Source organism: Cellulomonas fengjieae, from assembly GCF_018388465.1.
In the GTDB taxonomy this organism is placed as follows: Bacteria; Actinomycetota; Actinomycetes; order Actinomycetales; family Cellulomonadaceae; genus Cellulomonas; species Cellulomonas fengjieae.
In genome coordinates, this window is sequence record NZ_CP074404.1 from 1,088,490 (window position 1) to 1,545,887 (window position 457,398).

The window sequence follows — 457,398 nt, forward strand, 5'->3', positions numbered from 1 at the left end:
TATGACGACGTGGGCACGGTGCAGATCACGCTGACCACGACGTGGACGGGCCGGTACCGCGTGGACGGCACGACCCAGTGGCGCGACGTGGTCGGCACGGCGGAGACCTCGTCGACCAGCGCCCCGTTCAGCGTCGAGGAACGCCGTTCGCGCCTGGTCTCGGGCCTGTGCACCGACACCCCAAAGCCAGCGGACTGCTGACGGGCCGGACAGATCAGACGTCGTCCGCCGCCACGGTGGTGACCGGCACCTGGAAGTGCTGGACCAGTCGGTCAGGCACGTCCTGGTGGATCCAGCGGGAGGTGCGGGTCGGGAGCGTCACGATGACGATCTCGTCGAACGTCCGCGCCTCCACGGCCTCGGCGACCGCTCGCACCGGGTCGGGGTCGGCGACTGCTCCGTCGGCCGTCACCCCGGCCGCGGCCAGCTTGGTGAGTGCGGCGTCGAGCTTGGCTTGGGCTCGCTTCCGCGCCTCCGCGGGCGGGTGGGGGAGCGACAGGGTGCCGCCCATCACCGGCATCGGGATGGCGACGGCCTTGGTGGCCAGGTCCTTGACCGGCGTGGCCGGCACGACGAGCCAGAACTCGGCGGGTCCCTGCGCCGCCCGGTCTCGGACCACGCCCAGCAGCTCGTCGCTGTCGAGGGTCTGGTTCGCCACGATCGCATAGCGCCGCATGAGGGCCTCCGGTCACCGATGCCCTCCGTTCTAGCACGTAACGGGTGTAGGACGGGAGCATGAGCGAAAAGGATGAACCGGACCGCCCGCTGTTCCTCGTCGTGACGATCAAGCCTCGCGAGGACCGGCTCGCGGAGGCCGAGGCGCAGCTGCAGTACATGCGCCAGCAGACGCTGACCGAGCCGGGGTGCGTGTTCATGCACCTGGTGCAGCCGCAGGACGACCCGGACTCGTGGGTGATGCTGGAGATGTTCCGGTCCCGGGCGGCCTGGGACGAGCACATGCGGCAGCCGTACAACACGGAGGGCAACGCGATCCTCGAGGACCTGCTGCGCGAGCCGTCGGAGCTGCGCCTGTTCGACGAGCGGTAGCGGCCCCCGGTGGTGGGCGCCTCGGCACGGGGCTAGCGTCGACGTGAGCGAGGGGGGCCCGCGATGGAGCGACCAACCGTCATCAAGCCAGGACCGGAGCTGGGTAGTCCGCGCAAGAAGAGCCTGGTCTATCCGGGCCTGAGCATCCCGTTCATCCTCCTGGTCCTGTGCTTCGCCGCCTGGGGGTCGGCCGCGAACCTCACCGATGTCCTGGTGGGCGTGTTCCGGCACATCTTCCTGATGTCGAACTTCCAGTCGGCGCTCGTGCAGTTCGCGTACTACGGCGCGTACTTCGCCCTGGCCATCCCGGCCGCGCTGATCAACAAGCGGTTCGGGTACAAGGCCGGGGTCCTGACAGGGCTGGGGTTGGCGACGGTCGGCGGGTTCCTGTTCATCCCCGCCGGGATGCTGCTCGAGTACGGGTTCTTCCTCATCGCCCTGTTCGTGCTGGCGGCGGGCCTGTCGATCCTCGAGACCTCGGCGAACCCGTTCGTCATCTCCATGGGCCCGGAGGCGACCGCGACGCAGCGGCTGAACCTGGCCCAGGCGTTCAACCCGGTCGGCGCCAACATCGGCGTCCTGCTGGGGGCGGTGCTGATCCTGCCCAACATCACGCCGGAGGAGCAGAAGGCCGAGATGTCGGCGCAGCAGCTCGAGCAGGCGCAGGAGACCGACCTGTCCCTGGTGCTCGGGCCGTACACCGGGATCGCGACCGCCCTGCTGGTGATCTGGCTGCTCATCGCGTTCCGGAAGATCACCGTCCCCGACGACGACCACGTCCACTTCGGGCTGGAGGAGACGTCCGGGGGAGCGTTCGCGCGACTGTGGCGCAACCGGCACTACCGCTACGGCGTGGTCGCCCAGTTCCTCAACGTGGCCGCTCAGGTGTGCGTGTGGAGCTTCACCATCCAGTACGCCCAGGACGTGGTGGGCGTGCCCGCCTCGCAGGCCGGGTGGTACCTGCAGGCGAGCCTGATCCTGTTCCTGCTCTCCCGCTTCGTGATGACCTACCTGCTCGGCATCATGCGGCCCACCAAGCTGTTGTTCGCCATGGGGGTGCTCGGGGTGGTGCTGGCGCTCATCGCCGCGCTCGTGCCGAACATGGTGGGCCTCATCGCGGTGGTCGCCATCTCGGTCTCGCTGTCGCTGATGTTCCCCACGATCTACGGGGTCGCGCTGCAGGGCCTGGGCGCGGACACCAAGTTCGGCGCGGCCGGTCTGGTGATGGCGATCCTTGGTGGCGCGCTCGCCCCGCCGGTGATGGGCCTGATCATGGACTCCTCCGGCACGGCGGCCGGCTTCATCATCCCCGCCGTGTGCCTGGCGGCCGTGGCCGGGTACGCGCTGTTCGACCTGCGGTCCGGACGTCACGTCGGGCCGCTCCCGACGGAGGCGACCGCGCACTGACCGCGAATCCCGGGTGTCCGCTCCCGGAACCCGGACGTACGCTCGATCGAATGATGCTCCCCACCGCGACCACCGTCGGCGAGCTCCGGGCATCGGGCCACGTGCACACGTCGGTCCGCGAGGAGCTCCGCGCCAACCTCCTGTCGGCCCTCGGCGAGGGCCGGGACCCGTGGCCGGGCATCCACGGGTTCGACGACACCGTGATCCCGCAGCTCGAGCGCGCATTGATCGCCGGGCACGACGTCGTCCTGCTCGGCGAGCGTGGGCAGGGCAAGACCCGGATCCTGCGCACGCTGGCCGGGCTGCTCGACGAGTGGTCCCCGGTGATCGAGGGGTCGGAGATCGGGGAGCACCCGTACGAGCCGATCACTGCGGCGAGCCGACGACGCGCGGCGGAGCTGGGCGACGCGCTGCCGATCGTGTGGCGGCACCGCGACGAGCGGTACGTCGAGAAGCTCGCGACGCCGGACACGAGCGTGGCCGACCTCATCGGCGACGTGGACCCCATGAAGGTCGCCGAGGGGCGCGCCCTCGGGGACCCCGAGACGATCCACTTCGGCCTGGTCCCGCGCGGCCACCGGGGGATCGTCGCCATCAACGAGCTGCCCGACCTCGCGGAGCGCATCCAGGTGGCGATGCTCAACGTCATGGAGGAGCGGGACATCCAGATCCGCGGCTACGTGCTGCGCCTGCCGCTCGACGTGCTGGTCGTCGCCACCGCGAACCCCGAGGACTACACCAACCGCGGGCGGATCATCACCCCGCTGAAGGACCGGTTCGGTGCGGAGATCCGCACGCACTACCCGGCGGAGCTGGCCGACGAGGTGGCGGTCATCCGGCAGGAGGCGCTGCTGCAGGCGGAGGTCCCCGACCACCTGGTCGAGATCCTGGCCCGGTTCACGCGCGCGCTGCGGGAGTCCAGCGCGGTCGACCAGCGCAGCGGGGTGAGCGCCCGGTTCGCCATCGCGGGCGCGGAGACGGTCGCCGCCTCGGCGCTGCACCGGGCCGCGCGCCAGGGCGAACAGGTCGCGGTGGCCCGGCCGGTGGACCTGGAGACCGCGGTGGACGTCCTGGCCGGAAAGATCGAGTTCGAGTCCGGCGAGGAGGGTCGCGAGGACGAGATCCTCGACCACCTGCTGCGCACGGCGACCGCGGAGACCGTGCGGGCGCACCTGCGCGGCATCGACTTCGGCCTGCTGGTCGACGCGATCCAGGGTGGTGCCATGGTGACCACCGGCGAGCAGGTCACGGCCCGCGACGTGCTGACCGGCCTGCCTGCGCTCGGCGAGTCGGAGCTCTACGACGAGATCTGCGCCCGCCTGGGCGCGACGAACGACGGCGAGCGGGCCGCCGCGATCGAGCTCGCCCTGGAGGGCCTGTACCTGGCCCGCCGGATCAGCAAGGAGTCGGGGGGCGGCGAGACGATCTATGGCTAGGCAGAACCGTCGGCTCGCGCGGTACACGCCCTACGTCGACGGGCCGGACCCGCTCGCCCCGCCGGTCGACCTGGCCGAGGCGCTCGACGCGATCGGCGAGGACGTCATGGCCGGCTACTCGCCGGAGCGCGCGATGCGCGAGTTCCTCCGGCGCGGCGGCCGCAGCCAGACGGGGCTGGACGAGCTGGCGCGTCGGGTCGCCGAGCGGCGCAGGGCGCTGACCCGGGAGCACAACCTCGACGGCACCCTGCAGGAGGTCAAGGAGCTGCTGGACCGGGCGGTGCTGGCCGAGCGCAAGCAGCTGGCGCGCGACGTCGACATGGACGAGGGCGACCGCGCCCTGGCGCAGATGCAGCTCGACAACCTCCCGTCCTCGCCCGCGGCCGCCGTCGACGAGCTCAACGGCTACGACTGGCGCAGCAGCGAGGCGCGTCAGGAGTTCGAGAAGATCAAGGACCTGCTCGGCCGCGAGGCCCTCGACCAGCGCTTCGCGGGGATGAAGCAGGCGCTCGAGAACGCGAGCGACGCCGACCGGGCCGCGCTGCGCGAGATGCTGGCGGACCTCAACGGGCTGCTCGACGCCCGCGCGCGTGGCGCGGACACCCAGGAGCAGTTCGACGACTTCATGGCCGAGCACGGCGGCTACTTCCCCGAGCAGCCCCGCACGCTCGACGAGCTCCTGGACACCCTGGCCGAGCGCTCCGCCGCCGCGCAGCGCATGCGCAACTCGATGACGCAGGAGCAGCGCGACGAGCTCGACGCCCTCGCGCAGCAGGCCTTCGGCTCGTCGGACCTGATGGACGAGCTGGGCCGGCTGGACGACAGCCTGCGCTCCCTGCGCCCGGGGGAGGACTGGGGCAGCGCGGAGCGCCTGGACGGCGACAACGGCCTCGGCCTCGGCGACGGCACGGGCGTCTTCCAGGACCTGGCCGACCTCGACGCGCTGGCCGAGCAGCTCGCGCAGTCCTACGAGGGCTCCCAGCTGGACGACCTCGACCTGGACAAGCTCGCGCGCCAGCTCGGCTCCGACGCGGTGGTCGATGCCCGCACTCTGCAGCGGTTGGAGAAGGCCGTGCGCGAGTCCGGCACCCTGCGGCGAGGGTCCGACGGCCAGCTCGCGCTGACGCCCAAGGCCATGCGCCAGCTGGGCCAGGCGGTGCTGCGCGCCGTCGCCGAGACGATGTCGGGCCGCACGGGCGGCCACGACGTCCGCCGCTCGGGCGCCGCGGGGGAGCCGTCGGGGTCGACCCGCCAGTGGGCCTTCGGCGACACCGAGCCGTGGGACGTGAGCCGCACGATCACCAACGCACTCGCCCGCGGGTCGCGCACCCTCCAGGTCGACGACATCGAGGTCCAGGAGACGGAGGCGCGGACACAGGCGTGCGTGGCGCTGCTCGTCGACACGTCGTTCTCGATGGCGATGGAGGGGCGCTGGGTGCCGGTGAAGCGCACCGCGCTGGCCCTGCACACCCTGGTCACCAGCCGGTTCCGGGGGGACGACCTGCAGCTCATCGGCTTCGGGCGCACCGCCGGCGTCATGCAGATCGAGGAGCTGGTCGGGCTCGAGGAGAAGTGGGAGAAGGGCACCAACCTGCACCACGCGCTCCTGCTGGCCAACCGCCACTTCCGCAAGCACCCGCAGGCGCAGCCCGTGCTCCTGATCGTCACCGACGGCGAGCCGACCTCCCACCTGGAGTCCGGCGGCGAGGTGTTCTTCGACTACCCGCCGCACCCGGTGACGATCGCGCTCGCGGTCCGCGAGCTCGACGGCTCGGCGCGCCTCGGCGCGCGCACCACCTTCTTCCGGCTCGGCGACGACCCGGGTCTGGCGCGCTTCGTCGACGCCATGGCGCGGCGCGCGGGCGGGACCGTCGTCGCGCCCGAGACCGACGACCTGGGGGCCGCGGTCATCGGCTCGTACCTCAGCTCGCGGCGCAACGGGGCGTTCGGCGGCTGGGGCCGCGACGACCCGTGGTGAACGGAGCAGCTGCGCGCGCCCGATAGTTGCCATGTAGGAAATGATCCCATATCGTTTCCTACATGGAAATGAATCAGCCCTCGCCCGGCGGTGCCGAAGCGGCTGCCGCGCTCGCAGCCATCACCAGCTCGCAGAAGGCCGTCCGAGACACGCCCTGGCCCGTGTGGATCTACCCCGTCAACGCCGTGCTGCTCGGTGCGATGGCCCTCACGCCGCTCACGGAGACCTCCGGGTCGCCAGCGCTGATCGCCACCGCGATCGCCGTCATCGTCGCGAACCTCGCGGCGGGGTGGCACAACGGGGCACCCTTCGCTCTCCCGACGAGCCGCGGCTTCCTGACGGCGGTCGTCCTGTCGGCGCTGTGCGTCGTCCTCGCGCTCGTCACGGCCGACGTCACCGGCAACGCACTCCCGGTCGTCGCCCTGGCGGTCGCAGCGACGACGACCTACGCGGTCGGGTCCGTCGTCCATTACCGGAGCACCCACCGATGACGAGCGCCCTCGACCCGGTCATCCACCCCGTGCACCGCCTGCAGGTCTGCGCGATGCTCGACGCCGCCACGACCCTGGAGACGTCCGTCATCAAGCACCAGCTCGGTCTCAGCGCCTCCGCGTTGAGCAAGCAGGTGGCGGCGCTCATCGACGCCGGGTACGTGCGCCAGGACCGGTCCGGCCCCGACTCCCGCAAGGTCTGGCTCTCGCTGACGAAGGCCGGCAGCGCCGCCTACCACGGTCACGTCGCGGCGTTGCAGGCGATCGTCGCGCAGACCGAGACCACCCCGTCCGCTCCCGCACCCAGCCCAGGTCCTGGTCAGGACATCTAGAAGAACGGCCACGGGAAGGCGGGCATGTCGCCCTGCGGACCGGGGAAGGCGCCCGTCCGCAGCAGCCGCTCGCACCGGGCGGCGAGGGCCGCCAGCTCGTCGTCGCTGAGCAGCTCAGCCAGGTACCGACCGAGGTCGCCGTCCAGCTGCGTGCGCACGCGCTCGACGCCCGCGACCTCGGCGTCGTCGAGCGGCTCGCCCCGCCAGCCCCACAGCACCGTCCGCAGCTTGTGCTCGGTGTGGAAGGTCACGCCGTGGTCGACGCCGTAGCGGTGCCCGCGGTCCGTCGGCAGGATGTGACCGGCCTTGCGGTCGGCGTTGTTCACGACGACGTCGAACACGGCCATCCGGCGCAGCGCGGGGGAGTCCTCGTGGACCAGGGTCACCGCGCGGTCGTGCTCGTCGCTGCCGTGGAACACCGGTCGCCAGCCGTCCGGCACCGCGTGGGCCGCGACGAGGTCGACCGGGTCCTGCTCGGCGTCGGGCTCCTGCCAGAGCTGCACCATGCCGGGACCCAGCGGGCCGTCGCGCAGGAACGTGACCGGGACGATGTCCCAGCCGAACGCCTCCGAGACCAGGTGGGCCGCCACCTCGCGGTGCGCCAGGGTGCCGTCCGGGAAGTCCCACAGGGGGCGCTCCCCGGCGACGGGCTTGTAGACGACGCTGACGCCGCCGATCGTGGCGAGGAACGTCGCGTTCGACGCGATCGTGATCCGCCCCACGAGCTCGAGCTCGCCGGTGACGAGGTCGACGTCGGCGGCGGTCACGGCTCCTCGGGCGCGCCGCAGACGTGCCCATCGTCGTCCACCGGTTGGCCGCACAGCGGGCACGGCGGCCGACCCGACCGCACGACCTGCCGGGTGCGCTGCACGAACGCCCGCGCGGTGCCCACCGGCATGCGGACCACCAGCACCTCGCTGGGTTCCGCCGCGATCTCGAGGTCGTCGGAGTCGTCGGTCTCGTCGAACGGGAACGCCTCGACGACGACCTGCGCGGTGGAGGGGTCCCAGCCCAGCCGCATCACGCCGGCGCGGAACTCCTCCTCGACGGGCTGGTCCAGCGGCTCGTTGTCGATGAGCTCGGCGGGCGCCTCGGCCGGCACGCTGAACCGGTTCTCGCCGTCGGCCATGAGCGCGTCGAGGATCTCGTCGATCTTCTCGGCGAGGACGGCGCTCTGCTCCTTCTCCAGCGCGACGCTCGTGCGCCGGGCGCCGTCGCGAACCTGCAGGTAGAAGGTGCGGGATCCCGGGCGGCCGACGGTGCCGACGACGACCCGGTCGGGCCAGTCGAACTGGTGGACAAGTGCGGGCATGTCGCCCAGTTTACGAGGGGGCCCGGTCGGCGGTCGCGGGACCCGCTCCGCCGCCGACGGGCGCGTCGCCGGCCGCGGTCAGGTCACGCAGCCACGCCAGGTCGCCGGCGTCGGTGTTCGTCGCGAGGACCGCCGGGCGCGCGGTCCCGTACCGGACGATCGAGACGGACCCGGGGTTGACGGCGAGGCGCTGGACGAGGTCGAGATCCATGCCGAGGGCGTCCGCCAGGACGGAGATGATGATGTCGCCGTGCGTGACCGCCACCCACACCGCCCCGGTGCCGTGCTCGGCTTCCAGCGCCGCGTCGATCCGGCGGATCGCCTCGACCGACCGCGCCTGCATCGCCGCCATCGACTCGCCGCCCGGGAACACGGCCTTGGACGGCTGCGTCTGCACCACCTTCCACAGCGGCTCCTTGGCGAGCTCCGTCAGGGGGCGTCCCTGCCACTGCCCGTAGTCGCACTCCACGATGCCCGGCTCGAGCTGCACCGGGGCGTCGCCCTGGTGCTCCGCGATGACCTGCGCAGTCTGCCGGCAGCGCTCGAGCGGGCTCGAGATGACCGCGACCAGCGGCACCACGGCGAGGCGCTCCGCCGTGCGGGTGGCTTGGCTGCGACCGACCGCGTCGAGGTCGACCCCGGCGGTGCGCCCGCTCAGGACCCCCGCGACGTTCGCCGTGCTGCGGCCGTGCCGGACGAGGAGGACTGTGGCCATGCGTGGAGCCTAAGCGGGCGGCGCGCGAGCAGATGGGCAGTTATGGTCACGGGCAGCACTCTCGAGGCCATCGGCGTCCTCGGCTTCCACGAAGGAGATCGCGATGTCCGACCAGCTCACGTTCGACAACCCCGTCGAGCGGCACGCCCACATCAAGCCGCACGCGTCGTGGCAGCCGCTGCCGGGCCTGGACGCCGAGCTCGACCCGAAGGCCGACCACGGCGAGACCAGCTACCGCGGCCTCGGCCGTCTTCCCGGTCGCAAGGCGCTCATCACCGGCGGCGACTCGGGCATCGGTGCGGCCGTGGCCATCGCGTTCGCGCGCGAGGGCGCGGACGTGGCGCTGAGCTACCTGCCCGAGGAGCAGGTGGACGCCGAGGCCATCGCGGAGCACGTGCGCGCCGCGGGTCGCACGGCGATCCTGCTTCCCGGCGACATCCGGGACCGCGAGTTCTGCCGCACCCTGGTCGCCGACGCGGTCGAGGGCCTCGGCGGGCTCGACATCCTGGTCAACAACGCGGCGCACCAGGTGTACCACCAGAGCTTCGACGAGCTGGACGAGGCGGACCTGGACCGCACCATCCAGACCAACATGTACGCGATGTTCTGGATCACCCGCGACGCCCTGCCGCACCTCGGCCCGGGGTCGACGATCATCAACAGCACGTCGGTCCAGGGGTACAACCCGTCGCCGATGATCATCAACTACGCCTCGACCAAGTTCGGCATCATCGGGTTCACCAAGGCGCTGGCCGCCGACCTGGCGCCGCGTGGCATCCGCGTCAACGCCGTCGCGCCCGGCCCGGTGTGGACGCCGTTGCAGGTCTCCGACGGGCAGCCCACCGACAAGCTGAACGGCTTCGGGGAGTCGTCCTGGCTGGGCCGAACGAGCCAGCCGGTCGAGCAGGCGCCCGCCTACGTGTTCCTCGCGTCGCCGGAGTCCAGCTTCGTGGTGGGGGAGGTCATCAACGTCAACGGCGGGGCGAACGTGCCGTGAGCTGCGGACGCTAAGAACGCACGAAGTGTAGTTCGGAGGGCTACACTTCGTACGTGTTCCAGCGGGAGGTTGACGTGGACGAGGCGCGGCAGGGCGAGACGCGACTTGCCGTGCGTCCGATGCGGACCGTCAGGCCCGCGGATCTCGACGACCTCTTCGTCAATCCACGGGCGGTCCTGCGGGACCGCGCCGCCAAGGGTGAGCTCCACAGGGTCGCGTACGGCACGTACATCGCCGTGCCGGACGACGCGCACGACCAGGCGCGATGGAGGCCCGGTCTCGAGGCGGCCGCGGCGGCCGTGGCCACGGCGATCTTCGGTGATCGGGCAACGGCGCTGATGGGTATGACCGCAGCCCGGCTGCTCGGCGCCGCGCCCCGCGCGTACGGCCACGCCACGGTCGCCGCCCCGCGACGGCATCGCGACGTGCCGTTGACCGACCGTCGCGATGCGGTGATCCACTTCGTCCCGCGCGACCTCGATGCCCTCGACGTCCGGCCCATCGCGACGGAGCTCGGAGTCACCCTGGTCACCACCCCCGAGCAGACGCTCGTCGACCTCGCCCGCGACCGGACGATCAACGACGCCGACCGGCACGCCACGATGCTGGCGCTGGGGCGGACCGCCGACTGGGACGCGGTCGAGGAGCTGACCGCCGCCCAGCGGGGGCGAACCGTGACGGGACCGGTGCTGGCCCGAGTCAGGCGAGAGGTCGAGCGATGACCGAAGCGAGGAGCCGGCCGGCTCACTCGGCTGAGCCGACCACCGGGTCAGCGCGCCTCCCGCAGGCCGCTGGCCCGGCGCACGGGACGCTCGATCGCGGCGCGAATCGCATCCTCGGTCCCGATCACGCGGACGTGCTCGCGCGCGCGGGTGACCGCCGTGTACAGCAGCTCACGGCTCAGCAGCGGCGACGTGGCGGGCGGGAGCAGGAGCGTCACGCGCGCGAACTGGCTGCCCTGGCCCCGGTGCACGGTCATCGCGTGGACCGGCTGGACCGCGGGCAGCCGGTAGGGGCGGACCAGGCGCGGGTCGTCGGGCTCGCCGAACGCGACCGCGACCCCGCCGGTGCCGTCGGCGACCACCACGCCGGTGTCGCCGTTGTACAGGCCGCTCGCGCGGTCGTTCTGGGTCACCAGGAGGGGGCGGCCCAGCGGCCACTGCCCGGCACCGGTGCCGATCCACGACTCCGCGGTGGCCGCCCAGTGCGCGACGCCGAACGGGCCCTCGCGGTGGGCGAGCAGCAGGCGGTGGCTGCCCAGCGCCCGCAGCGCCGCCGGGGCGTCACCGGCCCGGGCCGCTGCGACGAGCGCGTCGGCGCCGGCCTCGACGTCCGCCCGCAGCCCGGCGACGTCCTGCGGTGAGAGGCGCTCGGCGGCAGGCTCGACCCACGACCGGTGCGCGTCGCCCGAGCGCAGCAGCGCGACCGCGGTCTCGGCGTCGCCCAACCGGATCGCCTCGGCGAGGGCGCCGAGCGCCGGGCCGTAGCGGTGCGCCTGGGTGAGCCGGACGACCCCTCGGGGCAGGGCGGCCACGAGGTCGCCGAGCACGGCACCGGCCTCGACGCTCGCCAGCTGGTCGGGGTCGCCGACGAGCACGAGCCGCGCGGTCGGTCGCAGCGCCTCGACCAGGCGCGCCATCAGCGGCAACGACACCATCGAGGACTCGTCGACCACGACGACGTCGTGCGGGAGGCGGCGCAGCCGGTCGTGCCGGAACCGGGTCGTCGTGCCGGGGCGCCAGCCGAGCAGGCGGTGCAGGGTCGTGGCCCGCAGCGAGCCGACGGCGTCGACGTCGGCCGGACCGAGCAGCGCGACCTCCGCGTTGACCGACTCCTGCAGGCGTGCGGCGGCCTTCCCGGTCGGGGCAGCCAGTGCGACCCGCAACCCGGGACCGGCCGCGGCCTGCAGGGCGGCGACGAGGCGCGCGACGGTCGTCGTCTTGCCCGTGCCGGGGCCGCCGGTGAGGACCATGAGGTGCGAGGTCGCGGCGGTCCGCAGCGCCTCGCGCTGGGCGGCGTCGGTGGCCGACGGGTAGAGGCGGTCGACCGCCGAGGTCAGCGCGACCGGGTCGGCCGCCGCGGTGCGGGCGAGGCGGTCGTGCATCGCCTCGCGGACCGTCTGCTCGTCGCGCCAGTAGCGGTCGAGGTACAGCCGACCGTCGACCCATCGCAGCGGTCGGTCCGCGGGTCCGTCGGGTCCGTCGGCGACCAGCGGGCTGCGCCGGATCGCGTCGTGCCAGCCGTCGGGCTGCGGGACGGAGGTCTCGTCGAGCACCACGCAGACCGACCCCGCACGCAGCGCCTGCACGGCGAGCGCGGCGGCGAGCAGCACCCGCTCGTCGTCGTCGCCGCCGATCGCGCCGAGCCGGCGGGCGACGTGCACGTCGGCGGCCGTGAGGTCGGCGTCGGCGAGCAGGCCGGTCACGCGCCACGGGACGCTCGCGGCGTACGGGTCGTCGGCGACGGTCATGAGCCGGCCAGCAGGTCGGAGAGCGCGACGACGAGGGCCGCCGGCGGTCGCCAGGAGACGACGCCGAACGGGACGCCGTCGTGCACCGGCGTCGTCGGACCGGCCATGCCGCGCAGGAACAGGTACAGGCCACCGCCCAGGTGCGCGGCCGGGTCGTACGCCGGCAGCCGCCAGCGCAGGTAGCGGTGCAGCGCCGCCGAGTAGAGCAGGAGCTGCAGCGGGTAGTGCGCGTCCATCATCGCGGCGCGCGTGGCCTCGGGGCGGTAGTGCCACAGCGAGAGCGGCTCGTCGAAGGCGCCGAGGCGGTTCGTCTTGTAGTCCACGACGAGGTAGCGGTGCCCGCCCGGGACGTCGGCGGGCACGCGCAGGACCGCGTCGATCGACCCGGTCAGGTAGCCCCGCAGGCGGTCGGCGGCCAGCGCCGGGTCGTCGAGGTGGTCGGCGTAGGGCGCGAACGGGTCGTCCGCGCGCAGGTGGGTGCGCAGCAGGCGCGCGACGTCGCGGACGGTCCGGGCGTCGCGGGGGCCCAGGTCGCCACCGGCCAGCGGCAGCTCGAACTCGAGCTCGGCGAGGCGGTCGCGCGGTGCGATCTCGGCCAGGGACAGGCCACCGGCCAGCGGGCCGAGCGGCGTGCGCAGCGACGGCAGCAGCGCGTCGGCGGTCGTGGCCGCGTCCGTCGCGAGGAGCACGCCCGACCCGGCCTCGGCGCAGCGGGCGGCGAGCTCGGCGGCGAGGTCCGGGGCGCTCGTGTCGACCAGCTCCAGGACGCGGTGGGCGAACGTCCCGAACGCGGTGCCGGACGGCAGGTCGGCCATGGGGGAGGGGTCGTGGGCCGGGGCGGTCGCGTCGACGGCCGCCGGGACCACGTCCGGCTCGTCCTGGATCCCGGGGGACTCGGGCTCGGAGCCGACGCGCCGGCGCTCGACCGTGGCGTCGTGCGCCGCCGCGGTCAGCGCCGAGTACGAGGTCCGGCGCCAGGCGACGTCGGGCCTCCGGCCGAGCCGGGCCGCGCTCAGTTCCGCGGCCGGGGTGGTCGGCGGCGCCCACGGCGCGGCGGGGGACACCGCGGTCACGACCTCGAGCTCGAGCGCGCCGCCGACGGTGAGCGTCCGCAGCGCGTCCGACGTCCTGGCGTCGGTGGTCGTCCTGACCAGCTCGGCCGGGTTGCCCTCGGCGTCGCGCGGCCCGAGCAGGAGCCGGGTGAGCGAGGCCCGCACCGAGTTCTTCGACGGCGCCCACCACAGGACCACCTGGCTCGTCGCGCGGGTCAGGGCGACGTACGCGAGGCGCAGTCCCTCACCGTCGTCGGCGGCCGCCCCCGCCGCGCGCGCCTCGTCGTACCCCGGGCTGCCCTTGCCGCCGACGTGCAGCAGGCGCGTGTCGTCGCGGTCGTAGCCGATGGTGGTCGGCACGTCCCAGGTGAACCTGTCCCAGAGGAACGGGACGAGCACCACCGGGAACTGCAGGCCCTTGCTCGCGTGCACGGTGATCACCTGCACGGCGGCGGTGTCGGTCTCGAGGCGTCGGCTGCGTTCCTCGGTGTAGTCCTGGCCGGCCTCCTCGACGCGGGCGCGCAGCCACTCCAGGAGCGCGGCGGCGCCGAGCCCGTCCTCGGTGGCGGCCGCGTGCAGCGCCTCACCGACGTGCCGGACGTCGGTCAGGCGGCGCTCACCGTCGGGCAGCCGGACCAGCCGCTCGCGCAGGCCGGCGGCGGCGGTCGCCTCCAGCAGCGAGGCGACGCCGTGGTCGTCGAGCACCCGCGACCAGGTGCGCAGCAGGTCGGCGAGCTCGTCGCGGCGCTCGTCGGACGCCCCCGCGAGCTCGGCCGCGGTCCAGCCGACGAACGGCGTGAGCGCGGCGGCCGCCACGAACCCGCCGACGCCCGGGCGGGCGAGCGCCGAGAGCAGGACGAGCCAGTCCCGGGCCGACGGCGTCGCGAACACGCTCGACAGCATCGAGATGACCGCGGGGACGCCCGCCGACGTCAGCGCGCGCTGCACCGCGACCGCGTCGCGGTTCACGCGGGTGAGCACGGCGATGTCGCCGGGCGCGACCGGCCGCCACCCGTCGCCGTCGGCGATCTGCTCCTCGCCCAGCGTCCGCAGCACCTGCGCCGCGACGTCCGCGTAGACGAGCTCGCGGACCTTGCCGACGGGCGGTGCGGTCGCGTCGTCCGGTGCGCCGACCGCCGCGCGGGTCACCTGGCGGAGGCGGACCGCCGGACCGCCGCGCAGGCGCCGACCCGTGCGCGCGGGCTCGATCGGGTGGACGACGATCCGGGGATCGCCCAGCGCGGTGCCGGACAGGATCGGCGCCAGGCCGTCGAGCACCGCGGGGTCCGCCCGCCAGTTGCGGTGCAGGGTCTGCGTCGACGCGACCGCCCGGGCGCGCAGGTAGGTGGCGACGTCGGCGCCCCGGAACCGGTAGATGGCCTGCTTCGGGTCACCGATGAGCACGAGCGTGCGATGCCCGTGGAACGCGGTCCGCAGGATGTCCCACTGGATGGGGTCGGTGTCCTGGAACTCGTCGACCATGACGATGCGGTACCGGGCACGGACGCGCTCGGCGGCGGCGTCGCCGGTCTGCCGGTCCACGAGCGCGTCCCGCAGCAGCACCAGCAGGTCGTCGTAGTCGAGCACCCGCAGCGCGCGCTTGCGGCGCTCGAGCTCGCGACGCGCCGCGGTGGCCAGGCCGTAGGAGTCGCGTGCCCGCGCGGAGTCGGCGTCGGCCGGCTCGAGCGTCGCGGCGGCGTCGCTGATCGCCTCGTGCGCGATCGCGCGGGCGTCCCGCACGGAGAGCGTCGGGTCCGGCGCCGACGCGTACTTGCGCAGGTACAGGTCGTCGACCACCTCGGCCTCGAGCGAGGCGATGTCGGGGACCAGCCGGGCGTCCGGCTCGACGTCGCCGAGCGTGCCCAGCGAGGTGAGCATCTGCTGGCACAACCCGTGCGTGGTGGTGATGGTGGCGGCGTCGAACTCGGCCAGCGCGACCGTGAGGCGCTGTGCGCGGGCGGCGCGGTCGCGGCCGGCCAGCAGCGCGACGACCGGGTCGGTGGACGTGACGGTGGGGTCACGCAGCGCGCGCTCGACGACGACGAAGCGCTCGCGGACGCGCTCGCGCAGCTCGGAGGTGGCCAGGCGGCCGAAGGTCACCAGCATGAGCTCGGGCAGTCGGACGATGCCCTCGGCGACGTACCGGACGGCCAGCGACGCGATCGTCGTCGTCTTGCCGGTGCCCGCGCTCGCCTCGAGCACGACCGTGCCCTGCGGCAGCGGTCCGCAGACGTCGAAGGGCGCGGTCATCCGACCTCCTCGTGCGCGAGGAGGTCGGCCCAGAGCGCCATCGACAGCGCACCGAACCGGGTGGACTCGCTGCCTGCGACCTTCTCCACGAGCAGGCGGTCGAAGGTCACCGGGTCGCCGAACGCGAGCAGGTGGTAGGCGTCGACGGACTCGAACCCGCCGCGACCGTTCGCGGCGTCGTCCGCGGTCCCCAGCTCCTTGCGGGCGCTGGCCAGTGCGTCAGGTTCGTCGCCACCGCCGGTGCGGGGATGGGCGTACGCGAGGCTGGTGGCCAGCGGCAGGGGGAGCGGGCCGCGCATGGCGTCGTCGTGGAGCGCGACGAGCCGGTGCAGGACCTCCACGGCGTTGGCAGGAGCCGTGAGCCGGGCGGTGCGTGCCGGGCTGACCTGTCCCCGGCCGACGGTCACGGCGGTGAAGGGGCGGTCCGGGACCGCGGCCGCGAGCGCGAGCAGCTGGACCCACGCACGCAGGCGGTGCTTGGCGCCCAGCCGGGAGAACACCGTGCGGACCAGGACGTCGCCGCGCACGCCGTTGACGGTGCCCGTGAGCACGCGCGCGTCGCCCAGCGGGATCGTGACGTCGATGCTCTCCGCCGGCTCGACCAGGTACCTGGCCGACGCCGCGAGGAGCGGTTCGACCTGGTGCCGGATCTGCTGGAGCGCCGCTCCGCCCAGGGTGGCCGGGGGCATGTGGCCCCGGCGGCGCTCGGCCGCGGCGGCGGCGTCGAGCGGCACACCGTCGAGCACGGCCTGCAGCAGACGGTCGCCGATGGCCCAGCGCTCCAGCCCGTCCAGCTCGAGGGGCAGCCGGTCGTCGAGCTGTGGCTCGTCGCCCGGCAGCGTGGCGCCCAGCCTGCGCCGGACGAACGCGCGGACTGGGTGCTCCAGGGTGGACGCCAGGTCCTCGAGGTCGAGCGCGTCGGTGTCGGGCGGGGGGATCGCCGCCGGGGCCGCGGGCGGGCGCCCCGCCCGCCTCGTGCGCGCCGCGGCGAGGTCGAGCACGTCGAAGCTGAACGGTCCGCTGCGCCCGAGCACACCCGGGACGAAGTTGCGCTCGTCGACCGTCTGGAGCGGGTGGTGGACCACCTGGCCGCGCGCGGACGAGCCGGGGAAGGTCACGGCGGTGTCGAGGGCGTCGAGCAGCTCGCCGACCGGCACGGCCGGTGGCCGGGCGGCACCCGTGCGCTCGTCGGCACCCGAGTAGACGACCACGAGGTGCTGCTGAGCGCTGGTCACCGCATCGAGGAAGAGCTGGCGGTCCTCCTGGCGGGCGTCCCGCTCACCGATCAGCGGATCGCGCGCCAGGACGTCGTCACCGTCGCGACCTGACCCGCGGGGGAAGGCGCCGTCGTCCATCCCGAGCAGCGCGACCACCCGGTGCGGTACCGCGCGCATGGGCGCCAGCGAGCACACCGTCAGCGCGCCGGTGCGGAAGCCGGAGCGCGTCGGGCGTCCGGCCAGGTGCGGTTCCAGCAGCGCGACGACGTCCGCGAGCCGCAGTGTCGCGTCGGCTCCCGTCTGCGCGTGCGCCAGGGCGCGGGCAGCCTCGGTCTGCTGCCAGCGGTCCGCGGGCGACACGTCGGTGAGCAGGAGCACGGCCCGGTCGAGCGCCTCGAACCACGCCGCCGCGGGCCGCGCGCCGGCCAGCTCGTGCAGCGTGCCCGTGAGCCGGTCGACGAACTCCGCCAGCCGACCGACCAGGTCCACGTCGGTCGAGCCGACGTCGTCGACGGGCAGGACCGTGCCGACGAAGCGCTGGTCCTCCTCGGCCATCGCGACACCGAGCAGCAACCGGTCGAGCGCCGTCGCCCAGGTGCCCTGCGGCACCGACCCCAGCTGGTAGCGCGCGCGCCGCGAGCCGTCCTCGCCCCAGCGCACCCCCGACTCGAGCGCCCAGGCGCGGATGCGGTCGAGCTCCTCGTCGTCGAACCCGAACCGCCGGCGGACCGGCGCCTGGCCGGCCAGGTCGACCACCGCCGATGCCCCGACGCGCGAGTCCGCGAGCTCCAGCAGGGACGCGACGACGGCGAGCACCGGGTTGGCGCTGCGGGGTGCGCGGTCGGCGATCCGGACGCGCAACGTGCGCCCGGGGTGCTCCTCGGTGTGGTCGGTGGTCGCCGCCGGACCGAACGCGGCCTCGACCAGCGGCGCGAACGTCTCGACGTCCGGGCACATGACGATGATGTCGCGCGGTTCGAGGGTGTCGTCGTCGGCGAGCAGGCCCACGACGACCTCACGGAGCACCTCGACCTGACGGGAGCGGCCGTGGCAGGCGTGGATCTGGACGGACCGGTCGTGGGTCGTCGCGACGTGCGTCGGCCCGTCGGTGCGGTCCGCCGCGATCCGGTCCTGCAGAGCACCGAGGGCGGTGTCCGGGTGAGCGGTCGGGGCGAGGACCGTGACGGCGGGGTCGAGCCGCAGGATCCGGGTGGCCAGCTCGGTCGCGTCGGCCGCCATCGAGGCGAGCAGGGGGTGCCGCGCCGGGTTCGGCGCCTCCGCCCGGCGGGTCGAGCCCCTCGGCGCGATGCGGTGCCAGAGGGCGAGCGACGGCTGCGGCAGCCAGAGGTGGATCTCGCGGTGCTCGGCGAGGGCGTCCAGCACGCGCAGGTGACCGTCGGGGAGGGCGGTCGCGCCGAAGACGGAGAGGCGCGGGGGCAGGTCGACGGCGCCCGGGTCGGCCCGCAGGCGCGCGACGGCCTCGTCCAGTCGCTCCGCCGGCGCGGGCCCGCCCTCGGCGTCGCGGACCTCCCGCCACAGGTGCGGCTGCCAGCGCAGGTCGTCCGGAAGGGGCGTCCCGAGGCCGTCCTCGTCGAGGCCCCGGGCCCACGCCCGGAGCATCGCGGGCCGCTGGACGTCGTACGCGCGGAACAGCCGGGCCACGCGCTGAGCCAGCCGGAACCGGCGGGCGCGGCGGACGTCGTCGGTGTCGTCGTCGCCGAGGTAGCGGCTGACCGTGCGGAGCCAGGGTGCGCCGAGATGGGCGTCGAGGGCGGCGAGGACGTTCCAGGGGAGGTGGTCGGCGTCCCACGGGTCGTCGTCGGCGGACCGTGCCAGCGCGTCGCTCACCAGCCGGCGCGGGGGCGGGAAGAGGACGTTCGCGCAGATGCCGTCGCCGCCCTCGCTCCCGAGGCGGTGCGACAGGCGCTGCGCGACCCAGCGTTCGACGCCTCGCGTGGGGACGGCGACGACGTCGGGGGTGAACGGGTCGGCGGGTGCGACCGCGAGGAGGTCGGCCAGCGCCGCGACCAGGACGTCCGTGCGCTCGGCGACGTGGACGCGCAGACCCGAGGGGGTCGTCGTCGACGGGGCCGGGGTCACCTCGGGCACTCTAGCCACGGATGGGCGCTCGTCGCCGGTTGGCGCCGGTGTCGGCCCCGTTGTCCACAGCCGCGGCAAACCGGCCCTGGCCGCGTCCGGTTTCGGTAGGTTTCCGGCCATGCACCCAGGCGACCGGACCCTCCGCAGGCGCTTGATCACGCGGGTCGCGGTTGGTGCGGTGGCCTCGGCGTTGTGCCTGGGCGCCTGCACGGGATCGGCTCCGGAACCGCCGCCCGGTACTGCTTCCGAGTCGAGCGCGCCGACGACAACTCCAAGCCCGACGCCCTCGCCGACGCCGGACCTGACGGTGCCGCCGGTGCCGCCCGAGGCGATGAGCACGCCGAGCGGGGACGGGGCGGCTGCGGCGGCGACGTACTTCACGCAGCTGTACGCCTACGCGTACGCGACCGCGGACCTGACGGCGTGGAAGGCGATGTCGGAGCCGGACTGCCAGTTCTGCAACAGCGTCACCGAGGACATCAACTCCATGATCTTGGAGAGGGGATCAGAGACGAGCGCACCGATCGTGGTCACGAGTGCGGTCGGCACGCCCATCGAACCGGGCGCCTTCTATTCGGCCACTGTTCATATGCACCAAGGTGCCTCGACGCGGTACGACAGAGATGGCAACGTCGTCACGACCGGCGTCGCGCGGAGCTACGAGTTGCTCTTTGCTCTGGCTTGGCGGGACGGATGGTTCGTCCGCCAGATCGACACGACGACGCTCGACGAGACTGCTGCCCCGTGATCGCGTCGATCGTGATCGCGGGCGCCCTCATGCTTGCGATTCCATCTGGCTCTCGAGGTCAGGGCGGGGAATGGGGAACTCGAGCGAGCGCGTCGGCTGAGCGGGCCGCGTTTCTGCTCAACTTCGCAATGGCGGAGTCCGAGTCCGCAACTGCCATGGCCTTGCCGGCCGTCGAGCGGGTGATCGAGTATCGCCGTGCGCCGATGTGCAACACGTCCTCTGGGCGGGCGACGACGCCGTTGAACGGTCCGTGTCCGGAGGCGCAGGGGGAGGCGGGGGTGAACGACTGCGAGGGTGATACCCCGTTGCAGCCGATGTGGGCTCGCGAGCGTGCCAGCGTGGCCACGCAGGACTGGGGCCCGTGGTTCCAGGTCGATGCGGGTGGGTGTCCGGCGGATCTGTTGCCGGTGTTCACGGGGGAGGACTTCCGTCGCCTGCCGTTGGCGTCGCCGGTGTTGCGGGTGCAGCCGGACCGGGGGTGGGTGTTGGTGAACAAGGAGACGATCGTGTCCACCGAGCGGGTCGAGCAGACGTTCCGCACGGAGCTGCTGGGTCGGGGGATCGATGTGATCGCGACCCCGGAGACGTTCACGTACGACTTCGGTGACGGATCGCGGGATCTGGTGACGCGCAGCGCGGGTCGTCCCTATCCGGATCACGACACGTTCCACGTGTATGACGAGGTGGGCACGGTGCAGATCACGCTGACCACGACGTGGACGGGTCGGTACCGGGTGGACGGCACGACCCAGTGGCGCGACGTGGTCGGCACGGCGGAGACCTCGTCGACCAGCGCGCCGTTCAGCGTCGAGGAACGCCGCTCCCACCTGGTCTCCGGCCTGTGCACCGACACCCCGACACCGGCCGACTGCGACTGAGCGCAGACGCGTTCGCCCGCCGCGCCGGGGCGGGTGAGGGCGTCGTGCCGCAGCGGATGACGAAGCCGCGTCGACCCGCCCTGCCGCGACGGGCGGCCTCGCGCCCGCTCAGGTCTGCGGGTCGGTGCGCTTCTCCTGGACGGTCACGTCGGGATCGATGCGGTCCGCGGTGCTGAGCCGCTCGTCGAGCTCGGACCGTGCGCCGCTCGCCTCGGTGCCGCGGGCGCGGGCCTCGTTCTGCAGCGCGGCGGCGTCGGCCGCCCGAGCGTCGGCCTCGGCCTGCGCCAGGCGCGCCTGAGCGTCCAGCCGGGCCGCCTCGGCCTCGCGGCGCTGGACCTCCACCTGGTCGGCGGCGGCCTTCTCGCGGATCTCCTTGGCGCGGGCGCGTTCGGCGTCCACCCGGCGCTCTCCGCGGCGCCGGCTCATGACGACGGCCGCGATGATCAGCAGCACGACCACGACGACGGCGACGATGATCCAGACGGTCTGCGTGTCCATGACTTCCTCCTGGGACTCGGACCCCCTGCGTCGATTGGACTGCTGCCCGGGACCCGTCGCAACCGGAAGAGCGGTGCACGGTCGGAGTGCGCCCGCAGCTGAGAAGTCTCGCGGATGGAGCGATCGGTGCCTGAGCTGGTCGGCGGGGCGGTGTGCCTGGACATCGCGAACTCCGTGGACGGGCGCGTCCTCGCGGTCCCGAGGATCACCTCCGGAGCTATGCCGACGTCGTCGACCGGGTCGTGCGGGCCGGTGGGCTGGCCACCGACGAGGCGGACGCGCTCCTGGCCCGCGCAGCAGCCGCGCCGGATGCCGCCACCGACGAGCTGGTCCGCACGCGAGACCTCCGGGAGTCGGTGTTCGCGATGTTCCATCTTCCCGACGCAGTGTTGATAAGATAGCAACACCGCGTCGGTAAGAAGTGCGCGGCACCCTGTCGGAGGTCCACTGTGTTCCTTGCCCTGCGTGAGCTCGCGTTCGCGCGCGTCCGGTTCGGCCTGATGGCCGCGGTCGTCGCGCTCATCTCGGTGCTGATGGTCATGCTGTCCGGCCTGTCGTCCGGCCTCGTCGTCGACGGCGTCTCCGGTCTCATGCGCAGCCCCATCCAGTCCGTCGCCTTCGCCGACGGCGTCAAGACCGACTCCGCCTTCACCCGTTCCGAGGTGACGACCGCGCAGCGTGACGCGTGGGCCGCCCGGGGCGACGTCGCGGACGCGGAGCTGCTCGGCACGGCGATCGTCAACGCCAAGAACGAGGACGGCACCGCCGTCGACCTGACCCTGTTCGGCGTCCAGCCGGGCGGGTTCGTGGAACCCGAGGCGGGCGAGGGCCGGCAGCTCGAGGGCGAGGGCGAGATCGTGGTCAGCGCCTCCGCCAAGGACGAGGGCATCGAGCTCGGTGACGTCATCACGCTCGACCGGCTCGGCACTCGGCTCGAGGTGGTCGGGTTCACCGTGGACCAGCGCACGTTCGGGCACGTCGACATCGCGTTCCTGCCGTTGACCACGTGGCAGGAGGTGCACGCGGGCGTCATGGCGGGCGAGGCCCCCGACGCCGACGCCTACGACGTCGCGAGCGTCGTCGCGCTGCGTGGCGTCGACGGTGCGCCGCTCGCTCAGTCGGTCGAGGGCACGTCGGCACGCACCATCGAGGCCGCGTTCGACTCCTCGCCGGGCTACACCGCCGAGCTCATGACCATGCAGCTGATCCAGGCCTTCCTGTACGCCATCTCGGCGCTGGTCGTCGGCGCGTTCTTCACGCTGTGGACCGTCCAGCGCACCCGTGAGCTCGCCGTCATGCGGGCCATCGGCGCCTCGACCCGGTTCCTGCTCACCGACGGCGTGCTCCAGGCCGCGATCATGCTCGTCGGCTCCGTGGCCGTGGGCGTCGGCATCGGTCTCGGCTTCGGGGTGCTGCTCGAGGGCACCGGGATGCCGTTCGCCCTGGAGCTCGGTCCCATCCTCGGCGGAGCGGGGCTGCTGCTCGGCCTCGGCCTGATCGGCGCCGCCGTCGCCACCGCCCGTATCGCCTCCGTCGACCCCGTGACCGCGCTGGGAGAGAACCGATGACCACCACCACCTCCACCACCCGGGTCGGTACCGGCCTGAGCCTGTCCGGCGTCACCCTGACCTTCGGCGACGGTGACGACCAGGTCGCCGCCCTGGACCGCGTCGACCTGGCCGTGTCGCCCGGCGAGCTCGTCGCGATCGTCGGCCCCTCGGGCGCCGGCAAGTCGAGCCTGCTCGCCGTGGCGGGCGGACTCACCAAGCCCACGACCGGCTCGGTCGTGGTCGACGGGATCGAGCTGACGGAGCTGTCGTCACGCGCGCTGGCCACGTTCCGCCGCGAGCACGTGGGCTTCGTGTTCCAGTCGGGCAACCTGGTCCCCGCGCTCACGGCGATCGACCAGCTGCGCCTCGTCGAGAAGATCACCGGCCGGCGGGCGGCCACGCCCCCCGAGGCGCTGCTCGACGCGGTCGGGATGGCGGCGCACGCCGACCGGCGGCCCGGGCGGCTGTCCGGGGGAGAGCGGCAGCGCGTCGGCATCGCGCGGGCGCTCGTCGCCTCGCCGTCGGTGCTCCTGGTCGACGAGCCCACCGCGGCGCTCGACCGCCGGCGCAGCCACGAGATCGTCGAGCTGCTGGCCCGGCAGACGCACGAGTTCTCGGTGGCCAGCGTCATGGTCACGCACGACCACGACGTGCTGGAGCACTGCGACCGTGTCCTCGAGATGGTGGACGGCGCGCTCCGCGCGCTCTGACCTAGCCCTGCAGGTACGGCTCGAGCAGCGCCTTCGTGGCGGCGTAGGCGCGCTCGAGGTCACCGGTCTGCTCGACGCGGCGTGAGGCGGCGTGCACCAGTGCCGTGATCAGATCCGTCGTGGTCTCCGGGTCCGGCACGCCGAGCTCGGTGAGGGCGTCGACCACCGGGACCAGGAGCCGGTCGTGGAACGCGCGCGACTTGCGGGCGAGGTCCTCCGACGGGGCCACCGCCGACAGCGTGCGCGCGAGAGCGTGCTCGCCGTCCGCCACCAGCTCGAGGTTGGCCCGGACGAACGCGAGGATCCGGCCCCGCGGGTCGTGCGCCGCGGAGATCGCGGCGTCGAGGCGCTCCTGCCAGCGGGGGAAGGAGTCGCTGACGACGGCGGACAGCAGGTCCTCGCGGGAGGCGTAGTACTGGTACACGCTCGACCGGGACAGTCCGGTGAGCTCGCCGACCTCGGCGAGCGTGGGCACGCGGTCGGGCTCGGCCGTCAGCAGGCTGCGCGCGGCGTCGATCAGCGCGCGCTCCCGCTCGGCGCGGTGCTCGGCCACCGTGGGGGCGTCGATCCGGGGCATGGCGTCCATCCTTCGTCACGCGTGGGGCGGCGAAGCTGCGACGACGCCCGCCGTGACCGGTGGTCAGCCTACATTTTGCCGACAGGGTGTCCGCGCGGATCGCGCCCGGTCCGGGCCGGTGGCTCACCCCTCGCGTGCCAGGAGCAGCGCTTCCCCCTGCCCCCCGCCCCCGCACAGTGCGACGGCCGCCCGTCCTCGTCCGCGACGCCCCAGCTCCATGGCGGCGTGGCCGGCGAGCCGGGCACCGGAGGCGCCGATCGGGTGCCCGAGGGCGATGGCGCCGCCGTGCACGTTCGTCCGGTCGAGGGGGTAGCCGAGGTCCAGCAGCGACTGCACGACGACGGAACCGAAGGCCTCGTTGATCTCGAGGAGGTCGACGCTCGACAGGTCCCACCCGGCGCGCGCGAGGGCCGCCGAGATCGCCGCGGACGGCTGGGAGTGCAGGGAGTTGTCCGGCCCCGCCACCTGCCCGGACGACCCGACGGACGCGAGCCACGTCCAGCCGCGGTCCTCGGCGACCTCCCGGGCGGCGACCACGAGGGCCGCCGCGCCGTCGGTCAGCGGGGACGCGTTGCCGGCCGTGATCGTCCCGTCGGCGGAGAACGCGGGCCGCAGCGCGGCCAGGGACTCCGGCGAGGTCTGGGGCCGGATGCCCTCGTCGGCGGCGACCACGAGCGGGTCGCCCCGGCGCTGCGGCACGTGCACCGGCTCGATCTCCGCGGCGAAGACCCCGGAGGAGACGGCGTCGGCCGCGCGACGGTGGCTCGCGACGGCCACGGCGTCCTGGTCCTCCCGGGACAGGGACAGGGCCTTGTTGCCGCGCTCGGTGGACGAGCCCATCGACTCGCGGTCGAACGCGTCCGTGAGCCCGTCGAAGGCGAGCGAGTCGACGGCCTGGAGGTCGCCGTAGGTCCAGCCCCGGCGGGAGCCCGGCAGCAGGTGCGGCGCCTGGCTCATCGACTCCTGGCCGCCCGCGACCACGACGGACGCCTCGCCCAGCCGGATCATCCGTGCGGCGTCGATGACCGCGCTCAACCCGCTGAGGCAGACCTTGTTGAGCGTCATCGCGGGGACCGTCCACGGGATGCCCGCCGTGACGGCCGCCTGACGGGCCGGGTTCTGCCCGGCGCCGGCCTGCACGACCTGGCCCATCAGGACGTGGTCCACCTCGGTGGGGTCCATGCCCGCTCGCGCGAGCGCACCGCCGATGGCCACGGCCCCCAGCGACGCCGCGGACAGCGACGACAACCCGCCGTTCAGACGCGCCATCGGCGTCCGCGCGAACGAGACGATCACGACCTCGCGGTCAGCACTCATGAGAGCACCACGTCCTCCTCCATGCGCAACGGCACCAGGGGAGTGGCGGCGACGACGTCGTCGACCGACACCCCGGGGGCGCACTCCCGCAGCACCAGGCCCTCGGCGGTGACGTCGAGCACCGCCAGGTCCGTGATGATCCTGTCCACCACCCCGACGCCGGTCAGCGGCAGCGTGCACTCCGGCAGGATCTTGGCCGAGCCGTCGCGCGCCACGTGCTCCATGAGCACCACGATCCGCCGCGCCCCGTGCACCAGGTCCATCGCGCCACCCATGCCCTTGACCATCTTCCCGGGGATCATCCAGTTGGCGATGTCCCCGGTCTCGGAGACCTGCATCGCGCCCAGGATGGCGACGTCGACCTTGCCGCCGCGGATCATCGCGAAGCTCGTCGCGGAGTCGAAGTAGGACGCCCCGGGCGCGACCGTGATGGTCTCCTTGCCGGCGTTGATGAGGTCGGGGTCGACGTCATCGGACGACGGGTACGGCCCCACGCCGAGCACGCCGTTCTCCGACTGCAGGACCACCTCGACGCCCGGGGGGACGAACCCCGGCACCAGGGTCGGCAGCCCGATCCCGAGGTTCACGTAGCTGCCGTCGGTGAGCTCGCGCGCGGCCCGTGCCGCCATCTGCTCGCGCGTGAGGCTCATGAGACCGTCCTCCGCTCGATCCGCTTGTCCGCGGCCTCGTCCGGCGAGAGCTCCACGACCCGGTCGACGAAGATGCCCGGGAGGTGGATCGCGTCGGGATCCAGCGACCCGACCGGGACCAGCTCCTCGACCTCCGCGATGGTCACCGCGCCCGCTGCCGCGCACAGCGGGTTGAAGTTCCGCGCGGACGCGTGGAACACGAGGTTCCCGAGGCGGTCGCCACGCAGCGCCCGCACCAGCGCGACGTCCGCCGTGATCGCCTGCTCGCGGACGAACTCGTGCTCGACGCCTCGCACGGTGAACGTCTCGACGGGCTTGGGGGGCGACTCGACGAGGACGGACCCGTCCGGCGAGTACCGCCACGGCAGCCCGCCGGAGGCAACCAGCGTGCCGACGCCGGTGCGCGTGTAGAACGCCGCGATCCCGCTGCCACCTGCACGGAGACGTTCGGCGAGGGTGCCCTGGGGGGTGAGCTCCACCTCGAGCTCCCCGGCCAGGTACTGCCGCGCGAACTCCTTGTTCTCGCCCACGTACGAGGCGACGATCCGCCGGATGCGACCGGCCTGCAGCAGCAGGCCGAGCCCCCAGTCGTCCACGCCGCAGTTGTTGCTCACCACCTCCAGGTCCCGGACGCCGGAGTCGAGCAGAGCGTGGATCAGCACGCTCGGGATACCGCACAAGCCGAACCCACCGACCGCGAGGGTCGCCCCGTCGGGGATGTCGGCTACCGCCTCGACGGCGGACTGGACGACCTTGTCCATCGTTGCCTCCTGTCGACGAGGTCATTGTGCGCCGATGGGTCGACACCCGCGCCAGCCCTGGGCACAAGGTCCCTTGCGGACCTACCCTGGCGGGACATCAGGCAATGGGGCCTAGCTTCACAAGAGCGACGGCTCCGCCACCAGACGGAGCGAAACATGTTGCGTGCAGATGTGTCCCCCAGCCGTGCCCTGCCCATCCCGCTGCAGGCCGAAGCGCTGCAGCTGGTGAGTCCCGACGGTGTCCGTCGCCCCGACCCCGAGCACGACCCGTGGGTCGACGACGTCGACGACGACCGGCTGCTCGGGCTCTACGAGGACATGGTCGTCGTCCGCCGGTTCGACACCGAGGCCGTCGCGCTCCAGCGTCAGGGGCAGCTCGGGCTCTGGCCGCCGCTGCTCGGCCAGGAGGCCGCGCAGATCGGCTCCGCCCGCGCGCTGCGCAGCGACGACTTCGTGTTCAGCAGCTACCGCGAGAACGGTGTCGCGTACTGCCGGGGCGCACGGCCGGTCGACCTCGTGCGGGTGTGGCGCGGGACCGCGCTGGCGGGGTGGGACCCGCAGAGCATCGGCATGGCGACGCCGCAGGTGATGATCGGGGCGCAGACCCTGCACGCCACCGGCTACGCGCTCGGCTGCGTCAAGGACGGCGTCGACTCGGCGGTCGTCGCCTACTTCGGGGACGGCGCGACCAGCGAGGGGGACGTGCACGAGGCGATGGTCTTCGCCGCGACGTTCGCCGCTCCGGTCGTGTTCTTCTGCCAGAACAACCAGTGGGCGATCTCCGAGCCGGTCGCGCTGCAGGCGCAGCGCCCCATCGCCGAGCGCGCCGCCGGGTACGGCATCCCGGCCGTCCGGGTGGACGGCAACGATGTGCTCGCGGTGCTGGCGGCAACGCGCGTGGCCCTCGACCGGGCGCGCCGCGGCGACGGGCCCACGTTCGTCGAGGCCGTGACCTACCGGATGGGCCCGCACACCACGTCCGACGATCCGACGCGCTACGTCGACCCGGCGGTGACGTCCGAGTGGGCGACCAAGGACCCGATCGTGCGGATCGAGCGGCTGCTGAGGGCCCGCGGTGCGCTGTCCGACGAGCGCTCCGCCGAGATCGCCCGGACGGCCGACGCGTTCGCCGCGCGGATGCGGGAGGGCTGCTACGGGCTGCCGGACCCCGAGCCGCTGAGCGTGTTCGACCACGTGCTCGTGGAGCCGACCGCCGAGCTCGACCGGCAGCGCAGCCAGTACGCCGCCTACCTCGCGATGTTCGACGGGGAGGCGTGATGACGACCATGACGCTCGCCGCTGCCCTGGGCTCGGGGTTGCGGCACGCCCTCGACGACGACCCCACCGTGGTCCTGCTCGGCGAGGACATCGGGACGCTCGGCGGGGTGTTCCGCGTGACCGACGGGCTCCAGCGCGACTTCGGCGCCGACCGCGTCATGGACACCCCGCTGGCCGAGGCCGGGATCATGGGGGTCGCCGTCGGCCTCGCGTACCGCGGGTACCGGCCGGTCGTGGAGATCCAGTTCGACGGGTTCGTCTTCCCGGCGCTGGACCAGCTGATCACGCAGGTGGCGAGGATCCACTACCGGACCGGCGGCGCGGTGCGCATGCCGATCACGGTGCGGATCCCGTACGGCGGCGGCATCGGCGCGGTCGAGCACCACTCCGAGTCGCCCGAGGCCTACGTCGCCCACACGCCCGGCCTTCGCGTGGTGACGCCCGCCGGCCCCCAGGACGGCCACACGATGCTGCGGCAGGCGATCGCGTGCGACGACCCCGTGGTGTTCTTCGAGCCGAAGCGGCGCTACTGGGTCAAGGGCGAGGTCGACGAGTCCCTCGACGACGCCGCACCGCTGGACCGCGCGCGGGTGGTGGTCGAGGGCACCGACGTCACGCTCGTCGCGTACGGCCCGCTGGTCGTCACGGCACGCGACGCGGCGCTGGCGGCGCAGGACGACGGGCTCTCGGTGGAGGTGGTCGACCTGCGCTCGCTGTCGCCGATCGACGTGGACACCGTCGAGGCGTCCGTGCGCCGGACCGGCCGGCTCGTCGTCACGCACGAGGCCCAGGGCAGCGGCGGACTCGGCGCGGAGATCGTCGCGAGCCTGGTCGACCGCTGCTTCGACGCGCTGAAGGCGGCGCCGGTGCGGGTGACCGGCTTCGACACCCCGTACCCGGCGGCCAAGGTGGAGGAGCACTTCCTGCCCGACCTGGACCGGGTGCTCGACGCGGTCGACCGCGTGATGGGCAGGGCGCACTCGCTGACCGGATGGAGGGCGTCATGACCACGATCGAGACGGTGACGCTGCCGGACCTGGGAGAGGGACTCACGGAGTCCGACCTCGTGGAGTGGGTCGTCGCGGTGGGGGACACCGTCGCGCTCAACCAGGTGGTCGCTGAGGTGGAGACCGTCAAGGCGTTGGTGCAGCTCCCGTCGCCGTACGCCGGGGTGGTCGCCGAGCTGCTCGTCGAGCCGGGCGTGACCGTGCCCGTGGGCACGGCACTGCTCACGATCGCGGTGGAGGAACCCGCGGTCGCCGAGGACGCGCAGCCCGCCGCACCCGAGGGCACCGCCGCACCGGAACCGGGCGCCGCCGCACCCGAGCGCACCGCCGTGCTCGTCGGGTACGGGCCGCTGGTCGGCTCCTCGGCGCGACCCTTGCGGCGCGCGCGGTCGGCGCAGTGGGCGGCGGCGCACGCGGGTGCGCAGGAGGCGCGGCTCGCGCTGGCGGGGCGACCGATCGGGCCGAAGGTGCTGCCGCCGGTGCGCAAGCTGGCGCACGACCTCGGCGTCGACCTCAACAAGGTGGAGTGGTCGGGGACCGACGGCATGATCACCCGCGAGGACGTGCTGCGTGCCGTCTCGAGCGCACCGGTCGCACCCGACGCCCGACGGCCCGACGCGCTGTCGGCGGCGCACCGGCCCGGTCTCGCGGGGCCCGCAGGCCGACCGGCCGAGAGCCCGCCTGGCCAGCGCGAGACGCGCACGCCCGTCGCGGGCGTCCGCAAGCAGACCGCCGCCGCGATGGTGGCCAGCGCGTTCACGGCTCCGCATGCGTCCACGTCGCTGACGGTCGACGTCACCCCGACCCTCGAGCTGCTGACGGAGCTCCGGCGGGACCCGTCGCTGGAGGGTCATCGGTTGACCATCCTCACCGTCGTCGCCAAGGCCGTGACGCTCGCGCTCCGGGTCCACCCGGCGCTCAACGCGCACTGGGACGAGCTGGCGGGGGAGATCGTCCAGTACGACTACGTGCACCTGGGCGTCGCCGTGGCGACGCCCCGCGGGCTGCTGGTGCCGACGGTCAAGGATGCGGACCGCATGCGGCTGCCCGAGCTCGCCGATGCGGTGGCGGCACTCACCGAAGCGGCGCGGTCGGGGACGACGACGCCCGGCGACCTGGCCGGCGGCACGATCACGATCACCAACATCGGGGTGTTCGGCGTCGACACCGGCACGCCGATCCTGGTGCCGGGGCAGGCCGCGATCCTGGCGATGGGCGCGATCCGGCGTCAGCCGTGGGAGTTCCAGGACCGGGTCGCGCTGCGCAGCGTGCTGACGCTCAGCCTGTCGTTCGACCACCGGCTGGTCGACGGCGCCGAGGCCGCGCGGTTCCTGGCCGACGTGGGCTCGATCCTCGCGCGACCCGGCTCGGTGCTGCGCATGGTCTAGTCCCCGGCGCCGAGCTCGTCACTCCGGGCCGACCTCGTCCGTTGCAACTGACGAGGTCGGCCCGGGCTGACGAGGTGGGCGCGGCGTCACGGGTGCGCGCGGCGACCGTCAGGCGTCGAGGCGGCGGTAGAAGGCCAGCAGCGTCTCGGCGAGAGCGTCCGGTGCCTCCAGCGCAACGAGGTGCCCGATGCCGTCGATCGTCGCGGTGGTGACGTCCGTGGCGACCGCGTGCATCGTCCGGCTGGTGAACGGGCCGCTGCCGGCGTCGACCGCGAGGACCGGCATCGTCAGGCGGTGCTCCGCGGCGAGCCGCGCGATCTCATCGCCCTCCGTGAGCATCGAGCCGTAGATGCCGGTCGTCCCGCGCAGACCGTCGGGCCGCGAGTAGACCCGCGTGAGCTCGTCGACGTCCACGTCGGTGACGGCGCCCGGGGTCCCGTTCATCGCGGGGAGGGCGAAGCCGGTGAGGAACTCGCGCTCGCGGCCGACGAGCAGCAGCTCGGGGATGCCCGGAGCACCCAGGAACCCGACGTGCCACGACCCGCCGCGCGCCACGTCCGCGAACTGCTCCAGCCCGAACCCGGGCAGCGCCGCCTCGATGGCCGTGTAGCTGCGCAGGAGCTCGGGGTGCTGGGCGGCAAGGCGGAACGTGGGAGTTCCGCCGATGTCCTGGCCGGTGAGGTGGACCGCACCCAGGTCGAGGTGCGTGATGAGCCGACGCAGGCTCTCGGCGAACGTCGAGCTGGTGTAGTCGCCGGGCCGGGTGCCGGAGTCGCCGAACCCGGGCAGGTCGACCGCGATGACGCGATGCTCGGCGGCGAGCAGCGGGATCACCTTGTGGAACGCCCACCACGACTCCGGAAAGCCGTGGACCAGGAGCACGGGTGTCCCGGTGTCGCCGGCGCTGACGTAGTGCAGCTCGGTGCCGTCGAGCGTGGCGCGGTGGTGCGTCACCTCGGGGATCGAGGCGGGGGTCGTGGTGGACATGTCGCTCCTTCGCGGTTGGACAACCAGGTTGTCGTAACTGTAGAAACCTGGTTGTCGATACGTCAACCTGGTTGTCGTAACATCGCGGCATGACCCGATCAGGTGCCGACCTCGCGCTGCTGCTCCTGGGGGGCTTCCGTGCCCTCGCCGACGCGGGGAGCGCCGAGCTGGCCGAGCGCGGCTTCGACAAGATCCGGCCGATCCACGACTTCGCCCTGCACTCGATCGTCGCCGGCGCCGAGACGACGGCCGAGCTCGCGCACGAGCTCGGCATCTCGAAGCAGGCGGTGATCAAGACCGTCGGCTTCCTCGAGGCGGAGGGCTACGTGACCGTCGCGGCCGACGAGCGCGACGGCCGGCGCCGGCTCTACTCGCTCACCGAGAGGGGCCAGGAGCTGCTGCGCACGGGGCAGGAGGTGTTCGACGAGCTCCGGGACCGGTGGGCGCAGCGGATCGGCGCCGACCAGGTGGAGGCGCTCGGGGACGCGCTCGCCGACCTCGGCGTGCGCGCCCCCGCCCACCACGATGCCGCGGGCTGGTTCAGTGGGTCACCGGCCGAGTAGGCCGGGCGCGTCAGCGTTCCCGGATCACCCAGGGCGGTCAGCGCACCGGCGCTGCTCACGGTCCTCGGGGGCAGGCGCCGAACTCGTCACTGCCGGCCGAGCTCGTCCGTTGCAGCTGACGAGCTCGGCGCGGACGGACGGGCTCGCCCGCGCGGTCAGCGCAGCCGGTCGTAGACGAGTGACAGGGTGCCGTGCTCACCGGCCGACTGGCGCGCGAGTGCCCACTGCGCGGTCGGCAGGCCGGCGTCGAAGAGCCGCGGCCCGCCGCCGAGGAAGACCGGGAAGATCGTGAGCGCCAGCCGGTCCACCAGATCGTCGGCCAGCAGCGCCTTGATCACGCTCGCGCTGGACAGCACGAGGATGTCCCCGCCGTCGGCCGCACGCAGGTTCCCGACCGCCTCAGCGGTCGGCGTGTCGACGATCGTCGTCCGCTCCCACGGCGCCTCGCTCAGCGTGGAGGACAGCACCACCTTCTCCACGTCGACGAGCCAGCGCGCGAACGCCTCGTCGCGCCCGTCGACACCGTCGGCGCCGATGACCGTGGGCCAGAAGCTGAGGAACCCCTCGGCGTTGCGCCGCCCGAGCAGCGCCGTCGTGGCCGGCTCCCAGAGGACCGTGAGGTGGTCGCGGGCGACGTCCGTGAACGCGTACGGCATCACCCAGCTCATGTCGTCGGGGTTGTCCGGGTGGGCGTAGTACCCGTCGAGAGACAGGCTCATGTTGGTGACGACCCGTCGGCCGGCTGCGTGCTCGGTCATGTCGCGCTCCTCGTGTCGGTGTCGTGCGAGCCCGGGGCGCGGGTCGCCGCGAGCGTGTCGAGGCTCTGACCGAACCCCGTCCGGATGCCGGCGATGAAGTCCGCCGAGTCGACGGTGCTGTCGCTGATCCGGAAGTCGACGTCCAGCTCGGTGCCCTGCTCGGTGGGCCGGAGCGAGAGGTCGAGGTGGGACGTGAACGCGGCGCTGCCGTCGGGCAACAACGGGGACAGCCGGTAGGCGATGCGTTCCTGCGCTCGGACGTCCTCGACGACGCCCTCCGCGCGACCGGCGACCAACGCGGTGCCGTCGGCGTCCTCAGCCTCGCGGTACTCCAGGACCACTCGACCGCCGGGCCGCGCCTCGAAGACCAGCTCGGAGATGCGCAGCCCCTCGGGCGCCCACCAGCGGGCGAGCAGGGCCGGATCGGTCAGTCGGTGCCAGACGGCCTCGGAGGACTCGGCGAGTGACCGGTGGAAGTGGAACAGCCGCTCGTCGGCCCATCCCGCTTGCTGGGCTGCGAGCCGCTCGGCGTCGAGCTGCAGCCCGTACGCGTCGAAGGCCTCCCGTGCGCCGGTCGCGGTGTCGGCGAGGGCGCCGAGGGCTGCTGCCAGCTCTCGCAGCGGACCCGGTTCGAGTGCGTAGATCCGGCGCTGGCCAGTGCGCTGAGAGGTGACGATGCCCGCACGTTCCAAGGTCTGCAGGTGCTTGGTCGTCTGGGGCTGGCGCGCGCCGGCGAGCTGTGCGAGCACACCGACCGAGCGTGGCCGCTCGGCCACCAGCGTCACCAGCCGCCAGCGCGCCGGGTCCGCGAGGGCCGTGAGGAGTACATCCATGTACGGGAGTATTCTCGATAACGAATATGCGCGTCAAGGAATATTACGCTCGACGCCGGCCCGCTCCTCCGGTCTCCGCGTCGTGGAGGTTCACGCGTCCGGCTGCCCCAGGGCGGCCAGCGCCATCTGCTCCAGCAGGGCCCGGGTGCGGGCGGCCGTGACCGACCGGGCGCTGTGCGGGGTCGAGTTGAGCAGGCCGAACGTCGCCTGCGCGCGCAGGCGGAGCTCGGCGCGGTCGGTCGACGGGCTGAGCCGGGCCAGCACGTCGACCCACAGGGTGATGTAGCGCCGCTGCAGGTCGCGGACCGACTCGCGGTCCGCGGGGGACAGGGCGTTCAGGTCGCGGTCCTGCACGCGGATGACGTCAGGGTCGCGCAGGGCGAAGTCGGCGTGGAAGCGGACGAGGGAGCGCAGCGCGTCGGCATCGTCGGGCGCCCGCTCGACCACGGCGCGGCCGCCGGCGAGCAACCCCTCGCTCACGCCGACCAGGAGCGAGGCGAGCACCGCCTGCTTGCTGGGGAAGTGCCGGTAGACCGCCGGTCCGCTGATCCCGACCGACGAGCCGAGGTCCTCGATCGAGACACCGTCGAAGCCGCGGGTCGCGAACAGCCGCGCCGCCTCGGACAGCAGGGCGTCGCGACGCTCGGCCTTGGCGCGGACGCGGGCCGTCGTCGGGGCCTCGGACATCGTCGGGCGCTCCTCCATGGACAACGGGGTGATCGAACACTAGCCTCATTTGAGTTAGCGATCACTAACTCAGATCCCGTGGGGACAGCGTCGATGGAGATGCTCAGCACGGCCGCCGACCCGGCCGCGGCCGCGTTCGCCGCGAACGACGAGTCCCAGCGCGCCCTCGTCGCGGAGCTCGAGGACCGGCTCCGCACCGCGGCGCTCGGCGGGCCGGAGCGTTCGCGGGACCGGCACGTGGCGCGCGGCAAGCTCCTGCCGCGCGAGCGGATCGACGTGCTGCTCGACGACGGCAGCCCGTTCCTCGAGGTCGCGCCGCTGGCCGCCGACGGGCTCTACGACGGCGAGGCACCCGGCGCCGGCGTGATCGCAGGCATCGGGCTGGTGCACGGCCGGCACGTGATGGTGCTCTCCAACGACGCGACCGTGAAGGGCGGGACTTACTACCCGCTCACCGTGAAGAAGCACCTGCGCGCGCAGGAGATCGCGCTGGCCAACCGGCTGCCCTGCCTGTACCTGGTCGACTCCGGCGGGGCGTTCCTCCCGATGCAGGACGAGGTGTTCCCGGACCGCGACCACTTCGGCCGGATCTTCTTCCATCAGGCGCGGATGTCCGCCCGCGGCATCCCGCAGATCGCGTGCGTCATGGGCTCGTGCACCGCGGGCGGCGCCTACGTCCCGGCCATGAGCGACGAGACCGTGATCGTGCGCGGGCAGGGGACGATCTTCCTGGGCGGCCCGCCGCTGGTGAAGGCGGCGACCGGTGAGGTGGTCACGGCCGAGGACCTCGGTGGCGGCGAGCTGCACTCGCGGGTCTCGGGCGTGACCGACCACCTGGCGGAGAACGATGCGCACGCCCTGCAGATCGTGCGGGACATCGTCGCGACCCTGCCCGTCCCGACCGGCACCGCGTGGGACGTGGCCGAGAGCCGGCCGCCCATGGTCGACGAGGGCCAGCTCTACGGCGTCGTGCCCACCGACCTGCAGACCGCCTACGACGTGCGCGAGGTGATCGCGCGGCTGGTGGACGGCAGCGAGCTGCACGAGTTCAAGCGCGAGTACGGGACCACGCTGGTCACCGGGTTCGCGCGGCTGCACGGGCACCCCGTGGGGATCGTCGCCAACAACGGCGTGCTGTTCAGCGAGTCGGCGCTCAAGGGTGCCCACTTCATCGAGCTGTGCGACCAGCGCGGCATCCCGCTGGTGTTCCTGCAGAACATCTCGGGGTTCATGGTCGGCCGCGACTACGAGGCCGGTGGGATCGCCAAGCACGGCGCCAAGATGGTCACCGCCGTGGCGACGACCCGCGTGCCCAAGCTGACCGTGGTGATCGGCGGGTCGTTCGGGGCCGGCAACTACTCGATGTGCGGCCGCGCGTACGACCCGCGGTTCCTGTGGATGTGGCCCGCGAGCCGGATCTCGGTCATGGGCGGGGCGCAGGCGTCGTCCGTGCTGGCCACGGTCCGCCGCGAGCAGCTGGGCGACCAGTGGTCCGCGGCGCAGGAGGAGGCGTTCAAGGCGCCGCTGCGGGCGCAGTACGAGACGCAGGGCAGCCCGTACTACTCGACCGCCCGGCTGTGGGACGACGGGATCATCGACCCCGCCGACACCCGTCGGATCCTCGGCATGGCCCTCGACGTGTGCGCCACGGTGCCGCTCGGCGAACCGCGCCTCGGCCTGTTCCGGATGTGACGGCGATGTTCGGGACCGTGCTGGTGGCCAACCGCGGCGAGATCGCGTGCCGGGTCATCGCGACGCTGCACCGGCTCGGGATCCGGGCCGTGGCGGTGTTCACCGACGAGGACCGCGGGGCGCTGCACGTCACCCGCGCCGACGAGGCTCGCCGGATCGACAGCTACCTCTCGATCGACGCCGTGCTCGCGGCAGCGCGGTCGGCCGGGGCCGACGCGATCCACCCCGGCTACGGGTTCCTGTCCGAGAACGCCGACCTGGCGCGGGCGTGCGACGCGGCCGGCGTCGTGTTCGTCGGCCCCGGGGTCAAGGCGCTGGAGGTGATGGGCGACAAGATCCGCGCCAAGGAGCACGTCAGCGCGGCCGGGGTGCCGGTGATCCCCGGGTCGTCGACCGTCGACGCAGCCGCCGCCGAGCGCGTCGGCTACCCGCTGCTGGTCAAGCCCTCGGCGGGTGGTGGCGGCAAGGGCATGGCCGTCGTGGAGCGTCCCGACGAGCTCGCCGCCGCGCTCGTCGGCGCCCGGCGGGTGGCCGCCGCCGCGTTCGGCGACGACACCCTGCTGCTCGAACGCCTGGTCAGGGCCCCGCGGCACATCGAGGTGCAGCTGCTGGCCGACGAGCACGGCGTGGTGAGACACCTGGGCGAGCGCGAGTGCTCGCTGCAGCGGCGGCACCAGAAGGTCATCGAGGAGGCGCCGTCACCGCTGCTCGACGTCGCGACCCGTGCGCGCATCGGCGAGGCCGCCTGCGAGGTGGCGCGCAGCGTCGGGTACGTGGGTGCCGGGACCGTGGAGTTCCTGGTCTCCGACGAGGCGCCGACGGAGTTCTTCTTCATGGAGATGAACACCCGGCTGCAGGTGGAGCACCCCGTCACCGAGCTGGTCACCGGGCTCGACCTGGTCGAGTGGCAGCTGCGGATCGCCGCGGGGGAGCCGTTGACGGTCGATGTCGCGATGACCGGCCACGCGATCGAGGCCCGCGTCTACGCCGAGGACCCGGCGCGCGACTTCCTGCCGAGCACCGGCACGGTGCTGGTGCTCGAGGAGCCGACCGGTGAGGGGATCCGCGTGGACAGCGCGCTGCGGACCGGGCTCGAGATCGGCTCCACCTACGACCCGATGCTCGCCAAGGTGATCGCCTGGGCGCCCGACCGCGCCGGCGCGATCGCGCGGCTGGACCAGGCGCTGGCCCGCACGTCGCTCCTCGGCGTGCGCACGAACATCGCCTACCTGCGTCAGGTGCTCGCCGACCAGGAGGTGCGCGCCGGACGTCTGCACACCGGGCTGCTCGGGGGGCTGACCCCGGCGGTCGCCGCGGACCGCGTGCCGCTGATCGCCGCGGTGCTGTCGCGGGTTCCCGGGCGGGACGGAGCCTGGGGCTCGGACGGGTGGCGCCTGGGCGATGCGCGGCCGCTGCGCTTCGAGGTCGGCGACGTCGAGGTGTCCGTGCAGGGCTCGACGGTCACCGTCGGCGGTGACGAGCCCGTCGCGGCCCGGCTGGTGCGACGAGGGCCGACAGAGGTCGAGCTCGACCTGGACGGCGTCGTCCACCCGCTGCGACTCGTCTCGGACGGCCCCGTCACGTGGGTCGGCGACGTCGAGCTGCGCTTCCGCTCGCGCGTCGAGCGGCTGGCCGACGAGCTGGTGGCGCTGACCCGCGGCACGCGTCCCGCCGACCCGCAGGTCCGATCTCCGATGCCCGGCATCGTCGTGTCGGTGGACGTGCGCACCGGTGACGACGTGGTCGCCGGCCAGCACCTCCTCACCATCGAGGCGATGAAGATGGAGCACCGGGTCGTCGCGCCCAGCGACGGCATCGTCACCCTGGCGGTCCGACCGACCGACCGGGTGGCACTCGACCACGTGGTGGCCACCATCACCGGCCATCCCGACGAAGGGACCCCGGCATGACGTACGAGCTCACCCCCGAACAGCGCAAGCTCAGCGACGAGGTGCGCGACTTCGCGGACACCGTCGTGGCGCCGGCGGCCTACGAGTACGACACCTTGCGCGAGCTGCCCTACGAGATCATCGCGCAGATGGGCGAGATGGGGCTGTTCGGCCTGCCCTTCCCCACGGAGTACGGCGGTCAGGGCCGCGACTACGTGGACCTCTGCCTGGCGGTGGAGCAGCTGGCACGGGTGGACCAGTCCATCGCGGTGACGCTCGAGGCCGGGGTGGGGCTGGGCGCGATGCCGATCTGGCGCAGCGGGACCGAGGCGCAGAAGCGGGAGTGGATCCCCATGCTCGCGCAGGGGCGGGCGCTCGCGGGCTTCGGGCTGACGGAGGCCGACGCCGGGTCGGACGCGGGCGGCACGCAGACGACCGCGCGCCTGGAGGGCGACGAGTGGGTCATCGACGGGACCAAGCAGTTCATCACCAACTCCGGCTCGAAGATCACGAAGCTCGTGACGATCACCGCGGTCACGGGGGAGAGCGTCCGCGACGACGGGTCGGTGAAGAAGGAGCTCACCGCCATCCTGGTGCCCAGCGGGACGCCCGGGTTCACGGTCCTGCCCGCGTACGACAAGGTCGGCTGGCACACGTCCGACACCCACCCGCTGCGGTTCGAGGACGTCCGTGTGCCCGCCGCGAACCTGCTGGGCGAGCGCGGTCGCGGGTTCGCGCAGTTCATCCAGACGCTCGACGAGGGCCGGGTCGCGTTCGCGGCCCTGTGCGCGGGGGCGGCGCTGGGCTGCTTGGAGGAGGCCATGCGGTACGCCCGGAGCCGCAACGTCTTCGGCCACCCGATCGGCCAGAACCAGCACATCGCGTTCACGATCGCCCGGATGGGGTCGCGGGCGCACTCCGCGCGGCTGGCCTGGCTGGACGCCGCTCACCGCCTGGTGGCCGGGCAGCCGTTCAAGCTCGAGGCCAGCCTGGCCAAGCTCATCGCGAGCGAGGCCGCGATGTCCAACGCGCGCGACGCGACGCAGATCTTCGGCGGCTACGGCGTGATGAACGAGAACCCGGTGGCGCGGCACTACCGCGACTCCAAGATCCTGGAGATCGGCGAGGGCACGACGGAGGTGCAGCTGATGGTCATCGCGCGCGAGCTCGGCTTCTCGGGGTCCGCTCGGTGACCCGGGACATCGAGCAGCGCGGGCTCTACTACGAGGAGCTCGAGCCGGACGTGCGGTACGTGCACCGCCCCGGACGCACCATGACCGAGGCCGACAACGTGCTGTTCTCGACGCTGACCATGAACCCGCAGGCCCTCCACCTGGACGCCGCCTGGTCCGCCGAGCAGCCGTTCGGGCAGCGGCTGGTGAACTCGATGATGACCCTGGCCGTCCTGGTGGGCAGCTCCGTAGCGCAGCTCACGCAGGGCACGATCGTCGCCAACCTCGGCCTCACCGACGTCCGTTTCCCCCACCCGCTGTTCCACGGCGACACGCTCTACTGCGACACCGTGGTGGTCGACAAGCGGCTCTCGGCGACGCGGCCGGGTGAGGGCGTCGTGACGCTCGAGCACACCGGCCGCAACCAGGACGACGTCGTCGTCGCGACGGCCACCCGGTCGGTGCTGTTCCGGTGCCGGCCGTGAGAGGACCGGCGCTGCTGTTCTGCCCGGCGGACCGGCCCGACCGGTACGAGAAGGCGGCGGCCCGGGCGGACTCGGTCATCCTCGACCTCGAGGACGCGGTGGCCGCGGACGCCAAGGCGTACGCCCGGTCCGCGTTGGCCAGCCTGCCGCTGGATCCCGAGCGCACGATCGTCCGGGTGAACCCGGCTCCCGACCTGGCGGAGGACCTGCGCGCCCTGGCTGACACGGCGTACCGCACGGTGATGCTCGCCAAGACCGGCTCCGCGGCCGACGTCCGCGCGCTCGCGGACCACGAGGTGATCGCGCTGGTGGAGACGGCGTCCGGCGTGGTGAACGTCGCGTCGATCGCCGCCGTGCCGAACGTGGTCGCGCTCATGTGGGGGGCGGACGACCTGGTGGCGTCGCTGGGCGGCACGTCGAGCCGCCGGCCCTCCGGGGCGTACCGGGACGTCGCCGTGCACGCGCGGTCCGCGGTCCTGCTGGCAGCGGGCGCGGCGGGCAAGGTCGCGATCGACGCCGTGCACCTGGACATCGGCGACCTCGACGGACTCGCGGCCGAGGCGTCCGACGCCGCGGCCAGCGGGTTCGTGGCCACCGCCTGCATCCACCCGTCGCAGGTGCCCGTGGTTCGGGCGGCGTACCGGCCGGTCGAGGCGGAGGTCGAGCGGGCCCGCGCGGTGCTCGCCGCCGCCGTCGGGCAGCACGGCGCGTTCCGGTGGCAGGGGGCGATGGTCGACGGCCCGGTGCTCAAGCACGCCGAGGAGGTCCTGCGCCGGGCGGGAGCCCACCGTTGACCGGTCCCGGCCGGCGGCGGACGATGCCCGGGTGGAGCTCCCGCCGTTCGCTGCGTGGCGGTTCGTCGACGCGGTCGACGGGTTCGAGGTGGTCTACGCCCGGCCGGGCCGTCTGCGCGGGCACACCTGCGCCGTCGAGGGCGGCCGGCCGTACGCAGTGACCTACGAGATCGCGGTGGACGCCGCGTGGCGCACGCGCTCCCTGATGGTCACGTCGGAGACCTTGGCCGGCGTCCGCAGCGCCCACCTGCAGTCGGACGGGGAGGGCGCCTGGACCGTGGACGGCGTCGCCGCGCCGCACCTGGACGGTCTGCTCGACGTCGACCTCGAGGCGTCCGCCTGCACCAACACGCTGCCCGTGCACCGGCTGGAGATGCCGGTGGGGCGGGCCGTCACCGCCGCGGCCGTCTACGTCCAGGCGTTCGACCTCGTCGTACGCCGACTGGACCAGACCTACCGCCGACTCGACGAGCACCGGTTCGCGTACACGTCGGAGGGTGGCTTCGAGGCCGTGCTGACGTACGACGACGCCGGGCTGGTGGTCGACTACCCGGGGATCGCCGTCCGGTTCGCGTGACCCGTCAGCTCCAGAAGCCCACGAGCAGGTGCGGTGGGCGGCGCGCGGGGTTCTCGCCGCCGCCGTCGGGCAGCACGGCGTGTTCCGGTGGGGGGAGCTGGTCGACGGGCCGATGCTGAAGTACGCGCAGGAGGCCCCCGGCGCCGAGCGGGTGACAGCAGTCGTTGACCGGCCTGAGGCGGCGGCGGACGATGCGTACGGGGTCAGTCCCGGCGACGGCCCGGCGCGTACCCAGGGGGAGTCGGTGCGACGGACGGACAGGGACGGGTGGCTCGACCTGGCTAGCGACTGCCTGCGAGACGTCAGTCCGGTCATCGACTGGGCGGTCGTCGGACGGCTTCTCGCCGACCAGCTGCACACGCCCGTCGCAGGCGACTTCGTGTGGGCCCCGCAGGTGCCGGGGGTCGTGGCGGCGTACAAGCCGACGATCACGTTCGACCTGTCCGACGTCGCGTCGCGCGCGTCCAACCTGCACCCGCTGGCACGCCACTACGCGCGTACGCGCTCGACGTCTGTTCTCGCCATCGACCAGGTGCCGGGTCCGGCCACGGACGCGGAGCGGGCCTACGTCGGAGAACTCACTGCGCACGGCATCGACCAGCACCTGTGGATACCCGTGCCGCCGGACGGCCGGGGTCTGCACGTGTGCGGTGCGTGCCGCGCGCGTGACCCGTTCACCGTCGAGGAGGTCGACGATGCCGTCTCCGTCCAACGACTGCTCTCGGCGATCGTCGCGCATGCCCGTGTCGTCCAGCAGTGGCGGGACCGACTGCTCGCCGCGACGGAGGATCTCCCGTGGGACGCTCCTGGGTCGACGTCGGTCGGCGACGGTGTCGCACTGACGCCGCGGGAGTGCGCCGTTCTCGACCTGTGCGCACGCGGGCTCACGTCGCAGGCGATCGCTCGTCGGCTACGGGTGTCTCCACGCACCGTCGAGAAGCACCTGGAGAACGCCTATCGCAAGCTCGGTGTTCGAGAGCGCGTGTCGGCCGTGCGTCGAGCGCGGATCGTGGGCGCGATCGGAGCGCCGGAGTCGCTCCGAGCGAGCCGATGACTCACTCGGAGCGACGACCCGGTCAGGCCGCCGGCCGGTGCGGCAGGCTGTAGTTCCCGCTGCGCGTGGCTTCCACAGGCCGGTGCGGGCCGCCCGCAGGGCACACCGAGCCCTGCTGGGAGTTTCCCCCGTTGAAGAACAGCCCCTGGCAGGCGGAGCACCACCGCCAGTCGTCCTGGCGCGCCGGGCTCCCCGTCGCGTTGTGGAAGAGGCTGTACCTGCCCGACCCGGACAGGTCCGGGTGCGTGTGCGTCCCGCCCTCCGGGCACGACGACTGCGCGACGGCGTTCCCCCAGAACAGTCCCTGGCACTTGTTGCACCACGCCCAGCCCTCCTGACGCTGTTCGCTCGGCTCGGCGTAGAGCGGGATCGAGTACATGCCGGAATGGCTGGTGGACTGCGGGGTGTGGGGACCACCGGCGGGGCATGCGGAGTCGGCCTGGAGCTCGCCGAAGAAGAGCCCCTGGCACGCGCTGCACCAGCGCCAGCCGGGCTGCAGCTTGACGTCCGGCACCCCCACACCACCGATCTTCTGCACCTGCACGAAGATCGAGTAGACGCCCTTGAGATAGGGGTCATCCGCGTACTTCAGCTCCATGATCCCCTGGCCCAGGCCGTTCTGGTTCCAGGACGAGAGGAGCTCGGCCGTGTCCGACGTCAGCGCGATCGTCTGGGCGTTGAACGTGTAGGCGTCGTTGTCGGCGTTGGCCGGATCCCTCTTGATGCCGATCGGGCGGCTGGCCGCGGTGCCGAACAGCGTCCAGATCCCGCTGAGCGACCCGACGGTCTGGATCCCGAGAGACACGGCGTCGAAGACTGGTTTGGCAACCGGCCAGATCCCACCGAAGATCTCCTTGGCGCGCTGGCCGTAGGTGTTGTCGGTCTTCAGAAGCCAGTCGATGAACGCGTCGTACGTGGCGTTGCCCGGGTCCCACTCCCAGATCGTCGGCGTCAGGAAGGTCGCACGGTCGTCGGTGACGTCTCCCTCCCAGATGACGTAGGGCGGGACCCGGCTCGAGTTGAGCCGGCCCTGTGTGTTCCACGGCTCGAGCGTCGCGGGGAACCGGTCGCCCGAGAGGATCCCGCCCATCCCGTTGGGCCCGTCGGCCTGGCCGGCCTTCACGCGGTTCGGCAGCCGCCACGTGTCACCCATGACCTCGCTGTCGCTGTCGAGACCGATCCCGACCAGCGTCCCGTCCTTGTCGAAGGTCTTCGTGTTGACGGAGATGAAGACCTCGTCGCCCTTGCCATCCCCTTGCAGGGCGTCGTCCTTGGACTGCGCTCTGCACCACCACCCGTTGACCGTGACGCGGTACCTGCCTGCCATGACTCCTCCTAGGCCGGTTCTCACTGCTTCCGTCTCGACGCTAGGGCGGGGGATCCACGGGACGGCATTCGCGATCCTGCGCAGAACCGTGCGTACAACCACGTACGGCGACGTGAGTACGTAATTCCGTTATAGTCCATGTCATGACCGACGACGACCGACTGGCCGCGCTCGAGCAGCGCGTCGCCGACCTGGAGCAACGGCTGCAACGCAACCCGCCCGCACCGGGAGCCCTCGACCCCGACGTCTTCTGGGCGCTCGAAGGCCTGAAGGAGCGCGTGAGCGAGCCCGGCGCGGTCCTGCTCACCGGTGCCGTGACGCTGCCCGACGGCCGGACCGCGCACTGGCAGGAGGCCGCGGGAACCGAGGACCTCCTGGCCGGTGACTGGGCCGACTACGCGGACGTGCTCGCCGCGCTCGGGCACCCCGTGCGGCTGCGGCTGCTCGGGCGGGTACTTGCCGGGGCGAGCACCGCGCACGACCTGATGGATACCGAGGGCGTCGGCACGACCGGGCAGGTGTACCACCACCTGCGTCAGCTGGTCGCGGCCGGCTGGCTGCGCGCGGTCGGTGGCGGCCGCTACGAGGTGCCCGTCGGGCGCGTCGTCCCCCTGCTCGTCAACGTATTAGGAGCCCGACGATGAAGCGCGCGATCGCGACGTGGCAGACCTGGTGGGTGCGGCTGTTCGTGCTGTCCGTCCTTGCCGGCCTGGTCCTGGACGTCCCTCAGCCGTGGGGCCTGCTGGTGTACGTGGCGACGATGGTGCTGTTCCTCGTGCGCCCCCCGCGCTCGGAGCGCCCGCCGGTCGAGCTGGCTCCGCCTGTCCGGGGGCGCTGGGTGGCCCTGAACAGCCCCGGCTCGGCCGTGCCGAGCCACGGGGTCAAGGCGTACGGGCAGGCCTACGCGGTCGACCTGCTGCAGCCCGCCGAGGACGCCCCGGCGAAGATCGGGTGGTCCCTGCGCACCCGGGCGCCGGAGTCGTACCGGTCGTTCGGTGCGCCGGTCTTCGCCATGGCCGACGGGACGGTGGTGGCGGCAAGCGACCGGCGGCGCGACCACCGCGCCCGGGACACCTGGCCGACGATCATCTGGATGATGACGTTCGAGGGGCTCGTCCGCGAGGTCGGCGGTGTGGGCTGGATCGTGGGCAACCACGTGATCGTGCAGCACGACGACGGCACGTTCGCGGCCTACGCCCACCTGCGCCGGGGCTCGCTGGCCGTCGCGACCGGGGACCGTGTGGTCGCCGGGCAGCAGCTCGCGGCCGTGGGGAACACCGGGAACACCTCCGAGCCGCACCTGCACGTGCAGCTCATGGACCGCGGCCGGCCGTCGGCGGCTGCGGGCATCCCGATGCACTGGCCCGACCTGGACATCGACCCGGCCGACACGGACGAGCGGTGGGGCACCGGCGAGCCGAAGCCGACCGCGCTCGCGGGCTTCCCGGGCAACGGCCAGGTGTTCTCGGCATAGGGGGTCTTGCACGTCCGCCCGAACGGTCGAACGATGGACGGCACGGTCGAGAACCGGCCGGATCCAAGGTGAACAACGACGTTCGACCGAGGGATGGCACACGATGCTCAGCTCACGACGCACATGGATAGGAGCGAGCAGTGCTGCGCTGCTCGCGGCGGGCCTGGCGACCAGCGGGATCGCGGGCGGTGGTGGTGACCGGGACGAGCGCGACCGGGGACGCGGTCAGGACCGGGCGGTCGCGAAGAACGTGATCCTCATGGTCGGCGACGGCCTGAGCATCGCGGCGCGCGAGGCCACCCGGCTGGCCACGGTGGGCAAGGACGGCGAGCTGGCGATGGACTCGTTGCGGTACGCGGGCTGGACCCACACCGACTCGCTCGACCCCGACGACGCGGTCACCGACTCCGCGGCGGGCGCCACCGCGTTCGCCACGGGCGTCCTGACGTACAACGGGGCGGTCTCGGTCGACGTCGACGGCAACCCGGTCAAGACGCTGCTCGAGCACGCGAAGGACCTGCGCAAGGCGACCGGGTTGGTCTCGACCGCGCAGGTCACCGACGCAACGCCCGCCGCCTTCGGCGCGCACGTCCCGGACCGGGCCGACCAGAGCGAGATCGCCCGGCAGTTCATCCAGTCCAGCATGCCGGACGTCATCCTCGGCGGCGGCGAGGACTGGTGGTACCCGGTGGGTGACCCGGGCGCCTACCCCGACGACCCCGCGGACCCGCGCCCCGAGGAGAGCCGGAGCACCATCGGCAACCTCGTCGAGCTGGCGGAGGGCGTCGGGTACGACTACGTCAGCACCCCCGACGAGCTCGCAGCGACCCGGTCGGACCGCGTGCTCGGCCTGTTCGCCAACGAGGAGATGTTCGAGCAGTTCCCGGAGGGGGAGGGTGACGAGTACGCCCCGGTGGTGCCGCTCACCACGATGACCACCAAGGCGCTCGACATCCTCGACGACGACCGTCACGGCTTCTTCCTCATGGTCGAGGAGGAGGCGATCGACGAGTTCGCGCACAACAACAACGCGGCGCGGACCATCCAGGCGGGCCAGGCGCTGGACGCCACCGTGGCCGTGGTCCGGGAGTTCGCCGCCAGGCACCCCGGCACGCTGGTGCTCGTCGTCGGCGACCACGAGACCGGCGGGCTCGCGATCGAGAACGTCGACCCGGCCGACGAGTCCGGTGACCCCGCGAGCACCGACCCTGCGGTCTCCCGGAGCCTGGAGGACGGGCCGTTCCCGATCGCGAACAGCGACCTGGAGTTCGTCGTCGACTGGACGACCGGCGGGCACACGGGCGCCGCGACACCGTTGACGGCGGATGGTCCGGCGGCCGAGCGCCTGGCGCGGGTGCAGGACAACACCGCCGTGTTCGACGTCGTGCTGGAGGCGATGCGCGGCCGGCGCTGACCGGACGCGCGCGACCGCTACACCCGCGCGGGCGACTCGGCGTCGGCTCGTCGATCCTCGGCGACGCCGAGTCGTCCGCGGGTGGCCGCGATCGCGATGATCGCCAGCCCGGCGAGCCCGAGGGCGGCCGGCCAGTTGTTCTCGACCGGCTCGCCGGTGAGGGTCCCGGCGGCGAACAGCGCCCAATTGACGCCGTTGTGGGCCAGGATCACGAGCAGCAGGGAGCCGCGGGAGCCGTTGGCCAGCCAGGAGAGCACGAACGACAGGCTGACCACGAGCACGAGGTAGGCCGGGAACTGGCTGGGGTCCTGCCGCGCGGTGTCCCACTCGTCGGTGAGGAACAGCGGTGCGTGCCAGAAGCAGTGGATGACCCCGAGGACGAGCGCCGCGGTCAGGGGGTGCAGCCGGTCCTGCAGCCGGGGGAGGGCGAAGCCGCGCCACCCGGGCTCCTCCTGGATCGGGCCGCCGAGCAGGTACGTGAGGTAGGTGGTGGTCAGCACCGCCAGCACCCCGACCGCGCCGCCCTCGAGCACCACGGACGTCCCGGGTGCCAGCAGGTACCAGATGCCGACCGCGAGCGGGACGGCGACGAGGGCGAGGACGTACCAGGCCGGGTGGGCGCGCCACTGCAGCATGCGACGCAGGAGCCGGTTGAGCCCGTCGCTGCCCTCGGTGATGCGGGTGACCAGCAGGCCGGCGGCGAAGGGCCCGGCGAACATCCCCAGCTGGTTGATGCCGGCGACCGCGGAGAACGGCAGGTCGAACGGCAGGAGGCCGAGCCCGCTCCGGGAGAGCCACCACGGGCTCCACGCGACCCAGGAGCCGACGTAGGCGAGGACGAAGAACGCCGTCAGCGGATGGCGGCGGATCAGGGTGGGCATCGGTGTCTTCCGGTCGGCGGGAGGGAGCTGCCGCCGACCGGCGACGTCGATCAGGGCGCGTCGATGCTGGTCAGCGAGTCGGCGACAGTACAGGTCGCCGCCGCTGGGCGAGCCACGCGTCCGAGGGTCAGCCGGCGCTGACCCGCTGCCGGACGAGCTGGACCACCCGCCCGGCGTTGAGCGTCCAGCCGACGCCGAACGCCCGGGGGTTGATCACGTGCGCGCCCTGCGGGTCCCACATCCGCTGCTTGAGACGGGCGAACGTCGGCACCCGGAAATCGTAGGGCACGAACCCCACGCGGCCGTGCCACTCGCGCTCGTCGGCCGGGGTGCGCAGCTCCTTGACGACGGCGGCGACCGCCAGCGCCACCGTGACGAGCCTGATCAGTCTCTGGAGGTCGAACCCTGGGTCCCGCTCGCCGTGCGACATCTCGACTCCTTCGTCCGGTGGAGGGTCCATCGTCCACCCGGCGGGCCTCAGCCCTCCAGCACCCCGCCGAGCAGGCCGAGCGCCCGGGTGACCGCGTCGCGGACCTCGTCGTCGGAGATGGAGGTCGCGACGACGCCGTAGACCATGCGCTGGACCAGCAGCACGTCGCTCGCCGTCAGGCTGTCCGGCACGAGTCCGGCGGCCTGGGCGCGCGGCAGGGTCGCCTGGATGAGCGCGGGCAGCCGGTCGGCGAGGTCCGTCTGGGCGAGGTCCCGGCGGGTGGCCAGGAACATCTCGACGAACGCGGACTCCTCGACGGTGAGCTCCAGCAGGCGCGACCAGAGCCGCCCGAAGGCGCCGGCGTCGGGCTCGGCGGCGATGGCCTCGAGCTCCGCGAAGTGCTGCTCGAACACCGCCAGGGCCAGGTCGAGCCGCGTCGGGAAGTGCCGGTACAGAACGCCCTGCCCGACGCCGGCCTCCTGCGCGATGGCGCTGAGCGGCGCGAGGTAGCCGCGCTGGGCGAACACGCGCCGGGCCGCGTCGATGAGCGCCCGGCGGTTCTCCGGTGCAGCGGCCGGACCTCGGTTGCTTCTGCGCGGCACTTTGGGCATTCTTTCATCCTAGACATCCGGACAAGGCTGTCCGGTTAAGCCGAGGGAGAGTCCATGTCCGAGCTCAGCTACGACGTCGTGGTCGTCGGGACCGGTGGTGCCGGCTTCGCCGCAGCCATGGGCGCGGCCGACGAGGGCCTGCGCGTCCTCATGCTGGAGTCCACCGACAAGTGGGGCGGCAGCACCGCCATGTCGGGCGGCGGCATGTGGCTGCCCAACAGCCCGCTCATGCAGCGGGACGGGATCGGCGACTCGCGCGAGGAGGCCCTCGCCTACCTGGAGGCCACCGTCGGCGACGACTACCGCGCCACGTCGCGGGAGCGCAAGGAGGCGTTCGTCGACGGGATCGAGGACTTCGTCACGACGGCGGAGAAGTACGGCATGAGCTTCGTCCGCTCGACGGACTACCCCGACTACTACCCGGAGCTGCCCGGGGGCAAGATCGGGCGCGCGATCGAGGTCGACCCGTTCGACTCCAAGAAGATCGGCTCGTGGTGGAAGACCACCCGGGCGCTGATGCCGCTGCCGTTGAAGACCGACGACGTCTGGCTGCTGGCGCGTGCCTGGTCGACGCCGGCCGGCTTCGTGCGCGGCGCGAGCTTCGTGTTCCGCACGCTCGGCGGTGCCGTCCAGGGCAAGCGCCGCGTCGGCACCGGTGCTGCGCTGGCCTGCTCGTTCCTCGACATCGTGGTCCAGAAGCAGCGCACCGAGCTCTGGCTGAGCTCGCCGCTCCGGGGCCTCGTCGTCACCGACGGCCGAGTCACCGGCGTGCAGACGGTGCGCGACGGCAAGCCCGTCACGATCACCGCGACCCGCGGTGTCGTGCTCGCGGCCGGCGGCTTCGACCACAACACCGTGCTGCGCCAGAAGTACCAGGGCGTCGACGGCAACCCGTCGGGCAACCCGGGCAACGTCGGCGAGACCATCGAGATGACCGAGGACATCGGCGCGGCGTTCGAGCTCATGGACGACGCCTGGTGGGGCGCCTCCGTGGAGCCGCTGCCCGGCGCGGGCGCCGGCTTCCTGGTCAGCGAGCGCTCGATGCCGCACTCGATCATCGTCGACTCCGAGGGCGACCGGATCGCCAACGAGTCCGAGTCCTACGTCGACCTCGGCCACCACATGCTCGAGCACGACAAGGACGGCACGTACTGGCTGCTCGCCGACGCCCGCCACGCGCACCGTTACCTGCGCACCTACGCCATGGACCCGCGCGCCAACAAGGCCATGGTGGAGGCCGGCATCCTGGTGAAGGCGTCGACCCTGCCGGAGCTCGCGCGCGGCATGGGGATCGAGACGTCCCGCCTGAAGGCGACGATCGAGCGGTTCAACGGCTTCGCACGCTCGGGTGTCGACGCGGACTTCGGCCGCGGCAACTCGGCGTACGACCGCTACTACGGCGACCCGATGGTGCACCCGAACCCGAACCTCGGTCCGATCGAGAAGGGTCCGTTCACCGCGTTCAAGATCGTCCTCGGCGACCTGGGCACCAAGGGTGGCGTCGTCACGGACGCGGACGCCCGCGTGCTGCGCGAGGACGGCTCGGTCATCGAGGGCCTGTACGCGGCCGGCAACGTCTCGGCCTCCGTGATGGGCCGGACCTACCCCGGTCCTGGGTCGACGATCGGACCCGCGGTCGTGTTCGGGCTGCGGGCAGCCCGCCACATGGGGCGCTCCACCCGCTGACGACGCCGTCGCGCGGCCGCTGCGGCGGCCGCGCGACGCCTACAGCACCTCGTGCAGCCGGGCGGCGAACTCCACCGGCTGGCCCGGCTGGCCGTACTCGTCGCCGAGGAACCCGCCGTGGTTGCTGGGGAAGACGGTCAGCTCCTGACCGAGCAGCTCGGCTAGCGCCGCCGACGACCGCCACGTCATGGTGTCCTTGCTCTCGATGCCGGCGGCGATGAGCACGCGGGTCGACGCCGCCCTGAGCGCGTCGATGTCGGGGCGGTAGGCGGTGACGGCGTTGGAGACGCCGGACAGCAGCGGGTCGGTGCGGGTGCCGTCGTCCTGCGTCGGCAGGCCGAAGACCGCCGGGTCGGGGAGCTCACGGCCGAAGTCGTCGGGGAACTCGCCCTGGACCGACGTCAGGGCGATGAAGGCCGCCATCCCCGCGCCCCACCCGCGCTGGTCGTAGGCCTCCTGGACCCGCTGCTCCGCGGCGAACGCCGCATCGGCGTCGGGCAGCACCGTCAGCAGGGGCGGCTCGTGCGCGACGAACGTGCGGACGTCCTCCGGGTGGGTGGCGACCAGGTGCAGCCCCGTCACGGCGCCACCGCTGCTGCCGAACAGGTCGACCTGCCCGCCGAGCTCGGCGATGAGCAGGTGCAGGTCCTCGGCCTGCCGCTCGGGGGTGTGGGTCGCCTCGCCGTCGCTGCGCGTGCTGCGCCCCAGACCGCGCGGGTCGTAGGTGACCACCGTCCGGTCGGGGAAGTGTGACGCCAGCGTGCCGAACCCGGACGCGCCCATCGGCTGTCCGATGAGCAGCAGCGGCGGGCTGCCGTCCGCCGCCGGGACCGGTCCGCGGACGTCGTAGGTCAGGGTTGCTCCCGGCACGTCGAGCGTGTGCGTGGCTGGGTTCGTCATCAGGGCTCCTGTCGGCGGCGACTCTGCGGCTCGGGACACTGCGGCTCGGGACACTGGGGCTCGGCCAGTATCCGACCGCCGCCCGCCCGCGGTCGAGGTCAGGGGAGCAGCAGCCTCACCGCCTGCGTCGTCCGGTCGCTGCTCAGCGCCCACGTGCCGTCGTCGGTCGGGACGAGCGTCCAGGCACCGCACTCCTGGTGGCGGCCTGCCCGCACGAGCGTGAGGTCGGCGCCGAGGCAGGCGACCGCGCCGCGGCGTGCATCGGCGCCGACGGAGAGCACGGTGTACGCCGCCGTTCCGGCCACCGGCTCGAAGCGCCAGGTCTGGCACGCCCGCTCGTCGCGAGGCTGGAAGCCGACCGTGCCCGCACGGTGACCGGACCGCGACTGGCACCGCGCCGCGGTCAGGGTCCGGTGCGGGTCCGTCGGGCTGGCCAGCAGCACGTCGCCCACGGGCTCCACGCGGAACTGCTGCTCGGTGCCGCCCGTCGGGGAGCTGATGAGCACGTCGGAGCCCGCCGCCGGGGCACCCTGGACGGTCCACGCCCGGTTGCCCGGCAGGATGCTCGCGATCGTCGTCCAGCCGTCGCCGGGGGCGGCGAAGGTCCACCGCTGGCAGTCGTTGTTCGCCAGGAACCCGAGCCAGCCCCACTGTGCGACGTCGCCGCCGTCGACGTTGCTGCAGGCAGCCACCTCGGCCACGTTGTTGCTGTACCGGTTGAGGATCCGGGTGCCGTTGCCGCGGTCGGACAGCTGCCACTGCTGGCAGGCGTTGTCGAGGTCGTCCCACAGCGCGATGTCCGCACCCTCGTAGCCGCAGCCGGCGTTGTCCACGACGGCGGTGCCGCCCCTCGGCACGATCTGCACGAAGGCGTCGCCGTGGCCGATCGAGCGGCTCGGGTTGATCGGGTCGCTGATCACCGGCCAGCCGTCGCGTCCCCACGTCAGGGTGCGCACGTTCAGACGCGGCGCCCCGCCGTCGGTCGCGTCGTAGTAGTGGTTCACGAAGTACCCGGTGCGGCCCTTCTTGTCCATCAGCAGGTCACCGCCGCCCGCGCCGACGAACTCGTTGTAGCCGCGCAGGACCTCCGTGCCGCCCTTGTCGTCCAGCAGCGGGACGCCGTCCGCGTCCACGTACGGTCCCGTGAGGTCGGGGGAGCGGCCGACGACCGTCCGGTAGTCGCTCTCCACGCTGCGGCAGCAGTAGTCCCAGGACAGGAACAGGTAGTAGTAGCCGTCGTGCCACGCGAACGTCGGGTTCTCCTCGGCGTTCGGCGCGAACTGGCGCTGCGCGATCCGCACCGGCTGCGCGCCGGCGACCGGCTTGCCGGTCGCGTCGTCGACCGGCACCACGTGGATGCCGGAGAAGAACGAGCCCCAGGAGAGCCACGTCCCCCCGTCGGCGTCCGTGACGATGTTCGGGTCGATCGCGTTGAACGTGTCCACGCCCGGCTGCGAGCGCACGACCAGCCCTTGGTCCTCCCACTGCGCGTTCGCCAGGGTCGGGGAGGTCAGCAGCCCGATCACGGAGTTGTTGGTGCCGAACTGGGAAGCGGCGTAGTAGAGGCGCCACTCGGTGCCGGACCAGGAGAGGTCCGGGGCCCAGGCGTCGCGCGGCGCGTTCTGCGGGGTCACGCCCAGCGACTCGAGCACCCAGGCGGGCAGCTCCGTGATCGCCGGGCCGAGCTCCTCCCAGTGGACCAGGTCCCGCGACCGCTTGAGCGGCAGGTACGTGTTGTCGAACGCCGCGTCGCCGGTGATGGCGACGTAGTACCAGCCCTTCTCCTTGACCATCGTCGGGTCGTGCGCGATGGGGTCGACGGGCCGGGTGGCGGGGGGCCGGTGCGTCGCGGCGGTCGCGGCCGCGGGTGAGGCCAGGCCGATCACCCCGAGCAGGCCCGCGATCGTGATCAGGACCAGTGACGCCGGTGTGCGCTTCATCGGGGGTTCCTCGTCTTCCACCTCGTCGTGGGGCCGGACCGCCTGCACCAGCGATACTTCTACAACGTTGCAAACTGCGTCAAGGGTGTGACCACCGTCTCGGAAGAGGTCCTCCCGCCCTACCGTTGCGGACAGGGGCTGGAGTTCACCGGTCGCGACCACAGCCCTGGGGAGCTCCGTGTCCGACACCACCGCACAACCCGCGCGCCGGTTGCGCCTGCCGTCCTTCTCCGTCCAGGTCCTGCTCGGTCTCGGGCTCGGCATCGCGCTCGGGTGGGTCGCCCTGCGCATCGGACCGGCCGCGGACGGTGCCCCGAACGGGCTGGCGACGGCCCTCGACACGATCGGCACCTCGTTCGTCACCCTGCTCAAGGCGATCGTGCCGCCGCTGGTCTTCCTCGCGATCGTCGCCTCGATCGCCAACCTCCGGCAGGTCACCAACGCCGCGCGACTCGCCTGGCAGACGCTGCTGTGGTTCGCGATCACGGCCGCGATCTCCGTGCTGATCGGCATCGGCCTGGGTCTGCTGCTCCAGCCCGGCAAGAACTCCGCTCTGAGTCCGGAGGCCGGCTCGGAGGTGGGCGCCACCGCCAGCTGGCTCGACTTCCTCAACGGGCTCATCCCGAGCAACTTCCTCGGCCTGGGCGCCAGCACGCAGACGGCCGACGACGGCTCGCTCACCACGGGGATCTCGTTCAACGTCCTGCAGATCGTGGTGATCGCGATCGTCGTCGGCGTCGCCGCCTACCGCACCGGACCGGCGGCCGAGCCGTTCCTGGGCTTCACGCGCTCGGCGCTGGCGATCGTGCAGAAGATCCTCTGGTGGGTCATCCGGCTCGCCCCGCTGGGCACCCTGGGCCTCATCGGCGGGGCCGTCGCGACGTACGGATGGGACCTGCTGGCACCGCTCGGCACGTTCGCGGCGGCGATCTACGTCGGCCTGGGCCTCGTGCTGTTCGTCGTCTACCCGGTCATCCTGCGCACCAACGGGCTCGGCGTCATGAGGTTCTTCCGCGGGGCGTGGCCCGCGATCGAGCTCGCGTTCGTGTCGCGGTCGTCGGTCGGCACCCTGCCCGTGACCCAGCGCGTGGTCGAGCGCAACCTCGGCGTGCCTCGGTCGTACGCGTCGTTCGCGGTCCCGCTCGCCGCGACGACCAAGATGGACGGCTGCGCCTCGATCTACCCGGCGATCTCCGCGATCTTCATCGCCCAGCTGTTCGGCATCGACCTGTCGCTGACGGACTACCTGCTCATCGCGTTCGTCTCCGTGGTCGGATCGGCCGCGACGGCCGGTCTGACCGGGGCCGTCGTGATGCTCACGCTCACCCTGTCGACTCTCGGGCTGCCTCTCGCGGGGGTCGGGCTGCTGCTCGCGATCGACCCGATCCTGGACATGGGCCGCACGGCCGTGAACGTCGCCGGGCAGGCACTCGTGCCGACGATCGTGGCGAAGCGGGAGGGGATCATCGACCTCGACCAGTACGCGTCGGCGTCGGCCGACGACCTGTTCCGCGACGACGTCGAGGAGCGCCCGGTCGTGCAGCCGTCGCCTGCGCCGGTGTCCTGAGGGCTCTCACGCGTCGGGCAGCAGCGGCACCGTGATCCCCTCGCCGCGGCGCAGCAGGCTGGCGCGCACCATGGCCTGCGTGCCGAACCGCACCGCGACCGCGTCGACGGCCTGGTCGAGCCCGGTCCGGTCCGGGTGCTCGAGCGGCAGGGCCAGCTGGACGAACTCGTCGGACCCCAGCCCGCTCAGCGCGACGCCGACGAGCGTGATGCCGCGCTCCCGGATGAGCGGTCCGGCGGCCTCCAGCAGGCCGAGCGCCGCCGCGGAGATGTCCTCGGAGGAGTCGGTGGCGCAGGGGAGCGAGCGGGACCGCGTCGCCTTGGTGTAGTCCTCGAACCGCAGCCGCAGCACCACCGTCCGCGCGATCCGGTCGGCCTTGCGCATGCGCCGGCACACCCGGTCGACGAGCCCGAGCAGGGCCGCGCGGACGTGCTCCGGAGCGTGCGGGCCATGCCCGAGCGCGCGCTGCGCACCGATGGAGCCCCGCGATCCGCCGACGACCACCTTCGCCGGCGTCTGCCCGTGCACCACCGCGTACAGGTGCCGGCCACCGGCAGGGCCGAGCACGCTCGTGAGCACCGAGCGAGGCAGCTCGGCGACGTCCCCGGCGGTCTGCAGCCCGTAGGCGTGCAGCTTGGCCGCCGTCACTGCGCCGACGCCCCACAGCATCTCGACCGGCAGCGGGTGGAGGAACGACTCCTCGTCGGCCGGCAGGACGAGGAGCAGGCCGTCCGGCTTGGCCACCCGCGACGCGACCTTGGCCAGGAACGGCGTGCGGGCGACGCCGACGGTGATCGGCAGGCCGACGGTGTCCCGGACCCGGGCGCGCAGCCGTGCCGCGATGTCGACCGGTGGCACGTCGATCCGGTGCAGGCCGCCGACGTCCAGGAACGCCTCGTCGATCGACACGCCCTGCACCAGGGGAGTGGTCTGGTGGAAGATCTCGAACACGGCCCTGCTCGCCTCGACGTAGGCGTCGAACCGCGGTCGGACGATGACCAGGCCCGGGCACAGGGCGCGCGCCTGCCGGCCGCCCATCGGCGTGGTGACACCGCGCCGCTTGGCCTCGTACGACGCGGCGAGGATCACCCCGCCGCCGCCGACCGCGACCGGGCGGTTGCGCAGCCGGGGGTCGTCGCGCTGCTCGACGGAGGCGTAGAAGGCGTCGAGGTCGGCATGCAGGATCGTGGAGCGCACGAACACATGTTCGAACGTACGTCTGACACTAGGGTCGTGTCATGCACCGGATCATGCTGCGGGAGGTCATCATCGACGCCCCTTCCGCCGACATCGACGCGGTCACCAGCTTCTGGGCCGCCGCGCTCGCGGCGACGCCCCACCCGGTCCCGGGCGAGCCGTACGTGGCGCTGCGCGGCGCCGCCTCGTTGCCGCAGGTCGCCACGCAGGACATCGGCGACGACCCCGTGCCGCGGTTCCACCTGGACATCGAGACGGACGACCTCGAGGCAGAGATCGCCCGCCTCGAAGGGCTCGGGGCCACCGTGCGCGCACGCTTCGGCACCTACGCCGTGCTGACCGACCCCGTCGGGCTGCTGTTCTGCCTGCTTCCGCCGGAGTCGGAGGAGTTCGCGCTGCGGTCCGCGACCGTCGGGGGCTGAGCCGGCCGCCGCGCTCAGTCGAAGAACGGAGGCAGGTCCGTCGAGTCGTCGGTGCGCTCGACCGTCACGGTCTCGCGCTGCTTCTCGGGCGCGCTCTGCACGGACGTTCGCCACCAGGGTGCGTTCATGGTCACGATCCTCACCCCGGCAGCGGAGCCCGATCCGGGACGTAGGGCCCGGTCACTCCCAGACGAAGGCCGGACGCAGCTCCGCCACGCTGCCAGGCCCCGCGAACTGTGTCGCGATCTGCTCGGCCCGCTCGCGCGTGGCGCAGTCGATCAGGAAGAACCCCGCCACGTGCTCCTGCGTCTCGGCGAAAGGGCCCTCGCTGGCCAGCGACTCCCCGGATCGCCACCGGTACACGGTGGCCGATGCCGGGTCCGCGAGTGCCTCGCCGGTGACCAGCTCGCCGCTCGCGGACAGCTCAGCGAGCAGCCCGTCGAAGGCGCGATCCGCCGCGTCCAGCTCCGCGGTCGGCACCGCGCGTCCCTCGTCGGTGAACCGGTCGGTGGGGTGTCCCCACGGCTTGGGGTTGGAGTGGATGAGGATGACGTACTTCACGGGGGCCTCCTACGGCTCTGGTGCGGTCGGGGGATGACGTGCGGGCCCGGGGGTTCTCGACACGTCCTCGTCGAGCCCGTCGTGCAGGTCGGCGCACTCGACCTCGACGACCCCGTGCGCGACCAGGTAGTCGCGCGCGCCGCGGTCTGCGGTGAGAGCGTCGGCCAGCGGCGTCCAGTGGTCGGCGCCGATGAGCACCGGGTGTCCGGGCCGCCCGCCGTAGACCGCCTGGCGGAGGGTCTGCCGGTCCCACGCGCTCGTGAGCCGCTCGACCACGGTGACGGGCGTGCCGGGCAGGTCCACGAGGGTCACCACGACGGCGTCGCCCGTGGCACGGGCCAGCCCGGTGCGCAGCGACTCGCCCAGACCGTCGGCCCAGCGGTCCGCGACGACCGCGGTCACGCGCTCGTCGTCGGGCACGAGGGGGCGGGCCTCGTCGGCCCCGGCACCCAGCACGACGACGACGTGTGCGCAGCCGCCGTCGAGCAGCAGGTCCACCGCGTCGGCCAACCACGTGGACACCAGCGCCTTGGGTCCACCGTGCCGCGTGCCCGCGCCGGCCGCGAGCACGAGCCCGCTCAGGCTTGCGCGACGTGGAGGCACGTCCCGTACGGTGCCAGTGCGCGAGTGCCGAGCGCTACAGGAGGCGGTCAGATGATCGACGACGGACCCGAGACGCGGTCGTTGCTGACGACCGCCCTGCACGTCAGGCGGTGGGTCGACGAGGTCGCCTCCGGTTGTCCGTACCCGTCGCTCGACGCCCTCGTCGGCGTCGCGGACCTCGCCGCCCGCCCGCTGAGCACCGCCGAGGTCGACGAGGCCCTCTCCGCCCATCCCCGCATCGGCGCGACCACCACGGGTCTCAGCACCGCCGAGCAGTCGGCGTCGGCGACCGACGACCCCGCGCTCGTGGCGGCGATGGACGCAGGGAACCGGGCGTACGAGGAGCGGTTCGGGCGCATCTTCCTCATCCGCGCGGCCGGTCGCAGCCGGACGGAGATCCTCGACGAGCTCCACCGCCGGCTGGGGCTCTCGGACGACGACGAGTCGGCCGAGGTCGCCGACCAGCTGCGCCAGATCGCGCTGCTGCGCCTCCGGACGCTGTTCGCGTCATGAGCCAGCTGACGACGCACGTCCTCGACACGGCCCTCGGCCGGCCCGCCGCCGGTGTCCCGGTGTCGCTGCTCGGGTGGGCGTCGGGACGCTGGGACGAGCTGGGGTCCGCGGTGACCGACGGCGACGGCCGCGCGCGCTCGCTCGGGCCGGACCGTGTGCCCCCCGGGCGGTACCGCCTCGTGTTCGACACCGCCGCGTACTTCGCCGCGACCGACCAGGTGGGGTTCCACCCCGAGGTCGTCGTGGTGTTCGAGGTCGTGGACGATGCGCACTACCACGTGCCGTTGCTGCTGAGCCCGTTCGCGTACTCGACGTACCGCGGGAGCTGACGGCGGGGCGCCACGGGGCGCGCTCAGTACTCGATCCGCGTGGGGCGGGCCAGCCACGCGTCCATCGGGTCGGACGCGCTGGGCACCCGGTGGCCGACGACGGGCATGGCCCGCGTGCCCGGGCTGGCCCCGAACTGGTCCCAGAACACGCTGTCGTCGAAACCCGCGCGCGCGGCGTCCTCGCGGTCGGCGGCGAACAGCACCCGGTCGACCCTCGCCCACAGGCAGGCGGCGAGGCACAGCGGGCACGGCTCGCACGACGTGTAGAGCGTGCAGCCCGCGAGCGAGAAGCTCCCGATCGCCTGGCACGCCGCGCGGATCGCGAGGACCTCGGCGTGCGCGGTCGGGTCGTTGTCGCGCGTGACCCGGTTCTGACCCGTGCCGATCACCACGCCCGCGCGGACCACGAGCGCCCCGAACGGCCCGCCGCCGTCGGCCACGTTGGAGGTCGCGAGCGCGACCGCCTGGGACAGCCAGGCCTCCTCGTGCGGGGTCACGGTGCGCCCACCGAACGCGTCCACGCGCTGCCCGCATCCGGCGCACCGTCACGCACGACGACCGCCTCGATGAGCCCGTAGGGGCGGTCGGCCGCGAAGAACACCTCGCCGGGGTTGTCGAGCCCGAACGGGCTGAGGTCGGCCAGGAGGTGGTGCTTGTTCGGGGCGGCGAACCGGATCTCGACGACCTCGGGGACGGCGTCGAGCACGGCCCGCCCCATCTCCCACAGCGTCTGCTGCAGGGCGAGCGAGTGCTGGGTCGCGAACGTCGACAGGAGGGTGGAGCGCACGGTGGCGTAGGTGGCGTCGAAGTCGAGCTCCGTGCCGGCGTACCGCCACTGCGCCAGCAGCGAGGTGGCCAGCACGCGGTCGGTGGTCTCGGGGAGCGTCGTGTACGCGTCCTGGAGGAACCCGCGGAACTCCGAGCCGGTCGACTTGAGCACCGTCAGGTCCCGGAGCCCGGCGACCACCCACGTCCCGTCGGCGTCGACCGTGACCGACGCCGTCCGGACCTCCTGACCGCTGCGCACCCAGGTGTGGTCGTGCTCCGCACGGTCGACGAGGACGCGGACCCAGGCGTGCTCGTCGACGTCGACCCGTGCGCCGGACACCGGCGCCACGTCGTCCACGAAGTGCCGGGCGAGCAGGGTCGCGAACCGCTCGGGCGAGGCGACCCCGTGCTCCTTGGCGTACGCGAACGCCGTGTTCTTCTGGGTGTCCGTCGGCAGCACCGCCGACTGGTCGCCGTCGAGGTAGGCGGCCGCGAAGTCGCCCCGCAGCGCCGTCGAGACGTTGAGGTCCCGGATCTCGTGGCGTGGCGTGTCCCGCACGATCCGCACGACGCGTGTCTCGGCCTTGCCGTACTGGTGCGCGCGCAGTCGGGCCGTCATGGCCGCAGTGTGCCCGGGCGATGTGACATGCAGGTTTCCTCCTGGCCGGGACGCGGCGGGGCGGATGTGCCGCACCATCGACGTTACTCACGCGGTCTAGGCTCGTCGCACCCGTCAGCCCGCGCTCGTGTCCGGGAGGTGACCGCCGTGCTCGAGCTCGCAGGCCGTCTGCTCGCCGCGCTGGCCGAGGGGCACCGCGTGGCGGTCGCCACGGTCGTGTCGATGACGGGCAGTGCCCCGAGCGTCGTCGGCACGTCGATGGCCGTCGACGACACCGGCGCCGTCACCGGGAGCGTGGCGGGCGGCTGCGTCGAGGCCAGCCTGTACGAGCTGTGCACCGCCGCGCTCGGCGGTGCGGCGCCGGTGGTCCAGGAGTACGGCGTCACGGACGAGGACGCGTTCGCCGTCGGGCTGACGTGCGGCGGGGTGCTCCGGGTGCACGTGCGCGAGCTCGGTCCGGAGGACGTCCCCGTGCTCACGGCCGCGGCGCGCGGCGACGACGCCGTGCTGGTGACCCCCCTGGACGGACCGCTGCCGGATCACGTGCCCCCCGTCGACCGGTCGGGGCTCGTGCGGGTCGACGGGGGGGTCGAGGTGTTCGTGGAGGTGGCGGGGGCGCCGTCGCGCATGGTCGTGTACGGCGGGCTCGAGTTCTCCTCCGCTCTCGCCGTGGTGGCGCGCGCCGCGGGGTTCCGCGTCACCGTGTGCGACGCCCGCCCGGTGCTGGCCACACCGCGTCGGCACCCGGCTGCGGACGAGGTCGTCGTCGACTGGCCGGTCCGGCACCTGGGGCAGCAGCGCCTGGGCGCCCGTGATGCCGTGTGCGTGATGGCCCACGACGACCGGTTCGACGCCGAGCTGGTGCTCGCGGCCCTGCGGTCGGGGGCCGGGTTCGTCGGCGCGATGGGCTCGCGCCGCACGCAGGACCGGCGCACCGCGGAGCTGCTGGGGCTCGGCGCCACCGATGCGGAGCTGGCGCGGCTGCGCGCACCGATCGGCCTCGACATCGGCGCATCGACCCCTGGCGAGACCGCGGTCTCCGTCCTCGCCGAGGTCCTCGCGGCACGCACCCACGCGAGCGGCCTGCCCCTGACGGCCCTCACCGGCCCGATCCACCACCGGGTATAACGCAACGTCCGAGCAGATGGCTGCTGGGGCGTACATCTGCTCGGACGTTGCGGGTGGGGTGGGGGCAGCGTCCGAGCGAGTGGGCGCTGGGGCAGCCGCTTGCTCGGACGCAGGAGGCGCGGTCAGGGGTTGGCGAGGCGCCAGAGGCGGTCGGCGGTCATGGGGAGCTCGTGCGGGCGGACACCGAGGGCGTCGCGGACGGCGTTGGCCAGCGCCGGGGCGACCGGGTTGTAGGGGGCCTCGCTCATCGACTTGGCGCCCAGCGGGCCGAGGTCGTCCGACGTCCGGGCGAACAGCACCTCGGTGCGGGGCAGGTCGACCATCTGCGGCACGTGGTAGCTGCGGAACGAGGCGGTGGTCACGCGACCCTCGTCGTCGAGCAGCATCTGCTCGTACAGCGCGGTGCCGACGGCCTGACCCGTGCCGCCCTCGACCTGTCCGCGGAGCTGCTCCGGGTGCAGGACGGTGCCCGCGTCGACCGCCTGCACGGACCGCAGGATGGTGACCTCACCGGTCGCGGGGTCGACGGCCACGCGGAACCCGTGCACGTTGAACGCGACCGACCGCGGGGAGCCGTCGTGCGTGCCCTGGCCGGTGATCCCCGGCGCGGTGCGCGCGATCTCGGTCAGCGGCACACCGCTCGCCGAGTCGGGGGTCAGGTCCCGGGCGTCCCAGGTGCGCGGCTCGTCGCTGGGGTGGTCGCGCAGCGCCGCGGCGGCGAGGATCTTGCCGCGCAGCTGCAGCGCGGCCCGGTGCAGGGCGAGCCCGGCGACGACGACCCCGGCGGACCCGAACGCGCCGGTGTCGTACCCGGCGACGTCCGTGTCGGACTGCCGGACGACGATCCGGTCGACCGTGGTGCCGAGCGCCTGGGCGACCAGCTGGCCGTGCACCGTGGTGGTGCCGTTGCCGAACTCGGTGGTGCCGACGCTCGCCTCATACCGGCCGTCGTCGAGCAGCCGGACCGCCGCCTCCGCGTAGTGCCCGCGTGGCGCGATCGTCGCGATCATGGCGACGGCCATCCCCGCACCGACGACGGTCCCGGGCGGCGCCGGCAGGTCCGCCGACCCGTCGGCCAGGGCCGCCTGCACCAGGTCCAGGCACTGGTCCATGCCGTACGAGTGCATGTCGAGGTCGCCCACCTCCTCGGGGTCGACGACCAGCAGCCGGTCGCCCGGCACGACGACGTTGCGCCGACGCAGGTCGAACGGGTCGATCCCGACGGACCGCGCGAGGTCGTCCATGGCCGACTCGATCGCGAAGATGACCTGCCCGAGGCCGTACCCGCGGAACGCCCCCGACGGGAGCGTGTGTGTGTAGACGGACTCGGCGTCGACGCGCTTGTTGGCGCACCGGTACACCGCCATGGACTCGCTCACGCCGTGGAACATGACGCCCGGCCCGTGGTTGCCGTAGGCCCCGGTGTCGGTCAGCACGTCGATCCGCATCGCGGTCAGCACGCCGTCGTCGTCGGCGCCGAGCTCGACGTCGACGCGGACAGGGTGCCGGCTGGGCACGATCGTGAACTCGTCGGCGCGCGTCATCTCGTACTGCACCGGCCGCCCGGTGCGCAGGACCGCGAGCGCGACGACGTCCTCGGTGAGCAGCTCCTGCTTGCCGCCGAAGCCGCCGCCCACCCGACCGGTCAGGACCCGGACGCGCGCGGGGTCGAGCGCGAAGATGTGCGCGATCTCGTCCCGGACCAGGTACGGCACCTGCGTGCTGGTGCGCAGGACCAGCCGACCGTCCTCGTCGAGCCAGCCGCGCGTCGCGTGGGTCTCCAGGGCGGCGTGCGAGACGCGGCTCGTGCGGTAGGTGCCGCCCACCCGGTGCGCGGACGCGGCGAGCGCCTCGGGCACCGACCCCATCTGCGCGTGCAGCTGGGCGACGACGTTGCGTCCCGGTTCCGAGATCCGCGCCTCGGGCCCCTTGTCGCCGTGCACCAGGGGAGCGCCGGGTGCGCGGGCGGCCTCCGGGTCGACGACCGCGGGGAGCACCTCGTAGTCGACCTCGATCAGGGCGAGCGCCCGCGACGCCTCCCGCAGCGACTCGGCGACCACGACGGCGACGCGCTGCCCGTGGAAGCGCAGGACGGGGTCGAGCACCCGGGTGTCGTCGGGGTCGTCGAGGCGCGACTCGTGGCGGGCCGTCGAGAAGAGCGTGGCGGGGGCGTCCTCGTGCGTCAGCACCGCGACCACGCCCGGGGCGGCCAGCGCGGCCGCGGTGTCGATCCGCAGGACGCGCGCGTGGGCGTGCGGGCTGCCCAGCACCGCGAGGTGGGTGAGGTCGGTGGCGCGGACGTCCAGCGTGAACGGCTCGCGGCCCGTGACGATCCGGCGCGCGGCGGGGGAGCGCACGGAGCGGCCGGCGTCGTGGCCCGCCAGGGGTTCGACGGTGTTGCAGCGGCGGGCGACCGCGTCGCAGATGGACCGGTAGCCGGTGCAGCGGCAGAGGTTGCCCTTGAGCAGCCGCGCGGTCTCCTCGGCGTCGCCGTCGGTGAGCCCGAGTCCGGCGACCGTCGTGACCAGCCCCGCGGTGCAGAACCCGCACTGGAACGCGGCGGCGTCGACGAACGCCTGCCCCACCTCCGGGTCGAGCCCGGCCACGGTGGTCACCGCGCGCCCGTCCGCCCGGTACGCGGGGACCAGGCACGAGTGGGTGGGCCGGCCGTCGAGCAGGACCGTGCAGGCGCCGCAGTCGCCCGAGTCGCAGCCCTTCTTCACCTCCACGTACCCGTGCTCGCGCAGCAGCGTCCGCAGCACCTGGCCGGGCGCGGGCTCGGCCTGCACGGGCGAGCCGTTCACCTCGAACCTCATGCCAGCTCCTCCCTGACCTGCTCGGCCAGCCGCACCGTCATGGCGCGCCGCCAGGCGGGGGCACCGTGCGGGTCGTCGTACCAGTCGTCGACGGCCTCGATCCCGGCGCGCAGCTCCGCCGCCGAGGGCGGCGCGAGGAAGGCGAGGCGATGCGGTCGCGTGACGCCGGCCGTGAGGGTCACGACGAGCCCGCCCGCCGGATCCCGGCGGCCCACCACGATCGCGCCGGAACGGCCGTGCCGGCTCAGGGCGGCGCGCCGGAACGCGGCGGGCTGCGCCAGCACCTCGCGGTCGACCGCCACGGAACGCAGCACCTCGCCGGTCCGGAGCGAGGTGATCCGCACGCCGGTGACCAGGTCGGCCACGGCGACCCGGCGCTCGCCGCCGTCGGGAGTCCACACGACCGCCGTCGCGTCCAGGGCGACCGCGAGCGTGATGAGCGCGCCGGCGGGCAGCGCCAGGCAGATGTTCCCGCCGACCGTGGCCCAGTCCCAGATCTTCTCGGACGCCACCAGCGACCGCGCGCACCGCTGGACCAGGTGCTGCGAGTGCCAGCCGGGCACCGGCGGCAGGTCGGCGAGCGACCTGATCGTGCAGGTGGCGGCCAGCGACAGGCCGTCGGCGTTCGCTTCCACCGCGGGCCAGCCCAGGGTGGTGAGGTCGACGAGCTCCTCGAGGTCGGGCTGGGGCTCGGAGAACAACCACGTGCCCCCCGCCAGCGGCGCGCTGCGGGGGCCGAGCGCGAGCTCGGTCCGGTCGTGTGCCGCACGGATGCGGTCCAGCGAGGTCAGGTCCATGGTCCGCCGAGTGAACCGTACCCACGTGTCGGGCATGTGACGAGGAGCGGCTGTCGGAGCGGGGCCCTAGCGTCTGACCATGAGCATCCGACACCTGCGCCAACCGACCGTCGACTGCGCCGAGCCACGCGAGCTCGCGGAGTTCTACCGGCAGCTGCTGGGCTGGGAGTTTGCACCCGGCCACGAGACCCCGGACCCCGAGGGGGACGAGTACCTCCTGATCGTCGACCCGGAGCGCTCGGCGCGCATCGGGTTCCAGCGCTCGGACGCCGTGGTCACGCCGTGGCCGGGCGGTGCGCGGGTGCACCTGGACCTCGACGTCGCAGACCTGGACGTCGGCCACCAGGACGCCCTGCGCCTGGGTGCCCGGGTGCTGACCGGCACGCCGGAGGAGGAGGGGCACGCGGACGACCCGTTCCGCGTGTACGAGGACCCGTCGGGGCACCCGTTCTGCCTGTGCCTCGGCGACGGCTGAGCGCGCACGCTCAGGCAGCCGGCCGGAACTCCGTCAGCTCCTCGCGACCCGCCTCGATGACGAGGTAGCTGCTCTCCGGCACCTCGTGCCACGCGCCCTTCAGGTCGCCGAGCGGCTCCGAGACCACCACGCGCGTCGAGTCCGCGAGGTTGTGCAGGACCGGGTTCTCCGGGTACTGCGCCTTGAGCACGGCCACGTCGGTGTTCCGGAACAGCGACCGGCTCTGCCCCTCGGTCGAGTACCGGAAGGCCCACACCCGCGTGCCGTCGGTGGTCGCCACGGTCATCTGCACGGGGAACGCGATGCCGTGCGCGCGCGCCACCTCCTCCACCAGGCCGACCGCGCGGGAGACCGCGGTCGGCGGGTCCTGCTGCAACCCGAACGTGAGGGCCAGGTAGAAGAGCACCTCCGAGTCCGTCGACCCCTCGATGTACGGGTAGAGCTCCGGGTCGACGGCCAGCACGAGGTCGCGCTTCATCGCCGCGAAGCCGGCGAGCAGACCGTTGTGCATCCAGAGCCAGCGCCCGTGCCGGAACGGGTGGCAGTTGGTCTGCTGCACGGCGGAGCCGCTGGTCGCACGAATGTGCGCAAGCATCAGGGGGGTGCGGATGTGGGTGGCGAGCTCGCGCAGGTTGCGGTCGCTCCAGGCCGGCTCGATGCTGCGGAACAGTCCCGGGTTCGGGTCGTGCTCGTCGTACCAGCCGACGCCGACCCCGTCGCCGTTGGTCGCCTCCGCACCCAGCCGGCTGTGCAGGCTCTGCACGACGAGCGAGTTGGTGGGCTTGTAGAGCAGGTCGTCGATGAGGATCGGTGATCCGGTGTATGCGAGCCAGCGACACATGTCGGCCTCCTTGCCGGGTGGCTGTCCCTCTAGGACACCACCTGGCGCGACGTGTCACCAGGGCGGCGTCGGCAGCCCTTCGTCGTAGGTGCCGCCCGGGCCGCAGCCGCCGACGTACTCGCTGGGCATGTTCGGGTACACCTCGACCCAGTACCGACGGGCCAGCGCCTGCGCCTCGACCGGTGAGGCGCCGAGCTCGGTGGCCATCGCCGCGTCGCGCTGCATCGCGGCGCACTCGGCCTGGGCCTCGTTGACGATCCCCTCCATGTGCATGGTCTCGTGGGTCACCACGTGCACGGCGACCACCTGGTCGAGCGAGGGCGACGCCTTGGTGGATCCGAGCCAGGCGCGCAGGTTGCCGCAGGGGCCGAACTTGATGAGCGTGGAACGCTCCGGGACGCCGTCCGGGCCCCAACGGACGTAGCCGAGCTCGCCGCCGACGTCGACGAACGCCTGCCCGAGGCTCTGGCAGTGCACCTCCACCGGTTCGCCCGCCACCCTGCTGGCTGCACCCTCGAGGCGGTGCTCGACCCAGGCCTCGACCATCATCGGGATCGCGCAGCACGTCGCCATGGCGAGGGCGAGGCCGACGCTGATCCTGGGGAAGGGCGCGATGCGGCCGAGGGAGTCCACGCGTCGGCCCATCCACCGCACGACGATGCTCGCCGCGAGGGCGAGGAAGCCGATCAGCGCGACGGCGAGGAGCACCCCTCAGTCATCGGTCGTCGGAGCCTCGACCATGACGTGCGACGGGTCCAGGGCCTCGAGGATGCAGGCCATGACGCGGTCCAGGTCGGCCACGTCCGCGGGGGTCAGCGGATCGATCACGGTCTGGCGGACGGTCGCCACGTGCCCGGGTGCGGCGGCGACGACGGCGTCCCACCCGGCCGGCGTGAGGACCGCGTTCGTCGCGCGCCGGTCCTGCGGGCACGGTTCCCGCCGGACGAGACCGCGCGTCTCCAGCCGCGAGACCACGTGGGAGAGGCGTGCCAGGGTGGCGTTGGTGCGGGCCGCGAGCGCGGTCATCCGCAGCGTGCGGTCCGGCGCCTCGGAGAGCATGGCGAGCGTGAAGTACTCGAAGTGGCTCAGGTCCGAGTCGCGCTGGAGCTGGGACTCCAGGGCGCCGGGCAGCAGCTCGACCACGGCGATGAGCTTCTTCCAGGCAGCCAGCTGCTCGGGGCTCAGCCAGCGCGTGTCCGTCATGCGACCGATCGTAGCAAATACTTGACGCTACAACTATTGGCGGTACAGTCGTTGTAGCAACAACCAATCGAGGAGGACGCGATGAGCACGGTGACGATCGTCGGCGCAGGGAACATGGGCGGGGCCATCGCCTGGCGCGTCATCGCCGGCGGCAACGAGGCCCAGGTGCTCACGCGCCAGCCGCTCAAGGTCGCCATCCCCGGGGCGACGCACGGCCGGGTGGGGGACCCGATCACCGGCGACATCGTGGTGCTCGCGCTGCCGTACGGGGCCGTGGCCGAGGTGCTCGCCCGGTACGAGGGCCAGCTGGACGGCAAGGTGCTGGTCGACCTGACCAACCCGCTGGACTTCTCGACCTTCGACTCGCTCGTCGTGCCGGTCGGCAGCTCCGCCGCCGAGGTCATCGCGCAGGCCGTGCCGGGTGCGTCCGTGCTCAAGGCGTTCAACACGAACTTCGCCGCAACCCTGACCAGCGGCGCCGTGGGCCAGGAGGACACCACCGTGCTCGTCGCGGGCGACGACGCGGACGCCAAGGCGGCGCTCACGTCGGTGGTCGAGGCCGGCGGGCTGCGTGCGGTGGACGCCGGGTCGCTCAAGCGCGCGCACGAGCTCGAGGCGCTCGGTTTCCTGCAGCTCACGCTCGCGGCGGCCGGGAAGACGTCGTGGACCGGCGGATTCGGGCTGACGGCATGAGCGAGGTGCTGGACGGCCGGACCGACGTCGGCGCCGTCACCCTGAAGGTCGGCGACCTGGACGCCATGACCGACTACTACGCCCGCGGCATCGGGCTGAGCGTTCTCGGCCAGGAGGGTGACCGCGTGACCCTCGGCCGACGCGGCGTCGCGTCGGTGGTGCTCGAGCACACCCCGCTGCTCAAGCACGCGCCCGCGTCGGCGGCCGGGCTGTTCCACACCGCGATCCTGTTCGACCAGCAGGGCGACCTGGCCTCGTCGGTCTACTCGGTCGCGCGGCACTTCCCGAACTCGTTCACCGGCAGCTCCGACCACCTGGTGTCCAAGGCGCTCTACTTCGACGACCCCGAGGGCAACGGCGTCGAGCTGTACTGGGACCGGCCGCGCGAGCAGTGGGGCTGGCGCAACGGCCAGGTCGCGATGGCCAGCGAGTACCTCGACCCGAACGGGTTCCTGCGCGAGAACCTCACCGACCCGGACGCGCTCGACGGGGCCGCCGCGGTCGGCCACGTGCACCTGAAGGTCGGCGACATCGCCACCGCCCGCCAGTTCTACGTCGACACCGTCGGGTTCGAGATCACGGCCGAGTACGGCACGCAGGCGCTGTTCGTCTCGGCCGGCGGCTACCACCACCACCTCGCCATGAACACGTGGCAGAGCCGGGGTGCACAGGGCCGCTGGCCCGCGCTCGGGCTGGGCGAGGTTGCCATCGAGCTGCCGACGGATGACGAGCGCGGTGCGCTGGGTGCCCGCCTGGCGAGCCGGGGCATCGCCACGCGCGACGACGGTCGCGAGCTGGTGTTCGAGGACCCGTGGAACAACGAGATCCGGGTCGTCGTCACCGGCTGACGGCGGACACCTCGACGGCGGGCGTTGTGCGCCCCGGCCAGGAACGTCTCGCGGGAGACCACGAACCAGAGCGTGAACCCGACGACGTCAGGTCGTGACTGGGCCGGTGGGCACGGGCCGAGACCTGTGCCCACCGGCCTGGGGCGGTGGGTTCAGTCCCCGACCTCCGAGAGCAGGAACTCGACACCACCGGTGGCGAGGTCGACGGCATCGCGTGCGACGGCCGCGCCGTTCTCGTGCTCGAAGGCAGCCACGGCCGTGTCGTAGTCGGCGAAGTACAGATCGGCGGTGCGCCACCGCGGCCGCGGGGTGCCGTCCTCCTTGGGAAAGACCTTGCCGTACTCCGCGCGCAGGATGTCCGGGACCTGCTTCACGATCTCCTGGTGCGCCGTGTAACGACGCTCGAACTCGTCCTCGTCAACCGGGTTGCCATAGATCATGGTGAGCTTGGCGGTCATGGTGTCCTTCTCTCGTCGATGGGATGGCTCGGATTCGGGTGTCAGCTCGAGCGCGGTGCGGCTGGGAGGGCGGGGGCTCACCTCGCGGCTCGCTCGATGACGTCGGTGACGACGTCGGGGCGGCTGAGCATGACGGCGTGGGAGGCGTCCACCTCGGTGACGTGGGCGCCCGTGCGGCCGATCATCATGCGCTGGAGCGCGGGGGCGATGGCGTGGTCACGTCGGGTGAGGAGGGCCCAGGAGGGGATGGTGCGGTAGCCCTCGACCACGCTGGCGTCGGTGACGGTCGCGGAGTTGGCGGGCCGCTGGGTGATGGCGAGGTCAGCGGCGGTCGTCTTGTCGAGATCGCCGGCGAACACCTCACGGAACTCGGCCGGGTCGATCGTGACGTCCACGCCGCCGGGGACCGGCGTGTAGACCAGGGGGAGGCCCGACCCCTCGGTGAGCCCTGCGAGGGTCTCTCCCTTGGCGGGGATGAACGCGGCGATGTACACCAGGGACTTGACGTCGGGCACCGAGGTGGCCGCGTTGGTGATGACGGCGCCACCGTAGGAGTGGCCGACGAGCACCTTGGGCCCCGTGATCGCGGTGAGGTAGCTGCTGAGGTACGCGGTGTCACTCGTCAGACCCTGCAGCGGGTTGGCGATGGCCCGGACCGGGTAGCCGTCCTTTCGCAGCCGCTGGATGACCGGATTCCAGCTGGAGGAGTCCGCCCAGGCGCCGTGGACGAGCACCACCGTCGGCTTGGGCGACGTGGGGTGCTTGCCGCCGGCCGGTGAGGCGCCGGTTGCCGTCGCCGGCAGCGTCGCGGCGAGCAGGGCTGCCGCGGTGGCGCCGATGAAGGCCCTCCGAAGGGTGTGAGTACGCATGACGATGTTCCTCTCGTGATGGGTTCGTGCTGTCTCCTTCGCCTGTCGCGGTCGCGGCAGGACATCCAGCAGGCCGGGCGTTCAGTCGCCCGGACGGTCAGCGGCCGTAGGCTTCGAGCAGCCGGAGCCACACCTCGCTGATCGTGGGGAACGCCGGGATCGCGTGCCAGAGCCGGTCCAACGGAACCTCGCCGACGACCGCGATCGTCGCCGCGTGCAGCAGCTCCGCGACGTCGGGACCGGCGAGCGTGAAACCGACGATGACCTGACGCTCCTCGTCGACGACCATGCGCGCCTGGCCTCGGTATCCGTCGGCGTGCAGGGTGGAGCCTTGGACGGCGCCCAGGTCCTGGTCGACCACCCGGATCCGCAGCCCGGCGGCCGCGGCGGCGGCCGCGGTCAACCCCACCGAGGCGATCTCGGGGTCGGTGAAGACCACTTGAGGCACCGCACGTTGGTCGGCCGTTGCCACGTGCCGACCCCACCGGCCGTCCTGGACCGGTTCGCCCTTGGCGCGCGCCACGATGACGTCTCCCACGGCTCGGGCCTGGTACTTGCCCTGGTGGGTCAGCAGCGCGCGCCCGTTGACGTCACCGGCGGCGTACAGCCACCCGCCTCCGACCGGTGCGCCGTCGGCGGCGAGGATGCGGAGTGTGTCGTCGACCTCGAGCCGCGCGCCCGGGGTCAGGCCGACTGTGTCCAGCCCGATGTCCTGGGTCCTCGGCACCCGGCCTGCCGCCACGAGGATCTCGTCGGCCTCGATCTGCTCACCATCGGCGAGACCGATGTGCACCGTTCCGTCGGGCCCGCGCTGCACGGATGTGGTCTCCGTGCCGAGCCGCACCGACACACCGGCGTCCCGCAGCGAGTCGACGACCAGGTCTCCGGCGAACGGCTCCGCACGCGGAAGCACCCCGTCGCGTACCAGCATCGTCACCGACGCACCGAGCTCCGCGAACGCGGTCGCCATCTCCGAGGCCACGGCCCCGCCGCCGAGGATGGCGAGCCGGCCGGGAACTGCAGCAGCCGCGGCCGCCTCCCGGTTGGTCCACGGGTCGGCCTCCCGCAGGCCGGCGACGTCAGGGATCAGTGCGCCGCTCCCGGTGGCGATGACGACCGCGTGACGTGCATTCAGCACCGTGGTCGCACCGTTGCCGCCGGTCACCTCGACGACTCGGGTGGAGGTGATGCGACCCCGCCCGCGGTACAGCGAGACGCCCGCCTGTCCGAGCCAGGACACCTGGCTCTGGTCGTTCCAGTGCGAGGCGAAGTCGTCGCGCCGGCGCAGAACGGCCGCCACGTCCAGGCTTCCCGTCAGGGCCTCCCGTGCTCCGGGTACCTGTCGGGCCGCTCGGAGCGCCGCCCCGCTGCGCAGCAGCGCCTTTGTCGGGATGCACGCCCAGTAGGAGCACTCACCGCCGACCAGCTCCCGCTCGACGACGGCCGCGCTGAGACCGCCCTGCCGCACGCGGTCCGCGACGTTCTCGCCGACCGGACCAGCTCCGATGATGATGACGTCGTAGGTCGTGTCGGTGCCTGTGTCCGTGTCCGTGACCATGTCAGCTCTCCTGCGCTGCTCGGCCCAGGCGCAGCGCCGAGGCGAGGAAGAAGATGCCGCCGAGAGCGGCGTAGCCGGCCAGCCCGGCCAGGGGCGGGGCGTCGGCGCCGGCCGCGATGATGAAGCCGGCGCCGACGAGAACGGAGAGGCCGCCGCTGAGGACCATCGGCCACTGGCCGCCGACCGCGCGGCGGGCGACCCCGATCGTCAGCTGCACGAGCCCCGAGATGACGGCCCACGTTCCCCACACGCGCAGGACAGCAGGCACGCCCGACGTGCAGGCGATGGCGACACCGACGGCCGCGAGCACGCTGACCGCGATGTTCACGTACAGCGCGCGCGCCTGCCCTGCGGCGTGGGAGGAGCGGAGGTCGACGACCGCCGCGGCGGCATCGACGGCGGGGTAAAGGACGAGCAGGGCGACGCTGGCCGGACCCAGGTCGGACCTGGTGAGGTACAGCAGGACTGCCCAGGCGATGGCGAACCCGAACCGGGCGTAGTAGAGCCGGCGCAGACCGTGCGCCAGACCGGGCATGGTGGGTGGGGCGACGGTGGTCATGATGACCCCTCTCGGACGGCTCGCGGACGGGCGGAGCGAGTCAGCGAGTGTCTCGGGCGCCGAACCAGCGCCCTACGAGCCGACCCTGGGGACCGATCGCGGCGGCGCCCCGAACGGCGCGTCGTGAGTGAACCCCGTCCTCACCCCTCCTCATTGGATGCGTTGAGAGGTAAAAGTAGCATCGGATGTAGCGATTGGATAGATGCTACTTTTGCCGTATGGAAGGCAGACGCGACAGGAAGAAGCGGCAGACCGGCGAGCGGATCCGGGCCTCCGCGCTGGAGCTGTTCGCACAGCACGGCTACAGGCAGACGACGATCGCGGCGATCGCCGAGCACGCGGACGTCGCGACGCGGACGGTCACGCTGCACTTCCCCACCAAGGCAGACCTGCTGTTCGCCGGCGATCCGTTCGCACCGGAGTCGTTGGCTGCCCGCCTCGCCGACCGCACCGGCGACACGCTCGACGCGTTCGGCGAATGGCTCCACGACACGATTCGCGACCTGGGTGAGTACGACGAGGACCTGGGCCGCCCGCCTGGCGAGATGCTCTCCCTGCACGCCATGCGCCCGGCTCTGATCGCCGAGGACCCCGACCTGGCCAGCCGGGCACACGTCTTCTACAGCGAGCTCGAGCGCGTGACCGCCGAGTCGCTCGCGCAGGAGCTCGGCACGTCGGCAGATGGGCTCGCCCCCCGCCTGACCGCGTACACGCTGGTGGGCGGCCTACGCGAGCTGTACAGGGTCGACGAGGCGAGCCGCGACACGCTGCCCGCCCTGGTCGACCGCGTGCTCGCCTTCGCCCGCGCCGGCCTGCACACGCTGACGACATAGTCGGTGCCCGCGTCGCGGCGGATCCGCGCACCGATCAGGCTCCTGCCGGGTGGCGAGGCCTCGTCCTACATCGCGGCCGCGGAGCGCGCCCCGCGCTCGGGCTGGGCGAGGTCAGCATCGAGCTGCCGACGGACGACGAGCGCGGCGCCCTGGACGTCCGCCTGGCGAGCCGCGGCTTCGCGACCCCCGACGACGGCCGCGTGCTGGCCTTCGAGGACCCGTGGAACAACGAGATCCGCGTGGCCGTCGCCGGCTGACCGCCCTCAGGTGGTGATGCTGCGGGAGGTGTCGACGGCGACGGCGCTCACCCAGGCCCAGGCCAGCACGATTCCCGCGGTGAGAGCCAGCACCCCGGCCGGTCCGGGGGACGTCGAGATCATCGCGAACCCACCGAGGAGCGCCACCGCGGCGGCCGACGACAGCGCCGCACCGAGCGAACGCCGCTGCGAGGCGAACCGCCGTGCGACGACCACCATCGCGACCGCCAGGGCGACGAACCCGACGCCGGACGTCAGCAGGTGCAGCGTCCCGTGCGCGGTGGGCGTCGTGGGGGCAGCCGAGCCCACCGGGAAGCCGCCCGCCGGGTCGGCGCGGAAGACACCGCCCAGCACGAGGCCGGCGCCGTAGACGGTGATCAGCCGCGGCACCCAGCGGTGTCCGGGACCGGCGACCAGGGCCCGCCGCAGCCCGGCCGCGAACGCGAGGACCATGACGCCGGTCAGCAGGAGGTTGGCCACCTGGATCCAGCCGAGCGGACCGTTGGCCAGCGTGGACCAGGCGTGCCGGGTCAGGTCGAACCCCTCGCGCGTCAGCGCCTGGGCCAGGGACACGATCACGTAGAACGGTCCCGCCAGGACCCCGTAGCGGAGCAGGGACCGGGTGGTCCGGACGGCGGGGTCGACGGTGCCGCTGTGCGACGAGACGGGCGTGGCGGACATGCGGGCTCCTCGGTGCCGGCGGCCGGTCGGACCCGGCCGAACACCCACTCGTCGAACGGCCGGCTCGCTCTTCGACACCCGGCAGCAGGTGTCAGGCCGGGATCGCGTCCGCCAGCTCCGACCGCGAGCGGATCCCGAGCTTGAGGTAGACGTTGCGCAGGTGGTACTCGATCGTCTTCGGGCTGAGGAACAGGGCTGCGGCGGCCTCGCGGGTGGTGCGTCCGGACGCCAGCATGAGGGCGACCTGCAGCTCCTGGGGGGTCAGGCGGTCCAGGCCCGTGGCGCTGCGGCGCTGCGCGGTCTCGCCGGTGGCGCGCAGCTCGGCCGCCGCCTGGTCGGCCCACGGGACCGCACCCAGGCGGTCGAAGGCGGCCAGTGCGGACCGCAGGTGCGGGCGGGCGTCCGAGCGGCGCTTCAGCCGGCGCAGCCGGGAGCCGTAGGCCAGCTCGGTGCGACCGGTCTCGAACGCGTCGGGCGTGTGCTGGTGGTAGGCGAGGGCGACCGAGAAGCACACGTCCACGTCGGCGTCGGGACAGGTCAGGCCGGCCGCGCGCGCTGCCCGGGCCATCGACCAGGGCTGGCCCTTGACCTCGGCGCGCTCGGTCAGCGCGGCGGCCAGGGCGCCCGCCTCCGCCGACCTGCCCAGGTGGACCATCGCCTCGACCATCTCGGCGGCGGGCGAGAGGTCGACGTCCCGCATGCCCCGCTGCGTGAGTACCTCGTCGAGCGCACGGAACCGCTCGAGCGCCGCGTCGGTGCGGCCGAGCGCGAGCTCGCGCTCGGCGAGGGCGGTCAGGGCCCAGACCTCGAAGAACCCGAGGTGGTGCTCCACGGACAGCGCCAGCGCCTCCTCGGCGTGCTCCCGGCACGCCTCCAGGTCGCCGCGGCGCGCCTCGAGCCAGGACAGCCCGGCGAGGCACGCGGTGACGTCGGTGGCCTGCCCGGCCTCGCGCGCGAGCTGGACGCCCTCGGTGTACCCGGCGACGGCGTCGTCCCACCGGTCGGTGGTCGCCTGGTCCCGGGCGACGTAGAACAGGAGGATCGGCAGCCCGCCGATGTCGCTGCGCCGCCGCGAGTGGGCCACGACCGTCGGGATGACCTCGCGCCCCGCCGCGCTCTCGCGCAGGAACAGCGGGCCGATGACGAGCCACGGCGCCAGCTGGGGGTCGTCCAGGAACGCGTCGACGTCCGCCATCGCGGTCCGCAGGATGTCGGGACCGCCGTGGCCGGCGAGGATGTCCGCCACGGCGATCGCCACGGCTCCGACGAACCGCGCGCGCGGGGACCGCGGCTCCAGCCGGGCGAGCAGTGCCGCGGCCGTCTGGGCGGTCGGGACGTCACCGGCGAACTGGCACGCCTCGATGCCGGCGGCGAGCAGCGCGACGGCGGTGTCGGGGTCGTCCGGCGCGGCCCGGGTCCCGGCGGCGAGGAAGACGTCGCGCGCGCGCTCGACCGATCCGGTGCGCGCGGCGACGGCACCGTCCAGCGCGTCGGCACGGGTGCGCAGCTCGGGAGGCTGGGGCAGCACCGACGCGCGCGCCAGCAGGTCGCGTGCGGCGTCCGGCAGACCGGCGCGCCACGCGCTCTCGGCGGCCGCGACCAGGCGCTGGACGCGGTCGGCGGCGTCCGGGGTCAGCCGCGCGGAGCGCTCGAACCCGGCGGCCGCGACCGCCCACGCACCTCGCGCACGAGCCCGGCGTGCGGCGTCGTCCAGCACGTCCGCCACCGCCGCGTCCGGGGTCGCGGTCGCCTCGCCGAGGTGCCACGCGCGCCGGTCGACGTCGTCGGCGGGCACCGCCTGCGCCAGGGCGGCGTGCACCGCGCGGCGCTCCGCGGGAGCCGCCTCCGCGTAGATGCCGGAGCGCACCAGGTCGTGGCGGAAGGTGATCCGGCCGCCGTCGACGGTGAGCAGCTGCTCACGCGCCGCCTCGTCGAGGTCAGCGACCGACACCCCCAGCAGCGCGCAGGCGCCCGTCGTCGCGTCGAGGTCGCCCCCGGCGGCGGCCGCGAGGAGCAGCGCGGTCCGGGCGGCCACGGACAGCACGTCGGCGCGGCGCGCGAACGTCCGGGCCAGGGACGCGGGGACCGGCACCGGTGCACCCGGGGGCAGGGCGTCGAACCCCTCGTCGGTGAGCTCGAGCAGGGCGAGCGGGTTGCCGCCGGTCGAGGCCAGCAGCCGTGACCGCGCGTCCGTCGAAAGGCGGTGGCCCAGCGACCCCGCCAGCTCGGCGGCGTCGGCGTCCGCGAGACCTCCGAGGAGCAGCGACGGCAGGCCTGCGGAGCCGACGACCGACGGCGCCTCGTCGCGCACCGTGAGCAGCACGACGACGGGGTCGGCGGTGAGGCGGCGGGCCGCGAAGCACAGCGCCTGCGCGGACGGCGGGTCGAACAGGTGGGCGTCGTCGACGAGGACCGCCAGAGGGCCGTCCTCGGCCACGCGGCTGAGGAGGCTGAGCACCGCGGCGCCGACCGCGAAGCGCTCGCCGCCCGAGCCGGGGACCAGGGCGAGCGCCGAGCCGAGCGCCTCGGCCTGCGGCGCGGGGATCGCCCCGAGGTGGTCCAGCACCGGCCGCAGCAGCTGCAGCAGGCCGCCGAACGGCACCTCCCGCTCGGCGTCGATCCCGGCGGCCCGCAGCACGCGCATGCCGGCGTCGGTCACGGCGGCCGCTGCGTCCTCGAGCAGGGCGCTCTTGCCGATCCCGGCCTCGCCGGCGAGCACGAGGGTGCCGCTCTCACCCACGCGCGAAGCGGCCACCAGCCTCCCGATGACCTGACGCTCGCGCTCGCGACCGACCAGCACGGGTCGAGTCTAGGGAGCACACCAGGGGGGTCCCCTGATGCGGTCGGACCGTGGGGGCGGCCAGTGTCGATCGGGACAGATCGGACACCACCATCGAGGAGTGCACCACCATGACCGAGACCCTTCCCCCGCGGACGATCGACCCCGACAAGCTCATGTCCTTCGTGTTCCGGTCCGTCGACGAGGTCGGTGCCACCCTGAACACCGCGATGGTCGTCATGGGTGACAAGTTGGGCTACTACACAGCGATGGCCGACGGCCGGCCGGTCACGCCCGCCGGGTTGGCCGAGCAGACCTCGACCAGCGAGCACTACGCCCGCGAGTGGCTGAACAACCAGGCCGCCGGCGGTTACGTCGACTACGACGCGCAGACGCACCGCTACACGCTGCCCGCCGAGCACGCGGTGGCGCTCGCGGACCCGACCAGCCCCGCCTACCTGCCGGGGTTCTTCCAGATCGCCCTGGGCACCGTGCACGACGCACCGGACATCTTCGAGGCGGCCCGCGACGGTGACGGCCTGGGCTGGCACGAGCACCACACCGACGTGCACCACGGGTGTGAGCGCTTCTTCCGCACCATGTACAACGGGCACCTGCTCACCGAGTGGATCCCGGCGCTCGAGGGGGTCGCCGCCAGGCTCGAGGCCGGCGGCACGGTTGCCGACGTGGGCTGCGGGCACGGCGCCTCGACGATCCTGCTGGCCAGGGCGTTCCCGAACTCCACGTTCGTCGGCTCGGACTATCACGAGGCGTCGATCGAGATTGCCCGCGAGCGGGCCGTGGCGGCCGGGGTGGCGGACCGCGTGACGTTCGAGGTGGCCCCCGCGACCTCGTTCACGGGCACCGGCTACGACCTGATCGCGATGTTCGACTGCCTGCACGACATGGGAGACCCGGTGGGTGCGGCCCGGCACGTGCGCGACGCGATCGCCGACGACGGCACGTGGATGGTCGTCGAGCCGATGGCGGGCGACCGCGTCGAGGACAACCTCACCCCGGTCGGTCGGGCGTACTACGGCTTCTCGACGTTGCTGTGCACCCCCGCGTCGCTGAGCCAGGACGTCGGCCTCGCGCTCGGCACGCAGGCGGGCCCGGCCAAGATCCGCGACGTCTCCACGGCCGCCGGGTTCACCGCGTTCCGGACCGCGGCGTCGACCCCGTTCAACAACGTGTTCGAGGTCCGTCCGTGACTCGGGACACCCTCCAGGCGGACACTGCTCGGGTGAGTGCTCACCCGAGCAGGTCCGCCGATCCCGACGTCGTCGGCGTCACCGTGCGGGACGGGGTCGAGCTGGCGTACGAGGTGTTCCACGACGACCACCCGCTGACCGTCGTGCTCGTGCCTACGTGGTCGATCGTGCCGTCGCGGTTCTGGAAGGCGCAGATCGGGTTCCTGGCGCGGCACTACCGCGTCATCACGTTCGACGGGCGGGGCAGCGGTCGCTCGGGTCGGCCGGACGGGGCCGAGCAGTACACGGACCGGCAGTACGCCGACGACATCCTGGCCGTGCTCGACGCGACCGGGACCGAGCGGGCGGTCCTGGTCACCGAGTCGTGCGGCGCCTCGTGGGCGGTGCACGTCGCGGCGGGCGACCCCGACCGGGTGCTGGCCCTCATGGCGATCGCCCCCTCGTGCGGCCTGGACGTGGCCACGCCCGGCCGCGACCACGTGCCGTGGGACGAGCCCCTGGCCAGCACCGACGGCTGGGCCAAGTACAACAAGCACTACTGGGTGGGCGGCGGCTACGACGACTTCACGGACTTCTTCTTCCGGGCGATGTTCTCGGAGCCGCACTCGACCAAGCAGATCGAGGACTGCATCGGCTGGGCGCACGAGATCAGCCCGCAGACCCTGGCGGACACGACCGCGGGCCGGCTCGGCTGCGAGGGGGCGGTGTGCGAGCCGGTCGCGCCGCTGGCCCGCCAGGTGAAATGCCCCGTCGTCGTCGTGCACGGCACTGAGGACCGCATCCGGCCGCACACGTTCGGGGAGCGACTGGCCGAGCTCACCGGGGGCGAGCTGGTGCTGCTGGAGGGGGCCGGGCACGGTCCGTCCGCTCGCGACCCGGTCAAGGTCAACCACCTGATCGCGCAGCTCGTCGACCGGTTCGCCCCGCCGGCCCCGCGCCGGACCTGGGTGCACGCCGCGCGCCGGCCGCCGCGCGCGCTGTACCTCTCGTCGCCGATCGGGCTCGGCCACGCGCAGCGGGACGTCGCCGTCGCCGCCGAGCTGCGCGCCCTGCGCCCCGGGCTGCAGGTCGACTGGCTCGCGCAGGATCCCGTCACCCGGGTGCTGGCCCGGCACGGGGAGACGGTGCACCCCGCGTCGGCGTGGCTGCGCAACGAGTCCGGTCACATCGAGCACGAGGCCGGCGAGCACGACCTGCACGCGTTCCAGGCGCTCCGCCGGATGGACGAGCTCATGGTGCACAACTTCATGGTGTTCGGCGAGGTGGTGGCCGACGGCGACTACGACCTGGTGATCGGCGACGAGGCGTGGGAGGTGGACCACTTCCTGCACGAGAACCCCGAGCTCAAGCGGTTCTCGTTCGCCTGGATGACCGACTTCGTCGGGTGGCTGCCGATGCCCGACGGAGGTCCGCGCGAGGCCGCGCTGACCGCGGACTACAACGCCGAGATGATCGAGCAGCGGGCCCGGTTCGCGCGCGTGCGGGACGCGTCGGTGTTCGTCGGCGACCCGGACGACGTGGTCGAGGACGACTTCGGCCCGGGGCTGCCCAGCATCCGCACCTGGACCGAGGAGAACTTCGACTTCGCCGGGTACGTCACCGGGTTCGACCCGGCCGCGCTGGAGGGGGCCGAGCGGCTGCGCGCGGAGCTCGGCGTGCGGCCGGGGGAGAAGCTCTGCCTGGTGACGGTGGGCGGCTCCGGCGTCGGGACGTCGCTGCTGCGGCGCGTCATGGACGCCGTGCCGCTGGTGCACGAGCTCGCCCCCGAGCTGCGGTTCGCCTTCGTGACCGGCCCCCGGATCGACCCCCGGTCGCTGCCCACGGGCGACGGGTCGATCGTGCTGGGCTATGTCCCGGACCTGTTCCGGCACCTCGCGGCCTGCGACGTCGCGGTGGTGCAGGGCGGGCTGACGACGACGATGGAGCTCACCGCGCTGGGCAAGCCGTTCGTCTACGTGCCGCTGCGCCACCACTTCGAGCAGAACCTGCACGTGCGCAGGCGGCTGATGCGGTACGAGGCCGGACGCCACCTCGCCTACGAGGACGCGCTCGACCGGGACGGGCTCGCGGAGGCCGTCGTCAAGGAGGCCGGCCGCGACGTGCGGTACCGGCCGGTCGCGACCGACGGCGCCCAGCGCGCGGCGGCGCTCCTGGCACGACTGGTCTAGAGATCGACCAGGTCGAGGCGCACCCGCACGGGGTCACCCACGTCGAGGCCCTCGGCCACGCGCACCGCCTTCTTCACGGGCAGCACGTACGTGTCAGTCGACGGGAAGATCGAGGTCCGCCAGACGCTGGCCCCGATGCTCACCTCGACCCGCACGGACCCGAAGCCGCGCCCGGTCTCGCCGACGAGGTCCAGCACCTCGTCGGCCACCTGCGTGGGCAGGCTGACGAACATCCACGCGTCCGTCTTGCGGGCGCTCCACAGCCACAGCGGCGCCTCGAACTCGTAGGTCACGGGTCCGATCATGCCCGCCCTGGGAGATGCCGGGGCGACACCCTGCCGCGCCTGCGAGATCGTGGCTTCGGCACCAGATCGCGCCTTCGCACGCACGCTCTCGTGCCATTGCCACGATCTCGTCGAGCCGCGGGGATCAGCACAGCTTGTCGCGCGGTCCGCCGAGGGGCCACGTAGCGTCGGTGCTCTCCGAGACACAGGGTGGTGCCGCATGGATGTCGCCGAGCTGCTGATCGAGTCGTACGGACGCGTGGACGGCGTGCTGACGCAGGCCGTCGACGGACTCCAGGTGGACGACCTGGCGTTCCGGCCGGACCCCGCGGCCAACTCCATCGCGTGGCTCGCGTGGCACGCCGCGCGCGGCGAGGACGCGCAGATCGCCGACGTCGCGGGCGTGGAGCAGCTCTGGACGAGCCAGGGCTGGGCCGACCGCTTCGACCTGCCGTTCGACGACGCCGACACCGGCTACGGGCACAGCCCGCAGGAGGTCGGCCGGGTGCGGGCCGGTGCGGACCTGCTGCTCGCGTACTACCGGGCGGTCGCCGAGCGCACGCGCGACTACCTGGCCGGGCTGCGCGAGGGTGACCTCGACCGCGTGGTCGACGAGGGCTGGGACCCGCCGGTGACCCTCGGGGTGAGGCTGGTCAGCATCGTCGGGGACAGCCTCCAGCACGCAGGCCAGGCGTGCTACGTGCGTGGTCTGCTGGAGCGCGCCCGCACGTAGGCTCGGGCCATGCGGTGTGCGTACTTCGATGCGGGGGTCTGCCGCTCCTGCACATGGATGGGGCGCCCGCACGGTGAGCAGGTCGCCGACAAGGAACGGCACTGCGCCGACCTGCTGGGCGAGCGCGCCGACCTGCGCTGGCTGCCTCCGGTGACCGGCCGCGAGTCCCGTTACCGCAACAAGGCCAAGATGGTGGTCGGCGGGAGCGCCGAACACCCGAGGCTGGGCATCCTCGACGCCGGCGGCCGCGGCATCGACCTGCAGGGCTGCGGCCTGTACCCGGGGACGCTCGCCGCGTCGTTCCCGCTGCTCGCCGCGTTCGTCACCCGCGCGAACCTCACGCCGTACGACGTGCCGACGCGCACGGGCGAGCTCAAGAACCTGCTGGTCACGCAGTCCCCGGACGGCGAGCTGATGGTGCGGTTCGTGCTGCGCTCGCAGGAGCCGGTCGCCCGGATCCGCAAGCACCTGCCGTGGCTGCTGGACGCCGTGCCGCAGCTGCGCGTGGTGTCCGTGAACCTCCTGCCCGACCACCGGGCCGTGCTCGAGGGTGACCGGGAGATCCCGCTCACCGAGACGCAGACGCTGCGGATGCGCGTCAACGGGATCGACCTGCACCTGCGCCCGCAGAGCTTCTTCCAGACCAACACGGAGGTCGCGGCCGCGCTGTACCGGCACGCCACGTCGTGGGTGGAGGAGCTGGCACCGGCGTCCGTGTGGGACCTGTACTGCGGGGTCGGCGGGTTCGCCCTGCACGTCGCAGCGCCGGGGCGGGAGGTCGTCGGCATCGAGACCAGCGTCGAGGCGATCGCCAGCGCGACCCAGAGCGCGTCCGCGCGCGGCCTGTCCGGTGTGCGGTTCGCGGCCGGCGACGCGACGCAGTTCGCCCTCGCGGCCGAGAGCGCCCCTGAGCTCGTGATCGTGAACCCGCCGCGGCGGGGGATCGGCGACGAGCTCAGCCGCTGGCTGGAGGACTCGGACGTGCGGCACGTCGTCTACTCCAGCTGCAACGCCGCCTCGCTCGCCCGGGACCTGGCGGTGATGCCGTCGCTGCGCCCGCGACGCGCCCAGGTGCTCGACATGTTCCCGCAGACCCCGCACTACGAGGTGCTGACGCTGCTGGAGCGGGTCTAGCGCCCAGAGCTCTTGGACAGAGGTCCAGAAGACGGTATGAAGGGCCATGAGCAGTGCTCGCGTCCTCGTCATCGGTGCCGGTCCGGGCGGGCTCGCGGTCGCGGCCGCCCTCGGCCGCAGGGGCGTGCCTGACCTGGTGCTCGAACGGACGGACGACGTCGGCTCCTCGTGGCGCGGGCACTACGACCGGCTGCACCTGCACACCACCCGGCGCGGGTCGAGCCTGCCCGGGATGCCGATCCCGCGGGCGTCCGGGCGCTGGGTCGCGCGCGCGGACGTCGTCGACTACCTGGAGCGGTACACCGCGCACCACGGGATCGACGTGCGCACCGGGGTCGAGGTCACGCGCGTGGCGCGGGCCGGCCACGGCACCTGGGCGCTCGAGACGGCGACCGGGGAGTCGTTCACGGGGCCGACGGTCGTGGTCGCCACGGGGTACAACCACACGCCCGTGCCGCCCGCCTGGCCCGGGGTCGAGACGTTCCGCGGTGAGCTGGTGCACGCGTCGACCTACCGGAACCCCGCCCCGTACCGCGGCAGGGACGTGCTCGTCGTGGGGGCCGGGAACACCGGGGCGGAGATCGCCGTCGACCTCACGGAGGGCGGAGCGGCGCGCGTCCGGCTGGCCATCCGCACGCCCCCGCACATCGTCCGGCGCTCGAACCTCGGCTGGCCCGCCCAGGGCACCGGGATCCTGGTGCGGCACCTGCCGGTCCCGGTGGTGGACCGCATCGCGGCCGTGGTGGCCCGGGTCGAGGTGCCGGACCTCTCCGCCTACGGGCTTGCGCGGCCCACCACCGGGCTCTACTCGCGCGTCTTGGCGGGCTCGGTCCCGCTGCAGGACGTCGGGCTCCTCGCCGCCGTCCGGGCACGGCGGGTGGAGCCGGTCGCGGCCGTGGAATCGTTCGACGACGGCGCGGCGGTGCTGGCCGACGGCTCCCGACTGACCCCCGACGTGATCATCGCGGCCACCGGGTACCGCCGCGGGCTCGAGGCGCTGGTGGGGGACCTGGGCGTGCTCGACGACCGCGGACTCCCGCGCGTGCACGGCCCGCGCACGTCGCACGACGCCCCGGGGCTCTACTTCACCGGCTACACCAACCCGATCAGCGGCATGTTCCGCGAGCTGCGGATCGACGCCGGGCGGATCGCGCGGGCGGTCGCTCGCCGCTGAGCGTGGCGCCTCACGGCACGACGGTGAACGTCAGGTGCGTCGCCTCGTCGGTCGCGACGACGTCCGTGCTCGGCGGCCCAATGACGGCGGTCGGCGTCCGACGTGCTGGGGCGTTCAGGCCTCGTCGGGGAAGAACCGCATCAGGTCGTAGTTGGCGACCAGGCGCGCGAAGCCCAGGGGAGTCTGACCCGACGCGTTCTGCGCCTCCTTGTCCGCACCCGCCTCGAGCAGCACCCGGACCACCTCGCCGTCGGAGTCCCGGACCTTGCCCAGCGCGACCAGGAGGGGGGTCGCACCGAACCTGTTGCGCGCCTCGAGGTCCGCGCCCGCCTGCAGCAGCAGGCGGGCGACGTCGGCGTGCAGGGACTGCGCGGCGAAGTGCAGGGGAGTGAACCCCGCCTGGTCGGCGAGGTCGGGGTCCTCTCCCTGCGCGAGCAGGCGCTCCACTGCGGCCGTGTCCCCGTCGAGCGCGGCGTAGTGCAGCTCCGATCGTCCCGCGCGGTCGGTCACCGGGTCTCCTCAGGGCATCTCGTAGCGGTGCGACCAGTTGTTCTCCGGCCGCTCGATCTGGAACAGGTTGGGGTCGTTGACGTAGTCGTTGAGCTGGTCACGCGACCACCCCTGCTCGATGGACTTGTCGCGCACGCGCCACCACTCGTTGCCATAAGTGTGACCGAAGTGGAAGGGCCCCTCGATCGGCTGCTGGTCGTTCTCGTCGATCAGACGGCCCTTCCCGTCGCGCGGTGCCCGCTCCAGCACCTCGTCGCGCACCCACTGCCGGATGTACGGGCGCGACACCTGGGGCGCCGGACCCGTCTCGGGGTCGACGATGAACCGCCCGCGGTCGTCGATGGCGCGGCCGGACGCGTTGCGGCGGACGGTGCCGTCCTCGGCGCCGGTCTGCGGCGGCTGGCCCGCGGCGCCGGGCGCACCGGGCACGGAGGCCGTGGGGACGAAGGAGGTCGACAGGTCGACCGGCGTCGTCATGTCCGCAGCGGTGTCACCCGCGGCAGCACGGCACATGAGCAGGCTGACCTCGCACAGGCGTGCGGCGTCCACCGGCAGGACGCCCACCGGGTTGGCGATCTCCGGCCGCGTGGTCAGCGACTCCGAGTGGTCCGGCTCGTTCGCCCAGTTCGAGCTGGGCAGTGCCGCGAGGATGCCCTGGAGCGCGGCGTTCATCTCGGCGAGGGCGCGCACCATGTCGTCGATGGCCCGGCCGATCTGGCTGATGGCCTGGTTCATCTGGCTGAGGCCCTGGTTCGCCTGGCTGAGCCCGCTGTTCATCTGGCTCAGGCCCTGGTTCGCCTGGCTGAGCCCGCTGTTCATCTGGCTCAGGCCCTGGTTCGCCTGGGTGAGCCCGCTGTTCATCTGGCCGAGACCCTGGTTCATCTGGCCGAGACCCTGGTTCGCCTGGCCCAGACCCTGGTTGGCCCCCGCGATGCCCGTGTTCATCTGGCCGATGCCGGCGTTCATGTCCGTCAGCGCGGTGGTGGTCTGGGTCAGACCCTGCAGGGCGGGACCCATGTTGATCTCGGGAGCGAAGCTGCCCAGACCTGAGAAGTCGAACTCGGGGACCGACGGCGCGGTGAACCCGGGTGACCGTCCCGGGGACGGTCCCTCCTGAGGGCTCCTGCCCGGTCCGGTCGCGGGTGTGACGGAAGGTGCCTGGGGTGCCGTGGTGGTCGGCGTCTCCTGGGAGTGCTGGTAGATCGCCACCCCCGCGACGACGACCACGACGACGACCACCACGACCGCCACGACGACGGCGGCCGTGGTCACGGCGGCCGCGGCCGCGAGGACGGCGCTGGCCTGCGCGACGCCCTGCGAGATGGCGGCGACGGCCGCGAAGCCGGGGACGAACTGACCGGTCGGGTCGCTGTTGCCGACCGGGTTCCCGGCTGCGTAGGCGTACCGGTTCGCCTGGTCGAGCGGCACCTGCGCGGCGTCCCGCGTGACGAACGACCCGGTCGTCGGGTCGTACCACCGGGACTGCATGTGCACGAGGCCCGACTGCGCCGTCCACTGACCCTGGTAGCCCAGACCGCCCGCGGCACGCTCACCGGTGGGCAGCCCCCACGGGGTGTACCCGGTGGACTGGTTCAGCACGCCACCGTCCCCGAGGGTCGCGACGACGTCACCGTGCCCGTTCTGGACGGTCGGGCGACCGTCCACGGCCAGCAGCGCGCCGCCGACCCGGCCGTAGCGGTGCTCGCCCGCCGTGGAGGGCTCCTTGGCGAGCCCGGCGTACTGGAACGCCTGCGTGCCCGCCGTGGCGATCCGACCGAGGGCGTCGTAGGAGTACTGCGTCGTGGCGTCCGACGTGAGCTGGCCGAACGCGTCGAACGTCGACCGGGTCGTCTCGCCCTCGGTGGTCACCGCGCTGCGCGTGCCGCGAGGACTCCACTCGAAGGTGGACGCACCGTCGGCTAGCAGCCGGTTGCGCTCGTCGTACGTGGACGTCACGCCGTCGCGGGCCACCACGTTGCCCGCGCGGTCCAGCGTCTGCGTGTGCTGGGTCCCGTCCGGGTCGACCCAGCCGGTCAGCTGGGAGGCGGCGTCGTAGGCGTACGTGGTCGTGCCGGCGTCCGCGGTCGTGGCCGGGCCCACCGTCTTCGTCGCGAGCCTGCCCGCGGCGTCGTAGGTGCCCGACCAGGCGTAGGTGGAGCCGACCGTGTCCGACGTGAGGCGGCCCGCCGCGTCGTAGGAGAACGAGCGGGACGTGCCGTCGGCGTACGTCTCGCTGAGCGGCAGCCCGGCGGACGTGTACGCGTACGTGCGGCGCAGACCGTCGACCGTCGCGGAGCTGAGTCGCCCGGCGCGCGTCCAGGTCGCGGAGTACGCCCCCGACGCGTCGGCGCCCGCGACCGCGCGGCCGGCAGCGTCGTACGTGGTGGTGGTGTCTCCGGCCGGTCCGGAGGCGGCGATCAGCAGCCCACGTCCGTCGTACGTGAAGCGCTGGACGCCGTCCGGGTGCGAGGCCCCGGTGATCCGCCCCGACGCGTCGTACTCGTAGGTCCGCTCGGCGGGCTGCGCGCCGCCGCCGGAGCCGGCCTCGGTCAGCACACGGCCGTCGGCGTCGAACGTGCGCGTCGTCCGGACGCCGCCCGGCTCGACCGCGGTGACGGCGTTGCCCACGACGTCGAACGACGTCGTCCACGTGCGGCCGGCGAGCGCGGGGTGCGCAGCCGTCGGCGGCTCGACGACCGTCGTGGGCCGGCCGAGCGCGTCGCGGGTGATGTCGGTGGCGTGGCCCCGGGGGTCCACGATGCGCGTGAGGTCGCCGGCGGCGTCGTACGAGAGCGTCGTCGTCGCGCCGACCGCCGTGGCCTGGCTCCGCATCCGCCCGGCGGCGTCCCACGTCCACGCGCCACCGGTGCCGAGCGGCCCGCTCGCGGTGAGCTGGTTGCCCGCGGGGTCGTACGTCGCGGTCGTGGTCTCGATGACCGCGTCCCCCGCGCCGAGGCGCGTCTTCTTCACCGGGTTGCCGACGCCGTCGTACTCGACGACGGCCGTCTGCCCGCCGCTGGCGATGCGGGTCTGCCGGCCCAGGGCGTCGTAGCCCACGGTGACGGCGACCGAGTCGGCGTCCGTGGCGGAGGTCAGGTTGCCGAACGTGTCGTAGCCGAGCCGGGTGACGGCACCCAGGGGGTCGGTCACCGCGGTCGCGCGGCCGGCGTCGTCGTAGGCGAACGTCGTGGTGTAGGCGGTCGTGCCGTCCCAGCTCGTCGCCGAGGTCCGCAGGCCCCGCTTGTCGTAGGCCCACGTGGCCTTCCGGCCCGTGGGGTCGGTCATGGCGGTGACGTCACCCGCGTCCGACCACGTCCAGGTCGAGACGCGCGGCGTCCCGCCGGCCGTCGCGGGCGGCTCGGTCGTCGTCGCCGCGCGGCCCAGCACGTCGTACGTGTGGGAGGTGACGCGGCCCGCGGCGTCGGTCTCCGAGGTCAGGTCCCCGGCGGCGTCGTACGCGCGCGTCACCGTCGGCGTCGTGACCGAGCCGTCGGCGAGCGTCACCCGGGGAGCGGTGACGGAAGCCACGCGACCCCCGGCGTCGTACGCGACGGTCGTCCTGGCGCCCGTCTGGTCCACCACCACGGACTGGCGTCCGAAGGCGTCGTACCCGAAGCGGGTGGTGGGCCGGGACGAGCGGGTGCCGGACGCGTCGGTGACCGCGGTCAGCGGCTCGGCCACCGAGGTGACCTGACCGGTCGCGTCGTAGGTGTACGTCGTGGACCACGCGGGGTCGCCCACCGCGGAGCCGCGCTGGTCCGTCGTCGCGGTCAGGCGTCCCGCCTCGTCGTACGCGTGACGGGTCACCCGCTCGTCGGCGGTGCGTCCGCTCGCGACCAGCACGGCGCGGCCGGCGGTGTCGTACTCGGTGCGCGTGTACGACAGCACGCCCGTCGCGTCACCCACGGACTGCCGGGTGACCCGTCCGGCGGCGTCACGCGTGTAGGTCGTCACCCGCGGCCCGGTGGACTCGCGGGAGAGCCGCCCGAGCGCGTCGTAGGTGTACGACGTCGTCGACAGGCCGTTGGCCGTGGACACCGAGGTCACGTTGCCCAGGGCGTCGTACGCGTAGGCCTGCTCGATGACGTCCCTGCCACCGCTGGCGCCGACCGCGGTGACGCTCGTGAGGCGGCCGTCCAGCCGGTAGGCGTACCGGCGCACCTGGCCGGCGGCGTCCGTCGCGGTCGCCAGCCTGCCGACCGCGTCGTAGGTCGCGGTCGCCAGGCGGACGTCCCGCGGTGCGGCGGCCTTGTCCAGCGGGTCGCGGTACCCCATGAGGGTCGAGGTCAGGGGTCGCCCGAGCGCGTCGAACGTCGAGGAGACGACCGCGCCGCGCGCGTCCGTCGACGAGGTCACGTTGCCCAGGGCGTCGTAGGTGTACGCGGCCTGACGCGAGCCGTCGGGTCCGACGACCTTGACCACCCGTCCGAGCGTGTCGTAGCTCGTCGCGACCGTGGAGACCGCACCGCTGCGCAGGTCGGACGTGCGCTGCTCGCTGGGACGTCCACCCGCGTCGAGCACCGTCTCGGTGCGGACCTGCCGGGTCACGCCGCTCACGGAGTCGGCGACCGCGGGGCCGGTCGTCGAGCGCACCACGCCGTCGTCGAACCAGCCGAAGGTGGACGTCGACGTCGTGCCGCCCGCGACGCTGGAGATCGTCGCGGTGCGGCCGAGCGTGTCGTAGGTGTAGCCCGTCGCCAGTCCGGCGGGGGTCGTGACCGTGCGGACCTGGCCGCTCGAGGCGTACGCGTACTGGACCGCGCCTCCACCCGGGGTGGTGACCTTGGCCAGCAGCCCGGCCGGTACGGTGCCACCCCCCACGGCGGTCTCGCTGCCGGTGGTGTAGGCGTACACCTGACGGGGCGCGGCCGGGGACGCGGTGAGCGAGCCCTGGACCTCCGCGGTCAGGCGCCCGGCGGCGTCGTACTCGTACGACGTCATGTCGGTGCCGGAGACGTACACGTTGTCCCCGCACCACCAGCCCCGCGGGTCCTGGACGCTCTTGAGCTTGCCGTAGGTGACGCCGGCGGCCTTGTAGTAGGTGAAGCACTGCGTCGTGTAGGTCGTCGGGGTCTGCCACACGCTGCGGGAGGCGATGAAGCCCTCCGGGGAGTAGGCGAGCGTGAGCCCACCGCCCGCGGCGTCCTGGTAGCGGGCCAGCCGGCCGGCGGAGTCGTACGTCCACGTCTGCGCGCCGCCGAGCGCGTCGACCTGCCTGGTGACGCGCGAGTCGGCGTCGATCGTGTACGTGGTGGCCACCGCGCCCGGCCCGGTCGAGGTCACCTTGGTGCCGCCCGTGACGGCAGAGCGGGCGAACGTCCACCTCGTGCCCGCGGCGTCCGCCACGCTCGCCGCGACGGCGCCCGAGCCGTACGTGACGGTGGCGCGCACGGCGCCGGAGGGGTCACCGACCGACGTGATGGCGTTGGGGTACGTGGCATTGGCGTACGCGTAGGTGGTGCACCGCACGACCGTGCCGAGCCCGGGGGCGCACGCCTTCGTCAGGCGGTCGCCCGAGTAGGTGTAGTTCCACTCGCTGACGACGCCGCTCGGTGCCGGGCCGGCGGCGATCTTCGTGATGTGCGCACCGCTCCACGTGACGGTGAGGGTGCGGCCGGACTTGGCGTCCTTGAGCTGGGTGGGCTTCTTGGTGGTCGCGTCACGCGTGACGTTGACGACGTTGCCCGACTGGTTCTTGACCGAGAGCAGGCCGAGGTTGTCGAGCGTGAAGGTCGAGCCCTGCCCGTCGGACACGGTGTACGCGGTGCAGGTCGAGCACTTGGTCAGGGTGGTCCCGAGGTTGCCCGGCGCGCCGGCGAAGCTGCCGTCGGGGTTGGCGGCGAACCCTTCGACGTGCCCGTCGGCGAACTGCACGACGGGGCCCGCCGCGCCCGACGGGGTCGAGACGGACATGTCGAACACCGACGTCCACCCCGCGCCCAGGGCCCGCACGGCCGTGTCGACGCTGCGATAGCTCCGGGAGATCGCCAGCGAGCCACCGGCGACCGCGACGGCCGCGTCGATCGACTCCGAGGTGAAGGCCCCGGAACCGACGCTGACCCCGTGGTCGTACGGTGCGCGGCGGTCGGCGACGACCTTGGCCTGCGCGGGCACCGGCACGATCGGGTAGAAGGTGCGCTCGGGGTTGAAGATCGTGCCCATGTACGGGTTGTCGCGGATGGCGACGGACCACGTGTAGCCGCGGTTCCAGTACAGGGTCGTTGTCGGGACGGTGATGGTGCGACTCGCCTGCCAGGACGAGTTCCACGTCATGGCGCCGTCGTAGGACGTGATCGTGAACTGGTACTGGTACGTCGCGCCGGGCACGGGCCGGCTGATCGAGGCGGTCAGCACCGGCGTGCGCGTGGTCAGGACGGCCGCGTCGGCAGGACTGACCAGCACCGGTGTGTCGCTGTCGGGCGCGGACAGCGTCGCGCCGGTCGCGAACACGCGCACGTCGTTGAACCAGGTGCCCCAGGCCGACGTGGCACCGGGCTGACCCTCGGAGACCTCCACCGACCACGAGTACGTGGAGTTCGCCTTCAGCTTCCCGGCGGGCACCGTCCACGAGCCCGTCGTCCACGCGGACTGCGCCGCGATGGGGGTGTCATTCGTGCAGGAGCTCGAGCCGGCCGATGTCGTGCCCGGGCAGACGGTGAACCGGAAGATGTACGACACGCCGCTGACCGGTTCCGCGACCTTCGCCTTCAGCGTCGGCGTCAGCCCGAGGTTCACCGCGTTGTCCGCGGGAGACGTCTGGCTCGACCGCAGCGGTGCGTCGTCCTGGGGTGCGGCGGCCAGGCCGTTCGCGCCCATGGCGACGGCGCCGGGCTTGCGCGCCGAGCGGACCGTGTCGCGGATCTCCGCGGGTGTCATGAGGTGCGGGTCGGCGGCGGTCCCGCCGTCGAGGTGCACGAGGCGCGGACCGCTCAGCGGCGCGAGCCGGGGGGGACCGGCCGGCGGCGCGGCGGGCTCGATCAGCGGCGGCAGGGCGACGGCGCTCATCGAGCCCGTGCGGGTGCCGTCGGTGTCGGCGGGCGGGGTGGCCGCGTCCGCGGTGGCCGTGCGGTCGAGCGCCGCCTCGACGGTGGCCGCGCGGGGCGGCGCCTCCGCCACGTCGGTGGTCAGGGTGGCGACCAGCGCCACACCGGTGACCGCGGCAACCCACGACGCACGTCCTGCCGACCGCCGGCGCATAGCCGTACCTCCACCCGATGGGAACACATGACCTGGCGGTCGCGCTCAACCATCGGCGGCGACGGAGGGGAGCATAGGGCACGTCAGAGCTGTTGTGTACCGCCCATACGAGTCGCGGACGGCGCCCTGACCTGGGCCGACGTCGGCAAGGCCCGGCGCCGGGCGGCGACCGCGAGAGCGGGGAGCCCGTCGGCGATGCGCCGGCTGACGCCCGGGCGGTCCGGTGCTTGCGCCGTTCGGCTGGTTCGTCCGACCGAAGGGGGCGCCAGAGCGCAAAACGCCCACGCGGGCGCCCCTGAACGCGGTATAACCGACGCGCCCACACCCGCGCGGATCGAGGACGCCGACACATGCTCTTCTTCTGGGTCATCGCCGGCGTCGCGCTGCTGCTCCTGGTCCTGGTGGTGACCGTCGGCGATCTCTTCGACGGCGTGCTCGACGCCCTGGACTTCACGGGCGGCTACCTGTCGTCCACGGCCGTCCTGTCGTTCCTGGCCACCTTCGGCATCGTCGGCGGTCTCCTGCTGGGCACGACGGACGTGAGCCTGCTGGTCGCGTCGCTCGGTGGGGTCGTGGCGGGCGCGGTGGTCGGCGCAGGCGCGGCCGTCGCCACCCGCTCGCTGACCGACGGACCCACGGCACACCAGATCACCAGCAGCGACTACGTCGGTCAGGCCGCTACCGTGACCACCTCGATCCCGGCCGTCGGGCTCGGGCAGGTCTCGCTCGTCGTGGCCGGGCAGAGCACCGCGCTCGCGGCCCGCGCGGACGGCCCCGTGCCCCTCGGCGCAGGTGTCACCGTCGTGGCCAACCTCGGTCCGGGTGTCGTCCAGGTCGCCACCACGTCGTCCCTCTCGCTCTAGGAGCTCCCTGTGCTGCTCGAACCCTTGCTGCCCGTCGTCGGCGTGGCCGGCCTGGTCCTCGTCGTCCTGGTCGTCGGCATCGCGATCGCCAAGCGGTACCGGGTGGCCAAGCCCAACGAGGCGTTCATCGTCACGGGGCGCAAGGGCAAGACCTCGGGCGACCTGTCCGGGCAGAAGGTCGTGACCGGCGGCGGCGTGTTCGTCCTGCCGTTCGTCCAGCAGCTGTCCGTCCTGGACATGTCCTCGCGCCGGATCACCGTCGAGGTCAACGGCGCGCCGTCGTCGCAGGGCATCGCGCTGACCGTCTCCGGAGTCGCGATCGTCAAGGTGCACAACGAGGACGTCTCCATCCGGGCGGCGGCCCAACGCTTCGGCAGCCAGCAGGAGGAGATCGACAGCTTCACCACGAACCAGCTCTCGGGAGCGCTGCGCGCGATCGTCGGCAACCTGACCGTCGAGCAGGTCATCCGCGACCGCGAGTCCTTCTCCCAGCAGGTGCTCGAGTCGGTGACCGGGTCCCTCACGGCGCAGGGCCTGAGCCTGGACGCGTTCACCATCCAGGAGGTCACCGACCACGGCGGCGGCACCTACATCCTCGACATGGGCCGCGCGTCGGCCGCGGCGATCCGCCGGGAGGCCGAGATCGCCGAGGCGGAGGCGCGCCGGCTGTCCGAGGAGAAGCGGATCCACGCCGAGACCGAGGTGGCCAACTACCAGCGGGCACTCGACCTGCGGCAGGCGGAGATCCTCGCCGAGACGGATCGCGCGAAGGCGCTGTCGGCCTCGGCCGGCCCGCTCGAGGCGGCCGCCCGCCAGCAGGAGATCCTCGCGCAGGAGGAGCTGGTCGCGGAGCGTCAGGCCGCCCTGACAGAGCGTCAGCTGGACACCACGGTGCGCCGCCCGGCGGACGCGGAGCGCTACCGCCTGGAGCAGCAGGCCGAGGCCCAGCGGGTGACCGCGGTGAAGGCGGCCGAGGCGGCCAAGGCCGAGAACGAGCTGCGGGGCGCCGGCGAGCTGGCACTGCGCACGGCGCAGGCGACCGCCACCAAGCTCGAAGGCGAGGCCGAGGGTGCCGCCGTGCTGGCGCGCGGCAGGGCGGAGGCCGAGGCCCTGCAGCAGCGGGCCGAGGCGTACAAGGAGTTCAACCAGGCCGCTGTGCTCGACCGCCTCCTGGAGACGCTGCCGGAGGTGGCCAAGCAGCTGGCCGCTCCGATGGGCAACATCGAGACGCTCACCGTGGTCTCGACCGACGGGGCGTCCGCCCTGCCGAAGGCCGTCGCAGGCAACTTCGTCCAGCTCCAGGAGCTGATCCGGTCGACCACGGGGCTCGACCTGACGCAGATGATCGGCGCGCTCACGGACCAGCCGCACGCGGCCCCGGCGACCGTGCGGCCCACGAACGGGTCGCCGACCGCCGGGGCCTGAGCGCGGCGGGCCTCAGCTCTCCAGGAGCCCGCCGCCCACCCAGGTGGTGATCGCGGCGACGTCACCGGTGCTCAGCTGCATCCTCGCGCCGCGGCACAGACCGACCACGTTCTCCGCCCACGCCAGCGCGAGGTCGCCCGCCTTGGTCGTCGACTTCAGGTCGAGGCCCGTGAAGATGATGCCGCCGATGACGAAGTTGACCGTAGAGCGGCCGATCTTGGCGCCCGCCTTCTGGCAGGCGTCCCGCACGCGCCTCGAGGTCTCGGCGCGGTCGAACGGGTGCGTCTTGAGGTCCGCCGCCAGGGCGGTGAGCAGCACGCGGTAGTTGGCCTGGCTCAGACCGGGGGTGTCGGTCACGGCGACGACCTGCCGCTGCAGCGCGCTCGGCGCCGTGTCGGAGACCGCGCCGGGCAGGTCGGCCTCGCCGAAGCGCTTCGGGTCCCAGACGAAACCCGGCGGTCGCGACGAGACGCCTACCTCGGGGACGACCTTGGCCAGCCACGGCAGGAACCCGCCGGTGCCCGCCCAGCGCGACTCGGGCAGCGCCGGCTCGGTCTTCTGCGCGAGCTGCGCGATCGCGCCGAGCGGCACGGGCCGGTCGGCGGTCTGCACGCGCTGCAGGACGGCCTTGCGCGCCGCGGTGCTCGCGCGCGGCTCGGTGACCGCGGCGGTCTCCTTCTTCGCCCGCGCGGGCGCGGTGGTGGTGGCGGCCGGCGCCGAGGCGACCGGCGCCTCGACGGTCGGGGCCTCCACGGCCAGGGTGGACGCCGTCTGCGTGACCAGGTCCGCGAGCTCGTCGGCCGTGATGACGGTGTCGGCGACCGCCCGGTAGGCGCTCGCCGCCGGGCTGGCGGTCATGATCGTCACCCGACGGTCGGCCGCGCGGCACCGCAGGGCCAGCGGCGTGAAGTCGGCGTCCGCGGAGACGATCACGAACTCCTCGTACTGCGTGGACGCGGCGAGCGCGTCGACGGCGTCGAGCACCAGGTTGATGTCGGCGCTGCTCTTGCCCTGCTGGGTCAGCGACGGGCAGTCGACCACCTGGAAGCCGGCGCGCGTGAAGTTGGGCCGGAACTGCGAGAACCGCGACGGGTTGAGGTAGCACGCGCGGATCAGGAACCGCCGCGTGAAGTCGCCCTCGGAGTCCGTGCCGGACTCCAGCTCGCTGAGCCAGTGGGCCGGGTTGGTGGCGAACGCCTCGGCGGCCGCGGGGTCCAGGCGCTGCAGGCCGATGTAGACGTTGTCGAAGTCGACGAACAGCGCGGTTCGAAAACGCCGAGCGGTGTCGTCGCGGTCGGCAGGGGTCACGGTCGAAGATGTCACCAGAGCATCTTCCCTGCTGAGGCCCCGTGATGTGGAACGCGACGCTCGGTCGGTCGTGGTTCGGGGCGGTCAGCGGACCCAGACGCGCAGCCGGCCGACGGTCTCGAACCCGACCGCGACCGGTGCGGCGAGCGCGTCTCCGGCCTCGTAGCCGACCAGCGGGTGGGGACCCAGCTCGCGTCGGGCGAGGGCCACCAGGTCCGACCACACGAGTCCGGCCGCCGCCCGGTGGGCCTGCACGTTCGAGACGCCGATGGCCACGTCCGGCCCGGTGCCCGACCGGTTGAGCGCCGCCACGGCGATCGGACCGTCGGCGTCGGACGCCAGGAGCAGCCGCACCGCGGGATCCGCCGGCACGCCGGGGGTGATCGAGTCGGAGCCGTGCGCGGCGAGCCACCGGGGGAGCGTGGTGGCGTCGACCACCCGCCACGGCAGCTCGGGAGCCGTCGGCTCCCCGGGGGCGCGGGTCAGCCAGTCCGCCTCGAACAGCACCTCGTAGCCGTGCGGGGCCAGGTCGAGGTCGGCGAACGAGTCCTTCACCGACGCCCCTGCCGAGTCGTCGATCACCGCGAGCACGTCGTCGACCCGGGTGCCGGGTTGCAGCGTGACGGCGTCCGGGTAGGCGTCCGGCGACCGGGTGGTGGCCGACCAGTTGCCGTCGTGCGCGACCGTCCGAAGCCCGGCCGCCCGGCAGACGAGGTCGCACCAGGCGGCGTTGTTGGCGGCGGGGATTCTCGCGTCCATGACCCGTCATCCTGTCGGTTCGCGGCTGTGCGCGCGATGATCGGCGGAGCACACCGCCCGCCCGAGGAGGACGCATGGCCTGGATCCGTGGTGCGACACCGGACGACGACCCCGCGGGCGAGGTGACGGCGGCGTTCGACCGGGACCGGGCGACGCTCGGCCGCGTGGCCAACTACACGCGCGTGTTCGCGCACCGGCCCGCCGTTCTGCGCGGCTGGCAGGGCCTGAACGGCGCGATCAAGGGCATGGACCCGAGGCGGTACGAGGTGGCCACCACCGCGGCCGCGCTGCGCCTGCGGTCCAGCTACTGCGCGCTCGCGCACGGCGACGTCCTGGCCTCGAAGCACATGAGCGCCGAGGCGGTGCGCGCGCTGGCGGACGGTGGAGAGTCCGACGAGCTGACCGAGGTGGACCGCGCCGTCGCGCGACTGGCGTCCACCGTCGCCGCCGGGGCCGCCGACATGCAACCGGAGGACCTGGACGAGCTGCGCGCGCTCGGGTTCGCCGACGACGAGATCCTCGACGTCGTGCTCGCCGCCGCGGCGCGGTGCTTCTTCAGCACCGTCCTCGACGCGGTCGGTGCACTGCCGGACGCGGCCTACCGCGCCCTCGACACGCCGTTGCGGGACGCGCTGACGGTCGGGCGGCCGATCGAGGCCACCTGACCTCAGAGCACGTCGCGGCGCGCGGGTCCGGTGTACTGGCTGAGCGGCCGGATCAGGGAGTTCGCGCCCAGCTGCTCCATCACGTGCGCCGTCCAGCCGGTGATGCGGCTGGCCACGAACAACGGGGTGAACGTCGGGGTGTCGAAGCCCATGAGGTGGTAGGCGGGTCCGGTGGGGTAGTCGAGGTTGGGCAGGATGTTCTTGCGCTCGGTCATGGCCGCCTCGAGGGCGTCGTACAGGGCGAGCATGTCGGGCCGGTCGTAGTGCTCGACCAGCGTCACCAGCGAGTCGCGCATGGTGGGCACGCGGGAGTCGCCGTGCTTGTAGACGCGGTGACCGAAGCCCATGATCTTGCGCTTGCCGGCCAGCGCGTCGTCCAGCCAGGCGGCCGCGCGGTCCGCGGTGCCGATCTCGGCGAACGTGGCCATGACCGCCTCGTTGGCGCCGCCGTGCAGCGGTCCCTTGAGCGCGCCGACCGCGGCGGTGACCGCGGAGTGCAGGTCGGCGAGCGTCGAGGCGACCACGCGCGCGGTGAACGTGGAGGCGTTGAAGGAGTGCTCGGCGTAGAGCACCATCGACACCTCGAACGCGTGCACCACGACGGGGTCCGGCACCTCGCCGAACGTGGCCCACAGGAAGTTCTCCGCGAACCCCAGGTCGTCGCGCGCAGCGACGGGATCCTGGCCGCGGCGCCGCCGCTGGTCCAGCGCCACGACCGCGGGGAGCTGCGCGAGCAGACGCACCGACTTGGCCAGGTTGGCCTCGCGCGAGGAGTCCTCCGCGGTCGGGTCGTGCGCGCCGAGCACGCTGACCGCGGTCCGCACGACGTCCATCGGGTGGCAGGTGGTCGGCAGCGACATGACGGCGTCGACGACCGCGTCGTCCAGCACCCGCTGCGAGCGCTCGGCGGCCTGCAGCTCGGCCAGCTGGGCGTCGCTCGGCAGCTCGCCGTGCCAGAGCAGGTACGCGACCTGCTCGAACGAGCACTGGTCCGCGAGCTGCTGCACCGGGTACCCGCGGTAGAGCAGGGAGTTGCTGGCGGCGTCGACCGAGGAGACCTCGGTGGTGTCGACGACCACGCCGGCGAGCCCCTTGTGGATCTGGACGTCGGTCTCGGTCATGCGGTGTGCCTCCATCGTCGTTGACGGAACGGGGTGCTGCGGTGGTGCTGGTCAGAGCCTGAAGTTGAACACATCCGTGTCGAACTGACCGTAGGCCTCGTAGTCGAGCAGCTCGTAGAGCTCGGCGCGGGTCTGCATCCGGTCCAGGAGCCCGGACTGCGTGCCCTCGGCGCGGATGGTGTCGAGCCCCGCCATGGCCGCGCCCATCGCCAGCCGCAGCAGCGTCACCGGGTAGATCACGAGGTTGATGCCGAGGTCCTCGAGCTGCTGCCGCGTGAGCAGCTGTCCCTTGCCGAACTCCGTCATGTTGGCCAGCAGGGGCACGTCCACGGCGGCGCGGACGGCGGCGAACTCCTCGGGACCGGTCAGGGCCTCGGGGAAGATGGCGTCCGCGCCGGCGTCGACCAGGGCCTTGGCGCGGTCGATCGTGGCGGCGAGGCCGTCGACCGCCCGGATGTCCGTGCGGGCCATCACCAGGAAGTTCGGGTCACGGCGACCGTCGACGGCCGCCCGGATCCGCTTCAGCGCGGTGTCCTCGTCGACCACCGTCTTGCCGTCGAGGTGACCGCAGCGCTTGGGGTTGACCTGGTCCTCGATGTGGCAGCCGGCCAGCCCGGCGTCCTCGAGCCCCTGGACGGTCCGGGCGACGTTCATGGGCTCGCCGAAGCCGGTGTCGGCGTCGACGATCGCGGGCAGGCCGGTCATCCGGGCGATCTGCCCGGCGCGCACCGTCACCTCGGTGGCCGTCGTCAGCCCGATGTCCGGCAGCCCCAGGTCCGCGGACAGCACCGCGCCGGAGACGTAGACCCCGTCGAAGCCCTTGGCCTCGATCAGCCGGGCCGACAGCGGGTTGAAGGCGCCGGGCAGCTGCAGCAGGCGGCCGCTGGCCAGCCCGTCCCGCAGCGCGACGCGCTTGTCCGCCGCCGTGGTGCTCGCGTACAGCATCAGAAGAGTCCTTCCGGGGTGCGCACGGTCTCGAGCAGCCCGGCCGGGGCGACGACCGTCAGCCCGGCCAGCTCGTCGGCGCGCAGGGAGCCGAGGCGCTGCGCGACGTCGAGGAACCGCTCGATCTCCGCATCGTCCAGCACGCCGGTCGCCAGCGCACGGAACTTGGCCACGTACTGCTCGCGGGCGAACGGTCGGGCGCCCAGCGGGTGGGCGTCGGCGACCGCGATCTCGGCGACCACGACCTCGCCGTCGGTCGTCGTGATCTCCACCCGGCCCCCGAACGCCTTCTGGGCCGGGTCGGTCGAGTGGTAGCGCTCGGTCCAGGCGGGGTCCTCGGTGGTGGTGACCCTCTGCCACAGCGCCACGGTGTCGGCCCGGCCCGCACGCTCGGGCGTGTATGAGTCGACGTGGTGCCACGCGCCGTCCTGCAGCGCCACGGTGAAGATGTACGGGATCGAGTGGTCGAGCGTCTCGCGCGAGGCCGTCGGGTCGTACTTCTGCGGGTCGTTGGCCCCGGAGCCGATGACGTGGTGCGTGTGGTGCGAGGTGTGGATGACGATCGAGGCCACGTTCGCGGGGTCGGTCAGGTCCGGCCGCTCGCCGTGCAGGCGGCGGGCCAGGTCGATGAGCGCCTGCGACTGGTACTCCGCCGAGTGCTCCTTGGTGTACGTGTCGAGGATCGCCGTCTTGGGCTCGCCCGGTGCCGGCAGCGGGACGTCGTAGGCGGCGTCCGGACCGTCCAGCAGCCACGCGATGACGCCGTCCTCGCCCTCGTAGATCGGCGTGGGAGACGTCTCGCCGCGCATCGCCCGGTCGACCGCCTCGATGGCGACCTTGCCCGCGAACGCCGGGGCGTAGGCCTTCCACGACGAGATCTCGCCCTTGCGCGACTGCCGCGTGGCCGTCGTGGTGTGCAGCGCCTGACCGACCGCGTGGAAGATCACCTCGGGGGACAGGCGCAGCAGCGTGCCCAGGCCGGCCGCGACCGACGGCCCCAGGTGCGCCACGTGGTCGATCTTGTGCTTGTGCAGGCTGATGGCCCGCACCAGGTCCACCTGGATCTCGTAGCCCGTGGCGAGCGCGCGCACGAGCGCCGCCCCGTCGGCGCCGGTGTGCTGCGCGACCGCCACGATCGGGGGGATGTTGTCTCCCGGGTGGGAGTAGTCGGCCGCCAGGAACGTGTCGTGGTAGTCGAGCTCGCGGACCGCGACGCCGTTCGCCCACGCCGCCCACTCGGGCGAGACCCGGGTGGTCGGTGCCACGCCCGAGACCGTCGCCCCGTGCTTCGGCCCGGCATACGGGTGCGCGAGCGCCTGGGCGCGGGCCGTGGACGGCGGGGTGCGCGTCAGCGAGGCGACCGTGACCGCGGCGTTGTCGATGACCCGGTTGATGATCATGTCGACGACGGCGTCCGGGACCTCGACCGGGTCGGCGGCGACCTCCGCGATGGCCCAGGCCAGCTGGTCGGTACGGGCCAGTCGGTCGGCGCTCGGGTGCACTCGCACGGCATGGGTCTGGGTCATCTGCTCGCTTCCTCGGGAGTCAGTGCGGTCGGGGGTGGATCAGTCGGTCAGCGTGCGTGTGCCATGTCCCCGACGGCCAGCCGCCGCAGGACCTCGATGACGACGGCCGCGGAGCGGTCCGCGGCGTCGTCCACGTGCGTGAGGAAGTCCGCGCCGGCCACGGGACCGCACAGGTCCGAGATGCCGCGGACCGACAGGAACGGCACCCCGTACAGGTGGGCGGTGTGCGCGAGCGCGGCCGACTCCATGTCGGTGGCCATGGCGGTCGGGAACGCCTCACGCATCCGGTCGATGCGGCTCGCGTCGACGAACGCGTCGCCGGACAGGATCGTGCCGGACAGCACGCGCAGGTCGACCTCGGCGGTCGCGGCGGCGTCGTGCAGCACCTGCTCGGCCTCGTAGACCTCGGGCATGCCCGGGACCTGACCCAGCACGTACCCGAACGCCCGCGCGTCCGCGCCGGAGTACTTGTACTCCGACCCCACGACGACGTCGCCCACCCGCACGTCCATCCCCACGCCACCGGCGCTGCCGGCGCTGATGACCGCCCGCGGGTGCGTGCCCTGGATGGCGACGGCCGCGGCGGTCGCGGAGTTGACCAGCCCGATGCCGCACTGCACCAGCAGCACCTGGCGGCCGCCGATGGTGAGCAGCCGGTGCTCGGCGTGACCCATCTGCGTGGGGTCGCCGACCACCTCCGCCCGGGCGCGGAACGCTGCGGACTCGTCGGGCATGGCGGTGACGACGACCGCGTCGACGGCGATCACGCGGTCACGTGCTCCCACTGGTCGCGGGCACCCAGGAACGTGCGGGCCGCCTCCTGCGCGCCGGTGAGCGTGTGGTTGGCGCCCCAGCCGCACTGGATCTCGTTGGCGGCCGGGACCTCGGTCGCCGTCGTGATGTCGGTGAGCGTGTCCTCGACCAGGGCCAGGACGTCGTCGTACGCCCACTCGCCCTGCAGGATCAGGTAGAAGCCCGTCTGGCAGCCCATCGGCGAGAAGTCGACGACGCGCTCCGAGTGGTTGCGGGAGTGCTCGGCGAAGAGGTGCTCGAGGGAGTGCACGGTCGCCATCTCGAGGTGCGCGACGTTGGGCTGCGTGAAGCGGACGTCGTACTTCTGGATGACGTCCCCGGCGGGCAGCTGCTTGGTGTCCGCCAGGCGCACGTACGGCGCGGCGACGGTCCGGTGGTCGAGGTTGAACGACTCGACGTTCATTCGGGGCTGGTTCACGGCACAGGTCCTTCTCGATGGGCGACGCCGCCATTGTCCCCCGGCGGGGCCGCACGGCCGAACCGGCCTCGTACGATCGCCCGGTGGCCATCCCCGAGTTCATCCTCGCCCTGCGTGCCGTCGTCGGTCACCACCCGCTCTGGCTGTCCGGGGTGACCGCGGTCGTCCTGCGCGACGACCAGGTCCTGCTCGTCAGGCGCGCGGACGACGGTGCGTGGACGCCGGTGACCGGGGTGATCGACCCGGGCGAGGAGCCCGCCGTCGCCGGTGCGCGCGAGGTGCTCGAGGAGGCCTCCGTGGTCGCGGTCGCCGAGCGGCTGGCGTGGGTGCACACGCTGCCGCCGATGGTCTACGACAACGGCGACCGCGCGCAGTACCTCGACCACACCTTCCGGTTCCGGTACGTCTCGGGCGAGCCGTTCCCCGCGGACGGCGAGAACACGGAGGCGGCCTGGTTCCCGCTCGACGCGCTCCCGCCGATGTCGGCCGAGATGCGCGCGCGGATCGCGAGCGCCCTGTCGCCGGACGGGCCGGCCGCGTTCGCCTCCTGAGTCAGCGCGCGAGCCGCTCGACCACGGCGCCGTACAGGCCGGGCGCCCTGACGGCGAGCGGCACGATGCCGCGCCGCAGTGGCGACCCGGCGGCGGCGACCAGGCCCGTGGTCAGCACCCGGTAGTCGCGCGTCGCGGCGGTCCACGCCTTCTCGTAGGCGGCGTTGGAGCGCGGCACGTCGTCGCCGAGCGTGCCCACCGCGGCCCGCGCCTGGGCGAGCCCCACCCGAACGCCCTCACCGGTCAGCGCGTCGACGTACCCCGACGCGTCCCCCACGAGCCGCACGCGGCCGGCGGTCCGGCGCACCGTCTGCTGGAGCAGCGGGCCCGCGCCGCGGACCGGGTCGAGCGGCTCCGCGTCGCCCAGGTGCCGGCGCAGCGCCACGAAGGCGTCGAGGGTCTGCCCGTAGTCGTGCCGTGCGGGCCCCAGGAGCGCCACCCCGACTACGTCCTCGGCGACGGGGGTCACGTACGCCTCGACGCTGCGGCCCCAGTGCACCTCGACCAGGTCCGTCCACGGCGTCGCGCGGAAGTGGCGGCGGACGCCGAACCGCCGGCCGGCGGTACGTCGGTGCACGGCGAGGCCGACCTGGCGGCGCACGGCCGAGTGCAGCCCGTCGCACGCCAGGAGCCAGCGGCCGCTGATCCCCGCCGCGCGGACGGACGTCTCGTCCTGCTCGACCATCCCGGCGCGGCCGGTCACGATGAGCGCGCCGAGCTCGACCGCACGCCGCGACAGGGCCGCGTGCAGCACCGTGCGGCGGACACCGAGCCCGGGCGCGGTCGCGAACAGGTGGTCGGCCGTGTGCGTGCCGCGCAGGTACCGGATCCCGGTCAGGGTGTGCCCGGCGGGGTGCACGCCGAGGCGCGTGAGCGCCGCGACCGCCCCGGGCATCAGCCCTTCGCCGCATGCCTTGTCGACCGGTGTCGCCCGGGGCTCGACGACGATCACCGACAGCCCCGCCAGGCGCCCCTCGATCGCGGCGGCGAGCCCGACCGGGCCGCCCCCGATGATCAGCAGGTCGGTGTCGGGCGTCATGCCGGGGCCGGGCTCACCGACCGCAGCGCGCGCTCCTCCGCGGGGATCCGGAAGCGCAGCAGGAGCACGGCGTTCAGCACGGTGAACGCGATCGCGGTGACCCACGCCGTGTGCACCAGGGGGAGGGCTGCACCCTCGATCGCCACGGCGACGTAGTTCGGGTGGCTCAGCCACCGGTACGGCCCGCGCCGGACCAGCGCCATGCCCGGGACCACGATGACGCGGGTGCTCCACTGCTTGCCGAGCGTGGCGATGCACCACCAGCGCAACGCGTTCGCGGCGACGACGAGCGCCAGCGCCGTCCAGCCGAGCGCGGGGATGAAGGGTCGGTCGGCGACGTGCACCTCGACGAGGCAGGCGATGAGCAGCCCGGAGTGCAGCGCGACCATGGGCGGGTAGTGCCGCTTGCCCGTCTCGATGCCGCCGTGCGCGAGGGCCCAGGTGACGTGTCGTTGCGACACCACCAGCTCGGCCAGGCGCTCGAACGCGACGACGACGATCAGCCAGTCGTACCAGATCACCTAGGACTCCTCGGGCCAGCGCAGCAGGACGGTCTCGGTGCAGACCCCGGGACCGATGGCGAACAGGACGCCCGCGGACCGGGGGATCTGCCCCCCGGTGGCGAGCTCGTCGGCCAGCACGTGCAGCACGCCCGACGACGACAGGTTCCCGACCCGGGCGAGCGACCGCCAGCTCGCCTCGAAGGTCTCGTCGGGCAGCTCCAGCGCGTTCGCGGCCGCCCGCAGGATGCGCGGGCCGCCCGTGTGCGCGACCCACGTGCCGACGTCCGCGACCTTCAGGCCGTGCGCGGCGAGCAGGTGCACGACGCTCGGCCCGAGGCTGCACTCGACGATCTCCGCCAGCCCGGCCGCCAGCACGATCCGGAAGCCGCCGCTGCCGATGTCCCAGCCGAGGGCGCCCGCCGTGTCGGGGTACATCGCGCTGCGGGTGTCGACGACGTCGACCCCGCCCACCACGTCATGCGCGCGGTCGCTGCCGACCATGACGGCCGCGGCGGCACCGTCGCCGAACAGGCCGCTGGACACGATGTTCGCCATCGAGTCGTCGCCCTGCTGCAGCGTCAGGGAGCACAGCTCGACCGAGACGAGCAGGGCGACGTCCTGCGGGTGGCCCTGCAGGTAGTCGCGCACCCGTGCGATCCCGGCCGCTCCCGCCACGCAGCCCAGGCCGAACACGGGGAGGCGCTTGACGTCGGCGCGCAGGCCGAGCCGGTCGACCAGGAGGGCGTCCACCGACGGGGCGGCGATCCCGGTGATCGAGGTGAACAGCAGGAAGTCGACGTCCGCGGCGACCAGGCCGGCGGCATCGAGCGCCTGCCGGCACGCGTCCGCTGCGAGCGCGGTGCCCACGCGGACGAACGCCTCGTTCGCGGCGGTGAAGGTGGTGAGTCCGGCATACTCGCCCAGCGGCAGGGCGAGGTGGCGGGTCTCCACCCCGGTCGCGGCATGGATCCGCGCGATCGTCGCGCGGCGTCGGGGGTCCGAGGAGAGCAGTGGGGCGATCGTGGCCGTGATCTCGCTCTGGGCGTGGACGTGCTCCGGCAGCACGGGGGCGACCGAGGCAATGCGGACCATTCGGGCATCGTGCCACCCTTGGGCGCGTCCGGCACGAGACGGGGGTCACCACCGATGAGCTCTCATCCGACCAGGGACGACGACGCCGTCCGGGCGGACGCCGCCCCGGCTCCCCGGCGGGGCCTGCGGCGGGCGGCCGACCTGGCGCTGGCGTCCCATCCCGGCCCCACCGTCGTGGTGACGGCCTTCTCGCTGGCCATGGCCGCGGGCGCCGGTGCGTCCGCCCCGGTCACGGCCCTCGTCGGCGCCGCCATCCTGTCCGGCCAGCTCTCGATCGGCTGGTCGAACGACTGGGTCGACGCCGGACGGGACGCGGCGGTGGGCCGCACCGACAAGCCCGTGGGTACCGGCCGCCTGCCGGTCTCGACGGTCCGTGCGGCGGCCCTGGCGGCAGCGGCGGCCTGCGTGCTGCTGTCGTTGGCGCTGGGCTGGCGGGCGGGCCTGGTGCACCTGGCGACCGTGGCGTCCGCGTGGGCCTACAACCTGCGCCTCAAGAGCACCGTGTGGTCGTGGGCGCCGTACGCGTTCTCGTTCGGCTTCCTGCCGATGGCGATCGCGCTCGCGCTCCCCGGTGCGCCCGTCGCCGCCTGGTGGGCCGTCGGCGCCGGCGCGCTGCTGGGCATCGGTGCGCACGGCGCCAACGTGGTGCCCGACCTGCAGGACGACCGGGCCACCGGCGTGCGCGGTCTGCCGCACCGGGTGGGTGGCACGGTGACGAGCATCGGCAGTGCGCTCGCCCTGCTGTCCGCCACGCTGCTCGTCGTCCTGGCGCCCGCCGGTCCGCCGAGCGCCGCCGCCGCCGCGGTCCTCGTCGCCGCTGTGGGCCTCACGATCGCCGGGACGGTGCTGGCGCTCAGCGGCGGCCGCAGCAGGCTGCCGTTCGCGTTCGCGATGGCCGTGGCCGCGGTGGACGTCGTGCTCCTGGTGCTCTCCGACTGGGTCCGCTGACGCCGCGTCACCAGTGCGCGGGCGGGGCCATACCGGTCGGCAGGCGGGTGGTCGCAGCGCCCTGGGCGGACGCGACCTGCGGCGGCGTGAGGAAGAGGGCGTCCGTCAGGTCGGCGCCGGCGAGGCGCGCACCGCGCAGGTCGGCCCCGAGCAGGTCCGCCAGGCGCAGGTCCGCGTCACGCAGGTCGGCGCCGATCAGGAGGGCGCCGCGCAGGTCGGCACCGCGCAGGTCGGCGCGCGCCAACGTCGCACCCGTCAGGTCGGCGCCACGGGCTCGTCGGGCCGGCAGGCCGTGCCGGGCCAGCGCGCTCACCCGGCCCAGCAGCTCCCCGACGCGGGGCTGCAGGTCCGGACCGTCGGCGGCCTCGGACACCTCCGCGCGGACGCGGGCGACCTCCTCGTGCAGCGCTGCGGCGGCGGGGACCGCGAGCGCCTGGGTCAGGTACCAGAGGAGCTCGTGCAGCCCGCGCATCGCGGTGAACGCAGCGAACATCTCGCCGGCGATCGCCGGCTCGTCGCGCCAGGTGCGGCCGCCGAAGAGCTGCTGCGTGACGCGCTGACCGGCGCCGAAGCACTCGTAGACGGTGCAGCCGGGGAACCCGCGGGTGCGCAGGTCGGCGTGAACGACGCACCGGAAGTCCGCCTGCAGGTTGCGGCACGGGGTGCCGGCCGGCTTGTCGAACGCGAAGTCCGACGAGCGCTGGAACGCGTGCGCGACGCAGCACAGACCGGCGCAGCGCGCACAGTCCGAGGCCAGCTCCAGCGGGCGACTGCTCACTCTCCGAGCGTAGGCGTGTCTGCCTGCGGCAGATCTGCGCAGGGCGGATTCGCACGCGCTCCATGCCCCGGCGGTGCGACGGTCGAGGAGAACACCGACACCGGAGGAACCCATGGTCGAGACACCCACGATCCGCCCGTTCGACGACGACCTGTCCACCCGCCTGCTGCACCAGCGCATCGTCGTGCTGGGTCAGGAGGTCGACGACCCCGTGGCCAACCGCGTCTGCGCGCAGCTGCTCCTGCTCTCGGCGGAGGACCCGCGTCGCGACATCTCGCTGTACATCAACTCCCCGGGCGGCTCGGTGAGCGCCGCCCTCGCGATGTACGACACGATGCGGCTCATCCCGAACGACGTGTCGACCCTGGCCATGGGCCTGGCGGCGAGCGCGGCGCAGTTCCTGCTCAGTGCGGGCACGCCGGGCAAGCGGTTCGCGCTGCGGCACTCGCGCGTGCTCATGCACCAGCCGTCGGGCGGCATCGGCGGCACCGCGGTCGACATCGCGATCCAGGCGCAGAACATGGCCCACGTGAAGCGGACCATGCAGTCGCTCATCGCGGAGCACACGGGTCAGACGGTCGAGACGATCGAGCGCGACGCCGATCGCGACCGCTGGTTCACTGCGCAGGAGGCCCAGGCGTACGGGTTCGTCGACCGGGTGGTCGAGCACCTCGACGACGTGCGCCCGGACGCCGCGCTGCGACGGGCGGGTCTGTGATGGCCGGCCAGTACACGATCCCCGTGGTGATCGAGCAGCGGCCCACGGGGGAGCGCGCGTCCGACATCTACTCGCGGCTGCTCACCGACCGGATCATCTTCCTGGGCACCGAGATCGACGACGGCGTGGCCAACGTGGTGATCGCGCAGCTGCTCCACCTGCAGTCCGAGAGCGAGGACTCGCCCATCAACCTCTACATCAACTCCCCGGGCGGCTCGATCACCGCGCTGCTGGCCGTCTACGACACCATCCGCTACATCAAGCCGACCGTGGCCACGTTCTGCCTCGGCCAGGCGGCCTCCGCGGCGGCCGTGCTGCTCGCCGCGGGCACGCCGGGCAACCGCCACGTGCTCGAGCACGCCCGGGTGCTGCTGCACCAGCCGTCTGGCGGGTCGGAGGGCACCGCGGCGGACCTGGAGATCCAGGCGCGGGAGATCACGCGGCTGCGCGAGCAGGTCGACGAGATCCTGCACCGGCACACGGGCCAGCCGCTGGCCAAGCTGCGTGCCGACACCGAGCGGGACCTGATCCTCACGGCGCAGCAGGCAGTCGACTACGGGCTGGCCGACCGCGTGGTGACGACGCTGAAGCGGGGGTGACGGCCAGTCAGGCGGCGAGCAGGAACCCGTCGTCCGCGCGGGCCGTCAGCGTGGTCACGCCGGCCAGCTCACGCCCCGCGCCCGCCCGCGCGGCGGCGGGCGCGGTCAGGTCGACGACCACGCGGCCCTCCGCCCGCGCGAGCTGCGCGTGCGCCGTGCCGACGAGGTCGACCAACCGCAGCCCGAGCGCCCGGCACACCGCGGCGAGCACCTCCGACGAGGCCTCCTTCCGACCGCGCTCGACCTCGGACAGGTACGCGACCGAGACGCGGGCGTCCTGGGCGACGTCGCGCAGCGTGCGGCCCTGGTCCTCGCGCCGCTCGCGCAGGACGGCGCCGACGAGCCGGCGCAGCAGGGGCTCGGATCGGTGCTCGAGGTGCGGCGTCATCGCGTCCTCCGGGTGCGTCGGCTGGTCCTTGCCACGCTAGCCCGCGCGAGCACCCGGTCGCCCGCGCGACCCTTCTGCCCTGAGCGGACGCCGTTCAGCCGAGCTCGACCTGCCGGTCGCTGGCCGCGTCCCGCCCGACGAGCGCCCGGCCGACCGATCCCAGCTCGATCACGCCGTCGGGGTAGCTCGCGCGGAACAGAGGGATGCCGGTCGCCGGGTCGTACGCCGCGAGCGCCGGGACGCCGCTCGTGCCGGTGCGCTCGAGTGCCGCGAGGACGTGGGCGCCGTCGGTGAGCAGGGCCGACGGCGTGAGGCCGGTCAGCTCGTCCGTGCGCCACAGCTCACGACCCGACCGCCCGTCCAGGGCCACCACGGCGCGCTCGGTGGTGACCACGACGCGCCCGCGGACGACGAGCGCGGTGGTCGTGGAGCGCACGTCGGCCGACCAGAGCTCGTCCCCGGTCGCGTCGTCCCAGGCGTGCAGCGACCGGTCGGCGGTGAGCAGCAGACCGGGCACGCTGCCGTCGTCGACGCCGACCGTCACCGGGGTGCCGTCGACGGCGACGTCTCCGGCGGGATCGCCGTCCGCCGCGAGGAAGGTGGCGCGGGAGGTGCCGTCGAACGCCTGGCCGAGGAGGACCAGCGTGTCGTCGCGCGGGTCCGTCTCCAGGCCCCAGCCCCAGCCGGCACCGGGTGTGTCGCCGCCGGGAGCCGTGATGCCGTCGCGGACGACGGCACCCTCCGAGGACAGGAGCGTCAGCTCCCCGCCCGGCATGGACACCGCGATCAGGTCGCCGGCGCGGAACACCGATGCGTCGCGGGGCCCGGGGGTCCAGGCGTCCTCATAGGTCCACCGCTGCTCGCCGGTGAGCGGGTCGTAGGCGGTCACGGTCATCGACTCCCCGCGCAGGCCCCCGACGACCGCGAGCGAGGGGAGCGCCGCGATGCTCGTGCCCTGGGCGAGCGGCCGGCGCGCGACGACAGACCCGTCGGCGGTGTCGAGAACCACCAGCTCGGTCGAGGTGGCCGGGACCTCCTCGACCGCGCCGGTGTCCAGCACGCGCCGAGCACCGTCGGTGACCACGCAGAGCACGTGGTCGGCGGCCGCCGTCCCCGCGCCCCGCGGCTCGTCCGTGGTGCAGACGGTGTCGCCGAACGTCCGCACGGTGTCCGCCAGGACGGGGGTGGCACCGAGCAGTGCGGTGGTCCACCCGCGGCCCTGGTCGCCCGGCACCATCCACCGGTAGCTCTGCGCACCGTCCTCGCCCCGGATCAGCGTGCCGGCGGGCTCGCCCACCAGGGTCACCAGGTCCTGGGGCCCGAGCGTGCGCAGCACCTCGAGCGTGTCGTCGACGGGCGCGAGGACCCCCGGCACGCGAGCGAGCCGCGCCTGGGCGGCGTCCTCCCGCGACGCCGTCACCCACTGGACGGCGCCGAGCGCCAGCACGACGGCCGCCGCACCGGCGGCCCACCGGCGCGGGTGGCGCGTCCGCGCCGGGGCGGACCGGGGTTCGGGGGCGTCGGCCTCGTGCAGCTCCACCTGCTGCAGCGCGCCCCTGCGTCCCATGGCCGGACAGTACGACACCGCGACACGCCCTCGACGGCGGATCGCGCGACGCCACGTACTGTCGGGCGGTGCGCGAGCGTGACGACGTCCCGGGTCTGACGGCGTGCTCGCTGTGCGCGGGGGAGACCCTCGACGGCACCGACCCCCTGCCGGGCGGTCAGGCGGAGCGGCTGCGCAGGCTCGCCGACACCGGCGCCGCGCGGCTGACGTGGGTCGAGTGCCTGGACGAGTGCGAACGCGGGGACGTCGTCGTCGCGCGTCCCGCCGGTCGGTGCCGACGCGCCGGCGCCGCACCGGTGTGGTTCGAGCGGCTCGCCGGCGAGGACCTCACGTCCTCGCTCGGGACATGGCTGCGCGCCGGTGGCCCGGGTGCCGCCTCCGTCCCGTCCGCGCTCGGGGGCCTGGTGGTCGACCGTGCCGAGCCGGTCGAGGGGACGGCGTGACCGCTCAGCTCGACACGTCCGCCGTGGTGAACCGGCTCCACGCCAGCGCCCCGAAGATCACCACCCAGGCGGCCTGCAGCGCGAGCCCCTGACCGAGGACCCCCCAGTCGGGCTCGAGCCGGAGGAACTCGGCGAAGTCCAGCCAGTGGTGGGTCAGCAGGGCGGGGGCGACCGTCTGGAGCTGGGGGAGCTGGTCGAGCACGCCGCAGACGATCGCGGTGACGACCGTCGCGGCCATCGCGCCGACGGGCACCTCGGTCAGCGTCGAGAAGAACAGCCCGACCGCCACGAGCCCGGTCATGGACAGCCCGACGTAGAGCACGACCGCGGCGACCCGCACGATCCCGTCGCCGAGCGGGACGGTGGTCCCCGACAGCAGGGTGACGCCGCGCAGGCCGAAGAACGCGGCACCGGCCACCACCCCGACGACCGCGATCGCCAGCACCGCCGATGCCGCGAACGCCAGGGCGCCGACGGCCTTGACGGCGAGCAGCCGGCCGCGCGCCACCGGGACGGTGAGCAGGTACCGCAGCGTGCCGGCGGCGGCCTCGCCCGCGATGGCGTCCCCCGAGGCGATGCCGATGGTCAGCGGCAGCAGGAACGGCAGGCACAGGAACAGCGACGCGATGACCAGGAACAGCCCGTTGCCGGTCACCCGGCCCACGAATCCGGGCCCCTGCCCGTCCAGGGCGGTGTCCTGCGAGAGGAACAGCACCGTGCCCAGCAGCAGGGGCACGAGCGCGAGACCGGTCAGCAGGACCAGGTTGCGGCGCCGCCCGAGCACGAGGCGCAGCTCGCTGCGCACGAGCCGCAGCAGCGCGCCGCGCACCGGGGTCGGTGCGGTCACGGGCTCAGCGAGCGACATCGAAGCCCTCCCCGGTCAGCTCGACGAAGATCTGCTCCAGGTTCGGCCGGCGCACCTCGAGGCCCAGCAGGTCGACGCCCGCGTGCACGAGAGCCGCGGACGCCTTCTCCGGGGGCACCACGCCCAGGAGCGCGGAGACGGTGACGCCCTCGGCCTGCACCTCCGTCAGGCCCAGTCCCGTCAGCACCTCCCCGGCGGCGCCCACCTGGTCCACCGACGTCCGCACGGACAGCCGGGGCAGGCCGCGTGCGACGAGCTCGGCGCGGTCGCCCTGCAGCAGCAGGTGGCCGGCGCTCATGATCCCGACGTGCGAGCAGACCTGCTCGATCTCGGCGAGCAGGTGCGACGACACCAGCACGGTCGTGCCGCCCTCGGCAAGCTCGCGCACCAGGGTGCGCACCTCCCGGGTGCCCTGCGGGTCGAGGCCGTTGGTCGGCTCGTCGAGCACCAGCAGCTCGCGGGGGCGCAGCAGTGCCGCCGCCAGCCCGAGCCGCTGCTTCATGCCCAGCGAGTACTGCCGGTACGGCTTGCCGGCCGCCGCGGCGAGCCCGACCCGGTCGAGCGCGTCGTCGGCGCGCCGCCGGGCCGTGCGCGGATCGGCGGTCGCGTCGCTCGCATCGAGGCGCGCGAGGTTGGCCAGGCCCGTCAGGTACGGGTGGAAGGCGGGCCCTTCGACGAGCGCGCCGACCCGCGGCAGCACGTCGGCGCCCGCCTCGGGCATCTGCCCGCCCAGCAGGGACGCGCGTCCGCTCGTCGGGCGGACCAGGCCCAGCAGCATCCGGATCGTGGTCGTCTTTCCCGAGCCGTTCGGCCCGATGAACCCGTAGACCGCGCCGCGGGGGACCCGCAGGTCGATGCCGGCCACCGCCACCTGCCCGGAGCGGAACCGCTTGGTCAGGCCGTCGGTCCGGATGGCGAGGTCACGCCCGGACGCGGCGACGGCCGCACCCGCAGGTGCGGCCGTCGCCGTCGGGTCGCTCACCGGGCCGCCATGGCCTGGAGCGTGGCGCCGGGCACCGCGCCGACCAGCACGCGGCCGTCGTCGGTCACCAGCACGGACAGCAGCGCGGAGGAGAGCAGGCGCCCCTCCGGGACGGGCGTGGTCAGCGTGTCGTAGAGCGCCGTGGTGTCGAGGTCGCCCAGCGGGGACCCGGAACCCTCCTCGGGTGCGAACTCCGAGTACAGCTCCTCGGCCCCCTTCGAGCCGAAGGACTTCTCGACACCCGGCAGGCCGGCCGCGGCCGGGTCACCGGCCACCAGGGCCGCCACGTCGAGGCCGGAGGCCTGCACGACGGTGTCCCAGCCCGTGCCGCTGACGGTCACGCCCTCGGGCAGCTCCGTGCTCGGCGTTGCAGCCTCGGCCGGGGGATCGGGGAGCGGCACGACCACGTCGCGGGTCGACGCCCCGGCGGGGGCGGAGAACGCGAGGACCGAGTCGGCCGGCGTCGCGAACGACACGTCGGTGAACCCGAGCTCGAGCGCCGGGGTGCGGCTGTCGGACGTCCCCCACACCTGGACGCGCAGCGGAGTCGACGTCTCCGCGTCCACGGCCACGACGATCCGTGCCACGAGCGTCGTGTCGCTGCGCGGCGTCACCACCAGCTGGTAGGCAGCGCGGCCGGCCACCTCGGTCTGCGCGTCGAGCGTCACGGTGGACGACTCCTCGGCGAGCCCGACCGCCTGGCGCCCGGCCTCCTGCGGCGTCGGCAGGTCACCCTGCACGGGCAGCTCACCGGCCTCCGCCTTCGCCTCCAGCTCGTCGAAGCGGACAGCGTCCGCCGCGCTCAGGGCGTAGTGCACGACCGCGTCGTCCCTGCTCGAGTACGTCCACGCCTCGGGCCCGTCCTGGACCACCGAGAACTCCGACGTGGGACCGAGCAGCGCGACGCGCGACCGCTGCTCGCCGTCCGACCAGACGCGCAGCGTGGAGCTGCCGCCCAGCAGGTTGATCGGGTCCGCGCCGCTGACCGCTCCCAGCGGGAGCTCCGGCAGCCCGAGGCGGGCCGTGTAGACCACCGTGCCGGACAGCGCGGAGGGCTCCGCGGCGGCCACCTGGGCGGCGAGCTCCTCGGGGCTGATGCTCGGCAGGCCGGCGTCGTCCGCGGAGGCGAACAGCGGAGGGGCGGCGAAGGCCAGCCCGACCGCGACGGCGGCCACCACCGGGACGGCCCAGCGGGTGCGGGCGGAGAGGGCGGTGCGGCGGGGGTTCGTGCGACGCGGCTCGTTCATGACCCCACTGTGCCTCGCCCACGCTGAGGGCACGCTGAGAGAGCGCAGCCGAGCCTGCGCCGGGGCCCCGCGCGGTGACATGCTCGCGGCATGCGGGTCCTGGTGGTCGACGACGAACGCGCCCTGGTGCGCGCCCTGCACCGCGGCCTGACCGCCGAGGGGTTCGCGGTCGACGTGGCCTACGACGGGCAGAGCGGGCTCGAGCTCGCCTCGCAGGAGGAGTACGACGCGATCGTGCTCGACGTGATGCTGCCGCGGCGCAACGGCTACGACGTGGTCACCGAGCTGCGCGCGCGGGACGTGCGGACGCCGGTGCTCATGCTCAGCGCCAAGGACGGCGCCTACGACGTGGCCGACGGGCTCGACGTGGGAGCCGACGACTACCTCACCAAGCCCTTCGCGTTCGTCGTGCTCGTCTCGCGGCTGCGGGCGCTGCTGCGCCGGCAGGGCCAGGTGCGACCCCCGGTGCTCAGCGTCGGGGACCTGACGCTCGACCCCGCCACCCGGCGCGTGACCCGCTCGGGGGAGACGGTCGCCCTGACCACGCGCGAGCTGGCGCTGCTGGAGTACCTCATGCACCACGCCGACCGGGTGGTCGGCAAGGTCGAGCTGCGCGACCACGTGTGGGACGGCACGGGAGAGGACGTCAACGTGGTCGAGGTGTACGTCGGGTACCTGCGGCGCAAGCTCGGCCGGGACGCCGTCGAGACGGTCCGCGGGGCCGGGTACCGCGTGGCGGGGTGAGCGTGCCGGGCGGTCGCCGCGGGGCCTCGCTGCGGCTGCGGCTGACGCTGATCGCGTCGGGCGCGGTGTGCGTCGCGCTCGTCGTGGGGGCGGTCGCGCTCACGGGCGTCCTGCGCAGCACCCGGGTCGACGCCCTGGGCGACGTGGCGCGCGACCGGGCGGCGACGGTGGCGGCGCTCGCCTCCGAGGACCGGCTCCCGGAGAGCCTGCCCGTCGCCGAGCCCGGGGAGATCGTGCAGCTGATCGACGAGGACGGCGCGGTCCTGGCGACGTCGCCCAACGCGAGCCGGACGCTGCCGGTGGTGCCCACCGACGTGCTGGCGGGCCTGAGCGGCGTGTCGACGACGCAGGTGAGCGCGTACGACGACGCGGCGCGGGTCGCCGTCCGGGCCACCACCTACCAGGGCAGCCCCGCGACCGTCGTCGCCACGGTGCCGCTGACCGAGGTGCAGGGCGTCCTCGACGCGCTGCGCGTGGCGCTCGCGGTGGTGGTGCCCCTGCTGACCGTGGCGCTCGGGGTGGTCGTCTGGCTCATCCTGGGGCGGGCGCTGCGGCCGGTCGAGGAGCTGCGGCGAGGTGCCGCGCTGGTCGCGTCGTCGGGCGGTCCGGGGTCGCTGCCCGTGCCGGCCCGCGACGACGAGCTCGGGGCGCTGGCCCGCACGCTCAACTCGATGCTCGACCGGCTGGAGGCGGGTGCCGAGCGGCAGCGGGCGTTCGTCGCCGACGCCGCGCACGAGCTGCGCTCCCCGCTCGCCGCGCTGCGGACCAGCATCGAGGTCGCGCGGGCGCACCCCGACTCCTACGGCACCGACGAGCTCGCGTCCGACCTCGAGGGAGAGGTGCTGCGGATGCAGGTGCTGGTCGACGACCTGCTGCTCCTCGCGCGGGTGGGCTCGACCCCGCTGGAGGACGCCGACCTGGACCTCGCGGAGGTGGCGCGCGACGCGGTGCGCCCGTCGGACCCGGTCACGGTCACGGGGGCGGGGCGTGCGCGCGGCGATGCGCGGGCCGCCGCACGCGTGGTGCGCAACCTCGTCGACAACGCCGTCCGGCACGCGGCGTCGCGGGTCGAGGTGGTGCTCGCCGACGGCGTGGTCCGGGTCGACGACGACGGCGCCGGCCTGGCACCGGCGGACCGGGAGCGGGTGTTCGAGCGGTTCGTGCGGCTCGACGAGGCGCGGGAACGGGATGCGGGCGGCAGCGGTCTGGGGCTGGCGATCGCACGGGAGATCGCGCGCGAGCAGGGTGGCGACGTGGTGCTCGGCGTCGCCGAGCTGGGCGGGCTGCGGGCCGAGCTGCGGCTGCCACGCTGACGATCGTCCGCCGGAGCCGTAGCGTGGGAACGGCGACCCACGGAGGTGACGATGGCCGAGCACGACCCGGTACGCGACGCTGCCCGGTACCGCGTGCGGCGCGACTCCCCAACTGGGCAGGAACCGAGCGAGCAGGGCGAGGACGCCGCCCCGCCGGGCCGGATGGAGAACCGGCACCTGTGGGTCGACGTGCTCGTCGACCAGGCCGTCGCGCGGGGCGAGTTCGACAACCTGGCCCTGGCCGGCAAGCCGATCCCCGGCATCACGGCCCACGACCCGGACTGGTGGCTCAAGGCGCTCATCGAGCGCGAGCAGATCTCGGGCGTCCTGCCGGAGGCGATCCAGCTGCGCAAGGACGACGCGGTGCTCGCCGACCGGCTGGACGCGCTCCGCACCGAGCAGCAGGTGCGCGACGCGGTCGAGGAGTTCAACGCGCGGGTCGTCTCGGCACGCCGTCAGCTGCTGGGCGGTCCGCCGGTGGTCACGCCGCTGCGCGACGTCGAGCACGAGGTCCACGAGTGGTCGGCCCGGCGCCTGCCGCCACCCGGACCGCCGGCACCGGCGGCCGAGCCGCCCCGGCGGCGCCACGGGTGGCGCCGCCGAGGCCGTTCCGGCTGAGCGAGGTCAGGCGCGGTTCTCGAGCGCCGGGACGATCGTCGTCGGGATCGCGAAGGCCAGCGAGACCGCCACGATGCCGCCGGCGAACGTCCACGCGCCCCAGTCGCCCACGTTGAAGGAGATCGCGAACAGGGCGAAGCCGAGCACGAACAGCAGGGCGGGGAAGACGACGCTCAGGAAGCGTCCGGGCGTGGCCGACCCGTCGTCCTCGCGGGGTTCGATCACCGGGTACGTCATGGTCGTCCTCCTGGAGTGCTGGTACCCCCGGCGTGGGTTCCACCGGGGGTACCAGGGTAGTCAGTGCGTCAGGGCCGCCGCCGACTCGTCGACCGGTGCCCCGTGCGACGTCGGGGCCGCCCGCACGAAGAACGCCGCGGGGATCGCGATCAGCGAGATCCCGGCACCCACCAGGAACGCCGCGTGGATACCGCCCGCAGTCGAGCCGACCACGCCCGCGCCGTCGGCCGCGAGCGTCGCGCTCTGCGCCGTCAGGACGGTGACGAACAGTGCCGTCCCGGCCGCACCGGCCACCTGCTGCACGGTGCCGACCATCGCGCTGCCGTGCGAGTACAGGCGCATCGGCAGCGAGCCCAGGGCCGAGGTGAACAGGGGCGTGAAGATCAGCGCCAGACCCGCGCTGAGGGTCACGTGGCAGGCCAGCATGACCCACGGGGAGCTCGTGGCGGTCAGCAGGGTGAAGCCCCATCCGGCCGCGCTGACGACGATCGTGCCCGGCACCAGCAGCGGCCGCGGGCCCACCCGGTCGTACGCGCGGCCCACGCTGGGTGCCAGCAGCCCCATGAGCAGGCCGCCGGGCAGGAGCAGGAGCCCGGTCTGCAGCGCCTCGAGCTCGAGCACCCGCTGCGCGTACAGCGGCAGCAGGATCAGCGTCCCGAACAGCGACATCATGCTGATGGCCATGACGACGACCGAGATGGCGAAGTTGGACGACGAGAACGTCCGCAGGTCGAGCAGCGCGTCGTCGACCCGCTGCAGCCGGACCTGGCGCAGGACGAAGACGACGAGGGACACCGCTCCGGCCCCGAGCGACGCCCAGGTCACGGTGGAGAGCCCGGTCGTCGCCGCCTCGCCGAGCCCGCTGAGGCCGTACACGAGCCCGCCGAACGCGACTGCGGAGAGGATCACCGACGGGACGTCGACACGGGCGCGGCGGGTCTCGGTCAGGTTGGGCAGCCGGATGGCGCCGAGCGCCAGCGCGCCCAGCGCGATGGGCAGGACGAGCGCGAACAGCCACCGCCAGTCGAGCACGCTGAGGATGAGCCCCGAGACGGTGGGGCCGATGGCCGGGGCCACCGAGATGACGATCGAGATGTTGCCCATCGTGCGTCCGCGGCTCTCGGGCGGCGTGACCGTCATGACGGTGGTCATGAGCAGCGGCAGCATGATCGCCGTGCCGCACGCCTGGACGACGCGGCCCGTGATGAGCAGGTCGAACCCGGGCGCCAGGGCGCAGATTGCCGTGCCCAGGCTGAACAGCACCATGGCCGCGAGGAACGTCGCGCGGGTGGTGAACCGCTGGATGGCGAACCCGGTCACCGGGATGACGACCGCCATCGTGAGCATGAACGCCGTGGTCACCCACTGGGCGGTGCTCGCCGGGATGTCGAGGTCGGTCATCAGGCGCGGCAGGGCGACGCCCATGATCGTCTCGTTGAGGATGACCACGAACGTCGAGATCAGCAGCAGCCGGACCGCCAGGCGGTCCCGCACCGCGGTGCCGGTCGCCGGGTCGGGCGGCGTGGTGGTCAGGGTCTCGTCGGTCACAGGTCACCTCGGTCTGCGCAGGAGTGGGCGTGGTGCGCGGCGGGGGTGGCGCGGCGCGGACGGTTGGCCCAGTCTGTGCGGCACGAACCGGACGAGTCGACGCAATTCGCTGTCGGAAGACAACAACCGCCCGTCACCAGGTGGACGAACGGGAACGCGACGATTCGACACGTCGCGCCGAGGAGCTCGCGTCAGTGCAGCGGGCGGGCCCGAGGGGCGCGCGGTCCGAACTTGGGGGCGCGCGCGGCCTGGGTGAGCTCGAGGAGCCGGATCACGCGCTGGCGATGACCCGCCCAGGGCGCCAGCAGGCGCAGCATCCCGGCGTCGTCCGTGCGGTCACCGGTCAGCGCCCAGCCGACCAGGTCCGACAGGTGGTAGTCACCGATCGAGACGGCATCGGCGTCGCCCAGCGCGCGGGAGGCGACCTCCGCGACGGTCCACGGCCCGATGCCGTGCACGGTGAGCAGCCGTCGGCGCGCCTCCTCGAGCGGCAGGTTCACGCCCTCCTGCAGGCGGTGCGCGACCTCCGCGGCCCGCAGCACCGTCCCCGCCCTGGCCTCCTCGACGCCGGCCCGCCGCCAGTCCCAGACCGGGACCGCCCGCCACGCCGCGGCGGTCGGCGGGACCCGGAGCGAGCGTGGGGCCGGACCGGGCGCCGGCGTGCCGTGCTGCTGCAGCAGCCGCCGCCACGACGCCTTGGCGTCGAGGCCGACGACGCGCTGCTCGAGCACCGCGGGAACGAGTGCCTCGAGCACGTTGCCCGACCGCGGGATGCGCATCGCCGCCCGGCCGCGGTACGCCTCGCGGACCACCGGGTGCAGGGTCGGGTCGAATCCGGTGGGGTCGTCGCGAGCCCCCAGCAGGTCGGGGACGCCCGCCACCGCACGTTCGGCACCGGGCCCCCAGGCGGTCACGTGGATGCCGTCCCGGCGCACGAGGAGGTGGCGGGTGGCGGGGCCGTCGGCGGTGCCGGTCGCCTGCCACACCGACCCGTCCGGGGCGAACCACCAGGCGGGGTCGCCCGCGCCGCGTCGGAGCGCAGCCAGGGTCAGGCGCACGGCGACGGGCTCCCGCGGCCGGTAGACGGACGTGACGCACGCCTGCTCGATCGGGACGGTGCTCACACCCACCACTATGCGCCGCGCCACCGACTCCTCGCGCCGCCGCCCTGCTCGCGCGCAGCCCCGCTCCGCTGCCGACACACTGGGCGTCATGACGATCCGTACGGGCATCTCGGGCTGGCGCTACGCACCGTGGCGCAAGGTCTTCTACCCGGTCGGGCTGCCCCAGCGCCGCGAGCTGGAGTACGCCTCCCACCGGCTCACGTCGATCGAGATCAACGGGTCGTTCTACTCGCTGCAGCGGCCGGAGAGCTACCAGGCGTGGGTCGCGCAGACGCCCGACGACTTCCTGTTCTCCGTCAAGGGCCCCCGCTTCGTGACGCACATGAAGAAGCTGGCGGACGTGCGGGTGCCCGTCGCGAACTTCTTCGCCAGCGGGGTCCTCGCGCTCGGGCCCAAGCTCGGACCCGTCCTGTGGCAGCTGCCCCCCAACCTCGGGTTCCACCCCGACCGCCTGGCCGCGTTCTTCGACCTGCTGCCGCGCACGACGTCCGCCGCCGCGGCGTTGGCCACCGAGCACGACGAACGGCTCGACGACCGGGCATGGACCACGACCGACGCCGACCGCCCGCTGCGCCACGTGCTCGAGGTCAGGCACCGCAGCTTCGAGGATCCCGCGTTCGTCGAGCTGCTGCGGGCGCACGGGATCGGGGTCGTCGTCGCGGACGCGGCCGGCCGGTGGCCCGTGATCGAGGACGTCACCGCCGACCTCGTCTACGTGCGGCTGCACGGTGAGACCGAGCTGTACGCCAGCGGCTACGACGACGACGCGCTCGACCGGTGGGCCGACAAGGTCCGCGCGTGGGCGTCCGGCGGCCAGGCGCCGGGTGCCCGCACGCTCGCCGGTCCGGCGGAGACCGTCGCGGAGCGCGACGTGTTCGTGTACTTCGACAACGACATCAAGGTCCGCGCCCCGTACGACGCGATGGCCCTCGCCGGCCGACTGGGCCTCGAGCCCGCCGGGCTGTCCTCCGTGAGGGCGTGAGCTCGGCGCGAGATCGTGGGTCCGGCGCGAGATCGTGGGTGCGAACTGACGATCTCGTGACCAAGGCACGATCTCGTCGGGCGTCGGGCGTCGGGCGGCGTGCGGCGTGCGGGGATTGTCGGGCGTCGGTGGCGCGGCGGCGGGACGGTTGTGGCCGGCCCGCCGTGGGTCAGTGGCCGCGGAGGCGCTGGATCAGTCGGCGGTCGCGCTTGGTGGGCCGCCCGGCGCCGCGGTCGCGCTCGCCCGCGACCACGTGCTCCTTGGGCAGCGGCGCGGGGGAGCGGTCGAGGTAGCAGGCCACCGCCACCGGGGCGCCGACGCGCTTGACGACGGCCCGCTGCACGACGACGATCCGCTCGCGCTCGCCGCCGCGGACGTGCACCTCGTCGCCGGGGACCACCATCGTCGCGGGCTTGGCGCGGTCGCCGTTGACCCGCACGTGCCCGGCACGGCAGGCGGCCGCGGCGGCGGACCGCGTGGGGAACAGCCGCACCGCCCACGTCCACGCATCCACGCGCGCCCGCGTCACCTCACCCATCCCACGAGCCTCTCACGCGCACGACGGCGGCCTGCGGGCCGAGGGGCTGCAGGCGCTCGTCGGGCGGTAGCGCGGCGAGCCGAGCCAGGGCGTGGTGGTGGAGCGGTCGGCCGGCTCACCACTTGAGCCCGACAACGAGAAGACCTCGTCGCGCCGGGTGCGACGAAGTCTTCTCGTCGTGCGGACCAGATCAGGCGCGCAGCTCGAGGTAGCGGCTGATCAGCGCGCGCGTGGACGGGTCCTGGGCCTCGAGTGCCGCCGTGTCGCCCTGCACCGCGGGGGCGATCTCGAGCGCGAGCTTCTTGCCCAGCTCCACGCCCCACTGGTCGAACGAGTCGATGCCCCAGACGATGCCCTGCACGAACGTGATGTGCTCGTACAGCGCGATGAGCTGGCCGAGGACGCTCGGGGTGAGGGCTGGGGCGAGGATCGACGTCGTCGGCCGGTTCCCGGAGAACACGCGCGCGGGCACGATGTCCTCGGCGACGCCGTCGGCGCGGACCTCCTCGGCGGTCTTGCCGAACGCGAGCGCCTTGGTCTGCGCGAAGAAGTTGGCCAGGAACAGCCCGTGCACGTCGACGCCGTCGTCGGCCAGCGGGTGCGCCGGGTTGGCGACCGCGATGAAGTCGGCGGGAATCAGGCGCGTGCCCTGGTGGATGAGCTGGTAGAACGCGTGCTGGCCGTTGGTGCCGGGCTCGCCCCAGAACACCTCACCGGTCTGCGTGGTGACGGGGGAGCCGTCCCAGCGGACCGACTTGCCGTTGGACTCCATGGTGAGCTGCTGCAGGTACGCGGCGAACCGGTGCAGATGCTGGGCGTAGGGGAGCACCGCGTGGGTGTGCGCGCCGAGGAAGTTGACGTACCAGACGTTCAGCAGCCCCATCAGGACCGGCACGTTCTGCGCGAACGGCGTCGTCGCCACGTGCTCGTCGACGGCGTGGAAGCCGGCCAGGAACTCCCGGAACGCGTCGGGCCCGACCGCTATGGCCAGCGACGTGCCGATGGTCGAGTCCACCGAGTAGCGTCCGCCGACCCAGTCCCAGAAGCCGAACGCGTTGGCGGGGTCGATCCCGAACGCGGCGACCTTGTCCAGTGCGGTCGAGACGGCGACGAAGTGCTTGGCCACGGCGGCGTTGCGCGACTCGTCGTCGTCGGCCGTCCCCAGCTGCTCCCAGAGCCAGGTGCGGGCCAGGCGCGCGTTGGTCAGCGTCTCCAGCGTGCCGAACGTCTTGGACGCGACGATGAACAGCGTGGTCTCGGGGTCGAGCCCCCTGACCGTGTCGGCCAGGTCGCTGGGGTCGATGTTGGAGACGAACCGCACCTCGATGCCGTCCTGCACGTACGGCTTGAGCGCCTCGTAGGCCATGACCGGACCGAGGTCGGAGCCGCCGATGCCGATGTTCACGACGGTCGCGACCCGGGAACCGGTCACGCCGGTCCACTCGCCCGAGCGGACCTTGTCCGCGAACGCGAACATCTTGGTCAGCTCGGCCTGCACGTCGTCGTCGACGTCCTGCCCGTCGACGACCAGCGGCGGCTGCGCGCCCGGCGGGCGCCGCAGCGCGGTGTGCAGGACGGCCCGGTCCTCGGTCACGTTGATGTGGTCGCCGCGCAGCTGCGCCTGCAGTCGCTCCGCCAGACCCACCTCGTCGGCGAGGCGCACGAGCAGGGCGAGCGTCTCGTCGTTGACCAGGTTCTTGGACAGGTCGACCGTGAGGTCGGCGAGCGGGAGGGTGTGGCGCGTGGCGCGCTCCGGGTCCGCGGCGAACCAGCCGCGCAGGTCGGGCGTCAGCGTGGACTCGTGGACGCTGAGCTCCTGCCAGGCGGCGGTGGTCGTGGCGTCGATCGGCGAGGTGGGCATGCCACCACCGTATTGCGCCTGCGCGATCCGTCGCACCGCACGTTCGTCCTAGGGTGGCGGACATGTCCCGCGTCCCCACCGCAGTCGTCGCCGCCGTCACGCTCGTGGTCGCGTTCACCGTCGCCCAGCTGACCGACGTCCGCGCGCTGGGCGGGGTCGTGCTCGTGGCGGGGGTCGTGTGGTGCGCGGTCCGCGCCCGGGCGGCCGGCTGGTGGCGGATCGCGGCCGTCGTCGTGGTCGGCGCGGTGTGCTTCGCCGGCTCGCACCTCCTCGCGGACCCGCTGGGCCCGTGGCCCGCGGTGCTCGTCGCGGCGCTCGTGCTCGGTGCCGTGACGTACGCCCTGGTGGACCGCCGCTCCGCGCGGCCCGCGCGCGTCGCGTGACCCCGCTCCTGGTCTGCTGCGGCCTCGCGACGCTGGACGTCGTGCAGGTGGTCGACCGCCTGCCGGGTCCCGACGAGAAGGTGGTCGCCCGCAGCCTCGACGTCACGTTCGGCGGTCCCGCGGCCAACGCGGCGGCGACGGCGGCCGCGCTCGGCGTCCGCACCGTGCTGGTGACGGCGCTCGGCGCGGGGCCGGTCGCCGAGCTCGTCCGCGCCGGGCTGGTCGCCGCGGGGGTGGAGGTGGTCGATCTCCTGGCGGGTCCGGGAGCGCCGGCCGTGTCGACCGTCCTGGTGACGCGCAGCACCGGCGAGCGGGCGGTCGTGTCCGTCAACGCGACCGGCGCAGGGGACCTCCCGGCCCCCGACGTGGACGTCCTCCGGGACGCGACGGCGCTGCTCGTCGACGGCCACCACCTCGGCGCTGCGCAGGTCCTCGCGCGGGCCGCCTCGGCACGGGGCGTCCCGGTGCTGCTGGACGGCGGGAGCTGGAAGCCGGGCCTGGACGACCTGCTCGCGCACGTCGACCACGCGGTGGTGTCCGCCGACTTCCGCCTGCCGGACGACGCGCCCGTGGACGCGTTGCTGGACCGCGGCCCGACCCTGGTGGCGCAGTCCGCGGGCGGTGACCCGGTCCGGGTGCTGCGAGTCGCACCCGGCGGCACCCGGACGTCGGACGTCCTGCATCCGCCGACGGTCCCGGCCGGTGACGTCGTGGACACGCTCGGCGCGGGTGACGTCCTGCACGGCGCCACCGCCGCGGCGCTCGCCGCGGGCCACGACATCCTCGCGGCACTGCACGAGGGCGTGGTCCGGGCGAGCGAGTCCGTGCGGTACCCCGGCGCGCTCGGCTGGGTCAGCGGACCAGGACGGGCGTGACCGGGGCAGGGGTGTCGAGCAGGCGGGCCGTCGCCACCGGCTGGAAGCCCTTGACCAGCAGCCACACGGCCAGAGACATCTCGTAGGCGAACACCGGCAGCGCGGTGAGCCCGCCCCACACGGAGACCTGGTCGTAGACCCCGAACAGCACGAGTGCGGCGGACGCGAAGAGCAGCGGTGCCGCCACGAGGCCCAGCACGGCGATCGCGCGCGGGACCAGCCGGGTCCGGTAGAGGAACCAGCCCATCAGGAACGTGCTCGGCGCGAGGGCGAAGTTCGGCCCGAACAGGAAGGTCCAGTCGTGCACCGCCACCAGGAGCGCGCTCGCGGTGAGGTGGGACTGGTCCGCCCCCACGCTCTCGTTCAGCGTGACGATCGCCAGCACGCTGATGATGCCGACGACGATGACGGCCGACTCGAGCAGCCGGAACGCGGCGTAGCCGAGCGCGGCGCTCTCGCTGCGGCGCCGCACGATCGGGAACATGAGCACCGCGATCCCGATCAGCGACAGCGCGCAGACCAGCTCGAGCAGGGCGCCGGCGGCCACCTGGGTGCGGTGCGTGGTTGCGCCGAGGACGTAGTCGGGGTCGTCGAGCACGGGCGCGTAGGCCAGCAGCCCGATCACCGCGGTGACCGCGGCGACGATGAAGAGTGTGCCGACGGTCCGGGCCGTCGTCCTGTGCGTGAGCATCGTGGCGCTCCTGGGGGATCGGGACGCGGCTGGTCCGTGTCGGGTCGATCGTCGCGAGCCCCGGCCCGCCTGCCCTCGGCCCGGGGGCCCGAGCTGCACCGACCGGACGGGCGAGGCGACTCGACCGTTCGGCCGAGTCGCCGCCCGCTGGACGTCCCTAGGCTGCGACGCGTGATCCCCGACGTCCTCCGTCCGCTGTGGACGGCCCCTCGACCTGCCCGTGCCCCTGCGCGGCTGCGTCGCGACTGGGTGCTGGTCGCCCTGCTCGCGGTCGCCGCGGTGCTCGAGGTGGTCCTGCGTCCGGACGTCACGTGGCGTCCGGTGGCGTTCGTGCTGGCCCTGGGGGTCGTGCTGGCCCTCCTGTGGCGGCGGACCCACCCGCTGGGCGCGGTGCTCGCTGTGTCCGGCGCGCTGGCAGCGGTGAACCTCGCCGCCCTGTTCGCCGGGGTGGGGGACCTGGGGCTGTGGACGACGGCCTGCGTCGTGCTGCTGCCGTACGCGCTGTGCCGCTGGGGCAGCGGCAGGGAGGTGGTGCTGGGGCTGGCGGCCGTGGCGCTGGCGTCGGCGCTGGGGATCGCGGGCGACTGGACGAACGTCGCCGACGCGGTGCTCGAGGCCTGCGTGGTGCTGGTGCCTGCGGCGGTCGGGGCGGGGGTCCGGTTCGCCGCCGCCTCCCGGTCGCGTGGGCGCGACGAGGTCCGGCTGCGCGAGCGGGAGCAGCTGGCGCGGGAGCTGCACGACACGGTCGCGCACCACGTGTCCGCGATCGCGGTGCGTGCGCAGGCGGGGCGGGTCGTGGCGGCGTCGGACCCCGCCGCGGCGGTCGATGCGCTGCGCGTCATCGAGGGCGAGGCGTCCCGCGCGCTCACGGAGATGCGCCTCATGGTCGGCGCCCTGCGCGAGGACGGCGCCGCCGCGCTCGCGCCGCCGCGGGGCGTCGCGGACATCGAGCTGCTGGCCCACGCCGTCAGCGGGTCGCCGCGCGTCGAGGTCGAGCTCACCGGGGACCTGGACGACCTGCGGCCGGCCGTCGGTGCGGCCCTCTACCGCCTGGCCCAGGAGGCGGTCACCAACGCGGTCCGGCACGCGCGGCACGCCTCACGGGTCGGTGTGCTGGTCGCCGGCGCCGACGACTGCGTCCGCCTGACCGTGGTGGACGACGGGGACCTGCACGGCCGGAGCGGCGCCGGGTACGGGCTGGTCGGCATGAGCGAGCGCGTCACGCTCCTGGGCGGGACGCTCGACGCCGGTCCGGGCGAGGAGCGGGGCTGGACGGTGGCTGCGGTGCTGCCGAGGACGGGGGCGGTCGCGTGAGCATCCGGGTGCTCGTCGCCGACGACCAGGAGCTGGTCCGCACCGGCCTGGTGATGATTCTCGACGCCCAGCCCGGGATCACGGTGGTCGGCGAGGCCGCGGACGGGAACCAGGCGGTGTCGAAGGCCCGCGAGCTGCGTCCCGACGTGTGCCTCGTCGACATCCGCATGCCCGGCCTGGACGGCATCGAGGTGACGCGCCGGCTCGCCGGCCCCGACGTCGCGGACCCGCTGGCCGTGGTGGTGATCACGACGTTCGACCTCGACGAGTACGTGCACGGCGCGTTGCGTGCGGGCGCCCGGGGGTTCCTGCTCAAGGACGCCGGTCCGGAGCTGCTGGTCCAGGCGGTGCACGCCGCCGCGGCCGGCGACGCGCTCATCGCGCCGAACGTCACGGTGCGGCTGCTCGCCGCGTTCGCCGCGACCGGCAGGCACACGCGGGCCGCACAGCCCGTGGTGCCGTTGACCGCCCGGGAGGAGCAGGTCCTCGTCACGGTGGCCCGTGGTCGCACCAACGCCGAGATCGCCGACGAGCTCTACGTCAGCCTCAGCACCGTGAAGACCCATCTGGGCAGCCTCATGGACAAGCTGGCCGTGCGGAACCGGGTGGAGCTGGCGATGTGGGCCTACGAGTCGGGTCGCGTGGACTGACCGAGTGCCTCGCGGACGAGCGGGGCGACCTGCGTGCCGAGCAGCTCGATCGAGCGCAGCGACTCCCGTTGCGGCACGCCGGACAGGTCCATCTGGAACGCCTGCCGGTCGTGGTGCAGCACGCCGTGCAGCGCGACGATCCGCTCGGCGATCTGCTCGGGCTCGCCGATGAAGTAGGCGCCGCCGCGCGCTGCCTGCGACTCGTAGGAGATCCGGTTGGGCATGGGGAAGCCGCGTTCCGACGAGATCCGACGCATGGACTCCAACCAGTACGGGTAGAAGTAGTCGCGCGCCGCCGCGCCGTCGTCGGCGAGGAAGCCCATCCCTGCGACGGACACGAACCGGGACGACCGGGGGTGCCCGGACTCCGCGTGCGTGCGCCGGTAGAGGTCCACGAGGGGCGCGAACTGGGCCGGCTGACCGCCGATGATCGCGTAGCTGATCGGCAGGCCGAGCATGCCGGCGCGCACCGACGACTCCGGGTTGCCCCCGGTGGCCACGGCGATCTGCAGGTGCGGCCCGCGGCCGGGGTGGTCGTAGGGGCGGGGCAGGACCAGCGCGTCGTCGAGCGGCGGCCGGAACCGTCCCCGCCAGGTGGTCCGCTCGTGGGCGTCGAGCTGCAGGAGCAGCTGGATCTTCTCGTCGTACAGCGCGTCGTAGTCGTCCAGCGACGCGCCGAACAGGGGATAGGACTCGATGAACGAGCCGCGCCCCGCGAGCAGCTCCACGCGCCCCTCGGACAGCAGGTCCATGGTGGTGAACTGCTGGTAGACCCGCACCGGGTCCTCCGTCGACAGCACGGTGACGGCGCTCCCGACCGTGATCCGGGAGGTCTGCGCCAGCGCTGCGGCGATCACCGTCGACGGCGACGAGATCGCGTACTCCGGACGGTGGTGCTCGCCGATGCCGACGTAGTCGAGGCCCACCTCCTCGGCCAGCCGGATGCGTTCGAGCACCTCGCGGAGGCGCTGGCCGGGGGAGACCTGCGCCCCGGAGATGGGGTCGGGGTGGATGTCGCCGAAGGTGTACAGGCCGAGTTCCATCACAGTCCGAACGCTACGACGACCGCCGCTCACCCGCGTGTTCGTGCCTGCGTCGTCCCATGAGTCGGTCAGGTGAACGGCCGGTCACGATGTGGTCACGGTCACAGCAGCGTGTTGACACGTGATTTGTAAGGAAGGTCTACTAACAAACGTGACGACGACCACGCAGCCGCTCGCTGCAGCACACGGGGTCGGTCGGGCCCTGCGCCCGACCGGGAAGGTGCTGCCCGAGCACGCGCGTGCGCACAACCGCTCGCTCGTCCTGGCCCACCTGTTCCACGTCGGACCCGCCTCCCGCGCCGACATCGCGCGCAGCACGGGGCTGACGCGGGTCACCGTCTCGGGGATGGTGGCCGCGCTGATCGCCGAGGGCCTCGTCGAGGAGCTGGGGGTCCGCGTCGAGGGCAAGGTCGGCAAGCCCGCCACGCTCGTCGGGATGCGGACCGAGGCGTTCCAGATCGTCGCGGTGGACCTCACGGACGACACGCACCTGCGGGGAGCGGTGATGACCCTCGTCGGCGCGGTCCTCGAGCGGCGCTCGGTGGCGCTGGACGGGCGCACCGGAGACGCCGCGGCCGAGCTGCTCGAGAGCCTGTGCCGCGAGCTGCTGGCCGTCGCGACCCGACCCGTGATCGGCGTGGGCATCGCGTCCCCGGGAGTCATCGACCTCGAGGGCACCGTCGTGCAGGCGCCGAACCGGGGCTGGTACGACCTGCCCCTGGCGGCCGACCTCACCGAGAGCCTCGGCGTGCCGGTGCACGTCGCGAACGACGCCAACACCCGCGCGCTCGGGGAGTTCACCTACGGCTCCGCCGCCGGCTCGGGCTGCATGGTGCTGACGATCGGGGAGGGCGTCGGCGCGGGGATCGTCGTCGACGGAGCCCTGGTGCTCGGCCGTCATCACGCGGCGGGCGAGATCGGCCACGTCACCGTCGTCGACGGCGACGTGCGCGACGAGCCGCCGCTGGACTGCGCCTGCGGGCGCTCGGGGTGCCTCGAGACCGTGCTCAGCGTCCCGGCCCTGCGCCGCCGGACCGCCGGTCTGTCCCGCGAAGAGTCCGACGCCGCACTGGCGTCGGTCGGACGGTTGCTGGGTATCGCCCTGGCGCCCGTCGTCAGTGCGCTCGACCTCGCGGAGGTCCTGCTCTCCGGCCCCCCGGAGCTGCTGGACGGCCCCCTGCGTGAGGCAGCGCTCGCCACCGTCCGCGCACGCACGATGCCCGTCATCGGGCACGGGCTGGCCCTGCGGATGGGATCCCTCGACGAGGACGGGGCTCTCGCTGGCGCGGCAGTCCTGGTCCTGTCGGGCCAGCTGGGGGTCTCGTGACGACCCCCAGCCGGCCCACTGCAGGTCAGAAGAACCACCCGGCGGCGCCGTCCGGCGCGCGCCTCGCTCACGGGAGGAACCCCAACGTGAAGATCCTACGTTTCGCGGCCGTCGGCGCGGTGGCCGCGCTCGCGCTCACGGCGTGCAGCAACGGCGACGACGCCGCTGACACGCCCACCGGTGACGGCACCCCCGAGGCCGCCACCATCACGCTGTGGCTCAACGGCACGGACACCCCCGACGCGCTGCGTGAGTACCTCACCACGACGTTCGAGTCGGAGAACCCCGGGTCCAAGCTCGTCATCGAGGAGCAGGACTGGAACGGCCTCGTGCCGCGTCTCCAGACCGCGCTCGGCTCGGCGGAGCAGACGCCCGACGTCGTGGAGATCGGCAACACGCAGTCGCCGACGTTCACGTACGCCGGTGCCTTCGCCGACATCACGGACCTGTACGAGGAGCTCGGCGGCGACGACCTGCTGCCCGGCTTCGTCGACGCCGGGAGCGCGGACGGCGCCTTCTACGCCGCTCCCTACTACTCCGGTGCGCGCGCGGTGTTCTACAACAAGGACGCGTTCGCCGCGGCGGGGGTCGAGGTCCCCACCACGCTGGCCGAGTTCACCGAGGTGGCCAAGAAGCTGCAGTCCGAGACGCAGTCCGGGTTCTGGTTCCCCGGCCAGGACTGGTACAACGGCGCCGCGTGGATCTACACCAACGGCGGCGAGCTCGCGGTGGCGGACGGCGACGCCTGGAAGGGTGGCCTCTCCACGCCCGAGTCGATCGAGGGCCTGCAGCAGGTGCAGGACCTGTTCCAGAACGCGACGAACGCCCCGGCCGACAGCGACTCGAACGAACCGTGGGTCCCGTTCAACGCCGGTCAGACGGCGATGTTCTCCGCGCCGACGTGGGCCCGGTGGAGCATCGACCTCCCGCAGTGCAACAAGGCGGTCGACCCGGACGACGAGTCCGAGGAGGCCAAGGCGCTGCGCGGCGAGCAGCAGGCCTGCAACGAGGAGCACACCGGCGTCTTCCCGCTGCCGGGCCTCGAGGAGGGCTCCTACGCCCAGGGGTTCGCGGGCGGCTCCAACATCGCCGTCGCGGCGAAGTCGCAGCACCCGGAGCTGGCCAAGAGCCTGCTGCGGATCATGTTCACGGAGGAGTTCCAGAACATGCTCGGCGAGAACGGCCTGATCCCGGGCAACACGCAGTACTCCACGTCCATGGGTGACGACGTGTACGCCCAGGCTGCGGTCGCTGCCGCGCTCAACGCCAAGCTCACGCCGGCGGCCGAGAACTGGGCCACCGTCGAGGGTGACCGCATCCTGGAGGACTTCTTCCAGCAGCTCGCCACCGGCGCGGACGTCCAGGAGGCAGCCGCCTCGGCGGACAAGCTCATCGAGGACGCGCTGAACTGATCACGGCCCCGGCCGGCCGTCGCCCCGCGGGGCCGCGGCCGGCCGGGATCCGGTCATCGCAGAACCACCTGATCCGGGTACGACCGGGCCCGGCACGACCGGACCGGCCGGGTCGTGCCACCCCACAGGAGCCTCCATGGCAGCCACTGCCCCCGCGCTGCAGCAGGACGACGTCGCCGTCGCCTTCCCGCGCCGCCGCCGCCGCAAGCTCGGCGTCTACGGCCTGCTCGTCCCCGCCGCCGTCCTGATGGGCGTCGCGCTCGGCTACCCGCTCGTGCGCCAGTTCGTCATCTCGTTCCAGGACTACGGCCTGCGCCAGCAGTTCGGCCAGCCCGCCGAGTGGGTCGGCCTGAAGAACTACACCGACCTGCTGTCCGACCCCTACGTGTGGGCCGTCATCGGGCGCTCGATCGCCTTCTGCCTGGTGAACGCGGCGGTGACGATGCTCATCGGGGTCGGGTTCGCCGTGCTCATGTCCCGGATCAGCCGTGCCCCGCGCATCACGCTGCAGGTGGCCCTGCTGCTGGCCTGGGGGACCCCCGTGCTCGCGTCGATGACCGTCTGGCAGTGGCTGTTCGACTCGCAGTACGGCGTCGTCAACTGGGTCCTGTCGAACGTCTTCGGACTCGAGGACATGGCGGGCCACTCGTGGATCATCGAGCCGCTGTCGTTCTACTTCGTCGCGACGGTCATCGTCGTGTGGATGTCCGTGCCGTTCGTGGCGTTCTCCGTCTACGCCGGCCTGCTCCAGGTGCCCGAGGAGACCATGGAGGCCGCCCAGCTCGACGGCGCCTCCGCCCGGCAGCGGTTCTGGAACATCACCATCCCGATGGTCCGCCCGGTCCTGTCGATCGTCCTGCTCCTGCAGGTGATCTGGGACTTCAAGGTGTTCACGCAGATCTACGTCCTGCAGCGGGCCGGCGCACCGACGCGCGACACCAACCTGCTCGGGACGCTCATCTACTCCTACGCCAGCAAGTTCTCCGTGGCCGGGGCGCTCGCCACGATCATGCTCGTCATCACGCTCGCCCTCACCGGCTTCTACATCCGGCAGATGCTGAAGGAGGACGAGCTGTGAGCGCCCTCGACACACGCGCCCCGGTCGCCGCGGTGGCCGGCACCGCACCACGGTCGTCCGAGGCCGGTCGGGCCCAGTCCCGCGGCGGTCGGCGGGCCCTCGGCGTCCTCGCCGTGCTGATGTCGGTCCTGTGGGTCTTCCCGATCTACTGGATGATCAACAGCGCGTTCCTGCCGCTGAACAGGCTGCAGACCCCGGACCCCACCTTCTTCCCCGTCCAGGGCACGCTGTCCAACTTCCGGCGCGTCGTGGACGACCCCTCGTTCTGGGTCTCGATGCGCGTGTCGCTCGCGGTCGTCGCCGTGGTGCTGGTCGCCGCGCTGGTGTTCGCGTTCCTGGCCGCGCTCGCGGTGAGCCGGTTCCGGTTCCGTGGCCGCAAGGGCTTCATCCTGACGATCCTCGTGGTCCAGATGATCCCGGCCGAGGGGCTGTTCATCTCCCAGTACCAGATGCTCGACGGCTGGGGCCTGGTGAACAAGGTCGCGGGCCTGTCGCTCGTCTACACCGCGGCGATCCTGCCCTTCACCATCTGGATGCTGCGCGGGTTCGTGGCCGGGGTGCCGATCGAGCTCGAGGAGGCGGCCATGGTCGATGGGCTGTCCCGGACCGCCGCGTTCTTCCGCATCACGTTCCCGCTGCTCGCCCCGGGGCTCGTCGCGGCCGGCGTCTACGGGTTCCTGCAGGCGTGGAACGAGTACACCCTCGCCCTTGTCGTGATGACGGACCCCGCCCAGCGCACCCTGCCGCTGTGGCTGCAGGGGCTGGTGGAGTCCAACCGGGCGACCGACTGGGGTGTCGTGATGGCCGGTTCCGCGCTCATCGCGATTCCCGTGATTGTGTTCTTCCTGTTCGTCCAGAACAAGATGACCTCCGGGCTCGTCGCGGGTGCGGTGAAGGGCTGACGTGAGCGCGCAGGGGATCCCGACGCCGCAGTGGGCGTCGGTCGGGGGTGCACGTCCGTGGTCGGTCGGGCTGGACGTCGGTGGCACCAAGGTGCTCGGCGTGCTGGTCGACGCCGAGGGGGTCGTGCGGCACCAGCTGCGGTCGGCGACCCGCGCCGGGGTGGCGGGGGTGGTCGAGAGCGTGGTCACGGTCGTCGAGGAGCTCGTGGCGGGCGCCGACATCACGGTCGCCGAGCTGGCCGGGGTGGGCGTCGGGCTGCCGGGCGTCGTGGACCCGTCCGACGGCACCGTCGAGCACGCGGTCAACCTCGGCATCGACGAGCGCACGCCGCTCGCCCGGCTGCTGGCGGAGCGGCTGGGCGTGCGGGTCCGTGTGGAGAACGACCTGACCGTCGCGGTCGTCGGCGCCGCGCACACGGTCGACGGCGAGCACGCCTCGACCGACGACGACGTGGTGCACGACCTCGCCTTCCTCGCCCTGGGCACGGGGCTCGCGGCGGGGCTGCTCCTCGAGGGTCGTCTGCGCCGCGGGTCCACCGGCGGCGCAGGGGAGATCGGGCACCTGACGCTCGTCCCGGACGGGCTGCCGTGCAAGTGCGGCCAGCTCGGCTGCCTCGAGCAGTACGCGTCGGGGTCCGCGCTCGACGCCGCCTGGCCGAGCCGGTACGGGCGCCCGTCGCCCGAGGAGCTGTTCGCGGCCGCGGAGGCCGGCGACGCGCGCGCGATGGAGATCCGCGACCAGTTCGCGTGGGCGGTCGCCGCGGCCGTGCGGATCCTGGTGCTCACGTGCGACGTCGAGCGTGTGGTGGTCGGCGGCGGCGTGAGCGCGCTCGGGCAGCCGCTGCTGCGGGCCGTGACCGCCGAGCTCGAGCGCGAGGCGCAGGCGTCGCCGTTCCTGGCCTCGATGGGGCTGGCCCGGCGGGTCAGCCTGGCGCCCGCCGACGTCCCGGTCGGTGCCGTCGGCGCGGCCCTCCTGGGCAGAGGGGAGTACGTCTGATGGAGGTCGTCATCGGCCCCGGCCCCGAGCTGGGCCGCCTCGCCGCGAACGCGATCGAGCACCTGGTGCGCGCGCAGCCCGACGCCGTGCTCGGGCTGGCGACCGGCTCGAGCCCGCTGGCCGTCTACGACGAGCTCGCGCGCCGGCACGCCGAGGAGGGCCTGACGTTCGCCCGCGTCCGGGCCTTCATGCTCGACGAGTACGTCGGCCTCGCCGCCGACCACCCCGAGCGCTACCGCAACGTGATCGAGCGGGAGATCGCCTCGCGCGTCGACTTCGCGCCGAGTGCCGTCCGGGGCCCGGACGGGCTCGCGGACGACCTGGTCCTCGCCTGTGCGGCCTACGAGGAGGCGATCGCGGAGGTCGGCGGCGTCGACCTGCAGCTGCTGGGCATCGGCACCGACGGGCACATCGCGTTCAACGAGCCCGGCTCGTCGCTGGCGTCGCGGACCCGGATCAAGACCCTCACCCGCCAGACGCGCGAGGACAACGCCCGGTTCTTCGGCGGCGACGTGGACCAGGTGCCGCAGCACTGCCTGACGCAGGGCCTGGCGACCATCATGGCCGCGCGGCACGTGGTGCTCCTGGCCACCGGCCGGGGCAAGGCCGAGGCCGTGCACCAGCTGGTCGAGGGGCCGGTGAGCGCGATGTGGCCGGCGACGATCCTGCAGCACCACCCGCACGTCACGGTGCTCGTCGACGACGCCGCCGCGAGCCGCCTCCAGCTGGCCGACTACTACCGTGAGACGTTCGCCTCCAAGCCGCGGTGGCAGGGGCTCTGAGCGTCAGGCGAGCAGGTCGAGCACCGCGTTCAGCCCGAGCGTGACCCCGACGCCGATCACGGCGAAGCCCGGCAGGATCCACGCGGCGAGCACGTCGGCACGGACGTTGTCGCGGCGCACCTGATCCGGGTCCGCCCGGGGGTCGCTCACCACGTCGGCCGTCGGCCGGCGGCGCGCCCGCTGGGTCCCCGCGAGCGCGGGACCCAGCAGCAGGAGTGCCGCGAGCGGGAACGCGACGGCGTCGGGCACCGTGACGACGGGCGTCGTGAGCAGCAGGATGAGCGCCACGACCACCGCGAGGGTCGCCACGATGACGGCCACGGGCACTGCATGGGCGCGCCAGCCGGTTGCCGTCGAGCGCCCGAGGCTCCGGACCGTCAGCACGGTCGCCAGGAGCATCACCGGCAGCCCGGCCAGCCAACCCGCGGTGACGACCAGGTCGGGACCGTCGTCGCCCAGGCACGCCTGGACGACCATGAGCCCGAGGAAGCCCGGGAGGATGCGCCCGACGGTCCGCAGGTCGTCGCGCAGCCCCGCACGCGTGCCCCCGGCCGGAGCCGTGAGGCTCGCGGCGTAGGCGGCGGGGGAGCCGAACGCGGTCGGCGCGTCGAGTCCGCTGTCCGTGCAGAACTCGTCGACCTCCGCCAGGACCTCGCCGATCCGCGCACCCGGCATGTCGCGCGCCCGCAGCGCGATGATGAGCTCGTCGCGCCAGGCGGAGGGGATCGTCGGGGTGTGCGCGTCGGTCATGGTGTCGTCCTTCGGGGGGTGGTCGGGTGCGTCTCGGGAACGGGCTCCGGGTCGACGATCGCGGCGGTGAGCTCGGCGAAGTCGCGCCAGGCGCTCCCGCGGCGGGCGAGCTCCGCGCGGCCGGTCGCAGTGAGCGCGAAGTACTTGCGCCCGGGGCCGCCGACGCCGGGGCGCCACTGGGTGGTCACCAGGTCGGCCTGCTCGAGCCGCGCGAGCAGGGGATAGAGCGTGCCGCCCTTGACGGCGCCGAGGCCCAACTCGTCGAGGCGCGCGGTGATCGCGTAGCCGTAGGTGGGGCCCTCGGCGAGCACGGCCAGGACGCACACGTCGAGGACGCCGCGCAGCCACTCGCCGGGCCAGGGATCGGAGCTCACGCACTACACAGTACGGCTCACTAGTTGGCCTGTCTATCTAGTCCAGAACCGCCGGGCCGGACCCGGTCGTGTCGGCACTCGGACATACACTCGTGCCCATGAGTGAGCCCCTTCCTGACCGCACCGGACCCGACGACCCGTTCTCCTCGGACCCGGGCACGTCGACCAGCGTGCTGGAGCGTCAGGAGACCACCGAGCAGGTCGAGCCGGGGGACCACGAGCGGTTCGCGCACTACGTGCGCAAGGAGAAGATCGTCGACTCCGCGATCAGCGGCAAGCCCGTGATCGCGCTGTGCGGCAAGGTCTGGGTCCCCGGTCGGGACCCGAACAAGTTCCCCGTCTGCCCGGTCTGCAAGGAGATCTACGAGGGTCTGCGTGAACCGCAGGACGGCGACAAGAACGAGGGCGACAAGGGTTCCGGCGGCGGCCGGAAGTGGGGCTTCGGCCGCAACCCCGGCAGCGGCGGCGCGTGACGGCCGCCCCGCGCCCGTCATCCCTGCCCTCCACCCACGCGAGCTCGTCAGCGGCCTCCCAGCTGCCGCCGGCGTTCCCCGCGCGTGCGCCGTGGGGGACCGCGGGCAAGCTGCGCGCCTGGCAGGCGCAGGCCATCGAGCAGTACCGGCTGAGCGACCCGCGTGACTTCCTCGCGGTCGCCACGCCGGGAGCCGGCAAGACGACCTTCGCGCTGCGGATCGCCACCGAGCTGCTCGAGGCCAAGCGGGTCCGGCGCGTCACCGTCGTGGCGCCCACCGAGCACCTCAAGCGCCAGTGGGCCGACGCGGCGGCCCGGGTCGGCATCACCCTCGACCCCAACTTCAGCAACGCGCAGGGTCGGCACGGCCACGGGTTCGACGGCGTCGCGGTGACCTACGCGCAGGTGGCCAGCAAGCCTGCCCTGCACGCCGCCCGCACCGCCGCCGCTCCCACGCTCGTGATCCTCGACGAGGTGCACCACGGCGGTGACGCCCTCTCCTGGGGCGACGCCGTGCGCGAGGCCTTCGGGGGCGCCACCCGCCGGCTCGCCCTGACGGGAACGCCGTTCCGGTCGGACACCGCGGCGATCCCGTTCGTGCGCTACGACCGCGGGAACGACGGCATCCGGCGCAGCGTGGCCGACTACACGTACGGGTACGGCGACGCTCTGCGCGACCACGTGGTCCGGCCCGTGATCTTCCTGTCGTACAGCGGCTCGATGCGCTGGCGCACCAAGGCCGGCGACGAGATGAGCGCCCAGCTGGGCGAGCCCCTGACCAAGGACATCACCGCACAGGCCTGGCGCACGGCGCTCGACCCCAACGGCGAGTGGATCCCGAGCGTGCTGGCAGCGGCCGACCGTCGGCTCACCGAGGTGCGCAGGGCCATCCCCGACGCCGGGGCGATGGTGATCGCGACGGACCAGACGGATGCGCGGGCGTACGCGGGCCACCTGGCGCGCATCACGGGCAGGTCCCCGACGATCGTGCTGTCCGACGACGACGGCGCCAGCGACCGGATCGACGAGTTCTCCGCGGGTGACTCCCGCTGGCTGGTCGCCGTGCGGATGGTCTCGGAGGGCGTGGACGTGCCCCGCCTCGCGGTGGGCGTCTACGCGACGAGCACCGCGACGCCCCTGTTCTTCGCGCAGGCCGTGGGGCGGTTCGTGCGAGCGCGGCGGCGCGGCGAGACGGCGTCGGTGTTCCTGCCGAGCGTGCCGCAGCTGCTCGGGCTGGCCCACACGCTCGAGCTGGAGCGGGACCACGCGCTCGACCGTCCGAAGACCCTCGAGGAGCAGGGCGTCGACGTCGGCCTGGACGACGGGGCGCTCGACGAGGCGAACCGCGAGCGCAACAGCCCGGACGAGATCGGGCCGGACGGCAAGCAGGGCGCGTTCGAGGCGCTCGAGGCCCAGGCGTCCTTCGACCGCGTGCTCTTCGACGGGGGCGAGTTCGGCACCGGCGCCGAGATGGGGTCGGACGAGGAGCTCGACTTCCTGGGTCTGCCCGGCCTGCTCGACGTCGACCAGGTCTCGGTGCTGCTCCGCCAGCGCCAGGCCGAGCAGATCAGCGGCCGCAAGAAGACCGCGGAGCCGGTCGCCGAGATGGACCACCGCAAGCAGGCAGAGCTGCGCAAGGAGCTCTCCCAGCTGGTGGGGGCGTGGGCGCGCAAGAGCGGGCAGCCGCACGGCGCGGTGCACAACGAGCTGCGGCGCCGGTGCGGGGGGCCCGAGGTGGCCCTGGCCGACCCGGATCAGCTGTCGGCGCGGGTGGCCATGGTGCGGGGCTGGTTCGTCGGCAAGCGGTGAGCCCGCGGCTCCGGATGAGCATTGGCCGATTACTCCCCGAGGTCGAAAGTAGCAAGGGCCGTCTCACCATGTGGACGGGCTCAGGTTCGAGCAAAAGCGCAGGTCAGCGCCCTGGACGCGTGACCACATAGCAGTTCGGCTCTTTCACGCAAGTCGTCCCTCGATGTGCCAATCGCCGCGGTTCCTGCCAGGTTTGTCGCCGTGACACACGGCACCGGGTACCCCCGGACTGCCGGATCGGTGACCACAGAACGAAAGGGTCAACCATGCCCACCTGGCTCATTCTCATCCTCGTCGGTGTCGTCCTCGTCGTGCTCGGCGTCGCGACGGAGATCGGCTCGTTCCTCATCTGGATCGGCGTGATCGTGCTCGTCGTCAGCCTGATTCTCGGGCTCGTCGGCCGGGGCCGCTCGCGGGTCTAGCGGCCCGGTAGCCGCACGGGTGTGCTGACCGCCGAACACCGGCGCCACCCAGCGCGGCTACCCGTCGCCGGTGCCTCAGGCACCGCGACACGCACTCCGCAGTACCGACGCTGCGGCTCGGGCCTCAGTCCCCGAGCCGCAGCGTCACGGTAGGCACCGCGGCCTCGTCGGCCGACAGCCGCCGCGCACCGCGCGGCAGCTCGTCCCGCGAGGTGCGGTGCCTTTCCGCTGCCCGGCGCACTCCGTCGGCCCCGATCCACCGCGTGTCCACGTCCCCGTCGGTCACCAGCGGCACGTGCAGGCCGCGCAGCGACGCGTCGGCCGACGACCAGCCCCGGACGAGCTCGTCGGGCCCCGCCACCAGCACCTCCTCGAGCGCCCGATCCTCGGAGTCCAGCCTCCGCGCCGCCGCCTTGCGGCCGCCCACGCTGGCCTTCCCCCGCGCCGCCTTGGCCACCGGCGCGAGCACCCCGTCGGACCCCTCGCGCGCCACCAGCTTGTAGACCATGCCGCAGGTCGGCGCCCCGGAACCGGTCACCACCGACGTGCCGACCCCGTAGGAGTCCACCGGGGCCGCAGCGAGCGCCGCGATCGCGTACTCGTCCAGGTCGGAGGTCACCGTGATCGCGGTGCGACGCGCCCCGGCCTCGTCGAGCTGCGCGCGGACCTCGTGCGCGAGCACCGCCAGGTCGCCCGAGTCGAGCCGCACCGCTCCGAGGTCCGTCCCGGCCGCGGCCAGCGCGTTCTCGACCCCCCGGCGCACGTCGTAGGTGTCGACGAGGAGCGTCGTCCCCGTGCCCAGCGACGCGACCTGCGACGCGAACGCGGAGGGCTCGTCGTCGTGCAGGAGCGTGAACGCGTGCGCGGCCGTCCCGATCGTCGCCAGCCCGTACCTGCGCCCCGCCTCGAGGTTCGAGGTCCCTGCGAAGCCCGCGACGACCGCGGCGCGGGCCGCCGCCACGGCCGCCTCCTCGTGCGCGCGGCGCGAGCCCATCTCGAGGCAGGGGCGACCGATCGCGGCGCTGGTCATGCGCGACGCCGCGGAGGCGACCGCCGAGTCGTAGTTGAGGATGGACAGCACCAGCGTCTCCAGCAGCACCGCCTCGGCGAACGTGCCCTCGACCACCAGCACCGGCGACGAGGGGAAGAACATCTCGCCCTCGGCATACCCGACCATCGACCCCGTGAACCGGTAGTCGGCAAGGAAGGAGAGGGTGGCGTCGTCGACGACCCGCTCGTCCGCGAGCCAGTCGAGCTCGCGCGTGTCGAAGCGCACGTGCTCGAGCGCCTCGAGCAGTCGACCCGTGCCCGCCACCACCCCGTAACGCCGGCCCGGCGGCAGCCGCCGGGTGAACACCTCGAAGACGCAGCGGCGCCGCGCGGTCCCGTCGGCGAGCGCCGCCTGCACCATGGTGAGCTCGTAGCGGTCGGTGAGCAGCGCGGGGCTGGCTGGGCGGTGGTCCGTCATGCGCCCAACGTAAGGTGCGCGAGCCCACCGGGCGCGGCACCCAGCCGCGTGGTCGTGCTGGGCTTGCGCTCCGCTGCGGGCGGGTGCGCTGGCGCGCCCCCACCCTGCGCTGCACTCCAGCCCAGCGCTCCGGTCCTTGTGGTCGTGCTGGGCTTGCGCTCCGCTGTGGGCGGGTGCGCTGGCGCGCCCCCACCCTGCGCTGCACTCCAGCCCAGCGCTCCGGTCCTTGTGGTCGTGCTGGGCTTGCGCTCCGCTGCGGGCGGGTGCGCTGGCGCGCCCCCACCCTGCGCTGCACTCCAGCCCAGCGCTCCACCTACAGTGGACGGCGTGCCAGTGCAGACCCTCCCCGATGCCAGCGTGGAGGAGGACGAACAGACAGAGGTCGCCGACCCGTGGGTGACGATCGTCTGGAACGACCCCGTCAACCTCATGAGCTACGTGACGTACGTGTTCGAGTCGTACTTCGGTCACCCGCGCGACAAGGCCGAGCGGCTCATGAAGCAGGTGCACGAGCAGGGGCGGGCGGTCGTCTCCAGCGGCTCGCTCGAGGCGATGGAGGTCGACGTGCAGGCGATGCACCAGTTCGGGCTGTGGGCGACGCTCCAGCGCAGCGGGCAGTGATGCGCGGCTTCAAGCGGCGCCGGGGCATGTACGCCGCACGCCTGGACCCCGACGAGCGCGACGTCGTCGCCGCGCTGGTGGCGGACGTGGCCGACCTGCTCGGCGGGGGGCGGCTGGAGTCGCGGATCCCGGTCTCGCCCGGCGACGGCACTCCCCGCATGCGGATCGAGCCGCTGCCCCCGCCCTCCGATCCCGCGGTGCGGCGGCTGCTGCCGGACGCGTCGCGCGACGACCCGGAGGTCGCCGCCGAGTTCCGCCGCCTCACCGAGGACGACCTGCGCGCAGGGAAGATCGCGCGCCTCACCCGGCTCTGGGAGCTCCTGTCGACCCCGGCCGCCGGCTGGCGAGCGGACGCGTTCGTCGTGCCGCCGCAGGACGCGCAGGACGTGGCGAGCGCCATCACCGACCTGCGCCTCGTCCTCGCCGAGCGGCTCGGCATCCGCACCGACGACCAGGCCGAACGCCTCTACGAGGCGCTGCTCGACTCGCCGAACGCACAGCCGGCCGACGAGCCGGGCCAGATCCTCGACCCGGACGCCCGCCGGTACCTGGTGGCGGTGTACGGCGCGCTCAGCTGGCTGCAGGAGTCCCTCGTCGACCTGCTCCTGCACGACCTGCGTGCCGGCGGGCGCGCCACCAGCGGCTAGGCTCTGCCGCGTGAACGACGCCCCTATCGGAATCTTCGACTCCGGCGTCGGCGGTCTCACCGTTGCCCGGTCGATCCTCGACCAGCTGCCCCAGGAGTCCACCCTCTACATCGGCGACACGCTCAACACGCCGTACGGTTCCAAGCCCCTCGCGGCGGTCCGCGCGCACGCGCTCGAGGTCATGGACGACCTGGTGGACGCCGGGGTCAAGCTGCTCGTCATCGCGTGCAACACCGCGTCGTCGGCCATGCTGCGCGACGCCCGGGAGCGGTACACGCTGCGCCGCGGGATCCCCGTGGTCGAGGTGATCCTGCCCGCGGCCCGTCGCGCCGTGGCCGCCACCCGGTCGGGGCGGATCGGCGTGATCGCCACGAAGTCGACCGTCGAGTCCCGCTCCTACGACGACGCCTTCGCCGTCGCGCCCGGGGTCGAGCTCACCACGCAGGCGTGCCCCCGGTTCGTCCAGCTGGTCGAGGCGGGGATCACCTCCGGCCCCGAGGTCCTCGCGGTGGCCCACGAGTACCTCGACCCGGTCCGCGCGGCCGGCGTCGACACCCTCGTGCTCGGCTGCACCCACTACCCGTTGCTGACCGGCGCGATCTCGTACGTCATGGGCGAGGAGGTCACCCTCGTGTCGAGCGCCGAGGAGACCGCCAAGGACGTCTACCGCACGCTCGTCGCGCACGACCTCGAGCGCGACCCGGCGGCGGGACCGCCCGTGCACCGTTTCCTCGCCACCGGCGACCCGGTGCAGTTCCGCACCCTCGCGCGCCGGTTCCTCGGCCCCGAGGTCGAGGCCGTCGAGCCGAGCGCGGCGCTGCGGTGAGGCTCACGGTCCTGGGGTGCGCCGGCTCCTTCCCGGGGCCCGACTCGGCGGCGTCCGGCTACCTGGTGCAGGCCGACGACGCCGACGGCCGCACGTGGACCGTGCTGCTCGATCTCGGCAACGGTGCGCTCGGCGCGCTGCAGCGGTTCGGCGATCCCAGGCGCCTCGATGCGATCGGGCTCAGCCACCTGCACGCCGACCACGTGGCGGACCTGGCGGTGCTCAACGTCCTGCGGCGCTACCACCCCTCGGGGCCGTGCCCGCCGGTGCCGGTGCACGGGCCGGCCGGGACGGCCGAGCGCCTCGCGCAGCTCGCCGGTCACGACCCCGCCACCAGCACCGACGGCCAGTTCGACGTCGCGGAATGGCGGGCCGGGGTGCCGGTCGCCGTCGGCCCGCTGCTGCTCGAGCCCGTGCGGGTGGAGCATCCGATCCCCACCTTCGGCATCCGCGTGTCCGGGCCGAGCGACGCCGATCCCGGCCGCACCGTGACGCTCGCGTACACCGGGGACACCGACGCGTGCGACGGCCTGGACACCCTGGCCGACGGAGTCGACCTCCTGCTGTCCGAGGCCGGCTTCCTCGAGGGCCGCGAGGACGCCGTGCGTGGCGTCCACCTGACGGGCCGGCGCGCGGGCGAGGCCGCCGCCCGCGGACGCGTCGGGCGCCTGGTCCTCACGCACATCCCCGCCTGGACCGACCCCGCGCTGCCGCACGCGGAGGCGGCAGGCGTGTACGCCGGGCCGATCGACCTGGCGCACCCCGGCGGCGTGCACGTCCTGTAGCCAGCGGCACGTGGGCGTGCCCGGGACCGCGTCGAGGGGTGTCGGGCGGCGCGGTTAGGCTCGTGGCCATGACTTCCGCCACCACCACCTCGTCGATCGCGCACGTCCGGGCCGACGGCCGCGCCGCCGACGAGCTGCGCCCCGTGACCCTCACCCGCCGCTTCCTGGAGGCCGGCGAGGGCAGCGTGCTCGTCGAGTTCGGGGGCACCAAGGTGCTGTGCGTGGCGTCGTTCACGCCGGGGGTGCCGCGCTGGAAGAAGGGCTCGGGCGAGGGCTGGGTCACCGCCGAGTACTCGATGCTGCCGCGCGCCACGTCCAGCCGCTCCGACCGGGAGGCGGTCAAGGGCCGCGTCGGCGGGCGCACGCACGAGATCTCGCGGCTGATCGGGCGGTCGCTGCGCGCGATCATCGACGTCTCGGCGCTGGGCGAGAACACGATCGTGCTCGACTGCGACGTCCTGCAGGCCGACGGTGGCACGCGGACGGCGTCGATCACGGGCGCGTACGTCGCGCTCGCGGACGCGGTCGCCTGGGCGGTCGAGAACAAGCACGTGGCCGCGGGCACGACGGTGCTCCGCGACTCCGTGGCGGCGGTCAGCGTCGGCATCGTCGACGGTCGCCCCGTGCTGGACCTGCCGTACGTCGAGGACGTGCGCGCGGAGACCGACATGAACGTCGTGGTGACCGGGTCCGGCACGTTCGTGGAGGTGCAGGGGACCGCCGAGCACGCCCCCTTCGACCGCGCCGAGCTCGACGCGCTGCTCGACCTGGCCGTCGCCGGGACCGCCCGGCTGACGGCGCTGCAGGTCGCCGCACTGGCCGCCGCACCCGCCGACGGGTCGGCCACCCGCCTCTCGGCGCCGGCGGGCCTGTGACCGTGCGGCTGGTGCTGGCCACCCACAACGCGCACAAGGTCGGGGAGCTGCGCGCGATCCTCGCGCCCGTCCTGCCGGATCTCGACCCGGCGTCCGTGGTCGGCGCTCGGGACGTCGGGGCCCCGGAGCCGGTCGAGGACGGCCTCACGTTCGCCGAGAACGCGCTGATCAAGGCGCGCGCGCTCGCCGCCTTCACGGGGCTGCCGGCCGTGGCCGACGACTCGGGCCTCAGCGTCGACGTCCTCGGTGGCGCGCCCGGCATCTTCTCGGCGCGCTGGGCCGGCGGGCACGGCGACGACGCGGCCAACCTCGAGCTCCTGCTGGCGCAGCTGGCGGACATCGCCGCGCCCCACCGTGGAGCCCGCTTCGTGTGCGCCGCCGCGCTGGTCACGCCGGACGGCTTCGAGCACGTCGAGACGGGCACGCTCGAGGGCACGCTGGCGACCGAGCCGCGCGGGACCGGCGGCTTCGGTTACGACCCGATCCTCGTGCCGGTGGGCGAGAGCCGGTCCTGCGCCGAGCTGTCGCCCGAGGAGAAGAACGCGATCAGCCATCGCGGCACGGCGTTCCGCGCGCTCGTCCCGGAGCTCGTGCGGGTGCTCGCGGGATGACCCCCGGTGCCTGACGAGCGGCCCGGCGACGTCCAGCTCGTCGCCGAGGCGGTGACGTACGGCTACCCGGGACACCCCGTCCTCGACCGGGTGGACCTGGTGGTCAGCGCGGGCGACCGGGTGGGCGTGGTCGGCGAGAACGGGGCCGGCAAGACCACGTTGCTGCGCCTTCTGGCGGGCGACCTGGTCCCGCAGAGCGGGGTCGTGCGCCGCACCGGCACGCTGGCGTTGGTCGAGCAGGAGCTCGACGCGCCCGCCGGCGCGACCATCGGCACCTACGTGGCCGAGGCCCTCCGGGGCGTGCGCTCGGCAGCCACCGAGCTCGAGGAAGCCATCGCGGGGTTCGACCACGAGTCCGGCGACCTCGCGCGCCTGTCCGGGGCCGTGGCGCGGTACGAGCACCTGGCCGCCTGGGACGCCGACCGGCGGGTCGACGAGGCCCTCACGCGGTTCGGCGCGCCGCGCGACCTCAACCGCCGGCTCGACCAGCTGAGCGTGGGGGAGCGGTACCGGGTGCGGTTGGCGTGCCGGATCGGTGAGCGCGCGGACCTGCTGCTGCTCGACGAGCCGACCAACCACCTGGACGAGGCCGGGATCGACTACCTGACGGCCCGGCTGCGGGAGTGGCCCGGCGCGGTCGTCATCGTCACGCACGACCGACGCCTGCTCGACGACGTGATGACCGCGATCCTGGACCTGGACCCCGCGATGGACGGGCGACCGGCGCTCTACGGGGCGACCAGGTACTCCGACTACCGGTTCCTCAAGAGCCAGATGGTCCGCCGCTGGCGGGCGCGGTACCGGGCCGAGCGCAAGCGCGCCGTGACGCTGGCCGAGCGGCTCGACTCGACGTACGAGAACCTCTCCGACGAGTGGCGGCCGCCCAAGGGGTCGGACACGCACCGGCGTGCCACCCGGGCGCGGGGGCATGTGAAGGCGGCGGACCGGCTGGTCCAGAAGCTCGAGTCGGAGGCCGTCGAGGTGCCCGTCCCCCCGCTGGTCCTGACGTTCCCCGACCTGCCGTCGCTGCCCCGTCAGCCTCAGCCCGGACCGCTGCTCGAGCTGCGGGCGCCGCGCGTCCAGGACCGGCTCGACCTGCCCGGTGTCCGGATCGAGGTGCCGCCGTGCGGCCGCCTGCTCGTCACGGGACCCAACGGGTCGGGCAAGTCGACGCTGCTGGCGGCACTGGCCGGGTACGTCCGGCTGGACCGCGGCGTGCGCACGGTCGCGCCCGGGGTCCGGCTCGGGGTCCTCGCGCAGGAGGGGCCGACGGAGCACGCCGCCGCCGTCGCCCAGGCGCGCGCCTCGGGGGTCGCCGAGCAGGTCTCCGCCTTCGACGCGTACGCCCGGCACGCCCTGACGCTGCTCGACGCGAACCTGCTGGACCCCGACCAGCTGGTGCCGATCGCCGCGCTCGGGCTGCTCACCGAGCAGGACCTGGAGCGGCCGCTGCGCGAGCTGTCCGTCGGTCAGCGCCGGCGGTTCGACCTCGCGTGCGCGCTGCTGGCGGCGCCGCACGTGCTGATCCTCGACGAGCCGACCAACCACCTGTCCGTCGGGCTCGTGGACGAGCTCACCGCCGCCCTGCGGGCCACGTCGGCCGCGGTCGTCGTCGCCACCCACGACCGCCGGATGCGCGCCGACCTGGCCGACTGGCCGCAGCTCGGCCTCTGACGGGTCAGGGCAGCCGGCCGACGTATCCCATCGCCTGACGCAGAAGCAGGCCCTGACCGCCGTTCATCTCGAACTGGATCTGCTGCGCGCACGCCTCCTCGGGCGTCATCCAGGCCAGGTCGATCGCGTCCTGCTGCGGGCGGCAGTCCCCGAGCACGGGCACCACGTAGGCGAGCGAGACCGCGTGCTGGCGCGGGTCGTGGTACGGCGTCACACCGGGCGTCGGGAAGTACTCCGCGACCGTGAACGGCTGCGGCGACGCGGGGATCTGCGGCAGCGCGACGGGGCCCAGGTCCTTCTCGATGTGCCGCAGCAGGGCGTCGCGCACGCGCTCGTGGTACATCACGCGGCCGCTGACCAGCGCCCGCGACATCACGCCCTCCTGCGTGACCCGCAGCAGCAGGCCGACCTGGACGACGTCACCCGAGTCGTCCACCCGCACCGGGATGGCATCGACGTACAGGATGGGGAGCTGCGTGCGCACCCGGCCGATCTCGTCGGCGCTCAACCAGCCGGCGGGACGTTCGGGGCCGCGGGGGTACTCGGCGGAAGCGGTCACTGACCATGTCTACCCCGCCGCGCGGGCCGACGGCGCACTCGGCGCGCTGACCACGGCCTGCGGGGTGCGCGTCACGGCACCCGGGAATAGTCGCCGGGCCTGGGATGCTCTATCTGGCGGTACCCGAGGACTGGAGGAACGTCATGGCGACGACAGAGCTGACCGGCAGCACGATCGGCCAGATCATCAAGGACAACGAGATCGTTCTCGTGGACTTCTGGGCGGAGTGGTGCCCCCCGTGCAAGCGGTTCGGTCCCGTCTTCGAGGCATCCTCGGAGAACCACCCGGACATCGTGCACGCGAAGGTGGACACCGACGCCGAGCCCGAGCTCTCGGCCGAGCTGCAGATCATGTCGATCCCGACCCTGATGGCCTTCCGCGACGGGATCCTGGTGTTCAACCAGGCCGGCGCGCTGCCTGCCCCCGCGCTGGAGCAGGTCGTCGAGGCCGTCAAGGCGCTCGACATGGACGAGGTGCGCGAGAAGATCGCGGCGGCGGCCAGCACCGACGCCTGATCCGGACAGACGAGAGGACCGGTCCCCGTGCTCGGGGGCCGGTCCTCGTCCGTGTGCGGGAGACGGGAGTCGAACCCGCACGCCCTCTCGGGCACCAGGACCTAAACCTGGCGTGGCTGCCGTTTCACCACTCCCGCGCAGCGGAAGTTTCCCACAGGGTCAGGCGATCTTGAGGTCCCGGCGCAGCTTGGCGACGTGCCCGGTGGCCTTGACGTTGTACTGCGCGAGCTCGACGCGTCCGTCGGGGTCGACGACGACCGTCGAGCGGATGACACCGACCACGGTCTTGCCGTAGTTCTTCTTCTCGCCCCACGCGCCCCAGGCCTCGAGCACCGCGTGCTCCGGGTCCGAGGCCAGCGGGAACGTCAGGCTCTCCTGCTCGACGAACGCGGCGAGCTTGTCCGCGGGGTCCGGTGAGACGCCGACCACGGCGAACCCGGCGCCCTGCAGCGCGGCCAGGGAGTCGCGGAAGTCGCAGGCCTCCGTGGTGCAGCCGGGCGTCATCGCGGCCGGGTAGAAGTACACGATCACCCGTCGACCGCGCAGGTCGGACAGCGTCACCGCGCCGCCGTCGGCGGTCGGCAGCGTGAAGTCGGGGGCGGTGTCGCCGGCGGCGAGACGGGGCACGGTATCTCCAAGGACGAGGCGTTCGAGGTGCGGTCAGCCTACGTCGCACGGGTAGCGTCGGACGTGTGAGCACCTCCACCAACGATGGCCTGCCGATCCGCATGCTGAACGACCGCCTGCTCGTCTCTCTCGACGGCGAGGCGGGCGAGCGGCGCTCGTCCGCGGGGATCGTGATCCCTGCCACGGCGGCCGTCGGCAAGCGCCTGTCCTGGGGCGCCGTCGTGGCCACGGGCCAGCACGTCCGCCAGGTCGAGGTGGGTGACCGCGTGCTGTTCGACCCGGAGGACCGTGCCGAGGTCGAGCTCGAGGGAGCCACGTACGTGCTGCTGCGGGAGAAGGACGTGCACGCGGTGGCCGAGCCCCGCGGCGCGGGCGAGGGAACCGGCCTGTACCTCTGATCGTTCTTCCGTGCGACGCGTGCCGAGCCCCACGGACGCCTTGCACCGCGCGGTCGCCGGTGGTGGCATGGGCACGCGGGACACCGTTCTCTGGAGAGCTTCGACCATGACTGAGCCCGACATCACACCGGCCGACACCAAGCCCGTGCGCGACCTCCTGGCCGAGCACGTGCCACTGGCCCTCATCGTCGACCTCGCGACGCCCGAGGCCACGTCCGCCGAGATCCTCGAGGCGGAGGGCCTGCCCGACGAGGCGTGGTGGGAGCCCGGCCAGGAACCGGCCGACCGCGACGGTGCGTGACGGTCGTCACGACCGCGGTCTGGATTCGCAGATCAGCCGTGCGGCCTGCTAAGTTTTTCACCGCGCGCCATTAGCTCAATTGGCAGAGCAGCTGACTCTTAATCAGCGGGTTCGGGGTTCGAGTCCCTGATGGCGCACCCTCCTCGAAGGGCTCTCGGTCTGCGCAAGCGGCCGAGGGCCCTTCGTCGTTCCGAATCCTGCGCCGACCAGGCGTCCAGACCAGTCGGCCATGGTCACGCGGCGGCCGCCGGGCCACGATGGGGCGAGGCGTCCCGGCGGTCCGCGCCGAGGGCGGGGCTGACGGATGGAGCCGGTGATGGCGCAGCAGGCGCGCGAGTTCGACGTCGTGGTGATCGGCGGGGGCGCGATCGGGGAGAACGCCGCCGACCGGGCGGGACGGACGGGCCTGAGCGTCGCGCTCGTCGAGGAGGCGCTGGTCGGGGGCGAGTGCTCGTACTGGGCGTGCATGCCGTCCAAGGCCCTCCTGCGGCCGGGAGCCGCGCTGGCTGCCGCGCGCGGTGTGCCGGGCGCGGCGGCGGCCGTGACGGGCGGCGTGGACGTCGCGGCGGCGTTCGCCCGTCGCGACGCCGTCACGCACCACTGGGACGACAGCTCCCAGGCCGAGTGGGTCGACGGTGCCGGGATCACGCTGGTGCGCGGGCACGCGCGGTTCACGGGGCCGCGCACGCTGGAGGTCGGGTCGGTCACCGTGACCGCGCGTCACGCGGTCGTCGTCGCGACCGGGTCGCAGGCCGCGGTGCCCGACGTCGACGGCCTCGCGGCGCTGCCGCCGTGGACCAGCCGCGAGGCGACGTCCGCGCAGCAGGTGCCGGGACGGCTCGCGGTGATCGGGGGCGGGGTGGTCGGGGTCGAGATGGCCACCGCGTTCGCCGACCTCGGCAGCGAGGTGACCCTCCTGGTGCGGGGCGACCGGGTCCTGACGGGTGCCGAGCCGTTCGCCGGCGCGGCCGTGGCGACGGCGCTCACGGCCCGGGGGGTGACGGTGCTGTTCGGCGCACAGGCGCGGTCCGTGCGGCGCGAGGCTGACGGGGTCCACCTGGACGTCGGCGGCGAGGACCTGGTCGTCGACGAGGTCCTGGTGGCCACGGGACGTCGGCCCGGGACGGCCGACCTGGGGCTCGAGGCGCTGGGCCTGCAGCCGGGCGCGCCGCTTGAGGTGGACGACGCGCTCCAGGTCACCGGCGCGGACGGCGGCTGGCTGTTCGCGGTCGGTGACGTGACGGGCCGGACCGCCACCACGCACCAGGGCAAGTACGACGCCAGGGTGGTCGGTGACGTCATCGCCGCGCGCTTCGACCCGCGGTCCACCGCGACGGACTCCCCGGAGGGCGCCACGCCCGGGGACCGCGCGCTCTCCGCCCAGGACGAGCGCACCGCGGGGCCCTGGAGCCGGTACCGGGCCACGGCGGACCTCGCCGCGGTGCCGCAGGTGGTGTTCACCCGGCCCGAGGTCGCCTGGGTCGGGCTGACCGAGCACGCCGCCCGGGCCAGCGGCCTCGACGTGCGCGTGCTCGGCTACGACCTGGAGAACGTCGCGGGGGCCACGGTGTTCGCCGAGGACTACGCGGGCCACGCCCGGTTGGTGGTCGACGACGCTCGCGGCGTGGTCGTGGGCGCGACGTTCGTCGGCCCCGAGGTCGCCGAGATGCTGCAGGCCGCGACGATCGCGGTGGTCGGGGAGGTGCCGCTCGACCGGCTGTGGCACGCGGTCCCCGCCTACCCGACGGTCAGTGAGGTGTGGCTGCGGCTGCTGGAGTCCGCGGGCCTCTGACGACGGACGGGCGGACCCGTGGGTCCGCCCGTCCGTGCTGTCAGCTGTCGGAGGCGAGCGACCCGTCGCTCGACAGGACCAGGCCGATGGCCGCCTCCCCCTGACGCACCGCCTGGCCGATCAGGCCGAAGTCGTACGACTGAAAGTCGCCGAACTCGAGGCCGTAGGTCTCCTCGAGCCCCGGCTGGCAAAACGGCCGGTCGGGGCACTCGGCGGGTCCGGCGAGCACGAGGCCGCCGCACGCCTCCGCGAGCTCGCTCAGGGTCTCGACGCCGTGCTCCTGCGCGAACTCGCTCGTCACCGCGAACGCGTTCTGGTCCTGCGCCTCGGACGGCGCTCCGACGACCACGCCGGCCGCGTCGGCGAGCGGGGTCAGCGCGGCCACGGTCTCGTCGACGTCGGCGGAGGCCACCGACTCCGCACCGGCGCCGTTCTGCTGCGCGTTGAGGAAGTCCGTGAGCGTCGCGGCGTACTCCGGCACCGCCGTGATGGTGCCGTCGGTGAGCGCCGGCAGGTAGGTCTCCCGGTTGCCGATGGTGCGCACCTCGACCGTGTACCCGGCGCTGCGCAGCACGGCCGCGTAGATCTCCGCGAGCGTGGCGCTCTCGGAGAAGTTGGCCGCGCCGATCACGAGGGACGTGCCCGAGCCGACGTCGTCCTGCGCCGCGAGGTCCTCGGTCTCGACGAACTCCTCGGCCACCTCGCTCGACGTGCGCCGGTCGATGTCGACCGCCTTGTTCAGCTCGATGAGCTTGTCGGTGTCGAGCGCGGCGGACACGCTGTCCAGCAGCTCGACGATCTGCGGGTTGGCGGCCGCGGCCGCCTTGTTCACCGCGGGGATGATGTTGTCCGCGTTCTGCAGGCCCTTGTCGTCCTCGAGGACGACGAGGGTCTCGCCCGCGACGGGCTCGCAGGTGGCCAGGCCGGACGAGCCGGACGAGGTCGGTTCGGCCTCGCCGCCCCCCGAGCCGGGGCTGCCGCAGGCGCCGAGCGCCAGGGTGGCGATGGCGACCAGGGTCAGGGTGGTGGAGCGTCTCGCTCGCATCGTGCTCTCCTCGGGGAGTCAGCAGGGGTGGGTCCCAGGTGACGGACAGGTCTGCCGCCGACGGGTCAGGACGATGGGCCCGACCTATTCGAACCGCTCGCCGCGGGCTGGGCAAGCCCGGGCGTGGTCCCGCCCGACCGACGGGTCCGCCGGGACGGGGTCTCGGACGCGGCCCGATCCCGTGCACGCAGCCCGCGCGGGGTCAGGACGTACTGCACGATCGCGAGCATGCCCTCGGCGACGAGGCACAGGCCGGCCACCAGGATGCCGCCGGCGAGCACCTGCCCGTAGTCCTGCGTCCCGAAGCCGGTGACGACGATCGTGCCGAGGCTGCGGCCGCCGACGAGCGCGGCGAGCGGGACGGTCGCGAGGACCTGGACCGCCGCCGTGCGGACACCGGCCGCGATCAGGGGGACGGCGAGCGGGAGCTCGACCGCCCACAGGCTGCGGGCCCCCGACATGCCCACGCCCCGGGCGGCGTCCCGGACGTCGTCGTCGACCTCGCCCAGACCCGTCACCGTGTTGGTGAGCAGCGGGGGGACCGCGAAGACCGCGCAGGCGAGCACCGTGGCGGTGTTGCCGAACAGGCCGCTCGCCGCGAGCAGGGTGAGCAGCGCGAGCGTGGGCAGCGCGCGGGTGGTGTTGGCGACGATGACGCCGACCGTCGACCCGCGACGGCGGTGGCCGAGCCACAGGCCCAGAGGCAGGGCGACGACCCCGGCGAGCAGGACCGCGAGCACGGACACCAGGACGTGGTCGACCGTGAGCGCCAGGACGCCGCTGCGGCCCGACCAGTTGAGCGGGTCGTTGAGCCAGCGGAAGGCCTCGATCAGGACGTCCATGTCACACCGGCCGCTCGACGCGCGCCCACGGGGTGAGCCGGCGGCCGATGCCCGCGAGCACCAGGTCGCAGACCAGCGCGAGCAGGAGGCACAGCACCGTCGCGGTCATGATCTCCGCGTGGTAGTTGCTGCGGAAGCCGCGGAACATCAGCTGGCCCAGCCCGCCGTAGCCGACCACGACGCCGACGGTGACCAGCGCGACCGTGGTCACCGTGGCGAGCCGGAGCCCGGCGACGATGCTGGGCAGGGCCTGCGGCAGCTCGACCGCGAACAGCAGCCGGGCGCGTCCGTAGCCCATGCCGCGCGCGGCGTCGCGGACCGCCGGGTCCACCCCCTGCAGGCCCACCAGCACGTTCCGGGTGAGCACGAGCAGCGCGTAGGACACCAGGCCGATGAGCACGGTGGTGCGTCCGATGCCCGTGTACGGGGCGAGGATCGCGAACAGGGCGAGGGACGGCACCGTGTACAGGACGCCCGCGACGCCCAGCACGGGTCCCGCCAGCCGCGGGCGTAGGTGCGCCAGCGCGCCCAGCGGCAGGGCCAGCACGAAGGCGATGACGACGGCCTGGAACGTCAGCGACGCGTGCTGCTCGAGCGCGCGCGCGATGTCCTGTGCGTTGCGCTCCACGTACTCCCACGAGAACCACGGGTTGGGTGGAGCCTGGGCCAGCCGCATGGCGCGAACGTACCGGGGGCCACCGACATGTGCAGGATCACGCGGGTACCGTGGCCGCCCGCCGATGCGCCTGTCGGGGCCAGGCGCTAGCGTCCGGGAGGTGGCAGACGACGCGGCGATCGCCTTCGAGCACGTCAGCAAGTCCTACGCGTCCGACCGTGGGGCGTCGGGGGCGGCCGTCGACGACCTGTCGCTCGCGGTCAGCCCGCACGAGGTCCTCGTCCTGGTCGGGCCGTCGGGATGCGGGAAGTCGACCACCCTGCGCATGGCCAACCGGCTCGTCGAGCCGACCTCGGGTCGCATCATGCTCGAGGGGGAGGACGTCACGTCGGTGGAGCCCGTGGGCCTGCGGCGCCGGATGGGCTACGTCATCCAGAACGTCGGCCTCTTCCCGCACCGGACGGTCGCGCAGAACGTGGCCACCGTGCCGGGACTGGTCGGCTGGGACCGCAAGCGCACCGCCGCGCGGGTGGAGGAGCTGCTCGCCCTCGTCGGCCTCGACCCGGACCGGTACGCCCGGCGCTTCCCGCACGAGCTGTCCGGCGGGGAGCGCCAGCGCGTGGGCGTGGCACGTGCCCTGGCCACGGACCCGCCGGTGCTGCTGATGGACGAGCCGTTCGGCGCCGTGGATCCCGTGGGCCGCCGGCGCCTGCAGACCGAGTTCGCGCGGATCCAGCGCGCGCTCGGCATCACCGTGATGCTGGTCACGCACGACATCGACGAGGCCGTGCGGATGGCGGACCGGGTGGCGGTGCTGAGCACGGGCGCGCGCATCGAGCAGCTCGCCTCGCCGCTCGATGTCGTCGCCCGCCCCGCGACACCCGCCGTCGCGGACCTCGTCGGGCGCGGGCGCACGGCCCGGCTGCTGGCGCTGGGCCGGCTGGAACGCCCCGACCTCGACCCGCCGGTGCAGGACGGCACCGCGGCGCCGCTCGTCCTGGGCGTCGAGCTGGGCGACGTGCTCGCCGCCCTGGTGGGCGCGAACGGTCCTCTGCCGGTGCACGATGAGCACGGGCGCGTCGTCGGCAGCGCGACCCCCGCCACGGTCGTCCGGGCGCTGGACCGGCTCACCGAGCCGGACGACGAGACGAACGGCACGACCGCCGACGGCCCCGCCCTCGGTACGCTGCGGACGTGACCACGACGACGGCCCGCCTCGCGCTCGCCACCTGCGCCGAGCTTCCCGAGCTCGACCCCGACGACCAAGCCCTGCGCGACGCACTGCGGGAACGCGGCATCGCGACCGACGTCGTCATCTGGGACGACCCGACCGTCGACTGGGGTACCTACCCCCACGTCGTGATCCGGTCCACCTGGGACTACACCGACCGGCCGGCCCAGTTCGGTGACTGGACGCGTCGGGTCGAGCGCACGAGCACGCTGCTCAACCCGGCCTCGGTGGTGGCCTGGAACATCGACAAGACGTACCTGCGCGACCTGGACAAGGCCGGCCTGCCGATCGTGCCGACCATCTGGCTCGACCCGGAGCGCAACCACAACTCGCGCGCCATCCACACGCGCTTCCCGGCGTTCGGCGACTTCGTCATCAAGCCGACCGTCAGCGCCGGCGCGCGGGACACCGGCCGGTACGACGCGGGCGTCACCCAGCAGCGCTCGCTGGCGATCACGCACGCCAAGAACCTGCTCAGCGTGGGCCGCCGCGTGATGATCCAGCGCTACCTGCGCAAGGTGGACACGGTGGGGGAGACGGCGCTCGTGTTCATCGACGGGCAGTTCAGCCACTCGGTGCGCAAGGGCGCCCTGCTCGACGGGCCCTACCGCGCGGAGGAGGCGGACGAGCTGTACCGCCACGAGACCATGTCCGCGCGCGACGCCAGCGACGCCGAGCGCGAGCTGGGCGAGCGCGTCGTCGCCGCCCTGCCGGAGATCGTGCCCGGCGGCGACGGGCCGCTGCTGTACGCCCGCGTGGACCTGATCCCCGACGACGAGGGCAACCCCGTCGTCCTCGAGGTCGAGCTCACGGAGCCGTCGCTGTTCCTCGCGCACGCGGAGGGTTCGGCCGCCCGGTTCGCCGACGCGATCGCCGCACGGCTCTGACCTCGGCGGGACGTGGCCCAGGCCACTGTCCGCCGGTTCCAGAAGTGCTCCCGGGCTCGGGTACACTTCTCGACGCCCCGCCGTCCGCGGTGGGGGATCGTGGTGGCTATAGCTCAGGTGGTAGAGCACCTGGTTGTGGTCCAGGGGGTCGCGGGTTCAAGTCCCGTTAGCCACCCCATCGCGTCGGGCGTCGACCATCTGGTCGGCGCCCGTCGTCGTTCCCGGCCGCAGCCCGCGGGGATCCGCGGGCTGCGGCACCGGTCAGCCGTCCGAGAGCAGCGTGCCCTTCACCGAGGTCGCCACCACGTCGGCGGCGATCTTCTTGGCGGCGGCGGAGTCCGGGCCGGGCTGGGCGGGGAGCAGCGCGGCGCGGTAGTAGCGGAGCTCGTCGATGCTCTCCAGGATGTCCGCGAGCGCGCGGTGGCCCCCGTTCTTGCGGGGAGACGCGAAGTACACCCGCGGGTACCAGCGGCGGGCGAGCTCCTTGATCGACGACACGTCGATCACGCGGTAGTGCAGGTGCGCGACGAGCTCGGGCATGTCGCGGTCGAGGAACGCCTTGTCGGTGCCTACCGAGTTCCCCGCCAGCGGGGCCTTGCTCGGGTCCGGCACCCACGCGCGGATGTACTCGAGCACCGTGGCCTGCGCCGCCTCGAGGGTCGTGCCCGTCGACAGCTGGTCGAGCAGCCCCGACGTGGTGTGCATCGTGCGGACGAAGTCGCCCATCTGCTCGAGCGCCTCGGGCGGCGGCGCGATGACGACGTCCACCCCCTCGCCGAGGACGCGCAGCTCGGAGTCCGTGACCACGGCGGCCACCTCGACCAGGGCGTCGGCGGCGAGGTCGAGCCCGGTCATCTCGCAGTCGATCCAGACGATGCGGTCGGAGCTCTCCTGTCCGGAGGGGGCGGGCGTGGTGGGCGGGGTGGTCGGCGTGCTGGTCACGCTTGCCAGCCTAGGGGTCGCCATGACCGTCGTGCGTTCGTGCGGGCGGCATGCCGCGGTTAGCGTCGTCGCATGTCGGACGAACCCGCCCTCGCGCCTCCGAGCTCCTCCGCGTTCGCCACGCTGCGCGAGCGCCCGCGGCTGTGGGCCGTGCTGCCGGGCGTGCTCCTCGTGGTCGTCGGGCTCGCGGTGTTCTTCGTGGTGCTCGACGGCGTGCAGGAGAAGGACGACCTCTGGGACCTCGACCAGCCGGTGCTCGAGTGGCTCGTCGCGCACCGGACGGCGGCGTGGACCACCGTGCTCGCGGCCATCACGTTCGTGACCGGTCCGACGGTCCTCCCGTTCATCGTCGGGCTCGCGTGCCTGGTGTGGGGTCTGGTCCGCCACGAGTGGTGGCGGCCGCTGCTGCTGGCGGGGGCGATGATCGCCTCGACCCTGATCTCGTTGGCGGTCAAGGGCCTCGTGGGCCGCGCGCGGCCGCCCGAGGACACGATGTACGTGCCCGGTGCCGAGACGACGGCCTCGTTCCCGTCCGGGCACACCATCGGCACCGCGACGTTCCTGCTGGTGGTCGGCTACCTCGCCTGCAGCCGGACACCGTCGGTGACGCGGATCGTGGTGAGCAGCATCGTGACGGTGGTCGGCACCGCGCTCGTGGCGGTGAGCCGGCTCTACCTGGGCTACCACTTTCTCACGGACGTCGTGGCGGCGGTGGCGCTCGCGATCGGGGTCCTGGGCGCGGTCTCGGTCGTCGACCGGCTGCACACGCTCGCGTTGCGCGCGGGCTGAGCGGCTACCGGCGGTCGTCGGGACCGGGCACGGTCGACGCCAGCCAGGCGGCGAGGGGGACCAGCACGGCCACCGCACCCGCGATCCACAGGCTCGCGGTCCAGGACGTGCTCGCCCAGCGCAGCACACCGAGCGTCCCGGCTCCGGCCACGACGCCGAAGCCGATCCGCTCCAGCCACACGACGACGTGCCGCGCGACGCGCGCCCGCAGGGGCGCCTTCGCCGTGGGGTCAGGGGTGTTGTGCCGGCCCATCAGCGGCGCCCGGGGCGTGCGCAGGCTCGGGTCGACATGGCGACATGGTGGCACGCATGGCGATGGGCGCGGACCTCGTCCTCGGGGAGGACCGGTCCGCGCCCATCGGGGTGCGGGTCACCGCGCGTCGAGCGCGTCGACCAGGGTCGGCGGGTGCGCCGTGGCGCGGGTCGGATCCGGCGGTCGACCGGTGTTCTCGGCGTGCCGTCTGTCGGCGCGCGGCTGCGCCCGCGTGCGGGTCTGGCGGGAGTGGGCAAGGCGCTCGGAGTGGTCCTGGCGCGCGAGCTCCAGGGAGATGGTCGGGTTCACGGTGTGCTCCTGGGCATGACGAGGCCCGGGCCGGAGCCCGGACGATGTGGGTGGTGTGGGACCACTCAACCGCGGAGATGTGGCGCGGGTCACGGGATTTTTCCGGCCGCGTCGGGCCGTCGGGCGGTGGTCCGCGCACCACCGCGCTGCTCAGCAACCCACGACGCCAGCAGACCAGGTCCGAGCTCCGACGGGCGCGGACGTTCCTGCTGGCCGCAGCCGCGCGTGGGCGCCCCCGGCAGGACTCGAACCTGCAACCTACGGATTAGAAGGCCGTTGCTCTATCCATTGAGCTACGGGGGCCTGGACCTGCGCCCCACAGCCTATCGGCGGGCCTGGGGATCCTCCGCTCGGGACGAACCGGACGTGCCCGTCCAGCGTGGCGCGTTTTGCCAGGTCAGGTCGCACCGCGACAATGGGTGGGTGAGCGCGCAGCCCGGCACGGCGCCAGTGCAGCCTGTGCAGACCGCGCGGCCGCTGGCTGCACACGCACGCCATGCCGCCTCCGACCCACGGGACGTGCTCGCGCGCCCGCTCGCGGCGACCTCCCTGCTGGACGCGGTCCGCGACCTCCTGCGTGACGTCGAGCGCACCGGGTTCCCGCTCGAGATCGACGGCATCACCGCGGCCCGAGCGTCACGGGCACGGCTCGTCGACCAGCTCGGGGAGCACCTGGTGCCGCGGCTCACGGAGCTGTCGGCGCCCGCCGTCGTGGTGGTCTCCGGGTCCACCGGAGCCGGTAAGTCGACGCTGGTCAACTCGCTGGTCGGCTCGGAGGTGAGCACCGCGGGGGTGCTGCGCCCGACCACCCGGCGCCCGGTGCTGGTGCACAACCCGCTCGACGCCGAGCTCCTCTCGCACCACCCGGTCCTGGAGTCGGTGACCGTGGTCGCGGACGACCAGGTGCCGCGCGGCATCGCGCTGCTGGACGCCCCGGACCTCGACTCGGTCCTGGAGTCCAACCGGGAGTCGGCCCACCGGCTGCTCGAGGCCGCCGACCTGTGGTTGTTCGTGACGACCGCGGCGCGCTACGGCGACGCCCTGCCGTGGCGGGTGCTGCAGGGTGCCGTCGAGCGGGGCGCCTCGGTCGCCATGGTCCTCAACCGCGTGCCCCCGGCGTCCCTTCCCACCGTCCGCGGTGACCTCCTGGACCGTCTGCGCAGCAACGGGCTGCAGGGGTCACCGCTGTTCGTCATCCCCGACCTCGGTCCCCACGAGGGGCTGCTCCCGCCGGCGGTCGTCGCGCCGATCCGGCGCTGGCTCGCGATGCTGGCCGGTCCGGACCGTGCGCGGACCGTGATCGGCCGGACGCTGCGCGGTTCGCTCGCGGCGCTGAAGCCGTGGGTCGACGAGCTCGCCGAGGCCGTGCAAGCGCAGGCCGACGCGGCGGCCACCATCGCCACCGCGCTCGACGCGGCGACCGAGGCCCCCATCGCGCAGGCGGCGGCGTCGGTCCGAGGCGGCGCGGTCGCCGATGGTGCCGTGCGGGCGCGCTGGGCCGAGCTCGCGGCGGACGGCGGGCCGCTGGGCCGGGTGGTCCGGGCGTCCGGACGCATCCGCGGGTCGGCGCGCGAGGGGCGCGCGCGGGAGGCCGCGGTGGAGCCGCTCGTCGAGGACCTCATCCGGTCGGTGACGGCCACGCTGACGGCCGCCGGCGCACACGCCGAGGAGAGCCTGCGCGCCGCGCTCACCGGTCCGGACGCGCCCCAGGGCGGCGGTTCCGTCGACGCCGCCTGGGCACCGCCGCGGTCCGCTCGTCGGACCGCCGCCGAGCAGGCCGCCCGTGCCTGGACCGCACAGGGCGCGCGGGTGGTGCGCGCCGCGCTGAGCGTCCCTCCTGTGCAGACGACCGCCGACGGCGTCGCGCGGTCTCGCCGTGACCAGGCCCGGGACCTGCGGCGGCGGGGCAAGGCCGAGACGGCGCTGGGGGACGGCGGCCTGGCCGCCGTTGCCCTGGCCGCGGCCTCCGGTGTCCGAGAGGCGCACGACCTCCTGGTGGACCTGGTCGACGCGGCCGGTGAGCGCGCGATCGACGAGCTGCGCGACGACCTCGTCGCCCGGGCCGCTGCGCAGGTGGCCGCGGAGCGCGCGACGGTCGGTGAGGTGCTGGCGGACCCGGACCTCGCCGAGGACGCCGCGTCGCGGCTGCGCCTGCGGCTCGCCGTGCTGAAGGGGCTCACGTGACGCAGACCACGAGCGGACCGCTGCATGGGGAACAGACCGCGGCGCTGGAGGCGCGGGTCGCCGCGCTCGACCGGGCACTCGCGGTCGGCGGCGACCGCCTCGCGCCCACCGTCGCCGAGCGCGTCGCCGCGACGGTGGACAGCGTGCGGCAGCGGCTCGCCCTCGGCGTCGACCACACGGTCGTCGCCCTCGTGGGCGGGACGGGCTCGGGCAAGTCGAGCTTGTTCAACGCGATCTGCCGGCTGGACTTCGCCGATGTGGGGGTGCGTCGGCCGACCACGTCGGAGGTCACCGCGTGCGTGTGGGGCGACGACGGAGGTCCGCTCCTGGACTGGCTGGGCGTCGTCCCGGACCGGCGGATCGAGCGCGAGAGCCTGCTCGACGGCGAGAGCGAGGCGCCGCTTCGCGGGCTGGTGCTGCTCGACCTGCCCGACCACGACTCCATCGAGCCCGAGCACCGCGAGGTGGTGGACCGCCTGCTGCCCCAGGCGGACCTGCTCGCCTGGGTGGTCGACCCGCAGAAGTACGCCGATGACGCCCTGCACACCGGCTATCTGCGCCGGCTCGTCGGGCACGAGGCCTCCATGGTGGTCGTGCTGAACCAGGTGGACACCGTGCCGCCCGACGTGCGCCCCGCGCTGTTCGCGGACGTCGAGAACCTCCTGGTCGACGACGGGCTCACCGGGGTGCCCGTCCGCGAGGCGTCCGCCCGCACCGGTGAGGGTGTGGACGCGCTGCGCGAGCTCCTCGCGACCGTGGTCAGCTCGCGCTCGCTCGCCGCACAGCGCGCGAGCGCGGAGCTCAACGACGCGGCCGCCCTGCTCGCCGCCGAGGTCGCCGCGCGCGAGCCCGCACCGTCCGTGCTGTCGGTCACGGAGGTCGTGGACCGGTTGTCGGCCGCGATCGGGCTGCCCGCGGTGGCGGCCCGGGTGGGGTCGGCCGTGCGTGGCCGGTCCGCCGCGCCCCCGGGGTTCGGCACGGTCCAGGAGGATGCGGTCGAGCTCGCGCGCTCGTCGTGGCTCGACGCCGTCACGGCCGGGCTGCCGCGCCGCTGGAGCCTCGACATCGCCTCGCGGGTGGCGTCGACCGCCGAGATGCGGCTCGCGGTGACCGACGCGCTCACGCAGCTGACGCTGTCCGCGCGACGTTCCGTCCTTGCGCGCGCGCTCACCGTCGCCGCCGTGCTGCTGGGGGGCGCCGCGGTGCTCGTCGGAGCGGTCGCGGTCGGTGGTGCCATGGGCCCCGGCGAGGCGAACCCGTGGGCACCCGCCGGGGCGGTGGCGCTGCTCCTCGCCGCCGTGGTGGCCGGTCTGGCCGCCGCCGCCGCCCGCAGGTCCGCCGCCCGACGGCGGGAGGCGCGGGTGCTGCAGGAGGGCCGGACCGCCCTCGAGAACGTGGCCCGCGCGCGGCTCGCCGTGCCGACCGAGGCGGTGCTCGCGGAGCACCGCACGGTGCGCGAGCTCGCGGCCGCTGCACAGGGCTGAGCCGCCCACAGCCCCTCCTGTGGTGCGGGCGGTCCACCGTCGCACCGCGGCTTCCTCCGGCCGCCGTGTCACTGGTCGAGCCTGGTCGCACGAGCCCCGCACCCGCCGGGGCGCACCGCACCGGAGGTATCGCATGAGCACGCAGTCCCTGGACCTGACCGTCGTGGGGTGGATCGGCACGGAGGTGCGGATCCACCACGAGTCCGACGGCGGGGTCCCGTTCACCACGTTCCGGCTGGGCAGCACCCGCCGCTGGCTCGACCGGCAGGCCGGCGTCTGGCGGGATGCGCAGACCGAGTGGTTCAACGTGAAGGTCTGGCGCACCACCGCGCTGAACGCCGCCCGGTCGCTGCGCAAGGGCGACCCCGTCATCGTGCAGGGGCAGCTGTCCACCGAGGAGTGGGTCGGCGCCGACGGGCCCCGCACGTCGCTGGTGCTCGAGGCGAGCGCGCTCGGACCCAACCTGGTGTTCGGCAGCAGCCACTTCGCACGCACCATGAGCCCGGCCGTGGCCGACGCCGACGGTGTGCCCGCCGACGTGTCCGGACTGGAGGAGCTCGCGGAGGATGCCGAGCTCCCGGAGGACGTGCCGGACGGGGCCGGTGCGGCACCCGTGGCGGACGACGAGCAGGAGCTCGCACTCGCCCGCACCAGGTGATCGCCTAGGCTGGTGCACCGGCAACCCGACGACGACGGCCGGTCGGACCGCGCGCTCCTGCGGCGCGGTCGACCAGCCTCGCGGGTGAGCCGAACAGCATCGCCCCCATCAGCGAGCGTGCGGGCGAGCCCATCGAGCACCGAGGCGGACGAAGAGCCAGTGGCTGAGTTCATCTACTCCATGTACAAGACGCGCAAGGCGCACGGCGACAAGGTGATCCTCGACGACGTCACCCTGAACTTCCTGCCGGGCGCGAAGATCGGTGTCGTCGGGCCGAACGGCGCCGGAAAGTCGACGATCCTCAAGATCATGGCCGGTCTCGACCAGCCGTCGAACGGTGAGGCGCGGCTGAGCCCGGGGTACACGGTCGGCATCCTGCAGCAGGAGCCGCCCCTGAACGAGTCGAAGACCGTGCTCGGCAACGTCGAGGAGGGCGTCGCCGAGATCAAGGGCAAGCTCGACCGGTACAACGAGATCTCGGCGCTGATGGCCGAGCCGGACGCCGACTTCGACGCGCTCCTGGCCGAGATGGGCCAGCTTCAGGAGGCGATCGACGCCGCCGACGCCTGGGACCTCGACGCCCAGCTGGACCAGGCGATGGACGCGCTGCGCTGCCCGCCGCCGGACGCCGACGTGACCGTGCTGTCCGGTGGTGAGCGGCGCCGGGTCGCGCTGTGCAAGCTGCTCCTGGAGAAGCCCGACCTGCTGCTCCTGGACGAGCCCACCAACCACCTCGACGCCGAGAGCGTGCTCTGGCTCGAGGCGCACCTCAAGGACTACCCCGGCGCCATCCTGGCCGTGACCCACGACCGGTACTTCCTCGACCACGTGGCCGAGTGGATCTGCGAGGTCGACCGCGGCCGCCTGTACCCGTACGAGGGCAACTACTCGACGTACCTGGAGAAGAAGGGCGAGCGCCTCGCCATCCAGGGCAAGAAGGACGCCAAGCTCGCCAAGCGCCTCAAGGAGGAGCTGGACTGGGTCCGGTCCAACGCCAAGGGCCGGCAGACCAAGTCCAAGTCGCGTCTCGCGCGCTACGAGGAGATGGCGGCGGAGGCGGACCGCACCAGGAAGCTGGACTTCGAGGAGATCCAGATCCCGCCGGGCCCGCGACTGGGCTCGATCGTGCTGGAGGCCAAGGACCTGCAGAAGGGCTTCGACGGGCGCACGCTCATCGACGGTCTGAGCTTCACGCTGCCGCGCAACGGCATCGTGGGCGTCATCGGCCCGAACGGCGTCGGCAAGACCACGCTGTTCAAGACGATCGTCGGGCTCGAGCCGCTGGACGCGGGCGACCTGAAGATCGGCGAGACGGTGTCGATCTCCTACGTCGACCAGTCCCGTGGCGGCATCGACCCCAAGAAGACGCTGTTCGAGGTGGTCTCCGACGGGCTCGACTTCCTCAAGGTCGGCAACGTCGAGATGCCCTCCCGGGCCTACGTGGCCGCGTTCGGGTTCAAGGGGCCGGACCAGCAGAAGCCCGCGGGCGTGCTGTCGGGCGGTGAGCGCAACCGCCTCAACCTCGCGCTCACGCTCAAGCAGGGCGGCAACCTCCTGCTGCTCGACGAGCCCACCAACGACCTGGACGTCGAGACCCTCGGCTCGCTGGAGAACGCGCTGCTCGAGTTCCCCGGCTGCGCCGTCGTGGTCTCGCACGACCGGTGGTTCCTGGACCGGGTGGCGACGCACATCCTCGCCTACGAGGGCACCGAGGAGAACCCCGGGAACTGGTACTGGTTCGAGGGCAACTTCGCCTCCTACGAGGAGAACAAGGTCGAGCGGCTCGGCGCCGACGCGGCCCGCCCGCACCGCGTGACGTACCGCAAGCTGCGTCGCGACTGACGGCACCACCGGGCCGCCCGTTCCCCCCGGGGGAGCGGGCGGTCTCGTCGTCGGCGAGCCGCCTGCGACCTGCGCAGATACGCTGCACCAGACCTGAGAGGCGGTACGGCGATGGGGCACGACGAGCTGGTGGGCGCGCTGCTCACCCTGCGCGGCCGCGTCGCGGAGCTGCGCCTGCCGCTCGAGACCGCCAGCGCGCCGGTCGCCCGGGCGGACCGCACGCGCGTCCTGGACCAGCTCGACGACTACCTGCTGCCCCGGCTGCGGGACCCGGGCGCGCCGGTGCTCGTCGTCGTCGGCGGCAGCACCGGAGCCGGCAAGTCGACCGTGGTGAACTCGCTGGTCGGCGCGGAGGTCAGCCCGTCGGGCGTGCTGCGCCCCACCACCCGTTGGCCGGTACTCGTGCACCACCCGCTCGACGTGCGCTGGTTCAGCTCCGACCGGGTGCTGCCGTCCCTGACGCGCGCGGACGCGGCGGGGGAGAGCGCCCTGGCCGGGGCACGGCCGGGGCTCCGGCTCGTCGCCTCCGAGGCGGTGCCCGTGGGGCTCGCGCTGCTCGACGCGCCCGACGTGGACTCCGTCGAGGAGGGCAACCGGGTGCTCGCCGCGCAGCTGCTGGGTGCGGCGGACGTCTGGCTGTTCGTCACCACGGCGGCGCGGTACGCGGACGCGGTGCCGTGGGAGCTGCTGGCCGACGCGGCGCGTCGTGGCACCCATCTCGCCCTCGTGCTCGACCGGGTGGACCCCGGCGCGGAGTCCGCGGTGGGCGAGCACCTGCGCCAGATGCTCGCGGATGCGGGCCTCGCGTCCGCCACGGTGCTCGTGATCCCGGAGGTCGAGCTCGAGGACGGGCTGCTGCCGGAGGCGGCGATCGGCCCGATCGCGGACGTCCTGACCAGGACCGCGACGGACCCGACGGTGCGCGCGGCGGCGCTGGCCGAGACGTGGGACGGCGCGGTGGCCGACGTGTCCCGCCGGGCGCTCGAGCTCGCGGCCGCGGCCGACGAGCAGCGGGCCGCCGACGCGCGGCTGCGGGCGGCGGTCACCGCGGCGTACGCGACGGCGTCCGCCCAGATCGCGCACGCGACGTCCGACGGGTCGCTGCTGCGCGGCGAGGTCCTGGCGCGGTGGCAGGACGTGGTCGGCACGAGCGAGTGGTTCCGCTCGCTCGAGCAGGGGGTGTCCCGGCTGCGCGACCGCGTGGTGGGCTTCGTGCGCGGACGGCGTCCCGCGGAGCCGGCGCTCGTCGAGGCTGTCGCCCACGGGCTGTCGGCCGTCATCCAGGACGCGGCGGAGGAGGCAGCCGAGAGCGCCCACTCCGCGTGGCGGCACGACCCGGCCGGACGGGCGCTCCTGGACGGGCTCGCCCTGTCCCGCGCGTCGGCGGACCTGCGGGCACGCACCGCGGACCATGTGCGGGCCTGGCAGGGGGACGTGCTCGGCCTGGTGGAGGAGGAGGGCGCCGACCGCCGGACCACCGCGCGCGCGCTGTCCTACGGCGTCAACGGGCTCGGCGCAGTGCTCATGGTGGCCGTCTTCGCGTCCACGGGCGGGTTGACGGGCGCCGAGGTGGGGATCGTCGGCGGTTCCGCGCTGCTCGCGCAGCGGCTGCTCGAGGCCGTGTTCGGCGACGAGGCGGTGCGCCGGCTGACGCAGGAGGCGCAGGCGCGCCTCGCCGCACGCACGGATGCCCTGCTGGCGGAGGAGTCGTCGCGCTTCACGCGGCAGCTGGACGCCACCGGGGCGGCCGGGAGCGAGGGCGCCGACCTGCGGGCGGCCGCGGCGGCGGTCGGCGCCGCGATGGCGAGCCGCACCGCGACCGCGGCCTGGGCCGGAGACGTCCCGGCCGGCGGCGGGGGTCATCTGCGCGGGACGGGGGCGGTTGCCCGGTCGTCCGTCGAGACGGAGCCCGAGGAGCCGCGCCCACGATGGTGGTCCCGCTGGCGCTGGGGTAACGGGTGAGGGCGTCCGCCGGCACGCTGGCCGGCAGGGTCGCCGCCCTGGACGAGGCGGTCGGCCTCGCCCGCGGGCGGCTCCCCGACAGCACGCTGGACGAGCCTGCGGCGGTCGTGGCCCGCGCCCGCGACCGGGCCGCCCTCTCCGGCGAGTACACGGTCGTGGCGCTCGCCGGCGCGACCGGGTCCGGCAAGTCCTCGCTGCTCAACGCGCTCGCGGACGCGCGCATCGCAGAGCCCGGCGTGCGCAGGCCCACCACGGGGCGACCGGTCGCCGTGATCGTCCCGGCGAAGGGCGAGCCGGACCGGCAGGGTGCGGACGAGCTGCTCGACTGGCTGGACGTGCGCGACCGGCACGTGGCCACCAGCCCGGTGCTGCAGGAGTCCGCCACCGGGCTCGTCCTGCTCGACCTGCCGGACCACGACTCCGTCGTGACCGAGCACCGCACGATCGCGGAGCGCCTGTACGAGCGGGTCGACCTGCTGGTGTGGGTGGTCGATCCGCAGAAGTACGCGGATGCCGCCCTGCACGCACGCTACCTGCGCGGGCTGCGTGACCACGCCGGCGTCGTGGTCCTCGTGCTCAACCAGGCCGACCGGCTCGGTCCCGCCGACCAGCGCGCCATGGTGGCCGACCTGCAGCGGCTCGCCGCCGAGGACGGGCTCGGCGCCTCGCCGGTGCTCGCGGTCAGCGCCTCGACCGGGTCGGGGGTCGGGCAGCTGCGTGACCTGCTGGCCGGCGCCGCCCAGCGACGGCGCGCCGCGACCGAGCGCGTCACGGGGGACGTGCGGCTGGCGGCGCGCGGGCTGCTGGAGGCGTGCGGCACGCCGCCGAGCAGGCGCCGGGAGGCGGGCGCGGCCACCGCGCTGGTCCGGGCGTGGGAGACGGCGGCGGGCGTCGACGAGGTCGCGAACGCGGTACGGGGCTCGACCAGGCGCTCGGCCCGGGCCGCGACCGGCTGGCCGGTGACGCGGTGGGTCGCCCGATTCCGCCCCGACCCGCTGCGGCGGCTGGGGCTCGGCCGTGAGCGCAGCCAGGCCGGGCACGACGACCTGCTGCGCTCCTCCCGGGCGGCGCCCGCCGCAGGGGAGCGCGCCGCCGCGCTGAGCGCCGTGCGCACGTACGTCGACGCCGCGACCGCCGGGGCGCCCGACCACTGGGTGCTGGCCGCCCGGTCCCGCGCGGCCGACCTCGACCTCGACGACGTGCTGGACCGGACCGTCGTGCGGGTACCCGTCGGCACCGTGCGCGTGCCGTGGACGTGGCGGCTCCTGGCGCTCGTGCAGTGGGTGCTGCTCGCCGTCGCGGCGGCCGGCCTCCTGTGGCTGGTGGCCCTCGCTGCGATGGGCTGGCTGCAGCTGCCGGTACCGGAGACGCCGATGTGGTGGGGCTTCCCCGCGCCGACCGTCCTGCTGGTCGCGGGGGTGCTGGCCGGGTGGCTCGTGGCTCTGGTCGGCCGGGTCCTGGGCGCGCTCGCGGGGCGGCGGCGGGCCGCTCGCGCACGACGACGCCTGGGCGCGTCGGTGGCGCAGGCGGTCGACGACCACGTCGTCGCACCGGTCGCCGCGGAGATGGACGCCCTCGCGCGGTGCCGGGCGGCGGCTGCGGCTGCGGCGTCCTGAGCGCTCCTAGGATCGTCCGCATGACTCGCCTCGAGGTGCCCGTGCAGCTGCGCTGGTCGGACATGGACGCCTACCAGCACGTCAACAACGTGGAGATGCTGCGGCTGCTCGAGGAGGCCCGGATCGAGGCGTTCTGGAGCCACCCGGTGGCGGCCGACGGCAGCCGGGTGGAGAGCGCGTGGCCCACCGCCGTCATCGACGCGGGACCGGGGGCGGACGTGTCCACGCTCGTCGCCCGCCAGGAGATCGAGTACCTCAAGCCGCTCGGCTACCGGCGGACCCCGGTGATCGTCGAGATGTGGCTGGGCCATCTCGGCGGTGCGAGCCTCGACGTCTGCTACGAGGTGCGGGATGCGGGACCGGACGGTCCCGAGCGGGTCACCTACGCGCGGGCGCTGACCACGCTGGTGCTGGTCTACGCCCGCACGGGCGCCCCGCGGCGGATCGACCCCCAGCAGCGCGCCGCCTGGTCGCAGTACCTGGAGGAGCCGGTCACGATCCGCCGGAGACGCTGACGCGCCGGTCGGTCCGGGCGCGCTCGGCCGTCTCGGCGGCCCGCGCGATGTTGCGCTGCATCCCACCGAACACGATCCCGTGGAACGGGTACACCGACCACCAGTAGACCTGGCCGAGCAGGCCCTTGGGGTGGAACAGGGCGCGCTGCGCGAACACGGTCGGTGCCTCGTCCGGGCCGCCGGCCTCGTCGGACGGCTCCACGCGCAGCTCCAGCCACGCCAGCCCCGGCACGCGCATCTCGGCGCGCAGCCGGATCAGGGAGCCCTCCTCGATGGCCTCGACGCGCCAGAAGTCGACGGCGTCGTCGACGAGCAGCTGGTGGGGGTCGCGCCGCCCGCGGCGCAGGCCCGGTCCGCCGACCAACCGGTCGGCCAGCCCGCGGATCCGCCACGCGAGCGCCCACGAGTACCAGCCGCTGTCGCCGCCGACCGCCTCGAGCACCCGCCAGAGCGCCGCCGGGGAGGCATCGACCGTGACCCGGCGCTCGTCGACGAACAGCGAGCCCCCGGCCCACTCGGGGTCGCTCGGCAGCGGGTCACTGGGGGCACCGGGCACGGCCGCCGACGACCACCGGGTGGTGACGGCCGCGTCCTGGATCCGCTGCAGCGCCAGGCGGACGGCGCGGTCGAACCCGATGAGGCCGTCGGGCGGGTCGGGCACGTACTGCGCGATGTCGTGCTCGTCGCACACCACCTCGTGCACCAGCGACTCGACCAGGGGCCGGGCCAGACCGCCGGGCACGGGCGTCACCAGGGACACCCAGAGGCTGGACAGCTTCGGCGTCAGCACCGGGACCCCGACGATCAACCGTCGGTTGAGGCCCGCCGCGTCGGCATAGCGCTGCATCATCTCGCGGTACGTCAGGACGTCCGGCCCGCCGATGTCGAACCCGCGGCTGACCTCGGGGGGCATGGCCGCGGAGCCGACGAGGTAGCGCAGGACGTCGCGGATCGCGATGGGCTGGATGCGGTTGTCCACCCAGCGCGGCACGGTCATGGCGGGCAGCCGCTCGGTCAGGTAGCGCATCATCTCGAACGACGCCGACCCCGAGCCGAGGATGACCGCGGCTCGCAGCACGGTGGTCGGAACCCCGCAGGCGAGGAGGATCTCGCCGACCTCCGTGCGGGACGCGAGGTGCGGGGACAGGTCCTCGCCCTCCGGGTAGAGCCCGCCGAGGTACACGATGCGCCCGACGCCGGCCTCGCGCGCCGCCTGACCGAACACGAGCGCGGTGTGCCGGTCGGTGGACTCGAAGCTGCGCCCCGAGCCGAGCGAGTGGATCAGGTAGTAGGCAACCTGCACGCCGTCGAGCGCGGCGCGGATCTGCTCCGGGTCTGCGGCGTCAGCCGCGACGGTCTCGACGTCGGCGTACCACGCCCGCCCGCGCAGCCGCTCGGGGTGGCGGGCCACCGCCCGCACCCGGTAGCCGGCCGCGAGCAGCTCCGGGACCAGCCGGCCACCGACGTAGCCGGTCACGCCGGTGACGGCCACCAGGGGTGCGTCCGGGCGGGGGCGGCCGTCGTCTCCCGGTCCGGGGACCAGGCCGGCGAGCGTCTCCGCCACCGGCGCGGGCACGAGGTCCTCCGGGCTCAGACTCATCTGGGCAGTCTGCGCCGCCGGTTCCCGGCCCGCACCCGGTCAGGACAGCAGCGCGAGCGTCGACTTCTCGGCGACCGCCTGGGACCGCGTGGGGCGGATGGTCTGGCCCCGCTCCCAGGATTCGATGACGCGCGGGTCGATGTACGAGGACCGGCACACGGCCGGGGTGTTCCCCAGCTCCTCGGCGACGTCGCGCACCACCTGGGTGAGCACCCGGCGACGCGCGCGCTCCGAGGCCGGCGGGGGACCGGCGGCGGCGAGCCCGCGCGCGGCGAGCACGGTCGCGTGCCACGTGCGGAAGTCCTTCGGCGTCGCGTCCGGGCCCAGCCGCAGCTTCACGTACGCCGCCACGTCCGCGCTCGTCACGTCGTGCCAGCCGGCGTCGTCGCACCAGGCGAGCAGCTCCGGGCCGTCGTCGCGGCGCCGGGTGAGGGTCCTGACGAGCGAGGCGACCACGTCGTCCTCGACGACGGTGTCGCGGACCTGCCCGGACTTGGCGGGGAAGTTCAGGTGCACCCGGCCCGGATCGCCGTCGTTCTCGGGCGGCAGGACGCGCACGTGCGAGCGCAGGAGCGTCGCGAGCCCGTACGAACCGTGCTGGAGGGCGTATCCCTCGCCGCCGACCCGCAGGTAGGCGAGGTCGAGGAGCCGGAACGCGAGGGCCAGCACCTTCTGCTTGGGCATCCCGTCGAGCTCGAGGTCCGCCTTGACGCGGCGGCGGGCCGCGGGCAGGCGGCGGGCGACGTCGAGCACGTGGTCGTGCTTGAGCCGCCCCCGGCGCAGGGTCCACTGCTGGTGGTACAGGTACTGGCGCCGCGCGGCGTCGTCCAGCCCGGCGGCCTGGATGTGGCCGCTGGGCCACGGGCAGATCCACACGTCGCGCCACGCGGGCGGGATGGCCAGCGTGGTGATCCGCTCCAGGTGCTCCTCGTCGACGATGCGGGTCTTGTCGACGTCGAGGTAGACGAACCCCCGGCCGGCGCGACGTCGCGACCAGCCGGGGGTGTCGATGCGGACACGGCGCAGACGAACCATGGCGGAAGTCTCACCCGGCAGCCCACGTCACGCGCGGCGAGCCTCAGTCCGGGAAGCGGACCATGCCCTCCTGGCCGATCGAGGCGACGAGCGTGCCGTCCTGGGTGAACACCCGGGCGGCGCTCAGCCCGCGGCCGCCCTGGGCGCTGGGCGTCGACTGCACGTACAGGAGCCAGTCGTCGACCCGCACGTCGCGGTGCCACCACATGGCGTGGTCGAGGCTCGCGATCGACAGGCCCTCGGTCATCCACGAGCGGCCGGCCCGGCGCAGGATCGGCTCGAGCATGACCTGGTCGCAGGCGTAGGCCAGCAGCGCGCGGTGCAGGAGCTGGTCGTCGGGCAGGGCGCCGCGCGACCGGAACCAGACCGCCTGGTGCCCGGTGGGCTGCTCCGCCGGGTGGACGTAGATGGAGCCCTCGACGTGCCGCACGTCGAAGGCCGCCTCCTGCGTCCAGAACTTGGCCACGGGGTGGTCGACGCCACCGAGCAGCTCCAGACCCGACGGCACCTCGTCGGGCCCGGGGATCCCGGAGGGCATGTCGTCCGCGTAGTCGAAGCCCGGCTGCTGCTCCTGGAACGACGCGATCATCGACAGGATCGCCTTGCCGCCCTGCAGGGCGTGCGTGCGACGGGCGGTGAACGAGCGGCCGTCCCGCAGTCGCTCGACGCTGAAGGTGATGGGCTCGCGCACGTCTCCGGCGCGCAGGAAGTAACCGTGCAGGGAGTGCGGGAAGCGGTCGTCGGGTACGGTCCGTCCGGCCGCCAGCAGGGCCTGCGCGAGCACCTGGCCGCCGAACACCCGGCCGCCGGGCTGCGGCAGGCTGTGTCCGGTGAACTGGTCCGCGGTGCTGGGGTCGTCCTCGAGCCGGAGGATGCCGAGCACGGAAGAGATCGGGTCGGGCGCGTTCGTCATGGTTTGCAGGGTCTCATGAGGTACCCCTGCCGACCGTGGTCGAGGCGGCGTGACGTCGGTCGCAGCGTCGGTCGCGGCTCAGTCGTCGAACGTGTTGAGCATCGAGTGCGCGGCGCGCTCGAGGTAGTCCCACAGCTGCGCGCGGTGCATCGGGGCGAGGTCGAGGGAGTCGACCGCGGCGCGCATGTGCAGCAGCCACCGGTCACGCGCGTCCGGGTTCACCTTGTACGGCGCGTGACGCATGCGCAGCCGCGGGTGCCCGCGCGCGTCGGAGTAGGTGGTGGGCCCGCCCCAGTACTGCTCGAGGAACAGCGTGAGCCGCTCGGCGGCGGGCCCCAGGTCCTCCTCCGGGTACATGGGTTTGAGGACGGGGTCGCCGGCGACGCCGCGGTAGAACTCGTCGACCAGGGCGACGAAGGTCTCGTGCCCGCCGATCGCCGCGTAGAAGGAGTCGGATCTCACGCAGTCATCCTCACACGGCTGCTCACAGGCCCAGGTCCGCCAGCACCGGCAGCCCGGCGCGCACGGCGGCGCGCGCATCGGCCGCGGTGGAGCAGGACACGGCGAGCTGGGCCAGCCTGCGGCACTCGGCCAGGGGAGTGGCGGCCAGCAGCGCGGCGACGTCGGGCAGCGCGCGCGGCGTCATGGACAGCGACGACACCCCGAGACCGACCAGCACGACCGCGAGCGCCGGGTCGGCCGCCGCCTCCCCGCAGACCCCGACCGGCCGGTCCTGCTGGGCGCCGCCCGCGCAGGTGGCCGCGACGAGCTGCAGCACCGCCGGCTGCCAGGGGTCGGACAGCTCCGCGACGGCTCCGAGCAGGCGGTCGGCCGCCATCGTGTACTGCGTGAGGTCGTTGGTTCCGATGCTCGCGAACGCGGCGTGCGCCAGGATCGGGCCCGCCAGGAGCGCCGCGCTCGGCACCTCGATCATCACGCCCGCGACGGGCAGCCCGTGCGCCGCGCACGCCGCGACGAAGTCCTGGGTCTCGTCGACGGTGGACACCATCGGCGCCATGACCCAGACCTGCGCGGTCTCGGTGGCCGCCGCCTGGGCGATCGCCGTCAGCTGGTCGGCGAGCACGTCGGGCTGCCGGGCTGCGGTGCGCAGCCCGCGCACGCCGAGCGCCGGGTTGGCCTCCGGGTCGCCGGCGAGGAAGGGCATCGGCTTGTCGGCCCCCGCGTCCAGCGTGCGGACGACGACCTTGCGACCGGGGAAGGCGGCCAGCACCCGGCGGTAGGCGGCGACCTGCTCGGCGATGCTCGGCGCCTCCTCGCGGTCGAGGAAGGCGAACTCGGTCCGGAACAGGCCGACCCCCTCGGCGCCCGCGGCGGCGGCCGGCGCGGCGTCGGCGGGGTCGCCCACGTTGGCCAGCAGCTCCACGTGGTGACCGTCGGCGGTGTGGCCGTGCCCGTCGAACGTGCGGACCTGTGCGGCGAGCGCCAGGGCCGCGGCCACCTGCTCGGGCGTCGGGTCGATCGTCACGGTCCCGGCGGAGCCGTCCACGAGCACGAGTCCCTCGGCCTGCACCGCGGCGTCCGCGCCCCGCGCCGCGACGACGGCCGGGATGCCGCGGGAACGGGCGAGGATCGCGGTGTGCGACGTGGGCCCACCCGCCCCCGTGACGATGGCGCGCACGCGGTCGGCGTCCAGCGTCGCGACCAGCGCCGGCGCCAGGTCCTGCGCGACCAGCACGAACGGGGTCTCGTGCACCGGCACACCGGGCGCCGGGCGGCCGGTCAGCTCCGCCACGAGCCGGTCGCGGACGTCGGCGATGTCCCGGGTGCGCTCCGCGAAGTAGCCCCCGAGCGCCTCGAACTGGGCGGAGACCGCGGCGGCGGCCTCCCAGACGGCACGCTCCGGGACCAGCCGGTCGTCCACGACCCGCCGCTCCGCGTCGGCGACCAGCATGGGGTCGGCCGCGATCGCCGCGGTGGTCCGCAGGAGGTCGGCGCTGTCGCCCTGGGCCTGGTCGGCGGCTGCGTCCAGCGCCGCACGGACCACCTCGGACGCCGCCGAGATCCGGGTGGCGGCCGCGGCGTAGTCGGTGCCGGGCGGGAGGCGTCGGCCCGCGGGCGGCTCGGGGACCGGTCCCGGCATGAGCACGGCGGGCGCGACGACGCGGCCCGGGCTCACCCCGATCCCGGTGATGACGGTGGGGGACGGCACGTGCGCCGGATTCATCGGACGGGACCTCCTCGTCGACCTCCCGGCAGTGTGGTCCTCGGCGTCCGCACAGTCGACCCGGACACGCGAGGGCGCCGGTCGGCGCCCGGTGTGAGAGGCATCTCAGGGTTAGGCTTGGTCAGGCGCAGACCGCGTCGGACGAGCGGGGGAGTTCCATGAGCAAGGCTGAGCAGATCCTCGCAGCGCTGGGCGGCGACACCAACGTCGTCGACCTCGAGCCGTGCATCACCCGGCTCCGCGTCGAGGTGGGTGACGCCCACCTGGTCGACGAGGTGGCACTCAAGGCCAGCGGTGCGTTCGGGGTGGTGCGGTCCGGCCGCATCGTCCAGGTGATCGTCGGACCCGAGGCGGACCACCTCGCGGCCGAGCTCGAGCGCCTGCGCTGACCGCCCGGGCTCGGCTCGCTCACCCGCGGGGCGCGCGCGCGTCGCTCGAGGGCGGCTCCGCTGCGGGCGCAGGCTCCTCGCCGGCGGCAGGCTCCTCGCCCGCCGCGACCCGGGCGTCGCGCTGGGCGACGACGTCGTGCACCGGGGTGTCGTGCGGGTCTCGGGGACGGTCCTCGGTGTGATCGTCGGCCTGGTCCCCTGACCGGTCCGCAGACCGGTCCGCGGACTCGTCGCCGACCTGGTCGCCGGGCTGCCCCGGCGTGCCCGCCTTCGCCGAGCGCAGCGTGGCCATCAGGTCGCGCTGCCCGGCGAGCGGCACGTCGGCGCGCCCGAGCACGTCCCGCGTGGCGGTGCGCAGCTCGCGGGCGACCTCCCACTGCATGGCGGGTGACGTCTTGACCTTGAGGCGCAGGGTGACGGCGTCCGCGCTCAGGCGCTCGATGCCGGTGATGGTGGGCTCGCCGAGCACGTGGGCGCCGATCACGGGGTCCTTGACCACGCGGGCCGCGGCCTCGGCGAGCAGGGCGCGGACCTCGTCGATGTCGGCGAAGTAGTCGACGTCGATCTCGACGACCGCCGTCGCCCAGCCCTGGGTCTTGTTGCCGACGCGCAGCATGGTCCCGTTCGGGACGTACCAGAGGGTGCCGTCGGAGTCGCGGATCTTGGTGATGCGCAGCGTGACGGCCTCGACGGTGCCGTTCGCCGGCCCCACGTCCACCACGTCACCGACGCCGTACTGGTCCTCCAGCAGCATGAACAGGCCGCTGAGGAAGTCCTTGACCAGGCTCTGTGCCCCGAAGCCGAGCGCCACGCCGACCACCCCGGCCGAGGCGATGAACGGTGCCAGGTTGACGCCGAGCTCGGCCAGGATCAGCAGGAACGCGATGCCTCCGACGACGATCGTCGAGGTGGAGCGCAGCACCGACCCGAGCGTGCGCGCGCGCTGCGCCCGGCGGGCGTTGGACAGGGGGTTGGCCTTGGCCAGCACGGAGCCCACCTCGGTGCCCGCGATCGGCCGCAGGATGCCGCGGTCGACCAGCGAGGTCCCCTCGGCGATGTGGTTGGTGATGCCGCGGATGCTCCGGCGCAGCACCACGAGCACGATGCTGCTGATCACGACGATGATGATGATCTTCAGCGGCAGGCCGACGAACCAGTCGACCCACGACTCCATGGACGTCTTGTCCTTCGGGCCGAGGACCTCGGGGCTCGGGCTCGGCGTCGTCGCCAGGACGGCGCTCATGCCGCGCTCCCGGCCAGGCCCGTCCGCTCCGCGACGAACTGGAGCTGCTCGACGATGAGCCCGATCGTGCGGGACAGCGCCCGTCCGCCGTGGCCGACGCCGCGCTCGCGGCGGACCAGGACGGGCCGGTCGCTGCTGGTCGCCGCCTGCAGGGCCGCGGCGAGCTTGCGGGCGTGCAGCGGGTCCACGCGCGTGTCGCCCTCGAAGACCGTGAACAGCGTCGCCGGGTACGCGGTGCCGTCGACCACCCGGTGGTACGGCGAGTAGCCGAGCAGCCAGCCGAGCTCGGTGGGGTCGTCGGCGTCGCCGTACTCCTCGGTCCACGTGACCCCGAGGCCGAACCGCTGGTAGCGGACCATGTCGAGCAGCGGGGCGGAGCAGACGACGGCGGCGAACAGGTCGGGCCGCTGGGTGAGGGCCGCGCCGACGAGCAGGCCGCCGTTGGACCCGCCCCAGCACGCGAGCCGGTCCGGCGTCGTCCAGCCCTGCGCGACGAGGTGCTCGCCGACCGCGTGGAAGTCCTCGAACACGTTCTGCTTGTGCGCCCGCATGCCGGCGCGGTGCCAGTCCTCGCCCTCCTCGCCGCCACCGCGCAGGTTGGCGACGACGTACACGCCGCCCGCCTCCACCCAGGCGAGGGTGGTCGCGGAGAACGCGGGGTCGAGGGAGATCTGGAACCCGCCGTACCCGTAGAGGATCGTCGGTGCCGGGGCCAGCGGGCGACCGTCGGCGTCGAGGGCGTCCGTCCGCGCGACGACGAACGCGCGCACCGTGGTGCCGTCCGCGCTGGTCACCTCGATCTGCTGGGCGCGGACGTCGGGCAGGTCGGCCACCAGGCCGGGAGGCGCCGCCCACTGCGTGGTCAGGCCGGTGCGGGCGTCGTAGCGCTGCACGCTGGTCGGCGTGGTGTGGTCGGTGTAGGAGAACCAGACCTCGGGACCGCCGTCGGGACGCGTGGCGAGGCCCGAGATGGAGCCCAGCCCGGGCAGGGTGACCGTCTGCGGTCGACGCTCGCCGGTGCGCGGGTCGTGCACGCTGACCTCGGACACCGCGTGGCGACGCCAGGAGGCGAGGAGCTGCGTCGGGGTCGTGTCGTCCCCGCCGCCGTCGATGAACGCGACGTCCTCCAGCACGGCCGTCGGGTCCTGCGCCAGCAGCGTCGTCCAGTGCTCGACGCCGGGCTCGGTGGGGTCGGTGACTGCGAGCCGCCCGCGGGGCGCGTCGAGGTCGGTGTGCACGTACAGCCGACCGTCGCGGGCCACCCAGGCCCCGGTCTGCGCATCGAGCCCGACGGCGACCTCCACGAACCACGGCGCCTCGGCGGGGGAGGCCGCGAGGTCGGCGATCCAGACGTCGGTGCGCGGAGCGGTCCCCGCGGACGCCGACACGATGAGCCAGCGCCCGTCCCGGGAGACGGACACGCCGTAGTAGCTCGTGTGGTCGAGCCCGGCGCCGAAGACCTCGACGTCCTCCGTGGCGGGCGTGCCCAGCCGGTGCAGCCAGACCCGGCGGTGGTACTGCGTCTCGTCCTCGGGGAGCGTCTCCGGGGGCAGCCGGCGGACGTAGTAGAACGCGTCGCCGCCCGGCAGCCACGCGACGGGGGAGTACCGCGCGCGGTCGATCGGCCCGTCCACCAGCTCGCCGGTCGCCACGTCCAGGACGTGCAGCACGCTCTCCTCGGTGCCGCCGGACGACACCTGGTAGGCCACCAGGTGGCCCTCCTTGGACGGCTGCCACGAGTCGAGCGTGGTGGTGCCGGCGGGGTCGAGGACGATCGGGTCCAGCAGGACGCGTTCCGTGCCGCCCTCGGCCACGACGACCACCGCGTGCTCCTGGTCGCCGGAGCGTCGGGAGAAGAACCGGCGCTCGCCGCGCCAGGCCGGCGGGCTCACGAACCCCGCGCCGAGCAGCGAGCGCAGCCGGTCCGTCAGGACGTCGGTGGCGAACGCGCCGGTGGCGTGGAGCTGCTCGCGGTACTGCGCGTACAGGTCGTCCTGTGCGGCCGACCACGCCTCGGTCGGCTCGGACGACGCGTCCTCCAGGTCGCGGAACGGGTCGGCGACGAGGTGCCCGTGCAGGTCCTCGACGAGGTCGCGCCGGGGGGCGGACGGGTACGTGCGCAGAGCGGGTGCGGTCATGGTCCGCAAGGCTACGACGCGAGCCGAGCAGGGCGTGCGAGTGACGCAGTCGGGAGCGTTCGTCCTGCGTACGGGCGGGAGCCTCTGGCAGGATCGGTCTGTGAAAGACGATCCTGGTACCGCGTCCGACGACCTGCTACGCCTCGCCGGGGCCTACGGGGTGGTCCCGGATCACTGGGACTTCCACGGGCAGAACCGCCGTGCCTCGGCGGCCACGCTGCAGGGCGTCCTCAAGGCGCTCGGCGTCGACGCGTCGTCCCCCGAGCGGGTCCAGCTGGCCATCGCCCACGTCGAGGACATGCCGTGGCGCCACGTCCTGCCCCCCGTGCTCGTCGTGCGCGAGGGGCGCCACGCCCACGTGCCCGTGCACGTGACGCACGGCGACCCCGTCACGATGTGGGTCGAGCTCGACCCCGAGGTGGGCGGTGGCCGGCGTCAGATCACCCAGGCCGACGTCCCCGTCGAGCCGCGCACGGTCGACGGGCGCCTGGTGGGGCGCGCCACCTTCACCCTGCCGACGGACCTGCCGCTGGGCTGGCACGAGGTGGTCGTCGAGGGTCCGAGCGCGAGCGCGCACAGCCCGCTCGTGGTCACGCCGTCGCGGCTCGACCTGCCGCACGCCCTGCGCGAGCGCCGGGCGTGGGGGCTCATGGCGCAGCTCTACTCGGTGCGGTCGCGCGCGTCGTGGGGCGTCGGGGACCTGGCCGACCTCGCGGAGATCGCCTGGCTGGCGGGCCGCGAGCTCGGCGCCGACTTCCTGCTCATCAACCCGTTGCACGCGGCCGAGCCGACCGTGCCCCTGACTCCGTCCCCGTACCTGCCGACCACGCGCCGGTTCGTGAACCCGCTGTACATCCGCGTCGAGGACGTCCGGGAGGCCGGGTACCTGTCGTCCGCGGACCGCACCCTCGTCGAGTGGGCGGCCGAGCCGGTGCTGGCGAGCGACGACGACGCCGGACCTATCGACCGCGACGCGGCCTGGACCGCCAAGCGGGCGGCGCTCGAGGTGGTGTTCGCGGCACCGCGGTCGGCTGCGCGGCAGGCCTCCTTCGACGCGTTCGTCGCGCAGGAGGGCAGCGGGCTGGAGACGTTCGCGCTGTGGTGCGCGCTCGCGGAGAAGTACGACGGCGCGCCGCAGTGGCCGGACGCCGCCCTCGACCCCTCGTCGGCGCTGGTCGCCGACCTGCGGGTGGAGCTGGCGGACCGCGTCGAGTTCCACCTGTGGCTGCAGTGGGTGGCCGACGAGCAGCTCGCCGCCGCCCAGCGCGAGGCGCTCGAGGGCGGCATGGCGCTCGGGATCATGCACGACCTGGCGGTGGGGGTGCACCCCGAGGGTGCGGACGTCTGGTCGCTCGGGGACGTGCTCGCCCGCGGGGCGAGCGTTGGTGCGCCCCCGGACATGTACAACCAGCAGGGGCAGGACTGGTCGCAGCCGCCGTGGCGTCCCGACGCCCTGGCCCGCGCCGCCTACCGGCCGTACCGGGACATGCTCCGCACGGTGCTGCGGCACGCGGGTGCCATCCGCATCGACCACGTCATCGGGCTGTTCCGGTTGTGGTGGATCCCCGAGGGCGCCAGCCCCGCGGACGGCGCGTACGTGCGGTACGACCACGAGGCGCTCGTCGGCATCCTGGCGCTCGAGGCGCACCGGGCCGGTGCCGTCGTCATCGGCGAGGACCTCGGGGTCGTCGAGCCCTGGGTGCGCGACTACCTGTCCGAGCGGGGCATCCTCGGCACGTCGGTGCTCTGGTTCGAGCGCGACATGCACGGCGCGCCGCTCCCGCCCGAGCAGTACCGCGAGCTCGTGCTCGCGACGGTCACGACGCACGACCTGCCGCCCACCGCGGGGTACCTCGCCGGTGAGCACGTGGCGATCCGGGAGCGGCTGGGCCTGCTCAGCGACCCGGTCCACGTGGTCCGGGCCGCCGCGCAGGCGGAGCGCGACGAGATGCTCGGCGTGCTGCGGGACCGTGGTCTGGTCGGCGACGACCCGTCGGAGCGCGAGATCGTCGAGGCGCTGCACCGGTACGTGATGGCCACGCCGTCGGCGCTGGTCGGCGTGTCGCTGGCGGACGCGGTGGGGGAGCGGCGCGCGCAGAACCAGCCGGGGACGGACCAGGAGTACCCGAACTGGAAGGTGCCGCTGGCGGACAGCTCGGGGCGGGTGGTGCTGGTCGAGGACCTGTTCACCAACCAGCGCCTGCGCTCCCTGGCGGCCGTGCTCAACAGCTGATGGGCGGGCTCGCGCCCCGTCGCGTCCGGGTGGTGGGCAACTCCGGGTCCGGCAAGACGACCTTCGCGAGCCGCCTCGCCGCGGCGCTGGGCGTCCCGCACGTCGAGCTCGACGCCGTCTTCTGGGACGCGGGCTGGACCAAGCGGGACCCCGACGAGGCGCGGTCGATCCTGCGCGAGCGCACCGCGGGCGGCGCCTGGGTGACCGACGGGAACTGGACCAGCCAGCTCGACGGCCTGCTCGGCGATGCCGACGCGGTCGTGTGGCTCGACTTCCCCCGGCGGACGGTCATGCCGCGGGTGATCCGCCGGACGCTGCGGCGCGGGCTCCTGCGCACCGAGCTCTGGCACGGCAACCGGGAGGACCTGCGCAGCCTGCTGCGCCGCGAACCCGACGAGAACATCGTCCTGTGGTCGTGGACCCAGCACTCCGAGTACCGGCGCACGTGGCAGGCGTTCGCCGAGTCCGCGTCCGTGCCGGTGATCCGCCTGCGCAGCCCGCGCGAGGCGCGCCGCTGGCTGGCCGGCCTCTAGTCCGAAGACCTGGTCCTACCAGGCGCGACCAGGTCTTCGGGCTGTCGGGCACGCGACAGGCCCGCACCCCCCGAGGGATGCGGGCCTGTCCGGTCGGCGGCGCTCAGGCGCGGCGGGCGTCCGCCTGCTGGGCGGCCAGCGCGCGGCGCACCCCGTCGCGTGACTCCAGCACCAGCCTGCGCAGCGCCGGCGAGGCGTCCGGGTGGCCGTCGAGCCACGCGTCGGTGGCCCCGAGCACGTCGACCGACGCGTCGTCAGCCAGCTCGGTCGGGTACAGGCCGACGACGATGTTCTGCGCCATCTCGTTGGTCTTGTCCTCCCAGACGCGCTCCAGGCCCGCGAAGTAGGGCGCCACGAACGGCACCAGCAGGGCGCGGTCGTGCACCCGGCCGAAGCCCGCGATCGTCGCCGCCTGCAGCGCGTTCGGCAGCCCGTCCTCCTCGACGACGGCCGCCCATGCGGCCGCCTTGGCCTCGGCGGTCGGCACGGCCGCGCGTGCGGCGGCCGCGGCGCGCTGACCCGTCGCGGTGGCGTCGTCGGCCAGCTGCGCGGCGATGTCGGGCTCGCCCGCGCGGCCGCCGGTGACCAGCGAGGTGAGCAGCTCCCAGCGCAGGTCGGTGTCGATCGACAGCCCCTCCAGCGTCGCGTGACCGTCCAGCAGATCGCGCACGGCGTCGAGCTGCTCGGTCGTCGCGGCACGGCCGGCGAACACCTTGACCAGCTGCAGCTGCGTGTCGGATCCGGCCTCGGCCGCCCGGGCGAGCGCCAGCAGCCGGTCGGCCGCGGCGATCTCCGTCGCGGACCGGTGCTCGGGCGCCACGTACAGGTCGAGCGCGGTGGACAGCTGACGCAGCAGCACGAGCACCACGGACGAGTCGGTCTCGTGCGCGATGTTGTTGAGCACCAGGTCGACGAAGTCGCGCGCCGGAGTCTCGCCGTCGCGGGTGGCGTCCCAGGCGGCGGTCCACACCAGCGTGCGCGGCAGCGAGTCGTCGAACGACCCGAGCAGGTCGATCGACGCGGCCAGCGACTGCTCGTCCAGGCGCACCTTGGCGTAGGCGAGGTCGTCGTCGTTGACCAGCACGAGCGCCGGACGCCGCACGCCGACGAGCGCGGGCACCTCGGTGCGCGCACCGTCGATGTCCAGCTCCACGTGGACCGTCCGGACCAGTCGTCCGGTGGCCGCGTCGAGGTCGTAGCCGCCGATCGCGAGGCGGTGCGGGCGCTGCACGGGGTAGTCGGCCGGCACCTCCTGCAGCACCGCGAACGACGTGATCACGCCGTCGCCGTCGACCTCGATCTCCGGGCGCAGCAGCGTGACGCCGGCCTGCTCCAGCCAGAGGGCCGACCACGCGGACAGGTCCCGGCCGCTGGTGGCCTCGAGCTCGGTGAGGAAGTCGCGCAGCTCTGTGTTGCCCCAGGCGTGCTTGGCGAAGTAGGAGCGCACCCCGGCGAAGAACTCGTCCTGCCCCACCCACGACACCAGCTGCTTGAGCACGCTCGCGCCCTTGGCGTAGGTGATGCCGTCGAAGTTCACCTCGACGTCCTGCAGGTCCCGCATGTCCGCCACGATCGGGTGCGTGGAGGGCAGCTGGTCCTGGCGGTAGGCCCAGTTCTTCTCCAGCGACGAGAACGTCGTCCACGCGCTGGTCCAGCGGGTGGCCTGCGCGGTCGCCAGCGTCGACATGTACTCGGCGAACGACTCGTTCAGCCACAGGTCGTCCCACCAGCGCATGGTCACCAGGTCGCCGAACCACATGTGCGCCAGCTCGTGCAGGATCGTCACGGCGCGGCGCTCGATGGTGGCCTCGGGGACCTTGGAGCGGAAGACGTAGGACTCGAGGAACGTCACCGCGCCGGCGTTCTCCATGGCCCCCGCGTTGAACTCGGGGACGAACAGCTGGTCGTACTTGGCGAACGGGTACGCGACGCCGAACGCGCGCTCGTAGAAGTCGAACCCGGCGCGGGTGATGTCGACGATGTTGTCGGTGTCCAGGTGCTCGGCCAGCGACCCGCGGCAGTAGACGCCCAGCGGGATGGTGCGCCCGTCCTGGCTCGTCAGCTCGCGGTGCTCCGCGTGGTACGGGCCCGCGATGATCGCCGTGATGTACGACGAGATGCGCGGCGTGGTCTCGAACGTCCAGGTCGCGGTGCCCTTGTCGGCGCCGCCGTTGCGGTTGGTACCGCCCTCCACGACGGCGGGCATCCCCACCTGCGGGTAGTTGGACACCACGGTCCAGTGGGCGGGAGCGGTCACCGTGAACGTGAAGGAGGCCTTGAGGTCGGGCTGCTCGAACACGGCGAACACGCGCCGGGAGTCGGCCACCTCGAACTGGGAGTACAGGTAGACCTCGTCGTCCACGGGGTCGACGAACCGGTGCAGGCCCTCGCCGGTGTTCATGTACGCCGCGTCCGCGACGACGACGAGCTCGTTGCTGTCGGCGAGGTCGTCCAGCCGGATCCGGGAGTCGGCGACGACGTCGGCGATATCCAGCGCGCGCCCGTTGAGGGTGACCTCGTGGACGGTGGGGGCGATGAGGTCGATGAACGTGCTCGCACCCGCGGTCGCCCCGAATCGCGCGACGGTGCGCGACGAGAAGGTGGTGGGACCAGTGGTGAGGTCGAGGGTGACGTCGTACGACTCGGTACGCACGACACCGGCGCGCTCGCGCGCCTCTGCACGGGTGAGGTTCTCTCCAGGCACGCAGGTACTCCTTGGGACGCGATCGGCACGGCTCTTGGCCGGGTTGATCATCGCACGCAGGCGCCCGCGCCCTAGGGTCGTGCCGTGCAGGCGACCTACGACGCCGTCATCGTCGGCGGCGGCCACAACGGCCTCACCGCCGCGGCCTACCTGAGCCGCGCCGGACGGTCGGTGCTCCTGCTCGAGCGCGCGGACCACGTGGGCGGAGCCACCGTGTCGGCGCGGGCGTTCGACGGGGTCGACGCCCGGGTCTCGCGCTACTCCTACCTCGTCTCGTTGCTGCCGCGCCAGGTGCGCGACGAGCTGGGGCTGCGCGTCGACCTGCGCCGCCGGCGGATCTCCTCCTGCACGCCCGCCCCGGGGGGCCGGGCACTGGTCGTGGACACGGGGGACGACGCGGCGACCGCGGCGTCGTTCGCCGACGTGGGAGCCGGTGCCGACGTCGCCGCGTGGCGGGCGTTCGGCGCGCGGACCGGGTTGCTGGCCGCGCGGCTCTTCCCGACGATGACCGAGCCCCTGATGTCGACCGCGGACGCCCGACGGCTGCTGGGCCACGACGACTGGCGCGACCTGGTCGAGCGACCCGTCGGTGAGGTGGTCGAGGCGACGTTCACGTCGGACCTGGTGCGCGGGATCGTGCTGACCGACGCCCTCATCGGCACCTTCGCGAGCGTCCACGAACCGGGCGGCCGTGCCAACCGGTGCTTCCTCTACCACGTGGTCGGGGGAGGGACCGGCGACTGGGACGTACCCGTCGGGGGGATGGGCGCGCTCGCCGGGGCGCTCGAGGCCGCGGCCCGCGCCGGCGGCACCCGCATCGTGACGTCGGCCGACGTCACCACGATCGTGCCCGGCTCGGCGACGACCGCCGCGGAGGTCGGGTGGACGGACGCCGAGGGAGGGCAGCACGCGGTCGGCGCCCGCCACGTGCTCGCGGCCTGCGCGCCCGCCGTCCTCGACCGGTTGCTCGGCCGCGCCCCGGGACAGGCGCCCGAGGGCGCGCAGCTCAAGCTGAACATGCTGCTCACGCGGCTGCCCCGGCTGCGGTCGGGGGTCGACCCGCGCACGGCGTTCGCCGGGACGCTGCACGTGCACGAGTCCGCCACCGAGCTCGAGGCCGCCTACCGGCAGGCCGCCGTCGGCCGGGTCCCGGACGTGCCACCGGTCGAGACCTACTGCCACTCGCTCACCGACGACTCGATCCTCGGCCCCGACCTGCGCGCGAGCGGGCACCACACGCTCACGGCGTTCGGCCTGCACATGCCCGCCCGCCTGTTCGCCGCCGACCCGGACGGCGCTCGCGAGCGCGCGCTCGGCGCCACGCTGCGGTCGCTCGACAGCGTCCTGGCGGAGCCGCTCGAGGACTGCCTCGCGCGCGACGCGACCGGTGCGCCGTGCCTGGAGGTCCGCAGCCCCGTCGACCTGGAGGCGGACGTCGGCCTGCCCGGCGGGCACATCTTCCACCGGGACCTGGCGTGGCCCTGGGCGGAGCACGACGACGAGGTCGGCACCTGGGGCGTCGAGACCGCGGACCCGCGGGTGCTGGTCGCCGGTGCCGGAGCGCGTCGGGGCGGCGGCGTGAGCGGCATCCCGGGGCGCGCGGCCGCGCTGGCGGTGCTCAGCACGACGTGACGACCTGCGGGAATGCCGCGGTGCCGGAGAATGGTTGGGTCAGGCACCGACTTCCCTGGAGGCCTCTGTGAGCACGCCCGACCGTCCCGTCGTCGACTTCTGGTTCGACCCCGCGTGTCCCTGGGCGTGGATGACGTCGCGCTGGATGGACGAGGTGAGCGCGATCCGGGACGTCGAGGTCCGCTGGCACGTGATGAGCCTCGCGGTGCTCAACGAGGGCCGCGACCTGCCGGAGAGCTACCGCGCGGCGATGGACGCGGCGTGGGGTCCGGTGCGCGTCATCATCGCCGCCGCCCGCGACCACGGCGACAAGGTCATCAAGCCGCTGTACGACGCCATGGGCAGCCGCCGCCACCCCGGCGGCCGCACCGACACCGACGCGATCATCGCGGAGTCGCTGGCCGAGGTGGGCCTGTCCGCCGACCTGGCCGAGGTCGCGGGCACCGACGAGGTCGACGACCTCCTGCGCGAGTCGCACCGGGCGGGGATCAGCCTGGTCGGCGAGGACGTGGGCACCCCCGTCGTGGCGATCGACGGCGTCGGCTTCTTCGGCCCGGTCATCACCCCGGCCCCCACGGGTGACGCCGCGGGTCGGCTCTTCGACGGGCTGGTCCTCATGACGAGCGTGCCGGGCTTCTACGAGCTCAAGCGGACGCGGACGGCCGGCCCGTCGTTCTGAGGGTCACAGGGACGCGGGTGGATCGCCCGGTTCGTCTCATGTGATCCTGGTCGCCGACTGCGCCCGGACCGGGCGGACGGCTGACCCCCACGGGGACGAACGGAGCAGTATGACCTCGGCACGCAACGTCCGGCTCTTCGTCATCATCGACGTGGTGCTGGTGGTGCTCCTCGCCGTCCTCGCGGTCGTCTTCTTCAGCGGCGGCGACGGGGCCGAGGGCGCGGGCGACGAGGCGAGCGCCACCGCCAGCGCGTCGAGCCGGCCGTCGTCGACCGCGTCCGCCACCTCCACCGAGCCCGTCGAGTTCGCGTCGCCCACCGGCAACATCGCGTGCACCATGTCGGTGGACGGTGTCACCTGCACCATCGCGAGCTACACCTACGCCCCGCCGGTCGTGGACGGGTGCTCCGACCTGACCGGCCACGTCCTGGCGCTGAACGCCGACGGCGTCGCGTTCGAGTGCGTGAGCGGACCGCCGCCCGCGGTCGCGGGCGACGACGTCCCGGTGCTGCAGTACGGCGAGACGACCAGCGTCGGGGACTACACCTGCCGCAGCGCGACCGACGGCGTCCAGTGCACCGACGCGTCCGACGTGGGCTTCCGGCTGGCGCGCGCCTCCTGGGCCGAGCTCCCCGCCTGAGCGGGGCCCCGGGCCCAGGAGGCGCGTGCGTCACCAGATCCGGACGCGGTCCTCGGGGGCGAGGTACAGGGCGTCACCCGGCTGCACGTCGTACGCCGCGTAGAACTCGTCCACGTTGCGGACCACGCCGTTGCAGCGGAACTCGTTCGGCGAGTGCGGGTCGGTCGCGATCCGGCGGATCATCTCCTCGTCGCGGCCCTTCGACCGCCACACCTGGGCCCAGCCGAGCAGCATGCGCTGCGCGCCGGTCAGCCCGTCGACCACCGGTGCCTCGTCGAGGGGGGTGCCGAGCGCGATCCGGTAGGCCGTGAACGCGATCGACAGCCCGCCCAGGTCACCGATGTTCTCCCCGACCGTCAGCTCCCCGTTCACGTGGTGCGAGCCGCCCAGCTGCACGGGGGAGAACTGCGAGTACTGGTCGATCAGGGCCTTGGTCCGCGTCTCGAACTCGGCGCGGTCGTCCGGCGTCCACCAGTCCTCCAGGCGCCCCTCGCCGTCGTACTTCGACCCCTGGTCGTCGAATCCGTGGCCGATCTCGTGCCCGATCACGGCACCGATGCCGCCGTAGTTGACGGCGTCGTCGGCGTCCGCGTCGAAGAACGGCGGCTGCAGGATCGCGGCGGGGAAGACGATCTCGTTCATCCCCGGGTTGTAGTAGGCGTTCACCGTCTGGGGCGTCATGAACCACTCGTCGCGGTCGATCGGCTTGCCGATCTTGGCCAGCTCGTGGTCCTGCTCGAACGCGTAGGCCCGCCGCACGTTGCCCAGCAGGTCGTCCGCGGACACCTCGAGCGCCGAGTAGTCCCGCCACCGGACCGGGTAGCCGATCTTCGGGGTGAACGCCTCGAGCTTGGCCAGCGCCTTGGCGCGCGTCTGCTCGCCCATCCAGTCCAGCTGCGAGATGGACTCCCGGTACGCGGCGACGATGTTGGTGACCAGCTCCTCCATCCGCGCCTTGTGCGCGGGCGGGAAGTGCCGGTCCACGTAGACCTTGCCGACGGCCTCGCCGAGCACGCCCTGCACCAGGGACACCCCGCGCTTCCACCGGTCACGCAGCTCCTGCGCCCCGGTCAGCGTGCGGCCGTAGAAGTCGAAGTTCGCCTCGACCAGCTCGTCGGTCAGGTACGGCGCCCGGTCGGAGATCACGTGGTATGTCAGCCAGGCCTGCCAGTCCTCGAGCGGCTCGGAGGCCCAGAGGGTGGCGAACGCCTCCGCGAACGTCGGCTCGCGCACGATCAGCTGGTCGAACGAGCCGGCGGGGGCGCCCATCGCCAGCACCCAGGAGTGCCAGTCGAAGCCGGGGGCCCGCTCGGCCAGCTCCGCGAGCGTCAGCGCGTTGTACGTCAGGTCCGCGTCCCGGTCCTTGACCACGTCCCAGTGCCCGGCGGCGAGCTTGGTCTCCAGGGCGACGACGCGCCCCGCCAGCTCGTCGGCCCGAGCGTCGTCGGAGGCCACCCCGCCGAGGGTCAGCATGCGCGCCACGTGCGGGCGGTAGGCGGCCAGCACGGCCGCGTACTGCTCGTCACGGTAGTAGGCCTCGTCCGGCAGGCCCAGGCCGCCCTGCGCGAGGTGGACCACGTAGCGGGTGGGCTCCTTGGCGTCGTTGTCCACGAAGAACCCGACCGCGCCGCCGGCGCCCGTGCGCTGCAGCGCGCCGAGCGCCCCCGTGAGCTCGGCCTGCGTCGTCGCAGCCTGCACGAGCGAGAGGTCGGTGCGCAGCGGGGCGGTGCCGGCCAGCGCGACGGCCGCGGTGTCCATGAACGACGCGTAGACGGCGCCGACCTTGGCCTCGACCGGGTCCGCGGACCCACCGGCGGCGACGTTGGCGCCCGCATCGGTGATGATGTCGCGGACCTGCTCCTCCGCCTTGTCGTGCAGGGCGCGGAAGGAGCCGTCCATCGCGCGGTCCGCCGGGATCTCGTGCGAGGCGATCCAACGCCCGTTGACGTAGGCGTACAGGTCGTCCTGGGGGCGGATGTCGGGGTCGAGGGCGGTGAGGTCGATGCCACTTCGCGTCATGGGCACAGCCTACGGACGGCTGCGTGGCGCAGGGCGACCCTTATGCGCAGGGCGGATCGGTCAGGCTCGCGCCCGGCGCCGCCGGTGAGGTGCGGCAGGATGTTCCCCATGCGCATCCACGTCGCCTCCGACCATGCCGGCTACGAGCTCAAGGTCGCGCTCGTCGAGCACCTGCGCGCCGCAGGGCACGACGTCGTGGACCACGGAGCCGACACCTACGACGCGCTCGACGACTACCCGCCGTTCTGCTTCGCGACGGGTGAGGCGGTCGTCGCCGACCCGGGGTCGCTCGGGGTCGTCATCGGCGGGTCGGGCAACGGCGAGCAGATCGCGGCCAACAAGGTCATCGGCGTGCGTGCCGCCCTCGCGTGGAACCTCGCGACCGCGCAGCTGGGCCGCCAGCACAACGACGCGAACGTCGTCGCCATCGGCGCCCGGCAGCACTCGGTCGACGAGGCGCTGGAGCTGGTGGACGCGTTCGTGGCCGAGCCGTTCAGCCACGACCCGCGCCACCAGCGCCGGATCGACCTCCTCGCGGCCTACGAAGCGGCCCGCTGAGCGTCTCCGGACAGCCCGGCGTCACCACACATAGGTGCACACGGGCGCCACGGGCCAGCCGAAGGCGACCGCCGCGGCGTGCAGCGCACCGGGCGTCTGCTCGGTGACCAGCCCCGCGCGCCCCTGCGCGACGAGCGAGCGGCCGCCCAGGTAGGCGGCGCCGAGCTCGCGGACGTCGAGCCGCAGGTCGGCCTCGTCCTCGGTCCGGCTCACCTCGGCGGGGTAGGTGCCGTCGTCCAGGCGGTCACCGGTGGTCAGGCGCCACCGCCCGGCGTTCGCGGGCAGTCGGGCATCGGTGACGTCGAGCACCACGTCGACCGGTGCCGCGTACCGGCGGCCGGCGAGCGCGACGGGCAGGTCGAGCAACCGGACCCAGACGTTGTCGCTCACCCTCGGTGTGACCGCGCGGGCGTCGACCAGCAGGTGCAGGAGGGCGTCGTCGACCGGGAGCATCGGGCTCTCGATGGTGGCCATGAGGTCCAGGTCCAGCAGGAACGACCAGAGGCGGTGCGTCGCGGCGGCGTCGACGGCGGCCGCCTCGCGCACCTTGACCGTGCCGGCGGGTCCGGTCTCGGACCAGTTCTCCTTGCGCCGGAACAGCGCGTACCCACGGACGGCGCCCGCCGGGTCGTGCACGGTCGCGATGCGCAGCGGCTCGCCGCCCTCGCGCCACGCCGGCGGGTCGACGAGCATGCGGATCCGCCACGCCTCCGAGTCCCGGGTGGTCCAGCCCGGGCGACCGGCGCCGGCCGCCCGGTGGAGGGTGTCGACGAGCTCGCTGTGCTGCGCGACGTCCACCGTCGCGAGCCTGATCGTGAGGTCGGCGCTGCCGGGCGTGTCCCGGAGCGCGGCGCCACGTGCGATCTTCACCCGGACGTCGTCCGCCGCCGACCCGTACCCGTACCGTCCGTAGATCGCGTGCTCGGCCGCGAACAGCGCGGAGATCGGCTCACCACGGTCGAGCGACCGGGCGAAGTGGGAGTCGATCATCGCGGTCAGCAGGCCGCGTCGCCGCTCGTCCGGCCGGGCACCCACCCAGGTCAGGCCGGAGCAGGCGATCGTCCCGCCGGGCACGGGCATCGTGTGGGCGTAGGAGGCGTGCACCGCCGCGAGCCGGCCCTCCGGGTCCTCGACCGCCTGCGTGCGGTCCCAGGTGAAGGTGATCGGCACCAGGGCGTCGGTCTCCGCGTTCGAGTCGAAGGCGAAGGCGAGGCGGTCGACCTCGAGGAACTCGTCCTTGCGGCTCTCCGGCACGTCGACGAGGCGGTATCCATCGGGAAGAGGGCTCATGACCGCCATCGTCCGCCATCCGAGCCGGTCCGGGCACCCCCTTATGTGCGCGGCGGCGCGGGATACCTCGTGCCGATGACCTGCGGATACGCTCGCGCCGTGGAAAGAGCCAGAGCGGGTTCGGCGCGTGTTCCGCTGACGCGCGCCTCGGCCGCGCTGCGCCGGTGGAGCCAGCGGTCCCAGGTCACGCTCACGGCCGTGCTCCTGCTCGTCGCGGGACTCCTCACGGTGGGCATCGCGGCGGACCCGGACTGGGTCCCTCCCGCGACGTTCCTGCTGCTCGAGGTCGTGGCCGTCTTCCTGCTGCGGCTGCGCCCCCTGGCCGTCCTGGGCGGCACCGTCCTGGTCTGCGCGTGGGGCCTGTGGTGGTGGGGCGCGGAGTCGATCACCCCCGGGTTCCTCGCTGTCCTCACCCTGTCCGTGGTGGCGATCGGCGTGTTCGCACGCGAACGGCAGCGGCTCGGCCTGCGGGGGGCACCCGGCGACCGGATGCTCGTCGACCTGCGCGACCGGCTGGCCGCCCACGGGCGGGTCCCACCGCTGCCCGCGGGCTGGCGGGTGGACAGCGAGATCCGGTCGGCGCACGCCGAGGGCTTCTCCGGCGACTTCATGGTGGCCGGTACGCGAGCCGGCGGCACCACGCTCGAGATCGTGCTGGTCGACGTGTCCGGCAAGGGGATGGGCGCCGGCGTCCGCTCGCTGCAGCTCTCGGGCGCGTTCGGTGGCCTGCTGGGGGCGCTGCCGCGCGAGGAGTTCCTCGGCGCCGCGAACGGGTACCTGCTCGCCCAGGCGTGGGCCGAGGGGTTCGCGACGGCGATCCACGTGGTCGTCGACCTGAGGACCGGGGACTTCACGGTGTCGTCGGCAGGGCACCCGCCGGCGATGCAGCTGCACGCCGGGTCCGGCCGGATGGAGCTGCTCGACACGGTCGGCGCCCCGGCTCTCGGCGTGGTCGCCGACCTGCGGTGCGCCGCGCTGACCGGTCGCCTCGACCAGGGCGACGTCCTGCTCCTCTACACGGACGGCCTCATCGAGGCGCGAGGGGGAGACCTGGAGCAGGGCATCGACCGGCTCATGGGCGCGGCGGACCGGGTCCTGGCACCCGGGCGCGGGTCCGCGGCGGCGGTGCTGGCGGGCGTGCGTGCCGGCGACGACGACGACCGGGCGGTCGTGCTGATCCAGCGGGCGTGACGCGTCAGTCGTCGGGGAACCAGATCGCGCGGCGCAGCGCGACGCGCGTCCCGTCGGCCGTCAGCGGGGTGCCCTCGTCGGCGAGCAGCGCCACCGCACGCGTGACGTGACGCGCGGGCGGGCTGCCCGCGGCGTTGACGACGCGCCACCACGGCACCCCGGACCCGGCGCGGCTCATCACCTGGCCCACCTGACGCGGACCGCCCCGGCGCACCCCGTCGCGCTGCTCCAGCAGGTCTCCGACGACCTCCGCGACGGTGCCGTAGGTCATCGCGCGGCCCGGCGGGATGGCGGCCACGAGGTCGAGGACGGCCTCCGCGTAGTCGTCGTCCACGGGCTCAGCCCAGGGCGCGCTTGGAGCTGATGACGCCCGTGTCGAAGCCTCCCAGGTGCAGGCCGCCGTGGAACCGGGCGTGCTCGATCTTCACGCAGCGGTCCATCACCACGGTCAGCCCGCCGGCCTCGCCGTGCCGGGCGACGTCCTCGTGCCACGACCCGAGCTGCAGCCACAGCGCCTTCGCGCCGACGGCCAGGGTCTCGTCCAGCACGGTCGGCAGGTCGTCGTGGCGTCGGAACACGTCGACCAGGTCGGGTACCACCGGCAGCGACTCGAGAGACGGGTACACCGGCCGGCCGAGGATCTCGTCGGCCCGAGGGTTGACGAAGTACACGTCGTACGGGGAGCTGGACAGCAGGTAGGTGGCGACGAAGTAGCTGGCCCGCGCGGGGTTGTTCGAGGCCCCGACGATCGCGATCGACTTCGTGCCGTGCAGCAGCGCGAGTCGCTCCGGGGCGCTCGGTCCCTGCCAGGTGCGCGCGCTCATGCGGCGACCCCCGTCCGGGTGCGGCCGGTGGCCGCGGTCAGCGCCTGGTCGAGGTCCCAGAGGATGTCCTCGCCGTCCTCGATGCCCACGCTGATCCGCACCAGGTCGGCGGCCACGCCGGCCGCCTCCAGCTGCTCGGTGCTCAGCTGCTGGTGGGTGGTGGACCCGGGGTGGATGACGAGCGTGCGCGCGTCGCCCACGTTGGCCAGGTGGCTGGCCAGCTGCAGGTTCTCGATGAAGGACTGGCCGATCGCCCGGCCGTCCTGCGCGTCCGTCGCCCGCAGACCGAACGCGAACACGGCGCCGGGACCGAGCGGCAGGTAGTGCTTCGCGCGCTCGTGGTGCGGGTGGCTGGGCAGCCCGGCCCAGTTGACGTAGGAGACCCGGGGGTCGGCCTCGAGCCACTCCGCGACCAGCCGCGCGTTGGCGACGTGCGCGTCGAGGCGCTGGGGGAGCGTCTCCACGCCCTGGAGCAGGTTGAACGCGGACTGCGGCGAGAGCGCGGGCCCGATGTCCCGCAGCTGCTCCGAGCGGAGCTTGGTCAGGAAGCCGTACTCGCCGAAGTTCTCCCACCACCGCACGCCGCCGTAGGAGGCCACGGGCTCGGTCATCTGCGGGAACCGACCGCTGCCCCAGTCGAACCGGCCGGACTCCACGACGACGCCGCCCAACGTGGTGCCGTGCCCGCCCAGGAACTTGGTGACGGAGTGGATGACGATGTCCGCGCCGTGCTCGATCGGGCGCACCAGGTACGGCGTGGCCAGCGTCGCGTCGACCACCAGGGGGACCCCGGCGGCGTGCGCGACCTCGGCCAGCCCGGCCAGGTCCGCGATCTCGCCCGACGGGTTGGCGATGACCTCCACGTAGAGCGCCTTGGTCTCCGGCCGGATCGCCGCGGCGTAGTCGGCGGGGTCGGTGCCCGGCACGAACGTGGTCTCGACGCCGAACCGGCGCAGCGTCACGTCGAGCGCGGTGACGGTCCCGCCGTACAGCTGGGCGGACGCGACGAGGTGGTCCCCGGCACCGACGAGCGCGGCGAACGTGATGAACTCCGCCGACATGCCCGACGCCGTCGCGACGGCACCGATGCCGCCCTCGAGCGAGGCGATCCGCTCCTCCAGGGCCGCGACCGTGGGGTTGCCGATGCGCGAGTAGATGTTGCCGTACTTCTGCAGCGCGAACAGGTTGGCGGCGTCGGCGGTGTCCTGGAACACGAACGACGTCGTCTGGTAGATCGGCACCGCGCGGGCACCCGTGGTCGCGTCGGGGATCCCGCCGGCGTGCAGCGCCCGCGTGCGGAAGCCGAACCGGTGGTCGGGGTTGGTCATGCGGACTCCTCGGCCTTCGTCGTGCGGGTGAGCGGGCGGTCGGTGGGCAGCACGGTACGCCGTGCCACCAGGGCGGCGACGTCGTCGACCGCCCACGGGTTCTGCAGGGACGTGACGTCGCCGAGGGGCGAGCCGTCGAGGATCTGGGCGAGCAGGCGCCGCATGATCTTGCCCGACCGGGTCTTGGGCAGGTCGGGCACCAGCAGCACGTGCCGCGGCTTGGCGACGGCGCCGATCTCGCGGCCGACCTGCGCGCGCAGCTCCTCGCGCAGGGCGTCGGTCGCTGCCAGCCAGGCGTCGACGTCGTCGACCGCTCCGGGGGGTCGCGCGGGCACGACGAACGCGGCGACGGCCTGCCCCGTCACGTCGTCGTGCACGCCCGCGACGCCGGCCTCGCCGACGGCCGGATGCGCGACGAGGGCGGACTCGATCTCGATGGTCGACAGCCGGTGCCCGGCGACGTTGACCACGTCGTCCAGGCGCCCGAGCAGCCAGACGTACTTGTCGGCGTCGTAGGAGGCGCCGTCGCCCGCCAGGAAGTAGCCGCCGTGCTCGCCGTGCCCGGCGAACCGCCGCCAGTACGCGTCGAGGTAGCGCTGCGGGTCGCCCCAGATGGTGCGGGCCATCCCGGGCCAGGGCCGGTCGACGACGAGCAGGCCGCCCTCGCCCGGACCGACCTCGACACCGGCGTCGTCGACGACCTTCGCCGAGATGCCCGGCAGCGGGCGCGTGGCGGAACCCGGCTTGAGCACGGTGCTGCCGGGCAGGGGCGCGATCATCGCGGCACCCGTCTCGGACTGCCACCACGTGTCGACCACCGGGGCGGTGCCCGCGCCGAACGTGCGGCGGAACCACACCCACGCCTCGGGGTTGATCGACTCACCGACGGTGCCGAGCAGCCGGACCGACGACAGGTCGTGCCCTGCGGGCAGCTCGTCGCCGAACCACGTCATGAACGTCCGGATGAGGGTCGGCGCCGTGTAGTAGACGGTCACGCCGTAGCGCTCGATGATCTCGAGGTGGCGCTCGCGGTGCGGGTTGTCCGGGGTGCCCTCGTAGATCACCTGCGTGAGCCCGTTGGCCAGCGGCCCGTAGATCTCGTAGGTGTGCGCGGTGACCCACGCCAGGTCGGCGGTGCACCAGTGCACGTCGTCGGGCTTGGCGTCGAAGTGCGCCCAGTGCGCCCACGCGGCGTGCGTGAGGTACCCGCCGGACGTGTGCACCAGGCCCTTCGGCTTCCCGGTGGTGCCCGAGGTGTAGATGATGAACAGCGGGTGCTCGGCGTCGAAGGCCTGCGCCTCGTGCACGTCGGGCGCGGTGTCCACCACGTCGTGCCACCAGACGTCCCGGCCGTCCGTCCACGGCACGTCCTGACCGGTCCGGCGCACCACGAGCACGTGCTCGACGTGGTCCAGCCCGGCGACGGCCTCGTCGGCGGCGGACTTCACCTCGACGGCCCGCCCGCGGCGGTACTGCCCGTCGCTGGTGACCAGCAGCTTGGCTCCCGTGTCCTGCACCCGGAAACGCACGGCCTCCGCGGAGAAGCCGCCGAACACCAGGGAGTGCACCGCGCCGATCCGCGCGATGGCGAGCGTGACGATGATCGTCTCGGCCAGCACGGGCAGGTAGACCACGACGCGGTCTCCGGGGCCGATGCCCAGAGCGGTCAGCGCGTGCGCCGCCCGGGACACCTCGCGCTGCAGGTCGGCGTAGGTCAGCGTGCGGCGGTCGCCCGGCTCGCCCTCGACGTGCAGCGCGACCTTGGCGCCGCGGCCGGCCTCGACGTGCCGGTCCACGCAGTTCACGGCGACGTTGAGCGTTCCGCCGACGAACCACTGCGCCACCGGGACGGTGAGCCCGCCGTGGCCGTCGTCGACCGGGGGAGCCCACGTGTGGGCGGTGTGCCAGGGGGTGGCCCAGTCGAGCCGGCGGGCGGCGTCCTCCCAGAACGCGACCGGGTCGGCCTCGGCGCGGTCGAAGGCCTCCGGCCCCACGTTCGCGTCGAACCCGGCCGGCGGGTCGTAGGTGCGTGCCTCGGTCTGCAGGGTCGAGATCGTGGAGGTCATGCCCATCTCTTCAGCAGGTACTTCTCGGCCAGCCCGATGAGGCTGTCGGTCAGCTTGCCCAGCAGGGCCAGCAGGATGATCGCGAGGATGATGCGGTCGACGCGCCCGTTGTTGCCCGACTCCATGAGCAGGAAGCCCAGTCCCATCGAGGACGCGATGAGCTCGGCGGCGACCAGGAACAGCCACGACTGTGCGAGCGCCAGCCGCAGCCCGGACACCACCGACGGCAGGACGGCGGGCAGCTGCACGCCGGAGAACAGGCGTACGCCCCGCAGCCCGTACGCGCGGCCGGCCTCGACCAGGTGCGGGTCGACGTGCCGCAGCGCGGACGCGACCGTGGTGTAGACGGGGAAGAAGGCGCCGATCGCGATGAGCGTGATCTTGGAGTCCTCGCCGATCTTCATCCAGAGGATGAGCAGCGGGACCCAGGCGAGTGACGGGACGGCGCGGATGGCGCCGAGCGTGGGCGCCAGCAGGGCGTCCCCGAGCCGCGAGAGGCCGACGACCGCGCCGAGCAGCAGCCCGATCGCGCTGCCGATCGCGAAGCCGATGAGCACGCGTTGCGTGGAGATGGCGACGTAGGGCGCCAGCAGGTTGCGCTCGGCCAGGTCGACCGCCGCGTTCCACACCGAGGCGGGGCTGGGCAGCTGGTACGGCGCGACGATCCCGGCGCTGGTGACCCACTGCCAGAGGACGAGCACGAGAACCGGGAGGGCCAGGCCGACCAGGGCGCGGGTGCCGCGTCGGTTGAGCGGCCCCGTCGACGACGGTCGGCGTGACCCGTTGTCGAACGGGTTGAACGCGCGGTGCGGCCGGCCGTCCCGGTCAAGGATCGGCGTCGACGTGCCGGCGACGGGCGGTGCGGACATGTCAGCTCCTGGGCAGGGATCCTGCCGCCCCCGGAGCGTCCCGGGGGCGGCAGTGCGGTTCAGGACGGGTCGGCGTTCTCGGCGAACGACGGCTCGAACAGCTCGTCGAGCGCCGTGTCCACGGCGGCCTGCGTCGGCACGTCGCCGTTCGCGACGAAGATCGGGCCGACGATCTCGAGCACCTTGCGCTGCGCCTCGCCGGGGACCGGGTCGAGGTCCAGCGTGGTGCGCTCGGTGATCACCGTGTTCGCCACGGCCGGGTCGATCGCAGCCACCTCGGCGAGGATCGAGACGACCTCGTCCGGGTTCTCCAGTGCCCACGCACGCGCCTTCTCGTACGTGTCGACCACGAGCTGGGCGAGGTCGGGGCTCTTCTCCAGGAACGACTCGGTGGCGTTGAGGAAGCCGTAGGTGTTGAAGTCGACGTTGCGGTACAGCAGCGTCGAGCCGGCCGTCGCCTCGCTCGCGGCCATCAGCGGGTCGAGCCCGGACCAGGCCACGACCGAGCCGTTCTCCAGGGCGGCCTTGCCGTCGGCGTGCTGCAGGTTCTGCACCTCGACCTGGTCCAGCGGGACGCCTGCCTCCTCGAGCGACTGGAGGAGGAAGAAGTACGGGTCCGTGCCCTTGGTGGCGGCGACCGACTTGCCGGCCAGCTGGCTGACGTCGGTGATGTCGGAACCCTGCGGCACGACGATCGCGGACCACTCCGGCTGGGAGTAGATGTCGATGGCCTTGATGGGGGACCCGTTGGAGCGAGCGAGCAGCGCCGCCGAGCCGGCCGTCGACCCCACGTCCACCGCGCCCGCGCGCAGCGCCTCGTTGGCCTTGTTGGACCCCGCGGACTGGATCCAGTTCACGGTCACGTCGTCGCCCAGGGCGTCCTCGAGCCAGCCCTGGTCCTTGATGACCAGGCTCAGCGGGTTGTACGTCGCGAAGTCGATGTTGAGCACGTCGGCGCTCCACTCGACGGGGGCGTCACCCGATGCGGTGCTGTCGGGCTCGGGTGCGGCGGCGGGGCTGTCCTCGCCGGCGACGCAGCCGGTGAGCGCCAGGGCGGTCGCGAGGGTCAGAACGGTCGCGGACAGTCTGGCGGACACGGCGGTGCGGATGCTCATCGTCTCTCCTGAGTGGGTGGTGCTGGGGGCTAGATGGAGTGGTGCTGGTCTCGGGCCGAACGGTGGACGTGGTGCGTCGGGACGCCGAGGCCCTCGAGCAGCTCGGCGCGCAGCTCGGCGAACGTGCTGTCGGCGCGGTCCCGGGGTCGGGTACCCGGCACGTCGATGACGCGGGCGACGCTGGTCTCGTCGCCGTCCGGGGTGCGCAGCAGCACGACGCGGTCGGCCAGGTACAGCGCCTCTTCGACGTCGTGCGTCACCAGCACGACGGTGGTCGGCTCCGCGGCGTGCACCTCGAGCAGGAGCTCCTGCATGCGCAGCCGGGTCAGCGCGTCGAGCGCACCGAACGGCTCGTCGAGCAGCAGCACACCGGGGTTGCGCGCCAGCGCCCGGGCGAGCGACGCCCGCTGGGCCATGCCCCCGGAGACCTGCCGCGGGCGCAGCCCGGCCGAGTCCGTCAGGTCGACCAGGTCCAGCAGGTCCGCCACGCGACCGGCGCCGGCGGCGCGCGAGGTGCCCGGGGGCAGGCCGAGAGCGATGTTCTGCGTGAGCGTCCGCCACGGGAGCAACCGCGGCTCCTGGAACGCCACCGCGGTGCGCGGGTCGGTGCCGCGCACGGGGGTGCCGTCGATGAGGATCGCACCCTCGTCGGGGGTGTCCAGCCCGCTGACCTGGCGCAGGAGCGTCGACTTGCCGCACCCCGACGGGCCGACGAGCGCGACGATCTCACCGGCCGCAAGCTCGAGGTCCACACCGGCGAGCACGGTCCGCGTGCCGGTCGGGGTGTCGAAGGTGCGTCGGACGCCGCGCAGCGTCACGGGGTGCGCGACGTGCGCGAGGGCGGGCGTGCTGGTCAGCGACATGCGGGTCCTGGGGGATCGGGCGTGGCCAACCAGGACGGGCTGGGAGCCGGTCTGCCACGCGGAGGGGCGGGGCACCGGCTGCCCCTGATCAGGTCAGGGGCGGACGCGGGGAGGCGTCAGGAGCCGGCGCGGTGCTGCATGAGACAGCACGCAGGCCGACAACACATGGGGGAGGACAGGCGAACAGTCATGGCTGTCGGTCCTCCCTCAGGGTTCGAGCGCGGAGCATGGACGTCGGCGATCTCTCACTATCTGAGACGCGATATCCAGCAGGTGGGCACGACAGTAGCGCGTCCCGACGCAGGACAGCAACGGACGCCCACGACCACGCCCACATCGGCGTTCGTCGCCCCGCCGCCGCGCCCGCCGCGGGGTCGCTCCGCTCGGACGGGCAACCCCGCGAACTCGTGGGTTCGGCGCCACCTCGTGGGTTCGAACTGACGATCTCGGACCCAACCCACGATCTCGGACCGAACCCACGATCTCGGCCCGGACCCACGATCTCGGCCCGAACCCACGATCTCGGACCGAACCCACGATCTCGGCCCGGACCCACGATCTCGGCCCGAACCCACGATCTCGGCCCGGACCACCGATCCCGGACCCAACCCACGTTCTGGACCGAACCCCCGCTCTCGGACCGAACCCACGTTCTCGGGTCGTCATCGAACGCCGCCGCCCCCGCCGCCCCATCAGCGACGCGCGATCCCGCCGCGCACTGTCCGTGCCCCGTCGCGGTGGCCGCCCGAGCGGTCCACGCCCGCGAACTCGTGGGTTCGGCGCGAACTCGTGGGTTCGAACTGACGATCTCGGACCGAACCCACGATCTCGCGGCGCGGCGCGGCGCGGCGCGGCGCGGGGCGGCGCGGGCGGGTGGGTGGGGGAAGCGGGCCGGGCGGGGTTGGTGGGTCAGGGGGTGGGGCGCAGGGCGTCCGCGACCGCCGGGAGGGTGCGCGGGTCGGCCTGGACCAGCATCGTCGTGACCGCCGTGGCCTCCCATGCCGGCAGCTGCGCACGGATGTCGGCGGCGGTGCCCACGAGGGCGATGTCCCGCACCAGCTCCAGCGGGACGGCGGCGGTCGCCCGGGCGCGGTCACCAGCCAGGTAGTGGGCCTGGATCTCGTCGCACGCCTCGGTGTAGCCGAGCCGGTCGAGGACCGCGCGGTGGTAGTTGGCACCCTTGGCACCCATCCCGCCGGCATAGAGGGCGATGAACGGCCGGACGGCGTCCGCGGCGGACTCGACGTCGGAGCCGAGGACGACCGGGACGGTGGCGACCACCTCGAAGTCCTCGACCGGGCTGCGCTCCGGGGGCCGTGCCGCGAAGCCCTCCGCCAGCAGCGTCCGGTACTCCGCATCCATCCGCGGCGAGTAGAACAGCGGGAGCCAGCCGTCGCCGATCTCCGCGGACATCGCGATGTTCTTGGGCCCCTCGGCGGCGAGGTGGAACGGCAGGTCGGCGCGCAGCGGGTGCACGGTCGAACGCAGCGCCTTGCCCAAGCCGGCGCCCTGGTCGGCCGGCAGCGGGAGCCGGTAGAACTGGCCGTCGAACGTCACCGGGGCCTCGCGCGCGAGCACCTGACGGACTATCGCGACGTACTCGCGCGTCCGGGCGAGCGGTCGGGGATAGGGCTGGCCGTACCAGCCCTCCACCACCTGCGGTCCGGAGGCGCCGAGCCCGAGCGTGAACCGGCCGCCGGACAGGTGGTCGAGCGTGAGGGCGGCCATCGCGGCGGCCGTCGGCGTGCGCGCCGAGATCTGCGCGATGGCGGTGCCGAGCCGGATACGCGACGTGCGCGCACCCCACCAGGCCAGCGGGGTCAGGGCGTCGGAGCCGTAGGCCTCGGCGGTCCAGACGGAGTCGAAGCCGAGCTGCTCGGCGCCGAGCACAGCCTCCTGTGCGCCGGGCGGGGGACCTGCCGACCAGTAGCCCGTGTGGTAGCCCAGCCGCATCGTCAGTTCCTCCTGGTCCGGCGTCGCCGTCGACGCCCGCGCCAGGCTACCTGCGACCGCGGGTATCGCGTGTCCGGCGAGCTGTCCGGCGAGCTCCCCGGCCAGCTAAGACTTCGACGTGCCGGCCTCGAGGATCGACACGATCGAGAACAGCGTGAAGCACACGGCTCCGAGCCCGACCAGGACGTGCGCGGGGACGAAGAAGCCGGACTGCCGCGTGGTCGCCTCGAACAGGAACGCGGCGAAGAACAGGCAGGTCAGTGCGGTGCCGACGGGGATGATCGGGATGCGGTTGGCCAGCGCGAACGTCTGACGCCATACCAGTGCGAGCAGCACGACCTTGGACAGGATGCTGAAGCAGATGAGGCCCAACCCGATCAGCACGACCCCGGGGGCGAGCCTCGCCGGGTCGTCGGAGGCCAGCAGCACGCCGAGGCCGACGGCGACGTTGAGAATGCCCATCGCCACGACCCACCACGTCCAGCGGTAGCGCTCGGCCTCGCCGAACTCGTTGCGGACCTGGCGCACGATGCTGGCGACCAGCGCGACGAGCGCGGAGCAGATCAGGGACAGCCCGGTGAGCACGTGCCCGGCGACGAGCCCCGGCGTGGTGCCGCGGGCGAACAGCGTGACGGCGATCGCCAGGCCGACCACGGCGAGCACCGCGGGGATGGCGACGAGCACGGCGCCGACGCTCCGCGAGTACGCCTCCGGAGGTGGGCCGCCGCCGATGGGACGGGCGGCGCTGACCTGGATCAGCGTGAACCTGGTCGAGGCCGCGGCGACCGTGCTCACGCAGGCTGCGATGAACCCGATGCCCAGCACCACGTGCCCGGCGACGATGAACTGCGCCTCGTCACCCCGCTGCGCGATCGTGACGCCCCAGACCATCGTGGCCACCGCAACCGTGTACCCCAGCACGGGCAGCACGATCTCCCAGAGTCGGCCGTACCGGTGCACCAGCTGGCGGATGATCGTCGCGGCCGTGGTGAACAGTGCGACGCAGATCGCTGTGAGCGCGACGTTGACGTGGCCGGACACGAAGTGACCCGCGTCGTCGCCGCCGGACAGGACGTACAGCCCGAAGGCGAGGCAGACCGCACCCATCGCCAACGGGATCGCGCGGAAGAGGATGCTGATCGACCGGTTCATGTGGCCCCCCCCGGGTCGCCTCCCACAGTAGGGATCACCCGGGAGGTCCGCGCGTCAGCCGACCCGCGAGCGCGCAGCGAGCGTGTTCAGCAGGGCGGCGCCCGTCGCTGCGTCGTCGACCGTCACGACGAACGACCGGCCGCCGGAGCGCTCGACCTGGAGTCCCTCGCCGGTCCGCAGCACGACGCCCACCCGGCCGCCCTGACCCACGCGGTAGCCCCACCCGCCGAACTCGGCGAACGGGGAGACGGTGACCGCCGCGGCCTGCACCACCTCGTCGAGCGGCACCGACAGCCGCGGCCAGCCCACCGCCGAGCGCACGGTCAGCCCGCGCCGGTCGACCGTGACGGTGAACCAGGTGCTCGACAGCACGACCGCCGCCAGGAGTACCGCGGTGACGGGCAGCGCGGGGATCGAGAGTGCCACGCCGAGCACGAGCATCAGCGCAGCCCCGCTTCCGCCGAGCACGAGGGCGACCCGGCTCTCGGCGTGCGTCACCCAGGCGGCTGACTCGTCGGGCGCGAGGTCGAGCATCGCGGCGCGCGCAGGCACCGGGTCGGTGGTGGGCAGCGGAGCGTCTCCGGGGGCCAGCCAGGCGCCGAGCGCCGCGACCCCCAACCCGACGCAGAGTGCGAGGGTGATCATCGGGTCGACCCCGACGACGTCGGCGGCGTCGGCGAGTCCGCGCTGCAGGGACAGCGTGCCGACCAGCAGCGTCGCGAGGAAGGCGGCGAGGCCGAGGGCGGTGGCGACGCCGATCCTGCGGACCATCGCCGTGCGGCCCCAGAAGAACGCCACCGCCCAGCACGCCGCCGCCAGGACGACGGTCGCGATCGCCCCCGGCCACAGGGCGCCGGCCAGGGACGAGAACCCGTCGGGGCCGTCGGGGCCGAAGTGCACGGCGACCGGGTCCGGCAGCTGCGAGGCCCAGGCGCGGGCCGCCACGAACGGGACAGCGGCGACCGCGAGCGGCACGACGAGGGTCAGGACCGTCGTGGCTGTGCGGTGCGGCACCGGGGGTGTCATCGAAGGGCCTCCTTGACCAGGGCGATGGTGGTCTGTGGCTCGATCCCCAGCGATCGCGCGACGCGGACCAGGTTCTCGACCGCGGCGTGCAGCTCCGCGTTGTCCTGCGCGGGCACCGTCACGACCGCGCCCCGACCGCGGCGCAGCTCGATCAGGCCCTCGTCACGTAGGTCCTGGTAGGCGCGCAGCACCGTGTGCAGGTTGATGTCCAGGGATGCGGCCAGCTCCCGGGCGCCGGGCAGCCGCTCGCCGTCCGTGAGCTCGCCGCGCGCGACGGCCGCACGCACCTGCTCGGCCAGCTGCGCGAACAGCGGGTCCGGGCTGGTGGGGTCGACGCGGAAGAGCACGTAGCCACTCTAGTTGTTTGATGACAACTATAACAAGAGTCCAGCGCGCACGGTCGACGCATGAGGTGCGAGGCGCGGTGCCCAGACCACACGCAGAACGACCCGGCCAAATTTTCGGCCGGGTCGTTCCGCGCTGCGAGGGGTCAGATGTAGATCGCCGGGTCGTCGACCTCGACGTCGAACGGCGCCGCGGCCGGGCGGAGCCGGATCGTGGCGGGCACGCCCACGGCGATCGCCCCCGCCGGGACGTCGTGGATGACGACCGCGTTGGCGCCGACCTGCGCGCCGTCCCCGATCCACACAGGACCGAGCACCTTGGCGCCGGCCCCGATCACGACGTTGTCGCCGAGCGTCGGGTGCCGCTTGCCGTGGCGCATCGTCTTTCCGCCCAGGGTTGACCCGTGGAACAGGACGACGTCGTCGCCCACCTCGGCCGTCTCGCCGATGACGACGCCCATGCCGTGGTCGATGAACAGGCGCCGCCCGAGGCGTGCACCTGGATGGATCTCGATCCCGGTGGCCGCCCGCGCGAGCTGGGAGATCAGCCGCGCGGGCAGCCGCAGGCCGGGCCGGTGCCACAGGCGGTGCGCCAGCCGGTACACCCACACCGCGTGGACGCCGGGGTACCCGAGGGCGACCTCGGCGAGCGACCGGGCCGCGGGGTCGCGGTTCCGGGCAGCCTCCAGGTCTTCCCTGAGGGTGGCGAGCAGGTGAGGGTGGTCGGACACGGTGCCTTCGTCCTGTGGGGTGTGGGCGGTCAGTCGAGCAGGTCGGCGTAGAGCACGGTGGACAGGTAGCGCTCACCGAACGACGGGATGATCGTGACGATCAGCTTCCCGGCGTTCTCCGGGCGCTTGGCCAGGATGGTCGCGGCGTGCAGCGCGGCGCCGGAGGAGATGCCGACGAGCAGACCCTCCTCGGCGGCCGCGCGGCGGGCGACCTTGACGGCGGTCTCCGCGTCGACGTCGATGATCTCGTCGTAGATCGTGGTGTCCAGGATCTCGGGCACGAAGTTGGCGCCGATGCCCTGGATCTTGTGCGGGCCGGGGGCGCCACCGTTGAGGATGGGCGACTCGGCAGGCTCGACGCCGACGATCTGCACGCCCGGCTTGCGCGCCTTGAGCACCTGGCCGACGCCGGTGATGGTGCCACCGGTTCCGATGCCGGCGACGAGGATGTCGATCTCGCCGTCCGTGTCCGCCCAGATCTCCTCGGCGGTGGTCGTCCGGTGGATCTCGGGGTTGGCCTCGTTGGCGAACTGCCGCGCCAGGATGGCCCCGGGACGCTCGGCGACGATCTCCTCGGCGCGGTTGACCGCACCGCGCATGCCCTCGGACCCCGGCGTGAGGATGAGCTCCGCACCGAAGGCGCGCAGCAGGAGCTTGCGCTCCTTCGACATCGTCTCCGGCATGGTGAGCACGACCTTGTAGCCGCGGGCTGCGCCGACAAAGGCGAGCGCGATGCCGGTGTTGCCGCTGGTCGCCTCGACGATCGTGCCGCCGGGCTTGAGCTCGCCGGACGCCTCGGCGGCGTTGATGATCGCGACGCCGATGCGGTCCTTGACCGAGTTGGCCGGGTTGTAGAACTCGAGCTTGCCGACGACGGTGGCGGGGGCACCGTCGGTGATCTTGTTGATGCGCACGAGCGGGGTGTTGCCGATGAGCGCCGTTGCGTCGTCGTAGATGCGTGCCATGGTTCCTCTTCGGTCGAGGCTGCCGGGCCGGCCGGCAGCGGGTGGGGACTAGAGCGTCGGGTTCCGACGACGCGAGGGCGTCGGTCGGACGGCGCCGCGCAGCGGAAGGCGCCGGGGCCGGGTACGGGGCGAGCGCTGGCGCGGGAGATGGTCCCCGGTCAGGGGTTCCTCGCGCGAAGGAGCAGCCAGCGCTCTACAGACAGCGACAACAGGCCGGCGCCGCGAAGGCGCGGACGAGGACGGCGGGGGCGGCAGTCTGCACGCGCATCGCTTCGTCCTCCGAGACCGGTTCGGTCGGTTGCCCCCCGCAGGCGCGGGACCGCAATCGGCCATGACGCTAGCGTCAACGCACGCGGGTGCGCAAAGCATCCCCACCAGGCGGACACCGCAGCGGCCGCCGCGGCGAACGCCACAGGCCGGGCCGCTAGGGCGCCGCGACCACGTTGATCATCCAGTCCACCCCGAACCGGTCGGTGCACATCCCGAAGACGTCGCCCCACTGCGCCTTCTCGAGCGGCTGCGTGATCGTGCCGCCCGTCGACAGCGTGTCCCAGTAGCGCCGCAGCTCGGCCTCGTCGTCCCCGTTGAGCGACATGGTGACGAAGCTGGTGCTGGAGCGCTCGGCGGAGAGCGGCGTGTCCGCCGCCATGATGATCAGCCCGCCGGGGGTGGTGAGGTTGGCGTGCATCAGCTTCTCGGACTCGGCCGGGTCGTCGCTGACCTGGAACTCCGCGAAGGTGCTCATGGTCAGCTCGCCGCCGAAGACCGACTGGTAGAACTCCATCGCCTCCCGGGCCGTGTCGCGAAAACTGAGGTACGGGTTGAGGTGCGTCTTCATCGCGGACTCCTTCGGTCGGGCGGCCGGAACGTGCACCTTGTCAGCGCCCACCCACACGCCCAGGATCGGATGCGTGGACCGACTCGAGGTCGCGCACCGGCGCCTGCACAACCAGCACCTGTCCGGCCTGCGGCTGGCCGACCCGGCCGCGGTGGTCCGGCACCTGGGCGCCTCGCAGGCGCAGGAGTACACGATGGCGAAGTGGTCGCTGGGTCAGCGGAGCGCGGACGCCGACGACACCGCGGTGCAGGCTGCGCTCGATGCGGGAAGGATCCTGCGCACGCACGTGCTGCGGCCGACGTGGCACTTCGTCGCCCCCGAGGACATCCGCTGGATGCTGGAGCTCACCGGACCCCGCGTGCGCGGGCTCAGTCGCTATTACGAGCGGCAGTCGGACATCGACGCGGCGCTCGCCGACCGCTCGACCGACGTCATCGGCGAGGCGCTCCAGGGCGGGAACCACCTGACCCGCGCCCAGGTGCAGGAGGCGCTGGCGCGGGCCGGCATCGAGGCGCGCGGCGTCCGGCTCGTCTACCTGGTGATGGCCGCGGAGCAGGCCGGCGTCGCGGTCAGCGGGGCAGTCTCGGGAAAGCAGCGGACCTATGCGCTGCTGGACGAGCGCGTCCCGCCGACCGCACCGCTCGACCCGGACGAGGCGCTGGCGGAGCTGACCCGGCGGTTCTTCGTCAGCCACGGCCCGGCGACCGTCAAGGACTTCGCCTGGTGGGCGAGCCTCACGCTGCACGAGATCGGTCGGGGACTGGCCATGCTGGCCGGCGAGCTGACGTCGGTCGAGGTCGACGGCCTCACCTACTGGTTCGCGCCCGCCGATGCGCCGACGCGGGATCCGGCCCCCACCGTGCACGTGCTGCAGGGGTACGACGAGTACGGCGTGGCCTACACGCAAGGGCGTTCCGCGGCGAACATCGCGGGACTGACGATCGCACCGCCGGACACGAACATGGTGATCCAGCCGCTCGTCCTCGACAGCCAGTTCGTCGGCTGGTGGCGCAGGATCGTGGGTCGCGACGGGGTCGTCGCCGAGCCGCACCTCGCCGTCACGCTCGACGACGACCAGGTGGCGGCGATGCGGGCCGCGTTCGACCGGCTGGCCGAGTTCGCGGGGGTCCCGATCGTGCTGAGGTTGGACAGCTGACCAGAAGGCGTGTAGAGTTCTTACTCGGATCTCCCGGTCTGCATGGTGGTGTCAGCATCCCATCGTGAAGGATCGGCCCGGATGTGGAACGCGTCGCTACGAGAGCGGCGGACGGCCATGGTCCGGGTGGCTGATCTTCGACAGCCCCCAATGGCGCTGGGGGCGGTTCAAGCCGCGCGCAACAAGGACAAGCGGGCGCGGTGGGCGAAGGCCAACAGGTGCTGACGGACATGCAGCCCCGGTGCAGCCCGCGACGAGAGTCGCGGCGCAGCACCGGGGCTGTTCTCGTCCGTCCGGCCAGGGCCTTTCGTCACGTCGGATCGAGTAGTGAGCGAAGGAGACTGGACTTGGGCGCCCGAGCCCTGGAACAGGAGACCGAGATGGACACCGCGTACGCCGAGGGTTGGCTGCGCCTGACCAAGAACGACCGTCGGCAGCACTTCTTCCGCGACGGCATGAGCGTGTGCGGACGGTTCGTGACGCCGACGGTGCGCTTCCCGGAGGACGACGGCCCGGACCGCGGCGAGTGCCCGACCTGCCGGCGCGTCTTCGACAGCGAGCACGGGCAGACGCAGTACTGACGGAGTGCACGCGTCGCCGTGAGGGCCTCTTTCACCGGGTGACCGCCAACGCCCACCCGGCCACGACGCCGTCGGCGTCGGAGAACTCCCACGCGGGCAGCGAGTCCTGCGGCTCTGCCGTGGCGACGCCGGCGATCAGCGTCGCCGTCGTGATCGGGCCGGCCGGTGCCGACGGCGCGTTCAGCGGAGAGAACAGCCGATCCGTGACGTGTTCCATGAAGCTCGGCACGTGGTGCACCTGCGGCATCGAGCCGTCCCGGTGGTGGCGCAAGGCGTCGAGCGCCTGGTCGGCCGAGACGGTGGCCACGTCGGTCGATCGCGCCGGCACCGTGGTGGAGAAGCTGACGGACCGCAGGCTCCCGTCCTCGACGAAGCTGATGATGACCGGTGGGGCCATGCCCGACGGCCGTGCAGTCTGGTCCGTGCCGGGCACCCGCGGTTCGGCGACGAACCGCGCTGCGCCGTCGGGCCGCTGGTCCACGTGCAGGACGGTGTCGGTGGGCCACCCGAGTGCCGTGAGGATCCGGCGAGCCTCGCGCTCCCGCGCGTCCGCCGCGGGGAACGTCGCGACCCCGGGCGTCGACACCACCGAGGGTCCCTGGAACGTGTACATGTCGCCGTCGTCGTCGGGTGTCCCGGGAGACTGCTCCCAGATGCTCACCGTCCCGGTCGCGGTGGCGTAGACCCCGTCCGCGACCGCGACGACCGGACCGCCGAAGGCGTCGGCCAGCACGGCCGTGTCGTCGGGAAGCCCGAGGGCCGAGGTGCGGAACTCCCAGGAGCGCAGGGTCGGCGGAACCGCCGGGAGCTCGACCCCGTCGGCGAGCGTGATCAGCGGGTCCCCGAAGCGCTCGGACCACAGGTCGCTGGAGCGTCCCGGTCCCCACGCCCAGACGGCCAGCGTCGGGACCGAGACGAGCGCCGCGACGACGACCACCGCGACGAGCACGCCGCGGACCACCTGACGAGGAACGGTGCGCGTCGTCATCTCAGCCTCGCGTCCCGCGCTCGTCGACGGTGTAGACCGTGCCGTCGGGATGGGTCAGGTGGAGCGTCACCGCGGGGCGCGGGCCGGCGAGCTGGGGCTCGGGCACGGCCGTCGCCCCTCCCGAGCCGAGGGCGGGGGACGACGTCCCTGCGACGACGAGCACGGCCGCGGTCAGGGAGGCGCACCCCGCGACCCACCATCGACGCAACCGGTCGACGGGTCGGGGCGCGGCGAGCGCGTCGAGGTACGCGGACTCCCGCGAGCGGGAGGGCGGAACGGCCGGTGCGGCGGCGCGCAGGGCGTCCAGCGGATCGTCGGTCATGCGGGCTCTCCGATCGGGTCGGACGTCTGGCGGGTGTAGACGGTGCGGAACCGGGCGCGGGCGCGGTGGAGCCGGACCCTGACCGTGCCGGGGGTCAGACCGAGCACCCGGGCGGCGTCGGACAGCGACACCTCGTCCCAGAGGCACAGCAGCAGGAGCTCCCGGTCGGTGGAGCTGAGCGCGCAGAGCGCGTCGGTGATCGCGGAGCGCTCCGCGACCGGACCGGCGATGTCCGGCACCACGACCGACCCGACGGCGGCCTCGCGGGACCGGCGCCGAGTGTCGCCCCGGGCCGTGGTCGACAGGACGTGCCGTGCCGCCGTGAGCAGCCACGCGACCTCCCGGTCGGCCGGGATCTCGTCGAGCTTCTGCCACGCCAGCGCGAGCACGTTCGCAGCGATGTCCTCGCCGATCGTGGCGCCGGCGCGGCGGGCCGCGTAGGCGTACACGCGGTCATAGTGCGCGTCGAAGAGTGCGCGGAACCGCGCCTCCCCACCGTCGTGCGCCACGTGCACTCCTCGCGTCGTCGTCAGGCATGAGTGCCCGCAGACGGCGTCGGCGTTACACGTGCACCCATCCGGCCCATCGGCCGACCGCGGGCCGTTACCAAGGACTCGGCGCACCGACGTCAGCTCGTCGCGGCGCCTGCTCGTCGACCGGTCCCGCGGCCGTCGTCGGAGAGCACCCGCACGCCACCGACCCGCTCGAGGATGCGCATCCGATCGAGCTCGGCGCGGGTCGTCGTGTCGAAGCCGTTGCCGACCGGCCGGACGAGAACGGTCGCCGAGCCCGAGGTCAGGTACCGGAGGGCCGCCCGCTGCCAGGCGGTGTTGCGGACGCGGGGGACCGGTCGTCCGCTCGCGTCCCGGGCGCCGACGTCATAGGTCTGGCCGGACAGGTCGACCGGCAGCCGGCAACCCGCGTCGAGGTTGCGCGACGCCTGGTCCAGCAGGACCAACGCGGCGGGCGAGTCGGACCGGATGCAGCCGGTCTGGGGAAGGTGGGCGTCGATGCGGCCGGCCGGGAAGGGCGCCGGGGGGCGGGTGATCATCATCGCCGTCGCCAGGCAGAGCGCGGCCGCGGCGGCCGCGGAGGTAGCGAGCGCGGGCACCAGCCGCAGCGTCGACGCCCCGGCCGCCACGACGAGCGCAGCCGCCGGCGCCGAGAACGCGGCGTAGTGCAGGAAGTACGACGGGGACAGGACCAGCACGCCCAGCTGGGCCGCGAGCAGCACCACCCACAGCCGACCACGTCCGTGGTGCCACGCCCGAGCTGCGCAGAACGCGACGACGACCAGGCCGCCGACCAGCAGCGTCGACCACCCCACCATTTGCGGGGGCGGCGCGGTGACGTCCACACCGCTGATCCCGCCGAGGCGCGTCGCGACGGTGGCCTGGCCCGGTGGGCGCCCGAGCTGGTCGAGCACGACGTAGCGCACCATCCGAGGCGTGGCCAGCAGCGCGAACGGCAGGAGCACCAGGCCTGCGGCGGCCGTCGCGGCGAGCCCGACGCGCGCGGCGCCGGCCCGTCCGCGGGTGAGCCACAGCCAGCCGATCACGACGACCGCCGGGACGACGTCCCAGATCTTCACGACGAGGCTCAGGCCGAGCAACGCCCCACCGGCGAGCTCCCAGGCCCGGGAGCTCTGCTCGGCAGAGCGCAGGAGCGACGCGACGGCGGCCAGCAGGCCGAGGCTGCCCAGGGGTTCGAGCATCGTGCTGTATTCGACGTTCGCAGCGGCGTACGAGAGCCCGTAGAGCCCGCCCGCGACGACCGCCGCCCGCGTGCCCCAGCGGAGCGCGATGCGGGCCACGAGCACGGCGTTGGCGGCCCCGACCAGCATGAACGCGACGCGAGCCGTCATGAACGCGGCCGGGTCGCTGGTCCAGTGCGTCAGGGCCGCGAAGGGCAGCAGCGCCACCGTGATGCCGGGTGGGTGCAGGAACAGGAAGTCCCGGTACGGCACCAGGCCGTGGCTGAGCGACAGGGCCGAGGTGAAGTACACGCCCTCGTCGTAGCCGTGGTAGCCGCGCAGGCCCGCGAGCCCGCCGCCGAGGTACCAGCGCACCAGCAGGGCGAGCAGGCCCGCCGCGCCGGCGACGACCCACCCGCCGGCGCGGGAGTGGTGCCGTGCAGGTCCCATGCAACGAGTCTCGGCCGTGTGCGCCACACCCGCTGAGGGAGGGCGCGGTGACCCAGCCCTACCAGCGCTGCTCGACGTCCTCCGCCGACCCCAGGAGCCCGTCCAACGTCAACCGCGAGCCGTCGTCCAGGGTTACCCACCCCGACCAGTGCCCGAAGCACTGGTGGGTCGAGGAGCGCACCACTCGAAGGTCAGTGAGCGACACCCGGTCGTGGAAGGGCGTGAACGTCAGGTCCGCGGACGCGCCGCGCACGTGCCACGGGTCGGTCCAGGCGCCGGGCGTCCACGACCACGACAGGTCCTCGTGCAGCCGGTGCAGCCGTCCGTCGACGAGGACCGCGTTCTCGGTGGACCCGGTTCCGTCGGTCCACCGTCCGCCGAGCTGCAGGGCGACCTCGGCGCCATCCGCGACACCGGCACCGAAGCCCCAGTTCCAGGCCAGCTCACGCGGCCAGTAGCCGCGCCCGTGGTCCAGCACGGCCCACGACCCGGCGGTGATGTGGTGCGTCACGCCGTCGACCTGCAGGCGGCCGGCCGCCGGCCGCCCGACGTCCTTGACGGTGTACTGGAACTCCCGCGCGTCCCACGGCACCACGACGCCCAGGCGCTGGCGCTCCGCCGGCAGCGCGGCGACCACGTCGAGCCGCACCCGGTCCGTCCGCGCCCGCAACCGCGTCCCGTCGGCCTGCTCGTCGAAGCGCAGCGCGATCCGGCGTGACGACGCGGACGCAGGTCCGCGCCCGAGCGTGCCCGGCAGTCGGGTGCCGACGGCGAGCGGCGCGACGACGACGGCGTCGATCTCCTCGCCGGTCGCGCGATCCAGCACCCAGACCTGCGTCAGTCCGGCGTAGTCGAGGGACGAAATGGTCATGCCGACCACGTGCGTGGGGGTGAGCAGCGCCCAGTACTCCCACCGCTTCGCCCGGCCCCACCGCCGAGCCACCCGGCCCACCCGGTCGGTGCCGTGCAGCGGCGTGCGGGTCCAGCCGATCGCCGCGGGGTTGAGCGCGCCGGACGGAAGCTGCAGCTCGACGGGCTGGGTGATCTCGCGGACGCCGGTGGTCATGTGCACATCCTGCCGCCCGCGGGCTGATCGACTCGGCAGCCGCGGCGTGGTGACGGGCGGCGACACGGGGCGGTTCTCGAACGGTGGTTCCGGAAAGGGGCCTCACCTGGTCGACCTGTGACATCTGCCGGGCGCCTCCACACCGAAGGCGTCACGCCCTCCACACGTGCCACCTGACCTGGTGTTCTGCGTTGGATCAGCCTTGTCGCCCGCCTGCATCGATTCCGTGAGCGCCGCTACAGTCGGCGCGGCCGGAAAGGGGGTGTCGCCGGCCGCAGTGTGTCCGAGCGCCCAGCTGGGGGCGGATGGTGGGAACTACGCAGGTCCGACCTCCTTCAGCTTGACGTCCGACGGTCTGAGCCTCAGCCCAAGATGCATCAGCTGAGCGGCGCGGTCGAGGGCGCCCACGGGGTACTTCATCTCGATGTGATGGCTCCACAGGCCCGCGGGGCTCTCGACCGAGACCCAGGCGAGCCTCGTCAAGCGCTTGGGTTTGGCGAAGCCGGTGAGGTCACGGAAGCTCAAGGCGTAGCTGTCGGGGGTGTCGGCGTAGATCTGCAGCCATGACCCCTTCTGCCCTCGGAAGGCGAACATCACTTGCCGCGCCATCTGCTGGGGGAGGTCTTCGAGCAACGGGGTGAGGTCATTGACCCAACCTTCCCACTCGTCGACCGGCCACCTCCAGGACGACGTCGGTGTCCTTCGTTCTCGGGCGCGGAGGTCATCTTGTGCCAAGTCCAGCACCAGATCAGCGACGGCATCTCGGTGCTGCGGATGCCGTGCCGCGAAGTCCCCGAGTGACTCGGCCAGTGCAGGCCCGTAGATCCACGAGGGGCTGGTGAGCACGGTCTTCGGCATGCCAGGACTATCGGCTGGCGCCGGCGGCATTCTGAGCCCGACATGACGGTGACCGTGTCAACACTCTGGATGACGCGCTATCGCACTCTTTCTCGACTACTCGCTCGTCGACGAGGAGTCACCTCCGGAACCACGTGGGAACCTCAAACGCCTCGAAACCGGAACCACCCTCGGACCCGAGCGGACGACGGGAACCGAACCCGCGTAGCCAGTTTGGAAGACTCGAAACGGCAATGCTCTGATCTGCGGCGGAGATGCATCTTCGTCGCCAGTGGGAACTGATGCGGAACCGAAACCCCGGCGAGGTGAGTCACGGAGCTCGCCGACGACGGGGGTCGGAAGTGCTTACGGCTTCCTGAGGCAGCAGCGACAACCGCCATGCGGTGTCCAGGGTGCCCGGTGCGGTCTGCCGGGACGTGGCGCACTCCAGCGCGCCGAGGCCCCCGGCCCCGGGCGCGCCCAGGTCGGCACCCAGTGCAGCACCGCGGGCAGACCGGTCACGGGAACCGAGAGGACGACGGAGGAGCCGTCCCGGGACAGGACGACGGGCCGCGCGTCGGGCGTCATGCGTGCACCGTCACGGCCTCGGCACCAACGACGGCCGTGGGGCCAACCGGGCGACGGAGGCGACGGCCCAGGCCGGCAGGTCGATGTCGATCTCGAGGACGCCCGACTCGGGAACCGGCACGGTCCACCGGCGCAGGTCGTCCGCGATGGCCTTGAGCTCGACGGTCTGGGCTCGAGTAAGGTTGACCGGCTCGCCCATCTGGTGCCACGCCTCTGCGGCGTTCCCGTGCTCCCAGTCGAGCAGCTCGACCTGGAAGACGGTCCCCGGCTCGATGCCCGCAACGGTGTGGCGGACCCGTCGGGCCGTCCCGATCTCCTTGTACGCGCGCGCCGCGGCGTAGGAGTCGTGCTGCTCGACACCGCGGGTGCCCATCTCGGCGGGGTAGTTGAGGAACACCGCGGACACGCGGCCGTCGTCGGACGAGCGGGTGATGATGCCCTGCGCGTCCTGGTGCACGACGCGGTCGCCCAGGCGGTTCAGCATCGCGACGGCGTGGAACGTGGGCTTGTGGATGCCCTGCTCGTTGACGAACCCGAAGCCGCCGTGGAACGGGCCGAGCCCGGCGCCGCCCTCCTCGAAGATGTCCGTGAACGTCCAGTAGGAGATCGAGTCCGCCAGCGCGGCGCCCTTCAGGAACGCGCGCGTGATGTACGTGGCGGCGAAGAGGGTGTCGTGCGTGCGGTCCCGGCTCGACGGCGAGCTCGACCACTCGCTGATGTGCAGCTCGGCGTCGGGGTACGGGCTCGCCGCGATGAGCTCCTGCATGAGGCGCAGGTCCTGCTCGGTGGCGTCCACGTGGCGGTGGATGGCCTTGGACCTGCTGCCGGTCCCGTCGGCCGCGTAGTCCGTCGGGTAGAGGTGGGTTGAGAGGAAGTCGACCGGGAGGTCCCGCTCGGCGCAGTAGTCGATGAGCTCGCGGACCCAGACCGGCTGCCAGTCGAGCGCGTCAGGGTCGGGTGCCTGGCCGGTGGCGAACTCGGCCGCGCGGTCGTAGGTCTCGCCGGCGTAGCGAGAGTCGGGCACGAATACGGACGTCGACGGGCCGCCCACCTTGAGCTGCGGGTCGATCGCCTTGAGCGCGTGCGCGGTGGCCTCGTACAGCGCGAAGTACTCGGTGCGGGTGCCGGTCCAGAAGTGGGGCACCAGGTTGGGCTCGTTCCACACCTCGAACCGCCACTTCCGCACCTCGTCGAGGCCGTACCTCTCGATCCAGTGCCTCACCGTCTCGCTCACGAGGCGGACCCACTCCGCCATGTCGGTGGGCGGGCTGCAATGCGCCTTCCACCAGAACAGCGTCTCGGTCTGCGTGGCCAGCTCCCGGGGCATGAACCCCAGCTCGACGAACGGGCGCGCGCCCGCGCCGAGGATCGCGTCGAACACCATGTCGACGTAGCTGAAGGTGATCTGCGGCTCGGGCAGCACCTCCGGCGGGGCGAAGCCGCCGCCGTAGGTGGCCCGGTACACGAACATGTCGTCGTGGAACAGGCCGTGGAACCGCACGAAGCGGACCCCCAGCACGTCCACGGCCTCGCGGAAGTGGGCCTGCCAGTCGGCGCGCAGCGCCTCGTTAGCCCGGCCCGCACCCACGCACTGGTTCCACACGTGGTTCAGCGGCGCGTCCGACGGCGGCGCGCCGTCCACTCGCAGTTCGTCGAGCGCATGCGCTTCTTGCGGCATGGAGATCTCCTGGTCTACGCGGTGTCTCTCCGGTCCATCCCGGCCAGGCACCTCACGATGTTTGTGGTTCGTCCGTCGGGTCAGGTTGGGGGGTTCGATGGCCGCCGATCCGCAGTTGCGGGTGTGCCTAGCCGCTGAGCGAGATCGTCCAGGGTGTCCCACGCGGGTCCGAACCCCACCCAGTCGAGGTGGCCGTGCGGCACGCCCGCCCGAGTCACCTCGACGACGTCGACTCTTGCCGCGCAGTCGTCCTGCGGGACGGGGAACCGGACCGGCTCGCCGCGCTCGTCGACGCGGTCGCCGACGGTGCCGCCGAGCTCGTGCATGACCGGGCACAGGCGGTAGTCGACCGACACGACGACGGCGTCCGCGCGGCCGGCTATGCCGCGGGCGACCTCGTGCGCCTCCGCCATGTCGAGGTCGCCCCACGAGAACGCGCCGCCGTGCATCCAGACCAGGCATGGTCGGCCGCCGTCCGGCGGCGTGCCCACCGGCGTGTAGACGCGCGCGGGCACCGGGCCGTGCGGGCCGGGGACCGCCTGGTCGACCACGGTCAGGTCCCAGTCCTCGGGCGGCCCGAAGGGTGCCTTCCACTGCGCGATGACCGACTCGGGGATCTGCGCGAACTCCGCGTAGTCCTCGACGAGGAGCCGGCGCGCCTCGAGCTCTGGCACCAGTCGTCTCGTCATGGCCCTGTCCCTTCGATGTCGTCGCCGACTCGGAACCAGTCGACATCCACATGCCCGCCGGTCTCGGCCGTGGCGTAGCAGAAGATCGCGAACCGGTACCCGGTGAAGTGGTCGAGGCTGTACTCCATCGCCAGGTCGTCGCCGATCGGCGTCCAGGCGGCACCGTCGAGCGAGTACGCGAACGAGGCGCGGTCGGCGGCGTCCCGGAAGTCCACGTCCACGCGGAGCAGGACCGTCTCGGCCGTCAGCGGCACATGAGCGCTCGTGAAGGCGGCGCTCCCGTGCCGGTCGGCACGGCGCATCACGAGCCGGCGGGCGCCGTCGGCCATCTCGACCCCCGCGTACCCGTACTTCTGCTGGTACGCGGACAAGCCGGCGACGTCGCCGTCCTTCATCCCGGAGACGTCCAGCGAGATCGCCGCGGCGCTCGCAGGCCCGCACGTGCGCTGGGTGAGCGTGTTGCGGGCGTCGATGATGCCCGACGCGATGCTGCCCGTTGTCAGCCGCAGGTGGCCAGGCCGGTCGGTGAGCGACCAGAACCGGTTGTCCGGGTTGTGGTTCCACTGCCACGGCAGCCCGAGGCTCGACCCGTTCCAGGCGTTCTCGTCCGACGTCGTCAGGGCACCGGCATTGGCCGTGTTCCAGTAGCCGGCCGGCGTGGGCTGGTTGTCGAAGTCGTCCGAGACGAGGAGGTCCGTCGATCCCGCAGACGGCGCCCCTGCGGAGACCGCCATCCTGGCGTCGAGCGTGTATACCGGCCACCCGTCCTGGTCCCAGGTCACGCGCGCTAGCTGCGGTGAGCGCCCGAGCGGCCCCTCGTCCTGGAAGAGCATGGCGTACCACTGCCCGTCAGCCGCCTGGACGACGCCGCCCTGAGCGGCGCCGTCGCCCTGGCGCCCCTCGACCGGCACCGCCTGGCTGAGCACGATCCTGCCCTCCCAGGTTCCTCCCTGGGACTGCGGCGTCAGCGACGTCGACCGCCATACGACCTGCTGGCGGATCCCGTCCGTCGGCCACTCGATCATGAAGACGTAGTAGTGCTCGCCGATCTTGTAGGCGTGCGCGCCCTCTGCGTTCAGCCCGCTGGTCTGGTCGACGTTGGCGTCCTCGACGAGCCGCGTCGCCGGGCCGTCCCAGACGAAGGTCCCTTCGTCGTCCCGGCCGAGCCGGCGCAGGTCGATCACTCCGCCGCCGTAGACGAGGTAGGCGTCCTCGTTGTCGAACAGGAGCGACTGGTCGTGGGCGTAGCCGTCGAGGACCGACTTCGTCCACGGTCCGTGCTCGATGCTCGGCGTCGCGTAGATGTACGTCTTCCTCGTGGTCAGGCTGCCGACCGAGACGTAGAACGTGCCCTCGTGGTACCTGATGCTCGCGGCCCAGCTGCCCTGCCCGTAGGCGTTCTCCCCGTTGCGCAGGGCGAGCGCGTCCGTGTCGTCGAGGATCGGGCCGGTGTAGCCGGCGATCGACCAGTGCACCAGGCCGCTCGAGCGCATGATCGGCACGCTCGGCGCGAAGTACATGGTTGTGCTGACCATGTAGTAGTGCCGACCGTCGTAGACGACGTCCGGGTCGGGAACGTCCGCGAAGATGACCGGGTTGGCGAAGGTGAGCGCCCGGTCGCCACGTTCCATCAACGCAAGGCCAGACTGACGGTGACGTAGGAGTGGGCGGGCAGGTCGATCTCGAGTCCGCGCGAGTGGGGCCGCACGCCGTCGTGCGCGGTCGGCGCGACGGCGTCGAGCTGCTCCGGGGTGTTGTGCGCGTCCAGGGCGGGCGCGGTCAGCACCCGCGCCTCGTGCCCGACGACGTCGCGGCCGCGCAGGTCGAGCACGACCGTGCGGTCGGTGTCGGTGTCGAGGTTCGACAACGAGACCAGCGCGGCGTCGCCCTTGACTGACGCGGACGCCGAGACCAGCGGCAGCTCGGTCCCGTCCACGGTTCGGGTCTCCACGCCGCGCAGGTGCACGGCGAGCGCGGCGGCGTCGTGGTGCCCGGCGTTCATCGCGAACACGTGGTAGGTCGGGGTCAGGACGAGCGCACCGGTGTCCGGGTCCGTGAGGATCATCGCCTGCAGCACGTTGACCGTCTGCGCGATGTTCGCCATCACGACCCGCTCTGCATGCCGGTGGAACGCATCGAAGTGCACGGACGCGACCAGCGCGTCGCGCAGCGTGTTCTGCTGGTACAGGAACCCCGGGTTCGTGCCCTTCTCCACGTTCCACCAGGTGCCCCACTCGTCGACGACCAGGCCAACCTTGCGGTGTGGGTCGTACCGGTCCAACACCGTCGAGTGGCGGGTGAGCAGCTCCTCCATGCGGCGAGCCCTGGCCATCGTCGTGTACCACTCGTCCGTGCTGAAGCCGGTGGCATCGCCCTTGTCGCCCCACGAGCCCGACATCGTGTAGTAGTGCAGCGACACGGCCTGGAAGGGCCGGGCGGGCTCGGCCGGGTCGGCGGCCAGGTCGTCGAACGAACGCATCAGCGTCTCGGTCCAGTGCAGGTCCGACTCGTTCGCGCCGGCCGCGATCCGGTACAGAGCGTTGCCGCCATGGTCGCGCGCGTACGTGGCGTACTGCCGGGCCAACGACGCGAACTGCTCAGCACGCAGGTGCCCGCCGCACCCCCACGCCTCGTTCCCCAACCCCCAGAACGGCACCCGCCACGGCGCGTCGCGCCCGTTCGCCCGGCGCAGCGCCGCCATCGGCGAGTCGTCCGCCCGGGTCAGGTACTCGACCCAGTCCGACATCTCCGCCACGCTGCCGGACCCCACGTTCCCCGACACGTACGGGTCCGCCCCGAGCACCTCGCACAGGTCCATGAACTCGTGGGTACCGAACGCGTTGTCCTCCACGACATCACCCCAGTGCGAGTTGACCATCCGGGGCCGCTGGTCGCGCGGGCCGATCCCGTCACGCCAGTGATAGTCGTCGGCGAAGCAGCCGCCCGGCCAGCGCAGGTTCGGGATCTGCAGGGCCCGCAGGGCAGCCACGACATCGGACCGGATGCCGCGCACGTTCGGGACGGGCGAGTCCTCTCCCACCCAGAACCCGCCATAGATGCACCGGCCCAGATGCTCCGCGAAGTGCCCGTACACGTGCCGGCTGATCGTCGCACCGGGCAGGTCGAGGTCGATGATCGCTGTCGGGGTAGTCGTCATTGTCTTCCCATCGGGTTCGGATGATCTGTCGAACGGGTTCAGCAGGGTTCTCGGGAGCCAGACCCGCATCAGCCCAGGGCGCGGTTGCCCCAGGCAGAGAACGGGATCGCGGTCACTTCGCGCTCGCCCACCGTGATCGGCGCGGGCACCACCGCCATGTCGTCGACGTCGAGCGACCCGTCCAGGTCCGCGTGCTCGACGCAGCAGACGATCGGCCCGCGCTCGGCCGCCACGGCTCCGGGCAACTGGCGGCGACCGGCGACGCGGGGACTGCCTCGCGGGCAGGCGGAGGCACAGGGGTGCTCACGGGATTGGTCTCCTTTGACCGGGTAGCGACGTGGGTGACGCGGAGAGCCGCTCGCTTGCGTGCGGCTAGGCGCCGCCGCGGGTAGATCCGCGCACTACGAGACGGACGGGTGCGACGACGTGCTCGGCAGGACCGGTCCAGCCCGACATCTGGCGGTGCAACAGTCCGACCGCCGCCTCGGCCACGCCCTCGTGGTTGGCGTCGACGGACGTGATGCCCGGAGGGACGAAGCGTGACATGTCGAGGTTGTCGAACCCGGCGAGCTGGACGTCGACGGGGACGCGCAGCCCACTGTCTGCCAGGGCAGACAGTGCCCCGAGGGCGACGATGTCGGTGACGGCGAAGATCCCGTCAAAAGGCAGCCCCGAGGCGATGACCTCGAGCATCGCGTCGCGACCACTGAGAGACGTGTAGTCACTGACGGGCACGACGTAGGCCGGATCGACGGCGATGCCGGCCTCGCGGCACGCGTGCTCCCACCCGACGCGGCGGTCCGTGGTCATCATGTGTGCGGCGTCGAACGAGCATCCGAGCGCAAGGATGCGGCGCGATCCGCGCTCGATCAGGTGTGCCGTGGCAAGGCGGGCACCTGACTCGTTCGCCAGGCGCACGTGATTGAGGTGGTCGGGAACGTCGCGCTCGCCCAGCAGCACGATCGGCTTGGAGGTGCGAACCCGCCCCAGCTGCTCCAGGTCGAGACCGGAGACGGACAGCAGGACGCCGTCGTAGATCTGGAGCCGCGCGACGCTCAGCGCCTCCATCTCCTGTTCCGCGTCGGCGCTCGTCCGTTCGAGGACGAGGTGACGCCCCTCCGCCTCGATCAGTGGGGCGACCTGGTCGGCGAGCTCGCCGAAGTAGTCGTGGAAGCTCGGAACGACGAAGGCGACGGTGTCGGTCCGTCCGGCTCGCAGGTGCCGCGCAGTCAGGTTGACCTCGTACCCGAGGGCTTCGACGGCCGCCATGACGCGGGCGCGCGTCGGCTCGCCCACGGGAAGGCGCTCGTTGAGGACGTTCGACACGGTCATGACCGAGACGCCGGCCGCGAGGGCCACGTCCGCCATCCTCACCATGCGCATCCTCCTTCCCGCCACATTCTGCCGGTCCAGCGTGCACCCGTCGGACCCGTCGGACCCGTCGGCCCCGGCCGCGCCGCCATGGCGCGCTCAATATATCGATAAAACGCACGGCTGCAAGGGGTCCGCACCCACGGGCCTTCGAGCCAACTTCCGGCGTGCCGCCCGGCCTCCCGGGCGACGGCGAGGGCTCAGTGCCCCGCCACGACGGCCTTCTCGCCCGCGTGCAGCGACACCGTCCGCCTGACCCGTCCCGCCTGGTCGCCGGGCAGGCCGAGGGTCACGTCCCGCGTCGTCGCGGCATGGATCACGACGACCGCCAGGGTCTCGTCGGGCCACGCGACGTCGATGGAGTCGCCGCCCCGGATGCGTCCTCCTCGCACCCGCCCGGACGGCCGGCAGGCGGGCAGCGCCGGCAGGATCGCGACCCTCCGTCGTGCGACTGCACCAGGAGCGGCGGTCGAGGCGATGCTGGAGGGCAGATGGAGGTTCCGGTGCTGCACGTCTCCGGGCGGTCGAGCGTCTTCCCTGGTCGCAGGTCCCCGGGGCCACAAGGTGTGGAGGTGGAAGCGCAGGCGTTCGGTGCCCACGCCGCCACGGACGGCGGCACCCAGCTCGCCGTTCCCGAGCACGTAGCAGTCAGCAAACCGGCCGGCAGGAGCGGCGTTCTCCCGGATGTGGCGTGCAGCACCACGCTGTGGGACGTGGCCGTGACCATTTCGAGACGCGCGAGGGCTTGACGGCTCGCGAGGGCATGTTTACTTTAACGCTAAAATCCCGCTCGGGATGAGGACGCCAAGCCCCAGCTCGCGTCCGATGGGCACGGGTTCCGGTCAGAGACGACCGGAACTGTTCTCAAAGGAGAGACCTCGGTGCGTATCGCAAGAACGAATTTGCTGACCATCGTCCTGGCTGCAGCCGTGTCCGTGGGACTTGTCGGATGTACCGGCACCCCCGACGAGGCCCCTTCGCAGGATGCCGTCATTCCCGAGGGTGACCTCGCGGACCAGTCGGGAACGCTGACCCCCAGCAACCCGACGACGCTCACGACCTGGATCACGACGGCCTCGCAGGCGCCGGCCGCCGACAACAAGATCACCAAGCTGCTCGAGGAGCAGCTCGGTGTCACCCTGAAGTACGAGATCGTCACGCCGGACAACGTGGATCAGAAGATCGGTGTCATGCTCGCGGGCGGTGAGTACCCCGACCTCGTCGGCACCACCGACCTGAGGATGCGCCTCCTGGAGGGCGGCGCTCTCCTGCCCTTGGACGACATGCTGGCCACCGGGGACTACCCCAACCTCGCCACGCACGTCGAGGACGACATCAAGAAGATGAGCTATTCGGGCGACGAGGTGGACCCGGGCCTGTACATCTTCCCGAACTACAACCGCTTCTACGGCGAGGTCACGGGCGGCACCTACTACGGTCCCGCGTTCTGGATCCAGAAGCGTGTGCTCGAGGACGCCGGCTGGCCGGACCTCAGCAACATGACGCTCGACCGCTACTTCGAGCTCATCGCGGACTACAAGGCGAAGAACCCCGAGACCGAGGGCGCCCCGACCATCGGCTTCGAGGTCCTGGCGTCGACCGGCCGTGAGTGGGGCATGACCAACCCGCCGGCGCTGCTGGCAGGCTCCCCGAACAACGGTGGCGTCATCGTCGACGACGACGACAAGGCGGAGATCTACGCCGACAAGGACATCGCGAAGGACTTCTACAAGGTCCTCAACGAGCAGTACGACGCGGGTCTCATCGACCGCGAGTCCTTCACCCTGACGTTCGACCAGTACGTCGCGAAGCTGGCCACCGGCTCCGTCCTCGGCATGCACGACCAGGGCTGGGACTTCCAGACCGCGACCGACTCGCTGCGGAGCGCCGGCAAGGACGAGTACACCTACGTGCCCCTCATGCCCGTCTACGACGGGGTTGAGCCCTGGTACGCCGACCGCCCCGTCATGAACACCAACCAGGGGTTCGGCATCTCCGTCTCCAGCAAGCAGCCGGAGAAGGCGATGAAGTTCCTCGACCTGATGCTCAGCGAGCCCTGGCAGAAGGTGCTCTCCTGGGGCATCGAGGGCGAGGACTACCAGATCGGCGACGACGGCATGTTCACCCGCACGGAGGAGCAGCGTTCCAACGCCCGCGACCTCACCTGGCGTGCCTCCAACCGTCTCGAGGCGCTGCTCGACGTGCTGCCCAAGCACAACGGCCAGTTCTCCGACGGCAACGCCTACAGCCCCGACGACCAGGCCGCCGAGTTCTTCGCGACGCTGACCGACTACGACCGCACCGTCATGGAGCAGTACGACAAGAAGACCTGGCTCGAGTTCATGAACCCGCAGCCGGAGAACCCCAAGTACTACCCGGCGTGGAACATCACGCTCTCCGACGACGCCAACCAGATCAACCAGCAGCTGACCGACGCCAACGTGCAGAACCTGCCGAAGATCATCGCCGGTGACCCTGCCGACTTCGATGCGAACTGGAAGGCCTACGTCGACACCATCAAGAAGATCGACGTCAAGGTGTACGAGGACGAGATCAACGACGGCATCCAGGACCGCCTCGCCAACTGGTAACAGTCCGCGAGCGATCGTGGTGGGGGGCGCGCGAGCCCCCCACCACGATCCGTTCTCGGTCACCACCCACTGCTTTCCGACGACGAGGTAGAACAGATGATCGACTCACCGGCCAACGTGGTGACCGGCACCGGGCCCGAGCCGGCCATGGGGCTCGCGAGCAAGTTGCGTCGCCGCAAGGCCCGGAAGCGAGCAGTCGAGGAGCCGAAGCGCAAGATCACGTGGGAGAGGATCAAGTCGCAGCGGGTCCTGCTCCTGATGGCCATCCCGCTGCTGATGTACCAGATCCTGTTCAAGTACGTCCCGGTCTACGGCTGGGCGATCGCCTTCCAGGACTACAAGCCGGGTCGCGGCAGCATCTTGAACCAGGAGTGGGTCGGCTTCGAGAACTGGGTCGACCTGTTCACCGGTGTCAACGGTGAACGGTTCCGCCGGGTCGTGGCCAACACGCTGGGACAGTCGGTCCTGACCCTGACCGTCGGGACCGTGGGGGCCCTCGTCCTGGCGCTGCTGCTGAACGAGGTCAAGAACGCCCCGTTCAAGCGGATCATGCAGAACATCACCTACATGCCCCACTTCCTCAGCTGGGTCATCGTGGCGAGCCTGGCGTCGGTGGCGCTGTCGCTGCCCTCCTCCGGCGGGTTCATCAACCAGGGCCTCCTGGCCCTGGGCATCGTCCAGGAACCGGTCCTGTTCCTGACCGAGCCGAACTACTTCTGGGGGATCGTCGCCGGGACGTCCCTGTGGAAGGAGCTGGGCTGGAACACGATCATCTACCTGGCCGCGATCACCGCGATCGACCCGACCCTGTACGAGGCCGCTGAGGTCGACGGAGCAGGCCGCTGGCGCAAGATGTTCAACATCACGCTGCCGGGGATCCAGCCCACGATCGTCGTGCTGCTCATCATCAACAGCGGCTGGATCCTGTCCACCAACTTCGAGCTGCCGTACTTCCTCGGCAACGGCCTGATCTCCGAGACGGCCGAGACCATCGACGTCTTCGTGCTGCGCTACGGCTACCAGCTGGGCAACTACAGCCTCGCTGTCGTCGCGGGCATCTTCAAGGCCGTCGTCGCCATCCTCCTGGTCGGCGCGGCGAACGCGGCGGCCAAGCGCTTCAACCAAGAGACGCTGGTCTAGGAGCCCTTCATGTCAAGCACCACCAATGCCCCGAAGCCTCTCTCGCGGCGCGTCGGACGGAACAGGTCACCGCGAAACAAGTGGACGACCGAGCGGATCGTCTTCACGTCCCTCAACTCGACCTTCCTCGTGCTCCTCGCGGCGCTCATGGTCTACCCGCTGCTGAACACGCTCGCCATCTCTCTGAACGACGGCATGGACGCCGTCCGCGGCGGGATCGGCATCTGGCCCCGGGTCTTCTCGCTGAAGAACTACGAGGTCGTGCTCAACATGGACTCGATCTACCAGGCGTTCATCATGAGCGTCCTGAAGACCGTCGTGGTCGTGGCGACGAACCTGCTGTTCACCTCGATGCTCGCCTACGCGCTCAGCCGCAAGGAGCTCCTCTTCCGCCGCCCGATCACGCTGATCTTCGTACTGACGCTGTACTTCGACGCCGGGCTGATCCCCAACTACCTGCTCATCAAGGACCTGGGCATGCTCAACAGCTTCCAGGCCTACTGGGTGCCGGTGATCATCAGTGCGTTCAACCTCATCGTCCTGCGCACGTACATGAAGGGGATCCCCGAGGAGATCACCGAGTCGGCGCGGATGGACGGCGCGGGCGAGTTCCGCACGTGGTGGCAGATCATCATGCCGCTGTGCAAGCCTGTGCTGGCCGTGGTGGGTCTGTTCGTGGCCGTCGGCAGCTGGAATGCGTGGCTGGACACCCTGCTGTACAACTCGGGCGATCCGGCGTTGACCACCCTGCAGTACGAGCTGCAGAAGCTGCTGGCGAGCTCGATGAACGCCGGCGCGAACTCCGCGAACACCGCCGCCAACGCGGCCTCGGTGGGAAGCGGTGGGCAGCTCACCACACCGATCGCGCTGCGCTCGGCGATCACCATGGTGGCGGCCGTCCCCATCCTGCTCGTCTACCCGTTCCTGCAGAAGCACTTCGTGACCGGTCTCACGATCGGCTCCGTGAAGGGCTGATTGCGTCGGCCTCCCGCACACCGCGGGAGGCCGGCCCTGTCCTCAGGACCCGCAAACTCCGCACGCTGAGAGGCCCCGACCATCTTCCGCGTCAACCCCGCGTCACGACTGTGGCGCATCCTGGACTCGCTCGGCTCCGTCATCCTGATCAGCCTGTTCTGGCTCGTGAGCCTCGGCCTCGTCGTGACGGCGGGAGCGGGAACGGCTGTCGCCTACGAGGTCTGCCGCCGGTACGTCCTGGGCAAGGACGGAGGCCTCTGGGCCGTGGCCACGAAGGCCTTGCGGCAGAGCTGGAGGCAGGCAACAGTCATCGGCCTGCTGGCCGTCCCGGTCGCGGCCGTCGGCATCCTCACGCTCTCCTACCTGCCCACTCTCGGGCTGGCCGGGGTCTTGGTGCCGCTCCTCGTCGCCGGGCTCTTCCTCCTGCTCCTGGTCTTCTGGTGCCTCCCCCTCGCAGCCCGCTTCACCAACCCCACCTGGCGCCAGGTGCGCAACGGGCTCACCTTGGGGCTGACGACGCCCAGCCTGACGTTCCTGCTCGGGATCGCCGTCGTCCTCGGGGGCGTCGCCATCTGGAACTTCATGCCCGCGGTGTTCGTGGTACCCGGCCTGATCCTCCTGTGGTGGTGCTACCTGCTCGAGCGGTTCTTCGTCGCCCGGGGGTACGTGCAACCGGAACCGGAGGAGGCGGAGGTCTGACGCTCCCACGACCAGCGACGATCTCGGGCTCCTTCCCCGGACGTACGTCGAGAGTTGCGAGCTCGACGCCTTCCGCTCCAGCGGTCACCTCTTCTGAAAGCAGTTGCGCGAGGCGGGCGTCGACGTCGTCGAGGCGACGCGAGCCGGTGTCCCGCACGGGCACCGTGTCCTCGTCGGGTTCCGTCCCGCCGCCGAGACGTTCGACGCTCTGGCGGGCCGTCGACGAGAGCTGCGCTCACAACCACACGACTCCAGTCATCGATGAAAGGCCCTTTCGTGACCATCCTGCACGTCACCACCACCGGCTCCGACCGTGCGGACGGGTCGGCCGACGCCCCGTTCCGGACCATCAACCGGGCCGCTCAGGCTGCCATGCCGGGCGACACCGTCGCCGTGCATGAAGGCGTGTACCGAGAGTGGGTGAACCCACCGCGCGGCGGCATGGTCGGCGCGCCGATCACCTACCAGGCCGCGGTAGGCCCGGACGGGCTCTTCGAGCCCGTCACGATCTCCGGTGCCGAGGTGGTCACCGACTGGCGCCCCCACCCCGGCGCCGAGGGACGCGTCTGGGTCACGGAGGTGCCGAACGCCCTGTTCGGGGCGCGCAACCCGTACGCGGAGCGCATCGGCGGGGACTGGTTCTTCGACCGGGTCAACACCTGGCACACGGGCGAGGTGTACCTCGACGGCAAGTCGATGTACGAGTCGCTGACACTCGGTGGCGTCGAGCACCCCGAGGTCACCCCGGACTCGTTCGACCCGGAGGGCTCGCTGCTGACCTGGTACTGCGAGGTGGGCGACGACGTCACGACGATCTGGGCGAACTTCGGGGGCGCAGACCCGGCCGCGCACGAGGTCGAGATCAATGCGCGCACGTTCGTCCTCTGGCCCACGGCGACGGGCATCGACTACGTCACGGTGCGCGGGTTCACCCTGACGAAGGCCGCCACGCAGTGGGCCCCGCCCACCGCGCTGCAGGAGGGCCTGATCGGTCCGCACTGGTCGAAGGGCTGGGTGATCGAGGACAACACGATCACCGACTCGAAGAACGTCGGCGTCTCGCTCGGCAAGGAGGCCAGCACCGGGCAGAACGAGGCGGCCGCGGGACCGGACGGCGCCAAGGGCGGCACGCAGCGCGAACGCGAGGTGATCCAGCGGGCGCTCGTCCTGGGCGGGCCCGGCGCAGGCGAGCCGCACCCGTGGCACCGGGACCACGTCGGCTCCCACATCGTGCGCCGCAACACGATCCGGGACTGCGAGCAGGCCGGCGTCGTCGGGCACCTGGGGGCGGCGTTCTCGACCATCGCCGACAACCACATCTCGCGCATCCACGTGAAGCGACAGTGGCACGGCGCCGAGGTGGCCGGAATCAAGCTTCACGCCGCCATCGACACCGTGATCAGCGGAAACACGATCCATCACACGCACCGCGCGCTGTGGCTCGACTGGCAGGCCCAGGGCACCCTGGTGCGGCGCAACGTGTTCTACGCCTCGACCGCAGAGGACTTCATGGTCGAGGTCTGCCACGGACCGTATCTCGTGGACTCGAACCTCTTCCTGTCGCCGTGGGCGGTCAAGGACATGTCCACTGGTGGCGCCTACGTCCACAACTACATCGCGGGTCGCATCGCGAACTGCACCGAGCACCAGCGGTACACCCCGTACCACGTCCCGCACTCCACGGCCGTCTACGGCGTCTCGAACATCCTCGGCGGCGACAACCGGTTCTACAACAACGTCTTCGTCGGTGACCGCGTCACCAGCGAATGCATCGAATCGGACGCACAGGCGGAACCGGCGCTCGCCAGCTTCTGGTCCGGCGCGATCGACATGGACGGCGTGCCCGGCCAGGCGACCTTCGTGCCGACCCCCGTGGGCACCTCGCAGTACGACGCCTACCCGACGTCGCAGGAGTACCCGAACGAGAACGGCAGCGCGTTGGCCGGGCCACGGCTCCCGGTCTGGATCGAGGGCAACCTCTACGCGGATGGCGCCGAGCCGTTCCGCGCCGAGCCCACGGCGCTCGTGATCGGCACGTCACCGGTGCGCGTCGGGGTGGTCGACGCCGAAGCCGGGACCGTCCGCGTCGACGTGTTCGACGCGGGCGGCATCAACGTCGTCTCCCCGGTGACGACCGCGCGCCTCGGGGCGAGCTACCAGGCCGAGATGTCCTACACCAATCCCGACGGGTCCGATCTGGACCTGAGCGCCGATGTCTTCGGGATCCCACGGGACCAGGTTGTGCCCGGGCCGTTCGCCGCATCGGCACCCAGGACTCGGATTCTTGCCGCACCGGGCCCGGCTGGTCGGCGGTAGACGGTGTGGCGTGACCGTCGCCGTCGAGTGGTGCGGGCCGGGGCCTTGCTCACACGCGTGGTAGCCGCCGCCCAGGCCGTGCACGAGCAGGTCAACTGCGGTGGTGGGCCGACTCGATGTACTGACCAAGACCGTTGTTGACGTAGCGAGAGACCTCGGGGTCGAGTGGGAACTGAGGTCTTCGGCGCGTGGCAGACGGTGTGGACCTGGCACCGGCGGATGGCCGGCGACGGGACCTGGGACACGATGCTCGCGCGGCTGAACTCGGCGGCGGGCGGCGTCGGGCTGGTGGACTGGTCGTTGCCGGTGGACTCCACGATCGCCCGCGCGCATCAGCACGCGACGAGCACCACCCGCGTGCCATGCGAGAACAGCCGTCACGCAACCAGCTGTGGCGTGCGCGAGGTGGCGGCGTGGAGCGTGACCATGCGGCCGTCGGGTATGGCTTTCGGTGGTTGATGCGGTCGTGCGGTCGAGGCAGGTGCAGCGCCTGACCCGCATCCTCGTGTGATCCGGCTTCTCCGGAGACTGGCGTCGCGATTCGAGCTCGAGGCGGCACGCTTGGTGGATCAGGCGACGGTACGTAGCCAGTCACCTGAGGGAGGAACTCAGCAGGGAACCGACAGCCTGGAAAAGGGGCCGCACCGGCCCGTGCCGAGCCGGATCCGTCGTTGCCCGCCGGGCAGCAGACAGCCCACGAAGAGCCCGGTGATCTCGCAGATGTCGGAGCGGACGACGGGAATCGAACCCGCGTAGCCAGTTTGGAAGACTGGGGCTCTACCATTGAGCTACGTCCGCACTGGTCCGGCTGCACATGCACAGCCAGGACCGCGGCACTCAGAGTACCGGGTGCGTGGGGGCGGAACGTGCACCCCGCCGGTCCCCGGACCGAGGCGGGGTGCGCCGGGATGTGGCGCAGGTTGGTAGCGCGTCCGCTTTGGGAGCGGAAGGTCGTGGGTTCGAATCCCGCCATCCCGACCACCTCGCTGGACCCCGTCCCCGCTGGAGCGCGCCATTGCGTCCCGGGGGCGCGCGCGGTCGAGACGCACGTCAGAGCGGTGGAAATCACCCGAAGATGCACCATCCCGGACTCGGTCTTACCGTCGATGACAGGCCCGTGAACGCGGGCCACACAGTCAGGGGGGGCTGAACATGGTCACGAACACGCGTCGCGTCGAGCGTCGGGACGGCGAGCCTGAGGTCGTCGAGCTCAATCCGATCTTCGCCAGGCCGGGCGAGGCAACGGCCGTTCCCAAGTTCCGATTCCCGGGGGACGAGGCGCTCCCGTCGACCGCCTACCAGATCGTGCACGACGAGGCCATGCTCGACGGCAACGCCCGGCTCAACCTTGCGACGTTCGTCGGCACGTGGATGGACGAGTACGCCTCACGCCTCTACATCGAGGCCGCCGACAAGAACATGATCGACAAGGACGAGTACCCCCAGACCGCTGCGGTCGAGACGCGGTGCTGGACGATGCTGGCCGACCTGTGGCACGCACCCGACCCGGAGAACACCATCGGGACCTCGACCATCGGGTCGTCCGAGGCGGCCATGCTCGGCGGGCTCGCGCTCAAGCGTCGCTGGCAGCACGCGCGACGCGCGGCGGGCAAGTCGACGGACAAGCCGAACCTCGTGCTGTCGACCGCGGTGCAGGTGTGCTGGGAGAAGTTCTGCAACTACTTCGAGGTCGAGGCGCGGTACGTCCCGATCTCGCTCGAGCACAAGGTCCTGGACGGCTACGAGCTCGAGAAGTACGTCGACGAGAACACGATCGGCGTCGTCGCGATCATGGGCGTCACGTACACCGGGATGTACGAGCCGGTGGCGCAGATCGCGGAGGTGCTCGACAAGATCCAGGAGTCGACCGGGCTCGACATCCCGATCCACGTCGACGGTGCCTCGGGCGGGATGATCGCTCCCTTCGTCCAGCCGGACCTGAACTGGGACTTCCGCGTCAAGCGGGTCGCCTCGATCAACACCTCCGGGCACAAGTACGGCCTGGTGTATCCCGGGCTCGGCTGGGTGGTGTGGCGTGACGTCGCTTCGCTGCCCGAGGACCTCGTGTTCCGGGTGAGCTACCTCGGCGGGGACATGCCGACGTTCGCCCTGAACTTCTCGCGCCCGGGCGCCCAGGTGCTCCTGCAGTACTACCTGTTCCTGCGGCTCGGCCGTGCGGGGTACACGACCGTGCAGGAGACGTCGCGCAACGTCGCGCTGTTCCTGTCGGGCGAGATCGCGAAGATGCCCGCGTTCGAGCTGTGGAACGACGGGTCGGACATCCCGGTCTTCGCCTGGCGGCTGCGCGAGGGGCACACCGAGAACTGGAACCTCTACCACCTCTCGGACCGGCTCCGGACGAAGGGCTGGCTGGTGCCCGCCTATCCGATGCCCGACGACCTGCCCGACCTGACGGTGCAGCGGGTGGTCGTGCGCAACGGGTTCAGCCACGACCTCGCCTCGGCGTTCCTGGCCGACCTCGAGGACGAGGTCGCCTACCTCGACGCGCTCACCGGGCCCATGCCGGCCGAGGGTCAGCGTTCTGGCTTCCACCACTAGGCACTGCTCGGCGACGGGGGAGAAGCATGGCTACGCAGAGCAACACGCCAGGAACGAGCAACGTCGGTCCGCACGTCCGCGCGGACGGGACGCCCGCGCCGTCCGCTGACCACGTCAAACCGCACCCCTACGGCAAGCCGGGTGCGCGCACGCCGGCCGAGCACACCGGACCGGCGATCGGTGCCCCGGCGGCCGGCCCGTCGGTGTACATGTCGGTCGTGCAGCTGGCGATGCTCACGGTCGTCGTCGTGGCGTCGCTGCGGTCGTTGCCCGCGATCGCGACCTACGGGCTCGGGTCCGTCACTCTCTTCATCATCCCGGCGATCCTCTTCCTGGTCCCCACCGCGCTGGTCGCAGCGGAGCTCGCGACGGGGTGGAAGGGCGGCGTCTTCACGTGGGTGCGGGAGGCGTTCGGGGAGCGGGCCGGCTTCGTGGCGATCTGGCTGCAGTGGATCCAGAACGTCGTCTGGTACCCCACGCAGATCGCGTTCATCGCGGCGAGCCTGTCGTTCGTCCTCGGTGACCAGAACCTGGCGTCGAACGGGTTGTACACCGCGGTCGTCATCCTCGTCCTGTACTGGGGATCGACGCTGATCACGCTCGCGGGCGGCAACCTGTTCGCCAAGGTCGGCTCGTGGAGCGGCATCTTCGGCACGATCCTGCCGGCCGTCCTGCTGATCATCTTCGGCGCGATCTGGCTCGGCACGGGCGAGCGGTCCGAGACGACGCTCGAGGCGTCGGCGGTCATCCCGCCCTGGACGGGCATCGCCTCGATCGTCCTCATCGTGTCCAACGTCCTGGCGTACGCGGGCATGGAGGTCAACGCCGTGCACGCCAACGACATGAAGAACCCGGGTCGGGGCTTCCCCCGGTCCATCGCCATCGCGACCCTGCTGATCCTCCTGGTCTTCATCCTGCCCACGATCGCGATCTCCGTGGCGGTGCCCAAGGACAAGCTGGGCGTGACCAACGGGATCAACCTCGCGTTCCAGCAGTTCTTCGACCACTGGGGCCTGGCGTGGGGGACCCCGGTGATCTCGCTGCTCATCGCGCTGGGTGCGTTCGCCTCCGTCGTGACGTGGATCGCCGGGCCGTCACGCGGCCTGCTCGCCGCCGCACGCACGGGCCTGCTGCCTCCGGCCCTGCAGCGCCGCAACAAGGCGGGGGTCCAGTCCGGGATCCTCGCGGTGCAGGGGGCGATCGTGACTCTGCTCGCGCTGCTGTTCATCCTCGTGCCGAACGGCAACACGGCGTTCATCGCGCTCGTCGACATGGCGGCCGCGCTGTACCTGATCATGTACATGTTCATGTTCGCCGCCGCGATCCGGCTCCGGCGGACCAAGCCGGACGTCGTCCGCACGTATCGGACACCTGCGATGAAGTTCGTCGCGGGCGTGGGCTTCGTCGCCTGCGCGGTCGCGTTCGTGCTGGCGTTCATCCGACCGTCCGGGTTCACGGGCCTGTCCGAGACCGCGTACCCGATCGTGGTGGCCGGCGTCGTGATCGTGCTCGGCGGTCCGCCGCTGCTGTTCTACGCGCTGCGGCGCCCGACGTGGGACAAGCGCACGGCCGCGGAGAAATCGTCCACCGACGACGTCCTCGTCAACGCGCCACCGGCGCCGGCATCGCGGGCTCCGGCACCGGGAACGCCGGTGCAACCCTCGACCTAGGTCGACAACGACTCGACGGCGGACGACGTGCAGGGGGGCCGTCCGCCGTCGGGCTCTGCCCGCTGGCGTGTATCAGGAGGAATCGCCCGAGGTCCTGTCCCAGGGAATGCCCCGACACCCTGGAGATCGTCAGCATGAGCAGGATCCTCGTCGCCCTCACGCCGGTCACCGGGCACGTACGCCCCGCGCTGCCGCTGGTCCGCGCGCTCGTCGCGGAGGGGCACGACGTCGTCGTCTACACGGGCCGCAAGTTCGCCGGGTCGGTCGCGGCGACGGGGCCAAGCACGCGCCGATCGTGCAGGGCCGGGACCTGGACGACGCCGACCTGGACGAGTGGGCGGTCGCGCACGGTGCGCCGGAGCCGGGGATCACCCGGTTGCGGTGGGACGTGCGGCACCACTTCGTCGCCACCGTTCCGGGCTTCCTGGCGGACCTGGACGACCTGGTCGGCGCCGAGCGGCCCGACGTGCTGGTCATGGACAACGCCTTCATGGCCGGTGGGCTCGCCGCCCGTCGGCACCACCTGCCGTCCGTGCTCTTCTCGGTCACCCCGTTGGCGCTCGCCAGCGTGGACACGGCGCCGTTCGGCCTGGGGCTGCAGCCGCCCAGGACGGGGTGGGACGGCCTGCGCTACGCGGTGCTCGGCTGGTTCACGCAGAAGGTCGTGTTCGGAGGCGTGCAGCGGGCGGCGCACCAGGTCGTCGCGGACGCCGGACTGCCGGTCCCGGAGGGGTTCTTCCTCGACTGGGTGCAGACGTCGGCCACCCGGATGCTGCACACGTCCGTCCCCGGCTTCGAGTACCCGCGCAGCGACCTGCCGGAGAACGTGGAGCTCGTCGGACCGTTCCTGCCCGGCGGCGTCGACCGCTTCCGACCGCCGGCGTGGTGGGACGACGTGCTCGAGGCGCGGGCCACCGGCCGTCCGGTGGTGGTGGTGACGCAGGGCACGGTCGCCACGGACCCGCAGCGGCTGCTGTGGCCGGCCATCGACGCGCTCGCGGACGAGGACGTGCTGGTCGTCGCCACGACCGAGCAGGTGGGCTACCCGGCGAACGTGCGTGCCGCGCCGTTCGTCCCGTTCGACCGCCTGCTGCCGCTGGCCGACGTGCTGATCACCAACGGCGGGTTCGGGGGAGTCCAGCAGGCGCTCGCCGCGGGTGTCCCCGTGCTGGTGGCCGGACGCACCGAGGACAAGGCCGAGGTCGGGGCCCGGGTGGTGTGGTCCGGCGCCGGCCTGGCCCTGGCGACCGCCAGGGGCACCGACGCGACGACGGCGCAGGCGGTGCGCGCGGGCGTGCGCCGGGTGCTCGACAGCCCGTCGTTCGCGAGGCGGGCCGGTGAGCTCGCCGTCGAGTACGGCGAGCACGACGGCGTGGCCCGTGCCGTCAGCGTGATCACGGACGTCGCGGGATCCGGGCGTTGACGGGGGTGCGCGGTCCCACAGCCTCCCGGCTTGGGGCCGCCGCCCGCGGTGGCGTAAAGTTGAGGGTCGCCTGCGTGCGGTCGCCGAAACCCCTTCGTGGGTCGGACGACGGTGTGCGGCCCTGAAGCAACGGAGATCGCCGGAGTCGCCGGCGCCCGCCCCGATCAGTTGGAGACCATCGAAGTGAAGAGCGCCGTCGAGACCGTGGAGCCCACCAAGGTCAAGCTGACCGTGGAGGTGACGTACGACGAGCTCAAGCCCAGCATCGAGCACGCGTACGAGCACATCGCCCAGGACGTCGTCGTCCCCGGCTTCCGCAAGGGCAAGGTGCCGCCGCGCATCATCGACCAGCGGATCGGTCGGCCCGCCGTGCTCGAGCACGCCATCAACGAGGGCCTGTCCGGCTTCTACGCCGAGGCCGTCCGCGAGAACAAGCTGCGCCCGCTCGGCCAGCCGTCGGTCGAGGTCACCCAGGTCCCCGGCCTGACCCCCACGCCCGCCGGCGAGGAGGGTGAGCTGCACTTCACCGCCGAGGTCGAGGTCCGCCCCGAGATCACCGTCCCCCCGCTCGACGGCATCGCCCTCACGGTGGACGACGTCGAGGTCTCCGACGAGGACGTCCAGGCCCGCCTCGACGCCCTGCGCGAGCGCTTCGGCACGCTGGTCGGCGTGGACCGCCCGGCCGCCGAGGGCGACTTCGTCGTCATCGACCTCACCGCGACGATCGGCGACGAGCAGGTCGACAACGTCTCCGGCGTCAGCTACCAGATCGGCTCCGGCAACATGCTCGAGGGTCTCGACGAGGCGCTCACGGGCCTGTCGGCCGGCGAGTCGACCACGTTCGAGACCGCACTCGCGGGTGGTGACCGCGCCGGCGAGACCGCCCAGGTCAGCGTCACCGCCACGACCGTCAAGGAGCGTCAGCTCCCCGAGGCCGACGACGACTTCGCGCAGCTCGCGAGCGAGTTCGACACGCTCGAGGAGCTCACGGCCGACCTGCGCACGCAGGCGTCGAGCATCAAGGCGTCCAACCAGGCCGTGCAGGCCCGCGACCTGCTCCTCGAGCAGCTGCTCGCCGCCACGGAGATCCCCGTCCCGTCGGGCGTCGTCGAGGCCGAGGTGCACCGCCACCTCGAGGGCGAGGGCCGGCTCGAGGACGACGAGCACCGCGCCGAGGTGGGCGAGCAGGCCACCACCGCGCTGCGCAACCAGATCCTCCTGGACACGCTCGCGGAGGAGCTGGAGATCAAGGTCAGCCAGAACGAGCTGCTCGACTACCTCGTGAACGCGTCGCGCCAGTACGGCATGGACCCGAACACGTTCATCCAGACGGTCGACCAGCAGGGCCAGATCCCGACGATGGTCGCCGAGGTCGCGCGCTCCAAGGCGCTCGCCGTCGCGCTGCGTCGCGTCACCGTCACCGACGGCTCCGGCAACGCGGTGGACCTGTCCGAGTTCATCGGCTCGGACGCCGAGGACGCAGCCGACGAGGCCGAGGCCACGTCGTCCGACGCCGCGACCGACATCTCCGCGTTCGACGAGTTCGACGACGCCGAGACGGTCGAGGACGCCAAGGCCTGACGCCGTCCACGAGGGCCCCGCACCGATCGCCGGTGCGGGGCCCTCGACGTGTCCCGGGGCCATCGCCCACAGTCTCTGCCGTCAGCGAAAACGCTCGGTGCGGGCACATGGGCGGGTGGTGGCGCGCGTTAGGGTCACTGCATCGCACGGGACCCGGACCGGGTCCGCGCGGTGCAGGACAGACGTCACCGTCAGACGAGGGAGCCTTCGTGAACGAGCTAGCGCCGATGATGGCCAGGGCGGACGCCCCGGCGTTCGGCCTCAATGACTCCATCTACAACCGACTGCTCCGTGAGCGCATCATCTGGCTCGGCTCCGAGGTGCGCGACGAGAACGCGAACGCCATCTGCGCGCAGATGATGCTGCTCGCCGCAGAGGACCCCGACAAGGACATCTGGCTGTACATCAACTCGCCCGGTGGCTCGATCACCGCGGGCATGGCGATCTACGACACGATGCAGTACATCCAGCCCGACGTCGCCACCATCGCGATGGGCATGGCCGCGTCGATGGGCCAGTTCCTGCTGTCCTCGGGCGCGAAGGGCAAGCGCTACGCCCTGCCGCACGCCCGCGTGATGATGCACCAGCCCTCGGGCGGGATCGGCGGCACCGCGACGGACGTCCGGATCAACGCCCAGCTGATCCTGCACATGAAGAACGTGCTCGCCGAGCTGACCGCCGCCCAGACGGGCAAGAGCGTCGACCAGATCAACGCCGACGCCGACCGTGACCGCTGGTTCACCGCCCCCGAGGCGCTCGAGTACGGCTTCGTGGACAAGGTCGTCACGAAGGCCGACTCGGTCGCCGGCGGCGGCGGCACGGCCTGACGGCCTCCCACCTTTCATCTTTGAGGAGAAGCTCATGAGCATGGAGTCCCAGTTCATGGCGCGCGCCGGGAGACTGGCCGGGCCCTGGTCCGGTGCGGCCGGCATCGCGTCCCCGACGCCGTCGTCCCGGTACGTGCTGCCGCAGTTCGAGGAGCGCACGGCCTACGGCTTCAAGCGTCAGGACCCGTACACCAAGCTGTTCGAGGACCGCATCATCTTCCTCGGCGTGCAGGTGGACGACGCCTCGGCCGACGACGTCATGGCCCAGCTGCTGGTGCTGGAGAGCACCGACCCGGACCGCGACATCATCCTGTACATCAACTCGCCCGGCGGCTCGTTCACGGCCCTCACGGCGATCTACGACACGATGCAGTACATCAAGCCGCACATCCAGACGGTCTGCCTGGGGCAGGCCGCGTCCGCGGCCGCCGTGCTGCTCGCAGCGGGCTCGCCGGGCAAGCGCCTGGCGCTGCCCAACGCGCGCGTGCTCATCCACCAGCCGGCGATGGAGGGTGGCGGCTACGCGCAGGCCTCCGACATCGAGATCCACGCGAACGAGCTCATCCGCATGCGCGAGTGGCTCGAGCTGACGATCTCGCACCACACCGGTCGCGACATCGAGCTGGTCCGCAAGGACATCGAGCGCGACAAGATCCTCACCGCGCAGGCGGCGCTGGAGTACGGGATCGTCGACCAGGTGCTCGCCAGCCGCAAGGGCGCCGTCGCGACCACGATGCAGGCCAAGTAGTCCGACCCGAGCCGGGCCCGCCGCGGTGGGCCCGGCTCGGCCGCGTCCGGACGGATTCGTCTGCACGCCGCTCGCCGCCGAGCCGTGTGTTCGGCTGACATCCCGGCCCTGGTGGTGTGCAATGGGGGAGGACGCGCACCCTGCGGGGTGACGCACTGACGACGCACCGCCCGACGGGCGGAGGGCGACACGAGGAAGGGGATCGACGTGGCTCGTATCGGGGACGGAGCCGATCTCCTCAAGTGCTCGTTCTGCGGGAAGTCGCAGAAGCAGGTCAAGAAGCTGATCGCCGGTCCTGGGGTCTACATCTGCGACGAGTGCATCGAGCTGTGCAACGAGATCATCGAGGAAGAGCTGGCGGAGGCCACCGAGGTCGGGCTGGTCGACCTGCCCAAGCCCAAGGAGATCTTCGAGTTCCTCGAGCAGTACATCATCGGCCAGGAGTCCGCCAAGCGGGCCCTCGCGGTCGCGGTCTACAACCACTACAAGCGGGTCCAGGCCGGTGAGGCGCGCACGTCCACGACGGACGACCACATCGAGATCGCGAAGTCGAACATCCTGCTGGTGGGCCCCACGGGTACCGGCAAGACGTACCTCGCGCAGACCCTCGCCCGCATGCTCAACGTCCCGTTCGCGATCGCCGACGCCACTGCGCTGACCGAGGCCGGCTACGTCGGTGAGGACGTCGAGAACATCCTCCTCAAGCTCATCCAGGCCGCCGACTACGACGTCAAGAAGGCCGAGTCGGGGATCATCTACATCGACGAGATCGACAAGATCGCCCGCAAGAGCGAGAACCCGTCGATCACGCGCGATGTCTCCGGCGAGGGCGTCCAGCAGGCGCTGCTGAAGATCATCGAGGGCACCACCGCCTCGGTCCCGCCGCAGGGCGGCCGCAAGCACCCGCACCAGGAGTTCATCCAGATCGACACCACCAACGTGCTGTTCATCGTGGCGGGGGCGTTCTCTGGGCTCGACGACATCATCGCGGCCCGTGCCCGCAAGCGCGTGGTCGGCTTCGGCGCCCCGCTGCTGGATTCGGTGGACGAGGGTGACCTGTTCGCCGAGGTCCGGCCGGAGGACCTGCAGAAGTACGGCCTGATCCCCGAGTTCATCGGGCGGCTCCCCGTGGTCGCGGCCGTCTCCCGCCTCGACCAGGACGCCCTCGTGCGCATCCTCACCGAGCCCAAGAACGCGCTCGTCAAGCAGTACCAGCGCATGTTCCAGATCGACGGGGTCGAGCTGGAGTTCGACGACGAGTCGGTCGCTGCGATCGCGGACCAGGCGCTGCTGCGCGGGACCGGCGCGCGCGGCCTGCGGGCGATCATGGAGGAGGTCCTCCAGCAGGTCATGTTCGAGGTGCCGAGCCGCGACGACGTGGGTCGCGTGCTCATCACCCGCGACGTGGTGCTCGAGAACGTCAACCCGACGCTGATCCCGCGGGACAGCGGCGAGGAGAAGCGCACGCCGCGGGAGAAGAGCGCCTGAGCCTGCCGTCGCGCGGCCTAGGATCGCGTCCGTGAGCGACCTTCCGACCCCGATCCCCGCCGAGCTCGCCCGCCTGCGCGGGAGCATCGACAACATCGACGCCGCCCTCGTCTATCTGTTGGCGGAGCGGTTCAAGGCGACCCAGCAGGTCGGCGTGCTCAAGGCGAACAGCGGCCTGCCCCCCTCGGACCCCGCGCGCGAGGAGCAGCAGGTGGCACGCCTGCGCGAGCTCGCCCACACCGCGGAGCTGGACCCGGTGTTCGCCGAGAAGTTCCTCGCCTTCATCGTCGAAGAGGTCATCCGCCACCACGAGGCGATCGCGCAGGGGCGTCCGCCGCTCGGCTGAGATCCGGGGTGGCGCACGCCCGCCCGGGAGCGGAAGGTAGAAGGGGTCAGCTCGGCGGTCCCCGCGGACCACGCGTGCGCACGGGTCGCCGGGAACCCGATCCCGGAGGGATGCCCATGGACCTGCACTGGCTCAAGCCGCTGCTCGGCCGCCCGTCACCGTTCACGACCGTCTACATCGACGCGACGCGCACGGGCGCGAACGCGGATGCGGAGGCGGCCGACCGCTGGCGGGCCGTGCGTCGCTCGCTCGAGCGTGACGGCGCGTCCGCGGCGGTGCTGGACCAGATCGCCGACGTGGTCTCCGTCCCGACCGGGGTCCGGGGTCCGCACGGCCGGGTCGTCGTCGCGGATGCCGACGGCGTGGTCGTCGACCGGGTGCTGTCCGAGCCCCCGGCGCAGTCGCACGCCGTGCTGGGTCCGGCGCCGGCTCTGCTGCCGGCCGTCAAGGCGGCCGACGAGACCGTCACGTACCTGCTGGTCGAGGTGGACCGCAACGGCGCCGACCTGACCTGGGCGGCCGGCGGGACCGTGCGGACCGAGGGCGGCCAGGAGACCGAGACCGTCGACGGCGGGCACGACGACGTGCACAAGACCCGGGAGGGTGGTCTGGGCCGGCGCGGCCAGACCCGCGCCGAGGACTCCTGGGGCCGCAACGCGGAGGTGGTCGCCGCGGTCCTCGACAGGCGGGTCGCAGAGCGCAGGCCGGACCTCGTGCTGGTCACCGGCGACATCCGGGCGGTCGGCCTCGTGCGCGACGCCGTCGCCGCGCCCACGCGGGAGATCCTCGTGGAGGTGCCCGGCGGTGGCCGAGGCGACGGCGTGAACGTGAGCGCGTTCGAGGCGCACGTGAGCGAGACGCTGGCCGCCTACCGGGTCCGACGGTGCGAGGGGGTGCTGAGCCGGTTCCGCGAGGCGCAGGGGCGCGGTGACGGCTCGGTCACGGCTCTGGACGACGTCATCGAGGTGCTGCGGCGCGGGCAGGTCGAGGAGCTGGTGCTGCACGTCGACGCGCTCACGTCGGGGCTCGCGGAGCGGACGCTGTGGGTCGGGCCGGAGCCGCTGCAGGTGGCGACGAGCGTGGACGACCTGGCCTCGATCGGCGTGACGAGCGGCGTCGAGGAGATGGACGCCAACGTCGCCCTCATCCGGGCGGCGCTGGGCCAGGACGCCGGCGTCACGTTCGCCGAGGACGGCACGGTGGACCTGGTCGACGGCATCGGTGCGGTCCTGCGCTGGTCCGACGAGTCCACCCCGAGCGAGGCCGTGCCCAGCCAGTCCGCGGACCAGGCCCGCCTGCGCAACGTGGTCTAGACACCGGAGCCGACACCCGTAACGTCCGAGCAGATGGAGGCTGGAGCCGACATCTGCTCGGACGTTGTGGGGTGTGGGGTGGGTCAGGCGGTTCGGGTGTCCGTGAAGAGGGTCTCGATGTCGGTGGCGAAGTCCTTGTGCACCAGGGCGCGCTTCACCTTCAGGGACGGGGTGAGGTAGCCGTTCGCCTCGGTGAAGTCGATGCTCAGGACGCGGAGCTTGCGGATCGACTCGGCGCGCGACACGGCCTCGTTGGTCCGGTCGACGGCCCGGTCGAGCGCCTCGATCACCGCCGGGTGCACGGCGGCCTCCTTGACGGACATGGCGGGCAGGCCGTGGTTGGACAGCCAGCCGGGCAGCATCTCGGCGTCGAGCGTGACGAGCGCGCCGATGAACGGCTTCTGGTCGCCGACGACGACCACCTGGCTGACCAGCGGGTGACCACGGAGCCGGTCCTCCAGGACCGCCGGGGCGACGTTCTTGCCGCCGGCGGTGACGATGATCTCCTTGGTCCGACCGGTGATCCTCAGGTTGCCCTGCTCGTCGAACGAGCCCAGGTCGCCGGTGCGGAACCAGCCGTCGACGAGGACCTCGGCGGTCGCCTCGGCATCGTGCCGGTAGCCGCGGAACACGTGGGGCCCGGAGACGAAGATCTGCCCGTCGTCGTCGACCCGCAGGGACGCGCCGGGGTACGGCGGCCCGACGGTCCCGATCGTGGTCGCGCCGGGACGGGTCACGGCCGTCGCGGCGGTGGTCTCCGTCAGGCCGTAGCCCTCGAGGACCTCGAGGCCGATGCCGCGGTAGAAGTGGCCCAGCCGCTCACCGAGGGGGGCGCCACCGGAGATCGCGAACTCCGCGCGACCGCCCAGCACCGCGCGCAGCTTCGCGTGCACGAGCCTGCCGGCCAGCGCGTGGCGGGCGCGCAGCGCGGCACCCGGGCCACCGGTCTCCATGGAGCGGGAGTAGTCCTCGGCGGCCTTGGCCGCCCAGCGGAAGAGCTTGAGCTTGGTGCCGGCGCCGGCCTTCTGCTCGGCCGAGTTGTAGACCTTCTCGAAGACGCGCGGCACGGCGAGGATGAACGTCGGCTGGAAGGTCCCGAGGTCCGGGATCAGGTCCTTGGTGTCGGCGGTGTGCCCGAGCACCGCTCCGGACGGCACGCAGAGCACCTGGATGAACCGGGCGAACACGTGCGCCAGCGGCATGAACAGCAGAGTGCGCGAGTGCGGCATCGCCACGACGTCGCCCAGCCCGGCGACGCCGTTGCGCGTGATCGCCACGAAGTTGCCGTGCGTGAGCTCGACCCCCTTGGGCCGGCCCGTCGTGCCGGAGGTGTAGATCACGGTCGCGAGGTCGTCGGCCCGGGTGGTCGCGCTGCGGCGGCGGACCTCCGCGTCCGGGACCGCGGTCCCCGACGCGACGAGCGCCTCGACGGCGCCGTCGTCGATGACCATCACCTCGGTGAGGCCGGGCAGGTCGCCCCGGACCTGCGCGACGACGGCGGCGTGCTTCGCGGTCTCGACGAGCGCGAGGCGCACACCGGCGTCGGCCATGATCCAGCGGACCTGCTCGGCCGACGACGTCTCGTACACGGGCACACCGAGGGCTCCGGCCGCCCAGCAGGCGAAGTCGAGCAGGGTCCACTCGTAGCGCGTGCGGGACATGATCGCGACGCGTTCGCCCGGCTGGATCCCGTGCGCGACGAGGCCCTTGGCCACCGCCGTCACCTCGGCGACGAACTCCGCGACGGTGACCGGGGTCCACGCCCCGTCGACCTGCCGTTCCGCGAACGTCCCCGTGGGGTCCCGCTCCAGCCGCTCGGCGAGCATCCCGGGGATGCTGTCCATGGGGTCGAGCTCGACCAGGGGCTCGGACCGGATCTCGCGCATGTCAGGCCTTCGGCTCGGGGGGCAGCAGCTCGGCGTCGCGGGCGATGCACGTCTCGCCGTCGCCGTCCGCCAGGGTGAGGGTTCCGGTGACGCGGCCCGCGGCCCGGATGTCGTCCAGCGCCGCCTCGACGCCGGGACGCAGCGCGGCCGGGACGGCGAGGACGACGGCGGTGATCTCGGTGCGCATCGACAGCTTGGCCTCCGACTTCACCTTCCGCAGGGCGGCGAGCGCCGAGCCGGCCGCGGTGACGACCGTCGGGTCGGCGTCGGTGCGCAGGGACCCGGCGGACGGCCACGGTGCGCGGTGCACCGAGCCCTCGCGCCACCACGACCAGACCTCCTCCGTGGCGAAGGGAAGCACCGGGGCGAACAGGCGCAGCAGCACGTCGAGCGCGATCGCCAGCGCCGTGCGGGCCGACTCCGTCTCGGGCGACGGGTCGCCGTAGGCGCGGTCCTTGACCAGCTCGAGGTAGTCGTCGCAGAACGTCCAGAAGAACGTCTCGGTCAGCTCCAGGGCGCGGGTGTGGTCGTACGCGTCGAGCGCCGCGGTGGCCTTGTCGACGACGTCCGCCAGACCCGCCAGCATCGCGCGGTCGATCGGCGCGGTGACCAGTGCCGGGTCCAGCGTGAGCGGCTCGTCGGCGGCGCCGAACGAGAGCGCGAACTTGGAGGCGTTCAGCACCTTGATGGCGAGCCGCCGGCCGATCTTCATCTGGCCGACCTCGAACGCCGCGTCCGTGCCCAGGCGTGCCGAGGCGGCCCAGTACCGGACGGCGTCGGAACCGTGCTCCTCGAGCAGGCCCATGGGGGTGACCACGTTGCCCTTGGACTTCGACATCTTCTTGCGGTCGGGGTCCAGGATCCAGCCGCTGATCGCGGCGTCGGACCAGGGCAGCGAGCCGTGCTCCAGGTGCGAGCGGACCACCGTGGAGAACAGCCAGGTGCGGATGATGTCCTGGCCCTGAGGGCGCAGGTCCATGGGGAAGACCCGGGCGAAGAGGTCGGGGTCGGTGCGCCATCCGCCGACGATCTGCGGGGTCAGCGAGCTCGTGGCCCAGGTGTCCATGATGTCGGGGTCGGCGACGAACCCGCCGGGCACGCCGCGCTGGTCCGCCCTGTAGCCGGCCGGGACGTCGGACGAGGGGTCGATCGGCAGCTGGTCCTCGGTCGGCAGCAGGGGCGCGTCGTGGCGCGGCTCACCGTGCTCGTCGAGCGGGTACCAGACGGGAAACGGCACCCCGAAGAAGCGCTGCCGCGAGACCAGCCAGTCGCCGTTGAGGCCGCTGACCCAGTTCTCGTAGCGGACCTTCATGAAGTCGGGGTGGAAGCCCAGCTCGGCACCGCGGGCCAGGAGCGCGTCGCGCAGGGCCTCGTCGCGACCGCCGTTGCGGATGTACCACTGGCGGCTGGTGACGATCTCGAGGGGCTTGTCGCCCTTCTCGTAGAAGTTGGCCTTGCGCTGGGTCTTGACCGGCTCGCCGTCCAGGTCGCCGGTCTCGCGCAGCCCGGCGACGACCGCCTCGCGCGCCGAGAACGTCGTCTTGCCCGCCAGCTCCTCGTAGCGCGCGCGGGCGCCGTCGGTGGCGAGCCACTCCGGGGTGTCCCGCAGGATGCGTCCGTCGCGGCCCACCACGGATCGCGTCGGCAGCTGGAGCTCACGCCACCACTGGACGTCGGTGAGGTCACCGAACGTGCAGCACATCGCGATGCCGGCGCCCTTGTCGGGCTCGGCGAGCGGGTGCGCGAGCACGGGGATCTCGACGTCGAACAGCGGCGAGCGGACCGTGGTGCCGAACAGGTGCTGGTACCGCTCGTCGTCGGGGTGCGCGATCAGCGCGACGCAGGCCGGCAGCAGCTCGGGCCGGGTGGTCTCGATGTGGACGGGGGTGCCGTCCGCCTGGTGGAAGGCGACCCGGTGGAACGCCCCGGGGTAGTCGCGCGCCTCGAGCTCGGCCTGCGCCACGGCGGTCTGGAACGTCACGTCCCACAGACCCGGCGCCTCCGCCTGGTACGCCTCACCGCGGGCGAGGTTGCGCAGGAACGCCTGCTGGGCGACGGCGCGGGACTCCGCGGACACCGTCTGGTAGCTGCGAGACCAGTCGACGGACAGGCCGAGCCGGCGCCAGACCTCCTCGAACTGGCGCTCGTCCTCGACCGTGAGGCGCTCGCACAGCTCGACGAAGTTCTTGCGGCTGACCGGCACCTGCGGACCGGACTTGCCCTCGCCACCCTCGAAGGGCGGGGTGAACTCGGCGTCGTAGGGCATCGACGGGTCGCAGCGGACGCCGTAGTAGTTCTGCACGCGGCGCTCGGTGGGCAGGCCGTTGTCGTCCCAGCCCATCGGGTAGAAGACCTCACGCCCGCGCATGCGCTGGAACCGGGCGACGACGTCGGTGTGCGTGTACGAGAACACGTGACCGATGTGCAGCGAGCCGGACACCGTGGGCGGAGGGGTGTCGATCGAGTAGACCTGCTCACGCGTCGCCGTGCGGTCGAACGTGTAGATCCCCTGCGCGGTCCACGCCTCGTCCCAGCGGACCTCGACGCCGTCGAGCGAGACCCGGTCCGGTACCTGTCGCGTGCCTGTCGTCCGCAGGGCTGCGTCGGGCGTGGTGGGGAGATCAGGGCTCATGAGCAGACATCTTCCCAGATCGGCGGCGCCGCAGGCTCCGGCGACGATCAGGCGAACACTCGGTGAACTGAGGCGGCCCGGGCGCGGTCCGCCAGATCGCCGGTGCGAGGATCGCCACTCGCCGGGTCGTGAGCGCATGATCGGCAGGACACGAGCGGACGAGGAGGCTGGGCGATGGCGGCCGAGCGGTTCTTGCGGTCCGACCGCGCACCCGCACCCCGCACGCTGCTGGACGTCCTCGCGGCGACCGTCGTGGCGCACGGGGAGGAGCCGGCGATCGACGACGGCAGTGCGGTCGTGACCTACCGGGAGCTGGCCGAGGCGGTCCGCGCGGCCGCGGGCGGGCTGACGGGTGCGGGCATCGGTCCCGGGGACCGCGTCGGTCTCCGCATCCCGTCGGGGACCGCCGAGCTGTACACGGCGATCCTCGCGGTGCTCGCGGCGGGGGCCGCGTACGTACCGGTCGACGTCGACGACCCCGACGAGCGTGCCCGGACCGTGTTCCGGGAGGCGGGCGTCGCGCGGATCCTCACCGAGGGGGACCTGGCCACCCTGCGCACGCCGACCGAGCCGCTCGGCCCGGCTCTCGACGACGACGCGTGGATCATCTTCACCTCCGGCTCCACCGGTGCGCCGAAGGGCGTGGCGGTCACCCACCGGTCGGCGGCCGCGTTCGTCGACGCCGAGTCGCGGCTGTTCGTGCAGCAGTCGCCGCTCGGTCCGGGCGACCGCGTGCTCGCGGGCCTGTCCGTCGCGTTCGATGCCAGCTGCGAGGAGATGTGGCTCGCGTGGGCGAACGGCGCCTGCCTGGTCCCGGCGCCGCGCGCGCTGGTGCGCACGGGCATGGACCTCGGGCCGTGGCTCGTCGCCCAGGGCATCACCGTCATCTCCACCGTGCCCACGCTCGCCGGGCTGTGGCGCACCGAGGAGCTGGCGGGGGTGCGGCTGCTCATCTTCGGCGGCGAGGTGTGCCCGCCGGAGCTCGTGGCGCGGCTGGTGGGCGACGGTCGCGAGGTGTGGAACACGTACGGGCCCACGGAGGCGACCGTCGTCGCCTGCGCGGCGCTCCTCACCGGTGACGGGCCGGTGCGGATCGGCCATGCGCTCGACGGGTGGGACCTCGCCGTGGTCACGCCCGACGGGACGCAGGTCGAGGAGGGCGGGCTCGGCGAGCTGATCATCGGCGGCGTCGGGCTGGCCCGGTACCTCGACGCCGCGAGGGACACCGAGAAGTACGCACCGGCCGAGTCCCTCGGGTGGGACCGGGCGTACCGCAGCGGCGACCTGGTCCGCTACGAGGCCGATGGGCTGCTGTTCGTCGGGCGCGCCGACGACCAGGTGAAGGTCGGTGGCCGCCGGATCGAGCTGGGTGAGGTCGACTCCGCGCTGCTCGGGCTGCCCGGCGTGGCGGGAGCGGCGGCGGCCGTCCGGCGGACTCCGGCGGGGACGTCGGTGCTCGTCGGCTACCTGGTGGCCGGCCCCGGCGTCGAGCTGGACCTGGTCGACTCCCGGCGACGGCTGATCGGCTCGCTGCCGGCCGCGCTGGTGCCGCTGCTGGCGCCGGTGGCGTCCCTCCCGACCCGTGGGTCGGGCAAGGTCGATCGCGACGCGCTGCCGTGGCCGCTGGCACGCACCCACGGGGAGTCCGAGCCCGCCGCCGGGCTGACCGCGACCGGCCGGTGGGTGGCGGAGCGCTGGACGGCAGCGCTCGGCGTCGCGGTCGCGGGACCGGGCGACGACTTCTTCGCGGCCGGTGGCGGCAGCCTCCTGGCCGCGCAGCTGGTCGGCGCCCTGCGCGAGCGCTTCCCGACGGTCACCGTGGCCGACGTCTACGAGTACCCGCGGATCGAGGACCTAGCCCGCCGGCTCGAGGAGTTCGAGCCCGCCGTCGCCGCCGAACCACGGGTGGTCGAGCCGACCCCGCTCCGGGCGCAGGTGCTCCAGACGGTGCTCGCTATCCCGCTGGCCGCCCTGGTCGGCCTGCGCTGGCTCACCTGGCTCCTGGCGGCGGACGCGGTGCTCGTCGCGACGACCGGCGCCGCATGGGTGCCGGTCGTCCCGGGCGTCTGGTGGTGGGTGGCGCTCGGGTGGGTGGTGCTGATGAGCCCGCTCGGCCGGATGGGGAGCACCGTGCTCGTCGCCCGCACGCTGCTGCGCGGGCTGCAGCCGGGACGCTATCCGCGGGGCGGGTCGGTGCACCTGCGGCTCTGGTTCACCGAGTCCTGGGCGGCCGCCGCCGGCGCGGAGAACCTGTCGTGCGCCCCCTGGACCGCCACGTACGCCCGTGCGCTCGGGGCCACGGTCGGTCGCGACGTCGACCTGCACGCGCCGCCGCCGGTCACCGGGCTGCTCACCCTCGGCAACGGGTGCTCCGTCGAGCCCGAGGTGGACCTGCGCGGGCACTGGTTGGACGGCGACGTGCTCCGGGTCGGTCGGGTGCGGATCGACGAGCGCGCGACGGTGGGCACGCGCAGCACGCTCGCCCCCGGCACCCGCGTCGGTGCCTGGTCCGAGGTCGCCCCCGGCTCGGCCGTCCTCGACTCGGTGCCTCCCGGTGAGCTGTGGGTCGGCTCGCCCGCGGTGTTCGACGGGCCCTCCCGGCGGCACTGGCCCAGCGACCGGGCGCCCCGGGCGCGCCGGTGGGTCGCGATCTACGCAGCGACCGCTGCCGCGCTCGCGGCGCTGCCCGTCGTGGCCGGTCTCTGCGCGCTGCTGGTGGTCGGGGTCGGGCTGCGCGGCGCGACGACGGCGAGCGAGGGCGCGTCCGACGCGCTGCGCGCCGTGCCACTGGCCGCGATCACGGCGGTCGTGGTGCTCGCCGCGGTCACGCTCGTGGCCGTGTGGCTGTTCGGCCGCGGGGTCCGCGAGGGCTACCACGCGGTGCACAGCCGGGCGGGCTGGCAGGTCTGGGCGACGCTGCGGCTCATGGACGACGCACGCAGGACGCTCTTCCCGCTCTACTCGAGCACGGCGACGCCCGGCTGGCTCCGGCTGCTCGGCGCGGACATCGGCCGGGACGTGGAGGCGTCGACGGCGCTCATGCTCCCCACGCTCACCACGGTGGGGGACGGCGCATTCCTGGCTGACGACACCCTCATCGGGTCCTACGAGCTCGGTCACGGCTGGCTGCGGGTCGAGCGGAGCAAGGTGGGTAAGCGCGCGTTCTTGGGCAACTCGGGGATGATCGCCCCCGGCCGCCGGGTGCCCAAGCGCGCCCTCGTCGCGGTGCTGTCGGCGACCCCCGAGGATGCGCGGGCGGGCACCAGCTGGCTCGGGTCGCCGCCCGTGCGGCTGCGGCGGACCGCCGGCGAGCCCGACGACGCCGGCACCTTCGCCCCGCCGACGCGACTGCGGGTGGCCCGCGCGTTCGTCGAGCTCTGCCGGATCGTGCCCGTGATCTGCACCGTGGGGCTGGGCGTGCTCGTGCTGCTGGCGCTGCAGGCGGTGCTGGACGCCGGGGGTCTCGCGACGGCAGCGGTGCTGTCGCCGTTGGTCCTGCTGGCTGCCGGCGTCGTCGCGTGCACCGTGGCGACGGCGGCCAAGTGGCTGTTGGTCGGCCGCCTGCGCCCAGGCGAGCACCCGCTGTGGAGCTCGTTCGTCTGGCGCAACGAGCTGGCCGACACGTTCCTGGAGGTCGTCGCGGTGCCCTGGCTCGGGCCGGCTGCCGTCGGCTCGCCCGCGCTCACGGCCTGGCTGCGCACGCTCGGTGCCCGGATCGGCCGCGGGGTCTGGTGCGAGACCTACTGGCTGCCCGAGGCGGACCTGGTCGCGCTCGGCGACGCGGCCACGGTGAACCGCGGGTGCGTGCTGCAGACCCACCTGTTCCATGATCGGGTGATGAGCATGGACACGGTCGAGCTGGGACGGGGTGCGAGCCTGGGGCCGCACGGGGTGGTGCTGCCGGCGGCGAGCCTGGACGACGGCGCCCGCGTGGGTCCGGCGTCGCTCGTGCTGCGCGGGGACACCATCCCGGCGGGATCGCGCTGGACCGGGAACCCGGTGGCCCCGGCGTGACGCAGCCGCCCGAGGACCCGTACCTGCCGGGCCGGCCGGACGGCGGCATCACGGTCGACCGGTACGAGCTCGAGCTCGACTACCGGGTGGCCACCAACCGGCTCGGCGCGCGCGCGGTGGTGCTCGCCCGTGCGGCCCGTCGTCTGGACCGCGTCGCGCTGTCCCTGGCCACCGGCCTTCGGGTCAGTCAGGTCCTGGTCGGCGGTAAGGGTCCCGAGCGGTGGACGCACCGTGACGGCCGGATCGCGATCCGGCTGGGCCGGGAGGTGGCGGCCGGCACGAGCCTGCGGATCGAGGTCAGCTACGGCGGGCAGCCCGGACCCGTGCGCGGGCCCTGGGGCGAGGTCGGGTGGGAGGAGCTCCAGGACGGGGTTCTCGTGGCGGGTCAGCCCGACGGCGCGCCCACGTGGTTCCCGTGCCACGACCACCCGGCGGACAAGGCGACCTTCTCGGTGTCCGTCAGCGCGGAGGTCGGCTACGAGGTGCTCGCCAACGGGAGGTTGGTGTCGCGCACGCCGCGGGCCGGGCGCGTCCGGTGGGTGTACGAGCAGCCGGAACCCATGGCGCCGTACCTCGCGACGCTGCAGATCGGCCGCTACGTGCGGGTGGGCACGGCAGCCGGCCAGGTCCTCGTCCCTCCCCGGCTCCGCACGGCTGCCCTGCACGACCTCGCGCGGCAGCCGGAGATGGTCGCGCTGTTCGAGGACCGGTTCGGGCCGTACCCGTTCGGCGGCTACTCGGTCGTGGTGACCGACGACGTCCTCGAGATCCCGCTCGAGGCGCAGGGGCTCGCCGTGTTCGGGGCGAACCACATGGACGGTCGCCGGGGGTCGGAGCGGCTGGTCGCGCACGAGCTCGCGCACCAGTGGTTCGGGAACAGCCTGACGGTCGCCCGGTGGCGGGACATCTGGCTGCACGAGGGCTTCGCGTGCTACGCCGAGTGGTTGTGGTCGGAGCAGTCGGGTGGGTGGTCGGCCGATCGGCACGCGCGGTTCGCTCACGCCCGGCTGACGGCGCTGCCGCAGGACCTGGTCCTGGGAGACCCGGGCCCGGACGGGATGTTCGACGACCGGCTCTACAAGCGGGGCGCGCTCACGCTGCACGCGCTGCGGTGCACGGTCGGGGACGACGCGTTCTTCGACATCCTGCGGACGTGGACCGGGCGCTTCCGGCACGGCACCGTGAGCACCGAGTCGTTCGTGGAGTGCGCCTCAGCCGTGGCGGGTCGGTCGCTGGTGCTGCTGGTCGATACGTGGGTGTACCGGACGGCGCTGCCCCCGTTGCCCACCGCCCGCCCGGCGCTCAGCGCCGACCGGCCAGCTGCACCCGCGTCACCCGGACGCTGACCGGTCCGTGGGCGCGCAGCGCCAGTGCGCCGAGCACCTCCTCGACCGGGTCGAGGTCCTGCAGGTGCCACGGACCGCCCAGCGCATCCGCCGGCGCCTCCTCGATGCGCGGGGGCTCGTCGCCGGGGCCGAGGACGAGCGTGCGGGGGTCGACGTCGAGTCCCCGCCCGGCCGCCTTGAGCAGCGCCTCCTTGCGGGTCCACGTCCTCAGCCGGGCCTCGTCGTCGACGGGGCGCGCCTCGGTGCCGGCGAGCACGACGTCGTCGAACCCGCCGAACACCCGGTCCGCACGGCGCTCGACGTCGATGCCGACCGCGCCCGCGCGGGTGGTCGCGACGACGACGAGGCCGGTGGTGCGGGCGAGGCTCAGGTGCGGGGTCGGTGTCCGGCGCACGTCGTCGGGCACGGTGCGCCACGACGCGCTGGGGCGTCCGTGCGCGCGGCTCCCGCAGCGGGGGCAGTGCCGGTGGAGCTCGACGGCACCGGCGTCGAGACCCGCCCAGGAGCCGACGGCGGTGCGCGCCAGCACGAGCGACGACGCGACCGCGTCGCGCGACTCCTCGTTCTGCACGGCCGCGGCGCGGTCCCGCTCGCCGAGCGTCAGTACGTCCGCGAGGGCCCCGACGGGGACGGTGCGCGCCCAGTGCACCGTGACCGGCAGGGTGGCGTGGTCCACGGGGATCATCCTGCCTGGTCCCGTGGTTAGGGTGAGTGACGACCGAGGGCCCCACGAAGGAGTGCTGCATGGCAACGATCACGTCGAACGGCTTCACGGTCGGCTATGCGGCGATGTTGGAGCAGTTCCATCCGCGTGAGGCGGTGGAGCTGTCGGCGTATGCCGAGGCGCACGGGTTCTCTGGCGTGATGGCTGCGGATCATTTTCAGCCGTGGGTTCCCGCCCAGGGGCAGGCCGCGTTCGTGTGGAACGTGCTGACCGCGCTGGGGGAGCGCACCACCGGCGACATCGGCCCCGGCGTCACCGCGCCGACGTTCCGGTGGCACCCCGCGATGGTCGCGCAGGCGTCGGCGACGCTCGCCGCGATGTACCCCGGGCGGCACTGGCTGGGGCTCGGCTCCGGCGAGGCGCTCAACGAGCACATCGTGGCCAACTACTGGCCCGAGGCGCCTGAGCGGATCAACCGCATGTTCGAGGCCATCGAGATCATCAAGAAGCTGTTCACGGCGTCGTTGGCGGGCAAGGACGTCAAGCACGCGGGGCCGTTCTACAAGCTGGAGTCCACCCGGTTGTGGACGATGCCCGAGGTCGCCCCGGAGATTCTGGTGGCCACTGCCGGGCCGGTGACGGCCAAGCGCACGGGTCGGCTGGCGGACGGGATCATCACGGTGGGGGCGCCGTTGGAGAAGATCTCGGGACTGTTCGGCAAGTTCGCCGAGGGTGCGCGCGAGGCCGGCAAGGACCCGGACACGATGCCGAAGGTGCTCCAGCTGCACCTGTCGTGGGCCGAGACCGACGAGCTGGCGCTCGCGCACGCGATGCACGAGTGGCCCAACGGCGGCATGAAGTTCCCGAAGGCGGACATCCGCTCGCCGTTCGACTTCGAGCAGATGGCCAGGCTGGTGCGCCCGGAGGACTTCGACGGGCGGATGGTCATCTCCGCGGACCCCGATGTGCACCGTGCGGAGATTCAGAAGTACGTGGACCTGGGGTTCGATCGGATCTATCTGCACAACGTGGGACGCAACCAGCGCGAGTGGATCGAGGTCTTCGGCCGCGACGTGCTGCCGAAGCTGGCCCGATGAGCGAGCTGCGCGTCTGGGCACCCGACGGGCTGGCGGAGATCGCGCCGGGCGACGACCTGGTCGCGTTGCTGGCCGACCTGCTGCGCGACGACCCCCCGGTCGACGGGGACGTGCTGGTGCTCACCAGCAAGGTCGTGTCCAAGGCCGAGGGGCGCGTCGTCCGCGCGGAGAATCGTGAGCAGGCGATCACCGACGAGACCGTGCGCGTGGTCGCCACCCGCGAGCACCCCGGCGGCGTCACCCGGATCGTGGAGAACCGGCTCGGCCTGGTGATGGCCGCGGCCGGGGTCGATGCGTCGAACACGCCCGAGGGCACCGTGCTGCTGCTGCCGGTCGACCCCGACGCGTCCGCGCGGCGGATCCGCGCCGGGCTGTCGGCCGCGTTCGGCGCGCTCCTGGGCGTCGTCATCACCGACACCGCCGGGCGGCCGTGGCGCCAGGGGGTCACCGACATCGCGATCGGCGCCGCCGGGCTCGTGGTGCTCGACGACCTACGCGGGCAGGTCGACTCGTTCGGCCGGCCGCTGGTCATGACGCAGGCCGCCGTCGCCGACGAGATCGCGTCGGCCGGCGAGCTGGTCAAGGGCAAGGCCGAGGGGCGGCCGCTCGCGGTCGTGCGCGGGCTGGGTCACCTGGTGACCGTCGAGGACGGCCCCGGGGCGCGTGTCCTCGTGCGGCTGGGCACCGACGACATGTTCCAGCAGGGCAGCGCCGAGGCGTACTCGCAGGGCTGGAAGGACGCCCTCAGGGACCAGCGGTAGCCCTCGCCGCCGCCTTGGCGGCCTGCTTCGTCGCGCGGACCTCGCCCAGCGAGACGGGGTCGGTGACGTCCGCGATCGACCGGCGGGCACCGGGCTCCCCATAGGCGCCGGCTGCCTCGGCCCACCCGGCCGGCTGGACGCCGCGCTGCTTGCCGAGCAGCGCGAGGAAGATCCGCGCCTTCTGGTCGCCGAAGCCCGGCAGCGCCTTCAGCCGCTTCAGCACGGTCGGCCCGTCGGGGTCACCGTCGGTCCACAGCCGCGTGACGTCGCCGTCGTAGTCCTCGACGATCGCCGCAGCGACGGCCTGGATGCGGCCGGCCATTGAACCGGGGTAGCGGTGCACCGCGGGCGGCGTCGCGCACAGGGCCGCGAACTGCTCGGGATCGGCGTCCGCGATCCGGTGGACGTCGAGGCCGCCCATCCGGTCCGCGATCTTTGCGGGACCCGCGAACGCGGACTCCATGGTGACCTGCTGGTCCAGGAGCATGCCGATGAGCAGCGCGAACGGGTCGTCGGTCAGGAGCTGGTCGGCGGTCGGGTCGCCGGTGAGCCACAGGGTCATGACGGCATCCTCTCGCGAGTGGGGGAGGATGCGCCCGTGCGATGGGTCGTGGTGGTGCCTGTGAAGCCGGCCGCCGAGGGCAAGACGCGCCTGGCCGGGGCGTTGTCCGCGGCGTCGAGGGCGCGTCTGGTGCGGGCCATGGCGCTCGACACCGTCGGTGCGGCCGAGGCGGCGGCGGGTGTTCTGCGGGTCGTCGTCGTCACCGCGGACACCGAGCTGCGCGCGCTGCTGGGTGCGTCCGTGGACCTCGTCGACGAGCCGGGCGGCGGGCTGAACGCCGCGGTCGGTGCCGGGATCGCCCGCGCGCGGTCGCTCGGGACGGGGGTCGCGGTCCTGCTGGGGGATCTGCCGGCCCTGCGTCCCGCGGACCTCGCGGACGCGCTCGACCTGGCAAGTGCCCACGACCGCGCGATGGTGGCCGACGCGGAGGGCACGGGCACCACCCTGCTCACGGCCCTGCCGGGACTGTCGATCGACCCACGGTTCGGGGCGGGCTCGGCCGCGGCGCACGAGCACGACGGCCACGTGCGACTGGCGGTGCCGCCGACGTCGACCCTGCGGCGTGACGTCGACGTGCCGGACGACCTCGTCGAGGTGGAGCGCCTGGGGGTCGGTCCGGCGACGCGCGCCGCCCTCGACCAGGCCTGATCACCGGGCTCACCGCCAGGCACCCCCCGCATGTGTGCTTGTCGTCACACCCGGCGCTGTCGCCTGCCGGCACCGCTAGCGTGCGACGCATGACGGGCCGGGGGATCTACGTCGAGACCCACATCGCCGCGCCCGTCGACCGGGTGTGGGCCCGCACGCAGGACCCCGACGAGCACGTGCGGTGGGACGTGCGCTTCACGCGCATCGTGCCCACGACCCCGACGGCCGGCGGCGCCACCCGCTTCACGTACACCCGCCGCACCCCGTTCCGCACGGTCGCCGGGGACGGGGTCAGCATCGGCGAGTCGACCCGCCCCGACGGCACCCGGACCTCGGCCCTGCGCTTCGCGACGACCGACCCGCTCTCGCCGATACGGTCCGGCCGCGGCTACTGGCGGTACGCGCCGGACGACGACGGGACGCGCTTCGTCACCGGGTACGACTACCGGCCGGGCTGGGGTCCGGTCCTCGACCGGATCGTCCGTCCGCTGCTCGGGTGGGCGACAGCCTGGAGCTTCGACCGCCTGCGCATCTGGGCGGAGCGGGACGAGCCGCCCGAGCAGTGGCCGCTGCACAGCGTGCTGTGGGTCTGGCGGCCGGAGCGACCGCGCGCCGCCCGGTGCCGTCGCGCGCCCGTGCACGGCCGGCGGCGCGACGACCACCTGCGCGACGCGCCAGGCACGCTCGCCACCCTGCCCGAGCCGGAGGAAGCACGATGACGTCACTGTTCGAGCGCGCGATGGGCGACGCGTTCTTCGACCTGCACCCGATGATGCAACGCCGGTTCGGGGTAGGCCTCGACAGCGGGGAGGCGTGCGTCGGCACCGGCGTGATGTCGCAGATCCGGCTCGGCCCGTGGTGGACCAGACCGTTCCTCCAGCTCGGCCGGGTCCGCAACGTCCTCATCCCCGACGGCGGCACCGACGTGCCGTTCTCGATCGAGAACTACCCGTACCGCGACCCGCTCGGCCGGGAGACGGTGACGTTCGTCCGCGAGTTCGACGTACGGGGCCAGCGGCGTCGGTTCGACGCGACGATGGTCGCGCACGACGGCAAGGTCCTCGACTACCTGGGTACGCACCAGCACCTCGCCGTCGACCTCGAGCTGCGCGCCGACGCCGACGGCGGCCTGCGACTCACGTCGGGCGCCCAGCGCTTCTACGAGGGGCCGATCGGCTTCGGGTTCCCGCTGGCGCTCAGCGGCCGCGCGGACCTGCACGAGTGGTACGACGACGCCGCCGAGACGTTCCGTATCGAGCTGGAGGTCGTCAACGACCGGTTCGGGTTCCTGTTCGGTTACCAGGGGGCGTTCACGTGCGCCTGGGAGCCGGCTCTCGATGCGCCCGACCGGCTCAAGCCCCGACGGCACGAGCGCCGGACCTGACTAAGGGACCCGGCCGACGAGGGCGAGCGCCTCGGCGGCGATGCGTGCGGTCGTCGGCACGTCGGTCATGAGGGTGGGCACCGCGTGCGCCGCCCAGCCGTCTGCCCGGAGGGCGTCGGCCGCGTCGGCGTCCCGCTCGTCCACCAGCCACGCGTCGAGGATCCCGTCGGGACGGTGGCCGTAGTGGCGCGCCACGGCGAGCGCGCTGGTCTCGACGCCGATCGCCGTGAGGCACACGTCGGCCATCCCGCGCACGGGTGCGCCGCCGATCACGGGGCTGATCCCGACGACCGGGGCCGCGGTGGCGCGCACGGCGTCCCGGATACCGGGGATCGCGAGGATGGTGCCGACCGAGACGACGGGGTTGGACGGCGGCAGCACGACGACGTCGGCACCCGCGAGGGCGTCCAGCACGCCGGGGGCCGGGGTGGCCGACGCCAGGTCGGTCTGCACGAACCGCGCCGCCGGCAGGGTCGCCCGATGGCGCACCCACCACTCCTCGAAGTGCAGCTCGCGCCCGTCCGCGAGCACGACGTGCGTCTCGACCTCGTCGTCGGTCATCGGCAGGAGCCTCACCCCTGGCTGCCAGCGTTCCGACAGCCGGGCCATGACCTGGGAGAGCGGCAGGCCGGCGCGCAGCAGCTCGGTGCGGGCCAGGTGTGTCGCCAGGTCGAGGTCGCCGAGCGTGAACCAGTCCCAGCCGAGACCGTAGGCCGCGAGGTCGTCGCTCACTCGCCGGGACTCGTCGCGACGGCCCCAGCCCTGGTCCTCGTGCACCGCGCCGCCGAGCGTGTACAGCAGCGTGTCGAGGTCGGGGCAGACGCGGACGCCGTGCAGCCACAGGTCGTCGCCGGTGTTGGCGACGACCGTGATGTCGGCGTCGGGCAGCAGCGCGCGCAGCCCGCGCGTGAACCGGGCGCCGCCGACTCCGCCGGACAGCACGGTGACCTTCACGACGGACCCGCCGGCTCGTGGAACGCGATGACGGGGCGCCCGGTGCGCGGGTGCACCAGGATGTCCGCCTCGACGCCGTAGACCTCGCGCAGCAGGTCGGGGCGCAGCACGTCGGCGGGGTGGCCGGCCGCGGCGAGGTGACCGTCGGACAGCACCAGCACGTGCTCGCAGAACGCCGCCGCGAGGTTCAGGTCGTGCAGGGCGGCGACCGTCGTGGTGCCCAGGTCCCGCACGAACGCGAGCAGGCTGAGCTGCGCGCTGACGTCGAGGTGGTTCGTCGGCTCGTCGAGCAGCAGGAGCTCGGGCTCCTGGGCCAGGGCGCGGGCGATCTGGACGCGCTGACGCTCGCCGCCCGACAGCGACGACCAGGCGCGCTCCGCCAGGTGGTCGGCCCGGGCGCTGACCAGGGCGCGGTCCACGGCGGCCTCGTCCGGATCGGTGCCCCACAGGCTCCGGTACGGGATCCGACCGAGGGACACGACCTCGCGGACGGTCAGCGGGACGGTGCTCGTCGACTCCTGCTCGAGCAGCGCGATCCGCTGCGCGCGCCCCTTGCGGGGCAGGTGGTGCACCGGGGTGCCGTCCTCGACCAGCACGCCGCCCTTCTCGGGCGGCAGCAGGCCGGCGATCAGCCGCAGCAGCGTCGTCTTGCCCGCGCCGTTGGGGCCCAGGAGTCCGGTGAGGTGGCCGGCGGGGGGAGTCGCGTCGATGCCGTCCACCACCCAGCGGCCACCGAGGCGGGTGCCGACGCCGTCGAGGGTCAGGTCCATGCCGACCCCTTCCCGCGGCGCAGCAGGTAGGCGAAGACGGGCACACCGATGAGTGCGGTGACGATGCCGACGGGCAGCTCGCGCGGGTCGAAGACGGTCCGGGCCAGGGTGTCCGCCCAGATCAGGAACACGGCACCGCTGAGCGCCGCGACGGGCAGCAGCCGGCGGTGCGCGGGCCCGGTCAGCGACGAGACGGCGTGCGGCAGGATCAGGCCGACGAAGCCGATCGCGCCGCTGACGGCCACCATCGCACCGGTGAGCAGCGCGACGAGGGTCATCAGGGTCCAGCGCGTGCGGTCGACGTCGATGCCGAGGGCCGCGGCGGAGGTGTCACCGAAGGCGAACGCGTCCAGGCGAGTGGCGCTCAGCACGAGGACGGTCCCGACGACGAGCACGGCGATCCCGGCGATCGCGACCGACGCCCACGTCGCGCCCGCCAGGGACCCGAGGAGCCAGTTCAGGATCTCCCGGTAGGAGTCGCCCGTGGCGGTCCAGAAGATGACGAAGCTGGTGCCCGCGGCGGCCATCTGTGACACGGCCAGGCCCGCCAGGACGGTCCGGCCGGGGGACAGGGTGCTCCCCGAGCGGGCGAGCGCCAGGGTCGCGACGAGGGCCAGCAGGGCGCCGGCGAACGCCGCGACCGGCAGCAGCAGGCCCACGCCGACCACCAGCACCGCGACCGCCCCGAGCGAGGCGCCCGACGACAGGCCCAGCAGGTAGGGGTCGGCCAGCGGGTTGCGCGTCAGGCTCTGCATCACCGCGCCGGCGAGGGCGAGCCCGGCGCCGACCGCGCCCGCGGTGATGACGCGGGGCAGGCGCAGGTCCCACACGATCGCGTCGTGCAACCGGGGGACGGCGTCGACCGGCAGGCCGAGGTGGCCGGCGATGCTGCGGGCCACCTCGGCGACGCTCAGGTCGGCGGGCCCGATGGTGACCGTGACCAGGACGGTCACCACCAGCGCCGCCAGCCCCGCGAGGACCAGTAGCGTCAGGGGCGTGCGGGCCTTCACCCCAGCTCGGCGAGCTGGTCGGCCAGGGAGGCGACCGCGTCGGCGTTGCGCACGCCGGCCTCGCCCGCCGCGAACGGCACGGTGAGGTAGCGCTTCTGCTGGACCGCCGTGAGCTGGCTCGTGGCCGGGTTGGCCTCGAGCAGGCCGATCTTCTTCTCCGCGCTGTTCCAGGCGGCGTCGACGAGCACGATCACGTCGGGGTCGGCCGCGACGACCTGCTCCCAACCGGCCGACGTCCAGCTGTCGTGCACGTCGGCGAAGATGTTGGTCAGCCCGGCGGCGTCCATGATCATCTGCGGTGCGCCGATGCCGGCACCCACATACGGGATGTCCGACCCCGAGCTGTACCAGAGCGCGGTCGTCTCCTCGGTGGGCTTCTCGACGCTCGCGAGCGTGGCGTCCTGCTGCGCGACCAGCTCCTCCGCGCGCCCCGGCACCCCGAAGATCGCGGCGACCTCGCGGATCTCGTCCGCGACCTCGTCGAACGTCAGGGGGTCGGGCACGTAGCCCTCCGCCTGGCAGGCGGCGGGGGACACGTACGTGGTGATCCCCAGGTTCTGCAGGGTGGCACGGTGGCCGGCGCCGTCGGCCGAGAAGTTGGACTCCCACCCGCCGTAGACGAAGTCCGGGCCGAGGCCCAGCAGGGCCTCCTGCCCGGGAACCTTCTCCGAGACCACCGGGATCTCCTCGTACGCCGTCGCCTGGTCCTGCGGCACCGGACCGTCGGCGAACGCCGTGCCGATCATCACGTCCTGCAGGCCCAGGGCAAGGAGCATCTCCGTGGCGGTGGACTTGATCGTGACGACCCTCTGCGGCGGCGCGGTGAGCGTGACCTCGGTGCCGCAGTTGTCGAGCGTGACCGGGGTGTAGCCCTCGCTCGCCGTCGTGGTCGGTTCTGCCTCCGGGGTGCTCTGCGAGGAGCACGCCGCCAGGGCGAGCGCGACGACGGTGCCTGCGAGGACGAGACGGGTGCTGCGCATTCGAGACGGCTCCGGGGGTTCTGCGGTGGGCACGCGGCAGCGGGTTGCACGCGGGCAGGGGTGGGGTGCACGTCGCACCTCCGGAGGGCCGCCCAGATCCGGGCGGCGCGACCCGGCCACAACCGGTCGGGTTCCGCGCACAGAGTAGGCCTGGGGGGTGGCGGGTCGGCAAGTGGAGGGTCTGGTCAGGCGGCGAGCGCACCGCCGCTCGTCGGGGCGCGCTGTGGGCGAGCTCAAGGCGCGCCGGGTCCGAACGGTCGGGCAACGCGGCGGCGGATCAGGCGGGCTGGTGCGGATTCATCGGCTCCGAGGCTTGATGTCGCCCGGCGCTATCGGTAACATCGAACACATGTTCGAAGACGGCGTGGGCGGGGATCCGGGGCTCGGGGAGGTCCCGGATCCCGCTCATGCCTACGCGGGCAGTCTCTCGTCGGGCACCCACAACCCCGTATCGGCTACGAGCAAGGGACGGGGCGACAGGCGCGCGGCGCAGCCGGTGGTGGCGCTGGCGACGATCTCTTGACGGTGGCGCGGGCGCTGGCGCTGGCGCACTCCGGGGCGGGGGACCTCGGGGCCCAGCGGGCTCGGGTCCTGGGTCGGCTGGACCAGCTGGCCGGAGTCGTGGCGACAGTGCGCGGGCGGCTGCTTGTGGACGAGAGGGCCTCGGACGGGTGGCGCCGGCCCGGCGTGCCGTCGTTCGAGGCGGCACGGTCCGCGGTCTCGCGACCCGGCCCGGGTGCTGCGCGGCAGGAGGTCCGGCAGGCGGAGGCACTCGCCGCGCTGCCCGCCGTGGCCCAGGCCGTCGACGCGGGCGTCGTGCGGGTGGGGCACCTCGACGTCATCGCCCGGTGATCGCCGAGGCGTCGCCGCGGGTGAACGAGGTGCTCGCCTCACCGCGCGGGCAGGCCACGCTCGTCGGGATGGCGTGCGAGCAGGTTCAGCCGACGTTCTCCCGCACGCTCGCCCGCTGGGTTGCCGCGCAGGACCCTGCCGCGCACGAGGCAGACCATCAGGCGCAGCGGCGGGAGCGGTTCCTGCACCTGTCCGACCGGGCCGACGGCACTCACGTCCGCGGCCGGCTGGACCGGATGACCGGGCATGCGTTCCGGCTCGCCCTCGAGGCCGTCGGCGAGGCGCCGGGTGCCGACCGCTCGCCCGAGCAGGCCCGCGCCGATGCGCTGGGTGCGCTGGCGGAGAAGGTGCTGGCGCTGCCCGAGACCGGGTCCGGGGCCGCGGTGCGTCCGCACGTCTCACTGATCATGAGCGAGGAGTCGTGGGTCGGACTGCGCGGACTGCGTGGCCTGACCGCTGGCGCCGCGACCGATGGGGCCGCCACGGAGGTCGCTCTCACCCGCGCGCCTGCTCTCGAGGACGGGACGCCCGTCCCGACCTCGGAGGCGCTGCGGATCCTGTGCGACTGCGACGTGACGCGGATCGTGGTGGACGCCGAGAGCCAACCGGTCGACCTCGGCCGCACGCAGCGGCTGTACACCGGCGTGCAGCGTCGCGCCATCATCGCCCGTGACGGCGGCTGCATCTGGCCCGGCTGCGGGAAGCCTGCGCGGTGGTGCGAGATCCACCACATCCGCTGGTGGGATCGGGACGGCGGGGTGACGAGCCTCGAGAACGCCGCGCTGCTCTGCTCGTTCCACCACCACGAGATCCATCGCTACGACCTGTCGATCGAACGCGTCGCCGGCGCCGTGGGGCGTGGTGCACGCCCGGGCGCCCCTCCCGGTGACCGGTACGTCTTCCGGCTGCCGGACGGGTCCGTCGTCGGACGGTCGGGCGCGGCCACGTTGCCGGCGCCGGGCCTTCCCAGCGGGGCGACCGCCGAGCTGAGCGCTGCCCATGGGACACCGGGCGAGCCGACCGGGGCACCACAGGATCGGCCGCCGGGACGACCGGCTCAGCCGACGGGACCGCCGGGGCGGTCAACCGCAGCGACCGGGCCGCCGCCACGGGCTCAGGCAGCGCGCGGCCCGACGGTGACGTCGCAGCCGAGCCTTGACCTCGGGCCGTGAGGCGGGTGGGGTCGGCGATCCTCGGCGTGCGGTGCGCGGGCGCGGCCTCCGCACCGGCCCCATCTGCCGCGCGGCAGGTGGGGCGACCCATCACGGGGCGGCCGCGAGGGCGAGCGCTCGGGCGACGTCCTCGACTTCGGTGCCGAGCAGCCCGACGGTGACGCGGACGTGGCCGCCGGTAGCAGCGCCGCTGGTCGCAGCGCCGCTCCCGGTTGCACCGGGGCCGGTCGCACCGCTGCCGGTTGCACCGATGCTGGTTGCACCGCTGCTGGTTGCACCGTTGCCGGTCGTGCCGCTGCCGGTCTCAGCCCTGCCGGACGCATCGCCGCCGGTGTCTTCTCCGGCGGGCGGCTCGCACTCCCGCGACGGGTCAGGAGCCGCTGGGCCGCCGTCGGCGCGGAACGGGGTGCCGGGGGCGACGCGGATGCCGGCGGCCTCCAGCCGGAGCAGGGCGGTGCGCTCGTCGTGGACCGGGAGCCACAGGTTGATGCCGTCACCGGGGTCGAGGGTGATGCCGTGCCCGGCCAGGGCGTCGCGCAGGCTGCGGCGGCGGGCGAAGTACACGCGGCGGGCGTGGGCGACGGCCTCGATCGCGCTGCCGTCGGTGAGGAGGTCGACCAGGACGTGCTGGAGCAGGCGGCTGGTCCAGCCGGGGCCGAGCATGCGGCGGGCGACCAGTCCGTCGAGCACGGACGCCGGTCCGCCGACGGCGGCGATGCGCAGGTCCGGCCCGTGGGACTTCGAGTACGACCGCACGTGCACGACGCGGTCGGGCAGCAGCGACCCCAGGCTCACGTCGCGGGCCGACGCGATCTCGCCCGAGTGGTCGTCCTCGACGACGAGCGCATCGTGCCGGCGCACGACGGCAGCGAGCTCACGTGCCCGCGTGGACGTCATGCTGACGCCGGTCGGGTTGTGCGCCCGCGGCTGCAGGACGACGACCCCCGAGCCCTCGAGCGCCCGGTCCAGCTCGTCGGCCCGCATGCCGTGCCGATCGAGCGTGACGGGGACCCGTTCGAGGCCGAGCTGGTCCAGCAGGTCGAACAGCGGCGGGAAGCCGGGGTCCTCGACGGCGACCCGTGAGCCGAAGCCGGCGACGCGCTCGAGGATGCGGCTGATGGCGTCGAGTGCCCCGTCCACGACCGTGATGCGCTGCGGCGGGAACGGCCAGGACTCGCGCAGCAGCAGCTCGAGGGCGGGCACCACGGGCGAGGCGACGTACGCACCGGTGTCGGCCGCGGGCCGCTGGAGCGCGACCCGGGACAGGGCGGGACCGATCGGGGGTAGCAGCTCGGGGTCGGGTGTCCCGGTGGACAGGTCGAGCCGGACGGGTGCGCCACCGGCGAGGTCGCGGTAGCGCGGCGGGAGCCAGCTGGCGGGCGGGGGAAGCACGACGGTGCCGGCCCGGCCGCGGGAGATGACGATGCCCACGGTGGACAGGGCCTGCCAGGCGCCGCTCACGGTCGCCGGGCTGACCCCCAGGTCGGCGGCGAGGGCGCGGACGGTCGGGAGGCGGTCACCGGGACGCAGGTCGCCGCCGCGGACCAGGCGCGCCACGGTCGCCGCGATCCCGCGAGGGCTGCGGTCATCCACGTGCGAGGCGAGGTCCATGCGAGTCAGGATGCCCGCCTACTCCCGGGCCGAACGGCCGCACCGGATGCGGACCGAGATGTTTACACGGCGGTCTGCGATGTTCGCGACCGGCCACCGGTGGGAAACGGGACAGAAATGTTCAACCCCGACAGTCACATTCCAGGCTACGGTGCCCAGAACGGGCACTCAGGCGCCGCGTGGGGCTCCGAGGCCGGTCGACATGACGAACGGAGGAGCCTCATGACGGTCGTACGCGTCGCGTTCACCCAGGCCACCTGGACGGGTGACAAGGAGTCGATGATCGCGCTCCACGAGGCCTGGACCCGTGAGGCCGCGTCGCAGGGCGCCCAGGTCATCGCGTTCCAGGAGCTGTTCTACGGCCCGTACTTCGGGATCACGCAGGACACCGCCTACTACGACTACGCGGAGGCCGTGCCCGGGCCGACCACGGAGCGGTTCTCCACGCTGGCCGCGGAGCTCGGCATCGTCATCGTGCTCCCGGTGTACGAGGAGGAGCAGCCGGGCGTCCTGTACAACACGGCGGCCGTGATCGACGCGGACGGCACCTACCTGGGCAAGTACCGCAAGCACCACATCCCGAACCTGCCCAAGTTCTGGGAGAAGTTCTACTTCCGGCCCGGCAACCTCGGGTACCCGGTGTTCGAGACAGCCGTCGGCCGGATCGGCGTGAACATCTGCTACGACCGGCACTTCCCCGAGGGGTGGCGCGTGCTGGCGCTGAACGGCGCCGAGATCGTGTTCAACCCGAACGCCACGGCCCCGGGCATCTCGAACAAGCTGTGGGAGATCGAGCAGCCGGCCGCGGCGGTGGCCAACGGGTACTTCATCGTCGCCAACAACCGTGTCGGGCTCGAGGACAACGAGTACGGCGACGCGGCCGTGAACTTCTACGGCTCGTCCTACGCCGTGGGTCCCGACGGCAACTACGTCGGTGACGTCGGCTCGTCGACCGAGAACCAGCTGATCGTCCGAGACCTGGACCTGGACCAGGTGCGGATCGTGCGGGAGCGGTGGCAGTTCTTCCGCGACCGCCGGCCCGACGCCTACGGCCCCATCGTGGCGCCGTGAGCGAGGGACGACTCCGATGAAGACCCTCGTCTCCGGCGGGACGGTCGTCAGCGCGACCGGCCGGACGCCCGCGGACGTGCTCGTCGACGGGGAGACCGTGGCGGCGGTGCTCAGCCCCGGCTCGACCCTGCTCGGCTTCGACCTGGCGGCCCACGTCGACCAGGTGATCGACGCGACGGGCAAGTACGTGATCCCGGGCGGCATCGACGCCCACACGCACATGGAGCTCCCGTTCGGGGGCACCAATGCCTCGGACACCTTCGAGTCGGGCACCCGGGCCGCGGCCTGGGGCGGCACGACGACGATCATCGACTTCGCCGTGCAGCGCACGGGGGAGCGGGTCATGGACGGGCTCGGCGCCTGGCACGACAAGGCGGCCGGGAACTGCGCGATCGACTACGGCTTCCACCAGATCGTCGGCGGCGTGGACGAGGACTCGCTCAAGGCGATGGAGGGCCTGGTCGCCGAGGGGGTCACGAGCTACAAGCTGTTCATGGCCTACCCCGGCGTCTTCTACTCCGACGACGCCCAGATCCTGCGGGCGATGCAGAAGGCTGCGGACCTGGGCCTGCTCACCATGATGCACGCGGAGAACGGGCCGGCCATCGACGTGCTCGCCGCGCAGCTGGTGGCACAGGGCAAGACCGACCCGTACTACCACGGCATCGCGCGCGCCTGGCAGCTCGAGGAGGAGGCCACGCACCGCGCGATCATGCTGGCGGACGTCACGAACGCCCCGCTGTACGTGGTGCACGTGAGCGCCAAGCAGGCCGTCGCGGAGCTCGCCACGGCCCGCGACAACGGCAGGAACGTGTTCGGCGAGACGTGCCCCCAGTACCTGTACCTGAGCCTCGAGGAGCAGCTCGGCGCGCCCGGTTTCGAGGGAGCCAAGTGGGTGTGCTCGACGCCGCTGCGCTCGCGGGCCGAGGGGCACCAGGACCACATGTGGCAGGCGCTGCGGACCAACGACCTGCAGATGGTCTCCACCGACCACTGCCCGTTCTGCATGAAGGGCCAGAAGGACCTCGGGGTCGGTGACTTCCGGGCCATCCCCAACGGGATCGGCTCGATCGAGCACCGGATGGACCTCATGTACCAGGGTGTCGTCACCGGCCAGATCACCCTGGAGCGGTGGGTCGAGCTCACGTCCACCACTCCCGCGCGGATGTTCGGCCTGTACGGCACCAAGGGTGTGATCGCGCCGGGGGCCGACGCCGACCTGGTGGTCTACGACCCCGCCGGGCACACCTCGATCGGGGTGGGCAAGACGCACCACATGAACATGGACCACTCGGCGTGGGAGGGGTACGAGATCGACGGCCACGTCGACGTCGTCCTGTCGCGGGGGACCGTCGTGGTGGACGAGACCGGGTTCCGCGGGCGCGCGGGGCACGGCAGGTACCTGGCCCGCGGCCTGTCCCAGTACCTGGTGTAGGGGCCGGCCATGGACTTCGGCGTCGTGCTGCAGACGAACCCGCCGGCCTCGCGCACCGTCGAGCTGGCACGCCTGGCGGAGACCCACGGGTTCAGCCACGTGTGGACTTTTGACTCGCACCTGCTGTGGCAGGAGCCGTTCGTCATCTACTCGGCGATCCTCGCGGCCACCCGCAAGGTCATGGTCGGCCCCATGGTGACCAACCCCGCGACGCGGGACTGGTCGGTGATCGCCTCGCTGTTCGCCACGCTCAACGAGATGTACGGCAACCGGACCATCTGCGGGATCGGTCGCGGGGACTCGGCGGTGCGGACGCTGCACGGCAAGCCGTCCAACCTGGCGACGCTGCGGGAGTCGATCGAGGTGATCCGCGAGCTCGCCAACGACCGGGCGGCGTACCTGCACGGCGCCAAGGTGCAGTTCCCGTGGTCGCGCGGGTCGTCGCTCGACATCTGGGTCGCCGCGTACGGCCCGCTCGCGCTGCAGCTCACCGGAGAGGTGGGCGACGGGTTCATCCTGCAGCTCGCGGACCCCGACATCGCGGCGTGGACCATCAAGGTGGTGCGCGACGCGGCCGAGAAGGCGGGCCGGGACCCCGACGCGGTCCAGTTCTGCATCGCCGCGCCCATGTACATCGGCGACGACCGCCAGCACATGCGTGAGCAGTGCCGCTGGTTCGGCGGGATGGTCGGCAACCACGTGGCGGACATCGTCACCCGTTACGGCGCCGACTCCTCCGTGCCGAAGGCCCTCACCGACTACATCTCGGGCCGCCAGGGCTACGACTACAACGAGCACGGCCGCGCCGGGAACACCCATGCCGCCTTCGTGCCCGACGAGATCGTCGAACGGTTCTGCATCCTGGGCAGCGCCGCGGAGCACGTCGAGCGGCTCGAGGCCCTCCGCGAGCTGGGCGTGACGCAGTTCGCCGGCTACCTCCAGCACGACAACAAGGAGGAGACGATGCGCGTCTACGGCGAGCACGTCATCCCCGCGCTCGCGACGCCGGTCGTGGCGACCACATGACCGACCTGGCCGCCACGCTCGCACCGCGCACCACGCCGGTGCCGGTCCGTGCGCGCGGGCGGTCCGCGATCGGCCGGCGGATCGTCGCCGGGGTGCTGGCGGTCCTCTTCCTCGCCGCGCTGTGGGAGCTGGTGAAGCTGGTCGTCCCCGATGCGGGTGGGCACGTCGGTGAGGCGAGCCTCCTGCCGCGGACCGACGACCTCGCGATGCCGCACACGTGGGACGTCGTCGGGCGGGTGCTCGAACCCGAGACGTCCGCCACCGGATCACCGACCGTGCTGAGCGCGATGCTGTCGGCCTGCTGGTTCACCCTGCGGGTCGCGCTCGCGGGCTGGTTGGTCGGGTCGGTCGGGGGCCTCCTGCTCGCCGCGCTCATGCAGCGCTGGCAGCTGGTCGAGTCGGCGCTGGCGCCGTGGGTGGTGCTCAGCCAGACGGTGCCGCTGATCGCGCTGGCGCCGCTCGTGGTGGGCTGGGGCGGGCGGATCCAGATCGGCGGGCTCGAGTGGCAGCGGTGGATGTCGGTGGCGCTCATCGCGAGCTACCTCGCGTTCTTCCCGGTCACGATCGGTGCGCTGCGGGGGTTCCAGTCGCCGCCCGCCGCGCAGGTCGAGCTGTTCCGCGCGCAGGCGGCCGGCTGGAGCCGCACGATGCTCTCCCTGCGCCTGCCGGCGAGCGTGCCGTACCTGCTGCCCGCGCTGCGCCTCGGGGCGGCGACCGCGGTGGTCGGCGCGATCGTCGCCGAGGTCTCGACCGGGACGAAGGGTGGCATCGGGCGGCTGATCATCGGGTACGCCCAGTCGGCCGGCGGCGACCCGGCCAAGCCGTGGGCGGCGATCGCCGCCGCGGCGCTGCTCGGCCTGCTCGCGGCCGGGCTCGTGTCCCTGATCGGGCTCGGTCTGGGCCGCTACCGGTATGCGGAGGTCACATGAGCACGCCCGCCGTGCAGGCCAGCGCCGTCGGGAAGGTCTTCGCCTCCCGGTCCGGCGACGTGATCGCGCTCGAGGGCATCGACCTCACCGTCGCCGCGGGGGAGTTCGTGTCCCTGATCGGGCCCTCCGGCTGCGGGAAGTCGACGCTGCTGCGGCTGATCGCGGACCTGGACACGCCGACCACGGGCGAGGTGACCGTCTTCGGGCGCACCCCGCAGCAGGCGCGCGAGGCGCAGGACTACGGGATCGCGTTCCAGCAGGCCGGTCTGCTGCCGTGGCGGACCGTGACCGCCAACGTCCAGCTACCGCTCGAGCTGCACGGCGTCGGCAAGGCGGAACGGGCGGCACGTGCGGCGGACCTGCTCTCGCTCGTCGGGCTCGACGAGTTCGCCGGTCACTTCCCGCACCAGCTGTCCGGTGGGATGCAGCAGCGGGTCGCCATCGCCCGGTCGCTCGCGGAGCGGCCCAGCCTGCTGCTCATGGACGAGCCGTTCGGCGCGCTGGACGAGATGACGCGTGAGCGCATGCAGACCGAGCTGGTCCGGATCTGCGCGGAGAGCGGCGCCGCGGTCGTCTTCGTGACGCACTCGATCCCGGAGGCGGTGTTCCTGTCGCAGCGGGTGGTCGTGATGACGCCGCGGCCCGGACGCATCAGCGCGGTCGTGCCGGTGGACCTGGGGCAGGCGCGCGGCGAGGGCCTGCGCGAGGACGCGTCGTTCTTCGCGGCGGTCACCGCGGTCCGTGAGGCGCTGCACGGCATGCCGGTGCCGACACCCGGTGGGACCAGAGCGGACCTGCGATGACGGGCGTCGCGGTGCGCCGCTGGGTCGCACCGGTGCTGCTCGGCGTCCTCGCTCTGGCGTTCTGGCAGGCGCTCGTCGTCGGGACCGGCATCAAGCCGTATCTGCTGCCCAGCCCGACGGCGATCGTGGAGCAGCTCGTGCTGGTCCTTCCGCTGGTCTGGTCCGCCGCGCTTGCTACGGGGATGAACGTGCTGGTGGGACTGCTCGTGGGCACCCTGGTGGCCGTCGGTGCCGCGATCGTCGCGGCCCGCAGCCGGATGGCGGACACGCTCCTGTCGCCGACCGCGGCGGCCCTGTCGGTGATGCCGATCGTCGCGCTCGCGCCCGCGCTGAACACCATGTTCGGCACCACGTCGACCACGCCTCGGCGGCTCGTGGTGGCGGTCGTGGTCTTCGCGCCCGTCTTCGTCAACCTGCTGCGAGGGCTGCGCCAGGTGCAGCCGGTGCACCGGGACCTGCTGCGGGCCTACGCGGCGACGCCCCGGCAGATCACCCGGACCGTGACGATCCCCGGCGCGCTGCCCTACCTGTTCACCGGGCTGCGGATCGCGTCGTCGACCGCCGTCATCGCCGCGATCGTCGCCGAGTACTTCGGCGGGCTGCAGAACGGGCTCGGCTCGCGCATCACGTCGGCGGCGTCCAACAGCGCCTACGCGCGGGCGTGGGCCTTCGTGCTCGGGGCCATCCTGCTCGGACTCGTGTTCTACCTCGCCACGCTCGCTCTCGAGCGCGCGGTCGCGAGGCGCCAAGGGGGCTAGGCGTCCGCCTGCCAGTGCAGCCAGTCGGCCGACCACCGCACAGCACAGCCAACGAGAGGATTGACGATGAGACTCACCAGGCGTACTGCGTGGGGCACGGCGGCGGTCGGCGTGGCCGCGGCGCTCGCCCTGTCGGCATGCAGCGCGGGCGGCGGCGACGAGCCCGAGGAGGAGACCTCCATGAGCTCGGAGGTGCTGATCCCCGTGAAGCTCCAGCTCCAGTGGTTCACCCAGGCTCAGTTCGCCGGCTACTACGCGGCCCTCGACCAGGGCTACTACGTCGACGAGGGGCTCGACGTCCAGATCGTCGAGGGCGGCACCGACATCGTTCCGCAGTCCGTGCTGGCCGACGGCTCGGTCGACTACGCGATCGCGTGGGTGCCCAAGGCGCTGGCGTCGCGCGAGCAGGGCGCCGGGATCACCGACGTCGCGCAGATCTTCCAGAGGTCCGGCACGCTCCAGGTCTCGTTCGCCGACACGGGGATCACGTCCGCAGCCGACCTCGAGGGCAAGACCGTCGGCAACTGGGGGTACGGCAACGAGTTCGAGCTGTTCGCCGGCATGACCGAGGCGGGCCTCGACCCCGCGACCGACGTGACCCTGGTCCAGCAGCAGTTCGACATGAACGCGTTCCTGGCGGGCGACATCGACGCCGCGCAGGCCATGACGTACAACGAGTACGCACAGCTGCTCGAGGCCGAGAACCCCGAGACGGGCGAGCTGTACACGCCCGACGACTTCACCGCGATCGACTGGAACGACGAGGGCACGGCGATGCTCCAGGACGCCGTGTGGGCGAGCTCCGAGCGGCTCGCGTCCGACGAGGAGTACCAGGACACCACCGTGAAGTTCCTCAAGGCGAGCCTCAAGGGGTGGGTCTACGCGCGGGACAACCCGGAGGAGGCCCGGGACATCGTGGTGGCGGAGGGCTCGCAGCTGGGCAACAGCCACCAGCTCTGGATGACCAACGAGGTGAACAAGCTGATCTGGCCGTCGCCGGACGGCATCGGTCTGATCGACGAGGACGCGTGGGCGCAGACCGTCGACGTCGCCCTCACCACCAAGAACGACCAGGGCGCCACGGTGATCACCGCCGAGCCCGACGCCGAGGCGTACACCAACGAGTACGTCGAGGAAGCGCTGGCAGCGCTGAGGGACGAGGGCGTCGACGTGTCGGGCGAGGACTTCGAGCCCCTCACCGTCACACTCGAGGCCGGCGGCAGCTGACCCCGGCGCGCGGGCGCCGGCCACGGCGCCCGCGCGCGGGACACGACGAAGGAGACCCACATGACCACCGACGACGACGCCACCGCGCTGCGTCTCGACCGCGACCACGTCTTCCACTCGTGGTCGGCGCAGGGCCACCTGAACCCGCTGGTCATCGCGGGCGGGCTCGGGTCGACCGTGTGGGACCACGCGGGCCGCCGGTACCTGGACTTCTCCAGCCAGCTGGTCAACACGAACATCGGCCACCAGCACCCGCGGGTCGTCGCGGCGATCCAGGAGCAGGCGGCGACGCTCACGACGGTGGCGCCCGCGGCCGCGAACCTCACGCGCGGCCTGGCGGCCCAGAAGGTGCTCAGCCACGCGCCCGACGGGTTCCGCAGCGTCTTCTTCACCAACGGCGGGGCGGATGCCAACGAGAACGCGATCCGGCTGGCCCGCCTGCACACCGGCCGCGACAAGGTGGTCTCGGCGTACCGCTCGTACCACGGCAACACCGGGGCGGCCGTCGTGGCGACCGGGGACTGGCGCCGGGTGCCCAACGAGTACGCCCGCGCGCACGTGCACCACTTCGGGCCGTACCTGTACCGCTCGGAGTTCTGGGCCACCACGCCCGAGCAGGAGAGCGAGCGCGCGCTGCGCCACCTCGAGCGCGTGATCCAGGCCGAGGGGCCGACATCGGTCGCGGCCATCCTGCTGGAGACCATCCCCGGCACTGCCGGCGTCCTGGTCCCGCCGCCCGGCTATCTCGCGGGCGTCCGGGCGATCGCCGACCGGTACGGCATCCTGCTGATCCTCGACGAGGTCATGGCCGGCTTCGGGCGGACCGGCCAGTGGTTCGCGTTCGACGCGTTCGACGTCGTCCCCGACCTCATCACGTTCGCCAAGGGCGTGAACTCCGGGTACGTGCCCGCGGGGGGCGTCATCCTCAGCGAGCCGATCGCCGCGACCTTCGAGGACCGGGTGTTCCCCGGCGGGCTGACCTACTCGGGGCACCCGCTCGCGATGGCCTCGATCGTCGCCACGCTCGACGCCATGGCCAACGAGGGGATCATCGAGAACGCCGCCGCGATCGGCCGCGACGTCCTGGGGCCGGGTCTGGCGGAGCTGGCCGAGAAGAGCCCGCTGGTCGGCGAGGTCCGCGGGCTGGGTGTCTTCTGGGCGGTCGAGCTGGTCGCGGACCAGGCCACCCGCGAGCCGGTCGACGCCGCGCTGATGGGTCGCATCAAGGCCGGAGCCCTGGCCCGGGGACTGCTCCCGTTCGTCGCGGACAACCGGGTGCACGTCGTGCCGCCGTGCGTCGTGACGCCCGAGGAGGCCGAGACCGGCCTCGCCCTGCTGACCGAGGTCCTCGCCGAGGTCGCCTAGCCTGCTGCCCTCACCACCACCCCTCAGGAGCCACCTGCATGAGCACAGCCACGCCCCGACCCCGCCGCGCCCTCGTCACGGGGGCGTCCTCCGGGATCGGCGCCGCCACGGTCCGCCGCCTGCGCACGGAGGGCTGGGACGTCGTCGCGACCGCCCGCCGGGCCGACCGGCTGGCGGCCCTGGCCGACGAGACCGGGGCGGACACGGTGGTCGCCGACGTCACCGACGACGCGGACGTCGCACGGCTCGCGGCGCACGTGGCCGAGGGCGGCCCGCTGGACGCGCTGGTGAACAACGCGGGCGGGGCGTTCGGGCTGGACCCGGTCGAGTCGGCGGACCTCGACCACTGGCGCCAGATGTACGAGCTCAACGTCCTGGGCACCCTGCGGGTCACGCAGGCGCTGCTCCCGGCCCTGCGTGCGGGGGACGGCGGGGACATCGTCGTGGTGACCTCGACCGCAGCGCACGGCACGTACGAGGGCGGTGCCGGGTACGTCGGCGCCAAGCACGCGGAGCGGATGCTCGCGACGACGCTGCGCTGGGAGATCCTGGGCGAGCCGATCCGGATCATCGAGATCGCCCCGGGGGCCGTGGCCACCGAGGAGTTCTCCATGGTCCGCTTCGACGGGGACGCCGAGCGTGCCGCGGCCGTCTACGCGGGGTACGAGCCGCTGGTCGCGGACGACATCGCCGACGCCATCGCCTGGTCCCTCAGCCGTCCGGCGCACGTCAACATCGACCTGCTGGTGGTGCGCCCCCGCGCGCAGGCGAGCAACAACAGGGTGGCGCGCACCGGAGTGTGAGACCGGCCGGGCAGGTGTCGGAGGCCGTACGTAGTGTGAAGGCGTGCCCTCCGCCCCACCCGCTCCTCCCGCGCGCCCCGAGTCGACCACCCGCGTGCTCCTGCGCCTGTTCCGCTGGGCGCGGCCGGCTCTGCCGCGGATCGCGCTCGGCGGGCTGACGGCACTGGGCGCGAGCCTGCTCGCGCTCGCCGTCCCGCAGGTGCTGCGCGTGATCGTCAACGGCCCGCTGCTCACCGAGGGGTCGCGGCGCGGCGTCGTGCTCGGCGCTCTCGTCGTGCTCGGGCTCGGCGTGCTGGAGGCCTTTCTCGTGTGGTGCCGGCGCGCCCTCATCCTCGGCCCCGGCACCACGGTCGAGCGGGACATGCGCACCGACCTGTTCCGGCACCTGCTCGACCTGCCCGTGGAGTTCCACGACCGCTGGTCCGGGGGTCAGCTGCTGTCGCGCATCATGTCCGACCTGGGGACCATCCGGCGCTGGACCGTCTTCGGGCTGGTCATGCTGCTGGTCAGCAGCACCACGGTGGTCGTCGGCATCGGCTTGATGCTCGCGACCAGCTGGGTGCTCGGCCTGGTCTACCTGGTCGGCGCCGTGCCCATGATCTGGCTGAGCTTCCGGTTCCGCGAGGACTACAAGGTCGTCGCCCGCCTCGCCCGCGACCAGGCGGGGGACCTGGCCACGACCGTCGAGGAGTCGGTGCACGGAATCCGCGTGCTCAAGGCCTTCGGCCGGGGCGACGACGCGCTGGACGACTTCGCCCGGCAGGCGGACGAGCTGCGGACCACCGAGGTGCACAAGGCCCGGACCCTGTCGCGCGTCTCGTTCGCGCTCAGCGCGATCCCGGAGACCATCCTCACCGTCTCGCTGGGCCTCGGCGTGGTCCTCACGTCGCGCGGCGAGCTCAGCGTCGGCGCGCTGGTCGCGTTCTTCGCGACGGCCGCCGTGGTCAACAACCCGGTGGAGCGGCTCGGAATGCTGCTCGCGATGACGCTGGACGCCAAGGCGGCGACCGACAGGTACCTGCAGGTGATGGACACGGGATCGACCGTGCGGGACCCGGAGCAGCCGGTCACGCTGCCCGTGCCGGACGCCGCGGGCTCGCGCGTCGAGCTGTCGGGGGTCCACTTCGCGCACCCGCCGACCGCCTCGCCCGACGGCCCCCGCGCCGGCGCCGAGATCCTCGCGGGGATCGACCTGGTGCTCGAGCCGGGGGAGACCATGGCGCTCGTCGGCCTGACCGGCAGCGGCAAGACCACCCTGCTGCAGCTGGTGCCCCGGCTCTACGACGTCACCGCCGGCCGCGTCCGGATCGACGGCGTGGACGTGCGTGACCTCACCCGCGCCGACCTGCGCTCGGCGGTGTCCATCGCGTTCGAGGACCCGATCCTGTTCTCGGCGTCCGTGCGGGAGAACGTCCTGCTCGGCACGGACCTGACCGGCCAGGCGGCGGACGACCTCGTCGCGGAGGCGCTCGACGTGGCGCGTGCGCGGTTCGCCTACGGGTTGCCGGACGGTCTCGACACCGTCATCGGCGAGGAGGGCCTCAGCCTGTCCGGCGGCCAGCGCCAGCGCATCGCCCTGGCCCGTGCGATCGCGGTCCGTCCACGGGTGCTGGTGCTCGACGACCCGCTCTCGGCGCTCGACGTCACCACAGAGGCCGCCGTCACCGCCCGGCTGCGGGAGATGCTCACCGGCACCACCACGCTCGTCGTCGCGCACCGGCCGTCGACGGTCGCGCTGGCGGACCGCGTGGCGGTCCTCGAGGACGGGCGGATCACCGGGGTCGGCCGGCACGCCGACCTGCTGTCCACCCACCCGCACTACCGCTACGTGCTCACCGCGCTGTCCGCGCTGGATGCCGAGACGGACCAGACCGACGAGCTCGCGGAGGTCCGGCCGTGAGCGCCCCGGTGAGCACGCTGGCGACCGGTGGCTCGACGCCCGACGGGCCCGGCGACGAGAGCACACGGGCGGAGTCCCGCCGCATCCGGCGGCGGTCGCTCACGCTGCTGCGCTCCCTGCTGCGCCCGGTCGCCGGCGCCGCCTGGGGGACCGCCGCCCTCGTCGTCGGCGCGCAGCTGGCCGCCGTCGCGGGACCGGCGCTCGTCGCCTACGGCATCGACCAGGGCCTGCCCGCCCTCACCGACGGCGACGCCGGACCGATCACCCTGGCCGCCGCCGCGTACCTCGTGGCCGCGCTCCTGGGCGGGCTGCTCACCGCGGCGACAGTCCGGGCGTCGGCCCGGGTGAGCCAGACCATGCTGTACGACCTGCGCCGCCGCGTGTTCCGGCACACGCAGCGCCTCAGCCTGGAGTTCCACGAGAAGTACACGTCGGGCCGGATCATCTCCCGGCAGACCTCCGACGTCGACGCCCTGCGCGAGCTGCTCGACGGCGGCGTGACCACGCTGGCCTCGGGCGTCCTGGCCATGGTGTTCACCGCGATCTCCCTCGCGCTGCTCGACTGGCGCAGCGGGCTGGTGCTGCTCATCGCCGTCGTGCCGGGCGTGATCCTCACGCGGTGGTTCCAGGTGCGGTCGCAGGTCCAGTACCGCAAGCAGCGCACGGCGGCGGCGCGGCTGATCGTGCGCTTCGTCGAGACCATGACCGGCATCCGCGCGGTGCAGGCGTTCCGCCGTGAGGCCCAGGTCGGTGCCGTCTACGGCGAGCTGGCCGAGGACTACCGCGACACCAACGCCCGGTCGATCCGGCTCAACGGCGTCTTCGACACGGGCCTGACGCTGATCGGCAACGTCACCGTCGCGACGGTCCTGCTGGTAGGCGGCCTGCGTGCGCTCGACGGCGGCATCGAGGTCGGCGTGCTCGTCGCGGCGGTGCTCTACGCGCGGCGGTTCTTCAACCCGCTCGCGCAGATCGGGATGTTCTACAACTCGTTCCAGTCGGCGACGGCCGCCCTGGAGAAGCTCGCGTCGCTGCTCGCCGAGGAGCCGACGGTGCCCGAGCCCGCGCACCCGCGGCGGCTCGCGCACGCCCGCGGCGACGTGCGCTTCGACGGCGTCGAGTTCGGTTACGGCACGGGGCCGACGGTCCTGCCGCACGTTGACCTGCACATCCCGGCCGGTCAGTCGCTTGCCCTCGTCGGCGAGACAGGGGCCGGGAAGTCGACGATCGCCAAGCTGCTCGCGCGGTTCTACGACGTCCGCGAGGGCGCGGTCCGCCTCGACGGGCTCGACGTGCGCGAGATCGACCCGTCCGACCTGCGGCGGGCGGTCGTGATGGTGACCCAGGAGGCCTACCTGTTCTCCGGGTCGATCGCGGCGAACATCGCGCTCGGCAAGCCGGACGCCACCCCCGAGCAGATCGAGGCCGCCGCCCGCGCCGTGGGCGTGCACGATCTCATCGCCTCGATGCCCGACGGGTACGACACCGAGGTCGACAAGCGCGGCGTGCGGCTCTCGGCCGGGCAGCGGCAGCTGGTGTCGTTCGCCCGCGCGTTCCTGGCGGACCCGGTGCTGCTGATCCTCGACGAGGCGACCAGCTCGCTGGACGTGCCGGGGGAGGCCCTGGTGCAGGTGGGTCTCCGGACGCTGCTCGCCGACCGGACCTCGGTCGTGATCGCGCACCGGCTCTCCACGGTCATGGGGTCGGACCGGGTCCTGGTGATCGACGACGGGCGGATCGTCGAGGACGGCTCACCCGAGGACCTGGTGGCACGGGGTGGCCGGTTCGCCGAGCTGCACGCCGACTGGCAGCGCTCGCTGCGCCGCACGATGTAGCGGACCCGCCTGTTCGACGCGGGCACCGGGTTCCTGCCCGCGGAGGAGTTCGCGGACCTCTGGCCGGGCACGCCGTGCCTCCTGATGGCCAAGCCCTTGATCTGAGCCTCCTCAGCCGCCCAGCTGGACGCGCAGGATCCGCTCGTTGCTGTTGTTCGCGATGCTGTCCTTGTCCCCGGCGTTGGTCGTGGTCAGCCAGAGGCCGCCCCCGGGCGCCGGCTCGACGGTCCGTAGCCGGCCGTACGTCCCGCTGAAGAAGGTCTGCAGGTTGGTCAGCGAGCTGCCGCTGATCTCGGCGCGGTACAGCCGTGCGCCGCGCGCGCACGCGACGTAGAGCGCGTCGCGCACGATCGCGATGCCCGAGCAGGACCCCTCGGCGGTCGGGTAGGTGCGCTTGGGCGCCACGTATCCCGCGGTGCCGCACGTACCGACCGTGCCCTCGCAGGCGGGCCAGCCGTAGTTGCCGCCCCTGACGATGAGGTTGGTCTCGTCCATCACGGAGTTGCCGAACTCCTGCTCCCAGAGCCGGCCCTGCGAGTCGAACGCGATGCCCTGGGGGTTGCGGTGGCCGTAGCTCCACACGTAGTTGCCGAACGGGTTGTCCGACGGCACGGAGCCGTCCGGGTTGAGCCGCAGAACCTTGCCGGCGAGGTTCGAGGTGTTCTGCGCGTAGTCGCCGTTCTGCGCGTCGCCCGTCGCCGCGTAGAGCTTGCCGTCGGGACCGAACCGCAGCCGCCCGCCGTTGTGGTATTTGTTGCGCGGGATCCCGGTCACCAGGACCTGCAGGCTGCTGTTGACCAGCGCGTTGTCCACCAGCTTGATCCGCACGATCCGGTTGTCCGTGGCCGAGGTGTGCATCAGGTACACCCACTGGTCGGTGGCGAAGGTCGGCGACAGGGCCAGTCCGAGCAGGCCGCCCTCACCGTCGGTGCCCTGGACGTTGGGCGGGGTGCCGACGACGGTCTTGGTCCCGGTGGCCGGGTCGAGCCGCACGACCTGGTGCGCGTCCCGCCGGGTGTACAGGACCGAGCCGTCCGGCAGGGTGTCCAGGCCCCACGGGATGTCGGTCTCGGTGGTCACCTGCCGCACCCCGCACACCGCGGTGCCGCAGGCGGCTCCGGTGGTCACGGACGTCGCCGCGCTCGCCGCGGACGCGTTCCCTGCGGCGTCCCGCGCGACGACCGTGTAGGAGTACGCGGTGTTCGCCGCCAGACCGCTGTCCACGAACGTGGTGGCAGGCGGCGCGCTGGCCGTACCCGTCACGGTGCCGACGACGGTTCCGCCGCGCCGGACCTCGTACGTGCGGACACCGACGTTGTCCGTGGACGCCGCCCAGCTCAGCGTGACCGTGGTGCCGGAGACCGCGGCCGTGGGACGGCCCGGCGCGCTGGGTGGCTGCGTGTCCGTCTGGCACTGCGGGACCGTGATCGTCACGGTCGTGCTGGCCTGCGACACGTTGCCCGCCGCGTCGCGGGCGTTCACGTACAGGCCCCACACCGCGCCGCCGACGACGGGCAGGCTGGTGGACAGCGTGCTGCCGCTCACCGACGTCATGAGCTGGCCGTCGTGGTAGATGTCGTAGAACCGGACGCCCACAGCATCGGTCGAGGCGTCCCAGGCGAACGTCACGGTGTTGCAGGTCAGGTTGCTGACCCGGGGGTTGGCCGGAACGGTCGGCGGGGTCGTGTCGGCGGTGCGCAAGGTCGTGGTCCAGCTCTGGTTGGTCTGTCCGTTGCACGTCCACATGGCGACCGCGGTCCCGTTGGCGGTGCCCCGGCCGGTGACGTCCAGGCAGAGCCCGGACTGCACGCCGACGATCGTCCCGTTGGTCTGCAGGGTCCACTTCTGGTTCGCCCCGCCGTGGCAGCGGTAGATCTGCACGACCGCGGGTGCAGTGACGTCCTGACCGGCGACGTCCAGGCACGTGGTCGTGTTGTAGACCTGCAGCTCGCCGGCCGTCGTCAGCGTCCACGCCTGGCTGGGTCCGCCGTGGCAGTCCTGGATCGACACGCGGGTCCCGGACGTCTGTGCGCCGCCGTTGACCTCGAGACAGCGCCCCGAGCCGACCCCTGTGATGGTGGCGGGGCCGGCGACCACCGCCATCGGGACAGCGGCTGTCGGGACCGCGGCCGGAGCCGGGGCCGCGAGGGTGAGGACGAGAGCCGCCACGGCGACGAGCGTCGCCGGGATCCTGGTCGAGTTCCACCGCATGGTCTGCTCCTGCCGCGCCGTCGGGGGAGGTGCCGGGGCGACTCCGTCCAGTCATCGCCGGATGTCACTCTGTCGCAGATCGCGGCGACCCGCCAGGGAGGTCCGGCGTCGGCCTGGACCTCCCCGGCGTGTCGTCCCTACAGGTGCCGTGCCGCGTACTCGTGCAGCGCGTCGCGGACGAACGTCGCCCCCGCCTGCCCGCCGTAGTTCGCGGCGAACCGGTCGTCGGCGACGTACATGTCGGCCAGGCCGAGCACGTACTCCTTGACCGGTGCGGTGCCGTGCCCGGGCGTGCCCGGCACGGCGCCGAGCCAGGCGACGTGCCGCCGTGCCAGCTCCTCCGCCCCGTCGGACGCCGGGTCTGTGCCGGCCTCGGCGGCCTGCGCCCAGTCCGTCGCGAGGCGTGCGGTCGTCGCCTTCCACCCGGCGCGCTCATCCTCGCTCAACCCACGCCACCAGGCGTCGGACGACGCGTAGGCGTCCGTACCCCAGCGCTGCTCGACCTCGTCCTTGTACTGCGTGTGGTCGAACCCGTCGAACATCTCCTCGGCCATGATCGGCCCGCCCTCCTGTCGTGCGGTGATGGTCCGTTCGACCGACGCGGCCTGCCGCGCCAGTCGTCGCTGCTCGCTGCGCAGCCAGTCGAGGTGGTGACGCAGTGCGGTGACCTCGTCCTGCTCACGCTGCAGCACCCGGCTGATGTCGGGCAGGCCCAGGCCGAGCCCGCGCAGCAGCAGGATCCGCTGCAGCCGGACCAGGGCCCGGTCGTCGTACCAGCGGTAGCCGTTGTCGCCGACCCGGCTGGGCTCGAGCAGCCCGATCGCGTCGTAGTGCCGCAGCGTGCGGCTGGTGGTGCCCGTCAGACGGGCGACCTCCTGGATCGAGGCCTCCATACGTCGTCCTCTCGTGTGCGGACCGGTTGACCTGCTCCACGGTAGGAGTTGACGCAGCGTCAAGGTCAAGCGGTCGCAGCCAACCGGCGCAAGATCGTCCGCGTGAGCTCGGCAGGGGAGTCCACGAGCTCGGCGGCGCCCGCCGACTCCAGCTCGCCAGCGGCCGCGTAGCCCCACGTCACCCCGATGGTGTCGATCCCGTGCGCACGCGCGCCGAGCACGTCGTGCTCCCGGTCGCCCACCATGAGGACGGGCCCGGCGTCCCGGTTCGCGGCCAGCGCCGCCTCGATGACCTGCGCCTTGGTCGAGGTCGCCTCGTCCAGCGGTGCGCCGAAGACGCCGTCCACGAGGGCGCTGAGACCGAAGGCGTCGCAGATCGGGCGGGCGTACAGCTCGGGCTTGGACGTGGCGACGGCGAGTCGCAGACCCGCCGACCGCAGCTCGCGGAGCATCTGGGGGATGCCCTCGTAGACGCTGTTGCCGGTGATCATCCTGGTCACGAAGACCTCCCGGTACGCCCGCACGGCCTCGGTGACCCGGTCCGGGGGCACGCCGTGCGCGGGGAAGCTCGACGTGATCGGCGGCCCGACGAACGAGCGCAGCGTCGTCGGCGACGGCACCGCGAGACCGAGGGCGCGGTAGGTGTCCGCGATCGAGGCGGTGATGCCGGGTGCGGAGTCGGTGAGCGTTCCGTCGAGGTCGAGCAGGACGAGGGGGACGCGGGGTGAGGTCACCCCTCGATGATGCCTGGTGACACGGGCAACGGTTGCCGCGGCCTACGCTTTCGGCATGGCGACGACGAGCATTGCGCAGGCCCCCTGACCATGGGCTGGATCGAGATCCTCGGGTTCGTGACCGGTGCCGCGTGCGTCTGGCTCGCCGCCCGCGAGAACGTCTGGAACTTCCCCGTCGGCATCGTGAACACCGGGTTGTTCCTGGTCCTGTTCGCGTCGACCGGGCTGTACGCCAACGCAGGGCTGCAGGTGGTCTACCTCGTCCTGAACGGGCTCGGGTGGTACTGGTGGCTCCGGGGCGGCCGGGACAACGGCGTGCTCACGGTGCGCCGCACGCCCCGGGCCGCGTGGGTGGTCGGGGTCGTGGCGGTCGTCGTGCTGACCGCCGTCCTCACGGTGACGCTGCGCGACGTCTCGGCCGCGCCGTTCGGGGACTCGCTCACGACGTCGCTCAGCCTCGTCGCGCAGCTGATGATGGGGCGCAAGTGGCTCGGCAGCTGGGCCGTGTGGATCGTCACCGACGTGCTGCTGGTCGGGCTCTACCTGAGCCAGGGCCTGTACCTGACGGCGGCGCTGTACGTCCTGTTCATCGGCCTGTGCGTGCAAGGTGTCGTCCGGTGGCGCCGCGCGCTGGCGGCAGCGCAGACGCCGCGCGTCCCGGCGGCGGTCGTGGCGTGAGCCACGGGCTGGTGATCGGCAAGTTCTACCCGCCGCACGCCGGCCACCTCGCCCTGGTGCGCACCGCGATGGCACGGTGCGACCGGGTGACGGTCCAGGTGCTCGGCTCGTCGCAGGAGAGCATCACGCCGCAGCTGCGCGCCTCGTGGCTGCGCACGGAGCTGCCGGGCGCCCACGTCGTCTCGGCCCTCGACGACGAGCCGGTCGACTACGCCAGCCCCCGCGCGTGGGACGCGCACGTCGCCGTCATCCGCGGCCTGCTGGACGCTCCCGTCGACGAGGTGTTCACCTCGGACAGCTACGGCGCGGAGCTGGCCCGTCGGCTCGCCGCGACCTGGGTCCCGGTCGATCCCGGCCGGCAGTCCACCCCGGTCTCCGGCACCGCGGTGCGCGCGGACCCCGCCCGGTACTGGTGGGCGCTGCCCGCGGCCGTGCGCGCCTGGTACGTGCGCCGCGTCGTCGTGCTCGGTGCCGAGTCCACGGGGACGACGACGCTCGCCGAGGACCTCAGCAGCCACTTCGGGCTGCCCGTGGTGGCCGAGTTCGGCCGCGAGTGGTCCGAGATCCGGCCGGGCGGGTTCGCCGCGCCCTGGCACACGGCGGAGTTCGACCTGGTCGCACGCGAGCAGGCACGCCGCGAGGACGACGCCGCCGCGCTCACCCCGGTCCCGCTCCTGGTCTGCGACACGGACGTGCTGGCCACGACCGTCTGGCACGAGCGCTACGTCGGGCACGCATCGCCGAGCGTGGCGGGGATCGCCGCCGCGCGGGTGCCGGACCTCTACCTGCTGACCGGCGACGAGATCCCGTTCGTGCAGGACGGGCTGCGCGACGGTGAGCACCTGCGCCACGCCATGCAGGACCGGTTCCGCGAGGTCCTCGCCGGCCAGTCGGCACCCTGGGTGGAGCTGCGGGGCACGCGCGCGCAGCGGCGGGCCGAGGCGGTCGCGGTCGTCGGCCCGTTGCTGGTCAGGCCCCGTGTGCTCGCGGAGCCGATGGAGCAGCGCAACGGCGACGTCCTGCCGCTCGGAGCGTGAACGACCTGGGAGACTCCCTCAGGTGACCGACACAACCCACGACCTCGGCCAGGTGTCCGCGGCGCCCACGCGCGCCGGCGCTCGCGGCGGTGCCCGCACCGCGCCCGCCGCGCGGATCGACCTCGACGTCGACCAGCTCTTCGCGGACGCCGACGGGTCGCCGGCGCCGGTCGGCCCGGCGCCGCTCGACGAGAAGCTGCGCCAGGCGTACTTCTGGATGGTCAACCACGCGATCATCAGCCCGCACTACGACGTCGAGTTCCACGACCCGGGCCGCGCCCGCACGCACTTCCGCCTGGGCGACTCGCGCGCGCGGGTGGACCTGCCGACGGACCAGTCGTACTCGTCGTTCGTCCTGCTGCCGTTGCTCACGTTCGCGGTGCGCGGCCGCTGCCTGCTCGTGGGTGGCCCGGGCCGGGGCAAGACGGCGAGCGCGATCCTCATGGGCGTCCTGGCGGGATACCCCGTGCGCGAGGTGCGCCGCGCGATGCAGCACGGGCACCCGCAGCTGACGGTGCAGGACATGTTCGGCACGCCGCTGCCGCGCGACCTGGTGGCCGCCGAGAGCCTCACGGACATCGACGTGGCGTGGCGCTCGTGGCTCGGGCTGCGGGTCAAGATCGTCGACGAGTACAACCGCATCCCCACGCGCACGCAGTCCGCGCTGCTCACGGTCCTGGCCGACGGGTACGTCGAGGTGTTCGACCAGATCTACGAGACCGGTGCGGCCGCCTGGTACCTGACCGCCAACGACGACGCCGGCGGGGGCACGTTCCAGGTGGTCGACGCACTGCGGGACCGGATCGACGTCGTGGTCAAGGCGCTGGCCTTCAACTCCCGCTTCGTCGGAGACCTCGTCGAGCGCGCCGAGCGCGGGGTGCGACCGGAGGAGAACGTCCCGCCCGCCATCGTCTTCGACGCGGACGAGCACGAGCGGCTGCACCGGGAGGTCGTCGCGGTGCCGATCCCCGTGCCGGTGCGCCGCCGGCTGGAGTACTTCGCCGCCCAGCTCGAGCTGCTCGAGCGGGCCGCGCGTCAGCTCGAGTACCGCACCAAGGACACCGCACGGCTCGCCGGGCAGGACCCGCACCTGCTCGCCGCCGCCGACACGGGCCGCGACCAGCGTTCGGACATCGGCGCCCAGACCCTGAACGGACTGTCCGTCCGCGCGCTGCAGTCGCTCGTGGCCTACGCCAAGGCGATGGCGTACTTCCGCGGCAACGCCGAGGTCACGCTCGACGACCTGCGGGCGGTCGTCCCGTTCGTGCTGCACGACAAGCTCCAGCCGGACCTGCAGTCGCGCGCGTTCGACGACCCGGAGCGCGAGTCGCTGCGCACGGACCGCGTGTCGTGGATCCGCGACCTGTTCGACACCGCGTGCCAGCAGTACGACGCCGAGGGCCTCGACACCGACGACCCGGTCGGCACGATCCTGGCCGAGCTCGCCGCGGGGCTGGACGGGCTGCGCGAGGCCGAGGTTCGCCGCCGGCTCGCGCAGATCGAGGGCGTCCTGGCGGGCTGGCAGGACGCGACCAAGCTGCACGGCAGCCTGTTCGAGGATGCGCTCGCCCTGAAGTACGCCCACCAGCGGTACTCGTCGTACCTGGAGTGGCTGAGCTGGAGCGGTGCGTGACGACCGCGATCGATCGCGACTCCGCGTTCGGGCGATGGCTGCTGGCCGACCGCGTCGCCGTGGACGCGCTGCTGAAGGGGGCCCTCGCCCGGGGCGGCGACGCCGATGTCCTGCGGTCGGCGGTGGCCGACCTGGCCGGGGTGTCCGAGGCGTTCGTCGACGCCGGGGTGCTGGACCCAGCGCTCGGGCGCGCGCTGCTGCGCCGGACGGTCGGGGTCGCGGCGCGGGGCCGGTGGAGCGTCGGTGATCCCGACCGTGCCGCCGTGGTCGATGTCCTGCCCCGGCTCACCGGCCTGCTGCGCAGCCAGCCGGTGGCGACCGTCGACGCCGTGGGCGGCGCGGCCCGTGCGGTGGCGCGCGCGGGAGACCTCGGTCTGTTCGGCTTCCTGCTCGCCGCGGTGCCCGAGGTCACCGACGCGGCGACCGTTCCCTCCGCCGTGCTCGTCGCGGCGTGGCGCGCCGGGGCCGCGCGGTTCCGGACGGCGGCCCTGCGTGAGGCGGCGTCACTGCCCCGGTCCGTCGCGGCCGCGGTCCTCGGGCTGCCGGCGGGCGCCGACCCGGCGGAGACGCTCGCGCGGCACACGCAGGACCCGTGGTGGTGGCCCGGCTTCCGGCTGGAGCCGGGGGTCGTCCGTCGCGTCGGCGGCTTCCGCGGGTTCGGCGGTCCATGGGTGACCACCCCGCGGGTGGTCCCCGGGGGTCCGACCGGGTGCGCGGTCAGCGCGGACGGAGCGCGCTGGGCGATCGTCGCCGACGTGCACGGTGCCGCCGTCGTGCGGCTCGGCGACGAGCAGACGCCGCCGGCACCGGCGACCGCGACGGACCGGCTGCCCGTACCGTGGACGGACCGGGTCACGGGCGTCGCGGGCGCGGGCGGTTCGGTGCTGCTGGTGAGCCGCCGGCACTCCTACTGGGTGGACGCCGTCCGGGTCGCCGCATGACGGACCTCGACGCGCTGGGCGCCCGATGGCTGGCGGTGTGGCCGCAGGCACTCGCGGTCTGGGGGCGCACGTCGCGCATGCACGCCCCCGTCCTGCACACGCAGCCCTGCCACGTGGGCTCCTGGGCCTGGTACACCACCGACGACCCGGAGGTGCACGTCGACCTGACCGTCGTCGCCGAGCGCGGGATCGAGGACCACGCGCTCGCCGTCCTGGCGCACGAGGTCGGCCACCACCTCCTGGCGCCGGTCGACCGGCTCACCGCGCTGCGCATCGCGGCGCGGATCAGGGTCGGGCTGATCGACATGGACCACCTGATCGGGCTCGTCGACAACATCTGGTGCGACCTGCTGATCAACGACCGGCTGCAGCGCCAGGCGGGGGTCGACCGGGCCACGCTCGCGCAGACCGTGGGCGCGGCGCAGGCCGACAACCCGCTGGGCCTGCTGGTGGGGCGTACGTACGAGATCCTCTGGGGCCTGCCGCGCGGGCGGCTCGCGGAGGAGGGCAAGGCGGCGGAGGACCACGCGCACCTGTGCGCCCGGCTGGTCCGCGCCTACGCGCGCGACCCGGTGGGCGGCGCGGCCGGCTTCGCGCGGCTCGTGCGGATGCACCTCGACCCGGAGTGGCTGCGCGCCCAGGGTGGCGGCGCGGCCACGGGCGGGTTCGCGTGCGGCGGCGACCAGAGTGACGACGACTCCATCCCGTACGGCCTGGCCACCGACCCGACCCTCGGCGCCCCCGCGACCCACCCCGCGATCGACCCGCGCGTGGTCGGGACGACCGAGACGCCCGACGAGCACCCCGTCGTGCTGGTCCCCGGTGGCGAGGGGGGTGCCGGGAACGTGCTCCAGCCCGCCGCCCTGCACGCCCTGCTCACGGCGCTGGGCAGCCCGGCGTCGGCCCAGCGCGTCGCCGCGGCCTGGTACCGCGAGCACGCCGCAGGACACCTCGTGCCGTTCCCGGTCCGGGAGGGGCCGACGAGGTCCGAGGAGCTGCTGGGCGGGCTGGACACGTGGGAGATCGGCGACGACCTGTCCACGATCGACTGGTCGGGCACGATGGCGGCGTCGCCCGTGGTGGTCCCCGGCGTGACCACGGTGCAACGCGCGTACCACGACGACGAGTCGGCCCAGGAGCGGCCGCGACCCGTGGACCTGGACCTCTACCTGGACTCGTCCGGCTCGATGCCGGACCCGTCGGCGGTCTACGCGCCGGTCGCGCTCGCGGGCGCCGTCCTGGCGCTGTCCGCGCTGCGGGCCGGTGCGCGCGTCCAGGCCACGACGTGGAGCGGCCACGGGGACGTGGTCGGCACCGACGGGTTCACCCGCGACGTCGACGCCGTCCTGCACGCGGTGGTCGCCCACATCGGCGGCGGCACGTCGTTCCCCCTCGCGCTGCTGGAGCGCACCCACCTCGGTTCCCCGGGCACCCCGGCGACGGCCACCGGCCCCACGCACGTGGCCGTCATCTCCGACGACGGCGTCAGCACGATGTTCCGGCCGTGGTCGGCGCAGGGCGAGCAGCCCGACGACACCGCCGCGCTCGCGCTGGAGGCGGCGGGCGGCGGCGGCAGCCTGGTCCTGCAGGTGTCAGCGCCGGCCCGGGACCGGATCCTCGCGATGTGCGGGGACTACGACGTGTACACGGTGACCAGCGAGGACGACCTGGTGACCTTCGCGCGGGACTTCGCCCGCACCACCTGGGGGAGGCCGGGCCGTGCCCGCAGCTGACGCACGTCCCGGACCCGCGCTCGCGGCCGTCCGGCACCGGCTCGCCGTGGCGCCGCCGGACCTGTTCGAGCCGACCGTCGTCGTGCCCGCGCTCGTCGCCGACCTGGCCGTCGAGCTGGACGGCTCGGTCCTCGACGCCCACGCGCTGGCCCGGCTCGACGCGGGTCTCGCGCACGGTCCGGGCTCCTCGGACCGCGCGGTCGCGACCCGCCGGGTGCTCGTCGGCCTGGTCTCCTGGCTGGTCCTGGACCCGGCCGTCCGGGCCGACGCCGGGGTGCGTGCGGTCATGGCCGACTCCGGCGGCGCGACGCGCTGGATGCTCGCGGTCGCCGAGGCCGTCCCCGCCGAGCTCGTCGGACTGCGGGCGGACCAGGACTGGGTGCACCTGGACGAGGCGCGCGAGGAGCTGGCGCGGGCGTTCCTGCGGGCCGCCGGCGTGCTGCCCGCGGGTGAGGTGGCCGCGGTCGCGCAGGACCGGTGGCTCGCGGTGAGCACGGCCTATCAGCGTGACCTGGTCCGGGCGATGGCGGTCGAGCAGGCGCGTGCCGAGGAGCTGGAGCGGGCGCTCGCGGACCGCAAGGCGAAGGAGGCGGCGGCGCAGTATGCCAACTACTGACCGGGTCCCCGACGATCGTGGCGTCCCGGATCCCGTACTCGGCGAGTACACCGCGATGGGTGCCCTGGCGCTCACGGACGCCGAACGCTGGCCGACGCTGGACGAGGCGGGCCTCGCGCCACTCGTCGCGTTGCGCCACCACCCGGACGCGCCGCCGTGGGTGCACGCGACGGGCGACCGCCTGACCGCCGCCGACGAACCCGCTCTCGCCGCGGCGCGTCCCGCCGACGCCGGCTGGATCGCCGACCTGGTCGCCCGGGCCCACGCGTCGGTCCCGGCCTACCGCCGGGCCGCCCGCGCCGGCAGGAGCGGTCCGACGACCCCGCTGGCGGAGCTCCCGACCGTCACCCGCCACCAGCTCGTCGACGACCTGGCCGCGTACGTCCCGGTCGACGTGCCCCTCGACCGGGTGCTCGAGGGCACGAGCTCCGGCAGCACCGGTGCGGCCCTGCGGATCCCGCTGCACCCCGCGAGCGTCGCGGCCGACCTGGTGCTCCTGCAGCGGCTGGTCGCCGAGGCGGGTGCGGTGTGGGAGCCCGACCCCGCGCGCCTCGGGCTCGCCAACGTGGTCGACCAACGCGCCGCGTTCACCTACGCCTCGGTGATGACGGCGTTCCGGCGGCAGCCCGGCGCCCCGGCGCCGCTCATGGCCCGCGTCAACCTCAGCGGCTGGCCGGACGCCGCGAGCCGCGACCGGTTCCTGACGGACCTCGACCCGCAGGTGCTGAGCACGTCCACGCTCCCGCTGCTACGGCTCCTGGAGCTGGACCTGGCCCTGCACCCGGTCGCGGTGGTGAACGGCGCGACGCACCTGCCCGCGGCCGTGCGCGCCGCGGCGCTGGCCCGGTGGGGCTGCCCGGTGCTCGACCTGTACGGGCTGCGGGAGACGGGACCGGTCGCCGTGTCCGCCGGTGGCGACGGGCACGTCGTCGTGCCGCGGCGCGTGCACGTGGAGATCCTGGACGCCACCGGCGCCCCGGTCCCCGACGGCACCCGCGGCGAGGTCGTGGTGACCGTCGACGAGAACCCGTACCTGCCGCTGCTGCGCTACCGGACGGGCGACCACGCGGCGCTGGTCCGCGACGCGCGCGGCACAGTCCTGGTCGGGCTGGAGGGCCGTGCGCCCGTGCTGTTCCGGGCGGCCGACGGCACCGCGCGACCGTCGGTCGACGCCTCGCAGGTGCTCCAGGCCCACGGACTCGCGGCCTACCACCTGCACCAGGATGCCGACGGGTCGGTGCACCTGAGGGCGCTCCCGCTGCGCGGGCTCGGCGCGGACCCGCGTGCGGCGGCGGACGCCGTGGCGCGGTGGCTCGAGCGCCCCGTCGCGCTGACGGTGCTCGACGACGTCGGCGACCTCGGTGACGGGAAGCCACGCCGGTTCTCCACGGCCTTTTCCGCTCCGGGATGACCGCGGCCGTGCGTTACCCTGGGCCGCACAGGCATCGACCCGGCCATCACCGGTGAGCCTCCGGAAGAACAGGTGCGCGAGCACCCCAGTAGAACCGGACGGGTAGGCCCGTCACAGCCCTCACGAAGTGGTCGACGACCCGCCAGGGGAGCCGGCAAGCGAGGTGGTACCGCGGTGGAGCCCGGCCGGTCCGGGTCCGATCGTCCTCGCAGCCGAGAGCGACGCACCCCCGGGTGCCGACCACAGGAGCCGCACGGTGGCCTACCCGCTGCACCGCCAGTCCGACGTCCCGTCCTCCCCGGACCTGCCGACGCTCGAGAAGGACGTCCTCGCCTACTGGGCGGCGGACGGCACCTTCCAGGCGTCGATCGACGCCCGCGACGCCGGCGAGAACGGCAGCAACGAGTTCGTCTTCTACGACGGACCCCCGTTCGCCAACGGGCTGCCGCACTACGGCCACCTGCTGACCGGCTACGCCAAGGACGTCGTGCCGCGCTACCAGACCATGCGCGGCCACCGCGTCGAGCGCCGGTTCGGCTGGGACACCCACGGACTGCCCGCCGAGCTCGAGACCCAGCGGCTGCTGGGCATCACGGACACCTCGCAGATCGAGGAGATGGGCCTGGCCGCGTTCAACCAGGCCTGCCGCGAGTCGGTGCTGCGCTACACGGGCGAGTGGCGCGACTACGTGACCCGGCAGGCGCGGTGGGTCGACTTCGACCACGACTACAAGACGCTCGACGTCACGTTCATGGAGTCGGTGATCTGGGCGTTCAAGCGCCTCTACGACCAGGACATGGCGTACGAGGGCTACCGCGTCCTGCCGTACTGCTGGCGCGACGAGACCCCGCTGTCCAACCACGAGCTGCGGATGGACGACGACGTCTACCAGTCGCGCCAGGACCCGGCGCTGACGGTCGGCCTGCGGCTGGAGACCGGCGAGCTCGCCCTGATCTGGACCACGACACCGTGGACGCTGCCCAGCAACCTGGCGGTCGCCGTCGGGCCGGACGTCGACTACGTGGTCGTCGAGCCGGGACCCGACTCGGCGCTCGCGGGGGAGCGCGTGGTGCTCGCAGCCGCCCGCCTGGGGGCCTACGCCAAGGAGCTCGGGGAGGCCACGGTCGTGGCCACCGTCACGGGACGCGATCTGGCGGGCCGTCGGTACACCCCGCCGTTCGACTACTTCGCCGGACGCGAGAACGCCCACCAGGTGCTGCTCGCCGACTTCGTCACCACCGAGGACGGCTCGGGCATCGTGCACCTGGCACCCGCCTTCGGTGAGGACGACATGGTCGCGTGCGACGCGGCCGGCATCACGCCCGTCGTCCCGGTCGACTCGCAGGGCCGGTTCACCACGGAGGTGCCGGACTACGTCGGGCAGCTGGTGTTCGACGCCAACAAGCCGATCACCGCGGACCTCAAGGCCGGCACCGGCCCGCTGGCGCGCGTCCCGGAGGCGCAGCGTGCCGTGCTGGTGCGGCACGAGACCTACGAGCACTCCTACCCGCACTGCTGGCGGTGCCGGAACCCGCTCATCTACAAGGCCGTGACCAGCTGGTTCGTGCGCGTGAGCGACTTCCGCGACCGCATGGTCGAGCTCAACCAGGACATCACCTGGACCCCCGAGCACATCAAGGACGGCCAGTTCGGCAAGTGGCTCTCGAACGCCCGTGACTGGTCCATCAGCCGCAACCGGTACTGGGGCACGCCGATCCCCGTGTGGGTCTCGGACGACCCGACGTACCCACGCACCGACGTCTACGGCTCGCTGGCCGAGCTGGAGGCCGACTTCGGCCGGGTGCCGACGAACGAGGCGGGCGAGCCGGACCTGCACCGGCCCTTCATCGACGAGCTGACGCGCCCGAACCCGGACGACCCGACGGGAGCGTCCACGATGCGGCGCATCCCCGACATCCTGGACGTGTGGTTCGACTCGGGCTCGATGCCGTTCGCCCAGGTGCACTACCCGTTCGAGAACGCCGACTGGTTCGAGCACCACTACCCGGGCGACTTCATCGTCGAGTACATCGGTCAGACGCGCGGCTGGTTCTACACGCTGCACGTGCTGGCCACGGCGCTGTTCGACCGACCGGCGTTCCGCAACTGCATGTGCCACGGCATCGTGCTGGGCGACGACGGCCGCAAGGCCAGCAAGTCGCTGCGGAACTTCCCGGACCCGGTCGAGATGTGGGACGTGTACGGCTCTGACGCCGTGCGCTGGTTCCTCATGTCCAGCTCGATCCTGCGCGGGGGCAACCTCATCGTCGGCGAGGAGGGCATCCGCGAGAGCGTGCGCCAGGTCCTGCTGCCGCTGTGGAGCACCTACTACTTCTTCACGCTCTACGCGGGCGCGGCCGACGGGGGGGCCGGCTACACGGCCCGCCGGGTCGATGCCGAGCGCGCCGCGACGCTCGCGCCGATGGACCGCTACGTCCTGGCGCGCACGCGCGCCCTCGTGGAGCGGACCACGGCGCAGCTGGACGCCTACGAGATCGCCGAGGCGTGCGAGAGCGTGCGCGAGCACCTGGACGTGCTGACCAACTGGTACGTCCGCACGCAGCGGGACCGGTTCTGGGCGGAGGACGCGGACGCGTTCGACACCCTGTGGACGTCCCTCGAGCTGCTCACGCGGGTCATGGCGCCGCTCGCACCGCTGGTCACCGAGGAGGTCTGGCGCGGCCTGACGGGCGGGCGCAGCGTTCACCTGACGGACTGGCCGTCGGCCGACGTGCTGCCGGCCGACCCGGCGCTGGTCGCGGCGATGGACCAGGTGCGGGCGGTCACGTCCACCGCGCTCGGCCTGCGCAAGGCCGCCGGGATGCGGGTGCGGCAGCCGCTGCGGAGCCTCACCGTCGCGGTCGACGACGCGGAGGCCCTGGCGCCCTACGTCGACCTGCTCGCGGCCGAGCTCAACGTCAAGCGCGTCGACCTGGTCACGGCCGATGCCGACACCGCCGAGCGGTTCGGCATCACCCAGCGTCTGGCGGTCAACGCCCGCGCGGCGGGGCCGCGGCTCGGCCGCGGGGTGCAGGCGGTCATCAAGGCGTCCCGCGCCGGGGCCTGGCGGGTGGAGGGTGACACGGTGGTCGTGACGACCGACGACGGCGACGTGGCGCTCGAGCCGGCGGAGTACGAGCTGACCACCGTCGTGGCCGGGGGCGAGGCCGCCGGCACGACGGCCGCGGCCGTGCTGCCCGGTGGCGGGTTCGCGGTGCTCGACCTCACCCTGGACGACGACCTGCGCGCCGAGGGCTACGCCCGTGACGTCGTGCGCGTCGTGCAGGACGCCCGCAAGGCCGCCGGTCTGCAGGTGGGGGACCGGATCCTGCTCACGATCGACGTGCCGGCGGAGCACGTGGCCGCCGTCGAGCAGCACCTGGACACCATCGCGCGCGAGACGCTGGCCGTCTCCGTGGAGCTCGAGACGGGGCCCGCGCTGCGGGCCACCGTGGAGGCAGTCGACGCAGGAGGGTACGAGGCATGAGCCCGCGCGAGCACGGCACGGGGGCGGACCACCTCCGCCACGAGGCGGAGAAGCAGGCCAGGGCGGCGGCAGACGAGGTGTACCAGGGCATCCTCGCGCGTGCGCCCGAGCACGAGATCGACCCCTCCTTCGACCGGACGCTCGCCGTGATGGAGCTGCTCGGCGACCCGCAGAAGGCGTACCGGGTGGTCCACATCACGGGGACCAACGGCAAGACGTCGACGGCGCGCATGGTCGAGCGGCTGGTCCGCGAGCACGGTCTGCGCACCGGCCGGTTCACCAGCCCGCACCTGTCGCGCGTCACCGAGCGCATCGTCATCGACGGAGAGCCCATCAGCGACGAGCGGTTCGTCGAGATCTGGCAGGACGTCGCGCCGTACGTCCACCTGGTCGACCAGCGCTCGGCGGAGAAGGGGCAGCCGCGGCTGTCGTTCTTCGAGGTGTTCACGGTCATGGCGTTCGCGGCGTTCGCGGACGCGCCGGTCGACGTGGCGGTGATCGAGGTCGGCATGGGCGGTACCTGGGACTCGACCAACGTGGCCGACGGCGAGGTCGCGATCATCACGCCGATCGCGATGGACCACGAGCGCTACCTCGGCGACACGCTCCTGGACATCGCGTCGGTCAAGGCGGGCATCGTCAAGGACGGGGCGACCCTCGTGCTGGCCGCCCAGCAGGAGGACGTCGAGGGTGTCGTGCTCGCCGCGGCGGCCGAGCGGGGCGCCCGCGTGGTGCGCGAGGGCGTGGACATCGCGGTCGGGGAGCGGCAGGTGGCCGTCGGCGGCCAGCTCATCACGCTGCAGTCGCTGGGCGGCACCTACACCGAGATCTTCCTGCCGCTGCACGGCGAGTTCCAGGCGCACAACGCCCTGCTCGCCCTCACCGCCACGGAGGTGCTCCTGACGGGCGGCCGTGCGCTGGACCCGGGCATCGTCGAGGTGGCGTTCGCCGACGTGGACTCGCCCGGGCGGCTCGAGGTCGTGCGCTCCAGCCCGACGATCATCGTCGACGGCGCGCACAACCCGGCCGGCGTCGAGGCCCTCGTCGAGGCGGTCGAGGAGGCGTTCGAGTTCCACCGCCTCGTGGGCATCGTCGGGGTCATGGCGGACAAGGACCCGGAGGGCATCCTGTCCCTGCTGGAGCCGATGCTCGCCGAGGTCGTCATCACGCGTGCGTCGAACACACGCGCGCTCGAGGTCGACGACCTCGCCGAGGTCGCGGTCGACATCTTCGGGGAGGACCGCGTGCACGTGGCCGAGCGGCTCAGCGACGCCCTCGACCTCGCGGTGTCCCGCGCCGAGAGCGAGGCCGAGCGAGGGTCGGGCGTGCTCGTCACCGGCTCGATCCTGCTGGTAGCCGAGGCCCGCCGGCTCCTGGGGCGCACCTGAGCCCCGATCATGGGTCCGGTCGCGCACGTCCTCCCCTTGACGACCTCCGGTGCCCACCACATGGTGAGACCTGTCGCGGCCCGTCGTGGAGGGCGCCCGGTGGAGGGATGGCTGCAGTGAAGAAGCTCATCAACGACCCGCAGACGGTCGTGGCCGAGTCGCTCGAGGGCTTCGGGGCGGCACACCCCGACGTCGTGACCGTCCACGCGGACCCGTGGTTCGTCACGCGGGCCGGCGGCACCACGCCCGGCAAGGTCGGGCTCGTCAGCGGGGGTGGCAGCGGGCACGAGCCGCTGCACGCGGGCTTCGTGGGTGTCGGCATGCTGGACGCCGCCGTGCCCGGGGCGGTCTTCACGTCGCCCACGCCGGACCAGATCGCCCCGGCGTTCCAGGCGGCCGACGCAGGCGCCGGCGTCCTCGCGATCGTGAAGAACTACACGGGCGACGTGCTGAACTTCGAGATGGCCGCCGAGGTCGCGGACGACGTCACCGTCCGTACGGTCGTCGTGAACGACGACGTCGCCGTCGAGGACTCGCTCTACACGGCCGGGCGGCGCGGGGTGGCCGGCACCGTCGCCGTCGAGAAGATCGCCGGTGCGGCCGCGGAGCGCGGCGACGACCTGGACGCGGTCGCCGCGGTCGCCGAGCGGGTCGTCGCGAACGTGCGCTCCATGGGCGTCGCGCTCACCGCGTGCACGGTCCCGCACGCGGGCAGGCCGAGCTTCGACCTGCCGGACGACGAGATCGAGATCGGCATCGGCATCCACGGGGAGCCCGGCCGCCGGCGCGTCCCGCTGGCGGGGGCCGACGAGATCACCGACATGCTGCTGGAGCCCGTGGTGGACGACCTGGAGCTGTCCGGCGGCGAGCGGGTGCTGCTCTTCGTCAACGGCATGGGCGGCACACCAGCCTCCGAGCTCTACGTCGTCTATCGTCGGGCTCGCGCGGTGCTGGAGGAGCGTGGGGTCGAGGTGGCCCGTTCACTCGTCGGCAACTACGTGACATCGCTGGAGATGCAGGGTGCGTCGGTCACCGTCCTCCGCCTGGACGACGAGCTGGCCGCCCTGTGGGACGCCCCGGTGCACACCGCCGCCCTGCGGTGGTGACGGCGCCGGGTGCGGTCGGCACGGGCAACCGGATGCTCGAGGGAGCGTGGGCATGACGTTGGACGTCGCGTGGGCCGTCGACTGGGTGCGGCGCTCGGCACAGACGGTGACCGAGCACCGTGACGAGCTGATCGAGCTCGACCGGCAGATCGGCGACGGCGACCACGGGGAGAACCTGCACCGCGGGTTCACCGCGGTCGTCGCCAAGCTCGACGCGCTCCCGGCTCCGCCGGCCGACATCGGGGAGGTCCTCAAGCTCGTCGCGACGACGCTGATGTCGACGGTCGGGGGCGCGGCCGGCCCGCTGTACGGCACGGCCTACCTGCGGGCGGCCAAGGCCACCTCCGTCCCGCAGATCGACAGCCCGGGGGTGGTCGCGATGCTCGAGGCGGCCCTCGAGGGCATCGTCGCCCGCGGCAAGGCCTCGCCGGGCGAGAAGACGATGGTCGACGCCTGGGCGCCTGCCGCGGAGGCAGCGGCGGCCGCCGCCGAGAGCGGGGCGGGTCCGGCGCAGGTCCTGGCGGCCGCGGCCGACGCCGCCCACGAGGGCGCGGAGGCCACCATCCCGCTGGTCGCGACCAAGGGGCGAGCGAGCTACCTGGGTGAGCGGTCCGCCGGGCACCTCGACCCCGGCGCCCGCTCGACCGAGCTCCTCCTGCGCGCCGCCGCACAGGCCGCGGGGTGACCTCGCCCGACGCGCGCCGGTTCGCGCCCGTCGCGCTCGTCCTGGTCTCCCACTCGCGCGCGCTCGCGCAGGGAGCGGCCGAGCTCGCCGGCCAGATGGCGCCGGACGTGCTGCTGGTGAGCGCGGGCGGCACGGACGACGGCGGCCTCGGGACCAGCTACGAGACGATCGAGTCGGCCCTCGTCGAGGCGACGCGGGACGGCCGCTCGGCCGTCGTGCTGACCGACCTCGGGTCGGCGGTCCTCACCACGGAGTCGGTGCTCGAGCTGGCCGACGACGACGTCACCTCGCGGGTGCGGCTCGCGGACGCGCCGTTCGTCGAGGGGGCCGTCGCGGCGGCGGTCACGGCGAACGGGGGAGCGGACGTGGCGACGGTCCTGGCGTCGGCGCAGCACGCGGGGACGACGTTCGCGGCGCCCGCCGAGGAGCCGGCGCCGGCGCCCGCGCCCGGGCCGGTCGAGGCCGGCGTCCGTGGCACCGCCGTCCTGCGCAACCCGCTCGGGCTGCACGCGCGGCCGGCTGCGGTGCTCGCGCGGATGGTCGCCGGCTACGACGCGCGGGTCACGGTGAACGGTGCGAACGCCGCCAGCGTCCTGGAGCTGATGAAGCTCGGCGTCACGCAGGGTGCCGCGCTGGCGATCGAGGCGGACGGCCCCGAGGCCCTCGAGGCGCTCGCCGCCGTCGTCGCGGCGGTCGAGGGGGGCTTCGGGGAGGTCTGACGCCGCGTCGGCCTGTGCGGGAACCCGCTGGAACGTGCGGTCGCTGCAAGTTTGCAGGGTGTGTAAAAATGCACCCCGTGCAGAACGATGCGGTCGAGACCCCGACGCTCGGCCTGCGCGAGCGCAAGAAGCTCGCGCGGCGCGAGGCGCTCATCGACGCGACCCATCGACTCGTCGCGGAGCACGGCCTCGACGCGGTCACCGTCGAGGCGATCTGCGAGGAGGCGGGCGTCTCCACGCGCACGTTCTTCAACTACTTCGAGACGAAGGACGATGCCGTGCTCGGCCACACCCCGTGGCCGGTCGACTCGCCGGCGGCGGAGACGTTCGCGTCGGGTGGCCCCACGGGCCACCTGCTCGCCGACCTGCAGGTGTTCGTCAACTCCTTGCTGACCGCCGCACCGATCGGGCGCGAGCGGCTCGCCGTGGGCCTGGAGCTGGCCGCCCGGGAGCCGCGCCTGCTCGCCCGGCACATGGCCTGGATGGAGCAGCACAGGGGGCAGCTCTGCGTCCTGGTGGACAGGCGGCTGGGCGAGGCCTCGCCGTACTCCGCCGAGATGGTCGGCGCGACGCTGCTCTTCCTGACCCACGCCACCTTCCTGCGCTGGGACGCCGCCGGCGGGACCGGTGACGCGAGCGAGCAGGTCGGCGCCGTCGTCGCCGACCTGCGCTCGATCCTCTCCGACTGATCCACCGACGTACCCCGACCCACCGTCACATCCACCCCAGAACGAGGTTCCCCATGGCCATCGCAGCACCTGACGCGCCGGCGGCCGACAAGCCCTTGGTCGTCCTGACCCCCAGGACGGTCTGGCTCATCTTCGGCGCCCTCCTGGCGAGCATGTTCATGTCGTCCCTCGACCAGTCGATCGTCGGCACCGCGATGCCCACGATCGTGGGCGAGCTCAACGGCGTCGAGCACCAGGGCTGGGTGATCACGGCCTACATCCTGGCGATCGCGATCGTCATGCCCCTGTACGGCAAGTTCGGCGACCTGTGGGGCCGGCGCTGGCCGTTCCTGGTCGCCATCGCCCTGTTCACGGTCGCCTCGGCCGGCGCCGGGTTCGCGGGCACGTTCGGCGAGCTCGTCTTCTGGCGGGGCGTGCAGGGCCTCGGCGGCGGCGGCCTGATGATCCTGTCGCAGGCGATCATCGCGGACATCGTGCCCGCCAAGGAGCGCGGCAAGTACATGGGTCCGATGGGCGCGCTGTTCGGCATCTCGGCCGTCATCGGCCCGCTGCTCGGCGGCCTGTTCACCCAGCACGCCGACTGGCGGTGGTGCTTCTGGATCAACATCCCCATCGGCCTCGCGGCGTTCCTGGTGGCCTGGTTCACCCTCAAGCTGCCCTCGCACCGCTCCGGCAAGAAGATCGACGTCGCCGGCATCTTCTTCATGGTCGTCGCCACGTCCGGCCTCGTGCTGGCCACGAGCTGGGAGAGCGTCTCCGGCAGCCGCGGCTACGACTGGTCCGACCCGGCCCTGCTCGGCCTCGTCATCGGCACGCTCGTGTCGATCGCCGCGTTCATCATGGTGGAGCTGCGCGCGCAGGAGCCCCTCCTGCCCCTGCGCCTGTTCAAGAACCCGACCTTCACGATCGCCACCGCGATCGGTCTCATCCTCGGCATGGGCATGTTCGCCGCCCTGGCGTTCCTGCCCACGTTCCTGCAGATGTCGACGGGTGCCGGCGTCACGGAGTCGGGCTTCCTGCTCCTGCCCATGATGGCCGGCGTCATGATCACCGCGATCGGCTCGGGCCTGGCGATCACCAAGTCGGGGCGCTACAAGAAGTACCCGGTGATCGGCCTGGCCGTCACCACCGCGGGCATCGCCTGGCTGACCCAGCTCACGGGCGACATGTCGATGTGGCTCTTCGGCGCCATGATCTTCGTCGTCGGCGCGGGTATGGGCCTAGTGATGCAGACGGTCGTGCTCGCCGTGCAGAACTCGGTCGACCCGCACGAGATCGGGACGGCGACGAGCACGAACAACTTCTTCCGCGAGATCGGCGCGGCGGTCGGCACGGCGCTGTTCAGCACCATGTTCACGTCCAAGCTGGCGGACAACCTCTCGGAGGTCCTCGCCGGGACGCCCGCCGGTGGCGGGGTGGACGCCTCCAGCCTGACCCCTGCCGCGGTCCAGGCGCTGCCCGAGCCGGTCAAGACTGGGGTGATCGACGCGTTCACCAACGCGCTCGCGCCGTCGTTCTGGTACCTGGTGCCGGTGGTCGCCGTCGGCTTCGTCATCTCGCTCTTCCTGCGCGAGGTCACGCTCTCCGACATGGCCGGCATGGTCGCCCGGGGAGAGGCCGTCGCGGCACCCCCGCGTGCGGCCGCCCCGGCCCCCGAGGGCGACACGGCGGTCGTCGAGGAGCCGTCGGGCGGCCGTGCTCACGACGGCGGCGCCGACGTCGAGCCGCCGACCCGCCGGTAACCTGCAGGTATGAGCTCCACCGACCCCGGCGCCGGCCAGGCCGTACGCCGCAAGCGTGCCGCGAAGCCCCAGTTCACGCAGATGATCCTCGTCCTCGAGGCCGTCCTCGTGTTCTTCGCGACGCTCGTGGCGTACGGCCTGCGGCTCGCCGAGCCCGCCGCGATCTGGTGGGTGGGGGGCAGCATGTCCGTGGTCCTGCTCCTGCTGTCCGGGTTCGTGGCCCGGCCCGGTGGCTACGTGGCGGGCTCCATCGCCCAGGTCCTCGTCATCGCCGCCGGGATCTTCGTGCCCACCATGTACGCCATCGGCGGGCTCTTCGTCGTGCTGTGGGTCGTGGCCCTGTACCTGGGCAACAAGATCGACCGCGAGCGGGCGGAGTACGACGCCGCGCACCCGGGGGCCGTCGGGCCGTGAGCGGTCGCGCCTGACCTACCCGCCCGCGACATAGGGTGCAGCCCATGACTGATGCACCCACCACGCAGCGCACCCTCGTCCTGGTCAAGCCCGACGGTGTCCGTCGCGGCCTGGCCGGTGAGATCGTGCGTCGCATCGAGGCCAAGGGCTACACCCTCGTCGCGGTCGACCTCCGGGTGGCCGACGAGGCCCTGCTGGCGGAGCACTACGCCGAGCACGCGGGCAAGCCGTTCGTCGGCCCGCTCATGGACTTCATGCGCTCCGGGCCCGTCCTCGCGGTGGTGGCCGAGGGCCACCGCGTCATCGAGGGCTTCCGCTCGCTGGCCGGCGCGACCGACCCGACCGTCGCGGCGCCCGGCACCATCCGCGGTGACCTGGGGCGGGACTGGGGCCTGAAGGTCATCCAGAACCTGGTGCACGGCTCGGACTCCGAGGAGTCGGCAGCCCGTGAGATCGCCCTCTGGTTCCCCGGTCTGTAGGAGCGGCCTCCCAGGAGCCGGGGTGCGCGCACCTTAGGCTCTGTGCGTGCACCTCAAGACCCTCACCCTGCGGGGGTTCAAGTCGTTCGCCTCGGCGACGACCCTGAACTTCGAGCCGGGCGTCACCTGCGTGGTCGGGCCCAACGGCTCGGGCAAGTCCAACGTCGTGGACGCGCTGGCGTGGGTGATGGGGGAGCAGGGGGCCAAGTCGCTGCGCGGCGGCAAGATGGAGGACGTCATCTTCGCCGGCACCGCCGGCCGCCCGCCGCTGGGCCGTGCCGAGGTCTCGCTCACGATCGACAACGCCGACGGCGCCCTGCCGATCGAGTACTCCGAGGTGACGATCTCGCGGACGCTGTTCCGCAACGGCGGCTCGGAGTACGCGATCAACGGCCAGGGCTGCCGGCTGCTCGACATCCAGGACCTGCTGTCCGACTCGGGCCTCGGCCGCGAGATGCACGTGATCGTCGGCCAGGGGCAGCTGGACGCGGTCCTGCGGGCCACGCCCGAGGAGCGTCGCGGGTTCATCGAGGAGGCCGCGGGGGTCCTCAAGCACCGCAAGCGCAAGGAGAAGGCGCTCCGCAAGATGGAGTCCATGCAGGCCAACCTCACGCGGCTGGGGGACCTGACGGGCGAGATCCGCCGCCAGCTCGGTCCGCTCGGACGGCAGGCGGAGGTCGCGCGTAAGGCCCAGGTCGTCCAGGCGGACCTGCGCGACGCTCGTGCCCGGCTGCTCGCCGACGACCTCGCCCAGCTCACGTCCACGCTCGAGCAGGAGATCGCCGACGAGAGCGCCCTGCGTGCGCGGCGCGAGCAGGTCGAGGGCGTGCTGGCCGCGACCCGTGCCCGGCTCGCCACGCTCGAGCGGGAGGCCGCCGAGGCCGCCCCCGCCCTGAGCGAGGCGAGCGAGGTCTGGTACCGGCTCTCCTCCCTGCGGGAGCGGCTGCGCGGCACGGCCTCGCTGGCGGCAGACCGCGTCCGGCTGCTGGGCAGCGCGGGACCGGAACGGGCCGGCGGGTCCGACCCCGACGACCTGGCGGCCCAGGCCGAGCGCGTCCGGGCCGCGGAGGCGGAGCTCGCGGCCGAGGTCGAGCTGTCCCGCGCGGCGCTCGACGCCGCGGTAATCGCCCGCCAGCAGGCCGAGGCCGAGGCGACGGCCGCCGAGAAGGAGGTCGCCACCGCCCTGCGCGGTGCCGCAGACCGTCGCGAGGGCGTCGCCCGCCTGGCCGGCCAGGTGGCCGCCCGCCGCAGCCGCGTCGAGGCGACCCAGGCTGAGCTCGGCCGCCTGCGCGAGTCCCTGGCCGCCGCCGAGCAGCGCGGCCAGGAGGCGACGACGCAGTTCTCGGTGCTCGAGTCGCAGGTCGCGGGCGTCGAGGAGGGGGAGGAGGGCCTGGACGCCGAGCACGAGGCGGCGGTGGAGGCCCTCGAGCAGGCGACCGAGCGGCTGGCCGCGCTGCAGGAGCAGCTCGGGGCCGCCGAGCGTGAACGTGCCGCGCTGGAGTCGCGTGCGGAGACCCTCGAGCTCAGCCTGATGCGCAAGGACGGGGTCGGTGCCCTGCTCGCGGCGGACGGCCAGCCCGGTCTGGTGGGCTCCGTCGCTGCGCTGCTCGCGGTCGACCCCGAGAACGAGGAGGCGATCGTCGCGGCCCTCGGCGCCGTGGCCGACGCCGTCGCCGTGGACTCGGTCGACGCCGCCGTCGACGCCATCCGCTACCTGCGCACCGAGGATGCCGGGCGCGCGACGCTCCTGGTCAGCGGCGCGTCGACGCCCGTGAACCCGGTCACCGACGTGCCCGCCGGCGCCGACCGTGCCGTGGACCTCGTGCGGGCGCCGGACCATGTGCGCGCCGCCGTCGAGGCGCTCCTGGCCGACGTCGTCGTGGTGGACGACCTCGCCGCGGCCCGCGCGATCGTCGCCGTCCGGCCCGACCTGGTCGTCGCCACCCGCACCGGCGACGTCCTGTCCCAGCACCGTGCCTCGGGCGGCTCCGCGACGGCCCCCAGCGCGCTGCACCTGCAGGCCGCGCTCGACCAGGCCCGCTCCGGGGCCGCGCGCGCAACGGCGGACGCCGAGCGGGTGCGGTTCGAGCTGGCGGGCGCCGTCGAGGCCCAGGCGGCCGCGCGTGAGGCGCACGAACGGACCCTCGACCGTCTGAACGAGTCGGACGCCGCGCTCGCCGCGGTCGCCGAGCAGCTCGGGCACCTCGGTTCGACCGCCCGCGCCGCCAACGCCGAGGCGGCGCGCCTGCGCCAGTCCCTGGAGGCCGCGTCCCGCACGCTGGAGGCCGACACCGCCGAGCTGACCGAGCTCACCGAGCGGCTCGCCGCCGCCGAGGTCGAGCCCGCCGAGAGCGAGGCGGCGATCGTCGAGGGCAGCGCGCGTCGCGACCGGCTCGCGGAGCTCGCCGCGGGTGCGCGCGCGCGAGAGACCGAGGCTCGCCTGACGCTGCGGACCGGCGAGGAGCGCGCGCGAGCGCTGTCGGGCCGGGCGGAGTCCCTGGAACGGGCCGCCCAGACCGAGCGGGTGGCCCGGGAGCGGGCCGCCGAGCGCGAGCGGGCGCGCGCACGTCAGGCGACCGTCGCCCAGGCCGTGCGTGAGGGCGCCACGCAGGCGCTGGTGGTGCTGGAGGAGTCGCTGCGCCGCGCGTCGGTGGAGCGAGACGAGGCGGAGGCGGCGCGCGGCGAGCGCGACCGCGAGGTGACCGCCGCGCGGGCCGAGGTCGATGTCCGGGCGGCGGAGCTCGCCCAGCTCACCGACGTCGCCCACCGCGACGAGGTGGCCCGCACCCAGCAGCGCCTGCGGATCGAGGCGCTGCAGGCCCGCGCGATCGACGACCTGGGCCTGGACCCGGCCGTCCTGCTCGACGAGTACGGCCCGCACCAGGACGTCCCGGTGATCCACCCGCCCGGCGCCGAGGTCGACCCGGACGCACCGACCGCGGTCCCGTACGTCCGCGAGCAGCAGGAGAAGCGCCTCCGGGCCGCCGAGCGGGCACTGTCCCTGCTCGGTCGGGTCAACCCGCTCGCGCTCGAGGAGTTCGCCGCGCTCGAGGAGCGCCACCAGTTCCTGGTCGAGCAGCTCGCGGACCTGAAGAAGTCACGCGCAGACCTCCTCGAGATCGTCAAGGAGATCGACGAGCGCGTCGAGCAGGTCTTCGCCGAGGCCTACCGCGACACCGCGGCGGCGTTCGACGTCGTCTTCCCCCGGCTCTTCCCGGGCGGGGAGGGCCGACTGGTCCTGACCGACCCCGACAACATGCTCACCACCGGGATCGAGGTCGAGGCACGACCGGCCGGCAAGAAGGTCAAGCGGCTCTCGCTGCTCTCCGGCGGCGAGCGGTCGTTGACCGCGGTCGCGCTGCTCGTGGCCATCTTCAAGGCGCGGCCGAGCCCGTTCTACGTCATGGACGAGGTCGAGGCCGCCCTGGACGATGCCAACCTCGGCCGGTTGCTGGAGATCTTCCGGGAGCTCCAGGAGGACTCGCAGCTCATCGTCGTCACGCACCAGAAGCGCACCATGGAGATCGCCGACGCCCTCTACGGCGTGACCATGCGCGGCGACGGTGTCACCACCGTGATCAGCCAGCGGATGCGCGAGGACGTCGCGGTCTGACTAAGTGTGCGTGTGGAGATTGTGTGCCGTTTGACACAATGCCTGCGCGCGGTGGGTCCCGGGCCAGGGGACGGGCCGACACTGGTGCCATGGCTGTTCTCGTCGCGATCGTTCTCGCGCTCCTCGTCGCTGCAGCCGTCCTGCTCGTCGCCAGCCGCTCCGCCTCGGCGAGCGAGCGCTCCGAGACGCCGCTCCAGGCGTTCCGCAACGGCGTGTCGGGCCGCCGGAAGCCCGATTCCGAGCAGCAGGCGGCGGCTGAGGCGGCCGCCGTCGAGCCCGTCGACCTCTCGCTCGCGCAGTTCCTGCGCGAGACCGTCGACGAGGGCGAGGCCTACCTGCAGGTCGACGACCTGGCGGCCACGCTGCAGCGGGCCCGAGACAAGGCGGCCGGCACGCTCCCGGGTAATCGCAAGCCCCTGAGCGGTCGCTGACCCGGTTCGCGTCCTGAGGCCGACGACAGACACACTGTCCCGGTGACCAACGAGACGCTCGAGATCCTCCTGGCCGCCGGTGTACCGGTAGCCATCGTCGTCGCCATGGCGACCCTCCTGGTGCGCCGCCGCCGCGGCTCGACGATCGACGAGGCCACGCGCCGCGAGACGGACACCGTCGACGTCCCGAACCCCGCGGCCGCACCGGGCGTCGAGACCGTCGACGACACGACGTCCGCACCGGTCGACGTCCTGCCCGAGCTCGCCGAGGCACCGCCGGCACTCGAGGTCCCCGCACCCGTCGCCGGGCGGCTGACCCGGTTGCGCGACCGGTTGTCCCGGTCGGGCTCGCCGCTGGGCGCCCGCCTGCTCGCCGTCCTGTCCAAGGACCACCTCACCGAGGACGACTGGGACGAGCTCGAGGAGACGCTGCTGCTCGCCGACGTCGGGGCCGGACCCAGCGCGGAGCTCATCGACGCGCTGCGCACGCGCGTCCGGGTCGAGGGCCTCAAGAACCCGGCCGAGGTCCGTGCCCTCCTGCGCGAGCAGCTGCTGGCGCTCGTCGACCCGACCCTGGACCGCAGCCTGAACACCGCACCCGGGGCAGCCGCCGATGGTTCACGCGTTCCGGCCGTCGTGCTGGTCGTGGGCGTCAACGGCACCGGCAAGACGACCACCGTCGGCAAGCTCGCACGCGTGCTCGTCGCCGACGGCCGCACCGTCGTGCTCGGCGCTGCCGACACGTTCCGCGCCGCCGCCGCCGACCAGCTCCAGACCTGGGGCTCGCGGGTCGGCGTGCAGACCGTCCGGTCGGACCGGGACGGTGCGGACCCCGCCGCGGTCGCGTTCGACGCCGTCCGTACGGGCCGCGCGGACGGGGTCGACGTCGTGCTCGTCGACACGGCCGGTCGGCTGCAGAACAAGGCCGGGCTCATGGACGAGCTGGGCAAGATCACCCGGGTCATCACGCGCGAGGCCCCCCTGTCCGAGGTGCTGCTGGTGCTCGACGCGACCACCGGCCAGAACGGGCTGAACCAGGCGCGCGTGTTCCGCGAGGTGGCCGGCGTGACCGGCATCGTGCTGACCAAGCTCGACGGCACGGCCAAGGGCGGCATCGTCGTCGCCGTGCAGCGCGAGCTGGGCGTCCCGGTCAAGCTGATCGGCCTCGGCGAGGGACCGGACGACCTGGCGCCGTTCGACCCGGAGGCCTTCGTCGACGCCCTGCTGGAGGGATGAGCCGGAGCGCAGCGGAGGGTGTGGGTCGCGTCAGCGGCACGTGCCCGTAGCGGAGCGCAGGTTCGTCCCGACCGTGTGCTGGAGGGATGAGCCGGAGCGCAGCGGAGGGTGTGGGTCGCGTCAGCGGCACGTGCCCGTAGCGGAGCGCAGGTTCGTCCCGACCGTGTGCTGGAGGGATGAGCCGCGCAGCGGGCGGTGAGACACCTGGACGTCCGCTCACCACGAAACCGAACGTTTACCTGCGGACGAGGCTTGTCACACCGCCGTAACGTCCTTCGCCTCTGACGGAAATCCATCTCGTCGACTGTGATCCCCGGACCAGCCACCCCCGGCTGGCGAGTGGAGAGGCGATCTCGATGGAATTCGAGCTGGACAGCGGGAACACGGCGTTTATGCTCACCGCCGCGTCGCTCGTGCTGCTGATGACGCCGGGGCTGGCGTTCTTCTACGGCGGCATGGTGCGCGGCAAGAGTGTGCTGAACATGATGATGATGAGCTTCGGTGCGATCGGCGTCGCCGGTCTGATCTGGGTGCTCTACGGGTACTCCGCGGTCTTCGGCGGGGACATCGGCGGCGGGTGGCTCGGCAACCCGTTCGAGTTCTTCGGCCTCCAGGGCGCCACCGACGACCAGAGCCTCATGGCGGGCACGGGCGTGCCGTTCCTGGTGGCCGCCGGCTACCAGGCGACGTTCGCGATCATCACCGTCGCACTGATCTCCGGCGCCGTGGCGGACCGCATGAAGTTCAGCGCCTGGCTCGCCTTCACGGCACTCTGGGTGACCGTGGTCTACCTGCCGCTCGCCCACTGGGTGTGGGGCGGTGGTCTGCTCGGTGCGACCGGCCTCACGGAGAGCCTGTCCACCCCGATCGACTTCGCCGGCGGAACGGTCGTGCACATCAACGCCGGTACCGCGGGCCTGGTGATGGCGCTCGTGCTCGGGAAGCGCCGGGGCTTCGGCAAGGAGGCCATGCGGCCGCACAACCTGCCGTTCGTCATGCTGGGTGCCGCCCTCCTGTGGTTCGGCTGGTTCGGCTTCAACGCCGGCTCCGAGTTCGCCGCCGACGGCACGGCAGGCCGCGCCTGGCTCAACACGCTGCTCGCCACGGGCATCGCGATGCTCGCCTGGCTCGCCACGGAGAAGGTCCGTGACGGTCACCCCACGTCCCTCGGGGCCGCCTCCGGCATCGTCGCGGGCCTGGTCGCCATCACCCCGGCCGCTGCGGCGGTCGACACGTGGGGCGCGATCGGGATCGGCGTCGTCGCGGGTGTCCTGTGCGCCCTGGCCGTCGGCCTGAAGTTCCGGTTCGGCTACGACGACTCCCTCGACGTGGTCGGCGTCCACCTCGTCGGTGGTCTGGTCGGCACGGTCCTCATCGGCCTGTTCGCCACGGACGCGAACAGCACCTGGTACCCGGACGGCGCGCTGAACGGCCTGTTCTACGGTGGGGGCCTCACGCAGCTGATCACCCAGATCATCGTCGCGCTCGCCGCGGTGCTCTTCAGCTTCACGGCGACGTACGTCATCGCGCTCATCCTCAAGGCGACCATCGGTCTGCGGGTGTCCGACGAGGCCGAGGTCGGCGGGATCGACCTGGCTGTGCACGCTGAGACCGCATACGAGACGCTGGGCGTCGGCGCCCGCGTCGTGACGGAGGTGAAGTGATGACGAAGCTCGTGACGGCGGTCATCCAGCCGCACCGGCTGGACGATGTGAAGTCGGCCCTCGAGGCCGCGGGTGTCCGTGGTCTGACCGTGAGCGAGGCCAGCGGCTACGGCCGCCAACGCGGTCACACCGAGGTCTACCGGGGGGCCGAGTACACGGTCGACCTGGTGCCCAAGGTCAAGATCGACGTGCTCGTGAGCGACGAGGACGTGGTCGGCGTGACCGACGTCATCGTCCGCGCCGCGCAGACCGGCAAGATCGGTGACGGCAAGGTCTGGGTCGTGCCGGTCGAGGACGTGGCTCGCGTCCGCACCGGTGAGCACGGCGACGACGCCCTCTGACCAGGACGGCTGACTGCCACACATGACACAGGAACGACCGCCCACGGGGGGCGCGGTCGCGAACGGGTCGCCCGAGGTCCCGCACCCCGCGATCGGGGTGCGGGACCTCCGCACTGAGCGGCTCGATCTCGCCGCGGGCCTGACCGGCCCCGACTCCGACGGCGTCGCGCGCAGGGCTGCGATCGTCGAGCTCGTGGTCGGCCGGCTGCGCGAGCAGTGGGAGATCGCGACCGACGGCCAGGACGTCACGGGTATCGCGCTCGGCGCCGTCGGGAGCGTGGGCCGCGGGGACGCGAGCCCCGTCAGCGACCTCGACCTGCTGCTGGTGCACGAGGGCCGTGGCCACTCGGCCGAGGACCTGGCGGCCCTCGCGCAGAAGCTCTGGTACCCCATCTGGGACGCCGGACTCGATCTCGACCACTCCGTCCGGTCCCTCGCGCAGTGCCGTCAGGTGGCGTCCAAGGACCTGCCGGCGGCCGTCGGCCTGCTGGACCTCCAGCCGGTCTCCGGGGACGCCGTGGTCATCGCCCGCGCCAAGTCGGCGCTTCTGGAGGACTGGCGGTCCGCCGCGCGCCGGCGGCTGCCTGAGCTCCTCGCCTCGACCCGGCAGCGCGCCGAGCGCCACGGGGAGCTGGCCTACCTGATCGAGCCGGAGCTCAAGGAGTCGCGCGGCGGCATCCGCGACGCGGTCGTGCTCAGCGCACTGGCTGCGACCTGGCTCACCGACCGGCCGCACGGGGCGGTCGACACGGCCTACGCCCACCTGCTCGACGTGCGCGACACCGTCCAGGTGGTGACGCGCCGGCACACCAACCGGTTGCTGCTCGCGGACCAGGACGAGGTCGCCGCGCTCGTCGGCTTCGACGACCGGGACGACCTGCTGGCGAGCATCGCCGAGGCCGCGCGGGTCATCTCCTACGCGCTCGACACGACCGTGCGCAACGCGCGCCAGGCGCTGCAGCGACCCGCCATGAGGTCGATGCTCGTGCGCGGACGGCGCACCGCCCCGCGCCTGCGCACCATCGCCGAGGGGCTGGTCGAGCACGACGGCGAGATCGTCCTCGCGGTCGAGGCACGGCCCGCGGAGGACCCGCTGCTGTCGTTGCGTGCGGCCGCCACCGCGGCGCGCACGGGCCTGAGCCTGTCGCCGGTGACGGTGGCGAGCCTCACGGCCACGCCGCCGCTGCCCACGCCGTGGCCCAAGGCGGCCCGCGGGCACCTCCTGCAGCTGCTGGGCTCCGGGCCCGCGCAGGTGCCGATCTGGGAGGCGCTCGACCTCGCCGGCGTCGTGACCACCTGGATCCCGGAGTGGGCCGGTGTGCGCAACCGGCCCCAGCGCTCGGCGATCCACCGGCACACCGTCGACCGCCACCTGCTGGAGACCGTGGCCCGCGCGGGCAGGGACAAGCGCGTCGTCGAGCACGGCGACACGCTGCTGCTGGCGGCGCTCCTGCACGACATCGGCAAGCGGGCGGGGGCCGGCGACCATTCGACGGAGGGCGCGCGGCTGGCCGGGCCGATCGTCGCGCGGATGGGGTTCGACGAGCAGGTGGCGGCCGACGTCGTGCGTCTCGTGCGTGAGCACCTGACGTTGGCGGAGCTGGCCACGACGGCCGACCCGGACGACCCGGCGACCATGGCGCGGCTGCTCGACGCGGTGGACCACCGCCAGGACCTGCTGGGGCTGCTGCGCGCGCTGACCGAGGCGGACGCGGGCGCTGCGGGTCCGCAGGCGTGGAGCACGTGGCGCGCCACCCTCGTCGACGACCTGACGGCACGGGCGACCCGGGAGCTGGCAGGTACGCTGGGACGTCCGTGAAACCCGAAGCGTGAGGACCCGCAGGTGTTCGCCACCCTGTCCGACCGACTGACGTCGACCTTCAAGAACCTGCGCACCAAGGGCCGTCTGTCCGAGGCGGACATCGACGCCACCGTGCGCGAGATCCGCCGCGCGCTGCTCGATGCCGACGTCGCCGTCCCGGTCGTCCGCTCGTTCACCGGGGCCGTGCGCGAGCGCGCGCTGTCGGCAGAGGTGTCCGGTGCGCTGAACCCGGCCCAGCAGGTCGTCAAGATCGTCAACGAGGAGCTCGTCGCCATCCTCGGTGGCCAGACGCGCACGCTGAACCTCGCCAAGAACCCCCCGACCGTCATCCTGCTCGCGGGCCTGCAGGGCGCGGGAAAGACGACGCTCGCCGGCAAGCTCGCGCTGCACCTCAAGGGCCAGGGGCACACGCCCCTCCTGGTCGCCGCGGACCTGCAGCGGCCGAACGCCGTCACGCAGCTCCAGGTGGTGGGGGAGCGCGCGGGCGTCCCCGTGTTCGCGCCGCACCCGGGCAACCAGGGCAGCGACGACGTCATGCCCTTCGGCGCGGACCCGGTCGCGGTCGCGCGCGAGGGACTGGCGACCGCGAAGTCCCGGCTGCACGACGTGGTCATCGTGGACACGGCCGGCCGCCTCGGCGTCGACGCCGAGCTGATGCAGCAGGCCTCCGACATCCGTGACGCGCTCGACCCCGACGAGATCCTGTTCGTCATCGACGCGATGATCGGTCAGGACGCCGTCACCACGGCGCAGGCCTTCCAGGACGGCGTCGGGTTCACGGGCGTGGTCCTGACCAAGCTCGACGGCGACGCCCGCGGTGGTGCGGCGCTGTCCGTGGCCTCCGTGACCGGCCAGCCGATCATGTACGCGTCCACCGGTGAGAAGCTCACCGACTTCGAGGTCTTCCACCCCGACCGCATGGCGTCGCGGATCCTCGACATGGGCGACATCCTCACGCTCATCGAGCAGGCCGAGAAGGCGTTCGACGCCGGCCAGGCCGAGGAGATGGTGGACAAGCTGGCGTCGGGCAAGGACCTGACGCTCGAGGACTTCCTCACGCAGATGCAGCAACTGCGCAGCGCGGGGCCGCTGAAGAAGATGATGGGCATGCTCCCCGGCATGGGCCAGATGCGTGAGGCGCTCGACAACTTCGACGAGCGCGAGGTGGACCGCATCGAGGCGATCATCCGGTCCATGACGCCCGCGGAGCGCCGGACCCCGAAGATCATCAACGGCTCCCGCCGCGCGCGGATCGCCGCGGGTTCGGGGACCAAGCCGAGCGACGTGAACCAGCTGCTGGAGCGCTTCGACGGCGCCCAGAAGATGATGCGGCAGATGGCCAAGGGTGGTGGAGGCATGCCGGGCATGCCCCCGGGCATGGGGAACCTCCCGGGCATGGGCGGCAAGAAGTCGCGCGGCCGCACGGCGCCACCGGTCCGCAAGGTGAAGGGCAAGTCCGGCAACCCGGCCAAGCGCGCCGAGCAGGAGCGGGGCATCACGAGCAAGCCGGCGGCGCCGCAGGGGTCCGCGTTCGGCATCGCCCCCAAGGCCGAGCCCACGCAGCCTGCGGAGATCGAGCTGCCGGCCGGTCTGGACCGCTTCCTCGGCGGACGCTGAGACCCCGTGGTCCTGCACCTGCGGGGCACGGTCGTCCTCGACGACGAGCGCGAGGTCGGCGAGGCGTGGGTGGTCGGCGACCGGCTCACGTTCGATCGCCCGTCGGCCGCGCCCGACGCCGTGCTGGAGGGCTGGGTCCTGCCGGGGCTGGTCGACGTGCACTGCCACATCGGGCTGGCCTCCGACGGGCCGGTCGACGACGGTACGGCGGAGAAGCAGGCCCTGGCCGACCGCGACTCGGGCGTGCTGCTGGTCCGCGACGCCGGCTCGCCGGCGGACACCGGGTGGGTGCACGACCGCGACGACCTCCCGCGCCTGATCCGCGCGGGTCGACACCTCGCCCGGCCGAAGCGGTACCTGCGGCACTACGGTCGCGAGCTCGAGTCGGTCGACCAGCTGCCGGCCGCCGTGCGCGAGGAGGCCGCCCGCGGCGATGGCTGGGTCAAGCTCGTCGCCGACTGGATCGACCGGGACCTGGGCGCCGACGGCGACCTCCGGCCGCTGTGGCCCGCCGACGTGCTGGCCGAGGCCGTGGCGGGCGCGCACGCGGCCGGGGCGCGCGTGACGGCGCACACTTTCGCGACCGAGTCGATCGACGCGCTGCTCGACGCGGGCATCGACTGCCTCGAGCACGCCACCGGCGCGACGCCCGACCAGATCGACCGCATCGCGGCGGCCGGGATCCCGGTCACCGCGACCCTGCTGCAGATCGGCCAGTTCGAGGCCATCGCCGCGCAGGGCTCCCGGTACCCACGGTTCGCCGCCCGGATGCGGGCGCTGCACGCGCACCGGTATGCGCTGGTCCGCGACCTGCACGACGCCGGGGTGCCGGTGCTGGTGGGCACGGACGCCGGCGGGACCCTCGCCCACGGCAGGATCGCCGACGAGGCCGCCGAGCTGGTCCGCGCCGGGCTGCCGCCGCGCGACGTCGTCGCCGCGGCGAGCTGGCGGACGCGGGCGTGGCTCGGTGCCGAGGGGCTCGACGAGGGGGCGAGCGCGGACCTCGTCGTCTACGAGGCCGACCCGCGGGAGGACATCGGCGTGCTTGCTGCACCCCGGGCGGTGGTGCTGCGTGGCGACGTCGTCGCCGCCGCGCCCCGAGCCGCCCGTTGACCCGCATCCCGCGGTTGGGCAGGCCTCGCGGATCTGGCACAATGGTCGGCTGTACCCGGCGTCTGCAGCCCCTCTACCTGCCGACGTCGTGTCCCCGACCTCCCCGGCGCGCCCACCCCACGGGCAATGCGCGGAGAGGTCACCCCAGCAGACATCAGGAGAAGACCACACCGTGGCCACCAAGATCCGCCTCAAGCGCTTCGGCAAGATCCGCAGCCCGTACTACCGCATCGTCGTCGCCGACTCGCGCACCAAGCGCGACGGTCGCGTGATCGAGGAGATCGGCAAGTACCACCCCACCGAGGAGCCCTCGTTCATCGAGGTCGACTCCGAGCGTGCGCAGTACTGGCTCGGCGTCGGCGCGCAGCCGACCGAGCAGGTCGCCGTGCTGCTCAAGATCACGGGTGACTGGCAGAAGTTCAAGAACCTCCCCGGCCAGGAGGGCACCCTGCGCACCAAGGCCGACAAGGTCGACCCGAAGGACGCCATCGAGGCCGTCGCGCTCGACGCCGAGAAGGCCAAGGCCAAGGCGTCCGAGAAGGCTGCCGCCAAGAAGGCCGCCGCTGCCGAGGCTCCGGCCGAGGACGAGCAGGCCTGATGCTCGCCGACGCTCTCGAGCACCTGGTTCGTGGCATCGTCGACCACCCGGACGACGTCCGCGTGACCGCGTCGACCTTGCGCCGCGGCGATCTGCTCGAGGTGCGCGTGCACCCCGACGACCTGGGTCGCGTCATCGGCCGTGGCGGTCGGACCGCCCGTGCCCTGCGCACCGTCGTCGGTGCACTTTCCACGGACGGCGCGGTCCGCGTCGACGTCGTGGACGTCGACCGGCGCTGATCCCTCGTCGAAGGCCCGGTCCCCTAGCCTGGGGACCGGGCCTTCGCCATGACCATGAAGAACCGTGCTCGTTACGTGAGGAACCCACATGCAGCTGACCGTCGCGCGGATCGGCCGTGCCCACGGCCTGCGCGGAGAGGTCGCCCTCGACCTGCGCACCGACACCCCTGAGGAGCGGTTCGTCGTCGGCGCGGTGCTCAGCACCGAGCCGGCCGCACGCGGCCCCCTCACGGTGGCGGGCACCCGCACCCAGCACGGCAGGTGGTACGTCACGTTCGCGCAGATCACGGACCGGACCATGGCCGAGGCCATGCGCGGCACGGAGCTCGTGGTGGACGAGGAGGGCTCGGAGGAGGAGGACGCCTGGTACCCGCACGAGCTCGCCGGCCTGCGCGCGGAGCACGTGGACGGCCGGTTGCTCGGCGAGATCGTCGGCCTCGAGCACCTGCCCGCGCACGACATGCTCGTCCTGCGCGAGCCCGACGGGGCACGGACCCTGGTCCCGTTCGTGCGGGCGATCGTCCCGGTCGTCGACGTGCTCGGCGGGCGCGTGGTGCTCGACCCGCCCGGCGGCCTGCTCGCCTCCGACGCCGCCAACCTGGTGGTCTCGGACGAGACGGTCTCGCCCCGAGACGCAGACGACTGATCGTGCGCATCGACGTCGTCTCGATCTTCCCCGAGTACCTCGCGCCGCTCGACCTGTCGCTGGTCGGCAAGGCGCGTGCCTCCGGCCTGCTCGACCTGCGGGTGCACGACCTGCGCGACTCGACCACCGACCGGCACCGCACGGTGGACGACACCCCGTTCGGGGGCGGCGCCGGCATGGTGATGCGTCCCGACGTGTGGGGGACCGCCCTGGACGGTCTTCTCGGCGAGGAGACCCACCTGCTCCTGCCGACTCCGTCGGGCGAGCTGTTCACGCAGCGGACGGCCGAGTCGCTGGCCCGGGAGAGCCACCTGGTCGTGGCGTGCGGGCGGTACGAGGGGATCGACGCCCGGGTGGCCGAGCACTACCGGGAGCGCGTGCGCGTCACCGAGATCTCGCTCGGCGACTACGTGCTCAACGGCGGCGAGGTGGCTGCGCTCGTCGTCGTGGAGGCCGTCGCTCGGCTGCTGCCGGGCGTCGTCGGCAACCCCCAGTCGCTCGTGGAGGAGTCGCACGGCGCCGCGGGCCTGCTCGAGTACCCCGTGTACACCAAGCCCCCGGCCTGGGCCGGGCTGGAGGTGCCCGACGTGCTCCTGTCCGGCCACCACGCGCGGATCGCGCGCTGGCGGCGGGACACCGCGCTCGAGCGCACCGCGGCGCGCCGGCCCGACCTGGTCGCGGCGCTGCCCGTGGACGAGCTGGACGCGCAGGACCTCGCCCTGCTGGCCCGGCTGGGCTGGACGCCCACGGACGGCCGACTGGTGCGGACGCCGATTACCTGACGGTCTGGCGCGTGTGGCACACTTGTCCGTTGGTGCGCGCAGGTCGCGTCTCTGCCACAGGGGAGACGAATCACGACCACCCGGGGACTGTCCCGGACGCACCCGACCATCAGACCAAGGACGCCGGTCGAGCCCTGCACAGGGTGACCGCGACGCCCTCGACGACGTACCTGACCTGTGGCAGGGCGGGGAAGTGACATCACATGCACACGCTGGACCAGGTCGACGCAGCATCGCTGCGCACCGACATCCCGGAGTTCCGCGCCGGTGACACCCTGAAGGTCAACGTCAAGGTCGTGGAGGGCAACCGCTCCCGCATCCAGGCGTTCCAGGGTGTCTGCATCGGTCGCCAGGGCGACGGCGTCCGCGAGACGTTCACCGTCCGCAAGGTCAGCTTCCAGGTGGGAGTCGAGCGCACGTTCCCCGTGCACTCCCCGACGCTGGAGTCGATCGAGGTGCTGACCCGCGGCGACGTGCGCCGCGCCAAGCTGTACTACCTGCGCAAGCTCCGCGGCAAGAAGGCCAAGATCAAGGAGAAGCGGGACTTCACCCCCGCAGCGAAGAAGGCCTGAGCCTCCTCGCACGCGACGTCCCTGGCGGGCGGTCACCGATCCGGTGGCCGCCCGTCGGCGTTCCGGCGGTCGGGTCGTGGGCGCTCGTCGAGGCGACCCACGTGGCATCGCGCCGCAGTCTCGGGACCTGGTCGTCTGCGCATCCGGGCGCCCCGCATGCGAGAGTGTGTGGGTGATCGACCGACCCGCGCGCGACCTCGATGAGGACTCGTCGACCTCGTGGCCGGGGCAGCAGCCGCTTCGCGGCGCGCACGCAGCAGACGAGCCGGACCGCCCGAGCACCCGGCTGCCGGACGGGATCGTGCCCGGCGACGGCCCGGTGCCGCGCGGCGCGGACACCCGACGGCACGCGGCGGGACGCCGGTCGGGCGGGATCGGCTCGCTGCTGCGGGAGACGGTGATCATCCTCGTCAGCGCGATCGTGCTGTCGCTGCTGGTCAAGACGTTCCTCGTGCAGGCGTTCTTCATCCCGAGCCAGTCGATGCACGACACGCTCATCGAGCGTGACCGCATCCTGGTCAGCAAGCTCACGCCCGGTCCCTTGGACCTGCGCCGCGGTGACATCGTCGTGTTCAAGGACCCCGGTGGCTGGCTGCCCGCCGTCGCGGCCCCGGAACCGGGCGCCGTGCAGGGTGCGGTCAACTCGGCGCTGACCTACATCGGGCTCTACCCGGCCGATGCGAACGAGCACCTGGTCAAGCGCCTCATCGGGTTGCCCGGCGACCACGTCGCCTGCGCCGGTGCCGGTGAGCCGATCACGGTGAACGGCGTGCCGGTCGAGGAGCCGTACCTGGCCAACGGGGTGCTGCCCAGCGACATGGCGTTCGACATCACCGTGCCCGACAACAGCATCTGGGTCATGGGGGACAACCGGTCGCACTCCTCCGACTCGCGCTACAACCAGGGCAAGCCCGGCGGCGGCTCGGTCCCCATCGACAACGTCGTCGGCATGGCCTTCGTCACGGTGTGGCCGATCGAGCGCATCGAGCTGCTGCGGAACCCGACCAGCACGTTCGCGGACGTGCCCGTCCGGCCGTGACCCTGCTCGCCGGGCCGAGGGCAGCCGCCCCCCGCGTCGCGCCGCACCTGCGGCACGAGCGCGTCCTGCTGCGGGACGGCGCCCGTCTCCTGGCCGGCATGGACGAGGTGGGCCGCGGGTCGCTGGCCGGCCCCGTGAGCGTCGGCGTGGTCGTCGTCGATGCCGGCACCCGGTCCGCGCCCAAGGGCGTGGCGGACTCCAAGCTGCTCGCACCCGCGGCGCGTACGCGGCTTCTGCCCGCGCTCGGTCGCTGGGGCGTCGCGCGTGCCGTCGGGCACGCGAGCGCCGCCGAGATCGATGAGATCGGGATCATCGCCGCGCTGCGCTTGGCGGGGACCCGGGCGCTGGCCGCCGTGGCGCAGAGCGTCGGACCGGTGGACGTCGTCCTGCTCGACGGGTCGCACGACTGGCTCAGCCGCCCGGCTCAGCCCGACCTGTTCACGGCCGACGACCAGCTCGACGCCCCCGCGCCGCGCGTGCACGTGCGCGTGAAGGCCGACCGGACGTGCGCCTCGGTGGCGGCGGCGAGCGTGCTCGCCAAGTGCGAGCGCGACGCGATGATGGTGGACCTGGCGGCCGAGCACCCGGCGTACCGCTGGGACGAGAACAAGGGGTACGCGTCGGCGGAGCACATGGCGGCGTTGCGCGAGCTCGGCCCGAGCGTGCTGCACCGCCGCTCGTGGCGGCTGCCGGTCGCGGGCGAGGTGCTCGACGGCAGCGTCCTCGTTGGCGGCGCGCCGTTCGGTGCGGGTGATCCGTCGGACGTGGAAGGGCTGCTCGACGCCGGTGCGGTCCTCGTCCCGGACGAGGACGAGGCGTTCTGACGGCCGGGTGTCGTCGCGTCGGGCGGCTCGGGCTGCGAGATGGGGGATGATGTCCCGGTGAGCGCGGAGGACCTGGAGAACTACGAGACCGACATGGAGCTCGCGCTGTACCGCGAGTACCGCGACGTCGTAGGGCTCTTCTCCTACGTCGTGGAGACCGAACGGCGGTTCTACCTCGCCAACCAGGTGGACCTGCAGGTGCGTTCGGCCGCGGGCGAGGTGTACTTCGAGCTGACGCTCGCCGACGCCTGGGTGTGGGACGTCTACCGCTCCGCCCGGTTCGTGAAGTCGGTGCGCGTCGTGACGTTCAAGGACGTCAACGTCGAGGAGCTGGCGAAGCCGGAGCTCGACCTCGGGGGCAGCGCGGGCTTCGCCCGCTGACGCAGCGGCGAGACGGCGGCTGCCGCTCGTCGGCCCCCGCGGTCGTCGTCGAGCCGCCCACAGCCCGCGCGATCGTCCCGGCGCCCACGGACCCCTCGGTGCCCCCGCCGGGCGCGCTCGCGCCCTGGCAGCGTCCCGCTACGGAGGTGGTCCGGTGCGCGCGAAGGACGCAGTGGGGCGGTACGGGGAGGACGTGGCCGAGGCGCACGTCCGGGACCGCGGGTGGGACGTGCTCGACCGGAACTGGCGTACCCGGGAGGGCGAGCTCGACCTGGTCGCCCTCGACGGCGACGAGCTCGTCGTCGTGGAGGTCAAGACCCGTCGGTCGATCGCGTTCGGGCACCCTGCTGAGGCGGTGACCGCGCGCAAGCTCGCGCGGGTGCGGCGGCTCGCGGCACTGTGGCTGGCCGCGCACGACGTGCACCCGCGGTCGGTGCGCGTCGACGTGATCGCCGTGCTCCTCCCCGGGCGGGGTGCGGCACAGGTCGACCACCTGGTGGGGGTGGTCTGAGTGGTCCTGGGCCGCACGCTGGGCGTCGCACTGGTCGGGCTGACGGGTCACGTGGTGGAGGTCGAGGCGCACCTCGCACCGTCGCTGCCCGCGTTCACCCTGGTCGGTCTGCCCGACGCCTCGCTGGCGGAGGCGCGCGACCGGGTACGGGCGGCGGTCACGTCGTCGGGCCTCGCCTGGCCCAACCGGCGCATCACGGTCAACCTCTCGCCCGCGACGCTGCCCAAGTCCGGCTCGGGCTTCGACCTGGCGATCGCGGTCGCCACCCTCGCGGGTGCGGAGGCGATCGATCCGGCCGGACCGTGTGACGTGGTGCACCTGGGGGAGCTCGGGCTCGACGGGCGGCTCCGGCCGGTGCGCGGCGTGCTGCCCGCCGTCGCGGCCGCCGTCGCCGCCGGTCATCGCCGGGTGGTCGTCGCGCAGGCGAACGCGGCGGAGGCGCGGCTGGTGCCGGGTGCGCAGGTCGTCGCAGCCGCCAGCCTGGCCGAGGTGGCCGCGGGCTACGGTGCCAGCGTCGACGTGCCGGACGTGGCGCCGGTCGCGACGGAGCCCGTGCCGGTGCAGTCCCGCACCTCGTCGCTGGACCTGGCCGACGTGGTGGGCCAGGACGAGGCGCGCGGCTGCCTGGAGGTGGCCGCCGCGGGAGGCCACCACCTACTGATGGTGGGTCCGCCGGGCACCGGCAAGACCATGCTGGCGGCCCGGCTGCCGGGTCTGCTGCCGGACCTGTCGGAGGCGGACGCGGTGGAGGTGACCGCGGTGCACTCGGTGGCCGGGGCCTTCGATCCCGGTGGCGGCCTCGTCCGTCGCCCGCCGTTCGAGGACCCGCACCACACGGCGACCCCGGCGAGCGTGGTCGGGGGCGGCTCGGGGACGCCGCGGCCCGGGGCGGCCTCGCGCGCCCACCGCGGTGTGCTCTTCCTCGACGAGGCGCCGGAGTTCTCGACGGCCGTCCTGCAGACGCTGCGGCAACCGCTCGAGCACGGTGAGCTCGTCCTGCACCGTGCCGCGGGCACCGCCCGCTACCCGGCCAGGTTCCAGCTCGTCCTGGCCGCGAACCCCTGCCCGTGCGGGCAGGCCGTCGGCAAAGGGCTGGCGTGCACGTGCCGGAGCGAGCAGCGCCGCCGGTACTTCGGCAAGCTCTCCGGGCCGCTGCTCGACCGGGTGGATCTGCAGGTCGAGCTGAGCCCGGCGCGCGCGGGGGCAGGTGCGGGCGAGTCCACGGCAACCGTCGCGTCGCGCGTGCTCGGCGCCCGGGGGGAGCAGGCCGCACGGCTCGTCGGGACACCGTGGCGGACCAACGGTGAGGTGCCCGGCAGCTGGTTGCGCGAGCGGCTCGGCCCCGACCGCAGCCTGGTGGCGGACCTGGACCGGGCGCTGGACCGCGGGACCCTGAGCCTGCGTGGCGTCGACCGTGTCCTGCGGGTCGCGTGGACGCTGGCCGACCTGGACGGCCGGGCGGCACCGTCCAGGTCGGACGTCGGGCAAGCGGTGCTGCTGCGGACGCGGGGGAGCGGCGCATGAGCGACGTCGACGCGGACGTGCTCGCCCGCGCGACGTGGAGCGCGCTGGTGGAGCCGGGTGACCCCGTGGCGGGGACACTGGTCGCCACCCTCGGGGCCGCCGCCGCGCTCGCGTGGGTCCGGTGCGCGCTGCGGGAGGGGCCGGACCTGTCGTCCGTCGAGGAGCACCACGGTCCGCTGGTCGACGCGGACCGCCGCCGGGTCTCCCGGGCGCTGACACGGTGGGCCGTCCGGCTGCCGGACCTCGACGCCGCCGGTGCCCGGGACCGTCTCGACCGCCTCGATGGTGCGCTGCTGGTGCCCGACGACCCACGGTGGCCCGCCGGCCTGGACGACCTCGGGTCGGAGGCGCCGTTCTGCCTGTGGGTGCGCGGCGAGCCGGACGTCGGCGCGGCGCTGGAGAGCTCGGTGGCCGTGGTGGGGTCGCGCGCGGCGACGTCGTACGGGGAGCGCGTCGCGTTCGACCTCGCCGACGCGCTGGCGGGGGGAGGCCTGTGCGTGGTGTCGGGTGGGGCCTACGGCATCGACGCCGCCGCGCACCGCGGTGCCGTGGCCCGGGCCGGTCGCACGATCGTCGTGCTCGCCGGCGGCGTCGACCGGGCCTACCCCGCGGGCAACGCTCGGCTCCTCGAGACCGTGGTGGGTGCGGGGGGCGCGCTCGTGTCGGAGGTGCCTCCCGGCAGCCTGCCGACGAAGAGCCGGTTCCTGCAGCGCAACCGGCTGATCGCCGCGGCAGGCCGGGCGACCGTCGTGGTGGAGGCGGCGTGGCGCTCGGGTGCGATGAGCACCGCGCACCACGCCGCGCGCCTCCTGCGTCCGGTGGGAGCCGTTCCCGGCCCCGTGACGTCCGTGGCGTCGGCGGGGTGCCACCGGCTCCTGCGGGAGGGTGTCGCGGTGTGCGTGACCGACGCGGTCGAGGTCCGTGAGCTCGCCGGCCTGGTCGGCGCCGAGCTGGCTGCGGGTGTGGCGGCCGACCGAGAGGCGGACGCGCGTGCCGCCCGCCCGCGGGACGGCCTCGACTCGACGTCTCGCCGGGTGCTGGACGCCCTGCCGCGCCGGGGGCCGGCTGACCTGCCGCGTGTCGCGAGCCTCGCCGGGGTGTCTCTCGGCGAGGCGAGGGGCGCGCTCGGTCTGCTCGAGCTCGGCGGGTGGGCGCGGCGGCGCGACGAGGGCTGGGTCGCCGTCCCGCCCGCGCGATCATGACCGGCTCGCCGGGTCAAGAAGGCGCGCCGAACCGCATGAGCAACGCGCGAGGGTGAGTTCGGCGCAGGGTGAAAAAGCCGCGCAACCGGGCCATTGTTGATAGGCGAATCGGACATCGTGACGGGAATCACCCAGCGTTACGCCATGCAGGTGAAAGTCGTCCTTGTTACCTGCACCGTTTCAGGTCACGGTACTCATATGGACACGGTCGAGATCACCGCAGGGACGGCGCACCGTGCGCGTCTCCTGTCGGAGTTCTCCACCCACCTGCGGGCCCAGCGCGGATTGTCCGAGCACACGATTCGGGCATATCTCGGCGATGTCGACCTGCTTCTGGGATATGCCTCCCGGCACGGCCGGATGACCCTGGACGCCATCGACCTCGGTGTCCTGCGCAGCTGGCTCGCCTCCATGGCCGTCACGCGCCACAGCCGCGCCACGCTCGCCCGCCGCGGTGCCGCCGTCCGCACCTTCTTCGCCTGGGCCGCCCGCACGCACCGCATCCCGGTGGACCCCGCGGTCAGGCTGGCGACCGCCCGCACCACCTCCACGCTGCCGACCGTGCTGCGGGTCGAGCCCGTGACCCAGCTGCTCGACGGGGCGCGCGAGCGGGCCGTCGACGGGGATCCCGTCGCCCTGCGTGACTGGGCGCTGCTCGAGCTGCTCTACGCGACCGGCGTGCGGATCGGCGAGCTGTGCGGAGCGGACCTCAGGGACGCCGACGTGCACGAGCGCGCGCTGCGCGTGGTCGGCAAGGGGGACAAGGAGCGGGTCGTCCCGTTCGGGGGACCCGCCACCACGGCGCTCGGTGCCTGGCTGGACCAGGGACGGCCGCAGCTCGCCCGACCGACGTCGCCGGACGCGCTCTTCCTCGGTCTGCGCGGCGGGCGTCTCGACCAGCGGCAGGCGCGCTCGGTCGTGCACCAGGCCGCCAACCTCGCGGGGGTCGACGACGTCGCGCCCCACGGACTGCGTCACACCGCGGCCACCCACCTCCTGGAGGGCGGCTCCGACCTGCGCAGCGTGCAGGAGCTCCTCGGTCACTCGAGCCTCGCCACGACGCAGCGCTACACCCACGTCTCCGCCGAGCGGCTCCGCTCGGCGTTCCAGCAAGCGCACCCCCGAGCATGAGGCACACGATGGAGTCGACGATGACGACGCAGCTGGACGCTCCCTTCCCGGTGCACACCCGGTTGACCAGCACGGCGCCCGGCGGCGTCATCCCGCAGCCGCGGTCGGCCGAGGACGCCCTGGCCGCGCCGACGACCGTCCCGATCACGCGCGGGGTCCCCAGCCGGCGCGCGCCGCTGGCGCCGACCCGCTCCGTCGAGGAGGTCGACGCCCTGTGGGAGGGCTACAAGTCGTCGTCGTCCGCCAGGGCGCGTGAGAGCCTGATCCTGCACTACGCCCCCCTCGTCGCCGCGGTGGCCGGACGGGTCGGGATGCGCCTGCCGAGCACCGTCGAGCAGGCCGACCTGGTCTCGTACGGCATGTTCGGCCTCATCGACGCGATCGAGAAGTACCAGATCGACCGCTCGGTCAAGTTCGAGTCCTACGCGTCGTCGCGCATCCGCGGCGCGATCATCGACGAGCTGCGCGCGATGGACTGGGTCCCGCGCTCGGTCCGCACGAAGGCGCGCTCGGTCGACCGCGCCTACGCCGAGCTCGAGGCCAAGCTGCACCGCACGCCCACCGAGGACGAGGTCGCCCGCCACCTCGACATGCCGGTCGAGGATCTGCGCGCGATCTACTCGCAGCTCTCCACCGTCAACGTGGCGGCGCTCGACGAGCTGCTCGGTGGCGGTGACGACCGCCCGGGTGGTGTCTCCCTGGGCGACACGCTCGGTGACGAGCGCACGGCCGACCCCGCCAGCTCGATCGAGGCGGCCGAGACCAAGTTCCTGCTCGCCCGCGCCATCGAGTGTCTGGGTGAGCGCGAGCGGATCGTCGTCGTCCTGTACTACTACGAGGGCATGACCCTGGCCGAGATCGGCCGCGTGCTCGGAGTGACCGAGTCGCGCATCTCCCAGATGCACACCGCCGCGATGGTCCGGCTCCGCACGCGGCTGGTCGAGGCCGAGCGGGCCTGACCGCGCCGAAGCGGGCCAGCCGCGCCGAAGCGGGCCTGATCCGACCGAGCGGCCCGACCTGAGCCCGGCTGCGCTCACCGGCCGTCCCCCAGGGGGAGCAGGACCACGGGCCCGGCGCCCGGCAGCAACGCGAGCGGGTCGACGTACTCGGCCCCGACCCGCACGCCCCAGTGCACGCAGGCCGCGGGCTCGCAGTGGGAGCCGTCCAGGGAGACGGCGCCGAGGCGCGCTCCTGCCGCGACGAGGTCCCCGACGCGCACCGCGGGCACCGTCGGTTCGAGGCTGGACCGGCGGCCCTGCGCGTCGGTCACCGTGACCACGCCGCGCCCGGCGACGGACCCGGCGTAGGTCACCACGCCGGCGACCGGAGACAGCACGTCGGCGCCCAGGGCCGAGCGCAGGTCGACGCCGCGGTGGCCGGCGGCCCAGGCGGTCGGTGGCGGCACGAAGGCGCGGACCACGTCGGCGGTCCCGGCGACCGGGAGCCGGTACGTGCCCGCTGACGGCGCCGGCCCGACCGGCCCGGCCGCGCCCGCGGAGGACTGCACCACCAGCGCGACGGTGAGGAGGGCCACGGCGGTGCCGAGGGTCACCACCAGGCGGGCAGCAGGAGCCCGTAGCAGTGACGTGAGACGGTGACGGCGGGCGGGACGCGCGGGCTCGGATCGGGTCATCCTGGGATGTTCCGCGCCGTCGGGCGGTGCCGGAGGACCTCGGCGGCGACCTGTGAGCGAGGGGCGTCGTGGCGGGGCTGTGGGCGGCTCGGGGCGGCGCCGGGCGGGCGTCGCACCGACCAGGTCCGCCGATCCGCTAAACTCGCAGGTGCGACCGGTCCGTACCGGTCGACTTCGCGCGTCATCCACCCGATCCGGGGCCCGTCAGCTATGCCGACGAGCTCCACGACGGGGTCGATCTCCGCAGCGGTCCGGGCTCCTGCACCAGTGGCAGACCCGGAGCGGACGACGACATGGCGCCAGGGGCGCCGACCAACCGGTCGGAGCCGACAACCGAGATGCGGGCCCGGACGGGTCCGCCTTGACGCGTGCACCTCACGGTGCGCGCCGGAAGGACGTGCCATGGCCGTCGTGACCATGCGCCAGCTGCTCGAGAGCGGTGTCCACTTCGGACACCAGACCCGCCGCTGGAACCCCAAGATGAAGCGCTTCATCTTCACCGAGCGCAACGGCATCTACATCGTCGACCTGCAGCAGTCGCTGTCGTACATCGACAACGCCTACGACTTCGTCAGCCAGACCGTCGCGCACGGCGGCACCATCCTGTTCGTCGGCACCAAGAAGCAGGCGCAGGAGCCGGTCGCCGACCAGGCCGCGCGCGTCGGCATGCCGTACGTCAACCAGCGCTGGCTCGGTGGGATGCTCACCAACTTCAGCACGGTGCACAAGCGTCTCCAGCGCCTCAAGGAGCTGGAGCAGATCGACTTCGACGACGTGGCGGGCTCGAACCTCACGAAGAAGGAGCTGCTCGTCCTGCGCCGCGAGAAGGACAAGCTCGCGAAGACGCTGGGCGGCATCCGCGACATGGCCAAGGTTCCCTCGGCCGTCTGGATCGTCGACACGAACAAGGAGCACCTCGCCGTCAACGAGGCGCGCAAGCTCGGCATCCCCGTCGTCGCGATCCTCGACACCAACTGCGACCCGGACGTCGTCGACTACCCGATCCCGGGCAACGACGACGCCATCCGCGCCGTCCAGCTGCTGACCCGCGTGATCGCGGACGCCGCGGCCGACGGTCTGCTCAAGCGTCACTCGGGTCGCACCGCGGCCGCCGAGGGCACCACGACCGACGCCGAGCCGCTGGCCGAGTGGGAGCGCGAGCTGCTCGCCGGCGCCGAGGCCGACCTGGCCGGTGCCGAGGTTGCCGCTGACGCCACCGAGGCCGTCGCCGAGGCGCAGGAAGAGATCGCCGAGGAGGTCGCCTCCGAGCCGATCGTCGTCGACCCTGCGGCCGACGAGGTCGTCGCCGAGGCGCTGGCCGACGAGGTCGTCGCCGAGGCCGTTGTCGAGGACTTCGAGGCTGCGGCCAAGGTCGTCCCGAACGAGGTCCAGACCGAGGCGGCCGAGCCCGCCTTCGTCGAGCCGGCCGCCGAGGGCGACGCCGACTCCAAGTGATCGCGCCGGCACCGCGGCACGGCACCGGGCCGTCGAGGCCCCGCACCACCTCTTATGACTCACGACGAACGGGGACGACTGATGGCGAACTACTCGCTCGCAGACATCAAGGCGCTGCGCGAGAAGACCGGCGCCGGGATGATGGATGTCAAGAAGGCGCTCGAGGAAGCCGAGGGCGACTCCGACAAGGCGCTGGAGATCATCCGCGTCAAGGGCCTCAAGGGTGTCGGCAAGCGCGAGGGCCGCTCGGCCTCGGACGGCCTCGTCGCCGCCCACGTCGGCCCGACGGCCGACGGCGAGGGCCAGACGGGTGTGCTCGTCGAGGTCAACTCGGAGACCGACTTCGTCGCCAAGAGCCCGAACTTCGTGGCCCTGGCAGCCCGCGTCCTCGCGGCCGCGGTCGACTCCCCGGCCCGCGACGCCGACGCGCTGCTGGCCTCGGAGGTCGACGGCACCAGCGTCCAGTCGATCGTCGACGAGACCGCCGCCACCCTCGGTGAGCGCATCGTCGTGCGCCGCCTGGCCCGGCTGGCCGGCGAGCACGTCGAGGTCTACCTGCACAAGGTCAGCAAGGACCTGCCCCCCCAGGTCGGCGTGCTCGTCGCGACCGACGCTGCGGGCGCCGGCGTGGCCCGTGACGTCGCGACGCACATCGCGGCGTTCTCGCCCACGTACCTCACGCGCGAGGAGGTCCCGGCCGACGTCGTCGCCAGCGAGCGCCACATCGCCGAGGAGACCGCCCGCAACGAGGGCAAGCCCGAGGCTGCGCTGCCGAAGATCATCGAGGGCCGCCTGAACGGCTACTTCAAGGAGAACGTCCTGCTCGAGCAGGCGTTCGCCAAGGACAACAAGAAGACGGTCGCGCAGGTCCTCACCGAGGCAGGCGGCACCGTCACGGGCTTCGTCCGCTACCGCGTGGGAGCCTGACCCCCAGCGGGTCGACGGTGGCCCCGGCCCTGCGGGTCGGGGCCACCGTCGCACGCAGCACGACCGGCGCTCCGACCAGCGCCCGGACACCACCTGTGGAGGCACCGTGACCCATGACCCCGAGTCGACGCGTGGGGCCGTGCCGGACCGGCGCGTGCTCCTCAAGCTGTCCGGCGAGACGTTCGGCGGCGGTGACGTGGGCCTCGCGGCCGACGTCGTCCAGCGCGTCGCCGCGGAGATCGCGGTGGCGGTCCGCAGCGGCGTGCAGGTGGCGATCGTCGTGGGCGGTGGGAACTTCTTCCGCGGCGCCGAGCTGTCGCAGCGCGGGATCGACCGGGCGCGCGCCGACTACATGGGCATGCTCGGCACGGTGATGAACTGCCTGGCGCTCCAGGACTTCCTCGAGCAGGCGGGTGTCAGCACGCGCGTGCAGACCGCGATCGCGATGGGCCAGGTGGCCGAGCCGTACATCCCGTTGCGGGCCATCCGGCACCTCGAGAAGGGCCGCGTCGTGATCTTCGGTGCGGGCGCGGGGTTGCCCTACTTCTCGACCGACACGGTCAGCGTCCAGCGCGCGCTGGAGACGCACTGCCACGAGGTCCTCATGGGCAAGAACGGCGTGGACGGCGTGTACTCGGCGGACCCGCGTACCGACCCGGACGCCGTGAAGCTGGACCACCTCACCTACACCGACGCGCTGGTCAACGACCTGGGCGTCATGGACGGCTCGGCTCTCAGCCTGTGCCGCGACAATGACGTGCGCATGCGCGTGTTCGGCCTCGAGGAGGCCGGCAACGTCACGCGTGCGCTGCAGGGTGAGAAGATCGGGACGCTGATCACGGCCAGCTGAGCAGCCTCAGCAGCCAGCACAGACCGAGACACACACGACACGCACGAAGGAGCTCCGGTGATCGACGAGACCCTCTTCGAGGCTGAAGAGAAGATGGACAAGGCCGTCGAGGTCGCCAAGGAGGACTTCTCGACGATCCGTACTGGTCGGGCCAACGCCGCGATGTTCTCGAAGGTGTTCGTCGACTACTACGGCAGCCCGACGCCGCTGCAGCAGCTGGCGTCCTTCAACGTGACCGAGGCGCGCACCATCCTGGTCTCGCCGTTCGACAAGTCGTCGACCGCGGCGATCGAGAAGGCGCTGCGTGACTCGGACCTGGGCGTGAACCCGACGAACGACGGCAACGTCATCCGCATCGTCCTGCCTGCCCTGACGCAGGAGCGCCGCAAGGACTTCGTCAAGCTCGCGAAGTCGAAGGCGGAGGACGCGCGCGTCTCGGTGCGCAACGTGCGCCGTCGCGCCAAGGAGGAGCTGGACCGCATCGTCAAGGACGGCGAGGCGGGCGAGGACGAGGTCGGCCGGGCGGAGAAGGAGCTCGAGGCCCTGACGAAGAAGCACGTGGACCTCATCGACCACCTGCTCTCGTCCAAGGAGAACGAGCTCCTCGAGGTCTGATGAGTCAGACAGCCATCGCCGCCACCCGGACGCCACGCACCGGTCGAGACCTCCCCGTCGCGATCGTCGTCGGCGTCGCCATGCTCCTGGCGGTGGTCGCCTCCCTGTTCATCCGCAAGGAAGCCTTCGGGATCGTCGCCGTCCTGTGCGTGTGCGCGGGCCTCTGGGAGCTCGCGCAGGCGTTCACCCGCCGCAACATCCACCTCCCGCTTCTCCCGCTGCTCGTGGGGGCCGTGGGCATCCTGGTCTCGGCGTACACGGCCGGTCCTGAGGCCCTGTTCGTCGCGTTCATGCTGACGGTCGGGGGCGTCGTCGTCTGGCGCGTGCTCGACGGCAGGGGGCAGCCCGCCCTGCGCGACGCGACCGCCGGCGCGTTCGCCGCCGCGTACCTGCCGTTCCTCGGCGGCTTCGTCATGCTCCTGCTGGCCGAGCCCGACGGTGCACGGCGCGTGATGCTCTTCATCCTGCTGTGCGTCGCCAGCGACGTGGGCGGCTACACCGTCGGCGTGCTGCTCGGGCGGCACCCGCTCGCGCCGTCGGTGAGCCCGAAGAAGACCTGGGAGGGCCTCGCGGGCTCCGTCGTGCTCGCGTGCGTCGTCGGCGTCGTGGGCGTGCAGGTGGCCTTCGACGGCGAGCCGCTGGTCGGGGTCTTCCTCGGCCTGGCGACGGTCGTCACGGCGACGCTGGGCGACCTGTCCGAGTCGCTGCTCAAGCGCGACCTCGAGCTCAAGGACATGGGTCGGCTGGTCCCCGGCCACGGCGGCCTGCTGGACCGCCTCGACTCCCTGGTCCTGACCGCTCCCGTCGTCTACGTGATCCTCACCGTCCTCCAGCCCGCCTGATCCGACCTGAGAGGGGGAACCCGCCATGACCGGTACACCCGTGCGCCTCGACCTGTCCTCACCCACCCGGGGACCCCGGGGCAAGCCGCCCAAGCACTTCGTCGACCTCACGCCCGAGCAGCGGATCGAGGCCGTCACCGACCTGGGTGAGAAGCCGTTCCGCGCCAAGCAGCTGGCGACGCACTACTTCACGCACCTGACCAACGACCCCGCGCTGATGACCGACCTGCCCAAGGCGACGCGCGACAAGCTGGTCGAGGGCCTGTTCCCGCAGCTGCTGACGGCCCACCGCACGCAGACCGCCGACAAGGGCACCACGGTCAAGACGCTGTGGCACCTGTTCGACGGCGCCAAGGTCGAGTCGGTCCTCATGCGCTACCGCAACCGCACCACGCTCTGCGTCTCGAGCCAGGCGGGCTGCGGCCTCGCGTGCTCGTTCTGCGCGACCGGTCAGCTGGGTCTGACCCGGAACCTGTCGACGGCGGAGATCGTCGAGCAGGTGCGCGCCGCGGCACGGTCCCTCGCGGACGGTGAGGTGCCCGGTGGCCCGACGCGCCTGACCAACGTCGTGTTCATGGGCATGGGTGAGCCGCTGGCCAACTACAAGTCCGTGATGGAGACCGTCCGGCGTCTGGTCGCGCCGGCTCCCGACGGGCTCGGCATGTCCGCGCGCAACGTGACGGTCTCGACGGTCGGCATGGTGCCGGCCATGGACCGGCTGGCCAAGGAGGGGATCCCGGTGACGCTCGCGCTGTCGCTGCACGCCCCCGACGACGAGCTGCGCAGCGAGCTGGTGCCGGTGAACACGCGCTGGAGCGTCGACGAGGCGCTCGACTCCGCGCACCGCTACTTCGAGGTCACGGGGCGCCGCGTGTCCATCGAGTACGCCCTGATCCGGGACATCAACGACCACGCCTGGCGGGCGGACCTCCTGGGCGAGAAGCTCAACGCCCGGGGGCGCGGCTGGGTGCACTGCAACCCGATCCCGCTGAACCCGACGCCGGGCTCGAAGTGGACGGCGAGCGATCCCCGGGTGGAGCAGGAGTTCGTGGCACGCTTGCGGGCGCACGGGATCCCGACCACGATCCGGGACACTCGCGGGAGCGAGATCGACGGCGCCTGCGGGCAGCTTGCGGCGGAGGAGGACGAGTGAGCGACGGGATGTTCCGGACCGTCTCTGGCCTCAAGCAGGGGTACGACCCCGACGAGGTCGACGACTTCTTCGAGCACGCCCGCGCCGTCTACGAGCAGGGTCCCCCCTCCGCGCTCGCCAGCAAGGACGTGCGGGGCGTGGCGTTCGACATGGTGCGCGGCGGCTACGTCACCGCGGCCGTCGACGCGGCGCTCGACCGCCTGGAGGCAGCCTTCGTGGCCCGCTCGCGGGCGGAGTACATCTCGACGCAGGGCCAGCAGGCGTGGATGGAGCACCTCAGCGAGCAGGCCCGGACGCTGTACGGCCGACTCGGGCGCCCGGACGGGGACCGTTTCGCGCCGCCCGAGGGTCGCGAGCAGGGGTACGAGCCCGCCGACGTCGATGAGCTGTGCCAGCGACTGGTCGCCTACTTCGACAAGGGCACGCCCCTGTCGGCGGCCGAGGTCCGGTCGGCGACGTTCCGCCGCCGCCGGGGTCGCAACGCCTACGCGGAGGGCCCCGTGGACGCCTTCATGGCCCGCGCGGTCGAGGTGCTGCTCGGCGTCGAGTGACCGTGCACCGCACCCGATGCACGAGGATGGCTGCGTGACACAGCGCAGCGTCGTCCTCCTCGGCTCCACCGGGTCGATCGGTACCCAGGCCGTCGACGTCATCACCCGCAACCCCGAGCGGTTCACCGTCGTGGGGCTCAGCGCGGGCGGCGGTGACGTCGCCCTGCTGGCACAGCAGGCCCGCGCGCTCGGCGTCTCCGCGGTGGCCGTCGCCGACCCGCGTGCCGAGGCGCCGCTGCGTGACGCGCTGCCCGGTGTGGAGCTGCTCGTCGGGCCACAGGCGTCGACAGATCTCGCCGGTCGCGGTGCCGACGTCGTGCTCAACGGGGTCACGGGGTCGGTCGGGCTCGGTCCGACGCTGGCCGCGCTCGAGTCGGGCAGCACGCTCGCGCTGGCCAACAAGGAGTCACTGGTGGTCGGCGGGGCGCTGGTGCAGGCGGCCCGACGCCGACCGGACCAGATCGTCCCGGTCGACTCCGAGCACTCCGCGATCGCGCAGGCGCTGCGGGGCGGCACCCACGCCGAGGTGCGGCGGCTCATCCTCACGGCCTCGGGCGGGCCGTTCCGGGGCTGGGCGCACGACGACGTCAAGACGGTCACGCCACAGCAGGCGCTGGCCCACCCGACCTGGTCCATGGGGCCGGTCGTGACGATCAACTCGTCGACGTTGATGAACAAGGGCCTGGAGCTCATCGAGGCGCACCTGCTGTTCGACGTCCCGGTCGAGGACATCACCGTGGTGGTGCACCCGCAGTCGGTGGTGCACTCGATGGTGGAGTTCGTCGACGGGTCCACGCTCGCGCAGGCGTCGCCGCCCGACATGCGGCTGCCGATCGCGCTCGGCCTGTCCTGGCCGGACCGCGTGCCCGAGGTCGCGCCGCCGTGCGACTGGACCCAGGCCACGGCCTGGACGTTCGAGCCGCTGGACGAGGCGGTGTTCGGGGCCGTCCGCCTGGCCCGTGCGGCGGTCGCGGCGTCCGCCACGCACCCCGCGGTCTACAACGCCGCCAACGAGGAGTGCGTCGAGGCGTTCCTCGCGGGCCGGATCGGGTTCCTGGACATCGTGGGGACGGTCGAGCGGGTCCTCGGCGAGCACGACGGCACGGCGCCCGACGCGCTCACGCTCGAGACGGTGCTGGCGGCGGAGGGCTGGGCCCGCGCCCGCGCCCAGGAGCTCCTGGCACGCGCCTGACGCCGGGTCGGCCGGCTCTCAGCGTCCCAGGACGTGGTTCACGAGGTCGCTCAGCCGGCTCGGGTGACCGGTGCGCGACTCGGTCCGGTCCGCCCACGCCGTGGCGCGGCGGGCGGCGGTGATGCCCGCCCAGCGGACGGGCTCCGGCTCCCACGCGGGGGAGCGGTGGCCCACCCAGGGCAGCCGGACCAGCTCGCTGTCCGCGCCCGTGAGCAGGTCGGCGAGCGTCCGGCCCGCCAGGTTGGTGAGCGAGACGCCGTCGCCGACGTAACCGCCGGCCCACGCGATGCCCGTCTCGACGTCCAGGCCCACCGACGGGTGCCAGTCGCGGGGGACGCCGAGCGGGCCGCCCCAGTGGTGCGTGACCTCGGCGTGCTCGAGCACCGGGAAGAGGTCGACGAGCGCGCGCTCCAGGTGCACCGCGGCCGACCGCACCTGGTCGTATGCCGGCTCGATCGAGGAGCCCAGGTGGTAGGGCGCGCCACGACCGCCGAACGCCAGCCGGTCGTCCGTGGTGCGCTGGCCGTACACGATCAGGTTCCGCGCGTCGGTGAACGTCTGCGCCCGGTCGAGCCCGATCTCGGCCCACACCTCGGGCGGCAGGGGCTCGGTGGCGACCATGTGGGAGTACACCGGCGCCACGTCCCTCCGGTACCCCGGTAGCTGGGCGCTCCAGGCCTCGGTCGCCCGGACCACCCAGCGGGCGCGGACGATCCCGTGGTCGGTGACCACGGCCCGGGGCGAGAGCCGCAGCGCCCGCGTCCCCTCCACCAGCCGGGCGCCTCGCGACAGCACGACCTCGAGCAGACCCCGGACCAGCTGCAGGGGCTGGATGCGCGCACAGTCGGGGGTGTACGAGCCGCCGATTACGTCGGTGGCCCGCACGTGCTCGGCAACGGCCTCGGCGTCCAGCAGGTGCGACTCGTCCTCCCACCGGGCATCGGCCGCGACGCCCTCGGCGACGCGCTCCAGCTGAGGCCTGTTGCGGGCGAGCGTGACGGTCCCGCCGAAGGCGAAGCCGCAGTCGATCTGCTCCGCGGCTGCGACCCCACCCACCTCGACGACCGTGTCGCGCATCGCCGCGCGCATCGCACGGGCGGAGTCGCGCCCGTGCCGGTGGGCCAGCTCGTCACCGGAGACGGGCAGCAGGGCGGAGCACCACCCGCCGTTACGGCCGCTGGCCCCGAAACCGGCCTCGTGCGCCTCGACCAGGAGCACGTCCAGCGACGGGTCCGCCTCGAGCAGGTAGTACGCCGTCCACAGGCCGGTGAGGCCGGCGCCGACGACGACCACGTCGGTCTCGGTGTCCCCGTCGAGCGGGTCCGACGGGACGCGGGCCGGCACCTGGTCCGACCACAGCGGCACGCCACGAGGAACCGTCACAGGCGCGCCCAGGCCTCGGTCAGAACGCCCCGCAGGATCGCGGTGATCTCGTCGAACTCGGCCTGCCCGCAGGTCAGCGGTGGGGCGAGCTGGATCACCGGGTCGCCGCGGTCGTCGGCCCGGCAGTACAGCCCCGCCTCGTAGAGCGCACCGGACAGGAACCCGCGCAGCAGGCGCTCGCTCTCCTCGTCGTCGAACGTCTCCCGCGTAGCCTTGTCCTTGACCAGCTCGATCCCGTAGAAGAAGCCCTCACCGCGGACGTCCCCGACGATCGGCAGGTCCAGCAGGCCCTCGAGCGTGCGGCGGAAGGCCGGTGCGAGCTCCTTGACGTGCGAGGTGATGCCCTCGCGCTCGAACAGGTCGAGGTTCGCGTTCGCGACCGCCGCCGAGACGGGGTGCCCACCGAACGTGTACCCGTGGGTGAAGGACGCGTCACCCGTCGCGAACGGCTCGTACAACCGGTCGGAGGCGATCAGGGCGCCGATGGGGGAGTACCCCGACGACATGCCCTTGGCGCACGTGATCATGTCGGGGACGTAGCCGAAGTCGTCGCACGCGAACATCGAACCGATCCGGCCGAACGCGCAGATGACCTCGTCGGAGACCAGCAGCACGTCGTGCTCGTCGCAGATCTCGCGGACCCGCTCGAAGTACCCGGGGGGAGGCGGGAAGCAGCCCCCGGCGTTCTGTACGGGCTCGAGGAAGACGGCCGCGACGGTGTCGGCGCCCTCCATCTCGATGGCGTCGCCGATGCGGTCGGCGGCCCAGCGGCCGAACGCCTTCGGATCGTCACGCAGGTGGTCGGGGGCGCGGTACTCGTTGGTGTTCGGCACCTTGTGGGCCCCCGGCACGAGCGGCTCGAACTGCGCCTTGAGCGTCGGCAGGCCCGTGATCGACAGCGCGCCGTGGGTGGTGCCGTGGTAGGCGATCGAGCGGGAGATGACCTTGTACTTGTTCGGCTTGCCCGTGAGCTTGAAGTAGTTCTTGGCCAGCTTCCAGGCGGTCTCGACGGCCTCGCCACCGCCGGTGGTGAAGAAGACGTGGTTGAGGTCGCCGGGAGCGTACGCGGCGAGGCGCTCGGCGAGGTCGATCGCCTGCGGGTGCGCGTAGGACCAGAGCGGGAAGAAGGCGAGCTGCTCCGCCTGTGCGCGGGCGGCCTCGGCCAGCTCGGTGCGCCCGTGCCCGGCCTGCACGACGAACAGCCCCGAGAGCCCGTCGATGTACCGGCGGCCCGTGTCGTCCCAGATGTGGTGCCCCTGGCCGCGCACGATCGTCGGCACGCCGTGGTCCCAGGTGCTCTGCCGCGTGAAGTGGCCCCAGAGGTGCGCCCTGGCGGCCGCGGAGCGGTCCGTGCCCAGGCTCGTCACAGGAGCGGTCGTGCTCATCGGGTCCCCCAGTTGTAGAGCTGCTTGCGCAGCTTCAGGTACACGAACGTCTCGGTGGTCCGCACGCCGGGCAGCGAGCGGATCTTCTGGTTCAGCACCTCCAGCAGGTGGTCGTCGTCCTCGCAGACCACCTCGCAGAGCAGGTCGAACCCACCGGCCGTGATGACGACGTAGTCGACCTCGGGGAGCGCGGCTAGCGCGTCGGCGACGAGCGACAGGTTCCCCTCGCACCGCAGACCGATCATGGCCTGCCGGGTGAACCCGACCTGCAGCGGGTCGGTGACCGCGACGATCTGCATGACGCCCGAGTCGGTGAGCCGCTGGACGCGCTGGCGGACCGCGGCCTCCGACAGCCCGATCGCCTTGCCGATGGTCGCGTACGGTCGCCGGCCGTCCTCCTGGAGCTGCTCGACGATGGCCTTCGAGACATCGTCGAGCGCCGGGTGTCCCGCGGCTCGTCTGCGTGTGCCCACCCGCCGATCGTGGTGGGCGACGGCACTGCGCGCAAGGGAGAGCGGACACCGGGAGCACAGGAATCCGTCGCGACAGGGCGCGAGAACTTCTGATTCCGGCGTCTGCGGATGCCAGACGGGCCGAAGTGGCCGTCCAGGGCTGCCGAACGACGCGGTTGCGGCGTAGCGTGCCCAGCACCGACTGTGAGGAGATCCGCCGTGACCCAGACCGCCGAGATGCTCGACCTGCGCAACGTCATCGGGGGCGTGGAGCGACCTGCCGCGGACGGCCGCACGACCGCGGTGGTCGACCCGTCCACGGGTGTCGAGTACGCGCGTGCACCGCTGTCCGGCGACCGGGATGTGGACGCGGCCTACGCCGCGGCGTCGGACGCGTTCACCACGTGGGGACGGACCACGCCGGCCGAGCGTCAACTCGCGCTGCTGCGCCTCGCCGATGCCATCGAGCAGCGGGCCGACGAGTTCGTGGCCGTGGAGTCGCGCAACACCGGCAAGCCGCTGCACCTGACCGCCACCGACGAGGTCCCCCCGTGCGTGGACCAGCTCCGCTTCTTCGCGGGCGCGGCGCGCGTCCTCGACGGGCTGAGCGCGGGCGAGTACCTGGCCGGGCACACCTCCTGGGTGCGCCGGGAGCCGGTCGGCGTGGTCGGTCAGGTGACGCCGTGGAACTACCCGCTGATGATGGCCATCTGGAAGATCGCCCCCGCGCTCGCGGCGGGCAACACGGTCGTGCTCAAGCCGTCCGACACCACGCCGGCGTCGACGCTGCTGCTCGCGCAGGTCGCCAACGAGGTGCTCCCGCCCGGCGTGCTCAACGTCGTGTGCGGCGACCGCGACACCGGCCGGGCGCTCGTGTCGCACCCCCGTCCGGACATGGTGGCCATCACCGGGTCCGTGCGCGCCGGGTCGCAGGTGGCCGAGGCCGCGGCGGCGAACGTCAAGCGGGTCCATCTGGAGCTCGGCGGCAAGGCGCCGGTCGTCGTGTTCGCGGACGCCGACCTCGCCGCGGCGGCCGAGGGCATCGCGGGCGCCGGGTACTACAACGCGGGTCAGGACTGCACGGCGGCGACGCGCGTGCTGGTGCACGCCTCGGTGCACGACGACTTCGTGGCGGCGCTCGCCGAGGCCGCGCGGGGTCAGCGCACCGGGCTCCCCAGCGACCCGGGCGTCGCCTTCGGCCCCGTCAACAACGCGGTGCAGCTGGAGCGCGTGACGGGCTTCCTCGACCGGCTCCCGGACCACGCCTCGATCGTGGCCGGGGGACACCGGGTGGGGGACTCGGGGTACTTCGTCGAGGCGACCGTCGTCGCGGGGCTGCGCCAGCAGGACGAGGCCGTGCAGGACGAGATCTTCGGGCCGGTCATCACGGTCCAGACGTTCACCGACGAGGACGAGGCGATCGCGCTCGCCAACGGTGTGCGGTACGGCCTGTCGAGCTCGGTGTGGACGCAGAACCACGGCCGGGCGCTGCGGGTGTCGCGGGCCCTGGACTTCGGCGTGGTGTGGATCAACACCCACATCCCGTTCGTGGCGGAGATGCCGCACGGTGGCTTCAAGCACTCCGGGTACGGCAAGGACCTGTCGATGTACGGGTTCGAGGACTACACGCGCGTCAAGCACGTGATGTCTGCGTTCGACGCATAGCGCGACGGATCCCGGGGCCGATTGTTCCGCCCGTGCAACATTTCCGTTGCGGACGGATGCCGAGGCCACGAATTCCTTGCTGGTCGGCTGTCCGTTTGCAAGGATCCACGGACCGCCGCCCACGGCGGAGCCCGTCGGCATCCGAGGAGCCCCATGCGCCCCCATCGTCGCCCCGTCCCCGCCGACCCCCGGGTCCGCGCACTGGTCGCCCAGGCGGCGAACCGGGGCGCCATGTCGCGCCGCTCGTTCCTGGTCGGTGCCCTCGGCACGGCCGGTGTCGGGGCGGTGCTGGCTGCCTGCGGGACCGGGTCCCCGTCCACGGGCGCGTCCTCGGCGCAGGACCTGTCCGGCCGCGAGAAGGTGGTGCGCTGGGCGAACTGGACGCAGTACCTCGACCAGGACGAGGACGGGACCACGTACCCGTCCCTGCAGGCCTTCGAGGAGCAGTCCGGGATCGCGGTCACCTACGCGGAGGACGTCGACGACAACGACGCGTTCTACGGGAAGGTGTCGGGGCAGCTGAAGAACGGCCAGGACATCGGCTACGACATCGTCACGCTGACCGACTGGATGGCCGCGCGCATGATCCGGCAGGGCTACACCCAGCAGCTGGACAGGTCCCGCATGCCCCACGCGGACAACATCCTGCCCAACCTGGCGGACGTGGACTTCGACGAGGGCCGGCTGCACTCGTTGACGTGGCAGTCGGGGTTCGCCGGTCTGGCCTGGGACAAGGAGAAGGTGCCGGGCGGCCTGCACACGCTCTCGGACCTGTGGGCCCCGGAGCTCGCCGGACGCGTCGAGGTCCTCTCGGAGATGCGGGACACGATCGGCCTGATCATGCTCGACCAGGGCGTCGACCCGTCGGGAGCCTGGACCGACGACGACTTCCACGCGGCGCTCGAGGTGCTCCGCGAGAAGATCGACTCGGGTCACATCCGGCAGGTCCGCGGCAACGCCTACACGCAGGACCTGGCGTCCGGCGACGCGATCGCCGTCATCGGCTGGTCGGGGGACATCACGTCCCTCAACTACGAGGCGGACGGCCGGTTCGAGTTCGCCCTCCCGGAGGCGGGAGGGACGCTCTGGAGCGACAACCTGCTCGTGCCCGTCGGCTCCCCGCACCGGCGCAACGCCGAGGACCTCATGAACTACTACTACGACCCCGAGGTGGCGGCGCAGGTGGCGGCGTGGGTCAACTACATCACCCCGGTGCAGGGCGCCCAGGAGGCCATGCTCGCGATCGACCCGGAGCTGGCCGAGGACCCGATGATCTTCCCGACCGAGGAGATCCTGGCCGGCGTCAGGGTGTTCCGGACCCTCACCCCCGACGAGGAGGAGCGCTACAACGGCGAGTTCCTCACCGTGATCGGCGCATGACGGGCGCGTCCGTGGCCCCGGTCGGACCGCCGGCCACGACGGGCGGCGCGCTCGAGCTCGACGGCGTCTCCAAGGCGTTCGGTCCCTTCGTCGCCGTCGACGACCTGACCCTGACCGTCCCGGCCGGGTCGTTCTTCGCGCTGCTCGGCCCCTCGGGGTGCGGCAAGACGACGACGCTGCGGATGGTGGCCGGCCTGGAGCGGCCGACGGCGGGCACGATCAGCATCGGGGGCCGGGACGTGACCGGCACGCGGGCGCACGAGCGGCCCGTCAACACGGTGTTCCAGAGCTACGCGCTGTTCCCGCACCTGACGGTGGGGGAGAACGTGGCCTTCGGCCTCAAGCGGTCGCGGGCGGACGGCATCGCCGCTCGGGTGGCCGAAGGGCTCGAGCTGGTCGAGCTGGGCCACCTGGCGCAGCGCAAGCCGGCACAGCTGTCGGGCGGGCAGCAGCAGCGGGTCGCGCTCGCCCGAGCACTGGTCAACCGGCCCTCGCTGCTCCTGCTCGACGAGCCGCTCGGCGCCCTCGACCTCAAGCTCCGGCGGCAGATGCAGCTGGAGCTCAAGCGCATTCAGCTGGAGGTCGGCCTCACGTTCGTGCACGTGACGCACGACCAGGAGGAGGCCATGACGATGGCCGACACGGTCGCCGTGATGAACCGTGGCCGGATCGAGCAGCTGGGCTCACCCGCCGAGCTGTACGAGCTGCCGCGCACGTCGTTCGTCGCCAACTTCCTGGGCCAGTCCAACCTGGTGCCCGGCACGGTGACCGAGGACCTGACGGAGCAAGGGCTGCTGGGGGTGGACGTGCGCGGGACGCGGGTGCTCGTCCCGCGGTCGCGGGCCGTGCGCACCGAGGGCGCCGTGCTCGTGGGGGCGCGGCCGGAGAAGATGCGGCTGCTCGTGGGCGACCAGGCACCCGGTCCAGGCGAGAACGAGCTCGGCCCGGGCACCGTCACCGACGTCTCCTTCACGGGCGTGAGCACCCAGTACCAGGTCCAGGTCCCCGGGCTGGGGACGTTCGGCGTGTTCGCGCAGAACCTCCTCGGCGGCGCCACGGTCTCGGTGGGCTCGTCCGTGCGGCTCGCGTGGGCGGTCGACTTCACGTTCGGCCTCGACGGCGCGGAGGCGGCCGACGCCGGCACGGTCGACCTGGACGACGAGCCGTGAGCATCGCGGCCGCGCTCGCCGGCAGCACGACGTCGGACAGCGCGCCCCCGCGCCGCGCCGCGCAGCGCGCACACCTGTTCCTGCTGGGCCCGGGGCTGCTCTATCTCGGGTTGTTCTTCCTCGTCCCCGTGGTCGCGCTCCTCGCCACGTCGCTCTACGTGCCGATACCCGGTGGGGACGTGGGGGAGTACCAGCCGGCCTTCCACTGGCAGAACTACCTCGACGCGCTCGCCCAGTTCTGGCCCGCCGTCCTGCGCTCCTTCTGGTTCGCCTTCCTGGCCACCGTGGCGGCGCTGCTCATCGGGTACCCCATGGCCTACGTGATCGCGGTCCGGGCCCGGGGGCGCACGCTGCTGCAGGGGCTGCTGCTGGTGCTCGTCGTCGCGCCGTTCTTCACCAGCTTCATCCTGCGCACCGTCGCGTGGAAGCAGATCCTGGCCGACGACGCGCTCGTGGTGACCGCCCTGCACTGGCTGCGTCTCCTGCCGGCGGACGAGCGGCTCACGGCCACGCCGTTCGCGGTGGTCAGCGGCCTGACCTACAACTTCCTGCCCTTCATGGTCCTGCCCATCTTCGCGGCGCTCGGGCGGCTGGACGCGCGGCTCCTCGAGGCCGGTGCCGACCTGTACGCCTCGCCGGTGACCACCTTCCGCACGATCACGTGGCCGCTGTCGATGCCGGGGGTCGTCGCGGGCACGCTGCTCACCTTCATCCCGGCGGCCGGCGACTACGTCAACGCGTCCCTGCTGGGCAACAACACGAACACGACGATGGTGGGGCAGGTCATCGACGCGCGCTTCTTCAAGGTGCTCGACTACCCGACGGCCGCGTCGTTGTCGGTGGTGCTGATGGTCGCCATCCTGGCGCTGGTCGGCGTGTACGTGCGCCGTTCCGGGACGGAGGACCTGCTGTGACGGTCCTCCTGGAGCGTGACGAGTCCACGGCCGCCTCGGCGCCGCCGCGCCGCGCACCGCGCCGCAGCCGCCGTCGGCTCGGAGACCTGGTGGTCCCCGTCTTCGCCGCGCTCGCGTTCGTCTACCTGCTGGTGCCGGTCGCCTACACAGTCGTGTTCTCGTTCAACGACGCGGGCAAGACCAACCTCGTCTGGCGCGGGTTCACCCTGGAGAACTGGCAGAACCCGTGCGCGGCACCGCAGGTCTGCGAGGCCTTCGCCAACTCGCTGCAGGTCGGCGTGGTCTCGACCCTGATCGCGACCGCGCTCGGCACCCTCGTGGCGATCGCGCTGGTCCGGTTCCGGTTCCGGGGGCGGGCGCTGACCAACCTGCTGATCTTCCTGCCGATGTCCACCCCCGAGGTCGTCCTCGGTGCCGCGCTGCTCGCGCAGTTCCTCACGCTGCGGCTCCCGCTCGGGTTCGGCACGGTCGTGGCGGCGCACGTGCTCTTCTGCATCAGCTTCGTCGTCGTCACCGTCAAGGCGCGCGTCGCGAGCCTCGACCCCGCGCTCGAGGAGGCCGCGGCCGACCTGTACGCCTCGCCGTGGCAGGCCTTCTGGCGGGTGACCTTCCCGCTCCTGCTGCCCGGCATCGCGGCGGCAGCGCTGCTCGCGTTCAGCCTGAGCTTCGACGACTTCATCGTCACCAACTTCACGTCGGGCTCGTACACGACCTTCCCCAAGTTCGTGTACGTCTCGGCCACCCGCGGCATCCCGCCGCAGGCCAACGTGATCAGCTCGTTCATGTTCGTCCTGGCCCTCGCGATCGTGGTGCTGGTCCAGGTGCTCGGCTACGCCCGGGGCAAGCGGTTCGGGGCACGGGGAACGACATAGTCACGGCGAACGACACAGTGAGGTCGGAGGCGGCTCTCGTGCGGATCCTGGTGGTCGGAAGTGGCGGGGTGGGCGACGCCGTCGCGCGGATCGCGGCGCGACGGTCGTTCTTCGACCGGCTCGTGGTCGCGGACGTGGACCTCGGTCGCGCCCAGCGGACCGTCGCGGCGGCGAGCGAGCACGACGTCGTCGGCGGACGGATCAGCGCCGCCGTCGTCGACGCATCGAGCGCGGACGCCGTCGAGGCGCTGGTGCGCGAGCACGGGGCGACGCACGTCCTGAACGCGGTCGACCCCCGGTTCGTGCTGCCGATCTTCGAGGGCGTGCGGGCGGCGGGCGCGCACTACCTCGACATGGCGATGTCGTTGTCCCGCGCGCACCCCGAGCGGCCGTACGAGCTGCCGGGCGTCAAGCTGGGGGACGAGCAGTTCGCCCAGGCCGGCCGGTGGGAGGCCGGCGGACAGCTCGCCCTCGTGGGGATCGGTGTCGAGCCCGGTCTGTCCGACGTCTTCGCCCGCTACGCGGCGGACCACCTGTTCGCCGAGATCGACGAGCTCGGCGTGCGCGACGGCGCCAACCTGGAGGTGCGTGGCGACGACGGGGAAACGGTCTTCGCGCCGTCGTTCTCGATCTGGACCACCATCGAGGAGTGCCTCAACCCGCCGGTCATCTGGTCCGCGGACCGCGCCGAGGCCGGTACCGGGCTCGAGGACGGCTGGTACACGGTCGAGCCGTTCCACGAGCCGGAGGTGTTCCGGTTCCCGGAGCCGATCGGGGACGTGGAGTGCGTGCACGTCGAGCACGAGGAGGTCCTCCTCATGCCCCGCTGGGTGGACGCCCGGAAGGTCACCTTCAAGTACGGGCTCGGTGAGGAGTTCATCGGCGTGCTGCGGACCCTGCACCGCCTGGGCCTGGACCGCACGGATCCGGTGACGGTCCGCGGTGTCCACGTCAGCCCGCGTGACGTGGTCGCCGCCGTGCTGCCCGACCCGGCGTCGATCGGCCCGCGGATGACCGGGTCGACGTGCGCCGGGCTGCTCGTGACCGGTACCGGGACGGACGGCACCCCGCGCGAGGTCTACCTGTACCACCTGGTCGACAACGCCTGGTCGATGGCCGAGTACGGCGCGCAGTGCGTGGTCTGGCAGACCGCCGTGAACCCTGTCGTCGCGCTCGAGCTGCTGGCCGGCGGGACCTGGTCCGCGGCGGGCGTGCTCGGACCCGAGGCGTTCGACGCGGTCCCGTTCCTCGAGCTCCTCGCCGCCCCGGCCCCGGCCGGGTACGGCTCGCCGTGGGGCATGCAGGAGCGCGACCCGGGCTAGAGGGAGCGGATCGCGTCCTCGAGCACGGTCAGCCCCTCGTCCAGCAGGTTGTGCCCGATGACCAGCGGCGGGAGCAGCCGCAGGACGTTGCCCCACGTGCCGCACGTGAGCACCAGCACGCCCTGCTGTGCGCAGGCGGCGGCCACCCGCTGCGCGGCGGCCCTGTCCGGCTCGAGCGTGCCCGGCAGGACCAGCTCCAGGGCGAGCATCGCGCCGCGGCCGCGCACCTGGGCCACGGCCGGGACCTCGTCGGCCAGCGCCCCCAGCCGGCCCAGGACCGCGGCCTCGATCGCCCGCGCCGCGCCGGCCAGGTCGTCCCGCTCGTAGATCTCCAAGGACGCGAGCGCCGCGGCGCACGCCAGGGGGTTGCCGCCGAACGTGCCGCCCAGGCCGCCCGCGTGCACGGCGTCGAGCAGCTCGGCGCGGCCGGTGACCGCCCCGAGCGGCAACCCGCCGGCGATGCCCTTGGCCAGCGCGACCAGGTCGGGCACGACGCCCTCGTGGTGCATGGCGAACATGTCACCGGTCCGGGCGAACCCGGTCTGCACCTCGTCGGCCACCAGCACGATCCCGCGGTCGGCGGCCCACGCCGCGAGCGTCGGCAGGAATCCGGGAGCGGGGACGACGAAGCCGCCCTCGCCCAGGATCGGCTCCAGCACGAGCGCGGCGACCTGGTCGGCACCCACCTGGCGCTCGGCGACGTCGATCGCCCGCAGCGCGGCCTGCTCACCCGTCATGCCCGCCGGGTCGCGCAAGGGGTAGGACGCGGGCACGCGATAGACCTCGCCGGCGAACGGTCCGAAGCCCGTCTTGTAGGGCATCGCCCGGGCCGTCATCGCCATCGTCAGGTTGGTGCGCCCGTGGTAGGCGTGGTCGAGCACCAGGACCGCGGGGCGGCCCGTGGCCCGGCGGGCGATCTTCACCGCGTTCTCGACGGCCTCGGCGCCGGAGTTGACCAGGACGGAGCGCTTGTCGTGCGTGCCCGGCGTGATCCGCGCCAGGCCCTCGCAGACGGCGACGTACTCCTCGTACGGGCTGATCATGAAGCAGGTGTGCGTGAAGTCCGCGGCCTGCGCCGCGACGGCCGCGGTGACCTCGGGCGCGCTGGCCCCGACGGACGTCACCGCGATGCCCGAGCCCAGATCGATCAGCACGTTGCCGTCGACGTCCTCGATCACCGCGCCCGCGGCCCGCTGGACGTAGACCGGCAGCGTGGATGAGACGCCGGCGGCGACCGCGGCCGACCGCCGGGCGCCCAGGGCGACTGAGCGCGGACCTGGGATCGGTGTGCGCAGCACTCGGCGCTGCTCGAGCGGGGACGGTGCGGCGACCACGGCAGTCATAGGGGGACGGTAGTTGCGATCGGGCGCCGGGGACAGGACCGCGCAGCCACCGACGCCCGCGTCGGCACGACCGGGTGCTCGCGGCGCGCTTTCAGGGCCTTCTCAGGGATCCACGGCAGGATGTCCCCGCGCGGGTCCACCCGACCCGCTCCTGCGCGTGCGCGCACCGCTGACGGAGGGGTCGATGGAGTATCTGGGCGCTGTCGTGGTGGTCGTCGTGGTGCTGCTGCTGTCCATCGGGCTGCACGAGGTGGGGCACATGGTCCCCGCCAAGCGCTTCGGGGTCAGGGTCAGCCACTACATGGTGGGGTTCGGCCCCACGCTCTGGTCGCGCACCAAGGGCGAGACCGAGTACGGCCTCAAGGCGATCCCGCTCGGCGGCTACGTGCGCCTGGTCGGCATGTACCCGCCCGACGACGCCGTCGGCAACCCGCCCGCGCGCACCTGGCTCGGCCGCCTCGCGCGCGACGCCCGGCAGGCCAGCGCCGAGGAGATCCGGCCGGGGGAGGACGCGCGCGCCTTCTACCGCCTGTCCACGCCCAAGAAGCTGGTCGTCATGCTCGGGGGCCCGGTGATGAACCTCGTCATCGCGTTCGTCCTCATGGCGATCGCGCTGGTCGGATTCGGCCTGCCGACGGACACCCCGCGCCTCGCGAGCGTCTACGAGTGCGTGCTGCCCGCGAACGCCACCGAGACCCAGGAGTGCACCGCGTCCGATCCCGCCGCCCCCGCGGCGGCCGCGGGCATCGAGCCCGGTGACGTCGTCGTGTCCTACGACGGCACCGAGGTCACGTCGTGGAGCCAGCTCTCCGCCCTCATCCGCGACACCGGCGAGGAGGCGGTCCCGATCGTCGTCGAGCGCGACGGGCAGCTGGTGGACCTGACGGTCACGCCGGTCGTCTCGGAGCGGCCGGTGTACGACGAGGAGGCCGGCGAGTACGTCCTCGACGCCGACGGTGAGCCCGTGACGGAGCCGGTCGGCTTCCTCGGCATCTCGCCGACGCGCGAGATGGTGCGACAGCCGCTGTGGAGCGTGCCGGGCGTGGTCGCCGACACCACCTGGCAGACCCTCAAGGTGGTGGCCACGCTGCCCAGCCGGATGGTCGACCTCGTCGAGACGCAGGTCAACGGGACCGAGCGTGACGAGACGAGCATCATCGGGGTCGTCGGCGTCGGCCGGTTCGCGGGGGAGATCGCCTCCGCCGACGGCCTCGACTGGCAGATCAAGGCGGTGTCGCTGCTCCAGATGCTGGCCGCGCTCAACATCTCGCTGTTCGTGTTCAACCTCATCCCGCTGCCCCCGCTCGACGGCGGGCACGTCGCCGCCGCCCTGTGGGAGGGCGCGCGCCGTCAGGTCGCGCGCCTGCGCGGCCTGCCCCGGCCCGGGCCCTTCGACTCGGCCAAGCTGGTCCCGCTGGCGTACTCGGTGTTCGTGGTGCTCGGCGCCCTAGGCGTGCTGCTGATCTACGCGGACCTCGTGAACCCCGTGCAGATCTGACCTGTCCGCGCGGGGTGATCTCGTGCACACCGGCCGGCCCGCACGGGCCCGGGTGCGATGATGGAGGGGTGAGCATCCCGATCAGCCTCGGCATGCCGGAGGCGCCTCCTCTGGTCCTGGCCCCCCGGCGCAAGACGCGCAAGATCAAGGTGGGCAAGGTCGACGTCGGCGGTGACGCCCCCGTCAGCGTCCAGTCGATGTGCACCACCCAGACCACGGACATCAACGCGACGCTCCAGCAGATCGCCGCGCTGACGGCGGCCGGCTGCGACATCGTGCGCGTCGCGGTGCCGACGCAGGACGACGCCGACGCCCTGCCGGCCATCGCGCACAAGTCGCAGATCCCCGTGATCGCGGACATCCACTTCCAGCCGAAGTACGTGTTCGCGGCCATCGACGCCGGTTGCGCCGCCGTCCGCGTGAACCCCGGGAACATCCGCAAGTTCGACGACCAGGTCAAGCAGATCGCCCAGGCGGCCACCGACGCCGGCACGTCGATCCGGATCGGTGTCAACGCCGGCTCGCTGGACCCGCGCCTGCTCGCCAAGTACGGCAAGGCCACTCCCGAGGCGCTGGTCGAGTCGGCCGTCTGGGAGGCGTCGCTGTTCGAGGAGCACGGCTTCCGCGACTTCAAGATCTCCGTCAAGCACAACGACCCGGTCGTCATGGTCCGCGCCTACGAGCTGCTCTCCGAGCGTGGCGACTGGCCCCTGCACCTCGGCGTCACCGAGGCGGGCCCGGCGTTCCAGGGCACCATCAAGTCCGCGACCGCGTTCGGCGCCCTCCTGAGCAAGGGCATCGGCGACACCATCCGCGTGTCGCTGTCCGCCCCGCCGGTCGAGGAGGTCAAGGTCGGCATCCAGATCCTGCAGTCGCTGAACCTGCGGCCGCGCAAGCTCGAAATCGTCTCCTGCCCCTCGTGCGGGCGGGCCCAGGTCGACGTCTACACGCTCGCGGAGCGCGTCACGGCCGGTCTGGAGGGGATGGAGGTGCCGCTGCGCGTCGCGGTCATGGGCTGCGTCGTGAACGGCCCCGGCGAGGCCCGCGAGGCGGACCTCGGCGTCGCGTCCGGCAACGGCAAGGGGCAGATCTTCGTGCGCGGCCAGGTCATCAAGACCGTGCCCGAGGCCCTCATCGTCGAGACGCTGATCGAGGAGGCCATGCGCCTCGCGGAGACGATGGACCCCGTCGAGTCGGGCAGCGGTGCGCCGGTGGTCACCGTCGCCTGATGGACGCCGCCGATCGACGTTCACTCGATCGACGTGTGCGCCGCGGGGTGAAGAGCGCGCCCGTGGTGCAGGATCTACCCATGGTGCACCGTCGCGCTGTCCTCCTCGATGGTCGGACCGGGGGCCGAGCCCTCGGCGACGTCGACCTCACCGCTGCCCTTGCCGTCTGCGCGCGCGACGCCGTCGGGTCGGTGCTCGCGACGGCACGGCTCGAGCAGGCGGTCGGCCGCACGCTGCGCTCGGCCGGCGGGACGCTGTGGGGGTACGAGGAGGACGGTGAGCTCCTCGGAATCTGCTACGCGGGCGCCAACATGGTCCCGGTCGTCCCTGTGGACGACCCCCGGGCGGTGAGCCGTGCGCTCGACGCGTTCGCCGAGCTCGCCCGCGCGCAGGGCCGCCGCTGCTCGTCGGTCGTCGGGCCGGCGGACGCCGTGCTCGGCCTGTGGGCCCGGTTGCGCCACTTCTGGCCGGCCGCGCGCGAGGTACGCGCCGACCAGCCCTCGATGGTCATCGAGCACGCGCCGCTCGTGACGGCCGACCCGCGCGTGCGCCGGTCCCGCCCCGAGGAGTTCGACGTGGTGCTCCCCGCCTGCGTGCGCATGTTCACCGAGGAGGTCGGGTACTCGCCTGTCAGCGGCCCGGGAGGGCCGTACGAGACGCGGGTGCACGGCCTCATCGCGCAGGGCCGGTCGTTCGTGCGGATCGACGTGCCGGAGCCGGGACCTGCCGGCCGCCTCGTGCGCCGCGAGACCGGGAACGTCGTCTTCAAGGCCGAGCTCGGCGCGGTCGCCGGGGGAGTGGCGCAGGTGCAGGGGGTCTGGGTGGCTCCGGACCGGCGCGGCGAGCGGCTCTCGGAGTCCGGGATGGCGGCGGTGGTGCAGATCGCCCGCGGTGAGGTCGCGCCGCTCGTGTCGCTCTACGTGAACAGCTACAACGAGCGGGCACTGGCGTCCTACCGCGCCGTGGGGTTCCGGCAGGTGGGAACGTACGCGACCGTCCTGTTCTGAGCCCTCGCCGGGCCAGGCGCAGCAGCGGGCTCAGCGCAGCAGCCGCGACATCCGTCGGTCGGCGAGCGGCTTGCCGCCGGTCTGGCACGTGGGGCAGTACTGCAGCGACGAGTCCGCGAACGAGACCTCGTGCACGGTGTCCCCGCACGGCACGTCGTCCCAGCCCGGGCAGGGCTCTCCCGTGCGTCCGTGCACCTTCATCCCGCGGCGCTTGGCGTCCTTCAGCTCGGCAGCCGGCTTTCCCGAGGCGGACTCCACGGCACCCGTGAGCACCTCGCGGATCGCCTCCCACAGCACGCGGGTGCGGTCGGTGTCGAACGACCTCGTCATGGTGAACGGGCTCATGCGGGCCGCCAGCAGGATCTCGTCCGAGTAGGCGTTCCCGATCCCGGCGATCGTCCCCTGGTCGCGCAGCAACCCCTTGACCTGCTGGTTGCGGGCGGCGAGCAACTCGGCGAGGCGGTCCTCCGTGAACTCGTCGGACAGCGGCTCGACGCCGAGCGAGGCGATCTGCGGGACGTCGGCCGGATCCTCGACGACGTGCACCGCGAGGCGCTTGCGCGTCCCGGCCTCGGTCAGGTCGAACCCCGAGCCGTCGTCCAGGCGCACCCGGAGCGCGAGTGGCGACTTGCCGGGCCGGACGGGGTTGGTCGACAGCTGCTCGGACCAGCGGACCCACCCGGCCCGCGACAGGTGCCAGACCAGGTGCAACGGCTCGCCGGTCGACGTGGCCACCATGAGGTCCAGCCACTTGCCGTGCCGCTGGACGTCGACCACCGTCCCGCCGACCAGCGCGTCGGGCGCCGGGCGGAACGTCTTCAGGGCGCTGATCGCACCGATCGAGACCTCCGTCACGGCGTGATCGACCGTCCGCCCGCGCAGGAACTGCGCGAGCGCCTCGACCTCGGGCAGCTCCGGCACGGCACCATCCAACCCCACGCAAAGGCGTACGGGGGGAGGATCGAAGGCAACTAGGCTCCGTCCCATGCTCATCCGCCTGTCCCAGCTCTTCTTCCGCACGCTGCGTGAGGACCCGGTCGACGCCGAGGTCGCCAGCCACCGTCTGCTCGTGCGCGCCGGCTACATCCGCCGCGCCGCGCCCGGCATCTACACCTGGCTGCCCCTCGGCCTGCGGGTGCTGGCCAAGGTGGAGAACGTCGTGCGCGAGGAGATGGTCGCGGCGGGCGCCCAGGAGGTCCACTTCCCGGCGCTGCTGCCCAAGGAGCCGTACGAGGCGACCGGCCGGTGGAGCGAGTACGGGCCGAACATCTTCCGGCTCAAGGACCGCAAGGGCGGTGACTACCTGCTCGCGCCGACGCACGAGGAGATGTTCACGCTGCTGGTCAAGGACCTGTACTCGTCGTACAAGGACCTGCCGCTGACGCTGTTCCAGATCCAGACCAAGTACCGCGACGAGGCGCGCCCGCGTGCCGGTCTCATCCGCGGACGCGAGTTCATCATGAAGGACGCCTACTCGTTCGACCTCGACGACGCCGGTCTGGCCGCCTCCTACCAGGTGCAGCGCGACGCCTACGAGCGGATCTTCACGCGGCTCGGGCTCGAGTACGTCATCGTCGCGGCCACGTCCGGTGCGATGGGCGGGTCGCGCTCGGAGGAGTTCCTCACGCCGACCGCGATCGGCGAGGACACGTTCGTGCGGTCCCCGGGCGGGTACGCCGCGAACGTCGAGGCGGTGACCACGGTCGTGCCCGACGCGCTGCCGTTCGACGACGCCCCCGCGGCCCACGTCGAGGACACGCCGGACACCCCGACCATCGACACCCTGGTCGCGGTCGCCAACGAGCGGTTCGCGCGGCCGGACCGGCCGTGGACCGCGGCGGACACCCTGAAGAACGTCGTGCTCGCTCTGGTGCACCCGACCGGTGAGCGCGAGCTGCTCGTCGTCGGGCTGCCCGGGGACCGCGACGTCGACCTCAAGCGCCTCGAGGCGGCCGTGGCGCCGGCCGAGGTCGAGGCCGCCGGCGACGCCGACTTCGCCGCGCACCCCGAGCTGGTCCGCGGGTACATCGGCCCCCGGTCCATGGGGCCGAACGTCCCCGTGGCGGAGGGCGCCGAGCGCACTGCCGTGCGGTACCTGCTCGACCCCCGCGTCGTCGCCGGCACCCGCTGGATCACCGGGGCCGACGAGCCCGGCCGGCACGTGTTCGATCTCGTCGCCGGGCGCGACTTCACGGCCGACGGGACCGTCGAGGCGGCCGAGGTGCGTGCCGGTGACCCGGCGCCGGACGGCTCCGGTCCGCTCGAGCTGGCGCGCGGCATCGAGATCGGTCACATCTTCGCCCTCGGTCGCAAGTACGCCCAGGCGCTGGGCCTGACCGTGCTCGACCAGAACGGCAAGGCGCAGGTGGTGACCATGGGCTCCTACGGCGTCGGGGTCACCCGCGTCCTGGCCGCGCTCGCCGAGGCCAACAACGACGACCGTGGGCTGGCCTGGCCGGCCCACGTCGCACCGGCCCACGTCCACGTGGTCGCCACGGGCAAGGACCCGGCCGTCTTCGAGGCCGCCGACGCGCTCGCCACCGAGCTGTCCTCGCGCGGGATCGAGGTGCTCTACGACGACCGCCCGGGCAAGGTGTCGCCCGGCGTGAAGTTCGCCGACGCCGAGCTGCTGGGCGTGCCGCTGGTCGTGGTCGTCGGCCGCGGGCTGGCCGAGGGTGTGGTCGAGGTGCGTCCGCGGGTCGGCGGCACCGCCGAGCAGGTCCCGGTCGCCGACGCGGCCGACCGTGTCTCGGCCCTCGTGGCGGAGCTGCTCGCCGACTGACGCCCCCTGCGGACCTGCGCGGACGACCGAGCAGGTGGCTGGCCCGGCTACCACGTGCTCGGACGTTCCGGGAGCGGTGGAACGAGCGGGCGGGTCAGCCCGTGGGCTGCTGCGCGCGCTCCGGCAGGCCGGGGAACGGCACCGGGGTCGCGCCCCACGCGGCGGCGTCCACCGTCGCCCGGCGCAGGCCGTCGATGAGCGCGGCGCGGCTGCCGGCGCCCGCCTGGGCGACGGCGTTCGCGCAGGCGTCGGCCACGGAGGTCTCCAGCGTGCGTCCGAGCGCGGTCGCGACGACCGGGTCGTCGAGCCCGCCGGGGACCGAGTACGACGCCCGGCGCGGGTCCTGGGCCGTGCCGTCGATGCCGGCCGCGGCCGCCCACTCCTCGCTGCGCGCGCGGTGGGCGGCGGCGGCGGTCAGCGCCGCCGTGCGCTGGTCGCCCGCGAGCTTGGCGGCGACGACCTCGAAGCCGAACCCGGCCTCGTCGTGCACCAGGGCGAGCGCCGCGACCTCGGCGGCGGTGAGCGCGTCGCCGGCCGGGGACTCGGTACTGCCGGGGGTGGGCGAGGGGTCGGCCGTGGCCACCTGGTCAGGGACGAGCGCGGGGACCTCGGCGCCGGTGGCCTGCGCGAGCCGCACGGCCAGCTCACCGCGGGAGGTCGCGACGGACGCGACGAGCCGGGCCAGGGGGCCGTCGGCCACTGCGTCGGCGTCGGTGAGGGCCGTGCGCGTCGCCGACCCGAGCCGGTCGAGGACCTCGGCGACGGAGCGCGTCGCCGGGGTGCTCGCCGACGGGGTGCCCGTGGGCGAGGGCAGGCCGGAGACGTACTCGCCGCCCAGCTGCTCGGCGTGCTGCTCGGCGTAGGCGACGACGTCCGCGAGGACGGTCGCGACCGAGGGGACCGCGCCGTCGGGGAGGGCCGCGGCGGCCTCGGCCGCGGCCGCGAGGTCCAGCGAGTCCGCGACGGTCCGCCCCCGCACCTGCTCGACGGCGTCGGGGGAGGGCTCGGCCGGGGGCGGAGTCTCGACCCGCAGCCCGCACGCCCCCAGCGTGAGAACCGTCACGACGGACGCGAGCGTCCGTAGCGCGGCCGACCGCCGGCGCGCGTGATCCCGGTGGCCTGCAGTGTTCTGGTCCGCGCTCATCGCGGGTGATCCTGCCACGCCACCGGGCCGCGGCCGTCGGGCACGCCCGGACTCGTTACTGTGGTCCCACAACATCACAGGGTCGCAACGTCGCTCGGCGATGACCCGCTGGACCGACAGGAGGCTGACATGGTCGCGCCAGCGCATGCTGACCGGGTCCGCCACGTCGTGGAGCCCGCCGTCGTGGGCCAGGGTCTCGTGCTCGAGGACGTCACGGTGCGCAGGGCAGGCGCCCGGTCGGTCGTCGAGGTGGTCCTGGACGTGACCGAGGACGACGACGGCGGTCTGGACCTCGACCGTGTGGCCGACGCCACCCGTGCCGTCTCCGACGCGCTGGACGCCGCCGACGTCATCACCGGCGAGTACACGCTCGACGTGATGAGCCCCGGCGTGGACCGTCCGCTGACCGAGCGCCGCCACTTCACGCGCGCCGTCGGGCACCTGCTCACCGTGACCCTGGCGGACGGCCGCACGCTGGCCGGCCGACTCACCGAGGTGGACCGCACGGGCCCGGACGACGCGATCGTCGTCGTGCCCGTGACGCCCGGCCGCAAGGGGCGCAAGCCGGTGGTGGGTGAGCCGGTACGGGTACCCCTGTCGGACGTCCGCCGCGGGCGCGTCGAGGTGGACCTGTCGGGCATCGGCCCTGTGGACGACGACGAGGCCGACGGCGCTGCTGCCGGCGAGGAGAGCTGAGATGGACATCGACATGCAGGCGTTGCGGCTGCTCGAGCGCGAGAAGGAGATCAGCCTCGACGTGCTGGTCTCCGCGATCGAGCAGGCGCTGCTGTCCGCCTACCACCGGACGCCCGGCGCACAGGCGAAGGCCCGGGTGGAGCTGGACCGGCGCACCGGGCACGTCACCGTGTGGGCCCGCGAGGCCGCTCCGGTGGCCGAGCCCGACGAGGAGGGCATCGCGGCGCCGCCGGCCCCGGACGGTCCCGAGTTCGACGACACCCCGGCCGGCTTCGGCCGGATCGCGACCGCGACCGCGCGCCAGGTCATCGTGCAGCGCCTGCGGGACGCCGAGGACGACCAGGTGCTCGGAGCGTTCCGTGGCAAGGAGGGCGAGGTGCTGGGTGGCGTCATCCAGCAGGGTCGCGACCCCCGCACCGTGCTCGTCGACGTCGGCGGCACGGAGGCGGTCCTGCCCGCGCACGAGCAGGTGCCGGGCGAGGAGTACGTGCACGGCGACCGCATCCGCGGCTACGTGCTCGAGGTGGCGCGCGGCCAGCGCGGACCCCAGGTGACGTTGTCCCGCACGCACCCCAACCTCGTGCGCAAGCTGTTCGAGCTCGAGGTGCCCGAGGTCGCCGACGGCACCGTCGAGATCACCGCCATGGCGCGGGAGGCGGGGCACCGCACGAAGATGGCCGTCCGCGCCAACGTGCCGGGCGTCAACGCCAAGGGCGCGTGCATCGGACCCATGGGTGGCCGCGTGCGCGCGGTCATGGCCGAGCTGCACGGCGAGAAGATCGACATCGTCGACCACGCGGACGACCCGGCCGAGATGATCGCCCACGCGCTGTCGCCGGCCCGGGTGCTGTCCGTCACGGTGGTCGACCCCGAGGCGCGCGCCGCCCGGGTCGTGGTGCCGGACTACCAGCTGTCGCTGGCGATCGGCAAGGAGGGGCAGAACGCCCGCCTGGCCGCGAAGCTGACGGGCTGGCGCATCGACATCCGCTCGGACGCGGAGGTGCCGGGCGACCGTGAGTCCGTGAACCACGGGTCTGCGACCGCCCGCGACGGCGCGGACGGTAGTGAGTGACCTCACGAGTGACGCCGCCGGAGCCGCGGCGCGGTAGACTCGCTGCGGCTGGGCCGGATGTTCGGCTCCTTCCGTCGAGCCGGCGGACCCCTCAGACAGTGAACGACGTCTCAGGCATGGGTCCGCTGCGCACGTGCGTGGGGTGTCGAGCGACCGGCCCGAGGTCAGCCCTGTTGAGGGTGGTCGTCGAACGTGGTGGGACAGGAGCCTTCGAGGTTCCTGAGCTCGTCGTGGACGTCGGGCGCCGGATGCCGGGTAGGGGGGCTTGGTTGCACCCCGAACCTGGATGTCTCGAGAAGGCCGAACGCAAGCGTGCGTTCGGGCGGGCCCTGCGAGTAGCGGGGCAGCCCGGCACGAGCGCGGTGCACCGCCATCTCGAGCGGCAGCAGCAGGACGTCGTCGGGTAGGTCCCGGCGGCGAGGCCGATCGTCGATACGGAAAGCGGGTTGGAAGCCGATGGCTGCCCGATGAGCACGCACCGATGAGTACCCAGCGATGAGTACCCAGCACTAACGACGGTCCGACCCTGTCCGGGCGGACCGAGACAGGAGAGATGTGGCCAAGGTCCGCGTCTACGAGCTCGCCAAAGAGCTCGGGGTCGACAGCAAGACCATCATGACCAAGCTGAACGAGTTCGGTGAATTCGTTCGCTCGGCATCCTCGACCATCGAACCGCCGGTCGTCCGCAAGCTGCGGGACACCTACCCGGTCGGTGGCGGAGGTTCCGCCCCCGCAGCTGCACCTGCGCCGAAGGCACCGGCACGCCCGGCGCCCGCGCCGGCCGCCGCTGCCCCCACAGCACCCGCACCCGCGGCACCGGTCGAGGCCCCCCGCCCCGCACCCGCTGCTGCGCCCGCACCCGCCGCCCAGGCCCCGGCCGCTCCCGCAGCCCCGGCCCCGGCACGTCCCGCCCCGGCGCGCCCGGCGCCCGCCGCACCGGCTCCCGCCGCTGCTGCACCGAGCGCGGGCACCAGCCCGGCGGCGCGTCCCGGCCCGCGTCAGGCCCCGCCTGCCGCCCGCCCGGGCAACAACCCCTTCGCGCCGTCGCAGGGCATGCCGCGCCAGGGCGAGCGCCCCGGTGGCGGTGCGCCGCGTCCGCCGCGTCCCGGCAACAACCCGTTCGCGCCGTCGCAGGGCATGCCGCGTCCCGGTGACCGGGACCGTCGTCCCGCGCCCGCCGAGGGTGCACCGGCCGCTGCGGCCGGGGAGCGTCCGGGCGGTCCCCGTCCCGGTGGTCCGCGTCCCGGCGGTCCGCGCCCCAACCCGGGCATGATGCCGGGCCGCACGTCGAGCGGCGTGGGCCGTCCCGGCGAGCGTCCGGCCGGTCCCGGTGGCCGTGGCGGCCCCGGCGGTGCCGGTGGCGGTGCGCGCGGCGGTTACGCCGGTCGTCCCGGCGGCGGTGGCGGTGCGCCCGGTGGAGCCCCCGGCGGTTTCGCCGGTCGTCCCGGTGGCGGTGGCCGTCCCGGCGGCGCCGGTCGTGGCAGCACGCAGGGTGCGTTCGGCCGCGCAGGCGGTCGTCCCGTCCGCGGGCGCAAGTCGAAGCGTGCGAAGCGTCAAGAGTTCGAGCAGATGCAGGCCCCCTCGCTGGGTGGCGTGCAGGTCCCGCGCGGCAACGGCAAGACCGTCGTCCGTCTGCGGCACGGCTCGTCGCTCAACGACTTCGCCGACAAGATCGACGCCAACCCCGCCGCGCTGGTCACCGTGCTGTTCCACCTCGGTGAGATGGCCACGGCGACCCAGTCGCTGGACGAGGACACGTTCGGCACTCTCGCCGAGGAGCTCGGCTACCGCATCGAGATGGTGTCGGCCGAGGAGGAGGACCGCGAGCTGCTCGGGGCCTTCGACATCGACCTGGACGCCGAGCTCGAGGCCGAGGGCGACGACGACCTGACGGCACGACCCCCCGTGGTCACCGTCATGGGCCACGTCGACCACGGAAAGACCAAGCTCCTCGACGCGATCCGTCAGACGGACGTCGTCGCGGGCGAGGCCGGCGGGATCACGCAGCACATCGGTGCCTACCAGGTGCACACCACCCACGAGGGCATCGACCGTGCCGTCACGTTCATCGACACCCCGGGCCACGAGGCGTTCACCGCCATGCGTGCCCGTGGTGCGCAGGTGACCGACATCGCGATCCTCGTGGTCGCGGCCGACGACGGCGTGATGCCTCAGACCATCGAGGCGCTCAACCACGCCCAGGCGGCCGGTGTGCCGATCGTGGTCGCGGTGAACAAGGTGGACAAGGAGGGGGCCAACCCCGCCAAGGTCCGCCAGCAGCTCACCGAGTACAACCTGGTGGCCGAGGAGTACGGCGGCGACACGATGTTCGTCGACGTCTCCGCGAAGTCGCTCACGGGTATCGACCAGCTGCTCGAGGCGGTCCTCCTCACGGCGGACGCGGCCCTCGACCTGCGGGCGAACGCGGACAAGGACGCGCGAGGCGTTGCCATCGAGGCGAACCTCGACAAGGGCCGCGGTGCCGTTGCGACGGTGCTCGTCCAGTCCGGAACGCTGAACGTCGGCGACGCGATCGTGGCCGGTACGGCGTACGGCCGTGTCCGTGCGATGTTCGACGAGCACGGCGAGCCGGTCACGGTGGCCGGGCCGTCGCGTCCGGTGCAGGTCCTCGGCCTGACCTCGGTGCCCCGCGCCGGTGACACGTTCCTCGTGGCTCCGGACGACCGCACCGCGCGTCAGATCGGTGAGAAGCGCGAGGCGGCCGAGCGTGCCGCCCTCCTGGCCAAGCGTCGCAAGCGCATCAGCCTCGAGGACTTCACGCAGGCGCTCCAGCAGGGCAAGGTCGAGACCCTCAACCTGGTCCTCAAGGGCGACGTGTCGGGTGCCGTCGAGGCGCTCGAGGACGCGCTGCTCAAGATCGACGTGGGCGACGAGGTCGAGCTGCGCGTCATCCACCGTGGTGTGGGTGCCATCACGCAGAACGACGTCAACCTGGCGACCGTCGACTCGGCGATCATCATCGGGTTCAACGTCAAGTACGCGGAGCGCGTCGAGGAGCTGGCGGACCGCGAGGGCGTCGACGTGCGCTTCTACTCGGTCATCTACCAGGCGATCGACGACGTCGAGGCGGCCCTCAAGGGCATGCTCAAGCCGGAGTACGAGGAGGTGCAGCTCGGTACCGCCGAGGTGCGCGAGGTCTTCCGGTCCTCGAAGTTCGGCAACATCGCCGGGTCGATCGTCCGGTCGGGTCTCATCCGACGGAACACGAAGGCGCGCGTCACCCGTGGCGGCAAGGTCATCGGCGACAACCTGTCGATCGAGTCGCTCAAGCGGTTCAAGGACGACGCCACCGAGGTCCGCGAGGGCTTCGAGTGCGGTATCGGCCTCGGATCGTTCAACGACGTCGAGACCGGCGACATCATCGAGACCTGGGAGATGCGCGAGAAGCCTCGCGCCTGACCCCAGTGATCACCGACCGCAGGGCGGGCGAGGCGGAACCCGTCCTCGCCCGCCCTGCGGTCTCTCACCCCCCGAAAGGAACGTCCGATGGCGGACACCGCCCGCGCCCGCAAGCTCAGCGAGCGCATCCAGCAGGTCGTCGCGCAGATGCTCGACACCCGGATCAAGGACCCGCGGCTGGGCTTCGTCACGGTCACCGACGTGCGCGTCACGGGTGACCTCCAGCACGCCGACGTGTTCTACACGGTGCTGGGAGACGACGCCGCACGCACCGACACCGCCGCCGCGCTGGAGAGCGCGAAGGGCGTCATCCGCTCCGAGGTGGGCAAGCAGACCGGGATCCGGCTGACGCCGTCCCTGGACTTCCACCTGGACGCGCTGCCGGACACGTCCGCGCAGCTGGATGCCGCGCTGCTCGAGGCGGCCCGTCGCGACCGCGAGGTCGCGGCGCTCGCCGCGCAGGCCAGCTTCGCGGGAGACGCGGACCCGTACAAGAAGGCCGACGACGAGGCCGACGAGGACTGAGCACGACACGACGACGCCCCCGGGGACTCCCCGGGGGCGCTGTCATGTGCTCAGGGTGCTCAGGGGGTGACGCGACCGGTGCTGCGCGGCATCCCGACCAGCACCAGGACGGCACTGAGCGCGACGACGACGGCGGCGACCAGTGCGGCCGGCTGCAGGCCCGCGGCGTACCCGTCGGGAGTCAGCGTGCCCTCCGACGCGGTGAACACGGCGACGAGCGCCGCGACGCCGAGCGCACCGCCGATCTCCCGGATCGTGGAGTTCACCGAGCTGGCTGTCCCGTGGTCGTCGGGGGCCATGTCGAACAGGACGGCGGTGGCGCTCGGGGCGAAGGTCAGACCCATGCCGACGCCGGTCAGCACGAGCCCGGGCACCAGGTCGGTGTAGACGAGCCCGTCGGTGGTGACGAGCAGACCCTGCCACGCCAGGCCGGCGGCCTGCAGGATCAGCCCGCCCGCCAGCAGCGGGCGCACGCCGATCCGGGGCGCCAGCAGGCCGGCGAGCGGGGCGAAGACCATGGGTGCCGCCGTCCACGGCAGGGTGCGGAGCCCGGCCTCCAGGGGCGTGAACCCCATGCCGATCTGCAGGTACTGGGCCAGGAGGAAGACGAGGCCGAACACCCCGAAGGAGAACGCCAGCCCGCTGCCGTTCGCCACGGCGAACGAGCGCACGCGGAACAGGCGCAGGGGGACCAGGGGGTGCTGCGCGCGCGACTCGCGCACGAGGAACCCCCCGAGCAGGAGGAGGGCGGCGACGAGCCCGCCGATGACGCGGGCGGAGCCCCAGCCGTCGTCGTTGCCGCGGATGATCGCCCAGACGAGCGCCAGGATGCCGGTGCCGGCAAGGGCGACGCCGGGAAGGTCGAGCGGCTGGCGGCGGCCGTGGGACTCGGGCAGGGCCCACAGCGCGAGCGGGATGCCGACGACGGCGACCGGGACGTTGATCCAGAAGATCGCCTCCCACGAGATGCCCTCGGTCACGGCACCGCCGATGACGGGGCCCAGGGCGACGCCCAGGCCGGACACGCCGCCCCAGACTCCGATGGCCATCGCGCGCCGTGCCGCGGGGACCGCCCCCGCGAGCAGTGTCAGGGACAGCGGCATGATCGCCGCCGCGCCTGCGCCCTGGACCGCGCGGGCGGCGATGAGCAGCTCGGCTGTCGTGGCCAGGGCCGACGCGACCGATGCGAGGGCGAACACGACGATGCCGGCGATGAACACCCGGCGGCGGCCCCACCGGTCGCCCAGGGTGGCGGCGGCGATCATCAGCGTGGCGAAGCTCAGCGTGTAGGCGTTGACCATCCACTGCAGCTGCTCGAGCGACGCCGAGAGCTCGGTGCGCAGGACCGGCAGGGCGGTCGTCATGACGAGGTTGTCGAGGGTCGCCATGAACATGGGGACGGACGCGGCCACCAGGGCGACGGCCGTCCCGCGGCGGCGGACGGCCGAGGGTGCGGCAGGCGCCCGGGGCGGCGCCGGCATCGTGACGGTCACGGGATCTCCTAAGGCATTGATTGATTACTAACAAGTCGGAACCATAGGCATCGGCTGATAACATGTCAACCATGTCTCTCGACCAGAGCACGGAGCGGCCGGCGAAGAAGCCGACCCAGCGCATGTCAGGCGTCCAGCGCCGCGAGGAGATCCTGCTCGCGGCGCGCGCGGTGTTCGCCGAGCGTGGGTACGCGGCGAGCACGGACGAGGTGGCCCGCGCCGCGGGGGTCTCCCAGCCCTACGTGGTGCGCATGTTCGGCACCAAGCGGGAGCTGTTCCTCGAGGCGTACAAGGTGGCCAGCGCGCAGATCGTGGCCGCTCTCGCGGCCGTCCCCGCAGGTCCCGACGCCGCGCGGCGGATGGGCGACGCGTACATCGGCCTGCTCGAGGACCGCGACCTCCTGCGGCTGGTCATGCACGGCTTCACCGCCGGAGCCGACGAGCAGGTCGGTCGTGTGGCCCGGCACACGCTGGGGGAGGCGTTCCGCCTGTTCCTGGAGCGCTCGGGCGCCGACGACCAGGCCGCCCGGACCTTCGTCGCGCAGGGCATGCTGATCAACGTGCTCCTCGCCGTCGACGCGCTGGCCCACCGCGGCGAGGACGCCGGCCTGGACGCCCTGGTCAAGTGCGTGCAGGACGACATCGACGGGCGGGCCAGCGCGTGACGCACGGCTCGACCGACCGACCGCAGGGCCCACGACGGCCGACGGCGGCCGACGGTGTCGTCGTCGTCGACAAGCCGGCCGGTTGGACCAGTCACGACGTCGTCGCGCGCATGCGACGCCTCGCGAGCACCCGCAAGGTCGGGCACGCCGGGACGCTCGACCCCATGGCGACGGGGGTGCTCGTGCTCGGCATCGGCCGGGCGACCCGCCTGCTGACGTACATCGTGGGCGCCGACAAGGAGTACACCGCGACGATCCGGCTCGGCGTCGTGACGACGACGGACGACGCCGAGGGGGAGACCCTCGCGACGGTCGACGCGTCCGGCGTGACGCGCGCCCAGGTCGAGGCCGGAGCCGCTGTGCTGACCGGCGCGATCCAGCAGGTGCCCAGCGCCGTGTCGGCCATCAAGGTGGACGGGCAGCGCGCCTACGCACGGGTGCGCGCGGGGGAGGACGTCGAGCTCGCCGCGCGCCCGGTGACGGTCAGCCGGTTCGACGTGCACGACGTGCGCTCGGGGCGGACGCAGGACGGGTCACCCGTGCTCGACGTCGACGTCACCGTCGTGGTCTCGTCGGGGACGTACGTCCGCGCGCTGGCCCGTGACCTGGGCGCCGCCCTGGGGGTCGGGGGGCACCTGACGGCGCTGCGCCGGACGCGGGTGGGCGGGTACGGGCTCGACGTGGCCAGGTCGCTGGACGACCTCGGCGCCCTGCCGGTGGACGCGCCGATCGACGTCGTTTCCCTGGCCGACTCCGCGCGCGCGACGTTCCCCGTCCGGGACCTCACCGCCGACGAGGCACGCGCCCTGTCCTACGGGCAGGCCATCGACGTGCTCGACGGTGCGCCGCGGGACACCGTGGCGGGGATCGACCCGTCCGGCCGCCTGGTGGCCCTCCTCGAGGAGCGCGGCGGCAGGATCCGCCCGGCGCTCGTGTTCGCGCCCGCCTGAGGCCGCCTGGCCGTTCGGCGGCTGACCGAATCGTTTCGAGGCCCTTCCGGTATGTCCGGATCCTGCCCTACCCTGCGGGGAGCGTCACGGCGCTCCCACAGGGTTGTGGGAGCGCTCCTACTCTAGGGAGACATCGTGGTTTCTCGCACCATGCGGCGCACTGGCGCCGCGCTCGCCACCGCACTCGCCCTCGCGGTCGCCGGCGTCGCCCCCGCGATCGCCGACGTGCCGGTGGAGTCGTTCGAGGACGGGCCGGGCGCGTGGGTCGCCTACGGCCACGCCGGGGAGATCGACACCAGCGACGGTCGGCTGTGCGTCGACGTGCCGGCCGGCTCGGCGCAGTACGGGGTCGGCGTCGTGCTCAACGGCGTGGCGGTCGAGGAGGGCTCGACGTACACGCTCGCGTTCTCCGCCTCCGCCAGCACCGACGTCACCGTCCGCGCACTGGTGGGCCAGAACGGCGCGCCCTACGGCACCGTGCTCGACACGAGCCCCGCGCTGACCTCCGAGACGACCGAGTACTCGTACGAGTTCACCGCGAGCGCGACCTACCCCGCGACCGCCGCACCCGACGACCCGGAGGGCCAGATCGCGTTCCAGCTCGGCGGGTTCAGCCCGGACGCCTGGACGTTCTGCATGGACGACGTGTCGCTGTCGTCCGACGTCGAGCTGCTGCCGCACACGTCCTTCGCCGAGTCGCTCGGTCCGTGGGGGCTGTACGGCGGCTCCGACCCGGTGTTCGCCGGCGGGAGCGTCTGCACGTCGCTGCCCGGCGGCCAGAGCAACCCGTGGGACGCCGGCCTCGCGTTCACCGGTCTGCCCATCGAGGAGGGCCAGAACTACGTCCTGACGTTCACGGCGAGCGCGACCCCGTCGACGCCGGTGCGGGTCATCGTCGGAGAGGGCGGCGGTGCCTACCGCACCACCTTCGAGCAGTCGTCGGTGCCGCTGACGGACGAGCTCACCACGTACACGTATCCGTTCACGGCGAACCTCACGTTCCCCGCCGACGGGGCCGCGCCCGGCCAGGTGGCGTTCCACCTGGGCAAGTCGACCGCGTACGACTTCTGCATCTCGGACGTGTCGCTGCGGACGACGGCGAGCCCGCCGCCGCCGTACGAGCCCGAGACCGGGCCGAGGGTCCGGGTCAACCAGGTGGGTTACGTCCCGGACGGCCCCAAGCGCGCGACGCTCGTGACCGACGCCACCGAGGCGGTTCCGTGGGAGCTGCACGACGCGGCCGACGCGGTGGTCGCGACGGGGTCCTCCGCCCCGGCCGGCACCGACGCCTCGACCGCGCTCGGCGTCCACGTCATCGACTTCTCCGACGTGACCACGCCCGGCACCGGCTACACCCTCGTGGCGGACGGCGAGACCAGCCACCCGTTCGACATCGACGCGGACCTGTACCAGCAGCTGCGCCAGGACTCGCTGGACTACTTCTACCTCGCCCGCTCCGGGACCCCGATCGACGGTGCGATCGTGGGGGAGGAGTACGCCCGGGAGCCCGGGCACGTGGGCGTCGCACCCAACCAGGGCGACACCGCGGTGCCCTGCATCGGCCCGCGCGACTACTACGACGGCTGGACGTGCGACTACACGCTGGACGTCTCCGGCGGGTGGTACGACGCCGGCGACCACGGCAAGTACGTGGTGAACGGCGGCATCTCCGTCGCCCAGCTGCTCGGCACGTACGAGCGGACGCTCACGGCCCCATCGGCCACCGACGGCGCGCTCGGCGACAACACGCTCGACCTGCCGGAGCACGGCAACGACGTCCCCGACGTGCTGGACGAGGCGCGCTGGGAGCTGGAGTGGATGCAGAAGATGATCGCGCCGTCCGGGCAGTACGCCGGCATGGTGCACCACAAGATCCACGACGAGGGCTGGACGGGCCTGCCGCTCCTGCCCGCGGACGACCCGCAGGTCCGCTCGCTGGCGCGTCCGTCCACCGCGGCGACCCTCAACGTGGCGGCTGTCGCGGCCCAGGGGGCGCGCCTGTTCCGCGAGTACGACCCGGCGTTCGCCGACTCGCTGCTGGCGACGGCGCGCTCCACCTGGGCCGCCGCGCTCGAGCACCCCGACGTGTACGCCCCCGCGGCCGCGGGCGCCGACGGCGGTGGGGCGTACGACGACAGCAATGTGGCCGACGAGTTCTACTGGGCGGCGGCGGAGCTGTTCCTGACCACCGGTGAGGACGCGTTCGAGCAGTACGTCCTGGCCAGCCCGCAGCACACCGCGGACGTCTTCACGCCCGACGGGTTCAGCTGGGGCAGCGTCGCGGCGCTCGGCAGGCTTGACCTGGCCACCGTGCCGAACGACCTGCCCGGGCTCGACGAGGTCAAGGCCTCCGTCGTGGCGGGCGCCGACGAGTACGTGGCCAGCCAGGCGGAGCACGCGTTCGGCTCGGTGTACTCACCGACCGGCGGACAGTACGCCTGGGGCTCGAACTCCGCCGTGGCCAACAACCTGGTCGTGATCGGTGTCGCCTACGACCTGACCGGTGACCCGGTGTACAGCCGGTCCGTGCTCGAGGGCATGGACTACCTGCTCGGCCGCAACGGGCTCAACCAGTCCTACGTGACGGGCTGGGGCGAGGTGGCGTCGCACCGGCAGCACAGCCGGTGGTTCGCGAACTCGCTCGACCCCGGCCTGCCGGAACCTCCTCGCGGCTCGCTGGCGGGCGGCCCCAACTCGCAGTCCGGCACCTGGGACCCCACCATGCAGGCGGCGTTCACGCAGGGCTGCGCACCCGCGATGTGCTACCTCGACAACATCCAGTCGTGGGCGTCCAACGAGATCACCATCAACTGGAACTCCGCGCTCTCCTGGGTCGCGTCCTTCGTGGCCGACCAGGGCTCCGGGGCTCCGGCACAGGTGGCGCCCACGATCACGCAGCAGCCCGCGTCCGTGACCGCGGCGCTCGGCTCGACGGTCTCGTTCACCGCCGCGGCCACCGGCACGCCGGAACCCACGGTCCAGTGGCAGATCCAGCAGGCGGGTCCGTGGGTCGACGTCGTCGGCGCGACGAGCACGACGTTGGAGGTCGTGGTCCGGGCCGGTGCGCAGTACCGGGCCGTCTTCACCAACGAGGCCGGTTCTGCGACCACCGAGACGGCGCAGCTGACCGTCGCGCAGTCCGCGCCCGTCGTGACGAAGCACCCGGCTCCCGTCCGGGCGAAGCTGGGGACGTCCGTGACGTTCTCCGCGGCCGCGACGGGCTACCCGGCGCCGACCGTGCGGTGGCAGGTGCGCTGGTTCGGCAGCCCGTGGGTGACCGTGCCCGGCGCGACGAGCAGCACGCTCACGTTCCGGGCCACCCTGCTCGGCATCGGCACCGAGTACCGGGCGGTCTACACCAACGCCGCCGGCAGCACGGCGACCAACCCGGCGCGGCTCACGCTCGGGTTGCGCGGAGGCCACTGGATCACCTCCTAGCGCCCGCGGTGCCGCCCGGGGCGCGCCTCGATGGCGTGCTCCGGGCGGCCGGGGTGGCAGGCTTGTCCGTCGAGCCCTCGATCGCACGCGGGGCACCGACGACGAGGAGCAGGTGTGCAGGTCTGGAGGGAGCTGTCCGACGTGCCGGCGGACTTCGGTCCGTCCGTGGTGACGATCGGCAACTTCGACGGGGTCCACCGGGGTCACGTGAGCGTCCTGCGCCGCATGTGCACCGATGCGGCGGCGGTCGGGGCCCGGGCGGTCGCCGTGACCTTCAGCCCGCACCCGCAGCAGGTGCACCGGCCCGAGACGGCTCCGCCGCTGCTCACCGGAGACGTGGACCGCCTGGAGCTGCTGGAGCAGACCGGGCTCGATGCGGTGCTGCTCCTGGAGTACTCGCTGGAGTTCGCCCGTCAGACTCCCGAGGAGTTCGTCCGCCGTTACCTCGTCGACGGGCTGCGCGCGCGCACGGTCGTGGTCGGGCGCGACGTGCGGTTCGGCTGGAACAACTCCGGCGACCTGTCGACCATGGTCGAGCTGGGCCGCGAGCACGGGTTCGACGTCGAGGTCATCGACGACGTCACCCCGGCCGCGTCCGCCGACCCGGGCAGCGCCGAGGACCGCGCCGCGGACCCCTTGCGGCGGCGCTGGTCGTCGACGTGGGTGCGGGAGCTGCTCGACGCGGGCGACGTCGTCCAGGCCGCGCGCGTCCTGGGGCGGCCGCACCGGGTGCGCGGCACGGTCGTGCACGGCGACGCCCGCGGTCGTGAGCTCGGCTTCCCCACGGCCAACCTGGGACCGGACGCGACCGGCATGGTTCCCGCGGACGGTGTCTACGCCGGCTGGCTGCGCCGCACGTCGGCCGCCGCGGACGACCCCGATCGCGTGCTGCCTGCCGCGATCTCCATCGGCACCAACCCGACGTTCGACGGCGTCGAGCGGCGCGTCGAGGCCTACGTGCTGGACCGCACCGACCTGGACCTCTACGGGCAGGTCGTGGTCCTCGAGCTGGTGGAGCGGCTGCGCCCGACGCTGCGGTTCGACTCGATCGACGACCTGGTCGAGCGCATGCACGAGGACGTCGAGCGCACGCGCGAGGTCCTGCGCGGCTGATCAGTCCGTCGGCGGTGCGTCTTCCTCGCCGCACGCCCACGGCAGCATGGAGACCAGCAGGTTCACGGCGTCCTCGGACCAGTCCCGCCCCCGGGGCGGCTCGCCGAAGAAGGACACGCGCGTGACGAAGCCGGTGCAGACCCAGACCGCCACCGCCTGGCCCTCCTCGACCAGGTAGCCGCGACCCGGGGCGTCGGCATCGATGCGGCGCCCGTCGCTGGAGGCCTCGAGCGTCTCGACGATCTCCTCCTCGGTGCTCCCGTACCCGGAGTTCAGCACCGTCTGCTGGGCCACGAGGATCGTCGAGTCGCCCGCCTGTGCCGCGCAGTCGAACCCGTCGTCGCGCCAGCCGAGCGACCCCTGGCCCGAGTCCTCGTCCAGCTCGGCGCCACCGAGCGCGAGGTCGATGCTGTCCCGCGGCACCCCCGAGCACAGCCACGGCGACCCCGCGGTCCGCGGGACCGGTTCCGGGTCGGCTGTGCAGCCAGTCGCGACGAGCGCGCCGAGCAGCGTGCCCGCCAGCACCAGCCGCCGGCAGCGCCTCACTTCTTGCCGCCGTTCGCCGCGCCCTCGGCGAACGAGCCGTCGAGGTCGTTCAGCACCGCCTTGACGTCGTCGGGCAGGTTGCCGCCGTCGAGCCACGCCTGCATCGACGCGCGCGCGGCTGGGTCGCTCTGCACGGCGCTCTCCGAGAAGCCCGTGCGGATGATGCCCGCCCGCTGCAGCGCCAGCGCGACCTCGACGCGGACGTCCTCGCGTGCGTTCCACTGCAGGTCCTCGTCGTCGCGCACCTGGTTGTCCTGGCCGTCGCTCCAGCCCTTCTCGAGGCTGTTCGAGCCGCCCGCTGTGAGGACCCCTTCCACCAGGAAGGTGAGCGCGCCGCCGTAGACGGGCACGATCCCGACGGCGTTGGCCGCCCCGGTCATGTACGCCTTCGCGTGGTCGTCGGCGTGCTCCGCGCGCGTCTCGAGGTGAGCACCCATCGTGGCCAGCGTGTAGGCGCGCAGCCCCGCCGCGCCTGTGACCGCGTCGCGGAACGTCGACGTGCCGTCCTGGTAGTGCTGGGCCGCCACCTGGAGTCGTGCCGCGTTGAACTCCGCCGTCCGCCGGCCGAAGTAGGTCGCCGCGTCCTTGTTCGTCAGCGTCTCCCCGAGGACGGCGTTCAGGTCGTCGACGTCGAACGCGGCCCCCGGGGGGTAGCCCTTGAGCCACGTCGCCTGCGGGTCGACCACCCCGATCCCTCGGGCACCCTTGGGGTCGGTCGGCGTGTTGACACCGGCCGCCACGCGGTCCACGTCCGCCATGTAGAGGGCGAGCAGGTGAGCGAGGCTGTCCTTGCCCTGGTCGCCGATCCGGCGCTTCTCCTCGCCCGGGTCCCGCAGCGCCAGGTGGTGCACCCCCGCCGACGTGAGCCACGCCGACTGCTCGGCCTGCCGACGCCACCGTGCCAGGGCCTCGGCGTCCTGGGGGTCGCCGGGGTAGGGCACGTGATACACCGAGCCGCCGGCATCCAGCGCCATCGCGACGGCGTTGAAGCCGTCGTGGTCCCAGGTGCGCTCCTGGAAGAAGTAGTGCGCCCGACGCTGGGCCTCCTTGCCGCCCGCGTCGGGGTTGAAGAAGTCCGCCGCCGCCGGGGGAGTACGGCCCATCGCCTCGAACAGACCGACGAAGGGGTCGTAGTGCCCGCCCTTGTCCTCGGTGCCCATCCCGAACGCCGCCAGGTCGAGGTTCCTCACGTCGCGGCCCCACAGCGCCCTGTCGCCGTGCTCCTTGGTCCACTGCTGCTCGAGTGCGTCCAGGCGGTCGCCGACGTCGAGCAGGAACTCCTTCGGGTAGGTGCCGTACCGCAGCACCTGGCTGAGGCCGACGCCGTGCCCGTCGCCGACGTGGTCGTACGCCGACTGCGCGAGCTGCGTGCCGAAGTCGTCGGGCAGGTACTGCGTCGTCCGTCCCGCCACCGCGCCGTAGGGCAGGTCGACGCCGTGCTTCTTGTCCCACGTGACGCCGGTGGCCAGCAGCTGGCCGGACGCGCGCAGGAAGCGCTGGGCGAGCACGTCGTCCTCGACGGCGGACCCGTTGGGCAGGGTGACCTTCCCCCGGTAGTCGGCGAGGGCTCGATTGACGGTGGCAGGCAGGGCGAGGAAGCCGTCGGGGCCGAGCGACATGAGCAGGCCCGTGGCCGCGGGACCGTCCCCCTGGTACTTCTCGAGCAGGGTGACGTAGCCGGCGAGCCGGTTCATCAGCTCGGGTGGCATCGGGTCGTCCTTGCCGTCGCCGTCCGCGTCCACACCGTCGACGTAGCGCTGGAGCTCGGTCCGGTTCTGCGCGAGCCGTGCGCCGAGCTGCTTGCCGAGGGCGAGCTTGACGGCGTCCGGGGTGTCCTCCCCGTCGACGCTGAACGTGACGACGCTGCCCGGCGCCGTGTGCGTGTCCCCGGAGTTCACCAGGACGGCGAGCGTGACCCGCGCGTCGAGGTCGGACGCCACGCGGGAGACCACCTCGAGGTCGGGCTTGAGCGCGTCCACCCCCGCAGAGCTGCAGTGCGCGTCCCGGGCGACCTTCTGGACACGGGCGCGCTGGGTGGTCGCCGTGCCGTGGAACGCGCGGAGCTGGGCGACCAGGCCGGTGCACGCGTCGACGTCGATCGAGACCTGGACCATCAGACCGGTCCATGTCCGACGATGAACGAGGCGCGCCAGTCGTCCTCGGGCACCTCGAGCGGCTCGCGGTGGCCGGCGGTCGAGCACGCGTCCTCGACCGCGCGGAAGCCTGCCAGGATCCGGGTGCCGGCCTCGCGCAGGTCGTCCTCCGCGTCGCGTCGCGGGGTGCTCGGCGGGCTCGTGACCCACGCGTCCTGGAGCGTGCGGAGCTGGGCGTCGAGCGGGTTGCCGCCCGACGGGCTCACGTGCCCGGTCGCGTCGGTCACCTGGTGCACCGCGGCGAGAATCGCGACGCGCAGCCGGTTGGTCGTCGGTTCCAGCATCCTGCAGCCCCCTACGGCGTCCGGCCTGTCCTGCGGTCGGTCGCGGGACAGGCTAGCGGGGGAGGCGCCCGCCCGGCGCGGGTTTTGTCCGGCCGTCGTCCCGTCAGGCCGTCCGACACGGCCTGCGGCCCCTGGTAACATGGTCGCTGCCGTATGAACGGCCGCGGAACGAGAGAGCCCGGGTGGATCTGCCCCGGCGCACCGCGCAACGAGACAACCTGGAGAACCGTGCCGCTCGAAAGTGCCGTCAAGCAGTCCATCATGACCGAACACGCCACCCACGAGGGTGACACCGGTTCGCCCGAGGTCCAGATCGCGATGCTGACGCAGCGCATCAAGGACCTCACGGAGCACCTCAAGACCCACAAGCACGACCACCACAGCCGCCGCGGCCTGCTGCTGCTCGTCGGTAAGCGTCGTCGCCTGCTGGGCTACCTCCAGAAGGTCGACATCAACCGCTACCGCAGCCTCATCGAGAAGCTCGGCCTGCGCCGATAGCGCCTCGCACCAGCCCGGACCCGCTGAAGGGTCCGGGCTGGTGTGTCGTCACGGCTCGCGCACCACCCGCACGAACAGCACCACCAGCACGAACAGCACGAACAGCACCACCAGCACGAACAGCACCACACACCGCGTCGGTCCGCTCGGTCCGGTCCTCGGTAGTGGCTTCCGGAAGACCGCACGACGGGTCCGGTGGCCTCGATCGAAGATCGCTCGCGGACGGCCGGCGCCTTCAAGAAAGAGGAGGGCACCCATGGAGGGTCCCGAGATCCAGTTCGCCGAGGCCGTGATCGACAACGGTCGCTTCGGCACCCGCACGGTCCGCTTCGAGACCGGCCGCATCGCCAAGCAGGCCGCCGGTGCCGCCGTCGCCTACCTCGACGGAGAGACGACGCTGCTCGCCGCCACGACGGCCGGCAAGCACCCCAAGGAGCAGTTCGACTTCTTCCCGCTGACGATCGACGTCGAGGAGCGGTCGTACGCGGCCGGCAAGATCCCCGGCTCGTTCTTCCGCCGTGAGGGTCGCCCCAGCACCGAGGCCATCCTCGCGTGCCGCCTGATCGACCGCCCGCTGCGCCCCCTGTTCGTCAAGGGCCTGCGCAACGAGGTCCAGGTCGTCATCACCGTGCTGTCGATCCACCCGGACGACTCGTACGACACGCTGGCCATCAACGCCGCGTCGCTCTCGACGCAGCTGTCCGGCCTGCCGTTCTCCGGCCCCGTCGCCGGTGTGCGCGTCGCGCTCGTCGACGGCCAGTGGGTGGCGTTCCCGCGCTACTCCGAGCGTGAGCGTGCGACGTTCGACATGGTCGTCGCGGGCCGTGTCGTCGGTGACGATGTCGCGATCGCCATGATCGAGGCCGAGGCGCCCGAGAAGTCCTGGAACATCATCAAGTTCGAGGGTGGCATCGCCCCCACGGAGGAGATCGTCGCCCAGGGCATCGAGGCCGCCAAGCCGTTCATCAAGGTGCTCGTCCAGGCCCAGCAGGAGCTCGCCTCGAAGGCCGCCAAGGAGACCCAGGTCTTCCCGACGTTCCCCGAGTACCAGAGCGACGCGTATGCAGCCGTCGAGGCCGCGTCGACGCAGTCGCTGAGCGACGCGCTGAGCATCGCGGACAAGCAGACCCGCGAGAACCGCCTCGACGAGATCAAGGCCGAGGTCGTCGGGCAGCTCTCCGAGCAGTTCGAGGGCCGCGAGAAGGAGCTCTCCGCCGCGTACCGCGCGGTGCAGAAGAAGCTCATCCGCCAGCGCATCCTCACGGACGGCTTCCGCATCGACGGTCGCGGCCTGCGGGACATCCGCACGCTGTCGGCCGAGGTCGAGGTCCTGCCCCGCGTGCACGGCTCGGCGATCTTCGAGCGCGGCGAGACCCAGATCCTGGGTGTCACCACGCTGAACATGCTCCGCATGGAGCAGCAGCTCGACACGCTCGCGCCGGAGACGCGCAAGCGCTACATGCACAACTACAACTTCCCGCCCTACTCGACCGGTGAGACGGGTCGTGTCGGTTCGCCGAAGCGTCGCGAGATCGGTCACGGGGCGCTCGCCGAGCGCGCGCTCATGCCGGTGCTGCCGAGCCGCGAGGAGTTCCCGTACGCCATCCGTCAGGTCTCCGAGGCGCTGAGCTCCAACGGCTCGACGTCGATGGGCTCGGTCTGCGCGTCCACCCTGTCGCTGCTCAACGCCGGTGTGCCGCTGCGCGCGCCGGTCGCGGGCATCGCCATGGGCCTGGTCTCCGACACGGTCGACGGTGAGACCCGCTACGCGGCGCTCACGGACATCCTCGGCGCCGAGGACGCGTTCGGTGACATGGACTTCAAGGTCGCCGGTACCCGCGAGTTCATCACGGCCATCCAGCTCGACACCAAGCTCGAGGGCATCCCCGCCTCGGTGCTCGGCGGCGCGCTCACGCAGGCCAAGGAGGCTCGCCTGGCGATCCTCGACGTCATCGCCGAGGCGATCGACGTGCCCGACGAGATGAGCCCGTTCGCTCCTCGCGTCATCTCGGTGCAGGTCCCGATCGACAAGATCGGCGAGGTCATCGGGCCGAAGGGCAAGATGATCAACCAGATCCAGGCCGAGACCGGAGCCGACATCTCCATCGAGGACGACGGCACGGTCTACATCGGCGCCGTCGACGGTCCGTCGGCGGAGGCCGCGCGTGCGGCGATCAACGCGATCGCCAACCCGCACATGCCCGAGATCGGGGAGCGCTTCGTCGGCACGGTCGTCAAGACCACGACGTTCGGCGCGTTCATCTCCCTGTCGCCGGGCAAGGACGGTCTGCTGCACATCTCGCAGATCCGCAAGCTCGTCGGCGGTCGCCGCGTCGAGAACGTCGAGGACGTCCTGGCCGTGGGCCAGAAGGTCCAGGTCGAGATCGGCGAGATCGACCCGCGGGGCAAGCTGTCGCTGCACGCGGTCATCGAAGAGGGCACCGAGGGTGCGGACGGGTCGGCCGACACGGCCGACGCGATCGCGACCGAGCCGGCCGAAGCCTGACGATGCCGTTGGACCTTCCGCTCGTCCGCCCGGGTCAGCCCGGGGCCGAGCAGTCCGTCGGGCAGGACGGTGACGCGATCGTGCGTCGTTCCGTCCTGCCCGGCGGGGTCCGCGTGCTCACCGAGCACATGCCGGGCCTGCGATCGGCCACCGTCGGGGCCTGGGTGGGGGTGGGCTCGCGCGACGAGTCCGACGGCCACCACGGCTCGACCCACTTCCTCGAGCACCTGCTGTTCAAGGGCACCGCGCGCCGCACCGCGATGGACATCGCGGAGGCGTTCGACGCCGTCGGCGGCGAGGCGAACGCCGCCACCGGCAAGGAGCACACCTGCTACTACGCGCGGGTGCTCGACACCGACCTGCCGATGGCGGTCGACGTCATCGCGGACATGGTCACCTCCGCGCGGCTGGACGCCGACGAGCTCGAGACCGAGCGCGGCGTGATCCTCGAAGAGCTCGCGATGAACGACGACGACCCGAGCGACGTCGTGCACGAGCAGTTCGCCGCCACCGTGCTGGGCGGCCACGCACTCGGCCGCCCGATCGGCGGCACCCCCGACACGATCCGCGCGGTTCCGCGAGAGGCCGTGTGGGAGCACTACCGCCAGCACTACCGCCCGTCGACCCTCGTCGTCACGGCCGCGGGCGGCGTCGACCACGACGTGCTGTGCGAGCAGGTCGCCGAGGCGCTGACCACGGGTGGCTGGCCCCTCGACGACGGCGCCGAGCCCCGCAGCCGTCGGTTGCTGACGGACGTCGCGGTCCAGGCCGGGCAGGACGGCATCCCCGCGCAGGGGGTGGAGCGGACCATCCGACGGCAGACCGAGCAGGCCAACGTCATCATCGGCGGCACGTCGCTGACCGCCACCGACCCCCGGCGGTTCACGCTGTCGGTCCTCAACGCGGTCCTGGGTGGCGGCATGTCGTCGCGGCTGTTCCAGGAGATCCGCGAGCGGCGCGGGCTGGCGTACTCCACGTACTCCTTCGCGTCCGTGCACGCCGACACGGGTGTCTTCGGGCTCTACGCGGGCTGCACGCCCGGCAAGGTCGACGAGGTCGTGGCCCTGATGGTCGCGGAGTGGGAGCGGATGGCCGACGCGCCGATCACGGCCGCCGAGCTCGAGCGGTCCAAGGGTCAGCTGGCCGGTGGCCTGGTGCTCGGCATGGAGGACTCCGGCTCACGGATGAGCAGGCTGGGCAAGTCGGAGCTGGTGCACGGGTCGCTGCTGAGCATCGACGAGTCGCTGGACCGGATCCGCACGGTCTCCGCGGCGGACGTGCAGGACCTCGCCGCGGAGCTCGCGTCACGTCCCCGCTCGGTGGTCCGCGTCGGCCCCTTCGGGGACTGAGCGACACACCGTCCGGCCCCGACGTCGTGGCGCGACCGCGCCGGCGCGCACCCGTCTCGGGCCGGCGGTGTGCGTTGGGGGGTGGCGCCGACGAGGTGACCGCGCCGCGCAGGTAGGTGCGTGCCTCCGGCGGAGCATGCGAAGCGTTTCGAATCGCTGTCACCGTGTACGCGCGGGCGCGGACCGCCTAGCGTCTCTCTGGTACCGATTGTGAGCGTTAACATCACCTCGACGGAGAGGTCCCGGCATGAACGAGGAGCTCGGACGACCGGAGTCGAACCGCTCGAGCGCGTGGCTCTCGCGCCGTCTCGTCCTGCAGCTGGCGGGCGTGGCGGGTCTGGCCGCCGCGGCCGGACCCCACCTCGGACCGATCGCCCGGTCGTACGCCGCGGAGCTGGGCCTGGCTCGCGCCGAGCTCGGTACCCGCGCCCGGCCCTTCGAGCTCGGGCAGGTGCGCCTGGCCGCGAGCCGCTGGACCCAGAACCAGGACCGCACGCTCGCGTACCTGCGCAGCGTCGACGTGGACCGCCTGCTGTACAACTTCCGCGCCAACCACCGGCTCTCGACCCAGAACGCCCAGCCGCTCGGCGGCTGGGAGGCTCCCACCTTCCCGTTCCGCAGCCACAGCCAGGGCCACTTCCTCACCGCCTGGGCCCAGGCGTGGGCCGTCCTCGGCGACACCACGTGCCGCGACAAGGCTGCGGCGATGGTGACCGAGCTCGCCAGGTGCCAGGCCAACAACGGCGCGGCGGGGTTCGCCGCGGGGTACCTGTCCGGCTTCCCGGAGTCCGAGTTCTCCGTCGTCGAGACGGGGACCGGTAACGGCAACGTCCCGTACTACGCGATCCACAAGACGCTCGCGGGGCTGCTCGACGTGTGGCGGCTCCTGGGCAGCACGCAGGCGCGCGACGTGCTGCTGCGGTTCGCCGCCTGGGTCGACGCCCGCACGGCCCGGCTGTCGCAGGCGCAGATGCAGACCTGCCTCCGGGTCGAGTTCGGGGGCATGAACGCGGTCCTCGCCGACCTCTACCTCATGACCGACGACCGGCGCTGGCTCACCGTGGCGCAGCGCTTCGACCACGCCTCGGTGTTCGACCCCCTCGCCGCGAACCGGGACCAGCTGAACGGGCTGCACGCCAACACGCAGGTGCCCAAGTGGGTCGGTGCCGCGCGGGAGTACAAGTCCACCGGGACGACCCGCTACCGGGACATCGCCCGCAACGCGTGGGCCATCACGGTGGGCGCTCACACGTACGCCATCGGCGGCAACAGCGAGGCCGAGCACTTCCGGCCCGCCGGCGCGATCTCCACGTACCTCGACGTCGACACGTGCGAGCAGTGCAACACGTACAACATGCTCAAGCTGACCCGCGAGCTGTGGTCGCTCGAGCCCGACGACCCGCGCTACTTCGACTTCTACGAGCGGGCGCTGCTCAACCACCTGCTCGGCGCGCAGAACCCGTCCGACCCTCTCGGCGGCTTCTCGTACTTCACCCCGCTGCGTCCGGGTGGTCGCCGAGGCGTGTCCGCCGGTCCTGCCTGGGGCGGGGGCACGTTCTCCACGCCGTACACGACGTTCTGGTGCTGCCAGGGCACCGGGATCGAGACGAGCACGAAGCTCATGGACTCGATCTACTTCTCCGAGGGCACCACCCTCACGGTCAACCTGTTCATGCCCTCGACGCTCTCCTGGACGGCACGCGACCTGACGGTCACCCAGGCCACGACCTACCCCGTGGGCGACAGCACCACCCTCACGATCGGCGGGCGGCCGTCGGGTTCCTGGACGGTCCGGGTACGCGTCCCCGCCTGGGCCGCCGGCGCCTCGCTGACGCTGAACGGAGCGCCCCTGGGTGTCGCGGCCGCCCCCGGCACGTACGCGGCGGTGACCCGTACCTGGGCGGCCGGCGACGCGCTCACGGTCCGACTGCCGATGAGCGTGCGCGTCGAGGCGACGAACGACGACCCCGGCACCGGTGCCGTGTTCTACGGGCCGGTCGTCCTCTCGGGTGACTACGGCGACCGGACGTTGTCGGGACCGCCGGCGCTCGACGTCGCGTCCGTCACCCGCACCGGCACCTCGTCGCTCGCGTTCAGCGCCCGGGCCGACGGGCAGGACGTCCGGCTCGGCCCGTTCTACGAGGCGCACGGTCACAACTACACCGTCTACTGGCGCACCGGCGGGCAGGCCGGTGGTGCCGCGGGGTCGTCGGGGCCCTACCGGCTGGTCAACGTCGGCAGCGGCCTCGTCCTCGGCGTCGCCGGCATGTCCACGGCCGACGGGGGCCTGGCGCTGCAGTGGGCCGACAACGGGAGCGCCGACCACGACTGGGTGCTCGTGCCCGATGGTGACGCGCTCAAGCTCCGCAACGTGCACAGCGGCAAGGTGCTCGGCGTGGAGAACATGTCGACGACGGACGGTGCGCGGGTCCTGCAGTGGGGCGACACGGGCACGGCGGACCACCGCTGGGTGCTGGTGGACGCCGGTGACGGGACCCACCGCGTGCGCAACGTGCACACGTCGCGCGCGCTGGGCCTGCAGGGCAACGCGACCGCGCAGGGCGCGCAGGCTGTCATGTCGGGCGACGACGGGAGCGTCGACAACCGCTGGCGCGTCGTGCCCACGGGGGCGCGGCGCCTGCAGAACCGCAACAGCGGCCTCGTGCTGGGGGTGTCCGGCATGTCGACCGCCGACGGCGCGCTCGTCGTGCAGTGGGTCGACACCGGCACGGCGGACCACCGGTGGACGGCGACGCTCGGCAGCGACGGGCTGCGCCTGCGCAACCAGCACACCGGCAAGGTGCTGGCCGTCGACGGCACCGGCAACGGCGGCCGGGCGATCTCGACCACGGACACGGGCGCCGCGAGCCAGCGGTGGCGGCTGCGGTACGGGGCCGACGGCTACTTCCGGCTGCAGAGCGCGACGGGCCGCGTGCTGGGTGTGGACAGCATGTCGACCACGCAGGGCGCGCAGGCGCTCGTGTGGGACGACAGCGGGACGGCCGACCACCTCTGGCGGTTCGTCTGAGACACCGGGGTCGTGACCGGCAGCCCGCACAGGGCAGCCGCCGTGCGCGATGATGGGGCATGGCCCCCGACCAGGTCGTCTACCACCGGTACCCGCCGCCTCCGGGCGCGCACGGGATCGTCGATCACCTCTGGGTGGTCCGGCTGCCCGAAGGCGCCGTCGAGCGCGAGGTGCTGCTCCCGGACGGGCACGGGCTCGTGACCGTGGCCGTCGGCACCCCGGGGGAGCGGATCGACCCGCTGACGCTGGAGCGCACCCCCGACGGCAGCGCGGTGCGCGGCCTGGCGGACCGGGCCGTGGTCCGGGAGCAGCGCGGGCCCGCGGTCCGGCTCGGTGCCCAGCTGGACCCCGTGGCGCTCGCGCGGATGGGCGTGCACGCGGCTGCGCACGAGCCTGTCGCGCTGACGACGGTGCTCGGCGACGGGGTCGAGGAGGACTGCGCCAGCGCGCTCGGGCAGGGTCGCGACGCCGACGCCGCGTACGTCCTCGGCTCGGCACTGGCCGCGCGTGCCGTGCCGCCGCCGGTCGGTTCACCGCTGGAAGCGCTGGCGCCGGTGCTGCGCAGCGTGATCGAGCAGCGCGGGCTCGTGCGGGCCGCCGACCTGGCGCGCCAGGCTGACCTGTCGGTGGCGGTGCTGCACCGCGAGGTCGTCGAGACCCTCGGCGTCACCCCCGCGGCGTTCCTCGCAGCGGTGCGCTTCTCGGCGTTCGTCCGCGACGCCGTCGGGCCGGGTCCCGTGCGCCCCGGTGACGTCCTCGCGGCGCTGCGGTGGTACCTGCGCGCCGGCTACCCGCCGCGGGAGGTCGAGCGGTTCACCGGCCTCGGGCACGTGGAGCTGCGACGGCTCGAGGCGGGCCTCGCCGCGGCGCTGGGGGTCGCGGCCTGAGGTTAGGGTTCACCTCGTGAGCGAGCGCATCAGGGTGGCCGTGCTGGGTGCGGCCGGCCGCATGGGATCGACCGTCGTGCGCGCCGTCGAGGAGGCGCCGGACCTGGAGCTCGTGGCCGCGCTCGACGCGGACGAGGACCTGACGGCGGTCGTGCGGGCGGGGGCGCAGGTCGCCGTCGACTTCACCGTCCCGTCGGCCACCGAGGGGAACGTGCACGCGCTGGTCGACGCAGGCGTGCACCTGGTCGTCGGCACCACCGGGTGGGACGACGACTCCCTGGCGCGCGTGCGGGACCACCTCGTCGACCGCCCCGGCGTGGGCGTGGTCGTCGCGCCGAACTTCGCCCTCGGTGCCGTGCTGGCCATGGCGTTCGCCGCCCGCGCCGCCCGCTGGTTCGAGTCGGTGGAGGTGATCGAGCTGCATCACCCCGCCAAGGTGGACGCGCCGTCCGGGACAGCCCGCCACACGGCCTCGGCGATCGCGGCCGCGCGTGCCGCGGCAGGGGTCGGCCCCGGTCCGGACGCGACCAGCCAGTCGCTGGACGGCGCGCGGGGAGCGGACGTCGACGGCGTGCGGGTGCACTCGGTGCGACTGCGCGGCCTCGTCGCCCACGAGGAGATCCTGCTGGGCAACGCCGGCGAGCAGCTGACCATCCGGCACGACTCGTTCGACCGGGTCAGCTTCATGCCCGGCGTCCTGCTGGCCGTCCGCCGGGTCGGGGCACGTCCCGGCCTCACCGTCGGCCTCGAGCACCTGCTCGACCTGGCGTGACCATGGCGACGTCGTCGAAGCGTGTGCGCTGGACCTCCCTGGCCGGTGCCGTGGCGCTCACCGGCCTGCTGGCCCTCTACGTGGGGGTCGTCGCCATCCGGGCGACCGCACTCGTGCGGACGGGGGAGCCCGTGGGGGTCGGCCTCGGGATCGCGCTCTGGATCCTGCCGCCGCTGGTGATCTGGCTGGTCGCACGCGAGTGGCTGCTGGCCGTCGACGTGCAGCGGATGGCCGACGAGCTGGCCGCGGCCGACGAGCTGCCCGTCGACGACCTGCCGCGCTCGCCCGGCGGGCGGATCGACCGGGCGGCCGCCCGCGCCGCCTTCGAGCCGGCCCGCGAGCTCGCGGAGGCGGCGCCCGACGACTGGCGGTCCTGGTACCACCTGGCGTTCGCGTACGACGCGGCGGGGGACCGGCGGCGCGCCCGCGAGTCGCTGCGCACCGCCAGCCGGCTGCACCGCTCCTAGATCGACGCGGACCAGCGGTGCTCGGTCACCGTGCGGGTCGACCCGTCGGGCATCCGGCCGGAGATCAGCTCGCGCACCACGTCGTCGGGACCGAGGCCCGCGGACGACAGGAACTGCGCCCGGGCGTCGTCGCCGTCGAGCACCCACGTGTGCACCTGGTCGGCGCCGTCCTCGCGCAGGGTGTCGACCGCGGCGGCCAGCAGGCGTGAGCCGTGCCCCACGCGCTGCTGGGCGGGTTCCACCTCCAGGGCCAGGATCGCCCCGCCCGGGGCGTCGAACGGTCGGTCCTCGGGCGCCGGGACGGGCGCGACGGAGACGACCCCGACGACGGTGGGCCCGTCGCACGCCACCAGCACGCGGAAGCCGGCACCCGGGGGCGTGACGACGGCGGCCGCCCACTGCGCCTGGACCGCGGCCTGGTCGAGCAGGTCGAGGGCGCCCTCGCCGAGCACCTCGCCGTGCGAGGCACGCCACGCGGCGATCTGGATGCGGGCGATCGCCTCCTCGTCGCCGGGGACCGCGGGGCGCACGGAGACGTCGGCGTTGTCGGTGAACAAGGGCATCAGAGGACTCCCACCGGTTCGGGCTGCTCGTCGGCCACGACCGCCTTGGCGGGGTGCTTGGCGGAGATCCGATCGATCCAGGCCAGCGCCATGGCGGACCCGATGAACGCGAGGTGGATGACCGTCTGCCAGAGCAGCGTGTCGAACCCGGTGTCCTTGGACAGGATCTTCTCGGCGTCGATGAAGCTCTTGAGCAGGTGGATCGAGGAGATGCCGATGATCGACATCGCGAGCTTGGTCTTCAGGACGTTCGCGTTGACGTGCGACAGCCACTCGGGCTGGTCGGGGTGGTCGTCGAGCTTGATCCGGGACACGAAGGTCTCGTAGCCGCCGACGATGACCATGATCAGCAGGTTCGCGATCATCACCACGTCCACGAGGCCGAGGACGGCGAGCATGATGTCCGCCTCGCTCAGCCCGTGGCCCATGAACACCTCGTGGAAGATGTGCCACAGCTCGAGCATGAACTGCCAGACGTAGATCGCCTGGGCGACGATCAACCCGAGGTACAGGGGTACCTGGAGCCAGCGGGAGAAGAAGATGAGCGAGCCGAGCTGGTTGCCACGGGTCGTAGGAGCGGCCACGGGGTCCTTCCGGGAAGAGTCGGGGCCCGTCGCGTGCGATCGCGGCAGGGACGGGGGTGTGCGGACGTCCAACGGCTCAGACCGCCGGAACGTGCCCATGATCTCAGGGCATTCCGAGTGCGCGGAGCACGGCGGCAGTGACGGCCGCGAGCAGGACGACGACGATGAAGGGCGCGCGCATGGCCAGCGCGACCCCGGCGACCACGAGGGCGGGCAGCCGCGCGTCGACGACCAGGTCCGTGCCGCTCGTCGCCGTCTGCACGGCGACGAGGGCGGACAGCAGGGCGACCGTCACCAGGGCGGCCGTGCGGGCCACGCGCGGTTCGGCGAGCCAGTGCTCGGGCAGCAGGTGCCCGACCAGCTTGAGCGCGAAGACGACCGCGCTCGCGACGAGCAGCGCGACCCAGACACCGGCCGGGCTCATGCGGTCCCCGGGGCGCGCGACACCGCGCCCGCGACGATCGCGACGAGTGCCGCCAGCAGCACGGGGATGCCCGCCGGGACCACCGGGGTCAGGGCCAGTGCGACCACCACGGCACCGGCCGCCACGGTCTGCGGGAGGCGTGAGCCGGGGCCGGTGACGCGCGGCCACACCAGCGCGAGGAACGCGGCTGCCGCGGCGGCGTCGAGGCCGTACCTCGCGGGGTCGCCCATCCGGTCGCCGACGAGCGCGCCCAGCAGGGTGAACACGTTCCACAGCACGAACACGCCGACGCCGGTCCACCAGAAGCCGAGCCTGGCGGCGTGCGGGGCACGATGAGCGGTCGCGACGGCCGTCGACTCGTCGATGGTCAGCTGCGCCGCGAGGAGACGTCGCCAGCCGCGGGCGTCCAGCAGCGGCGAGACCTGCGGCCCGTAGAGCCCGTTGCGGACCCCGAGCAGCCCCGCCGTCGCGATAGCCGCCCCCGCCAGCCCACCGGCACCGACCACGCCGACGAACGCGAACTGCGAGCCTCCCGAGAACATCAGCAGGCTGAGCGCGACCGCCTGCGGGACGCTCAGGCCGGCGGCGACGGCCAGTGCACCGAACGAGACGCCGTAGAGCCCGGTCGCGAGGGAGACCGAGACGGCCTGGCGGACGGCCGCCCGTCCCTCGTCGTCCCTCGTCACGCGGGCCACTGTGGCACAGGCCGGCCCGGCCGGGTCAGAGGGCGACGTACACGCTGTCGAGGTACTCCTCGAGGCCGGCCTCGCCGCCCTCGCGGCCCAGTCCCGACGACTTCACGCCCCCGAAGGGGGCGCTCGCGTCCGAGACCATGCCCCGGTTGACGCCGAGCATGCCGGTCTCCACCGACTCGGCCAGCCGCATGACGCGGGAGATGTCGCGCGTGTACGCGTACGCGACGAGCCCGAACGGCGTGGAGTTCGCCATCGTCACGGCCTCCGTCTCGGAGCCGAAGGTGACGACGGGAGCCACGGGTCCGAAGATCTCCTCGGTGACCACCCGCAGGTCCTGCGACACCCGGTCCAGCACGGTGGGCGCGTAGAAGTAGCCTCGCCGGTCCGGGCGGTCGCCGCCGATGCGCACCCGGGCGCCAGCGTCGACCGCCTCGGCCACGACCTCCTCGACGCGGTCGACCGCCGAGGCCTCGATGAGCGGGCCGACGGTGGTGTCCTCCTCGGCGCCGTGCCCGACGACCAGCCGGTCGAAGGCGGCGGTGAGCCCGGCGGTGAACTCCTCGGCCACGGACTCGTGCACCAGGAACCGGTTGGCGGCCACGCAGGTCTGGCCCGAGTTGCGCATCTTCGCCTGCACGGCGCCCTGCACCGCGGCGGGGATGTCGGCGTCCTCGAAGACCAGGAACGGGGCGTTCCCGCCCAGCTCCATGGACGTGCGCAGGATGTTGTCCGCCGACGCCTTGAGCAGCGCGGCACCCACCTCGGTGGACCCCGTGAACGAGAGCTTTCGCAGCCGCGGGTCGGCCAGCAGAGGGCCGGAGATGGTCCGCGCCGACGACGACGGCACGACGTTGACGACGCCGGTCGGCAGGTCGCGCGCCTCGAGCTCCTCGCGGATGATCTCGGCGACATAGGCGGTGGTCAGCGGCGTCAGCTGCGCGGGCTTGATGACGACCGTGCAGCCGGCGGCCAGCGCGGGTGCGACCTTGCGGGCGATCATCGCGATCGGGAAGTTCCACGGCGTGATCAGCAGGGCGGGGCCGACCGGTCGTCGCATGACCAGCTGGTGGTTCGTCCCCGACGGCGCGCGGCGCGCGAGCCCGTCGACGCGGACGGCCTGCTCGGAGTACCACCGGACGTAGTCGGCGCCGTACGCGACCTCGGCGCGCGACTCGGCCAGGGGCTTGCCGCCCTCGGCGGTCACCAGCGCGGCGATGTCCTCGGTGCGCGCGGTCAGGGTCTCGAAGACGGCACGCAGCAGCTCGGCCCGCACCCGGGGGGCGGTGGCGCGCCACTCGGGGAACGCCGCGTCGGCCGCGGTGAGGGCGTCGAGCGCGTCCTGCTCGCCGCCGTCCGCGACGTCGAACAGCGTCTCGGTCGTCGCCGGGTCCGCGACCTCGAAGGTGCGTCCGGTGCTGGCCGGGCGCCACGAGCCGCCGATCAGCAGACCGGTGGGCACGTGCGCGGCGACGGTCGGGGGCAGAGACGGCGGCGTCATACCGGGAAGTATGTCGCGCAGAGGCCGCCGACGCACTGAGGAGCCGGACCGGCGCCGTCTGGGGTCGGACCTACGATGTCGGCCATGACGGACGTCGGTGTGCCTTCCCCCTACGAGGACCTCCTGCGCCTCGTCCTCGAGACCGGCACCCCGAAGGCGGACCGCACCGGGACGGGGACGCGCAGCGTGTTCGGCCACCAGATGCGCTTCGACCTGTCGGCGGGCTTCCCACTGGTCACCACCAAGCGCGTGCACCTGCGCTCGATCGTCCACGAGCTGCTCTGGTTCCTGCGCGGCGAGTCGAACATCGCCTACCTGCACGAGAACAAGGTGACGATCTGGGACGAGTGGGCGGACGCGGACGGTGAGCTGGGCCCGGTGTACGGCGTGCAGTGGCGCAGCTGGCCGACGCCCGACGGCGGGCACGTCGACCAGATCACCGAGCTGCTGGCCAACCTGCGACGCGACCCCGACTCCCGTCGGCACATCGTCTCCGCGTGGAACGTGGCCGACATCCCGTCGATGGCACTGGCGCCGTGCCACGCGTTCTTCCAGTTCTACGTCGCGGACGGCAGGCTCTCCTGCCAGCTCTACCAGCGCTCCGCGGACCTCTTCCTCGGGGTGCCGTTCAACATCGCGTCCTACGCGCTGCTCACCCACATGGTCGCCCAGCAGGTCGGCCTGGAGGTCGGCGACTTCGTGTGGACCGGCGGCGACTGCCACATCTACGACAACCACCTCGACCAGGTGCGCGAGCAGCTGAGCCGGACGCCGTACCCGGCACCCACGCTCGAGCTGCGCAAGGCCGACTCGTTGTTCGACTACACGTTCGACGACGTGCAGGTCGTCGACTACCTCTACCACCCGGCCATCAAGGCCCCGGTGGCCGTGTGAGCCTGGCGCTGGTCTGGGCGCAGACGCCCACCGGCGTCATCGGGCGCGACGGCACGCTGCCGTGGCACGTGCCCGAGGACCTGGCGCACTTCCGCGACCTGACGCGCGGGCACCCGGTGCTGATGGGCCGCGCGACGTGGGAGTCGCTGCCGCCGCGGTTCCGGCCGCTGCCCGGCCGCGACAACATCGTGCTCACCCGGACGGTCGGGTACGAGGCCGCCGGCGCAGTGGTCGCCCACGGGATCGAGGAGGCGCTGCGGCTGGTCGGGGACCGCGACGGGTGGGTCATCGGCGGGGGAGAGGTCTACCGGGCGCTCCTCCCGCTCGCCCGGCGCGTCGAGGTCACCGTCGTGTCCCTCGACGTCGGCGGCGACACCCGGGCGCCGGAGCTCGACGCGGGGACCTGGCGGCGCAGCGGCGTCGACCCGGATCACGGCTGGAACGTCTCGTCCGCGGGGGGGACGCGCTACCGGTTCGAGACGTACCTGCGGGTCTGAGGTGCGGATCGACCGGACGGCGAGACCGCCCGGGGCGGTACCGTGGCCTCATGCCGCGCATCTCCACGCCCACCCGCCCGTTCGGGTCGGTGCTCACCGCGATGGTCACGCCGATGACCGTGGACGGCGCCGTCGACCTCGCCCAGGCCGTGCGACTCGCCACGAACCTGGTGGACAACGGCCACGACGGGCTCGTGCTCAACGGCACCACGGGTGAGGCGCCGACGACCCACGCCCCCGAGAAGGCCGAGCTCGTCCGGGCCGTCGCCGAGGCCGTCGGGGACCGCGCCTGGGTCCTGGCCGGCGCCGGCTCCAACGACACCGCGCACGCCGTCCGGATGGCCGAGCAGGCCGCCGAGGCCGGTGCGCACGGACTGCTCGTCGTCAGCCCGTACTACTCCCGTCCGTCGCAGGAGGGCGTCCGTCGGCACATCGAGTCGATCGCCGACGCCACGCCGTTGCCCGTCATGCTCTACGACGTCCCAGGCCGCACGGGGGTGCGGTTCGCTCCCGAGACCGTCGCCGCGCTGGCCGAGAACGACCGGGTCGTGGCGATGAAGGACGCCGGCGGGGACTTCTACGCCGCCGCCAAGACGATCGCCGCCACCGGCCTGGGCTGGTACTCCGGCGACGACACCGCGCTGCTCGCCCTGCTCGCCCACGGTGGTGCCGGCATCGTCTCCGTCGTCGGCCACGTAGCCGGTCCGCAGCTCGCCCAGGTGGTCGCCGCGTTCGACGCCGGCGACCACGACGAGGCGCTCCGCATCTTCCGATCGATCATTCCCGCGATCGATGCACTCAACGGCGCCGGCTTCCAGACCGTCGCCGCGAAGGCCGCGCTCCAGGTGCTGGGCGTCCTGCCCGAGCGCTCGGTGCGCCTCCCGCTCGTCCCCGCGTCCGACGACGAGCTCGCGCTGATCCGCGACGGCCTGCGGGCCGCCGGGCTGCTCGAGCTCGCCGTCGGCGACCGCATCTGATCCCACCAGGAGTCCCATGAGTCACCCGCACCCTGAGCTCACCCTGCCCCCGGCCCTCGCCGACGGTGCCCTGCGCATCGTGGCGCTGGGTGGTCTCGGAGAGGTCGGCCGCAACATGGCCGTCCTCGAGCACGCCGGTCGTCTGCTGATCATCGACTGCGGTGTCCTGTTCCCCGAGGACCACCAGCCCGGCGTCGACCTGATCCTGCCCGACTTCGAGTACATCAAGGACCGCCTCGACGACATCGAGGCGATCATCCTCACGCACGGCCACGAGGACCACATCGGGGCGGTGCCGTACCTGCTGCGCCTGCGCAAGAACATCCCGCTGGTCGGCTCCAAGCTCACGCTGGCGTTCATCGACGCGAAGCTCAAGGAGCACCGCATCCAGCCGGTGCTGCGCGAGGTCCGCGAGGGGCAGACCGCGACCTTCGGCGGCTTCGAGTGCGAGTTCATCGCGGTGAACCACTCGATCCCCGACGCCCTCGCCGTCGCGGTGCACACGGCTGCCGGCACGGTCCTGCACACCGGCGACTTCAAGATGGACCAGCTGCCGCTCGACGGCCGGATCACCGACCTGCGCGCGTTCGCGCGCCTCGGCGAGCGCGGCGTCGACCTGTTCATGGTCGACTCCACCAACGCCGAGGTGCCGGGGTTCGTGGCGCAGGAGCGCGGGATCGGTCCCGTGCTGGACCAGGTGTTCGCCGACTCGACGAAGCGGATCATCGTCGCGTCGTTCGCATCGCACGTGCACCGCGTGCAGCAGGTGCTCGACGCGGCGTACACGCACAACCGGCGGGTGGCGCTGGTCGGCCGCTCGATGGTGCGCAACATGGGCATCGCGGCCGAGCTCGGGTACCTCAAGGTGCCGGACGGCGTGCTGATCGACCTCAAGCAGGTCGACACGCTGCGTGACGACGAGATCGTCCTCATGTGCACCGGCTCGCAGGGCGAGCCGATGGCCGCGCTGTCGCGGATCGCCAACAACGACCACAAGGTCACCGTCGGCCCCGGCGACACCGTGATCATGGCGTCGTCGCTCATCCCCGGGAACGAGAACGCCGTCTTCCGCGTGATCAACGGCCTGACCCGGCTCGGCGCGCGCGTGGTGCACTCCGGGAACGCCAAGGTGCACGTCTCCGGCCACGCCAGCGCCGGTGAGCTCCTGTACTGCTACAACATCCTCAAGCCGCGCAACGTGATGCCCGTGCACGGCGAGATCCGTCACCTGGTGGCCAACGCGGCGCTCGCGGTGCAGACCGGCATCCCCGCCGACCGCGTGGTCCTGGCCGAGGACGGCGTGGTGGTCGACCTGATCGACGGGCGCGCCCGGATCGTCGGCGCCGTGCCCTGCGGGTACGTGTACGTGGACGGGTCGAGCGTCGGGGAGATCACCGAGGTCGAGCTCAAGGACCGCCGGATCCTGGGCGACGAGGGGTTCATCTCGATCTTCGCGGTGGTCAGCTCCGCCGACGGCAAGGTGCTGGCCGGCCCGCAGATCCACGCCCGGGGGTTCGCCGAGCAGGACGCCGTGTTCGACGACATCCTCCCCGAGCTCACCGCGGCCCTCGAGGAGTCCGCCCGCAACGGCAACTCCGACGCGCACGTGCTGCAGCAGGTGATCCGCCGGGTGGTGGGCCGCTGGGTCTCCAACCGGCTGCGTCGTCGCCCGATGATCATCCCGGTGGTCGTCGAGGCCTGAGCGGCCGACGAACGGCCCCGTCCTGCTGCCGCGGGGCGGGGCCGTCGTCGTCGTCGGGGGCGTGCCCGGTGGTCGGCCCTGGCGGGTCGCACCCGTGCGCGTGCAGCTGTGATCCCGGCCCTGTCAGGCCGGGGTCACGCCACGGAACTGCGCGAGCCGCTCGTGCTCGACGTCGACCGCGGACCTGGTGCGGCTCGACCACGGGACCCACTCGTCGAGCTCGAGCCCCAGCCGCCGGCCCTTCGCCCGAGGCCGCCACGTGCCGATGATCTCGCCGCCCGCCAGCACCGCGCCGGGTCGGCCGATGGTGGGCCAGAGCGTCCTGTGCCGGGCGCTGTCGGGAACGACGACGTCGCGGTCTCGGCCCTGCAGGAACAGGTCGTACGGTCCGAGCAGCCGCACGACCGGCCCGCCCGGCGGGTCCGACAGCGCGGTCAGGTCGGCGTCGAGCATGCTCGCGCGGCGCCCCTCGACCGAGACGTCCACCACATCCTGGGGCCAGCGGGCGGTGACGTCCCGGACGGCTGCATCCAGGTAGTCGGCTGCCTGCCGGGGCGTGAGCGGGCCGAGCAGGTGCAGGAGAGCGCGGAGCACGTCGACCCGCCCGTCGTCGGCCGCGGTGGTGCGCCCGAGCATGCCCATCTGCGCCGCGGGCCAGCCGGGGATCCGACGGATCACCGGGGGAGACGTGTCGGGCTCCAGGTCGAGGCCCGCGTGCAACGCGGCCAGCCGGAACGGCATCTCGTACATGTGCGTGGCTCCGCAGGCCGCGCACCAGCGCAGGTAGGGCCCGGGCAGCTCCGCGGTCATCCGGGTGGACAGCGTCCCCTTGTCCAGGGGTGAGTCGACGACCGCACGCATGGTCCTCGACACGGTGGCGAGCGCGTCCAGGACGGCGATTCCGGCATCGGCCAGCGGCCTCGCGGCGCTGAGGACGCGCTTGGCGGCATCAGCCTCCGAGTAGGGGCGCAGCGCCTGCTCGACCTCCGCGAGGTCGGCGCGCCGGTACGCGTGCGGGGCCCCGCGCACCGTCCAGGAGAGCGCGAGCTCGTGCGGCCAGGCGTGCGCGCCGACGGGTACGCCGCGCAGGGCGAGGGCCCAGAGCGCTCCGTCGGGGCCGGTGTCCTGCACGCCGAGATCGAGGATCACCGCGTCGTCCGGGCGCCGGTCCGCCCGCGGGGAGCGGTCGAGCTGCTGGGCGTGCACGCGATAGCGCCGTACCTGGTCCCGGGTGATCGCGGACATGACCCCACCGTGCCAGGTCACACCGACAGGCAACAGGTCAGCCGGCGAGGATCGCCGGCCCGGCCGCGCGCAGCGTCCGGGTGTACCGCCCCTCGGCCCCGTCGGGCAGCACGCCGTCGAGCTCGAGCTCGACCAGGCCGTGCACGAGAGCCCACAGGGCGAGGGCGGGTTCCGCGGCGGCCGGGGCGGGAGCGTCGAGCACCCGCATGACGGCGTCGCGCAGCACCAGGAACGTCGCGCTCGCGGTGGCGGGACCGCGCGTCCCGTCCTGGATGCCGACACCGGGCGTGCCGAACATGACCCGGTAGAAGTTCGGCGCGGCCAGGGCGTTCTCCCGGTAGGCCAGGCCGAGCCCCAGCAGGTCCGCGGCGGGGTCGTCGGTGCGGGGCACGGCGGCGAGGCGCCGGGCGAACCGCGCGAAGGCCTCGTCCCCGACGGCGCGCAGCAGCTCCTCCCGACTGCCGAACAGGGAGTAGACCGCCGACGCGGACGTCCCCGCCCGCGCGGCCAGGTCGCGCACGGTGAGCCCGGTCGAGCCCGTGGTGGCGACGACGGCCGAGGCCTCCTCGAGGAGGCGGGCGGCGAGGGAGTCGTCGTGCACGCGTGGACGGGCCATCCGCCGAGTCTATGACCCTTGACGGGTTTGCAAACGGTGTTCTATAACGAAGTTCTGAATCTCAGGAGGAAACATGCTCGAGCTGACCGAAGCCGCCCGGGTGACCGCCGGCATCGTGGCCCTGTCCGTCGTCGCGATCGAGTCCGGGGGCGCGTTCATGCTCCGCATCGTGACGGGGCGGGAGCAGGTCACGGACTTCCAGCGCCGGTTCTTCCGGGCGGGTCACGCGCACGCGGGGGTGCTCGTGACCCTCGGGCTGGTCTGCCTCCTCCTGGGCGAGGCGACCACCCTGTCCGGATTCTGGCGGTGGCTGGCGCAGACCGGGGTGCTCGTCGCCGCGATCGTCATGCCGGCCGGGTTCTTCTTCTCGGCCATGGGACGAGGCCGGCAGGAGCCGAACCGGGCAGTGGTGCTGCTCGGCGTCGGTGCCGTGCTGCTGGCCGCGGGTGTGACGACGCTGGGAGTGGGCCTGCTCCGGGGGTGAACGCAGCGCCGACACGCGGGCCGCCGGTACGGGATGTGCGTGTCCGCCGACTACTTTGAGGACCATGGCGACTCGCACGTCCACACCACGCACCCGTTCCGGTGCGCCGGCGACGTCGCGCGCGTCCGGTCGGCCCGCCTCACGCCCGCAGGCGCGCAAGCCCGTGCCGCCGCCCAGGCCCGCCCTGCCGATCCGCATCGTCAAGGGCATCTTCATGGGTTCGGCCCACGTCGTCGGCGGCACGGCCCGGCGGGTGGGCAAGGGAGCGCGCGACCTGGACCCCGCGCACCGTCGGGACGGCCTGGCGTTCACGCTGCTCGCGCTCGCGATCGTCATCGCGGCGCGCGAGTGGTGGGACCTGTCCGGTACGGCCGGGACCGTGGTGCACAACGTCGTCGCCGGGACGTTCGGGAAGGTCGGCGTCGCGGTCCCGCTGGTCCTGCTCGGGCTCGCGGTACGGCTGATGCGCCACCCGGAGCGCGTCGAGGCGAACGGACGCATCGTCATCGGGCTGAGCGCGATCACGCTCGCCGCCTGCGGCCTCGTCCAGATCGGCGCGGGGCTGCCCGGCACGGACGACATCGCGGCGCTGCGGGCCGCGGGCGGGATGGTGGGCTTCCTCGTCGGCACGCCGCTCGCCAGCCTCCTGACCGGCGGCGTGGCGATCGCGCTGCTGGTCCTGCTCGCGTTCTTCGGTGTCCTCGTCGTCACGGCGACGCCTGTGCACCAGGTGGTCCCGCGGCTGAAGGGCCTCTACGACAGGCTCACCGGCAACCACCGCGAGCCCGAGGAGCCCGTCGAGGACGACGCCCCGCTGGTCATCCGCGCCGGCCACACGGCGCTCCCGGAGATCGAGGCCCCGCCTGCCAAGCGCGGCCTGCTCGGCCGCCGGCGCAAGCGTGCCGTCGACGTGGACGAGCCGGACGACACCCGGCTCGAGGAGTACGACGGCGACGAGGCGTTCACCCGGGCGGCGATCGTCGCGGCTGCCGAGGCGGAGGCCGACGCGAAGGCCCTGCGGGAGGCCGCAGCCGCCACGGAGCCGACCACGGTCGTCACCACCAAGCCGCCCCTCGTCGCTCCCGCCCCGACGCCCGTGCCCCGTGGCGAGCAGCCCATGCTCAGCGGGGACGTGCTCTACACGCTGCCCTCCGAGGACTCACTGTCCAAGGGGCCGCCGCACAAGGTGCGCTCCGCCGCGAACGACCGCGTCGTCGAGTCCCTGACGTCCGTCCTCGACGCGTTCGAGATCGACGCCCAGGTGACCGGGTTCACCCGCGGCCCGACGGTCACCCGGTACGAGGTCGAGCTGGGCCAGGCCGTCAAGGTGGAGCGCGTCACGGCGCTCAGCAAGAACATCGCGTACGCGGTGGCGAGCGCGGACGTGCGGATCCTGTCGCCCATCCCCGGCAAGTCGGCGATCGGCATCGAGATCCCGAACACCGACCGCGAGACGGTCTCGCTCGGCGACGTCCTGCGCTCCAGCGCGGCCAAGCGCACCGAGCACCCGATGGTGATCGGCGTCGGCAAGGACGTCGAGGGCGGGTACGTCGTCGCCAACCTGGCCAAGATGCCCCACCTGCTCGTGGCCGGCGCGACCGGTGCGGGTAAGTCCAGCTTCGTGAACTCGATGATCGTGTCGATCCTCATGCGCGCGACGCCCGACGAGGTCCGCATGGTGCTCGTCGACCCCAAACGCGTCGAGCTCACGCTCTACGAAGGCATCCCGCACCTGATCACGCCGATCATCACGAACCCCAAGAAGGCCGCCGAGGCACTCGAGTGGGTGGTGCGCGAGATGGAGGCGCGCTACGACGACCTGGCGAACTTCGGGTTCAAGCACATCGACGACTTCAACACCGCCGTGCGAGCGGGCAAGGTCAAGCCGCTGCCCGGGTCGGAGCGCAAGATCTCCACGTACCCGTACCTGCTGGTGGTCGTGGACGAGCTCGCGGACCTGATGATGGTCGCGCCGCGTGACGTCGAGGCGTCCATCCAGCGCATCACGCAGCTGGCGCGCGCCGCGGGCATCCACCTCGTGCTGGCCACCCAGCGGCCGAGCGTCGACGTCGTCACGGGCCTGATCAAGGCCAACGTGCCGTCCCGGCTCGCGTTCGCGACGAGCTCGCTGACCGACTCGCGGGTGGTCCTCGACCAGCCCGGCGCGGAGAAGCTCATCGGCCAGGGTGACGCGCTGTTCCTGCCCATGGGGGCGGCCAAGCCGATGCGCACCCAGGGCGCCTGGGTCTCCGAGTCGGAGATCCACGCGGTCGTCGAGCACGTCAAGAAGCAGCTCAAGCCGGTGTACCGCCAGGACGTCGCGGCGGCCCCGGTCAAGAAGCAGGTGGACGAGGACATCGGCGACGACCTCGACCTGCTGCTGCAGGCCGCCGAGCTCGTGGTCACCACCCAGTTCGGTTCGACGTCGATGCTGCAGCGCAAGCTGCGCGTCGGCTTCGCCAAGGCCGGTCGGCTCATGGACCTGCTCGAGTCCCGCGAGATCGTCGGGCCCTCCGAGGGGTCCAAGGCGCGCGAGGTCCTCGTCCAGGCCGACGACCTGCCCGGCACGCTCGCGATGCTGCGGGGCGCTCCGGACGAGGAGGACAGGTACGCGTCCACGGACGGCGCCCTGCCCGGTGACCCGCCCGTGGCGACGGACTACTTCGACGGCGCGGAGGAGGACGACGCCGGCCGCTGGTCCGGCGGGGGTTCGTGAGCGCCGTCACCTCCGGGCCCGTGGGAGCAGTGAGCACTCTGATCGCCGTGGTGGCGATCGTCGCCCTGATCGCCGTCCTCGTCCTGCTCGGGACCCAGCGCGCGCAGGTGCGCCGGGCGAGCGAGGCGCTGGCGCTGTCGCGGGAGCTGCGCAACCGGTACGACGCCCTGCAGGCCGTGACCACCGAGGGGGTGCTCGTCCAGTCGCTGTCCGGACGCGTGCTGGACATCTCGGACCGCGCGGCCCAGATCCTGGGGATCGACGGCCCGGCCTCGGTCGGTCGTGCGGTCGGTGACCTGCCGGTCTCCGTGGTCAACGAGATGGGCCTGGCCATGAACCCGGCCGCGGTCCTGGGCCGACGGTCGGGCATCGCCCCCGCCGGGCGGGCGATCGACTCCGAGCTGGTGGGTGTCGTCCTGCCCGGCATGGACGCCGCCCACGCGCGCATGGTCCAGGTGTCGAGCCAGCTGGTCCCGGCCGGCGACGGTGACGCCGACGCGGTGCTGACGACGCTCGTGGACGTCACGGGGCGTCGAGAGACCGAGGCGGCCCTGACCCGCAGCGAGATGCAGTTCCGCGTGGCGATGGAGAACGCACCCATCGGCATGGCCCTGGTGGACCTGGAATGGCGGATCGTCGAGGCGAACGCCGCGTTCGCCGAGCTGCTCGGCACGAGCGTCGGCGCCCTTCGGGGCTACCGGATGGAGGACCTGAGCACGCCGGAAGGACGGCCCGCCGAACGGCTCGAGGTCGACCGCCTGCTCGGGGGCGGCCAGCACAGGTTCTCGATGGAGAAGCGGTACCAGCGTGCCGACGGCCACGAGGTCTGGGTCGCGCTCGACGCCGCCCTGGTGCGCACCCCGACGGGTGCACCCGACCACTTCGTCGTGCAGGTCCGCGACTCCACGGAGTCGCGCCTGCAGGCCGAGATGCTCACCCACCGCGCCATGCACGACCCGTTGACCGGCCTGGCCAACCGCACGCTGCTGCAGGAGGTCCTCCAGTCCGCGCTCGAGCAGCCCGGGGCGGAGGCGCGGGTGGCGGTGCTGGCCTGCGACCTCGACGGGTTCAAGGAGATCAACGACCGCTACGGGCACGCCGCGGGCGACGAGGTCCTGGTGCACGTCGCCGGTGTGCTGCGCGCCGCGACCGCGCGCCGGGGGACCGTCGCGCGGCTCGGCGGTGACGAGTTCGTGGTGGTCGTCCAGGACGTCGACGGCCCGCGAGCCGTGTTCGAGGTCGCCGCCGCCATCCACGCGGGCCTGCACGAGCCGGTCCGGGTGGCCAGGCGCCGGCTCGTCGTCGCGGCCAGCGTCGGCATCGCCGTGGCCGACCCCGACTCGATCGACGGCGGCGCTCCCGGCCTGCTGGCCGCCGCCGACGCGGCGCTCTACCGGGCCAAGAGCGCCGGCCGCGGCCGCACGGAGGTCTACGACGGGTCCATGGCGATGGGCTCGGCGTCCGACCTGCACCGCGAGCTCGCGGCCGCCCTCGCCACGGACCAGCTCGTGGTCCACTACCAGCCGATCGTGGACCTGTCGGACGCCCGGGTGGTGGGCTACGAGGCGCTGGTGCGGTGGGAGCACCCCCGCCGCGGGCTCCTGCTGCCGGGGGCGTTCCTGTCCCTCGTCCAGGAGGCCGGCCTGTCCGTCGCCCTGGGCCAGCTGGTCGCACGGCGTGTCGTCGAGTTCGTCGCGACCATGCCGGACCGGACGCGGTGGGTGTCCGTGAACGTCTCGGCCGACCAGCTCGGTGACGGGGAGTTCGCGACGACCCTCCTGGCCGAGATCTCCCGGCACCGCCTCAGCGCGGGCCGCATCGTGGTCGAGCTGACGGAGTCGTCGCTGGTGGCGTCCGGGACCCGGATCCGCCACGAGCTGACGCAGCTGTCCGCGGCGGGCGTCCCGATCCTGCTCGACGACTTCGGCACCGGGGTGTCGCCGCTGTCGTACCTGCGCGACCTGCCCGTGGCCGGGGTCAAGCTCGACATGTCCTTCACATCCGGCATCCCCGAGGACCCCACGGCCGGCAAGGTCGCTCGGGCGCTCGGTGCGCTGGCGCGCGAGCTCGCGATGGTGACCATCGCCGAGGGCATCGAGCAGGAGGAACAGGCGGAGTTCCTGCAGCGCAACGGGTGGCGCTACGGGCAGGGCTGGCTGTACGGCAGCGCCCAGCCCGGCGGCATCACGCGCTGACGCGGGGACTCACTCGACCCCGGTCGCCGGTGTCGTCCTCGGCCAGCCGGCGGTCGAGCGTCGGCTGCGAGGACAACGCCGGTGGGCGACCGTGCCGTGTGCCCCCGGCGTCCCGGCCGGCGCACCCGTCGGCCGCCCGGCCGGCACGTCACCGGGCTCCCGCGCACCGGCCGCGTCGACGCGGCCGGGCAGCGGGCGGCGCCCGCTGGCGCCGTCCCGGGGTCGGCGCGGTGGGCTCAGCCGCTGACGCGGGCGACGACGACGGGCGGCGGGCCGGTGGGGCTGAGCGGGGCCGTGCGCTCGGGCGCCTGGGTACCGGCCGCAGCAGCCACCCGGGCCGTGCGGTCCGCCACCTGGGCGGGGCTCAGCGTCGCGGTGCCGGCCCTGATGTCGACGAGGGCGCGCACCTGGTGCCCGCTGAGTCGGTCCACGGTGATCGCGGTCCACTCGACGCCCGTCACGCGCGGCGGTCCGGCGGGCCGGCCCTGGGCGGGGAACGCGCCCGCCGCCTCGACGTGCGCGGTGAGCAGGAGCCCCGAGTCCGTGTTCTGCGCGCAGCAGGCTCCGTCCTGGTTCGAGACGTAGTTGCCCAGCCCGTAGGCGACCCACATCCCCTCACCGCGGGGGCCGCCGGTCAGGCGTGCGACGGGTTGCGGGACGTGGGCGTGGTGGCCGATCACCAGGTCGATGACCCCCGAGTCGGCGAGCGCCTGACTGATCGCCACCTGCTCGGAGGTCGGCTCCGTCCGGTACTCGACGCAGCAGTGGACGCTGGCCACCACGAGGTCGGCACCGGTCGCGCGCGCGGCGGTGGCCTGCGCCACCATCGCGGCCACGTCCACGAGGTCCACCGACCACGGCTTGTCCGCGTCCACCGGCATCCCGTTGGTGCCGTAGGTCGCGGCGACGTGCGCCACGGTGATCGTCCTGCCGGCGCGCTCGAGCGTGTAGAGCTGCGGCTGCGACTGCTCCAGCATGCTGCGTGCCGTACCGACGTGGCCCAGCCCGGCGGCGTCGAGCGCGTCCAGCGTCGCCGTCACGCCGGCGAAGCCCCGGTCGACGGAGTGGTTGGACGCCGTCGAGCAGCCGTCCCAGCCCTGCGCCTTCAGGGAGGTGGCGATCGCGGGCGGAGTGCCGAACAGGGGGTAGCCGCTGGGTGACGTCCCGGGCGGCGTGACGGGCACCTCGAGGTGGCACAGCGCGAGGTCCGCGCCCTCGATCCAGGGGTCCAGGGGACCGAGCACCGGCGCGAAGTCGTAGCCGCCGCCCGCGACCCGGGCGCTCGAGAGCACGGGCAGGTGCGGCAGCACGTCGCCGGTGGCGACGATCGAGAAGGCGACGTCCGGGTCGGGCGTCGGCGTGGGGGTCGGCGTCGCCCTCGGTGTGGTCGCGCTCGACGGGGTGGCCACCGGTGCGGCCGTGACGCCCTCACCCCAGGAGCGCAGGGCCGCCGACACGGCACCGAGGCTCACGACGAGCAGCACGAGGATCGCGAGGCCGACGACGACGGGGGATCGTCGTCCGGCGCGGGCGTGTCGGGTCACACGCGGACCCTATGGGTTGGACGAGGCACCTATGGCGCACCTCTAGGCTGTCCGGGTGATGGAAGCCGTGCCCTCCGCCTGGAACCTGGCGAACCTGCTCACGGTGCTGCGCATCGCGCTGGTGCCGTTCTTCGCGTGGGCTCTCCTCGCCGACGGCGGGCACACCACGACCGGCCGGCTGGTCGCGACGTCGCTCTTCGTGGTGGCCGCGGCGACGGACCGCCTCGACGGGTGGCTCGCGCGACGGTCCGGACAGGTGACGGACCTGGGCAAGCTCCTGGACCCGATCGCGGACAAGGTCCTGATCGGCTCGGCCCTGGTCCTGCTGTCGTGGCTCGGCGACCTGTCGTGGTGGATCACCGCCGTCATCCTCGTGCGCGAGCTCGGCATCACCGCGATGCGGTTCGTCCTGCTGCGCTACGTCGTCCTGCCGGCCTCGCGCGGCGGCAAGCTGAAGACGGTGCTGCAGTCGGTGGCGATCGGCCTCTACCTCCTGCCTCTGGACGTGCTGCCGCAGTTCGTCGAGGTCGTCGCCGCGGTCGTCATGGCCGCCGCCGTCGTGGTGACGGTGGTGACCGGGCTGGACTACGCGCGCGCCGGTCTGGCCATCCGCCGCGCGGTGAGCCAACCCGGTACCGCTGGGCAGTGACGTGCCGCTCGCCTCGGACCTGCTCGCCTCCCTCGCCGCTCGGCGCTGGTCGCTCGCCGTCGCCGAGTCCCTGACCGGTGGGTTGGTCTGCGCCGCGCTGGTCGACGTCCCCGGGGCGTCCCGCGTGCTGCGCGGCGCGGTCGTCGCGTACGCGACCGACCTGAAGGGCGCCCTGCTCGACGTGGACCGGACGCTGCTCGACGTCCGAGGGGCAGTCGATCCCGACGTCGTCGCGGCCATGGCGACCGGCGTCCGGCACCGGCTGGGTGCCGACGTCGGCCTCGCCACGACGGGCGTGGCCGGACCCGGACCGCAGGACGGCCGGCCGCCCGGGACCGTGTACGTCGCCGTCTGCACGCCCGACGGCACGCACGTGCGTTCACTGCGGCTGGCCGGCGACCGAGCACGTGTACGGGCACAGGCCGTGGACGCCGTGCTGTCCCTGGGGGTGGAGATCGTGCGCGACCGGGGTGAATCTGCGTCGATCGGTGGTCGGTCGCCGTCCTGAGCGGGAACACTGCGGGACATCACGTCGTTGCACACACCGTGATGAGCACTCGACCCCCGGCACGACGTCTGCCTTCGCGTGTCGGCGGTGCAAGGTACGGTGGAATCCTCCCGGCGAAAGCACAGCCGGGTTCTGCAGCGACGGTTTCTGCTGCACAGGGTCCCGGGGACTCGGGTCGAAGCAGGACCTCGGCCCCGGGAGTGGAAGTGGCACGCGACGCGAGAGGGGGAGCCCGAATGGTTGTACTCCGCCGAGAGATCGGCGATGTGCTGCGGGACGCGCGACAGCGCCAGGGGCGCACCCTGCGTGAGGTGTCGTCGGCGGCCCGTGTCTCGCTGGGTTACCTCAGCGAGGTCGAGCGGGGCCAGAAGGAGGCGTCGTCGGAGCTGTTGAACAGCATCTGCGAGGCGCTCGATGTCCCCATGTCGCTGGTGCTGCGCGAGGTCAGTGACCGCGTCGCGGTTGCCGAGGGTCTGTCGATCCCCGACACCGTCCCCGCGGACCTTGCGGCGTCGGTGGCCGGTGCCACCGACTTCGGATGGGCGCGGTCGCGCTCGGAGCTCGCCGCCATCAGCTGATCGGGTGGTGAGCGCCGCCCTCGAATGATCGGACGGGTGTCCCGTCCGATCGGCGGGTGCGCCTGGTGCGCCCGCGACGCGAGGCAGCGATGCCCGGTCGTCCTCTGCACGGTCCGTGGACTGTCGTCCGCGGACCGTTGCCATGTCCGGACAGCTCGCTCCCGCCGTCAGCTGCCGTCCGGCGGCACGGTCGGTGCGGCCTGGCACCGCGGGCAGTAGAAGATCGGGCGCTCCATGGGCGGCCTGCGCGCCTGACCCACCGCGATCGGCGTCCCGCACCGGTGGCACGGCCGGCGGAGCCTGCCGTGGACGTGGCCGGGCGGCCTGCCCTCGGCGACCGCGCGCTGCAGCTGGCTGCGTGCCACGGCGAGGAGCTGACGTGGGTCGGCGAGCTCGTCGGCGGGCGTCCACGGCCACAGCCGTTGCGCGAACAGGGACTCGGCGGCGTAGATCGTGCCGATCCCGGCGGTGACGGTCTGGTCGAGCAGCACCTCCGCGAGCGGCGTCGAGCCGCGTCCCGCCCACCGGCGCAGGGCCTCGTCCAGGTCGACCGTCTCGGCCAGCAGATCAGGGCCGAGATGGCCGATGACGGTGGGCTCGTCGCGGGTGCGGACCACGTCGAGCATGCCGAGGTGGTACCCGACCGCCGTCCACTCCGCGGTCGCGAGCACCGCCCTGACCTGCGGGGACCGCGCGGCAGCCTCCGGCGAACCGGTGCGGGCGATCCGCCAGTAGCCCTCCATCCGTAGGTGCGTGTGCAGGGTCCGGCCGTCGTCGAAGCGGGTCAGGAGGTGCTTGCCGTACGAGCGCGTCCCGAGCACCGTGCGACCGACCAGGTCGACGGTCGCGGCGGTGGGCCAGCGCAGGTCCGACCGAACCAGGACCCGTCCACCGAACGCCCGCTCGAACCGGTCGGCGGTGCGGCGCAGGACGTCGCCCTCAGGCACGCGCGCTCACGGCCGACCGTGCAGGCGAAGGCCCCGCGGGGTCGCCGCGAACCCGGCGGACACCAGCGCCTTGCCGAGTGGTCCGTGCAGGGCACCGGCGAGGACCTCGACGCCGTCGACCCGCGCGATCGTCAGGCGACCGGTGTGCCGGGTCCGCGCCGTCTGCGCCAGCCCGTCCGCCGCCGCCCGCAGCACCGCGTCGTCGACCGTGAAGGTCAGCACCGTCCGGCCGCCGCGCTCCAGGTAGAGCGTGAGCGCACCGTCCACGAGCACCACGAGGGCACCCGCCTTGCGGCCGGGCCGATGGCGCCCCGCGGCGTCGGCCGGGTCCGGCCCCGCGACCGGCCAGGGCAGCGAGGCCCCGTACGGGTTCGCGGGGTCGGTCGCGGCCAGGACCACCACCTGCAGGTCCGTCGGCCCGTCCTCGTCGGCCGAGCGCTCGACCACCTGCGCGTCGACGCGCAGCCGGTCGACCGCGCCCGGCAGCGCGAACTGCGAGCCGCCGAGACGCTCCACGAAGTAGCCGCGTCGGACCTGGCCGCCCTGCTCCAGGGCACTCAGGACGCGGTACACGTCCGTGAACCGCGAGCCGATGCCCTCCGCGGGGGCCACCGCGCGGGTGAGGATCCCGTGCCGGTCGAGCAGCTGGGCGGCCAGGGCGTGCGCGCGCAGGGTCGGATCCGGCTCGCGCGCGGGCAGCAGCGACCAGCGGCCACCGCTCGCTGCTGCGTCGCGCCCCAGCCCCGGAGCCGTCGAGCGTGTGCCCGGGTCCGCAGCGAGCTGCACGGCGGCGCGCAGGCCGAGCCGGGGGCGCAGGGGGCGTCCGCGCGGCGGGGCGGCGCGCGTCCGGTGGGCCGTGCTCCCGGTGCCGAGCCACGCCCGCAGCGGCGCGAGCCCGTCGTTGGTCACGTGGCCGGTCCAGACGAGGTCCCACACCGCAGCGGCGACGTCGGCCTGGCTCGGCGCGTCGTCGTCGGGGAGCAGCTGGCGGACCCGGTCGGCGAGCGCCCCGAGGAACCAGGCGCCCCCGCCGCCGAGCGCCTCGAGCAGGGCGTCGTGCAGGGGGGTCTCGGGTGCGGCGTCGGCGGCTCGCAGCGTGAGGTCGGCCACCGCGGCGGGATGCAGCGAGACCAGACCGTCGTGCCCGGCGAGGGCGCCGTGCCCGGCCCAGACCACCTCACCTGCGGCGGTGAGCTCGTCGAGCATCGAGGGCTGGTAGTCCGTGATGCGGGCCGGCAGCACGTGGGTCTCGAGGGCCGACGCTGGCACGACGGCGCCCGCCAGCTGCTCGACCACGCGGGCGACACCGTCGACGCCGTGCAGTGCCCCGGTGGCGGAGGCGCGTCGCGTCGAGCCGACCGGCTGGACGCCCTGCCAGCGTGGCAGGAAGACACCGAGGGCCTGCGGGTCGACGGGCTCGACCTCGGCGCGCAGCGCGGCGAGCGACCGGCGCCGCAGCGTGCGCAGCACGTCGGCGTCGCAGAACTCGTCGCCGGTCCCGCCGAGCACGTCCGGCCGCAGGCGGCCCTGGACGAGGACGCCTCGGCCCTCCAGCCTGCGCAGCGTCTCCGACACGACGGCGACGCCGAAGCCGAACCGCGCGGCGGCCTGCGCCGCAGTGAACGGGCCGTGCGTGCGCGCATGGCGACGCAGCAGATCTCCCACGGGATCGGGTACCACCTCGGTGAACACCTCGGGTACCCCCACCGGCAGGGCGACGCCCAGCGCGTCCCGCAGCCGACCGGCGTCCTCGATCGCCGCCCACTGCTCGGTGCGCTCCGCGGGGACGCCCCCGAGCCGGACCCGGATCACGCGACGGGCGGCCTCGAGCTCCGTCAACCACGCCGGGACCTGGTCCCGCACCTCGGGCTTCGTCCGCTCGGCGAGCTCGGACGCGGGCAGGGGACCCTGCCGCCGGACGGCGTCGGCAAGCTGCTCGAGCGTGCCCGCCTGCCGGTCGGGTGCGCGCCCGCTGAGCTCCGCCTCGGTCCGCAGCACGGCGTCCGGGTCCAGGAGATCGGCCAGCTGCGACTCGCCCCCCTGGCCGAGCAGCTCGGCGAGCAGGGTCGGGTCGAGCGTGAGTGCGGCCGCGCGACGCTCCGCCAGCGGGGCGTCACCGTCGTAGAGGAACTGCGCGGTGTAGCCGAACAGCAGCGACTGCGCGAAGGGCGACGGCTGGGTGGTGGTCACCTCGACCACCCGGACGCGCCGCGCCACGACGTCCCGCATGAGCGTGGTGAGCGCCTCGGTGTCGAAGTCGTCCTGGAGGCACTCGCGCACGGCCTCGAGCAGGATCGGGAAGTCGGGGTACTCGGACGCCACCGCGAGCAGCTGCGCCGAGCGCTGGCGCTGCTGCCAGAGGGGCTGGCGGCGGTCCGGACGCCGGCGGGGCAGCAGCAGCGCGCGGCTCGCCGCTTCGCGGAAGCGTGCGCCGAACATGGCCGACGAGCCGAGCTCGGTCTTGACCGCGTCGAGGACCTCGTCCGGGTCGAGCAGCAGGTCCGCGAGGTCGAGCGCCGGACCGGTCGAGTCCGCCCAGGGGTCCGCGGGGACCGACCCGTCGGCGGCGTCGAGCATGTCCGGCAGCCGGAGCACGATCCCGTCGTCGGAGTGCATGGTCGCGGCGTCCACCCCGTACCGCTCGCGCAGCCGCGCGCCGATCACGATCGCCCACGGCGCGTGCACGCGGGCGCCGTACGGGGAGTGCAGCACCACGCGCCAGTCGCCGAGCTCGTCGCGGAACCGCTCGACCACCAGGACGGTGTCCGTGGGCAGCTCACCCGTGGCCTCGCGCTGCTCCCGCAGGTAGGTGAGCAGGTTGTCGGCCGCCCACGGGTCCAGCCCGGCGCCCTCGACCCGCGCGCGTGCGTCCAGGTCGGACAGCGCGGCCAGCTCGCGCACCCACGCGCCCATCGCCTGACCCAGCTCGGCCGGCCGGCCGGGGGAGTCGCCCTTCCAGAACGGCAGACGGCCAGGGACTCCAGGCGCCGGGGTGACCAGCACGCGGTCGGGGGTGATGTCGTCGATGCGCCACGTGCTGGAGCCCAGGGTGAACATGTCGCCGACCCGCGACTCGTAGACCATCTCCTCGTCGAGCTCGCCGACGCGCTTGCCACCCCGGACGGTGCCACCCGAGCGCTCCGCGTCGACCGGGACGTCGCTCGTGGTGGCGCTGCCGGCCAGGAAGACCCCGAACAGTCCCCGGTCGGGGATCGTGCCGCCGCTGGTGACCGCGAGCCGCAGCGCGCCCGGGCGGCCGCTCAGCACGTCGCCGACCCGGTCCCAGACGATGCGGGGCCGCAGCTCGGCGAACTCCTCGCTCGGGTACCGCCCGGCGAGCATGTCCAGCACGGCGCGCAGGGTCGCGTCGCCCAGCCCCGAGAACGGGGACGCCCGCCGGACGACCACCGCCAGCTCGTCGAGCGACCAGTCCTCGACGGCCACCATGGCCACGATCTGCTGGGCGAGCACGTCGAGGGGGTTGCGGGGGATCCGCATGGCCTCCAGCGACCCCTCCCGCATGCGCTGCGCCGTGACCGCCGCGGGGACGAGCTCACCGCGGAAGGTGGGGAACACGATCCCGCGGGACACGGCTCCCACCTGGTGACCCGCCCGGCCGACGCGCTGCAGCCCGCTGGCGACCGAGGGCGGCGACCCGACCTGGACCACGAGGTCGATGGCGCCCATGTCGATCCCGAGCTCCAGCGAGCTGGTGGCGACCACGGCGGGCAGCAGCCCCGCCTTGAGCTCCGACTCGGTGCGGGTCCGCTCCGCACGGCTCATCGAGCCGTGGTGCGCACGCGCCAGGATGGTGGCGGCGTGCCGCGTGTCGATGCCGACGGCCGTGCCCGACTGCGCCGGGACCGCGGCTGCGCGCAACGTCGCCGGGTCGGGCACGTCCTGCCCCGAGCGCTCCGCCCAGACCTCGTTCATCCGCGCGGTGAGCCGCTCCGCGCCCCGCCGGGAGTTGGTGAAGACGAGGGTGGAGCGGTGCTCGGCCACGAGGTCGACCACGCGCTCCTCCACGTGCGGCCAGATCGACGGCCGCGGCAGCGGGGCGGCAGCCGCGCCGGACAGGTCGAGATCGTCCGGCGTGACCTCCGTGCCGCGCAGGTCGGACAGGTCGGGTACCGGCACGACGACGTCGACCACGATCTGCTTGGTCGACGGCGGCTGGACGACCGTGACGGCGCGGCCGCGGTCCTCCCGCGTGCGTGCACCGCCGAGGAACTCGGCGACGGCGTCGACCGGGCGGACGGTCGCCGACAGCCCGATCCGCTGCGCCGGTCCCGGTCCGCCGGGGTGGTCGAGCAGGGCGTCGAGGCGCTCGAGCGACATGGCGAGGTGGGCTCCGCGCTTGGTCCCGGCCACCGCGTGGATCTCGTCGATGATCACGGTGCGCACGCCCGCCAGCCCGGCTCGGGCGCCCGAGGTGAGGACCAGGTAGAGCGACTCGGGCGTGGTGATGAGGATGTCCGGCGGCTTGGTGGCGAACGCCCGGCGCTCGTTGGGCGGCGTGTCGCCCGTGCGGATGCCGACCGCGACGTCGGGCAGGTCCAGGCCGAGCCGGGTCGCGGCCTGCCGGATGCCGACCAGCGGCGAGCGGAGGTTGCGCTCGACGTCCGTGGCCAGCGCCTTCAGCGGCGACACGTACAGGACGCGGCAGCGCTCGACCGGGTCGTCCGGCCGTGGACCGGTCAGCAGGCCGTCGAGCGCCCACAGGAACGCGGCCAGCGTCTTGCCCGAGCCCGTGGGCGCGACGACGAGCGCGTGGTCGCCGCCGGACACCGCGGTCCAGGCGCCCTCCTGCGCGGCGGTGGGCTCGGCGAACGCCCCCGTGAACCAGGTCCTGGTCGGGTCGGAGAAGCGGTTGAGCACCACCGGGCCATTGTGTCGGTCCCCGCCGACACCGGCGCGCTCCGCGGGTGGCAGGCTGTGACTGTGAGGCTACGAGAGTTCTGGCTGCTGGTGGACGAGGTCCTCGGCAGGGCGCACGGTCGTGAGCTCACGCGGGAGCTGGTCCTGCGGGGCCTCGACCAGCGCACGGCGATGCAGGCGCTCGACGACGACGTCGAGCCCAGGACCGTGTGGCACGCGCTCTGCGACGAGCTCCAGATCCCCGAGGACGCGCGCTGGGGCGCGGACGCCCGGCGTCCGGCGCCGCCGCGGGCCTAGGAGCCGGACCCGATGGCACCCACGACCGGACCTCGCCCCCCGACCTGGCTGCCGACGCTGCGCGACCTCGGTGAGTCGGTCCTGACCCTCCTGACCACTGCGGTCGGCCTCGGCGTCGCCGTGGCCGTGGTGGACGGCGTCCGGCTCAGCAGCCCGTGGGCCGTCGTCCTCGCCGCAGGCGTCGTGGCGGCTGGCGACCTGCTGCTGCGCACCCCGCTGCGCTTCCTGGCGCGCAGCGGCAGCGCCCTGGTGGCCCTCGCCCTCGGGCTGCTCGCCCAGGTGGCGGTCCTCTGGGTGGCGCTGTCGGTGGTGCCCGGCATCGGCGCCGAGTCCCTGTGGACCGTCCTCGGGGTGCTCGTGGTCAGCGCGATCGTCATGGCGGTCGGGCGATGGATCATCGGTGCGGGCAACAGCGACTACGTCGTGTCCGACCTCGTGCGCCGCGCGCGCAGGCAGGCCCGACGCGAGGGCGTGCGCGCGCCCGCGGCGGGCGAGCCCCGCTCGGCCGGCATGCTCGTCGTGCAGCTCGACGGCGTCGCCGCGCCCGTCCTGCGCGAGGCGATCGAGGCCGGGCTGGCGCCGAACGTGCAGCGCTGGATGGCGGCGGGCACCCACACCCTCGAGGAGTGGTGGGCGCGGATCCCGTCCACGACGCCCGCGAGCCAGGCGGGTCTCCTGCACGGCGACTCGTCGCAGATCCCGGCGTTCCGCTGGTGGGACCGGGACCTGGGCCGGCTCGTGGTGACCAACCACCCCGACGACGCCGCGCTCGTCGAGCGGCGGCTCACCACCGGCAAGGGTCTGCTCGCGGGCGGCGGGACGGCCGTGTCGACCATGTTCTCGGGCGATGCCGCCACGAGCTTCGTGGTGATGAGCAGGTCGCGCACCAAGGGGCCGGACGGCGGCCTCGGTCCCGGCCCGGCGTACCTGCGCTTCTTCGCGAGCCCGTTCGTCCTCGCGCGCGCGGTGAGCCTGTCCGTGGGGGAGATGGTCAAGGAGCTGTACCAGGCGCATCGGCAGCGGGTGCGCGGGGTCGAGCCGCGCGTCTCGCGCGCCGGCTGGTACGTCGTGCTGCGGGGGATCACCAACGTGCTCCTGCGGGACCTGAACACGTCGCTCGTGGCCGAGGCGCTGCTGCGCGGGTCCCCGACGATCTACGTCGACCTCGTCGACTACGACGAGATCGCGCACCACGCCGGACCGACGCGGCCGGAGTCGCTGCGCTCGCTCGAGGGCCTGGACCGCGTGCTCGGCACCGTCGAGCGCGTCGTCGCCGTGGCCCCGCGCGACTACGAGATCGTCGTGCTCTCCGACCACGGCCAGGCGCTGGGCGCGACGTACGAGCAGGTCGCCGGGGAGACGCTGCTGGACTCGGTGCGCGCCCTCATGGCCGAGCCGTCCGCCGACGGCGTGACGAGCGACGCCGGTGAGGAGTGGGGGCTGCTCAACGCGCTGGTCAACAGCGCCCTGAACCTGTCCCACCGCCCGACGGTGCTGGGGCCGGACCAGGGCCGCCCCCGACGGCCTCCCGCGGACGACCTGCCCGACGTGGTCACGGTGGGCTCGGGGAACCTGGGCCTGGTCTGGTTCCCCCAGGTGCCGCACCGGCTGACCCTCGAGGAGCTCCAGGGCCGCTGGCCCGGGCTGGTCACCGGCCTGGCGGCGCGGCCCGGGGTGGGCGTGGTGGTCGTCGACACCGAGGCGCGTGGCCTGGTCGCGGTCGGCCCGCGTGGCCTGGTCCTGCTGGAGCAGCCCGGGGCGCCGGTCGAGGGGGAGGACCCCCTGCTGCCGTACGGCCCCCGCGGGCGCCCCGACCTCCTGCGCGCGGCGCGTCTCCCGCACACCGGGGACCTGCTCCTGGTCTCCACCGTCACCGACCGTGGCCACATCCACGCGTTCGAGGGGCAGGTCGGCTCGCACGGCGGCATCGGCGGTGCCCAGAACCACGCGTTCCTGCTGCACCCGGCGGGGTGGACGGTGGACGACGAGCTGCGCGAGGCCGTCGGGGACGACGAGATCCTCGTGGGCGCCGAGGCGGTGCACGAGCAGCTGGTGCGCTGGGCCGACGCGGCGGGCCTGCGGCCGTGAACCTGCGCGTGCGCTGGCTGGGCCACGCCAGCACGGTCATCGACGTCGACGGTGTCCGGCTGCTCACCGACCCGCTGCTCCTGCGGCACGCGGGCCTGCTGCGACGCAGGGGAGCCGCGCCCGACGCCGCGCACTGGCAGGGCGCCGACGCGGTGCTCCTGTCGCACCTGCACCACGACCACGCCGAGCTCGGCTCGCTGCGGCTGCTGGAGGGCGTCCCGGTGCTCAGCGCCCGGACCAACGCGCGGTGGCTGCGCTCGCGCGGGATCGGCACGGCCACGGGCCTCACGGAGCTGCAGTGGTGGCAGGTCCCGGGCTCCGACGTGCGGGTGCGGATGGTCCCCGCGGTGCACATCGACCGGCCGATGCCGTACCGGCCGAACGCGACGCACGGCTTCCTGGTCGTCTCGGGGTCGTTCCGGATCTGGTTCGCCGGGGACACCGCGCCGTTCGCGGCGATGGCGGACATCCCGGCGCTCGCGGGCGGACCCATCGACCTCGCGCTCGTCCCCGTCGGCGGGTGGGGCCCGCGGCTGTCCGGCGGGCACATGGACCCGGTCCAGGCGGCACGCGTGTGCGCGAGCGTGGGTGTGCGCGCCGCCGTCCCCGTGCACTGGGGGACGCTGCACGCGCCGGTGTCGCGCCACCTGCCGCCGGGCTGGATGGACCGGGCCGGCCCCGCCTTCGCGCACGCCGCGGCGCGGGTCGCGCCGGGGGTGCGGGTGCACGTGGTCCCCGTCGGCGAGCAGATCGAGCTCACGTCGACACGCTGACGGCGTGTTGCAGACGTCGAACACCTGTTCGGCTACTGTGGTCGGTGCGGGTGAGCGACCGAGCCGCCCACAGCCCCGTCCGGCGTCGCCGGGCCCCGGGGACGAGGGCGGCGCGGTCGGAGTGTCGGTGGTCGGACATAGCGTCGCTCGCAACAAGACCAGCCCCCGTAAAGCAGCAGCAGCTGCCCGAGACTGACGAGGTCGACATGCCCGCACCCAAGGATCGCGAGAAGGCCCTCGAGGCCGCACTCAGCCAGATCGACCGCCAGTTCGGCAAGGGGTCGATCATGCGGCTCGGCGACGACGGCCGCGCCCCGGTCGAGGTCATCCCCACCGGCTCCATCGCCCTGGACGTCGCGCTCGGCATCGGCGGGCTGCCCCGCGGCCGGGTCGTGGAGATCTACGGCCCGGAGTCCTCGGGCAAGACGACCCTCGCCCTGCACGCGGTGGCCAACGCGCAGAAGGCCGGCGGCATCGCCGCCTTCATCGACGCCGAGCACGCGCTCGACCCGGAGTACGCGAAGAAGCTGGGCGTCGACACCGACGCGCTGCTGGTCTCGCAGCCGGACACGGGCGAGCAGGCGCTCGAGATCATGGACATGCTGATCCGGTCCGGGGCGATCGACGTCATCGTCGTCGACTCCGTCGCCGCGCTCGTGCCCAAGGCCGAGATCGAGGGCGAGATGGGCGACAGCCACGTCGGGCTCCAGGCCCGGCTCATGTCGCAGGCCCTGCGCAAGATCACCGGTGCCCTCAACTCGTCCGGCACCACGGCCATCTTCATCAACCAGCTGCGCGAGAAGATCGGTGTCATGTTCGGCTCGCCCGAGACGACGACGGGTGGCAAGGCGCTCAAGTTCTACGCGTCGGTGCGCCTGGACATCCGCCGCATCGAGACCCTCAAGGAGGGCACGGAGGCCGTCGGCAACCGGACCCGCGTGAAGATCGTCAAGAACAAGATGGCGCCGCCCTTCAAGCAGGCGGAGTTCGACATCCTCTACGGGGTGGGCATCTCCCGCGAGGGCAGCCTCATCGACATGGGTGTCGAGCACGGCTTCGTGCGCAAGTCCGGCGCCTGGTACACGTACGAGGGCGACCAGCTCGGTCAGGGCAAGGAGAACGCCCGCGGCTTCCTGCGGGACAACCCGGACCTGGCGGTCGAGCTGGACAAGAAGATCAAGGAGAAGCTCGGCATCGGTGCACGGGTCGACGCGCCTGCCGACGCCGCACCGGCCGTCGACTTCTGAGCAGCCGCATGACGGGCACCCGGCGGCGGGGGCGGTTCGGCACCGAGCCGCCCCCGACCGGCGCCGCGGCGCAGGACGCCGAGCCGGACCAGGAGTCCGTGGCGCGAGCGATCGCGCTACGGCTCCTGACGGCGTCGGCGCGCAGCCGTGCACAGCTGGCGGAGGCGCTGGCGCGCAAGGACGTGCCCGACGACGTCGCGGAGCGCGTGCTCGACCGGTTCACCGAGGTCGGGCTGATCGACGACGCCGAGTACGCGCGGATGCTCGTCCGGACGCGTCACGCGGAGCGCGGGCTCTCGCGGCGCGCCATCGCCGTCGAGCTGCGCCGGCGGGGGATCGACGACGAGCTGGCCGGCGAGGCCCTCGAGCAGGTCGACGCGGACGACGAGGAGACCGCCGCTCGTGCGCTCGTCAGGCGCAAGCTCGCGTCGACGGCGGCCCTCGACATGCCGACGCGTTCGCGGCGGACGTTCGCGGCGCTCGGCCGCAAGGGCTACCCGCCCGGCCTCGTGGCGCGGCTCGTGCGCGAGGAGCTCGCGGAGCTCGGCGCGACGGTGGACGACCCAGGGCTCGAGCCGGACGCCTGATCCCACGGGGCGCACCCTGGTCGCCGGTCCAGGTGCGACCGGGTCGTAGCAGTCCGGGTGCCCTGCGGTAGGCGACAATGGGTGCCGACTCGCGCGCGGCAGGACGCTCGTGCGCTGACCTGGAGGAAGACGTGGACGCAGGAGCCATCGGCACCATCGTGGGGCTCCTCGGCGCGTGCCTCGTCGCGCTCGTCCTCGTGCTCGTCGCGCGCCGGGAGGCCGGCGTCCAGCGCGCCCAGGCTGCCGAGGACGTCGCCTCGATCAAGGACGACGCGCGGGCCCTGCTCACGGACGTCGAGCGCCGGGAACGGCGGCTGGCGGAGCGTGAGCAGCACGCCGAGGCCGATCGCCTCGAGCTGGAGGAGCTGGAGCGACGCGCCCGCGCGGACGCCGAGGCCGCCGCGGAGGCCAAGCGGATGGGTGCGCGGCTCCTCGACGAGGCGGAGCGTGCAGCCGCGCGCCGCGCCGCGGACGCGGACCAGGCAGCCGTGGCCGAGCTGGAGTCCGTGACCGGCCTCACGGCCGAGGAGGCGCGGGCCGAGCTCACCCGGCGGATCGCCGACCAGGCGCAGAACGACGCCGCGGCGCAGGTCCGCCGCGCGGAGGCGCAGGCGCGCCGGACCGCCGACGCCCGCGCGCGACGCATCCTGACGACGGCCGTGCAGCGCCTCGCCGTGCCGACGAGCACGCAGTCGCCGCTCACGGTGCTGCCGCTGCCCTCCGACGAGATGAAGGGCCGCATCATCGGCAAGGAGGGCCGCAACATCCGCGCCTTCGAGGCCCTGACCGGCGTCAACGTGCTCGTCGACGACCAGCCCGACGCCGTCGTCCTGTCGTGCTTCGACGCCGGTCGCCGCGAGGTCGCCCAGGTGACGCTCGAGGCGCTCATGGCCGACGGACGGATCCACCCGCAGCGCATCGAGCAGGCGTACGCCGAGGCGCTGGCCGGGGCGGACGAGCGTACGGACGCCGCCGGGCACGACGCCGCCGAGCGCGCCGGGGTGGGCGCGCTGAACCCGACGCTCGTGCGGACGCTCGGCCGGCTGCGCCTGCGCACGTCGTACGGGCAGAACGTGCTGGAGCACGTCGTGGAGTCCGCACTGCTGGCGGCGGCCCTCGCTGCGGAGATCGGTGCGGACGTCGAGGTCAGCCGCCGCGGTGCGCTCTTGCACGACCTCGGCAAGGCCCTCACCGCCGAGGTCCCGGGTACCCACGCGACGGTCGGTGCCGATCTCGCGCGCCGACACGGCGAGTCCGACACGGTAGTGAACGCGATCGCCGCCCACCACGACGAGGTGCCGCCGGAGACGGTGGAAGCCGTCCTGGTCCAGGTCGCGGACTCGATCTCCGCCGCCCGGCCGGGCGCCCGTCGTGAGGAGCTCGACCAGTACGTCGAGCGCATCGACAAGCTCGAGCAGCTCGTCGCCGCGCACGCCGGCGTGCGCCGCGCGCTGGCGATGTCCGCCGGGCGTGAGGTCCGGGTGGTCGTCGAGCCGTCCGAGGTCGACGACTACGCCCTGCCGCAGCTCGCGGTCGCCATCGCACGCCACATCGAGGCCGACCTGGCCTACCCGGGCGAGATCAAGGTGACCGTCGTCCGGGAGATCCGCGCCAGCGCGACCGCCGGCTGACTAGTCCTTGCCGACGGCCACGACGAGGCTCGGCGCCTCGGCGCGGGTCCTGCCCGCCGTGCGCCGGCCCAGGCGTCCGGCCATCAGGTCGGCGAGCTTGGTGATCCCGTAGTTGAGGACGATGAACATCAGGGCGGCCACGACGAGCGACTGCAGGATGTTGCCGTTGCCCGACCCGAAGCGGCGCGCCGCGTCCAGCAGGTCCGGGTACGTGATGATCACGCCGAGCGCGGTGTCCTTGAGGATGACGACCAGCTGGCTGGTGATCGCGGGCAGCATGGCGATGAGGGCCTGCGGCACCTCGACGAGCCGCAGCGACTGGCCGTCCCGCAGCCCGACGGCCAGCGCGGCCTCGCGCTGCCCCCGCGGCAGGCTGTGCACGCCGGACCGCACCAGCTCGGCGAACACCGAACCGTTGTAGAAGGTCAGGCCGAGGACCACCGCGACGAGCGGCACGTCGGACGGCTCCATGATCCGCATCTGCCCGAGGCCGAGGTAGAAGAAGATCATCATCAGCAGCACGGGCACGGCGCGGAAGAACTCGACGACGGCGCCGCTGAGCACGCGCAGGGTGCGGGAACCCGACAGCCGGCCCAGGCCGAACACGAAGCCGAAGACCGCGGACGTCACGATCGAGATACCGGCCGCCGTCAGGGTGTCGAGCAGGCCGGGGAGCAGGTAGTTGACCCAGGGGCTGGCCGTGAGGAACGGCGTCCAGAGGTCGGCGTCGAGCTGGCCCTTGGCGCCGAGCTGCATCAGCAGCCAGACACCGATGCCGAGCACCACCACGGTCGCGGCGATGTTGACCCACAGCATGCGGCGCCGGGCCACCGGCCCGGGAACGTCGAAGAGGGTGCTCATCGGGCCACCGCCAGTCGTCGGGACAGTGAGGTGGTCGCCAGCCCGATCGGCACGACGATGACGACGAAACCGAGCGCGAACGTGAGGAAGATCGCGAGGATCACGTCGGGTCGGAACTCGATCATGGTGCTCATCAGGCCGGACGCCTCCGCGACGGACCCGGCCGCGGCGACGGTCGAGTTCTTGGTCAGTGCGATCAGGACGTTGCCGAGCGGTGCGACGGACCCGCGGAAGGCCTGCGGCAGGATGATCAGGCGCGCGGCGGGCCAGAACGAGAGCCCGATCGCGCGGGCCGCCTCGGACTGGCCGACGGGCACGGTGTTGACCCCGGACCGCAGCGCCTCGCAGACGAACGCCGCGTGGTAGACCGCCAGGCCGAGCACGGCGAGGCGGAAGAAGTTGGTCTCGAAGTCGGGCGAGAGCTTGACGCCGAGCTGGCCCCACAGACCCAGGACGCAGAACACGATGATGATCGTCAGCGGGGTGTTGCGCAGCAGGGTCACGTAGGTCGACCCTGCCCAGCGCAGGCTCGGCACGGGGGAGATCCGCATCGTGGCCAGGACGGTGCCGAGGACCAGCGCCAGGATCCCGGCGAAGAACGTGAGCTGGATGTTGACCCAGAACGCCGCGGGCACGTCGAACTCGTTGAACAGCGACGCGAACTGCTGGAAGTAGCCGTCGTCCACCGACGCTCCTTGCTCTTGGAGGGAACGGTGGCTCCCGCGGCGCGCGCGGGAGCCACCGGTCCGTCAGCGGGTCAGGCGCAGGCGTCCGGCGTCGGGGGGTTGAGCTCCTCGTTCGCCTTGTAGCCGGAGGTGCCGACGTTCTCGTCGAGCAGCTCCTGCCAGGTGCCGTCCTCGATCATCTCGGTGATGGCCTCGTTGATCGCCTCGCACTTGTCGCTGTCCTGCGGGATGCCGACGCCGTAGTTCTCCTCGGAGAACGGGTTGCCGACGACCTTGACCTTGCCCTCGTTCGCGGGGACGGCGGCCAGACCGGCCAGGATGATGTCGTCGGTCGTGACGGCGTCCACGGTCCCGGCGGTCAGCGCCGTGACGCACTCGGCGTAGCCGGGCTGCTCCAGCAGCTGGGTGCCGGCCGCGTACTCGTCCTTGATCCGCTGGGCCGACGTGGAGCCGGTCACCGAGCAGAGAGTCTTGCCCTCGAGGTCCTCGGGGCCCGTGATGGAGTCCTCATCCGCCGCGACGAGCAGGTCCTGGCCGGCGACGAAGTACGGACCGGCGAAGGCGACGACCTCCTTGCGCTCGTCGGTGATCGAGTAGGTCGCGAAGATCATGTCGACCTGGCCGTTCTGCAGCAGCGTCTCGCGCTGCTTGGACGGCGCCTGGACCCACTCGATCTGGTCCTCGCCGTAGCCGAGCTTCTCGGCGACCTTCTTGGCGACGTCCACGTCGAACCCGGTGAACTCGCTGCCGTCCTGGAACCCCAGGCCGGGCTGGTCGAACTTGATACCGATCTTGATGGTGCCCTCGGCGCCGCCGGTCGACTCGGTGGCGCCGCCGGTTGCGCCGGCGTCCGTGTCGTCGCCGCCGTCGCCGCCCGAACAGCCGGCGAGGGTGAGGGTGGCGGCTGTGGCGAGTGCCAGTACGAGATGTCCTCTGCGCATGGTGTGTGTGCCCTTCGTGTGGTGTGCGGTGTCGGTTCGGTCTGGGGGTGGGTCAGTGCGTGAGGATCTTCGACAGGAAGTCCCTGGCACGCTCGCTCGTCGGGGCCGTGAAGAACGTCTCCGGGTCGGCCTCCTCGACGATCTGACCGCCGTCCATGAACACCACGCGGTTGGCGGCCCGGCGGGCGAAGCCCATCTCGTGGGTGACCACGATCATGGTCATGCCGTCGCGGGCCAGGCCGGCCATGACGTCGAGGACCTCGTTGATCATCTCGGGGTCCAGCGCCGAGGTCGGCTCGTCGAAGAGCATCACCTTGGGCTGCATCGCGAGAGCCCGCGCGATGGCGACGCGCTGCTGCTGTCCACCCGACAGCTGCGCGGGCAGCTTGTCGGCCTGGTCCTGCACCCCGACCCGCTCGAGCAGGCCGAGGGCGATCTCGCGCGCCTTGGCGGGCTTGACGCCCTTGGCCTTGACCTGGCCGAGCACGACGTTCTGCAGCACGGTCTTGTGCGCGAAGAGGTTGAACGACTGGAACACCATGCCGACGTCGGCGCGGAGCCGGGCGAGCGCGCGGCCCTCGGCGGGGAGCGGCTGGCCGTCGAGGGCGATGGTGCCCGAGTCGATGGTCTCCAACCGGTTGATCGTGCGGCACAGCGTGGACTTCCCGCTGCCGGACGGTCCGATGATCACCACGACCTCGCCGCGTCGCACGGTCAGGTTGATGTCCTGGAGCACGTGCAGCGAGCCGAAGTGCTTGTCGACGCCGCGAAGCTCGACGAGAGCGTCGGACGGGGTGCTGGTCGGGGCGGGCGGTGCGGCTGAGGTGTCCACCATTGGACGAACCTACGGTGGGTTTGCCCCGTCTGGCGACCAGGCGGGGTCACGGTTCGGCAACGCAGCCGTCAAGCATGAGTCCAGGTGAGGGGCTCCGAGGGCGTGGACGTACCCTTGTCGGTGATGTCCACGACCCTGCCCACCGTCCTGCCCGACGTGCTCCCACCCGTGCCGGACGCCGCCGCGCGCACGTACCTGGTCAAGACCCTCGGCTGCCAGATGAACGTGCACGACTCGGAGCACATGGCCGGCATGCTCGAGCAGGCCGGGTACGTGGCCGCAGGCCCCGCCGAGGTGGCCGCGGAGGACGCGGACGTCATCGTCATCAACACGTGCGCGGTCCGCGAGAACGCCGCCGACAAGCTCTACGGCAACCTCGGTCGGCTCGCCAGCATCAAGCGCGCGCGCCCGGGCATGCAGATCGCGGTCGGCGGCTGCCTCGCGCAGAAGGACCGCACCGGCATCGTGGAGCGGGCGCCCTGGGTCGACGTCGTGTTCGGCACGCACAACCTCGACGTCCTGCCCGTCCTCCTGGAGCGCGCGCGGCACAACGCCGCAGCGCAGGTGGAGATCGAGGAGTCGCTCAAGGTCTTCCCCAGCACGCTGCCCACGCGCAGGGAGTCGGTCTACGCCGGCTGGGTGTCGATCAGCGTCGGGTGCAACAACACGTGCACCTTCTGCATCGTGCCGCACCTGCGCGGCAAGGAGCGCGACCGCCGGCCGGGGGAGATCCTGGCGGAGGTCGAGGCCCTCGTGGCCCAGGGCGCGATCGAGGTCACCCTGCTCGGGCAGAACGTGAACTCCTACGGGGTCGAGTTCGGGGACCGCGGCGCGTTCGCCAAGCTGCTGCGCGCGGTCGGGGCCATCGACGGGCTCGAGCGGGTCCGGTTCACGTCCCCGCACCCCGCCGCGTTCACGGACGACGTCATCGCCGCGATGGCCGAGACGCCGACCGTCATGCCGCAGCTGCACATGCCGCTGCAGTCGGGCTCGGACCGCATGCTTCGCGCCATGCGCCGCTCGTACCGGTCGGAGAAGTTCCTCGGCATCCTCGACCGCGTCCGCGCCGCGATGCCCGACGCCGCGATCACGACCGACATCATCGTGGGCTTCCCCGGGGAGACCGAGGAGGACTTCGCGGAGACGCTCCGCGTGGTCGAGGCGTCGCGGTTCTCCTCCGCCTTCACGTTCCAGTACTCGCCCCGCCCGGGGACGCCGGCGTTCGACCTTCCCGACCAGCTTCCGAAGTCGGTCGTCCAGGAGCGGTTCCTGCGGTTGACGGCCCTGCAGGACCGGGTCTCCCAGGAGGAGAACCAGCGTCAGGTCGGGCGCACGGTCCAGGTGCTCGTCGCCGAGACCGAGGGACGCAAGGACGGCGCGACACACCGGGTCACGGGCCGCGCCGCGGACAACCGGCTGGTGCACCTGGCCCTGCCCCAGGGAGCGGCCGAGGTGCCGCGCCCGGGTGACCTGGTCACCGTGGACGTGACGCACGCCGCCCCGTACCACCTGGTGGCGGACTCAGGGCTGACGGGCGGGACGTACGTCGTCCGGCGTACCGCGTCGGGCGACGCCTGGGACCGGCGGCGCAGCGGTCAGGACGAGCACAGCCACGGCGCTGCGGGGGACTCGTGCGGCACGGGCGCCGCGGCCGGACCCGTGGTGCTCGGCCTGCCGACGATCGGGCTCCGCGGCTGAGCGGCTCACTGCTCACTTCACGACCGCGCCGCCCCGGGCCACCAGGCCGGCCTGGGTGGACAGCGCGACCTCCTTCATGAAGAACGCGATCACGAAGCCGACCACGCCGAGCGGCACCAGGTACCAGAACGCCGGCGCGAGCGCGTCGGAGTAGGCGTTCACGACGAGGTCACGCAGGGCGGTCGGCAGCCGGTCGACCGCCTGCGGCGTGAGGGCGTCGACACCGAAGTTCCCGGGGATGGCGCCCGCGGACAGGGTCCTTTCCGCGTCGGCCAGCTGCGACGTGAGGTTCGCGGTGAAGACCGTCGAGAACACGCTGGTGCCCACCGCGGCGCCGATCTCCCGCAGGAAGTTGTTGGTGGACGTCGCGACGCCGACGAGGTCCGGGCTGACCGAGTTCTGCACCGCGATCACGATGGTCTGCAGCACCAGTCCCAGCCCGAACCCGAGGACGAAGATCATGGCGCCGAACTCCAGCATCGACATGTCGGCCGACAGCTGCGTCAGCAGGACCAGCCCGATCGTCGCGATCCCCATCCCGAGGATCGGGAAGATCTTGTACCGGCCCCGCGCGGAGATCAGCCAGCCGGACCCGAGCGCCGTGATCATCAGCCCGATCGTCATCGGCAGCATGAGCAGCCCGGCCTCGGTGGCGTCGTAGCCCTTCGCCATCTGCAGGAACGTGGGCAGGAACGACAGGGCCGCGAACATGGTCATGCCGAGCACCAGGGCGATCGACACCGAGACCGAGAACGTCCGGCTCCGGAACAGGCGCAGCGGGATGAGCGGGTCGGTCACCCGGGTCTCCACGACGAGGAACGCCGCCAGCGCGACGACGGTGCCGACGAGCAGGGCCACCAGGGCCGGGTTGCTCCAGTCGTACCGTCGGGCGTCCGTGATCGACCGCCAGCTGGTCAGCAGCACGATGCCGGACGTGGCGAGCGTCAGGAGGACCGCACCCCCGAGGTCGAACGGACGGGTCGACCGCCGCGAGGGGAGGCGGAGCTTGGCGTACGCGATGCCGAGGGCGATCAGCCCCACCGGCACGTTGAGCCAGAAGCACCAGCGCCATCCGGGACCGTCGGTGAACCAGCCGCCGAGCAGGGGCCCGGCGACCGTGGCGATGCCGAAGACCGCGCCCATCGGCCCCATGAACCGGCCACGGTCCCGGGCCGAGACGATGTCGGCGATGATCGCCTGGCTCAGGATGACCAGGCCGCCCGCGCCGAGCCCCTGGACCGAGCGCCACGCGACGAGCTCGCCGAACGTGCCGGACAGCGCCGACCCGGTGGAGCCGATCACGAAGACCGCGATGGCGACGAGGAACGGCTGCCGCCGACCGCGGAGGTCGCCGAGCTTGCCGTAGATGGGCATGACCACCGCGATCGCGAGCAGGTAGGCGGTGATGATCCAGCCCTCGTGCTGCGCCGCCCCCAGGTCTCCGACGATGGTCGGCAGGGCGGTGCCCACCACCGACTGGTCGAGCGCGGACAGGAACATGGCGGCGAGCAGCGCGCCGAAGATCACGTACACCGTGCCCTTGGTGAGCACGAGCTCCGGTGCACCCGTCGTCGCCGAGGCAGACGTGGTGTCGCTCATGTCGGACCCCCCGCCGGCAATCACCCGATCCCTCGTCCGAGTGTGTGCCCGCCCATGCCGGGTCGCAACGCGTGCGGCGTCCGACGGCGGTCAGTTGTCCGGGACGTCCGGCGGTGGCGCGTCGTCCCGTGGCAGGACCGCCTCGAGCGAGGAGAACATCTGCACGCCCGTGCCCAGGCCGCACGCCAGCAGCTGAGCCAGCTGCGGCTCGGTCACCCCGGGCTCGAAGTCGGCGGACACCTCGCTGTAGAGCGCGAGGACGCCCTCCTCCTCGCGCAGGTACGCCTTCGGCCAGATGCGCTCGCGGTTCCAGTCGTTGATCGCGAGGGCAGCGACCTCGCGCTGGTCCAGCTGCAGGGCACGGTGCCAACGGCCCCGGACCTGCAGGATCTCCTGCTGCTCACCCAGGAGCAGGAACCAGAAGCGGCTGCCGTCCCAGGTCCCCGTGAGGTCGCCGTCGTCGTCCACGACGAAGCGGTAGCCGCGGGCGATCAGGTAGTCGGCGATCCGTTCACGGCTCAGGGGAGTCGGTTGCTCGTCGTCGGGCGAGGGACGTTTGGTGGGCTTGGGCAGCCCGCCGAGCACCCTGAGCAGCCAGCCGGGTCCGCTCACGGCGCCACCCCGGCCGGGTCGGGGTACCGCTCGTCCAGCGCGTCGAAGAACATGCTCCCGGTGGACAGCCCGCAGAAGAGCATCTGGCTCAGCTGGGCGTCCGTCGCCCCGTGCTCGAGGTCCGTGGCCACCTCTGAGACGACGTGCACACGCCCGTTGTCCCGGACGCGCACGTACGCCTTGGGCCAGATCCGGTCCGCGTTCCACTCGTTGCAGACGTCGAGCACCTCCTCGAGCCGCTCGATCGCCACCTCCCGGTGCCACTGCCCGCGGACCTGGAGGATCTCCGACTTCTCACCGAACAGGAAGAAGTAGAAGAGTCGCCCGCGCCACAGTCCGCCCAGGTCACCGTCGTTGTCGACGAAGTAGCTGAACTGGTTGTCGGTCATCCACGCGGCGATCCGGGCAGGAGTCACGTCCGTCGGCAGGTCCGCCGCAGGCTCGGCGACCCCCAGCTCGCGGGCCAGCAGCTGTGCGACGCGGTCGTGCAGCTCCTCGTCGTCGGGCTCGAGCCCCGTCCCCGCGTCGGGGGCGGTTGGCCGCGAACGCCCCCGCCACCAGCGCCCTGCGCGATCTACGAGCCCCATGGGCCGACAGTACCGGCGTGCGCCCGCCCGGGGGTGCAGCCGTCCGGGTACGGGTCGCTCTCCCGTAGGTTCTGGGCATGCTCGTGGTCGCCGCTCTCGTCCCGGACACCGCGCTCCTGGTCCCCGGCGCCGCCGGTGCGGCGCAGGTGCTCACGGCCGTCCGCGCGGCCGCGCTCGACGCGGTGGCCCAGGTGGTCGCGTCGGGGGCCGCGACGGTCGCCGTGGTCGCGCCGGGCCCGCGCGCCCGGGAGCTGACCGGTACCGTCCGGCCCTCGCTCGGCGCCGCCGGTATCCCGGACGGGTTGCTGGCGTGGCCGGTGGCAGAGATGACGCTCCCCGGCGACGGGGTCGCGACGGGCTCGGTCGCGAGCGCCGTCGGCCTGCACCTGCTCGCCCGCGCCGGGCGACGGACGGGGCTTCGGGTCCTCGAGGTGACCGGACGACAGGATCGCGCCGCCCTCGCCGCCCTCGGGCGCGACCTGGTCGGCGCCGGGCCGACCGGGTTCGTCGTCGTCGGCTCGGTCAGCGGGCGGCACGGGGCGGACGCCCCGCTCGCCCAGGACCGGCGTGCGCCCGACCACGACGCCCGCGTGCTGGCCGACCTGGCCGACGGGGGCGCGGCCGCTCGTGCGCGGATCGCCGCCGACGACCCTCTCCTGGCCGACGAGCTCGCGGTCCGCGGCTGGGCGCCGTGGCAGGTCCTGGTCGGCGCCGCGGCGGACGGGCCGATCCGGGGACACCTGCTGGCGCGGTCCGGCGTGCTCGGCGCCGAGCACGCGGTGCTGGTCTGGGACGCCCGGTAGGGTCGGCTGTCCGTCCCCGACACGCCGAGGTACCGATGTCTTCCGCCCCGCACGAGCCCACCCTTCCGCCGCTGACCCTCGCGCGGGTGGCGCAGCGGCTGGACGCCCGCGGCGCGATCTACGCGACCGACGCGGACGGCGACCTGGTGGGCCGCTGGGACAGCCACCCGTTCTGGTTCATGACGATCGGGCGCGCCAAGGAGTACCTGCAGGTGCGCGGCCGCTGGTCCAAGCAGGTGCCGCCCAGCGAGTTCGGGAACGTGCTGCTGGGCGCCAACCGCTGGTCCGAGACCATGGTGTGGCCCAAGATCTACGTCCGGCTCGAGGCGGAGAAGGTCGCGGTGTACACCGAGCACACCGTGGACTACCAGCACGGCGTCACGGACGAGCAGCTGGACCTGCACCTGACCGGTGGGATCGGCAGCGCGTTGCGGTTCTTCGCCGAGCTCGACGAGCGCTACCCGGACGCCGTCCCGACGCAGGCGCCGTCGGCACCCGCGCCACCGCCCGCCGTGGTCGACTACCAGGACCCGGCGCGCCCGAGCCTGGACTGACCCCGATGACCCTCGTGGTCGCGCTCGTCGGGCCCACCGCGACGGGCAAGTCCGACCTCGGCCTCGCGCTCGCCCACAGGCTCGGCGGGGAGGTGGTCAACGCGGACGCGATGCAGCTCTACCGCGGGATGGACATCGGCACCGCGAAGCTCACCGTCGAGGAGCGGCAAGGCGTCCCGCACCACCTCCTCGACGTGCTGGACGTGCGCGACGACGCCTCCGTCGCGGACTACCAGGAGCGGGCACGTCGTGCCCTGGTCGAGATCGCGCAGCGCCGTGCGCGGGCCGTGGCGGTCGGTGGGTCCGGTCTCTACGTCCGTGCCCTCCTGGACCACATGGAGTTCCCCGGGACCGACGCCGACCTCCGGGCGCGGCTCGAGGAACGCGTCGAGAGCGAGGGTGCCCGGGCGCTGCACGCCGAGCTGGCGGCGGTCGACCCGGTGGCGGCGGAGGGGATCGGGCCCCGCAACGCCCGACGGATCGTGCGGGCGCTGGAGGTCATCGCACTCACCGGTCGCCCGTACTCGGCGAGCCTGCCGCAGCACGTCTACGAGGTGCCCGCCGTCCAGATCGGGCTCGACTGCGACCGGGCCGTGCTCGACGAGCGGATCACGGCGCGGGTCGAGCGGATGTGGTCGCGCGGACTGGTCGGAGAGGTCGAACGCCTGGCGGCGCACGGCATGGGCCGTACGGCGTCGCGCGCCGTGGGGTACGCGGAGGTGCTCTCGATGCTGCGCGGGGAGCTCACGCCCGACGAGGCACGGACGGCGATCGCCGCGGGAACGCGCCGGCTCGCGCGCAAGCAGATGGGCTGGTTCGGCCGCGACCCGCGCGTGCACTGGCTCGACGCGCGCGACCCGGACCTCGTCGAGAAGGCGCTCGCCCTGGTCGCGGCCGCCGACGCGGGAGAGCTCGGTCCGGCCACGGAGGACCCGGCCCCACGACGTAGCCTGGGCTCATGACCGTGGTGGCCGCCCCGACGCTGCACGTGACCAAGGGTCACGGCACCCAGAACGACTTCGTGCTGCTCGACGACCGCGACGGCCGGGTGGAGCTGTCGGCCACGCTCGTGCGCGCGCTCGCGGACCGTCGGGCCGGCGTCGGTGGTGACGGGGTGATCCGCGTGGTCGCCGGCGAGCACGTGCCCGAGGGGGTCGAGGCGCTGGCGCAGGACCCGGCTGCCCGCTGGTTCATGGACTACCGCAACGCCGACGGCTCGGTCGCGGAGATGTGCGGCAACGGCGTGCGGGTGTTCGCCGCCTACCTCGAACGCCTCGGCCTGTGGGACGCCGCGGACGGCGAGCTCACCCTCGGCACGCGCGCGGGAGTGCGCCGCGTGCGGCGGGTGCCGGTGCCTGCGGGGATCGGGGACGACGTCTGGTACGCCGTCGACATGGGCCCGTGGCACCTGCCCGGCGGCCCCGACGCGGCGCGTGCCGGCGCCGACGCCGAGGTCGACGTCGTGGGGCTGCCCGTCGCGCGGGCCGGCCTGAGCGTGGACATCGGCAACCCGCACGTCGTGCTGGCGCTCGGCGGCGAGGAGGAGCTGGCCGCCGCCGACCTCACCCGAGCGCCGAAGGTCACGCCGCTGCCGGTCGACGGCACGAACGTCGAGCTCGTGGTCCCGCTGGGCGAGCACGCGGCGTCCGACGGCACCCTGGTGGGCCGGGTGCGGATGCGGGTGCACGAGCGGGGCGTCGGTGAGACACGCTCCTGCGGCACCGGCGCCTGCGCGGCCGCGCTCGCGGTGCGCACCTGGGCCGGGGTCGGCGCACCGGACGTCTGGCTGGTCGACGTGCCGGGCGGCACCGTCCGGGTCAGCGTGCTGGCGCAGGGGCACGTCGAGCTCGCAGGGCCTGCGGTGCTCGTCGCGGACGCCGACGTCGACCTCGCGGCCCTGACCGCCGGGTGACGACCGTGCGCCTGACCGCCGAGGACCTGGGCGTCCAGCTGGGCGAGCGCGCGACGGTGGTGCAGTTCTCGAGCACGTTCTGCGCGCCGTGCCGGTCCACCCGGTACGTCGTCCAGCGTGCTGTCGCGACGGCCGACGGCGTCGCGTACGCCGACCTCGACATCGCCGACCACCTGGCGCTGGGCGAGCGTCTGGGAATCGACGTGACCCCGACCGTGCTCGTGCTGGACGCCCGCGGTCAGCTGGTGCGCCGCGCCTCCGGCGTGCCGACCCTGGCTCAGCTGCGCACCGCGCTCGACGACGCGTCGTCGCTGGTCGGGCCGGGCTGACGGCGACCGTCGCCCACGCGAGGACCGACCAGCGCGGCGCAGGACACGCCACTCGCTCATCGGTCGCGGACGGCCAGCACGCGGAATCCCTTGACGCTCGCGGTGCGCTCCACGGACCGGCCGAGCTCGGCGGCGATCCAGCGCTGCAGGGAGTCGGCGCCCAGGTTCTTGCCGACCACCAGGTGCGCCTCGGCGCCCGGGGCCAGGCGACCGAGCCACTGGGTCAGCATCGCGTGCAGCGCCGGCTTGCCGACCCGGATGGGCGGGTTGGACCAGAGCGCGGCGAGCCGCACCTCGTCGGGCACCTCGTCGGGACGGACCGCACGCACGTTCGACAGGCCGAGGCGCTCCGCGTTGCGGCGGGTCAGGTCCAGCGACCGCTCGTTGACGTCCACCGCCCACACGCGGGCCGAGGGCGACCGCAGGGCGAGCGTGAGCGCGATGGGGCCCCACCCGCAGCCCAGGTCGAGCAGGTCGCCCTCGCCCGGTGGATCCGGGACGTGGTCCAGGAGCACCCGTGTCCCCAGGTCGACGTGGTCGGGGGAGAAGATGCCGCCGGCGGTCTCGACCTCGACCTCCCGGCCCGCCAGGAGCACGCGCAGCAGCCGGCGCTCGTCGGGGGAGGCCGGCCGTGCCGTGAAGTAGTGGTCCTGCTCGCTCACGGCGCCGACGATACCCACGCCCCGGCGCTCGGCCCGCAGCGAAATGCCTCGGCGGGCGTGGGCACCGCGTGCGACCCTGGAGCCACCGGATGAGAAGAGGAACCCCTTGACCGACCCGCAGCACACCGTGAGCGAGACCGAGGACACCCCGCAGACGCGGTCCCCGCAGGAGGTGGCCGACGACGTCGTGGCCCGGGTGCTCGCCAGGGCAGGGGCGACGCTGCACGACGGCGCCACGGTGCACTCCAGCTACGACGGCGACCAGCTGGAGCTGGAGGAGCGCACGTCACTCCGCCGGGTCGCCGGGTTGTCGACCGAGCTCCAGGACGTCACCGAGGTCGAGTACCGCCAGCTGCGGCTCGAGAAGGTCGTCCTGGTAGGGGTCTGGGGCTCCGGCACGGTCACGGACGCCGAGATCTCGCTGCGCGAGCTGGCCCAGCTCGCCGAGACCGCCGGCTCGCAGGTGCTCGACGGGCTGCTCCAGCGCCGCCAGAAGCCCGACCCCGGGACCTACCTCGGCTCGGGCAAGGCCGCGGAGCTGGCCGCCCTGGTCGCGAGCGTCGGCGCGGACACCGTCGTCGTCGACGGCGAGCTGGCACCGTCGCAGCGCCGCGCGCTGGAGGACATCGTCCGCGTCAAGGTCATCGACCGCACGGCGCTGATCCTCGACATCTTCGCCCAGCACGCCAAGTCCCGGGAGGGCAAGGCGCAGGTCGAGCTCGCGCAGCTGGAGTACCTGCTCCCGCGCCTGCGTGGCTGGGGCGACTCGATGTCCCGGCAGGCCGGTGGTCAGGTCGGCGGCGCGGCAGCCGGGATGGGCTCGCGCGGTCCCGGTGAGACGAAGATCGAGCTCGACCGTCGGCGGATCCGCAACCGCATGGCCAAGCTGCGGCGGGAGATCGCGGCGATGGAGCCGGCCCGCGTCACCAAGCGGGCCTCCCGCAAGAAGCACGCCATCCCGTCGGTCGCGATCGCGGGCTACACCAACGCGGGCAAGTCGTCGCTGCTCAACCGGCTGACGCACGCGGGAGTCCTGGTGGAGAACGCGCTGTTCGCCACCCTGGACCCGACGGTCCGCCGGGCGGAGACGCTCGACGGCCGCATCTACACCCTCGCCGACACGGTGGGGTTCGTCCGGGCGCTCCCGCACCAGCTGGTCGAGGCGTTCCGATCCACGCTGGAGGAGGTCGCCGACGCCGACCTGATCCTGCACGTGGTCGACGCGTCGCACCCGGACCCGGAGGGTCAGATCGCCGCCGTCCGGCACGTGTTCGCGGACATCCCCGGTGCCATGGACGTGCCCGAGATCATCGTCCTGAACAAGGCCGATCTCGCCTCGTCCGAGGCGATCGCCCGGCTGCGTTCCCGCGAGGTGCACTCGATCGTCGTGTCCGCGCACAGCGGTGAGGGCATCGACCAGCTCCAGGCGCTCATCGCCGACCAGCTGCCGCGCCCCGGCGTGAGCATCGACGTCGTGATCCCGTACGACCGTGGCGACCTGGTGAGCAGGGTGCACGAGCACGGCGAGATCCAGACCGAGGAGCACACGGGTGACGGCACAGCCATCCGCGCGCGGGTGGACGAGGGCCTCGCCGCCGAGCTGGAGGCGGCCGCGCAGCCCCGTCCGTGACTGTCAGCAGCCGCCACTAGGCTGACGCGGTGCCAACCGCTGACCCTTCCGTCCAGGCGGCACGCGACGACTCCGTCGAGGCGCTCCTCGACGTCGCTGTCGGTGCCCTCGGTGGCGTCCGACGCGACGGGCAGCACGAGATGGCCGTCGCCGTAGCGGAGACGATCACCAAGGGCGAGCACCTCTTGGTCCAGGCCGGAACCGGCACGGGCAAGTCCCTCGGCTACCTGGTGCCCGCCCTGCGGCACGCGGTGCTGGAGGACGAGCACGTCGTCGTCTCGACCGCCACCCTGGCGCTGCAGCGGCAGATCATCACGCGCGACCTGCCGCTCGTCGCCAAGGCGCTCGAGCCGCACCTGCCGCGGCCGCCGGCGATCGCCCTGCTCAAGGGCTGGCACAACTACGTCTGCGTGCACAAGGTCGCCGGCGGGTACCCGGACGACGACGCGGGCACGCTCTTCGACCTCGGGGACCACGCCGGCGCGGCCGAGCACCCCGCCCCCGCGCGCACCGGCGGCGCGAGCCTCGCGGAGAGCCTGGGCGAGCAGGTGCTGCGGCTGCGGGAGTGGGCGGACGAGACCGACACCGGCGACCGGGACGACCTCGTCCCCGGCGTCACGGACCGCGCCTGGCGGCAGGTGTCCGTGACCTCGCTGGAGTGCCTGGGCGGCAAGTGCCCCATGCTCGCCGAGTGCTTCCCCGAGAAGGCCAAGGCGGCCTCGCGCGAGGCGGACGTGGTCGTCACGAACCACGCCATGCTCGGCATCGCGGCCTCCGGGTCGCCGGGGGTGCTGCCCGAGCACCAGGTGCTCATCGTGGACGAGGCGCACGAGCTGACCGACCGGGTGACCGCGCAGTCGACCTCGGAGCTGTCGGTCGCCACGATCGAGCACGCCGCACGACTGGCGCGTCGCCACGGCGGCGTCCCGACCACCGACCTCGACTCGGCCAGCCAGGCGCTCGCGACCGTTCTCGTCGCGCTCCCGGAGGCCCGGTTCCGCGACGGGCTCCCGGACGACGCCCGGGACGCGGTCGCGCGCGTGCGCGACGCCACCCGCGCGCTGCTCAGCGTGCTCAAGCCGGAGTCGGGACCGACAGCGCCGGCCGAGGGCGGCCGCAAGGTCGCCCAGGCGACCATGCTCGCGCTGCACGAGGTGGCCGACCGGATGGCCGCCGACCCCGAGGACAACCGGCACACGGTCCTGTGGTGCGCGCGCAGTGAGGACCGGCGGGGCCAGGTGCTCACGCGGCTCTACGCGGCGCCGCTGGCGGTCAACGGGCTGATCCGGACCAACCTGCTGGCCGGTCGCTCGGGCGTGCTCACCTCGGCGACGCTCGAGCTCGGCGGGTCGTTCGACCCGATCGCGCGCGCTGTCGGCCTCGAGGTCCGCCCGGACGCCGAGCCGGTCGGCCCGACGTCGCTGGCAGGGCAGGCCACGGCGGCGTCCGGCAAGGTCCCGTGGCGCGGGCTCGACGTCGGCAGCCCCTTCGACTACCCGAGGCAGGGGATCCTCTACCTCGCGCGGCACCTGCCCAAGCCGGGCCGCGAGCCGGCCACCGACGCGCAGCTGGACGAGATCGCGGAGCTGATCACCGCGGCCGGCGGTCGCACCCTGGGGCTGTTCTCGTCGCGGCGTGCGGCCAACGCGGTGGCGGCCGCGATGCGCGAGCGCCTCGACGTCCCGATCCTGGCGCAGGGCGACGACCAGCTGCCGACGCTCGTCTCGCAGTTCATCGCGGACGAGGCCACCTGCCTGTTCGGCACCCTCTCGCTGTGGCAGGGCGTGGACGTGCCCGGGGCGACCTGCCGGCTGGTCATCATCGACCGCATCCCGTTCCCGCGGCCCGACGACCCCGTCAGCTCGGCGCGGTCCGACGCGATCGAGAAGGCCGGCGGCAACGGGTTCCTGGCGGTCTCCGCGACCCACGCGGCGCTGCTGCTCGCGCAGGGCGCCGGCCGGCTGATCCGCACGAGCGAGGACCGGGGCGTGGTCGCGGTGCTGGACCCGCGGCTCGCGACCGCCGGGTACGGCGCGTTCCTGACCCGGTCGTTGCCCGCGTTCTGGCGGACCACGGACCGAGCGGTGGCGGTCTCCGCACTGCAGCGGCTCGCCACCCCGTTAGCCTCGGGGGCATGACCGAGAGCCTGGACATGGAAGACGTGGGCCTGACGCCGTTCCGCAGCGGGCGGCGCCCGTCCAAGCTGGCGATCGTGGGCGCGGGGGCCGTCGGGTCCACGATGGCGTACGCGGCCCTGATGCGCGGAGCGGCACGCTCGATCGCGCTGTACGACGTCAACGCGTCCAAGGTCGAGGCGGAGGCGCTGGACCTGAGCCACGGCATCCAGTTCATGCCCATGGCGCAGGTGGTGGGGTCCGACGAGATCGCGGTGTGCGCGGACGCGGACGTCGTGATGTTCACCGCAGGGGCCAAGCAGAAGCCCGGCCAGTCCCGGCTGGACCTGGCGGAGGCGACCATCGGGCTGGTCCGCAAGGTGCTCCCGGCGCTGGTCGAGGTCGCGCCGGACGCGGTCTACGTGATGGTCACCAACCCGGTCGACGTCGTGACGTACGCCGCGCTCAAGATCTCCGGCCTGCCGTCCTCGCAGCTGTTCGGCTCCGGCACGGTCCTGGACTCCTCGCGGCTGCGCTACCTGATCGCGCAGCACACGGGCGTGGCAGTGCAGAACGTCCACGCGTACATCGCGGGCGAGCACGGGGACACCGAGCTGCCCCTGTGGGGGTCCGCGAGCATCGGCTCGGTGCCGCTGCTCGAGTGGACCGGCGCCGGTGGCGACGGAGCCCTGACGGCCGACGTACGGGACAGGATCACGCGGGAGGTCGTCGAGTCGGCGTACCGGATCATCGAGGGCAAGGGCGCGACCAACTACGCGGTGGCCCTGGCCGGCTCGCGGATCATCGAGGCCGTCCTCAAGGACGAGGGGCGAGTGCTACCCGTGTCCTCGCTGCTCGACGACTTCTACGGGATCAGCGACGTCTGCCTGTCCGTCCCGGCGATCGTCGGGGCGCACGGCGTGGCCGAGCGGCTCCGCGTCCCGCTCTCGGAGGACGAGCTCGCCGGCCTGCGCTCGTCGGCGGACGCGGTCCGCTCGGTGGCGCGACGCTTCGGGTTCTGAGCGCCGCGCTCGGGTTCTCGCCGCGGAGGCGTCCGCACTGCGACCGTCGGGCCGCACCCTGCTGGGTGCGGCCCGACGGCTGTGTCACAGGCTGCGCAGCACGCTGACGACCCGGCCCAGGATGGTGGACTCGTCACCCGGGATGGGGGAGTAGGCGGCGTTGTGGGGCATGAGCCAGACGTGCCCGTCGATCCGCTTGAACGTCTTGACCGTGGCCTCGCCGTCGATCATCGCGGCGACGATCTCGCCGTTCTCCGCGACCGGCTGGCGCCGCACCACGACCCAGTCGCCGTCGCAGATCGCCGCGTCGACCATGGAGTCGCCGCTCACCTTGAGCAGGAAGAGGTCGCCGTCGCCGACCAGCTGACGGGGGAGCGGGAAGACGTCCTCCACCGCCTGCTCGGCGAGGATGGGCCCACCTGCCGCGATCCGCCCCACGACCGGGACGTAGGAGGGGGCGGGCAGGCGCTCGCCGTCCCCCTGGTCGGGGAAGCTCGCCCGGCGGCCGTCCGGCGCCGTCCACGTGCCCACGCCGCGCGAGTCGTCCGCGTGCACGACCTCGATGGCGCGAGGACGGTTCGGGTCCCGGCGCAGGTATCCCTTGCGCTCGAGCGCCATGAGCTGGTGCTTGACGCTCGACGGGCTGGTGAGGCCGACGGCCTCCCCGATCTCGCGCATGCTCGGCGGGTAGCCGCGGGACTCGACCGACGTCCGGATGGTGTCCAGCACGAGCCGCTGCCGCGCCGTGAGCCCGTCGGGGCCGGGTGCGCCGTCGGGCAGCGTGTGGATGGTCGCCAGGTCCTTCTCGGGCTGGGACGTGTCCCCTGAGTCCGTCACTGCGCTCCTCCTCGTCCGGCGGCCGCCTCGCAGCACGCTCAGCCTTCTCCGCCTGGTCCAGCCCGGGTCCGCGGAACCGTGACCTGCGCCGACGGTGGCTGCCCGGCGGCAGTGTCAGTGGCTCGTGGTCCGCTTGTGCTGCATCGCCAGCCTAGGGATGTCGGAGCCGAAGATCAAACATCTGTTCGATCGTGTCTCTCGACAGTGTCGGTGGATGCTGGTAGACATCGTACAGACGTTCGACGAACAGGCGTTCGACGATCAGCGGTACCCCGGTCAGCCGGGCCGAGCAGGAGCGAGAGACGTGATGAGCGCGATGGTGATGGGACCGGCGATGTCGACCGTGGCACCCCAGCGGGTGGCTGAGCGCGTGGCGTACCGCATACCCAACCGTGTGCCCAACCGCATGCCCGACCGCATGTCCAACCGCATGTCCCGCGGTACCGCCCGACCCACGACCCCTCACGGGGCAGAGCGCGTGGCGGACTCCGCCGTGGGTGCGCCCTCCGCGGCCGTGTCCGCTGCGCACCTGCGCCTCACCACGCGCGGCCGGGTCGTCCTGTGGCTGCTCGCGGCCACGGTCGTGGCGCTCGTCACGCTGCTCGGGAGCCAGGCGTCCGCGGACGGGCCGGTCACCGCGCAGGAGGTCCAGCGCCACGTGGTGCAGCCGGGCGAGACGCTGTGGCAGATCGCCGAGTCGGTGGCCACGCCGTCGCAGGACGTGCGGGACGTCGTGGTCGCACTGGTCGACCTCAACGAGCTGCCCGACGCGGGGCTCATGGCCGGCCAGGTCATCGTCGTCCCGGCACGCTGACGCTGAGCACGGCGACACGGCGACACGGCGCGCGGCACACGCGCGCGGGACACGGCGGTCGGCGACACAGCACGCGGCGACACAGCACGCGGCGACACAGTGGTCGGCGACACAGCGGTCGGCGACACAGCGCGGTACCGGGTCGAGCCGGTGCCGTAGGAGGGACGGGGGGTCCCCCGCGAAGGCGGCCATCAGGTGATGGCCGCCTTCGTGCATCCCCGGCGCGACGCGCCTTGCGACGGCGGGACGCGTGGCCTAGCGTCACGGAGGCGTTCACGGCGCGATCGTCGTCGTCGGCAGTCGTCCGGCCGTCACGCGCCAGCTCGAAGGGGATCACGGTGCACTGTCCGTTCTGCCGCCATCCGGACTCGCGGGTCGTCGACTCGCGCACCTCGGACGACGGGTCGACCATCCGACGACGGCGGCAGTGCCCGCAGTGCAACCGCCGCTTCACCACCGTCGAGACCGCCAGCCTCTCGGTGGTGAAGCGCTCCGGAGCCACCGAGCCGTTCAGCCGCGAGAAGATCGCCGGCGGCGTGCGCAAGGCGTGCCAGGGACGTCCGGTGAGCGAGGACGACCTGGCGCTGCTGGCCCAGAAGGTCGAGGAGACCCTGCGCGGTGCGGGCTCGGCGGAGATCGACGCGTACGAGATCGGCCTGGCCATCCTCGGCCCGCTGCGTGAGCTCGACGAGGTCGCCTACCTCCGGTTCGCGAGCGTCTACCAGGCGTTCGACTCGCTGGAGGACTTCGAGGCGGCGATCACCGTGCTGCGCGCGGAGCACGAGTCCTCGCCGGTGGGCGAGGGGGGTGTGCCCGAGGAGGGCGGGCCGGTCGAGCGGGGCGGGCCAGTCGAGCAGGGCGGGCCGGTCGAGCCGGCCGACGACGGCGTCCGGTCCAGCTGAGCGCCGCGCCGTGGGCGGGGCGCGCCCGACCCGGCGGGAGCAACTAGGTTCGTCGCGTGCTTCCTACGGATATCGAGCTCCTCCACGTCCCTGGTCCGCCCGCCGCGCTGCCGGACGGCACGCGCGCCGTCGTGTCGGTCGTGCGGCCGGACCTGGCCGACGACGAGTACGTCGGGCACCTGTGGTCCGTCGACCTCGAGGGTGACGACGCCCCGCGTCCCCTGACGCGGGGTCACCGTGACACCGCCCCGGACGTCAGCCCGGACGGTCGGTGGGTGGTGTTCCTGCGTGCCGAGCACGAGGGAAAGCCGCAGGTGCACGTCGTCGAGGCGGCCGGCGGCGAGCCGATCCGGCTCACCGACGCACCCCTGGGCGCCTCCGAGCCCCGGTTCTCGCCGGACGGCACGCGGATCGTGTACCTCGCGCGGGTGCCGGAGGAGGGCCGCTACTCGGCCGACGGTTCGCCCGGCGCGGAAGAGCCGCGGCACATCACCGAGCTGCGGTACCGGGCCGACGGGATCGGGTTCGTGCGGGACCGCCCGCAGCACGCGTTCGTCGTCGACGTCCCGGTGGACGGGGAGCGCCCGGCCGCGCTCCCGGAGCCGGTCGCCCTGACCGCCGGTGACATCGGTGTCGCGGGGGTGCGGTGGCTGCCGTCGGGGGAGGCGCTCGTGGGGGTCAGCGCCCGGCACGCCTCGCGGGAGTCGGACCTGCGCAGCGACGCGGTGCTCATCGACGCGTCCCCGGCCGGCGACCCGGCACCGCCCGTACCGCTCACCGACGCCGACCAGGGCAGCCGGCTGGGTGTCGACGCCGTGCTTCCGTCGTCGGACGGCAGCACTTTGTGGCTGCTGGCCAGCGACCTGGGTCCGACCGGTCGCGACTTCGTGGCCGCGCAGGTGGGGCTCTACCGCCTCCCGTTGGGTGCCGCCGGTGGGGCGCCCGAGCGCCTGACCGATCCCGAGAGCGACCAGCTGGCGGGCGCCCTGGCGGAGCTGGACGGCGACCCCCTGGTAATCGTCGAGCGGCGGGGTGCGGCGCACCTGGTGCGGGTCGCGGCCGACGGGACGGCCACCACGCTGGTGGGTGGGACGTCCGTCGTCACCGGCGTCGCGGTCGCATCGCGGACCGGGCGCGTCGTGGTGACCGCGGCGTCGCCGTCGTCGTCCGGCGAGGTGCTCTCCGTCGACGCGGCGAGCGGCAGGGTCCAGACGCGCACGGACCTGTCCGCCCCGCTGCGGGAGACCGGTCGAGTCCGGGAGCCGGTCGAGCTGGTGGCGACCGCACCGGACGGCTACGAGGTGCACGGCTGGGTGGTGACGCCCGACGAGCAGCGCTACGGCTCCGGGCCGCACCCGACGATCCTCCTGATCCACGGCGGACCCTTCGCCCAGTACACGCACGCCCTGTTCGACGAGGTGCAGGTGCTGGTCGAGGCGGGGTACGGGGTCGTCCTCGGCAACCCTCGCGGGTCCTCCGGCTACGGACGGGAGCACGGGCTGGCGATCCGCGGCGCGTTCGGCACGGTGGACACCGAGGACGTGCTCGCGCTGCTCGGCTCCGCGCTCGAGGACCCCGCGCTGGACGGCGAGCGGGTGGGCGTGATGGGTGGCTCGTACGGCGGCTACCTCACCGCGTGGCTGACCACGCGCACCGACCGGTTCGCGGCGGCGATCGTCGAGCGTGGCTTCCTGGACCCGATCAGCTTCGTGGGGTCCAGCGACATCGGCTGGTTCTTCGGCCTCGAGTACCTCGGGGACGCGAACGACGAGCACGGTGCCGTGGCCCTTGCCGCCCAGTCGCCGATGGCGCACGTGGGCGACGTCCGCACACCGACCCTGGTCATCCACTCCGAGCAGGACTGGCGGTGCCCGGTCGAGCAGGGGCAGCGCTGGTTCGTCGAGCTCAAGCGTCGGGGCGTGGAGACGGAGCTCCTCCTGTTCCCGGGCGAGGGGCACGAGCTCACCCGCTCGGGGCGTCCGCGACACCGCAAGGTCCGGTTCGACCACGTGCTGCGGTGGTGGTCGACGCACCTGCCGATCGAGGGCTGAGCCTCAGCGGTCGCTCGAGCGCGAGCCCCACAGGTTGATGCCGACGTCGACGGCGTGCGGCTCGATGGCAGCCAGCTCCTGCTCCGAGAGCGGGGGCTGACTGACCGCCGCGAGGTTCTCGTCGAGCTGCTCGACGGTCCGCGCCCCGACCAGGACCGACGTGATGCGTGCGTCCCGCAGCACCCAGGCGAGCGCGAGCTGCGGGAGCGTGCGCCCGCCCTGCCGAGCGATCGCGTCGAGGGCGCGCACGTGGCCGAGCGCCTCGTCGGTGAGCCACTCGGGCCGCAGGGGTCCGCCCCGCCCCGCCCGCGAGTCGGCGGGCACGCCGTGCAGGTAGCGCGTGCTGAGCATGCCCTGGGCCAGCGGGGAGAAGGCCACGACCGCCAGCCCCGCATCGTGAGCGACATCGAGCAGCGACCGGCCGTCGGTTCCCGGCTGCTCCACCCAGCGGTTGAGCAGCGAGTAGGCCGGCTGGTGCACCGTCAGGGGCAGCCCCAGCTCGCGGGCGACGTGCAGCGCCTCGACGGTACGGTCTGCCGAGTAGGACGAGATGCCCGCGTACCGCGCCTTGCCGGACCGGACGGCCCGTTCGAGCGCACCGAGGGTCTCCGCCAGGGGCGTGCTGGGGTCGAACCGGTGGCTGTAGAAGACGTCGACGGCGTCGAGACCGAGCCGGCGCAGCGACTCGTCGAGCGACGCGCGCAGGTACTTCGCCGAACCGTGCTCGCCGTACGGGCCGGGCCATGCGCGGTAGCCGGCCTTCGTGGTGATGAGCAGCTCGTCGCGGCGTCCCCGCAGGTCGCGGGCCAGCAGCCGGCCGACGGACTCCTCGGCGGCGAACGGCGGCGGTCCGTAGTTGTTGGCGAGGTCGAGGTGGACGACGCCCCGGTCCACGGCGTGCAGGACGAGCCGACGCTGCTGGTCGAACGCCGTCGCGGCGCCGAAGTTCTGCCACAGGCCCAGGGACACGACCGGCCACGACAGACCACCGGCACGCCGGTGGGGCAGATCGAGGGCTGCGGGCACGCGAGAGACGCTACCCGCGTGAGAAGAGTTGGCGTCGCGGGCCCGAGTCGGTCAGGCTGAGCGGGTCGCGGGCGCAGACGTCCGTCGACACACAGCATCGAAGGAGACCCCCATGGCCCAGGACGACGACAAGGCGACCACGGAGGCGGCGGTGAGCGAGGACACGAAGGCGAAGTTCCGCGAGGCGCTCGAGCGGAAGAAGACCAACCAGCACCGCACGTCCGACGGCTCGACCAACACCGGGCAGGTGCACGGTTCGGAGACCGCCGGTCCGTCCCAGCGACGGTTCCAGCGCAAGTCCGGCTCCGCCTGAGCCGAACGGCTCCGCCTGAGCCGAACGACCGAGGGGCCCGACCACGTGTGGTCGGGCCCCTCCGTCGTTGGTCGGGTCAGGACAGCAGACGCAGCCGGACCGACTCCGGGCGGGCGGACAGCGCGTCGATGACCGCGGAGTCGACGGGCGCACCGGCGTCGGTGACCACGTAGCCGATGTCCCCGCGGGTGGCGAGCAGCTGGCCCTCGATGTTGACCCCGTGCTCGGCGAGCGTGGCGTTGACCGCCGCGAGCACCCCGGGCACGTTGCGGTGCAGGTAGGCGAGGCGGTGCACGCCGGGCTGCGGGTCGAGCGCGAGGTTGGGCAGGTTGACGCTCAGGGTCGTCGACCCCGAGGCCAGGTAGTCGCGCACCTTGTGCGAGACGAACTGGCCGATGGCCTCCTGCGCCTCCTCGGTGGATCCGCCGGTGTGCGGCGTGAGGATGACGTTGGGCAGACCGCGCAGCTCCGACTCGAACGGGTCGCCGTTGCGCTTGGGCTCGACGGGGAAGACGTCGACGGCGGCACCGGCCACGTGACCCGCCACGATCGCGTCCCGCAGCGACGCATAGTCCACGACGAACCCGCGCGAGAGGTTGAGGAACACCGAGCCGGGCCGCATCCGCGCGAACTGCTTGGCACCGAACAGGCCGGCGTTGCCGCTGCGGCCGTCCACGTGCAGGGTGACGATGTCCGCCGTCTCCAGGAGCTCGTCGAGGGTGTCCATCCGCCGGGCGTTGCCCAGCGCCAGCTTCTCCGCGGTGTCGTAGAACACCACCGACATGCCGAGGTTCTCGGCGAGCACCGACAGCTGCGTGCCGATGTTGCCGTAGCCGATGATCCCCAGCGTGCGGCCGCGGATCTCGTGGGCGCCCGTGGCCGACTTGTTCCAGATGCCGTCGTGCATCGCCCGGTCGAGCTCGGTCTGCCGGCGGGTCAGCGAGATGATGTCCGCGATCGCGATCTCCACCACGGACCGGGTGTTGGAGAACGGCGCGTTGAACACCGCGACGCCGCGCGCGGCCGCCTCGGCGAGGTCGATCTGGTTGGTGCCGATGCAGTAGGCGCCGATGGTCACGAGGGAGGGCGCCTGCGCGAGCACCTCGGCGGTGACCTGCGTCTTGGAGCGGATGCCCAGCAGGTGCACACCGTCGAGCGCCTCGACCAGCTCGGCCTCGTCGAGCGCCCCGGAGCGGGTCGTCACGTCGAAGCCGGCCGACTCGAGGATCGAGCGAGCCTGGGGGTGGAGGTTCTCGAGCAGCAGGGCCTTCAGCACGCCCCTATGGTGCGCCTCGCGGCCGGTGACGCCCACACCGGTCCGGCCCTCGGACACCCGTGAGACGGCAGTCAGGAGCCCGTGAGCCAGCCGCGGGGGAGCGGGCGGTCGTGCAGGACGTGCAGCGCACGGGTGGGGCGGGTCATGGCCACGTACAGGTCGCCGGGGCTCGCCTCGAGGATCTCGGCGGGCTCCACCAGCACCACGACGTCGAACTCGAGGCCCTTGGCCTCGCGCGGGGTCAGCACCACGAGCGGGGCGTCGAGGTCGGCGGCGCTCGACCCGGATCCCAGTGCGGGCCGCAGGCCGGCCTCCCGCAGGGCGTCACCGACGGCCCGGAGTCGCGCGTCCACGGTGATCACGGCGATCCGCCCGGCGCCGGAGGAGTCGGTCACCTCGGCGACGAGCTTCTCGGTGCGCTCGGTGACGGCCGCCGGGAAGTCGGTGGACCGCTCCACGACCAGCGAGTCCTCGACGTCGCGAGCCGAGGTCAGCGGGCTCACGGGCAGGTTCGCCTCGACGGCCACCCGCCGGGCGGTGTCGGCGATCTCGGCGGGGGTCCGGTAGTTCACCGTCAGCTCGTTCAGCCGCCACGACGAGCGCAGCACGGGGTCCAGCTGGGCCGCCCAGCTGCGGGCACCGGCGGACGACGTGGTCTGCGCCACGTCACCGACGATCGTCAGCGACCGCGTCGGCACGCGGCGCAGGAGGGACCGCCACGCCATGGCGGACAGCTCCTGTGCCTCGTCCACCACCACGTGACCGTAGGTCCACGAGCGGTCGGCGGCGGCGCGCTCGGCCGTCGTGAGGGTCGGGCCGGTGGCCGCGAAGCGGTCGGCGAGCATCTCCGCCGACACCATCCCGCCGCCACCTGTCGACTCCAGGACCTGCCGCGCGTAGGCGAGCTCGCTCACGCGGCGCTCGGCGGCAGCGCGCGCCTCCGCCCTCGCGGCCTGGTCGTCCTCGCCCAGGAGCTCCGCGGCCTCGTCGAGGATCGGGACGTCCGCCGGCGTCCAGGGTGCGTCGGCTGCGCGCACGAGCATCGCCCGCTCCTCGGCGGTCAGCTGCGGAGCGGCGGAGGCCAGGCGGTGCGGCTTGGACCACAGGTCCGAGACGAGCTTCTGCGGTGTGATCGGCATCCACGCCAGGTTGAGCGCGATCCGGATCTCCCGCGTGGTGCGCAGCTCCTCGATGATCTCGCCGCGCTCGTCGGACGGCACCTCCTGGCCGAGCTGCTGAACGTACTGCTCGGCGAGCCGGTTGAGCATGTCCCGGACGAACGTGATGCGCGCCTGGTTGTGCGGCTTGTGGTTGCGCCGGGCGCGCGCCATGGCCGACGCGACGTCGTTGGGCCGCACGACGATGTCGTGACCGTCGACCCGCACGTGGACGGGCTGGGCGGGGACGCGCTCGCGGTCGCGCACGGCCCGGGCGATGACGCTGCCCCACAGCGCGCGTCCCTTGAGCTCGGCCAGCGCCTCGTCCTCGCTCGCGGTCGCCTGGATCCCCGGGTACAGCTCGGCGACGGTCGTCGTGACCACGCCGGTCTCGCCCAACGACGGGAGCACCTGGTCGATGTAGCGCAGGAACGTCCGGCTCGGTCCGACGAGCAGGACGCCCGAGCGCTCGAGCAGCCGCCGGTGGGCGTAGAGCAGGTAGGCGGCGCGGTGCAGTGCGACCGCGGTCTTGCCCGTGCCGGGACCGCCCTGGACCACGAGCGCGCCGCCCAGCTCGGAGCGGATGATCGCGTCCTGCTCGCTCTGGATCGTCGCGACGATGTCGCCCATCCGGCCGGTGCGCCCCGCGGCGAGGCCGGCCAGGAGCGCACCCTCGCCGGACAGCCCGCTGAGCCGCCCGTCGGAGTCGCTGGCGAGCCGGTCGAGGTCGAGCACCTCGTCCTCGACGCTGGTGACCGTGCGACCGCGGGTGACGACGTGCCGACGGCGCACGACGCCGTCGGGGTGCGCCGCGGTGGCCCGGTAGAACGCCTGGGCGGCCGGCGCGCGCCAGTCGGTGAGGAGCTGCGTCTGCTCGGCGTCGGTCAGGCCGAGCCGGCCGATGTAGCGCCGGCTGTCGTCGTCGAGGTCGAGCCGCCCGAAGACCAGGCGCTCCTCGACGGCCTCGAGCTGGGCGATGCGGTCTTCGTACAATGTGGCGAAGGCGTCCCGCTCGCTGCGGTTCTGGGGAGATCCGGACGGACCCTCGCGGCGGACATCGGCCAGACGGGCCCGGGTCTGAGCGCGCAGGTCGTCGAGCCGGCCGTACAGCCGGTCGACGACGCGCTGCTCGTCGGCCAGCTCGTTGTCCATGCCTGCCACCTGGGCGATCTCCGTTCCGCCGGTCGTCCCGGCCGTGCGTGCGTGCCGCCCCTGCCCGAGTCGATCACCACGACGCTCGGAGCGACCGTCCATTATCCGGCCTCGCGGGCTCGCTCGCACACGGCTGACCGGTCGGGAGCGCAGGTCGGAGGGTGAGATGGTGCGCAGCACCAGGTCGCGCCCCCTACGCTTCGGGTGACCTGTCGAGAAACCGGCCGGTGAACTATCGGGAGGAGACCCCCGTTGAGCGAAGTGCGGGCCGAGCGCGAGACGCGCCGCGGTAGTGCGGCCACGCCCGTTCCGATCCGGCTGCTGCTCGTCGAGGACGACGAGGGCGACGCCGTCCTCGTCCGGGAGCACCTGGCAGACGCAGGGCTGGACGTCGACCTCTCGTGGGTCCGTAGTCTCGACGAGGCGATCGACCACCTGAACGTCGACCTGGTCCTCCTGGACCTCGGCCTGCCGGACGCGATGGGCATCGGCGCCCTCGAGCGGCTGCTGGCGGCCGGCGCTCCCGCGGTCGTGGTTCTCACCGGCCTGTCCGGCACCGACATCGGCCTCCAGGCCGTCGCGGCCGGCGCGCAGGACTACCTCGTCAAGGGTGAGGTCGACGGCGAGCTGCTCGGGCGCTCGGTGCGCTACGCCATCCAGCGCCGCCGCCTCGAGGACACCGACCGCGCGCTCTACCGGAGCCTCGTGCGCGCCGAGGAGGTCAACCGGCTCGAGCGGGCGCTGCTGCCCACACCGTCGGTGGTCGACCAGCGGCTCGAGGTACGGGTGGGGTACCGCGCGGGGCGGGACGGCGTGCTCGGCGGTGACTTCTACGACGTGGTGGAACGTCCCGACGGCTCCGTCCTCGCGCTGGTGGGCGACGTCTGCGGGCACGGTCCCGACGAGGCGGCGCTGGGTGCCACGCTGCGGACGGCCTGGCGGACCCTCGTGCTCGCCGAGGTGCCCACGGTCGACATCTTCGGGCTGCTCGAGCGCGTCCTCATCTCCGAACGCGCCCGCCCCGAGATCTTCACGACCGTCTGCATGCTCGACGTGACGGCGGACCGCAGCGCGGTGGACCTCTACCTCGCGGGGCATCCCGTGCCGCTGCTGCTCGGCGAGCCCTCGGCGCTCCTGCCCACGCACGGGCGCGGTCGGGCGCTCGGTATCCCCGTCTCCGGCGGTTGGGCTCCGGTCCGGCTCGAGCTCGGTCCCTCCTGGCGGATCCTGCTGTACACCGACGGCGTCCTGGAGGCCACGGTCACGGGAAGCTCCGACCGGGTCGGCAAGACCGGCCTGCTCCGGATCGTCGATGCCGCTGTCGTGGCGCAGGGCGATCTCGTCGACCGCGTCCTGCACGACGTGCGGCAGCTGCACGGGGGCGACCTCGTCGACGACGCGGCCGTCGTGGTCCTCGGGTGGCGTGGGTGAGCGGTGACCAGACGCCGCGGCGGCGTCGCTGGACGCTGCGCCGACGACTGCGGACCGCGATCATCGCGGCCGGTCTCGCCCTCGCCGTCGTCATCCTGGCGACGGTGCTCGTGCTGGGGCGGCTCCTCGACCTTCAGGACGCCGTCACCGAGAAGTACTTCACGGCGATCACGCAGGCGGACGGCGCGTTCATCCAGCTGATCGACGCCGAGACGGCGGTGCGCGGGTACGCGCTCACGGGTGACCCCGTGACGCTCGAGCCCTACGACCGGTCCGTCGCGGACGACCTCTCGTTCCGCGTGCTCGCGGACCGTGAGGCGCGCGGCGACGACGCCGGGCTCACCGCCGCGGCGCGGGCGGCCGCGGACGCGAGCGGACACTGGTACGACGAGTTCGCCACCCCGGTGATGGACGAGGTCCGCGCGGGAGGGGTCGGAGCGGTCTCCACGCAGGAGATCGAGCAGGGCAGAGTGCTGTTCGACGAGGCGCGCGCCGCGGCGCAGGAGTACATCGACCTCTTGCGGGAGCGCCGCAGCCAGGCCGTGGACGAGCTGGCGACGTGGACGCTCGTGGCGGCCGGCATGGTCGTGCTCCTGGTGCTGGCCGCCGTCGCGGTCGGTGTGGTGATGTGGATCACGCTCCGGCGCTGGATCCTCAAGCCGCTCGACTCCCTGGCAGCGGACGCGCGGGCGGTCTCGTCGGGTGACCTGCAGCACCCGGTCGGGCGCGTCGGCCCCGGCGAGATCTCCGCGCTCGCGGTCGACGTCGAGCGGATGCGCGTCGCGCTCGTCGACCAGGTCCGGTCCATGGAGTCGTCGCGCGCCGAGCTCGAGAGCGCACACGCGCTGCTCACCGAGCAGGCGGAGGAGCTGCGCCGGTCCAACCGCGACCTCGAGCAGTTCGCCTATGTCGCGTCGCACGACCTGCAGGAGCCGCTGCGCAAGATCGCGAGCTTCACGCAGCTCCTGCAGAAGCGCTACGGCGGTCAGATGGACGAGCGCGCCGACCAGTACATCGCGTTCGCGGTGGACGGTGCCAAGCGCATGCAGCGGCTGATCCAGGACCTGCTGGGCTTCTCCCGCGTGGGACGGTTGGGCGGCGAGGTGTCCGACGTCGACCTCGGGGTGGTGCTGGGCGACGCGCTGGAGAACCTCAGCGAGTCGCTCGAGGAGTCCGGCGCCGTGGTGACGCACGACGAGCTGCCGGTGGTCCGCGGCGAGGAGCCGATGCTCGTCCAGCTCTTCCAGAACCTCATCGGCAACGCCGTGAAGTTCCGTGAACCGTCCCGGCCGGTCACCGTCCACATCGGAGCCACCCGCGTGGGGGAGGCGTGGGAGCTCGAGTGTCGCGACAACGGCATCGGGATCGACCCGCAGTACGCGGAACGCGTGTTCGTCATCTTCCAGCGGCTGCACGCCAAGGACGTCTACGAGGGCACCGGCATCGGTCTCTCGTTGTGCAAGAAGATCGTCGAGTTCCACGGTGGCCGCATCTGGATCGAGCCGCACGACGGCGACGGCACCCGCATCCACTGGACGCTGCCGGCAGCGGAACCAGCGGAACCAGTGGATCCAGCGGAACCAGTGGATCCAGCCGAACCCGTGGAACCCGTCGAATCAACAGCCGAAGCAGTCGAACCGGTGGCGCCCGCTGAACCGGTCGACCGCGCCGACCACGCCACCCCCGAGTCCTGAACGGAGATCCAGCATGCCCAACACCACCAAGATCATCGACGTCCTCCTCGTCGAGGACGATCCCGGCGACGTGCTCATGACCCGCGAGGCGTTCGAGGACAACAAGGTCCGCAACCGGCTGTCGGTCGTGTCCGACGGGGTCAGCGCGCTGGAGTTCCTCCGCAAGGAGGGCGAGCACGCCGACGCGCCGACGCCCGACCTGATCCTGCTCGACCTCAACCTGCCGCGCATGGACGGCCGTGAGGTCCTGCAGGCGCTCAAGGCGGACGCGGCTCTGCGGTCCATCCCGGTGGTCGTGCTGACCACCTCGGAGGCCGAGGACGACGTGGTGCGCAGCTACGCCCTGCACGCGAACGCCTACGTCACCAAGCCCGTGGACTTCGACCGGTTCATCGAGGTCGTGCGCCAGATCGACGAGTTCTTCGTCGAGGTGGTCCGGCTTCCGGGTCGCTGACCGGGAAGAACTGGTAGCGGGTGGGCGTTCTCCTGGTACACCCGGACGGAAGTGAGCGAACCACCATGCTGAACCCGAGCGAGATCTACGACGTCGACCCGGAGGTCGCCGCGCAGGTCGAGGCGCGGACCGTGAACGGCGCGGGACCCGTGCTCGTGCACGCCGTGCGGGGGTTCGTGGACGCGGGCAACGCCGGTCAGCTGGCCGCGGAGCACCTCGTCGACGAGCTGCCCACGACGCGCCTGGCCACCTTCGACGTCGACCAGCTGCTGGACTACCGGTCGCGGCGGCCCGTCATGACGTTCGACCAGACCACGTGGTCGTCCTACGACGACCCGGAGCTGGTCGTCGACCTGGTCCAGGACGGCGCGGGAGTGCCCTTCCTGCTGCTGCACGGCGTCGAGCCCGACGTCCAGTGGGAGCGGTACGTCGCCGCCGTCCGGCAGATCGTGGAGCGCTTCGACGTGCCCCTGACCGTCGGCGTGCACGGCATCCCGATGGGCATCCCGCACACGCGCACCCTGTCGGTCACCGCCCACGCGACCCGGCCCGAGCTCGTCGCCGACCACACCTCGTGGTTCGGCACCGTGCAGGTGCCGGCCAGCGCGAGCGCCCTGCTCGAGCTGCGGCTCGGTCAGTCGGGGCACGACGCCGTGGGCTTCGCGGTGCACGTCCCGCACTACCTCGCGCAGTCGGCGTTCCCCCAGGCGAGCCAGACGGCACTGACCAACGTGGAGCGGGCCACCGGCCTGGACCTCCGGGTCGAGTCGCTGACCGCGGCGGCGGACGAGGCCATGCAGGAGATCGAGCGGCAGGTGGCCGGCTCCGAGGAGGTCGCCGCGGTGGTGCACGCCCTCGAGGAGCAGTACGACTCGTTCACCCGCAACATCGGCAGGACGAGCCTCCTCGCCGGGTCGACGGACCTGCCCACCGCGGACGAGCTCGGGGCCGAGTTCGAGCGGTTCCTTGCCCAGCAGGGCGACGAGAGCAGCCCTGGCTGAGGCGGCACCTTTACCAGATCGTTGTCAAACCCTGTGAGCCGGGCGGGCGAAACCATGGCGCTGCGCGTGGGGGCGATGGAAGGATGCACACGTTGCAGTGACGTACTCGCTTGACCGGCGTCGTCATCCGGGTCTCGGTCCGGGGGTCGGTTCCGACCAGTGGTCCTTGGCTGGGCCACCCGGTGCAGGACGTGAGGCATTGCGGCACGGCGCAGGCAGAAGGCCCGCGCCGTCACCGGTGGGACAGAAGGAAAACGAACATGGCACAGGGTGCTGTCAAGTGGTTCAACGCTGAGAAGGGCTTCGGGTTCATCGCCCAGGACGGCGGCGGTGCCGACGTCTTCGTCCACTACTCCGCGATCGACTCCTCGGGCTACCGCAGCCTCGACGAGGGCCAGCGCGTCGAGTTCGAGATCACGCAGGGCGCCAAGGGGCCGCAGGCCGAGAGCGTCCGCCCGATCTGATCTGACGTTCGCCCGACGGACCGCACCCGTTCAGGGTGCGGTCCGTCGTCATGTCACGGCATCGGGGGCGTCCCGGAGCGCCGAGGCATCCCCGACGAAGGCGGTGACCTCGGCACCGTGCAGCATCCGCGCGGGGGCGGGCAGGCTGCGGATGGCGCGGGCGAGCGCCGCCGAGCACAGGAGGTCGGGGTCGTCCGTCGCCGCGAGGACGACGTTGCCGTAGCCCCGGCCCCGCAGCAGGCCGGGCTCGGCCACCACGGCGAGGTCGGCGAACGCCGTGCGCAGCGTCGCACCCTCCGCGCGGGCGCCGGCCAACGGCGGCCGGTCCGCGCAGTTGGCCAGGTACAGCCCGCCCGGACGCAGCACCCGGGCCACCTCGGCCACCATCTCCCGCGTGCGGACGTGGTCGGGCGTCCTGTCGCCGGCGAAGACGTCCCGCACGACGACGTCCGCCGAGGCGTCCGGGAGCGTCGAGAGCTGCGCGCGGGCATCCCCCGCCCGGATGCGCAGGGCGGGGGACCGCGGGAGGTCGAACCAGCCCCGCACCAGCTCGGGCAGGACGGTGTCGAGCTCGACCGCGAGCTGCCTCGACCCGGGCCGCGACGCGTCCAGCGCCCGGGCGAGCGCGCACCCCGCGGCGCCCAGGTGCACGACGTCGAGGGGTCCGCCGGGCGGCTCGACCCGTTCGATCACCGCAGCCATCTGCTGCATGTACTCGAAGACCAGCCGGGTGGGATCGGCAAGGTCGAGATACGAGCTCGGCACGCCGTTGACGAGGACGGTCACGCCGTCCGGGTCGTCGGGGTCCCGCGTCAGCTCGACGGTGCCCGTCGGTATGGGCAGCGGGCCGGTCGGCCACAGCGCCCGCCCCGCGGGTCGTGTGGGTGCTCGGTGCGAGGCTGGACTGCGTCGGGCGGAACGGTCGCGGGCAGCCATGGCCCCACGCTACGGCGCGGAGGACGGGGTTGACGGCATCGAACAGGTGTTCGATACTGACGGAGTACGCCGTCGGAGGGCACGACAGCCGCACACAGAGGACCGGCACGAGCCGGACCTCGAAGACGCACACGGAAGGGATTGGCGCGATGCGAGAGCAGCTCGAACGGACCCACAGCAGCCCGGCCGCGGCGCCGGTTCCCGCCCGGGTGCTCGAGCTGCTCGGTCGTGCCGATGCCGAGCTGCTCGCCGCACAGTTCTCCTCCGAGCCCTGGGAGCAGCTGTCGCACGCGCACCTGGCCGCGCTCCGGGCCGGCGCCGCGGTCGTGGCCGCCCGGGGGACCCCGTCCGGGCGGCGCGCACCGCGCACGGTCTGGAGCATGCTCGGCGTCGTCGCTCCGGAGCTCGGCTCCTGGTCCACCTACTTCGCGGAGGCCGCGTCGTTGCGCGCCGCTGTGGATGCGGGCCGGTTCGAGCTCGTCGGGCCGCAGCGGGCGGAGGAGGCCCTGTGCGCTGCGGAGGACTTCGTCGACGCGGCGCGCGAGCTCGTGACGGCCGAGGGCGGCGGACTCACCGGCAGGACGCTGAGCATGCGCGTGCAGCGCGTGTCATGAGCGCCGGGGGCGCCCACGGCGCGTCCCGAGGGCCCTGGCAGGGGCGCTGCCACGCGCCTCGCCGCGCGTCCTGCAGCGCACGCCGCGAGGGGCACCTCCGCGGGCCCTTCCGGGGGCCTGGCCACCCGGCGCAGCCATGAGCCGCGCCCCCCGGTCGGTGGCCGCGGCGCGGGACTGGGGCCACGAGGAGGTCGGCTGCTCGATCCTCCACGTGGACATGGACGCGTTCTTCGCCTCGGTGGAGCTCGCACGCCGCCCGCACCTGCGGGGGCTCCCGGTGATCGTCGGCGGCACGACCCGCGCCGTGGTGCTGGCCGCGACGTACGAGGCCCGGGCGTTCGGCGTGCACTCGGCGATGCCCATGGCGGCGGCCCTGCGGCGGTGCCCGCAGGCGGTCGTCGTGCCGCCGGACCACGACGCGTACCGCGAGGTCTCCACGGGCGTCATGCGGCTGCTCAACGACGTCACGGTGCTGGTCGAGCAGGTGAGCGTCGACGAGGCGTTCCTCGACGTCGGGGGCGCGCGGCGCCGGCTGGGTCCGCCCACGGTGATCGCCCAGGCGATCCGCCGGCAGGTGCGGGACCAGTTCGGCATCACCTGCTCGGTCGGCATCGGCTCCACCAAGCTCGTCGCCAAGCTCGCGTCCGGTCACGCCAAGCCCGACGGCGTCCTGCTGGTCCCGCGAGCGGCGACGCTGGACTTCCTGCGGGTCCTTCCCGTGGGTGCGCTCGGCGGCGTGGGGGAGAAGACCGAGGCCGCCCTCGCACGCTGGGGGATCAGGACGGTGGCGGAGCTCGCCGACAGCGAGCCGGCCACGGTCCAGCGCGCCGTCGGCAGGGTGACGGGCGCCCATCTGGTCGATCTCGCCTGGGGGCGCGACCCGCGGCCGGTCGTGCCCGGGCGGGAGGAGAAGTCCGTGGGCGCCGAGGAGACGTTCCCGGCGGACGTGGCCGACCTCGCGGTGGTGCAGGACAAGGCCCGCGAGCTGGCGGACCGGTGCGCGGTGCGCCTGCGGTCCCAGGGGCTGGTCGGCCGGACCATCGGCATCAAGATCCGCACCGCGGACTTCCGGACGCTGACCCGGTCCCGGACGCTGGTGACCCCCACGGACGTCGGCCGTGAGGTCTTCCTGACGGCCCGTGAGCTGCTGGCGGGCGTCGATCTGGGCGGTCTGCCGGTGCGGCTCGTCGGGGTTCGCGCCGAGGGACTCTCGCCCGCCGCGGTGACGATCCGGCAACCCACCCTCGTGGAGGCGTCGGACGATCAGGTCCAGGCGCGTGGTGATGCCGAGCGGGCCATGGACCGCGTGCGCGAGAGGTTCGGTCGGCGGTCGATCGAGGCCGGTCTTTCTCAGTCTGGTGGGGTATCGTCCGGCTCGACTATCACCATCCTTCCGACGGATCTATCCTGACCGGAAGGCACGTCCACATCGCTGACAACGGGGGTCAGAATGCCTCTCTCCGAGTACGAGCAGCGCGTGCTCGAGCAGATGGAACGGCAGTTGACGTCTGACGACCCTCGGCTCGCAAACACGCTGACCCAGCGCGGGCACCGCCCGCTCGGCCGCTACGTCATAGCGGGAGTCGGTGCGGCCGTCGGTCTGCTCCTCCTCGTGCTCGGAGCCGCGAACAGTCTTCCGTGGCTCGGCGTCATCGGCTTCCTCGTCATGTTCGGTGCCGTTGCCTTCGCCTTCGCAGCTCCCCACCGCGCCGGGCCTCAGGGCGTCGTGCAGGGGGACGGCAAGGTCAAGCCCGCAGCGCCGCGGGGTCGTCGCAAGCCCGGTCTCATGTCCCGTCTCGAGGAGCGCTGGGAGCGACGCCGCGGCGAGAGCGGTCGCTGAGCCTGGAGCGGTCGTCGAGCAGCGTCTCGACCCCCCGCATCATCTCGGCGACCCAGCCGGCCAGGACGGCCGGCTCCACGTCCGGCTGCACCCTCGCGTAACGCTCCCGCTCTACCGTGTTCGCCAACCGCTCGAGCGCCTCGGCCGGGGGGCCGCTCAGGGGTGCTCCCGCGGTCGTCCGCAGCTGCTCGTGCACCGACGCGACGACGGTGCGGGGGGAGTCCGCGTCGGTCCATGAGACGCCCTTGGCCCCGAGCCGGCGGCGCGCACGCTGCCAGGCCCGCTCGGGCGTGAGGTCGGAGCGCAGCCGGGTCCGGCGCCGGACCAGCGCCAGCGCGAGGCCGGCCACCCCCAGCACGAGAGCGACCGTGATCGCCACCGGCATCCACGCCTGGGCGTCGTCAGCCGCACCGCCCGGCGAGGACTGGGCCCCGGGGGCCGCCGACGCCGTGCTGCCCTGACCCGGCAGCGGGACGATGTCGTCGGGCTGTCCGGCCGGGGCGGACACGCCGACGAACGGGTCGCTCCAGCGCGGCGGCGCGCCGGTCTGCACCGCGGGCGTCGGCTCGAACCGGACCCAGCCGTGCCCCTCGAAGTAGAGCTCCGGCCAGGCGTGCGCCTTCTGCCCCGAGACCACGTAGCCCCCGTTGCGGTCGGAGTCGCCGGGCAGGAAGCCGACGCCGACGCGAGCAGGGATGTCCAGCGTGCGAGCCATCATCGCCATGGACGTCGCGAACTGGACGCAGTACCCGCGCTGCGACTGCACGAAGTCCCAGACGGCGTCGTCGGACTGCGAGGGGGCCACGCGCGTGTCGTAGGTGAAGTTCGTCGTCGCCCGGAAGTACGTCTGCAGCGCCATCGCCTGCTCGTACGGCGTGCTGGCGTCCGCGGTGATCTCCCGGGCGAGCGCGGAGACGTCATCGGTGTGCGCGGTCTGCGGCACCTCGAGCGAGGCGCCGTCGTCGTCGGGCTCGCCCACGTCGGCGCCGGCCAGGTCCTCCTTGGTCAGGGAGGGGATCTGGACCCGCATGCCGTAGGTCATGCCGTCGAACGTGCCGCGGCGACCGATCACCTCGTCGCGTGCCGGGTCGTACTCCCACTGCCCGGGCACGTCCAGGGTGCGGGGGAAGGTGCTCACGGGCAGGCGACGTTCCCGCATGTTGCCGACCTCGAGCTGGACGGTCGCCAGGGTGCCGCGCTCGGCGTCGGGGACCGTTCCCCGGATCTCCGGGTCGGACGACAGCAGCGTGGTGGGGTCCCAGGAGGTCAGGTCGAGGGAGTCGGACCGGTCCCACACGCTGCCGTCGAACGTGGTGAGCGTGAAGGCGCGCAGCGGACCCACGTCGTTGGCGGTGACGTTGCCGTCACCCGCGGCGCTCTCCGACGGCGAGGGCGTCGGGGCGTCGGCCTGGGGTGCGGCCTCGGGAGCGGTCTCCGGCGTGACGGTGTACCGCAGGACCACCTGACCGGACCGCGTGCCCAGGCTCTCGCGCAGGTCGAGGTCGTCGCTGAGGGACATCGGGCCGACGGGTCCGCTGCCGAAGCTCGGCATGCTCATGGTCGCCCAGCCCGGGAACGCCGCCACGGCCGGACCCGCCAGCAGGGTCGCGATGATCAGCGACACCGAGGCGAGCACCGCCACCGAGGCGCGGCGCCCGCGGTCGCTGTGGGCGGTCGGTGGGGCGGCGCTCAGCGCGAGGAGCAGCAGGTAGAACAGGGCGGTCCAGCCGATGGCCCACCCGCTCGCGGGGAAGCCGAGCACCACCGCGGGCGCCCACATGCACGCGAACGCGAGGCCGGACAGCGCGGGCGCCCCGATGCCCAGGGCGACCAGGTCGGCGAGCAGGAAGACGGCGAGGGCACCCGTGACGACGAGGAGCTCGGCGGGACGGGCACCCGCCATCGGCACCAGGGAAGCGTTGATGAGGGCCACACCCTCGCGCGCCGTCGCCAGCGTCCGGTCGAGGGAGCCGAGGTCGGGCAGGACCTGGAGGCGCCCGGGTGGCGCCCCGTACCGCACCAGCAGGACGACGACGGCGACCGCCGTGCCGGCGAGCGTCGGCGCCCACGCGGACCGTGTGACGGCGCGGACCCCGGCCACCACCGCGGCGACGACCAGCACGATGACGCAGGTCGCGGGCAGCCAGCTGCCCCGCACGATGAGGCCGGTGAGGGCGAACAGGCTCGCGCACGTCGCCGCGGCCACCAGGGCCGTGCCGAGGGCCGAGCGCGGCCCGCGCGGGATGCGCTGCACGCGGCCGGTCACTGCGCCGACCCCAGCAGACGTAGCCAGCAGCTCACGATCGGCTCCCCGGCGGTGACCCGGCACGCGCGCCACCCGGCCCGGCGCAGTGCCTTGATGGTGTGCTCGGCCTGCGCCTCCTGGGCGGGGGTGTCGGCCCGGACCGCCGCCCACGCGAGCGCGTTGTCGGCGACGTGGGCGAGGGCTGCCCGTGCCGGGGCGCCGAGCGGGCCGAGGACGGCGAGCACGATCTCACCGCCCGCGTCGGTGGAGTGCAGCAGGTGTGCCGCGGAGACCAGCTCGGCCTCACCCTGCGCGGCGGTGCGGGGCGCCTCGAGGTCGATGGTCCGGTCGAGGACCGCGCTGCGGGCGCCGGGGCCCGAGCGGTCGTGCACGTACCCCAGGGGGTACGGGCGCGCGCCGTCGGGGGAGCCGCTCACGAACCGGACGGGGTGGCCCCCGTCGAGCATGGCGAGCGACATGGACGCGGCCAGCGAGATGGACCACTCCAGGCTCGCCGCGCGCGCGGGCAGGTCGAGCAGCATCGAGACCGGGCGCATGCCGGCGCGCTCGTCGGAGCGGACCATGAGCGCACCCCGGCGAGCGCTGCTGGTCCAGTGCACCCGCCGCAGGTCGTCGCCCTCGCGGTAGTCACGCAGGGAGGCGTCGTCGGTCGACGGCGTCCGGGCGCCGATGGCGACCCGGTCGGGCTCGCCGACGAGCACGTCGCTCGGCGACGGCAGCGGGACGACGGCCGGCCAGACCGACACCTCGGCCTGCTCGCCGAGCGTCGCCGAGGTCCGCACGACGCCGAACGGGTCGCTGCGGGTGACGACGAGCGGGCCGAGGGGCCACCGGCCGCGTCGCGCCGCCTGCACCGTGTAGGTCACGGTGACCTGGCGCGGGGCGCGTGCCACCCGTGCGCGCAGCGGACGTCCCCCCGAGAGCTCGGTGGCCGCCTGCTCGGCGAACTTCAGGCCGGCGAGGCGGACGCGTGCTGCCGGGTCCGTGGCGGCGATGACGACCTCGATCTGCGCCTCCTCACCGGCGTGCACCGGGTTCGGGGTGGTGCGCCGCTGGACGCTCAGCCGGTGCTTCCCGCGTCCCGGGTCCAGCAGGCCGACGGCCACGGCGGCGCCGACCACGAGCAGCAGGGCGAGCGTGCCGATGCGGACCAGGTCGACGGCACCGAGCACGACACCGATCTGCAGCGCGACGACGCCCGCGGCCGCCAGCGCCCAGCCGCGCGGGGTCGGGCGGAGTCGCATCAGCCGATCGCGCGGCGGGCGCGCACGGTGCCGGCCGCCGACGGGAGAGGGACACGGTCGAGGATGTCGGCGACGATGTCGGAGGTGTTCCGCCCGGACAGCCGCGACTCCGTGCTCGGCAGCAGGCGGTGCGCCAGGACCGGGACGCCGAGCTGCTGCACGTCGTCGGGCAGGACGTGGTCCCGCCCGTCCATGGCGGCCAGCGCCTTGGCGGCTCGCAGCAGCTGGATCGCCGCGCGTGGAGAGGCGCCGAGCCGCAGGCCCTGGTCCTCGCGGGTCGCGGTCACCAGGTCGACGACGTACCGCTTGATGCCCGGTGCCGCGAAGAGCCGGCGTGCCGTCTCGATGAGCGCCTTGACCTGCGCCGCGTCCGTGACCGGCCGCAGGGTGTCGAGGGGGTCGGAGGTCTCCTGCAGGTCGAGCATGTCGAGCTCGGACTCGATGCTGGGGTAGCCGACGGTCAGGCGGGCCATGAACCGGTCGCGCTGCGCCTCGGGCAGCGGGTAGGTGCCCTCCATCTCGACCGGGTTCTGCGTGGCGACGACCAGGAAGGGCCGGGGGAGCGGGTACGTGCGCCCGTCGACCGTCGCCTGGGCCTCCTGCATGCACTCCAGCAGCGCGGACTGCGTCTTGGGCGAGGCGCGGTTGATCTCGTCGCCGATGACGACGTGCGCGAAGACGGGACCCGGGCGGAACTCGAACTCGTGGGTCTGCGACCGGAAGATGTTGACCCCGGTGAGGTCGGAGGGCAGCAGGTCCGGCGTGAACTGGATGCGGCCGACGGTGCAGTCGATCGTCCGCGCGAGGGCCTTGGCCAGCGTGGTCTTGCCGACACCGGGCACGTCCTCGATCAGCAGGTGGCCCTCCGCCAGGAGCACGGCGACGGTGACGCGCACCAGCTCGGGGCGTCCCGTCACGACGCCCTCGATCGCTGCGCGCATCCGGCGGGTGGTCTCGACGACGTCGTCGAGCTCGGTCGAGGACGGGACAGCCTGCAGCATGACGCCTCCTTTGGCGGATCTGGCTCTGAGCCTAAACGGCAGGCGCCCGGAGTTCACGGCTGTCCGTACCCCCACTTCGCTCCACCTGGGCCGCCGGTCCGGCGGCGCAGGCCTCGGTCGCCGGGGGATTCGTCCGATCCCTCCGTAATCGCGCCGACCCGGGGCCCGCCGACACGCCTGGGGTGCGTCCCCGGTTGGTCACACCCTCCACTTCGCCCCACCGCGGTGACCTGCGGTTCTATCCCTTCGATCGGGTGAATAGTGGCCCTCTCCGGTTGCTGGTGGAGGGAAGTGGAGTACCGTGGAGGCACGTGGTGAGGCGGGGAATGTCGCACCCAAGGGACCGGAGGGGGCGAGGTGACGCATGAGTCGTCCGCCGGCGTCTTCGGCTCCTTCACGCCCTTCCTCGGGACGTACACGCCGCGCCTGGACGAGAAGGGCCGGCTCATCCTCCCGGCCAAGTTCCGCGGTCAGCTCGCCCCGGGGCTGGTCATGACCCGGGGCCAGGAGCGGTGCCTCTTCCTGCTGCCCATGCAGGAGTTCCAGCGCATGCACGACCAGCTCCGACAGGCGCCCGTCACCAGCCGCCAGGCCCGTGACTACCTACGCGTGTTCCTCTCCGGAGCCAGTGACGAGCTGCCGGACAAGCAGGGACGCATCTCCATCCCGCCGATGCTGCGCAAGTACGCGGGGCTCGAGCGCGACGTCGCCGTCATCGGCACCGGCACCCGGGTCGAGATCTGGGACCTCACCGCGTGGGAGACGTACCTGGCCGAGCAGGAGGCCGGGTACGCCGACACCGCGGAGGAGGTCTTCCCGAACGGCCCCTTCTAGACCCAGGCCTCGATGGCCGCCCGGTGAGACCTCCTCCCGAATCTCTGACGCACTTCCCCGGCGTCAGAGGATCGGTGGGGGATCTGGTCGGACGGCGGAGGGGCCGTCCGACCACACATCCGAGCAGGGGGAGGAGCACCGATGACCGAGCGCACGCCCGACGACGCCGCCGCCCGGCACACCCCCGTGCTCCTGCAGCGCTGCCTCGATCTGCTCGCCCCGGCGCTCGAGCGCGAGGGTGCCGTCATGGTCGACTCGACGCTCGGCATGGGCGGTCACACGGAGGGCGTCCTGCGGGCGTTCCCGCACGTGCGCGTGGTCGGCATCGACCGGGACACGCAGGCGCTCGAGCTGGCGGGACGACGGCTCGCGCCGTTCGGTGACCGGTTCACGGGCGTGCACGCCGTGTACGACGAGATCCTCGACGTGCTGGACGGGCTCGGCATCCCGAGCGTCCAGGGCGTCCTGATGGACCTCGGCGTCTCGTCGCTGCAGCTCGACGAGCGCGAGCGCGGCTTCTCGTACTCCGCGGACGCGCCGCTGGACATGCGGATGGACTCGACGACCGGTCAGACCGCGGCCGACGTCCTCAACACCTACGACGAGCGCGACCTGGCACGGATCCTGCGCGTGTACGGGGAGGAGCGGTTCGCGCCCCGGATCGCCCGCGCCATCGTGGCGCAGCGGGCCAAGCGCCCGCTGGAGCGGACCGGCGAGCTGGTGAGCATCGTCCGCGCGAACATCCCGGCCGCTACGCGCAAGACCGGCGGCAACCCGGCCAAGCGCACGTTCCAGGCCCTGCGCATCGAGGTGAACGGCGAGATCGAGGTGCTCGAGCGGGCCCTCCCGCAGTCGATCGAGGCGCTCGCGGTCGGCGGGCGCATCGTCGTCGAGTCGTACCACTCGCTCGAGGACCGCGCGGTCAAGCGCGCGCTCGCGGTCGGCGCGACGTCCAGCGCACCACCCGATCTCCCGGTCGAACCCGAGACGCACGCGCCGTTCCTGCGGCTGGTGACCCGAGGGGCCGAGGAGGCAGACGAGGCCGAGCTCGCGCACAACCCGCGTTCGCAGTCCGTCCGGTTGCGCGCCGCAGAGCGCATCCGTCCCACGCCCGACCACCTGTTGCCACGTCAGACCGGAAGGAGGGCAGCATGAGCGCCCAGACCGCTGCCCGAGCCACCGCCTACCCGGCACCGGCGCGCCCGCGCCCGGCCGCCGCGCCCGCACCGCGGCTCCGCGTCGTGCGTGCACCGCAGCACGCACGCACGAGGATCCCGTTCATCCTGGCGTGCATGTCGGTGCTGGCCGGAGCGCTCCTGTCAGCGCTGCTGCTGAACACATCGATGGCGGCCAGCGCGTACGCCCGGTACGACCTGTCGAACGAGCTGGGCCGGCTCAACCAGGACGCGCAGGACCTCACGGCGCAGCTGGACGCGAAGGCGTCGCCCACCGAGCTCGCGGCAGCCGCGACCCGGCTCGGGATGGTGCCCACCAACGGGACGGGATGGCTGCGTCTCGCGGACGGCAGCGTGCAGGGCGCGCCCGAGGCCGCGGGAACCGGGGGATGACGACTCCGGCCGCTCGCCCGCGTGCCCGCTCGGCGGCGCCCGTCCGGCCGGCAGCGGGGAACCGTGCCGTCGGGGCGACCGCGCCGCGCCAGCGCTCCGCGGCCGGACCGCGCACCGCCGTCGCCCCCGGCGCGCCCGGCACGCGCGGCGGACCACCAGCCGGACCGGTGCAGCCGGGGTCGCGCCGTCGGATGGCCTTCCTGACCGCGATGGTGGTGCTGGCGCTCGCCGTCTTCGGTGGGCGCCTGGTCTACGTCCAGGGGCTGCGCGGAGCGGCCATCGCGGAGGACGCGCGCAACTCGCGTCTCACGTCCGTGACGCTGCTGGGCAGCCGCGGCGAGATCACGGACGCGTCCGGCATGCCGCTCGCCACGTCGGTGGAGCGCTACGACATTTCCGTCAACCAGCGGCTCGTCGCCAAGTTCAAGGGCACGGCGAACCCGCCCCTCCCGGCCGGCGCGGCGGGCGTCGCCGCGACGCTCGCACCGCTGCTGGACATGAACGCGGCGGAGCTCGGAGGGCTGCTGGTCGGTGACCGGTCGTTCGTGTACATCCGCAAGGGCGTGCTGCCCGCGGTCGCGCGCGAGATCCGCAAGCTCGGGCTCAACGGCGTCAACGTCGACCGGGTCGCCGAGCGCGTCTACCCGAACGGCACCCTGGCCGGCAACGTCGTCGGGTTCGTCAACTCCAACGGGATCGGGCTCGCCGGCCTCGAGGCGTCGCTCGACGACCGGCTCCGCGGGACCCCGGGCAGCGAGACGTACGAGCGCGGCCGCAAGGGCCAGGTGATCCCCGGGGGCTACTCCGAGGACGACCCGGCGCGGCCCGGCGACTCGGTGCAGCTCACGCTGCTGTCCGACGTGCAGTGGAAGGCGCAGTCCGCGCTCGACGCGCAGGTAGCGGCCACGGGGTCGTCGTCCGGCTCGCTGATCGTCATGGACACCAGGACGGGGGAGGTCTACGCCCTCGCCGACTCGGGCTCGGTCGACCCGAACAAGCCCGGGGAGGCGTCGGGCTCCCTGTCGAGCGCCGTCTCCGACGTCTTCGAGCCCGGCTCGACCGGCAAGGTCATCACGATGGCCGCGATCCTCGACAACAAGATCGCCGACCCGCTGACGCCGTGGGAGGTGCCGTACACGTACTCGCCCGACGGGAAGGAGACGTTCAAGGACTCGCACGAGCACGGTCTGCTGCGCCTGACCACGACCGGTGTCCTGGCCGAGTCCTCCAACACCGGCACCGTGATGATCGGGCAGCACCTGCCGGTGCAGACCCGGTACGACTACCTGCAGAAGTTCGGTTTCGGCAGCAGGACCGGCATCGAGATGTCGGGGGAGTCGAAGGGCATCCTGCACCCGGTCGACGACTGGCAGCGGCGGGACAAGTACGCGGTCCTGTTCGGCCAGGCCGTGTCGGTGACCGCCCTGCAGGCCACGCAGGTGTTCGCGACCATCGCCAACGGCGGCGTCCGGGTCCAGCCGCACATCGTCAAGGGCTGGACCTCGCCCGAGGGCGTCTACACCCCCGCGCCTGCCGCCGCCTCGACGCAGGTGGTGTCCCCGGAGACCGCCGAGACCGTGCTCACCATGATGCAGAGCGTGGTCGACGACGGCACCGGCTCCCACGCCGCGATCCCCGGCTACCAGGTGGCCGGCAAGACCGGCACGGCGCAGAACTGGGTCGGCGGGGTGCAGGGCATCACGGCGTCGTTCATCGGCGTCGCGCCGGCCGACGACCCGCGGATCGCCGTGGCCGTGATCCTGCACAACCCGAAGAGCTCGGAGTTCGGCGGCGTGGTCGCCGCACCCGTGTTCAGCGACGTGGCCGGCTACACGCTCAGCGAGCTCGGCGTGGCCCCGTCGGGCACGTCGGGGACGCTGTTCCCGACGACGTGGTGACCGGCCCGGACCTGCCGTCCGGACGCCCGGTCCGGGGTAGATTCTCCCCATGACGACCCCCGCCCGGATGCGCCCGACGCGTCCCGCGGCCCATCGGGTCGCCGACCTCGTCCGGACGTTCCACCTGGTCACCCACGGTGCGCCGGTGCCGTCCGACGCCGTGCTCACCGGTGTGAGCCTCGCCAGCAACGACGTGTCGCCCGGTGACGTGTTCGTCGCCGTGACCGGTCTCACGGTGCACGGGGCCTCCTACGCCGAGCAGGCGGTCGACGCGGGTGCTGTGGCGGTCCTCACGGACGAGGCCGGGCTCGCGCTGCTGGAGTCGTCGGGACTCGCTGCGCGCGTCCCGGTGCTCGTCGGTGCGGCCCCCCGCGCGCTCGCCGGACCGGTGGCCGCCTGGGCGCACGACGCCCCGGGCGAGCGGCTGGTCACCGTCGGGGTCACCGGCACCAACGGCAAGACCACCACCACCTACTTCCTGGACGCAGCCCTGCGGGCCGCGCACACGACCACGGCCGTGCTCGGCACCGTCGAGCTCCGCATCGGCGAGGACGCCGTCGAGAGCCCGCGCACGACCGTGGAGGCGCCCGCGCTGCAGGCGATCCTCGCGCTGGCCGTCGAGCGGGGCGCGACCGCGCTCGCCATGGAGGTCTCGTCGCACGCGCTCGCCCTCGGCCGGGTGGGCGGGCTCACCTTCGACGTCGTCGGGTTCACCAACCTGCAGCGCGACCACCTCGACTTCCACGGCGACATGGAGGGCTACTTCCGCGACAAGTCGCGGCTCTTCGCCTCCGGCCAGGCCCGCCGTGGCGTGGTCGTGGTGGACGACGAGTGGGGTCGTCGGCTCGTCGCCGAGTCGCCGATACCCGTGGAGTCCGTCGCCACGCACGTCGGCGCCCCCGAGGCCGCGGACGCCGACTGGGCGGTCGTCGCGGCCGACATCGGTCTCGACGGCGTCGGGTCGACGTTCACGCTGCGCGGCCCCGACGGCACGCTGCACACCGCTGCGAGCCCGCTGCCGGGCAAGGTCAACGTCTCCAACGCGGCGCTGGCGATCGTCCTGGCGCACGCCGCCGGGGTCGACCTGGACACCGCGATCGGTGCCGTGGCCACCGCGCACGAGATCCCGGGCCGGATGGAGCGCGTCATCGAGCGAGGCGAGGGCTTCCCCCTGGCCATCGTCGACTACGCCCACACGCCTGACGCCCTCGTCCTGGCGCTGGACGCGGTCCGCCCGATCACACCGGGCCGGCTCGTCATCGTGTTCGGCTCGGACGGCGACCGGGACCAGGGCAAGCGCCCCCTCATGGGCGAGATCGCCGCGCGGCTCGCGGACGTGATCGTCGTCACCGACGAGAACCCCCGTTCCGAGGAGCCGGCGGCCATCCGGTCCGCCATCCTCGAGGGGGTCCGGTCGGTGCGACCGGACCTGGTCGACGTGCACGAGGCCTCGAGCCGGGCGCAGGCCATCCGAGACGCCCTCGCCCTCGCCCACGAGCAGGACACCGTGATCATCACGGGCAAGGGTCACGAGCCCACTCAGGAGATCGCAGGCGTGTTCCACCGGTACAACGACCGCGACGTGCTGCTCGCAGCGCGCGTCGAGCGACAGGGGCAGCAGGCGTGATCGCGCTCACGGCGGCCGAGATCGCGGCCGCGACGGGTGGCGTGCTGCGTGGCGCCGCGGCGACGGACCCGGCGCTCGTCGTCAGCGGACCCGTCGTGGTGGACTCCCGCGAGGAGGTCACCGGCGGGCTGTTCGTGGCCCTGCCCGGAGAGCACGTGGACGGCCACGACTACGCGGCCGCCGCCGTCGCCGGTGGGGCCGCTCTGGTCCTCGCTGCGCGCGACGTCGTCGCACCGGACGGGGCCGTGGTGCCGAGCGTCGTGGTGACGGACGTCGAGCGGGCGCTCGGCGACCTGGCCCGGGCGGTGCTGGAGCGGCTCCGCGAGGCGGCGCTCGAGCCGGGCGGCAGCGGGCTGAAGGTCGTCGGCATCACCGGCTCGGTCGGCAAGACGACGACGAAGGACCTGCTGGCGCAGCTGTGCGGCAGCGTCGGCCCGACGGTCGCGCCCGTACGGTCGTTCAACAACGAGATCGGCCTGCCGCTGACGGTCCTGCGCGCCGACGAGTGGACGCGGTTCCTCGTCCTCGAGATGGGTGCGAGCGGCCCCGGCCACCTCACCTACCTGACCGACATCGCTCCCCCCGACGTCGCCGTCGTGCTCATCGTCGGCCACGCGCACCTGGGCGGCTTCGGCGGCGGCATCGACGCCGTGGCGGTCGCCAAGTCCGAGATCGTGCGGGGCCTGCTGCCGGACGGGGTCGCCGTGCTGAACGCCGACGACCCGCGGGTGTCCGCGATGGCCGCGCTGGCGCCCGGAGACGTCGTCACCTTCGGCGCCGCCCCGCAGTCCACGGTCGGCGTCCGGGACGTCCGGCTGGACCGGGCCGGGCGCGCGACGTTCACGCTCGTGCACCGCGGGGACACGGAGCGCACCGTGCAGGTCACGCTGCGCCTGGTCGGCGAGCACCACGTGCACAACGCGCTCGCCGCCGCGGCCGCCGCCCTGGCGGTCGGGCTGGACCTGGACCAGGTGGCGGCCGGGCTCGCCGCCGCGGACGCGCTCAGCCCGCACCGCATGCACGTGGTCGACCGCCCCGACGGTGTCACGATCATCGACGACTCCTACAACGCCAACCCGGACTCCATGCGCGCCGCGCTCAAGGCCCTCGCGGTGCTGGCGGGCCGGGACCGGCGCTCGATCGCGGTGCTCGGCGAGATGCTCGAGCTGGGCTCCGGCGCGCGGGAGGCGCACGACGCCATCGGCCGTCTCTGCGTCCGGCTCAACATCGGCCTCACCATCGCGGTCGGGGACGGGGCGCGCGCGATCCGCGACGGCGCCAACCACGAGGGCTCGTGGGGCGACGAGGTCGTCCTGGCCGACGACCTCGACGTGGCGACGGCGTTCCTCGAGAGCGAGCTGCGACCGGGTGACGTGGTGCTGGTGAAGTCGTCGTACGGTGCCGGGCTGTGGCGTCTCGGTGACGTGCTCACCGAAGGGGCGACCGCGTGATCGCCGTCCTGATCTCCGGTGGGCTCGCGATGCTCATCGCGCTGCTCGGCACGCCGCTGTTCATCCGCTTCCTCGTGCACAAGCAGTACGGCCAGTTCATCCGGCAGGACGGTCCGACGGCGCACTTCACCAAGCGCGGCACGCCGACCATGGGCGGCGTCGTCATCATCGGCGCCACGCTGCTCGGCTGGGTCGGCGGGCTGATCGCCACAGGCACGCCGCCGAGCGCCTCGGCGGTGCTCGTGCTGTTCCTCATGACCGGCCTGGGCGTGGTCGGCTTCCTGGACGACTTCATCAAGATCTCGCGGCAGCGCAGCCTCGGCCTGTCCGCCCGCTGGAAGATCGTCGGACAGGGGGTCGTCGGCGTCACCTTCGCGGTGGCCGCCCTGCAGTTCCCCAACGACAAGTTCCGGACGCCGGCGTCGACGAGGATCTCGTTCATCCGGGACACCAACCTGGACCTCGCGTTCTGGGGCACGACGCTCGGCATCATCTTGTTCGTCATCTGGGCCAACTTCCTCATCACCGCGTGGTCCAACGCCGTGAACCTCACCGACGGGCTCGACGGCCTGGCCACGGGCGTCTCGCTCATCGTCTTCGGTGCCTACGTCATCGTCGGCGTGTGGCAGTTCAACCAGAGCTGCCAGTTCCTGGCGAGCGCCGGTCCGCGCTGCTACGAGACCCGTGACCCGCTGGACCTCGCGGTGGTCGCGGCCGCCATCACGGGCGCGTGCTTCGGCTTCCTGTGGTGGAACGCCAGCCCGGCGAAGATCTTCATGGGAGACACCGGCTCGCTGGCCCTCGGCGGCGCGCTGGCCGGCCTGTCCATCCTGTCGCGGACCGAGATCCTCGCCGCGATCATCGGCGGGCTGTTCGTGCTCGTCGTGCTCTCGGACGTGATCCAGATCGGCTTCTTCAAGATGACCGGTAAGCGGGTCTTCAAGATGGCACCGCTGCATCATCATTTCGAGCTGTCGGGCTGGGGCGAGGTCACGATCGTCATCCGGTTCTGGATCATCGCCGGCCTGTTCGTCGCGCTCGGCGTCGGGATCTTCTACGCCGAGTGGGTGGCCGGGTAGGTGGCCGGGCTCGTGCTGGAAGGCGCCCTCGTGGTGGTCGCCGGGCTCGGGGTCTCCGGTCGCGCCGCGGCCGAGGTCCTCGCCGCCCAGGGGGCACGGGTCGTCCCGGTCGACGACCACGCCGACGACGTCATCGACTCCGCGACGCTGCTCGAGGGGACCGTGCTGGACCGCGCGGACCTCGTGGTCGCCTCGCCGGGGCTGCCGCCGCACCATCCGCTGCTCGCGGCGGCCGCCGACCGCGGCGTGCCCGTGTGGAGCGAGGTCGAGCTCGCCTGGCACGTCCGGGTCGACCGGGCCGAGGGCGGCGGGCCCGCCCCGTGGCTCGCGGTGACGGGGACCAACGGCAAGACGACGACGGTGGGCATGCTGGAGTCGATCCTCCGGGCGGCGGGGGAGAACGCGCTGGCCGTGGGCAACGTCGGGACGCCGCTGGTGCTCGCTGCCGTGGACCCGACGCTGGACGTCCTCGCGGTCGAGCTGTCCAGCTTCCAGCTGCACTACACGTCGTCGATGTCGGCGCAGGCGGCCGCGGTGCTGAACGTGGCGCCGGACCACCTCGACTGGCACGGGTCGCTCGACGCGTACGCGGCCGACAAGGGCCGGATCTTCGAGCGCGCGCAGGTGGCCTGCGTGTACAACCTGGCCGACCCCGGCACCGAGCACCTGGTCCGGGAGGCGGACGTCGTCGACGGGTGCGTGGCGGTCGGGTTCACGGTGGGGACGCCGCTGGTGGGCCAGGTCGGTCTGGTCGAGGACGTCCTGGTGGACCGGGGCTTCACCCGGCAGCGCTACACCCACGCGGCCGAGCTGGGGACGCTGGACGACCTCCAGCAGCTCGCCGGCCCGGACGGCACGGTGCCGCCGCACGTCGTCGCGAACGCGCTCGCCGCGGCCGCCCTGGCGCTCGCGCACGGGGTCTCCCCGGCGGACGTCCGCGAGGGCCTGCGCGCGTACGGACCCGGCGCGCACCGGCTCGCCACCGTGGCTGTCGTCGACCACGTCGGGTACGTGGACGACTCCAAGGCGACCAACGCGCATGCTGCCGCGGCTGCCCTCGGGGCGTTCCCGGCGGGCAGCGTCGTGTGGATCGCGGGCGGCCTGGCCAAGGGCGCGCAGTTCGACGAGCTCGTCGCCGCGCGGCGTGACCGGCTGCGCGCGGTGGTGCTGATCGGCGTCGACCGGTCGCCGCTGCGCGAGGCGCTCGCCCGACACGCACCCGAGGTCCCCGTGGTCGAGGTCGACGCCGGTGAGACTGGCTCGGTGATGACCAACGCCGTGCTCGAGGCCCGTCGGCTCGCCGCCGGCGCGTCGGACGCCGAGCCCGTCACGGTGCTGCTCGCCCCCGCCTGCGCGTCGATGGACCAGTTCGCGTCGTACGCCGCACGGGGTGAGGAGTTCGCCGCCGCGGTGCGTGCGCTCGGCGAGGACGTGTGACGCGCCGGGAGGGGGAGCGATGACGGCCACGGACTCGCGCCCCGACGTGCGCGGCAGCGCGGCGCCCGGCACACCCGGCGGCTCGCTCCTGGGGCAGTGGAACAGTGCGGTGACCAGCTACTACGTCCTGGTCGGCGCCACGGCGCTGCTGCTGGTGATCGGTCTGGTCATGGTGCTGTCGAGCTCGAGCGTCGAGTCGCTCGACGACGGCGACTCGCCGTACGCGGTGTTCCTGGACCAGGCGAAGTACGCGCTGATCGGTCTGCCCGTCCTGTTCGGGCTGTCCCGGATGCCGGTGCGGTTCTTCCAGAAGGTCGCCTGGCCCGCCCTCGGGCTCGCGATCGTGTTCCAGCTCATGGTGTTCGTCCCCGGCCTCGGCTGCGGGACGGGCGGCAACCGCAACTGGGTGTGCCTGCCCGGCTTCTCGGCGCAGCCGTCGGAGACGATCAAGCTGGCCCTCGCGATCTGGCTCGGTGCGGTGCTGACCCGCAAGCTGACGCTGCTGCGCGAGTGGAAGCACGCCCTGATCCCCGCGGTCCCGGTCGCAGGCCTGGCGATCGCGGTCGTGCTCGCCGGTCGCGACCTGGGTACCGCGCTCGTCCTGATCATGCTCGTCGCCGGGGCGCTGTTCGTCGCCGGGGTGCCCATGCGGATGTTCGGCCTCGCCGGGATCATCGGCGGCGGTCTCGCGGGCCTGCTCACGGTCACGAGCGACAACCGGACCGACCGGATCAAGAGCTGGCTGTCGGACGAGTGCGACGCCGCCTCGTCCTGCTACCAGACGCTGCACGGCGGCTGGGGGCTTGCGAGCGGGGGCTGGGGCGGGCTGGGTCTGGGCGAGAGCCGCGAGAAGTGGTCGTACCTGCCCGCCGCGCACAACGACTTCATCTTCGCGATCCTCGGCGAGGAGCTCGGGCTGATCGGCACGCTGCTCGTCCTCGGCCTGTTCGGGCTGCTCGCCTTCGCCATGATCCGCGTCATCCGTCGCCACCGGGACCCGTTCGTCCAGATCACCACGGGCGCCATCCTGTGCTGGATCATCGGTCAGGCCCTCGTCAACATCGCGGTCGTCATCGGGCTCGCGCCGGTCATCGGCATCCCGCTGCCGTTGGTGTCCGCGGGCGGCTCGGCGCTCATCATGACCATGGCGGCCCTCGGGGTGCTGATCGCGTTCGCGCGTTCGGAGCCGGGCGCGGCCGAGGCGCTGGCCGCCCGGCCGGGCGTCGTCCGGCGCTCGCTCGCCGTCATCGGGCGGTCCCGTGGCTGACGCGTACCCGGTCCGCACCGCGCCCAGCGTGCTGCTCGCCGGCGGAGGCACGGCAGGCCACGTCAACCCGCTGCTCGCCGTCGCCGACGAGCTCGTCCGACGCCGTCCGGGCCTGCTCATCACGGTGCTCGGCACCACCGAGGGCCTCGAGTCCCGGCTGGTCCCGGAGCACGGCCTCCCGCTCGCCGTCGTCCCCCGGGTGCCGCTCCCGCGACGTCCCACACCGGACTGGTTCCGGCTGCCGTGGCGGCTGCGGGACGCCGTCCGCGCGGCCGGCACCGCGATCGACGAGTCCGGCGCGCAGGTCGTCGTCGGTTTCGGCGGCTACGTCGCGACGCCCGCGTACCTCGCCGCCCGGCGCCGGGGCATCCCCGTGGTCATCCACGAGCAGAACGCGCGTCCCGGGCTGGCCAACCGGCTGGGCGCGCGCTGGGCCCGCTCCGTCGCCGTGACCTTCCCGGGCACCGCGCTTCCCGGGGCGCAGGTCACGGGCCTGCCGCTGCGTGCACCGATCGCGCGGCTCGTCGAGCAGCGCCTCGCCGACCCGGTGGGAACCCGAGCGGCCGCCGCTGCCGAGCTCGGGCTGGACCCGGACCTCCCGACGCTCCTGGTCTCGGGCGGCTCCCTCGGCGCGGTCAGCATCAACCGCGCCGTCGCCGGTGCGGCCACCGAGCTGCTGGCCGCGGGCGTCCAGGTGCTGCACCTGACGGGTGCGGGCAAGGCCGACGCGGTCCGCGCCGCGCTGGCCGGCGTGCCCGGCGCCGAGCGCTACCACGTCCGGGAGTACCTGACCGAGATGCAGCTGGCGCTGGCCGTCGCCGACGTGGTGGTCGGCCGCTCGGGGGCCGGCACCGTGTGCGAGCAGGCCGCCCTCGGCATCCCCGCCGTCTACGTACCTCTGCCGGTCGGCAACGGCGAGCAGCGGCTCAACGCGGCGGCCGTGGTCGCCGCCGGCGGGGGGCTCCTGGTCGACGACGCCGACCTCGATCCCGCCTGGATCCGCGCCCACCTGCCCGTCCTGCTGGTGGGGGAGGCGGCCACGGAGACGCGCGAGCGCATGGGACGCGCCGCCGCGGCCGTGGGCGTCCGCGACGCCGCCGGACGGGTCGCCCGGATGGTCGAGGAGGAGCTGCCGTGACGGAGGTCCTGCGCCCGGCAGACCTCGGCCGGGTCCACCTCATCGGCGTCGGCGGCGCGGGCATGTCGGCGATCGCGGCCCTGCTCGCCGCCCGGGGTGTGCCGGTGAGCGGCTCCGACGCCGCGGACGGTCCGGCCCTGCCCGCCCTGCGGGAGGCCGGCGTCTCGGTGCACGTGGGCCACGACGCCTCGCTGGTCGAGGACGTGGACACCGTGGTGGTCTCGTCGGCCGTGCGGGAGTCCAACCCCGAGCTCGCCCGCGCCCGCGCCCGCGGGCTGCGGGTGCTGCACCGCTCGGAGGCGCTCGCCTCGCTGATGGTCGACCGGGACGCGGTGGCCGTGGCGGGCGCGCACGGCAAGACGACGACCTCGGCGATGATCGCGACCGTGCTGCTGCACGCCGGCGCCGACCCGTCGTTCGCGATCGGGGGCACGGTGTTCTCCGCCGACGGCCCCCTCGGCGGCGGGCGCGACGGAGCAGGTCCGGCGTTCGTCGCGGAGGCCGACGAGTCGGACGGCTCCTTCCTTGCCTACGCGCCGCTGATCGCGGTCGTCACCAACGTCGAGCCCGACCACCTGGACCACTACGGCTCCGCGCAGGCGTTCGAGGACGTGTTCGTGGCGTTCACCGCACGGATCCGCGACGGGGGTGCCCTCGTCGTCTGCGCCGACGACGCCGGTGCCGCCCGCCTGGTGGAGCGGGTGCGCGACGCACTCGCGGAGCGGGGCGTGGAGGTCGTCACCTACGGCACCTCGCCGGATGCGGACGTGGTGGTACGGGACCTGCGCGCCGACGGTGACCGCTGGGCCTTCGAGCTTGCCTCCGGGGACCGGACCAGCACGGTCCGCCTGGCCTTCCCCGGCGTGCACAACGCGCTGAACGCCGCCGCGGCGTGGGCGACCGCGCGCCGCCTCGGGGTGCCCGACGCGGCCGACGGGCTCGGTGCGTTCCGGGGGACCGGCCGACGGTTCGAGCACCGCGGGACGGTGCACGGCATCCGGGTGGTCGACGACTACTCCCACCACCCGACCGAGGTCGCGGCTCTGCTGCGTGGTGCACGGTCGGTGGTCGGCGACGGTCGCCTCGTCGTGCTCTTCCAGCCCCACCTGTACTCGCGCACCCGCACGTTCGCGGCCGAGTTCGGCGCCGCGCTCGACCTCGCCGACGTGGTCGTGGTGACGGACGTCTACGGCGCCCGGGAGGATCCCGACCCCTCGGTGACCGGCGCCCTGATCGTCGACCGGGTCCCCACCCCGGGTCGGGCGACCTTCGTCCCCGACCGGTTCGACGCCGCCCGTGCCGCCGCCGCCGCGGCCCGTCCCGGTGACCTCGTGCTGACCGTGGGCGCGGGCGACGTGACGGCGCTGGCCGCGGTGGTGCTCGACGCGCTGTCCGACGACGGTCGACCGGGCACGTGAGCCCGTCCCGCCCGACCGGTCCGCGCAGCCCCGCGCCGGGCCGGCCCGCCGCACCGCGCCGGACCACGTCGTCGGCCGGCAAGCCCGCCGCACCCGCAGCCGCGGGCAAGCCGGCCCCGCCCGCCCCGGCGGGCAAGCAGCCCCGGCGCGACGCCCCCGCCAGCAGGGCCGACGCGAGCACACCGGTGCAGGAGCCCGCGCCCTTCGGTCGGGCCGTGACCACCTACAGCGCCGGCGGCGCCAGCCGGTACTCCGGGCCGGTGACGCCGCCAGTGGTCTCCACCAGCTCGGCCGAGCGCTTCGCCGAGCGGGCGCGGGCCCGCCGCAACCTCGCCCGGCGGCAGGTCCTCCTGGTCACGGGCTCGACGGTCCTCGCCGCGGCGCTGGGCTGGCTGCTGTTCTTCTCGCCCGTACTCGCGCTGGACCCCGCCCAGGTGCACGTCGAGGGCGCCGGCACGGTGGTGGCGGTCGACCAGGTGCTCGGGGTCGTCCAGGCGCACGCCACGACGCCGTTGCCGCGCCTGGACACGGTCGGCCTGCGGGACGACGTGCTCGAGGTCCCGGGGGTCAGGGAGGCGCGGGTCACGCGCGAGTGGCCCCACGGGCTCGCCGTCGTGCTGGTGGCGCGTGAACCGGTGGCCGCGGTTCCTGAGCAGGTGGGCGCGTCCACGCAGGGCCCCGAGGCGGGTCAGCCCGGTTTCGCACTGCTGGACATGGACGGCGTGCAGGTCGGCCGGGTGGATACGCCCCCGGAGGGCCTGCCCGTCGTGGACGTCCCGGTGGGTGACAAGCGGACGCTGGGCGCCGTGCTGAGCGTGCTGCAGCAGCTGCCGGCCGACCTTCTCGCGCAGGTGGGCGCTGTGTCCGCCCAGACGCAGGACACGGTGACCATGCGGCTGCGGGACGACGTGCAGGTGGACTGGGGGAGCGCGAGCGAGACCCCGCTGAAGGTCGCCGTCCTCGCGGCGCTGCGCGCGTCGTCCGCCGCCGCCGGGGCGACGGTCATCGACGTGTCCGCGCCGCGGCTGCCCATCACGCGGTGATCCGACGGGGCCTCGCGGACGAGTTTCACGCACAAGACCCGACACGCGCGGCGCGGTCGTTGATCGAGGTCGGACCTCCACCTAACGTCACGCACTGACAGCACACCTGACATAACTATAACCCTCAAGTAGAGGGTGAAGGTTTCACCCCGACGTCGCCCCCTCACCGGGACACGGACGGACCCCGCGGCCCCGCCGCGACCGGCACAGAACGAGAGGCACCCACCGTGGCAGCTCCGCAGAACTACCTGGCGGTCATCAAGGTCGTCGGCATCGGCGGCGGCGGCGTGAACGCCGTGAACCGCATGATCGAGGTCGGCCTCAAGGGTGTCGAGTTCATCGCCGTCAACACGGACGCGCAGGCCCTGCTCATGTCCGACGCCGACGTCAAGCTCGACGTCGGCCGCGAGCTGACCCGCGGCCTCGGTGCCGGGGCGGACCCCGAGGTGGGCAAGAAGGCCGCCGAGGACCACAAGGACGAGATCGAGGACGTGCTGCGCGGCGCAGACATGGTCTTCGTCACCGCGGGCGAGGGTGGTGGCACCGGGACGGGTGGCGCGCCGGTGGTCGCGCGGATCGCCCGCTCGCTCGGCGCGCTGACGATCGGTGTGGTCACGCGACCGTTCACGTTCGAGGGTCGCCGCCGCTCGGTCCAGGCCGACTCCGGGATCGAGGCACTGCGTGCCGAGGTCGACACGCTCATCGTCATCCCGAACGACCGCCTGCTGCAGATCTCCGACCGGTCCGTGTCGGTGCTCGACGCGTTCCACTCGGCCGACCAGGTGCTGCTCTCCGGTGTCCAGGGCATCACGGACCTCATCACGACGCCGGGCCTCATCAACCTCGACTTCGCCGACGTCAAGTCCGTCATGCAGGGCGCGGGCTCGGCGCTCATGGGCATCGGCTTCGCCCGGGGCGACGACCGCGCGGTCCAGGCCGCCGAGATGGCCATCTCCTCGCCGCTGCTGGAGGCCAGCATCGACGGTGCCCACGGTGTCCTGCTGTCCATCCAGGGCGGGTCCGACCTCGGCCTCTTCGAGATCAACGAGGCAGCGCGCCTGGTCCAGGAGGCGGCCCACCCCGAGGCCAACATCATCTTCGGTGCCGTCATCGACGACGCTCTCGGCGACGAGGTCCGGGTGACGGTCATCGCGGCCGGCTTCGACTCCGGCTCACCGACGGTCCGCCGCGACGCGCGTGCCCTCGGCCAGGTCAGCGGCAACTCGGCGCGCCAGGTCCCGCCGGCCCCGAGCGTCCCGGTCCCGCGCCCGGTCGTCGAGCCGGACGAGCAGCTGGTCCGCGTGGGCGCGTACGCGCAGAACCAGCAGGACGTGCCGGCGTTCCTGTCCACCCAGCCCGAGCCCACGCCCATCACGGGCGCGCTCGAGGTGCCCCGGATCTTCACCGAGGACGCCCCGCGGCGCGAGCGTGACCGCGACGAGCTGGACGTGCCCGACTTCCTCAAGTAGGCGGCGGCATGAACGGTGCACACCCCGGGACCGACCTGCCCGTCGTGCAGGTCGATCTCGGGGAGGGGGTGCGCGCCGGGTTCACCACCCGCGCCTGTGGCGTGAGCCGCCCGCCCTACGACGCCCTCAACCTCGGTACCGCGGTCGGCGACGACCCGGTGGCGGTCGGCCGCAACCGGGAGCGGCTCGCGCGGTGGGCCGGCGCGCCGGTCGCGTACGCGACCCAGGTGCACGGAGCGCGCGTCGTCCTTTTGTCCGACCCGCCCGGGAGCGGTGCGTCCGTGGGTGAGGCCGACGCGCTGGTGTCCGTGTCACCGCGCGTCGCGGTCGCGGTGCTCGTGGCCGACTGCGTACCCGTCCTGCTGGCCGACGCGGCTGCCGGGGTGGTGGCCGCCGTGCACGCGGGCCGGCGGGGACTGGCGGAGGGCGTCGTCCAGGCGGCCGTCGGCTCGATGGTCGAGCAGGGCGCGGACGTCGCGCGGATCCGGGCGGCGATCGGGCCGTCGATCGCCGGCGAGTCGTACGAGGTGCCCGCCGCGCTGCAGGACGAGGTCGCGCAGCTCGTTCCGGAGACCCGGGCGACGACGGCGTGGGGCACCCCGGCCCTGGACCTGCCCGCCGGCGTCGACGCCGTGCTGCGGCGGACCGGCGTCCGGGCCGTGTCCCGGCTGGGACGGGACACCTGGGCGGACCCGGTGCTGTTCTCGTTCCGCCGTTCGCCGCGCACGGGCCGGTTCGCGGGGGTGGTGCGGCCGCCCGCCTGACAGCGCCGACTGTGGTCACGCCAAGTATCTCGGGCGTGTCGCGACCGGTCGGGAACGGGTGCGTTGCTACCGTGACGGCCAGAGGGAGCTCACCGCTGTCGGCCCGACCGACGCGGGGCTCCGGGGTGGTCCGGAGAGATCCGGGGAGGGAGCGAACGCGATGGCCGGAGCG

416 protein-coding genes, 6 tRNA genes and 2 pseudogenes (2 of these 424 running past the window's edge) are annotated in these 457,398 nt (G+C 73.1%); 259 read left to right on the plus strand and 165 right to left on the minus strand.

The genetic code is table 11. The features are described from left to right. Positions 1–201 carry the 3' portion of a hypothetical protein gene (locus KG102_RS05010; RefSeq protein ID WP_208289394.1) on the plus strand. Its footprint begins 3 nt before the window's first position, so only the last 201 of its 204 coding nucleotides appear in the window; its start codon lies beyond the left edge, outside the window; it ends in the stop codon at positions 199–201. A 13-nt stretch (positions 202–214) separates the two neighbouring features. Here KG102_RS05010 and KG102_RS05015 read toward each other — a convergent pair whose 3' ends face one another. Further along, positions 215–658 (minus strand): universal stress protein, encoded by a 444-nt coding sequence (locus KG102_RS05015; protein ID WP_208289393.1) that lies wholly within the window; start codon positions 656–658, stop codon positions 215–217. Positions 659–735: 77 nt separating this feature from the next. Between KG102_RS05015 and KG102_RS05020 the strand changes: the two genes are divergently transcribed. From KG102_RS05020 to KG102_RS05045, 6 genes are all read left to right on the plus strand, one after another. Further along, the gene (locus KG102_RS05020; protein ID WP_208214304.1) at positions 736–1,047 is read left to right on the plus strand and encodes a putative quinol monooxygenase; all 312 of its coding nucleotides are present in this window, start codon (positions 736–738) and stop codon (positions 1,045–1,047) included. 63 nt (positions 1,048–1,110) lie between these two features. Further along, positions 1,111–2,454 (plus strand): L-fucose:H+ symporter permease, encoded by a 1,344-nt coding sequence (gene fucP, locus KG102_RS05025; RefSeq protein WP_208214303.1) that lies wholly within the window; start codon positions 1,111–1,113, stop codon positions 2,452–2,454. Positions 2,455–2,504: 50 nt separating this feature from the next. Continuing rightward, a complete protein-coding gene (locus KG102_RS05030; protein ID WP_208289392.1) occupies positions 2,505–3,890 on the plus strand; it encodes a MoxR family ATPase in 1,386 nt (461 codons plus the stop codon). Next, entirely contained in the window at positions 3,883–5,868 is a 1,986-nt protein-coding gene (locus KG102_RS05035; RefSeq protein WP_208289391.1) for a vWA domain-containing protein, read from the plus strand. The genes KG102_RS05030 and KG102_RS05035 overlap by 8 nt, the downstream gene beginning before the upstream one ends. Before the next feature lie 62 nt (positions 5,869–5,930). After that, the gene (locus KG102_RS05040; RefSeq protein ID WP_208289390.1) at positions 5,931–6,359 is read left to right on the plus strand and encodes a hypothetical protein; all 429 of its coding nucleotides are present in this window, start codon (positions 5,931–5,933) and stop codon (positions 6,357–6,359) included. Beyond that, a complete protein-coding gene (locus tag KG102_RS05045; protein WP_208214299.1) occupies positions 6,356–6,691 on the plus strand; it encodes a transcriptional regulator in 336 nt (111 codons plus the stop codon). The genes KG102_RS05040 and KG102_RS05045 overlap by 4 nt, the downstream gene beginning before the upstream one ends. Here the strand turns inward: KG102_RS05045 and KG102_RS05050 are convergent. From KG102_RS05050 to KG102_RS05060, 3 genes are read right to left on the minus strand one after another with little or no spacing between them, the layout of a single operon-like run. Next, a complete protein-coding gene (locus KG102_RS05050) occupies positions 6,688–7,458 on the minus strand; it encodes an SCO1664 family protein (RefSeq protein WP_208289389.1) in 771 nt (256 codons plus the stop codon). The genes KG102_RS05045 and KG102_RS05050 overlap by 4 nt on opposite strands. Further along, positions 7,455–8,003, minus strand: coding sequence for a DUF3090 domain-containing protein (locus tag KG102_RS05055; protein WP_208289388.1), 549 nt, complete (start codon positions 8,001–8,003; stop codon positions 7,455–7,457). The genes KG102_RS05050 and KG102_RS05055 overlap by 4 nt, the downstream gene beginning before the upstream one ends. Positions 8,004–8,013: 10 nt before the next feature. After that, positions 8,014–8,718: an MSMEG_4193 family putative phosphomutase gene (locus KG102_RS05060; protein WP_208289387.1), complete on the minus strand. Its 705-nt coding sequence runs from the start codon at positions 8,716–8,718 to the stop codon at positions 8,014–8,016. A 103-nt stretch (positions 8,719–8,821) separates the two neighbouring features. Here KG102_RS05060 and KG102_RS05065 point away from each other — a divergent pair, with 103 nt between their 5' ends. Next, a complete protein-coding gene (locus KG102_RS05065; RefSeq protein ID WP_208289386.1) occupies positions 8,822–9,715 on the plus strand; it encodes an SDR family oxidoreductase in 894 nt (297 codons plus the stop codon). Positions 9,716–9,768: 53 nt separating this feature from the next. Next, positions 9,769–10,437, plus strand: coding sequence for a type IV toxin-antitoxin system AbiEi family antitoxin (locus KG102_RS05070; protein WP_208289385.1), 669 nt, complete (start codon positions 9,769–9,771; stop codon positions 10,435–10,437). A 47-nt stretch (positions 10,438–10,484) separates the two neighbouring features. Here the strand turns inward: KG102_RS05070 and recD are convergent, their stop codons facing one another. The 3 genes from recD to recC are packed head-to-tail and all read right to left on the minus strand — an operon-like array spanning position 10,485 to position 18,804. Further along, on the minus strand, positions 10,485–12,185 hold the full coding sequence (recD, locus tag KG102_RS05075; RefSeq protein WP_208289384.1) for an exodeoxyribonuclease V subunit alpha: 1,701 nt from the start codon (positions 12,183–12,185) through the stop codon (positions 10,485–10,487). Then, positions 12,182–15,487 (minus strand): UvrD-helicase domain-containing protein, encoded by a 3,306-nt coding sequence (locus KG102_RS05080; RefSeq protein ID WP_208289383.1) that lies wholly within the window; start codon positions 15,485–15,487, stop codon positions 12,182–12,184. Before KG102_RS05080 ends, recD begins: the two co-directional genes overlap by 4 nt. Further along, a complete protein-coding gene (recC, locus tag KG102_RS05085; protein ID WP_249667477.1) occupies positions 15,484–18,804 on the minus strand; it encodes an exodeoxyribonuclease V subunit gamma in 3,321 nt (1,106 codons plus the stop codon). Before recC ends, KG102_RS05080 begins: the two co-directional genes overlap by 4 nt. 316 nt (positions 18,805–19,120) lie before the next feature. On the opposite strand from recC, the gene KG102_RS05090 reads away from it, so the two are divergent. Then, positions 19,121–19,552 (plus strand): DUF6318 family protein, encoded by a 432-nt coding sequence (locus KG102_RS05090; RefSeq protein ID WP_208289381.1) that lies wholly within the window; start codon positions 19,121–19,123, stop codon positions 19,550–19,552. Beyond that, entirely contained in the window at positions 19,549–20,430 is an 882-nt protein-coding gene (locus KG102_RS05095; RefSeq protein WP_249667478.1) for a hypothetical protein, read from the plus strand. Before KG102_RS05090 ends, KG102_RS05095 begins: the two co-directional genes overlap by 4 nt. A gap of 108 nt (positions 20,431–20,538) precedes the next feature. On the opposite strand, the gene KG102_RS05100 is transcribed toward KG102_RS05095, so the two are convergent. Then, entirely contained in the window at positions 20,539–20,928 is a 390-nt protein-coding gene (locus tag KG102_RS05100; protein ID WP_208214280.1) for a hypothetical protein, read from the minus strand. 449 nt (positions 20,929–21,377) lie between these two features. On the opposite strand from KG102_RS05100, the gene KG102_RS05105 reads away from it, so the two are divergent. Beyond that, the gene (locus KG102_RS05105; RefSeq protein ID WP_208214278.1) at positions 21,378–22,496 is read left to right on the plus strand and encodes an ABC transporter permease; all 1,119 of its coding nucleotides are present in this window, start codon (positions 21,378–21,380) and stop codon (positions 22,494–22,496) included. After that, the gene (locus KG102_RS05110) at positions 22,493–23,188 is read left to right on the plus strand and encodes an ABC transporter ATP-binding protein (RefSeq protein WP_208289379.1); all 696 of its coding nucleotides are present in this window, start codon (positions 22,493–22,495) and stop codon (positions 23,186–23,188) included. The genes KG102_RS05105 and KG102_RS05110 overlap by 4 nt, the downstream gene beginning before the upstream one ends. A gap of 1 nt (position 23,189) precedes the next feature. On the opposite strand, the gene KG102_RS05115 is transcribed toward KG102_RS05110, so the two are convergent. The 4 genes from KG102_RS05115 to KG102_RS05130 form a co-directional block, all read right to left on the minus strand. Further along, entirely contained in the window at positions 23,190–23,765 is a 576-nt protein-coding gene (locus tag KG102_RS05115; protein ID WP_208289378.1) for a TetR/AcrR family transcriptional regulator, read from the minus strand. A gap of 123 nt (positions 23,766–23,888) precedes the next feature. Further along, positions 23,889–25,082 (minus strand): acetyl-CoA C-acetyltransferase, encoded by a 1,194-nt coding sequence (locus tag KG102_RS05120; RefSeq protein ID WP_208289377.1) that lies wholly within the window; start codon positions 25,080–25,082, stop codon positions 23,889–23,891. Then, entirely contained in the window at positions 25,079–25,732 is a 654-nt protein-coding gene (locus tag KG102_RS05125) for a CoA transferase subunit B (protein ID WP_208289376.1), read from the minus strand. Before KG102_RS05125 ends, KG102_RS05120 begins: the two co-directional genes overlap by 4 nt. After that, positions 25,729–26,493, minus strand: a complete 765-nt coding sequence (locus tag KG102_RS05130; RefSeq protein WP_208289375.1) for a CoA transferase subunit A — start codon at positions 26,491–26,493, stop codon at positions 25,729–25,731. The genes KG102_RS05125 and KG102_RS05130 overlap by 4 nt, the downstream gene beginning before the upstream one ends. Before the next feature lie 156 nt (positions 26,494–26,649). Here KG102_RS05130 and pdhA point away from each other — a divergent pair, with 156 nt between their 5' ends. From pdhA to KG102_RS05145, 3 genes are read left to right on the plus strand one after another with little or no spacing between them, the layout of a single operon-like run. Continuing rightward, positions 26,650–27,771, plus strand: a complete 1,122-nt coding sequence (pdhA, locus tag KG102_RS05135; protein WP_208289374.1) for a pyruvate dehydrogenase (acetyl-transferring) E1 component subunit alpha — start codon at positions 26,650–26,652, stop codon at positions 27,769–27,771. Then, on the plus strand, positions 27,771–28,778 hold the full coding sequence (locus tag KG102_RS05140; protein WP_208289373.1) for an alpha-ketoacid dehydrogenase subunit beta: 1,008 nt from the start codon (positions 27,771–27,773) through the stop codon (positions 28,776–28,778). Before pdhA ends, KG102_RS05140 begins: the two co-directional genes overlap by 1 nt. Continuing rightward, the gene (locus tag KG102_RS05145; RefSeq protein WP_208289372.1) at positions 28,775–30,166 is read left to right on the plus strand and encodes a dihydrolipoamide acetyltransferase family protein; all 1,392 of its coding nucleotides are present in this window, start codon (positions 28,775–28,777) and stop codon (positions 30,164–30,166) included. The genes KG102_RS05140 and KG102_RS05145 overlap by 4 nt, the downstream gene beginning before the upstream one ends. A 108-nt stretch (positions 30,167–30,274) precedes the next feature. On the opposite strand, the gene KG102_RS05150 is transcribed toward KG102_RS05145, so the two are convergent. Next, the gene (locus tag KG102_RS05150; RefSeq protein WP_208289371.1) at positions 30,275–31,153 is read right to left on the minus strand and encodes an alpha/beta fold hydrolase; all 879 of its coding nucleotides are present in this window, start codon (positions 31,151–31,153) and stop codon (positions 30,275–30,277) included. A gap of 89 nt (positions 31,154–31,242) precedes the next feature. Between KG102_RS05150 and KG102_RS05155 the strand changes: the two genes are divergently transcribed. Next, a complete protein-coding gene (locus tag KG102_RS05155; protein WP_208214268.1) occupies positions 31,243–31,716 on the plus strand; it encodes a MarR family winged helix-turn-helix transcriptional regulator in 474 nt (157 codons plus the stop codon). Between the two features lie 155 nt (positions 31,717–31,871). On the opposite strand, the gene KG102_RS05160 is transcribed toward KG102_RS05155, so the two are convergent. The 3 genes from KG102_RS05160 to KG102_RS05170 form a co-directional block, all read right to left on the minus strand. Continuing rightward, positions 31,872–32,474, minus strand: coding sequence for a dihydrofolate reductase family protein (locus KG102_RS05160; RefSeq protein ID WP_208289370.1), 603 nt, complete (start codon positions 32,472–32,474; stop codon positions 31,872–31,874). After that, on the minus strand, positions 32,471–33,307 hold the full coding sequence (locus KG102_RS05165) for a metalloregulator ArsR/SmtB family transcription factor (RefSeq protein WP_208289369.1): 837 nt from the start codon (positions 33,305–33,307) through the stop codon (positions 32,471–32,473). Before KG102_RS05165 ends, KG102_RS05160 begins: the two co-directional genes overlap by 4 nt. 90 nt (positions 33,308–33,397) lie before the next feature. Next, positions 33,398–33,994 carry an SACE_7040 family transcriptional regulator gene (locus KG102_RS05170; RefSeq protein ID WP_208289368.1) on the minus strand — a complete coding sequence of 199 codons (597 nt, stop codon included), beginning with the start codon at positions 33,992–33,994 and terminating at the stop codon, positions 33,398–33,400. Between the two features lie 93 nt (positions 33,995–34,087). Here KG102_RS05170 and KG102_RS05175 point away from each other — a divergent pair, with 93 nt between their 5' ends. The 7 genes from KG102_RS05175 to KG102_RS05205 are packed head-to-tail and all read left to right on the plus strand — an operon-like array spanning position 34,088 to position 41,657. After that, a complete protein-coding gene (locus KG102_RS05175; RefSeq protein ID WP_208289367.1) occupies positions 34,088–35,686 on the plus strand; it encodes a carboxyl transferase domain-containing protein in 1,599 nt (532 codons plus the stop codon). A 5-nt stretch (positions 35,687–35,691) separates the two neighbouring features. Further along, complete coding sequence (locus KG102_RS05180; RefSeq protein WP_208289366.1) at positions 35,692–37,596, plus strand: acetyl/propionyl/methylcrotonyl-CoA carboxylase subunit alpha; 1,905 nt, start codon at positions 35,692–35,694, stop codon at positions 37,594–37,596. Further along, positions 37,593–38,768: an acyl-CoA dehydrogenase family protein gene (locus KG102_RS05185; protein ID WP_208289365.1), complete on the plus strand. Its 1,176-nt coding sequence runs from the start codon at positions 37,593–37,595 to the stop codon at positions 38,766–38,768. The genes KG102_RS05180 and KG102_RS05185 overlap by 4 nt, the downstream gene beginning before the upstream one ends. Further along, positions 38,765–39,232: a MaoC family dehydratase gene (locus KG102_RS05190; protein ID WP_208289364.1), complete on the plus strand. Its 468-nt coding sequence runs from the start codon at positions 38,765–38,767 to the stop codon at positions 39,230–39,232. Before KG102_RS05185 ends, KG102_RS05190 begins: the two co-directional genes overlap by 4 nt. After that, positions 39,220–40,026, plus strand: coding sequence for an HpcH/HpaI aldolase/citrate lyase family protein (locus tag KG102_RS05195; RefSeq protein WP_208289363.1), 807 nt, complete (start codon positions 39,220–39,222; stop codon positions 40,024–40,026). Before KG102_RS05190 ends, KG102_RS05195 begins: the two co-directional genes overlap by 13 nt. 31 nt (positions 40,027–40,057) lie before the next feature. Then, positions 40,058–40,603 carry a putative glycolipid-binding domain-containing protein gene (locus KG102_RS05200; protein WP_208289362.1) on the plus strand — a complete coding sequence of 182 codons (546 nt, stop codon included), beginning with the start codon at positions 40,058–40,060 and terminating at the stop codon, positions 40,601–40,603. A gap of 28 nt (positions 40,604–40,631) precedes the next feature. Continuing rightward, a complete protein-coding gene (locus tag KG102_RS05205; protein ID WP_208289361.1) occupies positions 40,632–41,657 on the plus strand; it encodes a helix-turn-helix transcriptional regulator in 1,026 nt (341 codons plus the stop codon). 22 nt (positions 41,658–41,679) lie between these two features. Here the strand turns inward: KG102_RS05205 and KG102_RS05210 are convergent, their stop codons facing one another. After that, on the minus strand, positions 41,680–42,984 hold the full coding sequence (locus tag KG102_RS05210) for a hypothetical protein (RefSeq protein WP_208289360.1): 1,305 nt from the start codon (positions 42,982–42,984) through the stop codon (positions 41,680–41,682). A 143-nt stretch (positions 42,985–43,127) separates the two neighbouring features. Between KG102_RS05210 and KG102_RS05215 the strand changes: the two genes are divergently transcribed. The 3 genes from KG102_RS05215 (at position 43,128) to KG102_RS05225 (ending at position 45,872) form a co-directional block, all read left to right on the plus strand. Then, positions 43,128–43,628 carry an ArsR/SmtB family transcription factor gene (locus KG102_RS05215; protein ID WP_208289359.1) on the plus strand — a complete coding sequence of 167 codons (501 nt, stop codon included), beginning with the start codon at positions 43,128–43,130 and terminating at the stop codon, positions 43,626–43,628. Beyond that, on the plus strand, positions 43,625–44,458 hold the full coding sequence (locus tag KG102_RS05220; protein ID WP_208214255.1) for a M23 family metallopeptidase: 834 nt from the start codon (positions 43,625–43,627) through the stop codon (positions 44,456–44,458). The genes KG102_RS05215 and KG102_RS05220 overlap by 4 nt, the downstream gene beginning before the upstream one ends. Positions 44,459–44,561: 103 nt before the next feature. Next, positions 44,562–45,872 carry an alkaline phosphatase gene (locus KG102_RS05225; protein WP_243884285.1) on the plus strand — a complete coding sequence of 437 codons (1,311 nt, stop codon included), beginning with the start codon at positions 44,562–44,564 and terminating at the stop codon, positions 45,870–45,872. A 17-nt stretch (positions 45,873–45,889) separates the two neighbouring features. Here KG102_RS05225 and KG102_RS05230 read toward each other — a convergent pair whose 3' ends face one another. The 3 genes from KG102_RS05230 to KG102_RS05240 all read right to left on the minus strand — a co-directional run bounded on the left by KG102_RS05230 (position 45,890) and on the right by KG102_RS05240 (position 47,794). Then, positions 45,890–46,753, minus strand: a complete 864-nt coding sequence (locus tag KG102_RS05230; RefSeq protein WP_208289358.1) for a CPBP family intramembrane glutamic endopeptidase — start codon at positions 46,751–46,753, stop codon at positions 45,890–45,892. A 127-nt stretch (positions 46,754–46,880) separates the two neighbouring features. Then, positions 46,881–47,183 (minus strand): DUF5808 domain-containing protein, encoded by a 303-nt coding sequence (locus KG102_RS05235; protein WP_208214253.1) that lies wholly within the window; start codon positions 47,181–47,183, stop codon positions 46,881–46,883. Positions 47,184–47,230: 47 nt separating this feature from the next. Continuing rightward, a complete protein-coding gene (locus tag KG102_RS05240) occupies positions 47,231–47,794 on the minus strand; it encodes a TetR/AcrR family transcriptional regulator (protein ID WP_208214252.1) in 564 nt (187 codons plus the stop codon). A 54-nt stretch (positions 47,795–47,848) separates the two neighbouring features. Here KG102_RS05240 and KG102_RS05245 point away from each other — a divergent pair, with 54 nt between their 5' ends. Then, the gene (locus KG102_RS05245) at positions 47,849–49,480 is read left to right on the plus strand and encodes an FAD-binding protein (protein WP_208289357.1); all 1,632 of its coding nucleotides are present in this window, start codon (positions 47,849–47,851) and stop codon (positions 49,478–49,480) included. Positions 49,481–49,519: 39 nt separating this feature from the next. Here KG102_RS05245 and KG102_RS05250 read toward each other — a convergent pair whose 3' ends face one another. Then, on the minus strand, positions 49,520–50,380 hold the full coding sequence (locus KG102_RS05250; protein ID WP_208289356.1) for an alpha/beta fold hydrolase: 861 nt from the start codon (positions 50,378–50,380) through the stop codon (positions 49,520–49,522). A gap of 98 nt (positions 50,381–50,478) precedes the next feature. After that, positions 50,479–52,320, minus strand: a complete 1,842-nt coding sequence (locus KG102_RS05255) for a family 43 glycosylhydrolase (protein WP_208289355.1) — start codon at positions 52,318–52,320, stop codon at positions 50,479–50,481. Between the two features lie 178 nt (positions 52,321–52,498). Between KG102_RS05255 and KG102_RS05260 the strand changes: the two genes are divergently transcribed. After that, positions 52,499–53,887 (plus strand): dicarboxylate/amino acid:cation symporter, encoded by a 1,389-nt coding sequence (locus tag KG102_RS05260; protein WP_208289354.1) that lies wholly within the window; start codon positions 52,499–52,501, stop codon positions 53,885–53,887. Positions 53,888–53,893: 6 nt separating this feature from the next. On the opposite strand, the gene dinB (KG102_RS05265) is transcribed toward KG102_RS05260, so the two are convergent. Further along, entirely contained in the window at positions 53,894–55,084 is a 1,191-nt protein-coding gene (dinB, locus tag KG102_RS05265) for a DNA polymerase IV (RefSeq protein WP_372438360.1), read from the minus strand. A 41-nt stretch (positions 55,085–55,125) separates the two neighbouring features. On the opposite strand from dinB (KG102_RS05265), the gene KG102_RS05270 reads away from it, so the two are divergent. After that, on the plus strand, positions 55,126–55,506 hold the full coding sequence (locus KG102_RS05270) for a VOC family protein (RefSeq protein ID WP_208289352.1): 381 nt from the start codon (positions 55,126–55,128) through the stop codon (positions 55,504–55,506). A 180-nt stretch (positions 55,507–55,686) separates the two neighbouring features. Here KG102_RS05270 and KG102_RS05275 read toward each other — a convergent pair whose 3' ends face one another. Both KG102_RS05275 and KG102_RS05280 read right to left on the minus strand, forming a co-directional pair. Beyond that, entirely contained in the window at positions 55,687–56,067 is a 381-nt protein-coding gene (locus KG102_RS05275) for a YciI family protein (RefSeq protein WP_208289351.1), read from the minus strand. 9 nt (positions 56,068–56,076) lie between these two features. Further along, entirely contained in the window at positions 56,077–56,670 is a 594-nt protein-coding gene (locus KG102_RS05280) for a nucleotidyltransferase family protein (protein WP_208289350.1), read from the minus strand. Positions 56,671–56,721: 51 nt separating this feature from the next. Between KG102_RS05280 and KG102_RS05285 the strand changes: the two genes are divergently transcribed. Both KG102_RS05285 and uraH read left to right on the plus strand, forming a co-directional pair. Continuing rightward, positions 56,722–57,183, plus strand: a complete 462-nt coding sequence (locus KG102_RS05285; protein WP_208289349.1) for a 2-oxo-4-hydroxy-4-carboxy-5-ureidoimidazoline decarboxylase — start codon at positions 56,722–56,724, stop codon at positions 57,181–57,183. Further along, positions 57,180–57,512, plus strand: coding sequence for a hydroxyisourate hydrolase (gene uraH, locus KG102_RS05290; protein ID WP_208214240.1), 333 nt, complete (start codon positions 57,180–57,182; stop codon positions 57,510–57,512). Before KG102_RS05285 ends, uraH begins: the two co-directional genes overlap by 4 nt. A 23-nt stretch (positions 57,513–57,535) precedes the next feature. On the opposite strand, the gene KG102_RS05295 is transcribed toward uraH, so the two are convergent. Next, entirely contained in the window at positions 57,536–58,009 is a 474-nt protein-coding gene (locus KG102_RS05295; RefSeq protein ID WP_208214238.1) for a nucleoside deaminase, read from the minus strand. Further along, positions 58,006–58,899, minus strand: a complete 894-nt coding sequence (gene pucL, locus KG102_RS05300) for a factor-independent urate hydroxylase (protein WP_208289348.1) — start codon at positions 58,897–58,899, stop codon at positions 58,006–58,008. The genes KG102_RS05295 and pucL overlap by 4 nt, the downstream gene beginning before the upstream one ends. Before the next feature lie 147 nt (positions 58,900–59,046). Here pucL and KG102_RS05305 point away from each other — a divergent pair, with 147 nt between their 5' ends. Continuing rightward, a complete protein-coding gene (locus tag KG102_RS05305; protein ID WP_208289347.1) occupies positions 59,047–60,027 on the plus strand; it encodes an XdhC family protein in 981 nt (326 codons plus the stop codon). A gap of 122 nt (positions 60,028–60,149) precedes the next feature. Here KG102_RS05305 and KG102_RS05310 read toward each other — a convergent pair whose 3' ends face one another. After that, positions 60,150–62,843, minus strand: a complete 2,694-nt coding sequence (locus KG102_RS05310) for a molybdopterin-dependent oxidoreductase (RefSeq protein ID WP_208289346.1) — start codon at positions 62,841–62,843, stop codon at positions 60,150–60,152. Then, complete coding sequence (locus KG102_RS05315) at positions 62,840–63,640, minus strand: FAD binding domain-containing protein (RefSeq protein ID WP_208289345.1); 801 nt, start codon at positions 63,638–63,640, stop codon at positions 62,840–62,842. Before KG102_RS05315 ends, KG102_RS05310 begins: the two co-directional genes overlap by 4 nt. 79 nt (positions 63,641–63,719) lie before the next feature. On the opposite strand from KG102_RS05315, the gene KG102_RS05320 reads away from it, so the two are divergent. Beyond that, a complete protein-coding gene (locus KG102_RS05320; RefSeq protein WP_208214228.1) occupies positions 63,720–64,115 on the plus strand; it encodes a VOC family protein in 396 nt (131 codons plus the stop codon). Positions 64,116–64,125: 10 nt separating this feature from the next. Here KG102_RS05320 and KG102_RS05325 read toward each other — a convergent pair whose 3' ends face one another. The 3 genes from KG102_RS05325 to KG102_RS05335 are packed head-to-tail and all read right to left on the minus strand — an operon-like array spanning position 64,126 to position 66,159. Continuing rightward, positions 64,126–64,956, minus strand: a complete 831-nt coding sequence (locus KG102_RS05325) for a class II glutamine amidotransferase (protein ID WP_208289344.1) — start codon at positions 64,954–64,956, stop codon at positions 64,126–64,128. A gap of 54 nt (positions 64,957–65,010) precedes the next feature. Then, positions 65,011–65,664 carry a hypothetical protein gene (locus KG102_RS05330; RefSeq protein ID WP_208289343.1) on the minus strand — a complete coding sequence of 218 codons (654 nt, stop codon included), beginning with the start codon at positions 65,662–65,664 and terminating at the stop codon, positions 65,011–65,013. 3 nt (positions 65,665–65,667) lie between these two features. Continuing rightward, on the minus strand, positions 65,668–66,159 hold the full coding sequence (locus KG102_RS05335; RefSeq protein ID WP_208289342.1) for a MarR family winged helix-turn-helix transcriptional regulator: 492 nt from the start codon (positions 66,157–66,159) through the stop codon (positions 65,668–65,670). An 81-nt stretch (positions 66,160–66,240) separates the two neighbouring features. On the opposite strand from KG102_RS05335, the gene KG102_RS05340 reads away from it, so the two are divergent. Both KG102_RS05340 and KG102_RS05345 read left to right on the plus strand, forming a co-directional pair. Then, complete coding sequence (locus KG102_RS05340) at positions 66,241–66,852, plus strand: NADPH-dependent F420 reductase (protein ID WP_208214221.1); 612 nt, start codon at positions 66,241–66,243, stop codon at positions 66,850–66,852. Further along, positions 66,849–67,700, plus strand: coding sequence for a VOC family protein (locus tag KG102_RS05345; protein WP_208289341.1), 852 nt, complete (start codon positions 66,849–66,851; stop codon positions 67,698–67,700). The genes KG102_RS05340 and KG102_RS05345 overlap by 4 nt, the downstream gene beginning before the upstream one ends. 152 nt (positions 67,701–67,852) lie before the next feature. Here the strand turns inward: KG102_RS05345 and KG102_RS05350 are convergent, their stop codons facing one another. From KG102_RS05350 to KG102_RS05365, 4 genes are all read right to left on the minus strand, one after another. After that, positions 67,853–68,158 carry an EthD family reductase gene (locus tag KG102_RS05350; protein ID WP_208214217.1) on the minus strand — a complete coding sequence of 102 codons (306 nt, stop codon included), beginning with the start codon at positions 68,156–68,158 and terminating at the stop codon, positions 67,853–67,855. Positions 68,159–68,235: 77 nt separating this feature from the next. Beyond that, positions 68,236–69,027, minus strand: coding sequence for an alpha/beta fold hydrolase (locus tag KG102_RS05355; protein ID WP_208214215.1), 792 nt, complete (start codon positions 69,025–69,027; stop codon positions 68,236–68,238). A gap of 97 nt (positions 69,028–69,124) precedes the next feature. Further along, the gene (locus tag KG102_RS05360) at positions 69,125–70,585 is read right to left on the minus strand and encodes a dihydrolipoyl dehydrogenase family protein (RefSeq protein WP_208289340.1); all 1,461 of its coding nucleotides are present in this window, start codon (positions 70,583–70,585) and stop codon (positions 69,125–69,127) included. Between the two features lies 1 nt (position 70,586). Continuing rightward, complete coding sequence (locus tag KG102_RS05365) at positions 70,587–71,144, minus strand: hypothetical protein (RefSeq protein WP_208289339.1); 558 nt, start codon at positions 71,142–71,144, stop codon at positions 70,587–70,589. 218 nt (positions 71,145–71,362) lie between these two features. Between KG102_RS05365 and KG102_RS05370 the strand changes: the two genes are divergently transcribed. Beyond that, positions 71,363–71,977, plus strand: a complete 615-nt coding sequence (locus KG102_RS05370) for a TetR/AcrR family transcriptional regulator (protein WP_208214209.1) — start codon at positions 71,363–71,365, stop codon at positions 71,975–71,977. Positions 71,978–72,240: 263 nt separating this feature from the next. Here the strand turns inward: KG102_RS05370 and KG102_RS05375 are convergent, their stop codons facing one another. Next, complete coding sequence (locus KG102_RS05375) at positions 72,241–72,915, minus strand: DUF998 domain-containing protein (protein WP_208289338.1); 675 nt, start codon at positions 72,913–72,915, stop codon at positions 72,241–72,243. Between the two features lie 91 nt (positions 72,916–73,006). After that, the gene (locus tag KG102_RS05380) at positions 73,007–75,715 is read right to left on the minus strand and encodes a helix-turn-helix transcriptional regulator (RefSeq protein WP_208289337.1); all 2,709 of its coding nucleotides are present in this window, start codon (positions 75,713–75,715) and stop codon (positions 73,007–73,009) included. A 110-nt stretch (positions 75,716–75,825) separates the two neighbouring features. Here KG102_RS05380 and KG102_RS05385 point away from each other — a divergent pair, with 110 nt between their 5' ends. Together KG102_RS05385 and KG102_RS05390 are read left to right on the plus strand one after the other, a co-directional pair. Next, positions 75,826–76,905: a class I SAM-dependent methyltransferase gene (locus KG102_RS05385; RefSeq protein ID WP_208214203.1), complete on the plus strand. Its 1,080-nt coding sequence runs from the start codon at positions 75,826–75,828 to the stop codon at positions 76,903–76,905. A 32-nt stretch (positions 76,906–76,937) separates the two neighbouring features. Beyond that, positions 76,938–79,073 (plus strand): alpha/beta hydrolase, encoded by a 2,136-nt coding sequence (locus KG102_RS05390; protein WP_249667479.1) that lies wholly within the window; start codon positions 76,938–76,940, stop codon positions 79,071–79,073. Here KG102_RS05390 and KG102_RS05395 read toward each other — a convergent pair. Continuing rightward, positions 79,070–79,366 (minus strand): DUF1905 domain-containing protein, encoded by a 297-nt coding sequence (locus tag KG102_RS05395; protein WP_249667480.1) that lies wholly within the window; start codon positions 79,364–79,366, stop codon positions 79,070–79,072. The two genes, KG102_RS05390 and KG102_RS05395, sit on opposite strands and share 4 nt — an antisense overlap. Before the next feature lie 211 nt (positions 79,367–79,577). On the opposite strand from KG102_RS05395, the gene KG102_RS05400 reads away from it, so the two are divergent. Genes KG102_RS05400 through KG102_RS05410 form a run of 3 tightly spaced genes read left to right on the plus strand, consistent with a single transcriptional unit; the run spans position 79,578 to position 82,398 of the window. Further along, entirely contained in the window at positions 79,578–80,090 is a 513-nt protein-coding gene (locus KG102_RS05400; protein WP_208289334.1) for a mycothiol transferase, read from the plus strand. Between the two features lie 9 nt (positions 80,091–80,099). Continuing rightward, positions 80,100–81,224 (plus strand): 23S rRNA (uracil(747)-C(5))-methyltransferase RlmC, encoded by a 1,125-nt coding sequence (gene rlmC, locus KG102_RS05405; protein ID WP_208289333.1) that lies wholly within the window; start codon positions 80,100–80,102, stop codon positions 81,222–81,224. A gap of 46 nt (positions 81,225–81,270) precedes the next feature. Beyond that, the gene (locus KG102_RS05410) at positions 81,271–82,398 is read left to right on the plus strand and encodes a flavin-containing monooxygenase (RefSeq protein ID WP_208289332.1); all 1,128 of its coding nucleotides are present in this window, start codon (positions 81,271–81,273) and stop codon (positions 82,396–82,398) included. A gap of 114 nt (positions 82,399–82,512) precedes the next feature. Here KG102_RS05410 and KG102_RS05415 read toward each other — a convergent pair whose 3' ends face one another. Further along, positions 82,513–82,908: an ankyrin repeat domain-containing protein gene (locus KG102_RS05415; RefSeq protein ID WP_208214193.1), complete on the minus strand. Its 396-nt coding sequence runs from the start codon at positions 82,906–82,908 to the stop codon at positions 82,513–82,515. A 9-nt stretch (positions 82,909–82,917) separates the two neighbouring features. Next, entirely contained in the window at positions 82,918–90,054 is a 7,137-nt protein-coding gene (locus KG102_RS05420; protein WP_208289331.1) for a GH-E family nuclease, read from the minus strand. A 401-nt stretch (positions 90,055–90,455) separates the two neighbouring features. Between KG102_RS05420 and KG102_RS05425 the strand changes: the two genes are divergently transcribed. Both KG102_RS05425 and KG102_RS05430 read left to right on the plus strand, forming a co-directional pair. Beyond that, the gene (locus KG102_RS05425; protein ID WP_208289330.1) at positions 90,456–90,968 is read left to right on the plus strand and encodes a hypothetical protein; all 513 of its coding nucleotides are present in this window, start codon (positions 90,456–90,458) and stop codon (positions 90,966–90,968) included. 9 nt (positions 90,969–90,977) lie between these two features. Continuing rightward, positions 90,978–92,393 carry a flotillin family protein gene (locus KG102_RS05430; RefSeq protein ID WP_208214187.1) on the plus strand — a complete coding sequence of 472 codons (1,416 nt, stop codon included), beginning with the start codon at positions 90,978–90,980 and terminating at the stop codon, positions 92,391–92,393. Between the two features lie 12 nt (positions 92,394–92,405). Here KG102_RS05430 and KG102_RS05435 read toward each other — a convergent pair whose 3' ends face one another. Both KG102_RS05435 and KG102_RS05440 read right to left on the minus strand, forming a co-directional pair. Further along, the gene (locus KG102_RS05435) at positions 92,406–93,716 is read right to left on the minus strand and encodes an NYN domain-containing protein (RefSeq protein ID WP_208214185.1); all 1,311 of its coding nucleotides are present in this window, start codon (positions 93,714–93,716) and stop codon (positions 92,406–92,408) included. Positions 93,717–93,785: 69 nt separating this feature from the next. After that, positions 93,786–94,460 carry a hypothetical protein gene (locus tag KG102_RS05440; RefSeq protein WP_208214183.1) on the minus strand — a complete coding sequence of 225 codons (675 nt, stop codon included), beginning with the start codon at positions 94,458–94,460 and terminating at the stop codon, positions 93,786–93,788. Positions 94,461–94,534: 74 nt separating this feature from the next. Between KG102_RS05440 and KG102_RS05445 the strand changes: the two genes are divergently transcribed. Further along, positions 94,535–95,125 (plus strand): carboxymuconolactone decarboxylase family protein, encoded by a 591-nt coding sequence (locus KG102_RS05445; protein WP_208289329.1) that lies wholly within the window; start codon positions 94,535–94,537, stop codon positions 95,123–95,125. Positions 95,126–95,127: 2 nt separating this feature from the next. Here the strand turns inward: KG102_RS05445 and KG102_RS05450 are convergent, their stop codons facing one another. The 5 genes from KG102_RS05450 to KG102_RS05470 are packed head-to-tail and all read right to left on the minus strand — an operon-like array spanning position 95,128 to position 99,933. Next, positions 95,128–96,246 (minus strand): bifunctional 2-methylcitrate synthase/citrate synthase, encoded by a 1,119-nt coding sequence (locus KG102_RS05450; protein ID WP_208214179.1) that lies wholly within the window; start codon positions 96,244–96,246, stop codon positions 95,128–95,130. Between the two features lie 51 nt (positions 96,247–96,297). Then, positions 96,298–97,191: a methylisocitrate lyase gene (gene prpB, locus KG102_RS05455; protein ID WP_208289328.1), complete on the minus strand. Its 894-nt coding sequence runs from the start codon at positions 97,189–97,191 to the stop codon at positions 96,298–96,300. Further along, positions 97,191–98,717: an MmgE/PrpD family protein gene (locus KG102_RS05460; protein WP_208214176.1), complete on the minus strand. Its 1,527-nt coding sequence runs from the start codon at positions 98,715–98,717 to the stop codon at positions 97,191–97,193. Before KG102_RS05460 ends, prpB begins: the two co-directional genes overlap by 1 nt. Positions 98,718–98,764: 47 nt before the next feature. Further along, on the minus strand, positions 98,765–99,484 hold the full coding sequence (gene mtnN, locus KG102_RS05465; protein WP_208214174.1) for a 5'-methylthioadenosine/S-adenosylhomocysteine nucleosidase: 720 nt from the start codon (positions 99,482–99,484) through the stop codon (positions 98,765–98,767). Next, positions 99,481–99,933 carry an S-ribosylhomocysteine lyase gene (locus KG102_RS05470; protein WP_208214336.1) on the minus strand — a complete coding sequence of 151 codons (453 nt, stop codon included), beginning with the start codon at positions 99,931–99,933 and terminating at the stop codon, positions 99,481–99,483. Before KG102_RS05470 ends, mtnN begins: the two co-directional genes overlap by 4 nt. 98 nt (positions 99,934–100,031) lie before the next feature. On the opposite strand from KG102_RS05470, the gene KG102_RS05475 reads away from it, so the two are divergent. Next, positions 100,032–100,499 carry an NUDIX hydrolase gene (locus KG102_RS05475; protein WP_208214172.1) on the plus strand — a complete coding sequence of 156 codons (468 nt, stop codon included), beginning with the start codon at positions 100,032–100,034 and terminating at the stop codon, positions 100,497–100,499. Position 100,500: 1 nt separating this feature from the next. Here the strand turns inward: KG102_RS05475 and KG102_RS05480 are convergent, their stop codons facing one another. From KG102_RS05480 to KG102_RS05490, 3 genes are read right to left on the minus strand one after another with little or no spacing between them, the layout of a single operon-like run. Next, positions 100,501–101,538 carry an NAD(P)/FAD-dependent oxidoreductase gene (locus KG102_RS05480; RefSeq protein WP_208289327.1) on the minus strand — a complete coding sequence of 346 codons (1,038 nt, stop codon included), beginning with the start codon at positions 101,536–101,538 and terminating at the stop codon, positions 100,501–100,503. Next, positions 101,535–102,059, minus strand: a complete 525-nt coding sequence (locus KG102_RS05485; protein WP_208214169.1) for an isoprenylcysteine carboxyl methyltransferase family protein — start codon at positions 102,057–102,059, stop codon at positions 101,535–101,537. The genes KG102_RS05480 and KG102_RS05485 overlap by 4 nt, the downstream gene beginning before the upstream one ends. Beyond that, positions 102,060–103,133 (minus strand): type III polyketide synthase, encoded by a 1,074-nt coding sequence (locus KG102_RS05490; RefSeq protein ID WP_208214167.1) that lies wholly within the window; start codon positions 103,131–103,133, stop codon positions 102,060–102,062. A gap of 54 nt (positions 103,134–103,187) precedes the next feature. Between KG102_RS05490 and KG102_RS05495 the strand changes: the two genes are divergently transcribed. Beyond that, positions 103,188–104,081, plus strand: coding sequence for a UbiA family prenyltransferase (locus KG102_RS05495; RefSeq protein WP_208289326.1), 894 nt, complete (start codon positions 103,188–103,190; stop codon positions 104,079–104,081). Between the two features lie 7 nt (positions 104,082–104,088). Here KG102_RS05495 and KG102_RS05500 read toward each other — a convergent pair whose 3' ends face one another. After that, a complete protein-coding gene (locus tag KG102_RS05500; protein ID WP_249667482.1) occupies positions 104,089–104,859 on the minus strand; it encodes a pentapeptide repeat-containing protein in 771 nt (256 codons plus the stop codon). Between the two features lie 112 nt (positions 104,860–104,971). Here KG102_RS05500 and KG102_RS05505 point away from each other — a divergent pair, with 112 nt between their 5' ends. Both KG102_RS05505 and KG102_RS05510 read left to right on the plus strand, forming a co-directional pair. Continuing rightward, positions 104,972–105,577, plus strand: a complete 606-nt coding sequence (locus KG102_RS05505; RefSeq protein ID WP_208289324.1) for a ClpP family protease — start codon at positions 104,972–104,974, stop codon at positions 105,575–105,577. Further along, positions 105,577–106,176, plus strand: a complete 600-nt coding sequence (locus tag KG102_RS05510; protein WP_208289323.1) for a ClpP family protease — start codon at positions 105,577–105,579, stop codon at positions 106,174–106,176. Before KG102_RS05505 ends, KG102_RS05510 begins: the two co-directional genes overlap by 1 nt. Positions 106,177–106,183: 7 nt before the next feature. Here KG102_RS05510 and KG102_RS05515 read toward each other — a convergent pair whose 3' ends face one another. Both KG102_RS05515 and KG102_RS05520 read right to left on the minus strand, forming a co-directional pair. After that, positions 106,184–106,564: a helix-turn-helix domain-containing protein gene (locus tag KG102_RS05515; protein WP_208289322.1), complete on the minus strand. Its 381-nt coding sequence runs from the start codon at positions 106,562–106,564 to the stop codon at positions 106,184–106,186. A 94-nt stretch (positions 106,565–106,658) separates the two neighbouring features. Further along, complete coding sequence (locus KG102_RS05520) at positions 106,659–108,131, minus strand: outer membrane protein assembly factor BamB family protein (RefSeq protein ID WP_208289321.1); 1,473 nt, start codon at positions 108,129–108,131, stop codon at positions 106,659–106,661. Positions 108,132–108,199: 68 nt separating this feature from the next. Here KG102_RS05520 and KG102_RS05525 point away from each other — a divergent pair, with 68 nt between their 5' ends. Beyond that, positions 108,200–108,574, plus strand: coding sequence for a hypothetical protein (locus KG102_RS05525; protein WP_208289320.1), 375 nt, complete (start codon positions 108,200–108,202; stop codon positions 108,572–108,574). Positions 108,575–108,578: 4 nt separating this feature from the next. Here the strand turns inward: KG102_RS05525 and KG102_RS05530 are convergent, their stop codons facing one another. Genes KG102_RS05530 through KG102_RS05540 form a run of 3 tightly spaced genes read right to left on the minus strand, consistent with a single transcriptional unit; the run spans position 108,579 to position 111,668 of the window. Beyond that, on the minus strand, positions 108,579–109,439 hold the full coding sequence (locus KG102_RS05530) for an ABC transporter permease (protein WP_208289319.1): 861 nt from the start codon (positions 109,437–109,439) through the stop codon (positions 108,579–108,581). Beyond that, the gene (locus KG102_RS05535; RefSeq protein ID WP_208289318.1) at positions 109,426–110,421 is read right to left on the minus strand and encodes an ABC transporter ATP-binding protein; all 996 of its coding nucleotides are present in this window, start codon (positions 110,419–110,421) and stop codon (positions 109,426–109,428) included. Before KG102_RS05535 ends, KG102_RS05530 begins: the two co-directional genes overlap by 14 nt. Beyond that, positions 110,418–111,668: a LolA family protein gene (locus KG102_RS05540; protein ID WP_208289317.1), complete on the minus strand. Its 1,251-nt coding sequence runs from the start codon at positions 111,666–111,668 to the stop codon at positions 110,418–110,420. The genes KG102_RS05535 and KG102_RS05540 overlap by 4 nt, the downstream gene beginning before the upstream one ends. Before the next feature lie 90 nt (positions 111,669–111,758). Between KG102_RS05540 and KG102_RS05545 the strand changes: the two genes are divergently transcribed. Genes KG102_RS05545 through KG102_RS05555 form a run of 3 tightly spaced genes read left to right on the plus strand, consistent with a single transcriptional unit; the run spans position 111,759 to position 114,343 of the window. Next, complete coding sequence (locus KG102_RS05545; protein ID WP_208214149.1) at positions 111,759–112,412, plus strand: response regulator transcription factor; 654 nt, start codon at positions 111,759–111,761, stop codon at positions 112,410–112,412. Then, complete coding sequence (locus KG102_RS05550) at positions 112,409–113,725, plus strand: ATP-binding protein (protein ID WP_208289316.1); 1,317 nt, start codon at positions 112,409–112,411, stop codon at positions 113,723–113,725. The genes KG102_RS05545 and KG102_RS05550 overlap by 4 nt, the downstream gene beginning before the upstream one ends. Before the next feature lie 51 nt (positions 113,726–113,776). Next, on the plus strand, positions 113,777–114,343 hold the full coding sequence (locus KG102_RS05555; protein WP_208289315.1) for a DnaJ family domain-containing protein: 567 nt from the start codon (positions 113,777–113,779) through the stop codon (positions 114,341–114,343). A 6-nt stretch (positions 114,344–114,349) separates the two neighbouring features. Here KG102_RS05555 and KG102_RS05560 read toward each other — a convergent pair whose 3' ends face one another. From KG102_RS05560 to KG102_RS05570, 3 genes are all read right to left on the minus strand, one after another. Continuing rightward, a complete protein-coding gene (locus KG102_RS05560; protein ID WP_208214144.1) occupies positions 114,350–114,580 on the minus strand; it encodes a hypothetical protein in 231 nt (76 codons plus the stop codon). Between the two features lie 60 nt (positions 114,581–114,640). Beyond that, positions 114,641–116,128, minus strand: coding sequence for an MDR family MFS transporter (locus KG102_RS05565; RefSeq protein WP_249667483.1), 1,488 nt, complete (start codon positions 116,126–116,128; stop codon positions 114,641–114,643). A gap of 191 nt (positions 116,129–116,319) precedes the next feature. Beyond that, a complete protein-coding gene (locus KG102_RS05570; RefSeq protein ID WP_249667484.1) occupies positions 116,320–117,252 on the minus strand; it encodes a DNA-3-methyladenine glycosylase family protein in 933 nt (310 codons plus the stop codon). An 88-nt stretch (positions 117,253–117,340) separates the two neighbouring features. Here KG102_RS05570 and KG102_RS05575 point away from each other — a divergent pair, with 88 nt between their 5' ends. After that, complete coding sequence (locus KG102_RS05575) at positions 117,341–118,234, plus strand: DUF72 domain-containing protein (RefSeq protein WP_208214142.1); 894 nt, start codon at positions 117,341–117,343, stop codon at positions 118,232–118,234. A gap of 169 nt (positions 118,235–118,403) precedes the next feature. Here KG102_RS05575 and KG102_RS05580 read toward each other — a convergent pair whose 3' ends face one another. Then, on the minus strand, positions 118,404–118,772 hold the full coding sequence (locus tag KG102_RS05580) for an RNA-binding S4 domain-containing protein (protein ID WP_208289314.1): 369 nt from the start codon (positions 118,770–118,772) through the stop codon (positions 118,404–118,406). A gap of 190 nt (positions 118,773–118,962) precedes the next feature. Further along, positions 118,963–120,633, minus strand: coding sequence for a glucose-6-phosphate isomerase (pgi, locus tag KG102_RS05585; protein ID WP_208289313.1), 1,671 nt, complete (start codon positions 120,631–120,633; stop codon positions 118,963–118,965). 62 nt (positions 120,634–120,695) lie between these two features. Between pgi and KG102_RS05590 the strand changes: the two genes are divergently transcribed. Together KG102_RS05590 and KG102_RS05595 are read left to right on the plus strand one after the other, a co-directional pair. Then, positions 120,696–121,016: a hypothetical protein gene (locus KG102_RS05590; protein WP_208289312.1), complete on the plus strand. Its 321-nt coding sequence runs from the start codon at positions 120,696–120,698 to the stop codon at positions 121,014–121,016. After that, positions 121,013–121,891, plus strand: coding sequence for a PfkB family carbohydrate kinase (locus KG102_RS05595; protein ID WP_208289311.1), 879 nt, complete (start codon positions 121,013–121,015; stop codon positions 121,889–121,891). The genes KG102_RS05590 and KG102_RS05595 overlap by 4 nt, the downstream gene beginning before the upstream one ends. Here the strand turns inward: KG102_RS05595 and KG102_RS05600 are convergent. Beyond that, positions 121,869–122,582 carry a DUF4386 domain-containing protein gene (locus tag KG102_RS05600; protein ID WP_208289310.1) on the minus strand — a complete coding sequence of 238 codons (714 nt, stop codon included), beginning with the start codon at positions 122,580–122,582 and terminating at the stop codon, positions 121,869–121,871. The genes KG102_RS05595 and KG102_RS05600 overlap by 23 nt on opposite strands. A gap of 171 nt (positions 122,583–122,753) precedes the next feature. Between KG102_RS05600 and KG102_RS05605 the strand changes: the two genes are divergently transcribed. Continuing rightward, entirely contained in the window at positions 122,754–123,896 is a 1,143-nt protein-coding gene (locus KG102_RS05605; protein ID WP_249667485.1) for a sensor histidine kinase, read from the plus strand. After that, complete coding sequence (locus tag KG102_RS05610; protein ID WP_208289309.1) at positions 123,893–124,546, plus strand: response regulator; 654 nt, start codon at positions 123,893–123,895, stop codon at positions 124,544–124,546. Before KG102_RS05605 ends, KG102_RS05610 begins: the two co-directional genes overlap by 4 nt. Here KG102_RS05610 and KG102_RS05615 read toward each other — a convergent pair. Continuing rightward, positions 124,522–125,589 carry an LLM class flavin-dependent oxidoreductase gene (locus tag KG102_RS05615; RefSeq protein WP_208214128.1) on the minus strand — a complete coding sequence of 356 codons (1,068 nt, stop codon included), beginning with the start codon at positions 125,587–125,589 and terminating at the stop codon, positions 124,522–124,524. The two genes, KG102_RS05610 and KG102_RS05615, sit on opposite strands and share 25 nt — an antisense overlap. A gap of 151 nt (positions 125,590–125,740) precedes the next feature. Between KG102_RS05615 and KG102_RS05620 the strand changes: the two genes are divergently transcribed. The 6 genes from KG102_RS05620 to nagB all read left to right on the plus strand — a co-directional run bounded on the left by KG102_RS05620 (position 125,741) and on the right by nagB (position 132,087). Continuing rightward, positions 125,741–126,916 (plus strand): ROK family transcriptional regulator, encoded by a 1,176-nt coding sequence (locus tag KG102_RS05620; protein WP_208214126.1) that lies wholly within the window; start codon positions 125,741–125,743, stop codon positions 126,914–126,916. Between the two features lie 86 nt (positions 126,917–127,002). Next, a complete protein-coding gene (locus tag KG102_RS05625) occupies positions 127,003–128,328 on the plus strand; it encodes an extracellular solute-binding protein (protein ID WP_208289308.1) in 1,326 nt (441 codons plus the stop codon). Positions 128,329–128,464: 136 nt separating this feature from the next. Further along, positions 128,465–129,406 carry a carbohydrate ABC transporter permease gene (locus KG102_RS05630; RefSeq protein ID WP_208289307.1) on the plus strand — a complete coding sequence of 314 codons (942 nt, stop codon included), beginning with the start codon at positions 128,465–128,467 and terminating at the stop codon, positions 129,404–129,406. Beyond that, positions 129,403–130,308, plus strand: a complete 906-nt coding sequence (locus KG102_RS05635; protein ID WP_372438356.1) for a carbohydrate ABC transporter permease — start codon at positions 129,403–129,405, stop codon at positions 130,306–130,308. The genes KG102_RS05630 and KG102_RS05635 overlap by 4 nt, the downstream gene beginning before the upstream one ends. Position 130,309: 1 nt before the next feature. Then, positions 130,310–131,305 carry an ROK family protein gene (locus tag KG102_RS05640; protein ID WP_249667486.1) on the plus strand — a complete coding sequence of 332 codons (996 nt, stop codon included), beginning with the start codon at positions 130,310–130,312 and terminating at the stop codon, positions 131,303–131,305. After that, complete coding sequence (gene nagB / locus KG102_RS05645) at positions 131,305–132,087, plus strand: glucosamine-6-phosphate deaminase (protein WP_208289306.1); 783 nt, start codon at positions 131,305–131,307, stop codon at positions 132,085–132,087. Before KG102_RS05640 ends, nagB begins: the two co-directional genes overlap by 1 nt. Positions 132,088–132,090: 3 nt before the next feature. Here the strand turns inward: nagB and KG102_RS05650 are convergent, their stop codons facing one another. Together KG102_RS05650 and KG102_RS05655 are read right to left on the minus strand one after the other, a co-directional pair. Then, complete coding sequence (locus KG102_RS05650) at positions 132,091–132,837, minus strand: hypothetical protein (protein ID WP_208289305.1); 747 nt, start codon at positions 132,835–132,837, stop codon at positions 132,091–132,093. Then, positions 132,834–133,211: a PadR family transcriptional regulator gene (locus tag KG102_RS05655; protein ID WP_208214117.1), complete on the minus strand. Its 378-nt coding sequence runs from the start codon at positions 133,209–133,211 to the stop codon at positions 132,834–132,836. Before KG102_RS05655 ends, KG102_RS05650 begins: the two co-directional genes overlap by 4 nt. Before the next feature lie 98 nt (positions 133,212–133,309). Between KG102_RS05655 and KG102_RS05660 the strand changes: the two genes are divergently transcribed. From KG102_RS05660 to KG102_RS05670, 3 genes are all read left to right on the plus strand, one after another. Next, positions 133,310–133,684 carry a DUF3039 domain-containing protein gene (locus tag KG102_RS05660; protein WP_208214115.1) on the plus strand — a complete coding sequence of 125 codons (375 nt, stop codon included), beginning with the start codon at positions 133,310–133,312 and terminating at the stop codon, positions 133,682–133,684. After that, entirely contained in the window at positions 133,681–135,492 is a 1,812-nt protein-coding gene (locus tag KG102_RS05665) for a DEAD/DEAH box helicase (RefSeq protein ID WP_208289304.1), read from the plus strand. The genes KG102_RS05660 and KG102_RS05665 overlap by 4 nt, the downstream gene beginning before the upstream one ends. 266 nt (positions 135,493–135,758) lie before the next feature. Next, positions 135,759–135,914, plus strand: coding sequence for a hypothetical protein (locus tag KG102_RS05670; RefSeq protein WP_208214112.1), 156 nt, complete (start codon positions 135,759–135,761; stop codon positions 135,912–135,914). Positions 135,915–136,038: 124 nt separating this feature from the next. Here KG102_RS05670 and KG102_RS05675 read toward each other — a convergent pair whose 3' ends face one another. Beyond that, positions 136,039–137,382, minus strand: coding sequence for a nicotinate phosphoribosyltransferase (locus KG102_RS05675; protein WP_208289303.1), 1,344 nt, complete (start codon positions 137,380–137,382; stop codon positions 136,039–136,041). A 327-nt stretch (positions 137,383–137,709) separates the two neighbouring features. Here KG102_RS05675 and clpS point away from each other — a divergent pair, with 327 nt between their 5' ends. From clpS to KG102_RS05710, 7 genes are all read left to right on the plus strand, one after another. Next, positions 137,710–138,003 (plus strand): ATP-dependent Clp protease adapter ClpS, encoded by a 294-nt coding sequence (gene clpS, locus KG102_RS05680; RefSeq protein ID WP_372438355.1) that lies wholly within the window; start codon positions 137,710–137,712, stop codon positions 138,001–138,003. Then, positions 138,003–138,650: a DUF2017 domain-containing protein gene (locus KG102_RS05685; protein ID WP_208214108.1), complete on the plus strand. Its 648-nt coding sequence runs from the start codon at positions 138,003–138,005 to the stop codon at positions 138,648–138,650. Before clpS ends, KG102_RS05685 begins: the two co-directional genes overlap by 1 nt. 10 nt (positions 138,651–138,660) lie before the next feature. Further along, positions 138,661–139,476 (plus strand): glutamate racemase, encoded by an 816-nt coding sequence (gene murI / locus KG102_RS05690; protein ID WP_208214107.1) that lies wholly within the window; start codon positions 138,661–138,663, stop codon positions 139,474–139,476. Then, the gene (locus KG102_RS05695; protein WP_208214105.1) at positions 139,473–140,261 is read left to right on the plus strand and encodes an MBL fold metallo-hydrolase; all 789 of its coding nucleotides are present in this window, start codon (positions 139,473–139,475) and stop codon (positions 140,259–140,261) included. The genes murI and KG102_RS05695 overlap by 4 nt, the downstream gene beginning before the upstream one ends. 68 nt (positions 140,262–140,329) lie before the next feature. Next, on the plus strand, positions 140,330–141,136 hold the full coding sequence (rph, locus tag KG102_RS05700; RefSeq protein ID WP_208214103.1) for a ribonuclease PH: 807 nt from the start codon (positions 140,330–140,332) through the stop codon (positions 141,134–141,136). Further along, the gene (gene rdgB / locus KG102_RS05705; RefSeq protein ID WP_208289302.1) at positions 141,133–141,747 is read left to right on the plus strand and encodes an RdgB/HAM1 family non-canonical purine NTP pyrophosphatase; all 615 of its coding nucleotides are present in this window, start codon (positions 141,133–141,135) and stop codon (positions 141,745–141,747) included. The genes rph and rdgB overlap by 4 nt, the downstream gene beginning before the upstream one ends. A 6-nt stretch (positions 141,748–141,753) precedes the next feature. After that, positions 141,754–143,421 (plus strand): ABC-F family ATP-binding cassette domain-containing protein, encoded by a 1,668-nt coding sequence (locus KG102_RS05710; RefSeq protein WP_208289301.1) that lies wholly within the window; start codon positions 141,754–141,756, stop codon positions 143,419–143,421. 4 nt (positions 143,422–143,425) lie between these two features. Here KG102_RS05710 and KG102_RS05715 read toward each other — a convergent pair whose 3' ends face one another. Then, positions 143,426–143,980: an NUDIX hydrolase family protein gene (locus KG102_RS05715; RefSeq protein ID WP_208214098.1), complete on the minus strand. Its 555-nt coding sequence runs from the start codon at positions 143,978–143,980 to the stop codon at positions 143,426–143,428. Between the two features lie 104 nt (positions 143,981–144,084). Between KG102_RS05715 and trxA the strand changes: the two genes are divergently transcribed. After that, complete coding sequence (gene trxA, locus KG102_RS05720) at positions 144,085–144,495, plus strand: thioredoxin (RefSeq protein ID WP_255547282.1); 411 nt, start codon at positions 144,085–144,087, stop codon at positions 144,493–144,495. Between the two features lie 54 nt (positions 144,496–144,549). Here the strand turns inward: trxA and KG102_RS05725 are convergent. Next, positions 144,550–144,632 (minus strand) — tRNA-Leu (locus KG102_RS05725). Positions 144,633–144,654: 22 nt separating this feature from the next. Further along, positions 144,655–145,122 (minus strand): thioredoxin-dependent thiol peroxidase, encoded by a 468-nt coding sequence (gene bcp, locus KG102_RS05730; RefSeq protein ID WP_208214095.1) that lies wholly within the window; start codon positions 145,120–145,122, stop codon positions 144,655–144,657. A 101-nt stretch (positions 145,123–145,223) separates the two neighbouring features. On the opposite strand from bcp, the gene KG102_RS05735 reads away from it, so the two are divergent. From KG102_RS05735 to KG102_RS05750, 4 genes are all read left to right on the plus strand, one after another. Next, complete coding sequence (locus KG102_RS05735) at positions 145,224–145,520, plus strand: GroES family chaperonin (RefSeq protein WP_208214330.1); 297 nt, start codon at positions 145,224–145,226, stop codon at positions 145,518–145,520. A 106-nt stretch (positions 145,521–145,626) separates the two neighbouring features. Beyond that, complete coding sequence (locus tag KG102_RS05740; protein WP_208214093.1) at positions 145,627–145,821, plus strand: hypothetical protein; 195 nt, start codon at positions 145,627–145,629, stop codon at positions 145,819–145,821. 64 nt (positions 145,822–145,885) lie between these two features. Next, positions 145,886–145,958, plus strand: a tRNA-Lys gene (locus tag KG102_RS05745). 179 nt (positions 145,959–146,137) lie between these two features. Continuing rightward, entirely contained in the window at positions 146,138–147,613 is a 1,476-nt protein-coding gene (locus tag KG102_RS05750; protein ID WP_208289300.1) for a dihydrolipoyl dehydrogenase family protein, read from the plus strand. 40 nt (positions 147,614–147,653) lie between these two features. Here KG102_RS05750 and KG102_RS05755 read toward each other — a convergent pair whose 3' ends face one another. From KG102_RS05755 to KG102_RS05765, 3 genes are all read right to left on the minus strand, one after another. Beyond that, entirely contained in the window at positions 147,654–148,658 is a 1,005-nt protein-coding gene (locus KG102_RS05755; protein ID WP_208289299.1) for a glycine betaine ABC transporter substrate-binding protein, read from the minus strand. Positions 148,659–148,723: 65 nt separating this feature from the next. Then, positions 148,724–149,500, minus strand: coding sequence for an ABC transporter permease (locus tag KG102_RS05760; protein WP_208289298.1), 777 nt, complete (start codon positions 149,498–149,500; stop codon positions 148,724–148,726). Position 149,501: 1 nt separating this feature from the next. Then, positions 149,502–150,176 carry an ABC transporter permease gene (locus tag KG102_RS05765; RefSeq protein WP_208214085.1) on the minus strand — a complete coding sequence of 225 codons (675 nt, stop codon included), beginning with the start codon at positions 150,174–150,176 and terminating at the stop codon, positions 149,502–149,504. Between the two features lie 64 nt (positions 150,177–150,240). Here KG102_RS05765 and KG102_RS05770 point away from each other — a divergent pair, with 64 nt between their 5' ends. From KG102_RS05770 to KG102_RS05780, 3 genes are all read left to right on the plus strand, one after another. Next, a complete protein-coding gene (locus tag KG102_RS05770) occupies positions 150,241–151,314 on the plus strand; it encodes an ABC transporter ATP-binding protein (protein ID WP_208214083.1) in 1,074 nt (357 codons plus the stop codon). Then, on the plus strand, positions 151,311–152,234 hold the full coding sequence (locus tag KG102_RS05775; protein WP_208214081.1) for an ATP-grasp domain-containing protein: 924 nt from the start codon (positions 151,311–151,313) through the stop codon (positions 152,232–152,234). The genes KG102_RS05770 and KG102_RS05775 overlap by 4 nt, the downstream gene beginning before the upstream one ends. A gap of 102 nt (positions 152,235–152,336) precedes the next feature. After that, a tRNA-His gene (locus KG102_RS05780) sits at positions 152,337–152,412 on the plus strand. A gap of 83 nt (positions 152,413–152,495) precedes the next feature. On the opposite strand, the gene orn is transcribed toward KG102_RS05780, so the two are convergent. Further along, on the minus strand, positions 152,496–153,176 hold the full coding sequence (gene orn, locus KG102_RS05785; RefSeq protein WP_249667487.1) for an oligoribonuclease: 681 nt from the start codon (positions 153,174–153,176) through the stop codon (positions 152,496–152,498). 72 nt (positions 153,177–153,248) lie between these two features. On the opposite strand from orn, the gene KG102_RS05790 reads away from it, so the two are divergent. After that, a complete protein-coding gene (locus KG102_RS05790) occupies positions 153,249–153,965 on the plus strand; it encodes a phosphatase PAP2 family protein (RefSeq protein ID WP_208214078.1) in 717 nt (238 codons plus the stop codon). A gap of 4 nt (positions 153,966–153,969) precedes the next feature. On the opposite strand, the gene KG102_RS05795 is transcribed toward KG102_RS05790, so the two are convergent. The 3 genes from KG102_RS05795 to KG102_RS05805 all read right to left on the minus strand — a co-directional run bounded on the left by KG102_RS05795 (position 153,970) and on the right by KG102_RS05805 (position 154,830). Continuing rightward, the gene (locus KG102_RS05795; protein ID WP_208289296.1) at positions 153,970–154,218 is read right to left on the minus strand and encodes a hypothetical protein; all 249 of its coding nucleotides are present in this window, start codon (positions 154,216–154,218) and stop codon (positions 153,970–153,972) included. 117 nt (positions 154,219–154,335) lie between these two features. Further along, positions 154,336–154,527, minus strand: a complete 192-nt coding sequence (locus KG102_RS05800) for a hypothetical protein (RefSeq protein WP_208214074.1) — start codon at positions 154,525–154,527, stop codon at positions 154,336–154,338. A 230-nt stretch (positions 154,528–154,757) separates the two neighbouring features. After that, positions 154,758–154,830 (minus strand) — tRNA-Arg (locus tag KG102_RS05805). A 120-nt stretch (positions 154,831–154,950) separates the two neighbouring features. On the opposite strand from KG102_RS05805, the gene KG102_RS05810 reads away from it, so the two are divergent. From KG102_RS05810 to KG102_RS05840, 7 genes are all read left to right on the plus strand, one after another. Beyond that, positions 154,951–156,711, plus strand: a complete 1,761-nt coding sequence (locus KG102_RS05810; protein ID WP_208289295.1) for a GTPase — start codon at positions 154,951–154,953, stop codon at positions 156,709–156,711. Further along, positions 156,708–158,195, plus strand: a complete 1,488-nt coding sequence (locus KG102_RS05815) for a GTPase (protein ID WP_208289294.1) — start codon at positions 156,708–156,710, stop codon at positions 158,193–158,195. The genes KG102_RS05810 and KG102_RS05815 overlap by 4 nt, the downstream gene beginning before the upstream one ends. 133 nt (positions 158,196–158,328) lie before the next feature. Beyond that, positions 158,329–158,853 carry a single-stranded DNA-binding protein gene (locus tag KG102_RS05820; protein ID WP_208289293.1) on the plus strand — a complete coding sequence of 175 codons (525 nt, stop codon included), beginning with the start codon at positions 158,329–158,331 and terminating at the stop codon, positions 158,851–158,853. 159 nt (positions 158,854–159,012) lie between these two features. Further along, a complete protein-coding gene (ettA, locus tag KG102_RS05825) occupies positions 159,013–160,695 on the plus strand; it encodes an energy-dependent translational throttle protein EttA (RefSeq protein WP_208214068.1) in 1,683 nt (560 codons plus the stop codon). Positions 160,696–160,806: 111 nt separating this feature from the next. Continuing rightward, the gene (locus KG102_RS05830; protein WP_208289292.1) at positions 160,807–162,657 is read left to right on the plus strand and encodes a dynamin family protein; all 1,851 of its coding nucleotides are present in this window, start codon (positions 160,807–160,809) and stop codon (positions 162,655–162,657) included. Beyond that, positions 162,654–164,273 carry a GTPase gene (locus KG102_RS05835; RefSeq protein WP_208214065.1) on the plus strand — a complete coding sequence of 540 codons (1,620 nt, stop codon included), beginning with the start codon at positions 162,654–162,656 and terminating at the stop codon, positions 164,271–164,273. Before KG102_RS05830 ends, KG102_RS05835 begins: the two co-directional genes overlap by 4 nt. Before the next feature lie 20 nt (positions 164,274–164,293). Continuing rightward, complete coding sequence (locus tag KG102_RS05840) at positions 164,294–164,788, plus strand: acyl-CoA thioesterase (RefSeq protein WP_208289291.1); 495 nt, start codon at positions 164,294–164,296, stop codon at positions 164,786–164,788. Here KG102_RS05840 and KG102_RS05845 read toward each other — a convergent pair. The 5 genes from KG102_RS05845 to ptsP form a co-directional block, all read right to left on the minus strand. After that, positions 164,766–166,388, minus strand: coding sequence for an SDR family oxidoreductase (locus KG102_RS05845; protein WP_208289290.1), 1,623 nt, complete (start codon positions 166,386–166,388; stop codon positions 164,766–164,768). The genes KG102_RS05840 and KG102_RS05845 overlap by 23 nt on opposite strands. 39 nt (positions 166,389–166,427) lie before the next feature. Continuing rightward, complete coding sequence (locus KG102_RS05850) at positions 166,428–167,423, minus strand: DNA topoisomerase IB (protein ID WP_208214060.1); 996 nt, start codon at positions 167,421–167,423, stop codon at positions 166,428–166,430. 43 nt (positions 167,424–167,466) lie between these two features. Then, a complete protein-coding gene (locus KG102_RS05855; RefSeq protein WP_208289289.1) occupies positions 167,467–168,336 on the minus strand; it encodes an acyl-CoA thioesterase in 870 nt (289 codons plus the stop codon). Positions 168,337–168,414: 78 nt separating this feature from the next. Next, a complete protein-coding gene (locus tag KG102_RS05860) occupies positions 168,415–168,798 on the minus strand; it encodes a globin (RefSeq protein ID WP_208289288.1) in 384 nt (127 codons plus the stop codon). A 22-nt stretch (positions 168,799–168,820) separates the two neighbouring features. Then, entirely contained in the window at positions 168,821–170,521 is a 1,701-nt protein-coding gene (ptsP, locus tag KG102_RS05865; protein WP_208289287.1) for a phosphoenolpyruvate--protein phosphotransferase, read from the minus strand. A 146-nt stretch (positions 170,522–170,667) separates the two neighbouring features. Here ptsP and KG102_RS05870 point away from each other — a divergent pair. Next, a pseudogene (locus KG102_RS05870) lies at positions 170,668–170,910 on the plus strand (glucose PTS transporter subunit EIIB); the annotation flags it as partial. Between the two features lie 19 nt (positions 170,911–170,929). On the opposite strand, the gene KG102_RS05875 reads toward KG102_RS05870, so the two are convergent. Together KG102_RS05875 and KG102_RS05880 are read right to left on the minus strand one after the other, a co-directional pair. Next, a complete protein-coding gene (locus KG102_RS05875) occupies positions 170,930–172,153 on the minus strand; it encodes a mechanosensitive ion channel family protein (protein WP_208289286.1) in 1,224 nt (407 codons plus the stop codon). Further along, positions 172,150–174,291, minus strand: a complete 2,142-nt coding sequence (locus KG102_RS05880; protein ID WP_208289285.1) for a prolyl oligopeptidase family serine peptidase — start codon at positions 174,289–174,291, stop codon at positions 172,150–172,152. Before KG102_RS05880 ends, KG102_RS05875 begins: the two co-directional genes overlap by 4 nt. A gap of 100 nt (positions 174,292–174,391) precedes the next feature. Between KG102_RS05880 and malQ the strand changes: the two genes are divergently transcribed. Both malQ and KG102_RS05890 read left to right on the plus strand, forming a co-directional pair. Beyond that, positions 174,392–176,524, plus strand: coding sequence for a 4-alpha-glucanotransferase (malQ, locus tag KG102_RS05885; protein WP_249667488.1), 2,133 nt, complete (start codon positions 174,392–174,394; stop codon positions 176,522–176,524). Between the two features lie 32 nt (positions 176,525–176,556). After that, the gene (locus KG102_RS05890) at positions 176,557–177,057 is read left to right on the plus strand and encodes a P-loop NTPase family protein (RefSeq protein WP_249667489.1); all 501 of its coding nucleotides are present in this window, start codon (positions 176,557–176,559) and stop codon (positions 177,055–177,057) included. Positions 177,058–177,160: 103 nt separating this feature from the next. On the opposite strand, the gene pepN is transcribed toward KG102_RS05890, so the two are convergent. Further along, positions 177,161–179,761, minus strand: a complete 2,601-nt coding sequence (gene pepN / locus KG102_RS05895; RefSeq protein WP_208289282.1) for an aminopeptidase N — start codon at positions 179,759–179,761, stop codon at positions 177,161–177,163. Between the two features lie 84 nt (positions 179,762–179,845). Here pepN and KG102_RS05900 point away from each other — a divergent pair, with 84 nt between their 5' ends. From KG102_RS05900 to KG102_RS05910, 3 genes are all read left to right on the plus strand, one after another. Then, positions 179,846–181,393, plus strand: a complete 1,548-nt coding sequence (locus KG102_RS05900) for a phytoene desaturase family protein (protein ID WP_208289281.1) — start codon at positions 179,846–179,848, stop codon at positions 181,391–181,393. Positions 181,394–181,460: 67 nt separating this feature from the next. Further along, positions 181,461–182,072: a mycothiol-dependent nitroreductase Rv2466c family protein gene (locus tag KG102_RS05905; protein WP_208289280.1), complete on the plus strand. Its 612-nt coding sequence runs from the start codon at positions 181,461–181,463 to the stop codon at positions 182,070–182,072. A gap of 109 nt (positions 182,073–182,181) precedes the next feature. Beyond that, a complete protein-coding gene (locus KG102_RS05910) occupies positions 182,182–182,712 on the plus strand; it encodes a DUF6636 domain-containing protein (protein ID WP_208289279.1) in 531 nt (176 codons plus the stop codon). Positions 182,713–182,742: 30 nt separating this feature from the next. Here the strand turns inward: KG102_RS05910 and KG102_RS05915 are convergent, their stop codons facing one another. Beyond that, positions 182,743–184,731: a M13 family metallopeptidase gene (locus KG102_RS05915; protein WP_208289278.1), complete on the minus strand. Its 1,989-nt coding sequence runs from the start codon at positions 184,729–184,731 to the stop codon at positions 182,743–182,745. 108 nt (positions 184,732–184,839) lie between these two features. Here KG102_RS05915 and KG102_RS05920 point away from each other — a divergent pair, with 108 nt between their 5' ends. Next, on the plus strand, positions 184,840–185,289 hold the full coding sequence (locus KG102_RS05920) for a ribose-5-phosphate isomerase (RefSeq protein WP_208289277.1): 450 nt from the start codon (positions 184,840–184,842) through the stop codon (positions 185,287–185,289). Positions 185,290–185,310: 21 nt separating this feature from the next. Here KG102_RS05920 and KG102_RS05925 read toward each other — a convergent pair whose 3' ends face one another. Continuing rightward, on the minus strand, positions 185,311–186,579 hold the full coding sequence (locus tag KG102_RS05925) for a GNAT family N-acetyltransferase (RefSeq protein ID WP_208289276.1): 1,269 nt from the start codon (positions 186,577–186,579) through the stop codon (positions 185,311–185,313). Positions 186,580–186,678: 99 nt separating this feature from the next. On the opposite strand from KG102_RS05925, the gene KG102_RS05930 reads away from it, so the two are divergent. Next, positions 186,679–187,770, plus strand: coding sequence for a PP2C family protein-serine/threonine phosphatase (locus KG102_RS05930; protein ID WP_249667490.1), 1,092 nt, complete (start codon positions 186,679–186,681; stop codon positions 187,768–187,770). 4 nt (positions 187,771–187,774) lie between these two features. Here the strand turns inward: KG102_RS05930 and KG102_RS05935 are convergent, their stop codons facing one another. From KG102_RS05935 to KG102_RS06000, 14 genes are all read right to left on the minus strand, one after another. Further along, positions 187,775–188,104, minus strand: a complete 330-nt coding sequence (locus KG102_RS05935; protein ID WP_208214029.1) for an MGMT family protein — start codon at positions 188,102–188,104, stop codon at positions 187,775–187,777. A gap of 4 nt (positions 188,105–188,108) precedes the next feature. Continuing rightward, complete coding sequence (locus KG102_RS05940; RefSeq protein ID WP_208289274.1) at positions 188,109–188,594, minus strand: CoA-binding protein; 486 nt, start codon at positions 188,592–188,594, stop codon at positions 188,109–188,111. Beyond that, positions 188,591–189,922, minus strand: a complete 1,332-nt coding sequence (locus KG102_RS05945; protein ID WP_208214026.1) for an O-acetylhomoserine aminocarboxypropyltransferase/cysteine synthase family protein — start codon at positions 189,920–189,922, stop codon at positions 188,591–188,593. The genes KG102_RS05940 and KG102_RS05945 overlap by 4 nt, the downstream gene beginning before the upstream one ends. Further along, positions 189,919–191,988: an acetate--CoA ligase gene (acs, locus tag KG102_RS05950; RefSeq protein WP_372438354.1), complete on the minus strand. Its 2,070-nt coding sequence runs from the start codon at positions 191,986–191,988 to the stop codon at positions 189,919–189,921. Before acs ends, KG102_RS05945 begins: the two co-directional genes overlap by 4 nt. Beyond that, positions 191,985–192,857: an ABC transporter permease gene (locus KG102_RS05955; RefSeq protein WP_208214022.1), complete on the minus strand. Its 873-nt coding sequence runs from the start codon at positions 192,855–192,857 to the stop codon at positions 191,985–191,987. The genes acs and KG102_RS05955 overlap by 4 nt, the downstream gene beginning before the upstream one ends. A 59-nt stretch (positions 192,858–192,916) precedes the next feature. Next, complete coding sequence (locus KG102_RS05960; protein ID WP_208289272.1) at positions 192,917–193,972, minus strand: aliphatic sulfonate ABC transporter substrate-binding protein; 1,056 nt, start codon at positions 193,970–193,972, stop codon at positions 192,917–192,919. Between the two features lie 29 nt (positions 193,973–194,001). Continuing rightward, complete coding sequence (locus tag KG102_RS05965; protein WP_208289271.1) at positions 194,002–194,835, minus strand: ABC transporter ATP-binding protein; 834 nt, start codon at positions 194,833–194,835, stop codon at positions 194,002–194,004. Positions 194,836–195,744: 909 nt separating this feature from the next. Continuing rightward, positions 195,745–196,788 (minus strand): LLM class F420-dependent oxidoreductase, encoded by a 1,044-nt coding sequence (locus KG102_RS05970; RefSeq protein WP_208289270.1) that lies wholly within the window; start codon positions 196,786–196,788, stop codon positions 195,745–195,747. A 105-nt stretch (positions 196,789–196,893) separates the two neighbouring features. Further along, on the minus strand, positions 196,894–197,940 hold the full coding sequence (locus tag KG102_RS05975; protein ID WP_208289269.1) for a DUF2776 family protein: 1,047 nt from the start codon (positions 197,938–197,940) through the stop codon (positions 196,894–196,896). A 54-nt stretch (positions 197,941–197,994) separates the two neighbouring features. Then, entirely contained in the window at positions 197,995–198,966 is a 972-nt protein-coding gene (locus KG102_RS05980) for a DUF1648 domain-containing protein (RefSeq protein ID WP_208289268.1), read from the minus strand. Next, positions 198,963–199,313, minus strand: a complete 351-nt coding sequence (locus KG102_RS05985; RefSeq protein WP_208214013.1) for a GntR family transcriptional regulator — start codon at positions 199,311–199,313, stop codon at positions 198,963–198,965. Before KG102_RS05985 ends, KG102_RS05980 begins: the two co-directional genes overlap by 4 nt. A 143-nt stretch (positions 199,314–199,456) precedes the next feature. After that, on the minus strand, positions 199,457–200,041 hold the full coding sequence (gene epsC / locus KG102_RS05990) for a serine O-acetyltransferase EpsC (RefSeq protein ID WP_208214011.1): 585 nt from the start codon (positions 200,039–200,041) through the stop codon (positions 199,457–199,459). Positions 200,042–200,070: 29 nt separating this feature from the next. Next, the gene (cysK, locus tag KG102_RS05995; RefSeq protein ID WP_208289267.1) at positions 200,071–201,006 is read right to left on the minus strand and encodes a cysteine synthase A; all 936 of its coding nucleotides are present in this window, start codon (positions 201,004–201,006) and stop codon (positions 200,071–200,073) included. 424 nt (positions 201,007–201,430) lie between these two features. Beyond that, positions 201,431–201,844 carry a VOC family protein gene (locus tag KG102_RS06000; protein ID WP_208289266.1) on the minus strand — a complete coding sequence of 138 codons (414 nt, stop codon included), beginning with the start codon at positions 201,842–201,844 and terminating at the stop codon, positions 201,431–201,433. A gap of 73 nt (positions 201,845–201,917) precedes the next feature. Here KG102_RS06000 and KG102_RS06005 point away from each other — a divergent pair, with 73 nt between their 5' ends. Then, positions 201,918–203,000 carry a winged helix DNA-binding domain-containing protein gene (locus tag KG102_RS06005; protein ID WP_208289265.1) on the plus strand — a complete coding sequence of 361 codons (1,083 nt, stop codon included), beginning with the start codon at positions 201,918–201,920 and terminating at the stop codon, positions 202,998–203,000. Between the two features lie 347 nt (positions 203,001–203,347). Further along, positions 203,348–203,581 carry a hypothetical protein gene (locus tag KG102_RS06010; RefSeq protein ID WP_208214006.1) on the plus strand — a complete coding sequence of 78 codons (234 nt, stop codon included), beginning with the start codon at positions 203,348–203,350 and terminating at the stop codon, positions 203,579–203,581. Positions 203,582–203,612: 31 nt separating this feature from the next. Here the strand turns inward: KG102_RS06010 and KG102_RS06015 are convergent, their stop codons facing one another. The 13 genes from KG102_RS06015 to KG102_RS18955 all read right to left on the minus strand — a co-directional run bounded on the left by KG102_RS06015 (position 203,613) and on the right by KG102_RS18955 (position 217,106). After that, positions 203,613–204,569 carry a hypothetical protein gene (locus tag KG102_RS06015; RefSeq protein WP_208214005.1) on the minus strand — a complete coding sequence of 319 codons (957 nt, stop codon included), beginning with the start codon at positions 204,567–204,569 and terminating at the stop codon, positions 203,613–203,615. 1 nt (position 204,570) lies between these two features. Further along, entirely contained in the window at positions 204,571–204,891 is a 321-nt protein-coding gene (locus KG102_RS06020) for a hypothetical protein (protein ID WP_208214004.1), read from the minus strand. Continuing rightward, complete coding sequence (locus KG102_RS06025) at positions 204,888–205,400, minus strand: RNA polymerase sigma factor (RefSeq protein ID WP_208214003.1); 513 nt, start codon at positions 205,398–205,400, stop codon at positions 204,888–204,890. Before KG102_RS06025 ends, KG102_RS06020 begins: the two co-directional genes overlap by 4 nt. 119 nt (positions 205,401–205,519) lie before the next feature. Continuing rightward, complete coding sequence (locus KG102_RS06030; RefSeq protein ID WP_208289264.1) at positions 205,520–207,034, minus strand: ArnT family glycosyltransferase; 1,515 nt, start codon at positions 207,032–207,034, stop codon at positions 205,520–205,522. A 58-nt stretch (positions 207,035–207,092) separates the two neighbouring features. Continuing rightward, complete coding sequence (locus KG102_RS06035; RefSeq protein WP_208289263.1) at positions 207,093–208,100, minus strand: DUF2804 domain-containing protein; 1,008 nt, start codon at positions 208,098–208,100, stop codon at positions 207,093–207,095. A gap of 315 nt (positions 208,101–208,415) precedes the next feature. Then, the gene (locus tag KG102_RS06040) at positions 208,416–208,958 is read right to left on the minus strand and encodes a hypothetical protein (protein ID WP_208214000.1); all 543 of its coding nucleotides are present in this window, start codon (positions 208,956–208,958) and stop codon (positions 208,416–208,418) included. 577 nt (positions 208,959–209,535) lie between these two features. Further along, positions 209,536–211,203, minus strand: a complete 1,668-nt coding sequence (locus KG102_RS06045; protein ID WP_208289262.1) for a GH39 family glycosyl hydrolase — start codon at positions 211,201–211,203, stop codon at positions 209,536–209,538. An 80-nt stretch (positions 211,204–211,283) separates the two neighbouring features. Then, positions 211,284–211,892, minus strand: coding sequence for an alpha/beta hydrolase (locus tag KG102_RS18950; protein ID WP_208289261.1), 609 nt, complete (start codon positions 211,890–211,892; stop codon positions 211,284–211,286). Further along, the gene (locus tag KG102_RS06055; protein ID WP_208289260.1) at positions 211,889–213,523 is read right to left on the minus strand and encodes a glycoside hydrolase family 43 protein; all 1,635 of its coding nucleotides are present in this window, start codon (positions 213,521–213,523) and stop codon (positions 211,889–211,891) included. The genes KG102_RS18950 and KG102_RS06055 overlap by 4 nt, the downstream gene beginning before the upstream one ends. Next, the gene (locus KG102_RS06060; protein ID WP_208213996.1) at positions 213,523–215,049 is read right to left on the minus strand and encodes an alpha-N-arabinofuranosidase; all 1,527 of its coding nucleotides are present in this window, start codon (positions 215,047–215,049) and stop codon (positions 213,523–213,525) included. The genes KG102_RS06055 and KG102_RS06060 overlap by 1 nt, the downstream gene beginning before the upstream one ends. 68 nt (positions 215,050–215,117) lie before the next feature. Continuing rightward, a complete protein-coding gene (locus KG102_RS06065; protein ID WP_208289259.1) occupies positions 215,118–215,294 on the minus strand; it encodes a hypothetical protein in 177 nt (58 codons plus the stop codon). A 127-nt stretch (positions 215,295–215,421) separates the two neighbouring features. Beyond that, the gene (locus tag KG102_RS06070; RefSeq protein WP_208213994.1) at positions 215,422–216,426 is read right to left on the minus strand and encodes a LacI family DNA-binding transcriptional regulator; all 1,005 of its coding nucleotides are present in this window, start codon (positions 216,424–216,426) and stop codon (positions 215,422–215,424) included. A gap of 194 nt (positions 216,427–216,620) precedes the next feature. Next, entirely contained in the window at positions 216,621–217,106 is a 486-nt protein-coding gene (locus KG102_RS18955; RefSeq protein WP_372438377.1) for a glycoside hydrolase N-terminal domain-containing protein, read from the minus strand. A gap of 216 nt (positions 217,107–217,322) precedes the next feature. Here KG102_RS18955 and KG102_RS06080 point away from each other — a divergent pair, with 216 nt between their 5' ends. From KG102_RS06080 to KG102_RS06105, 6 genes and pseudogenes are all read left to right on the plus strand, one after another. Continuing rightward, the gene (locus KG102_RS06080) at positions 217,323–219,011 is read left to right on the plus strand and encodes an extracellular solute-binding protein (RefSeq protein WP_243884378.1); all 1,689 of its coding nucleotides are present in this window, start codon (positions 217,323–217,325) and stop codon (positions 219,009–219,011) included. A 96-nt stretch (positions 219,012–219,107) separates the two neighbouring features. Next, positions 219,108–220,151: an ABC transporter permease gene (locus KG102_RS06085; RefSeq protein WP_208289256.1), complete on the plus strand. Its 1,044-nt coding sequence runs from the start codon at positions 219,108–219,110 to the stop codon at positions 220,149–220,151. A gap of 9 nt (positions 220,152–220,160) precedes the next feature. Next, positions 220,161–221,126, plus strand: a complete 966-nt coding sequence (locus tag KG102_RS06090) for a carbohydrate ABC transporter permease (RefSeq protein ID WP_208213990.1) — start codon at positions 220,161–220,163, stop codon at positions 221,124–221,126. A 153-nt stretch (positions 221,127–221,279) separates the two neighbouring features. Beyond that, the gene (locus tag KG102_RS06095; RefSeq protein ID WP_256440425.1) at positions 221,280–221,825 is read left to right on the plus strand and encodes a DUF624 domain-containing protein; all 546 of its coding nucleotides are present in this window, start codon (positions 221,280–221,282) and stop codon (positions 221,823–221,825) included. 276 nt (positions 221,826–222,101) lie between these two features. Next, positions 222,102–224,141 (plus strand): right-handed parallel beta-helix repeat-containing protein, encoded by a 2,040-nt coding sequence (locus KG102_RS06100; RefSeq protein WP_208289255.1) that lies wholly within the window; start codon positions 222,102–222,104, stop codon positions 224,139–224,141. 174 nt (positions 224,142–224,315) lie between these two features. Next, positions 224,316–224,578 (plus strand): annotated as a pseudogene (locus KG102_RS06105) (IS5/IS1182 family transposase); the annotation flags it as partial. A gap of 290 nt (positions 224,579–224,868) precedes the next feature. On the opposite strand, the gene KG102_RS06110 reads toward KG102_RS06105, so the two are convergent. Further along, a tRNA-Gly gene (locus tag KG102_RS06110) sits at positions 224,869–224,939 on the minus strand. Between the two features lie 106 nt (positions 224,940–225,045). On the opposite strand from KG102_RS06110, the gene KG102_RS06115 reads away from it, so the two are divergent. The 10 genes from KG102_RS06115 to KG102_RS06160 all read left to right on the plus strand — a co-directional run bounded on the left by KG102_RS06115 (position 225,046) and on the right by KG102_RS06160 (position 236,096). Further along, a tRNA-Pro gene (locus KG102_RS06115) sits at positions 225,046–225,122 on the plus strand. 171 nt (positions 225,123–225,293) lie between these two features. Then, the gene (locus KG102_RS06120; RefSeq protein ID WP_208289253.1) at positions 225,294–226,700 is read left to right on the plus strand and encodes a glutamate decarboxylase; all 1,407 of its coding nucleotides are present in this window, start codon (positions 225,294–225,296) and stop codon (positions 226,698–226,700) included. Between the two features lie 26 nt (positions 226,701–226,726). After that, positions 226,727–228,370: an APC family permease gene (locus KG102_RS06125; protein WP_208213986.1), complete on the plus strand. Its 1,644-nt coding sequence runs from the start codon at positions 226,727–226,729 to the stop codon at positions 228,368–228,370. Between the two features lie 295 nt (positions 228,371–228,665). Then, positions 228,666–229,793, plus strand: a complete 1,128-nt coding sequence (locus KG102_RS06130) for a glycosyltransferase (protein ID WP_243884282.1) — start codon at positions 228,666–228,668, stop codon at positions 229,791–229,793. A 183-nt stretch (positions 229,794–229,976) separates the two neighbouring features. Beyond that, positions 229,977–231,374 carry a trigger factor gene (gene tig, locus KG102_RS06135; RefSeq protein WP_208289252.1) on the plus strand — a complete coding sequence of 466 codons (1,398 nt, stop codon included), beginning with the start codon at positions 229,977–229,979 and terminating at the stop codon, positions 231,372–231,374. A 227-nt stretch (positions 231,375–231,601) separates the two neighbouring features. Then, positions 231,602–232,201, plus strand: a complete 600-nt coding sequence (locus KG102_RS06140; RefSeq protein WP_243884375.1) for an ATP-dependent Clp protease proteolytic subunit — start codon at positions 231,602–231,604, stop codon at positions 232,199–232,201. Positions 232,202–232,235: 34 nt separating this feature from the next. Beyond that, the gene (locus KG102_RS06145; protein WP_243884280.1) at positions 232,236–232,949 is read left to right on the plus strand and encodes an ATP-dependent Clp protease proteolytic subunit; all 714 of its coding nucleotides are present in this window, start codon (positions 232,236–232,238) and stop codon (positions 232,947–232,949) included. 207 nt (positions 232,950–233,156) lie between these two features. Beyond that, positions 233,157–234,437: an ATP-dependent Clp protease ATP-binding subunit ClpX gene (gene clpX / locus KG102_RS06150; protein ID WP_208213982.1), complete on the plus strand. Its 1,281-nt coding sequence runs from the start codon at positions 233,157–233,159 to the stop codon at positions 234,435–234,437. A gap of 31 nt (positions 234,438–234,468) precedes the next feature. Further along, on the plus strand, positions 234,469–234,783 hold the full coding sequence (locus tag KG102_RS06155; RefSeq protein WP_208213981.1) for a chorismate mutase: 315 nt from the start codon (positions 234,469–234,471) through the stop codon (positions 234,781–234,783). Positions 234,784–234,899: 116 nt separating this feature from the next. Then, complete coding sequence (locus tag KG102_RS06160) at positions 234,900–236,096, plus strand: baeRF2 domain-containing protein (RefSeq protein ID WP_208289251.1); 1,197 nt, start codon at positions 234,900–234,902, stop codon at positions 236,094–236,096. An 83-nt stretch (positions 236,097–236,179) separates the two neighbouring features. On the opposite strand, the gene KG102_RS06165 is transcribed toward KG102_RS06160, so the two are convergent. Together KG102_RS06165 and valS are read right to left on the minus strand one after the other, a co-directional pair. Next, positions 236,180–237,982: an AMP-dependent synthetase/ligase gene (locus KG102_RS06165; protein ID WP_208289250.1), complete on the minus strand. Its 1,803-nt coding sequence runs from the start codon at positions 237,980–237,982 to the stop codon at positions 236,180–236,182. 1 nt (position 237,983) lies between these two features. Continuing rightward, positions 237,984–240,614 (minus strand): valine--tRNA ligase, encoded by a 2,631-nt coding sequence (gene valS, locus KG102_RS06170; RefSeq protein WP_208289249.1) that lies wholly within the window; start codon positions 240,612–240,614, stop codon positions 237,984–237,986. Between the two features lie 174 nt (positions 240,615–240,788). On the opposite strand from valS, the gene KG102_RS06175 reads away from it, so the two are divergent. Beyond that, entirely contained in the window at positions 240,789–244,628 is a 3,840-nt protein-coding gene (locus tag KG102_RS06175; protein ID WP_208289248.1) for a Pls/PosA family non-ribosomal peptide synthetase, read from the plus strand. Next, entirely contained in the window at positions 244,625–245,974 is a 1,350-nt protein-coding gene (locus KG102_RS06180) for a M1 family metallopeptidase (RefSeq protein WP_208289247.1), read from the plus strand. Before KG102_RS06175 ends, KG102_RS06180 begins: the two co-directional genes overlap by 4 nt. Here the strand turns inward: KG102_RS06180 and KG102_RS06185 are convergent. Continuing rightward, on the minus strand, positions 245,931–246,650 hold the full coding sequence (locus KG102_RS06185) for a 4'-phosphopantetheinyl transferase family protein (RefSeq protein ID WP_249667492.1): 720 nt from the start codon (positions 246,648–246,650) through the stop codon (positions 245,931–245,933). The two genes, KG102_RS06180 and KG102_RS06185, sit on opposite strands and share 44 nt — an antisense overlap. A gap of 68 nt (positions 246,651–246,718) precedes the next feature. Between KG102_RS06185 and KG102_RS06190 the strand changes: the two genes are divergently transcribed. Next, on the plus strand, positions 246,719–247,735 hold the full coding sequence (locus tag KG102_RS06190; RefSeq protein WP_208289246.1) for a TIGR03557 family F420-dependent LLM class oxidoreductase: 1,017 nt from the start codon (positions 246,719–246,721) through the stop codon (positions 247,733–247,735). Beyond that, positions 247,732–248,496, plus strand: coding sequence for a coenzyme F420-0:L-glutamate ligase (locus tag KG102_RS06195; RefSeq protein WP_208289245.1), 765 nt, complete (start codon positions 247,732–247,734; stop codon positions 248,494–248,496). The genes KG102_RS06190 and KG102_RS06195 overlap by 4 nt, the downstream gene beginning before the upstream one ends. On the opposite strand, the gene KG102_RS06200 is transcribed toward KG102_RS06195, so the two are convergent. Continuing rightward, the gene (locus KG102_RS06200; protein WP_208289244.1) at positions 248,480–249,058 is read right to left on the minus strand and encodes an HhH-GPD-type base excision DNA repair protein; all 579 of its coding nucleotides are present in this window, start codon (positions 249,056–249,058) and stop codon (positions 248,480–248,482) included. The two genes, KG102_RS06195 and KG102_RS06200, sit on opposite strands and share 17 nt — an antisense overlap. Before the next feature lie 36 nt (positions 249,059–249,094). On the opposite strand from KG102_RS06200, the gene cofC reads away from it, so the two are divergent. The 3 genes from cofC (at position 249,095) to KG102_RS06215 (ending at position 251,090) form a co-directional block, all read left to right on the plus strand. Then, on the plus strand, positions 249,095–249,706 hold the full coding sequence (gene cofC, locus KG102_RS06205; RefSeq protein ID WP_249667493.1) for a 2-phospho-L-lactate guanylyltransferase: 612 nt from the start codon (positions 249,095–249,097) through the stop codon (positions 249,704–249,706). A gap of 89 nt (positions 249,707–249,795) precedes the next feature. Further along, positions 249,796–250,425, plus strand: a complete 630-nt coding sequence (locus KG102_RS06210) for an SRPBCC family protein (RefSeq protein ID WP_208213970.1) — start codon at positions 249,796–249,798, stop codon at positions 250,423–250,425. Further along, positions 250,422–251,090 carry a DUF4166 domain-containing protein gene (locus KG102_RS06215; RefSeq protein WP_208213969.1) on the plus strand — a complete coding sequence of 223 codons (669 nt, stop codon included), beginning with the start codon at positions 250,422–250,424 and terminating at the stop codon, positions 251,088–251,090. Before KG102_RS06210 ends, KG102_RS06215 begins: the two co-directional genes overlap by 4 nt. Here KG102_RS06215 and cofD read toward each other — a convergent pair whose 3' ends face one another. From cofD to KG102_RS06235, 4 genes are read right to left on the minus strand one after another with little or no spacing between them, the layout of a single operon-like run. Then, positions 251,091–252,044 (minus strand): 2-phospho-L-lactate transferase, encoded by a 954-nt coding sequence (cofD, locus tag KG102_RS06220; RefSeq protein WP_208289243.1) that lies wholly within the window; start codon positions 252,042–252,044, stop codon positions 251,091–251,093. It abuts the gene before it with no gap. After that, on the minus strand, positions 252,041–252,814 hold the full coding sequence (locus tag KG102_RS06225; protein WP_208289242.1) for a putative F420-0 ABC transporter ATP-binding protein: 774 nt from the start codon (positions 252,812–252,814) through the stop codon (positions 252,041–252,043). Before KG102_RS06225 ends, cofD begins: the two co-directional genes overlap by 4 nt. Further along, positions 252,805–253,824 carry a putative F420-0 ABC transporter permease subunit gene (locus tag KG102_RS06230; RefSeq protein WP_208213966.1) on the minus strand — a complete coding sequence of 340 codons (1,020 nt, stop codon included), beginning with the start codon at positions 253,822–253,824 and terminating at the stop codon, positions 252,805–252,807. The genes KG102_RS06225 and KG102_RS06230 overlap by 10 nt, the downstream gene beginning before the upstream one ends. Next, positions 253,821–254,804 (minus strand): putative F420-0 ABC transporter substrate-binding protein, encoded by a 984-nt coding sequence (locus tag KG102_RS06235; protein WP_208289241.1) that lies wholly within the window; start codon positions 254,802–254,804, stop codon positions 253,821–253,823. Before KG102_RS06235 ends, KG102_RS06230 begins: the two co-directional genes overlap by 4 nt. A gap of 525 nt (positions 254,805–255,329) precedes the next feature. Between KG102_RS06235 and KG102_RS06240 the strand changes: the two genes are divergently transcribed. Together KG102_RS06240 and KG102_RS06245 are read left to right on the plus strand one after the other, a co-directional pair. Beyond that, the gene (locus KG102_RS06240) at positions 255,330–255,656 is read left to right on the plus strand and encodes a hypothetical protein (protein ID WP_208289240.1); all 327 of its coding nucleotides are present in this window, start codon (positions 255,330–255,332) and stop codon (positions 255,654–255,656) included. Continuing rightward, entirely contained in the window at positions 255,653–256,828 is a 1,176-nt protein-coding gene (locus tag KG102_RS06245) for an HNH endonuclease signature motif containing protein (protein WP_208289239.1), read from the plus strand. The genes KG102_RS06240 and KG102_RS06245 overlap by 4 nt, the downstream gene beginning before the upstream one ends. 90 nt (positions 256,829–256,918) lie before the next feature. Here KG102_RS06245 and KG102_RS06250 read toward each other — a convergent pair whose 3' ends face one another. Continuing rightward, a complete protein-coding gene (locus KG102_RS06250) occupies positions 256,919–258,439 on the minus strand; it encodes an aminotransferase-like domain-containing protein (RefSeq protein WP_208213963.1) in 1,521 nt (506 codons plus the stop codon). A 222-nt stretch (positions 258,440–258,661) separates the two neighbouring features. On the opposite strand from KG102_RS06250, the gene KG102_RS06255 reads away from it, so the two are divergent. The 11 genes from KG102_RS06255 (at position 258,662) to KG102_RS06305 (ending at position 271,591) form a co-directional block, all read left to right on the plus strand. After that, entirely contained in the window at positions 258,662–259,510 is an 849-nt protein-coding gene (locus KG102_RS06255) for a nitrilase-related carbon-nitrogen hydrolase (RefSeq protein WP_208289238.1), read from the plus strand. 16 nt (positions 259,511–259,526) lie between these two features. Further along, a complete protein-coding gene (gene hydA, locus KG102_RS06260; RefSeq protein ID WP_208289237.1) occupies positions 259,527–260,945 on the plus strand; it encodes a dihydropyrimidinase in 1,419 nt (472 codons plus the stop codon). 9 nt (positions 260,946–260,954) lie between these two features. Beyond that, a complete protein-coding gene (locus KG102_RS06265) occupies positions 260,955–261,971 on the plus strand; it encodes a TIGR03842 family LLM class F420-dependent oxidoreductase (RefSeq protein WP_208289236.1) in 1,017 nt (338 codons plus the stop codon). Next, positions 261,968–262,900 (plus strand): ABC transporter permease, encoded by a 933-nt coding sequence (locus KG102_RS06270; RefSeq protein ID WP_208213959.1) that lies wholly within the window; start codon positions 261,968–261,970, stop codon positions 262,898–262,900. Before KG102_RS06265 ends, KG102_RS06270 begins: the two co-directional genes overlap by 4 nt. Beyond that, positions 262,897–263,703, plus strand: coding sequence for an ABC transporter ATP-binding protein (locus tag KG102_RS06275; protein WP_208289235.1), 807 nt, complete (start codon positions 262,897–262,899; stop codon positions 263,701–263,703). The genes KG102_RS06270 and KG102_RS06275 overlap by 4 nt, the downstream gene beginning before the upstream one ends. Beyond that, positions 263,700–264,461 carry an ABC transporter permease gene (locus KG102_RS06280; protein ID WP_208289234.1) on the plus strand — a complete coding sequence of 254 codons (762 nt, stop codon included), beginning with the start codon at positions 263,700–263,702 and terminating at the stop codon, positions 264,459–264,461. The genes KG102_RS06275 and KG102_RS06280 overlap by 4 nt, the downstream gene beginning before the upstream one ends. Before the next feature lie 66 nt (positions 264,462–264,527). After that, positions 264,528–265,688, plus strand: a complete 1,161-nt coding sequence (locus KG102_RS06285) for an ABC transporter substrate-binding protein (RefSeq protein ID WP_208289233.1) — start codon at positions 264,528–264,530, stop codon at positions 265,686–265,688. Between the two features lie 60 nt (positions 265,689–265,748). Continuing rightward, on the plus strand, positions 265,749–267,053 hold the full coding sequence (locus KG102_RS06290) for an aspartate aminotransferase family protein (protein WP_208289232.1): 1,305 nt from the start codon (positions 265,749–265,751) through the stop codon (positions 267,051–267,053). A gap of 38 nt (positions 267,054–267,091) precedes the next feature. Next, on the plus strand, positions 267,092–267,856 hold the full coding sequence (locus tag KG102_RS06295; protein WP_208289231.1) for an SDR family NAD(P)-dependent oxidoreductase: 765 nt from the start codon (positions 267,092–267,094) through the stop codon (positions 267,854–267,856). A 43-nt stretch (positions 267,857–267,899) separates the two neighbouring features. Beyond that, complete coding sequence (locus KG102_RS06300) at positions 267,900–269,756, plus strand: ABC transporter ATP-binding protein (protein ID WP_208289230.1); 1,857 nt, start codon at positions 267,900–267,902, stop codon at positions 269,754–269,756. Beyond that, positions 269,753–271,591 carry an ABC transporter ATP-binding protein gene (locus tag KG102_RS06305; protein WP_372438349.1) on the plus strand — a complete coding sequence of 613 codons (1,839 nt, stop codon included), beginning with the start codon at positions 269,753–269,755 and terminating at the stop codon, positions 271,589–271,591. The genes KG102_RS06300 and KG102_RS06305 overlap by 4 nt, the downstream gene beginning before the upstream one ends. Positions 271,592–271,702: 111 nt before the next feature. Here the strand turns inward: KG102_RS06305 and KG102_RS06310 are convergent, their stop codons facing one another. The 3 genes from KG102_RS06310 to KG102_RS06320 all read right to left on the minus strand — a co-directional run bounded on the left by KG102_RS06310 (position 271,703) and on the right by KG102_RS06320 (position 275,429). After that, complete coding sequence (locus KG102_RS06310) at positions 271,703–273,802, minus strand: PQQ-dependent sugar dehydrogenase (protein WP_208213952.1); 2,100 nt, start codon at positions 273,800–273,802, stop codon at positions 271,703–271,705. A gap of 137 nt (positions 273,803–273,939) precedes the next feature. Further along, positions 273,940–274,695, minus strand: a complete 756-nt coding sequence (locus KG102_RS06315) for a MerR family transcriptional regulator (protein WP_208289229.1) — start codon at positions 274,693–274,695, stop codon at positions 273,940–273,942. 65 nt (positions 274,696–274,760) lie between these two features. Next, positions 274,761–275,429: an HAD hydrolase-like protein gene (locus KG102_RS06320; RefSeq protein WP_208213950.1), complete on the minus strand. Its 669-nt coding sequence runs from the start codon at positions 275,427–275,429 to the stop codon at positions 274,761–274,763. Positions 275,430–275,519: 90 nt separating this feature from the next. On the opposite strand from KG102_RS06320, the gene pnuC reads away from it, so the two are divergent. The 37 genes from pnuC to whiG all read left to right on the plus strand — a co-directional run bounded on the left by pnuC (position 275,520) and on the right by whiG (position 316,432). Further along, a complete protein-coding gene (gene pnuC / locus KG102_RS06325; RefSeq protein ID WP_208289228.1) occupies positions 275,520–276,107 on the plus strand; it encodes a nicotinamide riboside transporter PnuC in 588 nt (195 codons plus the stop codon). Beyond that, entirely contained in the window at positions 276,104–277,144 is a 1,041-nt protein-coding gene (locus KG102_RS06330; RefSeq protein ID WP_208289227.1) for an AAA family ATPase, read from the plus strand. The genes pnuC and KG102_RS06330 overlap by 4 nt, the downstream gene beginning before the upstream one ends. A 22-nt stretch (positions 277,145–277,166) precedes the next feature. Next, complete coding sequence (locus tag KG102_RS06335) at positions 277,167–278,777, plus strand: MoxR family ATPase (protein ID WP_208289226.1); 1,611 nt, start codon at positions 277,167–277,169, stop codon at positions 278,775–278,777. Then, on the plus strand, positions 278,774–279,718 hold the full coding sequence (locus KG102_RS06340; protein WP_208289224.1) for a hypothetical protein: 945 nt from the start codon (positions 278,774–278,776) through the stop codon (positions 279,716–279,718). Before KG102_RS06335 ends, KG102_RS06340 begins: the two co-directional genes overlap by 4 nt. Next, positions 279,715–281,451 carry a vWA domain-containing protein gene (locus tag KG102_RS06345; RefSeq protein ID WP_208289222.1) on the plus strand — a complete coding sequence of 579 codons (1,737 nt, stop codon included), beginning with the start codon at positions 279,715–279,717 and terminating at the stop codon, positions 281,449–281,451. Before KG102_RS06340 ends, KG102_RS06345 begins: the two co-directional genes overlap by 4 nt. Continuing rightward, on the plus strand, positions 281,438–282,067 hold the full coding sequence (locus tag KG102_RS06350; protein WP_208289220.1) for a hypothetical protein: 630 nt from the start codon (positions 281,438–281,440) through the stop codon (positions 282,065–282,067). The genes KG102_RS06345 and KG102_RS06350 overlap by 14 nt, the downstream gene beginning before the upstream one ends. Further along, entirely contained in the window at positions 282,054–283,478 is a 1,425-nt protein-coding gene (locus tag KG102_RS06355; RefSeq protein WP_208289219.1) for an AMP-binding protein, read from the plus strand. The genes KG102_RS06350 and KG102_RS06355 overlap by 14 nt, the downstream gene beginning before the upstream one ends. Before the next feature lie 256 nt (positions 283,479–283,734). Next, a complete protein-coding gene (gene ileS / locus KG102_RS06360; protein ID WP_208289217.1) occupies positions 283,735–286,965 on the plus strand; it encodes an isoleucine--tRNA ligase in 3,231 nt (1,076 codons plus the stop codon). Beyond that, positions 286,962–288,353: a bifunctional folylpolyglutamate synthase/dihydrofolate synthase gene (locus tag KG102_RS06365; RefSeq protein ID WP_208213941.1), complete on the plus strand. Its 1,392-nt coding sequence runs from the start codon at positions 286,962–286,964 to the stop codon at positions 288,351–288,353. Before ileS ends, KG102_RS06365 begins: the two co-directional genes overlap by 4 nt. Positions 288,354–288,469: 116 nt before the next feature. Further along, positions 288,470–289,459: a dihydroxyacetone kinase subunit DhaK gene (gene dhaK, locus KG102_RS06370; RefSeq protein ID WP_208289505.1), complete on the plus strand. Its 990-nt coding sequence runs from the start codon at positions 288,470–288,472 to the stop codon at positions 289,457–289,459. Positions 289,460–289,511: 52 nt separating this feature from the next. Next, on the plus strand, positions 289,512–290,144 hold the full coding sequence (gene dhaL, locus KG102_RS06375; protein ID WP_208289214.1) for a dihydroxyacetone kinase subunit DhaL: 633 nt from the start codon (positions 289,512–289,514) through the stop codon (positions 290,142–290,144). Then, the gene (gene dhaM, locus KG102_RS06380; protein WP_208289213.1) at positions 290,141–290,863 is read left to right on the plus strand and encodes a dihydroxyacetone kinase phosphoryl donor subunit DhaM; all 723 of its coding nucleotides are present in this window, start codon (positions 290,141–290,143) and stop codon (positions 290,861–290,863) included. Before dhaL ends, dhaM begins: the two co-directional genes overlap by 4 nt. A 68-nt stretch (positions 290,864–290,931) precedes the next feature. Then, positions 290,932–291,552 (plus strand): TetR/AcrR family transcriptional regulator, encoded by a 621-nt coding sequence (locus KG102_RS06385; protein ID WP_208213938.1) that lies wholly within the window; start codon positions 290,932–290,934, stop codon positions 291,550–291,552. A 53-nt stretch (positions 291,553–291,605) separates the two neighbouring features. Continuing rightward, positions 291,606–293,294 (plus strand): MDR family MFS transporter, encoded by a 1,689-nt coding sequence (locus KG102_RS06390; RefSeq protein WP_208213937.1) that lies wholly within the window; start codon positions 291,606–291,608, stop codon positions 293,292–293,294. A gap of 9 nt (positions 293,295–293,303) precedes the next feature. Then, complete coding sequence (locus tag KG102_RS06395) at positions 293,304–293,708, plus strand: DUF4233 domain-containing protein (RefSeq protein WP_208289211.1); 405 nt, start codon at positions 293,304–293,306, stop codon at positions 293,706–293,708. Positions 293,709–293,752: 44 nt separating this feature from the next. Next, positions 293,753–294,187, plus strand: coding sequence for a nucleoside-diphosphate kinase (ndk, locus tag KG102_RS06400; protein ID WP_208289210.1), 435 nt, complete (start codon positions 293,753–293,755; stop codon positions 294,185–294,187). Between the two features lie 46 nt (positions 294,188–294,233). After that, positions 294,234–297,800: a chromosome segregation protein SMC gene (smc, locus tag KG102_RS06405; protein ID WP_208289209.1), complete on the plus strand. Its 3,567-nt coding sequence runs from the start codon at positions 294,234–294,236 to the stop codon at positions 297,798–297,800. An 89-nt stretch (positions 297,801–297,889) separates the two neighbouring features. Further along, positions 297,890–298,231, plus strand: coding sequence for a hypothetical protein (locus KG102_RS06410; protein WP_208289207.1), 342 nt, complete (start codon positions 297,890–297,892; stop codon positions 298,229–298,231). 42 nt (positions 298,232–298,273) lie between these two features. After that, entirely contained in the window at positions 298,274–299,467 is a 1,194-nt protein-coding gene (ftsY, locus tag KG102_RS06415) for a signal recognition particle-docking protein FtsY (protein ID WP_249667495.1), read from the plus strand. Positions 299,468–299,823: 356 nt separating this feature from the next. Further along, the gene (locus tag KG102_RS06420; protein WP_208213932.1) at positions 299,824–301,131 is read left to right on the plus strand and encodes an ammonium transporter; all 1,308 of its coding nucleotides are present in this window, start codon (positions 299,824–299,826) and stop codon (positions 301,129–301,131) included. Next, positions 301,131–301,472, plus strand: coding sequence for a P-II family nitrogen regulator (locus KG102_RS06425; RefSeq protein ID WP_208213931.1), 342 nt, complete (start codon positions 301,131–301,133; stop codon positions 301,470–301,472). Before KG102_RS06420 ends, KG102_RS06425 begins: the two co-directional genes overlap by 1 nt. Positions 301,473–301,494: 22 nt before the next feature. Then, the gene (locus KG102_RS06430) at positions 301,495–303,291 is read left to right on the plus strand and encodes a [protein-PII] uridylyltransferase (RefSeq protein WP_208213930.1); all 1,797 of its coding nucleotides are present in this window, start codon (positions 301,495–301,497) and stop codon (positions 303,289–303,291) included. A 24-nt stretch (positions 303,292–303,315) separates the two neighbouring features. Next, positions 303,316–304,911, plus strand: coding sequence for a signal recognition particle protein (gene ffh / locus KG102_RS06435; RefSeq protein WP_208289206.1), 1,596 nt, complete (start codon positions 303,316–303,318; stop codon positions 304,909–304,911). 6 nt (positions 304,912–304,917) lie between these two features. After that, on the plus strand, positions 304,918–306,024 hold the full coding sequence (locus KG102_RS06440; RefSeq protein ID WP_208289204.1) for an amidohydrolase family protein: 1,107 nt from the start codon (positions 304,918–304,920) through the stop codon (positions 306,022–306,024). A 172-nt stretch (positions 306,025–306,196) separates the two neighbouring features. After that, positions 306,197–306,622 carry a 30S ribosomal protein S16 gene (gene rpsP, locus KG102_RS06445; RefSeq protein ID WP_208213927.1) on the plus strand — a complete coding sequence of 142 codons (426 nt, stop codon included), beginning with the start codon at positions 306,197–306,199 and terminating at the stop codon, positions 306,620–306,622. After that, positions 306,622–306,861 carry an RNA-binding protein gene (locus KG102_RS06450; protein ID WP_208213926.1) on the plus strand — a complete coding sequence of 80 codons (240 nt, stop codon included), beginning with the start codon at positions 306,622–306,624 and terminating at the stop codon, positions 306,859–306,861. Before rpsP ends, KG102_RS06450 begins: the two co-directional genes overlap by 1 nt. Positions 306,862–306,949: 88 nt before the next feature. After that, positions 306,950–307,507 carry a ribosome maturation factor RimM gene (rimM, locus tag KG102_RS06455; protein ID WP_208289202.1) on the plus strand — a complete coding sequence of 186 codons (558 nt, stop codon included), beginning with the start codon at positions 306,950–306,952 and terminating at the stop codon, positions 307,505–307,507. A gap of 2 nt (positions 307,508–307,509) precedes the next feature. Then, entirely contained in the window at positions 307,510–308,289 is a 780-nt protein-coding gene (gene trmD, locus KG102_RS06460) for a tRNA (guanosine(37)-N1)-methyltransferase TrmD (protein WP_208289201.1), read from the plus strand. Between the two features lie 203 nt (positions 308,290–308,492). Then, positions 308,493–308,861, plus strand: a complete 369-nt coding sequence (gene rplS, locus KG102_RS06465; protein ID WP_208213923.1) for a 50S ribosomal protein L19 — start codon at positions 308,493–308,495, stop codon at positions 308,859–308,861. 172 nt (positions 308,862–309,033) lie between these two features. Beyond that, a complete protein-coding gene (lepB, locus tag KG102_RS06470; protein WP_372438347.1) occupies positions 309,034–309,900 on the plus strand; it encodes a signal peptidase I in 867 nt (288 codons plus the stop codon). Further along, entirely contained in the window at positions 309,897–310,724 is an 828-nt protein-coding gene (locus tag KG102_RS06475) for a ribonuclease HII (protein ID WP_249667496.1), read from the plus strand. Before lepB ends, KG102_RS06475 begins: the two co-directional genes overlap by 4 nt. Before the next feature lie 57 nt (positions 310,725–310,781). Further along, the gene (locus KG102_RS06480; RefSeq protein ID WP_208213922.1) at positions 310,782–311,105 is read left to right on the plus strand and encodes a DUF2469 domain-containing protein; all 324 of its coding nucleotides are present in this window, start codon (positions 310,782–310,784) and stop codon (positions 311,103–311,105) included. Positions 311,106–311,259: 154 nt separating this feature from the next. Beyond that, positions 311,260–311,616 (plus strand): YraN family protein, encoded by a 357-nt coding sequence (locus tag KG102_RS06485; RefSeq protein ID WP_208213921.1) that lies wholly within the window; start codon positions 311,260–311,262, stop codon positions 311,614–311,616. Further along, on the plus strand, positions 311,617–313,140 hold the full coding sequence (locus tag KG102_RS06490) for a YifB family Mg chelatase-like AAA ATPase (RefSeq protein WP_208289200.1): 1,524 nt from the start codon (positions 311,617–311,619) through the stop codon (positions 313,138–313,140). Further along, positions 313,137–314,342 carry a DNA-processing protein DprA gene (gene dprA, locus KG102_RS06495; RefSeq protein WP_208289199.1) on the plus strand — a complete coding sequence of 402 codons (1,206 nt, stop codon included), beginning with the start codon at positions 313,137–313,139 and terminating at the stop codon, positions 314,340–314,342. The genes KG102_RS06490 and dprA overlap by 4 nt, the downstream gene beginning before the upstream one ends. A 198-nt stretch (positions 314,343–314,540) precedes the next feature. Next, positions 314,541–315,473: a tyrosine recombinase XerC gene (locus KG102_RS06500; protein ID WP_208213918.1), complete on the plus strand. Its 933-nt coding sequence runs from the start codon at positions 314,541–314,543 to the stop codon at positions 315,471–315,473. Positions 315,474–315,493: 20 nt separating this feature from the next. Beyond that, a complete protein-coding gene (whiG, locus tag KG102_RS06505) occupies positions 315,494–316,432 on the plus strand; it encodes an RNA polymerase sigma factor WhiG (RefSeq protein WP_208213917.1) in 939 nt (312 codons plus the stop codon). Between the two features lie 74 nt (positions 316,433–316,506). Here whiG and KG102_RS06510 read toward each other — a convergent pair whose 3' ends face one another. Continuing rightward, the gene (locus KG102_RS06510) at positions 316,507–317,106 is read right to left on the minus strand and encodes a M23 family metallopeptidase (RefSeq protein WP_208289198.1); all 600 of its coding nucleotides are present in this window, start codon (positions 317,104–317,106) and stop codon (positions 316,507–316,509) included. A 402-nt stretch (positions 317,107–317,508) separates the two neighbouring features. On the opposite strand from KG102_RS06510, the gene rpsB reads away from it, so the two are divergent. From rpsB to dxr, 8 genes are all read left to right on the plus strand, one after another. Beyond that, positions 317,509–318,561, plus strand: a complete 1,053-nt coding sequence (gene rpsB, locus KG102_RS06515; protein WP_208289197.1) for a 30S ribosomal protein S2 — start codon at positions 317,509–317,511, stop codon at positions 318,559–318,561. 81 nt (positions 318,562–318,642) lie between these two features. After that, positions 318,643–319,488, plus strand: a complete 846-nt coding sequence (tsf, locus tag KG102_RS06520; RefSeq protein WP_208289196.1) for a translation elongation factor Ts — start codon at positions 318,643–318,645, stop codon at positions 319,486–319,488. A 106-nt stretch (positions 319,489–319,594) separates the two neighbouring features. Further along, positions 319,595–320,338, plus strand: coding sequence for a UMP kinase (gene pyrH, locus KG102_RS06525; RefSeq protein WP_213363041.1), 744 nt, complete (start codon positions 319,595–319,597; stop codon positions 320,336–320,338). A gap of 57 nt (positions 320,339–320,395) precedes the next feature. Then, positions 320,396–320,953, plus strand: a complete 558-nt coding sequence (gene frr / locus KG102_RS06530) for a ribosome recycling factor (RefSeq protein WP_208213913.1) — start codon at positions 320,396–320,398, stop codon at positions 320,951–320,953. Then, positions 320,953–321,795: a phosphatidate cytidylyltransferase gene (locus tag KG102_RS06535; RefSeq protein ID WP_208289194.1), complete on the plus strand. Its 843-nt coding sequence runs from the start codon at positions 320,953–320,955 to the stop codon at positions 321,793–321,795. The genes frr and KG102_RS06535 overlap by 1 nt, the downstream gene beginning before the upstream one ends. A 25-nt stretch (positions 321,796–321,820) precedes the next feature. Further along, positions 321,821–322,948, plus strand: coding sequence for a 23S rRNA (adenine(2503)-C(2))-methyltransferase RlmN (rlmN, locus tag KG102_RS06540; RefSeq protein WP_208213911.1), 1,128 nt, complete (start codon positions 321,821–321,823; stop codon positions 322,946–322,948). Beyond that, a complete protein-coding gene (locus tag KG102_RS06545; protein WP_208213910.1) occupies positions 322,945–323,499 on the plus strand; it encodes a DivIVA domain-containing protein in 555 nt (184 codons plus the stop codon). The genes rlmN and KG102_RS06545 overlap by 4 nt, the downstream gene beginning before the upstream one ends. Positions 323,500–323,533: 34 nt before the next feature. Further along, on the plus strand, positions 323,534–324,691 hold the full coding sequence (gene dxr, locus KG102_RS06550; RefSeq protein WP_208213909.1) for a 1-deoxy-D-xylulose-5-phosphate reductoisomerase: 1,158 nt from the start codon (positions 323,534–323,536) through the stop codon (positions 324,689–324,691). Positions 324,692–324,709: 18 nt separating this feature from the next. Here dxr and KG102_RS06555 read toward each other — a convergent pair whose 3' ends face one another. The 3 genes from KG102_RS06555 to KG102_RS06565 are packed head-to-tail and all read right to left on the minus strand — an operon-like array spanning position 324,710 to position 327,932. Then, entirely contained in the window at positions 324,710–326,056 is a 1,347-nt protein-coding gene (locus tag KG102_RS06555) for an NAD(P)/FAD-dependent oxidoreductase (protein ID WP_249667497.1), read from the minus strand. A 14-nt stretch (positions 326,057–326,070) separates the two neighbouring features. Then, the gene (locus tag KG102_RS06560; RefSeq protein WP_208289192.1) at positions 326,071–327,459 is read right to left on the minus strand and encodes an aspartate aminotransferase family protein; all 1,389 of its coding nucleotides are present in this window, start codon (positions 327,457–327,459) and stop codon (positions 326,071–326,073) included. Beyond that, a complete protein-coding gene (locus tag KG102_RS06565) occupies positions 327,456–327,932 on the minus strand; it encodes an Lrp/AsnC family transcriptional regulator (RefSeq protein WP_208213907.1) in 477 nt (158 codons plus the stop codon). The genes KG102_RS06560 and KG102_RS06565 overlap by 4 nt, the downstream gene beginning before the upstream one ends. A gap of 216 nt (positions 327,933–328,148) precedes the next feature. Here KG102_RS06565 and KG102_RS06570 point away from each other — a divergent pair, with 216 nt between their 5' ends. The 6 genes from KG102_RS06570 (at position 328,149) to KG102_RS06595 (ending at position 335,233) form a co-directional block, all read left to right on the plus strand. Further along, positions 328,149–329,576, plus strand: a complete 1,428-nt coding sequence (locus tag KG102_RS06570) for a gamma-aminobutyraldehyde dehydrogenase (RefSeq protein ID WP_208289501.1) — start codon at positions 328,149–328,151, stop codon at positions 329,574–329,576. A 153-nt stretch (positions 329,577–329,729) separates the two neighbouring features. Then, positions 329,730–330,956, plus strand: a complete 1,227-nt coding sequence (locus tag KG102_RS06575) for an ABC transporter substrate-binding protein (RefSeq protein WP_208289191.1) — start codon at positions 329,730–329,732, stop codon at positions 330,954–330,956. Next, positions 330,953–332,125, plus strand: a complete 1,173-nt coding sequence (locus KG102_RS06580; RefSeq protein WP_208289189.1) for an ABC transporter ATP-binding protein — start codon at positions 330,953–330,955, stop codon at positions 332,123–332,125. Before KG102_RS06575 ends, KG102_RS06580 begins: the two co-directional genes overlap by 4 nt. Continuing rightward, positions 332,122–333,039: an ABC transporter permease gene (locus tag KG102_RS06585; RefSeq protein WP_208289188.1), complete on the plus strand. Its 918-nt coding sequence runs from the start codon at positions 332,122–332,124 to the stop codon at positions 333,037–333,039. The genes KG102_RS06580 and KG102_RS06585 overlap by 4 nt, the downstream gene beginning before the upstream one ends. Positions 333,040–333,125: 86 nt before the next feature. Beyond that, positions 333,126–333,911 (plus strand): ABC transporter permease, encoded by a 786-nt coding sequence (locus tag KG102_RS06590; protein WP_208214319.1) that lies wholly within the window; start codon positions 333,126–333,128, stop codon positions 333,909–333,911. 38 nt (positions 333,912–333,949) lie between these two features. Beyond that, on the plus strand, positions 333,950–335,233 hold the full coding sequence (locus KG102_RS06595; protein WP_208289500.1) for a saccharopine dehydrogenase family protein: 1,284 nt from the start codon (positions 333,950–333,952) through the stop codon (positions 335,231–335,233). On the opposite strand, the gene gabT is transcribed toward KG102_RS06595, so the two are convergent. Further along, complete coding sequence (gene gabT / locus KG102_RS06600) at positions 335,230–336,576, minus strand: 4-aminobutyrate--2-oxoglutarate transaminase (RefSeq protein WP_208289187.1); 1,347 nt, start codon at positions 336,574–336,576, stop codon at positions 335,230–335,232. The two genes, KG102_RS06595 and gabT, sit on opposite strands and share 4 nt — an antisense overlap. Before the next feature lie 184 nt (positions 336,577–336,760). Between gabT and KG102_RS06605 the strand changes: the two genes are divergently transcribed. From KG102_RS06605 to KG102_RS06615, 3 genes are all read left to right on the plus strand, one after another. Then, on the plus strand, positions 336,761–338,074 hold the full coding sequence (locus KG102_RS06605) for a M50 family metallopeptidase (RefSeq protein ID WP_208289186.1): 1,314 nt from the start codon (positions 336,761–336,763) through the stop codon (positions 338,072–338,074). A gap of 68 nt (positions 338,075–338,142) precedes the next feature. Next, complete coding sequence (gene ispG, locus KG102_RS06610) at positions 338,143–339,303, plus strand: flavodoxin-dependent (E)-4-hydroxy-3-methylbut-2-enyl-diphosphate synthase (RefSeq protein ID WP_208213901.1); 1,161 nt, start codon at positions 338,143–338,145, stop codon at positions 339,301–339,303. Positions 339,304–339,383: 80 nt separating this feature from the next. Next, complete coding sequence (locus KG102_RS06615; RefSeq protein WP_208289184.1) at positions 339,384–340,310, plus strand: GNAT family N-acetyltransferase; 927 nt, start codon at positions 339,384–339,386, stop codon at positions 340,308–340,310. 30 nt (positions 340,311–340,340) lie between these two features. Here the strand turns inward: KG102_RS06615 and KG102_RS06620 are convergent, their stop codons facing one another. Further along, positions 340,341–341,231 carry an Fpg/Nei family DNA glycosylase gene (locus tag KG102_RS06620; RefSeq protein ID WP_208289183.1) on the minus strand — a complete coding sequence of 297 codons (891 nt, stop codon included), beginning with the start codon at positions 341,229–341,231 and terminating at the stop codon, positions 340,341–340,343. Between the two features lie 64 nt (positions 341,232–341,295). Between KG102_RS06620 and KG102_RS06625 the strand changes: the two genes are divergently transcribed. Next, entirely contained in the window at positions 341,296–343,092 is a 1,797-nt protein-coding gene (locus KG102_RS06625; RefSeq protein WP_208289181.1) for a proline--tRNA ligase, read from the plus strand. Positions 343,093–343,186: 94 nt separating this feature from the next. Here the strand turns inward: KG102_RS06625 and KG102_RS18915 are convergent, their stop codons facing one another. Beyond that, positions 343,187–344,155, minus strand: a complete 969-nt coding sequence (locus tag KG102_RS18915; RefSeq protein ID WP_208289180.1) for a DUF4439 domain-containing protein — start codon at positions 344,153–344,155, stop codon at positions 343,187–343,189. A 210-nt stretch (positions 344,156–344,365) separates the two neighbouring features. On the opposite strand from KG102_RS18915, the gene KG102_RS06635 reads away from it, so the two are divergent. The 5 genes from KG102_RS06635 to rbfA all read left to right on the plus strand — a co-directional run bounded on the left by KG102_RS06635 (position 344,366) and on the right by rbfA (position 349,949). Beyond that, positions 344,366–344,932 carry a ribosome maturation factor RimP gene (locus KG102_RS06635; RefSeq protein ID WP_208289179.1) on the plus strand — a complete coding sequence of 189 codons (567 nt, stop codon included), beginning with the start codon at positions 344,366–344,368 and terminating at the stop codon, positions 344,930–344,932. Between the two features lies 1 nt (position 344,933). Beyond that, entirely contained in the window at positions 344,934–346,004 is a 1,071-nt protein-coding gene (gene nusA, locus KG102_RS06640; protein ID WP_243884278.1) for a transcription termination factor NusA, read from the plus strand. 116 nt (positions 346,005–346,120) lie between these two features. After that, complete coding sequence (locus KG102_RS06645) at positions 346,121–346,411, plus strand: YlxR family protein (protein ID WP_208289178.1); 291 nt, start codon at positions 346,121–346,123, stop codon at positions 346,409–346,411. A gap of 148 nt (positions 346,412–346,559) precedes the next feature. Continuing rightward, entirely contained in the window at positions 346,560–349,424 is a 2,865-nt protein-coding gene (gene infB / locus KG102_RS06650) for a translation initiation factor IF-2 (protein ID WP_208213894.1), read from the plus strand. A gap of 87 nt (positions 349,425–349,511) precedes the next feature. Continuing rightward, positions 349,512–349,949, plus strand: coding sequence for a 30S ribosome-binding factor RbfA (rbfA, locus tag KG102_RS06655; RefSeq protein ID WP_208213893.1), 438 nt, complete (start codon positions 349,512–349,514; stop codon positions 349,947–349,949). 59 nt (positions 349,950–350,008) lie between these two features. On the opposite strand, the gene KG102_RS06660 is transcribed toward rbfA, so the two are convergent. Continuing rightward, positions 350,009–351,442, minus strand: a complete 1,434-nt coding sequence (locus KG102_RS06660) for an MFS transporter (protein WP_208289177.1) — start codon at positions 351,440–351,442, stop codon at positions 350,009–350,011. A 71-nt stretch (positions 351,443–351,513) separates the two neighbouring features. Here KG102_RS06660 and KG102_RS06665 point away from each other — a divergent pair, with 71 nt between their 5' ends. The 4 genes from KG102_RS06665 (at position 351,514) to KG102_RS06680 (ending at position 357,608) form a co-directional block, all read left to right on the plus strand. Then, positions 351,514–352,107 (plus strand): TetR/AcrR family transcriptional regulator, encoded by a 594-nt coding sequence (locus KG102_RS06665; protein WP_243884277.1) that lies wholly within the window; start codon positions 351,514–351,516, stop codon positions 352,105–352,107. After that, positions 352,104–353,057 (plus strand): tRNA pseudouridine(55) synthase TruB, encoded by a 954-nt coding sequence (gene truB / locus KG102_RS06670; protein WP_208289176.1) that lies wholly within the window; start codon positions 352,104–352,106, stop codon positions 353,055–353,057. Before KG102_RS06665 ends, truB begins: the two co-directional genes overlap by 4 nt. Before the next feature lie 135 nt (positions 353,058–353,192). After that, positions 353,193–356,495, plus strand: a complete 3,303-nt coding sequence (locus KG102_RS06675; protein ID WP_249667499.1) for a glycoside hydrolase family 9 protein — start codon at positions 353,193–353,195, stop codon at positions 356,493–356,495. A 114-nt stretch (positions 356,496–356,609) separates the two neighbouring features. Next, positions 356,610–357,608 (plus strand): bifunctional riboflavin kinase/FAD synthetase, encoded by a 999-nt coding sequence (locus KG102_RS06680; RefSeq protein WP_208213890.1) that lies wholly within the window; start codon positions 356,610–356,612, stop codon positions 357,606–357,608. On the opposite strand, the gene KG102_RS06685 is transcribed toward KG102_RS06680, so the two are convergent. From KG102_RS06685 to KG102_RS06695, 3 genes are read right to left on the minus strand one after another with little or no spacing between them, the layout of a single operon-like run. Then, positions 357,609–358,154, minus strand: a complete 546-nt coding sequence (locus KG102_RS06685) for a hypothetical protein (protein ID WP_208213889.1) — start codon at positions 358,152–358,154, stop codon at positions 357,609–357,611. Further along, positions 358,151–360,268, minus strand: coding sequence for a DUF6571 family protein (locus KG102_RS06690; RefSeq protein WP_208289175.1), 2,118 nt, complete (start codon positions 360,266–360,268; stop codon positions 358,151–358,153). Before KG102_RS06690 ends, KG102_RS06685 begins: the two co-directional genes overlap by 4 nt. Beyond that, on the minus strand, positions 360,268–360,591 hold the full coding sequence (locus tag KG102_RS06695) for a hypothetical protein (protein ID WP_208213887.1): 324 nt from the start codon (positions 360,589–360,591) through the stop codon (positions 360,268–360,270). Before KG102_RS06695 ends, KG102_RS06690 begins: the two co-directional genes overlap by 1 nt. Before the next feature lie 228 nt (positions 360,592–360,819). Here KG102_RS06695 and rpsO point away from each other — a divergent pair, with 228 nt between their 5' ends. After that, positions 360,820–361,089: a 30S ribosomal protein S15 gene (rpsO, locus tag KG102_RS06700; RefSeq protein WP_055922151.1), complete on the plus strand. Its 270-nt coding sequence runs from the start codon at positions 360,820–360,822 to the stop codon at positions 361,087–361,089. Positions 361,090–361,137: 48 nt separating this feature from the next. On the opposite strand, the gene KG102_RS06705 is transcribed toward rpsO, so the two are convergent. Then, positions 361,138–361,347 (minus strand): hypothetical protein, encoded by a 210-nt coding sequence (locus KG102_RS06705; RefSeq protein WP_208289173.1) that lies wholly within the window; start codon positions 361,345–361,347, stop codon positions 361,138–361,140. Here KG102_RS06705 and KG102_RS06710 point away from each other — a divergent pair. The 6 genes from KG102_RS06710 to KG102_RS06735 all read left to right on the plus strand — a co-directional run bounded on the left by KG102_RS06710 (position 361,346) and on the right by KG102_RS06735 (position 370,098). Then, entirely contained in the window at positions 361,346–363,595 is a 2,250-nt protein-coding gene (locus KG102_RS06710; RefSeq protein WP_208213885.1) for a polyribonucleotide nucleotidyltransferase, read from the plus strand. The two genes, KG102_RS06705 and KG102_RS06710, sit on opposite strands and share 2 nt — an antisense overlap. A 2-nt stretch (positions 363,596–363,597) precedes the next feature. Beyond that, positions 363,598–364,944, plus strand: coding sequence for a M16 family metallopeptidase (locus KG102_RS06715; RefSeq protein ID WP_208289172.1), 1,347 nt, complete (start codon positions 363,598–363,600; stop codon positions 364,942–364,944). Positions 364,945–365,191: 247 nt separating this feature from the next. Beyond that, on the plus strand, positions 365,192–367,972 hold the full coding sequence (locus KG102_RS06720) for a beta-L-arabinofuranosidase domain-containing protein (protein ID WP_208289171.1): 2,781 nt from the start codon (positions 365,192–365,194) through the stop codon (positions 367,970–367,972). A gap of 59 nt (positions 367,973–368,031) precedes the next feature. Then, positions 368,032–368,859: a hypothetical protein gene (locus tag KG102_RS06725; protein ID WP_208289170.1), complete on the plus strand. Its 828-nt coding sequence runs from the start codon at positions 368,032–368,034 to the stop codon at positions 368,857–368,859. A 16-nt stretch (positions 368,860–368,875) separates the two neighbouring features. After that, positions 368,876–369,631, plus strand: coding sequence for a 4-hydroxy-tetrahydrodipicolinate reductase (gene dapB / locus KG102_RS06730; RefSeq protein ID WP_208213881.1), 756 nt, complete (start codon positions 368,876–368,878; stop codon positions 369,629–369,631). A gap of 2 nt (positions 369,632–369,633) precedes the next feature. Continuing rightward, positions 369,634–370,098: a hypothetical protein gene (locus tag KG102_RS06735; protein WP_208213880.1), complete on the plus strand. Its 465-nt coding sequence runs from the start codon at positions 369,634–369,636 to the stop codon at positions 370,096–370,098. On the opposite strand, the gene KG102_RS06740 is transcribed toward KG102_RS06735, so the two are convergent. The 5 genes from KG102_RS06740 to KG102_RS06760 all read right to left on the minus strand — a co-directional run bounded on the left by KG102_RS06740 (position 370,095) and on the right by KG102_RS06760 (position 373,862). Continuing rightward, complete coding sequence (locus tag KG102_RS06740; RefSeq protein ID WP_208289169.1) at positions 370,095–370,661, minus strand: GNAT family N-acetyltransferase; 567 nt, start codon at positions 370,659–370,661, stop codon at positions 370,095–370,097. The genes KG102_RS06735 and KG102_RS06740 overlap by 4 nt on opposite strands. Further along, on the minus strand, positions 370,661–371,245 hold the full coding sequence (locus KG102_RS06745) for a TIGR00645 family protein (protein WP_249667500.1): 585 nt from the start codon (positions 371,243–371,245) through the stop codon (positions 370,661–370,663). Before KG102_RS06745 ends, KG102_RS06740 begins: the two co-directional genes overlap by 1 nt. A 103-nt stretch (positions 371,246–371,348) precedes the next feature. After that, entirely contained in the window at positions 371,349–371,669 is a 321-nt protein-coding gene (locus tag KG102_RS06750; RefSeq protein ID WP_208289166.1) for an AzlD domain-containing protein, read from the minus strand. Next, entirely contained in the window at positions 371,666–372,355 is a 690-nt protein-coding gene (locus KG102_RS06755) for an AzlC family ABC transporter permease (RefSeq protein WP_249667501.1), read from the minus strand. Before KG102_RS06755 ends, KG102_RS06750 begins: the two co-directional genes overlap by 4 nt. A gap of 34 nt (positions 372,356–372,389) precedes the next feature. After that, positions 372,390–373,862: an NAD-dependent succinate-semialdehyde dehydrogenase gene (locus tag KG102_RS06760; protein ID WP_208213875.1), complete on the minus strand. Its 1,473-nt coding sequence runs from the start codon at positions 373,860–373,862 to the stop codon at positions 372,390–372,392. A gap of 84 nt (positions 373,863–373,946) precedes the next feature. On the opposite strand from KG102_RS06760, the gene KG102_RS06765 reads away from it, so the two are divergent. Genes KG102_RS06765 through KG102_RS06780 form a run of 4 tightly spaced genes read left to right on the plus strand, consistent with a single transcriptional unit; the run spans position 373,947 to position 377,932 of the window. Beyond that, entirely contained in the window at positions 373,947–374,756 is an 810-nt protein-coding gene (locus KG102_RS06765; protein ID WP_208289164.1) for a thymidylate synthase, read from the plus strand. Then, positions 374,753–375,253, plus strand: coding sequence for a dihydrofolate reductase (locus tag KG102_RS06770; protein WP_208213873.1), 501 nt, complete (start codon positions 374,753–374,755; stop codon positions 375,251–375,253). Before KG102_RS06765 ends, KG102_RS06770 begins: the two co-directional genes overlap by 4 nt. A 50-nt stretch (positions 375,254–375,303) precedes the next feature. After that, positions 375,304–376,230 (plus strand): 4-hydroxy-tetrahydrodipicolinate synthase, encoded by a 927-nt coding sequence (dapA, locus tag KG102_RS06775; RefSeq protein ID WP_208213872.1) that lies wholly within the window; start codon positions 375,304–375,306, stop codon positions 376,228–376,230. 16 nt (positions 376,231–376,246) lie between these two features. Then, positions 376,247–377,932 (plus strand): ribonuclease J, encoded by a 1,686-nt coding sequence (locus KG102_RS06780; protein ID WP_208213871.1) that lies wholly within the window; start codon positions 376,247–376,249, stop codon positions 377,930–377,932. A 123-nt stretch (positions 377,933–378,055) separates the two neighbouring features. On the opposite strand, the gene KG102_RS06785 is transcribed toward KG102_RS06780, so the two are convergent. Both KG102_RS06785 and KG102_RS06790 read right to left on the minus strand, forming a co-directional pair. Then, positions 378,056–379,177, minus strand: a complete 1,122-nt coding sequence (locus KG102_RS06785; protein ID WP_208289163.1) for a DNA glycosylase AlkZ-like family protein — start codon at positions 379,175–379,177, stop codon at positions 378,056–378,058. A 37-nt stretch (positions 379,178–379,214) separates the two neighbouring features. Further along, the gene (locus tag KG102_RS06790; protein WP_208289162.1) at positions 379,215–379,793 is read right to left on the minus strand and encodes a TetR/AcrR family transcriptional regulator; all 579 of its coding nucleotides are present in this window, start codon (positions 379,791–379,793) and stop codon (positions 379,215–379,217) included. 73 nt (positions 379,794–379,866) lie between these two features. Between KG102_RS06790 and KG102_RS06795 the strand changes: the two genes are divergently transcribed. From KG102_RS06795 to KG102_RS06805, 3 genes are all read left to right on the plus strand, one after another. Further along, positions 379,867–380,277 (plus strand): hypothetical protein, encoded by a 411-nt coding sequence (locus KG102_RS06795; protein WP_208213868.1) that lies wholly within the window; start codon positions 379,867–379,869, stop codon positions 380,275–380,277. 64 nt (positions 380,278–380,341) lie between these two features. After that, the gene (locus tag KG102_RS06800; RefSeq protein ID WP_208289161.1) at positions 380,342–382,993 is read left to right on the plus strand and encodes an FtsK/SpoIIIE family DNA translocase; all 2,652 of its coding nucleotides are present in this window, start codon (positions 380,342–380,344) and stop codon (positions 382,991–382,993) included. 29 nt (positions 382,994–383,022) lie between these two features. Further along, a complete protein-coding gene (locus tag KG102_RS06805) occupies positions 383,023–385,188 on the plus strand; it encodes a putative bifunctional diguanylate cyclase/phosphodiesterase (RefSeq protein WP_249667502.1) in 2,166 nt (721 codons plus the stop codon). A 236-nt stretch (positions 385,189–385,424) separates the two neighbouring features. Here KG102_RS06805 and KG102_RS06810 read toward each other — a convergent pair whose 3' ends face one another. After that, the gene (locus KG102_RS06810) at positions 385,425–386,732 is read right to left on the minus strand and encodes a CapA family protein (protein WP_208289159.1); all 1,308 of its coding nucleotides are present in this window, start codon (positions 386,730–386,732) and stop codon (positions 385,425–385,427) included. A gap of 58 nt (positions 386,733–386,790) precedes the next feature. Here KG102_RS06810 and pgsA point away from each other — a divergent pair, with 58 nt between their 5' ends. The 3 genes from pgsA to KG102_RS06825 all read left to right on the plus strand — a co-directional run bounded on the left by pgsA (position 386,791) and on the right by KG102_RS06825 (position 388,467). Continuing rightward, a complete protein-coding gene (pgsA, locus tag KG102_RS06815; RefSeq protein WP_208213864.1) occupies positions 386,791–387,381 on the plus strand; it encodes a CDP-diacylglycerol--glycerol-3-phosphate 3-phosphatidyltransferase in 591 nt (196 codons plus the stop codon). A gap of 1 nt (position 387,382) precedes the next feature. Then, positions 387,383–387,889: a CinA family protein gene (locus tag KG102_RS06820; protein WP_208213863.1), complete on the plus strand. Its 507-nt coding sequence runs from the start codon at positions 387,383–387,385 to the stop codon at positions 387,887–387,889. Positions 387,890–388,125: 236 nt separating this feature from the next. Further along, positions 388,126–388,467: a helix-turn-helix domain-containing protein gene (locus KG102_RS06825; RefSeq protein WP_208213862.1), complete on the plus strand. Its 342-nt coding sequence runs from the start codon at positions 388,126–388,128 to the stop codon at positions 388,465–388,467. A gap of 167 nt (positions 388,468–388,634) precedes the next feature. On the opposite strand, the gene KG102_RS06830 is transcribed toward KG102_RS06825, so the two are convergent. Together KG102_RS06830 and KG102_RS06835 are read right to left on the minus strand one after the other, a co-directional pair. Beyond that, positions 388,635–389,414 (minus strand): Fpg/Nei family DNA glycosylase, encoded by a 780-nt coding sequence (locus tag KG102_RS06830; RefSeq protein ID WP_208289158.1) that lies wholly within the window; start codon positions 389,412–389,414, stop codon positions 388,635–388,637. A 6-nt stretch (positions 389,415–389,420) separates the two neighbouring features. Further along, entirely contained in the window at positions 389,421–394,295 is a 4,875-nt protein-coding gene (locus tag KG102_RS06835; protein ID WP_208289157.1) for an ATP-dependent helicase, read from the minus strand. A 60-nt stretch (positions 394,296–394,355) separates the two neighbouring features. Between KG102_RS06835 and KG102_RS06840 the strand changes: the two genes are divergently transcribed. From KG102_RS06840 to rny, 6 genes are all read left to right on the plus strand, one after another. Continuing rightward, entirely contained in the window at positions 394,356–394,589 is a 234-nt protein-coding gene (locus KG102_RS06840; RefSeq protein ID WP_208213859.1) for a DUF3046 domain-containing protein, read from the plus strand. Positions 394,590–394,601: 12 nt separating this feature from the next. After that, a complete protein-coding gene (locus tag KG102_RS06845; protein ID WP_208289156.1) occupies positions 394,602–396,677 on the plus strand; it encodes an alkaline phosphatase family protein in 2,076 nt (691 codons plus the stop codon). Beyond that, on the plus strand, positions 396,674–397,450 hold the full coding sequence (locus KG102_RS06850) for an MBL fold metallo-hydrolase (RefSeq protein WP_208289155.1): 777 nt from the start codon (positions 396,674–396,676) through the stop codon (positions 397,448–397,450). Before KG102_RS06845 ends, KG102_RS06850 begins: the two co-directional genes overlap by 4 nt. Positions 397,451–397,656: 206 nt before the next feature. Beyond that, positions 397,657–398,697, plus strand: coding sequence for a recombinase RecA (gene recA / locus KG102_RS06855; RefSeq protein WP_208213856.1), 1,041 nt, complete (start codon positions 397,657–397,659; stop codon positions 398,695–398,697). Between the two features lie 8 nt (positions 398,698–398,705). Next, positions 398,706–399,284, plus strand: a complete 579-nt coding sequence (locus KG102_RS06860) for a regulatory protein RecX (protein WP_208213855.1) — start codon at positions 398,706–398,708, stop codon at positions 399,282–399,284. Positions 399,285–399,415: 131 nt separating this feature from the next. Continuing rightward, on the plus strand, positions 399,416–400,915 hold the full coding sequence (gene rny, locus KG102_RS06865; protein ID WP_249667503.1) for a ribonuclease Y: 1,500 nt from the start codon (positions 399,416–399,418) through the stop codon (positions 400,913–400,915). Here the strand turns inward: rny and KG102_RS06870 are convergent, their stop codons facing one another. From KG102_RS06870 to KG102_RS06885, 4 genes are all read right to left on the minus strand, one after another. Further along, positions 400,916–401,776, minus strand: coding sequence for an amino acid ABC transporter permease (locus tag KG102_RS06870; RefSeq protein ID WP_208289154.1), 861 nt, complete (start codon positions 401,774–401,776; stop codon positions 400,916–400,918). Continuing rightward, complete coding sequence (locus KG102_RS06875) at positions 401,773–402,462, minus strand: amino acid ABC transporter permease (protein ID WP_208289153.1); 690 nt, start codon at positions 402,460–402,462, stop codon at positions 401,773–401,775. Before KG102_RS06875 ends, KG102_RS06870 begins: the two co-directional genes overlap by 4 nt. A gap of 71 nt (positions 402,463–402,533) precedes the next feature. After that, the gene (locus tag KG102_RS06880) at positions 402,534–403,403 is read right to left on the minus strand and encodes a glutamate ABC transporter substrate-binding protein (RefSeq protein WP_208213851.1); all 870 of its coding nucleotides are present in this window, start codon (positions 403,401–403,403) and stop codon (positions 402,534–402,536) included. A gap of 52 nt (positions 403,404–403,455) precedes the next feature. Continuing rightward, entirely contained in the window at positions 403,456–404,238 is a 783-nt protein-coding gene (locus tag KG102_RS06885) for an amino acid ABC transporter ATP-binding protein (protein WP_208213850.1), read from the minus strand. A gap of 123 nt (positions 404,239–404,361) precedes the next feature. Between KG102_RS06885 and miaB the strand changes: the two genes are divergently transcribed. Then, a complete protein-coding gene (miaB, locus tag KG102_RS06890; protein WP_208213849.1) occupies positions 404,362–405,936 on the plus strand; it encodes a tRNA (N6-isopentenyl adenosine(37)-C2)-methylthiotransferase MiaB in 1,575 nt (524 codons plus the stop codon). 12 nt (positions 405,937–405,948) lie between these two features. On the opposite strand, the gene KG102_RS06895 is transcribed toward miaB, so the two are convergent. The 3 genes from KG102_RS06895 to KG102_RS06905 all read right to left on the minus strand — a co-directional run bounded on the left by KG102_RS06895 (position 405,949) and on the right by KG102_RS06905 (position 408,734). Beyond that, the gene (locus KG102_RS06895) at positions 405,949–407,535 is read right to left on the minus strand and encodes an MDR family MFS transporter (RefSeq protein WP_208213848.1); all 1,587 of its coding nucleotides are present in this window, start codon (positions 407,533–407,535) and stop codon (positions 405,949–405,951) included. A gap of 90 nt (positions 407,536–407,625) precedes the next feature. Further along, on the minus strand, positions 407,626–408,147 hold the full coding sequence (locus KG102_RS06900) for a type III secretion system chaperone family protein (protein WP_208213847.1): 522 nt from the start codon (positions 408,145–408,147) through the stop codon (positions 407,626–407,628). Next, the gene (locus KG102_RS06905; RefSeq protein ID WP_243884276.1) at positions 408,144–408,734 is read right to left on the minus strand and encodes a type III secretion system chaperone family protein; all 591 of its coding nucleotides are present in this window, start codon (positions 408,732–408,734) and stop codon (positions 408,144–408,146) included. The genes KG102_RS06900 and KG102_RS06905 overlap by 4 nt, the downstream gene beginning before the upstream one ends. A gap of 77 nt (positions 408,735–408,811) precedes the next feature. On the opposite strand from KG102_RS06905, the gene KG102_RS06910 reads away from it, so the two are divergent. The 5 genes from KG102_RS06910 to KG102_RS06930 are packed head-to-tail and all read left to right on the plus strand — an operon-like array spanning position 408,812 to position 412,332. Beyond that, positions 408,812–409,537, plus strand: a complete 726-nt coding sequence (locus KG102_RS06910) for a class III extradiol ring-cleavage dioxygenase family protein (protein ID WP_208289152.1) — start codon at positions 408,812–408,814, stop codon at positions 409,535–409,537. 35 nt (positions 409,538–409,572) lie between these two features. Continuing rightward, positions 409,573–410,091 (plus strand): type III secretion system chaperone family protein, encoded by a 519-nt coding sequence (locus KG102_RS06915; protein WP_208213845.1) that lies wholly within the window; start codon positions 409,573–409,575, stop codon positions 410,089–410,091. A 5-nt stretch (positions 410,092–410,096) separates the two neighbouring features. Then, positions 410,097–411,053: a tRNA (adenosine(37)-N6)-dimethylallyltransferase MiaA gene (gene miaA, locus KG102_RS06920; RefSeq protein ID WP_208213844.1), complete on the plus strand. Its 957-nt coding sequence runs from the start codon at positions 410,097–410,099 to the stop codon at positions 411,051–411,053. After that, positions 411,050–412,003, plus strand: a complete 954-nt coding sequence (gene dapF / locus KG102_RS06925) for a diaminopimelate epimerase (protein WP_208289151.1) — start codon at positions 411,050–411,052, stop codon at positions 412,001–412,003. The genes miaA and dapF overlap by 4 nt, the downstream gene beginning before the upstream one ends. A 5-nt stretch (positions 412,004–412,008) precedes the next feature. Then, positions 412,009–412,332 (plus strand): thioredoxin family protein, encoded by a 324-nt coding sequence (locus KG102_RS06930; protein ID WP_249667504.1) that lies wholly within the window; start codon positions 412,009–412,011, stop codon positions 412,330–412,332. Positions 412,333–412,388: 56 nt separating this feature from the next. Here KG102_RS06930 and KG102_RS06935 read toward each other — a convergent pair whose 3' ends face one another. Next, positions 412,389–412,994 (minus strand): class I SAM-dependent methyltransferase, encoded by a 606-nt coding sequence (locus tag KG102_RS06935; RefSeq protein ID WP_208289149.1) that lies wholly within the window; start codon positions 412,992–412,994, stop codon positions 412,389–412,391. Positions 412,995–413,037: 43 nt separating this feature from the next. Here KG102_RS06935 and hflX point away from each other — a divergent pair, with 43 nt between their 5' ends. Genes hflX through KG102_RS06950 form a run of 3 tightly spaced genes read left to right on the plus strand, consistent with a single transcriptional unit; the run spans position 413,038 to position 417,760 of the window. After that, positions 413,038–414,624, plus strand: a complete 1,587-nt coding sequence (gene hflX / locus KG102_RS06940; RefSeq protein ID WP_372438341.1) for a GTPase HflX — start codon at positions 413,038–413,040, stop codon at positions 414,622–414,624. A 29-nt stretch (positions 414,625–414,653) separates the two neighbouring features. Continuing rightward, complete coding sequence (locus KG102_RS06945) at positions 414,654–416,762, plus strand: ATP-dependent DNA helicase (protein WP_208213839.1); 2,109 nt, start codon at positions 414,654–414,656, stop codon at positions 416,760–416,762. After that, positions 416,759–417,760: an L-lactate dehydrogenase gene (locus KG102_RS06950; protein WP_208289147.1), complete on the plus strand. Its 1,002-nt coding sequence runs from the start codon at positions 416,759–416,761 to the stop codon at positions 417,758–417,760. The genes KG102_RS06945 and KG102_RS06950 overlap by 4 nt, the downstream gene beginning before the upstream one ends. Positions 417,761–417,844: 84 nt before the next feature. On the opposite strand, the gene lexA is transcribed toward KG102_RS06950, so the two are convergent. Then, complete coding sequence (gene lexA / locus KG102_RS06955; RefSeq protein WP_208213837.1) at positions 417,845–418,597, minus strand: transcriptional repressor LexA; 753 nt, start codon at positions 418,595–418,597, stop codon at positions 417,845–417,847. Between the two features lie 307 nt (positions 418,598–418,904). On the opposite strand from lexA, the gene KG102_RS06960 reads away from it, so the two are divergent. The 3 genes from KG102_RS06960 (at position 418,905) to KG102_RS06970 (ending at position 422,364) form a co-directional block, all read left to right on the plus strand. Next, positions 418,905–419,411: a LysM peptidoglycan-binding domain-containing protein gene (locus tag KG102_RS06960; RefSeq protein ID WP_243884274.1), complete on the plus strand. Its 507-nt coding sequence runs from the start codon at positions 418,905–418,907 to the stop codon at positions 419,409–419,411. A 338-nt stretch (positions 419,412–419,749) separates the two neighbouring features. Next, the gene (nrdR, locus tag KG102_RS06965; RefSeq protein ID WP_249667505.1) at positions 419,750–420,313 is read left to right on the plus strand and encodes a transcriptional regulator NrdR; all 564 of its coding nucleotides are present in this window, start codon (positions 419,750–419,752) and stop codon (positions 420,311–420,313) included. A 56-nt stretch (positions 420,314–420,369) separates the two neighbouring features. Next, positions 420,370–422,364 carry a S9 family peptidase gene (locus tag KG102_RS06970; RefSeq protein ID WP_208289146.1) on the plus strand — a complete coding sequence of 665 codons (1,995 nt, stop codon included), beginning with the start codon at positions 420,370–420,372 and terminating at the stop codon, positions 422,362–422,364. A 3-nt stretch (positions 422,365–422,367) separates the two neighbouring features. Here the strand turns inward: KG102_RS06970 and KG102_RS06975 are convergent, their stop codons facing one another. Next, the gene (locus KG102_RS06975; RefSeq protein WP_208289145.1) at positions 422,368–423,390 is read right to left on the minus strand and encodes an aldo/keto reductase; all 1,023 of its coding nucleotides are present in this window, start codon (positions 423,388–423,390) and stop codon (positions 422,368–422,370) included. A 112-nt stretch (positions 423,391–423,502) separates the two neighbouring features. On the opposite strand from KG102_RS06975, the gene KG102_RS06980 reads away from it, so the two are divergent. Then, complete coding sequence (locus KG102_RS06980; protein WP_208213834.1) at positions 423,503–423,703, plus strand: DUF5302 domain-containing protein; 201 nt, start codon at positions 423,503–423,505, stop codon at positions 423,701–423,703. 76 nt (positions 423,704–423,779) lie between these two features. Here the strand turns inward: KG102_RS06980 and serA are convergent, their stop codons facing one another. Together serA and KG102_RS06990 are read right to left on the minus strand one after the other, a co-directional pair. Then, positions 423,780–424,979 (minus strand): phosphoglycerate dehydrogenase, encoded by a 1,200-nt coding sequence (gene serA / locus KG102_RS06985; RefSeq protein ID WP_208213833.1) that lies wholly within the window; start codon positions 424,977–424,979, stop codon positions 423,780–423,782. A 71-nt stretch (positions 424,980–425,050) separates the two neighbouring features. After that, entirely contained in the window at positions 425,051–427,288 is a 2,238-nt protein-coding gene (locus KG102_RS06990) for a HelD family protein (RefSeq protein ID WP_243884273.1), read from the minus strand. Positions 427,289–427,549: 261 nt separating this feature from the next. Here KG102_RS06990 and KG102_RS06995 point away from each other — a divergent pair, with 261 nt between their 5' ends. From KG102_RS06995 to KG102_RS07015, 5 genes are all read left to right on the plus strand, one after another. After that, positions 427,550–428,719 (plus strand): PP2C family protein-serine/threonine phosphatase, encoded by a 1,170-nt coding sequence (locus KG102_RS06995; RefSeq protein ID WP_307802485.1) that lies wholly within the window; start codon positions 427,550–427,552, stop codon positions 428,717–428,719. Beyond that, positions 428,716–430,413, plus strand: coding sequence for a sensor histidine kinase (locus tag KG102_RS07000; RefSeq protein ID WP_249667506.1), 1,698 nt, complete (start codon positions 428,716–428,718; stop codon positions 430,411–430,413). The genes KG102_RS06995 and KG102_RS07000 overlap by 4 nt, the downstream gene beginning before the upstream one ends. 13 nt (positions 430,414–430,426) lie before the next feature. Then, positions 430,427–430,867: a response regulator gene (locus tag KG102_RS07005; protein ID WP_208213829.1), complete on the plus strand. Its 441-nt coding sequence runs from the start codon at positions 430,427–430,429 to the stop codon at positions 430,865–430,867. Between the two features lie 65 nt (positions 430,868–430,932). Next, positions 430,933–431,868: a PAC2 family protein gene (locus tag KG102_RS07010; RefSeq protein ID WP_208289142.1), complete on the plus strand. Its 936-nt coding sequence runs from the start codon at positions 430,933–430,935 to the stop codon at positions 431,866–431,868. A 260-nt stretch (positions 431,869–432,128) separates the two neighbouring features. Further along, positions 432,129–432,332 carry a cold-shock protein gene (locus KG102_RS07015; protein WP_055921997.1) on the plus strand — a complete coding sequence of 68 codons (204 nt, stop codon included), beginning with the start codon at positions 432,129–432,131 and terminating at the stop codon, positions 432,330–432,332. Positions 432,333–432,380: 48 nt separating this feature from the next. On the opposite strand, the gene KG102_RS07020 is transcribed toward KG102_RS07015, so the two are convergent. Then, on the minus strand, positions 432,381–433,268 hold the full coding sequence (locus tag KG102_RS07020; RefSeq protein WP_208289141.1) for a spermidine synthase: 888 nt from the start codon (positions 433,266–433,268) through the stop codon (positions 432,381–432,383). A gap of 149 nt (positions 433,269–433,417) precedes the next feature. Here KG102_RS07020 and KG102_RS07025 point away from each other — a divergent pair, with 149 nt between their 5' ends. The 3 genes from KG102_RS07025 (at position 433,418) to KG102_RS07035 (ending at position 435,722) form a co-directional block, all read left to right on the plus strand. After that, positions 433,418–433,882 carry an SAV_6107 family HEPN domain-containing protein gene (locus KG102_RS07025; RefSeq protein WP_208213826.1) on the plus strand — a complete coding sequence of 155 codons (465 nt, stop codon included), beginning with the start codon at positions 433,418–433,420 and terminating at the stop codon, positions 433,880–433,882. A gap of 136 nt (positions 433,883–434,018) precedes the next feature. Beyond that, on the plus strand, positions 434,019–435,293 hold the full coding sequence (gene dinB / locus KG102_RS07030; RefSeq protein WP_208289140.1) for a DNA polymerase IV: 1,275 nt from the start codon (positions 434,019–434,021) through the stop codon (positions 435,291–435,293). 39 nt (positions 435,294–435,332) lie between these two features. Continuing rightward, a complete protein-coding gene (locus KG102_RS07035; protein ID WP_208213824.1) occupies positions 435,333–435,722 on the plus strand; it encodes a DUF3040 domain-containing protein in 390 nt (129 codons plus the stop codon). On the opposite strand, the gene KG102_RS07040 is transcribed toward KG102_RS07035, so the two are convergent. From KG102_RS07040 to KG102_RS07050, 3 genes are read right to left on the minus strand one after another with little or no spacing between them, the layout of a single operon-like run. Beyond that, complete coding sequence (locus KG102_RS07040) at positions 435,667–437,988, minus strand: transglutaminase family protein (RefSeq protein ID WP_208289139.1); 2,322 nt, start codon at positions 437,986–437,988, stop codon at positions 435,667–435,669. The genes KG102_RS07035 and KG102_RS07040 overlap by 56 nt on opposite strands. Continuing rightward, positions 437,985–439,232 (minus strand): DUF58 domain-containing protein, encoded by a 1,248-nt coding sequence (locus tag KG102_RS07045; RefSeq protein ID WP_208289138.1) that lies wholly within the window; start codon positions 439,230–439,232, stop codon positions 437,985–437,987. The genes KG102_RS07040 and KG102_RS07045 overlap by 4 nt, the downstream gene beginning before the upstream one ends. Next, positions 439,232–440,233 (minus strand): AAA family ATPase, encoded by a 1,002-nt coding sequence (locus tag KG102_RS07050; protein WP_208289137.1) that lies wholly within the window; start codon positions 440,231–440,233, stop codon positions 439,232–439,234. The genes KG102_RS07045 and KG102_RS07050 overlap by 1 nt, the downstream gene beginning before the upstream one ends. Positions 440,234–440,590: 357 nt before the next feature. Here KG102_RS07050 and mraZ point away from each other — a divergent pair, with 357 nt between their 5' ends. From mraZ to KG102_RS07125, 15 genes are all read left to right on the plus strand, one after another. Further along, on the plus strand, positions 440,591–441,067 hold the full coding sequence (mraZ, locus tag KG102_RS07055) for a division/cell wall cluster transcriptional repressor MraZ (protein ID WP_208213820.1): 477 nt from the start codon (positions 440,591–440,593) through the stop codon (positions 441,065–441,067). Positions 441,068–441,208: 141 nt separating this feature from the next. After that, entirely contained in the window at positions 441,209–442,222 is a 1,014-nt protein-coding gene (gene rsmH / locus KG102_RS07060; protein WP_208213819.1) for a 16S rRNA (cytosine(1402)-N(4))-methyltransferase RsmH, read from the plus strand. Next, a complete protein-coding gene (locus KG102_RS07065; protein WP_208213818.1) occupies positions 442,219–442,635 on the plus strand; it encodes a hypothetical protein in 417 nt (138 codons plus the stop codon). The genes rsmH and KG102_RS07065 overlap by 4 nt, the downstream gene beginning before the upstream one ends. Continuing rightward, positions 442,632–444,533 (plus strand): peptidoglycan D,D-transpeptidase FtsI family protein, encoded by a 1,902-nt coding sequence (locus KG102_RS07070; protein ID WP_208213817.1) that lies wholly within the window; start codon positions 442,632–442,634, stop codon positions 444,531–444,533. Before KG102_RS07065 ends, KG102_RS07070 begins: the two co-directional genes overlap by 4 nt. Before the next feature lie 49 nt (positions 444,534–444,582). Continuing rightward, entirely contained in the window at positions 444,583–446,160 is a 1,578-nt protein-coding gene (locus KG102_RS07075) for a UDP-N-acetylmuramoyl-L-alanyl-D-glutamate--2,6-diaminopimelate ligase (RefSeq protein WP_208213816.1), read from the plus strand. Continuing rightward, on the plus strand, positions 446,157–447,611 hold the full coding sequence (locus KG102_RS07080) for a UDP-N-acetylmuramoyl-tripeptide--D-alanyl-D-alanine ligase (protein ID WP_208213815.1): 1,455 nt from the start codon (positions 446,157–446,159) through the stop codon (positions 447,609–447,611). Before KG102_RS07075 ends, KG102_RS07080 begins: the two co-directional genes overlap by 4 nt. Continuing rightward, entirely contained in the window at positions 447,608–448,690 is a 1,083-nt protein-coding gene (gene mraY / locus KG102_RS07085; RefSeq protein ID WP_208213814.1) for a phospho-N-acetylmuramoyl-pentapeptide-transferase, read from the plus strand. Before KG102_RS07080 ends, mraY begins: the two co-directional genes overlap by 4 nt. Before the next feature lie 12 nt (positions 448,691–448,702). After that, the gene (murD, locus tag KG102_RS07090) at positions 448,703–450,127 is read left to right on the plus strand and encodes a UDP-N-acetylmuramoyl-L-alanine--D-glutamate ligase (RefSeq protein ID WP_249667507.1); all 1,425 of its coding nucleotides are present in this window, start codon (positions 448,703–448,705) and stop codon (positions 450,125–450,127) included. Positions 450,128–450,146: 19 nt separating this feature from the next. Then, positions 450,147–451,394: a putative lipid II flippase FtsW gene (ftsW, locus tag KG102_RS07095; protein WP_208213812.1), complete on the plus strand. Its 1,248-nt coding sequence runs from the start codon at positions 450,147–450,149 to the stop codon at positions 451,392–451,394. Beyond that, positions 451,387–452,532: an undecaprenyldiphospho-muramoylpentapeptide beta-N-acetylglucosaminyltransferase gene (murG, locus tag KG102_RS07100; RefSeq protein ID WP_208289135.1), complete on the plus strand. Its 1,146-nt coding sequence runs from the start codon at positions 451,387–451,389 to the stop codon at positions 452,530–452,532. The genes ftsW and murG overlap by 8 nt, the downstream gene beginning before the upstream one ends. Continuing rightward, positions 452,529–453,950, plus strand: a complete 1,422-nt coding sequence (gene murC, locus KG102_RS07105; protein ID WP_208289134.1) for a UDP-N-acetylmuramate--L-alanine ligase — start codon at positions 452,529–452,531, stop codon at positions 453,948–453,950. Before murG ends, murC begins: the two co-directional genes overlap by 4 nt. Next, positions 453,947–454,993 (plus strand): cell division protein FtsQ/DivIB, encoded by a 1,047-nt coding sequence (locus tag KG102_RS07110; RefSeq protein ID WP_249667508.1) that lies wholly within the window; start codon positions 453,947–453,949, stop codon positions 454,991–454,993. The genes murC and KG102_RS07110 overlap by 4 nt, the downstream gene beginning before the upstream one ends. Positions 454,994–455,220: 227 nt before the next feature. Continuing rightward, the gene (gene ftsZ / locus KG102_RS07115; RefSeq protein WP_208213809.1) at positions 455,221–456,462 is read left to right on the plus strand and encodes a cell division protein FtsZ; all 1,242 of its coding nucleotides are present in this window, start codon (positions 455,221–455,223) and stop codon (positions 456,460–456,462) included. A gap of 8 nt (positions 456,463–456,470) precedes the next feature. Next, positions 456,471–457,226: a peptidoglycan editing factor PgeF gene (pgeF, locus tag KG102_RS07120; RefSeq protein WP_208289133.1), complete on the plus strand. Its 756-nt coding sequence runs from the start codon at positions 456,471–456,473 to the stop codon at positions 457,224–457,226. A 160-nt stretch (positions 457,227–457,386) separates the two neighbouring features. Further along, a protein-coding gene (locus KG102_RS07125; RefSeq protein ID WP_208289132.1) for a cell division protein SepF crosses the window boundary here: on the plus strand, positions 457,387–457,398 show its beginning. Its footprint extends 483 nt past the window's final position; the window shows 12 of its 495 coding nt (coding positions 1–12); its start codon is at positions 457,387–457,389; its stop codon lies off the right edge, out of view.

What these genes read in the sequence shown, in the direction of transcription:
- KG102_RS05020 (WP_208214304.1), top strand. Translation starts at nt 736, where the DNA reads ATGAGCGAAAAGGATGAACCGGACCGCCCGCTGTTCCTCGTCGTGACG.
- fucP (WP_208214303.1), top strand. Translation starts at nt 1,111, where the DNA reads ATGGAGCGACCAACCGTCATCAAGCCAGGACCGGAGCTGGGTAGTCCG.
- KG102_RS05030 (WP_208289392.1), top strand. Translation starts at nt 2,505, where the DNA reads ATGATGCTCCCCACCGCGACCACCGTCGGCGAGCTCCGGGCATCGGGC.
- KG102_RS05035 (WP_208289391.1), top strand. Translation starts at nt 3,883, where the DNA reads ATGGCTAGGCAGAACCGTCGGCTCGCGCGGTACACGCCCTACGTCGAC.
- KG102_RS05040 (WP_208289390.1), top strand. Translation starts at nt 5,931, where the DNA reads ATGGAAATGAATCAGCCCTCGCCCGGCGGTGCCGAAGCGGCTGCCGCG.
- KG102_RS05045 (WP_208214299.1), top strand. Translation starts at nt 6,356, where the DNA reads ATGACGAGCGCCCTCGACCCGGTCATCCACCCCGTGCACCGCCTGCAG.
- KG102_RS05055 (WP_208289388.1), bottom strand. Translation starts at nt 8,003, where the DNA reads ATGCCCGCACTTGTCCACCAGTTCGACTGGCCCGACCGGGTCGTCGTC.
- KG102_RS05060 (WP_208289387.1), bottom strand. Translation starts at nt 8,718, where the DNA reads ATGGCCACAGTCCTCCTCGTCCGGCACGGCCGCAGCACGGCGAACGTC.
- KG102_RS05065 (WP_208289386.1), top strand. Translation starts at nt 8,822, where the DNA reads ATGTCCGACCAGCTCACGTTCGACAACCCCGTCGAGCGGCACGCCCAC.
- recD (WP_208289384.1), bottom strand. Translation starts at nt 12,185, where the DNA reads ATGACCGTCGCCGACGACCCGTACGCCGCGAGCGTCCCGTGGCGCGTG.
- KG102_RS05080 (WP_208289383.1), bottom strand. Translation starts at nt 15,487, where the DNA reads ATGACCGCGCCCTTCGACGTCTGCGGACCGCTGCCGCAGGGCACGGTC.
- KG102_RS05100 (WP_208214280.1), bottom strand. Translation starts at nt 20,928, where the DNA reads ATGGACACGCAGACCGTCTGGATCATCGTCGCCGTCGTCGTGGTCGTG.
- KG102_RS05110 (WP_208289379.1), top strand. Translation starts at nt 22,493, where the DNA reads ATGACCACCACCACCTCCACCACCCGGGTCGGTACCGGCCTGAGCCTG.
- KG102_RS05115 (WP_208289378.1), bottom strand. Translation starts at nt 23,765, where the DNA reads ATGCCCCGGATCGACGCCCCCACGGTGGCCGAGCACCGCGCCGAGCGG.
- KG102_RS05120 (WP_208289377.1), bottom strand. Translation starts at nt 25,082, where the DNA reads ATGAGTGCTGACCGCGAGGTCGTGATCGTCTCGTTCGCGCGGACGCCG.
- KG102_RS05125 (WP_208289376.1), bottom strand. Translation starts at nt 25,732, where the DNA reads ATGAGCCTCACGCGCGAGCAGATGGCGGCACGGGCCGCGCGCGAGCTC.
- KG102_RS05130 (WP_208289375.1), bottom strand. Translation starts at nt 26,493, where the DNA reads ATGGACAAGGTCGTCCAGTCCGCCGTCGAGGCGGTAGCCGACATCCCC.
- pdhA (WP_208289374.1), top strand. Translation starts at nt 26,650, where the DNA reads ATGTTGCGTGCAGATGTGTCCCCCAGCCGTGCCCTGCCCATCCCGCTG.
- KG102_RS05140 (WP_208289373.1), top strand. Translation starts at nt 27,771, where the DNA reads ATGACGACCATGACGCTCGCCGCTGCCCTGGGCTCGGGGTTGCGGCAC.
- KG102_RS05145 (WP_208289372.1), top strand. Translation starts at nt 28,775, where the DNA reads ATGACCACGATCGAGACGGTGACGCTGCCGGACCTGGGAGAGGGACTC.
- KG102_RS05150 (WP_208289371.1), bottom strand. Translation starts at nt 31,153, where the DNA reads ATGTCCACCACGACCCCCGCCTCGATCCCCGAGGTGACGCACCACCGC.
- KG102_RS05155 (WP_208214268.1), top strand. Translation starts at nt 31,243, where the DNA reads ATGACCCGATCAGGTGCCGACCTCGCGCTGCTGCTCCTGGGGGGCTTC.
- KG102_RS05160 (WP_208289370.1), bottom strand. Translation starts at nt 32,474, where the DNA reads ATGACCGAGCACGCAGCCGGCCGACGGGTCGTCACCAACATGAGCCTG.
- KG102_RS05165 (WP_208289369.1), bottom strand. Translation starts at nt 33,307, where the DNA reads ATGGATGTACTCCTCACGGCCCTCGCGGACCCGGCGCGCTGGCGGCTG.
- KG102_RS05170 (WP_208289368.1), bottom strand. Translation starts at nt 33,994, where the DNA reads ATGTCCGAGGCCCCGACGACGGCCCGCGTCCGCGCCAAGGCCGAGCGT.
- KG102_RS05175 (WP_208289367.1), top strand. Translation starts at nt 34,088, where the DNA reads ATGGAGATGCTCAGCACGGCCGCCGACCCGGCCGCGGCCGCGTTCGCC.
- KG102_RS05180 (WP_208289366.1), top strand. Translation starts at nt 35,692, where the DNA reads ATGTTCGGGACCGTGCTGGTGGCCAACCGCGGCGAGATCGCGTGCCGG.
- KG102_RS05185 (WP_208289365.1), top strand. Translation starts at nt 37,593, where the DNA reads ATGACGTACGAGCTCACCCCCGAACAGCGCAAGCTCAGCGACGAGGTG.
- KG102_RS05210 (WP_208289360.1), bottom strand. Translation starts at nt 42,984, where the DNA reads ATGGCAGGCAGGTACCGCGTCACGGTCAACGGGTGGTGGTGCAGAGCG.
- KG102_RS05215 (WP_208289359.1), top strand. Translation starts at nt 43,128, where the DNA reads ATGACCGACGACGACCGACTGGCCGCGCTCGAGCAGCGCGTCGCCGAC.
- KG102_RS05220 (WP_208214255.1), top strand. Translation starts at nt 43,625, where the DNA reads ATGAAGCGCGCGATCGCGACGTGGCAGACCTGGTGGGTGCGGCTGTTC.
- KG102_RS05225 (WP_243884285.1), top strand. Translation starts at nt 44,562, where the DNA reads ATGCTCAGCTCACGACGCACATGGATAGGAGCGAGCAGTGCTGCGCTG.
- KG102_RS05230 (WP_208289358.1), bottom strand. Translation starts at nt 46,753, where the DNA reads ATGCCCACCCTGATCCGCCGCCATCCGCTGACGGCGTTCTTCGTCCTC.
- KG102_RS05235 (WP_208214253.1), bottom strand. Translation starts at nt 47,183, where the DNA reads ATGTCGCACGGCGAGCGGGACCCAGGGTTCGACCTCCAGAGACTGATC.
- KG102_RS05240 (WP_208214252.1), bottom strand. Translation starts at nt 47,794, where the DNA reads ATGCCCAAAGTGCCGCGCAGAAGCAACCGAGGTCCGGCCGCTGCACCG.
- KG102_RS05245 (WP_208289357.1), top strand. Translation starts at nt 47,849, where the DNA reads ATGTCCGAGCTCAGCTACGACGTCGTGGTCGTCGGGACCGGTGGTGCC.
- KG102_RS05250 (WP_208289356.1), bottom strand. Translation starts at nt 50,380, where the DNA reads ATGACGAACCCAGCCACGCACACGCTCGACGTGCCGGGAGCAACCCTG.
- KG102_RS05255 (WP_208289355.1), bottom strand. Translation starts at nt 52,320, where the DNA reads ATGAAGCGCACACCGGCGTCACTGGTCCTGATCACGATCGCGGGCCTG.
- KG102_RS05270 (WP_208289352.1), top strand. Translation starts at nt 55,126, where the DNA reads ATGCACCGGATCATGCTGCGGGAGGTCATCATCGACGCCCCTTCCGCC.
- KG102_RS05285 (WP_208289349.1), top strand. Translation starts at nt 56,722, where the DNA reads ATGATCGACGACGGACCCGAGACGCGGTCGTTGCTGACGACCGCCCTG.
- uraH (WP_208214240.1), top strand. Translation starts at nt 57,180, where the DNA reads ATGAGCCAGCTGACGACGCACGTCCTCGACACGGCCCTCGGCCGGCCC.
- pucL (WP_208289348.1), bottom strand. Translation starts at nt 58,899, where the DNA reads ATGACGGCCCGACTGCGCGCGCACCAGTACGGCAAGGCCGAGACACGC.
- KG102_RS05310 (WP_208289346.1), bottom strand. Translation starts at nt 62,843, where the DNA reads ATGAGGTTCGAGGTGAACGGCTCGCCCGTGCAGGCCGAGCCCGCGCCC.
- KG102_RS05315 (WP_208289345.1), bottom strand. Translation starts at nt 63,640, where the DNA reads ATGGACCTGACCTCGCTGGACCGCATCCGTGCGGCACACGACCGGACC.
- KG102_RS05320 (WP_208214228.1), top strand. Translation starts at nt 63,720, where the DNA reads ATGAGCATCCGACACCTGCGCCAACCGACCGTCGACTGCGCCGAGCCA.
- KG102_RS05325 (WP_208289344.1), bottom strand. Translation starts at nt 64,956, where the DNA reads ATGTGTCGCTGGCTCGCATACACCGGATCACCGATCCTCATCGACGAC.
- KG102_RS05335 (WP_208289342.1), bottom strand. Translation starts at nt 66,159, where the DNA reads ATGACGGACACGCGCTGGCTGAGCCCCGAGCAGCTGGCTGCCTGGAAG.
- KG102_RS05340 (WP_208214221.1), top strand. Translation starts at nt 66,241, where the DNA reads ATGAGCACGGTGACGATCGTCGGCGCAGGGAACATGGGCGGGGCCATC.
- KG102_RS05345 (WP_208289341.1), top strand. Translation starts at nt 66,849, where the DNA reads ATGAGCGAGGTGCTGGACGGCCGGACCGACGTCGGCGCCGTCACCCTG.
- KG102_RS05350 (WP_208214217.1), bottom strand. Translation starts at nt 68,158, where the DNA reads ATGACCGCCAAGCTCACCATGATCTATGGCAACCCGGTTGACGAGGAC.
- KG102_RS05355 (WP_208214215.1), bottom strand. Translation starts at nt 69,027, where the DNA reads ATGCGTACTCACACCCTTCGGAGGGCCTTCATCGGCGCCACCGCGGCA.
- KG102_RS05360 (WP_208289340.1), bottom strand. Translation starts at nt 70,585, where the DNA reads ATGGTCACGGACACGGACACAGGCACCGACACGACCTACGACGTCATC.
- KG102_RS05365 (WP_208289339.1), bottom strand. Translation starts at nt 71,144, where the DNA reads ATGACCACCGTCGCCCCACCCACCATGCCCGGTCTGGCGCACGGTCTG.
- KG102_RS05370 (WP_208214209.1), top strand. Translation starts at nt 71,363, where the DNA reads ATGGAAGGCAGACGCGACAGGAAGAAGCGGCAGACCGGCGAGCGGATC.
- KG102_RS05375 (WP_208289338.1), bottom strand. Translation starts at nt 72,915, where the DNA reads ATGTCCGCCACGCCCGTCTCGTCGCACAGCGGCACCGTCGACCCCGCC.
- KG102_RS05385 (WP_208214203.1), top strand. Translation starts at nt 75,826, where the DNA reads ATGACCGAGACCCTTCCCCCGCGGACGATCGACCCCGACAAGCTCATG.
- KG102_RS05400 (WP_208289334.1), top strand. Translation starts at nt 79,578, where the DNA reads ATGGATGTCGCCGAGCTGCTGATCGAGTCGTACGGACGCGTGGACGGC.
- rlmC (WP_208289333.1), top strand. Translation starts at nt 80,100, where the DNA reads ATGCGGTGTGCGTACTTCGATGCGGGGGTCTGCCGCTCCTGCACATGG.
- KG102_RS05410 (WP_208289332.1), top strand. Translation starts at nt 81,271, where the DNA reads ATGAGCAGTGCTCGCGTCCTCGTCATCGGTGCCGGTCCGGGCGGGCTC.
- KG102_RS05425 (WP_208289330.1), top strand. Translation starts at nt 90,456, where the DNA reads ATGCTCTTCTTCTGGGTCATCGCCGGCGTCGCGCTGCTGCTCCTGGTC.
- KG102_RS05440 (WP_208214183.1), bottom strand. Translation starts at nt 94,460, where the DNA reads ATGGACGCGAGAATCCCCGCCGCCAACAACGCCGCCTGGTGCGACCTC.
- KG102_RS05445 (WP_208289329.1), top strand. Translation starts at nt 94,535, where the DNA reads ATGGCCTGGATCCGTGGTGCGACACCGGACGACGACCCCGCGGGCGAG.
- KG102_RS05450 (WP_208214179.1), bottom strand. Translation starts at nt 96,246, where the DNA reads ATGACCGAGACCGACGTCCAGATCCACAAGGGGCTCGCCGGCGTGGTC.
- prpB (WP_208289328.1), bottom strand. Translation starts at nt 97,191, where the DNA reads ATGCTGTACGCGAGCACCACGGCGGCGGACAAGCGCGTCGCGCTGCGG.
- KG102_RS05460 (WP_208214176.1), bottom strand. Translation starts at nt 98,717, where the DNA reads ATGACCCAGACCCATGCCGTGCGAGTGCACCCGAGCGCCGACCGACTG.
- KG102_RS05470 (WP_208214336.1), bottom strand. Translation starts at nt 99,933, where the DNA reads ATGAACGTCGAGTCGTTCAACCTCGACCACCGGACCGTCGCCGCGCCG.
- KG102_RS05480 (WP_208289327.1), bottom strand. Translation starts at nt 101,538, where the DNA reads ATGACGCCCGACACCGACCTGCTGATCATCGGGGGCGGCCCGGTCGGG.
- KG102_RS05490 (WP_208214167.1), bottom strand. Translation starts at nt 103,133, where the DNA reads ATGGTCCGCATTGCCTCGGTCGCCCCCGTGCTGCCGGAGCACGTCCAC.
- KG102_RS05495 (WP_208289326.1), top strand. Translation starts at nt 103,188, where the DNA reads ATGAGCTCTCATCCGACCAGGGACGACGACGCCGTCCGGGCGGACGCC.
- KG102_RS05505 (WP_208289324.1), top strand. Translation starts at nt 104,972, where the DNA reads ATGGTCGAGACACCCACGATCCGCCCGTTCGACGACGACCTGTCCACC.
- KG102_RS05510 (WP_208289323.1), top strand. Translation starts at nt 105,577, where the DNA reads ATGGCCGGCCAGTACACGATCCCCGTGGTGATCGAGCAGCGGCCCACG.
- KG102_RS05515 (WP_208289322.1), bottom strand. Translation starts at nt 106,564, where the DNA reads ATGACGCCGCACCTCGAGCACCGATCCGAGCCCCTGCTGCGCCGGCTC.
- KG102_RS05520 (WP_208289321.1), bottom strand. Translation starts at nt 108,131, where the DNA reads ATGGGACGCAGGGGCGCGCTGCAGCAGGTGGAGCTGCACGAGGCCGAC.
- KG102_RS05530 (WP_208289319.1), bottom strand. Translation starts at nt 109,439, where the DNA reads ATGTCGCTCGCTGAGCCCGTGACCGCACCGACCCCGGTGCGCGGCGCG.
- KG102_RS05540 (WP_208289317.1), bottom strand. Translation starts at nt 111,668, where the DNA reads ATGAACGAGCCGCGTCGCACGAACCCCCGCCGCACCGCCCTCTCCGCC.
- KG102_RS05545 (WP_208214149.1), top strand. Translation starts at nt 111,759, where the DNA reads ATGCGGGTCCTGGTGGTCGACGACGAACGCGCCCTGGTGCGCGCCCTG.
- KG102_RS05555 (WP_208289315.1), top strand. Translation starts at nt 113,777, where the DNA reads ATGGCCGAGCACGACCCGGTACGCGACGCTGCCCGGTACCGCGTGCGG.
- KG102_RS05560 (WP_208214144.1), bottom strand. Translation starts at nt 114,580, where the DNA reads ATGACGTACCCGGTGATCGAACCCCGCGAGGACGACGGGTCGGCCACG.
- KG102_RS05575 (WP_208214142.1), top strand. Translation starts at nt 117,341, where the DNA reads ATGACGATCCGTACGGGCATCTCGGGCTGGCGCTACGCACCGTGGCGC.
- KG102_RS05580 (WP_208289314.1), bottom strand. Translation starts at nt 118,772, where the DNA reads ATGGGTGAGGTGACGCGGGCGCGCGTGGATGCGTGGACGTGGGCGGTG.
- pgi (WP_208289313.1), bottom strand. Translation starts at nt 120,633, where the DNA reads ATGCCCACCTCGCCGATCGACGCCACGACCACCGCCGCCTGGCAGGAG.
- KG102_RS05590 (WP_208289312.1), top strand. Translation starts at nt 120,696, where the DNA reads ATGTCCCGCGTCCCCACCGCAGTCGTCGCCGCCGTCACGCTCGTGGTC.
- KG102_RS05600 (WP_208289310.1), bottom strand. Translation starts at nt 122,582, where the DNA reads ATGCTCACGCACAGGACGACGGCCCGGACCGTCGGCACACTCTTCATC.
- KG102_RS05615 (WP_208214128.1), bottom strand. Translation starts at nt 125,589, where the DNA reads ATGGAACTCGGCCTGTACACCTTCGGCGACATCCACCCCGACCCCATC.
- KG102_RS05630 (WP_208289307.1), top strand. Translation starts at nt 128,465, where the DNA reads ATGGCAGCCACTGCCCCCGCGCTGCAGCAGGACGACGTCGCCGTCGCC.
- nagB (WP_208289306.1), top strand. Translation starts at nt 131,305, where the DNA reads ATGGAGGTCGTCATCGGCCCCGGCCCCGAGCTGGGCCGCCTCGCCGCG.
- KG102_RS05650 (WP_208289305.1), bottom strand. Translation starts at nt 132,837, where the DNA reads ATGACCGACGCGCACACCCCGACGATCCCCTCCGCCTGGCGCGACGAG.
- KG102_RS05660 (WP_208214115.1), top strand. Translation starts at nt 133,310, where the DNA reads ATGAGTGAGCCCCTTCCTGACCGCACCGGACCCGACGACCCGTTCTCC.
- KG102_RS05670 (WP_208214112.1), top strand. Translation starts at nt 135,759, where the DNA reads ATGCCCACCTGGCTCATTCTCATCCTCGTCGGTGTCGTCCTCGTCGTG.
- KG102_RS05675 (WP_208289303.1), bottom strand. Translation starts at nt 137,382, where the DNA reads ATGACGGACCACCGCCCAGCCAGCCCCGCGCTGCTCACCGACCGCTAC.
- KG102_RS05685 (WP_208214108.1), top strand. Translation starts at nt 138,003, where the DNA reads ATGCGCGGCTTCAAGCGGCGCCGGGGCATGTACGCCGCACGCCTGGAC.
- rph (WP_208214103.1), top strand. Translation starts at nt 140,330, where the DNA reads ATGACTTCCGCCACCACCACCTCGTCGATCGCGCACGTCCGGGCCGAC.
- trxA (WP_255547282.1), top strand. Translation starts at nt 144,085, where the DNA reads ATGCTCTATCTGGCGGTACCCGAGGACTGGAGGAACGTCATGGCGACG.
- KG102_RS05735 (WP_208214330.1), top strand. Translation starts at nt 145,224, where the DNA reads ATGCTGAACGACCGCCTGCTCGTCTCTCTCGACGGCGAGGCGGGCGAG.
- KG102_RS05740 (WP_208214093.1), top strand. Translation starts at nt 145,627, where the DNA reads ATGACTGAGCCCGACATCACACCGGCCGACACCAAGCCCGTGCGCGAC.
- KG102_RS05750 (WP_208289300.1), top strand. Translation starts at nt 146,138, where the DNA reads ATGGCGCAGCAGGCGCGCGAGTTCGACGTCGTGGTGATCGGCGGGGGC.
- KG102_RS05755 (WP_208289299.1), bottom strand. Translation starts at nt 148,658, where the DNA reads ATGCGAGCGAGACGCTCCACCACCCTGACCCTGGTCGCCATCGCCACC.
- KG102_RS05760 (WP_208289298.1), bottom strand. Translation starts at nt 149,500, where the DNA reads ATGGACGTCCTGATCGAGGCCTTCCGCTGGCTCAACGACCCGCTCAAC.
- KG102_RS05765 (WP_208214085.1), bottom strand. Translation starts at nt 150,176, where the DNA reads ATGCGGCTGGCCCAGGCTCCACCCAACCCGTGGTTCTCGTGGGAGTAC.
- KG102_RS05770 (WP_208214083.1), top strand. Translation starts at nt 150,241, where the DNA reads ATGCGCCTGTCGGGGCCAGGCGCTAGCGTCCGGGAGGTGGCAGACGAC.
- KG102_RS05790 (WP_208214078.1), top strand. Translation starts at nt 153,249, where the DNA reads ATGTCGGACGAACCCGCCCTCGCGCCTCCGAGCTCCTCCGCGTTCGCC.
- KG102_RS05795 (WP_208289296.1), bottom strand. Translation starts at nt 154,218, where the DNA reads ATGGGCCGGCACAACACCCCTGACCCCACGGCGAAGGCGCCCCTGCGG.
- KG102_RS05820 (WP_208289293.1), top strand. Translation starts at nt 158,329, where the DNA reads ATGAGCACGCAGTCCCTGGACCTGACCGTCGTGGGGTGGATCGGCACG.
- KG102_RS05830 (WP_208289292.1), top strand. Translation starts at nt 160,807, where the DNA reads ATGGGGCACGACGAGCTGGTGGGCGCGCTGCTCACCCTGCGCGGCCGC.
- KG102_RS05840 (WP_208289291.1), top strand. Translation starts at nt 164,294, where the DNA reads ATGACTCGCCTCGAGGTGCCCGTGCAGCTGCGCTGGTCGGACATGGAC.
- KG102_RS05845 (WP_208289290.1), bottom strand. Translation starts at nt 166,388, where the DNA reads ATGAGTCTGAGCCCGGAGGACCTCGTGCCCGCGCCGGTGGCGGAGACG.
- KG102_RS05850 (WP_208214060.1), bottom strand. Translation starts at nt 167,423, where the DNA reads ATGGTTCGTCTGCGCCGTGTCCGCATCGACACCCCCGGCTGGTCGCGA.
- KG102_RS05855 (WP_208289289.1), bottom strand. Translation starts at nt 168,336, where the DNA reads ATGACGAACGCGCCCGACCCGATCTCTTCCGTGCTCGGCATCCTCCGG.
- ptsP (WP_208289287.1), bottom strand. Translation starts at nt 170,521, where the DNA reads ATGAATCCGGCGCACGTGCCGTCCCCCACCGTCATCACCGGGATCGGG.
- KG102_RS05875 (WP_208289286.1), bottom strand. Translation starts at nt 172,153, where the DNA reads ATGAGCGCCGTCCTGGCGACGACGCCGAGCCCGAGCCCCGAGGTCCTC.
- KG102_RS05880 (WP_208289285.1), bottom strand. Translation starts at nt 174,291, where the DNA reads ATGACCGCACCCGCTCTGCGCACGTACCCGTCCGCCCCCCGGCGCGAC.
- KG102_RS05910 (WP_208289279.1), top strand. Translation starts at nt 182,182, where the DNA reads ATGACCTCGGCACGCAACGTCCGGCTCTTCGTCATCATCGACGTGGTG.
- KG102_RS05915 (WP_208289278.1), bottom strand. Translation starts at nt 184,731, where the DNA reads ATGACGCGAAGTGGCATCGACCTCACCGCCCTCGACCCCGACATCCGC.
- KG102_RS05920 (WP_208289277.1), top strand. Translation starts at nt 184,840, where the DNA reads ATGCGCATCCACGTCGCCTCCGACCATGCCGGCTACGAGCTCAAGGTC.
- KG102_RS05925 (WP_208289276.1), bottom strand. Translation starts at nt 186,579, where the DNA reads ATGAGCCCTCTTCCCGATGGATACCGCCTCGTCGACGTGCCGGAGAGC.
- KG102_RS05940 (WP_208289274.1), bottom strand. Translation starts at nt 188,594, where the DNA reads ATGAGCGCGCGCACCTGGCAGGGACCGAGCGCCCCGGAGCGACTCGCG.
- KG102_RS05945 (WP_208214026.1), bottom strand. Translation starts at nt 189,922, where the DNA reads ATGACCAACCCCGACCACCGGTTCGGCTTCCGCACGCGGGCGCTGCAC.
- acs (WP_372438354.1), bottom strand. Translation starts at nt 191,988, where the DNA reads ATGACCTCCACGATCTCGACCCTGCAGACCGAGGCACGCACCTACGAC.
- KG102_RS05955 (WP_208214022.1), bottom strand. Translation starts at nt 192,857, where the DNA reads ATGTCCGCACCGCCCGTCGCCGGCACGTCGACGCCGATCCTTGACCGG.
- KG102_RS05960 (WP_208289272.1), bottom strand. Translation starts at nt 193,972, where the DNA reads ATGAGCATCCGCACCGCCGTGTCCGCCAGACTGTCCGCGACCGTTCTG.
- KG102_RS05965 (WP_208289271.1), bottom strand. Translation starts at nt 194,835, where the DNA reads ATGTCGCTGACCAGCACGCCCGCCCTCGCGCACGTCGCGCACCCCGTG.
- KG102_RS05970 (WP_208289270.1), bottom strand. Translation starts at nt 196,788, where the DNA reads ATGCGGCTGGGCTACCACACGGGCTACTGGTCGGCAGGTCCCCCGCCC.
- KG102_RS05975 (WP_208289269.1), bottom strand. Translation starts at nt 197,940, where the DNA reads ATGAACCGGTCGATCAGCATCCTCTTCCGCGCGATCCCGTTGGCGATG.
- KG102_RS05980 (WP_208289268.1), bottom strand. Translation starts at nt 198,966, where the DNA reads ATGACACCCCCGGTGCCGCACCGCACAGCCACGACGGTCCTGACCCTC.
- cysK (WP_208289267.1), bottom strand. Translation starts at nt 201,006, where the DNA reads ATGGCACGCATCTACGACGACGCAACGGCGCTCATCGGCAACACCCCG.
- KG102_RS06000 (WP_208289266.1), bottom strand. Translation starts at nt 201,844, where the DNA reads ATGAAGACGCACCTCAACCCGTACCTCAGTTTTCGCGACACGGCCCGG.
- KG102_RS06015 (WP_208214005.1), bottom strand. Translation starts at nt 204,569, where the DNA reads ATGACGACGCGCACCGTTCCTCGTCAGGTGGTCCGCGGCGTGCTCGTC.
- KG102_RS06020 (WP_208214004.1), bottom strand. Translation starts at nt 204,891, where the DNA reads ATGACCGACGATCCGCTGGACGCCCTGCGCGCCGCCGCACCGGCCGTT.
- KG102_RS06030 (WP_208289264.1), bottom strand. Translation starts at nt 207,034, where the DNA reads ATGGGACCTGCACGGCACCACTCCCGCGCCGGCGGGTGGGTCGTCGCC.
- KG102_RS06035 (WP_208289263.1), bottom strand. Translation starts at nt 208,100, where the DNA reads ATGACCACCGGCGTCCGCGAGATCACCCAGCCCGTCGAGCTGCAGCTT.
- KG102_RS06040 (WP_208214000.1), bottom strand. Translation starts at nt 208,958, where the DNA reads ATGCCGAAGACCGTGCTCACCAGCCCCTCGTGGATCTACGGGCCTGCA.
- KG102_RS06045 (WP_208289262.1), bottom strand. Translation starts at nt 211,203, where the DNA reads ATGCCGCAAGAAGCGCATGCGCTCGACGAACTGCGAGTGGACGGCGCG.
- KG102_RS18950 (WP_208289261.1), bottom strand. Translation starts at nt 211,892, where the DNA reads ATGACGAGACGACTGGTGCCAGAGCTCGAGGCGCGCCGGCTCCTCGTC.
- KG102_RS06055 (WP_208289260.1), bottom strand. Translation starts at nt 213,523, where the DNA reads ATGGAACGTGGCGACCGGGCGCTCACCTTCGCCAACCCGGTCATCTTC.
- KG102_RS06060 (WP_208213996.1), bottom strand. Translation starts at nt 215,049, where the DNA reads ATGACGACTACCCCGACAGCGATCATCGACCTCGACCTGCCCGGTGCG.
- KG102_RS06070 (WP_208213994.1), bottom strand. Translation starts at nt 216,426, where the DNA reads ATGGTGAGGATGGCGGACGTGGCCCTCGCGGCCGGCGTCTCGGTCATG.
- KG102_RS06085 (WP_208289256.1), top strand. Translation starts at nt 219,108, where the DNA reads ATGATCGACTCACCGGCCAACGTGGTGACCGGCACCGGGCCCGAGCCG.
- KG102_RS06090 (WP_208213990.1), top strand. Translation starts at nt 220,161, where the DNA reads ATGTCAAGCACCACCAATGCCCCGAAGCCTCTCTCGCGGCGCGTCGGA.
- KG102_RS06120 (WP_208289253.1), top strand. Translation starts at nt 225,294, where the DNA reads ATGGTCACGAACACGCGTCGCGTCGAGCGTCGGGACGGCGAGCCTGAG.
- KG102_RS06125 (WP_208213986.1), top strand. Translation starts at nt 226,727, where the DNA reads ATGGCTACGCAGAGCAACACGCCAGGAACGAGCAACGTCGGTCCGCAC.
- KG102_RS06140 (WP_243884375.1), top strand. Translation starts at nt 231,602, where the DNA reads ATGATGGCCAGGGCGGACGCCCCGGCGTTCGGCCTCAATGACTCCATC.
- KG102_RS06145 (WP_243884280.1), top strand. Translation starts at nt 232,236, where the DNA reads ATGAGCATGGAGTCCCAGTTCATGGCGCGCGCCGGGAGACTGGCCGGG.
- KG102_RS06160 (WP_208289251.1), top strand. Translation starts at nt 234,900, where the DNA reads ATGGACCTGCACTGGCTCAAGCCGCTGCTCGGCCGCCCGTCACCGTTC.
- KG102_RS06165 (WP_208289250.1), bottom strand. Translation starts at nt 237,982, where the DNA reads ATGCGCGAGATCCGGTCCGAGCCCCTGGTCGAGCTCGACCCCATGGAC.
- valS (WP_208289249.1), bottom strand. Translation starts at nt 240,614, where the DNA reads ATGAGCCCTGATCTCCCCACCACGCCCGACGCAGCCCTGCGGACGACA.
- KG102_RS06175 (WP_208289248.1), top strand. Translation starts at nt 240,789, where the DNA reads ATGGCGGCCGAGCGGTTCTTGCGGTCCGACCGCGCACCCGCACCCCGC.
- KG102_RS06190 (WP_208289246.1), top strand. Translation starts at nt 246,719, where the DNA reads ATGGCAACGATCACGTCGAACGGCTTCACGGTCGGCTATGCGGCGATG.
- KG102_RS06195 (WP_208289245.1), top strand. Translation starts at nt 247,732, where the DNA reads ATGAGCGAGCTGCGCGTCTGGGCACCCGACGGGCTGGCGGAGATCGCG.
- KG102_RS06200 (WP_208289244.1), bottom strand. Translation starts at nt 249,058, where the DNA reads ATGACCCTGTGGCTCACCGGCGACCCGACCGCCGACCAGCTCCTGACC.
- KG102_RS06210 (WP_208213970.1), top strand. Translation starts at nt 249,796, where the DNA reads ATGACGGGCCGGGGGATCTACGTCGAGACCCACATCGCCGCGCCCGTC.
- KG102_RS06215 (WP_208213969.1), top strand. Translation starts at nt 250,422, where the DNA reads ATGACGTCACTGTTCGAGCGCGCGATGGGCGACGCGTTCTTCGACCTG.
- KG102_RS06225 (WP_208289242.1), bottom strand. Translation starts at nt 252,814, where the DNA reads ATGGACCTGACCCTCGACGGCGTCGGCACCCGCCTCGGTGGCCGCTGG.
- KG102_RS06235 (WP_208289241.1), bottom strand. Translation starts at nt 254,804, where the DNA reads ATGCGCAGCACCCGTCTCGTCCTCGCAGGCACCGTCGTCGCGCTCGCC.
- KG102_RS06250 (WP_208213963.1), bottom strand. Translation starts at nt 258,439, where the DNA reads ATGGACCTCGCCTCGCACGTGGATGACCGCAGCCCTCGCGGGATCGCG.
- KG102_RS06255 (WP_208289238.1), top strand. Translation starts at nt 258,662, where the DNA reads ATGACGGTCGTACGCGTCGCGTTCACCCAGGCCACCTGGACGGGTGAC.
- hydA (WP_208289237.1), top strand. Translation starts at nt 259,527, where the DNA reads ATGAAGACCCTCGTCTCCGGCGGGACGGTCGTCAGCGCGACCGGCCGG.
- KG102_RS06265 (WP_208289236.1), top strand. Translation starts at nt 260,955, where the DNA reads ATGGACTTCGGCGTCGTGCTGCAGACGAACCCGCCGGCCTCGCGCACC.
- KG102_RS06270 (WP_208213959.1), top strand. Translation starts at nt 261,968, where the DNA reads ATGACCGACCTGGCCGCCACGCTCGCACCGCGCACCACGCCGGTGCCG.
- KG102_RS06275 (WP_208289235.1), top strand. Translation starts at nt 262,897, where the DNA reads ATGAGCACGCCCGCCGTGCAGGCCAGCGCCGTCGGGAAGGTCTTCGCC.
- KG102_RS06280 (WP_208289234.1), top strand. Translation starts at nt 263,700, where the DNA reads ATGACGGGCGTCGCGGTGCGCCGCTGGGTCGCACCGGTGCTGCTCGGC.
- KG102_RS06285 (WP_208289233.1), top strand. Translation starts at nt 264,528, where the DNA reads ATGAGACTCACCAGGCGTACTGCGTGGGGCACGGCGGCGGTCGGCGTG.
- KG102_RS06290 (WP_208289232.1), top strand. Translation starts at nt 265,749, where the DNA reads ATGACCACCGACGACGACGCCACCGCGCTGCGTCTCGACCGCGACCAC.
- KG102_RS06295 (WP_208289231.1), top strand. Translation starts at nt 267,092, where the DNA reads ATGAGCACAGCCACGCCCCGACCCCGCCGCGCCCTCGTCACGGGGGCG.
- KG102_RS06310 (WP_208213952.1), bottom strand. Translation starts at nt 273,802, where the DNA reads ATGCGGTGGAACTCGACCAGGATCCCGGCGACGCTCGTCGCCGTGGCG.
- KG102_RS06315 (WP_208289229.1), bottom strand. Translation starts at nt 274,695, where the DNA reads ATGGAGGCCTCGATCCAGGAGGTCGCCCGTCTGACGGGCACCACCAGC.
- pnuC (WP_208289228.1), top strand. Translation starts at nt 275,520, where the DNA reads ATGGGCTGGATCGAGATCCTCGGGTTCGTGACCGGTGCCGCGTGCGTC.
- KG102_RS06345 (WP_208289222.1), top strand. Translation starts at nt 279,715, where the DNA reads ATGACGGACCTCGACGCGCTGGGCGCCCGATGGCTGGCGGTGTGGCCG.
- KG102_RS06355 (WP_208289219.1), top strand. Translation starts at nt 282,054, where the DNA reads ATGCCAACTACTGACCGGGTCCCCGACGATCGTGGCGTCCCGGATCCC.
- KG102_RS06365 (WP_208213941.1), top strand. Translation starts at nt 286,962, where the DNA reads ATGAGCCCGCGCGAGCACGGCACGGGGGCGGACCACCTCCGCCACGAG.
- dhaL (WP_208289214.1), top strand. Translation starts at nt 289,512, where the DNA reads ATGACGTTGGACGTCGCGTGGGCCGTCGACTGGGTGCGGCGCTCGGCA.
- KG102_RS06385 (WP_208213938.1), top strand. Translation starts at nt 290,932, where the DNA reads ATGCACCCCGTGCAGAACGATGCGGTCGAGACCCCGACGCTCGGCCTG.
- KG102_RS06390 (WP_208213937.1), top strand. Translation starts at nt 291,606, where the DNA reads ATGGCCATCGCAGCACCTGACGCGCCGGCGGCCGACAAGCCCTTGGTC.
- KG102_RS06395 (WP_208289211.1), top strand. Translation starts at nt 293,304, where the DNA reads ATGAGCTCCACCGACCCCGGCGCCGGCCAGGCCGTACGCCGCAAGCGT.
- ndk (WP_208289210.1), top strand. Translation starts at nt 293,753, where the DNA reads ATGACTGATGCACCCACCACGCAGCGCACCCTCGTCCTGGTCAAGCCC.
- KG102_RS06410 (WP_208289207.1), top strand. Translation starts at nt 297,890, where the DNA reads ATGGCTGTTCTCGTCGCGATCGTTCTCGCGCTCCTCGTCGCTGCAGCC.
- KG102_RS06420 (WP_208213932.1), top strand. Translation starts at nt 299,824, where the DNA reads ATGGAATTCGAGCTGGACAGCGGGAACACGGCGTTTATGCTCACCGCC.
- KG102_RS06425 (WP_208213931.1), top strand. Translation starts at nt 301,131, where the DNA reads ATGACGAAGCTCGTGACGGCGGTCATCCAGCCGCACCGGCTGGACGAT.
- KG102_RS06430 (WP_208213930.1), top strand. Translation starts at nt 301,495, where the DNA reads ATGACACAGGAACGACCGCCCACGGGGGGCGCGGTCGCGAACGGGTCG.
- KG102_RS06450 (WP_208213926.1), top strand. Translation starts at nt 306,622, where the DNA reads ATGCTCGCCGACGCTCTCGAGCACCTGGTTCGTGGCATCGTCGACCAC.
- rimM (WP_208289202.1), top strand. Translation starts at nt 306,950, where the DNA reads ATGCAGCTGACCGTCGCGCGGATCGGCCGTGCCCACGGCCTGCGCGGA.
- rplS (WP_208213923.1), top strand. Translation starts at nt 308,493, where the DNA reads ATGCACACGCTGGACCAGGTCGACGCAGCATCGCTGCGCACCGACATC.
- dprA (WP_208289199.1), top strand. Translation starts at nt 313,137, where the DNA reads ATGAGCGACGTCGACGCGGACGTGCTCGCCCGCGCGACGTGGAGCGCG.
- KG102_RS06500 (WP_208213918.1), top strand. Translation starts at nt 314,541, where the DNA reads ATGGACACGGTCGAGATCACCGCAGGGACGGCGCACCGTGCGCGTCTC.
- whiG (WP_208213917.1), top strand. Translation starts at nt 315,494, where the DNA reads ATGACGACGCAGCTGGACGCTCCCTTCCCGGTGCACACCCGGTTGACC.
- KG102_RS06510 (WP_208289198.1), bottom strand. Translation starts at nt 317,106, where the DNA reads ATGACCCGATCCGAGCCCGCGCGTCCCGCCCGCCGTCACCGTCTCACG.
- rpsB (WP_208289197.1), top strand. Translation starts at nt 317,509, where the DNA reads ATGGCCGTCGTGACCATGCGCCAGCTGCTCGAGAGCGGTGTCCACTTC.
- tsf (WP_208289196.1), top strand. Translation starts at nt 318,643, where the DNA reads ATGGCGAACTACTCGCTCGCAGACATCAAGGCGCTGCGCGAGAAGACC.
- KG102_RS06535 (WP_208289194.1), top strand. Translation starts at nt 320,953, where the DNA reads ATGAGTCAGACAGCCATCGCCGCCACCCGGACGCCACGCACCGGTCGA.
- rlmN (WP_208213911.1), top strand. Translation starts at nt 321,821, where the DNA reads ATGACCGGTACACCCGTGCGCCTCGACCTGTCCTCACCCACCCGGGGA.
- KG102_RS06560 (WP_208289192.1), bottom strand. Translation starts at nt 327,459, where the DNA reads ATGAGCACGACCGCTCCTGTGACGAGCCTGGGCACGGACCGCTCCGCG.
- KG102_RS06570 (WP_208289501.1), top strand. Translation starts at nt 328,149, where the DNA reads ATGCTCGACCTGCGCAACGTCATCGGGGGCGTGGAGCGACCTGCCGCG.
- KG102_RS06575 (WP_208289191.1), top strand. Translation starts at nt 329,730, where the DNA reads ATGCGCCCCCATCGTCGCCCCGTCCCCGCCGACCCCCGGGTCCGCGCA.
- KG102_RS06580 (WP_208289189.1), top strand. Translation starts at nt 330,953, where the DNA reads ATGACGGGCGCGTCCGTGGCCCCGGTCGGACCGCCGGCCACGACGGGC.
- gabT (WP_208289187.1), bottom strand. Translation starts at nt 336,576, where the DNA reads ATGACTGCCGTGGTCGCCGCACCGTCCCCGCTCGAGCAGCGCCGAGTG.
- KG102_RS06605 (WP_208289186.1), top strand. Translation starts at nt 336,761, where the DNA reads ATGGAGTATCTGGGCGCTGTCGTGGTGGTCGTCGTGGTGCTGCTGCTG.
- KG102_RS06615 (WP_208289184.1), top strand. Translation starts at nt 339,384, where the DNA reads ATGGTGCACCGTCGCGCTGTCCTCCTCGATGGTCGGACCGGGGGCCGA.
- KG102_RS06625 (WP_208289181.1), top strand. Translation starts at nt 341,296, where the DNA reads ATGCTCATCCGCCTGTCCCAGCTCTTCTTCCGCACGCTGCGTGAGGAC.
- KG102_RS06635 (WP_208289179.1), top strand. Translation starts at nt 344,366, where the DNA reads ATGGTCGCGCCAGCGCATGCTGACCGGGTCCGCCACGTCGTGGAGCCC.
- nusA (WP_243884278.1), top strand. Translation starts at nt 344,934, where the DNA reads ATGGACATCGACATGCAGGCGTTGCGGCTGCTCGAGCGCGAGAAGGAG.
- KG102_RS06645 (WP_208289178.1), top strand. Translation starts at nt 346,121, where the DNA reads ATGGGTCCGCTGCGCACGTGCGTGGGGTGTCGAGCGACCGGCCCGAGG.
- rbfA (WP_208213893.1), top strand. Translation starts at nt 349,512, where the DNA reads ATGGCGGACACCGCCCGCGCCCGCAAGCTCAGCGAGCGCATCCAGCAG.
- KG102_RS06665 (WP_243884277.1), top strand. Translation starts at nt 351,514, where the DNA reads ATGTCTCTCGACCAGAGCACGGAGCGGCCGGCGAAGAAGCCGACCCAG.
- KG102_RS06690 (WP_208289175.1), bottom strand. Translation starts at nt 360,268, where the DNA reads ATGGTCCAGGTCTCGATCGACGTCGACGCGTGCACCGGCCTGGTCGCC.
- KG102_RS06695 (WP_208213887.1), bottom strand. Translation starts at nt 360,591, where the DNA reads ATGCTGGAACCGACGACCAACCGGCTGCGCGTCGCGATTCTCGCCGCG.
- KG102_RS06710 (WP_208213885.1), top strand. Translation starts at nt 361,346, where the DNA reads ATGGAGGGTCCCGAGATCCAGTTCGCCGAGGCCGTGATCGACAACGGT.
- KG102_RS06705 (WP_208289173.1), bottom strand. Translation starts at nt 361,347, where the DNA reads ATGGGTGCCCTCCTCTTTCTTGAAGGCGCCGGCCGTCCGCGAGCGATC.
- KG102_RS06715 (WP_208289172.1), top strand. Translation starts at nt 363,598, where the DNA reads ATGCCGTTGGACCTTCCGCTCGTCCGCCCGGGTCAGCCCGGGGCCGAG.
- KG102_RS06720 (WP_208289171.1), top strand. Translation starts at nt 365,192, where the DNA reads ATGAACGAGGAGCTCGGACGACCGGAGTCGAACCGCTCGAGCGCGTGG.
- KG102_RS06725 (WP_208289170.1), top strand. Translation starts at nt 368,032, where the DNA reads ATGGCCCCCGACCAGGTCGTCTACCACCGGTACCCGCCGCCTCCGGGC.
- KG102_RS06735 (WP_208213880.1), top strand. Translation starts at nt 369,634, where the DNA reads ATGGCGACGTCGTCGAAGCGTGTGCGCTGGACCTCCCTGGCCGGTGCC.
- KG102_RS06740 (WP_208289169.1), bottom strand. Translation starts at nt 370,661, where the DNA reads ATGCCCTTGTTCACCGACAACGCCGACGTCTCCGTGCGCCCCGCGGTC.
- KG102_RS06750 (WP_208289166.1), bottom strand. Translation starts at nt 371,669, where the DNA reads ATGAGCCCGGCCGGTGTCTGGGTCGCGCTGCTCGTCGCGAGCGCGGTC.
- KG102_RS06760 (WP_208213875.1), bottom strand. Translation starts at nt 373,862, where the DNA reads ATGACGCCGCCGTCTCTGCCCCCGACCGTCGCCGCGCACGTGCCCACC.
- KG102_RS06765 (WP_208289164.1), top strand. Translation starts at nt 373,947, where the DNA reads ATGACGGACGTCGGTGTGCCTTCCCCCTACGAGGACCTCCTGCGCCTC.
- dapA (WP_208213872.1), top strand. Translation starts at nt 375,304, where the DNA reads ATGCCGCGCATCTCCACGCCCACCCGCCCGTTCGGGTCGGTGCTCACC.
- KG102_RS06780 (WP_208213871.1), top strand. Translation starts at nt 376,247, where the DNA reads ATGAGTCACCCGCACCCTGAGCTCACCCTGCCCCCGGCCCTCGCCGAC.
- KG102_RS06785 (WP_208289163.1), bottom strand. Translation starts at nt 379,177, where the DNA reads ATGTCCGCGATCACCCGGGACCAGGTACGGCGCTATCGCGTGCACGCC.
- KG102_RS06790 (WP_208289162.1), bottom strand. Translation starts at nt 379,793, where the DNA reads ATGGCCCGTCCACGCGTGCACGACGACTCCCTCGCCGCCCGCCTCCTC.
- KG102_RS06795 (WP_208213868.1), top strand. Translation starts at nt 379,867, where the DNA reads ATGCTCGAGCTGACCGAAGCCGCCCGGGTGACCGCCGGCATCGTGGCC.
- KG102_RS06800 (WP_208289161.1), top strand. Translation starts at nt 380,342, where the DNA reads ATGGCGACTCGCACGTCCACACCACGCACCCGTTCCGGTGCGCCGGCG.
- pgsA (WP_208213864.1), top strand. Translation starts at nt 386,791, where the DNA reads ATGGAAGCCGTGCCCTCCGCCTGGAACCTGGCGAACCTGCTCACGGTG.
- KG102_RS06825 (WP_208213862.1), top strand. Translation starts at nt 388,126, where the DNA reads ATGGTTGTACTCCGCCGAGAGATCGGCGATGTGCTGCGGGACGCGCGA.
- KG102_RS06845 (WP_208289156.1), top strand. Translation starts at nt 394,602, where the DNA reads ATGGCACCCACGACCGGACCTCGCCCCCCGACCTGGCTGCCGACGCTG.
- recA (WP_208213856.1), top strand. Translation starts at nt 397,657, where the DNA reads ATGCCCGCACCCAAGGATCGCGAGAAGGCCCTCGAGGCCGCACTCAGC.
- KG102_RS06860 (WP_208213855.1), top strand. Translation starts at nt 398,706, where the DNA reads ATGACGGGCACCCGGCGGCGGGGGCGGTTCGGCACCGAGCCGCCCCCG.
- KG102_RS06870 (WP_208289154.1), bottom strand. Translation starts at nt 401,776, where the DNA reads ATGAGCACCCTCTTCGACGTTCCCGGGCCGGTGGCCCGGCGCCGCATG.
- KG102_RS06880 (WP_208213851.1), bottom strand. Translation starts at nt 403,403, where the DNA reads ATGCGCAGAGGACATCTCGTACTGGCACTCGCCACAGCCGCCACCCTC.
- KG102_RS06885 (WP_208213850.1), bottom strand. Translation starts at nt 404,238, where the DNA reads ATGGTGGACACCTCAGCCGCACCGCCCGCCCCGACCAGCACCCCGTCC.
- miaB (WP_208213849.1), top strand. Translation starts at nt 404,362, where the DNA reads ATGTCCACGACCCTGCCCACCGTCCTGCCCGACGTGCTCCCACCCGTG.
- KG102_RS06895 (WP_208213848.1), bottom strand. Translation starts at nt 407,535, where the DNA reads ATGAGCGACACCACGTCTGCCTCGGCGACGACGGGTGCACCGGAGCTC.
- KG102_RS06905 (WP_243884276.1), bottom strand. Translation starts at nt 408,734, where the DNA reads ATGGGGCTCGTAGATCGCGCAGGGCGCTGGTGGCGGGGGCGTTCGCGG.
- KG102_RS06910 (WP_208289152.1), top strand. Translation starts at nt 408,812, where the DNA reads ATGCTCGTGGTCGCCGCTCTCGTCCCGGACACCGCGCTCCTGGTCCCC.
- KG102_RS06915 (WP_208213845.1), top strand. Translation starts at nt 409,573, where the DNA reads ATGTCTTCCGCCCCGCACGAGCCCACCCTTCCGCCGCTGACCCTCGCG.
- miaA (WP_208213844.1), top strand. Translation starts at nt 410,097, where the DNA reads ATGACCCTCGTGGTCGCGCTCGTCGGGCCCACCGCGACGGGCAAGTCC.
- dapF (WP_208289151.1), top strand. Translation starts at nt 411,050, where the DNA reads ATGACCGTGGTGGCCGCCCCGACGCTGCACGTGACCAAGGGTCACGGC.
- hflX (WP_372438341.1), top strand. Translation starts at nt 413,038, where the DNA reads ATGCCTCGGCGGGCGTGGGCACCGCGTGCGACCCTGGAGCCACCGGAT.
- KG102_RS06950 (WP_208289147.1), top strand. Translation starts at nt 416,759, where the DNA reads ATGACCGAGAGCCTGGACATGGAAGACGTGGGCCTGACGCCGTTCCGC.
- KG102_RS06960 (WP_243884274.1), top strand. Translation starts at nt 418,905, where the DNA reads ATGAGCGCGATGGTGATGGGACCGGCGATGTCGACCGTGGCACCCCAG.
- KG102_RS06980 (WP_208213834.1), top strand. Translation starts at nt 423,503, where the DNA reads ATGGCCCAGGACGACGACAAGGCGACCACGGAGGCGGCGGTGAGCGAG.
- KG102_RS06990 (WP_243884273.1), bottom strand. Translation starts at nt 427,288, where the DNA reads ATGGACAACGAGCTGGCCGACGAGCAGCGCGTCGTCGACCGGCTGTAC.
- KG102_RS07005 (WP_208213829.1), top strand. Translation starts at nt 430,427, where the DNA reads ATGCCCAACACCACCAAGATCATCGACGTCCTCCTCGTCGAGGACGAT.
- KG102_RS07010 (WP_208289142.1), top strand. Translation starts at nt 430,933, where the DNA reads ATGCTGAACCCGAGCGAGATCTACGACGTCGACCCGGAGGTCGCCGCG.
- KG102_RS07015 (WP_055921997.1), top strand. Translation starts at nt 432,129, where the DNA reads ATGGCACAGGGTGCTGTCAAGTGGTTCAACGCTGAGAAGGGCTTCGGG.
- KG102_RS07020 (WP_208289141.1), bottom strand. Translation starts at nt 433,268, where the DNA reads ATGGCTGCCCGCGACCGTTCCGCCCGACGCAGTCCAGCCTCGCACCGA.
- KG102_RS07025 (WP_208213826.1), top strand. Translation starts at nt 433,418, where the DNA reads ATGCGAGAGCAGCTCGAACGGACCCACAGCAGCCCGGCCGCGGCGCCG.
- dinB (WP_208289140.1), top strand. Translation starts at nt 434,019, where the DNA reads ATGAGCCGCGCCCCCCGGTCGGTGGCCGCGGCGCGGGACTGGGGCCAC.
- KG102_RS07035 (WP_208213824.1), top strand. Translation starts at nt 435,333, where the DNA reads ATGCCTCTCTCCGAGTACGAGCAGCGCGTGCTCGAGCAGATGGAACGG.
- KG102_RS07045 (WP_208289138.1), bottom strand. Translation starts at nt 439,232, where the DNA reads ATGCGACTCCGCCCGACCCCGCGCGGCTGGGCGCTGGCGGCCGCGGGC.
- KG102_RS07050 (WP_208289137.1), bottom strand. Translation starts at nt 440,233, where the DNA reads ATGCTGCAGGCTGTCCCGTCCTCGACCGAGCTCGACGACGTCGTCGAG.
- rsmH (WP_208213819.1), top strand. Translation starts at nt 441,209, where the DNA reads ATGACCGAGCGCACGCCCGACGACGCCGCCGCCCGGCACACCCCCGTG.
- KG102_RS07065 (WP_208213818.1), top strand. Translation starts at nt 442,219, where the DNA reads ATGAGCGCCCAGACCGCTGCCCGAGCCACCGCCTACCCGGCACCGGCG.
- KG102_RS07070 (WP_208213817.1), top strand. Translation starts at nt 442,632, where the DNA reads ATGACGACTCCGGCCGCTCGCCCGCGTGCCCGCTCGGCGGCGCCCGTC.
- KG102_RS07075 (WP_208213816.1), top strand. Translation starts at nt 444,583, where the DNA reads ATGACGACCCCCGCCCGGATGCGCCCGACGCGTCCCGCGGCCCATCGG.
- ftsW (WP_208213812.1), top strand. Translation starts at nt 450,147, where the DNA reads ATGACGGCCACGGACTCGCGCCCCGACGTGCGCGGCAGCGCGGCGCCC.
- pgeF (WP_208289133.1), top strand. Translation starts at nt 456,471, where the DNA reads ATGAACGGTGCACACCCCGGGACCGACCTGCCCGTCGTGCAGGTCGAT.